The sequence below is a fragment of the Burkholderia seminalis DSM 23518 genome (assembly GCF_902832885.1).
GTDB classification, from domain to species: domain Bacteria; phylum Pseudomonadota; class Gammaproteobacteria; order Burkholderiales; family Burkholderiaceae; genus Burkholderia; species Burkholderia seminalis.
The window spans coordinates 1-457,076 of record NZ_CADFDK010000001.1 but is presented as its reverse complement, the minus strand read 5'-3'; the positions used below and the strand labels follow the sequence as shown (position 1 = coordinate 457,076).

Here is a 457,076-nt window from a genome sequence, read left to right as displayed (position 1 = left end):
GGCCTGCAGCAGGTGGTCGGCCATGAACGACGCCGCGTAATACGGGTTGACGGCCGCGATGATGCCCGGCACGCGCACGATGTGGTACACGCCGAGCGCCGCGATCACGACGAACCACAGCACCATGATCGGGCCGAACAGCTTGCCGACCAGTGCGGTGCCGTGACGCTGGATCCAGAACAGCGCGATCAGGATCACGATCGTGATCGGCAACACGAGGTGGGACAGGTGCGGCGTCGCGATTTCGAGACCTTCGACCGCCGACATCACCGAGATCGCCGGCGTGATCACCGCGTCGCCGTAGAACATGCACGCGCCGAAGATCCCGAGCGCCATCAGCGCGCCCGCGACGCGGGTCTTCGAGTCGAGCGGCCGCAGCGACAGCGCCATCAGCGCCAGCACGCCGCCTTCGCCGTTGTTGTCGGCCCGCATCACGAACAGCAGGTACTTGACGCCGACCACCAGGATGATTGCCCAGAACAGCAGCGAGATCACGCCGAGAATCGATCCTTCGGTGAGCGGAATGCCGTGTGCGGGGCTGAACGCCTCCTTCAGCGAATACAGCGGGCTGGTGCCGATGTCGCCGAACACGACGCCGATGGCTGCTATCGCTAGCGCCCGCATCGAGTGTTGTTGCGTCGAATGCGGCGCGTGTGCGGCGTCGGTCGCGTGGATCGTGTCGTTCATATGAAGCGTAATAATCGGGTCCGGGTCGGACAAAACGAGCGCTATTCTACTCGCGCCCCCGTGAAACGCCGCCCTGCTCTGTTGCCTTGGAACCACGTGATCCACGCTGCGCATGCAATCCGGCGCGAGCTGTGGCAGGGCTGCCATCATAGCCGGGGCAGCGCCGTCTGCCTACTATCGGATTCGTGAAACGCACCGCCCGACGCCCCCGCCGCGCAATGAAAAACGGCGCCGCAAGCGGCGCCGTACCAGGCTTTCCTTCGATCGGCCAGGCGCTTACGCGCCCGAACCGTCGCGCTGCGCGCGACCGCGCTTGATCCACGCCTCGAGGTTGTGCGGACGCACCGTGTCCCACTCCTCGAACGGCTGATGAATCCACGGATTCGTCGGCAGAAACTGCGTGTGATAGTCGGGCTTGACCTTCGAGCAACCCTTGTACCAGAGGACGGCCGAGCGGACGGCCGTCACGGACGGGTAACGCTCCTTCAGGTGCTCCTGCACGCGCGCGAGCGTGACGCCCGAATCGACGAGATCGTCGACCAGCAGCACGTTGCCCGCGAGGTTGCCGCGCGTCATCGTGATGTACTGCGCGATGTCGAGCTCACCCTGCTCGGTGCCGGCCGCTTCGCGGTACGAACTCGTCGCGAGGATCGCGAGCGGCACGTCGTAGATGCGCGACAGCTGGTCGCCGACGCGCAGGCCGCCGCGCGCGAGGCACAGGATCTGGTCGAACTTCCAGCCCGACGCGTGCACCTGGAGCGCGAGCAACTCGATCAGACGGTGATACTCGTCCCAGCCTACCCACAGGTTCTTGTCGTCGTTGCGCGGATCGGTCATCAAGTCTGCCGCCGTCATCGTGATTTGCTGCGTCATCTTGGAATTACACCTTGAACGGATGGCGGAGCAGGATCGTTTCGTCGCGGTCCGGGCCCGTCGACACCATGTCGACCGGCACGCCGGCCACGTCCTGGACACGGGACAGGTATGCCTGCGCGTTCACCGGCAGCGCATCCCACGTCTTGATGCCGACCGTGCTTTCCTTCCAGCCGGGGAACGTTTCGTATACGGGTTCGCAACGCGCCACGTCGGCGGCGCCGCGCGGCAGGATGTCCACGTCCTTGCCGTCGATCTTGTAGCCGACGCACAGCTTGACTTCGTCGAGGCCGTCGAGCACGTCGAGCTTCGTCATGCACAGGCCCGACACGCCGTTGATCTGGATCGAGCGGCGCAGCGCGGCTGCGTCGAGCCAGCCCGTGCGGCGCGGACGGCCGGTGACCGATCCGAATTCCTTGCCGACGTTCGCGAGCGTGACGCCGACCTGGTCCTGGCGCTGCGGATTGTCCGCATCGTACAGTTCGCTCGGGAACGGGCCCGAACCGACGCGCGTGCAATAGGCCTTCGTGATGCCGAGGATGTAGTTGAGCTTCTGCGGACCGACGCCCGCGCCGGCCGACGCCGCACCCGCGACGCAGTTGCTCGACGTGACGAACGGATAGGTGCCGTGGTCGATGTCGAGCAGCGTGCCCTGCGCGCCTTCGAACAGCAGGTTCTGGCCCGCGTTGTTCGCGTCGTACAGGCGGCGCGACACGTCGGCCACCATCGGCTTCAGGCGGTCGGCATAGCCGAGCATCGTGTCGAGCGTGGCCTGGAAATCGACGGCCGCGCCGCCCAGGTACTGGGTCAGCACGAAATTGTGGAAATCGAGGTTTTCGCGCAGGCGGTCGGCGAAGGTCTTCGCGTCGAACAGGTCCTGCACGCGCAGCGCGCGACGGCCGACCTTGTCTTCGTACGCCGGGCCGATGCCGCGGCCGGTCGTGCCGATCTTGCCCGCGCCCTTGCGCGCTTCGCGCGCCTGGTCGATCGCGATGTGGTACGGCAGGATCAGCGTCGTGGCTTCGGAGATGAACAGACGGTCGCGCACGTTCACGCCGGCTTCTTCGAGCTCGCCGATTTCCTTGAACAGTGCTTCGGGGGACAGGACGACGCCGTTGCCGATGTAGCAGGCGACGCCTTCACGCATGATGCCCGACGGAATGAGGCGCAAGATCGTTTTCTTGCCGCCGATGATGAGGGTGTGGCCGGCGTTGTGACCGCCCTGGAAACGCACGACGCCCTGAGCGTGGTCCGTCAGCCAGTCGACGATCTTGCCCTTGCCTTCATCACCCCATTGCGTTCCCACGACGACGACATTGCGCCCGGGAGTCACGTTCACTGCGCTGGCAGACATGTTGATTCGTTAGCTGGTTAAAAACGTATTCTACCTATGTTCGCGGGCGATTCCGAATTTTTCCGTTTCGCTTCAACGATATGCACGTCGAAGCACGGCCCGCGAACGCCTGTTTATCGGGGTTCGACCACCCATGCGCCGTCACGCTCGACGAGCGAACGATCGCATGCGAATTCGTCGAGCACGTGGTCGTGGCCGGGGAGTGCCTGGATCACGACCTCGCCCGCATCGCGCAGCGCGGCGACGGCCGCGCCCAGTGCGTCGTCCTGCGCCCACGGCGCGAGAATCGCGGTGCCGCGCGCCTCGACCGGCGAGATCCGCGCGAGCTCGCGCAGGTCGAGCGAGAAGCCCGTTGCCGGGCGCGCACGGCCGTACGCCTGGCCGACGTGGTCGTACCGGCCGCCGCGCGCGATCGCGTTCGGCACGCCGTCGATGTACGCGCTGAACATCGCGCCGCTGTGGTACGCATAACCGCGCAGGTCGGCGAGGTCGATCGCCACTTCCGCGCCCTTCGCCTGCGACGCGAGCTGTGCCAGATCGTCGAGCGCCCGCGTGATTTCCGGCAGCACCGGCAAGCGTGTGCGCGCCTCGGCGAGCACGCCCGCATCGCCGTAAAGGCTCGGCAGCGCGCGCAGCGCGGCGCGCGTATCGGCGCCGAGATCGTCGGTGAGTTCGTTCAGGAGCGGCACGTCCTTGCCCGACAGCGCGTCGTACAGCGACTCGCCGCGCTCGGCGGCCTGCGCGTCGCGCGCCAGCAGCGCCGCGAGCACGCCCGCATGGCCGAGGTCGAGACGGATGCGCGACAGGCCCGCGAGATGCAGCGCGTCGAGCATCAGCTGCTGGATCTCGAGGTCGGCTTCCAGCCCGGCATGCCCGTAGATTTCGGCACCGATCTGGATCTGCTCGCGCGTCGCGTGCAGGCCGCGCGGGCGCGTATGCATCACGTGGCCGGCGTAGCACAGGCGCGTCACGCCCTGGCGGTTCAACAGGTGCGCGTCGATCCGCGCGACCTGCGGCGTGATGTCGGCGCGCAGGCCGAGCGTGCGGCCCGACAGCTGGTCGACCAGCTTGAAGGTGCGCAGGCGCAGGTCGCTGCCGCCGCTCGTCAGCAGCGACTCGAGATACTCGAGCAACGGCGGCATCACCATTTCGTAGCCGTACGAACGGAAGCGGTCGAGCAGCCTGCGGCGCAGCTCCTCGATCTTGCGCGCTTCCGACGGCAGTACGTCGGCGATATTCTCGGGAAGTAACCAGGTCGACATCGGTACGGTCCTACGACGGGAAACGGCGCGCGCCACGCGCGCCGCGAGTTGAATCGGAACTTCGGAATCGGGCGGGACGGACGGCGGATGCGCCGTCCGGATCACGTGGCGAGCAGCAGCAGCACGAGCCCGAGCGCCATCACGATCAGGCCGCCGATCCGGATATGATGCGGCGGCCGCTCAGCTATTCTACGAAACGTGTCGCGCCAGGCGACGGGAAACACGAAGGGGAACGCCCCCTCGATGATCAGCATCAGCGCTACTGCGAGCAACAACGAGCCAGCCAGGTCCATGCGAGCGACGGCGCCGCTCGACGCGGCGCCTCAAAGTCAATGTTTGCGGGGAGCAGGCGCCGCCGGTGCGGCGCCGCCCGTCGGGCTGCGCATGAAGCGGAAGAACTCGCTGTCGGGATCGACGACGATGATGTCGTTGCGCTTGAACGTATTCCGGTAGGCCTGCAGGCTCGCGTAGAACTGATAGAACTGCGGATCGCGGCCGAACGCATCGGCGGCAATCGTCGCGGCCTTCGCGTCGCCCTCGCCCTTGATCGTCTGCGCGGACTTGTATGCGTTCGCGAGCACGGCCTGCTGCTCACGTTCGGCATCGGCCTTGATCCGCTCGACGTCGGCCGCGCCTTCCGCACGCACCTGCGCCGCCTGATCGCGCAGCGTGCCGATCATCCGTTGATAAACGGCATCCGTCTGTGCAGCCGGCAGGTCGACGCGCGTCAGCTGGACGTCGACGACGTCGACGCCGAAGCCCGACGCCTTCGCCTTGACCGCATCGCGGGCCGCATCGGCGATCGCGCGCTGGCCGCCGAGGGCGTCGTCGAGCGCGCGCTGGCCGAACGCGTCGCCGAGCGCACCCTTCAGCGCGCCGGCCAGGCGGTCGGCAGCCGCGGCCGGATCGCCGCCGGTCGCCGTGAAATACTTCAGCGGATCGCTGATCCGGTACTTCACCGCATACGCGACGAGCAGGTCGTGCTTGTCCTGGGTGGCGAGCTGCAGCGGATCGGACGACTCGAGCGATTGCAGGCGCGTGTCGATCAGCGTGGCCGTCTGCAACGGCGGCGGCAGCTTGAAGTGGAGGCCCGGGCCCGCGAGTTCGGGCTGCGCGCCGTCACGACCCGACAGCACGGCCGCATGACGCGGATCGACGGTCAGGACCGTCGAGGACGCCGCGAAGGCAACGATCACGATCGCGACGACGAGCGCAATGATTCGGTTCATGTTCTGCGCTCCCCGTTACTTCGTATCGTCTTCGCGCGACCGGCTGCGAAACACTTCGCGCGATCGCAGCACGTCGACGCCCGACGCCGCGGCCGCCGGTGCGGCGCTCGCGGGTACGGCGGCGGCGGCCGGCGCAACGGCTGCCGGTGCCGACGCCGCATCGGGCGCGGATGCGCCGGTCGACGCCGCGGCGTTCTGCCGCCCCTGCTCGACGAGCTTGTCGAGCGGCAGGTAGACGACGCTGTTGCCGCCCTTGTTGCCGACGAACACCTTCGTCGCGTTCGAATAGATTTCCTGCATCGTCTCGAGGTACATCCGCTCGCGGATCACCGCGGGCGCCTTCGAGTACTGCGCGTAGACCTGCTTGAAGCGGTCGGCATCGCCCTCGGCTTGCGTGACCACGCGATCGGCATACGCCTTCGCTTCGTCGACGAGCTTCGCGGCGTCGCCCTGCGCCTTCGGCAGCAGGTCGCTTGCATACGCCTGCGCGGCGCGCTTCGCGGCCTCGCGCTCGTCGCGTGCCTTCGCGACTTCGGCGTAGGCGGCCTGCGTCTGCTCGGGCGCCGCGACGCTCTGCATCGTGACGGCCGTCACCTCGAGCCCCGACTGGTAGCGGTCGAGATCGCGCTGGATCGCGGTGGACAGTTGCTCGCGCAGCGCGTCGCGGTCCTGGTTCAGCATGTCGGCCGCGCTGCGCGTGCCGACGATCGCGCGCACCGCGGCCTGCGCGGCCTGCGAGACGCTGCGCTCGGGGTCGACGCTGCGGAACAGGTAATCGGTGGCGGAACGGATCCGGTACTGAACGATGAAACGCACGTCGACGATGTCGGCATCGCGCGTCAGCATCGCCGCTTCCTTCACGTTCGCCAGACGCACGACGTTGTTGCGGCCGATCTCGATCGAGCGGACCTGCGACGTATCGACGATCTCGTGGGACGCGAACGGATACGGCGGGCGCCAGTGCACGCCCTGGCCGACCGTGCCCGACAGCTTGCCGAGCTGCAGCACGACGCCCGTCTGGCCGTCCTGCACGACGAACAGCCCGCTGCCCGCGTAAACCGCGACCAGCACGCCGATCACGATGCCGACGCCGACTCGCGCGGCCCGGCCGTTGTCGGGACGCAGGCCGTTGCCGCCCTTGCCGCCGAACAGGCCGCTCAGGCGCCGGTTGAAGTTGCGCCACATCTCGTCGAGATCGGGCGGACCATCGCCGTCGCCGCCTTGCGGACGCTTCGATTCATTCGAACGCGGACGGGATCCGTCCTTGCCATTGCCTTCGCCGCGTCCCCAGCGGGGATCGTTGATCGACAGCAAGGCACGCATCCGCCGCCAGGTAATCCGCTCGTTGTATTCGTTCACCAGAGTTTGTTCACCAGATAAGACGCCGGCGAACCGGCCGAGGCCGGTTAGCGCCCGTGTTCGGAAATCGTGTGGTCTTCGTGTGGTTCAGCGGGTGCGCCGTCGAGCGCGCCGCTGGGTAACGTCGCGCTGGAAAGGTGTTCCGCGGAGGCGATTTCGGCGATGGCGGCACGCAACGTATCAAGACCCTGACCGGTGCGCGCGCTCAAAAAGACGCGCGAAATATTACCATATTCGTCCCGCTCGACCGCGTCGCCGCGGGCCGCCAGCTCAGGCACCGCGTCGATCTTGTTGAACACCAGCACCTGCCGGATCGTGTCCGCGCCAATCTCGTGCAGCACGCCGTTGACCTGCTCGATCTGTTCGAGCCTGACCGCGCTCGATGCATCGACCACGTGCAGCAGCAGATCCGCGTGGATCGTTTCCTCGAGGGTCGCGCGGAATGCCGCGACGAGCTGGTGAGGCAGCTCGCGGATGAACCCGACCGTATCGGACACGACGATCTGGCCGACCTCGTCGCCGAGGTACACCCGCCGCGACGTCGTGTCGAGCGTGGCGAACAGCTGGTCGGCCGCGTACGCCTGCGCTTTCGTCAGCGCATTGAACAGCGTCGACTTGCCCGCGTTCGTATAGCCGACGAGCGATACCGACATCGTGCCGCTGCGCGCGCGCTGCCGACGCTGAGTGCTGTGCTGACGGCGCAGCCGGTCGAGCCGCGACTTCAGCATCTTGATGCGCTCGCCGATCAGCCGGCGGTCGGTTTCGAGCTGCGTTTCGCCGGGGCCGCGCAGGCCGATACCGCCCTTCTGGCGTTCAAGGTGGGTCCACGCGCGAATGAGCCGCGTCGACAGGTATTGAAGCTGCGCGAGTTCGACCTGCAGCTTGCCTTCATGGCTGCGGGCACGCTGCGCGAAGATGTCGAGGATGAGGCTGGTGCGGTCGACCACACGTCTGTTAAGTGCCTGCTCCAGATTGCGTTGCTGGGCCGGCGCCAGGGCGTGATTGAAGATGACGATTTCGACGTTGTGCGCGTCGCAGGCAAGCCGCAGTTCTTCGGCTTTGCCGCTGCCGATGAACATCTTGGCATCGGGACTGGAGCGACGACCCGTGAGGGTGACGGCGGGACGGGCCCCCGCGCTGGAGGCGAGAAGACTGAGTTCTTCGAGACTGGCTTCGAAATCGGTCTTGCCGAAATCGATGCCGACGAGCGCTGCGTTGATCAAATTATCGGGTGTCAAGATAAGGCGGCTGGCATCGGTCGCTCGCGGCGACCGGATGCCGGCCGCTGCGATAGGTTAGGACGAGGCTTCCGCGTCCGGGTGGAAATTCACCGGGCGCGCCGGCACGACCGTCGAGATGGCGTGCTTGTAGACCATCTGGGTCACCGTATTACGGAGCAACACGACGTACTGGTCGAACGATTCAATGTTCCCTTGCAGCTTGATGCCGTTGACGAGGTAAATCGAAACGGGAACGTGCTCTTTGCGCAGTGCGTTCAAAAACGGGTCTTGTAACAATTGCCCTTTGTTGCTCATGGCGTACTCCATCTTTTTTTGCAGGTTGATCTGGATTGGCGGGAAAGAAAAAGAGATCCGGCGCCAATCGCTACACTATAGCTGATTTTGCCTGCCCCGCCCGCCGCGCAGGCCTTACGGCCTACCCTTGCGGGACGCATGACAGGCGTGCGTCAGCCCTTGTCCGCGTACGGGTTGTTCGACGAACGGAACTCTATGCGCAATGGAGTCCCGGTCAGCGAGAAAGTTTCGCGGAACCGGTTTTCGAGGTAGCGCTTGTAGGTTTCCGTGACCGCGTCGAGCGCGTTGCCGTGGATGACGATCAGCGGCGGATTCTGGCCGCCCTGGTGCGCGTAGCGCAGCTTCGGACGCACCGGGCCGCGACGGCGCGGCTGCTGGAATTCGACGGCCTCGATCAGCGCGCGCGTGAGCTTCGGCGTCGGCAGCTTCGCCATCGCCGCCGCGTACGCGTCGTCGACCGAGCGCATCAGCGCGCCGATGCCCGTCTTCTTCGCGGCCGAAATGAAGTGCGATTTCGCGAAATCGAGGAATTTCAGCTTGCGGGTCAAATCCGCTTTCGCGCGGTCGCGCGCGTGCTCGTCGAGGCCGTCCCACTTGTTGACGCCGATCACGAGCGCACGGCCCTGCTCGACGACGAAGCCGGCGATGTGCGCGTCCTGGTCGGAAATGTCCTGCTGCGCATCCAGCAGAAGAATGACGACGTTCGCGTCGGAGATCGACTGCAGCGTCTTCACGACCGAGAACTTCTCGATCGCCTCGAACACCTTGCCGCGGCGGCGCAGGCCGGCCGTGTCGATCAGCGTGTATTTCTTGCCGTTGCGCTCGAAGTCGACGTAGATCGAATCGCGCGTCGTGCCCGGCATGTCGAACGCGATCACACGATCCTCGCCGATCAGCGCGTTCACGAGCGTCGACTTGCCGACGTTCGGACGGCCGACGATCGCGATCTTGATGCCGCGCGACGGGTCGTTCTCGTCCTCTTCCTCCGGACGGTCGGCGTAAGCCACCGCCAGCGCCTCGTTGATCATGTCGGTCACACCGTCGCCGTGCGCGGCCGAGATCGCGCGCGGGTCGCCGAGCCCGAGCTCGTAGAAGTCGGCCGCGACCGCCGTGTACCGCATTCCCTCGGCCTTGTTGACGACGAGGAAGATCGGCCGGCCGGTCTTGCGCAGGTAGTCGGCGATCGACTTGTCCTGCGGCGCCAGCCCGTTGCGGCCGTCGACGATGAACACGACGATGTCGGCTTCCTCGACGGCCTGCCGCGTCTGGCGCGCCATCTCGTGCAGGATGCCGTCCTTCGCGACGGGTTCGAAGCCGCCCGTATCGACGACCAGGTACGGCCGTTCGCCGACGCGCCCTTCGCCGTAATGGCGATCGCGCGTCAGGCCAGGCAGGTCGGCGACCAGCGCATCGCGCGAGCGCGTGAGCCGGTTGAACAGCGTGGATTTCCCCACATTGGGGCGCCCAACGAGGGCAATGACCGGTTTCATCTGTGTTTTCTACGGTGATGCGCAGCAGCGGGAGGCCCGCTGCTGCGGGCGGCTGCGCTGAATGAAAATATCACGAATTCGCGCCGCGCCGGATGCGCGCGCCGGGCGCGCGTTGCGCGCCGTCGTCTTTCGTCTCGAACTGCCTTTCAAATACCGAGCGGCCGGGAGCACCGGCCGCCTTCATGCTGCACGGCCGGGGCGCGCGGGACAAGCCCGCCGCGCCGCGGCCACACGTGTTTCCTGCTTATCAGCGCGGACGGAATCCGTACAGGCCGCCGTCCTTCGTCTGCACGACGAGCGTATTGCCCGCGAGGACCGGCGCCGCCGTAATCGCGCTGCCGTCGGTCTTCATCCGCGCGATGAAGCTGCCGTCTTCGCGCGACAGGAAGTGCACGAAGCCCTTGTAGTCGCCCATCACGACCGCGTGCCCGAGCAGGTACGGCACGCCGACGTCACGGCTCTTCAGCTTGTCGTTGCGCCACAGCTGGTTGCCGGACGCCGCGTCGTACGCCGTCACGACCGACCAGTCGTCGCCGCCGGCGACCACCGAATCGTCCTGCGCCAGACCGCTGCGGCTCGAGAACGGCTTTTCCCACAGCGGGCGGCCCGAGTTCGCGTCGAAGCAGCCGAGCTGCCCCTGGAACGTCACCGCGCAGGCTTCCGCGCCGACGAGCGTCGGCGGGCCGCTGACGTCGTTGATGCGCTCGACCTCGGTCACGCCCTTCGGGAACGACACCGGGGTCTGCCAGAACGGCTCGCCCGTCTGCAGGTTGATCGCGACGAGACCGCCGCCCGGGAAGCCCGCCAGCACCGCCGCGTCGCCCGCGAACGTCATGCCGGCCGACACGCGCAGGTTCAGCGGCACCGCGCGGTTGCGGTAGTTCCACTTCTGCTCGCCCGTCTGCGCGTTGAACGCGATCACCTGGCCGTCGATCGTGCGGACGATCACGAGGCCGTTGCCGACGAGCGGCGGCGAGAAGATCTCGCCCTGCACGCTGGTCTTCCACAGTTGCTTGCCGTCCGGACCCAGCACGAACACGCCGCCCTTCAGCGCGCCGACCGCGGTCAGGTTGCCGTCGCTGCCGACCCCGGCCGACAGGTCCGAGCCGACCTTCGCGCGCCAGACGGTCTGGCCCGTCTTCGCATCGATCTTCTCGACCGAACCGTTTTCGCCCGCCGCATAAACGGCGTCGCCCACGGCCACCGGCGAGAACAGGTAGCGCCCGCCCTTGCCGACGCTTGCCTTCCAGACCTGTTGCACGTCCATGACGGGCTTGAACTCGGTCAGCGGCGTCGGCACGCGGCGCGCGTCCTTCGACGACGAGCAGGCCGCCAATGCGAGGACAGCCGCCGCGCAGGCGACGGGCACAGCGTAACGTTTCAGCAAATTCATCGGTTAGCGAAGCAGAAGTTAAGAGGTTGAGGGGACCGCGATTCAGCCGCCGAGCGCGTCCAGCTTGAACTGCACGAGCTGGCGCGCAGACTGGTCGTCCTTCGACAGGCCGTCGAGCGCGAGCTTGTAAGCGGCGCGCGCATCGTCGGTCTTGCCTTGCGCGGCCAGCAGATCGCCGCGGCGATCGGCCACGAGGCCCTTGAACGCTTCGACCGGCGTGCCCGACAGCAGCGTGAGGCCCGCGTCGTACGCCTTTTCGTCGAGCAGCAGCGACGCGAGGCGCAGCTTCGCGATCTGCTTGTACTCGTCGTCCTTGGCGTGATCGACCGCCCATTGCAGCTGCGCCTTCGCGCCCGCCGCGTCGCCGGCCGCATACAGCGTCTTCGCGGCCGTGAGCGCCGTCATCTGTGCATACGGCGTGCTGCCGAACTTGTCTTCCATGTCGGCGGCCGCGCGGGCCATCGTCGCCTTGTCGTTCGCGGCGGCGGCCTTCTGGACCTGCTCGTACAGCCCGGACGCCTCGGCAGCCTGACGGCGCTGCCAGTAGTTCCAGCCGTTGAAACCGGCCGCGACGACGAGCGCCGCGAGCACGATCCACGTGGTGAGGTTGCCCCAGCGGGCCCACCACGCCTTGAGACTTTCAATCGATTCTTGTTCGTCGTGATAACTCATCGGCGAGCGATTCCTTCCTGTTCAGGCCTTTCTTGTCGAGCGAACGCCAGCGCGATCAGTCGTCGCCGTCTTCGGCGGATGCAACCATCGCATTGATTAGGAATTCGGTCAAGCTTTCGACCGGTACGGTCTGCTGAACGTTCTTTTCCCCGTCCGCGCCCGCACCGCGCAGCGCTTTCACGCCCACCGTGCCGTTCGCGACTTCTTCTTCGCCGAAGATCACCGCGAACGCGGCGCCGCTCGCGTCGGCCCGCTTCATCTGCGACTTGAAGCTTGCCGTCGCGCCGTCGGCGCTGCAGTGGAAGATCACGTCGAGGCCCGTATCGCGCAGGCGCTCGGCCGCGATGAACGCCTGTTCGCGCGCGGTCTCGCCCTGGTGCACGACGTACACGTCGACGCCTTCCTGCTCGGGCGCGAGATCCTCTTCCTTCAGCAGCTCGAGAATCCGCTCGATGCCCATCGCCCAGCCGCACGCGGCGGTCGGCTTGCCGCCGAGCTGCTCGATCAGCGGATCGTAGCGGCCGCCGGCCGCGACCGTGCCCTGCGCGCCGAGCTTGTCGGTCACCCACTCGAACACGGTCAGGTTGTAGTAATCGAGGCCGCGCACGAGACGCGGGTTGATCTTGAACGGAATGTTGTTCGCGAGCAGCAGGCGCTGCAGCCCTTCGAAGTGCGCGCGCGATGCCTCGCCAAGGAAGTCGATCAGCTTCGGCGCGTTCTGCGCGATCTCCTGCAGCGCGGGATTCTTCGTGTCGAGCACGCGCAGCGGGTTCGTATACAGACGGCGCTTCGCGTCCTCGTCGAGCACGTCGGCGAACCGTTCGAGGTACTTGATCAGTTCGACGCGGTGCGCGGCGCGCTCTTCGGCCAGGCCGAGCGAGTTGATCTCGAGCTTGATGCCGGTCAGGCCGAGGTCGTCCCACAGGCGCTGGCACATCATGATGATCTCGGCATCCGCATCGGGACCCGCGAAGCCGAGCGCCTCGACGCCGACCTGATGGAACTGGCGGTAGCGGCCGCGCTGCGGACGCTCGTGACGGAACATCGGGCCGATGTACCACAGGCGCTTCGGGCCGTCGTACAGCATGTTGTGCTCGATCGACGCGCGCACGACGGCCGCGGTGTTTTCCGGGCGCAGCGTCAGGTTCTCGCCGTTCAGCGCGTCGGTGAAGCTGTACATCTCCTTCTCGACGATGTCGGTGACTTCGCCGATGCCGCGCGTGAAGAGCTGCGTGTGTTCGACGATCGGCGTGCGGATGTTCTGGTAGCCGTATGCGCGCAGCAGCGATTTCACGGTTGCTTCGAAGAACTCCCACAGGCCGGCATCCTGCGGAAGGATGTCGTTCATGCCCTTGACGCCGGTGAGCTTCTCGATCTTGCGTTTCTGTTCAGTCATCGTTCGTGTGTGTGGACGAATTAGTTCAGGGCCTCGGTGCGGCCGTAATTGCGTGCGACGTAGTCGCTGACGATCTGCTGGAATTCCTCGGCGATCCGCTCGCCGCGCAGCGTCTTGACCTTCTCGCCGTCGATGAAGACGGGCGCGGCCGGGTTCTCGCCCGAACCCGGCAGGCTGATGCCAATGTTCGCGTGCTTCGATTCGCCCGGACCGTTGACGATGCAGCCCATCACCGCGACGTTCATCTTCTCGACGCCCGGATACGCCTTGCGCCAGACCGGCATCTGCTCGCGCAGGTAGGTCTGGATCTGCATCGCGAGTTCCTGGAACAGCGTGCTCGTCGTGCGGCCGCAGCCCGGACACGCGATCACCATCGGCGCGAACGAGCGCAGACCCATCGTCTGCAGGATTTCCTGGCCGACGATCACTTCACCCGTGCGCGACGCGCCCGGCTCCGGCGTCAGCGAGATGCGGATCGTGTCGCCGATCCCTTCCTGGAGCAGCACGCCGAGCGCGGCCGTCGACGCGACGATGCCCTTCGAGCCCATGCCGGCCTCGGTCAGCCCGAGGTGCAGCGCAAAGCCGCAGCGGCGGCCGAGCTCGCGGTACACGGCGATCAGGTCCTGCACGCCGCTTACCTTGCACGACAGCACGATGCGGTCGCGGCCGAGGCCGAGTTCGACCGCCCGTTCGGCCGAGCCGATCGCCGACTGGATCAGTGCCTCGTACATCACGCTCTGCGCGTCCCACGGCTGCGAACGCGCGCCGTTCTCGTCCATCATGCGCGCGAGCAGATCCTGGTCGAGGCTGCCCCAGTTCACGCCGATCCGCACCGGCTTGTCGTACTTGGCCGCGGCCTCGATCATCTGTGCGAACTGCGTATCGCGCTTCGCACCCTGGCCGACGTTGCCGGGGTTGATCCGGTACTTCGACAGCGCCTCCGCGCAGCCCGGGTAGTCGCGCAGCAGCAGGTGGCCGTTGTAGTGGAAATCGCCGACGAGCGGCACGGTCACGCCCATCCGGTCGAGCTGCTCGCGGATCGCCGGCACGGCGGCCGCGGCCTCGGGCGTGTTGACCGTGATGCGCACCAGTTCGGAGCCCGCGTTCGCGAGTTCCTTGATCTGGATCGCCGTGCCGATCGCGTCGGCCGTGTCGGTATTCGTCATCGACTGCACGCGCACCGGCGCGTCGCCGCCGATCGTCACGAGCTGCCCGCCCCAGCGGACATCCACCGCATGCGATACGCGGCGCGGCTGATGCCCGCCGAACACCGGCTCGGTTGAACAAATCTGACTGCTGCGTGGGGATTGAGCTTCGGATTGCATCGATAGATCCATTTACGCGGAATGCGCCGCGACACGGCGCATGAATTGAAAAAGCGCCGTGCCCTCACGGCCTGCCGAGATCGACGACAGGCCTTCGCCACGGCGCTTGACGTCAGGGCAACGTGAACCGTGCCACATTACCCCGCGCTGCCGAATATTTTGCCGGATCGACAGGTTTTCCGTCGAACGCGACTGCGTCGAGGCCCGCCTTGTTGCCGATCGTGACCTTGAACGGCCCGTCGCCGGCGACCTGCTTCGTCTCGCCGGCCCGCACCAGCGCCGAGAACAGCTCCTTGCCGTTCTTGTCGCGCACGCTGAACCAGCAATCCTGCTTGACCTTCAGTTCGATCACCGACTGGCCTGCCGCGACCGCGACGCTCGCCGGCTGGACCGGCACGGCGGCGCTCGCCGCCGCCGCGACCACGACCGGCTGCGATGCCGCGGCCGTCGCCACGGGCGCCGGGACAGCGGATGCCACTGCCTGCGCCGGCGCCGCGGATGCCGCCGCCGGGGCCGGAACGTCGTTGGCGGAGACGGTCGACGCGCCGCTCGCGGCCGCCTCTTCGGCAGCCGCCGGCGACGCAGCCGAGGCGCTCGCCGCCGACGCATGCTCCGCGTCATTGCCCTTCAGGCGCGCGAGCAGGCCCGACGAATCGCCGCCAGTGTGCCACATCAGTACGGCGACCACCGCGACGACGACGATCGCCGTTCCCCACAGCCACGGATGATGACGCGACGATCCGCCCAGCGGAATCGACACGCGGCCGCGCGGCAGATCCGTCCCCGACGACGCGGGCATCGACAGGTCGACTTCCGGCACCCCGCGCTCACGGCGCAACGCCTGCGCGAACGGCTCCGGATCGACGCCGAGCATCTTCGCGTAGCTGCGCACGACACCGAGCGCGAACGTCACACCGGGCAGATGGCTGATGTCGCCGGCCTCGAGCGCCCGGAGCTTCTGCGGTGCGACCTTGAGTCGCGCCGATACGTCGTCGACCGACCAGCCCTTCGTCTCCCGAAGCTGCGCCAGCCGGCTGCCGACCGCCGCCAGCGATTCCAGTCCCGCCGGTGCCGGTTTCGCGGCATTCGTCTCTGCGCCGTTAGTCGGCTGCGGCTCACTCATCCTTGTCCTCGCGTCGATTCTTCTTCACTGGCGGGCGCCGCCGGCCCTGCCGGCCGACACCCGCAACTGTCCATACCATGCGCGGCGCCGAGGCGCCGCGACCGATCGCTATTCGCGTGTTGCACCGCCAAAGGGTTCGGGCGTCCCCGGCCAGGTGCCCCCGTCAAACTGCCCGAACTTCGATGATTTTTCCTGCTGCACCCGTTCGCTCCGCCAGGCGCGTGCGGTCCTTCACCGCGCCGGCCAGCTGGCCGCACGCGGCATCGATGTCGTCGCCGCGCGTCTTGCGCACGGTCGTGATGACACCCGCGTCGATGAGGACCTGCGCGAAGCGCTTGATCTGCTCCGGCTTCGAGCGGATGAGGCCCGATTCCGGAAACGGATTGAACGGGATCAGATTGAACTTGCACGGCACGTCGCGCGTGACGGCCAGCAGTTCGCGCGCATGCGCTTCGGTGTCGTTGACGCCGTCCAGCATGCAGTATTCGAATGTAATGAAGTCACGCGGCGCGACTTTCAGATAGCGCTGGCATGCAGCCATCAGCTCGCGAAGCGGATACTTCTTGTTGAGCGGCACCAGCTCGTCGCGCAGCGCATCGTTCGGCGCGTGCAGCGAAACGGCCAGCGCGACCGGCAACTCGGCGCCGAGGCGATCCATCATCGGCACCACGCCGGACGTGGACAGCGTCACGCGGCGGCGCGACAGGCCGTACGCGTTGTCGTCGAGCATCAGCCGCATCGCGGGCACGACCGCGCTGTAATTCAGGAGCGGCTCGCCCATGCCCATCATCACCACGTTGGTGACGACCCGTTCGGCCTTGCCGTTCGGGCCAGGCGCGCGGCCCAGCGACGCTCGCAATGCAAATTCGGCCATGCGGAGCTGGCCGATGATTTCGGCTGTCGACAGGTTGCGGGAAAAGCCCTGCTTGCCCGTCGAACAGAAGCGGCAGTTGACCGCGCATCCGGCCTGCGACGACACGCACAGCGTGCCGCGCGTCTCTTCCGGGATGAACACGGTTTCGACCGCATTGCCGTTTCCGACGTCGATCAGCCACTTGCGCGTGCCGTCGGTGGAAACGTGATCGCTGGCGATCTCGGGCATCACGATCGACGCGCGGCCCTTGAGCTTTTCTCTCAGGGACTTCGCGAGATCGGTCATGCCGTCGAAATCGCCGGCGTTGTACTGGTGGATCCAGCGCTGCAACTGCTTGGCGCGGAACGGCTTCTCGCCCAGGCTGCCGCAGTACGCGACAAGACCCTCGGCATCGAAGTCGAGAAGATTGACGGAAGTTTCGCTCGTCATGATGTGCCGCCTTGCCGCGTACGCTGAATCCTGCCTACTTGCTGTCAGCCAGGGCTTAACGCGAGTAAACGTTCATTTCCGGGAAGAAGAACGCGATTTCGACCGCTGCCGTTTCCGCAGCGTCCGAGCCGTGAACGGCGTTCGCGTCGATGCTGTCGGCGAAATCGGCGCGGATCGTGCCCTTTTCCGCCTTCTTCGGATCCGTCGCGCCCATCAGGTCGCGGTTCTTCAGGATCGCGCCTTCGCCTTCCAGAACCTGGATCATCACCGGGCCCGAGATCATGAAATCGACGAGGTCCTTGAAGAACGGACGCGCCGCGTGAACCGCGTAGAACTTCTCTGCGTCAGCACGCGACAGGTGTGCCATGCGCGATGCGACGATCTTCAGGCCGGCGCCTTCGAAACGGCTGTAGATCTGGCCGATCACGTTCTTTGCCACCGCATCCGGCTTGATGATCGACAGGGTGCGCTCGATTGCCATAAAAACTCCAAAAAATTAAGAAGTTACAGGTTCAAATGAATCCGCTATTGTAGCACGATCCCGTGTATCATTGCGATTGAACCCTTACACACGTGAAAGGTTCCGAATCCATATGTTTTCTGCCGCACGGCCATTGAAACCTCCCGGCACGGAACGTATCTTAGCCATAGCTGCTCCGGTTTGCTGCGCCGCACACCGCGTGCGCCGAACCGGCCCCGGACGCTCACGCGTTCAATGTTAGGAGAAACCATGAACGACTATCCGTACAATTTCGGCCGCGGCGGTTCCGTCAGCACCGCCGAGGTGCGCAACCGCGTGCTGCGGAACACGTACTGGCTGCTCGCGCTGTCGATGGTGCCGACCGTGCTGGGCGCCTGGGTCGGCGTCGCGACGGGCTTCTCGCTGTTCGCCGCCACGAGCCCGATGATGAGCCTGCTCGCGTTCTTCGCGATCGCGTTCGGCTTCATGTTCGCGATCGAGCGGACGAAAAACAGCGCGGCCGGCGTGTTCGTGCTGCTCGGCTTCACGTTCTTCATGGGCCTGATGCTGTCGCGGCTGCTGAGCTTCATCCTCGGCTTCTCGAACGGCCCGTCGCTGATCATGCTCGCGTTCGGCGGCACCGGCATCATCTTCGCCGCGATGGCGACGATCGCCACCGTCAGCAAGCGCGATTTCTCGGGCCTCGGCAAGTGGCTGTTCATGGGCGTGATCGTGATCCTGCTCGCGTCGGTCGCGAACATCTTCCTGCAACTGCCGGCGCTGATGCTCACCGTGTCGGTGCTCGCGATCGCGATCTTCTCCGCATACATGCTGTTCGACGTCCAGCGCGTCGTGAACGGCGGCGAGACGAACTACATCTCGGCCACGCTCGCGATCTACCTCGACCTGTACAACGTGTTCACGAACCTGCTCGCCCTGCTCGGCATCTTCGGCGGCAACCGCAACTGACGTTCGCGGGGCCCCATGAAAAAACCGGCCTTCGGGCCGGTTTTTTTACGTCCGCCGCCCGGCTCAGTCGCGCTCGAACAGCGCGATCGATTCGACGTGCGACGTATTCGGGAACATGTTGACGACACCGGCGCCCTTCAGCCGGTAACCGGCCTCGTGCACCAGCAGGCCCGCGTCGCGTGCAAGCGTCGACGGGTTGCACGACACGTAGACGATGCGCTTCGGCAGCGGGCCTGCGCCGCTCTGCGCGATCTCGGCCAGCGCCTTCGACACCGCGAGCGCGCCTTCGCGCGGCGGGTCGATCAGGAACTTGTCGAAGGCGCCAAGCGCGCGGAGGTCGTCGCCCGTCACCTCGAACAGGTTCCGGCACGCGAACGTCGTGTGGCCGTCGACACCGTTTTCGCGTGCATTCGCGAGCGCGCGCGTCGTCAGCGTGTCGCTGCCCTCGATGCCCATCACTTCGCGCGACAGCCGCGCGAGCGGCAGCGTGAAGTTGCCGATGCCGCAGAACAGGTCGAGCACGCGGTCGTCGCGCGACGGCGCCAGCAGGCGCAGCGCACGCCCCACCAGCACACGGTTGATCTGATGATTGACCTGCGTGAAGTCGGTCGGCTTGAACGGCATGCGGATGCCGAACTCCGGCAGCGTGTAGTCGAGCGGCACGTCGAGCGGATAGAACGGCGTCACCGTGTCCGGGCCCTTCGGCTGCAGCCAGAACTGCACCTTGTGCTCGTCCGCGAACGCGCGCAGCAGCGCTTCATCGTCCGCATTGATCGGCTCCAGCACGCGCAGCACGAGCGCCGTGACTTGCGAACCGACCGCCAGCTCGATCTGCGGCATCCGATCGCGGATCGACAGCCCCTCGACGAGCCGGCGCAGCGGCACCAGCATCGCCGACACGTGCGGCGGCAGCACTTCGCAGCTCGTCATGTCGGCAACGTAGCTGCTCTTCTTCTCGTGGAACCCGACCAGCACGCCGCCCTTCTTCGCCACGTTGCGCACGGTCAGCCGCGCACGGTAGCGATAGCCCCACGACGGGCCGTGGATCGGCGCGAACATCGTTTCCGCGCGCAGCTTCGCCAGGTGCCACAGGTTGTCCTCGAGCACGCGCTGCTTGACCGCCACCTGCGCACGCATGTCGAGATGCTGCATCGAGCAGCCGCCGCAGGTACCGAAGAACTTGCATTTCGGCTGCGTGCGCATCACGCTCGGGCGCAGAATATCGACAACAGTCGCCTGCTCGTAGCTCGGCTTGCGGCGGTAGCTCGAATAGGTCACGCGTTCGCCCGGCAACGCGCCCTCGACGAAGATGACCTTGCCCGGCTCGCCGTCCTCGGTGATCGTGCGGCCGACACCGCGCGCTTCCATGTCGAGCGATTCGATCTCGAGAACCGGGGCGGGCCCGGGCGCGACGGGCGCATTTTTCGATTTGCGCGCAGAAGTGGGGACGGCTTCGGACACCAGCTTTTCCTGACAAACGTTGAAGAAGGCGAGATTGTAGACGACGAAGGCCCGTACCGCCCGCTTTGGATGGCGCGACCGTCGATACTCGATCAGGGACGGCCCTGCATGGCGCCGAAACTCGCGCAGCCGGCTGACAGCCCACGGCCCACGGGCGCGCAAGACACTGGAACGCGCGAGGGCGCGGCCCTGACGCCCGACGCCCAACCGGCAGGAGATTCGACCATGCGACTGATCGACTGGAACATCCAATGGGGTCGGGATGCGGACGGCGTCGTCGACCTTTCCCGCACCGTCTCGACGATCCGGCGGCTCGGCGATTTCGACGTGCTGTGCCTGCAGGAGGTCACGCGCGGCTTCGGCGCACTGCCCGGGCAGCCGGGCCCCGACCAGTTCGCCGAACTCGCGGCGCGGCTGCCCGGCTACACGATCATCGAAGCGATCGGCGCCGATCTGCCGACAATCGAACCGGGCGCATCGCGCCGCCAGTTCGGCAATGTGATCGCGACGCGGCTGCCGGTCGGGCGCGTGCTGCGCCAGTGGCTGCCGTGGCCGGCCGACGCCGGCGCGCCGTCGATGCCGCGCGTCGCGCTCGACGTCGAACTGCAGGCGCCCTTCGGCGCGCTGCGCGTGGTGACGACCCATCTGGAATATTATTCGGCGCGCCAGCGGCTCGCACAGGTCGATGCGCTGCGCGGCCGGCATCGCGAGGCCTGCGCGCACGCGAAACACCCGGCGCCGGCCGAGACTGCCGAGGGACCGTTCAGCGCGACCGGCCAGCCGTGCGATGCGATCGTCTGCGGCGACTTCAACAGCGCATTCGACAGCGACGCGTACCGGCGCTTGCTGGCCCCGATCGCGGACGCGCCGCGCTTCGTCGACGCTTGGGTCGCGCGACACCCGGGCCGCGCGCCGCCACCGACGGCCGGCGTCCACGATACGGCGCAATGGCCGGAAGGGCCGCTCGCGTGCGACTTCGTATTCGTGACCGAGACGCTGCTGCCGCGCGTCGTGTATTGCGAGATCGAAGGCGACGTGCGCGCGTCCGACCATCAGCCCGTGCTGCTCGAGCTGGCCTGACCGCGCCGATTGCGGCGCCGGCCGCCCCCGCTACGCGTCGAAGCCGGCCAGGTACTCGACCCAGTGCGGCGCCGGCTCGAGCGCGAGCGCATTCTTCACGATCAGGATCTCGTCCGCATACTCGCTCGGTGTCAGGCCGCCGCGCATCAACTGGAACCGGCAGTACAGCAGATAGGTGTTGACGACGTCGGTTTCGCAATAGTTGCGGATTTCGTCGATCCGGCCATCGCGGAACGCCGGCCACACCTGGCTGCCGTCCATCCCGAGCTTGCCCGGAAAGCCGCACAGCTTCGCCAGCGCGTCGAGCGGCGCGTTCGCGCGCGCCTGATACATCGCGAGCACGTCCATCAGGTCGGTATGCCGCGTGTGATAGCGCGAGATGTAGTTGTTCCACTTGAATTCGCGGTCGTCCTCGCCGAGATCCCAGTAGCGGGTCGCGGGGATACCGTGCACGAGCGCGCGATAATGGAGCACCGGCAGGTCGAAGCCACCGCCGTTCCACGACACGAGCTGCGGCGTGTATTTCTCGATCACGCGGTAGAACGACTGGATCAGCGTCGCTTCGTTGTCCTGCGGCGTGCCGAGCGAGCGCACGCGAAAACCGTTGTTGTCGCGGAACACGCACGAGATCGCGGCGATCCGCTGCAGGTGATGCGGCAGGAAATCGCTGCCGGTCTTCTCGCGGCGCGCGGCGAATGCATGTTCGGCCACCGCGGCATCGTCGAGCGTTGCAGGGAGGTCTTCCAGACGGCGAATGCCGTCGACATCGGGAATCGTCTCGATGTCAAAAACAAGAATCGGAGTCATCGGTTACAGAACGGCGTCCTTGCGCACGCCGTTGGAGGCAAAGAACCGCTTGAGGCGCACCAGCGCTTCCTGCTGGATCTGCCGCACGCGCTCGCGCGTCAGCCCCATCTCGTCGGCGAGCTCCTCGAGCGTCGCCGGTTCGATGTGGTTCAGGCCGAAGCGGCGTTCGATCACGTGCCGATGCTTGTCCGACAGACGCGACAGCCATGCGCGCGTCAGCGTCTCGAGCTCGCGGTGCTGCACCTCGGCATCGGGCGACTGGCTCTGGTCGTCGGGCAACAGGTCGAGCAGGCTGCTCGCGGGATCGAGGTCGAGCGGCGCGTCGAGCGACGCCGTATGCTCGTTGAGCGCGAGGATGTCGGTGACTTCCTCGGCGGTCTTGCCGGTGAGATAGGCGATGTCGTCGATGCTGGCTTCGCGGCGCTCGGCCGCCTCGCCCGTCGACATCGAATTCTTTTCGAGGTGGCGCTTCGCGCGCAGCACCTGGTTCAGCTCGCGGATCACGTGCACGGGCAGGCGCACCGTGCGGGCCTGGTTCATGATCGCCCGTTCGATGCTCTGCCGGATCCACCACGTCGCATAGGTCGAGAAACGGAACCCGCGCGTCGGGTCGAACTTCTCGATCGCGTGCATGAGGCCGAGGTTGCCTTCCTCGATCAGGTCGAGCAGCGGGACGCCGCGGTTCAGATACCCCTTCGCGATACTGACGACGAGACGCAGGTTGCGCTCGATCATCACCTGCCGCGCCTCGAATTCGCCGGCCTTCGCCAGGCGGGAATAGCGCTGCTCTTCCTCGACGGTCAGCAGCGGCTTCACGCTGATTCGGTTCAGGTAATGCTGGATCGTGTCGGCCGTGAGCTCGGCCTGCAGCAGCGTGCGGAAATCGTCGACATCGGGCGATGCTTCCGGGCGGCCTTCGCGCTCGTCGTCGCCGCCGTCCACCTCGGCGTCGCGTGCCTCGATATCGCGCTCGTTGTCCGCGATATCGTCCTCGTCGTCCGTCGAAGCACCAGCTCGCCCCACCGATGCTTGCGTGGCACGACTGATCTTCTCAGATTCGGCTTGCGGCTCGTGGCGCTTCGATTTCGGCATGGTCGTCTCGGTTATTGAGGCGGCAAATACTTCAGCGGATCGACAGGCTTACCCTGCCGGCGAACCTCGAAATGCAGCATCACGCGGTCGGCGTCGCTGTTACCCATCTCGGCGATCTTCTGCCCCTTCGTTACCGCGTCCCCCTCTTTTACCATCAAAGCGCGATTGTGTGCATACGCCGTGAGGTAAGTTGCATCGTGTTTGATGATAATGAGGTTGCCGTAACCACGCAGGCCATTGCCGGAGTAAACGACGCGGCCGTCCGCTGCCGCCTTCACGGCCTCGCCGGCGGACCCGCCGATATTGACACCCTTGTTCTTCGCGTCGTCGAACCCGTTCAGCACGGGGCCGCGCGCGGGCCACGCGAACGTCACGGGGCCGCTCGGGGCCGCCGCCGTATCGCTGGATCCGGTCGCCGCGGCCGGCGGCGTCGCGAGCGTGGACGACGTGCCGGCGGCCGGCGTGGCCGGACCGCTGCTCAGCGGCGCGGTCGCCACGGCCGCACCCGCGATCGGCGCGGTGGCCGGTGCGCCCGCAACGGCGGCACCGCCCGGCGGCGCCACGCGCAGCAACTGGTCGACTTCGATCTGGTTCGGGTTCGCCAGGTTGTTCCACGACGCGATGTCGCGATAGTTCTGCCCGTTCTCGAGCGCAATCCGGTACAGCGTGTCGCCCGGTTTCACGCGGTAGAAGCCCGGCGGCGGCGGGCCGAGCGGCACCGCGGGCTGCGCGGCGCCGGTCGTGCCGAGCGAGCCGGAGCGATCGACGACAGGCGCGTTGTCGAGCCGCGTCGCACAGGCGGCCAGTAGCGTGGAGAGCGCAGCCACACAGATCGCGCGCTGGGCGAGCGTGAGCGGTTCCCTGGATCGGTTGTTTTGCATCGCGCGCAACATACTCATCGGTTTCAAATCACTCCGGATTTTAAAGGGACAAAGAAAACGCGATCAAGCCGGGACTCTCGCCATTGCGCGTGCGCGACGCGCTCGACGAGCGTGAGCACCTGGTGCTGCCCGCTCTGCGCGCCGACCGGCGCGACGAGCCGCCCGCCGATCGCGAGCTGCTCGAGCAGCGCCTGCGGCACGTCGAGCCCCGCCGCCGCGATCACGATCGCGTCGAACGGGGCCGCGGACGGCAGGCCGACACGCCCGTCGCCGTAGTGCAGACGGATGTTCGGCACGCGCAGCGGCCGCAGGTTCAGCTTGGCGCGCTCGTAGAGCGGCTTGATGCGTTCAATCGAATACACGTCGCGTGCCACGTGGCTCAGCACGGCGGCCTGATAGCCGCATCCCGTGCCGATCTCGAGGACGCGCTCGAGTGTGCGGCCGGCCATCGCGAGCTCGATCATGCGCGCGACGACCGACGGCTTGGAAATGGTTTGCTGGTGGCCGATCGGCAACGCCGAATCCTCGTAGGCCTGCGTCGCGAGCCCCGGATCCACGAACATGTGGCGCGGCACCGCGGCCATCGCGTCCAGCACGCGCGCGTCGGTCACACCGTTCGCGCGCAGTCGTTCGACCATCCGCTCGCGCACCCGTTCCGACGTGAGCGCGAACGCGCCGGCCGGCGCGACGCTCGGCGCAGCCGGTTTCGGCATCGCGGGCTTCGGCGCGGTCGGCTTCGGCGCGGTCGCGGGCTTCGCGGCGACGGGACCGGGCAACGCCGACCGCCCGGCAGCGGGCTTTACCGCAACCGGTTTCAGCACGGCAGCGGGCTTGTCGGCCGCCTTCGACACCGCGCCCGCCGCATGGCGTTCACCGGTCCGACCTTCCGATTTGCGTGGCGCTCGCTTGAGATCTTCGAGCGCGAGCGGAAACCGCTTCGCGCGCTCGCCGCTCATGAAGCCCGCCCTCCGGCGCGCGCCCATTCGCGCGTCGCGGGCAGCATCTGCGTATGCGTGAGGTCGAGCTGCAGCGGCGTGATCGACACGAAACCGTTTGCGACGGCGTAGAAATCGGTGCCGTCGCTCGCGTCCAGCGCCGCGCCCGCCGCGCCGATCCAGTAGACCGGCTCGCCGCGCGGGTCGGTCTGGCGAATCACCGGCTGCGACGGATGACGCTTGCCCAGGCGCGTGACCTGCCAGCCCTTCAGCGCGTCGTACGGCAGATTCGGAATATTGACGTTCAGCAGCGGGTTGCCCGGCAGCGGATGCGCGAGGTAGTGCTCGACGATTTCCGCGGCGACGCGCGCGGCGTCCGCCAGATGGGCCCAGCCCTTGTCGGCCAGCGAGAAGGCGATGGCCGGCACGCCGAACATGATGCCTTCGGTGGCGGCCGCAACTGTCCCTGAATAGAGCGTGTCTTCGCCCATGTTCTGGCCGTTGTTGATTCCGGAAACGACGAGATCCGGCCTCGCGCCGGCCATCCCCGTCAACGCGACGTGCACCGAATCGGTCGGCGTGCCGTTCACGTAGAAGAAACCCGTACCCGCCGCACGCTGCACCGACAGCGGCCGCGACAACGTGAGGGAATTCGACGCGCCGCTGCAGTTCTGCTCGGGCGCGATCACCGTGAGCTCGCCCAGCGGCTGCAGCGCTTCGCTGAGCGCGGCGAGACCGGGGGCAAGATAGCCGTCGTCGTTGCTGAGTAGGATTCGCATCCGGCGATTGTAACCGAGGAAAGATGGCGCGAGAGCGACAGTCCGGCGAGCGCGGACGGACGGGGCACGCATGCGCGCACGGTGCGCCGCCGCATTGCGCGGCGGCCTTCCGCATGCCCGGGAAAACGCGTGGCTGCCCCGGGTTTTCCTTCTCGAAAGCCGTCCCGTCGCGGATCTGGCGCGACGCGACAGGTCCGCGGGCGCTTCCCCTAGATCGCGCCCGCTTCGCGCAGCGCGGCGATCGCCTGCGCGTCGTAGCCGAGGCCGCGCAGCACCTCGTCCGTATGCTCGCCGAGTTCCGGCCCGAGCCAGCGCGTTTCACCCGGCGTATCCGACAGCTTCGGCGTGATGTTCGGCAGCGGAATGTCGGTACCGTCGGCCAGCTTGAAACGCTGGATCATCTGCCGCGCGACGAACTGCGGATCGGTGAACATGTCGGCGGCGCTGTAGATGCGCCCGGCCGGCACGTCGGCCGCGTTGAGCACGACGAGCGCCTCGTCGATCGTGCGCGGCGCGAGCCACGCGGCGATCGCGTCGTCGATCTCCTGCGTACGCGGCACGCGCCCGTCGTTTTGCGCAAGCGCGGGATCGTCGGCGAGGTCGTCGCGTTCGATGGCCTTCATCAGCCGCTTGAAGATCGGGTCGCTGTTGCCGCCGATCACGATGCTGCCGTCGCGGCACGCATAGGTATTCGACGGCACGATGCCCGGCAGCGACGCGCCGGTGCGCTCGCGCACCATCCCGTACACGCCGTATTCGGGCACCACGCTTTCCATCATGTTGAAGACGGCCTCGTACAGTGCAACGTCGACCACCTGCCCCGCGCCGCCGTTGACCTTGCGGTGATGGAGCGCCATCAGCGCGCCGATCACGCCGTGCAGCGCGGCGATCGAATCGCCGATCGAGATGCCGATGCGCGGCGGCGGCAGATCGGGATAACCGGTGATGTGACGCAGCCCGCCCATCGATTCGGCGATCGCGCCGAAGCCGGGCCGGTCGCGGTACGGGCCCGTCTGACCGTAGCCGGACAGGCGCACCATCACGAGGCCCGGGTTGTCGGCCGACAGCACGTCGTAGCCGAGCCCGAGCTTCTCGAGCAGGCCCGGACGGAAGTTTTCGATCACGATGTCGGCCTCGCTCGCGAGCTGACGCGCGATCGCCTTGCCGGCGTCGGCTTTCAGGTTGAGCGTGACCGATTTCTTGTTGCGCGCCTGGACGGACCACCACAGCGACGTGCCGCCCTGCTCCGGGTGGAGCTTGCGCCACTTGCGCAGCGGGTCGCCGCCGTTCGGATCCTCGATCTTGATCACTTCCGCGCCGAATTCGGCGAACAGCCGCGATGCGAACGGCCCCGCGATCAGCGTTCCGAATTCGAGCACTTTAACGCCCGCGAGCGGGCCCTGGGTGGTGCTCATGTGTCTCCCTGGCATGAGGAACGGCGCCGCCTGCCGGCGGCGCCCGGCTTACATCGTGCGGCGATCGAGCATCGCGCGGGCGATGGTGCCCGCGTCGACGTATTCGAGCTCGCCGCCGACCGGCACGCCTCGCGCGAGACGCGTGACCGCGAGGCCGCGCGCCTTCAGCGTCTGGCCGAGGTAATGGGCGGTGGCTTCGCCCTCGTTCGTGAAGTTGGTCGCGAGGACGACCTCCTTGACGACACCGTCGGACGCGCGCCGCACGAGGCGGTCGAAATGGATTTCCTTCGGGCCGATCCCGTCGAGCGGGCTCAGTCGCCCCATCAACACGAAATACAGCCCGCGGTACGTCATCGTCTGCTCGAGCATGATTTGATCGGCAGGCGTCTCGACGACGCACAGCAGCGTCGGATCACGCTCCTCGTCGCTGCAGACCTCGCAGATCTGCGCTTCGGTGAACGTGTTGCACTTCTCGCAGTGCTGCAGGTGCTCGGTCGCGAACAGCAGCGACCGGCCGAGCCGCTCCGCGCCCTCGCGGTCGTGCTGCATCAGGTGGACCGCCATGCGCTGCGCGGATTTCGGCCCGACGCCGGGCAGCACACGCAACGCTTCGACGAGAGCGGACAGGGCGGACGGCTGTTTCATACGGCGGCAAACGGTGGCACGGACGCCGCGCTCAGAACGGCAGCTTGAAGCCCGGGGGCAGCGGCAGGCCCGACGTCATGCCGCTCATCTTTTCCTGCGACGTCGCTTCGGCCTTGCGCACCGCGTCGTTGAACGCCGCGGCGACGAGATCCTCGAGCATGTCCTTGTCGTCCGCGAGCAGGCTCGGGTCGATCGCGACGCGACGCACTTCGTTGCGGCACGTCATCGTCACCTTGACGAGGCCGGCGCCCGACTGCCCTTCGACTTCGATCAGCGCAAGCTGCTCCTGCATCTTCTTCATGTTTTCCTGCATTTGCTGCGCTTGCTTCATCAGTCCGGCGAGGTTGCCTTTCAACATGGGAATACTCCTTCTTGATCGTGTGAAAACCGGCACGCGGCGCGTGCCGGCCAATGTGTGCGGGGCGTGATTGTGCCTGTCGCGGGGCGGTCAGTTCAATGCAGCGTCGGCGGCACGCCGTCCGGCGCCGAATCGGCGAGCGGACGGATCGAGCCGTCGACGATGCGCGCACCGAAGTCGCGCACGAGCTGCTGGACGAACGGATCGCCGTGAATCTCCTGCTCGGCCTCGCGCTGGCGTGCCGCGCGCGCGGCCGCGTCGAGCGCCGCCGCGGTGCGCCGCGCGGGCCCGACCTCGACGGCTACCTCGACCGGCTTGCCGAGCGCATCGGCCAGCGCCGCCTTCAGCTTCGCCACCTGCGCGGCGTCCGCGTACTGCGGCACCGGCACCGAAAGTTTCAGGGTGGTCGCATCGACGGCCGTCAGTTCGCTGTTGAACGCGAGCTGGTACGCGACGCCCTTCAGCGGCAGGCGCGCGGCCAGCGCCGGCCATTCGCCGTCGAAACCGACCGGATCCAGCGCGATCGCGGGCGGCAACGGGCGCGTGTCGACCGGCGCGGACGGACGCGCTTCCGCCGGCTTCGGCATCACGCGCACATCGTCGGGGCCGCTGTCGAACACCGGCACGAAGCCGTCGTCAGGGCCACCGAACATCTCGTCGGCGCTGAGCGGCACGTAGTCGTCGGGCGGGATGTCCTCCCACGGCGGCGACGTCGGGCGCGCATCGGCAGCCTGCGGCGCACGGGCGGCAGCACGCGGCGTCGGCACCTGCACGGCGGGACGCGGCGCGGCCGGCTTTTCGACGACCGGCTGGGCGGCCGGCTTCGGCGCGGCGCCCGCACGCCCGCGATCGGACGACACGCGCATTCCTGCATTGCGCAGCACGTCGAGCGCGGCGGCGGCTCCGCCTGCGCGCGCGGCCGGACGGGCAGCCGGTTCCGGCGACGCAGCGCGCGGTGCCGGCGCGGCCGGTGCGGCCGGCTCCTCGATTCGCGATGCAACCGCGGCGACGCCGGCCGCGGGCGGCTCGGGTTCGTTGCGGGCGGGTGGCGGCACGTCGCTGGCCGGCGCCGCTTGCTGCGCGGCATCCGTTCCAGCCGGCTGCGTTTCGACGACAGGTGCGTCGACCGGCGCAGGCGCCTGCGCCTGAACGGCAACCGGCTTCGCCGCCGGCGGGCTGGCTTCTTCGCCGGATCGAGCCGGCGCCGGACGCGCGGCGGGGACGATCGGCGCAGCCGCCGCAGCCGGCGGACGCGCCGCCTCGGCGGGCGCAGCCGACACCGGCTTCGCCGCAGCGGCCGATGCCGCGGCAGCGCGCGGAGCCGGCACGGCACGCGGCACGGACGGCTGGCCGCCCGGCGCACCGCCGGCGGCAACAGCCGGCTCGAACGCGAGCATCCGCAGCAGCGTCATCGTGAAACCGGCATATTCGTCCGGCGCGAGACCGAGCTCCGCGCGACCGACCGTCGCGATCTGATAGAACAACTGAACCTGCTCGGGGCTCAACGCCTCCGCGAAGCGGCGCAGGTCGGCCGCTTCCGGCCATTCGTCGAGTACCGATCCCGGCGCGAACTGCGCCCACGCGATCCGGTGCAGCAGGCTCGCGAGATCCTGCAGCGCGGTCGAGAACGACAGGCTGCGCAGCGACATTTCGTCGGCGATCGTCAGGATTTCGGGGCCGCTGCCGGCCGCGAGCGCGTCGAGCAGGCGCACCATGTAAGTCTGGTCGAGCGCGCCGAGCATGCCCGACACGGCCGACTCGGTCACTTCGTTCGCCGAATAGGCGATCGCCTGGTCGGTGAGCGACAGCGCATCGCGCATGCTGCCCTGCGCCGCACGCGCGAGCAGGCGCAGCGCCTGCGGCTCGAACGTGATGCGCTCTTCGCCGAGGATCCGCTCGAGATGCGACACGATGTGCCCGGCCGGCATCTGCTTGAGGTTGAACTGCAGGCAGCGCGACAGCACGGTGACGGGAATCTTCTGCGGATCGGTCGTCGCCAGGATGAACTTGACGTGCGGCGGCGGCTCTTCGAGCGTCTTCAGCATCGCGTTGAACGCGTGGTTCGTCAGCATGTGCACTTCGTCGATCATGTAGACCTTGAAGCGCGCATCGACGGGCGCGTACACCGCGCGCTCGAGCAGCGCGGCCATCTCGTCGACGCCGCGGTTGCTCGCGGCATCCATTTCGACGTAGTCGACGAAACGGCCCTCGTCGATCTCGCGACAGGCGCGGCACACGCCGCAGGGCTGCGACGTGACGCCGGTTTCACAGTTGAGCGCCTTGGCGAAGATCCGCGACAGCGTCGTCTTGCCGACACCGCGGGTTCCGGTAAACAGATAGGCGTGATGGAGACGCCCGCCGTCGAGCGCGTGCGTGAGCGCCCTGACGACGTGCTCCTGGCCGACGAGCGAAGCGAAATCCTTCGGACGCCACTTGCGTGCGAGAACTTGATAGGTCATCGGGAAATTGTATCAGTAACGCTGCGTCGCGCCGACACGCGAAACGGTGCGGAGAACGGGCAAGGTACGGGTCGAACGGAGTGTGACGCGGAAATAAAAAACGCCCGGCGAACGGGGCGAGAAGGAAGGTGACGAGCCCAACCCTCGGCACTGGCGGAAAACGATTGTGGCTGCTTCGTTCCCGACCTGACCAGGTTCACCGCCCCACCATGCGAGGAGGCCCGTCACGCCATATTCTATCACCGCTCCCGGACAAATGCGACCGTTTGTTCGCCTCAATGCAAATATCGCCGGGCAAACCGGCGCGCCATCCGTTCGCACGACGCACATGCGCACCCGCCCCTTGTAATCCGCCGGCCAGCCTCCACCTGCGTCGCACAACGGTCGAACGCCGCGTCGTACCCCTACTCGCGTAGCGGCTACTATCGCCGCCCGCAGCAGATAGCAATTTAGGCTAATATGACGCCCGAACGACCCGCGAGCCGCGGCATGCAGCGCCCACGCCTCTCCTTTCCGGGGAGCGGAGTGACCTGCCGCAGCGGCCGGCAGCCTACGGCGGCCGGTACGCCGCAACGCGCAAGCAGGCAGTCCCCGAACCGTAAGAGGTATTGACCCAATGAGCGAACAGATCAAACACATCAGCGACGCATCGTTCGAACAGGACGTCGTCAAGTCCGACAAGCCCGTGCTCGTCGATTTCTGGGCCGAATGGTGCGGCCCGTGCAAGATGATCGCCCCGATCCTCGACGAAGTCGCGAAGGACTACGGCGACAAGCTGCAGATCGCGAAAATCAACGTCGACGACAACCAGGCGACGCCCGCGAAGTTCGGCGTGCGCGGCATCCCGACGCTGATCCTGTTCAAGAACGGCGCGGCCGCCGCGCAGAAGGTCGGCGCGCTGTCGAAGTCGCAGCTCACCGCATTCCTGGACAGCCACCTGTAATACGGGCAGGCTCACGGACGTGTTGTCAGCCGGCAACACGTCCGTCGCCAAGCCGCCGATCGCTCGCTCAAGCGCGAATCGGCCTATGCTAGAATTAAAAAACGTCGACAAGACGCATTTAAGTCTCTGAGCGCTTCCGCTCGCCCTCCTCCCTTATTTCTTTCGTCGCTTCTCCTCCCTGGCGGGTTCTCCGTATGCATTTATCCGAGCTCAAGTCTCTGCACGTCTCCGAACTGATCGAAATGGCCAATGGCCTGGAGATCGAAAACGCGAACCGCCTGCGCAAGCAGGAGTTGATGTTTGCCATTCTTAAAAAGCGCGCCAAGACGGGAGAGACGATCTTCGGCGACGGTACGCTCGAAGTGCTGCCGGACGGCTTCGGTTTCCTGCGCTCGCCGGAAATGTCGTATCTCGCCAGCACCGACGACATCTACATCAGCCCGTCGCAGATCCGCCGCTTCAACCTGCACACCGGCGACACCATCGAAGGTGAAGTCCGCACGCCGAAGGACGGCGAGCGCTACTTCGCGCTGGTGAAGGTCGACAAAGTCAACGGGCAGCCGCCCGAGGCCTCGAAACACAAGATCATGTTCGAGAACCTCACGCCGCTGCACCCGAACAAGCCGCTGTCGCTCGAGCGCGAAATGCGCGGCGAAGAAAACGTCACGGGCCGCATCATCGACATGATCGCGCCGATCGGCAAGGGCCAGCGCGGCCTGCTCGTCGCGTCGCCGAAGTCGGGCAAGACCGTGATGCTCCAGCACATCGCGCACGCGATCAAGCAGAACCACCCGGACGTGATCCTGTTCGTGCTGCTGATCGACGAACGCCCTGAAGAAGTGACCGAAATGCAGCGCTCGGTCGCCGGCGAGGTGATTGCCTCGACGTTCGACGAACCGGCCACGCGCCACGTCCAGGTCGCCGAAATGGTGATCGAGAAGGCCAAGCGCCTCGTCGAAATGAAGCACGACGTCGTGATCCTGCTCGACTCGATCACGCGTCTCGCCCGCGCGTACAACACCGTGATCCCGGCGTCGGGCAAGGTGCTGACGGGCGGTGTCGACGCGAACGCACTGCAGCGTCCGAAGCGCTTCTTCGGCGCGGCGCGCAACATCGAGGAAGGCGGTTCGCTGACGATCATCGGCACCGCGCTGATCGAAACCGGCAGCCGCATGGACGACGTGATCTACGAAGAGTTCAAGGGCACCGGCAACATGGAAGTGCACCTCGAGCGGCGTCTCGCGGAAAAGCGCGTCTACCCGTCGATCAACCTGAACAAGTCGGGCACGCGTCGCGAAGAAATGCTGATCAAGCCCGAGATCCTTCAAAAGATCTGGGTGCTGCGCAAGTTCATCCACGACATGGACGAAGTCGAGGCGATGGAATTCCTGCTCGACAAGATCCGCCAGACGAAGAGCAACTCCGAGTTCTTCGACCTGATGCGTCGCGGCGGCTGATCGCCCTCGCCTCGCAAAACGGCCGCCCGCGCATCCAGCCCGGCGGCCGTTTTTTCGCCTCAACCTGAACGTGAACGTACAGGTTGATCTATAATCGCGTCATCGCCCCGCCCCTGCGACGCCCGATGCCGAACGACACCTCCCCCGCACTGCTGACCGTGAGCGACGCCGCTTCGCGGCTCGGCGTCACGCCGCGCACGCTGAAATATTACGAAGAGCGCGGGCTCGTCACGCCGTCGCGCAGCGAAGGCCGCTACCGCCTCTACGACGAAGCCGATCTCGAGCGCTTCGCGCGCATCCTGCGGCTGCGCGCGCTCGGCTTCTCGCTGCACGGCATCACCGAAATGCTGAAGCGCCCGCTGGAAGAAACGGGGGACGGCCGGCGCCGCTATTCGGACGCGTCGCTGCGCGACATCCGCACGGGCCTCGCCGAACAGATCGACACGCTCGACCGGCGGATCGCGGCCGTCCAGCGCGAACTGAAGGAAGCCGTCGCACTGCGCAAGGAACTGCAGCACGACATCGACTACGTCGAACGGCGCCTCGCCGGCGAAAACCCCGACGCACTCATCGCGCAGCGGCGGGCCGAAGCCGGCACGCGACGCCCCCGCAAGGATCGCGAATGAACGCGGTGCCCGGCCGAGCGCCGCTGTGGAGCCGCGCCAACCTGCGCACGGACCTGTTTCCGTGGGCGCTCGCGCTCGTCACCGGCATCGACTATTTCGACAACGCGGTCTTCTCGTTCTTCGCGAGCTACATCGCGGGCGGCATCAACGCATCGCCCGACGAACTCGTCTGGTCGTCGAGCGCGTACGCGGTCACGGCCGTGCTCGGCATCCTGCAGCAGCAATGGTGGGTCGACCGGCTCGGCCATCGCCGCTACGTCGCCGGCTGCATGCTGATGTTCTCGTGCGGCGCGATCGCGTCGGCGCTCGCCGACACATCGCTGCAACTCGCGTTCGCGCGCGGTTTCCAGGGGTATTTCATCGGCCCGATGATGGGCGCCTGCCGGATCCTGATCCAGATCAGCTTCAAGCCGCAGGAACGGCCGCCCGCGACGCGGGCGTTCCTGATCATGATCCTGCTCGGCAGCGCGCTCGCGCCGATCGTCGGCGGACTGCTCGTCGCGCATTCGACCTGGCGTGCACTGTTCGCGTGCACGGCACCGGCCGGCATCGCCTTCGCGATCCTCGCGCTGCTCACGCTGCCCGACTCGGGCCGCACGCCCGACGACGAACGCGGCTCGGGACACTTCTGGCCGTACGTCGTATTCGCGCTCGCGCAGGGCGCGCTGCAGATCGTGCTGCAGCAGGTGCACTACCAGCTCTACAGCGGTTCACCGATGCTGATCCTGCTGACGATCGCGGGAGTCGGCGCGCTCGCGTGGTTCGCGTATCACCAGTGGAACCACCCGACGCCGCTCGTGCGGCTGCATGCGTTTCGCGAGCGGACCTTCCAGGTCGGGCTGCTGCTCTACATGTTCTATTACTACGAGACGACGGGGTTCAGTTACCTGACGTCGCGCTTTCTCGAAGGCGGGCTCGGCTATCCGGTCGAGAACGCCGGCCGCCTGGTGGGCACGATGTCGCTGATTTCGGCCACCGCGCTGTTCGCGTACCTGCGCTACGCGAAACTCGTCGCGCACAAGAAGTGGTTCGTCGTGCCGGGGTTCGCGATCGCCGTCGCGGCCGCGCTATGGATGACGCGCATGACGCCGCAGGTCGGCGAGGCCGCGCTGATCGTCCCGCTGCTGCTGCGCGGGCTGCTGCTGCTCTTCATCGTGCTGCCGGTCGCGAACCTGACGTTCCGGATCTTCGCGATCGACGAATACACGCACGGCTACCGGCTGAAGAACATCGTGCGGCAACTGACGATCTCGTTCGCGACGTCGTCGGTGATCATCGTCGAGCAGCACCGCGTCGCCGTGCACCAGACGCGGCTCGTCGAGCGTGCGAACGTGTTCGACCCGCTGTTCCAGCAGACCGCCGACGCGCTGACGCACAGCTACGCCGCGGCCGGCCACGCGCTGAACGAGGCGCACGCCCTCGCGATCGCGTCGATCGCGCGAATGGTCGCGCAACAGGCATCGTTCCTCGCATCGCTCGACGGGTTTTACTTCCTGGCGGGCGTCGCGCTGGTCGGCGGCCTCTTCGCGGCATGGCAAAAAGAGATCGATTGAGTTAAAAGACAGGCTTTGGATTATCGTCAGCCGTCTCCATGCTTTCAAAACTGACCCGCTGGTTCGACGACCGCCGCCGCGACCGCGCGCTGCGCAGCCACCCGATTTCCGACACGCTGTGGCGGGACACCGTCGAGCGCCTGCCGTTCCTCGCGGCGCTGGCGCCCGACGCGCTCGGCCGGCTGCGCGAGCTGACGAGCCTGTTCATCGCGAAGAAATCGTTCTCGACCGCGCACGGGCTGGCGCTGACCGACGAGATGATCGTCGCGATCGCCGCGCAGGCCTGCCTGCCCGTGCTGAATCTCGACCTGTCGCTGTACGACGGCTGGGTCGGCGTCGTCGTGTATCCGGGCGAATTCGTGATCCGCAAGACCGTGCAGGACGAGGACGGCGTCGTCCACGAGGTCGAGCAGGACGCGAGCGGCGAGGCCTGGGAAGGCGGGCCGGTGATCCTGTCGTGGGAAGACGCGCAGATGACGGACGGCCGGGACGCGTACAACGTCGTGATCCACGAATTCGCGCACAAGATCGACATGGTCAACGGCGCGGCCGACGGTTATCCGCCCCTATTTCGCCGCTGGCACGCGCCGCACCTCGACGCGCAGGCCTGGGCCGACGTGTTCGAACACGCGTACGACCAGTTCTGCGCACGCGTCGACGCGGTGCCGGACCGTGCATGGGCGCGCTTCGAGCGGGACTCGCTGATCGATCCGTATGCGGCCGACCACCCGTCGGAGTTCTTCGCGGTGTGCAGCGAGGCGCTGTTCGTGCGGCCGAAAGCGTTCGAGTCCGAATTTCCGGAGCTGTACAGGCTGCTCGCGCGTTACTACCGGCAGGATCCGGCCGGCACCGGCGCACTCGACGCACCGTGAAAATTATTCGTCAACCATCTGATTTTCTGGCATAATCGCCGTTTTTCGACCTTAGGCAAGTGGCTCGCGCCGGGCTTGACGTCAACCGAATCGCGCCAGTTTGGGCGGCAAGGCACGGCAAGCGGCGGGTTGGCTACCGCTCTCACCAAGGAAAATCATGAAACCTGGCATTCACCCGGACTACCGCGAAGTCGTCTTCCAAGACATGTCGAACGGCTTCAAGTTCATCACGCGCTCGACGATCCAGACGCGTGAAACCATCGACCACGAAGGCAAGACCTACCCGCTCGCCAAGATCGAAGTGTCGTCGGAATCGCACTCGTTCTACACGGGTCAGCAAAAGATCATGGACACGGCAGGCCGTGTCGAGAAGTTCAAGAACAAGTTCGGCGCACGCGCCAGCGGCAAGATCGCGAAGTAAGCTTCGCATCGGCATCGCACAAAAGGGCAGCCCAGGCTGCCCTTTTTCGTCTCTGCTCGCCCGGAAGCGTCCGGGCATCGACCTGACGCGGCGCGGCCGGCGCGTCTACAATGCCGGATGCTCGAAACCGGCTCGCCTGCGCGCAACCGCGCCAGGCGCCCGCCCATAACAAAACGCTCATCTGCATGAAGCCTGTCGTCCGTCTCACCGCCTCCGCCACGCGCGCGCTCCCGCGCTGGCTGCTGCTCACGCTCTGCCTCGTCTACGCGGCGTTCGGCCTGTTCGGCCGCGACCCGTGGAAAAACGAGGACGCGGCGGGCTTCGGCGTGATGTGGACGATGGCCAAGGGCAGCTGGCACGACTGGCTGCTGCCGAACCTGGTCGGCAAGTTCATCACGACCGACGGACCGCTCGGCTACTGGCTCGGCGCGCTGTCGATCCGCGGCCTCGGCCCGTGGGTCGATGCCAGCAACGCGTCGCGCGTCGACACCGGCGTGCTGTTCTGCGTCGCGTGCGCCTTCGTCTGGTACGCGGCCTACCTGCTCGGCCGGCGCGCCGAGGTGCAGCCGTTCAAATACGCATTCGGCGGCGAACCCGAGCCGCGCGACTACGGCCGCACGCTCGCCGACGGCGCGCTGCTGGTGCTCGTCGCGTGCTTCGGCCTCGCGGAACGCGGCCATGAAACGACGCCGCAGCTCGCGCAGTTCGCGTGGATCGCGATGCTCGTGTACGGAATCGTGCGCGGCATCGACAAGCCGCTGCAGGGCGCGCTGTGGTGGGGCGTCGCGATCGGCCTCGTCGCGCTGTCGGGCAACCCCGTGCTGGTCGCCGCGATGCTCGCCGGCACGGCCGCGCTGTGGCTCGTCACGCCCGAGATGCGCAACCTGCGCCTGCTGCTGGTCGGCGTGCCGCTCGCGGCCGCGATCTTCGCGCTGTGGCCGCTCGCCGCCTTCGTCGCGGCGCCCGACGACGCCGCCTGGTTCTTCAACCAGTGGATCCACGGCAGCCTGATGCGCTTCTCGGGGCCGCCGACCGCCGTGCTCGGCTATGCGGCGAAGAACCTGCCGCTGTTCACGTGGCCGGCGTGGCCGCTCGCGATCTGGGCCTGGTGGAGCTGGGCCGGCATGCGCCGCCGCGCGCACATCGCGATTCCGCTGTCGGTTGCCGTGCCGCTCGTCGCGCTCGTGATCCTGCAGAGCCAGCAGTCGAACCGCATGTACATGCTGCTGCTGCCGCCGCTCGCGGTGCTCGCGACGTTCGCGCTGCCGACCCTCAAGCGCGGCGCGATCAATGCGATCGACTGGTTCGCGGTGCTGAGCTTCACGATCCTCGGCACCTTCGTATGGCTCGTATGGCTCGCCTCGCTCACGGGCTTCCCGCATCCGCTCGCACGCAACCTCGCGCGGCTCGTGCCCGGCTACGAACCGCATTTCAAGATCCTGTCGTTCATCTGCGCGGTGATCGTCACGGTGTGCTGGTGCTTCCTCGCGCGCTGGCGCATCTCGCGACAGCCGAAGGTGCTGTGGCGCAGCGTCGTGCTGTCGGGCGCCGGCACCACGCTGATGTGGGTGCTGCTGATGACGCTGTGGCTGCCGATCGTCAACTACGGCCGGACCTATCGCGATGTCGCGCAACAGATCGCCGTGCACCTGCCGTCCGACTACGAGTGCATCTCGCCCGTGCGGCTCGGCGATGCGCAGATCGCGACCTTCGCGTATTTCGGCAACATGCACTTCGACTTCTCCGGCGACTGCGACGTGATCCTGCGCCAGGATCGTTCGGACTTCGGCGAGCCGAGCGCGATGTCGCAGTATGTGTGGCGCCTCGTGTGGGAAGGCCGCCGCGTCGCCGACCGCGATGAGCGCTTCCGCCTGTACGAGCGCATCGAGCGGCCGAAGACGCCCGTCAAGCGGCGTCCGCCGCGCCGCCAGGCGGCCGATTGACGATGTTCGGCGACATCCGCCGGATCGTCGGTCTCGCGTGGCCGGTACTCGTCGGCCAGCTCGCGATCATCGCGTTCGGCGTGATCGACACCGCGATGGTCGGCCGCTATTCGGCCGTCGATCTCGCCGCGCTCGGGCTCGGGTCGTCGATCTACGTGTCGATCTATATCGGCCTGACGGGCATCCTGTCCGCGCTGCAGCCGATCACCGGGCAGCTGTACGGCGCGCGGCGCTATGCCGAAATCGGCGAGGAAGTACGCCAGGCGCTGTGGCTCGCGCTGCTGCTCGCGATTCCCGGCTTCCTGCTGCTGCATTTTCCCGAGCCGCTGCTGCGCATCGCGCATGCGCCTGCCGCGCTGCACGAGCGCACCGTCGACTACCTGCGCATCCTGTCGTACGGGCTGCCCGCCAGCCTCGTCTTTCGCATCTACAACGCGCTGACCAACGCGGCCGGCAAGCCGCGGCTCGCGATGATCCTGCAGATCGGCGCGCTGCTGCTCAAGTTTCCGCTCAACGTGTGGTTCATCTTCGGCGGGTTCGGCGTGCCGGCCCTGGGCGGCCCGGGCTGCGGGCTCGCCAGCACGCTGATCAACTGGGCGCTCGCGCTGATCGGCTACACGCTGCTCGCGAAGCTCGACGTGTTCGCGCCGCTCGCGATCTTCTCGCGCTTCTGCTGGCCCGTCTGGGCACGCCAGAAGGCCATCCTCAAGCTCGGCGTGCCGATGGGCCTGTCGTACCTGATCGAGGTCACGTCGTACACCTGCATGGCGCTGTTCATCGCGCAGTTCGGCACGACGACGCTCGCCGGCCACCAGATCGCCGGCAACATCGGCGCGGTGCTGTACATGACGCCGCTGTCGATCGGCGTGGCGGCGTCGACGCTGGTCGCGCGCGCGCTCGGCGCCGGGCGCCCGGAAGAAGCGCGGCTGCTCGGCCGGCACAGCGTGATGTTCGCGTGCGGCGTGGCGGCCGCCTACGGCGTGCTCGTGTTCACGCTGCGCCCGCTGATCATCGGCGGCTATACGCCGAACCCGGCCGTCGCCGCGGCCGCGATGCCGCTCGTCGCGATCGTCGCGTGCTACCACTGCTTCGATGCGCTGCAGGTCACGTCGGCGTTCGTGCTGCGCGCGTACAAGGTCGCCGTCGTGCCGACCGTGATCTATGCGGTCGCGCTGTGGGGCATCGGCCTGAGCGGCGGCTACGTGCTCGGCTTCGACGTCGGCGGCATCGCTCCCGCATGGCTGACAGGCGCGCGCGGCTTCTGGTTCGCGAACACCGTCAGCCTGATGCTCGCGGGCGCCGGGCTCGTGCTGTACCTGCGCCGCGTGAGTCGTGCGCACGCCTCCGCCGCCACCGCCGCCTGACGCACGGCCCGCTACGCGTCCTCCAGCACGTCGGCCGCGTGATACGACGACCGCACGAGCGGGCCGGCGACGACTTCCCTGAAACCGAGTGCGAGCGCCTCGCCGCGCCACGCGGCGAACGCCTCCGGGCTCACGTAACGCCGCACCGGCAGATGGTGCGCCGACGGCGCGAGATACTGGCCGAGCGTCAGCACGTCGACGTCATGCGCGCGCAGGTCGCGCAGCGTGTCGCGCACTTCGTCGTCACGCTCGCCGAGCCCGAGCATCAATCCCGACTTCGTCACCAGCCCCGGCCGCGCGCGCTTGGCCTGCAAGAGCAGGTCGAGCGAACCGCGATAGTCGGCGCCCGGCCGCGCCGCGCGATAGTGCGACGGCACCGTCTCGACGTTGTGGTTGAACACGTCCGGCCAGGCCGTCGACAGCGCATCGAGCGCACGCGCCACGCGGCCGCGGAAGTCCGGCGTCAATACCTCGACACCGATGCCGGGCACGCTCGCGCGCACCGCCGCGATGCACGCGGCGAAATGCGCGGCGCCGCCGTCGCGCAGGTCGTCGCGATCGACCGACGTGATCACGACGTAGCGCAGCCCGAGCGCGGCGGCCGCGGCGGCCAGCCGTGCCGGCTCGTCGGGATCGAGCGGCTCGGGACGGCCGTGCGCGACATCGCAGAACGGGCAGCGCCGCGTGCACAGGCCGCCCATGATCATGAAGGTCGCGGTGCGCTGCGCGAAGCATTCACCGATGTTCGGACACATCGCCTCCTCGCAGACGGAATGCAGCCGATGCTCGCGCAGCACGGCGGCCATGTCGGCCACCGCCGCGCTCATCATCGGCCGCGCGCGCAGCCACGACGGCTTCGGCAGCGCCGCGCCGGCCGCGAGCTCGACGCGCACCGGAATGCGCGCGAGCTTGTCGCGGCTGCGCGCGCCCGGCTGGCCGAGCGCCGTGAGGCTGGAGCGTTCGGGCGCGGCAGCCATCGTCACGCTCCGAGAAACGCGACGATCAGGCGGTTCACGTCGGCGGCCGCCTCCATCTGCACCATGTGCCCGCTGCCGGCGATCACCTCGGCACGCACGCCGTCAGGCAGGCCCCGCGCATGCTGGGCGGGAATCACCTGGTCGCGCTCGCCCCAGATCACGAGCGTGCGCGGCGCAAGCGTCGCGAGCCGGTCGCGGAACACGCGCCGCTGGGCGGCGCCGTCGAACACGGCGTTCGCGATCTTCTCCAGTGCGGCCTGCACGCCTTCGAGCCGCTTGTACTTGACGAGATCCTCGACGAGCTGCCGCGTCACCAGCGCGTGGTCGGCGAACAGCGCGCCGAGGTGCGGCTTCAGCGTGTTGCGGCTGTTGCCGGCGACGAAGCCGTCGATGTAGGCACGGTTGATGTCGGTGCCGAGCCCCGCGCTCGCGATCAGCGTCAGCGACGCGACCCGTTGCGGCGCGCGCTCGGCCGCCGCCATCGCGACCGCGCCGCCCATCGAATGGCCGATCAGGTGCGCGTGCTCGATGTGCTGCGCATCGAGCAGCGCGAGCACCGCATCGGCGAGTTCGTCGAGGCTGCCCGTATCGAGCGCCTTGCCCGACTCGCCGTGACCGGGCAGGTCGAGCGCCCACACCGGCCGGTGCACGGCGAGTTCCGCGTGATTGAACAGCCAGTTGTTCAGGTCGCCGCCGAAGCCATGGATCAGCACGGCAGGCGTGCCTGCCCCGTCGCCGAGCTTCAGGAAGCGCACCGTGCGGCCGCCGATCTGCGCCTTCTCGGGCTGCGGGCCGGCAGCCTCGTCGGTGGCGGCGCTCGGTACGAAATCGCGCTGGAAGTCGGCGATCGCCGCATCGATGTCGGCATCGCTCGCCTCGGCGGCCGCGACGACGCCGAGCAGCGCGCCGACCGGCAGCGTCTCGCCTTCCTGCGCGACCTGCCGGCGCAGCGTGCCGTCGAACGCGCACTCGACGCCCGACGAGATCTTGTCGGTCTCGACGTCGAGCAGCTCATCGCCCTTCGTCACGCGTTCGCCGATCGCCTTCAGCCAGCCGTTGACCTGCCCCTGCTCCATCGACAGCCCCCACTTGGGCATCGTGATCATGTGAATCGACATCGTGTCAGCTCCTCGTCTTCAGGACCGCCTGCCCAATCGCATCGGCGGACGGGATGTACAGGTCTTCCAGCACGCTCGCGAACGGCGCCGGCGTATGCGGCGCGGTGACGAGCCCGATCGGCGCCTTCAGCGAATGGAACGCGCGCTGCGCGACGAGCGCGGCGATGTCGGTCGCGATCGAGCAGCGCGGATTCGCTTCGTCGACGACCACCACGCGCCCCGTGCGTTCGGCGCTTTCGAGAATCGTCTCCTCGTCGAGCGGCGACGTCGTGCGCAGGTCGATCACGTCGCACTGGATGCCGTCCTTCGCGAGCTTCGCGGCCGCGTCCATCGCGAGATGCACCATCCGGCCATACGTGACGATCGTCACGTCGTCACCGTCGCGAACCACGTTCGCCTCGCCGAACGGAATCGCATAGGACTCCTCCGGCACGTCGCCTTCGCGCGTATAGAGCAGCTTGTGTTCGAGGAAGATCACGGGATCGTTGTCGCGGATCGCCTGGATCAGCAGCCCCTTGGCGTCGTACGGCGTCGACGGGCACACGACCTTCAGCCCGGGAATGTGCGTGAACAGCGACGTCAGCATCTGCGAGTGCTGGGCGGCCGCGCGCAACCCGGCGCCGTACATCGCGCGAATCACGACCGGCGTCACGGCCTTGCCGCCGAACATGTAGCGGAATTTCGCGGCCTGGTTGAAGATCTGGTCGAAGCACACGCCCATGAAATCGATGAACATCAGTTCCGCGACGGGCCGCATCCCGCATGCGGCCGCGCCGACCGCCGCGCCGATGTAGCCGCCCTCCGACAGCGGCGTATCGAGCACGCGGCCCGGAAACTTGTGGAACAGCCCTTTCGTCACGCCGAGGACGCCGCCCCATGCGTCGTCCTCGCCCGGCGCGCCCGCGCCGCCCGCGTTGTCCTCGCCCATCACGATCACGCTGTCGTCGCGCGCCATTTCCTGCGCGAGCGCTTCGTTGATCGCCTGCGAATAAGTAATCTTCCTTGCCATGTCTGTCTCCTGGAATGTTCGGTTTGCCGTGCCGGCCGCGATGTCAGGCCGCGCTCACAGATACGACACGTAGACGTCGGCCAGCAGGTCGGCGGCATCCGGCACCGGCGCGGCCTTCGCCTGCGCGACCGCGTCGTCGATCAGCGCCTTGACCTGCGCGTCGACCGCGCGCAGGTCGGCCGTCGTCAGCGCTTCGGCACGCACGACACGCGTCTCGAAATGCTTCAGGCAGTCCTTCTCGTCGCGCAGCTTCTGTACCTCGCCCGGCGCGCGGTAGGTTTGCGCATCGCCTTCGAAATGGCCGAAATAGCGCGTGAACTTCACCTCGACCAGCGTCGGGCCGCCGCCGTTGCGCGCGCGCTCGACGGCTTCGCCGAGCGCTTCGTGCACCGCGAAGAAGTCGAAGCCGTCGACGATCACGCCCGGCATCCCGAACCCGTTCGCGCGGTCGGCGATGTTGTCGGTCGCGACCGACCAGCTCGACGACGTCGCTTCCGCGTAGCCGTTGTTTTCGGCGACGAAGATCGCGGGCAGGCGCCACACCGACGCCAGGTTCATCGATTCGAAGATCACGCCCTGGTTCGACGCGCCGTCGCCGAAGAAGCACACGCCGACACCGCCCGTCTTCTTGTGCTTCGCCGCGAGCGCCGCGCCGCACACGAGCGGGCCGCCCGCGCCGACGATCCCGTTCGCGCCGAGCATCCCCATCGACAGGTCGGCGATGTGCATCGAGCCGCCCTTGCCGTGGCAGACGCCCGTCTTCTTGCCGTAGATCTCGGCCATCATCCCGTGCACGTCGACGCCCTTCGCGATGCAATGGCCGTGACCGCGGTGCGTGGTGGCAACGTAGTCGGCGAGGCCGAGATGCAGCATCGTGCCGACCGCGGACGCCTCCTCGCCCGCGTACAGGTGAACGAAGCCGGGAATCTCGCCGGTCGCGAATTCGACGTGCAGGCGCTCCTCGAATTCGCGGATCGTGCGCATCAGCCGGTAGGCGTCCAGCAGCGTGTCCCTGCTGAGCTGGGTCGAAGCGGTCATGTGTGTCTCCTGGTAGGTTTGACTGCGAATGCCGCCGCGTCCGTGCCGCGGCGGCGGATTGCACGGCCGGCGGCCGTCAATGGAACGTGAAACCGCCGTCGACGTTCACGGCCTGGCCCGTCACGTTGTCCATCGTCGCGAAGAACAGCGCGAGCCGGCCCATGTCCTCCGGCGTCTGCGCGCGGCCCTGCGGGATCAGCGTCAACTGGTGCCGCTGCCACGATTGCTCGACCGTTTCGCCGTCGGTCTTCCATGCGTCGGACAACCGGTCCCACATGTCGGTCCGGACGATGCCGGGGCAGATCGCGTTGACGGTCACGCCGTCGCGCGCGAGTTCCTTCGCGAGCGCGTTGGTGAAGCCGACGACCGCGAATTTCGATGCGCTGTAGTGCGCGAGATTCGGAAAACCCTCCTTGCCCGCGATCGACGCGACGTTGATGATCCGGCCGCGACCCTGTGCCTTCAGGTGCGCGAGCGCCGCGCGGCAACCGAGGAACGTGCCCTTCGCGTTCACGTCCATCACGACATCCCAGTCGCGCTCGGTCAGTTCGGCGACCGGATGAATGCTGATCACGCCCGCGCAGTTCACGAGGATGTCGAGCCCGCCGAGTTCGGCGAGCGCGTGCGCGACCATCGCGTCGACCTGCGCGGCCTGCGTGACGTCGACCTTCGCGACCGCCGCCCGGCGGCCAAGCGCACGCACCTCGCGCGCGGTGGCGTCGAGCGCGTCGTCGAGCAGGTCGGCCAGCAGGATGTCGGCGCCCGCGCCGGCAAGCGTCAGCGCGATGCCGCGGCCGATGCCGCGCGCGCCGCCAGTGACGATGGCGACCTGTCCTTCGAGAACGGTTGTCATGACGATGTCTCCTTGAAAATCGTGCTGGATGGCGAAGCGTCCTGCATCAAACCGGATGCTCAGTCGCGCCACGCGCCGGCGCTGCGCAGCAATTGCCGCGACGACGCGTAGCGCAGCGTGCGGCCGACGTCGACCGTCAGCGGTCCGCGCCAGTCGAGCGAGATTTCGTAGCGCTCGCCGCGCGCGACCTCGATCTCGCGCTCGCCGTCGAACGCGAGCGTGCCGCGTTCGAACGGAATCACCTGCCACGTGTCCGGCTCGAGCCGCTCGCAACTGCGCATCACGACGCGATCGACGCGCCCCGGCGCGATCGGCGCGACGAGCGGCGTGCCGGCTGCCTTGCCGGCTTCCGCGAAGCGCATCGAAAGCCCGTGCGGCGCGCTGCGTTCGAGCGGCGCCCACGCGCCGCCGAGCGCGGACAGCCCGATGCCGTCCGGTTCCGCGAAGGTCAGGTAGAGCGCGTCGAGGTCGTCGGACCCGGAGATCGCACGTGCGCCGATGAAGCGCTGCCGCGCGGCGCACACGTCGACGAGCGCGATCTCCTCGCGCCCCGGCTGCGCGCCCGCCGCACAGCGCACGACGAGCCGCTTGTTGCGCACGAACGCGACCTCGGCGGGCACGGCGCCGGTCGCGGCGAGCCCTGCCGCGACGCCGGCGACGGTCGCCTCGCGATGTTCGGGAAACGCATTGTTGGTGCCGGTGGACAGCGCGACGAGCGGCGTCGCGCCGCAATGCGCGGCCACCGCGCGATGGGTACCGTCGCCGCCGAGCACGACGATCAGCGCGACTTCCATCCGGTGCAGGTACGCGGCGCCGGCCTGCGTGTCGGCGACGGTATCGGTGATCGGCAGGTCGACGAACTCGACCTCGGGCCAGCGTTCGTGCGGCGCGACCGCGCGATGCGTGTCGATCGCGCGCAGTAGCAGCGTCGCGATGCCCGTGCGGTCGCGCAGCGTCAGCACACGCTCGACGCCCATCGCACCGAGGCCGGCCAGCAGGCGCACGATCATGTTCGCCTTCTCGGCCGTCGGAAACACGGATGCATGCGTCGTGAGGCGGCGGATGTCGCGCCCCGATGCGGGGTTCGCGATCACGCCGACGGTAACGGGCGTCGTCACGGGTTCGTCTCCATCCAGTGGACCGGCCATGCCGGCCCGGTCTGTGTCGTCCGCTGCCATCGACGGGCGGCGGATCGTCGTCGCCGACGCGACCGCATCGGCTTGCCCGTGATCTCTGCAAGCGGCGTGCCATCGTCGCTGCGACGACCGCGGAACCCGCGTGCACACTGGCGCGACAGGCAGGCACGCGTTCGCGCTTCGTGACCGTGACGACACGGCACCTGGCGAATCCGCCCGTGCGTCTCACGCAGCCGATGCGACGAAACGATCGCCCCGGCCTCTGCGCTTGCGCGCCGCCCTGCCCGCAAACCCCGCACGCGCGCGGCTCGACGCGTGCGTCGGCCAGCCGGACGGCCACCGTGCGCCGCGCATGCGGATGTCTCACGCGCGCGAGACACGGCGAGCGACCGGTGAGACGAACGTCTCACGCCGGCCGCGTGCTGCGATGCAATGTGATCCGCCGAACCGGATGTGCTACAAGAACATCGCATTCCCCGCCGTACGGAACCGGAGCCGACCATGCCCTACGCCGTTCCCCAGGCCCAGCACGCCGACCGCGTGCTCGGCGCGCTCGCCGGACGCCTGCCCGCGCCGGCCGACTCCGCGCGCCTCGTGTCGTCGTGGCAACGGTCGCTGGAGCGCTACCGTCTCGACCCCGCTTCGTCGATCGGCCCGCGTGTGCTGACCGCGGCCGAGCTGCGCGAAGTGCGCGACAAGGAAGAGGCGTTCCTGCGCGCGTCGGGCCAATGCCTGACGCGGCTGCACGACATGATCCGCGTCGCCGACTACTGCGTGATGCTGACCGACGCGCACGGCGTGACGATCGACTACCGGATCGACCGCGAGCGCCGCAACGACTTCCGCCATGCGGGGCTGCACATCGGCTCGTGCTGGTCGGAAAGCGAGGAAGGCACCTGCGGCGTCGCGAGCGTGCTGACCGATCTCGCGCCGATCACCGTGCACAAGACCGATCACTTTCGCGCGGCGTTCACGACGCTCACCTGCAGCGCCGCGCCGATCTTCTCGCCGGGCGGCGAACTGATCGGCGTGCTCGACGCGTCGGCCGTGCATTCGCCCGACGGCCGCGACAGCCAGCGCCTCGTCTACCAGCTCGTGCGGCAAAGCGCGGCGCTGATCGAGGACGGCTACTTCGTGCACAGCACCGCGCAGCACTGGATCCTGTTCGGGCATCCGAACCGTCACTACGTCGAGGCGCAACCGGAATGGATGATCGCATTCGACGAATGCGGCAACATCGTCGCCGCGAACCGGCAGGCACGCGACACGCTGCCGGCGCTGCGCGAGCCGCGCCACATCGACGAGATCTTCGATGCGACCGAGATGCCGCTGCGCGATGTCGCGCGGCTCGATACGATCGTCGCGCTGCGGCTGCGCGCCACCGGCGCACCGCTCTATGCGCGGTTGCGGGCGCCGCTACGACGCGCGGGCCGCGAGCCCGGCACCGTATCGCGCCGCGCGGGCACCGCGCCGCGCAACGTCGGCGCGCTGACGCCGTTCCTGCACAGCAGCGATGCGCATATCGCGCAACAGGCCGAACTCGCGCTGCGGGTCGCGAGCAAACGGCTGCCGATTCTCGTGCTCGGCGAAACCGGTGCGGGCAAGGAGGTGTTCGCCCGCGCGATCCACGACGCCGGCGCACGGCGCGCGCGGCCGTTCGTCGCCGTCAACTGCGGCGCGCTGCCCGATGCGCTGATCGAGAGCGAACTGTTCGGTTATGCGGCCGGTGCGTTCACCGGCGCACGCAAGCACGGCGCGCGCGGCAAGATCGCGCTCGCCGACGGCGGCACGCTGTTTCTCGATGAAATCGGCGACATGCCGCTCGCGCTGCAGACGCGCCTGCTGCGCGTCCTCGCCGACGGCGAGGTCGTGCCGCTCGGCAGCGATACGCCCGTGCGCGTCGATCTCGACGTGATCTGCGCGACGCACCGCGATCTCGCGCGGATGGTGGCCGACGGGACCTTCCGCGAAGACCTGTACTACCGCCTGAGCGGCGCGACGTTCGAACTGCCGCCGCTGCGCGCACGCACGGACGTGCGCGACGTGATTGCCGCCGTATTCGCCGAGGAAGCGCAGGCGACCGGCCACGTGCTCACGCTCGATCCGACGCTCGCCGAACACCTCGCCGCGTACGCGTGGCCCGGCAACGTGCGGCAACTGCGCAACGTCCTGCGCTACGCGTGCGCGGTGTGCGACGCCGCGCGCGTGACGCGACGCGACCTGCCGGCCGAGCTCGCCGCTCAACTCGGCGGTGCTCCGCCGGGCGCGCTGCCCGACGACGAACGCGGCCGCATCGTCGCCGCGCTCACCGCGCATCGCTGGCGGCCCGACGCGGCCGCGCAGGCGCTCGGCATGTCGCGCGCGACGCTGTACCGGCGCATCGCGAAGTACCGGATCGTCGCACCGCACCGCGCGTGACGCGCGGGCGCACGCTCCGTCATGCGGGCTGCCCGGCCGCTTCGTTCGCATCGTCCGTCACGCCGGCCGTTTCGTCGCGCCGCTTGAACACCTCGTGCGCGGCAAACAACGCGTTCAGCGCGGCCGGCATCCCCGCATACACGGCCATCTGCATGAACACCTCGACGATCTCGTCGCGCGTGCAGCCGACGTTCAGCGCGGCCTCGATATGCACCTTCAACTGCGGCTGCGCGTTGCCGAGCGCGGCCAGCGCCGCGATCGTCGCGATTTCGCGCGCTTTCAGGTCGAGCTGCGGCCGGCTGTAGATGTCGCCGAAGCTGAATTCGACCAGGAGCCGCGCGAAGTCCGGCGCGATCGGCGCCAGCGCCGCGATCACGCGTTCGCCCGCTTCGCCGTCGATTTCCTTCAGTTTGTTCCAGCCGCGCGTGTAGCGATCCTCAACGAGTCGTTCCATCGTGTCCGTCCTGTTCCGATAAAGAGAGAGAAGGTTTCGCCCGTCGTTCCGTTTCCCGTTCCTGCGCCTCGTAGTACGCGATCTTGTCGCCGATCGCATCGAGGTTCGCCTGCAGCTCCGCGATATGCGCGCGCACCGCGTCGCGATGCGCGACCAGCAAGTCGCGCCGCGCGCCGAACGTCGACTCGCCCTGCTCGCGCAGCACCGCGAACGCCTGGATCTGCGCGATCGGCATGCCGGTCGCCTTCAGGCGCATCACGAAGGCCAGCCCGGCAAGGTCGGCCGGCGCATAGAGCCGGTGCCCGGCCGCCGTGCGCGAAATCGCGCGCAGCAGCCCGGCCTGCTCGTAGTACCGCAACGTGTGCGTCGACACGCCCGTCAGTTCGGCGACTTGCCCGATCGTCAGCGGACCGGCGGAGGAGGATGGGGATACGGTTTTCGACATGGCAGGAACAAGGTTAGGAGTTAGAGTTCACTCTAAGTCAAGCGTGATCGCACGGCCAGCGCGACGACGATCCGCTCGCCCCCGGCGACACCGTAAACAATGGTCAAAAGCGGCGCCCGGCGCGGGTTTCGGCCTTTACAGCACCGCAAGCCTTCAGCAAGATTCAGTCAGCCTGTCTTAAAAAGGGCACGCATTTGTCCTATGCTTAACGGCGACGCCCGGCCACCTCGCGCCCCGCCGTCCGTTGCAACAGCCATTCATCCGTCAGAACCAGGGAGCCTTTGCCATGCTGAAAAAGCTGCTGATGCTGTTCGTCGCGCTGTCGCTGTCGCTTGCCGCCGGCCTTGCCGCGGCCGTCGAAGTCAACACGGCCGACCAGGCCGCGCTCGAATCCGTGAAGGGTCTCGGGCCCGTGAAGTCGAAGGCGATCATCGACGAACGCACCAAGAACGGCCCGTTCAAGGACGCCGACGATCTCGCGAACCGCGTGAAGGGTCTCGGCACGAAGTCGGTCGGGCATCTGGAGGAAAACGGCCTGACGATCGGCGGCTCGTCGACGCCGCCGAAGGGCGTCAAGCTGTCGAAGCCGGCCGCAACGGCACCGGCCACCACGCCGGCCACGACCTCGGCGGGCACCGCGTCGACGTCCACGACCGCGACGGCCGGCACGACGGCTGCGACGCCGGCCCCGGCGGCCAGCGCACCGGATGCGGCGGCGAAGCCGGCCAAGGCGAAGCGCGCATCGAAGAAGGAAAAGGCAGCGGCAGCGGCGGCGGCATCCGCCGACGCGGGTGCGAGCGCCCCGGCCGCCGCGTCGTCCACGAAGGCGACGAAGGGTTCGAAGAAGAAGAGCAAGAAGGACAAGGCAGCCTCCGCCGCCGCGGCGTCGGGCGCCTGATGTGCGCCGCGCGCGCGACGGCGTGCGCGCGGCATTCGTTCAACGGGCGCCGTCGTCACGGCGCCCTTTTCAGTGAAGGTGAAGAACCATGGGTCTCCTCGACATCGTTGGCGGTCTGATCGGCGGCCAGGCCGGCGGCAACTCGCAAAGCGCGCTGATCACCACCGCGCTCGAATTCATCAACAACCAGCCGGGCGGCCTGAACGGCCTGATCGAGAAATTCAAGGCCGGTGGCGCCGGCGACATCATCGGTTCGTGGGTCGGCAACGGCGAAAACCAGCCGATCTCGGCCGACACGCTGCAGAACGTGCTGGGCTCCGACGTCGTCGGCTCGCTCGCGAGCAAGGTCGGCATCGACCCGTCGCAGGCCTCGTCGATCCTCGCGCAGGTGCTGCCGCACGTGGTCAACGGCGCGACGCCGAACGGCGAAGTGCCGGCCGGCGGCCAGGTCGACACGTCGAACGTGCTCGGCGCGCTCACGCAGCTCGCCGGCATGTTCGGCGGCAACAAGCAGGGCTGAGCGTCCCGGCCCGCGCGGCGGCCCGTTCGGCCGCCCCATAAGCAAACACCCCGCCGAGGCGGGGTGTTTGTTTTTGCGCGCCCGGCGCGAACCGGGCGGGCAACCGATGGCAGGCGATCAGTGAACGACGCGGTCGAACACGAACTTGCCGTCGTTGACGTCGACCGGAATCACGTCCTTCGGACCGAAACGGCCCGCGAGGATCAGCTTCGCGACCGGGTTCTCGATCTCCTGCTGGATCGCGCGCTTCAGCGGCCGCGCGCCGAACAGCGGATCGTAGCCGACCTTGCCGATCTGTTCGAGCGCCGCCGGCGACACGTCGAGCGCCATGTCGAGCTTCGCGAGCCGGTCGTGCAGGCGGGCGAGCTGGATCTTCGCGATCGACTCGATGTTGCTGCGGTCGAGCGCATGGAACACGACGACGTCGTCGATCCGGTTCAGGAACTCGGGGCGGAAATGCTGCTTCACCTCGAGCCACACCGCGTCCTTGATCTCTTCCTGCGGTGCGCCCGTCATCGCCTGGATCACCTGCGAGCCGAGGTTCGACGTCATCACGATCACCGTGTTCTTGAAGTCGACCGTCCGCCCCTGCCCGTCCGTCATGCGGCCGTCGTCGAGCACCTGCAGCAGCACGTTGAACACGTCCGGGTGCGCCTTCTCGATCTCGTCGAGCAGGATCACGCTGTACGGCTTGCGACGCACGGCTTCCGTCAGGTAACCGCCTTCCTCGTAGCCGACATAACCCGGCGGCGCGCCGATCAGCCGCGCGACGCTGTGCTTCTCCATGAACTCGCTCATGTCGATGCGGATCAGGTGCTCTTCCGAATCGAACAGGAACGACGCCAGCGCCTTGCACAGCTCGGTCTTGCCGACGCCCGTCGGGCCGAGGAACAGGAACGAGCCGTACGGACGGTTCGGATCGGCGAGACCCGCGCGCGAACGACGGATCGCATCGGCCACCGCACTGATCGCCTCGTCCTGCCCGACCACGCGCTCGTGCAGCTTTTCCTCGATGTGCAGCAGCTTCTCGCGTTCGCCCTGCATCATCCGCGACACGGGGATCCCGGTCGAGCGCGACACGACTTCCGCGATTTCCTCGGCGCCGACCTGCGTGCGCAACAGGCGCGGACGCGTCGGGTTGTGCTGCTCCTGCTCTTCGGCCTGCGTGACCTGCTTCAGTTGCGCCTCGAGCTGCGGCAGCTTGCCGTACTGCAACTCGGCGACCTTCTCCAGCTTGCCGTCACGCTGCAGCCTCGCGATGTCCGCGCGCACCTTCTCGATCTCTTCCTTGAGCTGTGCGCTGCCCTGCACCGCGGCCTTCTCGGCGGTCCAGATCTCTTCCAGGTCCGCGTACTCGCGGCCGAGGCGCTCGATCTCTTCCTCGATCAGCTGCAGGCGCTTCTGCGACGCTTCGTCCTGCTCCTTCTTCACGGCCTCGCGCTCGATCTTCAGCTGGATCAGCCGGCGGTCGAGCTTGTCCATCTCTTCGGGCTTCGAATCGATTTCCATCTTGATCTTCGAAGCGGCTTCGTCGATCAGGTCGATCGCCTTGTCGGGCAGGAAGCGGTCGGTGATGTAGCGGTGCGACAGCTCGGCCGCGGCGACGATCGCCGGGTCGGTGATGTCGACGCCGTGGTGCAGTTCGTACTTCTCCTGCAGCCCGCGCAGGATCGCGATCGTCGCCTCGACGCTCGGCTCGTCGACGAGCACCTTCTGGAAGCGGCGTTCGAGCGCGGCATCCTTCTCGATGTACTTGCGGTATTCGTCGAGCGTGGTCGCGCCGATGCAGTGCAGCTCGCCGCGCGACAGCGCCGGCTTCAGCATGTTGCCCGCATCCATCGCGCCTTCGGCCTTGCCCGCACCGACCATCGTGTGGATTTCGTCGATGAAGACGATCGTCCGGCCTTCGTCCTTCGCGATGTCGTTGAGCACGGCCTTCAGGCGCTCCTCGAATTCACCGCGATACTTCGCGCCGGCGAGCAGCGCCGCCATGTCGAGCGACAGCACGCGCTTGCCCTTCAGCGTCTCCGGCACTTCGCCGTTGACGATCCGTTGCGCGAGCCCTTCGACGATCGCGGTCTTGCCGACGCCCGGCTCGCCGATCAGCACCGGGTTGTTCTTGGTGCGGCGCTGCAGGATCTGGATCGAGCGGCGGATTTCGTCGTCGCGGCCGATCACCGGATCGAGCTTGCCCGCACGGGCCCGCTCGGTCAGGTCGACCGTATACTTCTTCAGCGCCTCGCGCTGGCTTTCCGCATCCTGGCTATGCACCTGCGAGCCGCCGCGCACCGCGGCGATCGCGGCTTCGAGCGCCTTGCGCGTGAGGCCGTGCTGGCGCGCGAGCTTGCCGGCTTCGCCCTTGTCGTCGGACGCGGCGAGCAGGAACATTTCACTCGCGATGAACGTGTCGTTGAGCTTCTGCGCTTCCTTGTCGGCCTGGTTCAGCAGCCCGGCCAGTTCACGGCCGATCTGGATGTCGCCGCCCGTGCCCGTCACTTGCGGCAGGCGCGAAATGGCTTCGTTCAGCGCGCCTTGCAGCGCCTGCACGTGAACACCCGCGCGCGACATCAGCGAGCGGGCGGACCCGTCCTGCTGCGCGACCAGCGCCGCGAGGACGTGAACGGGTTCGATGTATTGATTGTCGCGGCCTGCCGCGAGGCTTTGCGCGTCCGCGAGTGCTTCCTGGAACTTGGTGGTGAGCTTGTCGATTCTCATTTAGTCGAGACCTCCAATTTTCGATTAACACCAAGATAAGGATGGTTATGCGGCTTTCAAGCCAAATTCGGGTTGATTCAGCGCAAAAATTGCTCGATAGGCCGGAAGCGGCCCCGGGACGGGCCGCGTTCGGATCGCGGGACGCGGCGCGCGTGCGTCAGCCGGCCGCCGATGGGTCGTCCGGCGACGATTCGGCACGCACGGGCACGACCGGACGGATGCCGAGCAGCGCCGCGAGCGGCGACGCGGGCTCGGCCAGCTCGCCGAGCCGGTGACGGTCGAGCTCGGCGAAGAACGCATCGCGCGCGGCCGCCAGCACGCCTTTCAGGCGGCACCGCGGCTCGATCACGCAGCCGCGCGATTCGCCGCCGTCGGTCGCGAAACAGCCGACCAGCGCGAAGTCGCTCTCGGTCGCGCGCACGACCTGGCCGACCGTCAACTCGAGCGATGCCGGGAAGAGCCGCAGCCCGCCGTTGCGGCCGCGAACCGTGTCGACCCATCCCAGCTCGCCGAGCTGCTGCACGACTTTCATCAGATGGTTCTTCGAGATGCCGTAGGCATCCGAGATCTCCTGGATCGTCGCGAGCCCCTCGCCGCGCACGGCAAGGTACAGCATCACGCGCAGCGAATAGTCGGTGTAGTCAGTGAGTCTCATGGACGGATACGGAAATGATCGATCGTGCCCCGATGACGCGGGCCGGGCCGATCGCGGGGCGTGCGGGGGCCGGCTGACGGTCCCGTTCCGCGACCCCGGGTTGCCGGGATCGCGTGCGCGCAATAAGATGCATGAAACTTGCGCGTTTTTCAGCGGGTATTGGACGCTATTTTGCGACAAAATCCGACCGGCGTCCTGCCTGCCCTCCCGCCACTGCCCGTCAGCACTCCGATCTACCGGCCCCTTTTTGCCATGAATGCCCTGCCCGCCTCGCCCGAAACCGCACCGGCCCGCCCTCGCGACACCGAGCCGACCGAAGACAACATCCGCGCGCTCGTCTACGCGTTCTACGACCGCGTGCGCGCCGACCCGCTGCTCGGGCCCGTGTTCGACGCGAAGCTGGCCGGCCGCTGGGACGACCACCTGCCGAAGATGGTCACGTTCTGGTCGAGCCTCGTACTCGGCACCAAAGGCTATCGCGGCAACGTGCAGCAGGCGCACCAGCCGCTCGACGGGATCGAGCCGGCCCATTTCAGCCGCTGGCTGGCGCTGTTCCTGAGGACCGTCGAGGCGCGCTACGCGCCGCCCGCGGCGATCCGCTTCATGGCGCCCGCGCTGCGGATCGCCCAGAGCCTGCAGTTGAGCCGGTTCGGCTGGGATTATCGGATTCCGCCCGAGCAGCAGGCGCTGCTCGATGCGATCGCGCCGCGCCGCCGCGACGCGGGCGACGATCCGCACGCGCTGCCGTCGCGTGCCCGCGGCGAACCGTTTCCGACGAAGATCGTCGGACGCAGCGCCGACCCGGACGCGTGACGCGCGGCCCGTGACGCCGGGCGCACCACCCGCGGCAGATCGACGCACTGCCTAGCGCGGCGTATTGCCCGACTCGACGCCCCAGCGCGCGAGCGCGGCATCGTCGGTGCTGCGCGCATCGACCCAGCGCTCGCCGTCCGGCGTCGTTTCCTTCTTCCAGAACGGCGCCTCGGTCTTCAGATAGTCCATCACGAATTCGCACGACGCGAATGCATCGCCGCGGTGCGGCGCGACCGTCGCGACCATCACGATCTGGTCGAGCGGCAGCAGCCTGCCGACGCGATGCACGATCGCGACGTCGATGCCCGGCCAGCGCCGGCCGGCCTCGGCGGCAATCTTCTCGAGCGCCTTCTCGGTCATCCCCGGATAGTGCTCGAGCTCCATCGCGGCAACCGAATCGCCTTCGTTCAGGTCGCGCACCGTGCCGACGAAACACGCGACGGCGCCGATCTTCGGGTTGCGCGCGCGCAATGCCGCGACTTCGGCATTCAGATCGAAATCGTCGGCCTGGACTCGTACCGTTGCCATCGCGCGCCCCTCAGCCGCCCGTCACCGGCGGAAAGAACGCGACCTCGCAGCCTTCGGTGAGCCGCGTGTCGGGATCGGTCATCTCGTGGTTGCAGGCCATGCGCAGCGCGCGCCCCTCGGCGAGCGTCTCGGCCCATACGCCGCCGCGCACGCGCAACCAGGCGCGCACGTCGCCGACGGTCGTCACGCTGTCCGGCACGGTTGCCGCTTCGTCGGCGACACCCAGTGCCTCGCGCACGCTTGCAAAAAATTTCAGCTGAATCTTCATGGTTCGGGAAGCCGTCGCGTTACGACAGCAGTTCGGAAAACGGAATGAAACGGACGGTCTCGCCGGCGCTGATCACGTGCTGCGGCGGGTTGTCGATCAGGCCGTCGCCCCAGACCGTCGACGTCAGCACCGCCGAGCTCTGGTTCGGAAACAGGTCGAGCCCGCCGGCCGCGTTGACGCGCGCACGCAGGAATTCGTTGCGCCGGTCGCCCTTGCCTTGCGAAAAGTCCGCACGTAGCGACAGTGCGCGCGGCGCGACGTCACGCACGCCGGACAGGCGCAGCAGGAACGGCCGCACGAACAGCAGGAACGTGACGAAGCTCGACACGGGGTTGCCGGGCAAGCCGATGAAGTGCGCGTCCGCACGCTCGTCGCCGCGGCGCACCGCGCCGTACGCGAGCGGCTTGCCGGGCTTCATCGCGATCTGCCACAGCGCGAGCCGCCCTTCGGCCTCGACGGCGGGCTTCACGTGATCCTCGTCGCCGACCGATACGCCGCCGCTCGTCAGGATCACGTCGTGATCGCGCGCGGCCTCGCGCAGCGTGTCGCGCGTCGCGGCGAGCGAATCGGGCACGATCCCGTAGTCGGTCACGTGGCAGCCGAGCCGCTCCAGCAACCCGCGCAGCGTGAAGCGGTTCGAGTTGTAGATCGCGCCGGGCTTCAGCGGCTCGCCCGGCATCGTCAGTTCGTCGCCGGTGAAAAACACGGCGACGCGAATCCGCCGTGCGACCGACAGCTGCGCGCAGCCGACCGATGCGGCCAGACCGAGCGCCTGCGGCGTGAGCCGCGTGCCGGCCGGCAGGATCACCGAACCCTGGCGGATGTCCGCGCCCTGCGCGGTGATCCATTCACCGGCCTTCGGCGTGTGCAGGATCTCGACCGCGTCGCCGTCGGCCGATGCCTGCTCCTGCATCACAACCGCGTCGGCGCCGGGCGGCACCGTTGCGCCGGTGAAGATCCGCGCGGCCGTGCCGGCCGCGAGCGGCCCAGCCGGATGGCCGGCCGGAATGCGCTGCGACACCGGCAACCGCCGATCGCCGTGCAGCAGGTCGGCGACGCGCACCGCATAGCCGTCCATCGCGCTCGTATGCATCGGCGGCACGTCGAGCGGCGAGCTCACGTCGGCGGCCAGCACGCGGCCGAGCGCATCGAGCGTGGCGACGGTCTCCGCGCCGGGCAGCGGCTTCGCGGCATCGAGCAGCGCGGCGAGCGCCTCGGCGGTCGACAGCATCGGCGCGCGGGGCGCCGCGGGATTCGGGTTCGACATCGATGGAATCGGGGATCGTTGGAGTCAATACGTCATTGTAGCGACGCCGTCGCACCGGCGCGCGATATGGCGGACATGCGAAAACTGTGATCGGCGCGAACGCGCGGGTCTGGCACTTGTTTCGCGCGACAGGCCATGCCCAGGCGCCAAACGAAACGGCCGGAACCCCGATCCGTTCGACGAATCGGCGTTCCGGCCGTCCCGCGCAGCCGGGCCCCCGGGCCCGGCCGTGCGTCATGCACCCGTATGGGCGACGATGAAGTCCTTCACCTGCCGGGCATCGGCCTTCACGACCTCGAAGCGCTGCGGCAGCGCCTCGAGCCCGTCGAACGCGGCCGGCCGCTCGGCTTCGCGATCGAGCGCCTCGCGGATCGTCTCGCCGAACTTGATCGGCTGCGCCGTCTCGAGCACGACCATCGGCACGCCGGCATCCAGGTGCTCGCGTGCGACCTTCACGCCATCGGCCGTGTGCGTGTCGATCATCGTGTCGTAACGCGAGAACACGTCGCGAATCGTCGCGATCCGGTCGGCGTGGCTGCTGCGGCCCGACACGAAGCCGAACTCGGCGACGCGCGCGAAATCGCCGCTCGCCGCGAGATCGAAACCGCCCTTCTCCTCGACGTCGCGGAACAGCTGCATCACGCGCGCCGGATCGCGGCCGAGCAGGTCGAACACGAAACGCTCGAAATTCGACGCCTTCGAGATGTCCATGCTCGGGCTGCTCGTGTGATACGTATTCTCGGCGCTGCGCACGCGATACGCGCCCGTGCGGAAGAACTCGTCGAGCACGTCGTTCTCGTTGGTCGCGACCACGAGCTTCGCGATCGGCAGCCCCATCATCCGCGCGATGTGGCCCGCGCAGACGTTGCCGAAGTTGCCCGACGGCACCGTGAACGACACGCGCTCGTCGTTGGACTGCGTCGCCGCGAAGTAGCCCTTGAAGTAGTACACGACCTGCGCGACGACGCGCGCCCAGTTGATCGAGTTGACCGTGCCGATCTTCTGCTCCGCCTTGAACGTGTGATCGTTCGACACGGCCTTCACGATGTCCTGGCAGTCGTCGAACACGCCTTCCACCGCGAGATTGAAGATGTTCGGGTCCTGCAGGCTGAACATCTGGGCCGTCTGGAACGCGCTCATCTTCTTGTGCGGCGACAGCATGAACACGCGCACGCCGGCCTTGCCGCGCATCGCGTATTCGGCCGCGCTGCCCGTGTCGCCCGACGTCGCGCCGAGGATGTTCAGCGCTTCGCCGTGCTTCGCGAGCGTGTACTCGAACAGGTTGCCGAGCAACTGCATCGCCATGTCCTTGAACGCCAGCGTCGGGCCGTTCGACAGCTCGAGCAGCGACAGCGCCGCGCCATGCTCGGTGCCGAGCGTCTTCAGCGGCGTGATGTCGGACGCGTTCTCGCCGTGGCGCGTGTTGCGGTACACGTCGGCCGTGTACGTGCGGCGCGTGATCGCGCGCAGGTCGTCGGCCGGCACGTCGTCGCAGAACTTCGACAGGATCTCGAACGCGAGATCCGCGTACGACAGCGTGCGCCAGCGCGCGAGCTCGTCGGCGGACACCCGCGGATACTCGGCCGGCAGGTAGAGCCCGCCGTCCTTCGCGAGACCGCCGAGCAGGATGTCGGAGAACGTATGGCGCTCGCCGATGCCGGCGCCGCGCGTGGAGATGTAGTTCATGTCGCTTTCCGTCCTCAGTTCAGCGCTTCCATGCGCAGCTTCGTCACCTTCGACACGACCGTCGCGAGGCGCTCGATCTGCGCGATCGCCGCATTGACGTTCTTCTCGACCGTTTCGTGCGTGATCAGGATGATGTCGGTTTCGCCCTTCGCGTCGTCGACCTGCTCCGACTCCTTCTGCAGCAGCGCGTCGATCGAGATGCCCGACGCGGCGAGGATGCGCGTGATGTCGGCCAGCACGCCGGTTTGATCGGCGACGCGCAGGCGCAGGTAGTAGCCGCTCGTCACTTCCTCGATCGGCAGGATCGGCGTGTTCGACAGGCTGTCCGGCTGGAACGCGAGATGCGGCACGCGATGCTCGGGGTCGGCCGTATGCAGGCGCGTGACGTCGACGAGATCCGCGACCACCGCCGACGCGGTCGGCTCCGCGCCCGCGCCCTTGCCGTAGTACAGCGTCGTGCCCACCGCATCGCCGTGCACGACGACCGCGTTCATCGCGCCCTCGACGTTCGCGAGCAGGCGCTTCTCCGGGATCAGCGTCGGGTGCACGCGCAGCTCGATGCCGTTCTCGGCGCGACGCGTGATGCCGAGCAGCTTGATCCGGTAGCCGAGCTCTTCCGCGTAGCGGATGTCGGTCGCGTCGAGCTTGCTGATGCCCTCGACGTAAGCGCGGTCGAACTGCACCGGCACGCCGAACGCGATCGCGCTCATGATCGTCGCCTTGTGCGCGGCGTCGACGCCTTCGATGTCGAAGGTCGGGTCGGCTTCCGCGTAGCCGAGTTCCTGCGCGGCCTTCAGCGCGGTCGCGAAATCGAGCCCGCGGTCGCGCATTTCCGACAGGATGTAGTTGGTCGTGCCGTTGATGATGCCCGCGATGTACTGGATGCGGTTCGCGGTCAGGCCCTCGCGCAGCGCCTTGATGATCGGGATGCCACCGGCGACGGCCGCCTCGAACGCCACCATCACGCCCTTTTCGCGCGCGGCCTCGAAGATCTCGGTGCCGTGCACCGCGAGCAGCGCCTTGTTCGCCGTCACGACGTGCTTGCCGTTCGCGATCGCGCGCAGCACGAGCTCGCGCGCGATGCCCGTGCCGCCGATCATCTCGGCGATGATCGCGATCGACGGATCGTCGACGACCGAATTGAAATCGTCGGTGATCTGCGCGGCGGCGGCATCACCGCCGAGCACGGCCTGCGCCTTGGCCGGATTACGCACGGCAATGCGCGCGACCTCGATGCCGCGCCCCGCGCGTCGCTTGATTTCTTCCTGGTTGCGGCGCAGCACCGTGAAGGTGCCGCTGCCCACCGTGCCGAAGCCCAACAGGCCAACTTTGATCGGTTCCATGCTGCGTGTGATCGATGAGTAAGAAGTAGTGAATTCCGCGTGCCCCTGGCCGCTCAGGCCGAGTGGCGCTTGCGGTAGCCGTCGAGGAAGCGTGCGATCCGGTTGATCGAATCGGTCAGGTCGTCGAGGTTCGGCAGGAAGACCACGCGGAAGTGGTCCGGCGTCGCCCAGTTGAAACCCGTGCCCTGCACCAGCAGCACACGCTCCTCGAGCAACAGGTCGAGAATGAACTGCTGGTCGTTCTGGATCGGGTAGAGCTTCGGGTCGAGGCGCGGGAACATGTACAGCGCGGCCTGCGGCTTCACGCAGGTCACGCCCGGGATCGACGTCAGCATGTCGTACGCGAGCTCGCGCTGCTTGTACAGGCGCCCGCTCGGCACGATGAGTTCGTTGATGCTCTGGTAGCCGCCGAGCGCCGTCTGGATCGCGAACTGCCCGGGCACGTTCGCGCACAGGCGCATCGACGACAGGATACCCAGCCCCTCGAGGTAATCCTTCGCGCGCCGGCGGTTGTCGCCGCCGAGGCCCGACACGGCCATCCAGCCCGCGCGGTAGCCGCACGAGCGATAGCTCTTCGACAGGCTGTTGAACGTGACGGTGATCACGTCCTCCGACAGCGAACCCATCGCGGTGTGCTCGAGGCCGTCGTAGACGATCTTGTCGTAGACCTCGTCGGCGAACACGATCAGCCCGTGCTGGCGCGCGATCTCGAGCAGCTCGAGCAGCAATTCGTCGGAGTAAAGCGCGCCCGTCGGGTTGTTCGGGTTGATCACGACGATCGCCTTCGTGTTCGGCGTGATCTTGCTGCGGATGTCGTCGAGATCGGGCATCCACGCGTTCTGCTCGTCGCACACGTAGTGCACCGGCGTGCCGCCCGACAGGCTCACCGCGGCCGTCCACAGCGGGTAGTCGGGTGCGGGCAGCAGCACTTCGTCGCCGTCGTTCAGCAGCGCCTGGGTCGCCATCACGATCAGCTCGGACGCGCCGTTGCCGATGTAGATGTCGTCGAGGCCGACGCCCACGACGCCCTTTTCCTGCGTGTAGTGCATCACGGCCTTGCGCGCCGAGAACACGCCCTTCGAATCGGAATAACCCGACGACGACGGCAGGTTGCGGATCATGTCCTGGATGATCTCGTCCGGCGCGTCGAAACCGAACGGCGCGAGGTTGCCGATGTTCAGCTTGATGATGCGGTGGCCTTCTTCCTCGAGGCGCTTCGCGTGCTCGAGCACCGGGCCACGGATGTCGTAGCAGACGTTGAGCAGCTTGTTCGACTTCTGAATCGGTTTCACGACGACACGGTTCCTGGGTTGGCCTTGCGGCCGGGGGGACGGGATCAAAACTGGAAAGCGGCCGGTCTGTGCGCGCTGTCTAGACTGGGAAAAAGCGGGCGGTCGGACGCGGCTTGTGGCGACGCACGACGCAAGTGGCGCCCGGGGGCGGCCAAAAAGTTATAATTTAGCGGATTTTGGCCGACTTTCGCAATGCACCATAGCCGCGCCGGGCCCGCGCCGTCAGGCGTCCCCATGTGGCCAGGCGCGCGAAACCGGCCATCCGGGCCCCTGCGGCCCTTGCGATACATGCCCTTACGGAACCGCGGAATACCGATTTGAAACTGCACCAGGACACGAGCGGCGCGCTCAATACCGTCACCGGCTACGGCCCCGATTACGTCGACGTCAATCTCGAACGCCATGAAACGAGCGTCATCGTGCTGCCCGGCGCGCCGGTCCAGGCATGGCCGGTGTCGTCGTTCGACGCGCTCGCGCCCGAGCATTTCGCGATGCTGCTCGACCCGACGCCCGAGCTCGTGATCTTCGGCAGCGGCGCGCGGCTGCGCTTCCCGCACCCGCGGCTCGTCGCGGCGCTCACGGCGAAGCGGATCGGCGTCGAGACGATGGATTTCCAGGCGGCCTGCCGCACCTACAACATCCTGATGGCCGAGGGCCGCAAAGTCGCCGCCGCGCTCTTAATTGAACGTTAATCCCCGATGCGGTAAAACTCGGGCCGGCGCAACGGGTCGATCCCCCGATCGGTCCGGCCAGGCCGCCCGCCGCCGGCACAACCCGCCGGCGGCCCGTCACCCCAACCAACAGGCTGAAAATCCATGAACGATACGCCCTCGAGGCTACCGCTCAACCGCATCACGCTCGTCCTCCTGATCGTCGCGCTCGCGATCGTCTGGTTCGCGCCGCTCGGGCTGCGCCACCTGATCCCGAGCGACGAAGGCCGCTACGCGGAAATGGCGCGCGAGATGTTCGTCACCGGCGACTGGATCACGCCGCGCTACAACGGCTACAAGTACTTCGAGAAGCCGCCGCTGCAGACCTGGCTGAATGCGCTGACCTTCGCGTGGTTCGGCATCGGCGAATGGCAGGCGCGCCTCTACACGGCCGTCGCGAGCTTCGCCGGCGTGCTGCTCGTCGGCTATACCGGCGCGCGCCTGTTCAACCCGCTGTCGGGCTTCCTCGCGGCCGTCGTGCTCGCGAGCTCGCCGTACTGGAACCTGATGGGCCACTTCAACGCGCTCGACATGGGGCTCGCGTTCTGGATGGCGCTGTCGCTCTGCTCGCTGCTGCTCGCGCAGCGGCCCGGGCTGCGCCCGGCCGCGGTGCGCGGCTGGATGTGGGCATGCTGGGCCGCGATGGCGCTCGCGGTGCTGTCCAAGGGCCTCGTCGGCCTAATCCTGCCCGGCGCCGTGCTCGTGCTCTATACGCTGATCGCGCGCGACTGGGCGCTGTGGAAGCGCCTGTACCTGGTCAGCGGCCTCGTGATCTTCTTCGCGATCGTCACGCCGTGGTTCGTGCTGGTGCAGCAGCGCAACCCCGAGTTCTTCAACTTCTTCTTCATCGTCCAGCAGTTCCGCCGGTACCTGACCCCGGAACAGAACCGCCCGGGCCCGCTGTACTACTTCGTGCCGGTGCTGCTGGTCGGCTTCCTGCCGTGGCTGTCGGTCGCGTGGCAGAGCATCCGCCATGCGCTGCGGATGCCGCGCCAGCCGAACGGCTTCTCGCCGATGCTGGTGCTGCTGATCTGGAGCGCCTTCATCTTCCTGTTCTTCAGCACGTCGCATTCGAAGCTGATCTCGTACGTGCTGCCGGTCGCGCCGGCGCTCGCGCTGATCATCGGCGCGTACCTGCCGCTGATGACGGCCGACCGGTTCCGCCGCCACCTGCTCGGCTACCTCGTGTTCTTCGTCGCCGCGGCGTTCGGGATCATCTTCCTCGCGTACCAGGGCGATGCCCGCACGCCGAACGCACTGTACCGCGCGTTCCAGATGTGGCTGTACGCGGGCCTCGCGGTCTCGGCCGCGCTGACGCTCGCGGCCGCGTGGCTGAACCGCCGGACGGGCGCGGCCGCCGCGCTCGCCGCGTTCGGCGCCGCATGGCTCGCGTTCGGCACGATCGGCGGCACCGGGCACGACGAGTTCGGCCGCTACAGCTCGGGCGCGCTGCTCGCGCCGGCCGTGCGCGCCGAACTGGCGAAGCTGCCGCCCGACACGCCGTTCTACTCGATCGAGATGCTCGACCATACGTTCCCGTTCTACATGGGCCACACGACGATCATGGTCCAGCGCCAGGACGAGCTCGCGTTCGGGATCTCGATGGAGCCGAACAAGTGGATTCCGACGGTCGACGAATGGATCGCGCGCTGGAAGCAGGAAACCCATGCGCTCGCGATCATGCCGCCCGGCCAGTACGACGCGCTGGTCAGCCAAGGCGTGCCGATGCGCGTGATCGCGCGCGACAACCGCCGCGTGATCGTCGAGAAACCGCAATCGTAAGGACGCCCCTCGCATGAATCCCGTTTCGTTCGTCTGCATCATCACCGGCGTGATGCTCAACGCCTGTGCGCAACTGCTGCTGAAAGCCGGCGTCAACGCCGTCGGGCACTTCGAATTCAGCCGTGCGAACATCCTCCCGGTCGGCCTGAAGATCGCGACCCAGCTGCCGATCATCGGCGGCCTCGGCTGCTACGTGCTGAGCGTCGTGGTCTGGATTCTCGGGCTGTCGCGGGTCGACGTGTCGATCGCGTACCCGATGCTGTCGCTCGGCTACGTGGTCAACGCGTTCGCGGCGTGGTACCTGTTCGGCGAGGTGCTGTCGGTCCAGCGGCTCGTCGGGATCGGCATCATCCTGATCGGCGTGCTCGTGCTCGCGCGCAGTTGAGCATGCCCCGCGGCGTTAAGTGTCCGCCTACAAAAAATCACGGTGCGAATCCGCCAACCGGTGTTTAATGCCGGTTTCGGGCGGATCGCCCGACCCTTTTATTACACGCCATTACAGGCCAACGCGTTCATGAGCCAGACTACCGCTCCGTTTCTGCCGTTCACCCGACCGGAAATCGACGAGGAAACCATCCAGGGCGTCGTCGACGTGCTGCGCTCGGGCTGGATCACCACCGGCCCGCAATGCCAGAAATTCGAGGCCGCGCTGTCCGACTACTGCGGCGGGCGGCCGGTCCGCGCGTTCAATTCGGGCACCTGCACGCTCGAGATCGGCCTGCGCATCGCGGGCGTCGGTGCCGGCGACGAGGTGATCACGACGCCGGCGTCGTGGGTCTCGACCAGCAACGTGATCATCGAAACGGGCGCGACGCCCGTGTTCGCCGACATCGATCCCGTCACGCGCAACATCGACCTCGACAAGCTCGAGCAGGCGATCACGCCGCGCACGAAGGCGATCATCCCCGTGTTCCTGTCCGGCCTGCCGGTCGACATGGACCGCCTGTACGCGATCGCGCGCGCGCACAAGCTGCGCGTGATCGAGGACGCCGCGCAGGCGTTCGGCTCGACGTGGAACGGCAAGCGCATCGGCGCGATCGGCGACATCGTGTCGTTCAGCTTCCACGCGAACAAGAACCTGACGACGATCGAAGGCGGCGCGCTGGTGCTGAACAACGAGGACGAAGCGACACTCGCGCAGAAGTACCGGCTGCAGGGCATCACGCGCACCGGCTTCGACGGGATGGACTGCGACGTGCTCGGCGGCAAGTACAACCTGACCGACGTCGCCGCCCGCGTCGGCCTCGGCCAGCTGCCGCACATCGAACGCTTCACCGCGCAGCGCCGCGCGCTCGCCCGCGCGTATTTCGCCGCGTTCGACGGCGGCGCGGCCGTGAAGCTCGGCGTCGGCCTGCCGGTTGCCGACTTCGCGAACAGCAACTGGCACATGTTCCTGATCACGCTGCCGCTCGAGCGGCTGACGATCACGCGCGCCGAATTCATGGCGCAGCTGAAGGAACGCGGCATCGGCACGGGCATCCACTACCCGGCGATCCATCTTTTCACGCTGTACCGTGCGCGCGGCTTCAAGGAGGGCATGTTCCCCCACGCCGAACGGTACGGCGCGTCGACCGTCACGCTGCCGCTGTTCACGCAGATGACGGAAGGCGACGTGCGTCGCGTGGTCGACGCCATCAACCAGATTTGTGAACAATACGGAAAATAAGCGTACATGAGTCACCTTGAAGCACGCGCCGGGCATCCGGGGGCCGGCCATCCGGTCGCCGGGCACCTGGACGCCGGTCGGCCCGAAGTCTCGGTCATCATCCCCGTATACAACGAGGAAGACGGCCTCGCCGCGCTGTTCGCGCGGCTGTATCCGGCGCTCGACGCACTCGACACGTCGTATGAAGTGATCCTGATCAACGACGGCAGCCGCGACCGCTCGGCCGCGATGCTCGCCGATCAGTTCCACGTACGGCCCGACACGACGCGCGTCGTGCTGCTCAACGGCAACTACGGTCAGCACATGGCCATCCTCGCGGGCTTCGCGCAGTCGCGCGGCGAGATCGTCATCACGCTCGACGCCGACCTGCAGAACCCGCCCGAGGAAATCGGCAAGCTGATCGCGAAGATGCGCGAGGGCTACGACTACGTCGGCTCGATCCGCAAGCAGCGCCAGGACAGCCTGTGGCGGCGCAAGGCGTCGCAGATGATGAACCGGCTGCGGGAGCGCATCACGCGCATCAAGATGACCGACCAGGGCTGCATGCTGCGCGCGTACAGCCGCCGCATCATCGACACGATCAACGTGTGCGGCGAAGTCAACACGTTCATCCCCGCGCTCGCGTACACGTTCGCGCAAAAGCCGACCGAAATCGAGGTCGCGCACGAGGAACGCTTCGCAGGCGAATCGAAGTATTCGCTGTACAGCCTGATCCGGCTGAACTTCGACCTCGTGACCGGCTTCTCGGTCGTGCCGCTGCAGTGGCTGTCGTTCATCGGCGTGATCCTGTCGCTCGGCTCCGCCGCGCTGTTCGTGCTGCTGCTCGTGCGCCGCTTCATCGTCGGCGCGGAAGTGCAAGGCGTGTTCACGCTGTTCGCCATTACGTTCTTCCTGCTCGGCGTGATCATCTTCGCGCTCGGCCTGCTCGGCGAGTACGTCGGCCGCATCTACCAGCAGGTGCGCGCACGGCCGCGCTACCTGATCCAGGCCGTGCTCGAGCAGCACGACGGCGTGCCGCCGGTGCCGGCCGACGCGAACCGCACGGGAGCCGGGCAATGAAGCCGCGCGCGGTCGTCTTCGCGTATCACAACGTCGGCGTGCGCTGCCTGCAGGTGCTGCTCGCGCGCGGCGTCGACGTCGCGCTCGTCGTCACGCACGAGGACAACCCGAACGAGAACATCTGGTTCGGCAGTGTCGCGTCCGTCGCGGCCGAGCACGGCATCCCGGTCGTCACCCCGGCCGATCCCGCCGATCCGGCGCTGCGCCGCGCGGTATCCGACGCGCGGCCCGACTTCATCTTCTCGTTCTACTACCGGCACATGCTGCCGGTGGACCTGCTCGCGATCGCGCCGCGCGGCGCGTACAACATGCACGGTTCGCTGCTGCCGAAATACCGGGGTCGGGTACCGACCAACTGGGCCGTGCTGAACGGCGAGACCGAAACCGGCGCGACGCTGCACGAGATGGCCGCGAAGCCCGACGCGGGCGCGATCATCGGCCAGACCGCGGTGCCGATCCTGCCGGACGACACGGCCGCGCAGGTGTTCGACAAGGTCACGGTGGCCGCCGAACAGACGCTCTGGCGCGTGCTGCCCGCGCTGCTCGCCGGCGAGGCGGCGCACCTGCCGAACGACCTGTCGAGCGGCAGCTACTACGGCGGGCGCAAGCCCGAGGACGGCCGCGTCGACTGGACGAAACCGGCCGCGCAGGTCTACAACCTGGTGCGCGCGGTCGCGCCCCCGTATCCGGGCGCGTTCACGGACGTCGACGGCACGCGTTTCGTGATCGCGCGCGCGCGCCTCGCGGCGCCCGGCAGCGCGGCAGCGGCCGCCGCGGCGGATTTGCCGCCCGGCCTGCACGTAAGCGATAATGCGCTATTCGGCGTCTGCGGCGACAGCCGCGCCTTGTCCATTCTCGAGCTGTGGCAGCAGCGCGACGGCAGCGAAACCGTCGTGACGCCCGCGGAATTCGCGCAGTTCATTCATTCTTCCCGTCATTCATGAAAGCAAAAAAAGTCCTGATCCTGGGTGTGAACGGCTTCATCGGCCATCACCTGTCGAAGCGCATTCTTGAAACCACCGATTGGGAAGTGTTCGGCATGGACATGCAGACCGATCGGCTGGGCGACCTCGTCAACCACGAGCGGATGCATTTCTTCGAAGGCGACATCACGATCAACAAGGAGTGGGTCGAGTATCACGTGAAGAAGTGCGACGTGATCCTGCCGCTCGTCGCGATCGCGACGCCGGCCACCTACGTCCAGCAGCCGCTGCGCGTGTTCGAACTCGACTTCGAGGCGAACCTGCCGATCGTGCGTTCGGCCGTCAAGTACGGCAAGCACCTCGTGTTCCCGTCGACCTCCGAGGTCTACGGCATGTGCTCGGACGAGCAGTTCGATCCGGACGCGTCGGCACTCACCTACGGCCCGATCAACAAGCCGCGCTGGATCTACGCATGCTCGAAGCAGCTGATGGACCGCGTGATCTGGGGTTACGGGATGGAAGGCCTGAACTTCACGCTGTTCCGCCCGTTCAACTGGATCGGCCCGGGCCTCGACTCGATCTACACGCCGAAGGAAGGCAGCTCGCGCGTGGTCACGCAGTTCCTCGGCCACATCGTGCGCGGCGAGAACATCAGCCTCGTCGACGGCGGCTCGCAGAAGCGCGCGTTCACCGACATCGGCGACGGCATCAGCGCGCTGATGAAGATCATCGAGAACAAGGACGGCGTCGCGTCGGGCAAGATCTACAACATCGGGAATCCGAAGAACAACTTCTCGGTTCGCGAACTCGCGCACAAGATGCTCGAACTGGCCGCGGAATTCCCCGAGTACGCCGACTCGGCCAAGCAGGTGAAGCTCGTCGAAACGACGTCCGGCGCCTACTACGGCAACGGCTACCAGGACGTGCAGAACCGCGTGCCGAAGATCGACAACACGATGCAGGAGCTCGGCTGGGCGCCGCAGGCGACGTTCGACGACGCGCTGCGCAACATCTTCGAGGCGTATCGCGGCCACGTCGCCGACGCGCGCGCGCTCGTCGAACAGCAAGGCTGACCGGGACGTTCGCTTGGCTCGTATCGTCCTCAAGATCGACGTCGACACGCTGCGCGGCACACGCGAAGGCGTGCCGAACCTCGCGCGCATCTTCGATCGCTTCAGCGCGCGCGCGACCTTCCTCTTCAGCCTCGGGCCCGATCACACGGGCTGGGCGCTGCGGCGGGTGTTCCGCCCGGGTTTCCTGAAGAAGGTGTCGCGCACGTCGGTGGTCGAACACTACGGCGTGAAGCAGCTGATGTACGGCGTGCTGCTGCCGGGCCCCGACATCGGCCGCCGCGCGATCGCCGACATGCGCGCGATCCACGAGGCCGGCTTCGAATGCGGGATCCACACGTGGGATCACGTGTACTGGCAGGACAACGTCCGTGCGCGCGATCGCGACTGGACCGCGCGTGAAATGCAGAAGAGTCACGCGCGCTTCATCGAAATCTTCGGCGCGCCGCCCGTCACGCACGGCGCGGCCGGCTGGCAGATGAACGATGCCGCGTTCGAGCAGATCGACGCGTGGGGCATGCGCTACGCCTCCGACGGGCGCGGCCACTCGCCGTACCTGCCGGTCGTCGGCGGCCGCACGCTGTCGCACGTGCAGATGCCGACCACGCTGCCGACGCTCGACGAAGTGCTCGGCATCGACGGCGTCGACACGCACAACGTCGCCGCGCACCTCCTCAAGTTCACCGAAACCAATCCGCACGACCAGGTGTTCACGCTGCATGCGGAACTGGAAGGCCAGAAGCTCGCGCCCGTGTTCGAGCAGCTGCTCGCCGGCTGGCGCGCGCAAGGCCACACGTTTGCGACGATGGGCGACTACCACGCGACGCTGGACCGCGACACGCTGCCATCGTACCCTGTCACGTGGGGCGAAATCCCCGGCCGCTCCGGCGAACTGATCGTCCAGCCCGACTGAGTCCGCGCGCGAGCCGGCGGCGCCCGCAGCGCCCTGCCGCGCGTTGCCGGGACGCCGCACCGCGCCGCCGCAGCGGCGCCTTTCCATAACAACAGGAGAAACACGTGTCTGTCGAAGTTGACCGTCAAGTTCCCGATTTCACCGCACCGGCCACGGGCGGCGACATTTCGCTGTCCGACCTGAAAGGCAAGAAGCTCGTGCTGTACTTCTATCCGAAGGACAACACGCCGGGCTGCACGACCGAAGGGCTGCAGTTCCGCGATCTCTATCCGAAGTTCAAGAAAGCCGGTGCGGAAGTCATCGGCGTGTCGCGCGACAGCCTGCGCTCGCATGACAACTTCAAGGCAAAGCTAGAACTGCCGTTCCCGCTGATCTCCGATGCCGACGAAGCGCTGTGCGCGCTGTTCGATGTCATCAAGATGAAGAAGATGTATGGCAAGGAAGTGCGCGGAATCGAGCGCTCGACGTTCCTGATCGACGCCGACGGCGTGCTCCGTCAGGCATGGCGCGGCATCAAGGTGCCGGGTCACGTGGACGACGTGCTAAGTGCTGTACAAGCGCTTTGAGGCGCGTTATATTGGGCCGCAATGAATGCCCGTTCGACCCATATTTCTCGTAGCTGCGCCGGTGCTCGATGCGATGCTTCCCGGCACCTGACGCGCATCACGACATCAGCCGAGCCGCATGTCCCTGTCGACGGGGCAGCGGCTTTTTTTATGGATTGCGCGCCGGCCCTCCCGGTCCGGCCCTAACCGCATCAAGGAGCTGATCGACACTTAGGCGAACCGGCTAGACGAATTTCCTGTGCGCCACCGCGCGCAAACTGCGTCTACGTCACGCAGGATGCGATCAGCGGCGCACGCCATGCGACACGATTCCTCCCGAGGGACACCATGCCTTTGCCTACCCCCCCCAGCAAGCTCGGCAGCCTGCTGCCGCCCGACGAATACAAGGCGAAAGCGCGGCCCGCGAAAGCCGCGAAGAAATCCGCCGAAGGGGACGCATCCACAGCCGGTGACTATGGTCCGGCCAGCGTGGCCCAACCGATGATCGAAGCCGCGAACACGGCCGCGCCGCTGCGTGCCGTCGCGTCTTCGGCGCCTGATGCCGCACCCGCCCGCGGCCGCAAGACCAAGCAGACGGCCGCGCTGCTGCAGCCGATGCCGGCCCCCGCCGCACCCGCGGCGCCGGTCGTCGCGCGCAACGACAAGCCGGCCGCCGGCAAACCCGCCGCCGGGCCCGCGCGCGACGCCGGCGCCGCCACCAAGTCGCGCAGCCGCAAGCCCGCCGAGGCCGAACTGCAGAAACTGTTCGTGCTCGACACCAACGTGCTGATGCACGACCCGAGCAGCCTCTTCCGCTTCGAGGAACACGACGTCTATCTGCCGATGATGACGCTCGAGGAACTCGACAACCACAAGAAGGGGATGTCGGAAGTCGCGCGCAACGCACGCCAGGTCAGCCGCACGCTCGACGCGCTGGTCGCCGACGGCGGCCCGATCTCGGACGGCATCCCGCTGTCGCGCCTCGGCAGCCGCGAGGCGCTCGGCCGCCTGTACTTCCAGACGAAGCTCGCCGACATCGCGCCGGTCGAAGGCTTGCCCGTGGGCAAGGCCGACAACCAGATCCTCGGTGTCGTGCGCGCGCTGCAGCGCGACCGGCCCGACCGCCAGGTCGTGCTGGTGTCGAAAGACATCAACATGCGGATCAAGGCGCATGCGCTCGGGCTGCCCGCGGAAGACTACTTCAACGACCAGGTGCTCGAGGACTCCGATCTCCTGTACAACGGCGTGCGCGAGCTGCCGCAGGATTTCTGGACCAAGCATGCGAAGGGCATGGAGAGCTGGCAGGACACGAAGACGGGCACCACGTACTACCGCGTGACGGGCCCGCTCGTCGCGTCGATGCTCGTCAACGAGTTCGTCTATCTCGAACCGCAGAACGGCGAGCCGACGTTCCATGCGATCGTCCGCGAACTGAACGGCAAGACGGCGCTGCTGCAGACGCTGCGCGACTACAGCCACCACAAGAACAACGTGCGGGGCATCACCGCGCGCAACCGCGAGCAGAACTTCGCGCTGAACCTGCTGATGAACCCCGAGATCGACTTCGTCACGCTGCTCGGCCAGGCCGGCACCGGCAAGACGCTCGTCGCGCTCGCGGCCGGCCTCGCGCAGGTGCTCGACGACAAGCGCTACAACGAGATCATCGTGACGCGCGCCACCGTGCCCGTCGGCGAGGACATCGGTTTCCTGCCCGGTACCGAGGAAGAGAAGATGCAGCCGTGGATGGGCGCATTCGACGACAACCTCGAGGTGCTGCAGAAGACCGACGACGCGGCCGGCGAATGGGGCCGCGCCGCAACGCAGGAACTGATCCGTTCGCGCCTGAAGGTGAAGAGCATGAACTTCATGCGCGGCCGTACGTTCGTCGACAAGTACCTGATCATCGACGAAGCGCAGAACCTGACGCCGAAGCAGATGAAGACGCTCGTCACGCGCGCGGGCCCCGGCACGAAGATCGTGTGCCTCGGCAACATCGCGCAGATCGACACGCCTTACCTGACCGAAGGCAGCTCGGGCCTGACCTACGTCGTCGACCGCTTCAAGGGCTGGGGCCACAGCGGCCACGTGACGCTCGCTCGCGGCGAACGTTCGCGGCTGGCCGACTACGCGTCGGACATCCTGTAACGCGGCCTGCCGGCCGATCGGCCAGCTGTCGACGCCACACGGCGCTCCGTTTCCGGAGCGCCGTTTTTATTTGGGGTCGAAGACAAAAGTAACGCTTCGTCACGCAAAAGCGCAGTTTACGCGCGAAACTTCAAGTAAATTCTCAAGAATGGTTGCTTAAGCCCCGTCCGAGCGTCTACCATCGGGTCTGTCTGTTGTCATACGATTCGCGAGCGCGCCGCGCTCGCCCGCCTTGCCATGCTTCGAATCTGGGTTCCCGTCGCCGTCGTTTCCCTGCTTGCGGCCTGCTCCAGCGTGCCGCCGCAGTCGGCATCGCGTTCCGCGTCGGGCATGAAGATCACGACGCCGCGCCCGTTCCCCGCTCCGGCCAACTTCCCGAAATTCGTCGATCACAGCGTCGGCCAGGAAGAAATCTCGATCCAGGCGATGAGCCTCGTCGGCATCCCGTATCGCTGGGGCGGCAACACGCCGACGAGCGGCTTCGACTGCAGCGGGCTCGTGCGCTACGTGATCGGCCGCGCGGCCGACGTGAACCTGCCGCGCACGACCGCCGACATGAGCGGCCGCGGCGTGTCGATCGAACCCGACGAGATCGCGCCGGGCGACCTGATTTTCTTCAATACGACCGGGCGGCCGCATTCGCACGTCGGCATCTATGTCGGCAAGCTGCGCTTCGTCAACGCACCGTCGACGGGCGGCACCGTCCGGCTCGACTACCTGACGAACCCGTACTGGGCCAAACGTTTCGACGGCATTCGCCGCGTCGCGCCGCCGCGCACGGCGCCGACGCCGTTCGATGCGCCGACCTACGAGGCGAAGCGCGACGAGCCGCGCACGCCGCCGGCGGTCGCAGCCCCGCCGGTGGTCGTGACGACCGCGGCGGCGCGGCAGCCTGCCTATGCGCCGCAGCAAGCACGCGTGACGCAGGCACCCGCGCCGGTCGTCACGGCCGCCGCCGCACCGGCGGCCCCCGCCGCCGATCCGTACGAACCGCCTCCGCCGCGCATGCAGGCCGCCCGGCAGCAGGCAACGTCGATGAACGACGGCATGACTGCGATGACGGCCAATGCAGCGCCCGCCGTCCAGGCGGAGTCCGGCACGCAGATTCCGACGACGGCGCTGACCGCCGCCCAGGCTGCCGCGTTCGACGACGAACCGCCTCCCGCGGCCGCATCGGCATCGCCACGCAGCATCGAGCCCGCACCCGTGCAGGTCTGGCGCGCGTCGACGCAATCCGCGCCCGTCAGCCCGCGTACCGGCACCGCGGACGATCCGATCGCGCGGTTCGCGAACGGCAGTTACTGACCGGTTGCCCGGCCGTCGACGGCAAGTCCCGTCGGCGACCTCTGTCGGCGCCCCGCCCGTTCCGTCGCCCACTCGCCGCTCCAAAAGAAAATGCGCCGCAGCCTTTCGGCTTGCGGCGCATCGGATGTCGATCCGGCAGTGTCGGCGATCAGAAAATCTGGTGGCCGAGCCACCATCCGCCGGCCGCGAACAGCGCGGCGGCGGGCAGCGTCAGCACCCACGCCCACACGATGTTGCCGGCGACGCCCCAGCGCACGGCCGACAGCTTCTGGGTCGCGCCGACGCCGACGATCGCGCCGGTGATGGTGTGCGTGGTCGACACCGGAATGCCGAGGAACGACGCGAGGAACAGCGTCATCGCGCCACCGGTTTCCGCGCAGAAACCGCCGACCGGCTTGAGCTTCGTGATCTTCTGGCCCATCGTGCGCACGATGCGCCAGCCGCCGAACAGCGTGCCGAGGCCCATCGACAGGTAACACGCGCCGATCACCCACGCAGGCGGCGCATCGGCGCCGGCCGACGCGTAGCCGCTTGCGATCAGCAGCATCCAGATGATGCCGATCGTCTTCTGCGCGTCGTTGCCGCCGTGGCCGAGGCTGTACAGGCCGGCCGACAGCAGCTGCAGACGGCGGAAACGCCGGTCGACCTTGCTTGGCGCGGTACGGAAATACAGCCACGACACGCCGAGCATGAACAGCGAACCGAGGATGAAGCCGAGCAGCGGCGAAATGAAGATGAACGCAACCGTCTTCAGCAGCCCGTCGATGTTCAACGAGCTCCAGCCCGACTTCGCGAGCGCCGCGCCGACGAGGCCGCCGATCAGCGCGTGCGACGAGCTCGACGGAATCCCGTAATACCACGTGATCACGTTCCAGCCGATCGCACCGACCAGCGCGCCGAAGATGACGTAGTGGTCGACGATTTCGGGATCGATCGTGCCTTTACCGACGGTCTGCGCGACTTTCAGGTGGAAGATGAAGTACGCGATGACGTTGAACGCCGCCGCGAACACGACGGCCTGCTGGGGCTTCAGCACCCCGGTCGACACGACGGTGGCGATCGAGTTCGCCGCGTCGTGAAAGCCGTTCATGAAGTCGAATACGAGCGCGACGAGCACGAGCGCCGCGACCATCCATAGGGCGAGTTGTATCGAATGCATCGTGGTCCGCTCAGGCGTTTTCCAGCACGATGCCTTCGATGATGTTCGCGACGTCCTCGCACTTGTCGGTGATCTCTTCGAGCAGCTCGTAGATCGCCTTCAGCTTGATGAGCGTCTTCACGTCGTCTTCCTCGCGGAACAGCTTCGACATCGCCGCGCGCAGCACGCGATCGGCCTCCGACTCCCAGCGGTCGATCTCCTCGCATTGCTTGAGGATCTGTGCCGACTGCTTCATGTCGGACAGCAGCCCGACCGCCTGTTGCACGTGCTGGGCCGACTGCGTGACGATGTGCGCGAGCTGGCTCGCCTCCGACGTGACCGAACGCACGTCGTACAGCGACACGGCCGTCGCGACGTCTTCCATCAGGTCGAGGATGTCGTCCATCGTCGTGATCAGCTTGTGGATCTCGTCGCGATCGAGCGGCGTGATGAAGGTCTTGTGCAGCAGATCGATCGCCTCGTGCGTGAGCTTGTCGGCGGCCTTCTCGGCGGTCTGCACGTTTTGCTTGTGAATCTCGGCGTCGGCGAGATTGTCGATCAGCAGTTCGAGCTCGCGGCCACCGGAAACGATGTGCTTCGCGTGCGCGTTGAAGAGTTCAAAGAACTTGCCCTCGGTGGGCATGAATCGACCGAACATGGGATTCCTGAGAGATTGTCAAACTACTGTCACGAAAACGGGCGACATTGTACCGTTTTCGGTTGCGACGCGACGCGCGCATATGCGCGCGCCGGGATTGGATACAACGTTTGGCGATTTAGGCCTTTACAAGCGGCGTCACTCGCCGTAGAAGGTCTGCGCCCCTGCAAAGTTATCGAACTTCGTATATTGACCCAGGAACGTGAGCCGAACGGGGCCGATCGGACCGTTACGCTGCTTGCCGATGATGATCTCGGCCGTTCCTTTGTCCGGGCTGTCCGGATTGTAGACTTCATCGCGGTAAATGAACAGGATCACGTCCGCATCCTGTTCGATTGCGCCTGATTCGCGCAGATCGGACATCACTGGACGCTTGTTCGGGCGCTGTTCGAGGCCGCGGTTCAGCTGCGACAGCGCGATCACCGGCACGTCGAGCTCCTTCGCGAGGCTCTTCAGCGATCGCGAGATTTCCGAGATTTCGGTCGCGCGGTTCTCGCCCTGCGACGAACCCGACATCAGCTGCAGGTAGTCGACGATGATCAGGCCGAGCTTGCCGCATTGCCGCGCAAGACGCCGCGCGCGCGAGCGCAATTCCATCGGGTTCAGGCCGCCCGTCTCGTCGATGAAGAGCTGCGCCTCGCTCATCTTCTGCACCGCATGCGTCAGCTTCGGCCAGTCCTCGTCCGTCAGCCGGCCCGTCCGCATCCGGTGCTGGTCGAGCCGGCCGATCGAGCCGAGCATACGCATCACGAGCTGGGTGCCCGGCATTTCCATCGAGAACACCGCGACCGGCAGCCCGTACTCGACCGCGACATATTCGCCGATGTTCATCGAAAACGCGGTCTTGCCCATCGACGGCCGTCCCGCCACGATGATCAGCTCGCCGCCGTGCATCCCGGACGTCATCCGGTCGAGGTCGACGAAGCCCGTCGGCGTGCCCGTGACGTCGCTCGGATTCGCGGTGTGGTACAGCGTGTCGATCCGCTCGACGACCTGCGTGAGCAGCGGGCCGATCTCGAGGAAGCCCTGGTTGCCGCGCGCGCCCTCTTCCGCGATCGAGAACACCTTCGATTCGGCTTCGTCGAGCAGCTGACGGACTTCCTTGCCTTGCGGATTGAACGCGTCGGCCGAGATTTCGTCGGCAACCGACACGAGCCGGCGCAACACCGCGCGATCGCGCACGATTTCCGCATAACGACGGATGTTCGCGGCGCTCGGCGTGTTCTGCGCGAGGGCGTTCAGGTACGCGAGGCCGCCCACGTCGTCGGCCTTGCCGGACGTGGTCAGCGCTTCGTACACGGTCACGACGTCGGCCGGCCGCGTCGACGCGATCAGGCGGCCGATGTGCTCGTAGATGATCCGGTGGTCGTAGCGATAGAAATCGCCCTGCGACAGGAAGTCGGCAATCCGGTCCCATGCCGCGTTGTCGAGCAACAGGCCGCCGAGCACCGACTGCTCGGCTTCGACCGAATGCGGCGGGACTTTCAGCGATTCGATTTGAGGATCTTGCGGCGCGTTCATGGGTTGGGATTATCGCGAATAGATCGCTGCAGCGCTACCGCTCAGGCGATCGGGCAATAAAAAAGGCAGGCCCCGGTTGCCCGGGCGCCTGCCCTTGTCCGGACGACGGAAGCCGCCCGGAAAGCCTGCGTACGCTTACGCGTGGTCGCCGATCACGTTGATCGTGACGTCGACGACGACGTCCGTGTGCAGCGCGACCTGCACGTTGTGCTCGCCGATCATCTTCAGCGGGCCTTCCGGCATGCGAACTTGCAGCTTCTCGACTTCGAAACCTGCCTTCTTCAGCAGTTCCGCGACGTCGCCGTTCGTGACCGAGCCGAACAGACGGCCGTCAACGCCCGACTTCTGCGTGATTTCGAACGACTGGCCGTTCAGCTTCTCGCCGACTGCCTGCGATGCCGCCAGCTTTTCAGCGGCGATCTTTTCGAGTTCAGCGCGGCGCACTTCGAATTCGGCGATCGCTTCCTTCGTTGCACGGCGAGCCTTGCGGTTCGGGATCAGGAAGTTGCGAGCGTAACCGTCCTTGACCTTGACGATGTCGCCGAGGTTACCCAGATTGGCGACTTTTTCCAACAGAATGATTTGCATTCGAATTCTCCTTATTGCGTCGCCTGATTACGCCTTGTGCTGATCGGTGTACGGCAGCAGCGCGAGGAAACGCGCACGCTTGATGGCCGTATCCAGCTGACGCTGATAGTGCGCCTTCGTACCCGTCAGACGAGCCGGCGTGATCTTGCCGTTTTCGCCGATGAAGTCCTTCAGCGTTTCCGTGTCCTTGTAGTCGATCTGGTCGACGCCTGCAGCCGTGAAACGGCAGAACTTCTTGCGCTTGAAGAGCGGGTTTTGTTGCTGACGACGCTTGTCGAATTTCTTACCAGTCGGGCGGGGCATGATTTCAGTCCTTTCCAATGTCCTGCAATGCTGTGATGTGAAACACCAAGGTTCTCGCGTTGCGGCTTTTCTTGGCCAGGAAGCCCGTGAACAGCGTTTCGACGCCCATTTCACGACTCTCCAGCCTGCCGCTCGCCTCACCGGCCGCCACCGCCTCGATCGTCATTTCGACCTGACGGGGGATGCCTGCCTCGACGACTTCCGTGCGGTGCTGCAATGTGGCGCTAGCGATCGGAACACCTGCCGGCGTATATCGCACCGGTGCGCGTTCGACGACGCTCGCCGTCAATTGCAACCTGTTCACGAGAGTGGCGCGCTCCTTGATGGCTTAATGAATGACGAACTTAAGCCTGCGCTTCGGTCGGCTGAGCTGCAGCCGCCTTCTTGGCTTCTTCGCGCTGAACTTCCTTCATCATCGGCGACGGGCCGGTTTCGGCCTTCTTCATCTTGACGATGAGGTGACGCAGCACGGCGTCGTTGAACTTGAACGCGTGTTCGAGTTCGTCGAGCGTCGTCTGGTCGCACTCGATGTTCATGCAGACGTAGTGAGCCTTCGCGAGTTTCTCGATCATGTAGGCCAGTTGGCGACGGCCCCAGTCTTCGACACGGTGGATCTGGCCACCGTGCGACGTGATCGTGGACTTGTAGCGCTCGATCATCGCGGGCACTTGCTCGCTTTGATCCGGGTGCACGATGAAGACGATTTCGTAATGACGCATTACACACTCCTTGTGGATTAAAGCCACCCGGGCGTCTGAACCGGTGTGGCAAGTGAGAAGCCGAAGATTCTAACCCGATTACGGGGCGCATGCAAGGCCAATCAACGATCGGCGCGCGGATTCGGCCATGTTTTCAAAGACTTGAACGGACGGGCCGGCGCACGTGCTCGCCTGTCGGCTCTTTTTATCGGGGCCCGAACGCCGGCCGCGCGCGCGGCGGGGCGCGGCCGGCGTCGCGCCATCACTCGCCGCGCGTGCCCGACAGCCGCGCGTCGAGCGCCGTCCGGAACGCCGTGAGCGCCGACGGCTCGGCGTCGGTCACGGCCCACCACGTCATCCCGGCCGCGTCCCAGCGGTCGAGCGCATAGCCCTGCGACACGGTCGTGTACGGGGCCGCCGGCCCTTCGCCGGCCGGCCGCACGTAGACGTCGATCACGTGCTGCCGGTAGCGGTACACGAGCACCGCGACGCGACGCCGCCCGACGTAGTCGAGCCGCCCGCCGACCAGCGCGAAGCCGTCCGCCGCGAGATCCTCGACCGGCGGCGCATAGTCGAGCCGGCCGTTGAACCATGGCTTGACCGTGTGGCGGTCGGTCGAGATCACGTCGATGTCGCGCGCCGACAGGCCGGCCCGCACGTGGCTCGAGACGAGTTCGTCGACGGTGCGGTCGGTGTCGGCATGGCGCGCGGACAGCGTCATCCCGCCCGCCGCCGCGAGGGCCACCAGCAGCGCGACGCCCCAGCCGAGCCCCGGCCATGCGGCGACGCGCGGCCCGGCGCCGGCCGCGGCAGGCCGTGTCGGCCCGCCCCGCCCCGCCAGCCAGGGAAACCAGCCGCGACCGCGCGGACGCGGCTGCGATCGAGGCTCGGGCCGAAACCCCGCGCCCGCCGGCTCGCGAACGGGCGCGTCGGCCGCGGCCGGCAGACCGGCCAGGATGCCCGCCCGCAGCGCATCCGGCGCACGGTGGTAATCGGCCTGCCGCACGGCCTGCACCAGCGTGACGATCCGCGCGCGTTCGCGGCGGCACGCATCGCACCCTTCGACATGCTGCTGGACCCGCAACGCATCGGGCGCCGACAGCTCGCGGTCGACGTCCGCGTCCAGCAACGCGCGCGCTTCGTTACAGTCCATCGATAGCCTCCGATGCGGTTCCGCCGGCCGGCGTACGGGCCGGCCTGCCTTCGGGCGCCGGTGCCGGCACGCCGCCCAGCAGCGCGGCCAGCTTGCGCCGGCCGCGCGCGAGCCGCGACATCACCGTGCCGACCGGCACGTCCGCGATCGCCGCGATCTCGCGGTAACTCAGGTCCTCCATCTCGCGCAGCACGAGCACCTCGCGGTACTCGGGCGGCAGCTTCGCGAGCGCCGCATTCACGAGCCGCACGTTCTCGCCGCGCAGCAGCTGCGCGAGCGGATCCTCCGCCGCCGGCTGCCAGTCGTCGGGCACGTCGGTGTCGTCCAGCGTATCGGGCAGCGCGACCTCGTGCGCATGCGTGCGGCGCCGCCACTCGGTGTACCAGGTGTGGCGCACGATCGTCAGCAGCCATGGCCGCGCGTTGTCGCCGCGACACGAATCGACGAAGCGCAGCGCGCGCATGCACGCGTCCTGCACGACGTCGTCCGCGTCGCCGGCATTGCCGCTCAGCCAGCGCGCAAGGTTGTACGCGGCGTCGAGATGCGGCAGCACGAGCGTGCGAAACCGCTCGCCGCGCGCGACCGCGTCGTCCGCCGCCCGTTCATCGACCGCCTGTCCGGCTTGCCCCACATGGCCTCCCTGGTCCCGGCGGCCGATGCCGCGCCCGTTCCGCGCACGGCGCCCGGACAGACCGGCAGCGTGCGCGCTCGATGACCATACCGTTGCTGCGTCGAGTTTATTCCCGCGCCGGGGGCACGAAGCGAAAAAAAGCGCCGGGAGGCCCGCCGCTCGTTACGGCGTGGTGCTCCAGTAGCCGGGGCGCGCATACGCGGCCCTCAGGTAGTCGATGAAATAGCGCACGCGCGCCGGCACGTAGCGCTGCTGCGGGTAGACCGCGAGGATGTCGTAGTCGGGCAGCGCGTATTCGTCGAGCACGGTCTCCAGCTCGCCCGTCTCCAGCTGCGCGGCGATTTCCCAGGTCGAGCGCCAGCCGAGCCCGAGCCCCTCGGCCACCCAGCGGTGCAGCAGCTCGCCGTCGTTGCAGTCGAGGTTGCCGGTCACGCGCATCGTCGCGATCTTGCCGTGGCGCTGGAAATACCAGCCGCGGTTCTGTCCGCCCTGCAGGTTGAAAGCCAGGCAGTTGTGCTTCAGCAGGTCGTCGAGCGATTTCGGCCGGCCGTGTCGGCGGAAATACCCGGGCGTGCCGCAGACGACGCGCCGGTTCGACGCGAGCTTCACCGCGACGAAGTTCGGATCGACGGCGCCGCCGATCCGGATCGACAGGTCGTAGCCTTCGCGCACGAGATCGACGACGCGGTCGGTCAGGTTGAACGACAGCTGCATCTCGGGCTTGTCGGCCAGAAAGCCGGGCGCATGCGGCGCGACGTGCTTGCGCCCGAATGCGGCCGGCGCCGAGACGATCAGGTGCCCGCTGACCGCGCGCCGCCCGGCGGCCAGCTCGTTCTCGGCCTGGTCCCATTCGGACAGCAGCCCGCGGCAGCGCTCGAGGAACGCGGCGCCCTCCTCGCTGACCACCAGCCGCCGCGTCGAGCGGTACATCAGCTTCACGCCGAGGCGTTTCTCCAGCGCGTCGATGCGCCGCCCGAGCACCACCGGCGACACCCCCTCCTCGAGCGCCGCCGCCGCGAGGCTGCCGGCATCGGCAACCCGCACGAACGTCTCGATCTGCTTGAAGCGATCCATCTCCTGTCTCCGTCTCCGTTCCGGCCCCGCGAGAAGCCCCGTCAGGCCGTCATCCCATACTTTTAGTTTCGAAATAAACGACTTGGGCGGATCTTATCAAACCTTTCCTGCATCCCTAAAGTGTCCCCAACAGACCCATTCGCAAGATCCGCCACATATCAAGGAGACATTCATGGCCAAGATGAGAGCCGTCGACGCGGCAGTGCTCGTGCTCGAGAAGGAAGGCATCCAGACCGCGTTCGGCGTGCCGGGCGCGGCGATCAACCCGTTCTACTCCGCGATGCGCAAGTCCGGCGGCATCAGTCACGTGCTGGCGCGCCACGTCGAAGGCGCATCGCACATGGCCGAAGGCTTCACGCGTGCGGCGCCCGGCAACATCGGCGTGTGCATCGGCACGTCGGGCCCCGCCGGCACCGACATGATCACCGGCCTCTACTCCGCGTCCGCCGACTCGATTCCGATCCTCGCGATCACCGGCCAGGCGCCGCGTGCCCGCCTGTACAAGGAAGACTTCCAGGCCGTCGACATCGAGTCGATCGCGAAGCCCGTCACGAAGTGGGCCGTCACCGTGCGCGAACCGGCGCTCGTGCCGCGTGCGTTCCAGCAAGCCTTCCACCTGATGCGCTCGGGCCGTCCGGGCCCGGTGCTGGTCGACCTGCCGATCGACGTGCAGCTCGCCGAAATCGAATTCGACATCGACACGTACGAACCGCTGCCGGTCTACAAGCCCGCGGCCACCCGCGCGCAGATCGAGAAGGCGCTCGCGATGCTCAACGACGCGGACAAGCCGCTGATCGTGTCGGGCGGCGGCGTGCTCAACGCGGCGGCCGAAGACCTGCTCGTCCAGTTCGCCGAAACGATCGGCGTGCCGGTGATCCCGACGCTGATGTCGTGGGGCGCGATTCCGGACGACCACCCGCTGATGGCCGGCATGGTCGGCCTGCAGACGTCGCACCGCTACGGCAACGCCACGCTGCTCGCGTCCGACTTCGTGCTCGGCATCGGCAACCGCTGGGCGAACCGCCACACGGGCAGCGTCGAGGTCTACACGAAGGGCCGCAAGTTCGTGCACGTCGACATCGAGCCGACGCAGATCGGCCGCGTGTTCGGCCCGGATCTCGGCATCGTGTCCGACGCGAAGGCCGCGCTCGAGCTGTTCGTCGCCGTCGCACGGGAATGGCAGGCCGCCGGCAAGCTGAAGGACCGCGGCGCATGGGTCGCGGAATGCCAGGCACGCAAGCGCACGCTGCAGCGCAAGACGCACTTCGACAACGTGCCGGTCAAGCCGCAGCGCGTGTACGAAGAGATGAACAAGGTGTTCGGCCGCGATACCTGCTACGTCAGCACGATCGGCCTGTCGCAGATCGCCGCCGCGCAGTTCCTGCACGTGTTCAAGGCGCGCAACTGGATCAACTGCGGCCAGGCCGGCCCGCTCGGCTGGACGATCCCCGCCGCGCTCGGCGTGCGTGCCGCCGACCCGAGCCGCCCGATCGTCGCGCTGTCCGGCGACTACGACTTCCAGTTCATGATCGAGGAGCTGGCGGCCGGCGCGCAATTCAAGCTGCCGTACGTGCACGTGGTCGTGAACAACTCGTACCTCGGGCTGATCCGCCAGGCCCAGCGCGCGTTCGACATGGACTACTGCGTGCAGCTCGCGTTCGACAACGTGAACGCGCCGGAACTGAACGGCTACGGCGTCGACCACGTGGCCGTCGCGGAAGGCCTCGGCTGCAAGGCGCTGCGCGTGTTCAAGCCGGAAGAGATCGAGCCGGCGCTGCGCCAGGCGCAAACGCTCGCGGAACAGTTCAGCGTGCCGGTGGTCGTCGAAGTGATCCTCGAGCGCGTGACGAACATCTCGATGGGCACCGAAATCGACGCGATCAACGAATTCGAGGATCTCGCCGAGAAGGCCGAGCACGCGCCGACCGCGATCTCAATGCTCGACTGAACCGCCAGACCATTTGACTGACCGACCGAAGAGGCTTAGCTCATGCCGAAGTTTGCTGCAAACCTGACCATGCTGTTCAACGAAGTGCCGTTCCTCGACCGCTTCAAGGCGGCCGCCGACGCGGGCTTCGACGCCGTCGAATTCCTGTTCCCGTACCCGTACGCGAAAGAGGAACTCGCCGAGCGGCTCGAGACGCACCGCCTGCGCCTCGTGCTGCACAACCTGCCCGCCGGCAACTGGGACCAGGGCGAGCGCGGCATCGCCTGCCTGCCCGATCGCGTCGGCGAATTCCAGGAGGGTGTCGGCCGTGCGATCGAGTACGCGAAGGCGCTGAAGGTGCCGCAGCTGAACTGCCTCGTCGGCATTCCGTCGGCAAGCACCGCGCGCGACAAGACGTTCGTCACGATCGTCGACAACCTGCGCTTCGCGGCCGACGCGCTGAAGCGCGCAGGCATTCGCCTGCTCGTCGAGCCGTGCAACAGCTTCGACATTCCGGGCTTCGCGCTGAACCGTTCGTCGGAAGGCCTCGACGTGATTCGCGCGGTCGGCTCGGACAACCTGTTCCTGCAGTACGACATCTATCACATGCAGCGCATGGAAGGCGAACTGGCCGCGACGATCGAACGCAACCTCGCGTCGATCGGCCACGTCCAGCTCGCGGACAACCCGGGCCGCAACGAGCCGGGCACGGGCGAGATCAACTACGCGTTCCTGTTCGCGCTGCTCGACCGGCTCGGTTATGCCGGCTACGTCGGCTGCGAATACAAGCCCCGCACCACCACGACGGAAGGCCTCGGCTGGCTGCAAAGCGTCGCCGGCTGCGCACCGGGCTCGGCGCGTCGCGCCGCCTGAGTCGTCCCCTTCCCGTCATCCGCCCAATAGGAGACTTTCACATGGCAACCATCGGTTTCATCGGCCTCGGCATCATGGGCGCGCACATGGCGCGCAACCTGCTCAAGGGCGACCACCAGCTCGTCGTGAACGGCGCGTTCCCGATCCCGGACGATCTGCGCGCGAGCGCGAAGGTCGTCGCGAACTCGACCGAAGTCGCGCAGCACGCCGACATCATCATCTCGATGGTGCCGGATACGCCGGACGTGCGTAACGTGCTGTTCGCCGACGACGGCGTCGCGAAGGGTCTGACGGCCGGCAAGCTCGTGATCGACATGAGCTCGATTTCGCCGCTCGACACGCAGGCTTTCGCGAAGCAGATCAACGCGCTCGGTTGCGACTACCTCGACGCACCGGTGTCCGGCGGCGAGGTCGGCGCCCGCGAAGCGACGCTGACGATCATGGTCGGCGGCCCGGAGAAGGCGTTCGAGCGCGCGAAGCCGCTGTTCGAGAAGATGGGCAAGAACATCACGCTCGTCGGCGACAACGGCGCCGGCCAGACCTGCAAGGTCGCGAACCAGATCATCGTCGCGCTGAACATCGAGGCCGTCGGCGAAGCGCTCCTGTTCGCCGCGCGCTCGGGCGCCGATCCGGAGCGCGTTCGCCAGGCGCTGATGGGCGGCTTCGCCGCGTCGCGCATCCTCGAAGTGCACGGCGCGCGGATGACGAAGCGCACGTTCGATCCGGGCTTCCGCATCGAGCTGCATCAGAAGGACCTGAACCTCGCGCTCGACGGCGCACGCAAGCTCGGCCTCGCGCTGCCGCATACGGCCAGCGCGCAGCAGCTGTTCAGCGTGTGCGCATCGCACGGCGGCAAGGCATGGGATCACTCGGCACTCGTACGCGCGCTCGAGATCATGTCGAACTTCGAGATCGGCCAGACGCCGGCCGCGTAACGCGACTGCCGCACCGCGCGTTTCCGCTGCAATGGCGGAGGCGCGCGACAGACATGCGCGAACCGGCCGCGGCCGGTCGCATCGATGCGCGGACACGCGCGCATCACGGTGGGGCGCCCCGCCCTGCATCGCCAACGGCGTGCGGGACGGGGCGAAAAACGCCGCTCTGGGCTGAGAGCGGCGTGGTGGGGTCCGCAGCGGCACCCGGCGGCGCCGGGGAAGCCTTGGTCGGTCAGACGTCGTCGTCGGGTGTCCGCCTGTCGGATTTCGCGTATTACATTTCTTTACGTTCGAGCGCGCGATTTTTCATGCAATCGTCGCGCTGAACGCCTACACTTTCGCCACGCCTTTCGAGAAAACCGCCGCGCTTGCGTTCACGTTCGTGAATGCGCCCAGCGCGGTGTTTTTTCGCCACTTCATGGCGCGTTTTCTGTTCAACCACCTAAGGAGTGCAGCGATGGGTCTTCTTTCGTTTATCAAAGAGGCGGGTGAAAAACTGCTGGGTCATGCCGATGCGCAAGCAGCGGAAGATCCGAATGCCGCAAACCAGACCGCGGCCGATGCGATCAAGAATTACATCAACTCGCAAGGGCTCGACACGTCGAACCTGACCGTCGCGTTCGACGGCGCATCGCGCACCGTCACGCTGTCGGGCAGCGTCGCCGACCTCGACACGAAGGCGAAGGTCAAGGTCGCGGCCGGCAACGTGCAAGGCGTCGCGGGCGTCAACGACGACGATCTGCAGCCGGACGATCCCGAAGTGCAGTATCACGACGTGAAGCCGGGCGACACGCTGTCGGCGATCGCCAAGGAAGTGTATGGCGACGCGAACAAGTATCCGGCGATCTTCGAAGCGAACAAGCCGATGCTGTCGAGCCCGGACCGGATCTACCCGGGCCAGAAGCTCGTGATTCCGCCGCAGTCCTGAGCAAACTTGCCGGACTGATGCAAAAAAGGCAGGCCGATGGCCTGCCTTTTTCATGGGCGCCGCGCGCCGCCCGACCGGCCTGTCGCCGTTACAGCGTGTCGAATGCGCGCTGCAGCGCGTCGCGACCGACAATGCCGTTCGCGAGTGCGAGCATCAGCAGCACGCGTGCCTTGAACGGATTCAGCGAGCCCGCGCTGACGAAACCGAGCGCATCGTCGCTCGCGGCGCCGTTGCGCATCACATGCCCCGACCCGACGCGCGACGCACGGACCACCGCCACGCCGGCCTTCACCGCATCGGCGAGCGCCGCCTGCAGCGTCGCATGGATCGACCCGTTGCCGGTGCCCGCGACGACGAAGCCGCGCACGCCGGCAGCCACGAGCGCGTCGACGGCCGTGCGCGTGACGCCCGCATAGCTCGCGACGACTTCGACGGGCGGCCACGCCGCGGCGATCGCCAGCTGCGAGTCGCGCGAACGCGTGACACGGCGCGCGAATTCGACGCGGCCGTCCTGCACCCAGCCGAGTGCGCCCAGTTCCGGCGACTGGAAGGCGTCGACCGCATAGGTGCTCGTCTTCACGACGTCGCGCGCGGCGTGGATCCGGTTGTTGAACGCGACCAGCACGCCTTGCCCGCGCGCGGCCGGATGGCCGGCCACCGTCACCGCGTTCAGCAGGTTGAGCGGGCCGTCGGACGACAGCGCGGTCGCCGGCCGCATCGCGGCCGTCAGCACGACCGGCTTCTCGCCCGTCACGACCAGATGCAGCGCGTACGCGGTTTCCTCGAGCGTATCGGTGCCGTGCGTGATCACGATGCCGTCGATCGCCGGATCGGCCATCAGCGCGTCGATCCGCGCGGCAAGCGTGTTCCACAGCGGCAGCGCGAGATCCTTGCTGTCGATGCTGGCGATCTGCTCGGCGTCGATACGCGCGACCGACGCGAGCGCCGGTACCGCGTCGACCAGGAAATTGACACCGAGCGCGCCGGCCTGGTAGCCGGCCGTGCTGGCCGCGTCGGGCGCGGCGCCGGCGATCGTGCCGCCGGTAGCGAGCATGGCGATGCGCGGCAGCGCCGCCGCGGACGAAGGGGATGCGGGATTCGGAGTATTCATGGCCGCGATTGTAATGGCTCGCGGCCGGGATCCGGCAGGTTCCGGCGCGGCGGCCGATGCCGGCGGCCACGCGTCATGGTTTGTCCCGATCGCCCGGTCGCATGCGCGGTCAACGGCCGTGGCGTCCGCAACGTTATAGAAAGTGCCGTTGTGGTGTTTTCACATGGATTTGCCATAATCGGAGCGCACGGCGCGATGCGGCCCTATCCGCAACGCGGCGTGCTTCGTGACGGCGTCGATAACACGCAATTCACCCCATGGGAGTGTCGAAATGAAAATCCAATCGCTCGTAGCCGCAGTGCTGCTCGGCGGCATGCTGGCTTCCCCCGCATTCGCGGCGAACAGCCAGCAGGACAAGATGAAGGCCTGCAACACCCAGGCAGCCGGCAAGACGGGCGACGAACGCAAGGCGTTCATGAAGGACTGCCTGTCGGCGAAGCCCGCGAAGGCGATGACGCAGCAGGAAAAGATGAAGGCGTGCAACACGCAGGCCACCGGCAAGAAGGGCGACGATCGCAAGGCGTTCATGAAGAGCTGCCTGAGCAATCAGCCGGCCGCCTGAGTTCCGGCGCTCCCGTATCGAATGCCGCGCACCGCTCCGGCGGGCGCGGCATTTTTCGTTTTCGTTGCACGCGCATCGACACGCGCGTTTCCCCTCCGTCCTCCCCCTTCCCGCCCCGCTTTTCCGGCCCGCCGGCCCGGCACCGCCACATGGTGCGGCAATTCGCCGCGTTTTCTTCTATGATGGCTGCAACGCGGCCCACCCAAGTACAAGAAGCGCCATCGGGCCGCCCTCGAGACGGACGCGCACGCGCGTCAAACGGAGGCTTGGATGGCATGGAGACAACACCGCTGGTTCCGCCGCTGGCTGATCGTGATCGTGTTCTGGGCCGTGCCCGTCGCGATCGTCGCCGTGCGCGAGATCCGCGAGGAAATGGCCTACAACAAGGCGGACCTGCAGCTCGCGCTGACCACCTGGCAGCTCACTGAAGCCCAGCAAGCCGCCGGTGCCGCCGCGAAGTGCCACGGGGATCCTGACGAGGCGCGCGCGGCCGGCTGCCCGGCCGACGTGCTGGCCGCCAACGCGCCGCGCCAGCAGGCGGCCCGCGACGAATACGTGGTGCGCCGCAATACGCTCGCCGGCTACCTGTGGCATGCGTTCGTCGGCTACTGGGTCGTCCCGGCCGCGTTCCTGTTCGCATGCGGGGTCGTGATCGCGCTGATCCGCCGCGCGCTGCGCCGCCCGCCGATCAAGCCGCCCGTCCCGCCCGTCACGCATTGATGTGCGGCGCAAACGCCGCCCTCCCGTCGATCGATCGACCGCCGCCGTGCACCGAATCCACCCGGCGCGCAGGCGCCGGTCCGTCCGTTGGCGCGCCGCGACACCCCCGCGCGATTTGACGCTTTTTCACGTGCCGACGAAAAGAGGCTGTAATCCGCTGTGTTATAACTGCCGACGTGATCCGCTCCATGAGCGAGACTCACTCCGAACATCATCCGATGGAGAAGAACGATGCAAAAACGGAATCTTGTGCTGAAAGCCGCCGCTGCGCTCATCGTCGGTAGCCTCGCGCTCACCGGTTGCACCACCACCCCGGACAAGCCGGACAACGCCGCCACCAACGCGTCGAAGCGCCAGTCGATCGACGCGAGCGTCGACGCCACGCTGTCGCGCATGTACTCGACGGTCAAGGGTTCCCGCGAACTCGTCGCGAAATCGCGCGGCGTGCTGGTCTTCCCCGACGTGATCCAGGCCGGCTTCATCGTCGGCGGCCAGTCGGGCAACGGCGCGCTGCGCGTCGGCGGCAGCACGGTCGGCTACTACAACACGTCGTCGCTGTCCGTCGGCCTGCAGGCCGGTGCGCAGTCGAAGGCGATCGTGTTCCTGTTCATGACGCAGGAAGCGCTCGACGAATTCCGCGGCTCGGACGGCTGGGCAGCCGGCGCCGGCGCTTCGGTCGCACTCGTGAAGATGGGCGCGAACGGCGCCGTCGACACGACCACGGCCACCGCGCCGGTCCAGGTCGTCGTGCTGACGAACGCGGGCCTGATGGGCGACGTGTCGATCAACGGCACGAAGGTCACGAAGCTCAAGATCTGACGCTGACGCACCGCCCGCGCGCGCCGCGCGCGGGCCATGCGCAAACGGCGATGTCCTTGCGGACATCGCCGTTTTTTCATCCGTCCGCGTGCCGCGTCGGCACGTTCAGGTCGTCGAGTCGATCACCTTGAAGCGCGAGCGTTTCTGCGCGCGGATCACCGACTGGTAGACGTCGACGTACTGCTGCGCCATCCGGCGCGACGTGAAGCGCTCCTCGAAGCGCTGCCGCACGCGCGCACGCGGCAGCAGGTGCAGCCGGTTCACGGCGGCCACCGCGCTGATTTCATCCTCGACGATGAACCCCGACACGCCCTCGTCCACCACCTCGGGCACCGCGCCGCGATTGAACGCGACCACCGGCGTGCCGCACGACATCGCCTCGATCATCACGAGGCCGAACGGCTCCGGCCAGTCGATCGGAAACAGCAGCGCATGCGCGCCCGACAGGAACTCGGCCTTCTGGTGATCGGCGATCTCGCCGATGTATTCGACGTGCGGCAGCGCGAACAGCGGCTTGATCTCGCGCTCGAAGTACTCCTGGTCGGCCGCGTCGATCTTCGCGGCGATCCGGATCGGCAGCCCGCACTGGCGCGCGATGCGGATCGCGGTATCGACGCGCTTTTCCGGCGAGATGCGGCCGAGGAACGCGAGATAGCGCGGCTCGACCGGTTGTGGCATGTACAGCGTGTCGGGCAGCCCGTGATAGACGGTCGTCAGCCATTTCGCCTGCGGCAGCGGCTGGCGCTGCGAGTTCGAAATCGAGATCACCGGCGCCGTGTTGAACGTGTCGAACACCGGCTGCTGCTCGGGCAGGTCGAGCCGGCCGTGCAGCGTCGTCACGTACGGCGTTTCCTGCCGGTTGAAGACCGAGAACGAGTAGTAGTCCATGTGGAAATGGAGCACGTCGAAATCCTTCGCGCGGCGCGCGACCGTCTCCATCAGCAGCATGTGCGGGGCGACGCGGTCGCGGATCGACGAATCGAGCCGCAGCGCGCGCGGCCACACGGGCTCGAGCCGTGCCCGCGTCGTCGAGTCGCCGCTCGCGAACAGCGTCACGTCGTGGCCAAGCTCGACGAGCGCCTCGGTGATGTAGGACACGACGCGCTCGGTGCCGCCGTACAGCTTCGGCGGCACGGATTCGGTCAGCGGGGCGATCTGCGCAATTCTCATGGTCCACGTCTCCTGTGTCCTTCCCTGGCGGCCCGGCCGGCGGGCGATCGCGCATTGCGCGCGCCCGACCCTTGCAGTGCTGGCCGGCAAGGCGCCAGCCGCCTATCCCGACATTATTCGCGATCCCGCTGCCGGGAGCCGCCCGTCTTGCATTTTATGGGCGTTGTTACAGACAGGATACATTCCGTTCGCGGGGCAGCCGCCTCCACCGCGCACGGCCGAATCGATCCGGCCCCGTCAACGCGACGGCCACTTCCAGGCCGGCAGGTCGCGTGTGTCGGCATCGACGAGCGCGGTCGCGCCGAGCTGCTTGTCGAGCACCAGCGATTCGCAGCCGGCCTCGCGCTCGAGCGTCGCGATCAGCCGCGCCGCGTGCGACACGACGAGCACCTGCGAGCGCCGCGCGGCCTGCGCGATCAGGCGGCCAAGCGCGGGCAGCAGATCGGGATGCAGGCTCGTCTCCGGTTCGTTCAGCACCATCAGCGCCGGCGGGCGCGGCGTCAGCAGCGCGGCCGCGAGCAGCAAGTAGCGCAGCGTGCCGTCGGACAGCTCGGCCGCCGCCAGCGGCCGCAGCAGCCCCGGCTGGCGCATCAGCACGTCGAACCGGCCGCGGCCGCCCGGATTGTCGATCTCGACCGACGCACCGGGAAACGCGTCGTCGATCGCCGCGTCGAGCGCGGCCGCGTCGCCGATTTCGCGGATCGTCTGCAGCGCGGCGGCGAGATCGGCGCCATCGTCCGCGAGCACCGGCGTGTGGGTGCCGATGTGCGACTGGCGCGCCGGCGCCTGCGCATCGGTCCGGAAATGGTCGTAGAAGCGCCACGAACGGATCCGCTCGCGTACCGCGATCATCTCGGGCGCGCCGGTCGGATCGGCGAATTCGGTCATCATGCTGTCGAAGCTCGCGACCGGCTGCGGAATCGTCCACCAGTCGCCCGACGCGGTGCGCGCGCGGATCTGCGCGCCCTGCCGATCGACCAGCAGCGTCGACGGACGCGGCAGCGCGCCGCCCCAGATGCATTCGCGCTTGACCACCGGATCGAGCGCGAACTGCGAATGGCTCGCGACCGGCAGGCCGAGATCGATCGAATAACCGAAGTCGGCGCACGCGAAGCCGAGCTTCAGGCTCACGGGCCCCTTGCGCACCGTGCCCGTCACCGGCGCATCGCCGTCCAGCATCGCGCGCGAGAAGCGCTCGGGGCCGGCCCACAGCGTCGACGGCAACCCGCCCTCGCGGGCGAGCGACGGGATCACGCGGCCCTGCGCGGTGTCGGCGAGCAGCCGCAGCGCGCGGTACACGCTCGACTTGCCGCTGCCGTTCGGCCCCGTCACGACGTTGAGCGCCGCGAGCGGCACGATCAGTTCGCGCAGCGAGCGGTAATTGGCGATGGCAAGCGTCTTCAGTGCGGTCATGGGAAGAGGGGAATCCTCCGTGGCGGACAGGCGCCGGGCCGCGCTCAGCGGCCGTCGACGGCCTGCGGATCGGCCGCGGTATTGGCCGCCGTGCTGGCGGCAGGCTGCCGCGCGTGCGGCCGTTCGGGATTCGGCGCGTCCGGCGCGGATTCGTGCGGATACAGCTCCATCCGGCTGCGCGGCAGGCATTGCGGGTAGCGGTCCTGCAGGTATGCGATCAACCCTTCGCGCACGCGGCAGCGCAGATCCCAGCACGACGACGCATCGGCCGCGCTGACGAGCGCGCGCAACTGCATCGTGCGCTCGGTCGCGTCGGTGACCTGCAGCACCTGCACGCGGCCGTCCCACTCGGGCGCCGCATGGACGAGCCGCGCGAGTTCCTCGCGCAGCGGCGCGAGCGGTGTCCGGTAGTCGACCGACAGGTAGACCGTGCCGATGATTTCCGAACTGCTGCGCGTCCAGTTCGTGAACGGGTTCTCGATGATCCATTGCAGCGGCACGACGAGGCGCCGCTGATCCCACAGCCGCACCGACACGAACGAGCCGGTGATTTCCTCGATGCGCCCCCACTCGCCCTGGATCACGACCACGTCGTCGAGCCGGATCGGCTGCGTGAGCGCGATCTGCAGCCCGGCGATCAGGTTGCCGAGCACCGGCCGCGCGGCGATACCGGCGACCAGCCCCGCGACGCCGGCCGACGCCAGCAGGCTCGCGCCCACCTGACGCACGTTCGGGAACGTCATCAGCGCGGCGCCGGTGCCGATGATCACGATCAGCACCATCACGGTCCGCACGAGCACCTTGGCCTGCGTATGGATGCGCCGCGCCTGCAGGTTGTCGGCCGTATCGATCGGATGGGCCTGGATGATCGCGTCGCCGACGCCGGCCGCGAGCCGCACCAGCAGCCACGTGAGCGACACGATCGAGCCGACCGCGGCCGCGGTGCGCATGCCGCGCACGAACGACATGCCGTCGTCCGCCTGGACCCACACGAACTCGAGCGCCAGCAGCGCGAGCACGACGAGCGACGGCTTGTCGATGTAGCGTAGGATCGCGCTCATCAGCGGATACGGCTGCGCGACGCGCTTGACGATGCGTGCGCCGAGGCGGTGCACGACCGCGACGACCAGCATGACGATGACCGACACGGCCAGCGTGCCGAGCCACGCATGCAGCGGCGCATCGGCGATGCGCTGCAGTTCCTCGATTGAAATCATCGGCGCCCTTGGGTGATGAGGCGTGCAGCCTCGTCCTGGGATGCGTCGGCGACGTCCGGACCGCGCATGGGCCAGGACACGGCGTCAGGTCAGTTGCCGCTCCTGCACGGAAACGCCTTGCCGAGACCGAGCGACACGGCGGTGCTCGCGTTGTAGTCGGCCAGCTTCGGATTTTCCGCGATGTACTTGCGCACCGCGTCGGTCATCTGCTGCGCCCGGATGTCGGGCGGCAGGCAGAAATACTGGCCGACGCGCGGCCCCGTGGTGCCGCCGATCGCGTCGATCGTGTTGTAGACGCCGTCGGCGGCGCCTTCGATATAGGCCGCGCACGACGCCCGCGACTTCACGTCCGTCTTCGCGCACAGCCGGTCGAGATCCGCGCCCGTGAAAGCCGCCGCCGACAACGGCACGGCAAACGCCGCGGCACAAAACATTGCGCGCAACATGGTGTTCCTTATATCAATGCGGCCCGAGGCCGCCTGCTGCCTTGGCCGGCGCGGCGCCGGGCACCCTGCTCCGGCCGGAATCCGGCCGGCCGGGCGCACCGTCCCGCACCGAAAACCGTCATTTTGCACTCTTTTGCGCATCTGCCGGCGTCGCCGCACCAATGCGCGTCGTCCGCTTGCTCAGGATCTCGATCGCGTCCGGCGCGTTGTAGTGCTTCGCGAACTCGAGCGCGGTGATGCCGAGCTGGTTCTTGACCTGCGGATCGGCGCCCTGGTCGAGCAGCAGCGTGACCGTCGACGCATGGTTGCCGCGCGCGGCCATCATCAGCGGGGTCGTGCCGTTCGGTGACGCCGTGTCGATGTAGGCATCGTGGTCGAGCAGCAGCTTCACGACCGCGTCCTGGCCGTTGGTCGCCGCGTAGTGCAGCGGCGCCCAGCCCTTCTTGCTGACTTCCGCGCCCTTGTCGATCAGCAGCTTCGCGAGGCCCAGGTCGCCGTTCAGCGACGCGAGCATCAGCGCGTTCTCGCCGGCCTTGTCTTCCTTCTCGAGGTCGACGTTCGGCGTCGTCGCGATCGCGGCCGCGACCTTGTCCGACTTCTCGCGCGCGGCGATCACCAGGATCGGATCGCCGTTCGGCGCGAGCGTGTTCGGGTCGAGCTTGCCGCTCTTGAGCTGCTTGCCGATGTCGGCGATGTCGTCGAACTTGACGGCCTTGACGATCGCGTCGAGCGACTCGGCATGCGCGCCGGCGGCGGCGAACAGGCCGCTCGCGACCAGCGCGGCGGCAACGAGGGCGCGTTTGGGCAGATGATTGGTCGGCTTCGTCATTGTTGTGGGCTCCTTCCCTGGGTTGTGTCGGCTGCGCGCACGTCGTTAGCGGGCGATCTTGAACAGCCGGAAAAAGTTCTGCGTCGTCGCATCGGCGAGCGCCTCGACGGCCATCCCGCGTTCGGATGCGATAAAGCGTCCGACATGGCTGACGTACGCAGGTTCATTCGGCTTGCCGCGATACGGCACCGGCGCGAGGTACGGCGAGTCGGTCTCGATCAGCAGCCGGTCGAGCGGCACGCGCCGCGCGACGTCCTGCACATCGGTCGCGTTCTTGAACGTGACGATGCCCGACAACGAGATATGGAAGTTCTGCGCGAGCGCCTGCTCGGCGACGGACCACGGCTCGGTGAAGCAGTGCATCACGCCGCCGGGCACGTCGGCCCGCTCCTCGGCCATGATCCGCAGCGTGTCTTCCGACGACGCGCGCGTATGGATGATCAGCGGCTTCATCGTCGCGGTCGCCGCGCGGATGTGCGTGCGAAAGCGTTCGCGCTGCCATTCCATGTCGGCGATCGAGCGGCCTTCGAGGCGGTAGTAGTCGAGGCCCGTTTCGCCGATCGCGACGACCTTCGGGTGCGCGGCCAGCTCGACGAGCTCCGCGAGCGTCGGCTCGCGCGCGTCCTCGTGATCGGGATGCACGCCGACCGACGCGTAGACGTTGTCGTGCGCGTCGGCGATCGCAAGCACGTCGGGCAGCGTCTCGAAATCGACGGACACGCACAGCGCGTGCGTGACGTCATGCTCGCGCATGTTCTCGAGAACGGCCGGCAGGCGGTCGGCCAGGCCCTTGAAATTGATGTGGCAGTGAGAGTCGACGAACATCGTGTTTCCTGAATACGTAAGACGCGCGCTCACGCGCTCGCCGGCATGCGGCGACGGGCCGCGTCGCCGAGTGGTCCGTTCGATCCGTTCACCATTTCGCAACCCACGGGAAGCAATACCGGATCACGCGAACATTTCCCGATATCCGAGAAACAATTCCTCGAATACGAGCCGTGCATTGAGCGGATGGTTCTCGACCGTCCGCTGCCGCGTCACGGCTTTCATGAAACGCGCGAACGCGTTCGCGTCGACCGCCTCCGCGCAACGCGCGAGCGCCGCCGCGTGCATCGGGAAGTAGCGCGGCGCGCCCGCCATCCGCTGCGCGAGCAGATCGTACAACCAACGCTGCAGCCAGCCGAGCACCAGCGGCACCGGCAGCTTCTGCAGCGTCTCGCCGCACGCGAACGGATCGCATCCGGCCCCGGCCGCGAGCTGCCCGAGCGTGTAGTCGCGCAGCGGGCGGTTCTCGTCGCTCGCGAGCGCCAGCGCGGCGAGCGGCGCGCCGCCAGCTTCCGCGAGCAGCGCGCGGGCGTGGTCGACGCCCTGCGCCGCAAGCCATGTCTCGGCCGCGTCGGGCGCCGGCACCGTCATCGGCCACTGCCGGCAGCGGCTGATGATGGTCGGCAGCAGGCGGTCGATGCGTGCCGACACGAGCAGGAACACGACGCCGGACGGCGGCTCCTCCAGCGTCTTCAGCAGCGCGTTCGACGCGGCGACGTTGAGCGCCTCGGCCGGATACAGCACGACGACGCGCGCGCCGCCGCGGTGCGAGCCGACCCCGCAGAAGTCCAGCAGCGCGCGCACCTGCTCGATCTTGATTTCCTTGCTCGGCGCGCGCGTCTTCTTGCCGCCTTCGTCCGCGTCAGCCGGCTTCGCGTCGTCCGCGGCGCCCGGCGCTTCGCCCGCCAGCGCCTCGGGCAGCACGATCCGGTAGTCCGGATGGTTGCCCTGCGAGAACCACGTGCAGGCCGCGCAGGTGCCGCACGGCTCGCCGTTCGGCTGCGGCGATTCGCACAGGAAGCCCTGCGCGAGATGCTGCGCGAACTGCAGCTTGCCGATCCCGGCCTGGCCGTGCAGCAGCAGCGCATGCGGCCATTGCGCGCGCAGTTGCTGCAGGCGGTTCCAGTCGTCGGTCTGCCACGGATAGATCATGTGGTGCGTTCCTTGCGGGTTACAGCGCGGCGAGCACGCGTTCGAGCTGCTGGCGGATCTCGGGAATCGACTGCGTCGCGTCGACGATCGCGAAACGGTGCGGCGCCTCTTCCGCGCGCCGCAGATATTCGCCGCGCGTACGCGAAAAGAACGCGTCCGATTCGCTTTCGAACTTGTCGGGCATGCGCGCGGCGCCACGGCGCTCGCTCGCGACGTGCGGCGCGACGTCGAACAGCACCGTGAGGTCGGGCTGGAAACCGCCCTGCACCCAGCGCTCGAGCGTTTCGAGCTTGTCGCGCGGCAGCCCGCGGCCGCCGCCCTGGTACGCGAACGTCGCGTCGGTGAAACGGTCGGACACGACCCAGTCGCCGCGCGCGAGCGCCGGCTCGATCACGAGCGCGAGATGCTCGCGGCGCGCGGCGAACATCAGCAGCGCTTCCGTCTCGAGGTCCATCGGCTGGTTCAGCAGGATCTCGCGCAGTTTCTCGCCGAGCTGCGTGCCGCCCGGCTCGCGGGTGACGACGACCTGCCGGCCGGCCGCGGCCAGCTTGCCCTGGAGCCGTTCGCAGAACCATTGCAGGTGGGTGGTCTTCCCCGCCCCGTCGATGCCTTCGAACGTGATGAATTTACCGCTCGCCATTATTGACCTCGTATGTACTTGTCCACGGCCTTGTTGTGATCGCCCAGCGTGTCCGAGAACACGCTCGTGCCGTCGCCCTTCGCGACGAAATAGAGCGCGCTCGTCGGTGCCGGATTGATCGCCGCCTGCAGCGCGGCGACACCCGGCAACGCGATCGGCGTCGGCGGCAGGCCGCGTCGCGTGTAGGTATTGTAAGGAGTGTCGGCCTGCAGGTCGCGCTTGCGCAGGCGGCCGTCGTACGCGTCGCCGAGCCCGTAGATCACCGACGGATCGGTCTGCAGCGGCATGCCGATGCGCAGCCGGTTCGCGAACACGGCCGCGACGAACGCGCGGTCGGCCGCGTGGCCCGTTTCCTTCTCGACGATCGATGCGATCGTCAGCGCTTCGTAAGGCGACTTGTACGGCAGCCCCGGCACGCGGGCGGCCCACGCCTCGTCGAGACGCGTCTGCATCAGGTGATACGCGCGCCGGTAGATGTTCAGGTCGCTCGTGCCCTTGTCGAACAGGTAGGTATCGGGGAAGAACAGCCCCTCGCCGCTGCCGCGCTGCACGGCGCTGTCCGATGCGCCGATCGCACGCAGCAGCTCGGCGTCGCTCATGCCGGCCGTCGAGTGCGACAGGTCGGGGTTCGCATCGAGTTCCGCGCGCATCCGCTTGAAGGTCCAGCCTTCGATGACCGTCGCGACGTACTCGTTCACGTCGCCGCGCGCAATCTTCTGCAGCACCTCGTAAGGCGTGATGCCGGTCTTGAATTCGTAGTTGCCGGACTTGAGCCGGCTCGACAGCCCGAGCACGCGCGTCATCGCGACGAACCCGAACGGTTCGACCGGCACGCCGCCGCGCTTGAGCTGCAGCGCGACGCTCTTCACGGTGCTGCGCGGCTTGATCGTGACGTCGAGCGATGCCGAGCCCAGCAGCAGCGGCCGGGTCGCCCAGTAATACCCGCCGCCCGCGCCGGCAGCGGCCACAACGACGGCCAGCGCCACGATCGTCGCGGCGCATTTCTTCAGTAGGGACATGGAAACGTGACTCAGGTAAGACCCATATAATACTTGCTCGCCTTCGTCAAAGTCAGGGTTGACTGTTCCCTCATTCCATGAGCACACCGTTCGCTTCACCGGCTGCCCAGGCCGCATCTGCCTCGCTCCCCGTTTTTCCCCGCCCGTCCGCCGCCGATTTCGAAGCGCCGGGCGCCTGCATGCCGCTGCCGCAGTTCGGCGTGATCGACGTGGCCGGCGACGACGCCGCGACGTTCCTGCACAGCCAGCTGACCAACGACATCGAGCACCTCGATGCCGCGAGCGCGCGGCTGTCCGGCTATTGCTCGCCGAAGGGGCGCCTGCTGGGGTCGTTCCTCGCCTGGCGCGCCGGCCACGACGTGCGCCTGCTCGTGTCGAAGGATGTGCAGCCGGCCGTGCAGAAGCGGCTGTCGATGTTCGTGCTGCGCGCGAAGGCGAAGCTCACCGATGCAAGCGACACGCTCGCGGTGGCCGGCTTCACGGGCGACGTGCGCGACGCGCTGTCGGGCATCTTCGACGCGCTGCCGGACGGCGTGCACGTGAAGGTCGACGGCCCGGCCGGCGCGCTGATCCGCGTGCCCGACGCGGCCGGCCGCAAGCGCTATCTGTGGATCGGCCCGCGCGCCGAGGTCGACGCGCGCCTCGCGGCGCTCGCCGGCACGCTGCCGGTCGTGTCGCCGGCCGTGTGGGACTGGCTCGACATTCGCGCGGGCGAGCCGCGCATCACGCAGCCGGCCGTCGAACAGTTCGTGCCGCAGATGGTCAACTTCGACGTGATCGGTGCCGTTAACTTCAGGAAAGGGTGCTACCCGGGCCAGGAAGTCGTCGCGCGCAGCCAGTACCGCGGCACGATCAAGCGCCGCACCGCGCTCGCTCACGTCGCCGGCGACATCGATACCGTGCATGCCGGCGTCGAGCTGTTCCACAGCGACGATCCCGGCCAGCCGTGCGGGATGATCGTCAACGCGGCGGCCGCGCCCGCCGGCGGCGTCGACGCGCTCGTCGAGATCAAGCTCGCCGCGCTCGACAACGGCACGGTGCACGTCGGTTCGGCCGACGGCCCGGCGCTCGCGTTCGACGCGCTGCCGTACGCATGGCCGACGGAAGCGTGACGCACTGACAACCCATTCGGGCGCCGGCTCGCGAGTCGCAGCCGGCGCCCGATGTTTCCTGCGAGAGATTCGCCCGATGTGTCTGATTGCCTTCGACTGGCAGCCTGATGCCGCCGCCGGTCCCGTCTTTACCCTCGCCGCCAACCGCGACGAGTTCTTTCGCCGGACCAGCGCGCCGCTCTCGTGGTGGGAAGATGTGCCGGGCGTCCTTGCCGGCCGCGATCTCGAAGCGGGCGGCACGTGGCTCGGCGTCTCGCGCGACGGCCGGTTCGCCGCGCTGACGAACTACCGCGCGCCGTTCGACATCCGCGCGGGCGCACCGACCCGCGGCAAGCTCGTGTCCGATTTCCTCGGCGGCCCGCCCGTCGCGCCGCTCGAGTATCTCGGGCAGCTTGCCGAGCATGCGGCCGTCTACAACGGCTTCAACCTGCTCGTCGGCCACTGGCGGCGGCGCGAACTCGCGTGGTTCTGCAACCGTGCGCCCGAAGGCGAAAGCCGGGTCGCCGCGCCGGTCGCTGTCACGCCCGGCGTGCATGCGCTGTCGAATGCGCGGCTCGATACGCCCTGGCCGAAAGTCGTGCGCAAGCGCGCGGAACTCGGCACGCTGCTCACCGACGATCCGACCCCGCCGCTCGACGAGCTGATCGCGCTGATGCGCGATCCGCACGTCGCGGACGACGACGCGCTGCCGCACACCGGCATCCCGATCGAGCGCGAGCGTGCGCTGTCGGCCGCATTCATCGAGACGCCCGAATACGGCACGCGCGGCACGACCGCGCTGCGCGTCACGATGAAGGAAGGCGTGCGGCTGACGGTGGAGATCAAGGAGCGCTGCGACGACGACGGTTCGCACCGTACCGTGCGGCCGGGTTCGTTCGAGCGCGCGTTGACGTTCGACATCGACGTGGCGTCGGCACGGCCGCGCTGAACGCGCGCCTTTCGCGCTACGGCGCGCGCGTCATCTCGACGTGCGGCACGCCGGCTTCGACGAACGGTTCGCCGACCGCCGCGAAGCCGTGCCGCACATAGAACGCCACCGCCGAATCCTGCGCATACAGCCGCACGGCGGCTTCGCCGCGCCGCCGCGCGGCCTCCAGCAGCGCGTTCAGCACGGCCGACCCGACGCCCTGCCCGCGCGCGTCGGCCAGCACCGCAACGCGGCCGATCGTACCCGACGGCAACAACCGTCCCGTCGCGACCGCACGGCGCGTGCCGGTTACCGCGTCGATCCGGTACGCGACCGCATGCAGCGACAGCGGATCGTCGTCGTCGAGTTCCCATTCCGGCGGAATCTGCTGCTCGCGCACGAACACCGCGTCTCGAATCCGCGCGGCGTCGCCGCCCAATACCGCCCAGTCGCCCGTTTCCACCACGCCGTCCGTCATCGCAGCCTCCCTGCGACGCGCGCCTTCGGGCGCCCGCCGTCAAATGTCGTCGAATGCGGCCTTCAGCGCCGCGACCGCATCGCCATGCGCGGCCCGCACCTCGGGCACGTAACCGCCCATCTTGAAGAATTCGTGAATCATCCCCGGATAGCAGACCAGCGTGACCGCATTGCCGGCCGCGCGCAGCTTGTCCGCGTACGCGGCCCCCTCGTCGCTCAGCGGATCGTATTCGGCCGTCGCGATCCACGCCGGCGCGACGCCCGCGAACGACGGCGCGCCGCGCGTGCCGTCGAGCGGCGCGAAGCGCCAGTCGTCGCGATCCGCCGGATCACGCACGTATTGCGTGAAGAACCACTGGATCGTGTCCTGCGTCAGCAGGTAGCCGTTCGCGAGCCGCGCGTGCGATGCGGTGTCCTGGTAACCCGTCACGCCCGGATAGATCAGCATCTGCAGTGCCAGGCGGATGCCCGCATCGCGCGCGAGCACCGCGCAGACGGTGGCAAGCGTACCGCCCGCGCTGTCGCCGCCGACCGCCAGCCGTGCGGCGTCGATGCCGAACGTGGCGGCTTCGCGATGGAGCCACCGCAACGCGTCGTCGGCGTCGTTCACCGCGGTCGGAAACCGGTGTTCGGGCGCGAGCCGGTAATCGACCGACAGCACCGCGCACTGCGCATCGCGCGCGAACATCCGGCACAACGCATCGTGCGTGTCGACGCTGCCGACCGTGAAGCCGCCGCCGTGGTAGTAGACGAGCGCGGGCAACGGCTCCGCGAGGCTCGGCGCGACCGGCAGGTACAGCCGCGCACCGATCGTGCGGCCGTCGCGCGTCGGCACGACGCACGCCTCCACCGCATGCATCGGCGCCGGCGCGACATCGAGGATCGGCGCGCTCTTCTCGTACGCGGCGCGCGCCTGCTGCGGCGTCTGGTGGTGATAGGACGGGCGTTTCGCGCGCTCGATCATGTCGAGCACCTGGGCGATCTTCGGATTCAGCGGCATCGGGGAAAACAGCGCCTGCGCGGCGCCGTGAACGGACAAGCGTGCATGATGCCACGCCCGAATCAGGCAGGCGTGACGCGCGATGTGCCGGCTTTCCGTGCCGCCAAACGCAACGGCCCTGCCTCAACCAGCAGACCGGGCCGTGCGCCGGGTGCCTACGCGTCGCTCGGGCCGGGCTGGGCGTCCGGCGCGGTGCGCGAACGCTGCCGCTTGATGTCGCGACCGACCGCGAGCCGCCGCATGTACTTGAACGTGCCGAGCGCCTTCGCGACGAAATTGCCGTCGCTGTCGCGCACTTCGCCTTCGCAGTAGGCCATCGTCGTCGAGCGGTGCATCACACGCCCATAGGCGCGCAACTCGCCGCGCCCCGGCTGCATGAAGTTCACCTTCATCTCGACCGTGACGACGCCGACGCCGTCGTCGGTCAGGCTGCGCGCCGCCATCGCGAGCGCGATGTCGGAAAGCGTCATCGTCACGCCGCCGTGCGCGATGCTCCACGTGTTCATGTGCCGCTCCTCGAGCGGCAGCACGATCTCGCTCGCCCCATCCTTCGCGGACACGAGCTGCACGCCGAGCAGGTCGACGAACGGGCTTTCGATCGACGGGCCGTCCGTCGGGGTTGCCGCGTCGCTCATCGTGCGCTGTCGACGATGTAGTCGACGCACTCGCGCGATTCGGCGACCGCGACGACGAATTTCTTCACTTCCTGGTGGACCGGGTGCACCTGGTACGCGTCGAGCGCGGCCTTGTCCGCGAAATCGGATACGAGCACGATGTCCGCGGTCGCGTCGAGGCCCGGCGTCGCCACGCCGACGTCGATCTGCAAGGTGCCTGGTACGAGGTCGCGGCAGCCTTCGAGCTTTTCCTTCAGCTTCAGCGCGTTCTGTGCGCGCGTCGCGCCTTCGGCCGATTCCTTCAACTTCCACATGACGATATGTCTGATCACTTCGGTTGCTCCAGTTTCTGTTGGTTCGGCACTTTGCCATAACCCTTTGCCAGTCGGGCGCTTCACGCCCTTCCGTCGTTCGCTTGCGTGCGCCGGAAATCGTGCCCGGCCGAGAAAAAAAGGGGTATTACTTCAACCCTCTCGGGACGATACCCCTTTTCCACCGTTTCGCTTACTGAGGCTGGTCCAATTTCCGTCTCGGTCTTGAAGGGAAAATTCCGGCTCTTCGGGGTGGGCCGAATCGGCCCGGTCGGTACGCTAGCGAGCGAATTCCATCGATGTCGTCCGCTGTAGCGCGGCGCGAGGGCGCGCCTCGTTATGGTACCCGCACCAAACTTCGATTTGGCGTCTGGCGTTCTTCTGCGACAAGAACCCATTTGCCGGCCGGGGCTTGCCGGGGCGCGAGCAGTCAATCTCCACACCGTTCTCGTCCGCCCGTTTGTCGAGCGCCTTCGAATGAATTCACTGCCATCATCAATCTCGATATAGCCGGGAATCTCAGAACAACGCGCCCCCACGAAACCCACTCCGCATCACTGCCGCTCGACACGAGCTCCGGGACGCTCGTTTCGCGCACCTCTCGGCAGATGTACCGAGAAAACTGTTTCCGTCGAATCGGACCGCGCCTCGATACGACCCTGATGTGCCTTGGCGATCTCGCTGGCGATGTACAAGCCCAACCCCAATCCGACATCGTCATCGACGTTTTCCGATCGGTCGGATCCACGCTGAAGCGGATCGAAGATCCGGTCGAGCGTGAGCCGATCGATAACGGGCCCCTTATTCCCGACCTCGATATGCGCCTCTGCGTCGTCCGACGTCGCCGTCACCCGCACGGGTGTATCGGGCGCTCCATACTTGACTGCGTTGCTCACCAGATTGCTCAGGAGCTGCTCGAGCCGCTGATCATCCCAGTCACCCCGCAGGTCGCCGTTCACCTCGAGATTGATCTCGCGATTCGGATGAGCCGTCTGCAATTCGTCGACCACATTGCCGAGCACTTGCACGAGATCGGCATCGCGGCGCACGACGTTGATACCGAGCCCGAGTTGCGTCCGGTTGAAATCGCAAAGATCGTCAAGGAGAGCGTGCATGCGCCCGCCGCTGCGAATCAGCCGGGCCGCGGCCTCCGATATGTCTTCTCCGGCATTGAGCGCGGCCAAATAGGACGCTGTTATCTGAATGGTCTGCAGCGGCGTGCGCATATCGTGACCCAGCATCCCGAGCAACAAGTTGCGGGCCAGCTCCACCTGCTCGGTAAAAAAAGCAACGGATTCCGCGAGCGCCTGATCGATCGCCTCATTGAAGCGAATCATGTCGTCCACATGAGGTGCGTCCGGCTGGCATGCGTCGATCCACAAGCGCAGCACACTGGCACGCAGCGCCCGATACTCGGCCGTCAATTGATTGATGTTGAAGCCTCGACGCGCGCGCAGGACGGCATGCGTCTGCGCGGCCGTTTTCTCCGCGTTCACCGGTTCGGGCGCTCGTCCAAGCGATTTTTCATGTTGCTCCGCCGTCGTTTGCGGCGTATCGATGTCCTCGGCCACCGCCTGCAGGATCTGACGCGCGTGATCGCGTAGCCCATGCGCGTCCATGCTCCGCGCAGCCGGCAGCAGCGTGGCGGCAAATGCCTCCCACTCCACCAGGATCGGCTCCATGTTCTGAACGATGAAATCAGCTAGACGCATGTCGCCTCTCACAATGGAATAAACGGTGGATGGCTTCCGACGCTCCGCGACGATATCACGTGAATATGGGCAATCGAAGGTGCCGCGTCGCGGACGGGCAGCGCGCGGCCGTCGCAACCGCGAAAAAACGCGTACCGAATCGGCGGTCGTCCGTTCCGGCGACGATACCTGCTCTTTTACCGCATCGAACACCGACGGCGCCGGCCGCATGAACGGCGACGGGCGCTCAGCCTGCCAACCTGACGGACCCGGCGGCCTGAACACGCGAACTGCGGTTTCCCGGCATGAACGAGAATTGCACGGCTTCGCGCGCCGCTCCGACCACGGTCGGCTTGAACGAGACGATTCCCTTGCTTTCCGGCGTCAATCGCCGGTATGAAACGCCATTGCCGATCGTTTCGCCATCGGATATCCGGACCGCGTTATCCAAATCCATTCAATCGCATATTTTACCGACCCAACGCGTAATAATTTCAGTCGGCTTTTCAATTCAGAATTACAAAATCACAAAACATTATTGACTTCGGCTTTCCAGGAAATCTAGAATCCCTACGACGGCTTACGTTTCGATTTCTTCTGCCGCACGCAATTCGCCACGCACCCGTGCGAAGGCCTGCCGCATTGCTTTCCCTTGCTGCATCAAGGCCGCACCCTCTGCTGCCGCGGTTTTCTGCTTTTACCAATCGCTCGCTTATTTACCGCCTATTTCTCTTTTTCAAAACGACGCCACACCCCGATCAATTCCAGTCATTCACCAGAAAAGAATGACCGCGACACGAGACCAAACGGACCCAAGATCCGTTGATTCGCACATCCAGATAAAAAATCGCCATTCATCAGGAGGGACATCAACATGCATCGCCTTGCGAAGTCGCTGTGTCTCGGGCTCGTCTGCGCCGGCCTGCTCGCGGCCTGCAACGACGACGACGTTCAGTCGAACACCCCGCCGTCGAACCACGCCGCGCTGTCGTTCCGCATGGACACCGGCGGCCAGATCAACGCGTTCTACCGGCAGGACAAGGTTGCCGCGCACCTGCTGGTGCGTTCGTCGACGAAGCCGCGCCTGCTGGTGGTCTTCCCCGCCGGCAACAGCGGTACGGGGCTGTGGTTCGACGACACCGCGCAACCGGTGAACTGGAGCCTCGACACGCCGCCGTCCGCGCTGTCGGCACCCGACGCGCACGGCCGCCCGCTGTACGGCATCGGCGCCGACGTGTCGGTCGACACCGGCACGCTGACGATCCGCCAGGGCGTGCTCAGCAACGTGCGCTTCCTGCGCGACTTCAACGGCGGCGCGACGATTCCGCAGCAGATCCTCACCGCGCCGACGGTCCAGGGCGGCACCGCGCAATGGCAACGCGACCGGATCGACGGCGCGCCCGGCTATGCGTTGCGCATCACGCTGCGCGACGGCGGCAGCATCGCGCCGGCAGCGGGCGGCAAGCTCGTGCTGAACGCGCCGGCCGGCTCGCACACGCTGAAATTGCACATCGATGCGCTGTCGGGCGAGACGCCGCTTTCGCCGATCACGCGCGCCGACCTGTTCGCCCCGTCCGTGAACCCCGACCCGGTGAGCCAGAACGTGCTCGAATTCCTGAGCTTCAACGACAAGCTGCTGGCCGGCTCGTGGCAGTACGACACGTACTTCGGCCGCGATACGCTGATCTCGGTCCGCATGCTGATGCCCGTGCTCGCGCCCGCGGCGATCGAGGCCGGCCTGTCGTCGGTGCTGAGCCGCCTGTCGGCCGACGGCAAGGTCGCGCACGAGGAAGGCATCGGCGAATTCGCGCTGGTCGACAACCAGAAGAACGGCAAGCCGAACGATCCGACGCCGACCTACGACTACAAGATGATCGACAGCGACTACCTGCTCGCGCCGATCGCGGCCGCGTGGCTGATCGACGATACGCGCGGCCAGGCGCGTGCGGCGGCGTATCTCGCACAGCGCGGCAGCGACGGGCAGACCAACGGCAGCCGCCTGGTCGTCAACCTGCTGCACGTCGCGACGACCGCGCAGGCGTTCGCGCAACAGCCGTCGGTCGCGAACCTGATTCACCTGCGGCCCGGCGAGATCGTCGGCAACTGGCGCGACAGTACCGACGGGCTCGGCGGCGGCGTCTACCCATATGACGTGAACGCGGTGCTCGTGCCGGCCGCGCTGCGCGCGGCGAACGCATTCCTCGCGCGCGGCCTGCTCGATCCGTATCTCGATGCCGGCCAGCGCGCGACGCTCGCCAACACCGCCAACGAGGCGACCACGTGGGAGACGCAGGCGCCGCCGCTGTTCCAGGTCAGCGTGCCGGCCGCGCAGGCGGCCACCGACGTGTCGGCCTATGCGCCGTCCGCCGGCGTGCCGGCCGGGGCCGCGCCCAGCGCGCCGCTCGCGTTCTACGCGCTGTCGCTCGATCAGCAAGGCAACCCGATTCCGGTGATGAACTCCGACGGCGGCTTCGCGCTGCTGTTCGGCTCGCCGCCGGACGACCAGCTCCAGCGGATCGTCAGCGACGTCACGCGGCCGTTCCCGACGGGGCTCGTGACCGATGCCGGGATGCTGATCGCGAACCCGGCGTATGCGAGCCAGGCACTGTGGCCGAAATTCACGAGCTCCGCGTATCACGGCACGGTGATCTGGTCGTGGCAGCAGGCGATGTGGGTCGCCGGGCTCGATCGTCAGCTCGCGCGCCAGGATCTGTCGGGCGCGACCCGCGCGCTGCTCACGCAGGCACGGCAGACGATCTGGCAGGTGATCTCGAACGGACGCGACATGCGGACGTCCGAGATGTGGACGTGGTCCTACGTAAACGGCACGTACCAGACCGATGCGTTCGGCACGCGCAGCGCGGATGCGACCGAGGCCAACGCGGCCCAGCTGTGGAGTACGACGTATCTCGCGATCCGCGATCCGCAGCAGCGCGCGGGCAAGTACTGGTGGCAGGCATCGCAGCGGATGCAGGACACGCAGCCGAAACAGGCGACGGCGCTGGCGTCACGCTAGCGCCGCGCGGGCCGACCGGCATGCAAAAGCCCCGGGGCGTCGCCGCCTCCGGGGCTTCGATCGACGATGCATCACCGCGACACGACGCGATTCCGCCCTTCCCGCTTCGCCTGATACAGCCGCTCGTCGACCACCCTCAGCAACGCATCGACCGTACTCCCGTCGACGCCATATTGCGCGACGCCGACGCTGACCGTCACCTGCACGCGCTTGAAGTCCAGCCCGAACGGCGAACTCGCGATCGACGAACGCACGCGCTCGGCCGTCATCCGCGCGCCTTCGAGCGGCATGTCCGGCAGCAGCGCCATGAACTCCTCGCCACCGACGCGCGCAAGCCCGCCCGCCGGCCGGATCGCCTCGAGGCACTGGCGCACGACGCCGCGCAGCACTTCGTCGCCGATCTGGTGCCCGTAGGCATCGTTGATGTTCTTGAAATTGTCGAGATCGAGCGCGAGCAGGCAGAACGGCGTGCCGTCGCGTTCCGCCCGCACCATCTCGCGCTCGACCTGCGCGATGAACTGCCGGCGGTTCGACGCGCCCGTCATCGGATCGGTCGCGGCCATGTACTCGAGCTTCTGGTTCGTGCGCCGCAGCTCCTGCAGCGCGCTCTCGGTACGCGCCATCGATTCCGACAGCCGGCTCATCAGGTCTTCCTGGCTGTAGATCGCCGAGAACGAGCGTGTCGTCTGCAACGCCTGCACGACGCCGTAGCTGAGCAGGAAGAAGCCGCCCGCGAAAATCGCGTGCGCCAGCCACCACATGTGATTCCACGGCTTGCCGAGAATGAATGCGAGCGAAGACAGCGCGAAGGCCATGATCGACACGCCGTAGATCACCATCAGCGGCGAGCGGATCCGCCGCGCGAGCAGCACGCAGACGTTCAGCAGCGAGAACACGAGCGCGCCGCCCTCCATCGACAGGCGCGTACCGAGCGCGCCGGCGATCGGCGAATACGCAAGGTAGGCAACGACGACGTCGACGATCACGAAGAACACGATCCACGGCAGCCACGTTCGCGCGCTCATGCGCCTCTCGATCCGGTCGGGCGGACGCGAATACGACAGCAGGCCCGTCAGCAGCAGGATCGACATCACGAGCCGCGACGCGGGCCCGTACAGCAGGAACAGCCAGATATTGTGGTGCGCCATCCCGGTGAACGCACCGTGCAGCGCATAGATCATCGCGAAGCCGAGAAAGCCGAGCGTCAGCCAGCGCAGCAGCGGCTCGCCGGACGACCGGTAGCACACCCACGTCACATAAGTGACGAACGCGCCCTCGAGGGTAGCGGCCGCAATCGCGATTTCATGGAATGCGTGGTTCTCGAACCCGACGTGCGGGTCGCTGAAGAACCACAGGTAGGCGATCAGATACGCAGGCAGCAACGCGAATCCGACCAGCAGGCATTTCGCGTAAAGCCTCGCGGCCGCGCTGACGACGCGCGGCGGTTCCCCGGCTGCATAGGTCGTACTCATTCGGTCCCCGGTCGGTCTGCTGCGTTGGTTCGAACCTTCGCGGCACGGATCGCGCCATGCGCGATCCTGCCCATCGTGCCGAAAGGCAAATGTCAGAGCAAGTATAGGTGGGGCAATTCGTTTGACAAGTCAGGGGAAACGGCATTGCCGGGCGCACGCCTTTTGCTTCCCGATTGTTTCGAATCGCGGCGCTGCCGCACCGATTGATGTCGCGGCCGCGGGCGTCGCCGAAGCGAAACCGCGGCCGCGACCGGCCAAAGATCAGAGGATTTCGAACAGACCGGCCGCGCCCTGCCCGCCGCCGATGCACATCGTGACGACCACGTACTTCACGCCGCGCCGCTTGCCTTCGATCAGCGCGTGGCCGGTCAGGCGAGCGCCCGACACGCCGTACGGATGGCCGACCGCGATCGCGCCGCCGTTCACGTTCAGGCGATCCTCAGGAATCCCGAGCGTGTCGCGGCAGTACAGCACCTGTACCGCGAATGCTTCGTTCAACTCCCACAGGCCGATGTCGTCGACCTTCAATCCGGCCTGCTTCAGCAGCTTCGGCACCGCGAACACGGGGCCGATGCCCATCTCGTCCGGCTCGCAGCCGGCCACCGCGAAGCCGCGGAACACGCCCAGCGGCTGCAGCCCTTCGCGCTGCGCGGCATCGGCGCTCATCACGACACACGCCGACGCGCCGTCCGAGAACTGGCTCGCGTTGCCGGCGGTGATCACGCCGCCCGGCACGGCCGAGCGGATCTTCGACACGCCTTCGAGCGTCGTGTCGGGGCGAATGCCTTCGTCGGCCGATACCGTCACTTCCTTCGTGAACAGGCGGCCCGTCGCCTTGTCGGCGATGCCCGCGAGCACCGTGATCGGCACGATCTCGTCGCGGAACCGCCCGGCTTCCTGCGCGGCCGCGGCGCGCAGTTGCGACTGCACGCCGTACTCGTCCTGCCGCTCCTTCGAGATGCCGTAGCGCTTCGCGACGTTCTCGGCCGTCTGCAGCATGTTCCAGTAAATTTCCGGCTTGTGCTGGACGAGCCAGCCTTCCTGGATCATGTGCCGGTTCATCTCGTTCTGCACGCACGAGATCGATTCGACGCCGCCGGCGACATAGATCTCGCCTTCGCCCGCGATGATCCGCTGCGCGGCCAGCGCGATGGTCTGCAGCCCCGACGAGCAGAATCGGTTCACCGTCATCCCCGGCACGGTCACGGGCAAACCCGCGCGCAGTGCGATCTGGCGCGCGATGTTCGCGCCGGTCGCGCCTTCGGGGTTCGCGCAGCCCATGATCACGTCCTCGACGCGAGCGGGGTCGAGCTTCGCGCGTTCGAGCGCGGCGGCGACCACGTGGCCGCCGAGCGTCGCGCCGTGCGTCATGTTGAATGCGCCACGCCAGGATTTCGCCAGCGGCGTGCGTGCGGTCGATACGATTACGGCTTCGGTCATGCGAGTCTCCTTCGGTGCTGCCCTGAATCGGATGGGAAATGCGCTACGCCGCCGGGCGCGCGCCCGCGGACGTCACATGCGCGACGCCCGCTGCCTGCATCTGCTGCCATGCGTGCGCGAGCGACCCGTTCAGGTCGATCGCACGGCACGCATCGTTGATCACCGCGGCGTCGAACCCGGCCGCGCGCGCATCGAGCGCCGACCACGCGACGCAATAGTCGGTCGCGAGCCCGCAGCACCACACGCGCTTCGCGCCGAGTTCGCGCAAGTAGCCCGCAAGTCCCGTGCGCGTCGTGCGGTCGGCTTCGACGAACGCGGAATAGCTGTCGACCTGCGCGTCGCCGCCCTTGCGGATCACGAGCCGCGCGTGCGGGATGTCGAGGTCGCGATGCAGCGCCGCACCGTCGGTGTCCTGCACGCAATGCACGGGCCACAGCACCTGCTCGCCGTACGGCAGCGCGAGCGTGGAAAACGGCTCGCGGCCCGGATGGTTCGCCGCGAACGACACGTGCTCGCGCGGGTGCCAGTCCTGCGTCAGCACGACCTGGTCGAAGCGCTGCGCGAGCGCGTTGATCACCGGCACGACCGCATCGCCGTCCGGCACCGCGAGCGCGCCGCCCGGCATGAAGTCGTATTGCACGTCGATCACGAGCAGGACGTCGTCGGTGCGTTTCATTGCGTGTCTCCAGACAGGATCGGCCGCGCCGCCATGCGGCGGCGTCAGCCGTTGAACCCGCGGCCGGCCTTCGCCAGTTCCGCGATCGACGGCGCGAGCCGCCATGCGTCGCCGTTCGGTGCCGCCGCATAGCGGCGAATCGCGCGCTCGACGTTGTAGAGGCCGACCGTGTCCGCATACAGCATCGGGCCGCCGCGCCACAGCGGGAAGCCATAGCCGGTCAGGTAGACCATGTCGATGTCGGATGCCTTCGACGCGATCTTCTCCTCGAGGATCTTCGCGCCTTCGTTGACGAGCGCGAACACCAGCCGCTCGACGATCTCGTCGTCGCCGATCTTGCGCCGCTCGACGCCGCGCTCCTTCGAATACGCGACGACCATCTCGTCGACGAGCGACGACGGCTTCGCCTTGCGATCGCCCGGCACGTAGTCGTACCAGCCGCCGCCCGTCTTCTGGCCGAAGCGGCCCTGTTCGCACAGGCGGTCGGCGATCTTCGAGTACTGCAGGTCGGGTTGCTCGACGTAGCGGCGCTTGCGAATCGCCCAGCCGATGTCGTTGCCGGCGAGGTCGCTCATCCGGAACGGCCCCATCGCGAATCCGAACTTCTCGATCGCGCGGTCGACCTGCGCGGGCAGCGCGCCTTCCTCGAGCATGAACAGCGCCTGGCGGATGTACTGCTCGATCATCCGGTTGCCGATGAAGCCGTCGCACACGCCCGACACGACCGCCGTCTTGCGGATCTTCTTCGCGACGGCCATCACGGTCGCGAGCACGTCCTTCGCGGTCTGCGCGCCGCGCACGACCTCGAGCAGCTTCATCACGTTCGCCGGGCTGAAGAAGTGCATGCCGACCACGTCCTGCGGACGCTTGGTGAACGCCGCGATCTTGTCGACGTCGAGCGTCGACGTGTTCGACGCGAGGATCGCGCCCGGCTTCGCGACTTCGTCGAGCTTCCTGAACACCTGCTCCTTCACGCCGAGCTCCTCGAACACGGCCTCGACGATCAGGTCGGCGTCCTTCAGGTCGTCGTAAGAGAGCGTCGGCGCGATCAGCGCCATGCGCGCGTCGAGCTTCTCCTGCGTGAGCTTGCCCTTCTTCACCTGCGCGTCGTAGTTCTTGCGGATCGTCGCGATGCCGCGCTCGAGCGCTTCCTGCTTCGTCTCGAGCAGCGTGACGGGCAGGCCCGCGTTAACGAAGTTCATCGCGATCCCGCCGCCCATCGTGCCCGCGCCGATCACGCCGACGCGACGGATCTCGCGCAGCGGCGTGTCGGACGGCACGTCGGGAATCTTGCTCGCCGCACGCTCGCCGAAGAACGCATGGCGCAACGCGCGGCTTTCCGGCGTCATCATCAGCGCGACGAAACCCTCGCGCTCGGCGATGCTGCCCTGGTCGAAGCCGTTCAGCACGCCCGCCTCGATCGCATCGATGCACTTGTGCGGCGCGGGGAAATTCGGCGCGGCGGCCTGCGCGGAATTGCGCGCGAACTGAATGAAGCCCGCGGCGTTGTCGTGGACGATCTTGCGATCGCGCACCCGCGGGTGCGGCCCTTGCCGCGCGCCGGCCTTGCGCGCGAACGCGACGGCCGCCTCCAGCAGGTCGCCGTCGGCCATCTCGTCGAACAGCCCGCTGTTCGCCAGTTGCTCCGACGGCACCGGTGCGCCCGACACGATCATGTTCAGCGCGGTCTCGAGCCCGACCGCGCGCGGCAGGCGCTGCGTGCCGCCCGCGCCCGGCAGCAGGCCGAGCTTCACTTCGGGCAGCGCGACCTGCGCGCCGGGCGCCGCGACGCGGTAGTGCGCGCCGAGCGCGAGTTCGAGGCCGCCGCCCATCACGACGCTGTGCAGCGCCGCGACGACGGGCTTCGCGCTCGCTTCCACCGCGCGGATCACGGTGTGCAGCGTCGGCTCCTGCAGCGCCTTCGGCGTATTGAATTCGGTGATGTCGGCGCCGCCCGAGAACGCGCGGCCCGCGCCGGTCAGCACGATGGCCGTGACCGACGGATCCTGCGCGGCGCGATCGAGCGCGTCCATGACGCCCTGACGGGTCGACAGGCCGAGCCCGTTGACCGGCGGATTGTTGAGCGTGATGACGGCCACGCCGTCGCGAGTCGAGTAATCCACTGCCATCTGCCTGCCTCCATGCATCGCGCGCCGGGTTGGCTGCGCTTCATTGTGCGCGGTCGAACAGCCGCATGTCCGGATGAACTGAGGCAGCATACAACGAAAAAGCACGGTCGTTCAATTTGAATTTTGTTGCCGATCCGGGGACGGATCGGGCGACCGGTTCGCGGGCCGTCGCCGGCCCGGGCGCGATGCTTACGGCTCGCCCACCGCCGTCGGCAACACGTAGTCGCGGAACGTCTCGCGCAGCTTCAGCTTCTGCAGCTTGCCAGTCGCGGTGTGCGGCAGCGATTCGACGAACACGACGTCGTCGGGGATCCACCATTTCGCGACCTTGCCTTCGTAGAACGCGAGCAGCGTGTCGCGGCTCAGGTTCGCGCCTTCGCGCGGCACCACGACGAGCAGCGGGCGCTCGGTCCATTTCGGGTGCGCGCATGCGATGCACGCGGCTTCGGCCACGCCCGGGTGGGCGACCGCGACGTTCTCGATGTCGATCGAGCTGATCCATTCGCCGCCCGACTTGATCACGTCCTTGCTGCGGTCGGTGATCTGCAGGAAGCCGTCGGGATCGATCGTCGCGACGTCGCCGGTCGGGAACCAGCCGTCCGACAACGGCGAGTCGTCGCCGCGAAAGTAGTGATCGATCACCCACGGCCCGCGCACCTGCAATTCGCCGAACGCGACGCCGTCCCACGGCAGCTCGTGGCCGTCCTCGCCGACAATGCGCATGTCGACGCCGCAGATCACGCGGCCCTGCTTTTCGAGCAGCCGGCGCTGCGCGTCGAGCGGCCGCTGCGACTGCGCCCAGTTGAGCTTCGCGAGCGTGCCGAGCGGCGACAGCTCGGTCATTCCCCATGCATGGATCACGCGCACGCCGTATTCGTCCTCGAACGTGCGCAGCATCGCGGGCGGGCACGCGGAGCCGCCGATCACCGTGCGGTTCAGCGTCGAGAAGCGTACGCCGGCTTCGCGCATGTAGTTGAGCAGCCCGAGCCACACGGTCGGCACGCCCGCGGAAAACGTCACGCGCTCGGCCTCCATCAGCGCGTACAGCGACTTGCCGTCGAGATCCTTGCCGGGCAGCACGAGCTTGCCGCCGGTCAGCGGCACCGCGTACGGCAGCCCCCACGCGTTGACGTGGAACATCGGCACGACGGGCAGCACGGCGTCCATCGCGGACAGATTCATCGCGTCGGGCAGCGCGGCGCCGTATGCGTGCAGCACCGTCGAGCGGTGCGAATACAGCACGCCCTTCGGGTTGCCGGTCGTGCCAGACGTATAGCAGAGCCCCGACGCCTGCTGCTCGTCGAGGCGCGGCCAGTCGTAGCGGCCGTCTTCGGCGTCGACGAGCGTTTCGTAGCAGAGGTACGGCGTCGCGCCCGTCGGCAGGTGCGCGGCATCGGTCATCGCGACCCAGCCCTTCACGTGCGGACACTGCGGCGCGATGGCGTCGACGAGCGGCGCGAAATTGATGTCGAAGAAGACGTAGCGGTCTTCAGCGTGATTGACGATGTACGCGATCTGCTCGGGAAACAGGCGCGGGTTGATCGTGTGACAGACGGCGCCCATCCCGCCGATCCCGTAGTACGCCTCCAGATGCCGGTAGCCGTTCCACGCCAGCGTGCCGACGCGGTCGCCGGCGTCGACGCCGAGCCGCGCAAGCGCCTGCGCCAGTTGCTTCGCGCGGCGCTCGCAATCGCGGTACGTATAGCGATGCAGGTCGCCTTCCACGCGCTTCGACACGATCTCCGTGTCGCCGGCGTGCCGCGCGGCATGCGAAATCAGCGAGGACACCAGCAGCGGCACGTCCATCATCTGGCCCAGCAACGGCTTACCCATCGTCTTGTTCTCCGTGAGGATGCGAATCGGTGACCAGCCCCTGCAACGCGCCCGTCAGCGGCCCCGGACGGGCGTGGCGCACGGTGCGCGCGCCGCCATGCGGGCGGCGCGGCGCCGCCTTACAATATCGGCTTACCCAGAGGCGCTCAACATGTCGTTTTCCCGAAGCGCAGCCGATGCGGCTGACACTCTCCCCGACCTCGCCGCCACGCTCGGCGCGCCCGCCGCCGGCGCGTTCGTCACGCTCGGCGACGCGTTTCATACGCGGCTGCCGGCCGCGCCGCTCGCCGCGCCGTACGTCGTCGGCTTTTCCAGCGAAGTCGCGCAGTTGCTCGACCTGCCGCCGTCGCTCGCCGCGCAGCCCGGCTTCGCCGAGCTGTTCGCCGGCAATCCGACGCGCGACTGGCCCGCGCACGCGATGCCGTACGCGTCGGTGTATTCCGGCCACCAGTTCGGCGTGTGGGCCGGCCAGCTCGGCGACGGCCGCGCGCTGACGATCGGCGAACGCACCGGCACCGACGGTCGCCGCTACGAGCTGCAGCTGAAAGGCAGCGGCCGCACGCCGTACTCGCGGATGGGCGACGGCCGCGCGGTGCTGCGCTCGTCGATCCGCGAATTCCTGTGCTCGGAAGCGATGCATCACCTCGGCATCCCGACCACGCGCGCGCTGACGGTGATCGGTTCCGACCAGCCGGTGGTGCGCGAGGAAATCGAGACGTCGGCCGTCGTCACGCGCGTGTCGGAGAGCTTCGTGCGCTTCGGCCACTTCGAGCACTTCTTCTCGAACGATCGCCCCGACCTGCTGCGCCAGCTCGCCGATCACGTGATCGACCGCTTCTATCCGGCCTGCCGCGACGCGGACGATCCGTACCTCGCGCTGCTCGAGGCCGTGACGCTGCGCACGGCCGAGCTCGTCGCGCGATGGCAGGCCGTCGGCTTCTGCCACGGCGTGATGAACACCGACAACATGTCGATCCTCGGCGTGACGATCGACTACGGCCCGTTCGGCTTCGTCGACGCGTTCGATGCGAATCACATCTGCAACCACTCGGACAACGGCGGCCGCTACGCGTACCGGATGCAGCCGCGCATCGCGCACTGGAACTGCTACTGCCTCGCGCAGGCACTGCTGCCGCTGATCGGGCTGCAGCACGACATCGCCGACGACGATGCGCGCGCCGAGCGCGCGGTGGACGATGCGCAGGCCGTGCTCGCGACCTTCCCCGAGCGTTTCGGCCCCGCGCTCGAACGCGCGATGCGCGCGAAGCTCGGCCTCGAACTCGAACGCGAGCACGACGCCGACCTCGCCAACAAGCTGCTCGAGACGATGCACGCGAGCCACGCGGATTTCACGCTGACGTTCCGCCGCCTCGCGCAGATCTCGAAGCACGACGCGAGCCGCGACGCACCGGTGCGCGACCTGTTCATCGACCGCGAAGCGTTCGATGCGTGGGCGAACCTCTACCGCGCGCGGCTGTCCGAGGAAACGCGCGACGACGCGGCGCGCGCGGTCGCGATGAACCGCGCGAACCCGAAATACGTGCTTCGCAACCATCTGGCCGAAGTCGCGATCCGGCGCGCAAAGGAAAAGGATTTTTCGGAAGTCGAGCGGCTCGCGCAGATCCTGCGCCGCCCGTTCGACGAACAACCGGAGCATGAAGCGTACGCGGCGTTGCCGCCCGACTGGGCCGGGTCGCTCGAAGTGAGCTGCTCGTCCTGAGCCCGCAACCCGCGCGTATCGACCGACCGATCAGGAGAACCCCACATGTCCCACGATTCCGACGACAAGACCTTCCCGTACCAGAAGGACGACGCCGAGCTGCGCCGCCGCCTCACGCCGATGCAGTACGAGGTCACGCAGCACGCGGCGACCGAGCGCGCCTTCACCGGCGAATACACCGACACCGAGGATGCCGGCATCTACAAATGCATCGTCTGCAGCACACCGCTGTTCGAGTCGGGCTCCAAGTTCCATTCCGGCTGCGGCTGGCCCAGCTACTTCAAGCCGCTCAACGGCGAGGTGATCGACGAGAAGGTCGACTACTCGCACGGGATGGTGCGCGTCGAGGTGCGCTGCAACCACTGCGGCGCGCATCTGGGCCACGTCTTCGAGGACGGCCCGCGCGACAAGACCGGTTTGCGGTACTGCATCAATTCGGCTGCGTTAAACTTCGAGTCCCGACCCGAAAACGACTGAGCGGCGCCGGGCGGATCGGCGGGGTCGACTCTCGCCGGCCGGCCAGCCCCGGGCTGGCCGCCTCGATCCGCGACGGTGGTGCCTGGCGGGTCCCTACAACGGTGAAAGGCCGCGCGAGCGGCCTTTCACGCAGCTGCGAGCGCCATGAAATTCCTGTTCGATCTGTTTCCGATCATCCTGTTTTTTGTCGCCTTCAAGGTCTGGGGCATCTTTACCGCCACCGCCGTCGCGATCATCGCGACACTGGCCCAGGTCGCATGGGTCGCCTTCCGGCACCGGAAGGTCGACACGATGCTGTGGGTCAGCCTCGGCGTGATCGTCGTCTTCGGCGGCGCCACCCTCGTCCTGCATGACGAGAAATTCATTCAATGGAAACCGACTGTGCTGTACTGGTTGTTTGCGATCGGGTTGCTCGCCGCACGTTATGCGTTCAGCAAGAACCTGATCGAGAAGATGATGGGCAAGCAGCTCACGCTGCCGACGCCCGTGTGGGACAAGCTGAACGTCGCATGGGCGCTGTTCTTCGCGGTGCTCGGCGTCGCGAACCTGTATGTGGTGCACAACTTCACCGAATCCCAATGGGTGAACTTCAAGCTGTTCGGTACGACGGGCGCGATGGTCGTGTTCATCATCCTGCAGAGCCTGTGGCTCACGAAATACCTGAAGGACGAGTGACATGACGGACGCCTTTCTCCACGCCTCGCCCGACGAGCGCATCGCGCTGATCGAAGCGCGCCTCACCGCGTCGCTGGCGCCGCTGGCGCTCACCGTGCGCGACGACAGCGCGCAGCACGCGGGCCACGCCGGCGCGGCCGCCGGCGGTCATTTCACGGTCACGATCGTCTCGGTCGCCTTCACGGGCAAGCCGCGCGTCGCGCGGCACCGGCTGGTGTATGATGCGCTCGCTGATGCGATGCAGCGCGGCATTCACGCGCTCGCGATCGTGGCTTATACGCCCGAAGAATTCAACGAATCTTCAATCTAGTCTCATTAGGAATTCCCGATGATCCTGAAATCCCCCCGCCTGTGGGTCGCGGCGGCTGCTTTCGCAGCGGCACCGGCATTCGCCCAGAACATCGCCGTCGTCAACGGCACGCCGATTCCGAAGTCGCGCGCCGACGCGATGGTCGCGCAGCTCGTCCAGCAAGGGCAGACCGACGGCCCGCAACTGCAGCAGGCCGTGCGCCAGGAACTCGTGAACCGCGAAATCCTGATGCAGGAAGCAATCCGCGAAGGCATCCCGAATCGTCCGGACGTGAAGGCGCAGGTCGCCGTCGCGCAGCAGACCGTCGTGCTGCGTTCGATGATCGAGAGCTTCCTGAAGAAGAACCAGCCGACCGACGCCGAAGTGAAGGCGCGCTACGACGACCTCGTCAAGGGCGCGGGCGGCAACCGCGAATACCACCTGCACCACATCCTCGTCAGCGACGAGCAGCAGGCGAAGGACCTGATCGCGAAGATCAAGGCCGGCGCGAAGTTCGAGGATCTCGCGAAGCAATACTCGAAGGATCCGGGTTCGGGCAAGAACGGCGGCGATCTCGACTGGTCCGATCCGAAGGCGTACGTGCCGGAATTCGCGGCAGCGGCGCAGAAGCTGCAGAAAGGCCAGATGACCGACACGCCGGTGAAGACGCAGTTCGGCTGGCATATCATCCGCGTCGACGACATCCGCGACATCGCACCGCCGCCGCTCGAGCAGGTCAAGGCGCAGATCGCGCAGCAGCTCGTGCAGCAGAAGCTGCAGGCGTTCGAGGAAGGCCTGCGCCAGCAGGCGAAGATCCAGTAACGCCGGCGCGCGTCGCCCGCGCAACGAAAGAAAGCCGCTCTCCGGAGCGGCTTTTTCTTTTGATGCGCCGGACCATGCCATGCAAAAGGCTGCTCCTCAGAGCGGCCTTTTCCGTACCGGACGCGACCCGCGCTACGCGGGATAAAACACGTCGTGATAGCGCACGTCGCCCGATGGCGGCGGTGCCGATTCGTCGAACGACAATGCGAGGAAATACTCGGGCGGCACGCCCGGAAACACGATGCCGTCACGCGGTTCGAACCCGAAACGCGCATAGTACGCCGGCTCCCCGAGCACGACGCAGCCGCGCGCGCCGAGCCGGCGCAGCGCGTCGAGCCCCGTGCGCACGAGCCCCGCGCCGATGCTCTGCCGCTGGCAGTCGGGCAGCACCGCGAGCGGCGCGAGCCCATACCATTGCTGGCTGCCGGACGGCGCGCCGCCGATCGCCACCGGCGAGAACGCGACGTGGCCGATGACGCGCCCGTCGCGCTCCGCGACGAGCGACACGCTCAACGCGCCGTCCGCGCGCAGCGCATCGACGATACGCTGCTCGAACTGCCCGCCCTGCGGCTCGCCCGCGAACGCCGCGCGGATCACGCGGCCGATCGCGTCGGCCTCGCTCGCGCGTGCGTCGCGCAGCGTGACGACCTCGACCGGCGCGTGCGAATCGAACATCACCGGGATCAGCCGATCCAGCGGCGTGCGTTGCGGAACACGCGCATCCACGGGCTCGCTTCACCCCAGCCTTCCGGATGCCAGCTCATCGTCACCGTACGGTGCACGCGCTCCATGTGCGGCATCAGCACCGAGAAGCGGCCGTCGGCCGTCGTGACCGATGTGATGCCGGCCGGCGAGCCGTTCGGGTTGAACGGATAACGCTCGGTCGCCTCGCCGCGGTGGTCGACGTATCGCATCGCAACCGCGACGCGATCGATGTCGCCCTGCTGCGAGAAATCCGCATAACCTTCGCCATGCGCGACCGCGACCGGGATCCGCGAGCCTTCCATCCCCGCGAAGAAGATCGACGGCGACTTCTCCACTTCGACGAACGAGAAGCGCGCCTCGAACTGCTCGGACTTGTTGCGCGTGAACTTCGGCCACGCTTCCGCGCCCGGGATCATCGACGCGATGCTCGACAGCATCTGGCAGCCGTTGCAGATGCCGAGGGCGAACGTGTCGGGGCGCGCGAAGAACGCCGAGAACATGTCGGCGAGGTTCGCGTTGAAACGAATCGTCTTCGCCCAGCCTTCGCCCGCGCCCAGCACGTCGCCGTACGAGAAGCCGCCGCACGCGACCGCACCCGCGAAATCGGCGAGCGTCGCGCGACCGGCGAGCAGGTCGCTCATGTGCACGTCGTGCGCGTCGAAGCCCGCACGGTCGAACGCGTAGGCCGTTTCCAGGTGCGAATTCACGCCCTGCTCGCGCAGGATCGCGACGCGCGGCCGCGCGCCCGTCGCGATGAACGGCGCGGCGATGTCGTCGGCCGGATCGAAGCTCAGCACCGGCGAGATGCCCGGATCGGCCGCATCGAGCAGCGCGTCGTATTCGGCGTCCGCGCAGGCGGGGTTGTCGCGCAGGCGCGCGATGCGCCAGCTCACTTCGCTCCACGCGCGATGGAGTTCGGCGCGCGGCGCGTCGAAGATCTTCTTCGCGTCGCGGTACACCTCGATCACGTCGCGGTCGTTGACCGAGCCGATCACGTGCGAGCACGCCGACAGGCCGAACTCGCGCAGCGCGCCGAGCACCGCGTCGCGGTCGGCCGCCCGCACCTGCACGACGGCGCCGAGTTCTTCCGAGAACAGCGCGCGCAGCGTGCGGTCGTCACGACGGCCGCTCGTCTGCTTCGCCCAGTCCTTCGCGTCGCCGTAGTCGGATTCGTGGTTCGGGTCGAGCGTCAGCATGTCGACGTTCAGCGACACGCCGGCGTGGCCCGCGAACGCCATTTCGCACACCGTCGCCCACAGGCCGCCGTCCGAGCGGTCGTGGTACGCGAGCAGCTTGTCTTGCGCATTGAGCGACTGGATCGCGGTGAAGAAGCGCTTCAGGTCTTCGGCGTCGTCGACGTCCGGCGTCGTGTCGCCGACCTGCTGCGTGACCTGCGCGAAGATGCTGCCGCCCATCCGGTTCTTGCCGCGGCCGAGATCGATCGCGATCAGCACGCTGTCGCCCGCATCGGCGATGCGGCGCAGTTGCGGCGTCAGGTGACGGCGCACGTCCTCGACCGGCGCGAACGCGGAGATGATCAGCGACACCGGCGACACCACTTCCTTCGCGACGCCCTGCTCGTCCCACTTCGTCTTCATCGACAGCGAGTCCTTGCCGACCGGGATGCCGATCCCGAGTGCCGGGCACAGCTCCATGCCGATCGCCTTGACCGTGTCGAACAGCGCGGCGTCCTCGCCGGCCGTGCCGCACGCGGCCATCCAGTTCGCCGACAGCTTCAGCTTGTCGAGCGACGCGATCGGCGCGCTCGCGATGTTCGTGATCGCCTCGCCGACGGCCATGCGGCCCGATGCGGGCGCGTCGATCACCGCGAGCGGCGTGCGCTCGGCCATCGTCATCGCCTCGCCCTTGAAGCCCGCGTAGTCGAGCGCGGTCACCGCGCAGTCGGCCACCGGCACCTGCCACGGGCCGACCATCTGGTCGCGCACCGACGTGCCGCCGACCGAACGGTCGCCGATCGTGATCAGGAACGACTTGCTGCCGACCGTCGGGTGCTTCAGCACGTCGATCGCGACTTCCGACAGCGCGATGCCCGTCACGTCGACCGGCGCGCGCTCGGTCGTCACGCGCGTGACGTCGCGATGCATGCGCGGCGGCTTGCCGAGCAGCACTTCCATCGGCATGTCGACCGGGTATTCGTCGGCGCCCGTCGCTTCGTCGTCGACCAGCTTCAGCTGGCGCTCGTCGGTCGCGACGCCGACCACCGCGAACGGGCAGCGCTCACGCGCGCAGATCGCCTCGAAGCGCGGCAGGTCGGCCGGCGCGATCGCCAGCACGTAGCGCTCCTGCGCTTCGTTCGACCAGATTTCGCGCGGCGACAGGCCCGATTCCTCGAGCGCGACCTTGCGCAGTTCGAAGCGCGCGCCCTTGCCCGCGCCGTCGACGATTTCCGGGAACGCGTTGGACAGGCCGCCCGCGCCGACGTCGTGGATGCTCAGGATCGGGTTTTCCGCGCCGAGCTGCCAGCAGCCGTTGATCACTTCCTGCGCGCGCCGCTCGATTTCCGGGTTGCCGCGCTGCACCGAGTCGAAGTCGAGCTCGGCCGTGTTCGCGCCGGTCGCCATCGAGCTCGCCGCGCCGCCGCCCATCCCGATCCGCATGCCGGGGCCGCCGATCTGGATCAGCAGCGAGCCGGCCGGCACGTCGTGCTTGTGCGTATGCTGATCCGCGATGTTGCCGAGGCCGCCCGCGATCATGATCGGCTTGTGATAACCATGCACCTTCCCGCCGACGTTCTGCTCGTACACGCGGAAATAGCCGCCGAGGTTCGGGCGGCCGAATTCGTTGTTGAACGCGGCGCCGCCGAGCGGGCCGTCGATCATGATCTGCAGCGGCGACGCGATGCGGTCCGGACGGCCGTACGGGCCGTGCGCGTCGTTCGGGTTGCGCTCGCCGACCGGCTGCGCCGCGTCACGTGCGTTTTCCCACGGCTGGCGGGCGTCCGGCAGGTCGAGGTTGGACACGGTGAAGCCCGTCAGGCCGGCCTTCGGACGCGCGCCGCGGCCCGTCGCGCCTTCGTCGCGGATCTCGCCGCCGGCGCCGGTCGCCGCGCCCGGGAACGGCGAGATCGCCGTCGGGTGGTTGTGCGTCTCGACCTTCATCAGCGTGTGCGTGAGCTCGGTATGGCGGCCGTAGCGCTCGCCCGGCTCGCCGGCCGCGCCCGCGTTGCGCGGGAACCAGCGCTCGGCTTCGGCGCCGACCATGATCGACGAGTTGTCCGAATACGCGACGATCGTGCCCTGCGGGCTCAGTTTTTCGGTGTTGCGGATCATCGCGAACAGCGACATGTCCTGCGCTTCGCCGTCGATCGTCCACTGCGCGTTGAAGATCTTGTGGCGGCAGTGTTCGCTGTTCGCCTGCGCGAACATCATCAGCTCGACGTCGGTCGGGTTGCGTTCGAGCTTGCGGAACGCGTCGACCAGGTAGTCGATCTCGTCGTCGGCGAGCGCGAGGCCCAGCTCGACGTTCGCGCGCTCGAGCGCGCCGCGGCCGATACCCAGCACGTCGACGGTCGACAGCGGCTTGGCCGGCAGTTCGTCGAACAGGTGCTTCGCGTCGTCGCGCGCCGCGACCACGCTTTCGGTCATCCGGTCATGCAGCGCGGCCGCGACGGCCGCGCGCGCGTCGTCCGACAGCGCCTTCTTGCCGCCGAGCAGGCCCGACTTCAGCGTGACCGTGAATTCGACGCCGCGCTCGATGCGGCGCACGTGCGTGAGGCCGCAGTGCTGCGCGATGTCGGTCGCCTTGCTCGCCCACGGCGAGACGGTGCCGAAGCGCGGCAGCACGACGAAGGTCTCGGTGGCGCCCTTCTCGCTCGCCGGCTGGAACGGCGCGCCGTAGTGCATCAGCGCGTCGATGCGTGCGCTGTCGTCGGCCGACAGCGGCTCTGCCGCATTGACGAAGTGCAGGAACTGGCCGCGCACCGCGACGATGTTGGCGTCGATTTGCCTGAGCGTGTCGAGCAGACGGGTTTGACGGAAATCGGAGAGGGCCGAAGCGCCGGGAAAACACGAGAAGTGAGCCATGGGCTGGACTGACGTCGATGAGTCGCGCGAGGTGGCGACGTGGGGCGAAAGGAAGGCCGTAATTATACCCGGAAGTCGGGCGCCCAAGACCGGCGATCGGTCGTCCGCATGCACCGCGACGGTGCCCCGGGTGCGTGCCGCGCGCGGCCGCCCGCCAGGCCGGCCCGCGCGGGTGCGCTCGCCGGCCGCCGTGGTGCGACCGCACGGCGCATGTTCGCCCGCCGCCGGTTCCGGCGCTTTTGGCGCTATCATTCCGGGTTCACCGGGCCGGGGGCCTCAGCGAATTTTCACCGGGCAGCGTGCGCGCCACCCGTCATCGAAGCAATCTCCATGGATGTCATCGTCATCGGCGGCGGAATCAGCGGCGTCGCCACCGCCTACCAGCTGCGCGCGGCCGGCCATCGCGTCTGCGTGGTCGAACGCCACGCGACCGTCGCGCAGGGGGCGACCTACGGCGACGGCGGCGCGCTGCTGCCGAGCCCGCTCGACGTCTGGTTCGGCCCGACCTTCATGCGCCAGCGCCAGCCGCGCGACAGCGGCATCGTCTACAAGCCGGGCCTCAACGGCGGCGTCCGCCGCTTCGTCAAGCAGCTCGGCACGCTGCGCGAGCCCGACGCGTTCGCCGCGCAGTACGCCCGGCTGCGCCCGCTGATCGACGCATCGCGCGACACGCTCGCCGACATCGAGGCGCGCCTCGAACTCGAATTCGAGCAGAAGCCCGGCATCCTGCACGTGGTGCGCGACCCGCGCGACTGGGATGCGCTGCAGCCCGCGCTCGACCTGCTGCGCACGCTCGACCAGCCGTACCGCACGCTCACCGCCGCCGAATGCGCGGCGCTCGAACCGTCGGTGCCGGCCGAGCCCGGCTTCGCCGGCGGCGTGCTGCTCGAAACCGAGCGCACCGGCAACTGCCCGCTGTTCGCGAAACTGGTCAAGCAGACGCTCGACGAGCACGGCGTGCAGTTCCGCTTCGGCGCGGACGTCGCCGCGATCCGCGTCGATAGCGGCCGCGCCGCGGTCGAGCTCGCGCCGTCCGGCAACCGGACCGCGGCCCGGGCGCGCGAGGTCGACGTGATTTCCGCCGACGCGATCGTGGTCGCCGCCGGCGCCGGCAGCGTACCGTTGCTCGAACGGCTCGGCTGGCGCCTGCCGCTGCACCCGGTGCGCGTCCACACGCTCACCGCGCCGGTCGCGTACGAGGAACACGCGCCGCACCTGAGCGTCGTCGATTCGATCAAGCGGATCTCGATCACGCGCACCCACCAGCGGCTGCGCGTCGGCGGCGGCGCCGTGCTGCAAAGCCTCGCCGACACCGCGAAGCCGCTCGCCGAGCCGCTGTCCGAGGCCGCGCTCGCGCTGCTCGGCCAGGCCGTTCACGACTGGGTGCCGGGCGCCGCGAGGATTTCGGCCGCGCTGTCGTGGCAAGGCATGCAGCTGCTGTCGCCGGACGGCCTGCCCGTCGTGGGTCCGACCCCGCATCCGCGCGTGTTCGTCAACTTCGGCCATGGCCCGACCGGCTGGGGCCTCGCGTGCGGGTCTGCTAAAGTGGTGACCGACTACCTGGGCGGCGACGCCCGGCAGTGGCCCGCCGACACGCTCGCCGCGCTCGGCGTCGGCCGCTTCACCCCCTGACCGCCACGCGGGCTCGTCCCGTGGCGGCATCCTTGCCAGCCGCCACGATCCCGCGATGACCGTTACCCGCCCGCTTCCCGATTCCGACCCGATCGCGCTGCTGCGCGTCGCCGACCTGCGCGCGGCCGAAGCCGACGCCGCCGCGGCGCTGCCGCCGCACACGCTGATGGGCCGCGCGGGCGCCGCCGCCGCGCACTGGCTGTCCGAGCGCGTCGCCGGCGACGACCGCCCCGTCTGGTTCGCGGTCGGCCCCGGCAACAACGGCGGCGACGCGCTGGTGGCCGCCGCGCACCTCCAGCAGCTCGGTGTCGCGACGCAGGCGTGGATGCCGGTACCGGTCAAGCCGGACGACGCGCAATGGGCGCTCGGCCTCGCCCGCACGGCCGGCGTGCCGCTGTCGGCCACACCGCCCGCCTCGCTGGACGAATACGCGTGGGTCGTCGACGGGCTGTTCGGCATCGGTCTCGGCCGCGCGCTCGACGGCGCATTCGCCGAGCAGGCCGCGCGGATCGCCGCGCATGCGCGCAACGGCGGCCGGGTGCTCGCCCTCGACGTGCCGAGCGGGCTCGACAGCGATACCGGCCGGATCGTCGGCGCGGGTGTCGCCGTCGCGGCCACCCACACGCTCACCTTCATCGGCGCGAAACCGGGCCTCTACACGGGCGACGGCCGCGACCTCGCCGGCGCGATCGACATCGCATCGCTCGACGTCGCGCCGCCCGCCGCGCCGGCCATCGTGCTGAATGCGCCCGCGCGGTTCGTGGCGGCGCTGCCCGCGCGCGCGTATTCGTCCCACAAGGGTACGTACGGCAGCCTGGCGGTGCTCGGCGGCGATACCGGCATGTGCGGCGCGCCGATCCTGGCCGCGCGCGCCGCGCTGTTCGCCGGCGCCGGCAAGGTGCACGTCGGCTTCCTTGGCGCCGGCGCGCCGCCGTACGACCCGCCGTTCCCCGAACTGATGCTGCACCCGGCCGACGGCCTCGATCTCGATGCGATGACCGCGCTCGCCGCCGGCTGCGGGCTCGGTATGCGCGAGGCCGCGGCGACCCTCGTGCGCGATGTGCTCGCGCACGCCGCCGCGACGCTGCTCGATGCCGACGCGCTGAACCTCGTCGCGACGCACGCGGATCTCGCGGCCGCCGTCGCCGCACGCGGCGCGCACGGCCATCCGTGCGTGCTGACGCCGCATCCGCTCGAAGCCGCGCGGCTGCTCGGCGGCGACACGGCCGCCGTGCAGCGGGACCGCGTCGCGGCCGCGCAGGCGCTTGCCACGCGTTATGCGGCGATCGTCGTGCTGAAAGGCTCGGGCACGGTGATTGCGGCACCCGACGGCCGCGTGACGATCAACCCGACCGGCAACGCGGCGCTCGCCACGGGCGGCACCGGCGACGTGCTCGGCGGCCTGATCGGCGCGCTGCTCGCGCAGCGCGTCGCGCCGTACGAAGCGGCGCTCGCGGGCGTCTACCTGCACGGGCTCGCCGCCGACACGCTGACCGCGAACGGCATCGGCCCGGCCGGGCTCGCCGCAGGCGAACTCGCGCCGATGGTCCGCACGCTGATCAATCGCCTTTTTTATCCGTCGCCGCGCGCCGACACGTAACGCCGCTATACTGACTGCCCCGCCGCACGGCGGGCCCTCTCGTCCGCCGGCCTTCCGATCCCGATGAGCCGGCGCGGCATTCCTCCCGATTCACGCTTCACTCGAACCGCCATGACGCTGAATTCGCTCCCCGCCTGGACTGCCCTTCAATCCCACTTCGAACAGATCCGTCACGCCCGGTTGCGCGACTGGTTCGCGCCGGAAAACGACCGTGCGCCGACCCGCGCCGAACGCTTCACGATTCCGGGCGGCGGTCTCGCGGCCGATTTCTCGAAGAACCGCATCGACGACGAAACCCTGCGCCTGCTCGTGCAGCTCGCACGCGACGCAGGTGTCGAAGCGCGCCGCGACGCGATGTTCGCGGGCGAGATCGTCAACCCGACCGAAGGCCGCGCCGCGCTGCATACCGCGCTGCGCGCGACCGACCCGCAAGCGCCGTTCCACGCGCAGGTGAGCGCCGAGCGCGCGAAGATGGCAACCTTTGCGCGTGCCGTGCGCAGCGGCACCTGGACGGGCTACACGGGCAAGCGCATCCGTCACGTGATCAACATCGGCATCGGCGGTTCCGATCTCGGCCCGAAGATGGTCGTGCATGCGCTGCACCACGTCGCGACGCCGGAAATCTCGACCCACTTCGTGTCGAACGTCGACGGCGCCGATCTCGCGCGCGTGCTCGAACAGGTCGATCCCGAGGAAACGCTCGCGATCATCGTGTCGAAGACCTTCACGACGCTCGAGACGATGACGAACGCCCGCTCGCTGCGCGACTGGTTCGTCGCGCGCGGCTGCCCCGAGGACGCGCTGTCGAAGCACTTCGTCGGCGTGTCGGCGAACCCGGCCGAAGTCGTGAAGTTCGGCATCGCCGCGGACAACGTGTTCGAAATGTGGGACTGGGTCGGCGGCCGCTATTCGCTGTGGTCGGCGGTCGGCCTGTCGATCATGATCGCGATCGGCCCCGAGCAGTTCGACGAACTGCTGGCCGGCGCGAACGACATGGACCGCCATTTCCGCGAAGCGCCGCTGGAACGCAACCTGCCGGTGCTGCTCGGCCTGATCGGCATCTGGTACCGGAATTTCTTCGGTTCGCAGAGTTATCTCGTCGCGCCGTACTCGGAAGCGCTGCACTACCTGCCGTCGTACCTGCAGCAGCTCGAAATGGAAAGCAACGGCAAATCCGCGCGCCTGGACGGCACCTTCGTCGATTACCCGACGTCGGCCGTCACGTGGGGCGAGCCGGGCACCAACGGCCAGCACGCGTTCTTCCAGATGCTGCACCAGGGGCCGACGATCGTGCCGATCGACTTCATCGCGGTGCTGACGCCCGAGCATCCGCTCGCGAGCCATCATCCGAAGCTGCTCGCGAACTGCTTCGCGCAGAGCGAGGCACTGATGCTCGGCCGCACGCTCGACGAAGCGCGCAAGATCGCCGGGCCCGGCAAGGAGGCGCTCGCGCCGCACCTGACGTTCCCCGGCAACCGCCCGACCACGACGCTGCTCGTCGATGCGCTGACGCCGCGCACGCTCGGCGCGCTGATCGCGCTTTACGAACACAAGGTGCTCGTGCAGGCAACGGTGTGGGACATCAATCCGTTCGACCAGTGGGGCGTCGAGCTCGGCAAGATTCTCGGCAAGGTGGTCGAGGCCGACCTGTCGGCCGAGTCGGTCGATCCGGCGAAGCACGACTCGTCGACCACGGCGCTGATCGAGCGCGCCCGCGCGGCGCTGAAGCGCTGACGCGACGGCATCATGCCCGTGGCGGCCGCGCGGCCCACCCTGCGCGGCCGGCAGAACGATTCACGCGTGGCGCTATGCCGTATGCGGTGTGACGATGCGGCCGGTGTCGAGCGTCACGGTCGTCTCGCAGCGGCGCGCGAGTTCGGCATCGTGCGTGACGAGCACGAGCGTGGCGCCGTGCGTGCGGTTCAGTTCGAACATCAGGTCGATGACCGCATGGCCCGTCGCCGCGTCGAGACTGCCGGTCGGCTCGTCGGCGAACAGGACCGCCGGGCGCGTGACGAACGCGCGCGCGAGTGCGACGCGTTGCTGCTCGCCGCCCGACAACAGCTTCGGGTAATGCGCGGTGCGTTCGCCGAGCCCGACCTGCACGAGCAGCGCGCGGGCCCGGTCGGCTGCCTCGCGCGCGCTGATGCCGCCCCGCAGCTCGAGCGGCAGCATCACGTTCTCGAGCGCCGTCAGGTGCGGCATCAGCTGGAACGACTGGAACACGAACCCGACCGCGCCGTTGCGCAGCGCGGCGCGCTCGTCCTCGTCGAGCTGGTCGAGCACGCGGCCGAGCAGGCGAACCGTGCCGCTCGTCGCGCTGTCCAATCCCGCAAGCAGGCCGAGCAGCGTCGATTTGCCCGACCCGGACGCGCCGACGATCGCGAGGCTGCTGCCCGGCTGCACCGCAAGCGTGATGCCGTCGAGGATCGTCAGCTCGCCCGTCGCATCGGCGACCCGCTTGCATACGTCATGGACTTCGATGATCGGATCGGTAATCTTGAACATGAACACGACATTTCGCTGGAAAAGACGCACGGCGCTCACCGCGCTGCTGGGCACCCTGTTTGCCACCACGCTACCGGCACACGCCGCGACGACGCCGACATCGGGCCAGCCCGTGATCGCCGTGCTCGGCGACAGCCTGTCGGCCGAATACGGGCTGCCGCGCGACACCGGCTGGGTGGCCTTGCTGCGGCAGCGGCTCACGACCGAGCGAATCGATTATAGCGTCGCGAACGCCAGCGTCAGCGGCGACACCACGAGCGGCGGCCGTGCGCGGCTGCCCGCGGTGCTGCAGCGGCTCAAGCCGTCGATCGTCGTGGTCGAACTCGGTTCGAACGATGCGCTGCGCGGCGTGCCGCTCGCGACGACCGAGCAGAACCTGCGCGACATCATCGCCGACGCGCGACGCGCACAGGCCCGCGTCGTCCTGGTCGGCATGTACGTGCCACCCAACTACGGCCCCGACTACACGCAGAAGTTCCACGCCGTCTATACGCGACTGTCGAAGGATCTCGGCGTGCCGCTCGTGCCGTTCCTGCTGGCCGGTATCGAGAACAAGCCCGAGATGTTCCAGGCCGATCAGATGCATCCGTCGCAGCAGGCCCAGGGCGTGCTGCTCGACAACGTGTGGCCGGCGCTGAAGCCGCTGCTAGGCAAGCCGCGCGGCTGACGCCGCCGCCCGGCCGGAAAACGAAAAGCCCCGCTCGAAGCGGGGCTTTTTGTTGCGTGCGAAACGATGCTCAGTCGTCGCCGTCCTGCTTCTGGCTGGACGGCGAACCGTACAGCTTGACCTTCGAGCGATCGCGCAGCGCGCTCAGATAGGCCTCGCCTTCGCTCTGTGCATCGACTTGCGCCATCTGCTGCTGCGCGGCCGCCAGTTGCTGAGGATCGACCGCCGAACCGGGGATCACCGCGTTCACGCGGTAGATCGCATAGCCATCCGCGCCGAGATCGACCCCGACGTAGGCCGGCAGCGTCTTCGCATCGACCTTGTAGACGGCGCTCAGCGCAGCCGGCGTCAGGCCTTGCGACTGCGTGCGCGACACCTTCTGCGCAGCCGAGAACCCGTCGGCCGATTTCGACTTCTGCAGTTCGGCGAGCTTCGCCGCGCCATCCTTCTTCGCGAGTTCCGCAGCCTGCTCGGCGACGACCTTCTGACGCACGACGTCCTTGATCGCGTCGAGCGCGGGCACGGCCGCCGGCTTGTAGTCGGTCACGCGCGCCGAGATCAGCGTGTTGTTGCCGACGTCGATCGCCTGCGTGTTGTTCCGGTTCTTCACCGAGTCGTTCGCGAACACGGCAGCCAGGAACTTCGGATTGTTCAGCGGGCTCGTCGGCGGCAGCTGCGGATTCGGCGTCGGCGTGACGGTGGCCGTCTGGATCGTCAGCTTGTACTTGTCCGCGGCCGGCTGCAAAGTTTTCGCCTTTTCGTAGACGGTCGACGTGAAGCCTTCCGCGTTGTCCGTGAACGCCTTCGACGCGTACTGCTGCTTCAGGTCGGCCGCGATCTGGTCCTTCACGTCCGCGAACGGCTTCACGGCCGCCGGCTTCACTTCGGTCGCCTTCAGGATGTGGAAGCCGAGATCCGACTGCACGACACCGCTCACGTCACCCTGCTTGAGCGCGAACGCGGCATCGTCGAACGCCTTGCCGCCGGCCGTCGAGCCGCGCGTGATGAAGCCGAGGTCGCCGCCCTTCGCCGCCGACGGCGCGTCCTGCGAGTTCTTCTGCGCGATCTGCGCGAACTGGTCCGGATGTGCCTTCACGTCGGCGAGCAGTTGCTCGGCCTTCGCCTTGGCCGCTGCCTTGTCGGCCGCGCTCGCGCTGCCCGGTGCGGCGATGAAGATGTGGCTCACGCGCACCTGCGCTTCGGTGCGGAAATGCGTCGGGTTGTCGTCGTAGAACTTCTTGATGTCCGCGTCGGTCGGCTGCGCGCTCGCGGCGGCCGCGGCCGGCGAATAGACGAGGTACTGGATCGTCGCGGTCTCCGGCGTCGCGAAGCTCTGCTTGTGCGCGTCATAGTACGCGGTGAGCTGCGCGTCGGTCGGCTGGACCTTCGCGGCGAAGTCGCTCGTCTTCAGCACGAGCGCCTGCACTTCGCGCTGCTGCGCGGCGAGTTCGGACAGGCGTTGCGCGAGGCTCTTCGGCGTGAACGCGCTCGACACGATGCTGGCCGGAATCTGCTGCAGCGCGAGGCTGTAGCGCACGCGCTCCTGATACTGCTCGGGCGTCATCCCCTGGAACGACAGCAGCTGCGCATAGCGCTCGACGTCGATCGAGCCGTCGGGCTTCTTCAGCGACGCGATCATCGGGTCGCTCATCAGTGCGTCGCGCACGGCATTGTCCGATGCGGTCAGGTGCAGACGTTGCGTCTCGTCGGCCAGCACGCGTTGCTGGATCAGGCCGTCGAGCACCTGCTTGCGATGCTCGGGCGTATCGAACATCTTGATGTCGAACTGCCCGCCGAGTGCCTGGCGCGCCTGGTCGATCTGCTGGCGGAACGCGCCGTCGAATTCGACCCGCGTGATCTTGTGCCCGTTGACTGCCGCGACGTTCGCACTATCGTCGAAGAAGCCGCGGAAGCCTTGGATCCCGACGAAACCCAGCCCCGGCAACACGATCAGGAGCAGGAGCGCCATCATCAGGCGCTGGTGATTACGGAAGAAATCGAGCATGCGTGACGGGAAAATTGGACAAAACGCCCGATATTACAACATACGGGGTGGGACGGGAGAAAAGCGGCGACGCCCGCGGCAGGCACCATCGGAAGTACGAGCAAAAATACCCGCCTTTCGGCACGGGGCGCACGCCATCACCGGCCCCCTCCTCGCGAAGCTCCGACAGCCACTCGCCCAATTGTCGCCCTCCCATCGCGGCGGCCCGGGCTCGCGGCACACGATCATTCGTTCGCCGAGCGGGCTTGCCTGATGCGGCGCAGCCGCCATCGGCACCGACGACCGCAAGGCAGGGCCGGGGCCGCGAATCGAGCCAGTCAATGGAAGACGCCGGACACCGGGGCACACGACACAAGCCTGGCATGCGCGTCCGGGTCTTTGGCCGCGAGCAATGCGACGGCCGGAAAAACGACAAGGATCGACCGCACGACGCCGATCGGCCGATACCGCCCTAACGAGTCGTCGGACTTTGCATATCGAAAATAGATCGTTCGTGCCGCATCGCAAGCCGGATACGCTTTCCGCGCCGTGCAGCCCGTGCCACGCTCATCGACGGAACGATGAAAGGGTGCGGCCCATTCGACCATTCGACCATACCGCACCATTCGATGAGTTTTCTTCACCACGCGCGCCTCGTCGCATTCGCTGCCTCCGTCGGCCTGCTGGCCGGCTGCAACGGGGACAGCGTCGACAGCTCGGGCGCTTCGCCCGCCGCGACGGAAAATGCCGCGAACAGCGCCACGCTGTTCACGCTCCCGCTGTACCAGTTCTACGCAACGCGACAGAGCTACATCGCTCAGGGCCTCGCGCCGAATACGTTTCTGCACAATCGCCAGCTGTCCGATGCTTCGTCCACCTCGGTGACGAAGCCCAATCACGACACGCTGTATTCCATCGCCATGCTTCAACTGGACGCGGGCCCTGTTCAGATCGACACGCCCGCCAGCGGCACCCGCTACTTCTCGCTCGCGCTGATGGACGCCTATACGAACAACTTCGCGATTCGCGGCACGAGCGCCGACAACGGCGTCGCGAAAGTCTTTTGGGTCGTGGGGCCGAACTGGCAGGGAACCGCCCCGGCAGGCATCACCGTGCTCCGCTCGTCGACCAACGCGGTGTGGGCATTGGCGCGGACTTACGTGAGCGATGCGAACGATTATCCCGCGGCGTGGGCCGTCCAGAATCAACTGGTCGTGTCGCGACCCGCCGGAACCGGTGTCGCGGCGTGGGACAGCGTGGACACGCAAAAGCCGCCCGGTTATGCCAACTGGCCATCGTATTTTCAGTACGTGAACCGGCTCTTGAAAAAGAGTCCGCCGACGCCGCAGGATACGGCCGTGCTGACGAACGCGCTCGACGTGATAGGCATAGGCCCGACGCAGACCTTCAACCCGTCGTCTGCCGACGCGGCATCGATCGACGCAGGCGCGGCACAGGCGCTGGCGAGTCTGACGGGCGGCGGGACGCAGCAAGCCGCCGCCCAGACGAGTACCGACGCGAATGGCTGGACAGGCGGTCCGGCCGATGTCGGCAACTATGGAACCCAATACACGCTACGGGCGCGCGTTGCGCTGAACGGCCTCGGTGCGCTGCCCGGCAGCGAAGCGATTTACTACACGAGTACGGGAGCGGCGAACGCGTCGGGGGCGAATTACGACGGCAACGGCGTCTATCAGATGACCTTCCCGGCGGGACAGCTTCCTCCGGCGCGCGCCTTCTGGTCATTGACGCTGTACGGCGGCACGAACCAGGCGCAAGCATTCTTTTATCCGAATCCCGATCGAATCTATGCGCTGTCCTATCCGGCGTCGAACTTTCAGTTCGCGAGCGACGGCTCGCTCGTGCTCACCATCAGCCATGTGCGACCCGCGGGCGTACCCGCCAGCAACTGGCTGCCGGCTCCCGCTGGCGCGTTCAATCTGACGCTGCGCACCTACCTGCCGGACACCCCGCTCCTGAACGGAACCTACAAGCTGCCGCCGGTGATACGCGTTCAGTAAGGCCTCCCCGCGCGAGCCGGAAAACCGGCACCTCTGCGCCGAGAACCATGAAAAACCCGCGATCGCGTTCGAGCCGTCGCGGGTTTTTCGTTCCGGCGGCCGCGTGCCGGCGTTTCCTGTCGTATTGTTTGCTGCCACTCCGCTCGCCGGGCATCGCAAGGCCGAGCCTCGCCGGCGATCATCCCCGCAGTCATGCACGCACACGAATCGAACGCACAAACAACAATGCCCGCACGAGGCGGGCATTGTTGTTTGTTTGGCGGAGCGGACGGGACTCGAACCCGCGACCCCCGGCGTGACAGGCCGGTATTCTAACCGACTGAACTACCGCTCCTTGGTCTGGCTGAATCGGGAAACTGGTGGGTGCTGAGGGGTTCGAACCCCCGACCTACGCCTTGTAAGGGCGCCGCTCTACCAGCTGAGCTAAGCACCCGTTTCCGATTCGTTCTGACTGCGATCTGCGTTTCCGCATCAACAATCAGCGAGCCCGCAAGTTTAATTCATCCCCGATCATTTTGCCAAGCCCGAACGCTAATTTTTTTAAGCGCCGACGCATGCGTTTTCGATGCGCATAAAAAAAACCCGCGGACACGCCGCGGGTTTCGTGAGCCACCGTCAGCAACGACGGCGCTCAGGGTCTCAGTGCTTGACGACTTCCGTCGAGCCGGCATCCTTCGCCGCCTCGCCGACCGGTGCTGCCGCCTTCGCTTCTTCTTCCGGCGGCAGCGGCGTCGGCGAACGCTCGAGCGCGAGTTCCAGCACCTTGTCGATCCAGCGGACCGGCACGATCTCGATCGCGTTCTTCACGTTGTCCGGAATGTCCGCGAGATCCTTCACGTTCTCTTCCGGAATCAGCACGAGCTTGATGCCGCCGCGATGCGCGGCCAGCAGCTTTTCCTTCAGCCCGCCGATCGGCAGCACTTCGCCACGCAACGTGATTTCGCCCGTCATCGCGACATCGGCACGCACGGGGATACCCGTCAGCACCGACACCAGCGCGGTCGTCATCGCACCGCCTGCGGACGGACCGTCCTTCGGCGTCGCGCCTTCCGGCACGTGAATGTGAATGTCCTGCTTCTCGAACGCTTCGTCCTTGATGCCCAGACGCCGCGAACGCGAGCGCACGACCGAACGCGCAGCCTCGACCGACTCCTTCATCACGTCGCCGAGCGAACCCGTGCGGATCACGTTGCCCTTGCCCGGCATCACCGCGGCTTCGATCGTCAGCAGATCGCCGCCGACTTCCGTCCACGCGAGGCCGGTAACCTGGCCGACCTGGTTTTCCTTCGCCGCGAGGCCGAAGTCGTACTTGCGCACGCCGAGGAACGTGTCGAGGTTCTCGCCGTCGACCTTGATCGCGCCCGATGCCTTCTTCAGCAACAGCATCTTCACGACCTTGCGGCAGATCTTCGACACTTCCCGCTCGAGCGAACGCACACCGGCTTCACGCGTGTAGTAGCGGATGATGTCGCGGATCGCCTGCTCGGTGACCTCGATCTCGCCGTCCTTCAGCCCGTTGTTCTTCTTCTGCTTCGGCAGCAGGTAACGCTGGGCGATGCTGACCTTCTCGTCTTCCGTGTAGCCCGACAGACGAATCACTTCCATCCGGTCGAGCAGCGGCGGCGGGATGTTCAGCGAGTTCGACGTCGCGACGAACATCACGTCCGACAGGTCGAAGTCGACTTCGATGTAGTGGTCGGCGAACGTGTGGTTCTGTTCGGGATCGAGCACTTCGAGCAGCGCCGACGACGGATCGCCGCGGAAATCCATGCCCATCTTGTCGACTTCGTCGAGCAGGAAGAGCGGATTGCGCACGCCGACCTTCGCGAGGCTTTGCAGGATCTTGCCCGGCATCGAACCGATGTACGTCCGGCGGTGACCGCGGATCTCGGCCTCGTCACGCACGCCGCCGAGCGCCATCCGGACGAACTTGCGGTTCGTCGCACGGGCGATCGACTGGCCGAGCGAGGTCTTGCCGACACCCGGAGGCCCGACGAGGCACAGGATCGGCGCCTTGACCTTGTCGACGCGCTGTTGCACCGCGAGGTACTCGAGGATCCGTTCCTTCACCTTCTCGAGGCCGAAGTGATCCTCGTCGAGCACCTGCTCGGCGTTCGACAGGTCGTTGTTGACCTTGCTCTTCTTGCGCCACGGCAAGCCGATCAGCGTGTCGATGTAGTTGCGCACGACGGTCGCTTCCGCCGACATCGGCGACATCAGCTTCAGCTTCTTCAGCTCGGCATCGGCCTTTTTCTTCGCTTCCTTCGGCATGCGCGCGGCGTTGATGCGCTTCTCGAGTTCCTCGAGATCCGCCCCTTCCTCGCCTTCGCCGAGTTCCTTCTGGATCGCCTTGACCTGCTCGTTCAGGTAGTACTCGCGCTGGCTCTTTTCCATCTGGCGCTTCACGCGCCCGCGGATGCGCTTTTCGACCTGCAGGATGTCGATCTCGGCTTCGAGTTGCGCGAGCAGGTGCTCGAGGCGCTCGATGACCGGGAACATCTCGAGGATGTGCTGCTTCTGGTCGAGCTTCAGCGGCAGGCGCTCGGCGATCATGTCCGCGAGGCGGCCTGCTTCGTCGATACCCGACAGCGACGTGAGGATCTCCGGCGGGATCTTCTTGTTCAGCTTCACGTACTGGTCGAACTGCGACACGATCGCGCGACGCAGCGCTTCCGTTTCAGCGCTGTCCGCGTGATCGGGCTCGAGCGGCATCACGTCGCAGGAGAACTGCGTCTCCTGTTCTTCGATCGACAACGCCTTCGCGCGCTGCAGGCCCTCGACGAGCACCTTCACGGTGCCGTCCGGCAGCTTCAGCATCTGCAGGATGTTGGCGATACAACCGACCTCGTACATGTCCTTTTCGGTCGGTTCGTCCTTGGCCGCGGTTTTCTGGGCGACGAGCATGATGTGCTTGCCGCCTTCCATCGCTGCTTCGAGGGCCTTGATCGATTTCGGCCGGCCCACGAAGAGCGGAATCACCATGTGCGGGAAAACGACGACATCCCGCAGCGGCAGCAGCGGGAGCGTGATGCGTTCCGGCGGAAGAAGTTGGGTGCCTGACATTTCATTTCCCCATGAGTGGAATCAATTGTTCGGTAATTGAGGCCGCCACAACGAATTGCAAGCCTTCAAGTGCGGGAAATATTCGGTAAGAAAGTAACCACCGCGTGTCGAGTCAGAGTTACCCACAAGATAAACGAAAAAAAGCCGCCCACGGTCTCATGAACGGCCTTTTTCGCTGAACATCGTCGGCAAGCCGGTCAGTTCGAACCCGCCACCTTCGGCGTGTCCTCGTAGATCAGCAAGGGCTTGCCGTCGCCATCGATGACGTTCTCGTCGATGATGACCTTGCTGACCCCTTTCATCGTCGGCAGCTCGTACATCACGTCGAGCAACGCCTGTTCGATGATCGAACGCAAACCGCGCGCGCCGGTCTTGCGGCGGATCGCCTTGCGGGCGACTGCCTGCAGCGCGCCCGGCCGGATTTCCAGCTCGACGCGCTCCATCGCGAACAGCTTGTGATACTGCTTGACGAGCGCATTCTTCGGCTCGACCAGGATCTTCATCAGCGCGGCTTCATCGAGCTTGCCGAGCGTCGCGACCACCGGCAGGCGGCCGATCAATTCGGGGATCAGACCGAATTTGATCAGGTCTTCCGGTTCCGTTTCGCGCAGCACCTCGCCCGCGTCGCGTTCCTGCTTGCTCTTGACCGTCGCGCCGAAGCCGATGCCGGTTTTCTCGGTGCGATCGGTGATCACCTTTTCGAGACCGTCGAACGCGCCGCCGCAGATGAACAGGATGTTGGTCGTGTCGACCTGGATGAAATCCTGGTTCGGGTGCTTGCGGCCGCCCTGCGGCGGCACCGACGCCATCGTGCCCTCGACGAGCTTCAGCAGCGCCTGCTGGACGCCCTCGCCCGACACGTCGCGCGTGATCGACGGGTTGTCCGACTTGCGGCTGATCTTGTCGATTTCGTCGATGTAGACGATCCCGCGCTGGGCCTTGTCGACCTCGTAGTTGCAGTTCTGCAACAGCTTCTGGATGATGTTCTCGACGTCCTCGCCGACGTAGCCGGCTTCGGTGAGCGTCGTCGCGTCGGCAATCACGAACGGCACGTTCAGCAACCGCGCGAGCGTCTGCGCGAGCAGTGTCTTGCCGGAGCCCGTCGGGCCGATCAGCAGGATGTTGCTCTTCGACAGCTCGACGTCGTCCTTCTTGTCGAGGTGCTTCAGGCGCTTGTAGTGGTTGTACACGGCCACGGCGAGGATCTTCTTCGCGCGCTCCTGGCCGATCACGTACTGATCGAGGATGTCGCGAATTTCCTGCGGGCTCGGCAGATCCGACCGCGACAGGCTGGCCTCGACGCCGGCGGCAGCCGCCTCGTCGCGAATGATCTCGTTGCAGAGGTCGATACATTCATCGCAGATGAACACCGACGGGCCCGCGATGAGTTTTTTCACCTCATGCTGGCTCTTCCCGCAAAACGAGCAATACAACAGCTTCTCGCTGTTCGAACCTTTTTTGTCCGCCATGAATGTAGAGCCTCCGGACAGGTAAATGACATGATACGCCGAATGCTCCGGACGCCGCGCCTAGGGCGCGACCGGAGCCGGCCGGATGCGCTTGCCGCAGATGCTCGGCGCGTGCGGAACATCGCCGGGGCGCCGCGCGAATCGGGGCGGCACCCCACTTAAGGTCACGGGCGCTTCAGCAGCACCTGATCGATCAGCCCGTACGCCTTCGCGTCTTCGCTCGACATGAAGTTATCACGGTCGGTGTCGCGCGCGAGGCGCTCGACGTCCTGACCCGTGTGTTGCGCGAGCAGCTGGTTCAGCCGCTCCTTCAGGTAGAGGATTTCGCGGGCCTGGATCTCGATGTCGGACGCCTGGCCGCGCGCGCCGCCGAGCGGCTGGTGAATCATCACGCGCGAGTTCGGCAGCGCGAAGCGCTTGCCCTTCGCGCCCGACGCGAGCAGGAACGCGCCCATGCTGGCCGCGAGCCCCATGCACAGCGTCGACACGTCCGGCTTGATGAACTGCATCGTGTCGTAGATCGCCATGCCGGCCGACACCGACCCGCCCGGGCTGTTGATGTAGAGGCTGATGTCCTTGTCGGGGTTCTCGCTCTCGAGGAACAGCAATTGCGCGACCACGAGATTGGCGGTCTGGTCGTTCACTTCGCCGACCATGAACACCAGGCGCTCCTTCAGGAGACGCGAGTAGATATCGTACGAACGCTCGCCGCGGCCGCTCGTTTCGACGACGATCGGCACCAGCCCCAGCGCTTGCGCCTCGAAACCCTGCGGCGCGTTCGAAGCAAGCATGTCCAGCAATTCAGCGCGAGTGATCATTCAATGAACCTTGTTCGAATGGAAAATTGAACGGAAGGAAGCCGCCCGCTCAATCGCCATATTAATGGCAACCGTGCGCTTGACGTAAAAACGGCGTGCGGGCCGTCGCTCCGACAGCCGGCACGCCGCTAGAGCAGCACTTACGCTTGCGCCGATGCGCTCGCGAGTGCCTCGAAGCTCACTTCCTTGTCCGTCACCTTCGCCTTGCCCAGCACGAAATCGACGACGTTGCTTTCAACGACGAACGCTTCCATCTCGGCGAGGCGCTGCTGGTTGGAATAATACCAGCGGACCACTTCCTTCGGGTCTTCGTAGCTCTTCGCGAACTCGTCGACTTCCGCGCGGATCTGTTCCGGCTTCGCTTCCAGGCCGTTTGCCTTCACGAGTTCGGCCAGCACGAGGCCCAGCTTCACGCGACGCTCGGCCTGCTCGGCGAACATTTCCGCCGGGATCGGCGCGTCCTTCGCGTTCGGCACGCCGCGCTGCGCCAGATCCTGGCGAGCCATTTCGACGAGGCGTTGCTGGTCCTGCTCGATCAGCGCCTTCGGCACCTCGAGTTCGGAGATCTTCAGCAGCGCGTCCATCACCTGGTTCTTGACGATCGACTGCGTGCGGCGCTTCGCTTCGCGCTCGAGGTTTTCCTTGATCTCGGCGCGCATCTTCGTGAGGTCGCCGTCTTCGATGCCGAGCGACTTCGCGAATTCGGCGTCGATTTCCGGCAGGTGCGGCCACTCGATCTTCTTCATCGTGACCGTGAACTGTGCCGTTTTGCCGGCGACGTCCTTGCCGTGGTAATCCTCAGGGAACTTCAGGTCGAACGTGCGTTGTTCGCCGACCTTCAGGCCCAGCGCCGCCGTTTCGAATTCCGGCAGCATCCGGCCTTCGCCGAGCACGAACGGGAAATCTTCGGCCGTGCCGCCCTGGAACGCGACGTCGTCGATCTTGCCGACGAAGTCGACCGTCACGCGGTCGCCGTTCTTCGCTGCGGTGTCCGCGCCGCCGTCGCCGTGCTCGCCGGCTTCGCCGCGGGCGTGGAAGTGCACGCGCTGCTTGCGCAGGATGTCCAGCGTGCGGTCGATTTCGGCGTCGCCGATCGACGTCGTCGAGCGCTCGACTTCAGCCGTCGCCAGATCGCCGATCTTCACTTCCGGGTAGACCTCGAACGTCGCGTCGAACGCGTATGCGTCCTCGGCCTGTTCCTGCTTCGGCTCGAAGCTCGGCTGGCCGGCGACGCGCAGGTTTTCCGCGCGGCTGATCGTGAAGAATTCCTGGCCGATCTTGTCGCTCAGCACTTCCGCCTCGACCTGACCCGCGTACTGTTGCGCGACCATCTTCAGCGGCACCTTGCCCGGGCGGAAACCCGGCATGCGCACGTTCTTCGCGAGTTTCTGGATACGGGCGTCGATTTCCTTCTGCACCGTGTCTTTCGGCAGGGAAATCGTCACGCGGCGTTCAAGCTTGCCGAGGTTCTCAACAACGTTAGCCATGGCTTCAATCGTCCTAAAATTATTCGAGCGAATCGGGTTTTCCTTGCCGTGCCTGCCTGCGGCCGCGGTGCGTCGCACGCGCTCGCCGCGCCGGAGCGCCACGCCATCCCTGCACGCGCCGGATGGCTAGCGCAAGCGGCTCGGAGCACGGCTTTGGCCGGAAGAATCGACTATTCTAGCAAACAATTTTCCTCGTACCGCCAGATCAGCACGTCGCACCTGCATCCCCGCCGGGCAGACAGCCCCTCGCACCGCAATGCGAGCGGATCGCGGCTATGCCGAACGCCGTATCCTCCCCAGCCCCGCCATCCTGTAAGCTCCGATGGAGCGTGACCCGCCATGACGGTCCCGCCATTCTTCACACCAATCACGCCTTCCGGAGACACCATGCCGCAACACCCGTCCGCGCCTGTCGTCGTCATCGCGCCCGATTCGTTCAAAGGTTCGCTTTCCGCCGAACAGGTCGCGGACGCGATCGCCACCGGCATCCGCCGCGCGCGGCCCGACGCGGTCGTGCGCTGCTGCCCGATGGCCGACGGCGGCGAAGGCACGCTCGACGCGATGCTGGCGGGCGGCGGCACGCGGCGCACGCTGCGGGTGGCCGGCGCGTCGCTCGCGGCACGCGACGCGGCGGTCGGCGTGATCGACGCGCGCACGGCGATCGTCGAGACGGCCGAGATCGTCGGCATTACCGACGCGGTCGGCATGAGCGTGCCGGTCGACGCGCGCAGCACGCGCGGAATGGGCGAGGCGATCCGCGCGCTGCTCGACGACGGCGTGCGCCGCTTCTTCGTCGCGCTCGGCGGCAGCAGCACCAACGACGCGGGCGCCGGCCTGCTCGCCGGCCTCGGCCTGCAGTGCTTCGACGCCGGCGGCCAGCCGGTCGAGCCCGTGCCGTCGCGGCTCGCGGATATCGCGCGCATCGACGCGTCGGCACTCGACCCGCGCCTGAAGGACACGGAATTCGTCGGCATGTCCGACGTCGACAACCCGCTGACGGGCGCGCACGGCGCGACCGCCGTGTTCGGCCCGCAAAAGGGCGTGACGCCCGAGCAGGTTGCGACCCTCGACGCCGCGCTCGCCCGCTTCGCCGACCTGCTCGAAACCGCGCTCGACCGCCGCGGCCGCGACCTGCCGGGCGCGGGCGCCGCGGGCGGCCTCGGTTTCGCGCTGCACATGCTCGGCGCGCGGTTCGAAGCGGGCGCCGAAGTCGTCGCGCGCCAGGTCGGACTCGACGCCGCGCTCGCCGGCGCCGACTGGCTGATCACCGGCGAAGGCCGCTCCGACGTGCAGACGCTGCACGGCAAGGCGCCGTTCATCGCGTGTCGTCACGCGCGGGCCGCCGGCGTGCCCGCGTCGCTGCTGTCGGGCGCGGTCGATCCGGCCGCGCTGCCGCGCCTGTCCGAGCATTTTTCCGGCTGCTTCTCGCCGGCTCCCGGGCCGATCACGCTCGACGTCGCGATCCGCGACGCGGCCAATCTGCTCGCGAACGAAGCGGAACAATTGACGCGCCTGAAATACGGTGCACACTGACCGTTGACCCGAGCGTGCGATACAGGAACAATCGGGCCCGCCCTTTTTCTTCAGGATTCGACATGAAAGGCCGTCAAGCCGGGCTCGATCAGTTTCTGACCTATCGCCTCCATGCGCTCACGAAGCGCTCCGACCGCGGGATCGGCGAGGTGTACCGGCACAAGCTCGACATCTCGCTGCCCGAGGCGCGCGTGATCGCCGCCGTCGGTGCGTTCGGTCCGTTCTCGATCATGGATCTCGCGCGTCACACCAATCTCGACAAGAGCCAGGCAAGCCGCGCAGCCGAGGCGCTGTTGCGCCAGGGCCTGCTCGAGCGCAGCGCGAGCGAGGAGGATGGCCGGATCGTGCTGATCGCGCTGACCGCCGACGGCCGCGCGCTGCACCGCAAGATCATGCCGATCGTGCGCAAGTGGAACGACGGCCTGCTGGCCTGCCTGTCCGACGGCGAACGCCAGACGTTCGAACGGCTGCTCGACAAGGTCGTCGCGCACGCCACCGAGCGGGACGACTGAGCCGAATCAGGAGCGCCGCGCCAGCCCTATTGATCCGACGAATTCGACGGGCCGCCCACGTTGCTTGACCGGCAACGCGGGTGGCCCGCTTTGCGTCATGCGGCGGGCGCGGCGAACGTCCCGCGCTTCGCCGCTGCCGTGCGGCGGCGCCTGGCGGCGCCCGGCACGCGCTAGAGCCCGCTGTTCGCCGCGCGCTGGCGCAACAGTCCGAGCACCGCGTCGCAGTACGGGGTCGGCACGCCAAGCTTGCGGCCGAGCTCCGGGAATACGCCGAGGATCGGCCCGATCTCGAGCGACCGTCCTGCCTCGACATCCTGCAGCATCGACGTCTTGAACGCGCCGAGCTTGCGCGTGACCGCGATCCGATCGGGCCCGCTCATCCCCGTGGACAGGCCGAGCTTCGCGCCGATCGCGGCCGCCTCCTCCATCATCCGCAGCGCGAGTGCCTGCGTGAACGGATCGTCGAGCAACTGCTCGGCCGTCGACCCGGTCAGCGCACTCAGCGGATTCATGTTCATGTTGCCCCACAGCTTCGTCCAGATCTCGGCCCGGATCGCGGGCGTCGACTCGACGTCGAAACCGCCCGCCGCAAGCGCCGCGGCAAACCGCGCCGTGGCCGCGGCGAGCCGCTGATCCGGCGCGCCGACGATCAGCCGGTTGCCGCGCCCGCGGCGCACGACGCCCGGCGCGTCGGTACTCGACGACAGATGCACGACGCAGCCGATCGCCTGCGCGGGCGGCAACGCGGCGGACACCGCGCCGGCCGGGTCGACCGCATCGAGCGGCACGCCGTCGAGCGAGCCCGCGAGCCCGTGCGTGAACCACCACGGCAACCCGTTCATCGCCGCGACGATCACGGTGTCGGGCCCGACCAGCGGCGCAATGCGCGCAGCCAGCGCCGGCAGCGCCTGCGCCTTCAGCGCGATCACCACGTAGTCCTGCACGCCGAGCGCATGCGCATCGTCGCTCGCCCGCACCGGCACCGACGCGGTATCGCCGCCTTCGTCGATCACGCGCACGCCGTGCGTGTTCAGCGCATCGAGCGTCGCGCCGCGCGCGTATGCGCTCACGGTCATGCCGGCCCGCGACAGCGCGGCCGCGAGCAATCCGCCGATCGCACCGACACCGACCACCGCCGCGCGCACCGACCCTGAATTCGTGTCGTTCATGATGGAATTCCGTCTCCTGGGAGCTGACGAGCATAACGCTCAATAGTTGTGGGCACAACCATTTACACGGGAATGGGCCACGCCCCCGCTCGCGCTCGTTCGCGTCAGCGCGGCACGCCGCCGGCATCGAGGGGCGCGTCGTCGGCCACGCCGCCCGTGGCGCCCAGCACGCCCGCGATCTGGCTCTTGTCGTGCATGCCGAGCTTGCGGTACGCGCAGCGCAGGTAGTGGCGCACGGTGGTCGGCGAAATGGCCATCTGTTGCGCGACCTCCTTGTGCGACCGCCCGGCGCCGTAATAGCGGATCGCCGCGAGCTCGCGCGGGCTCAGCCGGTCGAGCAGCGAGCGCGGCCGCGCTTCGATCTGGAACAGCCCCGCGACGGGCACGCACTGGATGCGCAGCGCGTCGCCGACGAAAGGCTGGCCCGACTGGCGCCGCAGGTGCGCGACGAGCGGCTCCGGCACGCGCGCGCCGGCCCAGGCCGGCCACTCGGTGCGCAGTACGTCGTCGAAACCGTGATCGGCATGGTGGAGCACCCCGAAGCTGTCGCACAGCGCGCGCGCCGCCGGCGCCGCCGTCTCGGCGCGCTCGCGCGTGAGCTGCGCGGCGCGATTGATCGTCAGCGCGGCCGCGAGATGCGGAATCACCTCCTCGAAGCGACGCGCATCGTCGTCGCCGAACGGACGATTGAGCCCCTGCCGGTAAATCGACATGAACGTCGTCAGGCCGAAACGGCGATCGAGCGTGGATACGCACATCAGCTGCGCGAGCCCGTACTTCACGCACCAGTCGCGAAACCGTGCATCGAGCCCGGGCTCGACGACCGTGAGCCGCACCGCGCGACCAGGCGCGCCGTGCAGCGTGCGGTGCGCGAGCGGATCGCAATCGCGCACGCGCTTCCAGTCGATGAAGAACGCGTGCGGCAAACGGTACAGGAAGCTGTTGTGCATCACGGGGCCGGTCGGCGCGTGGGTCGCGACGCCGGTCCACGCGGCGTCGAACGGAATGAGCGCCTGCAGCAGCGAAAAAAACCGACATTCGAATTCGCCGATGCCGGATTGCGCGGCCACGGCGTACAGGTCGAGCAGCATGAGGCCGAGTTCGCGCTGTGCCGCGTCGCCGCGCGTGACGCCGTCGAAATCGGCGCGCCGGGACGGCAACGGCGGCCACGCGAATTCGTCGAGCACGATGGCGGCCGGTACGTCGCGCAGCGCGTCGAGATCCTGCCCGATATCCGTCGTGATCCTCACCTTCCGCTCCCCTGCCCGATCGGGCTGCTGATGTGCGCAACGGCACCGGCCGATTATAGCCAGCGGCTTTTTTGGCGGGCCACGGCGCCGGAACGGGCGCCAGCCCCATCCATTTGAACGGTGCACGGCACGTTGCTGCTCCGCAGCACGCCGCTGCGCGGCTTCGCTCCGCGCCGACGCCGTGCACCGCGGGTTTTCCGCACCGTTCATCTGGACGACTGTTCGACGGTTTTCCCGCTGCGGACACTGCGTCGCGACCACACCAACGACACACCGATGCAGCACGGCATGGAGAACCCCACGTGACGAAATCCCGCTTCATCCGCACGGCCGCGGCCACCGCGACGCTTGCCGCGTGCAGTGCCGCCGCGCAGGCGCAGTCGGCCCTCACCCTGTACGGCGCGCTCGACGCCGGCGTGCAATACCTGACGCATGCCGACGGACGCCACTCGGCCGTGCAGTTGCAGAACTACGGCATCCTGCCTTCGCAGGTCGGGATCAAGGGCCACGAGGATCTCGGCGGCGGCTGGCGCGCGCTGTTCAAGCTCGAACAGGGCCTCAACGTCAACGACGGCACCGCGACCGCACCGGGCTACGCGTTCTTCCGCGGCGCGTACGTCGGCATCGCGGGGCCCGTCGGCACCGTCACGCTCGGCCGGCAGTTCAGCGTGCTGTTCGACAAGACGCTGTTCTACGACCCGCTCTGGTACGCGTCTTACAGCGGCCAGGGCGTGCTCGTGCCGATGCAGGCGAACTTCATCGACCATTCGGTGAAGTACCAGTCGCCGACGTTCGCGGGTGTCGACGTCGAGGCGCTCGCCGCGACGTCCGGCGTCGCCGGCAATACCCGCGCCGGACGCGTGCTCGAACTCGGCGGCCAGTACACGAGCAACGGGCTGTCGGTCAGCGCGGTGCTGCATCAGGCGCACGGCGACGTGTCGGCGGCCGACGACGCGTCCGCGCGGCGCCGCGAACTCGGTACGCTCGCCGCGCGTTATGCGTTCGCCACGCTGCCGCTCACCGTCTATGCGGGCGTCGAACGCCTGACCGGCGACCTCGACGCGGCGCGCACGATCGTCTGGGGCGGTGCGCGCTACCAGACGTCGAGCGGGATCGGCCTGAACGCGGGCGTCTACCACACCGATTCGCACACGCCCGCCATCGGCCACCCGACGCTGTTCATCGCGAGCACCACGTACGCGCTGTCGAAACGCACGGTCGCGTACGTGAACCTCGGCTACGCGCGCAACAGCGGCCAGAGCTCGCAAGCCGTCTACGAGTACGACCCGACGCCGCTCGCCGGCGCGTCGCAGTTCGGCGCGATGGTCGGCATGTACCACCTGTTCTGACTTCCCCCAACGAGATCCCGCCATGAAAACCCTGTCCCCGGATGCCGCATGCTCGCCCGACGGCCGTGCGCCGGCCTTCGCCCGCTCGACGCTCGCCGCGCTCGTCGTGTTCGCGGCCATCACGCCGCTCCTGCTGCTCGTTGCACCGGCCGTGGCCGGTCAGCTCGCGACGCAACTCGGCTTGTCGGCGTCGCAGATCGGCACCTACTTCTTCGTCGAACTCGGTGCGTTCAGCCTCGCGACCGTGCCGTCGTACCTGTGGCTCGGCCGGGTCGACGCGCGCCGCGTCGCCGCCTTCGCGATCGCGCTGTTCGGCGCGGGCAACCTGCTGACCGCACTGTGGATGCCCGGCTTCGCCGCGCTGCTCGCGCTGCGGGCCGTCACCGCGCTCGGCGGCGGTTCGCTGATGGTGCTCTGCATGACGAGCGCGGCGACGAGCGAGAACAGCGACCGTGTGTACGGCCTGTGGGTCGTCGGCCAGCTGATCGCGGGGGCGATCGGCCTGTTCGTGCTGCCGCACGTGTTCGCCGCGTTCGGGCTGCGCGCGCTGTACGTGGCGCTCGCCGGGCTCGCCCTGCTCGCGGCGCCGTTGTCGCGCGGCTTTCCGTCGTCGCTCGGTACGCGGACGGCAGCCGCGCGCACCGCACGCGGCGATGCGATGCAGACGCCGCGAAGCTGCGTCGTGCTCGCCATCGGCGCGGTGCTGACGTTCTATCTCGCGATCGGCAGCGTGTGGACGTTCGCGAGCCGCGCGGCGGCCGACGCCGGGCTCGATCCGCAGTCGACCGGCAACGTGCTCGCGATCGCGAGCGTGATGGGGATCGCCGGCGCGGCGCTCGCGTCGTGCGCGGGCGGCCGGCTCGCGCGACACACGATGCTCGCGGCCGGTTACGCGCTGCTCGCGGCGTCGCTCGTCGCGCTCGCCGCGATGCATGACACCGGCGGCTACAGCGCGGCGATCTTCGCGTTCAAGTTCGCGTGGACGTTCGTGCTGCCGTTCATCCTCGCGACGGTCGCGCAGATCGACACGTCGGGCCGGCTCGTCGCCACGCTCAATTTCGTGATCGGCGCCGGCCTTGCCGCCGGCCCGCTGCTTGCCGGGCTGATGCTCGACGCCGGCAGCACGATGCGCACGTTGTTCATCGCCGCGACGGCCGTCGCGATCGTGTCGTTCGCCGCGCTGCGCCATATCGATCGCCGCGCGCGCGCCTCCGCTTCCCCCCAACCGTGACAGGTCACGCATCCATGAATCGCACTGCCTTCTTCACCGACGAACGCACCTTCTGGCATACCGGCGGCACGCACGCGCTGTTCTTCCCGGTCGGCGGCTGGGTCCAGCCGCCGTCGAGCGCGGGCTACGCGGAATCGCCCGACTCGAAGCGCCGCTTCCTGTCGCTCGTCCAGGCATCGGGCCTGGCCGCGCAACTCGACCTGCGCGGCGCCGAGCCGGCGACGAGCACCGACCTGCTGCGCATTCATCCGGCGCACTATCTCGACGCGTTCCGCGCACTCAGCGACGCGAATGGCGGCGACCTCGGCGATCTCGCGCCGTTCGGCAAGGGCAGCTACGAGATCGCCGCGCTGTCCGCCGGCCTCGCGATCGCGGCCGTCGATGCGGTCGTCGGCGAGCGCGCGGCCAACGCGTTCTCGCTGTCGCGGCCGCCCGGCCACCACTGCCTGCGCGACCGTCCGATGGGCTTCTGCATGCTGGCGAACATTCCGATCGCCATCGAGGCCGCTCGCGCGAAACACGGCATCGAGCGCGTCGCGGTGATCGACTGGGACGTGCATCACGGCAACGGCACGCAGTCGATCTACTACGATGACCCGGACACGCTGACGATCTCGCTGCACCAGGACCGCTGCTTTCCGCCCGGCTACAGCGGCGCGGACGATCGCGGCGAAGGCGCGGGTATCGACGCAAACCTGAACGTGCCGCTGCTCGCCGGCAGCGGCGACGACGCGTATCGCTACGCGTTCGAGCGAATCGTGCTGCCTGCGCTGGAGCGCTTCCGGCCCGAGCTGATCGTCATCGCAAGCGGCCTCGACGCGAGCGCCGTCGATCCGCTCGCGCGCATGCAACTGCATACCGACAGCTACCGGTTCACGACGCGCGCGGTGAAGGAGGCCGCGCAACGCCATTGCGGCGGGCGGCTCGTGATCGTCCACGAAGGCGGCTATTCGGAGGCATACGTGCCATTCTGCGGACTCGCGATCGTCGAGGAACTGGCCGGCATTCGCACCGACGTCGCCGATCCGATGCTCGATCTCGCGATCGCCCAGCAGCCGGGTGAACGGTTCGTCGCGTTCCAGCGCGCGCTGCTGGACGAACTGGCTGCGTCGTTCGGGTTGTAACGCGCGGGAACGGACGTGACGGGGCCGGCCCGCGCCGGCCCTTGCGCGATCCGTGCGGATGGGGTTTCCTGTGCCTTTACCCCTGTTCCGGCTCGAGGCCGCACTCTTCCGATGAAATCGTCCCCGCGCGATGACAACGACAACACCAGAACGCGCCGCCAGCCGTCGAAGCTGGTCCTGAACATCGCCGCCGTCACGGTCGGCCTCATCACGTTCGCGATCGGCGCGGCGTGGGTGATCTACAGTTGGGTCGTCGATCGCGAAGCGCAGTATTTCGCCATTCCGCTGGTGTTCTCGGTGCCGGTGATCGTGGCGGTCGCGATCCGGAGTTTCTGGGAGTAGGCGCGCCTGGTACCGGGCTTGTTGCAGATGAAGCGGCGAACCCCGCGATTCGCTCGCACGCCGGTCACAGGCCGGGACGCGGGCACGGATTGGGCGCCGCGCCCTGATATCCGCCGACGACGGCACCCAGTGCGGCGCCAGCGAACGACGTGCCGAGCACTTTCAGCACACCCTCGGTCGACAACGGCTCGCCGTTCAACGTCATCCGCCCGGAATACGCGGAGCATGCCGACGGCGATGCAACCGTCTGCACGGGCCTCGCGCTCCATGCGACGTTGTCGGCCGGCGTATTGGCCATGGCCGGCGCGGACAGCATCAGCGCCAGAACGGAAATCGGGATGGGTAGGGTGTTCTTCATCGGCGGCCCCTCGGTGTATTTGCGCTTCTTGTATTCGATCGCGATATGACACATTACACGCGACCGAATTTCCGTGTGCGTCCATATGGACCTGCGTCCCGGCAAGAAAAACGGCCATCAAACGAAAAAAGCGCTGCGGTCAGTCGACCGGCAGCGCTTTTTTGGGGAACCGCCCCTTGACGGGTGCGTATCCGACTTCTGGTGCGTGAGGCCGGACTCGAACCGGCACACCCTTGCGGGCGTCAGGACCTAAACCTGGTGCGTCTACCAATTTCGCCACTCACGCGCATTTCCGTCGCCTGACCGCGCGGCACGCAAGATGCGTGCGCCACGCGCCCGGGACTTTCATGCCGGCCCGAAAACCGGCACGCCCGATCAGGCGAGCGCGAGATTCTACCCGATCCGTGCGGCCTTGTCTCGCCCCGCCGGCACCCATCGTGCAGCGATGCTAGAATGCCGCGCTCGACGTTTCGGCACCGCGCCGCCGCGCGTCCCCCGAACCCGCCCCCACCGATTCCGCCCGTGAACTTCGACGACTACTGTCAGCAAAAGGCCGCCCCCGCGGGCTCCAGCGTCTACTACGCGCTGCGTCAGGCGCCGCTCGCCACGCAGCCGCGCCTGACGGCGCTGTTCGCGCTGCGCCGCGAACTCGAGGAAACCGTCAAGGAAACCAGCGACCCGACCGTCGGACACACGAAGCTCGCGTGGTGGCACAAGGAACTCGCGGCGCTGGCCGACGGGCAGCCGTCGCACCCCGTCACGAAGGCACTCGCGCAGCATCACCCGGCGATCGCGGCCGAGGCCGATGCGTTGCGCACGCTCGTCAACGGCTACGGGATGGATCTCGAACAGGCGCGCTACCTCGATTTCGCGAACCTGCAGCGCTACATCGCTCAGGCGGGCGGCACGTTCGCGTCACTGGTTGCGCGCGCAAGTGCCGCGAACCCGGCCGACCCGCAGCCGTGGGCCGCGGAGGCCGGCCGCGCGCTGATGCTCGCGCAGTTCGTGCAGGAACTCGGCAACGACGCGCGCCACGGCCGCATCTACCTGCCGATCGACGAACTGCAGCGCTACAACGTGACCGCGGCCGATCTGCTGAATCGCCGCTACAGCCCGGCCTTCACCGAATTGCTGCAATTCCAGACGGCCCGCGCGCGCGAAGCGCTCGCCGCCGCCGACGCGGCGATCCCCGCGTCCGAACGCCGCGCGCAGCGCACGCTGCGCGCGCAGATCGCGCTGGCCGGCGCGCTGCTCGACGAAATCGAGCGCGACGGCTACCAGGTGCTGCACCAGCGCATCGCGCTCACGCCGATCCGCAAACTGTGGATCGCGTGGCGCGCGTCGCGGCGCCGCTGACCCTTACGCGTCACGCCTTCAACAGCGGCAGCGTGTCGAAGCGCTGCTGCAGCACGCGCGTCGCGTCGAGCCCCCACCACGGCCCGAGCACGGTGGCATAAAGCTGGCGGAAATCGACCGCGACCGGCAGGTTGCCGTTGCCGTCGAGCCGGCCGAGCGCGGGCGGCGCGCCGTACAGCCCGCCGGCCACGCGGCCGCCCATCACGAAATGCGGCGCGGCCGTACCGTGATCGGTGCCGTTGCTCTGGTTCTCGCGCACCCGCCGCCCGAATTCCGCATACGTCATCACGAGCGTCTGGTTCCAGCGCCCGAGTTCGATCAGCGCGCCACGCATCGCGCTCATCCCTTCCGCGAACTGCTTGAGCAACGCAGCCTGCTGCCCCGGCTGGTTCTGGTGCGTATCGAAACCGTTGAGCGTCAGACGCAGCACCGCGACGCCATCCTGCGCGCCGGGCCCGGACGCCTCGCACGCGGCCAGCACCTGCATCGCGGTCTTCACCGACGTGCCGAACGCGCCGGCCGGGAAGGCCGTCCTGAACTCGCGCATGCCGCCGCGCGGCCGCAGCCGGTCGGCCGCCTTCACGATGTCGTTCTCGACGTCGATGATGTGCGCGAGCGCCGGGTTCTGCTCGCGCAGCGACGACGGCTCGGCGAGCCGCGCCGCCCGGATGAACTGCGCGGGGTTGACGAGCGCGATCGCACGCGCGCCGTTCGACAGCGGCCCCATCTCCGCGCTGCCGAGGACGACGCCATCCGCCGCGAAACCGGGCGGCACGGGCGCCTGCGCGAACGTGCGCGTCAGCCACCCTTCATGCAGATACTGGTCGGAGCGCGATGCGGTGTCCCAGATCTCGATCGAACGGAAATGCGACAGGTTCGGCTGCGGATAACCGACGCCTTGCACGACCGCGACCTGCCCGTCACGCCACAGCGGCATCAACGCCGCGAGCGACGGGTGCAGCCCCGTGTGCGCGTCGAGCTGCAGCACCTGCTCGCGCTTGATGCCGATGCTGCGCCGGAACTGGTAATACAGCGGGTCCGCGTACGGCACCACCGTATTGAGGCCGTCGTTGCCGCCCTTCAGCTCGACGAGAATCAGCACGTTCGCGTACCCGGCCGCCGGTTGCCGCCCCGCCTGCGCCGCGGAAGCGGCGATCGCGGGCGCTTGCCACATCGACACGCCGGCCGCGGCCGCGGCGCCGGTCAGCGTCAGAAAATCACGTCGGTTCATCGCGCATCCTTTGGTTCGCCGTCCGGCACGTTTGCCGCGGCGGCGCCCCGCTTCGTCGTTGTTTGCATCATTTCAGCTGATAGGCCGGATCCATCAGCAGCGCCTCGAGATACGCGCTGCCGGTCGAATCCGTGTCGATCGCCGCGACCGGCGACAGTTGCAGCACCGCGTGCTGCAACTGAAGCTCGGTCGACAATCCGGCGATTGCCTGCGGCCGCGCGCGATATTGCGCGAGCCAGCGTTCGAGGTCGAACCGCAGCCCGCCGCGCGCGGGCCTGGCCGGCGTGCCGCGCATGCCGGCCGCGGACGCCATGTCGGCCACCGGCATCGCATGCGTCCACGCATTCGGCGGCGGCGCCATCGGATGCGCGGGCACGCGCATGCCGGCCGTCTCCGTCGCGCGGAACAACTGCTCGACGAACTGCTTGCGCGACAGCAGCGTGGTGCTGTTGATCCACAGCGCACCGCCCGGCCAGCCTTTGACGTTCGGCGGATAGAACAGGTTCTGCCCGAGCGTGCGCACGGTGTTCGCGAGCATCTGCGGATCGCCGTACGCCACGTCGAACAGCCGCACCGACCCGACGACGAACTCGGCCGGCGACTTGACGAGCACGCCGCGGTTGCGCGGATCCCAGAACGCGTCGGTCGACCACAGCGCGGCGAGCGCCGCGCGAATGTCGTAACCGCTCGCGCGGAACCGGTCGGCGACCGTATCGAGCGCCCCCGGATCGGGCGTGTCGGACACGAACTCGCGCCACAACTTGGCGGCGATGAAACGCGCGGTGCCCGGCCGCTTCAGCAGGATGTCGAGAAAGCCGTCGCCGTCGAACGGCCCCGTTTCGCCGAGAATCGTCTTCTCGCCGGCGTCGTGGGTGTCGGGCCGCACCTCGAAGCGCAGCGTATCGGGATCGATCGTCCAGCCCGTCATCGCGCGCGCGGCCTCGGTCACGTCGACCTGCGTGTAATGCCCTTCGCCGAGCGTGAACAGCTCCATCACCTCGCGCGCGAAATTCTCGTTCGGACGCCCCTTGCGATTGCTCGCGCCGTCGAGATACTGCAGCATCGCCGGATCCTTCGCGACCGCATGCAGCAGCGTGCCGAAGTTGCCGAGCGCCTCGCGGCGAAACAGCGCGTTCTGCGCGGCCATCGTCTGCGGGTAAGGCACCTTGTCCTGGCCCGACGTGAAGTGCCCGTGCCAGAACAGCGTCATGCGCTCGGTCAGCGGCGACGGCGTGACGACCATCTCGTTGACCCAGGCGGCACGCAATTCATCGTAGCGGCGGTTGCGCTCGCGCTGCTCGTCGCGCCGCATGTCGGGCGTCAGCGCCTGGCGCTGCGCGCGCGTCGGCGGCGGCTCGGCGATCCAGTCGGGCCATGTCGTCACCGGTTCGCGGCGCACGCTGCCGAGCGTGTCGGCCACGATCTGCGCGCGCGTCATGCCGACGACACGCGCGACGTCGGCGGGCGCGGGAGAGAAACCGGTGCGACTGAGGAAAAACAGCGCGTCGTCGGCATCGAGCGGCGACTGCATGGCAGGCGACGACGCCGGTATGGCAGCGTTCGCTTTCATCGTCATGGACTCTCCCGGAACGCACCGGCGGTGCGGATGCCGGTACAACGGCATTCGGCACGCGAAAGTTGACCGAAAAAGTGCTACGAATTCTTTCTGCGCGGGGCGGGCCGCGCAGGGCAAGGACGGCACGTGTCAGCGCTTGTACAACTCGCGAACGGCGTCTTCGATGTGCTGGCGCAACAGGTGCCGCTCTTCGGGCGTCATGTGCCCGTCGCGGCGGCGCTGTTCGAGATCGGGGGGCACGGCGGAACGAACCGCCGCCTCGGCGGCACGGTCGGGCTGCGGCGCTTTGCCGCGCGGCAGCTTGCGCGACGGTGCGCCCTGCTCGGGGCGCTGCGCATACGCGAAGTTCGACGCATACGGACCGGCGAGCGCGATCGTCAGCGTCAGTGCAATCCGGAAAGATCGCATGACCGTCCTCGCTTCTTTGGTCGATTTGTTCCCTTCGTCACGCGGCAACCGGCTACCTCTGGTACTTGAAAAACCCTGCGGAAATCGGGTGTACAAAGATGAAAGATGGAGTGCAGGGAGTATCTACCGAATTTCGGCTTCGAGTAAAGGAATCTATATAGCCTGCCTTTACTCGGCGCGACACTACGGGTAAATTTTGTAACCGACTGTAACGCACGAAAATACGTGGCCGTGCGTCAATTCCCATTCGCGATAAGATGCCGATCATGGAAACGAAAAACCCCTCCAAGATTCTCGTCGTTGACGACGACCCTCGCCTGCGCGATCTGCTGCGCCGCTATCTCGGCGAACAGGGTTTCAACGTATACGTCGCCGAAAACGCGACCGCGATGAACAAGCTCTGGGTACGCGAGCGTTTCGACCTGCTCGTGCTCGACCTGATGCTGCCGGGCGAGGACGGCCTGTCGATCTGCCGCCGCCTGCGCGGCAGCAACGACCGCACGCCGATCATCATGCTCACCGCGAAGGGCGAGGACGTCGACCGCATCGTCGGCCTCGAGATGGGCGCCGACGACTACCTGCCGAAGCCGTTCAATCCGCGCGAACTCGTCGCGCGCATTCATGCGGTGCTGCGCCGCCAGGCGCCGGCCGAACTGCCGGGCGCACCGTCGGAAACCACCGAGGTGTTCGAGTTCGGCGAATTCTCGCTGAATCTCGCCACGCGCACGCTGACGAAGTCCGGCCAGGAAATCCCGCTGACGACCGGCGAATTCTCGGTGCTGAAAGTGTTCGCGCGTCATCCGCGCCAGCCGCTGTCGCGCGAAAAGCTGATGGAGCTCGCGCGCGGCCGCGAATACGAAGTGTTCGACCGCAGCCTCGACGTGCAGATCTCGCGCCTGCGCAAGCTGATCGAACCGGATCCGGGCAGCCCGCGCTTCATCCAGACCGTCTGGGGCCTCGGCTACGTGTTCATCCCGGACGGCGCCGCCTGACCTTTCTCCCTCCCGGTTTCGCCCGTCCACGGCCCGTCCCATGCGTATCGACCGGCGCCTCCTGCAGCTCGCGTTCGGCGGGCTGTTCTGGCGCACCTTCCTGCTGATCGCGCTGCTGATCTCGGTCAGTCTCGCCGCGTGGTTCCAGAGCTTTCGCGTGATCGAGCGCGAGCCGCGCGCGCAGCGCGTCGCGCTGCAGCTCGTCGCGGTCGTCAAGCTCACGCGCACCGCCCTGCTCTATTCCGATCCCGATCTGCGGCGCGCGCTGCTGCAGGATCTCGAGAGCAACGAGGGCGTGCGCGTCTACCCGCGCGAAAAGACCGACAAGTTCAAGCTGCAGCCCGACGAATCGCTGAACCGCCTGATCGAACACGACATCCGCAGCCGCCTCGGCGACGATACCGTGATCGCGCAGTCGGTCAACGACATTCCCGGCGTGTGGATCAGCTTCAAGATCGACGACGACGATTACTGGGTCGCGCTCGACCGCGACCAGCTCGACAACGTCACGGGCCTGCAATGGGCGGGCTGGGGGCTGTTCGCGCTCGCGCTGTCGCTGTTCGGCTCCGCGTTCATCACCAGCCTCGTGAACCGGCCGTTCTCGCGGCTCGCGCTCGCCGCGCGCCAGGTCGGTTCGGGCCAGGCGCCCGAACCGCTGCCCGAGCGCGGGATGGGCGTCGCGGCCGACACCAACCGCAGCTTCAACCAGATGGTGCGCGACCTCGAACAGCTCGAGGCCGACCGTGCGCTGATGCTCGCGGGTATCTCGCACGACCTGCGCACGCCGCTCGCGCGGCTGCGGCTCGAAACCGAGATGAGCCCGTCCGACCAGGCGACCAAGGACGCGATGGTCGACGACATCGAGCAGATGGACCGCATCATCGCGGCCTTCATCGACTACGCGCGCCCGTCGCAGCGCAAGCCCGAGCCGGTCGACCTGTCGTCGATCGCGCAGGAAGTCGCCGCGCGCGTCTCGGGCGAGGACGGCGTCGAGATCCGCACGCGGCTCGCGCCGAGCGCGATCATCGAAGCGGACGAGACCGACATGCGCCGCGTGATCGGCAACCTCGTCGAGAATGCGCGCAAGTATGGCCAGAGCAAGCAGGACGGCGTCTCGCGCATCACGGTCGAGACCCGCGTGTCGCATGCGCGCGTCGAGCTGTCGGTGAGCGACGAAGGCCCCGGCATCCCCGAGGATCAGCTGCCGCTCGTGATGCGCCCGTTCTACCGCGTCGACACCGCACGCACCAAGGCGGACGGCACGGGCCTCGGGATGGCGATCGTGCTGCGGCTCGTCGGCCGCTATCGCGGCGCGCTGCGCCTGCGCAACCGGAACCCCGACGCGGGCCTCGAAGTCACGCTCGAATTCCCCGGCGCCGGCAAGGCGCGTGCGACCGCGTGACACGCTCGCGCCTGCCTCCCGCGCGTCACACTATCGATCCGGTTGAAAAAAGCTATGAGGATCGTTAGTTAAAATCTATTGAAGTGTTTTACTAATAGTGTTATAGTTTGCCTCATGCTGTCACATCATCGTTGCAGCACCGAGGTAGCTTGACTCAGTCTTCTTCCCCATTCACACAGGAGTATCCGCATGAAAACCGTGGGCGATAAACTCGAAGCTTTCACCGTCGTAGCCGCGAAGCCGGGCTTCAACAATCACGAGGAAAACGGCCAGTCGGCGTTCGAGACCGTCACCGAAGCGTCGTTCCCGGGCAAGTGGAAGATCATCTACTTCTATCCGAAGGATTTCACGTTCGTGTGCCCGACGGAAATCGTCGAGTTCGCGAAGCTGACGAAGCAGTTCGAAGAGCGCGATGCCGTCCTGCTCGGCGGCAGCTCGGACAACGAATTCGTCAAGCTCGCATGGCGCCGTGAGCACAAGGACCTCGACAAGCTGAACCACTACTCGTTCGGCGACGTCAAGGGCGAGCTGATCGACCAGCTCGGCGTGCGCGACAAGGAAGCCGGCGTGGCCCTGCGTGCAACGTTCATCGTCGATCCGGACAACACGATCCAGCACGTTTCGGTGAACAACCTGAACGTCGGCCGCAGCCCGGAAGAAGTCCTGCGCATTCTGGACGGCCTGCAGACGGACGAACTGTGCCCGTGCAACCGTGCAGTCGGCGGCGCAACGCTGTAAGCGCATCGATGCACGAAGCCCGCGGCGCACGTCCTGCCTGCGGGCTTTTTTAACGGCCAACCCATAGGAGATATCAATGGAATTCATCGACTCGATTAAGGCACGAATCCCCGATTACGCGAAGGACATTCGCCTGAACCTCGACGGCACGATCTCGCGCTCGTCGCTCGAAGGCACCGACGCGGTGGGCGTCGCGCTGGCGGCGGCCATCGCGGCGAAGAGCACCGTGCTCATCAAGACGATCCGCGAAGCCGGCGTCCTGTCGCCCGAAGAGACGAACGCCGTGCTGACGGCGGCCGCGCTGATGGGGATGAACAACACCTGGTATCCGTATGTCGAGATGGCCGACGACGCCGACCTGAAGACGCAGCGCGCCGAGCTGCGGATGGGCGCGTATGCGACGCACGGCGGTGTCGACAAGCGCAAGTTCGAGATGTACGCGCTCGCCGCGTCGATCGTCGGCAAGTGCCACTTCTGCGTGAAGTCGCACTATGCGCTGCTGAAGAACGAGCAAGGCATGACCGTCACGCAGCTGCGCGACGTCGGCCGCATCGCGTCGGTGATCAACGCCGCCGCGCAGGTGATCGCCGCCGAAGGCGAATAAGCGGTCGCGTGCCGTGCGGCAGCCATGCCGCGCGGCGCCCGCTTCAAACGACAATGCCACGCCGACGCGTGGCATTTTTCATTGCAGCGGCATCGCGCGGGGCGAACCGCGCGATGCCGCCGGCAGCCGTCAGCCGCCCTGCTTCACCAGCAGCGCGGCGGCCTGCGCCTCGATGCCTTCGCCGCGGCCGAGATAACCGAGCTTCTCGTTGGTCTTCGCCTTCACGTTCACGCGATCGAGCGGCAGCCCGAGATCGGCCGCGATGTTCGCGCGCATCCCGTCGATATGCGGCGCAAGCTTCGGCGCCTGCGCGATCACGGTGCTGTCGACGTTCTGGATCGTGAAACCCGCCGCCTTCACGCGCTCGGCGCACGCACGCAGCAGCACGCGGCTGTCCGCGCCCTTGAACGCCGCGTCCGTGTCGGAGAAATGACGGCCGATGTCGCCGAGCGCCGCCGCGCCGAACAGCGCGTCGGTGATCGCGTGCAGCAGCACGTCCGCGTCCGAGTGGCCGAGCAGGCCGCGCTCGTACGGAATCGTCACGCCGCCGATGATGAGGGGGCGTCCTTCGACGAGCTGGTGCACGTCGTAGCCTTGTCCGATTCTGAAATCCATGCGTGTTCCGATTGAGAGGGGGTGAATGTCAGGAAGCGTTCGCGGCACGCGCGAGGATCGCTTCCGCGAGCGCGAAATCTTCCGGGTACGTGACCTTGAAATTGCGCAGGCTGCCCTGGACGACGCGCGGCGTGTGGCCCGCCCATTCGATCGCGCTGGCCTCGTCGGTCAGGTCGTGCCCTTCGCGCTGCGCGCGCAGGATCGCCTCGCGCAGCATGCCGATGCGGAACATCTGCGGCGTCTGCGCCTGCCACAGCGCGTCGCGCGATTCCGTGCGCGCGATCGCGTCGCCGCCGGCCGGCACGCGCTTGAGCGTATCGGCCACCGGCAGCGCGACGATGCCGCCGACGGGGTCGTCCTTCAGCGTCGCGACGAGCGTGCGGATCAGCGCCGGCGTGATGCCCGGGCGCGCCGCGTCGTGCACGAGCACCCAGTCCTGGTCGGTCGCGCCGAATTCGGCCAGTTCGAGCAGCCCGTTCAGCACCGACGCCTGCCGCGAGCCGCCGCCGCAGCGGCGCACCGCGAAACGCAGGCCCGCGAAGCGGCGCGCGTCGAAATGGGAATCGTCGGGCGCGAGCACGACGAGCGTCTGCGCGAACTCGCTGCACGCGTCGAACGCGGCGAGCGTGTAGTGCAGCAGCGCGCGGCCGGCCAGCGTGCGGTATTGCTTCGGCACGGCCGAGCCGGAACGGCTGCCCGTGCCGGCACAGGGAATCAGGGCGAAAAGTCGGGGAGTCACGAAGGGAAACGCCGGAAAGATGAAATCGAGAAGCGGATTTTATAATAGGTCTTTCGTCTCGACCGGCGCACCGCGATGCGCCCGTGCACGCCACCCCTGTCGTCCCTATGCCAGATAACGCTTCCAACCCGTCAGCCTCCCCCGTTGCCCGCGTCAAGCCCGGCCAGCGCTTCGCCTTCGACGGCGCGCACGGCTCCGCCGACGCGCTCGCCATCGCCCGTTATCTCGCCGACAACCGTCAGGACGTGCCGCTCCTCGCGGTGATCTGCGCGAATGCGGTCGACGCGCAGCGGCTGTCGCAGGAAATCCGCTATTTCTCGCCCGACGCGCGCGTGCGCCTGCTCCCGGACTGGGAAACGCTGCCGTACGACACCTTTTCGCCGCACCAGGACCTCGTGTCCGAGCGGCTCGCGACGCTGCACGACCTCGGCGAGGGCCGCTGCGACATCCTGCTCGTGCCCGCGACCACCGCGCTGTACCGGATGCCGCCCGCGTCGTTCATGGCCGCGTACACGTTCGCGTTCGCGCAGGGCGAGCGGCTCGACGAGGCGAAGCTGAAGGCACAGTTGACGCTGGCCGGCTACGAGCACGTGAGCCAGGTCGTGCGGCCCGGCGAATACTGCGTGCGCGGCTCGCTGATCGACCTGTACCCGATGGGCTCGCCGCTGCCGTACCGGATCGACCTGTTCGACGACCAGGTCGACTCGATCCGCGCGTTCGACCCCGACACGCAGCGCAGCCTCTACCCGGTGCGCGACGTGCGCCTGCTGCCCGGCCGCGAGTTTCCGTTCGACGAAGCCGCGCGCACGGCCTTCCGCAGCCGCTGGCGCGAAACCTTCGAAGGCGACCCGAGCCGCGCGCCGATCTACAAGGACATCGGCAACGGCGTGCCGTCGGCCGGCATCGAGTACTACCTGCCGCTGTTCTTCGACGAAACCGCCACGCTGTTCCACTACCTGCCGCAGGACGCGCACCTCGTGTTCACCGGCGATCTCGAGGCGTCGATCCGCCGCTTCACCGCCGACACGAAGCAGCGCCATGCGTTCCTCTCGCACGATCGCGAGCGGCCGATCCTCGAGCCGCAGCGGCTGTTCCTGTCCGACGAGGATTTCTTCGCGTTCGCGAAGCCGTTCGCGCGCGTCGTGCTGCCCGCGCAGCCGGCCGGCGGCTGGGCAACCGCGCTGCCCGAGCTGACCGTCGACCGCCATGCGGACGACCCGCTCGCGTCGCTGCGCACCTTCGTCGAAACGTCCGGCAAGCGCGTGCTGCTGACCGTCGAATCGGCCGGCCGCCGCGAGACGATCCTGCAACTGCTCGCCGAGCATCACCTGCGCCCCGCGTCGAACGACCACTTCGCGGGCTGGCTCGCGAGCGACGAACGTTTCGCGCTCGGCGTCGCGCCGCTCGCGAACGGCTTCGCGGTGCCGGGCGAAGGCTACGCGGTCGTCACCGAAACCGAGCTGTACGGCGCGCTCGGCCGCCGAGCGGGCCGCCGCCGGCAGGAACAGGCGAGCAACGTCGACGCGATGGTGCGCGACCTGTCGGAGCTGAAGGTGGGCGATCCGGTCGTGCACTCGCAGCACGGCATCGGCCGCTACCTGGGCCTCGTCTCGATGGATCTCGGCGAAGGCGAGACCGAATTCCTGCATCTCGAATACTCGGGCGAAAGCAAGCTCTACGTGCCCGTCGCGCAATTGCACGTGATCTCGCGCTACAGCGGCGCCGACCCCGACAGCGCGCCGTTGCACGCGCTCGGCTCCGGCCAGTGGGAACGCGCGAAGCGCAAGGCCGCGCAGCAGATCCGCGATACGGCCGCCGAGCTGCTGAACCTGTACGCGCGTCGCGCGGCCCGCGAAGGCCACGCGTTCACGCTCGACCCGCGCGACTACGTGAAATTCGCGGAAAGCTTCGGCTTCGAGGAAACGCCCGACCAGGCCGCGGCGATCGCGGCCGTGATCGGCGACATGACGAGCGGCAAGCCGATGGACCGCCTCGTGTGCGGCGACGTCGGCTTCGGCAAGACCGAGGTCGCGCTGCGCGCCGCGTTCATCGCGGTGCTGGGCGGCAAGCAGGTCGCGCTGCTGTCGCCGACCACGCTGCTCGCCGAGCAGCACACGCAGACCTTCGCCGACCGCTTCGCGGACTGGCCGGTGCGGATCGTCGAGCTGTCGCGCTTCAAGACCACGAAGGAAGTGAACGCGGCGATCGCGCAGATCAACGAAGGCAGCGTCGACATCGTGATCGGCACGCACAAGCTGCTGTCGTCGGACGTGCAGTTCAAACGCCTCGGCCTCGTGATCATCGACGAGGAACACCGCTTCGGCGTGCGCCAGAAGGAAGCGCTGAAGGCGCTGCGCGCGGAAGTCGACGTGCTGACGCTCACCGCGACGCCGATCCCGCGCACGCTCGGGATGGCGCTCGAAGGGCTGCGCGATTTCTCGGTCATCGCGACCGCGCCGCAGAAGCGGCTTGCGATCAAGACCTTCGTGCGCCGCGAGGAGGAAAGCGTGATCCGCGAGGCAATGCTGCGCGAGCTGAAGCGCGGCGGCCAGGTGTACTTCCTGCACAACGAAGTCGAGACGATCGAGAACCGCAAGGCGATGCTCGAGGCGCTCGTGCCCGAGGCGCGGATCGTGATCGCGCACGGCCAGATGCACGAGCGCGAGCTCGAACGCGTGATGCGCGATTTCGTCGCGCAGCGCGCGAACGTGCTGCTGTGCACGACCATCATCGAGACCGGCATCGACGTGCCGAGCGCGAACACGATCATCATGCACCGCGCGGACAAGTTCGGCCTCGCGCAACTGCACCAGCTGCGCGGCCGCGTCGGCCGCTCGCATCACCAGGCCTATGCGTACCTGCTGGTCCACGATCCGCAGTCGCTGACCAAGCAGGCGCAGCGCCGGCTCGAGGCGATCCAGCAGATGGAGGAACTCGGCTCGGGTTTCTATCTCGCGATGCACGACCTCGAGATCCGCGGCACCGGCGAGGTGCTCGGCGACAAGCAGTCGGGCGAGATCCACGAGATCGGCTTCCAGCTCTACACGGACATGCTGAACGACGCGGTGAAGGCGTTGAAGAACGGCAAGGAGCCCGACCTCACCGCCCCGCTCGCCGCGACGACGGAAATCAACCTGCATGCGCCCGCGATCCTGCCGGCCGACTACTGCGCGGACGTGCAGGAGCGGCTGTCGCTGTACAAGCGGCTCGCGAACTGCGAGCACGGCGACGCGATCGACGGCATCCAGGAGGAGTTGATCGACCGCTTCGGCAAGCTGCCGCCGCAGGCGCACGCGCTCGTCGAGACGCATCGGCTGCGGATCGCCGCGAAGCCGCTCGGCATCGTGAAGATCGACGCGAGCGAGGCCGCGATCGGGCTGCAGTTCGAGCCGAATCCGCCGATCGATCCGATGCGGATCATCGAGATGGTGCAGAAGCACCGGCACATCAAGCTCGCGGGCCAGGACAAGCTGCGCATCGAGACGCGCTCGCCCGATCTCGCGATCCGCGTGTCGACGATCAAGGAAACGCTGCGCGCGCTCGGCCCGAAACAGGGCGCGGCCGCCGCGGCGCGCTGACGCGATACCGGCGGGCGCGACGTTGCTGCACCGCATCGCGCCCGACGAAGGCGGGCCGGCGCGTTTTTGAGTATGATTTTCCCATTCATCAGACGGAGTTTTGCCATGTCCACTCTCGACGCGACGGCGCCTTCCGCCGCAACCCGGGGCGACGAATCGCTCGTCAGCCTGCCCTGGGTCAAGCAACTGGTGTCGATGGACACGACGAGCCGCGTGCCGAACCTCGGCCTGATCGAGACGGTACGCGACGCACTCGCCGCGAAGGGCATCGCTTCGACGATCACGCACGATCCGCGCGAAGGCTGGGCGAACCTGTTTGCCACCGTGCCCGCGCACGACGGCACAACGAACGGCGGCATCGTGCTGTCGGGGCATACCGACGTCGTGCCGGTCGACGGCCAGCAATGGGACAGCAACCCGTTCGCGCCGGAGATCCGCGACGGCCGCCTGTACGGCCGCGGTACCTGCGACATGAAGGGCTTCATCGGCGCGGCGCTCGCGCTGCTGCCCGAGATGCAGGCGACGAAGCTCGCGAAGCCGATCCATTTCGCGCTGTCCTACGATGAGGAAATCGGCTGCGCGGGCGCGCCGCTGATGATCGCCGACCTCGTGAAGCGCGGTGTGCAGCCGTCGGGCTGCATCGTCGGCGAGCCGACCAGCATGCGGCCGATCATCGCGCACAAGGGCATCAACGCGTACCGCTGCTGCGTGCGCGGCCACGCGGCCCATTCGTCGCTGACGCCGAAGGGGCTCAACGCGATCGAATATGCGGCACGCCTGATCTGCCATATCCGCGACATCGCCGACCGCTTCCGTGCCGAAGGCCCGTTCGACGAACTGTACGACGTGCCGTTCACGACCGCGCAGACGAGCACGATCCAGGGCGGCAACGCGATCAACACGGTGCCGGCCGAGTGCCGCTTCGATTTCGAATTCCGCAACCTGCCCACGCTCGACCCCGAGCAGATCTTCACGCGCATCGAGGCGTATGCGCAGGAAACGCTGCTGCCGCAGATGCTGCGCGAGCATCCGAACGCCGCGATCGAGTTCTCGAAGATCGCCGCGGCGCCCGGCCTCGATGCAACCGAACAGGCCGCGATCACGCAGCTCGTGCGCGCGCTGACGGCCGACCAGGACAAGCGCAAGGTCGCGTACGGCACCGAGGCCGGCCTGTTCGAGCGCGCGGGCATCCCGAGCGTCGTGTGCGGGCCCGGCAACATCGAGCAGGCGCACAAGCCGAACGAGTATGTCGAGCTCGCGCAGCTCGCCGGCTGCGAGCAGTTCCTGCGCAAGTTCATCCGCAGCATGTCGGTCGACGCGCACTGACTGCCTCCCGCCACGCCGGCCCGCGTGTGCGGGCCGGCCCACTCCGCCACCGCCACGTCATGCCGACCGAACAACAGGGCACCGCCCATACGACGATCGACGGCGAGCCGATTCCGACGCTCGACGAAATCGCCGCGCAGCATTTCGCTCTGTCGCCGTGGGTCGCGCGCACGCCCGTGTTCGAGCGCGCCGACCTGCCGTCCCTCGAGGGCACGCACGTCAACTTCAAGTTCGAGCTGCTGCAGGCGAGCGGCAGCTTCAAGGCGCGCGGCGCGTTCACGCACCTGCTCTCGCTGGACGAGGCGCGCAAGAACGCGGGCGTCACCTGCGTGTCGGCCGGCAATCACGCGGCGGCCGTCGCGTATGCGGCCATGCGGCTCGGCAGCAGCGCGAAGGTCGTGATGTTCCACACCGCGAGCCCGTCGCGCATCGCGCAATGCAAGCAGTACCGCGCGGAAGTCGTGCTCGCGGGCAGCGCGTCGCAGGCCTTCGATCTCGTGCGCCGCATCGAGGCCGAGGAAGGCCGCTTCTTCATTCATCCGTTCAACGGCTATCACACGATCCTCGGCACCGCGACGCTCGGCTACGAATGGGCGACGCAGACGCCCGACCTCGACGCGGTGATCGTGCCGATCGGCGGCGGCGGGCTCGCGGCCGGCATGGCGACCGCGCTGCGGCTCGCGAACCCGCGCGTGCACGTGTACGGCGTCGAGCCGGAAGGCGCCGACGCGATGAGCCGCAGTTTCGCGGCGAATCACACGATCAAGATGAGCGCGATGCAGACCATCGCCGATTCGCTGATGGCGCCGCACACCGAGGAATACAGCTACCAGCTGTGCCGGCGCCACGTCGACCGCATCGTCACCGTGTCCGACGACGCGCTGCGCGCCGCGATGCTGTTCCTGTTCTCGCACCTGAAGCTGTCGGTCGAACCGGCCTGCGCGGCCGCGCTCGCCGCGCTGCTCGGCCCGCTGCGCGAAACGCTGCAGGGCAAGCGCGTCGGCGTGCTGCTGTCGGGCACGAATACCGATCCCGCCACGCTCGGCATGCACCTCGCGCACGCGAAACTGCAGCACTGACCCCACATCGGGCACCGACGAACCACCCCAGGGTTATCCCCAGATTATGTTGACAGCCCTGTTGATAACCCGCCGGACACGCACGCAAGTGGTTGAGCGCGCAGCATTTTGCGCGCGCGAAGGTCGATCGTCACGAAATGGGCAGACACGGACGCTGGTCGCATGCGCGGCGGCGCTCACGCTGCTCGCCGGTTGCGCGACGGCGCCGTCGCCCGTCGCGCAACCGGTGTCCTGCACGCAACCGGGCGAAAGCCGGATGCTGCAGGCCGACCTGCTGTTCGGGCGCGACGTCACGGGGCGCGGTCCCGTCACCGATGCGGAACGCGCGACGTTTCTCGCCGACACGGTCACGCCGCGCTTCCCCGACGGCCTCACCTACTGGGACACGCACGGACAGTGGCGCGACCGCGCGACCGGCGGCGTCACGCGTGAAGACAGCTTCGTGATCCGTATCATCGCCGACGATACACCCGACACGCGCACACGGCTCGCCGCGATCCGGCTGGCGTACATGAAGCGATTTCACCAGCAATCGGTCGGCGTGACGATCGCGCCGGCCTGCGTATCGTTCTGATTCACCTTCTCCTGCTGCTCGCGACTCGCACAAGAAAAACGGGCGCCCGAAGGCGCCCGTCGCATGTCCGAAGCAACGCGTATCGCTTACTTGTTCTCGAACATGTCCATGATCTGCTGCTTCTCCTGCGGCGTGACGGGCGGCGGTGCCAGACCGGCCGCGCCGGCCGAACCCAGCGCGTCGTTCGCGCTGATCGCGTTCTCGGCCGGGTTGATGTCGACGTTCGCGACGAAGCCGTTGCCCGGCGTGCGATCGGCGTAGTACAGCTCGCCGTCGATCGTGGTCAGGCCGTCCGGCATCGGCATCTGCTGCTCGGGCACGCCGTTCAGCGCGGTGCGCATGTAGTTCACCCAGATCGGCAACGCGAGCTGCGCGCCGAATTCGCGGCTGCCGAGGCTCTTCGGCTGGTCGAAACCCATCCATGCGACCGCGACGAGCGACTGCTGGTAGCCGGCGAACCAGCCGTCCTTCGCGTCGTTCGTCGTACCCGTCTTGCCCTGCAGGTCGCTGCGGCCCAGCACGTTGGTGCCTGCCCCCGTGCCGGCCGTCGCGACCGAGTGCAGCAGGCTGTTCATCACGTATGCGTTGCGGCCTTCGATCGTACGCGGCGCCGTGCCGCCCGCGATCACCGGCTGCGACTTCTGCAGCGGCTGGCCGCGCGCGTCGTCGACTTCGGCGATCAGGTACGGATCGACCTTGTAGCCGCCGTTCGCAAATACCGCGTAGCCGGTCGCGAGCTGCAGCGGCGTGACGAGGCCCGCGCCGAGCGCCATCGGCAGGTAAGGCGGCGTCTTCGCCGGATCGAAGCCGAAGCGCTGCGTCACGTACTGCTGCGCATACTGCGTGCCGATCGACGCGAGGATCCGGATCGACACGAGGTTCTTCGAACGCTGCAGGCCGGTGCGCATCGTCATCGGGCCGTCCGGCTGGTCGTCGTCCTTCGGCTCCCACGCGGTGCCGCCCGGCACGCTCGGCGGGAAGTACAGCGGCGCGTCGTTGATCATCGTCGCCGGCCCGAGCCCCTTGTCGAGCGACGCCGAGTAGATGAACGGCTTGAACGACGAGCCCGGCTGCCGCCATGCCTGCGTCACGTGGTTGAACTTGCTCTTGTTGAAGTCGAAGCCGCCCACGAGCGAGCGGATCGCGCCGTCCTGCGGCGCAATCGCGACGAGCGCGCCTTCGACCTGCGGCAGCTGCACGACCTGCCAGCCCGTCTTGCCGTCCTTCAGCACGCGCACGACCGAGCCCGGCTTGATGCGCAGCGCGTTGTTCGCGCGCGGGCCGAGCGCGGCCGACACGAAGCGCAGCCCGGCCGGGCCGATCGTGGTGGTCGCGCCGCCGACGAACTGCACCTCGACCGCGTTCGGCGACGCCGACAGCACGACCGCCGATTGCAGGTCGCCGTTGTCCGGATGATCGGCGAGCGCGTCGTCGATCGCCTCGTCGCGCTCGTCGCCGGCCGCAGGCAGGTTGATCGACGCCTCCGGCCCACGGTAGCCGTGGCGGCGCTCGTAGTCGAGAATGCCGCGGCGCACGGCCTGGTACGCGGCTTCCTGGTCGGCCGAGTTGATCGTCGTCGTGACGGTCAGCCCGCGCGTATAGGTTTCGTCCTTGTACTGCTGGTACATCATCTGCCGCACCATCTCGGCGACGTATTCGCCGTGCACCGCATACTGGTTGCCCGGCGTGCGCACGTGGATCTCTTCCTTGATCGCTTCGTCGTACTGCGGCTGCGTGATGTAGCCGACCTCGAGCATGCGCTTCAGGATGTACTCCTGGCGCACCTTCGCGCGCTTCGGATTGACGACCGGGTTGTACGCGGACGGCGCCTTCGGCAGCCCCGCGAGCATCGCCGCCTCGGCAAGGGTGATGTCCTTCAGGTCCTTGCCGAAGTACACGCGCGCGGCGGCCGCGAAGCCGTATGCGCGCTGGCCGAGATAGATCTGGTTCATGTACAGCTCGAGGATCTGGTCCTTCGTCAGGGCCTTCTCGATCTTGTACGCGAGCAGCATTTCGTAGATCTTGCGCGTATAGGTCTTCTCGCTCGACAGGAAGAAGTTGCGCGCGACCTGCATCGTGATCGTGCTCGCCCCCTGCCGCGCGCCGCCGTGCATCAGGTCGGCCACGCCCGCCCGCAGGATGCCGACGAAGTCGACGCCGCCGTGTTCGTAGAAGCGGTAGTCCTCGATCGCGAGCACGGCCTTCTTCATCACGTCGGGAATGTCCTGGAAGCGCACGAGGCTGCGGCGCTCCTCGCCGAACTCGCCGATCAGCACGTGATCGGCCGTGAACACGCGCAGCGGCACCTTCGGCTGGTAGTTGGTCAGCGCGTCGAGCGACGGCAGCTGCGGCGCCATCACGACCAGCGCATAGCCGACGATCAGCGCGCCGACGATCGCCAGCGTCGCGAACAGGCCGGCGAACCACAGCGCGACGCGCGAGCCGAACGTGCGGCGCCGCCCGCCGCCGCCGCTGCGCTGCTGCGCGCGGCGGTCGTCACGATCGTCGTCATCGGGGTAATAGGCCCCGGACGGCGAACGGCGCAGCGTGTAGTGGGGTTCGTTCCTGTCGGAAGAAGAAGGCGGTCGTTTGATAATTGGCATGTCGGAATGGCGGGCGGTCGTGGCGCCCTCGAACGCATGCGGAAATGCAAGCGGATGAATCAGAGTGGGTGCATCGAGATGCGGCTGTCACGTCGACAGACCCCGCCGCGCGGCGATCCGTTCCCGCGACGTGACAGCGCATTTTAATGAAATCGACCGGGCGCCTTCGCGATTTTTTGTAAAAATTCCCGCAATGCCGTGATTTGCGGAACGTATTGTCGGCCTCCTCGGCCTATGATGGACACGCAATGGGCCGTGTCGCCGGCTTTTTCTTTCAACCGCGAAAGGTTTGGCATCCTGATGCGCACGCCGCTTGAACTCACGCGTTTAAGCCGTATTTAAGTGAACCGGTGGTGTAATATCCGCCGGCTCACGCGGGTCGGAACCGGCCCGCGGCGGGCACGGCCGCGAATGCGCGGCGCCTTTAACCACGGAGGATTTCATGTCGCTTTTCGACTCTATTTCGCGCACGATCAAAGGCCTGCTGAACGATGCGGCCGATTCGGTACAGGATCCGTCGCGCGACGCACGGCAGATCGTGCGGGAGCTCGACGACAGCATCGGCCGCGCCGAGAACTCGCTGATCGAGATCGAGGCACAGGTCGCGACCCAGCGCAGCAAGCGCGATGCGGCCGACGACAAGGTGAAGAAGTACGAGGACGGCGCGAAACGTGCGCTGCAGTCCGGCGACGAAGCGCTCGCCCGCGAGGCCCTCGCCGCGCAGTCGAACGCGGAAGCCGAGCGCGATGCGCTCGCGGCCGAGCTGACGACGCTCGAGCCGTCGGTCGACAAGCTGAAGGGGCAGATCGCCGACATGCGTCAGCGCCGCAACGACCTGAATGCGCGCTCGAACATCCTGCAGGCCAAGCAGGAAATCGCACAGGCGAAGGACGTCGCGGCCAGCGCGCTGGGCGGCATCGGCGGCAAGAACCTGTCCGAGGATTTCCAGAAGCTCGAGGACAAGGTCGCGCTGCAGAACGCGCGTTCGGACGCACGCCTGAATTCGGCCGACACGTCGAGCGGCAAGGCGCTCGACGACAAGCTCGCCGCGCTGAACAAGGGCCCGTCGGTCGAGGATCGCCTCGCCGCGCTGAAGAAGCAGCTCGACACGCCCGCGCAGTAACGGCAAACGTGCCGCGCCCCGGCCCGGGTGCGCGGCGCGAACCGATCGTCAGGAGACGGGCGCCTGCGCCCGGTTCGACCATGAAGAAATCTCTCGCCGCACTCGGCCTCTCGCTGATGTTGCTGTCGTCCGCCGCGTTCGCGGTCCCGTCGCTGCAGCAGGTCGAGCAATCGATCGCGCAGCGCAACTGGCAACAAGCCGACGCGCAGCTGTCGCAAGTCATCGACGCCCATCCGAACAACGCGCACGCGCGCTACCTGTATGCGCAGGTGCTGGACCGCGAGGGCCGCGCGTCCGACGCGCTCGCGCAGCTGCAGCGCGCGAAATCGCTCGATCCGCAACTGCGCTTCACCGACGCGTCGCGGTTCGCACAGACGGAGTCGCGCATTCGCGCCGACGCCGCGCGCGTGAGCGGCAACGTGCCGTCGGCCACGCAGGCCGGCACGCTGCAGCCGGGGCTCGCCCCGGCCGTCGCGCCGGCCGAAAAACACGGTCCGTCGACCGGCATGTGGATCGGCCTCGGGCTGATCGTCGCCGTGATCGCGCTGGTGCTGCGCTGGACGCTGCGGCGCGCACGCACCGCCGACAACGGCCGCGCCGACGACGAACGCCGCGCGCAGCTCAAGCGCGCGACCGACGTGCTGAACGACATCCGTCCGCTGAAACTCGACGCGAAGCTGTCGACGGCGCCCGGCGCCGCGGCGCTCACGGGCGAACTCGAAACGATCGAGGCCGACGCGCGCACGCTCGTCGAGACGCTGTCGAACGGCAAGAATCCGGTGCCGCCGTATCGCGTCGATGAACTCGAGCAACGCCATGCGAGCGTGAAGGCCCGCGTCGAAGGCCGGCCCGACCCGGCCGCGCAACCCGCGGCACCGGCGAACGGCAGCGGCTCCGTGTACGCGCAGGAAGCCGATCGCATGACGGGCGCGCAGGGCCAGCCGTATCAGCAGCCCTACCCGCCGCAACAGCCGTATCCGCAACAGCAGCCGCCCGTCGTGATCCAGCAAGGCGGCGGTGGTTTCGGCGGCGGGATGGGCGGGCTGCTGACCGGCGTGCTGCTCGGCGAGGCGATGTCGGGCGGCCGCGAGCGCGTGGTCGAACGCGACGTGATCGTCGACGGCGAGCGCCGCCGGCAGGAAGCCGACCCGGGCTTCGACCTCGGCCGCGGCGACGATTCGAACTGGAGCGACGGCAGCGGTAGCGGCGGCGGCATGGACCTCGGCAGCAACGACGACGGCTGGACCGACGACAACACCTGAGCACCCATGCACCGGGCGCCGGCGCGCATGCCGGCGCTCCGTCACGCACGCCACGCTTCGCTGCACGGCCGGCCGCGCCCACGCGCGGATTTGTCAATCATTTCAAGATGGACTACCGGCAATGGGGAGCGTTCGTTATCATGCGGCCATCGGCGTGCCACCGACCCTCATTCGACGCAAAGCAATCCTGCGCGTCGCGGCACGCCTCCCCTCGCCCCAACCAGGAGAAAGCCGCTCATGAGCATCATCAAGGAATTCAAGGAGTTCGCCGTCAAGGGCAACGTGATGGATCTCGCCGTCGGCGTGATCATCGGCGGCGCATTCTCGAAGATCGTCGACTCGGTCGTGAAAGACCTCATCATGCCGGTCATCGGCGTGCTGACCGGCGGTCTGGATTTCTCGAACAAGTTCGTTCTGCTCGGCACCATCCCCCCGACGTTCAAGGGTAATCCCGATTCGTTCAAGGACCTGCAGGCCGCCGGTGTCGCCGCATTCGGTTACGGCTCGTTCATCACCGTGGCGATCAATTTCGTCATCCTCGCGTTCATCATTTTCCTGATGGTGAAATTCATCAACAAGCTGCGCAAGCCGGAAGAAGCCGCGCCGGCCGCGACGCCGGAAGACACCGTGCTGCTGCGCGAGATCCGCGATTCGCTCAAGCAGCGCTGAGCGCCAAGCGCTCCGCCCGCCAGGCCCGCCGCGTGCGGGCCTTTTTATTGCGCGCGGCGCACCGCCACAAGCGGCCTATCTCACTTTTTTGTGACGGGCGAATGCACGCGCGGGAAAAGCAGGTCTATGATGGAGACTAAACGACAGTACGGGCGCCAAGACGCTGGCTGTGTCGATCATGGCGAGCAGGTCGACGGGAGACATTGATCGTCGTACTGCACGAATGCAGCATTTTCGTGTGCTATAAAGGATCGACATGCGGCGTACATAGCCGGGAGTGGGTCGCATGAAAGTGCCGCATTTCTTGCAATTGTTTTTGAGGCGAGTGTTTATGTCCTTCCCGAAAAAACGTCGGCGTGCGCAACAGGATGGCCAGGAGTCGTTCCTCGCGGTCTTGCGCCACTCGAAACCGTTTGCGCAACTCGACACCAAGATTGCCCGCGCCCGTGCGCAGGACGAACCCGTCCTCTATGCGCACGTGCTGCCCGGTCTCGACGTGCTCCTGTGCAGCGTACGCGGCGCCCAGCCGCCCTATCCGGCGATCGCGGAGCTGCGCAAGCGCTGCATCGAATCGATCGCCAACGCGCTCGAGCAGCCGCTCGACGGCCTCGAAAACGGCGGCTACTGGTACGAGGCGAACGGCTTCGGCTTCCTCGTATTCGCGAGCCGTGCGCGAGCGCGCATCCTGCCCGAGTTTGGTGCAGGCACGAAAGCGAGCCTGCGCGGCGGGCTCGGCCGCCAGAACGCCGGCGACACGACACCCCGCTCGCTCGGCTGATTCGCCAGCCATTCGATGGGCCGCCTCCGGGCGGCCCATCTGTCATTCACGCGCTCCGCTTGCCCGTCACGATGCCTGCCCGCGGCCGTTGCCCGGCCGCACGATGTCGATGAACGCGGCGAAATCCGCGCCCGCGAGCCCCTGCGCGGCACCGAGCCGCAGCACCTGCTGGACGGTGGCCGACACGGGCATCACCGCGCCCGTGTCGCGCGCGGCATCGGCAATCGCATCGACATCCTTCTGGAACGTGCCGAGCGCGCCGATCGGCGGATGACCGCCCGACGTCATGCGCGGCACGAACGTCTGCAGCAGCACCGAGTCGGCCCAGCCGCCGGACAGCGCCTCGGCCAGGCGCGCGGCGTCGATGCCGCTCGCCTGTGCGAGACCGACGGCCTCGGCGATCGCCGTGACCGTCGCGGTGACGATCGCCTGGTTGCACAGCTTCGCCGTCTGGCCCGCGCCCGCGTCGCCCATGTGCGTGACACGCGACGCGTACGAGTCGATCAGCGGCCGCACCGCGTCGAGATCGGCCGCGCGGCCGCCCGCCATCACCGCGAGCGTGCCGGCCTGCGCGCCCGGCACGCCGCCGGACACCGGCGCATCGACCCAGCCGACCCCGAGCGCGGCCGCGCGCGCCGCGTAGTCGCGCGTCGCCGCGGGCGGAATGCTCGAATGATCGACGATGCGCAGCAGGCGGCGCGCCGCCGCGTCACCGGAGAGCAGCCCGTGCTCGCCGAACACGACGTCGCCGACCGCACGGCCGTCGAGCACGCACACGAATACCGTCTCGACACGTTCGGCCAGTTCGCGCGGCGTGCCGGCCACCTGCGCACCGTCCCCGACCAGCGCTTCGGCCTTGTCGCGCGAGCGGTTCCACACGCTGACGCGGTGCCCCGCCGCCAGCAAATGCCGAATCATCGGCGCGCCCATCAATCCCGGTCCGCAAAATCCGACTTCCACGATGCTCCTCGTCTCCAATACGGGTTGCACTTGCCGCCCATCATACCTATCACTCAAGAAGCCGGGCACGCGCGGCACCGCTTCGGGACCGCGGCTTGCACCGGCAATACGGACCGATATCCCAGGGAGCGCATCATGAGCGACCACGTGTACAAGATGATCGAGCTGACCGGTTCGTCGCGGCAATCGAGCGACGACGCGATCCGCAACGCGATCTCGAAAGCCGGCAAGACGCTGCACAACCTGCACTGGTTCCAGGTGACCGAAACGCGCGGCCACATCGAAGGCGACCAGGTCGTGCACTGGCAGGTCACGCTGAAGGTCGGCATGCGCATCGACGACTGACGCATCCGTCGCCTCACCCGCCGCGTCGCGATCCGGATCCGCGCAATACAGACCCGCGCGGCGCCGCGCGTCCCGCATTTCACCTCGTTCGGGCCCCTTGTCGCGGCCCGACCGGCGGGTAGCCGCGGGTATCCATCTCTTGACGCTGCTTTTCGTTCATATTAAAAACAATATACCCACCCCATCCCTCGATCAGCCCAGCCATATAAACCGGAGATAACATGAGTCAGCAACGCGAGGCGATCGACACGTACCTCTTGCGCGTCTTGCACACCTTGTTGATGGAGCGCAGCGTCACGCGCGCGGCCGTCAAACTGAACCAGTCGCAACCGGCGATCAGCGCCGCGCTGCGACGCCTGCGCGACATCACCGGCGATCCGCTGCTGGTGCGCGGCAAATCCGGCATGGTGCCGACCGAATACGGGCTGCGCCTGCTCGAGCCCGTGCAGAACGCGTTGCGTGAAATCGAGCGCATCAAGTTCCAGCAGCACAACTTCGACCCGGCCACGTCGATCCGCTGCTACCGGATCGGCTGCCCCGACTACCTGAACGTGCTGTTCGTGCCGACCGTCGTCGAGCGTTTCCGCCTGGCCGCGCCGAACGCGACGCTCGAGTTCCATTCGCTCGGCCCGGCGTTCGACTACGAGCTCGCGCTGGAAGACGGCAAGCTCGACATCGTCGTCGGCAACTGGCCCGAGCCGCCCGAGCAGCTGCACCTGTCGAACCTGTTCGTCGACGAAATCGTCTGCCTGATGAGCAACACGCACCCGTTCGCGAAGCGCGGCGGGCTCACGCTCGACCAGTACCTGAACGCGCCGCATCTGGCGCCGACGCCGTACTCGGTCGGCCAGCGCGGCGCGATCGACGTGCATCTCGCGCGCGAGCGGCTCAAGCGCCACGTGGTCGTCACGCTGCCGTACTTCAACCTCGCGCCGTACGTGCTCGTGAAGTCGGACCTGATCTTCACGACCACGCGCCTGTTCGCCGATCACTATGCGAAGTTCCTGCCGCTGTCGGTCGTGCCGGCGCCGCTCGACTTCCCGCCGATGCAGTACTACCAGCTGTGGCACGAACGCTGCCATTACTCCGACGAAGTGCGCTGGCTGCGCGGCCTCGTCGCCGAAGCCACCCGCACGCTGATCGAGCCGTAACGGCACGCACGGCCCGCGCGGCACGCGCCGCCGTCGCGCGCCGCGGCCGCTCAGGGCGCGACGACGGCCGGCGGCACGCCCCGTCAGGCGGCGGCCGCCCGACGTCGGTCCCGCGTCAGCGCGAGGCCTCGACGAGCGCGTGCGCCAGCGCGTTGTGGCGCTCGATGACGGGCGGCAGATCGAGCGTCGCCAACCGCCCTTCCCGCACCACCACCTTCCCGTTCACCACCGTGTAGGCCGTCTGCGACGGCGCGCAGAACACGAGCGCCGCGACCGGATCGTGCAGCGCGCCCGCGAACAGCGGCTGGCGCAGGTCGAACGCGGCAAAGTCCGCGGCCATGCCGGGCTTCAGCGCGCCGATGTCGTCGCGGTTCAGCACCTTCGCCCCGCCGAGCGTCGCGATCTCGAGCGCTTCGCGCGCGGTCATCGCGTCGGGCCCGAACCCGACCCGCTGCAGCAGCAGCGCCTGCCGCACTTCCGCGACCATCTGCGCGCCGTCGTTCGACGCGGAGCCGTCGACGCCGAGGCCGACCGGCACGCCCGCGAGACGCATCTTCTTCACCGGCGCGATGCCCGACGCGAGCCGCATGTTCGAGCACGGACAGTGCGCGACGCCCGTGCCGGTGCGCGCGAACAGGCCGATGCCCGCATCGTCGAGCTGCACGCAGTGCGCATGCCACACATCGTGGCCGACCCAGCCCAGATCCTCCGCATATTCGGCCGGCGTCATCCCGAACTTCTCGCGGCTGTAAGCAATGTCGTTGACGTTCTCCGCGAGGTGCGTGTGCAGCGACACACCGTATTCGCGCGCGAGCACGGCCGCATCGCGCATCAGGTCGCGGCTCACGGAGAACGGCGAGCACGGCGCGACCACCACGCGCAGCATCGCGTAGCGGCCTTCGTCGTGATAGGTTTCGATCAGGCGCTGCGTGTCGCGAAGGATGTCGGGCTCGCGCTCGACGACCGAATCGGGCGGCAGCCCGCCGTCGCGCTGCCCGACGCTCATCGCGCCGCGGCTCGCGTGAAAACGCATGCCGATCCGCCGCGCGGCGCCGATGCTGTCGTCGAGCCGGCTGCCGTTCGGGTAGATGTACAGGTGATCGCTCGACGTCGTGCAGCCCGACTGCAGCAGCTCGGCCATCGCGGTCAGCGTCGACACCTCGATCATCTCGGGCGTCAGGTGCGCCCAGATCCGGTACAGGTTCGTGAGCCAGCCGAACAGTTCGGCGTTCTGCGCCGCGGGCACCGCGCGCGTGAGGCTCTGGTACATGTGGTGATGCGTGTTCACGAGCCCCGGGATCACGAGGTGGCCGCGCAGGTCGAGCACTTCGTCGGCCGTGTCGGGCAGCTCGGCGGTCGGACCGACCGCGACGATCCGGTTGTCTTCGATGTAGAGCCCGGCATCGCGCAGTTCGCGGCGCGTGTCGTCCATGGTCACGAGCACGTCGGCGTGCTTGACCAGCAGGGTGGTCGGGCGGGATGAGGTGGGGTTCGGCGCGCGTGCGCCAGCGTGCTGCTCGAGGTTCATGCGTTCTCCGCGTCGGTCTGCCTCCAGGCGTTGCCTGGCGGCGGTCACACAGCCGTTCGAACGCTGAATCGCGGCACGCCCCGGTGCCTGCGTCCGTTCGAACGCCCTGGCCCGGTTACCCGGCGTGCTCGCCGTCTTCGGGGTACGCGCGGGCCACGGGCCGACGCGCACGGCGGGAGGATCGCCCACGCGCGCGCCGCGCACAATGCGCGAACCGGAATACCGTACCTCAGGGTTTCGATATGGTACGCCGCCCGCGGCGCCGCCCGGCGCCCGAAACCGGGCCGGCAGCCTTGCCCGGCGGGCCGTCGACAGCCGCTCATGCTCGGCGCATTATCTTCGATATCGCGCACGTATTTGCACGGGGAACCTTTTTACAATGCCTGCACGGCGCTCGCTTCAATCTCGCCGACGGGTATGTAGCCACGTGTGACGTGGAGCCTCGATCCGCCGCATAGTCAATGGATCGGGTCGCCGCCGAACCTCGCATTCACACAAGGACACAACGAATGGGAAAGCTCACTACCCACGTACTCGATACGGCGCACGGCCGTCCCGGCGCGGCCATCAAGGTGGACCTCTACGCGCTCGACGGCGAATCGCGCCGCGCGATCAAGACCGTGCTGACCAATAGCGACGGCCGCTGCGACGAACCCCTGCTCGAAGGCGCCGCGCTCGCCACCGGCGAATACGAACTCGTGTTCCATGCCGGCGACTACTTCGCGGCGCTCGGCGTGAAGGTGCCCGAACCCCGCTTCGTCGACCGCGTCGTGCTCCGCTTCGGCATCGCCGACGCCGGCTCGCACTACCACGTGCCGCTGCTCGTGTCGCCGTGGTCGTACAGCACCTATCGCGGCAGCTGACAGACGAATCAGCGCCCGCATCGAACAAACGAATTGAGTCTGGAGGAGTTTCATGGAAGGCTTCATCACCGACTGGCTGAACCTCGCGCTGCGATGGCTGCACGTCATCGTCGCCATTGCGTGGATCGGCGAGTCCTTCTATTTCGTCGCGCTCGACAACAGCCTGAAACCGCCGACCGACGCGAACCAGCGCAAGCGCGGCGTGTTCGGCGAGCTGTGGCACGTGCACGGCGGCGGGTTCTACAACATGCAGAAGTACACGGTGGCCCCGCCGGAAATGCCCGATGACCTGCACTGGTCGAAGTGGCCGTCGTACACCACATGGCTGTCGGGCTTCTCGCTGTTCTTCGTGCTGTACCTGCTCGCGCCGAACACGTACCTGATCGACAAGAGCGTGCTCGACATGGGCCCGGTGGTCGCCGTCGCCTCCGCGCTCGGCTTCCTCGCGGCCGGCTGGATCGTCTACGACTCGCTGTGCCGCATCCTCGGCACCAACGACCGCGTGCTCGGCATCTGCGTCGGCCTCTACGTCGTCGTCGCCGCGTACCTCGCGTGCCACATCTTCTCGGGCCGTGCCGCCTACCTGATCGTCGGCGCGATGCTCGCGACGATCATGTCGGCGAACGTGTTCTTCGTGATCATCCCCGGCCAGCGCAAGATGGTCGACAAGATGCTCAAGGGCGAGGAACCGAACCCGATCTACGGCAAGCGCGGCAAGCAGCGTTCGGTGCACAACACGTACTTCACGCTGCCGGTCGTGTTCGCGATGCTGTCGAACCACTATGCGATGACGTACACGAACAAGTTCAACTGGGTCGTGCTCGTGCTGATCATGCTGGCCGGCGCGCTGATCCGCCAGTTCTTCGTGATGCGCCACCGCGGCAAGCAGTTGTGGTACCTGCCGATCGGCGGCGTCGCGCTGCTGTCGGGCGCGCTGGTGTGGACGATGCCGAAGCCGGTCGCACCGGAAGCGCAGGCCGCGAACGCGCCGAAGATCGCGATCAACGACATCATGCCGATCCTGCAGCAGCGCTGCGTCGAGTGCCACTCGTCGAAGCCGACGCTGATGGGCAGCGCTCCCGCAGGCGTGATGTTCGACACGCCGGACGAAGTGTCGAAGAACGCGCAGCGTATCTACGAACAGGCCGTGCGCCTGAAGGCGATGCCGATCGGCAACGTCACGCACATGACCGACGACGAGCGGACCAAGCTCGCCGCCTGGTTCGAGGGTGGCGCGGTCAAGTAAGCCGCCGTGCGCCGGTCGCCGGCGCGATCCTCTCCGTTCGCGGGCCCGGTGACGGGCCCGTTTTTTTTCATGCGCCGCGTGCGCCGCATGCACTTCGGGCACTAGCCGCGCATCGCGTCGCGCTGCAGGGCAACGAGCGCATCGCGCGCGCGCGGGCCGTCGTCGACCGGTACGAAGATGTGATCGTGGCATGCGGCGGCCATCACGTTGCAGCTGATGCCGGCCGCGCCGAGCGCCCGCGCGAAGGCGGCCGTGAGACCGACGGCCGCGAGATCGGAATCGACGGTGAGCGTGATCCATGCGGCGCGGAACAGCACGGGCCAGCCGCGACGTGCTGCCGTTGCCTCTTCGACCACGACCGTCAGCCCTTCCGCTTCGCGGAACGTCGCGATGACTTCGGATAACGATACGTCCGCACCGGTCGGCAGCGACACGAAGGCGAACGCGCCCGGATGCAGTTCGGGTTGCATCGTCCGTAGCAGGACCCTGAGGTCGTTTTCAGGTTGGCTCATCGAAGGGGCACGTCCGGCGCCGGACGTCGTGCGGTGGTAATGCGGGCACGATAGCACGCACGACGACGCGCTACGCGTGCGCCATCGCCGCTTCGTCCGCGAGCCAGTCGCGCAACGCGACGATGCGCGGATCGTCCTGCGTGTGCGCCGGATACACGACGTGATACGCGAGCCCCGGCGCCACCTCGACGCTCACGTCGAACAGCCGGACGAGGCGCCCGTCCGCGAGATCGCGCGCAATCATGTGCGGCTCCGCCAGGCCGATCGTCGTACCGTCGATCACGGCCTGCACGACGTGGCTCGAATCCGGAAACGCAACGCACCGGCTGTCGTCGAAACCGTCGACGCCGGCGGCGGCCATCCACGCCGACCAGCGCGGCCAGGTCACGCCGTCGACTTCGCAGTCGGCGTGGCAAAGCGTGTGGCGCAGCAGGTCGCGCGGCTTGCGCAACGCGGGGCCGGCCGACACCAGCGCGGGGCTGCAGATCGCGACGACCGATGTGCCGAACAGGCGCTGCACGCACGCGTCGCGATAACGCCCGGTGCCGAAGCGGATCGCGACATCCACGTCGTCGCCGTCGAAATCGCGCAGCCGGTCGGTGATGTCGAACGTCAGTTCGAGCGCCGGATGCGCGGCCTTGAAGCGCGGCAGGCGCGGCAGCAGCCAGTGCGTCGCGAAGCGCGCGCCGACCGACACGCGCAGTTCCGTCCGCTCGCGCGCGATGCGCCGTGCCCGTGCGGTCGCGTGCCGCAGGCCCGCCAGCGCATCGGCGGCGGCCGCAGTCAGCACCGCGCCGGCCGGCGTCAGCCGGATGCTGCGGCTCGTCCGGACGAACAGTTCGATGCCGAGCTGCGCCTCGATTTCCTTGATCTGGTGACTAACGGCTGCCGGCGTCAGCCCGACCTCGTCGGCCGCCCGCGAAAAATTCAGGTGCCGCGCCGCCGCCTCGAACGTCCTCAGCGCGCGCGTGCCAGGCCACATGCGTTCCATCGATCTTCAAACAGAATTTGACGACCGTTCCAAAACTACTCGTTTTTCACGACACCATCAATCGGCAAACAATAGGTTTTCTTGAAGATGCCGCGCCGCCCCGCGCCCGCGGCCAACCTGGAGATTCGCCGATGACCGCTGCACCGTTCCCGTCCGTCGCCCACATCAACGGCGTGGCCGCCACACCCGATGCGCTTGCCGCGCTGGCTTTCGCGGGCCACGCGCATTTCACCGCGATGCAGGTTCGCGACGGCCGCGTACGCGGCCTCGACCTGCACCTTGCACGGCTGCGCGATGCATCGAACGCGCTGTTCGGGCATGCGCTGCCCGATGCACGGATTCGCGCGTTCCTGCGCGCCGCGCTCGATCGTGCGCCGTCGGCGCTGTCGCTGAGCGCGACCGTCCATGCGACGACCGGCGAATTCGCCGCGCCGCGCGACGACGAAGCGCTCGACGTGCTGATCCGCACCGCCGCGCCGTCGTCGGGGCCGGCCGGCCCGCTCGATCTCGCGCTGTTCGAACACGAGCGCGTGCTGCCGGCCATCAAGCACGTCGGCGAAGTCGCGAAAACGCACTTCCTGCGCCGTGCGGCGGCGCAAGGGTTCGACGACGCGGCCTTCATCGATCGTCGTGGACGCATCAGCGAAGGCTCGATCTGGAACATCGCGTTCTGGACCGGCGACGCGCTCGTGTGGCCAGTGGCCGGCATGCTCGGCGGTGTCACGATGGGCATCCTGCGGCGGCAGCTGGCACGTCTGGGCATCGCGCAGCACGACCGTGAAGTGACGCCGGCCGACCTGCCGTCGATGGCCGGCGCCGTCGTGATGAATTCGTGGACGCCGGGCATCGCCGTGCGCCGGTTCGGCACGGCGACGCTGCCCGATTCGCTGTCGCTGACCGCGCGACTGCATCGCGCGTATGAACAGGAGCCGCCCGTCGCGCCGTGATACGCACGCGCCCCGCTCACGCATCGGCCGACTCCGGCAGCCGTGCGATCGCCTTGATCTCGAACTGGAAACCGTACAGCCAGGTCACGCCGACGGCGGTCAGCGCCGGATGCGGCGCATCGCCCCAGTATTCGGGGACGATCGCCCAGATCCGTTCGAACGTCTCCTCGGGATCGACAAGGAACACCGTCACGTCGACGACGTCGTCGAACGTGCAGCCGGCCGCGCGCAGCACCGCATTCAGGTTGTCGAACGCGCGGCGGACCTGCGCGCCCAGCTCCGGCTCGGGCGAACCGTCGTCGCGGCTGCCGACCTGCCCGGACACGAACAGGAAGCCGTTCGCGCGCACCGCCGGCGAATAGCGGTTGCGGTCATACAGCGCCCGGCGACCGGGCGGAAAAACTACGCTACGCTTTGCCATTCAACCCCTCCATCGGTCGGTGGGGCGTCGCCGCCCCGGTCTCAACGATGAAGGCACTTTAAGGACCGTTGCACGGCGGATAAACCGGCAACCTTGTCCAACACTGTTTGCGCGCGCCAAACAATGTCCGGGCGCCGCGGAGCCCTGACCCGATGGATCGATTCGACGCAATGCAGGCGTTCGCCCGCGTGGTGGAGGCCGGCAGCTTCACGAAGGCGGCCGACACGCTGCACATGAGCCGCACCACCGTCACGCAACTGGTGCAGCAACTCGAGGCGCGGCTGCGCGTGAAGCTGTTCCACCGCACGACCCGCAAGGTCGTCGTCACGGCCGACGGTGCCGCGTACTACGAGCGCGTCGTGCGGCTGCTGGCCGACATGAACGATGCCGAAACGAGCCTGTCCGCCGCGTCGGCGTCGCCGACGGGGCGGCTGCGCGTGGACGTGCCGACCCCGCTCGCGCGCCTGATCCTGATCCCCGCGCTGCCCGCGTTCCACGCGCGCTATCCGGACATCCAGATCGACATGGGCGTGAGCGACCGCGTGGTCGACGTGATCGGCGAGAACGTCGACTGCGTCGTGCGCGGCGGCGAGCCGGCCGACCGCTCGCTGATCGCGCGCCGCATCGGCGACCTGCGGCTCGGCGTATACGCATCGCCCGCTTACCTCGCGCGCGCCGGCACACCGACGCACCCGGGCGAACTCGAAGGCACGCATCACCGCATCGTCGGCTTTCTGTGGGCGCGCACCGGCAAGGCACTGCCGTTTGCGATGGCGCGCGACGGCGAGCAGATCACCGTACGCGGCCGCTACGTGCTCGCCGTCGACGACGGCAATGCGTACCTCGAAGCCGGCCTCGCCGGGCTCGGCATCCTGTGGCTGCCCGACTACATGGCCGCCGCGTATCGCACGCGGGGCGAACTCGTACCGCTGTTCGAGCCATGGCAACTCGAACCGATGCCGATGTACGTCGCATTCCCGCCGAACCGCCACGTCAGCGCAAAGCTGCGCGTGTTCGTCGACTGGGTCGCCGATCTGATGGCCGAGCATGCGCCAGTCGCGAACCGTCGTCGCGGCGGCGGTTCGCGCGACGCGCGCAAGGCCGTGTTGACCTGAGTCGCGACAAAGCGAGCGCACATAAAAAAACCCGCGCATCTTGCGCGGGTTTCGGCGGGCAGGCAACGGAAGCGTCGACGACTCAGGCGGTCAGCGCATGCAGCGCCTCGTCGGTGAGCCAAAGCGATTCCTGCAGATCCTGCTCGTTCAGGTTCAGGCCGTCACCGCCGCGATCGACGACGATGAAATCGCTGACGCCGCCGAGCGCGATCAGCGGATGATGCCACACGCCCTTCGCGTAGTTGACGCCCTGCCAGCCGCTCGTCACGAACGCACGGATCTTCGCCGGATCGAGATCGCCCGCGGGCGCGACGACGACGAGATACGGCTGGTCGTTCAGCGGCACGAACGCCTGGCTGCCGAGCGGGTGCCGCTCCAGCATCTTCACTTCGAACGGCAGCGTGCGCGGCTGGCCGCGGAACAGGTTGACGAGCGTGCGGCCGCCCTCGTCCGTCACGTCGACTTTCGCGAGATCGTGAAAGCGGATCGTCGTGCCGAGGTTGATCGGGATCTGCTTCGCCCCGTCCGTTTCGATCACGTCGCCGAACGGCGCGAAGGCTTCCCTGGTCAGCGGTTCGATAACGAGCGTCTTCATTTGTCGAGCGTTCCCCACAGGCGCAGGCGCGACACGCCGCCGTCCGGAATGATGTTCAGTCGCACGTGCGTGACGGGGCCAAGCGACGCGATGTCCTGTTCGAAATAGTGCTGCTTGTCCATCTGCAGTTTCTGTTCGCCGAGCAGCACCGGCCAGAACATCGACTGCGTGATCAGCGAGCTGTCCGTGCCGCCCGACACGTACGCGGCCTGGATCGAGCAGCGGTCCGGGAAGTTGCCCTTGAAGAACGCGGTATCGACTTCGATCTTGCGGATCACGCCCGGCTGCGCGAGCGCGATGATCGCCCAGTCGTTGCCCGGCTCGCGGCGGCGGCGGGTTTCCCAGCCATCGCCCATGTTCACGCCGCGGCCCGGCAGCAGCAGGTTCGACGCGACGCCGAAATGCTGGTTGTTCGCGGCCACGACGTAACCGCCGTTTTCCATCGCCGCGAGGTCGAACTGCTCGGTCGCGCTCGCGCCGGCCCAGTCGAGCTGCGGCTGGCCGTACACGCGCAGGCGCGCGATGCCGCCGTCCGGGTAGATGTTCACGCGCAGGTGCGTGAACGCGCGTGCGTCGCTCGCTTCGACGTAGTGATGGCTGTTGCCCTGCAGCGTCGTCGACGGCACGATCTCGACCCACTCGGTCGCATGCGTCGGCGCGCCGTCGGCCACGAACGCGGCCTCGATCGACGCGGCCGGCGGGAAGTTGCCGGTGAAGTGGCTCGTGTCGATGTCGAAGCCCTTGATCACGCCCGGGCGCGCGAGCTTGACGATGCACCAGTCGTACCCCGTCGTGCGCTTGCGGCGCGTTTCCCAACCGTCCATCCACTTGCCGTGGTCGTCGTACTTGCCGGGGATGAAGACGGCCGGCTCGGGGTTCAGCATCCGGTCCTTCGGCGCGAAGAAATCGTCGCTGGCCTCGAGCGCCTGCGCACCGAGACGCGGGTCGGCAAGATTCACGTAGCGCCGCGTGAATTCGGGTGCGTTGGGATCGAGAAGCGGAACAGCCATGATGTTTCCTTGTTTCAGTGATTGCGATCCGGCCGCCGCGACACAGCGGGCCGTGCGCGGTGTCAGGCGTCGATCAGGTCGTCGAGGCGAAAGCGCGCGATCCGGTAGATCTGGTCGAGGCTCGCACGCAGTTCCTCGGTGCGCGAATGATTCACGCGCGACTCGAAGTTCGCGATGATGCCGTGGCGGTCATAACCGCGCACCGCGAGGATGAACGGGAAGCCGAACTTCTCGCGATACGTGCGGTTCAGCGTCAGCAGCTTGTCGAATTCGTCCTGCGTGCACTGGTCGAGGCCCGCACCGCTCTGCTCGCGCGTCGACTCGGCCGTCAGCTCGCCGCGCACGGCGGCCTTGCCGGCCAATTCCGGGTGAGCGTTGATCAGCGCGAGCTGGCGCGCTTCGCCGCCCGTTTCCACCGCGTCCGCCATCGTCTTGTGCAGCGCGTCGATGCTCGCGAACGGCCGCTCGCCCGCGGCGACCTCGGCCACCCACGGCGAATGTTCGAAGATCCCCGACAGCGCCGCGACAAATGCGCTCGGCGCCATCGTGTTCAGTTGTTCCAACGTGTAGCGCATCGCCTTCATGCTTTCCCTTCGTCTTGATGATTGGGCTGATACGGATGATGTTCACGCCAGTGACGCGCGATATCGACACGGCGCGTCACCCAAACGCGATCGTGCTTCTCGAGGTGATCGAGAAAACGCTGCAGCCCGCGGAACCGGCCCGGCCGGCCGAGCAGCCGGCAATGCATGCCGATCGACAGCATCTTCGGCGCCTCGTCGCCCTCCGCGTACAGCACGTCGAATGCGTCGCGCAGGTAGTCGAAGAAGTGATCGCCGGTGTTGAAACCCTGCGGCGTCGCGAAGCGCATGTCGTTCGTGTCGAGCGTGTACGGCACGATCAGTTGCGGCGACGTGCCGCCGCCCGACACCTTGACGTCCATCCAGAACGGCAAGTCGTCGCCGTAGTTGTCGGAGTCGTACAGGAAGCCGCCGTATTCCGCGACCAGGCGGTGCGTATTGGGGCTGTCGCGGCCGGTATACCAGCCGAGCGGACGCTCGCCCGTCACGCGCTCGATCGCTTCCATCCCGAGGCGCATGTGCTCCGCTTCGAGTTCCGGCGTCATGCTCTGGTAGTGGATCCAGCGCCAGCCGTGGCACGCGATTTCATGGCCGAGCTCGACGAAGGCGCGCGCGAGCTCCGGATGACGCTCGATCGCCATGCCGACGCCGAAGACCGTCAGCGGCATCCCGCGCTTCTCGAATTCGCGCAGGATGCGCCACACGCCGGCCCGCGAACCGTATTCGTAGATCGACTCCATGCTCATGTGGCGGTCCGGATACGCGGCCGCGCCGACGATTTCGGACAGGAACTGCTCGGAGCCCGGATCGCCGTGCAGCACGCAGTTCTCGCCGCCCTCCTCGTAGTTCAGCACGAATTGCACGGCGACGCGGGCGCGCCCCGGCCAGTTCGCCTGAACGGGATGGCGGCCGTAGCCGATCAGGTCGCGAGGATAGTTGGGATCGAGTGACATGGGTTCGAAGTACGGCGAAAGCGGGCTGAAATAATGGGTTCGCATCGACCGCGCGGCGCCGGAAGCCGGCCGCACGAGCCGATGCGATGACGGCCCAGTGTAGCGAAAACGTTCATACGCGCCCATACAGCGACGCAGATAGTGCGTGTCAGACGGTGTGTATGTGCGGTTGCGGCAAATTCGGGACCGGCTCCGCCGCCTCCCCGTCCGGCGGGCTGAAGCGGGCGAATGCGCCGTCGTAGCGTTTCGCCAGCGGCCGCGCGTAATCGCCGCGTTTCGCGGTCGCGAGGCGCAGCGCGACGAGCGCCTCGGCCCACTTGACGGCCGCCGTGACGCCTTCGACCACCGGCGCGCCGATCTGCTGCTCGATCTCGTGCGCGAACTCGGCCATCCCCGCGCAGCCGAGCACGATCGCGTCGGCGCCGTCCTCGTCGAGCGCGCGCCGGCATTCGTCGACGATGATCCGGCGCGCGGCCGAGCCCGGCCGGTCGAGTTCGAGCACCGCGACGTCGGTCGCGCGCACGTTGCGGCAGAAGCGCTTCATCCCGTAGCGCTCCGCGAGGTGCCACGCCATCCCGCAGGTGCGCGCGAGCGTCGTGACGACCGAGAAGCCCGGCGCGAGCACGCTCGCCGCATGCATCGCGGCCTCGGCGATGCCGATCACCGGCCCGCGCGCGAGTTCGCGCGCCGCGTACAGGCCGGGGTCGCCGAAGCACGCGATCACATAGGCGTCGCAGCCGTCGCGCTCGCCCTGCGCGATCTCGGCGAGCAGCCCCGGCGTCGCGAGCGCCTCGTCGTAATAACCTTCGATCGACGGCGGCCCCATCGGCGGGCTCACCGCGACGATCTCCGTGCCCGCGGCCGCGACCTCGCGGGCGCAGCGCCCCATCGCGTCGGTCATCCGCTGCGTCGTATTCGGATTGATCAGTCGGATCTTCATCGCACGCTCCTCACGCCTTCGTGCTCACGAGCAGCCGGTAGAACACGAAGCCGAGCCCCGCGCCGATGAACCAGGAAAAATTCGCGGCGGCCTGCCAGCCCGGCACCATCACGCAGACGACCGCGATCACGGCCGCCGGCAGCAGCGCGGCGAGCGCGCGGCGGTTCACGCCGCCCGTATACCAGTAGCTGCCGCTCTCCGACATCGTGTACAGGTCGTCGCGCACGAGCCGGCCGCGCTTGACGAGATAGAAGTCGGCGATCAGCACGCCGTACAGCGGGCCGATGAACGCGCCGAGCACGTCGAGCGTGTAGTGGATCACGGCCGGGTTGTTGAACAGGTTCCACGGCGTGATGAAGATCGACGCGACGGCCGCGAGCATCCCGCCCGCACGCCAGCTGATCAGCCGCGGCGCGACGTTCGAGAAGTCGAACGCGGGCGACACGAAGTTCGCGACGATGTTGATGCCGATCGTCGCGATCGTGAACGTCAGCGCGCCGAGGATCACCGCGGTCGGATGGTCGATGCGGCCGACCGTCTCGACCGGGTCGGTGATCAGTTCGCCGAACACCGGCAAGGTTGCCGCCGTCGTGATCACCGTGACGAGCGAGAACGCGAGGAAGTTGACGGGCAGCCCCCAGAAATTGCCGCGCTTCACGTCGCCGAACGAGCGGCAGTAGCGCGAGAAGTCGCCGAAGTTCAGCATCGGCCCGGAGAAGTACGACACGACCAGCGACACCGCCGTGATCATCACCGGGATCACTTCCGCGCCGTGATACTTGACGCCGCCGAGGTTGATGCCGATGTTGCGCCAGCCCGCGCGCCACACCATGTAGCCGGCGAGGATGAACATCACGACGTAGACCGCCGGGCCGGCGAAGTCGATGAACTTCTTGATCGTCTCCATCCCGTTCCAGAACACGAACGCCTGAAGCACCCACAGCAGCATGAAGCCGGCCCAGCCGACCGCCGACAGCCCGAGGAAGCCGTAGCGATGGACGTCCGCGTACGGCAGCCATTGCGGGAAGAACTTCAGCACGACGATCACGAGCGCGCTCGACGCGAGATAGGTCTGGATGCCGTACCACGCGATCGCGATCAGCCCGCGGATCACCGCCGGCACGTTCGCGCCGAGCACGCCGAAGGTCGCGCGGCACGCGACCGGATACGGCACGCCGATCTGCTGGCTCGGTCGCGCGATCAGGTTGCACAGCGCGTTCACGAGGCCGATGCCGACGATCAGCGCGATCAGCACCTGCCAGCTCGTCAGCCCGAGCGCGAACAGGCTGCCCGCGAACACGTAGCCGCCGACGCTGTGCACGTCCGACATCCAGAACGCGAAGATGTTGTACGCGCCCCACGTCTGATTCTTCAGGGGTGCCAAATCTTCGTTGTACAGACGTTCGCTGTAACCATCCGGCAGCGTCGGATCGCCGCCCTCGCCGCCTTCTTTCGCCGGAAAGGCGCTCTCGTGCGCCACACTGAACTGAGCCATGACTTCTCCTTGACGCGGCCGGGCGGCCGCTCCACCGTCATCGATATCGCTCCGGATCGTCGCCCGGAGTCGGACCAGCGGCCCGCGGCAAATACCGCGGGCCTGCATTTCGCTCGTTCTGTGGCGCGCGGCCGGGTTCGCGTCGCCGCTCAGGCGCCGCCGAACACTTCGCGCAAATCGACCTGCCCTTGCGCGGGCCGGTCCAGCATCTTCAGTTCGACATGCTGCAGGTGGCGCGCCATCAGCGTCACCGCCTGCTTCGGGTCTCCCGCCTCCAGCGCGGCGAGGATCTCGTCGTGGTCGTCGCACGAGCACGGGCTGCGCCCGTGCGATTCGTACAGCGCCGACATCAGCGTCGAGCGTGCGACGAGCCCTTCGAGGCACGCGCTGAGCGTCGCATTGCCCATCAGCGTGGCGAGCGCCGTGTGGAATTCGCCCGACAGCCGGATCCACGCCGCGAAGTCGTGCCGCTCGAACGCCTTGCGTTCCTTGTCGATCAGCGCGGCGACGCCCTTGAGCCGCTTCGCGCCGGGCCCGGTTGCCAGCCGCTCGACCACCGCCAGCTCGATGATCCGGCGCATCTCGAACACCTCGTGCACGTCCTGCAGCGTCGGGCTCGCGACGAACGCGCCGCGGTTCGGCTCGAGATCGACCAGCTTGTCGGTCGCGAGCTGCGCGAGCGCCTGGCGGATCGTCCCGCGCTTCACGCCGAACACGTCGCAGAGCTGCGCCTCCGTCAGCTTCGCGCCGGGCGCGAGCCGGTGCTCGAGGATCGCGGTGCGGATCCGCTCGGCGATCGCTTCGGGACCGGCTGCGCCGGACGGCTGGGAATCGGGCTCGTTCATGATCTGCATCGTGTGATGGTCCTCATCCTAGGGCGGACATAAAGATTGTCAACAATTCTTTTCCGGGATTTCGCACAATCGGCGTGCATCGACGCGACCCGGTTCGGTGCAGGATGCGCTTATTCCATGCAAGACAAGCCTCACATGCCTGTCGGAGGCCTTTCCTGTCGTATACCCGACCGGCCATTTTGTTGACAAAACTGGTGCATACCCGGGCAACAATCGGTCGTGCGTCGACGAAAATTTTCGACCGTTAGTTGCGCATTTACATAAAGAAAAAGGCGGGAAACCCGCCTTTCGATCGATCGCGCCTGCATCAGCCGAGATGCGGGTAGTCCGACAAGGTCAGCCGGAAGCCGTGCGCATTCGCGACCAGTTGCGCCTGCGCGCCGAACGGCAGCGTCAGCAGGTCGGGCACATGGCCGAACTGGAGCCCCGTGACGACCGGGATCCCGATCACCGCTCGGACCTGGTCGATCATGGCCTGCATGTCGTAGCCGTTGTCGTACTCGAACGGCCGCGCGCCGGTGAACTGGCCGAGCACGAGCGCCTGCTGGCGCGCGAGCAGCCCCGACAGGTGCAACTGGTAGATCATCCGCTCGATCCGGAACGGCTGCTCGTTGACGTCCTCGATGAACAGGATGCCGCCTTCGATGTCGGGCATGTACGGCGTGCCGATCAGCGACGTCAGGATCGCGAGGTTGCCGCCCCACAGCGTGCCCGTCACGTTCGCCGCCTGCACCTGCGGCGCCTCGGTGACGATCGTCGTGCCCGGCTGCGTCAGCGTCTGCCAGAAGTGCTGCATCGTGAAGTCGCTCGGCGTTTCCGCGCCGAAGTCGGCGGACAGCATCGGGCCGCCGAACGTCTTGATGCGCGCCTTCGCATACAGCGCGAGCTGGATCGCGGTGAAGTCGCTGTGGCCGACGAGCGCGACCGGCTGGTCGCGCAGCCGGCGCTCGAGCCCGCGGTAGTCGAGCCCGTGCAGGATCCGCGCGGCGCCGTAGCCGCCGCGCACCGCGAGCGCGATGTCCGGCAGCGGCCGCTCGGGATCGGCGAGGCGGTTCAGGTCGCCTGCCCGCTCCCCGTCGGTACCGCCGAACCGCTGGTAGCGCCGCTGCGTCGCCTCGATGTTCTCGATGCGATGCTGCGCGGTGCTGAGGCGTTCGAGCGCGCGATTGATCGCGTCCGGGTCGTGCGGATAACCGGACGGCGCCAGCAGGCGGATGGTATAGGACGCGGCGGGCTGGAAGGACATGGGGGAAAGGTGTCGGGTCGTCAAACCTGCTTAGAGGGTCCGAACCGTCTCCGGTTCACGGCGCCGTGCCTGACGGGTGGGCTTATGACGCGCCGGGTGCGGCATCGCGGGCGAGCCGCGCCTCGCGCAGCGCGCGGCGGCGCTCGGCGAAGAACGACTTCAGCGCGGCGCCGCACTCGTCGGCGAGCACGCCGCCCGTCACTTCGGTATGGTGGTTGAGCTGCGGATTCGCGAACGCGTCGATCACGCTGCCGCACGCGCCCGTCTTCGGATCGGCGGCGCCGTAGACGACCCGCGCGATGCGCGCATGCATGATCGCGCCCGCGCACATCAGGCACGGCTCCAGCGTCACGTACAACTCGCAGCCGGGCATCCGGTAATTCCGCAGATGCTGCGCGGCCATCCGCAGCGCGGCCATTTCCGCATGCGCGGACGGGTCGTGCCCGCCGATCGGATGGTTGAAGCCGCGCGCGATCACTTCGTCGCCGCGCACGAGCACCGCGCCGACCGGCACCTCGCCGGCCGCGCGCGCCTCTTCGGCGGCGGCCTGCGCGAGCCGCATGAAATGCAGGTCGCGCGCCGACACGGGCGTGGCTTCGGGAACAGGTGTATCGGTGGCCGGTTCGGCCGCCGGAGCGGTTGCCGACCGGGCTGCGTCGTGCAGCGCGTCGGACGTCACATCGGCCCCGTGTCGGCGGGCGCTTCGTCGAGCCCGCGCTCGCACAGGCGCTCCGCGATGCGCCGGCAGTAGTCGCGCGGCATCACCATCGGGCCGCCGCGCAGCGATTCGAGCGCCATGTCGAGCGCGAGGATCTTCGCCTGCAGCCGGCAGCGCGCGGCACGGTCGCTGACCGCCTGCACTTCGTCATGCAGGTTGCGCAGCGCGCGCAATTGTTCGACGGCCGGCGGCACGAAGCCCGCGTTCTTCAGGATACGGTTGGCCACCCGCACCTCCTCGGGCACGAGCAGGTCGTCATCCAGCGCCTGCGGCGCGCCGGTACCCGGCAAATCGTCGAACTCGCCCCGCGCGGCGGCGGCGGCGATACGTTGTTCGACCAGGGCGTCAAGCAATCTCATCAGTCAATCGGAACAATGCGGCAGGCCGAATTCTAGCAGGGTGACGCGGCTATGACAGGCCCTTCGAATATATGCTCGATATTGTGCTTTTTAGGGGCCGAATCGCCACGCATGCACGCCGATCACCGTCAAATGCCGCTCTGCTGCGCCGCAGCGGGCCGAGCGCCGTGCGGGCCGCTCCAGACGCAAACGGCGTCGGGCCCTGTTTTCTATTCGTGACGAGGCGCGCCGGACCGCGCCGGTCCGACGAAACGGCAGCCGTTCCGTTTCCGCCGCCGCATCAAGCGGCCGCCGTTTCCGGCCGCGTTTTCGCGAACGGGCGAAACATCATCGCGATCAGGAACGCGCCGAGGCCGATCGCGAACGAACCGAGGTACAGCCAGCCGTAACTGCCGAACGTATCGACGATCAGGCCGCCGGCGACCGGGCCCGCGGCCATCCCGAGGCTGCCGGCCATCGCGCAACCGCCGATCACGGTGCCCATCATCCGCAGCGGGAAGTTCTCGCGCGCGAGCACCGCATACAACGGCATCACGCCCGCATAGATGAAGCCGAACAGCGTCGCGACCGCGTAGAACCCGTCGAGCGAGCGCACGAAGTAATAGCCGAGCGCGCCGAGCGCCTGCGCGAGCAGCCCCGCCACCAGCATGCGCTTCGCGCCGAGGCGGTCGCCGAGCATGCCGAACGCGATCCGGCCGCCCATCCCGGCGAGCCCCTCGACGCTGTAGATCGACACCGCGACGATCAGCGGGATGCCGCACGTGACCGCGTAGCTGACCGTGTGGAAGATCGGGCCCGAGTGCGTCGCGCAGCAGAAGAAGTTGGTCAGCAGCAGGATCATGAACTGCGGCGAGCGCAGCGCATCCGCGACCGACATCGCCGCCGGTGCGCCGGCAGCCGAAGGCGCGGCGTGCGCGGAGGCAGGGTCGAGCGCGGGCGGCCGCCGTACCAGGAGCGACACCGGAATCATCACGACGGCCGCCAGCCCGGCGATCAGCAGCATCGACGTGCGCCAGTCGCGCACCGACACGAGCCACGCGGCGAGCGGCGCCATCGTCATCGGCGCCATTCCCATGCCGGCCGACACGAGCGACACCGCGAGGCTGCGGTGCGTGTCGAACCAGCCCGTCACGCACGCCATCATCGGCGCGAATATCGCGGCCGTCGCGCCGCCGACGGCCAGGCCGAAGGCCAGCTGGAACGCGAACAGCGACGGCGCGCGGCTCGCCAGCGCGAGGCTCGCCGACAGCAGCACCGCGCCCGCGAGGACGACCGGCCGCGTGCCGATCCGGTCCGACAGGCTGCCCCACGCCATGCTCGCGAAGGCCATCGCGATGAAGCCGAGCGTCATCGCCGTGGAAATGCCGGTCATCGACCAGCCCGTGTCGCGCGCAATCGCGCGCAGGAACACCGGCAGGGAAAACATCGCGCCGATCGCGACGCAGCCCATCAGGCCGCCCGCGGCGACGATCACCCAGCGGTAACGGGAATCCGTCATTTGGCGCCTCCTTGTCCGTTTCGGCCATCCTCGGAAACCGGGTACAGGCCGCATGTGCGGCGCCATACCCGGTCGACATGGATACGACGGGCGAATCATCGGGAAATCGACATCCGCGGGTCACGAGCCGGCGATTTTTCATTGTCGGCCAATCCGCGCGGCCGGCAACGAACCGGTCACGCGTTCGCCCCGCTTTGCCGGAATCGGAAATTCGTTATCGGAAATGGTTGGTTTGGCCGCGCGGCCACGCTGACTACACTCGGTCCATCTTGTCATAACAAGTTGATCGATGACCGCATCCAACGTCGTGCCGCTGTCGGCGGCCCCGCTCTACGTACAGATCAAGGACATGCTGCGCGCGCGCATTCTCGACGGCACCTATGCGCCGCACAGCCGGATGCCGTCCGAGCACGAGCTGTGCGCGATGTTCGACGTCAGCCGCATCACGGTGCGCCAGGCGCTCGGCGACCTGCAGAAGGAAGGACTGCTGTTCAAGCTGCACGGCAAGGGCACGTTCGTGTCGAAGCCGAAGGCGTTCCAGAACGTGACGTCGCTGCAGGGCTTCGCCGAGGCGATGTCGTCGATGGGTTACGAGATCGTCAACCAGTTGCGCAGCTTGCGCACCGTGAAAGCCGACCGCCATCTCGCGACCAAGCTGAACGTGCCGGAAGGCGCGCCGCTCGTCGAGATCCACCGCGTGCGGCTGCTGAACCGCGAACCGGTGTCGCTCGAACAGACCTGGGTGCCGGAAGCGCTCGGCAAGCGCCTCGCGGGCGCCGATCTCGCGACCCGCGACATCTTCCTCGTGCTGGAAAACGACTGCGGCATCCCGCTCGGCCATGCCGACGTGTCGATCGACGCGATCCTCGCCGACGACGAGATCGTCGATGCGCTGCACGTCGAGGACGGCAGCCCCGTGCTGCGCATCGAGCGCCTCACGCACGACGCGTCGGGCGCCCCGATCGACTACGAATACCTCTACTTCCGTGGCGACGCATTCCAGTACCGGCTGCGCATCGACCGGCAAAAACCACGCAAATCTGCAAGGAAACAGCGATGACAACCCAGGTTCACGAATACGACGTCGTCGTGGTCGGCGGCGGCACGGCCGGGCCGATGGCGGCGATCAAGGCGAAGGAGCGCGACCCGTCCCTGCGTGTGCTGCTGCTCGAGAAGGCCCACGTGAAGCGCAGCGGCGCGATCTCGATGGGCATGGACGGCCTGAACAACGCGGTGATCCCCGGTCATGCGACGCCCGAACAGTACACGCGCGAAATCACGATCGCCAACGACGGCATCGTCGACCAGGAAGCCGTGTACGCGTACGCGGCGCACAGCTTCACGACGATCGAGCAGCTCGACCGCTGGGGCGTGAAGTTCGAGAAGGACGGCACCGGCGACTACGCGGTGAAGAAGGTCCATCACATGGGCTCGTACGTGCTGCCGATGCCGGAGGGGCACGACATCAAGAAGGTGCTGTACCGGCAACTGAAGCGCGCGCGCATCGCGATCACGAACCGGATCGTCGCGACGCGCGTGCTGACCGATACGCAGGGCCGCGCAAGCGGCGTGCTCGGTTTCGACTGCCGCACCGCCGAGTTTCACGTGATCCGCGCGAAGGCCGTGATCCTCTGCTGCGGCGCGGCCGGCCGCCTCGGCTTGCCGGCATCGGGTTACCTGATGGGCACCTACGAGAACCCGACCAACGCGGGCGACGGTTACGCAATGGCCTATCACGCGGGCGCCGCGCTCGCGAATCTCGAATGCTTCCAGATCAATCCGCTGATCAAGGACTACAACGGCCCGGCGTGCGCGTACGTGACGGGCCCGCTCGGCGGCTTCACCGCGAACGGCAAGGGCGAGCGCTTCATCGAATGCGACTACTGGAGCGGCCAGATGATGTGGGAGTTCTACCAGGAACTGCAGAGCGGCAACGGCCCGGTGTTCCTGAAGCTCGACCATCTCGCGGAAGAAACGATCCAGACCATCGAGCAGATCCTGCATACGAACGAACGGCCGAGCCGCGGCCGCTTCCACGCGGGGCGCGGCACCGACTACCGCAGCCAGATGGTCGAGATGCACATCTCCGAGATCGGCTTCTGCAGCGGTCACAGCGCATCGGGCGTGTACGTGAACGCACGCGCGGAGACGACCGTGCCGGGGCTCTACGCGGCCGGCGACATGGCGGCCGTCCCGCACAACTACATGCTCGGCGCGTTCACGTACGGCTGGTTCGCCGGGCAGAACGCGGCCGACGACGTGGCCGGACGCGACCTTGCGCCGGTGGACGACGAACAGGTCGAGGCCGAACGCGCCCGCGTGATCGCCCCGCTTCTGCGCGAACACGGCCTCGCGCCGGCGCAGGTCGAATACAAGCTGCGCCGCATGGTGAACGATTACCTGCAACCGCCGAAGGTGACGCGCAAGATGGAAATCGGGCTGCAACGCCTTGACGATATTACTGAGGATATCGAACAGATCAAGGCCGGTCATCCGCACGAACTGATGCGGGCGGCCGAAGTGCGCGCGATCCGCGACTGCGCGGAAATGGCCGCGCGCGCGTCGCTGTTCCGCACCGAGAGCCGCTGGGGGCTGTACCACCATCGTGTCGACTTCCCGCATCGCGATGACGCCGAATGGTTCTGCCACACGTGGCTGCGCAAGGATGCCGATGGTGCGATGCGCAGCGAGAAGCGGCCGGTCGAACCGTACGTCGTGCCGCTGGCCGACGACGATCGCGGTGCCTACACGAATCTGCGCATCCGCGAACCGGCCGCGCTCGCGACTGCCCTCTAAGGAACCCTACCGTGCCCCATACCCCGCACGACATCTTCCTGCGCAGCAGCGCACCCGTGACGATCGACGAGGAACGCTGCATCGCCGACAAGGGGTGCACCGTCTGCGTCGACGTGTGCCCGCTCGACCTGCTCGCGATCGACGTGACCAAGGGCAAGGCCTACATGCAGTTCGACGAATGCTGGTACTGCATGCCGTGCGAGCGCGATTGCCCGACCGGCGCAGTCAAGGTCGAGATCCCTTACCTGCTGCGCTGACCGCGTACGTCAACGCCCTTTTTCTTCGCTCATGACCGACTCTCCTTTCGCCGCACCGCTACCCGGCGCACACGAGCGCGACCCGGCCGCGCTCGTCGCCCGCCTCGCCGCGTCCGACGCATCCGTGCGCCGCGTCGCGCTGTTCGAACTCGCGGATCTCGAGGATCCCGAACGCGTGCCGGCGTTCGTCGCCGCGCTGCGCACCGACCCGTCGGCCGACGTGCGCGGCGAAGCCGCCCGCGTACTCGGTGCGTGGGAACAGCCCGACGTCGTCGAGGCGCTGTGCGGCGCGCTGCTCGATCCGGACGACGACGTGCGCGCCGCCGCCGCCCAGAGCCTGTCCGAACTGAAGGATCCGGCGTCGGGTCCCGTACTGTGCCGCTGGGCCGACCGGCCCGAGCCGTTCGTGCGCCGTGCCGTGCTGCGCGGATTGCGCGAGTTGCGCGACCCCGGTGCGTTCGCACCCGCGCTGCATGCGCTCGAGGCCGAGCCCCCCGCCGTGCGCGCCGAAGCCGTCACGGTGCTCGGCTGGCTCAAGGATCCGCGCGCGCTTTCGCCGCTCGCGCGCATCGCGACGGCCGATACCGATGCGGACGTGCGACGTGCCGCGGTCGGCTCGATCGGCTTCGCGGCAGCCGGCGATGCGGCCGTCATCGATGCGCTGTTCGCCGCGCTGCGCGATCGCGCATGGCAAGTACGCGAGGAAGCAGCCACCACGCTCGGCAAGCTGCGCGTGACGCTGGCACGCGAGCCGCTCGTCGCCGCGCTCGACGACGACTACTGGCAGGTGCGTCTGCGCGCAGCACGCGCACTCGGGCAGTTGCGCGACGCGGCTGCGGCGCCGGCCGTCGTCGCGCTGCTCTCGCATGCGATCAGCAATCTGCGCAAGGAAGCCGCGCTCGCGCTCGGCGAATTGGGCGACCCTGCGACGCTGCCCGCCCTGAACGATGTGCTCGAGGATCGCGACCCGGAAGTCCGCAAGGCCGTACGGATCGCGATCCGGCAAATCGGCGACGCGCCCCGATGATCGCGCCGACCGAAATCGCGCTCGACCATCCGGCAGGCGCGCTCATGCTGCGCTGGCCCGACGGCGCAACGCAGCGCATCGGCTATGCGCGATTGCGCTCCGAATGCCCGTGCGCGGCATGCCGACGCATCCGGCGTGACGGCGGTCGCGTCGATGCCCGGCCCGACCTGACGCTCGAAGGCGTGGAGCCGGCCGGCTACGGCGTGCGCTTCATGTTCGGCGACGGCCACGCGCGCGGCATCTATCCGTGGCCCTATCTGGCGGACATCGACTAGCAGCCGCCGCGCGGGTTCGCGGGCGCGATGGCACGCGTGTGGAAACGCTGCGATACTGACGCCCACGAACGTCTCCACCCACCGTGGGAGCAAGGACATGCAAACCGCAGTCGGATTCATCGGCCTCGGCGTGATGGGCACGCCGATGGCGCTCAATCTCGCGCGTGCCGGCACGCCGCTCGTCGCGTGGAGCCGGTCGCGCGGCAACGACGATGCGCTGCGCGCCGCCGGCGCGCGCATCGCCGAGCACGTCGACGACGTGTTCGCGGCGTGCCGCACCGTGATCCTGATGCTCGCGAACGACGCGGCGATCGACGCCGTCCTCGCGCGCGGCACACCCGGTTTTGCCGCGCGCGTCGGCGGCCACACGATCGTGAACATGGGCACCAACGCACCCGGGTATTCGCGTGCGCTCGCCGATGAAATCGCCGCCGCGTCGGGCCGCTACGTCGAGGCGCCCGTATCGGGGTCGCGCAAGCCGGCCGAAGCGGGCCAGCTCGTCGTGATGCTGGCCGGTGCGCCGGACGACGTCGACGCCGTGCGCGCGCTCGTGAAGCCGCTGTGCCGCGACAGCTTCGTGTGCGGCGACGTGCCGTCGGCGCTGACGATGAAGCTGGCCGTCAACCTGTTCCTGATCACGATGGTCACCGGCCTGACCGAAGCCACGCATTTCGCACAACGTCACGGTATCGATCTCGCACGTTTCGCCGACGTGCTGAACGCCGGCCCGATGGCAAGCGACGTATCGCGCGTGAAACTCGGCAAGCTCGTCGCGGAAGATTTCTCCGTGCAGGCCGCGATCACCGACGTGCTGAAGAACGCGCGCCTCGTCGCCGAATCCGCGCGCGGCACCGGCATCGCGTCGCCGCTGCTCGACGTCTGTCACGCGCTTTACGGCGAGACCGAAAAAGCCGGACATGGATCGGACGACATGGTCGCGGTGATTCGCGCGATCGAACGACGCACCGACGCATAGGCGCGCCCATGTCCGGATCGGCACACTCCGCAATCGGCGCCGCCGCAACCGTGCGCCCCATTCCCGCCGTGATCGGCATCGTGCTGCGCGAACGCGACGTTTTGCTCGTGCGCCGCGCGAATCCGCCCGACGCGGGCTGCTGGGGGTTCCCCGGCGGCAAGATCGAACCGGGCGAACCGATCGCGGACGCGGTCGTTCGCGAGATCGCCGAAGAGACGACCGTCGCGGTCGATGCACTCGACGCCTTTACCGCGCTCGATGCGTTCGATTACGATGCGGGCGGCGCCGTGCGCCAGCATTTCATCATGGTCGCGGTGCTGTGCCGATGGCTGCGCGGCACGCCCGCCGCCGGCGACGATGCGCTCGATGCGCGCTGGTTCGCCCTCGACGAGCTCGATCGTGATGACGTGCCGATGAGCGCGGGCGTGCGCGACGTCGCGCGACGGGCGATCGAACGGTCGGCATCCCTGGGCGACGCGCGGAGCTCGCCCGTTTGACGCTTCGCCGTCGTTTCCGCGCTACCGCGCGGACGATGCGCCCGATCCATCGCGGTGCGGGCTACCCGCCGGGCACCGGATCACAACCTATCCAATCATGATCAGAATTCGCCAATCCACCGAGGCCGACGGCACAAGCGTGCTGGATATCTGGCGCCGTGCCGTCGACGCAACCCACCCCTTCCTGAGCGACGACGACCGCCGCGCCATCGAAGCCGAAGTCGTCACGTTCCTGCCGGCCGCGCCGCTCGACCTCGCTGTCGACGCGCACGATCGACCGATCGGCTTCATGCTGCTCGACGGCAGTCACATGGAAGCGCTGTTCGTCGATCCCGCCCATCATGGGACGGGCGTCGGTCGGCGGCTTGTCGAAGCTGCGCTCGGGCGCCACCCCGATTTGACGACCGACGTCAACGAGCAGAACGAAGCGGCGACGGCATTCTACGAGCGGCTCGGGTTCGAGCGCTGCGGACGATCGGCCTGCGACGGACAAGGGCGGCCGTATCCGCTGATTCACCTTCGTTATCGCGGTAGCGAACGATCCTGAGCAGGATCGGGAACCGGTGCGACATCCATTCGCACGTTATCCGAGCGATGACATCTCGATTCCCGTTCGCGGCCCGCTGTCGGACGCCAATCGCGCCGATGCCATGTCGTTCTCGAGCGCAGGTAACGGATAGCCGCCGCGCTGGCAAGCCCGGATTTCCTGCCGTCATCCGATCTTGATCCGGATGGCCGAAGGTCCGGGTGAGCTAGCCGCGCGACGATCACGCGTGGAACAACGTCAGTCGGATCACGCCCCTGCATCGCAGCCAGTCACAAACGGTGCAATAGCGAGAACGCGCGTTTCTCGGGCCAAACGAGCCTATCTCCGCCCCGATGATGCTACTCTCTCGGCCAACCCAAACGTCACCCCATGAAGCAGCAGGATTCAACCATGCAGACCGTCGCGGTACTGGACTTCGAAACCACCGGACTGTCGCCGAACATGGGCGACCGCGCGACCGAAATCGCCGTCATCCTTCTGCGTGACGGGCAGATCGTCGACCGCTTCCAGAGCCTGATGAATGCGGGCCGGCGCATCCCGTCCGATGTCGTCGCGCTCACCGGCATCACGAACGACATGATCGCGTCGGCACCGCCGGCGTCCGAAGTCATGAAGGAAGCCGCGGCGTTCGTCGGCAAGCATGCGGTCGTCGCCCACAACGCCGGTTTCGACAAACGCTTCTGGCAATCGGAGCTCGGGCAGCTCGGCATGCCGGCCGAGCATGCGTTCGCCTGCACGATGCTGGTGGCGAGACGGATCTACCCGGACGCTCGAAGTCATCGCCTGTCGAGCCTGGTCGAGATGCTGCGGTTGCCGAAATCGGGCCGCGCGCACCGGGCGATGGTCGATGCCGAAATGGCCGGCCATCTGTGGTGCCGGTTGCAGCACGACATCGCCCGGACGTACGGGCTGGATCGCATCGATCACGCGCTGATGTCGCGGGTCCAGGCAACGAGCAAGGCGAAGGTGCCGACGTATCTGCGTTCGCTCGGGTGCGCGCACGCGTAGGCATCCGGTCGCGCCCGGTGACACGACGCGTCCCGTTCCACGCGATGCGTGAATGCAAAAACGGCTTGGCAAGCGCCAAGCCGTTTTTTTTTGCCCGGACGTGAACCCGACCCGGAAGCTTACGCAGGCTGCTTGGGCGGCTGGACGGCGCCGATCTGGATGAAGACCTCGAGGGTGTTGAGTTCGTCCCAGTGTTCGACGAAGCGGCCGTGTTCCACCCGCCAGATGTCGATCGAGCGCATGACGAAGGGCCTGCCGGTCGCGGGGTAGCCGAGAAGGTTGCCGGTGTGGGTGCCCTCGTAGCGATAGCGACCGACCACGCGGGAGCCGTCGGCCGACACGAAAACGTCCTCCGCGGTGACCTTCAGGTCGGGAACGCCCGCGATGATGGCCCCAAGCACCTTCCTGGAACCTTCCCGTCCGGGCTCAGCGAATGCGTTGTGGTTCACGTAGTTCGGCGCCTTGATCTCGTCGAGGCGCGACACATCGTGGCTGGACATGATCTCGGCAAAGAGGTAGCCGAGCCTGGCCAGATCAGGGGAAGGAGCGCTGTTCATGGATGAAGTCCTTTTGCGGTTAGGGGGTCGCATCACTGCCTGCTTCGGAGCTCTATCCGAGCAAAAATATCTAGCAACGCTAAGATCATAGTCTAGCAACGCTATTTCTTCAAGCGTCGGTATAATTACGGATCAAAGAGGCTTTTGGGGAATCAGTGATGGGGGTCGCCGAGCGCAAGAACAGGGACCGGGACGCACGCGAGCAGCGCATCACCGCAGCGGCCCGACAAATTGCGGAGGCAGAGGGCTGGAGCGCCGTTACGGTTCGCCGCCTGGCTGACGAGATCGAGTACAGCCAGCCCGTCCTCTATTCGCACTTCAGGAACCGGGACGCGATCGTCGGCGCCGTTGCGCTCGAAGGCTTTCGGGAAATCAAGGCGGCGCTTCATCAAGCGGCGCAGCGATCAACCGATCCCCGCCAGGCGTGCGAAAGCGTTGCGATCGCCTATCTCGACTTCGCTCGCGACAATCCCGCGCTCTACGAGGCGATGTTCACGATGCCGACCGACTTGCTTTTCGCAGAGGCCGACACCAGGCCTGAACTGAGAGAAGCCTTCGAGGTGCTTGCCGCTGTCGTGCCGTCGAGTCTGAATGTCGACGTGGCGACGGAGACGTTTTGGGCAACCCTTCATGGGCTGGTTCAGCTCGAAAGCTCAGGCCGGATCAAGCACAGCACGCGGCTGGCGCGGGTAGCATTGGTTATCCGCGGCCTGTTCGGATGAGCGATCCTCCTGCTATTTCAGGCCGGTCCGATCAAGCCGTTCACGCCGCTCGGTTTGGACGGCGTGACAGTCCGCCAAAGGTGGCGGATGAAATTCGTGCGGCGCACCCCCTACGTTGATTGACGCACGATTGCGGCATCGGCCGGCCAGGAACCCACTGCTTCGTCTGCGTCCGCCGCAATCGTGTTCGCCGTTCAGCCTTTTGCGGCCGAGCTAAATCCCTTCCGAACAACGTTCGGAAGCAGATGGGCCATTGGCTCATCTTTAACGGATGCTCGCAAATGTCGCGCGAATATCGCTTACCAGCGCATTCGGATTTTCCAACGCGGCGAAATGGCCGCCCTGCTCGTGCTCGCCGAAGTGCCGCACATCGCGGTAGCGTCGTTCGATCCACCGCCGCGATTTTCGTACGTGTTCGCCAGCAAGCATGGTGAATCCAGACGGCACGGCAATGGGACGATCGATACGAGCCGCGGAGGACCAGCTGGATCGCTTCAGTTCCCAATACAGCCGTGCTGACGAAGCCGACGTATTGGGTATCCAGTACAACATGATGTCGTCGAGCATGTCGTCGAGCGTGAAGGAAGCTTCCGCGTTGCCCGCGGTGCCGCACGTGTCCTGGAACATCGCATAAATCCACGCTGCCTGCGCAACCGGAGAATCCGCGAGCGCGTAGCCTATCGTCTGCGGTCGCGTCTGCTGCTGTTGAGCGTATCCGGATAGCGTGCTCCAGAAATACCGGGCACTGTCGAGCATGCCTTGCTCATCCGGCGTCGCGTCGCGCATTTCGTCCGGCGTGGGCATGAACATCGCGAAGTTCAGATGGATACCCATAAGCTCGGGGAGCGCCAGTGACGCGACTTCGTCCGTCACGCCTGCGCCAAGATCACCACCTTGCATGACCCAACGGTCATAGCCCAGTCGGTGCATCAGTTGAACGTAAGCGCGCCCAATGCGCGACATGTCCCATCCGGGTTCATCAGGTTTGTCGGAAAAACCAAATCCCGGCATCGACGGAATGACGAGGTGAAACGCCTGCCTCGGATCGCCGCCATGTGCGGCGGGATTGCCGAGCGGCCCTATCACCTTGCGGAACTCAAGCACGGAACCGGGCCAACCATGCGCCATCAGCAATGGAACGGCATCGGGTTCAGGTGACCGAATGTGGAGGAAGTGGATGTCAAGGCCGTCAATGGTCGTCTTGAACTGCCCGAAGTCATTCAACATCGACTCGCAGCGACGCCAGTCGTAACCCTCTATCCAATGCGCGACCAGTGCCTGCAGCTTTGAAAGCCGCGGACCCTGACTCGTGTCATTGACGGTCTCAGGGTCGGGCCAGCGCACCCGCCGCAGTCGCTCGCGCAAATCGGACAATTCGTGCTCGGGCACATCGAGATGAAACGGCTTGATCAGATCACTCATGACTTGCTGCCTTTAGTTGCGTAGCGACGTTTCATGAAGTCGACGAGCGATGTCGGCCGCACCGCCGGATATCGGTCATTCGCGATGTCGCGCAAAGTCCCTTCGCCCGACATCATCGGTAGCAGATACTGGAGCGACAGCATCGCCGTCGGATGAGCACCGGCCTTCGCCATTCGCCGTAGTTCGGCGTATCCGTCCGCGATCGAGCCTCGACGAATCCGATGAAGCGCCCTGCCCGTCGCTGCCGCATAGTCACCTGCGATCTGGGCAATGGTGCGGCAGTCACCTGCCACGGACACCACCCGGTTGGCCGATGCCGGATCCTCGACGACCGCCACCGTCCAGGCCGCGACGTCGCTCATGGAAGTGAAATCGAGCGGCACCTCGTCGTCACCCCAGTAAGTGATCGTGCCCGCGTTGGCATCGATCAGGCCGGGATGGGAGAACACGGCCTCCATGAATCCACCGTTCAGGATGTGGGTATAGCCGATGCCACTCGGGGCGACCTTGCGATCGAAGGTCCGCCGCATGTCGAGGTAAGGGTTAATGCCTCCAGGAATCGAGAACAGGTTCTCCGAGAAGTCCGACGGGACGAATCGCCCGACGTTCGCCGCGAGCGCTGCATCGAGCAAACGGGACTGGCCGTCAATGATGGTGTCAGGTCCGCCCTGAACTGCCGAAATGACGGTACCGACGCCGGCACAGGCGTGCCTGAGGCTGAGCGGGTCGTCCAGATCCATATTGACGACGGTCACGCCGTTCGCTGCCCACCCCTTTGCACGATGGGCATGTTTGCCTGCTGAACCGCCGCGAACACCCGCACGGATCTCACTGGCGGGCCGCGTGCGAAGCAACGCATCAATGACCCTGCGCCCAAGATTGCCGGCGGCGCCGGCGACCAGATAGCTCGTTTGCGTGTTCTCCATGACTTCCTCGGTTCGTCATGACGCGCGGTGTACGTCGTTGAGAAGAAGTCTAGGTTGTTCCGGGTTTGAATATAAGATGGCTGAATCGCGACTCGCTGTTCCGGAAAACGATACGAAATGGATCAGGCCGACCTCATCATCTTTCTTCGATTAGCCGATAGCGGCAGCCTTTCCGGCACCGCACGGGCGCTGAAGACGCCCAAATCGTCCGTCAGCCGGGCGCTCGTCCGATTGGAGACGGAGATTGGATCGGCGCTCTTCGACCGGTCCACACGACATTTCCGGCTGACTGACGCGGGACAACTGCTGCTGCCCTACGCGTCGCGGGCAGTTCAGGACCTACAGGAAGCGCAGGCGATCATCGATGGCTACGCGGGGAAACCGCGCGGGCTTCTACGGATCAACACGACGCAATCGTTCGCGCAGGGACTCGTGGCGCCCATGCTGCCTGAATTTCTCGACCGCTATCCGGAACTCGCCGTGGAGCTGACCACGGACTCGAACTACGTCGACATTGCGCGCGACGGTATCGACGTAGCGGTGCGCGTCGGCACACTGCCTGACTCGTCGCTCATCGCTCGCAGGCTGCCACCCGTTGAATTGTGGTTATGCGCAAGTCCGTCCTACCTGGCGCGAGCGGGCGTTCCGATGGAGGCAGCTGAACTTCACGGACATGCGCTCGTCGTTCGGGAGGCGCCCACGAACTGGATTTTTCAGGATGGCAAAGCGGAATTGACCATACAGCCGCGTGGCAGGGCAATCATCCCGGACGCGGCTGCGCAGAAGATCGTTCTTGAAGGCGGCGGCGGGATTGGTTTTCTTCCAAGCTACCTCGCGGCTCCCGCCTTGACGGCGGGCACCCTGGTGCGGGTCCTTCCGTCATTGCGACGGGAACCCATCGAGCTTCACGCGTTGTATCCGACGCACCGCAGCATGTCGGCAAAGGTCCGGGCTTTCATCGATGCCCTTATTGGTCACCTTGATACGGTCAGGCTAACGTCCTCGCGCGACTAGCCAGCCGTCTCATGCGGTACCGTCATTCGTACCGCCCGAATGACCGGGATTGAGTGAAACAGGATGCGCGCTGAATCACTCAATCCCTTGACACAAAAGGCTCACGGTCGATTTTTGATACTGCTCGAGACGACGTGAGCCGATTGTGAATCACTCCCACTCGATCGTCGCCGGCGGCTTGCCCGAAATGTCGTACACGACCCGATTGATCCCGCGCACTTCGTTGATGATCCGGTTCGACGCACGGCCGAGCAGCGCGTACGGCAGGTGCGCCCAGTGCGCGGTCATGAAGTCGGTCGTCTGCACCGCGCGCAGCGACGTCACATAGTCGTACGTGCGGCCATCGCCCATCACGCCGACCGACTTGACCGGCAGGAACACCGCGAACGCCTGGCTCGTCAGGTCGTACCAGCTCTTGCCGACATCGGCTTCGCCGCACAGGCCGGCCGCCGCGTCCTGCGCGGTCGCGGTCGTGTTGCGCAGTTCCTCGATGAAGATCGCGTCCGCGCGGCGCAGCAGGTCCGCATACTCGCGCTTCACTTCGCCGAGAATCCGCACGCCAAGGCCCGGGCCCGGGAACGGATGGCGGTACACCATCTCCGGCGGCAGGCCGAGCGCGACGCCCAGCTCGCGCACTTCGTCCTTGAACAGGTCGCGCAGCGGCTCGAGCAGCTTCAGGCCGAGCGTTTCCGGCAGGCCGCCGACGTTGTGGTGGCTCTTGATCGTCGTTGCCTTCTTCGTCTTCGTGCCGCCCGATTCGACCACGTCCGGGTAGATCGTGCCCTGCGCGAGCCACTTCGCCTTCGACAGCTTCTTCGCCTCGGCCTGGAACACCTCGACGAACTCACGGCCGATGATCTTGCGCTTCGCTTCCGGATCGGACACGCCGGCCAGGTGGCCGAGGAACTGGTCGGACGCATCGACGTGCACGACCTTCGCATGCAGGCGGCCCTCGAACATGTCGAGCACCATCTTGCCTTCGTTCAGGCGCAGCAGGCCGTGGTCGACGAACACGCAGGTGAGCTGGTCGCCGATCGCGCGGTGGATCAGCGCGGCCGCGACGCTCGAATCGACGCCGCCCGACAGGCCGAGAATCACTTCCTCGTCACCGACCTGCTCGCGGATCTTCGCGACGGCTTCCTCGATGTGGTTCTTCATGATCCAGTCGGGCTTCGCGCCGGCGATCTGCAGCACAAAGCGTTCGATGATCTGGCGGCCCTTCACCGTGTGCGTGACTTCCGGGTGGAACTGCACCGCGTAGTAGCCGCGCGCCTCGTCGGCCATGCCGGCGATCGGGCAGCTCGGCGTCGACGCCATCAGCGCGAAGCCCGGCGGCAGCTCGGCAACCTTGTCGCCGTGGCTCATCCAGACCTTCAGCATCCCGTGGCCTTCGGCCGTCGTGAAATCCTCGATGCCGTCGAGCAGGCGCGTATGGCCGTGCGCACGCATTTCCGCGTAGCCGAATTCGCGATGGTCGCTCCACTCGACCTTGCCGCCGAGCTGCACGGCCATCGTCTGCATGCCGTAGCAGATGCCCAGCACCGGCACGCCGAGATCCCACACGGCCTGCGGCGCGCGCAGCTGATGGTCTTCGTACGTGCTCGCGTGGCTGCCCGACAGGATCACCGCCTTCGGCGCGAACTCGCGGACGAAGTCGTCGGACACATCGTTCGGGTGGATTTCGCAGTAGACGTGCGCTTCACGCACGCGCCGCGCAATCAGTTGGGTGACTTGCGAACCGAAGTCGAGAATCAGGATTTTGTCGTGCATGGCTGCGGACGGGATGAAGAGAATAAGAAAAGCAGCGCATCGAGCGCTGCGTCAAAAGCATGGACAGCGGCGTCGGGCGGCAGGCGGCTCGCGCGACGCATCGCCGGTCAATCCTGCATCGGCGGGCGTTCGTCGAGTGCGACGCCGCCGGACGATCGACTGGAACCGGATGACGCCGGCGACGATGCTTCGGGTGCCGCGGGACGGCCGACGACGGGCTCCACGCGCTGCGGTGCGGGCGACGCCGCCGGCGCCATCGCCGGCTCGGCCGGACGCTGGGCCGGTGCGCGTGCCTCGAGCGCCTGCGCCTTCTCCCGCCGGCGCACGGCCGCTGCGATCCGCACGCCGCCGAGGCCGAGCACGATCAGCGCGACGCCGGCCACGACCGACAGCACCCTGCCGGCGGCCGCCAGCGCGGGACCGCTGCCGGCGCCGAGCGACCAGACGATCGTCAGCACGCCGGTCAGCCAGTACACGTGGCCGACCGACCGCGCCACCGGCGCCGTGAGGTCACCGTTGAACGCCGCATGAAACGCGAGCCACGCGAGCCCGAGCAACGCGATGCCGAACGCCTGGCCGAGCATGACCGGCTGGATGTTCTGCAACTGCAGCGCGTTGAACAGCGACTGCCAGGGCGTCAGCACGAACAGCACGCCGAACGCCAGCAGCAGCACGGCATCGAGGATCAGCACGGCTCGCAGCAGCGGTTTCATCGGCGATCAGTCCACGTGGTAGTTCGGCGCTTCCTTCGTGATCTGCACGTCGTGCACGTGCGACTCGCGCATGCCCGCCGCGGTGATCTGGACGAATTCGGCCTTGTCGTGCAGCTCGTCGATCGTGCGGCAGCCGCAGTAGCCCATGCTGGCGCGCACGCCGCCGACCAGCTGGAACAGGATCGCGTTGACCGAACCCTTGTACGCGACGCGGCCTTCGATGCCTTCCGGCACGAGCTTGTCGATGTTCGCCGAGTTGTCCTGGAAGTAGCGGTCCGCCGCGCCGTCCTTCATCGCGCCGACCGAACCCATGCCGCGGTACGACTTGTACTGGCGGCCCTGGTACAGGAACACGTCGCCCGGCGCCTCTTCGGTGCCCGCGAACATGCTGCCCATCATCACCGCGTTCGCGCCGGCCGCGAGAGCCTTCGACACGTCGCCCGAGAAACGCACGCCGCCGTCGGCGATGCACGGCACGCCGGTACCCTTCAGCGCATCCGCGACGTTCGCGATCGCGCTGATCTGCGGCACGCCGACCCCCGCGACGATCCGCGTCGTGCAGATCGAGCCCGGGCCGATACCGACCTTGACCGCGTCCGCGCCGTATTCGACCAGCGCCTTCGCGGCGGCGGCCGTCGCGATGTTGCCGCCGATCACCTCGACGTGCGGGAAGTTCTGCTTGACCCAGCGCACGCGCTCGAGCACGCCCTTGCTGTGACCGTGCGCGGTATCGACGACGATCACGTCGACGCCGGCCTGCACCAGCAGTTCGACACGCTCTTCATTGTCCGGGCCGACACCGACCGCCGCGCCAGCGCGCAGCTTGCCGTGTTCGTCCTTGCACGCGTCCGGGTGCTCAGTCTGCTTCGTGATGTCCTTGACGGTCATCAGGCCGCGCAGTTCGAACGCGTCGTTGACGACCAGCACGCGCTCGAGGCGGTGGCTGTGCATCAGCGCCTTCGCTTCGGCGAGCGGCGTGCCTTCCTTGACCGTGACGAGGCGCTCGCGCGGCGTCATGATCGACTTGACCGGTTCGTCGAGGCGCGTTTCGAAGCGCAGGTCGCGGTTCGTGACGATCCCGACGAGCTGCGGGCCTTCAACGACCGGGAAACCCGAGATGCCATGCTGGCGCGACAGCGCGATCACGTCGCGCACCTTCATTTGCGGCGGCACGGTGATCGGGTCGCGGACGACGCCCGACTCGAAACGCTTGACCTTCGCGACTTCGCGGGCCTGTTCGGCCGGCGTGAGGTTCTTGTGGACGATACCGACGCCACCCTGCTGTGCCATCGCGATCGCGAGGCGACCTTCGGTGACCGTGTCCATCGCGGCGGACACGAGCGGCATGTTCAGGGAGATGTTGCGGGTCAGCTTGGTCTTGAGGCTGGTGTCGCGCGGGAGAACGTCGGAGAAGGCGGGAACGAGGAGCACGTCATCGAAAGTGAGTGCTTTTTGGATCAGACGCATGGCAAATCCTATGGGCGCAAAAGCGAATTATACGCGAAGCGCCGTGAATTTTCACAACACGAACAACGGCTTAGCCGGTTTCGGCCGTTCGGGGGCCGAATCGTTCGGATCGCCGTTCGGTTCGTTTTCGATCGCCTTTCGTTTCACCGCCGCATCGAACGATTCGCGCAACAGCCGGCAAAACGGCCGTCCCGCCTGTTGTGAGCAGGCCACGCGGCGGTCGCCGCCGCGCTGAAGCGAGGCCGGCGACGTGTCGAGGCGACCTGTCTGCCATGTGTTACAGCAGCCCTGCCGCGCGCGCGATCATCGCGATGCCGCCGCCGACCGCCGCGCAGCCGGCGATCCGCGCCACGCGCCAAGTGGCCGGCGCAAGGCGCTCGGCGGCGATGGCGACCGTCACGGCGGCCATGACGCGCAAGTCCATCATGCCGGCCGCCAGCGCGACCACCATCAGGTTCCCGCAACAGGCGCTGCAGTGCGTGGCGGCGCGCACGCCAAACCGCCAGGCTGCGCCGGCAACAACCGGCGACCGGTGCGTGTCGCCTGCCACGTGCCGGCAGCACGCCAGCCGCCGCGCCTTCCACGCGGTGAATTGCAGCATGCCCGCGGCCAATACGACCGCACCGGCCGCGAACGGCAGCGCACGCGCCAGCATCGGCAGCCGCGCGGCGGCGGCCGTCAGCGCGGCGCCAGCCGGAAACACGAGCGCCCCGAGCGCCATCCACACCGAGAAATACCCGACGCCCGCGACGACGACGAGCCAGGCCGAACGCGCCGTGGCCAGCGGGCCGACGCGCCGTGCATATCGCCTGAGCGTCGGCGCCAGCACCGGCAGCATCATCGCCACCGTCATCGCTCCCCACATTCCGGCGAACGCCGCGAACGCTTGCCCGGCGCCCCGCCCGCACGGCCGCAGCCATGCGGCCGAAGCCATCCAGCCGCCGGCCATCGGTTCGCTGCCCATCGCGGCCATCGACGCGTGCTGCGCGAGGGTCGCCATGACCGCGACGACGAACACGACGGCGACCACCCCACCGAATGCCCGCGGATCGGGGCCGGTGTCGCCGGTCGGCGGTCGGCGGTCGCATCGTCGCACGCCCCGTCCGTCGCCGGCCCGCTCAGCCGCGCGCGTACTCGTCGTGGCGGCGCCACCACGGGCCGGCCTCGTTGCGTCCGCGCGGCGCGCGATCGAGCCACTGGTACATTCCCCACAGCCCGTCGAGCCCGCGCGCATAGGTCGAATACGTGTGATAGACGGCGCCGTCCTCGCGCACGAACGCGCTCATCCCCGGCCGGTCGAGCGAATAGGTGCGCGCGTCGGTGCCGCACGTCGCCGCGAACTGCACGACGGGCGCCGGCGGCGGATCCATGTCCATCGCGTGGCCGGCCCGCGCGTAGTTGTATTCGACGTCGCCCGCGCGCTGCTGCGTTTCGGTGAACGACACGTTGAAATCGAAGTTGAAATCGCTGCCGACCGACGACGCCCACGGGAAGGCCCACCCCATCCGCTCGCGGTAGGCGAGCAGCTTCGCGAGCGGGGCGCGCGACACGGCCGCAAGCGTCACGTCGTGGTGCGCGAGATGCACGGCAAAACCGTCGAAGCCGTCGGCAAGCGCCGAGCACGACGGACAGCCGGCCTTGTAGTCGGGGCCGAACATGAAGTGATAGACGAGCAGTTGCGAGCGGCCGCGAAACAGGTCGTCGAGCGTCGCCTGCCCGTCTTCGGTGTCGAACCGGTAGGTCTTGTCGACACGCACCCACGGCAACGCCTGGCGCCGCCGCGCGAGTTCGTCGCTTTGCCGCGTCAGCGCCTTTTCGGCATCGAGCAAGGCGCGGCGCTCGGCCAGCCATTCGTCGCGTGTTCCGGTGAGATGGGTCGTCATTGCGGGGTCCTCCTTCGGTGGGTATCCGGGCACGGCGGACGGCGCCGTGTGCGTGGTGCTAGATTAGTGGCGGGCATCGGACCGGAGGGAGTGACAAGTGTGTCGGGATTCGGATGGATTCGCTGATCACCGCGGCCGCGCGCGCGCTCGCGGCCGGTGACGCACTCGGCGCGCTGAACCGCGTCGCGCTGCGCGACGATGCGCCGGCGCTCGCGCTGCGCGGCATCGCGATGGCGCAGCTCGGCGATTTCGAGCGCGCGCGCACCCTCGTGCGCAGCGCCGCCCGCGCATTCGGCACGAAGGAAGCCGTCGCACGCGCGCGCTGCGTCGTCGCGGAAGCGGAGATCGCCCTCGCGTCGCGCGACTTGCGCTGGCCGACGCGCGCACTCGATGCGGCCTGTGCGACGCTCGACGCGCACGGCGACCGCGCGAATGCCGCGCATGCACGCTATCTCGGCGTACGCCGACTGCTGCTGATCGGCCATGTCGACGACGCCGAGCGGCTGCTCGCGCATCTCGATCCCGCACCGCTGCCGTCCGCGTCGCGCGCCGCCCATGAACTGATCGCGGCCGGCATCGCGATGCGCCGCCTCCGCACGCACGCGGCCCGCGCCGCGCTCGCCCGGGCACGCGCGGCCGCCCGCGACGCCGGTATCGCCGCGCTGATGGCCGAGGTCGACACCGCCGCCCGCGTGCTCGACGCACCGGCCGCGCGACTCATCGCACGCGGCACGTCGCGGCTCGTGCCGCTCGACGAAGTCGAGACGCTGTTCGCGTCGAACTCGCTCGTCGTCGACGCGTGCCGCCACACCGTGCGCGATGCGCGCACGACCGTGTCGCTCGCGCGCCGCCCCGTGCTGTTCGTGCTCGCCCGCGCGCTCGGCGAAGCCTGGCCGGCCGACGTGTCGCGCAATGCGCTCGTGGCCGCCGCGTTCCGCGCCAAACAGGCGGACGAATCGCATCGCGCGCGGCTGCGCGTCGAGATCGGCCGGCTGCGCGCGGTGCTGCGCCCGCTCGCGAACGTCGTCGCGACACCGCGCGGCTTTGCGCTCGAACCGCTCGGCGTACGCGAGACCGTCGTCCTCGCACGCCCGGTCGACGATCGCCACGCGGCCGTCCTCGCGCTGCTCGCCGACGGCGAAGCGTGGTCGAGTTCCGCGCTGGCGCTCGCGCTCGGCGCGAGCCAGCGCACCGTGCAACGCGCGCTCGACACGCTCGCGGAGGCCGGCAAGGTGCAGGCGCTCGGCCGCGGCCGCGCGCGCCGCTGGATGACGCCACCGCTGCCCGGATTCGCGACGACCTTGTTACTCCCGGCGCCGCTGCCGGGCGATTAGGATGGCCGCATCGAACGACGAGGGGACGAACATGAAACGCTCCACGGCAGAGATCATTCGCGAATACGGCCCGTTTCCGGGCGTCGACGGCGTGCACGGTGTCACGTTCGACGGACGGCACGTGTGGTACGCGTCCGGCGACAAGCTGAATGCGCTCGATCCCGAGCGCGGCACGACCGTGCGCTCGCTCGACGTTGCCGCGCATGCAGGCACGGCGTTCGACGGCCGCCACCTGTTCCAGATCGTCGAGGACCGCATCGAGAAGCTCGATCCCGAATCGGGTCGCGTGCTCGCGACGATCCCGGCCCCCGGCGGCGGCGCCGACTCGGGGCTCGCGTGGGCCGAAGGCACGCTGTGGGTCGGCCAGTACCGCGAACGCAAGATTCATCAGATCGATCCGGAATCGGGCGCCGTGCTGCGCACGATCGAATCGAACCGCTTCGTCACCGGCGTGACGTGGGTCGACGGCGAGCTGTGGCACGGCACGTGGGAAGCCGACCAGAGCGACCTGCGGCACGTCGACCCGCACACGGGCCAGGTCCTCGAACAGGTCGACATGCCGGCTGGCGTCGGCGTATCGGGGCTCGAATCCGACGGCCGCGACCGCTTCTACTGCGGCGGCGGCAACAGCGGCACGCTGCGCGCCGTGCGGCGCCCGGCACGCGCGCGTGCAGCGGGCGACGGCGCGCCCGCCTCGCCCGATCCGGCCGAGGGCTGATTCGCCGCCGCCGGCCGACGCGCCGCGCCCCATGCCGAGTGCAGGAATGAACAAGACACCGCCGCGACGGCGTCGCTAAGATGCGCGCACATCAGTCATTCGTTCGGAGCGGTCGATGCAGCGCGGCGTGGTTTATGGTGTCCTGGCAGGCGCCCTGTGGGGCATGGTGTTTCTCGTTCCGCGGCTGCTGACCGACTTCTCGCCGCTGCTGCTGAGCGCCGGCCGCTACGCGATGTACGGCATCGTGTCGCTCGCGGCCGCCCTGCCCGCCGCCCGCTCGCTGCTCGCGCGGCTGACCCGCGAAGACCTCGTCGCGCTGGTGAGGCTCGCCGTCATCGGCAACGTCGCGTATTACATGCTGCTGTCCGGCGCCGTGCATCTGATCGGCATCGCGCCCAGCTCGCTGATCGTCGGCGTGCTGCCCGTGACCGTCACGCTCGCGGGCCTCGGCGACCACGGCGCCGTGCCGCTGCGGCGGCTCGCCGCCCCGCTCGCACTGGTGATCGCGGGCATCGCCTGCATCAACGTCGACCTGTTCACGTCCGAAGCCGCGCATGCGACCACCCTCGGCCAGAAACTCGCCGGCATCGCCTGCGCGGCCGGCGCGCTCGCCAGCTGGACCTGGTACGCGGTCGCGAACGCACGCTACCTGCAGCGCCATCATCATTTCGACGGCAACGAATGGTCGGTGCTATGGGGTGTCGTGACGGGCCTGATCGGCGCGCTCTGCTGGATCGCGATCCTCGCGCTGCCCGCCGGCACGGTGCAGGCGGCCGTCCCGGCGTCGCGCTGGCAGCTGTTCTGGCTGCTGAATCTCGGGCTCGCGATCGGCGCGTCGTGGCTCGGCAACGGCCTGTGGAATGCGGCGTCGAAGCGCTTGCCGCTCACGCTGTCGGGACAGCTGATCGTGTTCGAAACCGTGTTCGCGATGCTGTACGCGTTCGTGTACGACCAGCGGATGCCGCACGCGCTCGAAATCACCGCGCTCGTGCTGCTGCTCGCCGGCGTGTACGGCGCGGTGCGGCAGCACGGCGACACGCCGGGCAGCGCGCCGACAAACGCAAACGCCGCGGCCCACTGAGCGCGTCGCGGCGTGCGATCAGGCCAATCGGAACGAAAAACGCGTCAGCGCGCGTCCTTGTGCATCCACTTGCGGCCCTCGATCGAGCCGTCGCGGCGGGACTTGTCGACGCGCCGCTGGCGCGCCAGCTTCGGGTCGACGATCAGCGGGCGGTAGATCTCGACGCGATCGTGATCGGCGAGCGGCGCGTCGAGCGGCGCGAACTTGCCGTACACGCCGGTCTTCGCGTGCGCGAGATCGATCTCCGGATGCAGCACGAGCACGCCGCTCGCGTCGATCGCCGAGCGTACGGTCGCGCCTTCGGGCAGCGACAGCGGAATCAGCGTCTGGCGGTCCGGCAGCGCATAGCAGACTTCGATCGACAGCATCGCGTCACCCCTTCCCGTAGCGCTGGTCCGCGCGCTTCACGAACGAATCGACGAACGTGTTCGCGATGTGGCTGAACACGGGCCCGATGATCTTTTCGAGCAGGATGCTCGAAAACTCGTAATGCAGCGCGAATTCGATCTTGCACGCATCGGCGCGCAGCGCGGTGAAGCGCCAGGAGCCCGTGAACTTCTTGAACGGGCCGTCCGTGAACTCCATGTCGATCCGCGTCGGGCGCTGCTGCGTGTTGCGCGTCGCGAAATGCTGCTTGATGCCCTTGAAGTTGATGTCGATGCGCGCTTCCATCCCGCTCTCGTCCTGACGGCGAATCTCGACACCGCCGCACCAGGGCAGGAAATTGGGGTAGTCGGCCACGTCGGTGACGAGGTCGAACATCTGTTCCGCCGAATGGCGGATCAATACGGTTTTCTGGACATCTGCCATAAATCGCGCGGCATCGCTTGAGGTGGGAACGCAAGCCGGGCGATTCCCGCCCCGCTTTGCTAAAATCGTGATTTTAAACGAGTTGGGCCGATCCTTTCATGAGCATCATCGACAACAGGAAAGCGCACTTCGATTATCACATCGAGGAACGCTACGAGGCGGGGCTCGTGCTGGAGGGCTGGGAAGTCAAGGCGCTGCGCGCCGGGCGCGGCCAGATCAAGGAAGGCTACGTCGTGGTGAAGAACGCCGAGATCTTCCTGATCGGTACCCATATCAGCCCGCTGCCCGAAGCCTCGACGCACATCAAGCCCGACCCGGTTCGCACGCGCAAGCTGCTGCTGCACCGCGAGGAAATCAAGAAACTGATCGGCAAGGTCGAGCAGCGCGGCTACACGCTCGTGCCGCTGAACTTCCACTACAAGGGTGGTCGCGTGAAGTGCGACATCGCGCTCGCGAAGGGCAAGAAGCTGCACGACAAGCGCGAAACCGAGAAAAAGCGCGACTGGGAACGCGAAAAGGCACGCATCATGCGCGCCGGCACCTGACGCACGCGACCTGCCACGCAGACGACACGGCCCGCTCGAAGCGGGCCGTGTTGCTTTGGGCGATCTGATTCCTGCCTGCCGGTCGCCCGGCTGCGCGACGATTCGCCGCACGCCGATCGCACGCGGCGGCCGCCTGGGCCGCGGTTGCGCGCGGTTCAGCCCTTCGCGGGCGTCGATGCGTTCTTGACGATCGTCAGCGCCGACGAGATCGCCGTACCGAGGTCCGACAGGTTCGACGGCACGATCAGCGTGTTGCCCTGCTTCGCGAGATTCGAGAACGCGTTCACATACTGCTCGGCGACCTTCAGGTTCACCGCATCCATCCCGCCTTGCGACTGGATCGCATTCGCGATCTTCTGGATCGCCTGCGCGTTCGCATCGGCCACCGCCAGGATCGCGGCGGCCTCGCCCTGCGCCTGGTTGATCGCGGCCTGCCGCTCGCCTTCGGACTTCTGGATGGCCGCTTCACGCGCGCCCGACGCGAGGTTGATCTGCTCCTGCTTGCGGCCTTCCGAAGCGGCGATCAGCGCGCGCTTCTCGCGCTCCGCGGTGATCTGCGCCTGCATCGCGTGCAGGATTTCCTTCGGCGGCGTCAGGTCCTTGATCTCGTAGCGCAGCACCTTCACGCCCCAGTTCGCCGCGGCCTGGTCGAGCGCCGACACGATGTTGTGGTTGATGAAGTCGCGCTCCTCGAACGTCTTGTCGAGTTCGAGCTTGCCGACCACCGAGCGCAGCGTGGTTTGCGCGAGCTGCGTGATCGCGAGCACGAAGTTGCTCGACCCGTACGACGCCTTCATCGGATCGGTCACCTGGAAGTACAGCACGCCGTCGACCTGCAGCTGCGTGTTGTCGCGCGTGATGCAGACCTGACTCGGCACGTCGAGCGGAATTTCCTTCAGCACGTGCCGGTACGCGATGCGATCGACGAATGGCAGCACGATGTTCAGGCCGGGCGACAGCGTCGCGTGATAGCGCCCGAAGCGCTCCAGCACCCATGCATGCTGCTGCGGCACGATCTTCACCGTCTTCGACACGATCACGATCGCGATGACGAGCAGGACAACCCAGATGATCAGCGAATCCATGAAATATTCCCTCCTTGTTGTATCAGCGGACGATCAGCCCGCGGGTTTCGCCACGACCACGAGACAATTGCCGCGCACGGCGCTCACCTGATAGACGTGCGCATCGTCGCGCTCGCCGTGCGCGAGCTCGACATCCCAGTCGGCGCCGCGATACTGCACGCGCGCGCGGCCGTCGTGCCACGCGTCGACCGTGACGGTCGAGCCGATATCGAGATTGACGTCGGGATTCGTCGACGTGTCGCGCTTCTGCTTGCGGCCGAGCCCCGAACGGCGCAGCGCGATCATCGCGACGATCGCGACCGCGGCCGCCGCGCCGAACTGCACGTGCGGCGCGAAACCGGCCAGTTGCAGCAACCCGCCCGCGAGAAAGCCGAGCGCGATCATCAGCAGATAAAACGTACCGGTCAGCAACTCGGCGACGACCAGCACGCCCACCGCGACCCACCAGAACAGATGCCCCGACATGATTGTGGTCTCCTCGAAAACGCCCCCGCGCTTGCTCTCGCTCGCTACTCCCCGCGGGGGCGGCCCGGCGTGTACCTGTACCGACAAACAAAAACACCCCGGTGCTTACCGGGGTGTTTATAGCATGAACCTTGCATTTTGCCTTCATCGAAGGAGCGACGTTGCCGCTCCTTCGCCGAAGATGCATTACCGGGCGTTACTTCCGGTTCGCGGCGAGCGCTTGCCACGTGTCGATGATCGTGTCCGGGTTCAGCGAGATCGACACGATGCCTTCGTCGGTCAGCCACTGTGCGAAGTCCGGGTGATCGGACGGGCCCTGGCCGCAGATACCGACGTACTTGCCCATCTTGCGGCAGGTATCGATCGCACGCTTGAGCAGGAACTTGACGGCCGGGTCGCGTTCGTCGAAGTCGACGGCCAGCAGTTCCATGCCCGAGTCGCGGTCGAGGCCGAGCGTGAGCTGCGTGAGGTCGTTCGAGCCGATCGAGAAACCGTCGAAGTGCTCCAGGAACTCTTCGGCGAGGATCGCGTTGGTCGGAACTTCGCACATCATCACGAGGCGCAGGCCGTTTTCGCCGCGCTTCAGGCCGAACTTCTCGAGCAGGCCGACGACACGCTCCGCCTGCTTCACGGTCCGCACGAACGGCACCATGATCTCGACGTTGGTCAGGCCCATCTCGTCGCGCACGCGCTTCAGTGCACGGCACTCCATCTCGAACGCCTGCGCGAAGTCCTCGGCGATGTAACGCGACGCACCGCGGAAGCCCAGCATCGGGTTTTCCTCGTCCGGCTCGTAACGCGAACCGCCGATCAGCTTCTTGTACTCGTTCGACTTGAAGTCGGACAGGCGCACGATCACGGGCTTCGGATAGAACGCCGCCGCGATCGTCGCGACGCCTTCGGTCAGCTTGTCGACGTAGAACTGACGCGGCGATGCGTGACCGCGCGCGACGCTCTCGACCGCCTTCTTCAGGTCCTGGTCGATGTTCGGGTACTCGAGAATCGCCTTCGGGTGAACGCCGATGTTGTTGTTGATGATGAACTCGAGACGCGCGAGACCCACGCCGCCGTTCGGCAGTTGCGAGAAGTCGAACGCGAGCTGCGGGTTGCCGACGTTCATCATGATCTTGACCGGGATTTCCGGCAGTTCGCCGCGCTGCACTTCCGTGACTTCCGTCTCGAGCAGGCCGTCGTAGATCTTGCCTTCGTCGCCTTCCGCGCACGATACCGTGACGAGCGCGCCGTCCTTCAGCACGTCGGTCGCGTCGCCGCAGCCGACGACTGCCGGCACGCCGAGCTCACGCGCGATGATCGCCGCGTGGCAGGTACGGCCGCCGCGGTTCGTGACGATCGCGGCCGCACGCTTCATCACCGGCTCCCAGTTCGGGTCGGTCATGTCGGCCACCAGCACGTCGCCCGGCTGCACGCGTTCCATTTCCGACGGATCCTGGATCACGCGCACGGGGCCCGCGCCGATCTTCTGACCGATCGCACGGCCCGTCGCCAGCACCTGCGACTGGCCCTTCAGCTTGAAGCGCTGCTCGGCCTTGCCGGTTGCCTGGCTCTTCACCGTTTCCGGACGTGCCTGCAGGATGAAGATCTTGCCGTCGCGGCCGTCCTTGCCCCACTCGATGTCCATCGGACGCTGGTAGTGCTTCTCGATGATGACCGCGTACTTCGCCAGCTCGATCACGTCCTCGTCGGTGATCGAGTAGCGGTTGCGCTGTTCGTGCGGCACGTCGACCGTCTTCACGCGGCCCGGCTCGCCCGGCTGCGTGAATTCCATCTTGATCAGCTTCGAGCCGATCGAGCGGCGGATGATCGGGTATTTGTCCTGGGCGAGCGTCGTCTTGAACACGTAGAACTCGTCCGGGTTCACCGCGCCCTGCACGACGGTTTCGCCCAGGCCGTAGCTCGACGTGATGAACACGGCGTCCTTGAAGCCCGATTCGGTGTCGATCGTGAACATCACGCCGGCGGCGCCGACGTCCGAGCGGACCATGCGCTGCACGCCGGCCGACAGCGCGACTTCCGCGTGCGTAAAGCCCTTGTGCACGCGGTACGAGATCGCGCGGTCGTTGTACAGCGACGCGAACACGTGCTTCATGCGGTCGAGCACGTCCTCGATGCCGACGACGTTCAGGTAGGACTCCTGCTGGCCGGCGAACGATGCGTCGGGCAGGTCTTCCGCGGTCGCGGACGAACGCACGGCGAACGACAGTTCGCTCGGCGAGCCGTTCTTGAGGATGTCGAACTGCGCGCGGATTTCTTCCTCGAGGCGCGCCTGCAGCGGTGCGTCGACGATCCACTTGCGGATCTCGGCACCGGCTTCGGCGAGCGCCTTCACGTCGTCGATGTCGAGCGACTCGAGACGCTTGGCGATACGATCGGTGAGGTCGTTGTGCTTGAGGAAATCGCGGAACGCGAGCGCGGTCGTGGCGAAACCGGTGGGTACGCGAACGCCTGCTTCGGAAAGCTGGCTGATCATCTCGCCGAGCGACGCATTCTTGCCGCCCACGATCTCCACATCGGTCATCCGCAACTGCTCGAACGGAATTACATACGCCTGGTCCTTTGCGACGTTTGCTGCGTTAGTCATACAAGCCCCTAAGTGTGAAAAAAATGCTCGATCGCGCAAGTGGGCTCGAACGCGGGCGCTTGCAAAAAGGCGCGGCGCGTCTTGCGCAACCTGTTAGATAAACACTCGCAGCGGCGGAAAATATTCCGACCCGATTTGCAAAAATCCCGGCAGAAGGGCGATATATGCAGACAAATCGCCAGACTTGCCGGGAATTCTGGAATCCAGCGGTCAAGCCGCGGGCGCCGTTCGCGCCCTGCCCCCGCAATTGCTTATCCAACAGGTTGCCGCTATTCTACCGTGCCGGCTGCCGGATGTGGCGCGACCTTGTCACTGGGTCTGGAGGCGCACCTCCAGCCGCCCGCGCAACCGCCCTTCACGCTCGACGTCCAGATTCATGCTGCCTACCGTATTCATCGTCTCCGACGGCACCGGGATCACTGCCGAAACCTTCGCGCACTCGATCCTCTCCCAGTTCGACCAGAAATTCCGTCTCGTGCGCGTGCCGTTCGTCGACTCGCCCGACAAGGCCTATGCGACCGTCGAGAAGATCAACGAGGCCGCCGTGCACGATGGCCGCCGCGCGATCGTGTTCACGACGCTCGTCGACAGCGAATCGAACGACATCGTCAAGCGCTCAAACGCGCTCGTGCTCGACATGTTCCAGCGCTTCGTCGAACCGCTCGAGCAGGAACTGGAGCTCAAGTCGAGCCACGCGATGGGCCGCGGCCACCAGAATGCGGACACCGAGGAGTACAAGACGCGGATCGAGGCGATCAACTTCTCGCTCGCGCACGACGACGGCCAGTCGAACCGCAACCTGTCGGAAGCCGACGTGATCCTCGTCGGCGTGTCGCGCAGCGGCAAGACGCCGACGAGCCTGTACCTTGCGATGCAGTACGGCGTGAAGGCGGCAAACTATCCGCTGATTCCGGAGGATTTCGAGCGCGGCAAGCTGCCGTCGGCACTCTCCCCGCACCGCGAAAAGCTGTTCGGACTGTCGATCGACCCGCAGCGCCTGTCGGAGATCCGCAACGAGCGCCGTCCCGGCAGCAAGTACGCGGCCCCCGAGAATTGCCGCTACGAGATCAACGAGGCCGAGGCGATGATGCGTCGCGAGGGGATCAAGTGGCTGTCGTCGACGCACAAGTCGATCGAGGAAATCGCGACGACGATCCTGCAGGAAATCCGTCTCGACCGGCAGTCGTACTGAGCACCGGCGCACGGGCGGCCGCATGGCCGCCGCCGGAAACGGCAAGGCCGCGTCGAACGCGGCCTTTTTTCGTCGTGCGGCGCTTGGCGCGCGCCGTGCGTCAGGCAGGCCGCTGCTGGCGCAGCTGCTCGAACAGGCACACCGCGGCCGCCGCTGCGACGTTCAGCGACTCCATTCCGCCCGGCTGCGGAATCGTCACGCGATGCGTGGCCGCATCGCGCCAGAACGCCGACACGCCGGCGCCCTCGTTGCCGAACACCCAGGCGACCGGCCCCGACAGGTCGCAGTCGTAGACCGCCTGCGCGCCGTGCGAATCGGTCAGCGCGACCGGCACGTCGAGCCGTTCGGCGAGCGCGGCAGCGTCGACATCCTCGTGGATCGACAGCAGGAAATGAGCGCCCATGCCCGAGCGCAGCACCTTCGACGACCACGCGTACGCCGTTCCCGGCGCACAGAAGACGTGGCGCACGCCGGCCGCCGCCGCGCTGCGCAGGATCGAGCCGACGTTGCCGGCATCCTGCACGCCGTCGAGCACGATCGACGTATGCACGACGCGCGCGGGCAGCGGATGTTCGGGCCGGTCGACGAGCAGCAGGAAGCCGACGCCGTTGACGACGTTCGACAACTGGCCGAACAGTGCGTCGGGCAGCGTGACGACCCGCTGCGCGTCGATACGCGCGACGATCGTCTGCGCTTCCGCGTGGCCGAGCGCGCCCTCGGTCGTCACGCACAGCTCGGGCGTCGCGCCCGTATCGAGGTACGCGCTCGCGAGATGGAAGCCTTCGAGCAGCGCCTGGCCGCTGCGGCGCTGATGGGGCGTCGAACCCGCCAGCGCCTTCAGGCGCTTGTACAACGGGTTGTCGCGGGAAGTGATGCTTTTCATCGAATCAGGTCGAGTGCCGCACGCACCGGTGCGAAAGTGCGTCGATGCGCTTCGCACGGGCCGTGCTCGCGCAGTGCGGCAAGGTGTTTCGCGGTGCCGTAGCCCGCATGCACGTTGAAACCGTACACCGGGAAGCGCTCGTGCAGGTCGACGAGCATGCGGTCGCGCGTGACCTTCGCGAGGATCGACGCGGCCGAGATGCTCGGCACGAGCGCATCGCCGCTGACGATCGCCTCGGCCCGCACGGTCAGCGTCGGGCAGCGGTTGCCGTCGATCTGCGCGAGCGTCGGCAGGACCGACAGGCCCTCGACGGCCCGCTTCATCGCGAGCATCGTCGCGTGCAGGATGTTCAGCGTGTCGATCTCGTCGACGCTCGCCGACGCCACGCAATACGCGCGCGAACGCGTGACGATCAGCTCGTACAGCGCATCGCGCTTCTTCGCGGACAGCGCCTTCGAATCGTCGAGCCCGTCGATCGGCCGCGCCGGATCGAGAATCACCGCGGCGGCCACCACCGGCCCGGCGAGCGGGCCGCGGCCGGCTTCGTCGACGCCGCAGACGATCTCGTCGGGGCGGCTGAAGTCGAAACCGCCCTGCACGTCGATCGACGCGCGCCGGCGTGGGACGCGTACTGCGGTCATGCGCGCCCCTTGCGATGTTCAAGCACGCGCACGACGGCTTCGGCCGCCTTCACGGCCGTATTCTGCCGCAGCGAAAGATGCATTTCGGTAAACACTTCGGTCAGCGTGCGGCGGTTCGCGTCGTCGCGCAACTGCGTGAGCGTCGCATCGGCGAGCGCCTCGGGCGTCGCGAAATGCTGCAGCAGCTCGGGCACGACGAACCGCCCCGCCAGGATGTTCGGCAAGCCGACGTACGGCAGGTAGCCCTGCCGGCGCATGATCTGCCCGGTCAGCCAGGGCACCTTGTACGAGATCACCATCGGCTTCTTCAGCAGCGCGGCTTCCAGCGTGACGGTGCCGCTCTTCACGAGGATCGCGTCGGCGGCCGTCATCGCGACCTGCGAGCGGCCGTCGGTGATCGTCAGCGCGAGTTGCGGATGCGCATCGACGAGCGGCTGCAGCAGTTCGCGCAGGGCGGGCGTCGCCGCCGGCATCACGAACCGCACGCCGGGCTCGCGCTGCTGCATCAGCGCCATCGCCGCGAAGAAGGTCGGGCCGATCAGCGCGATCTCGGAGCGCCGGCTGCCCGGCAGCACCGCGATCACGGGGCCGTCCGCGGGCAGCCCCAGTGCGATGCGCGCGCCGTGCGTGTCGGGTTCGAGCGGAATCTCGTCGGCCAGCGGATGGCCGACATAGGTCGATGCGACGCCGGCCTTGTCGAGGATCGCCGGCTCGAACGGGAACAGGCACAGCATGTGATCGACGGACTTGGCGATCTTCTTGATCCGGCCGCCGCGCCATGCCCAGATCGACGGGCACACGAAGTGGATCGACGGAATGCCCGCGTCGCGCGCGGCCTGTTCGACGTTGAAGTTGAAGTCGGGCGCGTCGACGCCGATGAACGCGTCAGGCCGCTCGGCGAGCAGCTGGCGCTTCAGTTCGCCGCGAATCCGCAGGATCTCGGGAATCTGGCCGAGCGCCTCGACATAACCGCGCACGGTCAGCTTGTCCATCTGCCAGTGCGAATCGAAGCCGTGCGCGATCATCCGCTGCCCGCCGATCCCGTAATACTGGGCCGATTCGGGCAGCCGCTCGCGCAGCCCGCCGAGCAGCGACGCCCCGAGCAGGTCGCCCGACGGCTCGCCGGCCACCATCGCGAGCCGGAGCTGATTGGTCGGAAGCGGCATCGCTTAGCGGATGATGCCGCGTTGCGACGCGTCGATGAAATCGACGAACGCCTTCACCGGCACGTCGCCGTCGCCGCCCGCCTCCGCCAGCTCGCGCAACTGCACCTTTGCTTCCTCGAACGACAGGCCACTCTTGTAGAGCACGCGGTACGCGCTGCGCAGCGCCGAGATCGCATCGGGCGAGAAACCGCGCCGGCGCAGCCCCTCGACGTTGATCCCGTGCGGTTCGGCCTTGTTGCCGGCCGCGATCACGAACGGCGGGATGTCCTGCACGAGCGCCGATGCGCCGCCCAGCATCGAGTGCGCGCCGATGCGCACGAACTGGTGGACGCCCGACATGCCGCCGACGATCGCCCAGTCGCCGATCTCGACGTGGCCGGCCATCTGCGCGTTGCTCGACAGGATCACGTGGTTGCCGACGCGGCAGTCATGGCCGATGTGCACGTAGGCCATGATCCAGTTGTCGTCGCCGAGCGTCGTCACGCCGAGGTCCTGCACGGTACCCGTGTGGATCGTCGTGAACTCGCGGATCGTGTTGCGGTTGCCGATCACGAGCTTCGTGGGCTCGTCCTTGTACTTCATGTCCTGCGGACGGCCGCCGACCGACGCGTAATGGCCGATGCGGTTGTCTTCGCCGAGCGTCGTATGGCCTTCGATCACGCTGTGCGAGCCGATCGTCGTGCGCGCGCCGATCGTGACGTGCGGACCGACGATCGCGTACGGGCCGATCTCGACCGATTCGTCGATCTGCGCGCCCGGCTCGACGATCGCGGTGGGATGAATCCTGGTCATGCGCCGTTGCCTCTCGATGTGATGTGTCGCGTTGCGTTGCCCATGCGTGCCGCGTCGCTCAGGGCGCCGCGTCGGCCGTCTTGACCGTGCACATCAGTTCGGCTTCCGCCGCCACCTTGCCGTCCACTTCCGCCACCGCCTTGAACTTCCAGATGCCGCGGATGTAGCGTTCGAACGTCACGTTCAGAATCAGTTGATCGCCCGGCTCGACCACGCGCTTGAACCGCGCGCCGTCGATGCCGACGAAGTAGTACAGCGTGTTCTCCGGATCCTTCGGCTGCTCTTCCGCGAAGGTCAGCAACGCAGCCGCCTGCGCGAGCGCCTCGAGGATCAGCACGCCCGGCATCACCGGCCGCTTCGGGAAATGCCCCTGGAAAAACGGCTCGTTGATCGACACGTTCTTCAGCGCTTTGATCCCTTTGTGCGGTTCGAGTTCGAGCACGCGGTCGACGAGCAGAATCGGGTAGCGATGCGGCAGCAGCGTGAGGATCTTGTGGATGTCGAGATTGATTTTTTCAGTGCTCATGATGGTTCGTCTCACGCAGAGGCTGCGCGGTGGTGATGCAAAGGCTGAAGCGGGCCGCCGCGCGGCCCAGTCTGGCAAACCGGGCCGGTTGCGCTGGCCGTGCCCGGTTGGTGGTCTCGCATGATGCGCTCAGGCGCCCGTGCCGCCCTGGGCGGCGAGCGCGGCTTCGAGCGCCTTGATGCGCTCGCGCAGCTTGTCGAGGTTGCGCACGAGTGCGGCGCTCTTGTTCCATTCGCCGTGATCGACGGCCGGGAACGCGCTGGTATAGATGCCGGCCTTCGGCAGCGACTTCGATACGCCCGAGTTCGCGGTGATGATGACATAGTCGCCGAGCGTCACGTGGCCGGCGATCCCGGCCGCGCCGCCGATCATGCAGTGGCGGCCGATCGTCGTGCTGCCCGCGATGCCCGCCTTGCCGGCGATCACCGTGTACGCGCCGATCCGGCAGTTGTGGGCGATCTGCACCTGGTTGTCGATCTTCACGCATTCGTCGATGACGGTATCCGCCATCGCACCGCGGTCGATCGTCGTGTTCGCGCCGATTTCGACGTCCGGGCCGATCGTCACGCCGCCGACTTGCGGGATCTTGACCCAGCTGCCGGTGCGCGCATCGCCGTCGCCGACGAAATCCGGCGCGAAGCCGAAACCGTCGGAGCCGATCACGGCGCCCGCATGGACGATCGCGCGCGGGCCGATCTTGCAGCCGTGGTACACCGATGCGTTCGGATAGAAGTGCGAGCCGGCGCCGATCGTCGTGCCGCGGCCGACGAAGACGTTCGCGTCGAGTTGCACGCCGTCCTCGATCACCGCGCCGGCCTCGACCGTCACGTGCGGGCCGATCACCGCGCTCGCGGCGACCTTCGCGGCCGGATCGATCGTCGCGCTCGGATGCACGCCGGCGGCGCGCTGCGGCGTGGCCAGGTCGATGAACATCTGCGCGACGCGCGCGAAGTACGCGTACGGATTGGGCGTCACGATGAAGTTGCGGCCGCCGGCCGCCGCGCCCAGCTTTTCGAGATCCTTCGGTGCGATCAGCACCGCGCCCGCGCGGGTCGACTCGACCTGCGACAGGTACTTCGGGTTCGCGAGGAACGCGAGCTGCTGCGGGCCGGCCTGGTCGAGCGGCGCGAGCCCACCCACCTTGCACTGTGCGTCGCCGGCGATCTCGCCGCCGAACCGCTTTACGAGTTCCTCAAGCGTCAATGCCATTCGTCGTCTGCTCCGTTCAGTTCGCCGAGCCGGACGCGAGCGCCTTGAGCACCTTGTCGGTGATGTCGATGCGCGGGCTGACGTACACGGCTTCCTGCACGATCAGGTCGTAATTCTGCTGCTCGGCGATCTGCTTGATGACCTTGTTCGCCCGCTCCAGCACGGCCGCCAGCTCCTCGTTGCGACGCTGGTTCAGGTCCTCGCGGAACTCGCGCTGCTTGCGCTGGAAGTCGGTATCGAGCTGGGCGAGGTCGCGCTGCTTCTGCGCGCGGTCGGCCGCCGACAGCGACGTGCCGTTCTTGTCCAGCGAGTCGGACATCGACTTCAGGCGCGCGGCCAGGTCCTGCAGATCCTTGTCGCGCTTCGCGAACTCGGCTTCGAGCTTCGTCTGCGCCGCCTTCGCGGGCGCCGACTCGCGCAGGATCCGATCCGAATTGACCGCCGCGATGCGGGCGACGTCCTGTGCGTGCACCGTTGCCGCGCCCAGGGCCAGCGCAACGGTCAGCGCGCACATCACTCGTTTCGAAAACTTACCGGTTAGCAAAATTACCCTCTCGTTGCTGTTGTCATGCGTTCGGTCAGAACGCCGTCCCGATCTGGAACTGGAATTTCTGGTACTGGTCGCCTTCGTGCTTCTGCAGCGGGAAGCCGAGGCTCAGCTTCAGCGGGCCGATCGGCGAGATCCACGCGAGACCCACACCGTAGCCGTAGCGCAGGCCGTTCGCGCCCGTACTCGTGCCGCCCGGCGCGTTGCCCCACACGTTACCGCCGTCGAGGAACGTGAACACGCGCAGCGTGCGGTCGTAGCCCGTGCCCGGCAGCGGGAACGTCAGTTCGATGTTGCCGACGACCATCTTCGAACCGCCGATCGGGTCGTTCGTCTTCGTGTCGCGCGGGCCCAGCGAGCTCGGCTCGTAGCCACGCACGGAGCCGATACCGCCCGCGTAGTAGTTCTTGAAGATCGGGTACGGGTTGCCGATACCGTTACCGTAGCCGCCTTGCAGGTTCAGGCCCAGGATGAAGCCGCGCGAGAACGAATAGTAGTACTGCGCCTGCAGGTCGGCCTTGTAGTACTGGATCTTGCCGACCGGCACGCCGTACTCCATGTTCGCCTGCGTGAAGTAGCCGCGGCTCGGAATCAGCGCGCTGTCGCGCGCGTCGCGCGACCATGCCACCGTCAGCGGCACCGTGTTCGACACGCGGCCGAACTGGTTCACGTAATCCTGGTAGCTCTGCGGCGTGTTCGAATCGACGTCGAGGCGGTTCTGCTCGAAGCCCGCGCCGAAGTAGACGGTGTCGACTTCCGAGAACGGGATGCCGAACTTCAGGTTGCCGCCCGCGCTGATGATCCGGAAGCTCGAGCTGGTCGAATAGTAGAGCGGCTGGTACGTGCGGTAGTAGACGTCCGTGATCCGCTTGATGCCGTCGACCGTGAAGTACGGGTCGACCTGCGTGACGGTCAGCGTCCGGTAGCTCTTCGCGGTGTTGACGTTCACCGACAGGCTGGTACCCGAACCGAACACGTTGTCCTGCGACACGCCGGCCGACAGCACGACCTTGTCCGTCGACGAGAAGCCGGCGCCCAGCGTGATCGCGCCGGTCGGCTTTTCGTCGACCTTCACGTTCACGTCGACCTGGTCGTTCGTGCCTTCGACCGGCACCGTCGTCACGTCGACGTTGGTGAAGTAGCCGAGACGGTTCACGCGGTCCTTCGACAGCGCGAGGCGGTTCGAATCGAACCACGAGCTTTCGAGCTGGCGCATTTCGCGACGCACCACTTCGTCGCGCGTGCGCGTGTTGCCGACCACGTTGATGCGGCGCACGTACACGCGGCGGCTCGGATCGACGACGAGGTTCAGGTTCACCTTGTGGTTCGCCTGGTCGATGTCCGGCTGCGCGTTGACGGTCGCGAATGCGTAACCGTATTCACCGAGCTTGTCGACGATCGACTTGGTGGTCTGCTGCAGCTTTTCGGCCGAGAAGCGGTCGCCCGGCTTGATCTTGATCAGCTTGTTGAGTTCGGCTTCGCGATCGAGCAGGTTGCCCGACAGCTTGATGCCCGACACCGTGTACGGCTCGCCTTCGTGCAGCGTGACCGTCAGGTACATGTCCTTCTTGTCGGGCGAGATCGACACCTGGGTCGACTCGATGTTGAACTCGAGGTAGCCGCGGTTCAGGTAGTACGAGCGTACGGCCTCGAGGTCGCCCGTGAGCTTTTCCTTCGAGTACAGGTCGTTCTTCGTGTACCAGGAGAACCAGTTCGGCGTCGACAGCTGCATCTCGTCGCGCAGCGTGCTGGTGCTGAACGCCTTGTTGCCGATGAAGTTGATCTGGCGGATCTTCGCGCTCGGGCCTTCGGCCACCGCGAACAGGATCGACACGCGGTTCGCGTCGACCGGCGTGATCGTCGTCTTGACTTCGGCCGCATAGAAGCCGCGCGTCAGGTACTGGCGCTTGAGCTCCTGCTCCGCCTTGTCGACGAGCGCCTTGTCGTAGTAGCGGCCGTCGGCGAGACCGACCGCGCGCAGCGCCTTCGTCAGGTTGTCCTTGTCGAATTCCTTCGTGCCGGTGAAGTCGATCGACGCGATGGCCGGACGCTCCTGCACCTGCACGATGACGACGTTGCCTTGCGTGGCGATGCGCACGTCGTTGAAAAAGCCCGTCGCGTACAACGCGCGGATTGCTTCGGATGCCTTGTCGTCCGTGAAGGTATCGCCCTGCTTGATCGGCAGATAGGCGAACACCGAACCCGCTTCGACGCGCTGCAGCCCCTCGATCTTGATGTCTTGCACCACGAACGGTGCCGCTGCATGCGCCGCGAGGCCGTGAGCGGCGAGCGCGGCCGCTGCAACTGTCTTAGGTACAAAGCGATGAGGTTTGAACAACATGCATCCCCAATATTTAGCTGCATCAAATCGGGCGACTGCCGAGCGGCGGCCGCCTGACGCTTCAGAAATGGATTAACCGAGCCAGATCGTTGAACAGCGCGATCGCCGACAATGCGACGATGCAGATCAACCCGGCTCTTTGCAGAATCAGCTGCCAGCGCTCCGAGACGGCTTTCCCGGTCGCGGCTTCAACCGCATAATATAACAGATGCCCCCCGTCCAAAACGGGAATCGGCAACAAGTTCAGGACGCCAAGGCTAATGCTGACAAGGGCGAGGAACGACAGGAACGCCGACGGTCCGAGCCGCGCGCTCTTGCCCGCGTAGTCGGCGATCGTCACCGGGCCGGACAGGTTCTTCAGCGACGCGTTGCCCGTGATCATGCGCCCGAACATCTTCAGCGAATACACGGAGATGTCCCACGTGCGGTGCGCGCCGAGCCGCAGGCTCTCGATCGGCCCGTAGCGCACGTCGACGGACGGCGCGTGCATCGACAGCGCCGCGCCGATCCGGCCGACCTGCTGCCCCGATTCGTCGTCGCGCTGCATCTGCGGCACGATCGACACCGTCTGCGCGGCGCCGTTGCGCTCGATCCGCAGGTCGAGCGCCTGCCCCGCATGGTGCTTCACCGAATCGATGAAACGCGTCGCGCCGCCGATCGGCTTGCCGTCGAGCGCCACCAGCTTGTCGCCGGCCTTCAGGCCCGCCTGCTCCGCCGCGCTGCCCGGCTGCACGGACGCGACCGACAGCGTGCCGCCGCCGGTCTCGAAGCCCAGATGGGCCATGAAATCGTCGTCGAGCTGACTGTCGGGAACCTGGCGGAGGTCGACGCGGAAATCGAACGTCGTGTTGCCGTCGCGTGCGCCGAGCACGATCTCGCGGTGATCGAACGCGGCCGACAGCAGCTTCCAGCGCAGGTCCGACCACGACCGCACCGGCTCGGACTCGCTGCCCTGCGCGTCGCCGGTGCGCGCGTCGCGGATCGACACGACCGTCTCGCCGCCGTCGAAGCCCGCACGGGCCGCCACCGTTCCGGCGGCCGGCGGCGCGACGACCGCGGCCGGCTCGGTCACGCCGGTGGCAAACACGATCGAGAACAGCGCGATTGCCAACAGGAAGTTCGCAATCGGGCCGGCCGCGACGATCGCGATCCGCTTGTAGACGGACTGCCGGTTGAACGCCTGCCCGAGTTCGTCGGGCCGGATGCCGGGGCCCGGATCGCGCTCGTCGAGCATCTTCACGTAGCCGCCAAGCGGCAGCGCGGACAGCGTCCACTCGGTGCCCGTGCGGCGGCTGACCCAGCGTGCGACGGGCTGGCCGAAGCCGATGGAGAATCGCAGGACCTTCACGCCGCACCAGCGCGCGACACGATAGTGCCCGTACTCATGCACGACGACCAGTACCCCGATCGCCACCGCAAACGCGACCAGTTCGACCAGCACGTTCATGAGCACTCCATTCAGACGGTACGCTCCACGCGTGGCGCAGGCGCTTTTGCAATGATTTCGGCGGCGAGGCGGCGTGCCTCGGCGTCCGCCGCCAGGACGTCGTCGAGCCCGTCGGGCGCACGGTTCGGCAGCGCGTTGAGCACCGCGTCGACCGTCGCCGCGATCGCCATGAAGCCGATCCGGTGCTCGAGAAATGCTTCGACCGCAACCTCGTTCGCCGCGTTCAATGCGGCGCTCGCGATGCCGCCTTCCTCGAGCGCCTTCAGCGCGAGCGCGAGGCACGGGAAGCGCGCGTAATCGGGCTTCTCGAACGACAGCTGCGCGATCTGCGCGAGGTCGAGCGGGCCGACGCCCGCGTCGACGCGCTCGGGGAACGCGAGCGCGTGCGCGATCGGCGTGCGCATGTCGGGGTTGCCGAGCTGCGCGAGCACCGAACCGTCACGGTACGACACGAGCGAATGGATCACGCTCTGCGGATGGATCAGCACGTCGATGCGATCGCCCGGCAACCCGAAGATCCAGTGCGCCTCGATCACCTCGAGGCCCTTGTTCATCATCGTCGCCGAATCGACCGAGATCTTGCGGCCCATCACCCAGTTCGGATGCTTGCACGCCTCGTCCGGCGTCACGTCGGCGAGCGTGGCCGGTTCGCGCGTGCGGAACGGGCCGCCCGACGCGGTCAGGATGATCTTCGAGATCCCGCCGTGCTCGGCCGCGTCGCGCGGCATGCACTGGAAGATCGCGTTGTGTTCGCTGTCGACCGGCAGCAGGATCGCGCCATGATCGCGCACGGCGTCCATGAAGATCGCGCCCGACATCACGAGCGATTCCTTGTTCGCGAGCAGGATCCGCTTGCCGGCGCGCGCGGCCGCGAGGCTCGGCGCGAGGCCGGCCGCGCCGACGATCGCCGCGACCACCGTATCGCAGCCGTCGCTCTTCGACACGTCGACGAGCGCCTGCGGGCCGTACAGCACGGTCGTCTTGCTGCCCGCCGCGCGCAGCTTCGCCTCGACGTGCGCGGCCGTCGCGGCATCGCCGACCACCGCCACTTCGGGCGCGAAGCGCAGACACTGCTCGACGAGCTTGTCGCCGTTGCGGTGCGCGGTCAGCGCGTAGACCGAGAAGCGTTCGGGATGGCGCGCGACCACGTCGAGCGTGCTGTCTCCGATCGAGCCCGTGGAACCGAGCAATGTCAGACGTTTTTGCATAAAAGAATGAATGGTTTAACCAAGCAGCAGCATCGCGAGCGGCAGCACCGGCAGCAGCGCGTCGACCCGGTCGAGCACGCCGCCATGGCCCGGCAGCAGTCCGCTCGAATCCTTCACGCCCGCCTGCCGCTTCAACAGTGACTCGAACAGGTCGCCGATCACGCTGTACACGACCAGCAGCGTCAGCGCGGCCCACGCGCCGGGCATCCCGTAGCGGGCGGCAAATGCGGAAAACAGGGTCGGCTCGAACGCATGCGCGGCCATCGCGACACCGGCGACGATCATCACGGCCAGCCAGCCGCCGATCGCGCCTTCCCAGCTCTTGCCGGGGCTGATCGTCACGGCCAGTTTACGCTTTCCGAAGGCCTTGCCCGCGAAGTATGCGCCGATATCGGCCAGCCAGACGACCAGCAGCAGCGACAGCACGAACGGCACGCCTTGCGCGCGTGCCGCGACAAGCGCATGCCAGCAGGCCGCGAACACGATCAGGCCGGCGGCGAGCAGGAACGGCCGCCAGACGCCGCCCGCGAGTTCGGGCTTGCGCCGCAGCGCGAACGGGCCGACCAGCAGCCAGAACACGCCGGCTGCCATGAAAAGGGGACGGGATCCGGCCGCGTCGACGCCGAGCGGCGTGGTGGCCGCCAGCGCAAGCGCCGCGACGACCGCATAGACGACGGGGCCGGCGCCGCCGAGTTTCAGCAGGCGCGCCCACTCCCACGCGGCGAACACGAGCACGGCGCCGATCAGCGCGCCGAACGCCGTGAGCGGCGCGAACAGCGTCACCGGCAGCAGCACTGCCAGCATCACGATCGCCGTGATCACACGGGTTTTCAGCATGAAAGGGAGTCGGCGTTCTGCGATTGCGGTTCGAGCTGCGCACTCGTGCGCCCGAAACGGCGCTCGCGCTCGGTATACGACGCCAACGCGTCGGCCAGGGCCGCGCCGTCGAAATCCGGCCAGTATTTGTCGGTGAAATAGAACTCGGCGTACGCGAGCTGCCACAGCAGGAAGTTGCTGACGCGCTGCTCGCCGCCCGTACGGATGAAGAGGTCGGGCTCCGGCGCATAGGCCATCGCCAGGTGCGGCGCGAATGCGTCCTCGGTCACCTCGGCCTCGCGCCCCTCGCGCACGGCCTGCTCGACGAGCTTCTTCGTCGCCTGCAGGATGTCCCACCGGCCGCCGTAGTTGGCCGCGATGGTGAGCGTCAGGCGCGTATTGCGCGCCGTCTTGGTTTCGGCGCGGCGGATCAGCTCGCGGATGCGCGGCTCGAAACGGTCGAGATCGCCGACGACACGCAGGCGGATCCCGTTTGCATGCAGCTTGCCGACCTCGCGCTCGAGCGCGGTGATGAACAGCCGCATCAGGAACGACACTTCGTCGTTCGGCCGGCGCCAGTTTTCGGAACTGAACGCGAACAGCGTCAGGTATTCGACACCGGCGCGCGCGCAACCTTCGACCACTGCCCGTACGGCATCGACGCCGCGGGTGTGCCCCGCGACGCGCGGCAAGCGGCGTTCGGTCGCCCAACGGCCATTGCCGTCCATGATGATCGCGATGTGACGCGGCACGACGCCGACGTCAGGCACGCGAACGGTAGAGCTGGTATAGGTCATGGCCGTTGAGACAGTAATGCGGGAGGAAGGCGGCGCGCGAGGACGGTCGTCAGACCGTCATGATCTCGGCTTCCTTGGTCTGCACGAGCTTGTCGATTTCGGCGACGTGCTTGTCGGTCAGCTTCTGCACGTCGTCGCTCGCACGGCGCTCGTCGTCTTCCGAGATTTCCTTGTCCTTCACGAGCTTCTTGAGCGCTTCGTTCGCGTCGCGGCGCAGGTTGCGGATCGCGACCTTGGCCGTCTCGCCTTCGCCCTTCACGACCTTGGTCAGCTCGCGGCGGCGCTCTTCCGTCAGCGCGGGCATCGGCACGCGGATCAGGTCGCCGGCCGTCGCCGGGTTCAAGCCCAGGTCGGCTTCGCGGATGGCCTTCTCGACCTTCGCGACCATGTTCTTTTCCCACGGCTGCACGCCGATCGTGCGCGCGTCGACGAGCGTCAGGTTCGCGACCTGCGAGATCGGCACCATCGAGCCGTAGTAGTCGACCTGCACGTGATCGAGCAGACCGGTGTGTGCACGGCCCGTACGGATCTTGGCCAGATCGTTCTTGAACGCTTCGATCGAGCGCTGCATCTTTTGCTCGACGCCCTTCTTGACATCAGCGACACTCATTTCAACCTCCGAACCTTCAAACCTTCAAAGAACGCGGGCCCCGCCCGGCGCAGGAGATACGCCGCGGCCGATGACCCGCATCCGCGGGAGTTTACACGTGGACGAGCGTACCTTCGTCCTCGCCCAGCACGATGCGCTTGAGCGCGCCCGGCTTGTTGATCGAAAACACGCGAATCGGCAGCTTCTGGTCGCGGCACAGCGCAAAGGCCGTCGCGTCCATCACCTGCAGGTTGCGGCTGATCGCCTCGTCGAAAGTGATCGTCGTGTAGCGCGTAGCCGACGGATCCTTCTTCGGATCGGCAGAATATACGCCATCGACCTTGGTTGCCTTCAGCACGACCTCGGCACCCACTTCCGACCCGCGCAGCGCGGCGGCGGTATCCGTCGTGAAGAACGGGTTGCCGGTACCGGCCGCGAAGATCACGACGCGGCCTTCCTCGAGCTGGCGGATCGCGCGGGGCCGGATGTACGGCTCGACGACCTGGTCCATGCGCAGCGCGGACTGCACGCGCGCCTCGATGCCGGCGTGGCGCATCGCGTCCTGCAGCGCCAGCGCGTTCATCATCGTCGCGAGCATCCCCATGTAGTCGGCCGTCGCGCGGTCCATGCCGGCCGCGCCGCCCGCGACACCGCGGAAAATATTACCGCCACCGATCACGACCGCGAGCTGCGTACCGAGACGCACGACTTCGGCGATATCGGCCACCATCCGTTCGATCGTCGCGCGATTGATGCCGAAGGCATCGTCGCCCATCAGCGCTTCGCCGGAGAGTTTGAGGAGGACGCGTTTATAGGCATTGGACATAGGGGCTTCCGAGCGACGAGAGGATGACAACCACGAACTGTAGGGGCGAAATACTGATTCGGGCAAGCGCCGCCGACCGGACCGGGGTTCCCGGCCGGCCGGCGGCGGCGCCGGCCGCGGCGGAGCGGACGCCCGCCGCGGATACTGCCTGACTGCTTACTGCTGTTTTGCTGCTGCGACTTGCGCGGCCACTTCGGCGGCGAAGTCGTCCTGGCGCTTCTCGATGCCCTCGCCGACGACGAACAGCGCGAACTTCTGCACGGCGGCATTGGCTGCCTTCAGCATCTGCTCGATCGTCTGCTTGTCGTTCTTCACGAACGTCTGGTTCAGCAGCGACACTTCCTTCAGGTACTTCTGGACGCTACCGTCGACCATCTTCGCGACGATTTCGGCCGGCTTGCCCGATTCGGCAGCCTTCTGCTCGGCCACGCGGCGTTCCGTTTCGATCAGTTCCGCCGGCACGTCGGCCGACGACAGCGCGACCGGCTTCATGGCCGCGATGTGCATTGCGACGTCCTTGCCGACCTGCTCTTCCGCGCCCGTGTACTCGACGATCACGCCGATCCGCGCGCCGTGCAGGTAGGTGGCGATCTTGTTCGCGGTTTCGAAACGGACGAAACGGCGGATCGACACGTTCTCGCCGATCTTGCCGATCAGTGCCAGACGCACCGCGTCGACCGTCGAACCGTCGAGCGGCAGCGCCGACAGCGCAGCCACGTCGGCCGGGTTTTGCGTCGCGACGAGCTCCGCCACCGTCTTCGAGAATGCGAGGAAGTCGTCGTTCTTCGCGACGAAGTCGGTTTCGCAGTTCAGTTCGACCAGCGCGCCTGCGTTGCCGCCGACGAACGATGCGACGACGCCTTCGGCCGTCACGCGCGATGCCGCCTTGCTCGCCTTGTTGCCGAGCTTGACGCGCAGCAGCTCTTCAGCCTTGGCCAGGTCGCCGTCGGCTTCCGTCAGCGCCTTCTTGCACTCCATCATCGGTGCGTCGGTCTTCGCGCGCAGTTCTGCCACCATGCTTGCGGTAATTGCCGCCATCATTCGCTCCTTGAGTCTGTATTCACAACGCCGCCCGCTTGGACGCGAACGGCCGAGATTCGTTTCCGGACCCGCGCCGATTCGGCGCGATCAGGTCCGGCGCACAAGCTTAAAAAAAGGGGGCCTGTTGAGAGCCCCCTTTTTGCGCCGGCTCGGGGCCAGTTACGCGTTTTCCTCGACGTACTCGTCGTCGCCGCGTGCGGCCTGGACCACTTCGTTGACCGCGTTCGCACGGCCTTCGAGGATCGCGTCGGCCACGCCTTCGGCGTACAGCGCGACTGCCTTGCTCGAGTCGTCGTTACCCGGGATCACGTAGTCCACACCTTCCGGCGAGTGGTTCGTATCGACCACGGCGATGACCGGCACGCCCAGCTTGTTCGCTTCCGTGACGGCAATCTTGTGGTAGCCGACGTCGACGACGAAGATGGCGTCCGGAATGCCGCCCATGTCCTTCACGCCGCCGATCGACTTCTGCAGCTTGGCGATTTCGCGTTCGAACAGCAGCGCTTCCTTCTTGCTCATCTTCTCGAGCTCGCCCGCCTCGACTGCCGCTTCCATGTCCTTCAGGCGCTTGATCGATACCTTCAGCGTCTTGAAGTTGGTCATCATGCCGCCGAGCCAGCGTGCGTTGACGTACGGCATGCCTGCGCGCTGCGCTTCCTGGGCGATCGTGTCACGCGATTGACGCTTCGTGCCGACGAACAGGATCGTGCCGCGGTTCGCTGCCAGCTGGCGCACGTACTTCTGTGCGTCCGTGAACATCGGCAGCGTCTTTTCGAGGTTGATGATGTGAATCTTGTTGCGGTGACCGAAAATGAACGGAGCCATCTTCGGGTTCCAGAAGCGCGTCTGGTGACCGAAGTGGACACCCGCTTCCAGCATTTGGCGCATCGTAACTGCCATGTAAATTCTCCACGAGGGTTGGGTCTTAAGCCGGCCGCCGTACCGCCGCGCGAACCCGCCCCGAAGGGCGCGAATTCCGCGCGGCCGGCACCCTGGTTGCGCCGGCTTGCGATTCGGCACGTGCAAAACGCCCGTGCCGCAAGCCTTTCGTCGCCATGCCGCCCCAAAATGAGGCAAGTTCGGCATTTGGACATCGACTTAGCCAAAGAGTATAGCACGCCGAGTTGTCCGCCCTCAAGTCGCCCGACACTTTCGCTGCCGCGCGCCAGCCGGCCGGACAATCCGCGAAAACCCGCATCCGCGCGGCCGGCAGGGGCTGCGAGGGCAGCCATAAGGTGCGATAATCCGTCAATTCACCGCATTCCAGGCATACCTCGATGGCTATTACGCTCAAAAACGAACACGATATCGCGGAGATGCGCGTCGCCTGCCGTCTCGCGAGCGAAGTGCTCGATTTCATCACGCCGCACGTCGTCGCGGGCATCACGACCGCCGAACTCGACCGTCTCTGCCACGAGTTCATGCTCAACGAACAGGGCACGATCCCCGCGCCGCTGAACTACCAGCCGCCCGGCTATCCGCCGTACCCGAAGGCCACCTGCATTTCGGTCAACGACGTGATCTGTCACGGCATTCCCGGCGAGAAGGTGATCAAGAACGGCGATGCGCTGAACATCGACATCACCGTGATCAAGAACGGCTACTTCGGCGACACCAGCCGGATGTTCATCGTCGGCGAAGGCTCGATCCTCGCGAAGCGCCTCGTGCAGACCACCTACGAGTGCATGTGGCTCGGCATCGACCAGGTCAAGCCCGGCGCGCACCTCGGCGACATCGGCTACGCGATCCAGAAGCACGCGGAAGCGCAGGGCTACAGCGTCGTGCGCGAATACTGCGGCCACGGCATCGGCACGGTGTTCCACGAGGATCCGCAGGTCGTCCATTACGGCCGTCCGGGCACCGGCATCGAGCTGAAGGCCGGGATGATCTTCACGATCGAGCCGATGATCAACGCCGGCAAGCGCGACATCCGCACGATGCCCGACCAGTGGACGGTCAAGACGCGCGACCGCAGCCTGTCGGCGCAGTGGGAGCACACGGTGCTCGTCACCGAAACCGGCTACGAGGTGCTGACCGTGTCGGCCGGCACGCCGGCGCGCCCCGTGTTCGCGCAACCGGCTGCCGCGGTCTGAGCGCCGTCGCGCCCGCCCGCCCCGCCCGCACCTGAACGGCTGCCCATGAGCGCTCACGCCGCCCCCTCGCCCGACGCGCTGTCGCGGCGCGCCGAATTCAAGGCCGCCAAGACGGAGCTGCTCGAGCGTTTTCGCCACGCAACGACCGTGGCATCGCTGATGCACGCGCTGTCGAAACTCACCGACGATGCGCTCAAGCGCGTGTGGGACGACTGCGGGCTGCCCGCGACGCTCGCGCTCGTCGCCGTCGGCGGCTACGGGCGCGGCGAGCTCGCGCCCTATTCCGACGTCGACATCCTCGTGCTGCTGCCCGATGCGCACGACCCGGCGCTCGACGCGCGCATCGAGCGCTTCATCGGGATGGCGTGGGATCTCGGCCTCGAGATCGGCAGCAGCGTGCGCACGGTCGCGCAGTGCATCGAGGAGGCGTCGCAGGACGTCACGGTGCAGACCTCGCTGCTGGAGGCGCGCCGCATCGTCGGCAGCACCGCGCTGTTCGAGCGCTTCACGGTGCGCTACCACGAGGCGCTCGACGCCCGCGCGTTCTTCACCGCGAAGGTGCTCGAGATGCGCCAGCGCCACGCGAAGTTCCAGGACACGCCGTACAGTCTCGAGCCGAACGTGAAGGAAAGCCCCGGCGGGCTGCGCGACCTGCAGACGATCCTGTGGATCGCGCGCGCGGCGGGCTTCGGCAGCAGTTGGCGCGAACTCGACACGCGCGGCCTCATCACCGATCGCGAAGCACGCGAGCTGCGCCGCAACGAGGGCTTCCTGAAGACGCTGCGCGCGCGGCTGCACGTGATCGCCGGCCGCCGCCAGGACATGCTCGTGTTCGACCTGCAGACGCAGGCCGCCGAGAGCTTCGGCTACCAGCCGACGCAGACCAAGCGCGCGAGCGAGCAGCTGATGCGCCGCTACTACTGGGCCGCGAAGGCCGTCACGCAGCTCGCGACGATCCTGATCCAGAACATCGAGGCGCAGCTCTTCCCCGCGACGAGCGGCATCACGCGCGTGCTGTCGCCCGATCGCTTCGTCGAGAAGCAGGGGATGCTCGAGATCGTCGACGACGGCGTGTTCGAGCGTCATCCCGACGCGATCCTCGAAGCGTTCCTGCTGTACGAGACGACCCGCGGCGTGAAGGGCTTCTCCGCCCGCACGCTGCGCGCGCTGTACAACTCGCGCGAAATCATGAACAACGCGTGGCGCCGCGATCCGCAGAACCGCGACACGTTCATGCGGATCCTGCAGCAGCCCGAGGGCATCACGCACGCGTTCCGGCTGATGAACCAGACGAGCGTGCTCGGCCGCTATCTGCTGAACTTCCGCCGCATCGTCGGCCAGATGCAGCACGACCTGTACCACGTGTACACGGTCGACCAGCACATCCTGATGGTGTTGCGCAATATCCGCCGCTTCGCGGTGGCCGAGCATGCGCACGAATATCCGTTCTGCAGCCAGCTGATCGGCAACTTCGAGCGCCCGTGGGTGCTGTATGTCGCGGCGCTGTTCCACGACATCGCGAAGGGCCGCGGCGGCGACCATTCGACGCTCGGGATGGTCGATGCGCGGCGCTTCTGCCGCGAGCACGGCATCGCCGGCGACGACGCGTCGCTGATCGTGTGGCTCGTCCAGCATCACCTGACGATGAGCCAGGTCGCGCAGAAACAGGACACGAGCGACCCCGAGGTCATAAAGCGCTTTGCCGAAGTCGTCGGCAACGAACGCTACCTCACCGCGCTGTACCTGCTGACCGTCGCCGATATCCGCGGCACGAGCCCGAAGGTGTGGAACACGTGGAAGGGCAAGCTGCTCGAGGACCTGTACCGCATCACGCTCGCGGTGCTCGGCGGCGCGAACCCCGACGCGCACTCGGAGCTGAAGTCGCGGCAGGAACAGGCGCTCGCGCTGCTGCGCCTCGAGACCGTGCCCGACGACGCGCATCGCGCGCTGTGGGATCAGCTCGACGTCGGCTTCTTCCTGCGTCACGATGCGGCCGACATCGCGTGGCAGACGCGCGTGCTGTACCGGCACGTGAACGCCGAAACCGCGATCGTCCGCGCGCGGCCGTCGCCGATCGGCGACGCGCTGCAGGTGCTCGTGTACGTGAAGGATCGCCCCGACCTGTTCGCGGGCATCTGCGCGTATTTCGACCGCAACGGGCTGTCGGTGCTCGATGCACGCGTCAGCACGACGCGGCACGGTTATGCGCTCGACAACTTCATCGTCACGCAGACCGAACGCGACGTGCGTTACCGCGACATCGCGAATCTCGTCGAGCAGCAGCTCGCGACGCGGCTTGCCGAAACCGCCCCGCTGCCGGAGCCGTCCAAGGGCCGCCTGTCGAGGCTGTCGCGGACGTTTCCGATCACGCCGCGCGTCGACCTGCGGGCCGACGAGCGCGGCCAGTACTACATCCTGTCCGTGTCGGCCAACGACCGGCCGGGCCTTCTCTATTCGATCGCGCGCGTACTCGCCGAGCATCGGGTCGGCGTCCATGCGGCGCGGATCAATACGCTCGGCGAGCGCGTCGAAGACATCTTCCTGCTCGCGGGCGCCGGCCTGTCCGACAACCGCCTGCAGATCCAGCTCGAAACCGAATTGCTGCGTGCGATCGCAGTCTGAATGAATTCCAGCGTTTATGCGCACCAAACTAACCGTCAAGAATCCGAAGCCGGCGTCGCCGACCCGCGCCCCTGTCCGCTCCGGCAGCCTCGTCGCCCGCAAGGCGGTGCGTCCCGCCGCGCCACCCGCGGGGGACAAGCCGGCCCGTCCGAAGAAGGCCGCCCCGGCCGCCGCTGGCGAACGCTCGTTCAAGCCGCGCGGTGCCGCCGGCGCCGAGCGCCCGGGCACGGATCGCGCACCGGCCAAGCGTGCGCCGCGTGACGGCGGTGCCGAACGCGGCACCCGCGCGCCTTATCGCGACAACGCCGCCGGCGAAGGTGCAAAACGCAGCTTTGGCGACCGCCGCCCGTCGTCCGATCGTCCGCCGCGTCGTGACGACGATGCCCGCCCGCGCCGCGCGGGTGGCGACGACGACAAACGCCCGTCCTATCGCGACAAGGCTGTCGGCGAAGGTGCAAAGCGCAGCTTCGGCGACCGCCGCCCGTCGTCCGACCGTCCGCCGCGTCGTGACGACGATGCGCGCCCGCGCCGCGCAGGCGACGACGACGGCAAGCGCCCGTCCTATCGCGACAAGGCTGCCGGCGAAGGCGCAAAGCGCAGCTTCGGCGACCGCCGCCCGTCGTCCGATCGTCCGCCGCGTCGTGACGACGATGCCCGCCCGCGCCGCGCGGGTGGCGACGACGACAAACGCCCGTCCTATCGCGACAAGGCTGTCGGCGAAGGTGCAAAGCGCAGCTTCGGCGACCGCCGCCCGTCGTCCGACCGTCCGCCGCGTCGTGACGACGATGCGCGCCCGCGCCGCGCAGGCGACGACGACGGCAAGCGCCCGTCCTATCGCGACAAGGCTGCCGGCGAAGGCGCAAAGCGCAGCTTCGGCGACCGCCGCCCGTCGTCCGACCGTCCGCCGCGTCGTGACGACGATGCCCGCCCGCGCCGCGCAGGCGACGACGACGGCAAGCGTCCGTCCTATCGCGACAAGGCATCCGGCGAAGGCGCAAAACGCAGCTTCGGCGACCGCCGCCCGTCGTCCGACCGTCCGCCGCGTCGTGACGACGATGCCCGCCCGCGCCGCGCAGGCGACGACGACGGCAAGCGTCCGTCCTATCGCGACAAGGCATCCGGCGAAGGCGCAAAGCGCAGCTTCGGCGACCGTCCGGCCCGTCCCGCACGCGATGGCGAGCGCCGCTCGTTCGGCGCGGTCAAGACCGCGCAACCGGTCAAGCGTGCGTCGGCCGACGTCGACTACGGCGACGAAACGGGCCTGATGCGCCTGTCGAAGCGGATGTCCGAGCTCGGCATGTGCTCGCGCCGCGAAGCCGACGAATGGATCGAAAAAGGCTGGGTGCTCGTCGACGGCGAACGCATCGACACGCTCGGCACCAAGGTCCGCGCGGACCAGAAGATCGAGATCGACGAGCGCGCGAGCGCCGCGCAGGCCGCGCAGGTGACGATCCTGCTGCACAAGCCGGTCGGCTACGTCTCGGGTCAGGCCGAAGACGGCTACGAGCCGGCGGCCGTGCTGATCACGCGCGCGAACCGCTGGAGCGGCGACCATTCGCCGGTGCGCTTCTCGCCGCAACACCTGCACGCGCTCGCGCCGGCCGGCCGGCTCGACATCGACTCGACCGGCCTGCTCGTGCTGACGCAGAACGGCGTGATCGCGAAGCAGCTGATCGGCGAGCAGTCGGACATCGACAAGGAGTACCTGGTGCGCGTGCGCTTCGGCGAGCGGCTCATCGACATCGACCAGCACTTCCCGGCGGAATCGCTCGCGAAGCTGCGCCACGGCCTCGAACTCGACGGCGTCGCGCTGAAGCCCGCGATGGTCAGTTGGCAGAACGGCGAGCAACTGCGCTTCGTGCTGCGCGAAGGCAAGAAGCGCCAGATCCGCCGCATGTGCGAACTGGTCGGCCTCGACGTGATCGGCCTGAAGCGCGTGCGCATGGGCCGCGTGATGCTCGGCGCGCTGCCGCAAGGCCAATGGCGCTACCTGTCGGCCGACGAGACGTTCTGAGCGCGGGCACACCCGGTGCGCCATGCAATGAAAAAGCCCGCGCAAGCGGGCTTTTTTCTTGTCCGCCGGACGCGGACGATCAGTCGTCGTCGGTCGGGTCGAGCCCCGGGAACAGCACCTCGGTGAAGCCGAAGCGCGTGAAGTCGGTGATCCGCATCGGATACAGCTTGCCGATCAGGTGATCGTATTCATGCTGGACCACGCGCGCGTGGAACCCGTCGGCGACGCGGTCGATCTTCGCGCCGAACTGGTCGAAGCCGCTGTAGCGCACCTTCGCGTAGCGGCTGACGACGCCGCGCATGCCCGGCACCGACAGGCAGCCTTCCCAGCCCTCTTCCATGTCCGGCGGCATGTACTCGACCTTCGGGTTGATCAGCACGGTCTCCGGCACCGGCGGCGCGTCCGGGTAGCGGTTGTTGTTGCCGAAGCCGAAGATGATGATCTGCAGGCCGATGCCGATCTGCGGCGCGGCCAGCCCGGCGCCGTTCGCGTGATGCATCGTCTCGAACATGTCCGCGACGATTTCGTGCAGTTCGGGGGTATCGAACTGCTCGACCGGCTTGGCGATGTCGAGCAGGAGCGGATCGCCCATCTTCAGGATCTCGCGAATCATGGCGTATTGCCCTCCAGGAGTTGGTGCAGACCGTCTTCGTCCAGCACGGGGATGCCGAGTTCCTCGGCCTTCGCGAGCTTGCTGCCGGCTTCGGCGCCCGCGACCACGTAATCCGTCTTCTTCGATACCGAGCCCGCGACCTTCGCGCCCGCCGCCTCGAGCATCTCCTTCGCGGCATCGCGCGTGAGGTTCGGCAGCGTGCCCGTCAGCACGACCGTCTTGCCGGCCAGCACGCCCTGCGGCGCCTTCGGCGCGGGCGGCCCTTCCGGCCACGTGACCTTGCCCGGCGCGCGCAGCTGCTCGATCACCGTCCGGTTGTGCGCTTCCGCGAAGAACTGGTGGATCGACTCGGCGACGATCGGGCCGACGTCGTTGACTTCGAGCAGTTCCTCGATCGACGCGTCCATGATCGGCGTCAGCGAGCCGAAATGCTTCGCGAGATCCTTCGCGGTCGATTCGCCGACGTGGCGGATGCCGAGGCCGTAGATGAAGCGCGCCAGCGTCGTGTGCTTCGCCTTTTCGAGCGAGTCGAGCAGATTCTGCGCGGACTTCTCCGCGAAGCGGTCGAGCTCGGCCAGCGTCGCGAAACCGAGATTGAACAGGTCGGCCGGCGTGCGCACGAGATTCAGCTCGACGAGCTGGTCGATGATCTTCTCGCCGAGCCCGTCGATGTCGAGCGCGCGGCGCTGCGCGAAGTGCCACAGCGCCTGCTTGCGTTGCGCCGGGCAGAACAGGCCGCCCGTGCAGCGGGCGATCGCCTCGTCCGGCAGGCGCTCGATCTTCGAGCCGCACACCGGGCATTCGGTCGGCATCACGAATTCGGCCGCGTCGGCCGGACGCCGGTCGAGCAGCGCGCCGACCACCTCGGGAATCACGTCGCCCGCGCGGCGCACGATCACGGTGTCGCCGATCCGGATGTCCTTGCGGCGCACTTCGTCCTCGTTGTGCAGCGTCGCATTGGTCACGGTCGCGCCGCCGACGAACACGGGCTCGAGGCGCGCGACCGGCGTGATCGCGCCGGTGCGGCCGACCTGCACGTCGATCGCGACGAGCTTCGTCAGCGCTTCCTGTGCGGGAAACTTGTGCGCGAGCGCGAAGCGCGGCGCACGCGACACGAAGCCCAGGCGCTCCTGCTCGTCGCGCCGGTTGACCTTGTAGACGACGCCGTCGATGTCGTACGGCAGCGACTCGCGCTTCTCGCCGACCTTGCGGAAGAAATCGAGCAAGCCCTCAGCGCCGTGCACGACCGCGCGCTCGCGGTTCACGGGCAGGCCGAGCGACTCGTACCAGTCGAGCAGCGCGCTGTGCGTGTCGGGCATCGGCATCCCGTCGAGCACGCCGATCCCGTACGCGAAGAACGACAGCGGACGCTGCGCGGTGATCTTCGAATCGAGCTGGCGCAGGCTGCCGGCCGCCGCGTTGCGCGGGTTCGCGAATTCGCGCTGCTCGGCCGCGCGCTGGCGTTCGTTCAGGCGTGCGAAATCGCGCTTGAACATCAGCACCTCGCCGCGCACGTCGAGCACGGCCGGTACGTGCTTGCCCTTCAGTTTCAGCGGAATCGAGCGGATCGTGCGCACGTTCTCGGTCACGTCCTCGCCCGTCGTCCCGTCGCCGCGCGTCGAAGCCTGCACGAACACGCCCTGCTCGTAGCGCAGCGAGATCGCGAGACCGTCGAATTTCAGTTCGCACGCGTATTCGACGGGTTCCGTCACCGAGCCGGCGAGATCGGTCGGCTTGTCGAGCGCATCGGCGACACGCTTGTCGAATGCGACGATGTCCTCGTCGGCGAAGCCGTTGTTCAGCGACAGCATCGGCGCGTCGTGGACGACCGGCGTGAAGCCGCCGGCCGCCTCGCCGCCCACGCGCTGCGTCGGCGAATCGGGCGTCACGAGTTCGGGATGGTCGGTTTCGAGCTGCTGCAGTTCGAGGAACAGCCGGTCGTATTCGGCGTCGGGCAGATCCGGCTGGTCGAGCACGTAATAGGCGTGGTTCGCCCGCTCGAGTTGGTCGCGCAGCCACGCGGCACGCGCGTCGGGCTGGCTGGCTGGCGGTTCGGCTTGGGTTCGGGCCATGCTGGCGGCAGATTCGTTCTGAAAAATCGGATGCCCGATTATCTCAGTTTGACGCCGCGACGGGGCGTGCAATGCAAGCCCGACGAGCGTGTTGCGGCGCACACGGAAGGGTGCGCGCCGCAGCGGCGAACGGTGGCGCGCACGCCCGCCGTCCGCGCCGTTGTGTTACTGGCTGAAGAGGCGGCGCGTGACGGCCGAACCGGCCGGGATGCCGGCTTCCTCGAGCTTCGCGTACAACTTCATCAGCTGCTGCTCGATCGCGAGCAGCGTCGATTCCGGCAGCGGCCGGCGCGAATCGTCGACGACGCGCGCGCCGATCCGTTCGGACAGCGATTTCGCGTAGTCGCACATCAACCGGAACGGCAGGATGTCCTCTTCGGCAACCGGCACGTCGAGCACCAGCGTGATCATGTTGCCGCCCTTGTAGGTCAGGTCGTCGCGCAGGAAGTTCGTGTCACCGAACTGCAGCATGAACACCGGGTTCTGCTTCGCGTCGAGCTTCACGAACCGCGTGCCGTCACGCGACAGCAGCAGCCCGTCCTGCGACGCGACCGCCTGCACGTAGTTCGCCGACCACGGCGCGCCGTCCGACATCACGTTGATCGACAGCTGCGCGTCGCACTGCGCGGCGAACGCGTCGAGCTCGCGCGCCATCGCGACCGTTTCCATCATGTCCGGGAATTCCGGTGCGCCGTCGATCGTGTCGGCGAACTGCTGGACGCCCGTCACGAATTCCGAGAATTCGAGTTCGTTCAGCGCGCCGCTGCGGTTCGCGAGCTGCGCGGCCGCGCGCAGTTCCTCGTAGCGCACGCCGTTCTGCAGCAGCTCCCACTGGCCGCCTTCCGGCTTGCCTTCGATGTGCACGGGCTTGCTGCCCGCGCGGCGCAGCCGCTGCGCGGCCGGCAGGATCTTGTCGCCCGGCAGCGGCCCGGCGAGGCGGATCGGCACGATGCAATCGATCCGGCGATCGACGATCGCGGGCGGCGCCGACGAAATCGTCGTCGCGGCCGGGATCACGGGTTCGGTCGGCTCGGCCGGTTCGGCCGCCTCGCCGGTTGCCGCGTGCTCGGCGGCGTGTGCGGCCGCTTCACCGGCGGCCGGTTCGATCGCCTCGGACGGCGTATCGCCGCCGGTCGCCTCGGCCTGCAGATCGGCCGGCGTGTCGGCCGGTGCGACCCCGCCGAACGTCGGTTCGACGCGCGCGACATCCGCCGACGCAGCGGCGGCGGCCGCGACCGGGGCCGCGGGCTCGCGGCGCACCGGCTGACGCACCGGCTCGATGAACGGCAACTCTTCGTCGCGCTCGGGGCGGTTCATCGCCTCGGCCGCTTCCTCCGGCATCGGGCGCGGCATCCTGCGCCGTACTTTCGCGCCCTGCCACGCGTTGTAGACCACGACGCCGCCCACCACGACAGCACCCGCGCCGATCAAACCGAGTGTCAACTCGTCCATGCACGCTCCATCAGCAATTCTTTTTGTCGGGACCGCGAACGGGCGCGTCATGCGCCGCGCGAACGCGATCCGGTTTCGTCAAACGTCAATTCTGGGCAAAACCCGCGGCCGTTTCCATGTCCACCGCGACGATCCGCGACACGCCCTGCTCCTGCATCGTCACGCCGATCAGTTGCTGCGCCATTTCCATCGCGATCTTGTTGTGCGAGATGAACAGGAACTGCGTCTTGTCGGACATCGCGCGCACGAGATTCGCGAAACGCTCGGTGTTCGCGTCGTCGAGCGGCGCGTCGACCTCGTCGAGCAGACAGAACGGCGCCGGGTTCAGCTGGAACATCGCGAACACCAGCGCGGTCGCGGTCAGCGCCTTCTCGCCGCCCGACAGCAGGTGAATCGTCGCGTTCTTCTTGCCCGGCGGCTGCGCCATCACCTGCACGCCGGCATCGAGAATCTCGTCGCCGGTCATGATCAGCTTCGCCTGGCCGCCGCCGAACAGACGCGGGAACAGGTCGCTGAAATGGCGGTTGACCTCGTCGAAGGTGCCCTGCAGCAGCGTGCGGGTTTCCTGGTCGATCTTGTGGATCGCATCCTCGAGCGTCGTGATCGCGTCGATCAGGTCGGCCGACTGCGCGTCGAGGAACACCTTGCGCTCGCTCGCGGCCTTCAGCTCGTCGAGCGCGGCCATGTTCACCGGGCCGAGCGCGTTGATCGCGTTGTTCAGGCGCGTGACTTCGCCCTGCAGGTACGACGGCTTCAGGTCCGGCGTCAGCTTCGCGGACAGCGCGGCCTCGTCGACCTCGGCCGTCGCGAGCTGCTCGGCGAACTGCTCGACGGACAGGCGCGCGGCCTGCTCCTTCAGCTGCAACTCGGTGATGCGGTCGCGCAGCGGCTGCAGCGAGCGCTCGGCCACGAGGCGTTGCTCGTCCGACGCGCGCAGCTTCGCGGTCAGGTCGTCGAGCTCGATCCGTGCGGCCTGCAGCGCCTCTTCCTTCACCGCGCGAATCTCGAGCGCGTCCTGCAGACCCGTGTGCGCGGTCTGCTCGTTGATCGTCTCGAGTTCGGCGCGCGCGTCTTCGAGCGACCCGGCGACGCGCTCGCTCTGCTCGTGCGCGACCTGGATGCTGCGCTTGAGCTCGTCGATCCGCGTCACCGCGTTGCGCGCGGCGAAGCGCGCGTCGTTCGCGCCGCGCTCGAGGTCGCGCGCTTCCTGGCGCGCCTGCGTCAGCGATTCGTCGAGCGATTCGAATGCGAGCTGGTTGTCTTCGAAGCGCGCCTGCAACTCCGCGAGCTCGCCGTCGAAGCGCTCGAAATTCGCTTCCGATTCCGCGCGCAGCGCGCGCTGCTCCTCGATCTGCGCGCCGATTTCCTCGAGTTCCTCGCGGATCTGCGTGCTGCGCTGCGTGTAACGTTCGTGCGCCTGCGCCAGCTTCAGCACATCCATCTGCAGCGCGTGCACGCGCTGGGTCGCACGTTCGGCCTGCGCGCGCACGTCGCCGAGCGCCTGCGTGGCCTGCGTGTGCGCGGCTTCCGCACGCACAGCGGCCGTGCGCGCCTCGTCGGCGAGCAATGCCTGCGCGCGCACCTGGCGCGTCAGATTTTCGATTTCCTGCTGGCGGGCCAGCATCCCGGCCTGCTCCGAATCGGCGGCGTACAGCTGCACGCCGACGCGCGTGACGATATGGCCGGCCTTCACGACGAACGCGCCGCCTGCCGGCAGCTGCGCACGCGCGGCAAGCGCCTGCGCGACGTCGTCGGCAACGTACACGCTGCCGAGCCAGTCGTTGAGCACCGCGCGGATGCCCGCGTCGTCGATGCGCACGAGCGACAGCACCGGACGCAGCCCGGCCACCGCGGCGGGCGGCTCACCGGCCGCGGGCGGCGCGTAGAACGCGAGCTTCGCCGGCGGCGCATCGGTCGCGAACGCCTTCACCCAGTCGAGATTCGACACTTCGAGCGCCGCGAGGCGCTCGCGCAGCACGGCCTCGAGCGCCGCTTCCCAGCCGGCCTCGACGTGCAGCTTCTTCCACAGACGCGGCAACGCGCCCAGCTCGTGCTTGTCGAGCCACGGCTGCACCTTGCCTTCGGTCTGCACGTTTTCCTGCAGCTGCTTCAGCGCGGCGAGGCGCGCCTCGAGCTGGTGGATCTGCGCGGCTTCGGCCTGCACGCGCTCCTGCGCGGCGCGGCGCTCGCCGTCGAGGCGCGGCACGGTTTCCTGCGCGTCGGCCAGGCGCGCCTGCGCTTCGGCAAGGATCTCTTCCTGCTCGGCCAGCTGCATGCGCAGCTCCTCGAGCTGCGCCTCGTCCGGCGCGTCGAGCCCGCCCGCTTCGCTCTTCAGGCGCTCGTGGCGCTGCTGAAGCTGCTGCAGCTGCTGGTCGGCGTTGCGCTGGTGCGCGGCCTCGAGCTTCAGCGACTGCTCGGTCTGCGCGATCCGCGCGCGCTCGTCGTTGAGCTGCGCCTGCGCGTCGCGCCACTTCGCTTCGAGCGCCGGCAGCGCATCGTGCTTCGCGGCCGCGTTGTCTTCGGCGAGCGCGGCCTTTTCGTCGGCCATCGCGCGGGCCTCCTCGGCCTCCTCCAGCTCGTCCTGCGACTTCTCGGCCTGCGCGCGCCATTGCTCGCGCTGCGCGTTCAGCGCGGCGATCTGCGCCTGCACGCGATTGCGCGATTCGACGATGAACTTGATCTCGGCTTCGAGGCGGCTGACCTCGGCGTTGGCCTCGTAGAGCGCGCCCTGCGCGCCCTGCATCGCGTCGCTTGCCGAGTAGTGCGCGACGCGCAGCGTCTCGAGCTGCGCCTCGACTTCGCGCAGCTTCGCCGTCTGCGCCTCGAGGTCGATCTGCGCCTGCTCGATCGCGCGCTGCTGCTTCTGCTGCTCGCCGGCGGCCTCGTTCTTGCGCAGCAGCCACAGCAGGCGCTGCTTCTCCTCGCCGTCGGCGACGAGTTCCTTGTACCGGGTCGCGACGACGGCCTGCGCCTCGAGCTTCTCGAGGTTCGCGCCGAGCTCGCGGACGATGTCCTCGACGCGCGTCAGGTTCTCGCGCGTGTCGTGCAGGCGGTTCTCGGTTTCGCGGCGGCGCTCCTTGTACTTCGACACGCCGGCGGCTTCCTCGAGGAACACGCGCAGCTCTTCCGGCTTCGCCTCGATGATCCGCGCGATCATGCCCTGCCCGATGATCGCGTAGGCGCGCGGCCCGAGGCCCGTGCCGAGGAAGATGTCCTGGATGTCGCGGCGGCGCGCCGGCAGGTTGTTGATGTAGTAGCTCGACGTGCCGTCGCGCGTGAGCACGCGCTTCACGGCGATCTCGCCGTACTGGCCCCACTGCCCGGCCGCGCGGCCGTCGGAGTTGTCGAAGATCAGCTCGACGCTGGCCCGGCTGCCGGGCTTGCGTGCGGTCGAGCCGTTGAAGATCACGTCCTGCATCGACTCGCCGCGCAGCTCGGAGGCGCGCGACTCGCCGAGCACCCAGCGCACGGCATCGATGATGTTGGACTTGCCGCACCCGTTCGGGCCCACCACGCCGACAAGCTGGCCCGGAACCTGGAAATGCGTGGGATCGACGAAGGATTTGAAGCCAGCGAGTTTGATCGAGCTCAGACGCACGGCGGTATCGGATGTGAAGAAGGTGTGAAACGGACGAGGCCGCACTGCGCGGGGCCGGAGGGCCCCTGCGCGCGACGCGCCCCGGAATTCAAAAACGGGGCCGCGCGCATCCAGCGTTGGGCCCCGCAAACGGCTTCCATCATACCATCGCGCGTGCGCCGTCCCGACCGTCGCCGGGTTTGCCCGATGCGGGCGCGGCACGATGGACCCGGCTCGACAGCAGCGTGGCCAGCACGATGCACGCGCCGCCCGCCCATTCGCGCGCGGTCGGCAGCTCGCTGGCGAACACCCACGCCGACAGCGCGGTGATCACGATCTCGAACAGCATGATGATCGACGCGCGGTTCGCCGGCACGCGGGCGAGGCCGTATTGCACGAGCAGGTTGTTCGACGCCATCGTCACGCCGATCGCGGCGATGATCAGCGCGGCCACGCCGAGCTGGCCGCCTGCCGGCGCGGCCGGCAGCCCTTCGAACAGCGACGCGATCGCGCCGAACACGGCCGCGCCGCCGAACAGCGTCGCGGTGCGCATTTCCGCGCGCATCTCCGGCAGTTCGCGGCTTGCCTTGATCACGAGCACGTTGCTCATCGCAAAGCTCAGCCCGGCCGCGAGGCCGGCCCATTCGGCCGGGTTGGCCGGCAGCGGCAGGCCGAGCTTCGGCGACCACAGCATCAGCATCGCCCCGCCGATCGACAGCGCCGCGAGCCCCGCGCCGGCCCAGGTCAGCCGCTCGCGCAACAGGAAGTGCGCGTAGACCGCGGTCCAGGCCGGGGTCAGGTAGAACAGCAGCATCACGCGCAGCACCTCGCCGTGGATCGTGCCCCACACGAAGCCGAGGTTCGTCACGCCGGCCGTCAACGCAATGCCCGGCAGCACCCAGTGCCAGCGCAGCGTCGCGATCGTGCGGCGCCGCGCGACGACCACGAACAGGAAGGCGACGAGGCTCGTCAGCGCGCTGGCCAGCGTACCCGTCACGCCGAGCGACGCGAGGATCCGCAACGGATACCAGATCAGGCCCCATACCGATGCGCCGATCAGGATGGCCAGCGTCGGCAGGCTGCCGCGTACCGCGTTATTCATTTGGTTCAATACCCTTCATTCCCTTTATTCGGCGGGCCTGGCCGCCGTTCCGGCCGGCCGTGACCGCATTCCGTCACGCTATAATCGTCCGTTGCGACCCGCGCCGTCGGCGCCCGTTCGCAGCCGTGCGGCACGCCCGCCGCTTCTTTCGCTCCAACCGGCCGCGATGGCCGCTTCGCCCGTGAACCCTCGACTCGACTCGCTCCAGCCCTATCCCTTCGAAAAGCTGCGCGCCCTGTTCAAGGACGTGACGCCTTCCGGCGACCTCAAACCGATCAGCTTCGGCATCGGCGAGCCCAAGCACGCGACGCCGGCGTTGATCCGCGACGCCGTGGTGGCCGCCCTCGACGGCCTCGCGTCGTACCCGGCCACGGCCGGCTCGGACGCGCTGCGCACGTCGATCGCGCACTGGCTCGAGCGCCGCTACGGGCTGCCGGCGATCGATCCGGCCACGCAGGTGCTGCCCGTGTCGGGGTCGCGCGAGGCGCTGTTCTCGCTCGCGCAGACGGTGATCGACACCCGCCCGACCGCGCACGGCGAGAAGGCGATCGTACTCTGTCCGAATCCGTTCTATCAAATTTACGAAGGCGCGGCGCTGCTGGCCGGTGCCGAACCCTATTTCGCGAACAGCGACCCGGCCCGCAACTTCGCGTGCGACTACGCGGCCGTGCCGGATGACGTCTGGGCGCGCACGCAGCTGCTGTACGTGTGCTCGCCGGGCAACCCGACGGGCGCCGTGCTGACGCTCGACGACTGGCGCGAACTGTTCGCGCTGTCCGACCGCCACGGTTTCGTGATCGCCTCCGACGAGTGCTACTCGGAAATCTATTTCGACGAAGCCGCACCGCCGCTCGGCGGCCTCGAGGCCGCGCACCGCCTCGGCCGCGGCTTCGAGCGGCTCGTGATGCTGTCGAGCCTGTCGAAGCGCTCGAACGTGCCGGGCATGCGCTCGGGCTTCGTCGCCGGCGACGCGGCGCTGCTGAAGCAATTCCTGCTGTACCGCACGTACCACGGCGCGGCGCTGTCGCCGGTCTGGCAGCACGCGAGCATCGCCGCGTGGAACGACGAGGCGCACGTGCGCGAGAACCGCGCGCTGTACCTGCAGAAGTTCAATACGGTCACCCCGATGCTCGCCGACGTGATCGACGTGAAACTGCCCGACGCCGCGTTCTACCTGTGGGCCAACGTGTCGCGCACCGGCCTGTCGGACACCGAGTTCGCCCGCCGCCTGTACGCCGACTATAATGTGACGGTTCTGCCCGGCTCGTACCTGGCGCGCGATGCGCACGGCACGAATCCGGGCCGCGATTTCATCCGGATCGCGCTCGTCGCGGGCACCCCCGAATGCGTCGAGGGCGCGCAACGCATCGTCGATTTCTGCCGGGCTCTCGCGCGGTAATCGTCCATCCCGATCAATTCCATCCATCTCCTGCGAAAACGAACATGTCGCAACAACTTCAGCAAATCATCGATACCGCCTGGGAAAACCGCGCCGAGCTGTCGCCCAAGGCCGCGCCCGCCGACGTCCGCGAAGCCGTCGCTCACGCGATCGAGCAACTCGACCGCGGCGCCCTGCGCGTCGCCGAGAAGATCGACGGCAACTGGACCGTGCACCAGTGGCTGAAGAAGGCCGTGCTGCTGTCGTTCCGCCTGGAAGACAACGCGCCGATGCCGGCCGGCGGCTACTCGCAGTTCTACGACAAGGTGCCGTCGAAGTTCGCGAACTACACGGCCGAAGATTTCGCCGCGGGCGGCTTCCGCGTCGTGCCGCCGGCGATCGCACGCCGCGGCTCGTTCATCGCGAAGAACGTCGTGCTGATGCCGTCGTACACCAACATCGGCGCGTACGTCGACGAAGGCACGATGGTCGATACGTGGGCAACGGTCGGTTCGTGCGCGCAGATCGGCAAGAACGTGCACCTGTCGGGCGGCGTCGGCATCGGCGGCGTGCTCGAGCCGCTGCAGGCGAACCCGGTCATCATCGAAGACAACTGCTTCATCGGCGCACGCTCGGAAGTCGTCGAAGGCGTGATCGTCGAGGAAAACTCGGTGATCTCGATGGGCGTGTACCTCGGCCAGAGCACGAAGATCTACGATCGCGAGACGGGCGAGGTCAGCTACGGCCGCATCCCGGCCGGCTCGGTCGTCGTCGCCGGCAACCTGCCGTCGAAGGACGGTTCGCACAGCCTGTACTGCGCGGTGATCGTCAAGAAGGTCGACGCGAAGACGCGCGCGAAGGTCGGCCTGAACGAGCTGCTGCGAGGCGACTGATGGCCAAGCCGCACACCGTGGTCGTCTACGGCATTCCGAACTGCGACACCGTGAAGAAGGCCCGCGTGTGGCTCGACGATCACGGCGTCGAGTTCGAGTTTCACGACTTCAAGAAGCTCGGCGTCAGCGCGCCGCTGATCGAGGACTGGCTGAAGGACGTGTCGCTCGACGCGCTCGTGAACAAGCGCGGCACCACGTGGCGCGGCCTGGACGACGCCATGAAGGCGGCCGCCGAAACGAAGACCGGCGCGGTCGCGCTGATGATCCACAAGCCATCGGTGATCAAGCGCCCCGTGCTCGTCGTCAACGGCCGCGTGAAGTCGCTCGGCTTCGTGGCCGATCAATACGCGGCGCTGTTCGCCGCCTAGGGCGGCCCGCGCTGCGCCCGTCGGCGCAGCCCGACGTCCCGTCGCTGCCGGCCACCGCGCCGGCATTTTTTATCGAAAGTGGTCCGAACCATGTCCGCCACCCTAGCCCTTACCGAACAGCTGATCGCCCGCGCGTCCGTGACGCCCGACGACCAGCACTGCCAGCAGATCATGACCGAGCGCCTCGCCGCGCTCGGCTTCGAATGCGAGACCATCGCGTCGCACGGCGTGACCAACCTGTGGGCCGTCAAGCGCGGCGCCGACGGCCGCGCCGGCAAGCTGCTCGCGTTCGCGGGCCACACCGACGTCGTGCCGACCGGCCCGCTCGAGCAATGGACCTCGCCGCCGTTCATTCCCGCCCATCGCGACGGCAAGCTGTACGGCCGCGGCGCGGCCGACATGAAGACGTCGCTCGCGGCGTTCGTCGTCGCGTCCGAGGAATTCGTCGCGGCCCACCCCGGCCACCGCGGCGCGATCGCGTTCCTGATCACGAGCGACGAGGAAGGCCCGGCCACCGACGGCACCGTGAAGGTCGTCGAATTGCTGCAGGAGCGCGGCGAACGCCTCGACTACTGCATCGTCGGCGAGCCGACGTCGACGACCGAGCTCGGCGATGTCGTCAAGAACGGCCGCCGCGGGTCGATGTCGGGCGAACTGGTCGTCAAGGGCGTGCAGGGCCACATCGCGTACCCGCATCTCGCGAAGAACCCGATCCACCTGCTCGCGCCGGCGCTCGCCGAGCTCGCCACCGAGCAGTGGGACAAAGGCAACGAATATTTCCCGCCGACCACCTGGCAGGTGTCGAACCTGCACGCCGGCACCGGCGCGACCAACGTGATCCCCGGCCACGCCGACCTGATGTTCAACTTCCGCTTCTCGACCGCCAGCACGGTCGAGGGCCTGCAGGCACGCGTGCACGCGATTCTCGACAAGCACGGCCTCGAATACACGCTGAAGTGGTCGGTCAGCGGCCTGCCGTTCCTCACGCCGCGCGGCGAACTGTCGGGCGCGCTGGAGAACGCGATCCGCACCGAGACCGGCATCACGACCGAGCTGTCGACGACGGGCGGCACGTCGGACGGCCGCTTCATCGCACGCATCTGCCCGCAAGTGATCGAATTCGGCCCGCCGAACGGCAGCATCCACAAGATCGACGAGCACATCGAGGTGCGCTTCGTCGATCCGCTGAAGAACGTGTACCGCCGCGTGCTCGAACAACTGATCGCCTGATGGAGCCTCGCATGACGACACCTTTTGCCACCGTTCGCGACCTGCTGCGCTACGCGGTCACGCGTTTCTCGAAGGCGAAGCTCGCGTTCGGCCACGGCTCGGACAATGCGTACGACGAAGCGGCCTACCTCGTGCTGCGCACGCTCGACCTGCCGCTCGACACACTCGAACCGTTCCTCGACGCGCGCCTGCTGCCCGACGAGATCGCGGCCGTGCTCGCGGTGATCGAGCGGCGCGCGGCCGACCGCGTGCCGGCCGCGTACCTCACGCATGAAGCGTGGATGCACGGCCACCGCTTCTACGTCGACGAACGCGTGATCGTGCCGCGCTCGTTCATCGGCGAGCTGCTCGACGACGGCCTGCAGCCGTATGTCGCCGACCCCGAGCAGGTCGGCGCGGTGCTCGAACTGTGCACGGGCTCGGGCTGCCTCGCGATCCTCGCCGCGAGCGCGTTCCCGAATGCCGAGATCGACGCGGTCGACCTGTCGGACAAGGCGCTCGAAGTCGCCGAGATCAACGTGCGCGACTACGGCCTCGAGGACCGCATCGGGTTGTACCGCGGCGACCTCTACGCACCGCTGCCCGCCTTCCGCACCGACCCGGGCTCGCGCTACGACGTGATCCTGACGAACCCGCCGTACGTGAATGCGGCGTCGATGGCCGCGCTGCCGCCCGAATACCGGCACGAACCGGAGATGGCGCTCGCGGGCGGCGACGACGGCATGGACATCGTGCGGCGCATCGTCGCCGAAGCGCACCGCTGGCTGCACGACGACGGCGTGCTCGTCGTCGAGATCGGCAACGAGCGCGAGCACGTCGAAGCCGCGTTCGGCGGCCTCGAACTCACGTGGCTGCCCACCAGCGCGGGCGACGACGCCGTCTTCCTGATCCAGGCGTCGGACCTGCCGCGCAAGGCCTGAGCCTTTCCGGCCCGCCCGCCGTGCGGCGCACCATTGCGCCGCACGGTTGGGTAAGATGCGCGTAGGCGGCCGCCCGGCCGCCCGACTTCAGGAGTCCGTCACGCGCCCATGACCCTCGACTGGCTACATCTCGGCACCCTGATCCTGACCGTCCATGTGCTCGGGATCGTCGCGGCGTGCCACGCGATCATGAACACGCGCACATCGCAAGGCGCGATCGCGTGGGCCGTCTCGCTTGCGGCCATGCCGTACCTGACGCTCGTTCCGTACCTGTTCCTCGGCCGCAGCAAGTTCTCCGGCTACGTCGACGCGCGACGCCACGAGCTGGAAATGTTGCGCATGCACACACCGCGCTCGCCGTGGCTCAGCACCGACGCGACCGACGGTCCGGCCGCCGACGCGCTCGGCCAGTCCGCCGTGCTCGCGCTGACGCGGCTCGGCGGCATGCCGTTCCTCGGCGGCAACTCGGTGCGCACGCTCGTGAACGGCGACGCGACGTTCTCGGCAATCCTGTCGGCGATCGACGCCGCGCGCGACTACGTGGTCGTCCAGTTCTTCATCGTGCGCGACGATGCGCTCGGCCAGACGCTGCGCGACTCGCTGCTCGCGCGCGCGGCCGCCGGCGTGCGCTGCTGCCTGCTGTACGACAGCATCGGCAGCTTCGACCTGCCGCACAGCTACGTCGACACCTTGCGCCGCGGCGGTGTCGAGGTCCATCCGTTCGCGACCAACCGGAAGTTCGTCAACCGCTTCCAGCTGAACTTCCGCAACCATCGCAAGATCGTCGTGGTCGACGGCAATCGCGCGTTCGTCGGCGGCCACAACGTCGGCGTCGAGTATCTCGGCGCGAAACCGCGCCTGTCGCCGTGGCGCGACACGCACATCGAGATCCGCGGCCCGGTGGTCGCGAGCATCCAGTACGTGTTCGCCGAAGACTGGCACTGGGCGACGCAGAAGCTGCCGCCGATCGCGCTGCCGCCGCCGGCCGAGCCCGGCGACGGCATGCATTGCCTCGCGGTGCCGATGGGGCCGGCCGACAAGCAGGAAACCGGCTCGCTGTTCTTCGTCGAGGCGATCAATGCCGCACGCGAGCGGGTCTGGATCACCACACCGTATCTCGTCCCCGACGAGGCGGTGATCTCCGCGCTGAAGCTCGCGGTGATGCGCGGCGTCGACGTGCGCATCCTGATCCCGAGCCGGCGCGATCACTACGTGGTGTTCGAGGCGTCGAAGCTGTACGCGCGCGACCTCGTCGATGCGGGCGTGAAGGTATTCCGCTACCGGCCCGGCTTCCTGCACCAGAAGGTCGTGCTGATCGACCGCATCGCCGCGGCGATCGGCAGCGCCAATCTCGACAACCGCTCGTTCCGGCTCAATTTCGAGATCATGGTGCTGACCGTCGACCGCGCGTTCGCCGGCGAGGTCGAGACGATGCTCGAGGCCGACTTCGCGCAGGCGTACGAGGTCGACGCCAACGAATACCGCCAGTCGCCCGCGTGGCGGCGCATCGCGATGCACGTCGCGCGGCTGTTCGCGCCGATCCTGTAGCGGCCCGGACAACATCGGAGCCGCCCGGCCGCCGCCCTCACAGCAGCTTGTCGATGTCGGCGGCGATTTCCTCGGGCTTCGTCGACGGCGCGTAGCGCTTGACGATGCGCCCGTCGCGATCGACCAGGAACTTCGTGAAATTCCACTTGATCGCCTTGAGGCCGAGAATGCCCGGCGCCTCGTCGGTCAGGTAGCGGTACAGCGGATGCGCGTGATCGCCCTTCACGTCGATCTTCGCGAACATCGGGAACGTGACGCCGTAGTTGCGCTCGCAGAACGCGCCGATCTGCGCGGCGTCGCCCGGCTCCTGCTTGCCGAACTGGTTGCACGGGAAACCGAGCACGAAAAAGCCGCGCGCCGCGTACTGGTCGTACAGCTTCTGCAGGCCCGCGTACTGCGGCGTGAAACCGCACTCGCTCGCGGTGTTGACGATCAGCAGCACCTTGCCGCGATACGCGTCGAGCGGGGCCGGCGCGCCGGCGAGCGTCTCTGCGCTGAACGAATACAGGGTGGACATCGGGCACTCCTTTTACGAAACCGGATCGACGTGGAGTCTAGGCGAAATTGCGCGGTTGCGGCATTCGCCGAGCGGCCGATGCCCGGCGAGCGCGGCGCGCAGTCTAGAATAGCGGTTTTGGCCAGTCATTTCCGCCGTGATCCGTTTCAATCAGTTCAGTCTTGCGCGCGGCACCAAGCCGCTGTTCGAGTCGACCTCGTTCGTGCTCAATCCCGGCGAGAAAGCCGGCCTGATCGGCGCGAACGGCGCCGGCAAGTCGACGCTGTTCGCGGTCCTGCGCGGCGAGCTGCACTCGGACGGCGGCGATTTCTCGATGCCGCCGTCGTGGCGAATCGCCCATGTGTCGCAGGAAACGCCCGCCGTCGACCGCTCGGCGCTCGACTACACGCTCGACGGCGACGCCGCATTGCGCGAGATCGAAGCGCGCATCGCCGCTGCCTCCGCCGCGCATGACGGGGCGGCGGAAGCCGACGCGCACGCGGCGTTCGCCGACGCCGACGGCTACACCGCGCCGGCCCGCGCCGAAGCGCTGCTGCTCGGCCTCGGCTTCACGCTCGCGCAGACGCGCGAATCCGTCGCGAGCTTCTCCGGCGGCTGGCGCATGCGCCTGAACCTCGCGCAGGCGCTGATGTGCCGTTCCGATCTCCTGCTGCTCGACGAACCGACGAACCACCTCGACCTCGACGCGATCGTCTGGCTCGAAGACTGGCTGCACCGCTACCCCGGCACGCTCGTCGTGATTTCGCACGACCGCGAGTTCCTCGATTCGATCTGCAACGTCACGCTGCATCTGGAAAACCGCCAGGTGAAGCGCTACGGCGGCAACTACTCGCAGTTCGAAGTGCTGCGCGCGCAACAACTGGCGCTGCAGCAAAGCGCATACGAAAAGCAGCAGAAGACGATCGAACACCTGCAGAGCTTCGTCGACCGCTTCAAGGCCAAGGCGACCAAGGCCAAGCAGGCGCAGAGCCGGATGAAGGCGCTCGAGAAGATGGAGCTGATCGCGCCCGCGCACATCGCGTCGCCGTTCACGTTCGAATTCCGCACGCCCGACGCCGCGCCGAACCCGATGATGGTGATGGAAGACGTCCGCTGCGGCTACCATGCCGACGACGGCGCGGACATCCCGATCGTCGAGCGCGTCGCGCTGTCGATCCAGAACGGGCAGCGCATCGGCCTGCTCGGCGCGAACGGCCAGGGCAAGTCGACGCTGATCAAGACGCTGGCCGGCACGCTCGCGCCGCTGTCGGGGCACGTCCGCGACGGCAAGGGCCTGACGATCGGCTATTTCGCGCAGCACCAGCTCGAAACGCTGCGCGAGGACGATTCGCCGCTCGCCCATCTGGCGCGGCTCGCGCCCGACACGCGCGAGCAGGAACTGCGGGACTTCCTCGGCGGCTTCAATTTCTCGGGCGACATGGCGACGAGCCCGGTCGGCCCGTTCTCCGGCGGCGAAAAGGCGCGCCTCGCGCTGGCGCTGATCATCTGGCAGAAGCCGAACCTGTTGCTGCTCGACGAACCGACGAACCACCTCGACCTCGAAACGCGCCACGCGCTGACGATGGCGCTCGCGCAGTTCGAAGGCACGCTGATCCTCGTGTCGCACGACCGCCACCTGCTGCGCGCGACGACCGACCAGTTCATGCTGGTCGCGAAGCACCGGCTGCAACCGTTCGACGGCGACCTCGACGACTACCGCGACTGGCTGCTGCAGCACGCGGCCGAGCAACGCGCGGCCGCGAAGGCCGATAGCGCGGCTTCGCCGGGCGCCGGTGCCGCGGCCACCCGCAAGGACCAGAAGCGGCAGGCCGCCGAGGAACGGCAACGCCTGTCGGTGCTGAAAAAGCCGCTGCAGACGCGCATCACGAAGCTCGAAAAGGAAATGGAGACGCTGCACGCGGAGAAGGCGCGGCTCGACGCGTTCGTCGCCGATCCGGCCAGCTACGAGGCCGAGCGCAAGACGGCGCTGACCGACGCGATCCGCAAGCTCGGCGACGTCAACACGCGTCTCGAAACGGTCGAGGCCGACTGGCTCGCCGCACAGGAAGAACTCGAGCAGATCGGCTGATACACGCGCGCGGTGCGCCGGCTGCCCCGGGGGCGATTCGACACGTCGCCGGGCACGCTCCGACCCCGGATACGACAAGGCCGGACGCACCGGCCCGGCCTTGCAGACTGGATTGCCGCAGCCCGGCGGTTCGCCGCGCCGCCGGCTCAGCGCCGCGGCAACGTATCGCGCGGCATCTGCTCGTCGTCACTCATCAGGTATCGGCGCCCTTCGGTCGGCCGCCGGATCGCGGCAGCGACTTCCGCTTCCGTCACGTCCTCGGACACGACCTTGCGCGCGAGGCGCCCTTCGTCGTCGATCCATTCGACGATCCGGCATCCGCCGCCCCACGGCTGGCGAATCGGCTCCGACACGCGGCAGCCGCGCAGGTTGTAAAGGCGTCCGCCCGGCGCTTCACCATACGATTTCAACATAGGTTCCCTTCGCATTGCGCGGTTCGACAACCCGGCAAAGGATAGGGAAAAGCGATGTCCGGCGGGTTACAGGAGCCTACATATTCTTTACAACGAATTACGCGCCAGATCGCCGGGCATGCCAGGCCCGCATGCCTGCCCGGCCGGTCACTCGAGATCGCGCACGCGGTCGATCGCCTGCTCGAGGCGATCGACGGCCATCACGTTCAGCCCGTCGATCGGCTGCTTCGGCGCATTCGCCTTCGGGATCAGCGCGGACGTGAAACCGAGCTTCGCGGCCTCGCGCAGCCGCTCCTGCCCGCGCGGCGACGGACGGATCTCGCCCGCCAGCCCCACTTCGCCGAACACGATCAGCCCCTTCGGCAGCGCCTTGTTGCGCATCGACGAATGGATCGCGAGCAGCACCGCGAGGTCGGCCGCCGGCTCGGTGATCTTCACGCCGCCCACCGCATTGAGGAACACGTCCTGGTCGAAGCACGCGATGCCCGCATGCCGGTGCAGCACCGCGAGCAGCATCGCGAGCCGGTTCTGCTCGAGGCCGACCGCGAGCCGTCGCGGGTTCGGCACGTGCGCGGTATCGACGAGCGCCTGGACTTCGACGAGCAGCGGCCGCGTGCCTTCCTGCGTGACGAGCACGCACGAGCCGGGCACGACCTGCTCGTGCTGCGACAGGAACAGCGCGGACGGATTCGCGACGCCGCGCAGCCCGCGCTCGGTCATCGCGAACACGCCGAGTTCGTTGACCGCGCCGAAGCGGTTCTTGAACGCGCGCACGAGCCGGAACGACGAGTGCGTGTCGCCTTCGAAGTACAGCACGGTGTCGACGATGTGTTCGAGCACGCGCGGGCCGGCCAGGTTGCCTTCCTTCGTCACGTGACCGACCATGATGATCGCGGTGCCCGACTGTTTCGCGATGCGCGTGAGCTGCGCCGCGCACTCGCGCACCTGCGCGACCGAGCCCGGCGCCGACGTGAGCGCTTCCGAATAGACGGTCTGGATCGAGTCGATCACGGCCACGTCCGGCCGTTCCGTATCGATCGCGGCCTGGATCTTCTCGAGCTGGATCTCGGCGAGCAGCTTCAGCTCGTCGGCCGGCGCGCCGCCGTCGAGCAGCGCAAGCCGTTGCGCGCGCAGCGCGATTTGCGCGGCCGACTCCTCGCCGCTGATATAAAGCGCGCGCCGCTCGCTCGCGATATCCGCGAGCGACTGCAGCAGCAGCGTCGACTTGCCGATGCCGGGATCGCCGCCGATCAGGACGACACCGCCCGGGACCAGCCCGCCGCCAAGTACACGGTCGAATTCGCCGATGCCGGTCGAGAAGCGCGGCACGTCGGCCGCTTCGATATCGACGAGACGCTGCACGGGCGCCCGCTTCGCGAGCGACTGGAAACGATGGGCAGCCGGCGATTCGGCGACCGATTCGACGAGCGTGTTCCAGGCCTGGCACGACGGGCACTGGCCCTGCCACTTCGGGGTCTGTCCGCCGCACTCGCTGCAGACATAAACGGTTTTCTGTTTGGCCACGCGCGACGCCCTTATTCCGCTCGCACGGGCACGCGGCCGGCGACCGCGCACATCAGCTCGTAACCGATCGTCCCGCAATGGCGCGCGACGTCGTCGATCGGCAGCGCGTTGCCCCACAGCTCGACACGCGCGCCGACGCCGGCCTGCGGGCACGGGGTCAGGTCGACCGTAATCATGTCCATCGACACGCGGCCGACGATCCGCGTGCGGATGCCGTCGACGATCACCGGCGTGCCTTCGGGCGCGACGCGCGGATAGCCGTCCGCGTAACCGCACGCGACGACGCCGATCCGCATCTGCGCCTGCGCGGAGAAGGTCGAGCCATAACCGATCGCCTGGCCCTTCGCGATCGTCTGCACGGCGATCAGCTCGGACGCGAGCGTCATCGCGGGCTTCAGCCCGGTGTCGGCGATATCGGACGACAGCCCGGACGGCGACGCGCCGTACAACACGATCCCCGGCCGCACCCAGTCGAAGTGCGTATCCGGATGCCACAGCACGGCCGCCGAATTCGCGAGGCTGCGCGCGCCGGCGATGCTCTCCGCGCCGCGCTCGAAGGTCGCGAGCTGCTCGGCGACGCCGCGCTCGTTGTCCGCATCCGAAAAATGGGTCATCAACGTGATCTGGCCGATGCCGGGACACGCCCGGGCACGCTCCCACGCCGCACGATATTTTTCCGGCACGTAGCCGAGCCGGTTCATCCCGCTGTTCATCTTGAGCTGCACGTTGACGGGCTTCGACAGCCGCGCCGTTTCCAGCATCCGCATCTGCTCGTCGTTGTGGACGGTCGTGGTCAGGCTGTAGCGGTCGATCACGTCGATGTCGGTCGACCGGAAGAAGCCTTCGAGCAGCAGGATCGGGCCGGCCCAGCCGAGCTCGCGCAGCTTCACGGCTTCGTCGAGGTCGAGCAGCCCGAAGCCGTCGGTGCCGCGCAGGCCCGGAAACACGCGGGCCAGACCGTGCCCGTACGCGTTGGCCTTGACGACCGCCCAGACCTTGGACGGGCCGGCAAATCGACGGACGACGGAGAGATTGTTCGCGAGAGCGGCGGTGTGGATGGTGGCGGAGATCGGGCGCGGCATGGGAAATTTACGTAAAGACGCTTGCGAATCATCAGCTTACCGCGCCTTTTGAGCACCGAAGCCGACAATTTGCGGAACGATCGGGGAATCTTGCTAGTCCGAATTGGCGTATTTTCATGTTATAAAGCCGTGCGCACAACCCATTTCGAACGGAATAAGCCGATCGCATACCAGGCGGCCTACGCGGCCCTGCCGCAGCGACGAAAGCATCGCATCAGATGAAAAAAGGTTTTTACACCATCATGGCCGCGCAGTTTTTCTCGTCGCTGGCCGACAATGCGCTCCTCATCGCCGCCATCGCCCTGCTGAAAGACCTCCACGCCCCCAACTGGATGACACCGCTGCTGAAGCTGTTCTTCGTGTTGTCGTACGTGGTGCTGGCGGCGTATGTCGGTGCGTTCGCGGATTCGCGCCCGAAGGGCCGCGTGATGTTCATCACGAATTCGATCAAGGTGATCGGCTGCCTGATCATGCTGCTCGGCGCCCATCCGCTGATCGCGTACGGGATCGTCGGCTTCGGCGCGGCCGCCTACTCGCCCGCCAAATACGGGATTCTCACCGAGCTGCTGCCGGCCGACCGGCTGGTCGCCGCGAACGGCTGGATCGAAGGCACGACCGTCAGCTCGATCATCCTCGGCACCGTGCTCGGCGGCGCGCTGATCAGCCCGCACATCGCCTCGCACGTGATCGCGCACACGCCCGCCTGGATCGGCACGCCCGCCGAAGCGGCGATGGCGATCATCATGGCGACCTACGTGGTCGCCGCGCTGTTCAACCTGCGCATTCCCGACACGGGCGCCCGCTACCCGAAGCAGGAACGCGGCCCGGTCAAGCTCCTCACGGATTTCGCCGACTGCTTCATGGTGCTGTGGCGCGACAAGCTCGGGCAGATCTCGCTGGCCGTCACGACGCTGTTCTGGGGCGCGGGCGCGACGCTGCAGTTCATCGTGCTGAAGTGGGCCGAGGTATCGCTCGGCATGTCGCTGTCGGAAGGCGCGATCCTGCAGGCCGTGGTCGCGGTCGGCGTCGCGGCCGGCGCGATCGCCGCCGCCGCCCGGATCCCGCTGAAGAAGTCGCTGACCGTGCTGCCCGTCGGCATCATCATGGGCATCGCGGTGATGCTGATGGCGTTCTACACGCGCGACCTGTTCCCGGCGCACTGGGCCGTGCACGTCGGCCACCTGCGCATGCCCGTCTACCTGATCATCGCGTATCTCTTCCTGATCGGCGTCGGCGCGCTGTCGGGCTACTTCGTCGTGCCGATGAACGCGCTGCTGCAGCATCGCGGCCACGTGCTGCTGTCGGCCGGCCACTCGATCGCGGTGCAGAACTTCAACGAGAACCTGTCGGTGCTCGTGATGCTGTGCCTGTACGCGGTACTCGTGTGGCTCGACGTGCCGGTCGGCGTCGTGATCGTGCTGTTCGGCACGTTCGTCTGCCTGACGATGTGGCTCGTGATGCGCCGCCACCAGGCGAACCAGCGTCAGTTCGACTCGGTCGCGCTGATCGGCGAATCGCGGCACTGACGCTACACTTCCCGTTTCCGTCCGCCGGCGCCGGTCTTCGAACCGGCGCGCTGCCCTCATGACGCAACCGATACCCAACCTCCTGACGATCGCCGGCTCCGATTCGGGCGGCGGCGCAGGCATCCAGGCCGACCTGAAGACCTTTTCCGCGCTCGGCGCGTACGGCGCGAGCGTGATCACCGCGCTGACCGCGCAGAACACGCGCGGCGTGACGGGGGTACACGCGCCGGACGCCGCATTCGTCACCGCGCAGCTCGACGCGGTGTTCGACGACATCCGCATCGATGCGGTCAAGATCGGCATGCTCGCGAACGCGGCGATCGTCCACGCGGTCGCCGACGCGCTGCGGCGTTACGCGCCGCGCTTCGTCGTGCTCGACACGGTGATGATCTCGAAGAGTTCGCACGCGCTGCTCGCGCCCGATGCAGTCGATGCGCTGCGCGACGCGCTGCTGCCGCTCGCGACGGTCGTCACGCCGAACCTGCCCGAAGCGGCCGCGCTGCTGGGCGATGCGCCCGCCACCACCGAGGACGACATGGTCCGGCAAGGCCACGCGTTGCTGCAAACGGGCGCGCGCGCGGTGCTGATGAAAGGCGGTCACCTGCCCGACGCGTCCGCGAGCCCCGACTGGCTCGTCGAGGCGGCGCGCGCCGTGCGGCTCGACGGCGCGCGCGTGCCGGTCAGCAACACGCACGGCACCGGCTGCACGCTGTCGTCGGCGATCGCCGCACTGCTGCCGCAGCAGCCCGACCTCGAAAGCGCGGTGCGTGAAGCCAAGGCCTACCTGACCGGCGCGATCGCCGCGAGCGGGCACCTCGACGTCGGCCGCGGCGTCGGCCCCGTCCATCACTTTCATCGCTGGTGGTAAGCGCCCGCTGACGCGGCGTCAGTGATCCTGCGCGGCGAACGCCCGCGCACGCGCCGGCCAGTCGTCGGGCACGACGAAGCCGCGCGCCGTTTCGCGCCACGTGCCGTCGCTGCCCTTTTCATGGATGCCGATCAATGAGGGCGCCTCGCGCGTCAGCACGGGCGGCAGTTCCAGGGCCGCCGCCAGCGGTTCGGGTTCGAAGCCGGCATCGGCGGCAACCCGCCGCGGCGCGAGCCACGCCAGCCGCGGCAATACACTCCACGCGAGACCGGCACGCTGCGCGGCCGCCCACGCCCGCCACTGCGCGTGCGTCAGCCAGAATCCACGCGGATGATCCGGCGCGATTTCCGCTGAAACCGGCGGCAACGGCGCGCCGTGCGGATAGAACAGCCAGCCCTTGATGAACATCTGGGCGTCGGACGGCGCGCCATAGCCGAGCCACGCGAACCCGTCGTGTTCGCCGAGCCGCAACTGGTGATCGAGCAACCGGCCGCGCTTGCGGTCGAACCGGTCGACGAGATTGGGGCCGACGAAATCGGCGAGCGTCGCGCCATCGTGCACCGGTGCGCACAGATAGCACTTCACCGCGAGTTCCCAATGCAGGCGCTGCCCGTCCGGCGCGTCGACGAGGAAATCGACTTCGCCGAGCGTCCTGCCGTTGCTGCGCAGCGGGAGATTGGCCGCGACCAGCCGCAGCGACGGGCCGTGCGTGAGGAAGTATTCGAGCAGACATTCCGCGTAACGGCCGAGCCGGGTCGGCCGGAACCCATCGAGCGCGCGATGCAGCGGCTCGGGCTGCGCATCGAGCGCGGCGAGCCACGCTTCGACGGCCGCTCGCCCGGCAGCATCCGGCCACGGCCGCGCAAGCGGCGCGCCCGGCACCGCGGTCAGCAGGCTCGGGCTGGCCAGCAGCCAGCCGAGATCGCGAACCGCGGTATCGCGCAGCGTATCGACGAATGCGTACGCCGCGCCGGTCGTCATTGCCCGGCCGGCCCGCTCGCGTCGGCGCCTTCCGTACGCTGGAACGTGTCGCGCGCAAGGCACAGGTCGGCCCACGCCTTCGACTTGTCCTGCAGGCTGCGCAACAGGTACGCCGGGTGATAGGTGACGATCACCGGCACGCCTTCGTAGGCATGCACGCGGCCGCGCAGCGACGCGATGCTCGCGTCCGTCTTCAGCAGCGTCTGCGCGGCGAAACGGCCGAGCGCGACGATCAGCTTCGGCTTCACGAGCGCGACCTGGCGCTGCAGATAAGGCTCGCAGCTGGCGACCTCGTCCGGCTCCGGGTTGCGGTTGCCGGGCGGGCGGCACTTGATCACGTTCGCGATGTACACGTTGTCGCCACGCTTGAGGGACAGCGACTGCAGCATGTTGTCGAGCAGCTTGCCGGCCTGGCCCACGAACGGCTCGCCCTGCTTGTCCTCGTTTTCGCCCGGCGCTTCACCGATCAGCATCCAGTCGGCTTCGCGGTCGCCGACGCCGAACACCGTGTTGGTCCGCTTCTCGCACAGCCGGCACAGCGTGCAGTCGGCCACGCGCGCGGCCAGCGCCTCCCAGTCGAGCGCGGCGACCGGCGGGCCGGCGGGGGGCGCTTCGGCCACCGGCGCGGGATTGCCCGGCGGCGCCGCGTCGAACCACGCGAAATCGTCGGCGCCGGCGGGCGGCACGTCGTCCATCGGCGGGATCGTGTCGGCCGAGGCAACCGGCGCGGGCGCGCGATCGCCCGCGGCAACACGGCGCGCCGGTGCAGCATCGTCTGCGCTTACCGCTGCAGGCGACGCATCGTCTTGTACCGGCGGGCGCGCCGTGCGTCCCGGCCGCTCGGCCGCGGCGGCGGACACCCCGTCGTCCGCCCCGGCTTGCGCAAGAACGGGCGCTTCGGCCGCCGCACCGTTATCCGCGCGCTGCCCGCGTCGCACCCAGATCTGCGCGAGGCCCAGTTCCTCGAGCGCCGCTTCAGCCCATGCCATGCGCGTTCCCCTCGTCCTTGTTCAGCGTCAGACGCATCACGATCGCGTCCTCCCGGCTGCGATGCTTCGCCGGATAGTAGTTCTTGCGGCGGCCGATCGTCACGAAGCCGAACCGTTCATACAGATGAATCGCACGCGGATTGGACGGCCGCACCTCGAGCAGCACCCCGTCGAGCCGCTCCGCGCGCGCAATGCGCACGGCCTCGCGCAGCAGCGCAAGGCCCGCGCCCGCGTGCTGCGCGGCCGGCGCGACGCACAGGTTCAGCAGGTGCATCTCGTCGATCACGGGCATCAGCACGCAATAGCCGACGAGCGTCCCCGTCACGTGCCGCAGGCACACGCCCAGGTAGCCGTTGCGCAACGAATCCTCGAAGTTGCCGCGGCTCCACGGGAATTCGTACGCGACGTGCTCGATCGCGACGACCTCGTCGAGATCGGCGTCCGTCATCGGCGTGAGATAGCGGTCGCTCAGCAAAACCCCTGTCATCCCTTCGCTCCGCCCGTCTGCGCGGCCCGTGCCGCGACGCGCTCGGCGGTCGTCTGCGCGACCTTGTCACGTACGTATTCCGGCGCGGCCTGATCGGCCGGCACCACCCGCCCGGCGCGGAAGGCGCGCAGCGCGGCATGCGCGACGGCCAGCGCATGCGGCATCGCGTCGCCGTCGATCACGGCCGCACGCGCCGCGGCCGGCAACTGCGCGCCGAACGCGGCGGCCGCGTTGCCCGCGAGCGTGAACGGCGCGTCGGGCACACCGACGGCACCCGGCGCATCGAGCGAAGCCGGATGCAGCGTGCGCCAGTCGCCGGCGGCGGCGTCCCATTCGAAATCGGCCCAGTAGGCCTCATCCATCCGCGCATCCAGCGCGGCCAGCACGCGGGTCGTGCCGGGTGCGCGCAGCCGCGCGTGCTCGGCGCACGCGAGCAGCGTGCCGATCGGCACGACCGGCAGCCCGCCGCCGAACGCGAGGCCTTGCGTGATGCCGGTCGCGGTGCGCAGGCCCGTGAACGAGCCGGGGCCCGCGCCGAACGCGATCGCGTCGCAATCGGCGAGCGTCAGCCCCGATTCGGCGAAGAGTTCCTGGATCGCCGGCAGCACGCGCGTGCTCGACACGGCGCCCGTCGGTTCGTGGCGGACCCAGGTTTGCGGGGAGGAAACGGCGTCATCGGCATGGGCCGAGCGCAGCAGCGCGACCGAGCAGTATTCGGTCGACGTATCGATGGCGAGGAGCACTGTTTGCGTCATGGCCGACATTGTAATGCGGCGCCCCGCTCCCACGGGCGATCGGGACCGATCCGTGCGCATACGCGGCAGCGGCGGCGGTTTGGAAGGATCGCTCGACCCCGCGCGGCGGTCCGCTTGTTAAGATCGCCCGATCTGAAACCCTTACGGAGACACCCGATGAGCGAACTCGCCGCCCAATTCGACCAGGCCCAGATCGACGTCAAGCAACTGACCGAACGCCCGGGCAGCCTGACCCTGCTGCGCCTCTACGCGCTGTTCAAGCAGGCCACCGACGGCGATGCGCATGGCGACAAGCCGGGCTTCACCGACATCGTCGGCAAATACAAGTACGACGCGTGGGACGCGCTGAAGGGCACGTCGCCGGATGCGGCAAAGCAGCAGTACGTCGAACTCGTCGAATCGCTGAAAAACGGCACGGCTTCCTGAGCGGATCGCCCGCCGCCGCAATAGGCAATCAAATCAGTGGCGCAGCGCAGCAAATATCTTTATAATGCTGGCTGCGTCACCTCCCGCGCTCGGCTCGCAAGCCGTTCCGGCCAGACGCCTCGTAGCGTTAAGCTCCAATCCGGTTTAGAACCTGTCCCCTCCTGCTTCGACCTTCGCGGTCGTCACTTATCAGGCTGGCGGCCCCGCTCCTGAAGCGCGCCGCACCCAAAACAGCTTCTAATGCCTCATCCGCCGACGGTTCGGCGGATTGCACCCGTTTCCCGATTTGCTCGCTGAATCCGACGACTTGGGTATGCGCGATTGGCGCCGACGTTTCACCCACTGTGTTTCAAGGATTGTTATGACTTCGAGCATCAACTCCAGCCCGCTCAACGCGATCGCCGACCAGGCGCTCGGTCTCGACGACGCCGCCGCACCGGCCGCGGTCGAACCGGCGTCGGACGAGCCGAGCTTCGCGTCGCTCGGGTTGTCGCCGGAGATCGTCTCCGCGCTGCAGGCCGCCGGCTACGTGAAGCCGACGCCGGTCCAGCAGCGCGCGATTCCGGCCGGCATCGCCGGCCGCGACCTGCTGGTGTCGAGCCCGACCGGTTCGGGCAAGACCGCCGCATTCATGCTGCCCGCGATCGAACGTTTCGCGCAGCTCCAGAAGACGTTGGCGCAGCAACCGCGCGCGCCGCGTGAACCGAACCAGGGCGACCGCCGTGCGCGCCGCCCGCAACCCGTCGCGCGCCCGGGCCTGCTCGTGCTGACGCCGACCCGGGAACTCGCGATGCAGGTCACCACGGCCGCATCGACGTACGGCAAGCACCTGAAGCGCCTGCGCACGGTCAGCATCCTCGGCGGCGTCGCCTACGGCCAGCAGCTGATGCTGCTCGCGAAGAACCCGGAAATCCTGGTCGCCACGCCGGGCCGTCTGCTCGATCACCTCGAGCGCGGCCGTATCGACCTGTCCGAACTGAAGATGCTCGTGCTCGACGAAGCCGACCGCATGCTCGACATGGGCTTCATCGAAGACATCGAAACGATCGTCGACGCCACGCCCGCGTCGCGCCAGACGATGCTGTTCTCGGCCACGCTCGACGGCAAGATCGGTTCGCTGACGAGTCGCCTGCTGAAGGATCCGGAACGCATCGAGATCCAGCAGCGCCTCGAGTCGCGCGCCAACATCGCGCAGACCGTGCACTACGTCGACGACCGCGATCACAAGGATCGCCTGCTCGATCACCTGCTGCGCGACGACGCACTCGACCAGGCCATCATCTTCACGGCAACCAAGATCGACGCCGACCAGCTCGCCGGCCGTCTTGCCGATGCAGGCTTCGAATCGGCCGCGCTGCACGGCGACCTGCCGCAGGGCGCGCGCAACCGCACGATCCGTGCGCTGCGCGAGCGCCGCGTGCGCGTGCTGGTGGCCACCGACGTCGCGGCACGCGGCATCGACATCCCGGGCATCACGCACGTGTTCAACTACGACCTGCCGAAGTTCGCGGAAGATTACGTTCACCGTATCGGCCGTACCGGCCGCGCAGGCCGTTCGGGCACGGCAGTGAGCCTCGTGCACCACGCCGAGCAAGGCGCGCTCAAGCGCATCGAGCGCTTCGTGCGCTCGCCGCTGCCGGTCAACGTGATCGAAGGGTTCGAGCCGCGCAAGGCGCCCCCGCGCAACGGCGGCACCGGCGGCCGCGGCCGTCCGGGCGGCGGTAACGGCGGCGGTCGTCGCTTCGGCGGCAAGCCGGGCGGCGGTTACGCCGGCAACGGCAGCGGCGGCCGCAGCTACGGCGGCGGCAATGGCGGCGGCTGGAGCGGCAAGCCGGGTGGCAGCCGTGACGGCGGCCCGCGTCGCGACGGCCAGCGCAGCGGCGGCCCGCGCCGCAGCAACTCCGCGTCGTAAGCACGCACGGGCGGCGCCTCGCCGCCGCCCCACGGATGGGCCCCACCCGTCCAGCCGACCGGCGCACCTGCGCCGGTTTTTTTTCGCCTCGCTCGACATTTCACGATGCGAAAAATTTTTTTGCGTCGTAAAAAATCATGTTGCACGGCACAACCGGTGCGATTGCGGGATGGGAAAAAGCATTTCTTATCTCGAAATGATAAATATAAATCTTTGATTTAAAACGGTTAAAAATTTACCCGATCCCGTGCAAAGCCCCCTGTTTCGCGCCTGCCGATTTGCCTAGACTCTTATACAAGACTTCACGAAACGGAATGGCACGCGCCCCGCTTCGCGAACCGCATCACGACCGTCAGATTCGGCGCATTCGGCAATACACCGCATCAAGGAGCTCATCATGTCGCGTCAGCAACAGGCACTGGAACTGCAGAAGCAATGGGAAACCGATCCGCGCTGGAAGGGCATCAAGCGCGGCTACTCGGCGGAAGACGTCGTCCGCCTGCGCGGCTCGGTCCCGATCGAGCACACGCTGGCCAAGCGCGGCGCGGAAAAGCTGTGGAGCCTCATCAACAACGAACCGTTCGTCAACGCGCTCGGCGCGCTGACCGGCAACCAGGCGATGCAGCAGGTGAAGGCCGGCCTGAAGGCCATCTACCTGTCCGGCTGGCAAGTGGCCGGCGATGCGAACGTCGCGGGAGAAATGTACCCGGACCAGTCGCTGTACCCGGCGAACTCGGTGCCGCTCGTCGTGAAGCGCATCAACAACACGCTGACGCGCGCCGACCAGATCCAGTGGTCGGAAGGCAAGAACCCGGGCGACGAAGGTTATGTCGACTTCTTCGCACCGATCGTCGCCGACGCGGAAGCCGGTTTCGGCGGCGTGCTGAACGCGTTCGAGCTGATGAAGGCGATGATCGAGGCCGGCGCATCGGGCGTCCACTTCGAGGACCAGCTCGCGTCGGTGAAGAAGTGCGGCCACATGGGCGGCAAGGTGCTGGTGCCGACGCGCGAAGCCGTCGCGAAGCTGTCGGCCGCGCGTCTCGCGGCCGACGTGACGGGCACGCCGACCGTGCTGGTCGCGCGTACCGACGCGGAAGCGGCCGACCTGATCACGTCCGACGTCGACGACAACGACAAGCCGTTCCTGACCGGCGAGCGCACGGTGGAGGGCTTCTTCCGCACCAAGCCGGGCCTCGGGCAGGCGATCTCGCGCGGCCTCGCGTACGCGCCGTACGCCGACCTGATCTGGTGCGAAACCGGCAAGCCGGATCTCGAGTACGCGAAGAAGTTCGCGGAAGCGATCCACAAGCAGTTCCCGGGCAAGCTGCTGTCGTACAACTGCTCGCCGTCGTTCAACTGGAAGAAGAACCTCGACGACGCGACGATCGCGAAGTTCCAGAAGGAACTCGGTGCGATGGGCTACAAGTTCCAGTTCATCACGCTGGCCGGCTTCCACGCGCTGAACTACTCGATGTTCAACCTCGCGCACGGCTATGCCCGCACGCAGATGAGCGCGTTCGTCGAATTGCAGCAGGCCGAGTTCGCGGCCGCCGACAAGGGCTTCACGGCCATCAAGCATCAACGCGAAGTCGGCACCGGCTACTTCGACGCGGTGACGCAGACGGTCGAGCGCGAAGCGTCGACGACCGCGCTGCACGGCTCGACCGAGGACGAACAGTTCTTCGACGGCAAGAAGGTCGCGTAACACGCGCAAGCGCCGCACCGGGGCGCGCCTCGTCACGGCGCGGCGCCGGCCACCAGACAACAATCAGGGAGGAGACGGCAGGCGCGCGATGCGAATCGCGCGACCGGCCGCGCGGCCTGCGGGCCGCCTGCAACGATGCGCGCCGGCTTCGTCCGGCGCGCCCTTTTTTGCGACGCTGCCCGCCCGGCCGAGGGCGGCACCGCCCTACCGATAAACGATCACCGGAATTTTCGTATGGGTCAGCACGCGCTGCGTCTCGCTGCCGATCAGCAGGCTGCCGAGCCCGCGGCGTCCGTGGGACGCCATGAAGATCACGTCGCAACCGCCGCGTTCGGCCGCCTCGATGATGCCGAGATACGGCGACGGATGCACGCTCGTCCACGTGTCGCAGACGACACCGGCCGCCCGCGCGGCCGCTTCGACCTCGCCGAGATGCGCGCGTGCCTCGCGCTCGCTGCGCGCGCGGAAATCGGCGGGCGGTTCGATGATCACTTCGGAAAACGGCGAGTACGGGTACTGCGGCAGGCACGCGTAGGCCGTCACGCGCGCGCCGACCGCGCGCGCCAGGTCGATCGCGCCGTCGATCGCCTTCTGCGACAGTTCGGAACCGTCGGTTGGAACGAGGATGTGCCGGAACATCGCGCCCTCCTTCGTCAATCGCACGCCGCGCGCCGCGAGCCCAGCGGGACCGGCCGCGACGCATCGGAGATGCCTCCTACGATTGTAGTGCGCGAAATCGCTCGACCGGCACCGGCAGCGGGTTCGCCCTCATATCGGAAACGCGCGGGCGCGCGCCGCCTGCTCGCCCCAATAACCGGGCTGCTCGTAGGTGTGCTTCAGGTAATCGAGAAACAGGCGCACGCGCAGCGGCAGATGACGGCGCTGCGGAAACACCGCGTGGATGCCGATCGGCGGCGCGGCAAACGCGTCGAGCACGCTGACGAGCCGGCCGGCCGCGATGTCGTCGCCGACCTCCCACCACGAACGCCATGCCAGGCCGTAACCTTCGAGGCACCACTCGTGCAGCACCGCGCCGTCCGAGCATTCCATCGTGCCGTTCACGCGGATCGACACGACCTTGTTGCCCTCCTGGAACGTCCAGCCGCGCTGCTGGTTCGCGTTCGCCGCGAGCGCGAGGCAGTTGTGCCGTGCCAGCTCCGCGAGCGTGACCGGCGTGCCGCGCCGCGCCAGATAGGCGGGAGACGCGACGCAGACGCGGCGGTTCTCGCCGAGCTTCAGCGACACGAGCGACGAATCGGGCAGCTCGCCGAGCCGCACCGCGCAATCGAACCCCTCGTTGACGAGGTCGACCATCCGGTCGGACAGGTCGAGCGTGACCGATACGTCCGGATGCCCGACGCTGAATTCGGGCACGAGCGGCGCGACGTGCCGCCGGCCGAAGCCGGCCGGCGCGGAAATCCGCAGGTGGCCGCTCGCCTTGACGCCGCCGGCCGACACGCTCGCCTCCGCGTTCTGCATGTCGTTGATGATCCGCTGGCAATCCTCGAGGAACGCCGAGCCCTCAAACGTCAGCGTGAGCTTGCGCGTGGTGCGCACCAGCAGCTTCACGCCGAGCCGTTCCTCGAGCGCGTCGAGGCGGCGGCCGATGATCGCCGGCGCGACCCCTTCCGCGTGCGCGGCCGCCGACAGGCTGCCCTTCGCCGCGACCGCGGCGAACGTTTCGATCTGCTTGAACCGGTCCATGAGTCGCAAGGACGGCACCGCCGTCCGTCAAATAGCTTGAGCCGCTCAAGATTAGGTATATGAAAGTAAAAGATCAAGTGATGAATAGCGTCTTTTTTAGACCATACGATCACGAATAGAATCGATCCGACCTCTGAAACTGGAGCGCAAGGCTATGTCGGCCACAACGACACTCTCCTCTCCCGACGCCATCCTCTTCGACGCATTCGGCACGTTGTTCGACGTGCGCGCGGTCCTGGCCGCGGCGGAGCAGATGTTTCCCGGACACGGGGAACGGTTGTCGCAGCTGTGGCGACGCAAGCAAATCGAATACTCGCAACTGCGCACGCTCGCCGATCCGGGCGGTGCGCGCTATCGCCCGTTCCGGGACATCACGCTCGACGCGCTGCGCTTCGCCGCGCGCCGGCTCGGCCTGGCGCTGAACAGCGCGGCCGAGAAGCGGCTGATGGACGAATACGCGTGCCTGTCCACCTATCCCGACACCGTGCCCGCGCTGCGCAAGCTGCGCGCGCTCGAACCGCGCCCGCCGCTCGGGATCCTGTCGAACGGCACCCCGCAGATGCTCGACATCGCGATCAAGAGCGCCGGCATGTCCGGACTGTTCGATCGCGTGCTGTCGGCCGACACCGCGCGTGCGTACAAGCCGAGTCCGGCCGCCTACGCGCTCGGCACCGCCGCGTTCGGGTCGAACCCGCGCGGCATCGTGTTCGTGTCGTCGAACGCGTGGGACGTCGCCGGTGCCGTCTGGTTCGGCTACACGACGTTCTGGCTCAACCGTACGGGCGCGCCCGCCGAGGAACTCGGCGCGCCGCCCGACGGCACGGGCACCGGCATGGCCGATCTGCTCGCCTTCCTCGCCGCCCCGGCTCCGTCCGGCAGGCCCGCAAACCGCACGCGCCCCGGCCCGGGCGCATGACGTTCGCGGCGCTGCCGCCTTCCCCCTTCACCGAAACCGCAACTGACCGACCAAGGAGATGAGACTCATGAGCACCCCGATCACGCTGCCGCAAGGCATGACGATCACCGGCGAAATCAAGCCGGGTTACGAAGCGATCCTGACGCCCGCGGCACTGGAACTCGTCGCCGCGCTGCACCGTGCGTTCGAACCGCGTCGCCAGACGCTGCTGCAGGCGCGCGTCGAGCGCACCAAACGCCTCGACGCGGGCGAGCGCCCCGACTTCCTGGCCGAAACGAAGTCGATCCGCGAAGGCGACTGGAAGGTCGCGCCGCTGCCGGCCGACCTGCAATGCCGCCGTGTCGAGATCACGGGGCCCGTCGAGCGCAAGATGATCATCAACGCGCCGAACTCGGGCGCCGATTCGTACATGACGGACTTCGAGGACTCGAATGCGCCGAGCTGGACCAACCAGATCGACGGCCAGATCAACCTGAAGGACGCGGTGCGCCGCACGATCTCGCTCGAGCAGAACGGCAAGTCGTACCGGCTGAACGACAAGGTCGCGACGCTGATCGTGCGTCCGCGCGGCTGGCACCTCGACGAGAAGCACGTGACGGTCGACGGCCAGCGCGTGTCCGGCGGCATCTTCGATTTCGCGCTGTTCCTGTTCCACAACGCGAAGGAACTGATCGCGCGCGGCTCGGGCCCGTACTTCTACCTGCCGAAGATGGAAAGCCATCTCGAGGCGCGCCTGTGGAACGACATCTTCGTCGCCGCGCAGGAAGCGGTCGGCGTGCCGCGCGGCACGATCCGCGCGACGGTGCTGATCGAGACGATCCTTGCCGCGTTCGAGATGGACGAGATCCTGTATGAACTGCGCGAACACAGCTCGGGGCTGAACGCCGGCCGCTGGGACTACATCTTCTCGGCGATCAAGAAATTCAAGAACGACCGTGACTTCTGCCTCGCGGACCGTTCGAAGATCACGATGACGGTGCCGTTCATGCGCGCGTACGCGCTGCTGCTGCTGAAGACCTGCCACAAGCGCAACGCGCCGGCGATCGGCGGGATGAGCGCGCTGATCCCGATCAAGAACGATCCGGAAGCGAACGACAAGGCGATGGGCGGCGTGCGCTCGGACAAGCAGCGCGACGCGACCGACGGCTACGACGGCGGCTGGGTGGCGCATCCCGGCCTCGTGCCGATCGCGATGGAAGAGTTCGTCAAGGTGCTCGGCGACCGGCCGAACCAGATCGCGAAGCAGCGCGACGACGTGCAGGTCGAAGGCAGCAACCTGCTCGACTTCCAGCCGGAAGCGCCGATCACCGAGGCCGGCTTGCGCAACAACATCAACGTCGGCATCCACTACCTCGGTGCATGGCTCGACGGCAACGGCTGCGTGCCGATCCACAACCTGATGGAAGACGCGGCCACGGCCGAGATCTCCCGCTCGCAGGTGTGGCAGTGGATCCGCTCGCCGAAGGGCGTGCTCGACGACGGCCGCAAGGTCACGGCCGAGCTCGTGCGCGCATTCGCGAAGATCGAGCTCGACAACGTCAAGCGCTCGGTCGGCAGCAACACGCAGCCGTACGAGCGCGCCGCGGCCATCTTCGAACAGATGTCGACGTCGGAAGGCTTCACCGAATTCCTGACGCTGCCGCTGTACGAGGAAATCTGACGTCGCGACACGCAGCGACCGGCGGCCGGCCACGCGTCGCCGCCCGTCCCATGCGATGACCGCAAAAAAGCGCCCCGCGGGGCGCTTTTTCATTTGACGCGAATCCGGCTGCCGCCGGAACGCTCACGCGGTTTCCTGCTCGCGTCGGTGCTGGACCCAGTCACCCGATTCGATACGCGGACGCCCGGCGACCGCATGCGCGGCGATCGGATAATACAGGCATGCATACTGCCGGCCGCCCAGCGCGACGGTCACTTCTTCCGGCTTGAACAGCGAGTCGACGCCCGGATAGACGCGCTCGATCTCGTCGAGCACGGGGACGAGTCGCTCGTCGACCTCGTAGACATCGCCCCAGACCAGCGACTTGCCGGACACCGGCCCGGCGATCATTCCCGGATACGTGCCGAAATCGTACAGCTCGCCCGGCAGCGCGGCCGCGCCCAGCAGCGTCGGCGCCGCGATTCCGTGCCGTGCGGCCGCATGGCCGATGTCGTTGGCTTGTCCGGCACGCAAGGTGCCGTAGACGAATACGTAACGCATCGTGGTTCTCCTCTTCGATTCGTGATTGCCGTGTTCGCGCGCTTCACATGAAAATGCGCCTGCCACGATAGACCGCGATACCGGCCGGATGGTTCGAAGCCGCCGGCGCTCGCAGCGGCGGCCCGCTGCCCGGGAAGCGCCGGCGCCCACACAACGTTCATTTGAACACGGCATGATCTCCCGGGAAACCGCCGCATGCGCACGCGCTGCGCCTTCTAAAATAACGGCATCGCCGCCGCGCTGCCCGAACCGCCCATGAATCCGCCCGTCCAAGCCGACGCATCGAACCCGTACGACGTCATCGACATTCCGCCCGAATTCGCGCCGACCGCCGTCCATCCGATGCGCGTGCGCGCGCGGCAGGTCGACGCCGGCCGCCGCATCCCGCTGCATACGCACGCGTGGGCGCAGCTCGCGTATGCGTCGCGCGGCGTGCTGCGCGTCGCGACGACCGGCACGACGTGGATGGTGCCGCCGTCCCGCGCGATCTGGGTGCCGCCGCACGTGACGCACGAGGTCGTGATCGTCGAGGAGGCCTATCTGCGGACGCTGTATATCGACGAGTCGATCGTGCCGGACGGGCTCGACGCGTGCCGCGTCGTCGAGGTGACGGGGCTGCTGCGCGAGCTGATCGTCGCGCTCGACGCACGCGACCTGAGCGCCGCGCGCGAGCGGCTGCTGTGCGGCCTCGTGCTCGACGAGCTGAGCCACGCCGAACCGCTGCCGCTCGCGGTGCCGATGCCCGACGAGAAGCGTCTGCGCATGCTGTGCGAATCGGTGCTCGCGCACCCGGCGCATGCGGAGTCGCTCGAACACTGGGCGAGCGAGGTCGGCGCGAGCACACGCACGATTTCGCGGCTCTTCAAGCAGGAGCTGGGCGTGAGCTTTTCGCAGTGGCGCCAGCAGGCGCTGCTGGCGCGGGCGATCCCGCTGCTGAACCAGGGGCGCCCGCTGTCGCATATCGCGCGCGAACTCGGCTACCAGAGCCAGAGCGCGTTCTCGGCGATGTTCCGCCGTGCCTTCGGTCAAAGCCCGCGCGCGTTCATGCTGCGCGGCTACGAGCATCGCGGCGCGGAAGGCAGCCTCGCGGAAGACGAAACACCCGACGACAACGCGATCGACGCGGCTCGCTGACCGCGCGCCGCATCGCCGGACCTTCAGACCGGCCGCACCATGTGGCGGATCGAGCCCAGCTGCGAGAGCCGCGGCCCGGCGACCCGGTAGCCCATGCGCAGGTAAAGGCGCGCGGCGGGATTGTCGACGAACACGCGCAGCTGCAGTTCGTGCAGCCCGCGCGCACGCGCCCAGCGATGCGACATGTCGAGCATGTAGGTGCCGGCCCCCTGCCCGCGATGGCCGGCCGCGATCTGCACGTCGCGGATGTGCAGCGAATCGCCTTCCTCGGTCACGCGCAGCACGCCGATGCGCTCGCCGTCGGCCTCGAGGATGAAGTTCTCGGATTCACGCCAGCTCGCGTAGAACAGGTCGCTGCGCCACACGAGTCCATGGCGCTTGTAATAGCCGCCCATGTTGCCGTGCGTCAGCGCTTCGGCGAACGGGAAATCGCCGGGTTCCGCGGGCCGGAGCTGATACAGGAGTCGCAGGTCGGTCGGGTCGAGCATCACGCAGGGGTCAAGAACGCATCCCGCCACGATAGCGCAGTCGCGCGCGGATGCAATCGCGAATTTCTCGTAGCGGTGGGCGGGTGCGCGACCGGCGATATGCGCGACGACGATGCAAATGAAAAAGCCCGCACGAGGCGGGCTTCTTCATTTTTTGGCGGAGCGGACGGGACTCGCCTACATCCTGCAGGCCGCGGATGCGCGTGCACGCGCATCCCTTCGAGTCCCGCCGGAAGCCGCGCAGGCGGCTTCCTCCGCTCCGCAGTCACGCGCCCGCCAGCGGGCGCGACGACGATGCAAATGAAAAAGCCCGCACGAGGCGGGCTTCTTCATTTTTTGGCGGAGCGGACGGGACTCGAACCCGCGACCCCCGGCGTGACAGGCCGGTATTCTAACCGACTGAACTACCGCTCCAGTCTTGCTGCTTGCCTGGCAGGCGTCGGTTACTTCCTGCCGGCGCATCGTTTGTTCGAACGACGCCGAAATCTGGCGTCCCCTAGGGGATTCGAACCCCTGTACTCACCGTGAAAGGGTGATGTCCTAGGCCTCTAGACGAAGGGGACAACGTACTGCTTACATCCTTAACGAGAAAGCCCGTTCAAAAACGTTCTTTGAACGGGCTTCGTTCTGGCGGAGCGGACGGGGCTCGAACCCGCGACCCCCGGCGTGACAGGCCGGTATTCTAACCAACTGAACTACCGCTCCAGCTTTCTGCACCACCGCCTGCAGGATCTCGTCACGTTCCTGCACGCGTTGCGACACTTCGATGAAACGCCGCTGAATCTGGCGTCCCCTAGGGGATTCGAACCCCTGTACTCACCGTGAAAGGGTGATGTCCTAGGCCTCTAGACGAAGGGGACAACGTACTGCTTACATCCTTAATACAAAAGCCCGCTCAAAAACGTCTTGAACGGGCTTCGTTCTGGCGGAGCGGACGGGACTCGAACCCGCGACCCCCGGCGTGACAGGCCGGTATTCTAACCGACTGAACTACCGCTCCAGCTTTCTTACCCAACCCGCAGGACGTCGGTTACGTTCCTGCAAGCCTCGCGACACTTCTACGACGAAACGCCGCTGAATCTGGCGTCCCCTAGGGGATTCGAACCCCTGTACTCACCGTGAAAGGGTGATGTCCTAGGCCTCTAGACGAAGGGGACATGATCTTTTCAGATCCGTCTGACTTTCGCTATTCACTTCTGGTCAACAGCGAAGGCCGAAATTCTAACTGCTTTGAATCATTTTGTGAAGCATTTATTACCACCACTGCTTCGCAAATCAACTCAGCTTGTTCTGTTGGTGGAGGTAAGCGGGATCGAACCGCTGACCTCTTGCATGCCATGCAAGCGCTCTCCCAGCTGAGCTATACCCCCTTGCAGAACAGAAATGAGATTATATGGACCTACTTTGAACTTGTAAATACCCTTTTTGCGATTCGCGCGAAATATTTTGCGAAGCTGCCGCGCACCCGCACGCGGACAGCTTCGTCGACGCACGACCTCAGGCGAGCGCGGCCTCGATGCGCGACACCACGACGTCGCGACCGAACAGCACGAGTACCGCATCGATCGACGGCGTATGCGTCGTGCCCGCCACCAGCAGACGCACCGGCATCGCGAGCTGCGGCATCTTCAGCTTGTGCGTGGCAAGCGTCGCCTTCAGCGCGGCCGACACCGCTTCCTTCGTCCAGTCGGCCGCCTTCAGCGCGGCGGCGAGATCGGCCAGCGCCGGGCGCACCGCATCGGTCACGTGCTGAGCAAGTGCGTCGGCTTCCGGTGCCGGCACCCGGTAGAACATCGTCGCGCCTTCGGCGATCTCCTTGACCGTCGTCGCGCGATCCTTCATCAGGCCGACCACCGCGTCGAGCGCCGGACCCGTCGCGATCGCCGCGTCGTCGATGCCGAGCGCGTCGAGGAACGGCTTCGCGAGTTCGGCAAGGCGCGCGTTGTCGGCTTCCTTGATGTAATGCGCGTTCAGCCAGCTCAGCTTGCTGTGGTCGTACTGCGCGGGCGACTTGCCGAGATGCTCGAGATCGAACCATTCGACGAACTGCTCGCGCGAGAAGATCTCGGCGTCGCCGTGCGACCAGCCGAGGCGTGCGAGATAGTTGACGACCGCCTCCGGCAGGAAGCCCGCGTCGCGGTACGCCATCACGCTCATCGCGCCGTGCCGCTTGCTCATCTTCTCGCCCTGCTCGTTCAGCACGGTCGGCAGGTGCGCGTAGACGGGCGGCTCGCCGCCGAGCGCATTCAGGATGTTGATCTGGCGCGGCGTGTTGTTCACGTGGTCGTCGCCACGGATCACGTGCGTGATGCCCATGTCCATGTCGTCCACCACCACGCAGAAGTTGTAGATCGGCGTGCCGTCCGGGCGCGCGATCACGAGGTCGTCGAGTTCCTCGTTCGAGATCTCGACACGCCCCTTCACCGCGTCGTCCCACACGACCGTGCCCGTCAGCGGATTGCGGAAGCGCAGCACGGGCTTCACGCCGGCCGGCGGCTCCGGCAGCACCTTGCCGGGCTCCGGACGCCACGTGCCGTCATAACGCGGCTTCAGGCCGGCTTCGCGCTGGCGTTCGCGCAGCGCGTCGAGTTCCTCGGCCGACATGTAGCACGGGTAGGCGAGGCCCTTCTCGAGCATCTGCGCGAGCACTTCGCGATAGCGGTCCATCCGCTGCATCTGGTAGATCGGGCCTTCGTCGAAATCCAGGCCGAGCCATTGCATCCCCTCGAGGATCGCATCGACCGCTTCCTGCGACGAACGCTCGACGTCGGTATCCTCGATGCGCAGCACGAACGTGCCCTTCATCTTGCGGGCGAATGCCCACGGATACAGTGCGGAGCGGATGTTGCCGAGGTGAATGAAGCCGGTGGGACTCGGCGCGAAGCGGGTACGGACAGGACGGGTCATAAACGGTAACTCGAACGCCTGGGGCGCATGAATGATTCGACGCGGGACGGCGGCGGCAGCCCGGACAGCAACGGAGCCGGCGACGCCCGGAACGGGAAAGAAGCCGGAATTATACTCGCGCCGGACATCGCGCCAAGCGCGCCGCTTGCTTTATGATGTGCGCGCCGCGGCCGCCAGCCGGCGCGGCGCCGGCCGCCCGGAACCTGCCGCGCGGCCGCTCGGAACCTATCGCCGCCGCGGGCCGTGTAACCCGCCGCCAAGCCGCCGGAGAACCATTCGATGTCGTCCCCTCGCCTGTCGCGCCGCCACTTCACGATCGCCTGCGCGTCCGCCAGCCTCGCCGCCTGCACGTCATTCGGCGACAAGTCCCGCCCCAACCCGGCCCAGTCGCAGGAGAAGCCCGTGAAGATCGGCATCGCGCTCGGCGGCGGTGCCGCGCGCGGCTTCTCGCACATCGGTGTGCTGAAGGCGCTCGAGGCGCGCGGCATCCCGGTCGAGATCGTCGCCGGCACGAGCGCGGGATCGGTGGTTGGCGCGCTGTATGCGTCCGGCATGAGCGCGCTGCAGATCAACAAGATCGCGCTCGACATGGACCAGGCGGCCATCAGCGACTGGGCGCTGCCGTTCCGCTCGCGCGGCCTGCTGCAAGGCGTCGCGCTGCAGAACTTCCTGAACAAGACGCTCAACAACCGGCCGATCGAGAAGATGGCGAAGCCGCTCGGCGTCGTCGCGACGGATCTGCAGAGCGGCCAGCCGATCCTGTTTCAGCAGGGCAACACGGGCCTCGCGGTGCGCGCGTCGTGCAGCGTGCCGTCGGTGTTCGAACCGGTGAAGATCGGCAATCGCGAATATGTCGACGGCGGCCTCGTGAGCCCGGTGCCCGCGTCGTACGCGCGCAAGATGGGCGCGAGCTTCGTGATCGCGGTCGACATCTCGGCGCGGCCGGACGGCGCGGCAACCAACAACCCGATCGAGATGCTGCTGCAGACCTTCACGATCATGGGCCAGACGATCAAGACCTACGAGCTCGACAAGTACGCGGACGTCGTGATCCGCCCGAACCTCGCGGCGATGGGCGGCAGCGACTTCAACCAGCGCAACGCGGCGATCCTCGCGGGCGAGGAAGCGGTCGCGCGGATCATGCCGGAACTGCAACGCAAGCTCGCGGCCGCGCGCGGCGTGGCTGCCGCGTAAGCCCGGCTGTCGCCGCAACGGGCGGCCCGGGCCGCCGCCCCGCGACCCGCCTCGCCACCAACGCCGGCCCCAAAAACAAAAAACCCTGCCGCCTTTCGGTGACAGGGTTTTTCCGGTCCGACCGACCGGCGAACGTCAGTTGTTGCCGTTCGCCGAATCGTCGCCGATCGTCGCGCGCACGCGCCGCAGGTCTTCCGGCTTCATCGCCGGGAATTCCGATTCGATGCGGCGCGCGCCGGTGAACCGCTTTTCCCAGTAGCCGCTGTCGAGATCGTCGACGCGAACGGTGCTGCCCGTCGACGGCGAGTGCACGAACTTGTTGTCGCCGATGTAGATGCCGACGTGCGAGAACGTACGGCGCATCGTGTTGAAGAACACCAGATCGCCCGGCTTCAGGTTGCTCATGCTCACCTTCTCGCCGACGCGGCTCATCTCTTCCGCGCGACGCGGCAGCGACATGCCGAGCGTGTCCTGGAACACGTAGCGGACGAAGCCGCTGCAGTCGAGGCCCGAATCCGGCGAGTTGCCGCCCCAGCGATAACGCACGCCGATCATGTTCAGCGCGCCGACGACCACGTCGCCCGCCTTGCCGGCCATGCCGGCGAGGAACGACTTCGCGCCGCCGCTCGACGGCTGCGCGCTGGCCTGCTGGAGGGAGGAACCCGACCCGATCTGAGTCGAATTGGTGACATTCTGGTTAAAACTGCTGACTTCGTCGGCGAACGCGCCGGGAGCTGCTGCGAACAGGGCGCCGATGAATAGCCCGGCGATGGTGCGCGCGCATGCCTGGGTCAGGGATCGATGCTGCATTGGTCGATGGAATGTGCTTAAAAATCAGCTGATTGGCGGAAAATTTCGGTCGATACTAGCCAGCGCGTAATCGTTTGTCAAAACAAATTAATAAATACAATCGAGATGATCAGACCATTGGACGCCTATCACGCTTTCCAGACCGCTTTCAACAGCTTTTGTGTGTAAGGATGTGACGGTCTCTCGAAGATGTCGGACACGTCCCCCGACTCGACGACGGCGCCGCCCTGCATCACCGCGACGCGGTGCGCCATCGCGCCGATCACTTCCAGGTCGTGGCTGATGAACACATAGCCGAGGTTGTATTTCTGTTGCAAATTCGCGAGCAGCTTCAGCACCTGCCGCTGGATCGACACGTCGAGCGCCGACGTCGGCTCGTCGAGGATCAGGATCCGCGGCTCCAGCACCAGCGCCCGCGCGATCGCGATCCGCTGGCGCTGGCCGCCCGAGAATTCGTGCGGATAACGCTGCAGCACCGTGCGGTCGAGGCCCACCTCGCGCAGCACCGCGAGCGACTTCGCGCGGCGCGCGTCGGGCGTCATGTCCGGGCGATGCAGTTCGAGCCCCTCGCCGACGATCCGCTCGATCGTGTGACGCGGCGAAAGCGAACTGAACGGATCCTGAAAGACCACCTGCATGTTCGAGCGCAGCGCGGTCTGCTCGCGGCCGCGATAGCTCGACAGCGCGCGCCCCTGGAATTCGATCTCGCCGCCGGCCGTCTTCTGCAGCCCGAGCAGCGCCATCGCGAGCGTCGACTTCCCCGACCCGGATTCCCCGACGATGCCGAGCGTCTCGCCCTGCCGCACCGACACCGACACGTCGGCGACGGCCGTCACCGGCACCGTGCCGAACCAGCCCGCGAAGCCCGGCCGCTTGCGCGCGAACTGCACGCTCACGTGCCGCGCGTCGAGCACGACGGGCGCGATCGGCATCACCGGCATGACCGTGCGCTGCGGCCGGCTGTTCAGCAGCCGCTGCGTATACGGATGCTCGGGTTGCGCGAAGATCCGCTCGACCGGCCCGCTCTCGACGAGCCGGCCATGCTCCATCACCGCGACGCGCTCGGCGAAATGCCGCACCAGATTCAGGTCGTGCGTGATCAGCAGGATCGCCATCCCGCGCTTTTCCGCTTCCTCGCGCTGCAGCTCCAGCAACAGGTCGACGATCTGCGCGCGGATCGTCACGTCGAGCGCGGTGGTCGGCTCGTCGGCGAGCAGCAGCCGCGGCCGGCACGCGAGCGCCATCGCGATCATCGCGCGCTGCCGCTGGCCGCCCGACAACTGGTGCGGATAGCTGTCGACGCGCCGGTCCGGCTCCGCGATGCCCGTGCGCGCGAGCAGCGCGATCGCGCGCTTGCGCGCCTCGACGGCCGAGACGCCGTCGTGCAGCACGATCGTCTCGCCGATCTGCACGCCGATCGTATACAGCGGGTTGAGCGCCGTCATCGGCTCCTGGAAGATCATCGCGATGTCCGAGCCGCGCAGCCCGCGCATCTCGCGCTCGCTCCTGGTCGAAAGGTCCTGCCCCGCGAAGCGGATCGCGCCGCTGACCTCCGCGTCGCGCAGCAACCGCAGGATCGACAGCGCGGTCACGCTCTTGCCGGAACCCGACTCGCCGACGAGCGCGACGCGCTCGCCGCGGCCGATCGCCAGCGTCACGTCGTCCACCGCGACCGTGTCGCCGAAGCGCACGCGCAGATGCTCGAGCGACAGCAGCGGCTCGTGCTGCGTCGATACGGTCGGCTCGCTCATCGCTGCCCTCCCGCCGCGCGCACCGAATCGGCGATCCGCGTGTCGAGCGCATTGCGCAGCGCATCGCCCATGAAGGTCAGCAGCAGCAGCGTCGCGACCAGCACGCCGAACGTCGACAGCGAGATCCACCACGCGTCGAGGTTGCCCTTGCCCTGCGCGAGCAATTCGCCGAGGCTCGGCGTCGGCGGCGGCACGCCCAGCCCGAGGAAATCGAGGCTCGTGAGCGCGAGGATCGAGCCGCTCATCCGGAACGGCAGGAACGTGATCACCGGCGTGAGGCTGTTCGGCAGCACGTGGCGCCAGATGATCTGCCAGTTCGTGAGCCCCATCGCGCGGGCCGCGCGCACGTAGTCCTGCGTGCGGTTGCGCAGGAACTCCGCGCGCACGTAGTCGGCGAGCCCGATCCAGCCGAACAGCGACAGCAGCACGATCAGCAGCAGGAAGCTCGGCTCGAAGATCGACGCGAAGATGATCAGCAGGTACAGCTCGGGCAGCGAGCTCCAGATCTCGATCAGCCGCTGCCCGACGATGTCGATGCGCCCGCCGAAGAAGCCCTGCACGGCGCCCGCGGCGATCCCGAGCAGCGTGCCGATCACGGTCAGGATCAGCCCGAACTCGACCGAGATGCGAAACCCGTAGACGAGCCGCGCGAGCAGGTCGCGCCCCTGCGCGTCGGTGCCGAGCCAGTTCTCGCGCGACGGCGGCGCCGGGTTCGGCACGTTCGAGAAGTAGTTCAGCGTGTCGTAGTAATAGCGATTCGGCGGATAGACGACGAAGTTGCCGGGCGCCTCGAGCCGCTTGCGCACGTACGGATCGAGGTAGTCGGCCGGCGTCGGGAAATCGCCGCCGAAGGTCGTTTCCGGATACGCATGGAACATCGGGAAATAGGTCTGGCCGTCGTAGCGCACGACGAGCGGCTTGTCGTTCGACCACAGAGGCGCCGCGAGGCTCGCGGCGAACGCGACGACGAAGATCACGAAGCTCCAGTAGCCGAGACGCTGCTGCCTGAAGCGCTGCCACACGCGGCGCGCGGGCGACGGCGACACGCGCGCGCGCGCGGCGTCGATGCGGGATGACGCGACGGCCCGGTTCATCGCGCCCCTCGCCCGATCACGCCGGGCATGCGAATGGATCGTTTCATGTCAGCGTTCCAGGTTGTCGAATTGAATGCGCGGATCGACCCACACATAGCAGAGATCGGAGAGCAGCTTGGTCGCGAGCCCGATCAGCGTGAACAGGTACAGCGTGCCGAGCACGACCGGATAGTCGCGCCGCACGACCGACTCGTACGACAGCAGCCCGAGGCCGTCGAGCGAGAACAGCGTCTCGATCAGCAGGCTGCCGGTGAAGAACGCGCCGATGAACGCAGCCGGGAAGCCGACGATCAGCGGCAGCATCGCGTTGCGGAACACGTGCTTCCACAGCACGCTGCGCTCGGAGAGCCCCTTCGCGCGCGCGGTCAGCACGTATTGCCGGCGGATCTGGTCGAGGAACGCGTTCTTCGTGAGCATCGTGACGACCGCGAAGCTGCCGACGACCGACGCCGTGATCGGCAGCGCGATGTGCCACAGGTAGTCGAGCACCTTGCCGACGAGCGACAGCTGCGCGAAATTGTCCGACGTGAGGCCGCGCAGCGGAAAGAGCTGCCAGAACGAGCCGCCGCCGAACAGCACGAGCAGCAGCACGCCGAGCACGAAACCCGGGATCGCATAACCGACGAGCACGACGAGGCTGGTCGCGACGTCGAACGGCGAACCGTTGCGCACGGCCTTCGCGATGCCGAGCGGCACCGAGATCAGGTACGTGAGGAAGAAGGTCCACAGCCCGATGCTGATCGACACGGGCAGCTTCTGCACGACCAGCGACCACACGCTCTGGTGGCGAAAGTAACTGTCGCCGAGATCGAAGCGCGCGAAGCGCTTGAGCATCAGCCAGTAGCGTTCGAGCGGCGGCTTGTCGAACCCGTACAGCGCCTTGAGCTGCGCGAGCTGCTGCGCGTCGACGCCGGTGTGCGCGCGCATGCCGAACGGCACCGCGCCCTGCTCCGTCGCGCCCTTGCGCAATTCCTGCACGGCCTGCTCGACGGGGCCGCCCGGCACGAACTGGATCACCGCGAACGTCAGCGTCAGCACGCCGACGAGCGTCGGGATCATCAGCAGCAGGCGTTTGAGGATGTAGCTCCACATAGGGCGTCGACTCGTGATCGGTTGGGCGATTGGACGAAAGGCGGGTGCGGGTCAGTGATCGGGCTTCGCCCACCATGTCGACACGACCCAGCCTTCGGCCGAATAGTACAGCGGCAGCGTCTGCGGATAGGCGAGCGAGCGCTTGTAGGCGATCCGGTGCGTCGTGCTGTACCACTGCGGTACCGCGTAGTAGCCGTGCATCAGCACGCGGTCGAGCGCGTGCGTCGCGTCGAGCAGATCCTCGCGCGTCTGCGCGGTACCGAGCGCGTGCAGCAATGCGTCGACGGCCGGCGACTTCAGCCCGATGAGGTTGTCGGAGCCCGGCTCGTCGGCGAACTTGCTCGCGTAACGCGAATATTGCTCGGCGCCCGGCACCTGCACGCCCGGCAGGCGGATCGTCGTCATGTCGTAGTCGAACGCGTCGAGACGCTTCTGCAGCAGCGCGAAATCGGCCGTGCGAAAACGTACGGCGATGCCGAGCTTCGCGAGGTTGCGCTGGTACGCGGTCACGACGCCTTCCATCGCGCCCCCCGCATCGTCGAGGATCTCGAACGCGAACGGCTCGCCCTTCGCGTTGCGCAGCGCGCCGTCGCGATAGGTCCAGCCGGCCTGCGCGAGCAATGCGCGCGCCTTCAGCAGGTTCGCGCGCAGCGAACCCGGCGGATTCGTGTCCGGCTGCGTGACCATCGGGCCGAACACGGCCGGATCGAGCTGCGCGCGCAGCGGCTCGAGCAGCTTCAGCTCGCCCTCGCCCGGCATGCCGGTCGCCTGCAGGTCGGTGTCGGCGAAATAGCTGTCGAGGCGCGTGTACGCGCTGTAGAACAGCTGGCGGTTCAGCCATTCGAAGTCGAACGCGAGGTCGAGCGCCTGGCGCACGCGCGCGTCGCGAAACAGCGGACGGCGCAGGTTCATGAAGAAACCCTGCATGCCGGCGCCGTTGTGCTGGCGGAATTCGCGCTTGACGAGCTCGCCGCTGTCGAAACGCTTGCCGACGTCGCGCCGCGTCCAGTTGCGCGCGATGTACTCGACGAGCACGTCGTATTCGCCGGCCTTGAACGCCTCGAGCCGCGCGACGCCGTCGCCGTACAGCTTGTAGACGATCCGCTCGAAGTTGTTGGTGCCGATCCGCACCGGCAGGTCGGCGCCCCAGTACGCGGGGTTGCGCCGATAGGTGATCGTGCGGCCGTTGTCGTAGCGCTCGATCAGATACGGGCCGCTGCCGATCGGCTGCTCGAACGCGAGCTGGTCGAACGGGATGCGCGAGCCGTCCGCGCGCACGCCCCACTTGCGCGAGAACACCGGCACGCCGCCGGCGATCAGCGGCAGCTCGCGGTTCGCGCTGCGGAACTCGAAGCGCACGGTGGCCGGATCGACCACCACGGCCTTCGCGATTTCCGCGAAATACGCGCCGAACTGCGGCGCGGCCTGCTTGCTCTTCAGCGTATCGAACGAAAACTTGACGTCGTCGGCCGTGACGCGATCGCCGTTCGAGAAACGCGCGCGCGGATTCAGGTGGAACGTGACCGAACGACGATCGGGCGCGACGTCGATGTCGTCGGCCAGCAGCCCGTAGGCGGATGCCGGTTCGTCCGAGCTGCCGGTCGCAAGGCTCTCGAACAGCATGTCGATGCCCGGCGCCGGATTGCCGCGCATCGTGAACGGATTGAACTTGTCGAACGACGTCAGCCGGTTCGGGTTCGCGAGCACGAGCGTGCCGCCCTTCGGCGCATCGGGGTTGACGTAGTCGAAATGCTTGAAACCCGGCGGATACTTCGGCTCGCCGTACTGCGCGATCGCATAGGCCGCGTGCGCGGCCGGCGTGGCCAGCGCGGCGCATAGCGCAAACGCCGCGGCCGCGCGGCCGGCAGCCCGTACGGCACGCAGCGCGCCGAAACCGGCCCGCACGGCGGCGGCCCGGGGCGAACCCTTCGTCATAGAGGCCCTGTCGGTCGAATGAGGGTAGTAACGTGGGACGATTCTACCCATTCAATCGGCCGGGCCAAAAGAAAACCGCCACGCGGGCGGTTTCCGGTCTTGTTGACGGGCAGACGGCGCGCACGCGTCACGCGCGCGCACCGCGCCATATCAGCGCCAGCCGTTGTGGCGACCGTTGTCCCAGTGACCGTGACCGCGGTCCCAGCCGGGACGCCCGCCATGGTGGCGATACCAGTCGTCGCGGCCCCAGTAGCGGCGGCCGTCCCAGTAGCGGTCGCCGTGCCAGCCGATCACGATCGCCGGTCCCGGCGCGTACACGGGCGCCGGCGCATACACCGGCGCAGGCTGGTAGACGACCGGCGGCGGGGGCGGCGGCGCATACACGGGCGCGGGCGCGACGTAGACCGGCGCCGGCACGCCGACGTTGATCCCGACATTGACTCCCGCCATTGCTGCGCCCGACACGAGCAAGGCCGTCATACCGGTCAAGAGCGAGGCAACACGCAAGGTCTTCATGGATTCCTCTTCTGGTTGTGTCATGTGTGACTGGACTATAACGGCAAGCCCCGCCTCCGCATATTTCAAGTTTGTAAGAACTGATGCGTCACATCGCAACGGAAAGCCCGCGCTAACGTCTTGTAACAATCGGCGCCCGCCCGCCCCCGCCGTGCCCTTTCCTAAAACATCTTTCATCCTGCCTCGCGCCCGGCGTTAAGCGCCGCCTCGCACACTGCGCGAGCCGGATCGGGCGCCCGCCACGCTTCGGCACTTTGCTGACAGGCCGGCGCCCCGCGCCGGCGGAGACCTCGCCGATGCTGAAACTCGTCCGACTCGCGCTCGCGCGCCCCTACACGTTCATCGTCCTCGCGCTGCTGATCCTGATCGCGGGGCCGCTCGCCGCGCTGCGCACGCCGACCGACATATTTCCCGACATCCGGATCCCGGTCATCAGCGTCGTATGGAACTACGCGGGCCTGCAGCCGGCCGACATGTCCGGGCGCATCGTCACGTATTACGAGCGCACGCTCGGCACGACGGTCAACGACGTCGCGCACATCGAGTCGCAATCGTTCCGCAGCTTCGGGATCGTCAAGATCTTCTTCCAGCCGAGCGTCGACATCCGCACCGCGACCGCGCAGGTCACGTCGATCTCGCAAACCGTGCTCAAGCAGATGCCGCCCGGCACCACGCCGCCGCAGATCCTCAACTACAACGCGTCGACGGTACCGGTGCTGCAGCTCGCGCTGACGAGCGACACGCTGAACGAACAGCAGCTCGGCGACTACGCGACCAACGTGATCCGGCCGCAGTTGCTGTCCGTCGCGGGTGTCGCGATTCCGTCGCCGTACGGCGGCAAGGTGCGCCAGGTGCAGATCGACCTCGACCCGCAGGCGCTGCAGGCCAAGGGGCTGTCCGCGCAGGATGTCGCGACCGCGCTCGCGCAGCAGAACCAGATCATCCCGGCCGGCACGCAGAAGATCGGCGGCTTCGAATACAACATCCGCCTCAACGACAGTCCGCTGACCATCGACCAGCTCAACGCGCTGCCGATCCGGACGGTTAACGGCGCGGTGATCTTCATGCGCGACGTCGCGCATGTCCGCGACGGCTTTCCGCCGCAGGGCAACATCGTGCGCGTCGACGGCCGCCGCGCGGTGCTGATGAGCGTGCTGAAAAGCGGCTCGGCGTCGACGCTCGACATCATCGCGGGCGTCAAGGCGCAGTTGCCGCGCATCGAGGCGACGCTGCCGCCGTCGCTGCGGCTCGTCGTGATGGGCGACCAGTCGGTGTTCGTCAAGGGCGCCGTGAGCGGCGTCGCGCGCGAAGGCCTGATCGCCGCGGCGCTCACTTCCGCGATGATCCTGCTGTTTCTCGGCAGCTGGCGCTCGACGCTGATCATCGCCGCATCCATCCCGCTCGCGGTGCTGGCGGCGATCGCCGCGCTGGCGGCCGCGGGCGAGACGCTCAACGTGATGACGCTCGGCGGGCTCGCGCTCGCCGTCGGTATTCTGGTCGACGACGCGACCGTCACGATCGAGAACGTCAACTGGCACCTGGAACAGGGCAAGGACGTGCGCAGCGCGATCCTCGACGGCGCGTCGCAGATCGTCGCGCCGGCCTTCGTGTCGCTGCTGTGCATCTGCATCGTGTTCGTGCCGATGCTGCTGCTCGACGGCGTCGCGCGCTTCCTGTTCGTGCCGATGGCCGAGGCCGTGATCTTCGCGATGATCGCGTCGTTCGTGCTGTCCCGCACGTTCGTGCCGATGATGGCCCGTTACCTGCTGAAGCCGCATGCCGCCCATCCGGCCGCCGTGCTCGCGCCGCACGGCGCGCCGTTCGCGCCGCCGCGCGCACGCAATCCGCTCGTCGCGTTCCAGCAGGGCTTCGAACGCCGCTTCGCCGCGCTGCGCGCCGGCTACCGCGTCGTGCTCGGGCTGGCCCTCGCCCACCGCGGCCGCTTCGTCGCACTGTTCCTCGCCGCGGTCGCCGTGTCGTTCGTGCTGGTGCCGGGGCTCGGCCGCAATTTCTTCCCGTCGGTCGACTCGGGCGAGATCGCGATCCACGTGCGCGCACCGATCGGCACGCGCATCGAGGAAACCGCCGCGCTGTTCGACCGCGTCGAACGCACGGTGCGCGGCGTCGTGCCGCCGCGCGCGCTCGCGAGCATCGTCGACAACATGGGCCTGCCGAACAGCGGGATCAACCTCACGTACAGCAACAGCGGCACGATCGGCCCGCAGGACGGCGACATCCTCGTGTCGCTCACCGGCGACCACGCGCCGACGGCCGGCTACGTGAAGCAACTGCGCACCGCGCTGCCGCGCGCGTTTCCGGGCGTGACGTTCTCGTTCCTGCCCGCCGACATCGTGAGCCAGATCCTCAACTTCGGCGCCCCCGCGCCGATCGACGTGCAGGTGACCGGCCCCGACCGGGCAGCCAACCGCGCGTACGCGACCGAGCTGCTGCGCCGCATCCGCACGGTGCCGGGCGTCGCCGATGCGCGCGTGCAGCAGGCGTCGACCTATCCGCAGTTCACGGTGTCGGTCGACCGCGCGCGCGCCGCGCAGCTCGGCGTCACCGAGCAGGACGTCACCAATGCGGTGGTCGCCAGCCTGTCCGGCACGAGCCAGGTGTCGCCGACCTACTGGCTCGATCCGCACAACGGCGTGTCCTATCCGATCGTCGCGCAGACGCCGCAGTACCGGATGACGTCGCTGTCGGACCTGCGCGCGTTGCCCGTCACGGGCCGCACGGGCGCCCCGCAACTGCTCGGCGGCCTCGCGACGATCGTGCGCGGTCAGACCGACGCGGTCGTCTCGCACTACGACATCGCGCCGCTGTACGACATCTTCGCGACGACGCAGGATCGCGATCTCGGCGCGGTCAGCGCCGACATCGAACGCGTGCTGCGCGCGAATGCCGCCGGCCTGCCGAAGGGCTCGCGCGTGACCGTGCGCGGCCAGGTGCAGACGATGAACGGCGCATTCGGCGGACTGCTCGCCGGCCTCGCCGGCGCGGTGCTGCTGATCTACCTGCTGATCGTCGTGAACTTCCATTCGTGGCGCGACGCGTTCGTGATCGTGAGCGGGCTGCCCGCGGCGCTCGCCGGCATCGTCTGGATGCTGTTCGTCACGCGCACGCCGCTGTCGGTGCCGGCGCTGACGGGCGCGATCCTGTGCATGGGGGTCGCGACCGCGAACAGCATCCTCGTCGTCACCTTCGCGCGCGAACGGCTCGCGCACACCGCCGACGCGGCCGTCGCCGCGCTCGAGGCCGGCTTCACGCGCTTTCGGCCCGTGATGATGACCGCGCTCGCGATGATCATCGGCATGGCGCCGATGGCGCTCGGTCTCGGCGACGGCGGCGAACAGAACGCCCCGCTCGGCCGCGCGGTCATCGGCGGCCTGCTGTGCGCGACCGTCGCGACGCTGGTGTTCGTGCCGGTCGTGTTCAGCCTCGTCCACCGGCGCGATCGCGCGCCGCGCCCCGAATCCCTTTCCGTCACTCCGGGAGAACAGCATGTCCACTGAATTCGAAGTCCGTCCCCCCGGCACGCCGCGCTACCTGAAGCCGCTCGCGATCGCAGGCGCCGTCGCCGCGCTCGCGGTCGCGGCCGCCGGCGTCCTCGCCCGCGTGCACGATGCCCATGCGGTCGCCGCGTGGACCGCGCAGCAAGCGATCCCGACCGTCGCCACGGTCGCGCCGCAGCCGGCCGCGGCCGACGCACTCGTGCTGCCGGGCCGGCTCGACGCCTATGTCGACGCCCCGATCTACGCACGCGTGCCGGGCTACCTGCATGCGTGGTACGCGGACATCGGCGCGCACGTGAAGGCGGGCCAGCTGCTTGCGTCGATCGACACGCCCGATCTCGACCAGCAGTTGCAGCAGGCCCGCGCGGACCTGCAAAGCGCGAGCGCGAACGAGCGGCTCGCCGCGATCACGGCCGCCCGCTGGGCCGAGATGCTTGCGCAGGATTCGGTGTCGCAGCAGGAGGCCGACGAGAAACGCAGCGACCTCGATGCGAAACGCGCGGCCGTCGCCGCGCGCACCGCCGACGTACGGCGGCTCGAAGCGCTCGAATCGTTCAAGCGGCTCACCGCGCCGTTCGACGGCGTCGTGACGGCCCGCAAGACCGACGTCGGCGCGCTGATCGACGCGGGCAGCGGCAACGGCGCCGAGCTCTTCACCGTGTCGGATGCGCGGCGACTGCGGCTGTACGTCCACGTGCCGCAGGACGACGCGGCCGCGATCCGCGCGGGCATGCAGGCCGTGCTGACCGTACCCGAGCGCCCGGGCCAGACGTTCGACGCCACGCTCGCGGATTCCGCGCAGTCGATCGACCCGGCGTCCGGCACGCTGCTCGCGCAGTTTTCGATCGCCAATCCGGCGGGCACGCTCTTTCCCGGCGAATACGCGCAGGTGCGGCTTGCGATGCCCGGCGCCGCGCATGCGCTGACGATTCCGGCCAGTACGCTGATCTTCCGCCACGACGGGTTGCAGATCGCGGTGCTCGACGCGAACGGGCATGCGAGGTTGCGCAACGTGTCGATCGCGACCGATCTCGGCACGCGCGTCGAGATCGCCTCGGGACTCGCGGCCGGCGATCGCGTGATCGACAATCCGCCCGATTCGCTCGCGGACGGCGACCCCGTACGCATCGCCGGCACCGCGACGACGGAGCACGCACATGGCTGACCGACTGCTTGCCGCATGGCTGGGCAGCATCGCGCTGCTCGCCGGCTGTTCGCTCGCACCGGCCTACCGCGTGCCGGCCGTTCCGGTGCCGGCCGCGTTTCGCGAAACGGGCCCGTGGGTCGATGCCGCGCCGGCCGACCGCCTGCCGCGCGACGGCTGGTGGCGCGTGTACGGCGACGCGACGCTCGACCGGCTCGAACCGCTCGTCGCACGCGCGAATCCCGACCTCGCGGCCGCCGTCGCGCGGCACGACGAGGCGACCGCGCTGTTCGACGAAGCGCATGCGGCGTTGCTGCCGAGCGTGGGTATCGAAGCCGAACCCGACCGCGACCGGCAGTCGGCGCGCCGGCCGCTGCGCGGCAGCGGCCAGCCCGACGTCTACGAGTCGAACACGCTCGAAGCCGGCATCGGCTACGACGTCGATCTGTGGGGCAAGGTCCGCAACACGGTCGCGGCCGGCCGCGACGACGCGCAGGCGGCCGACGACGATCTCGCGTCGGTCCGGCTCAGCCTGCAGGCCAGCGTGGCCGCCACCTACTTCGACCTCGCGGGCCTCGACCGCGAAGCGGCCACGCTCACGCAAACGATCGACACGTATCGCCGCGCGTGGCAACTCACGGTCAGCCGTCATCGCGGCGGCCTCGCGTCGGGGCTCGACGTGTCGCGCGCACGGACACAACTCGCGCTCGCCCGGGCACGCGCCTCCGACATCGCCGCCCGCCGCGCACTCGACGAACACGCGATCGCCGCGCTCGTCGGCACATCCGCGTCGACGTTCACGCTGCCGCCCGTCGCGGCGCTGCCCGGCGTGCCGGCGATTCCGACCGGCCTCGCGTCGACGCTGCTCGAACGCCGGCCGGACATCGCCGCCGCCGAACGTCGCGTCGCGGCGGCGAACGCGCGGATCGGCGTCGCCCGCGCCGCCTATTTCCCCGACCTGTCGCTCGGCCTCGCTGCCGGCTTCCAGAGCGATACGTTTTCGCCGTGGCTCGCCGCGCCGAACGAGATCTGGTCGATCGGGCCGCGTCTCGCGGCGACGCTGTTCGACGGCGGCCTGCGCGCCGCGGGCGTACGCAAGTCACGTGCGCAATTCGCCGAGCAGGGCGCGCGCTATCGCGCCGTCGTGCTGCAGGCATTCCGGGAAGTCGAGGACGATCTCGCGCTGCTGCACCGCCTCGGCGACGAATCCGACCAGGACGACGCGGCGCTCGTCGCGGCGCGGCAGTCGCTCGCACTCGCGATGTCGCGCTATCGCGACGGCGCGGTCAGCTATCTCGACGTGGTCACGGCGCAGACGACCGAACTCGATACGCAGATCGCGTCGCTCGATGCCGACGCGCGACGCCTGCAGGCATCCGTCGGGCTCGTGCGCGCGCTCGGCGGCGGCTGGCACGGCACGCATTCATGAACGTTTCTTCATCGGCCCGCCCGGCGCCCGCACGGGCGCGCCCGATAACGTGGTGCCTGCCGGCATCGCCATCACGTCACCGGCTACTTCACTTGAAAAGGACCACGCCATGAAGACCCTGATGTTCACCTCCCTCCTCTGCACCCTCTGCGTCACGTTGCCCGGCCGGGCCAGCGCGATGCCGCCCGCCGCGGCGACCGCACCGCACACGTTCGCGTCGGCCGCACCCGCACCGCTGCCGTCGCGACCGGCATGGGCGGCCTCGCCAGCCGCGCCGCTCACGCGCGCGCAGGTCTATCGCGAACTCGTCCACGCCGAACGCGACGGGCAGCTCGCGCAACTCAACCGCGAACTGTATTCGCACTGACTGCACGCACACGGACGTGTCGCGCGACGCGCGGCACGCCTGCGCTCGTCGCACGCAACGCGCTACCGCGCCGTCATCCGCCCGCGTCGAACCTGAACCCGAATCGCGCGACGGTCTCGATTCGCGCGGAGAATGCGTGGGCGGCCAGCTTGCGCCGTAACCGCACGACCAGCGCATTGACCGTTTCGGGTTCGATATCGGCGTCGCCCCATGCGTAACGCAGCACGGCGTCGCGCCCGACCGGCCGGCCCGATTCGCGCAGCAGGCATTCGACGAGACGGAATTCCCGCGCACTGAGCGCGAGCCGCCTGCCGTGCTCCTCGAGCGCTCGCGTCGCCGCGTCGAGCCGGACCGGCTCGCGCGTCCCGATCGCGCCGGTCCGGCGCCACAGCGCGCGCAACCGTTCGTGCAGCTCGACGAACGAACACGGATGGGCAAGACACACGTCGCACCCGGCCTGCAGCATCCGCGCGCGCTGCACGGGCGTGGCGCCGGTGACGATCGCGGCGATCGTCGCGCCGCCGGCCGACACGGCAAGGTGCGGCAATCCCGTGAGGATCGCCGGATCGGCCGCCGCATCGGGTGCAACGATCACGATGGCGTCGAAGCGGTCCTGCGTCGCCGCGAAGCAGCCGTCGCGCCATCCGTCGACCCGCTCGACGCCGTGCATGCTCTCGCGAAACGCCTTGTCGAGCCGCGCGGCCTCCGGCGTCGACGGAGCAATCAGCAGGATGCGCATCGATCGCTCCCCGGCGCCGTCACGCGAGCGAGCGCGGCCAGCATTCGACCGTGATCGCCGTGCCGGCCGGCTGCGCATCGCCGATCCGCAGTGCGAAATCGTGCACGCGCATCACGGCCGACACCACGCTCAAGCCGAGCCCCGACCCGTTCACGTGGCGCGTGCGCTCGCCGCGATAGAAGCGTTCGAGCACCGCGTCGCGCTCGCCTGGCGGGATGCCCGGACCGGTGTCCTCGAACCGGACGAGCGGGCCGTTCGGCGTCGTGTGGAGCACGACGTGCACGCGCCCGCCCGGCGGCGTGAACTTGATGGCATTGTCCGCGAGATTGCTGAACGCCTCGAACAGCAATGCGCGGTCGCCGTGAATGCCGTCGACGCGTGCGGCATCGAGTTCGAACGACACGTCGACGGCTTCGGCCAGCGGCTCGTAGAGGTCGCACACGTCGCGCAGCAACGCCGCGACGTCGACCGCGGCAAAGCCGCCGCGCCGGCTCAGCGTGCCGATCTCCGAGATGCGCAGCATCGCGCGAAAGCGTTCGAGCAGCCGGTCGGTTTCGTCGCGCGCGGACGCCAGCAGTGCCGCCGACGCAGGATCGTCCGCGCAGAACGGCTGGTCGGCCAGCCGCGCCAGCATCGTATGCACGCGTGCGAGCGGCGTGCGCAGGTCGTGCGCGATGCCGTCGCAGGTATGGCGCACCTCGCCCATCAGCCGCTCGACTTCGTCGAGCATGTGGTTCACGAGATGCGCGAGCAGGTCGAGTTCGTCGTAGCGGCCGACCGGCAGCCGCTTGCCGAGATCGCCTTCGGCGATCTGCCGCGTGACGCGCCGGATCGCGGCGACGCGGCGCATCTGCCGCATGCCGAGCATGCTGCCGCCCGCGATGCCCGCGATCAGGATCATCACGCCGCCGATCACGAGCCCGCGGATCGCGACATCGCGAATCTGGATGAAATGCGACAGGTCGCGCGCGACGACCAGTGTCATCCCGTTGTCGCGGCGCACGGCCATCGCGCGCGTGATCGGCGCGGGCTGGCCGTCGAGCGGCGCGAGCGTGCGGTTCAGCGTGCGGCCGTCGCGATCCGCGCGCAGCGCGGGCAGCGTCGCGATGTCGCCAGCCACGCGATGCCCGGCCGCGTCGAACAGCCCGTAGAAACTCGTATGCATGCGCTCGTGCTCGAGCCGCCGGTGGATCGCGAGCGGCAGCGCCGCATCGGGGATCGAATCGAAATAGATCAGCTGCCACGCGAGCACCTCGTCGGTGTCGTGCGTCATCGTGTGTGTCGCCGCCGCGTTGATGACGCCCGCGAGCAGCAGCAGCGACACCGAGAAGATCGCCGCATACGCGCACAGCCAGCGAAACGTCGTCGTATGCCAGCGGCGCGTGAAATTCGCCGCGCGAGCCGTGTCCATCGCCGCCTCCGTCACGCGAGCATGTAGCCCGAGCCGCGCACCGTCTGGATCATCGGTTCCGCGCCCGGCGGATCGATCTTCTTGCGCAGCCGGCCCATGTGGACGTCGATCAGATTGGTGCCGGGATCGAAGTGATAACCCCACACGGTCTCGAACAGCATCGTGCGCGTGATCGTCTGGCCCGCGTTGCGCATCATGAACTCGAGCACGCGAAATTCGGTCGGCAGCAGCGGAATCTCGTCGCCGCCGCGCCGTGCGCAGCGCGAAATGAGGTCGAGCTCGAGTGCGCCGACCTTCAGCAGCGTCTGCTGCGGCACGCCCGATGCCTGCCGACGGCGCAGCAGCACCTCGATGCGCGCGCTCAGCTCGCCGGAATCGAACGGCTTCGTCAGGTAATCGTCGCCGCCCGCGCGCAGACCGCGGATGCGCTCGTCGACATCGCCGAGCGCACTCAGCATCAGCACCGGCGTATCGATGCCGACCGTGCGCATCGCGGTCAGGATCGCGAGGCCGTCCGCGCCCGGCAGCATCCGGTCGAGCGTGATCGCGTCGTACGATGCGCTCATCGCGCGCATCATCCCTTCGCGGCCGTTGTCGATCCAGTCGACCTCGAACCCGCGCGCGGTCAGCTCGCCGACGATCTCGTTCGCGGTCACCGCATCGTCCTCGACCGTCAGTACTCGCATGATTGTCCTCTCAATGAACGTCGCGACGGGCGCACACGACGCGCCCGCGACTATCGTAGGCGACGCGCGCGCCGTCCGGCGTTACATGAAAAATGCTTCATCCCGCGCCGCGACCAGCACGCGTGAAACATGTTTCATCCGTGCGTCGCCCGCCTCGTCGTGCGGGCCGCCTACGCTGACGTCATGCGGCATCGAGCCGCGCAACCAGGAGCCACCGGATGAAACTGTCGACCACCGTCGCCTGCATGCTGCTCGCATGCGCCAGCACCGCCGCGTTCGCGGGCCCCCGCCTCACCCCGCAGGAATGTCGTGCGTACCCGTTCGTTCACACGGGCCACGACGTCACGCATGCGGACCTCGTGCGCGAACTGACCGAGCTCGAACAGGTCGGCTACAACCCGGCTCACGCGAGCCCCTACTACCCCGACGATCTCGACGATGCGAAGCAGCGCCTCGCCGCCGAATACCGCGCGGACTGCACCCATGCGCTGACGGCCGACGCCGGCGTGCGGCACTGACCGCGCACGGCCCGGCGCAACGCGGCCGGGGGAGAAATGAAAAAGGCGGCACGCGAGTGCCGCCTTTTCGTCATGAGCGCGCATGGATATCGACCGCCGCGCCGCGACGCCGCTCAACGCGACATCATGTTCATGCTGACGTTGTGCATCACCCACAACGTGCCGACGATCAGGATCGCCGCGGTCAGCACCGTGTAGCTGAACGCCATCACGTTCCAGCGCTGGCCCGACGAGCCGTTCATGTGCAGGAAGTACACGAGGTGCACGACGATCTGCACGAAGGCGAGCACGGCCAGCGCGATCAGCGACGCATGCGGCGACAGCACGCCGCCCATCACGAGGCCGAACGACGCGGCCGTGAGCAGCACCGACAGAATGAAGCCGGCGACGTAGCCGCCGACGCTGCCGTGCCCTTCTTCGAGTTGAGACGAATGCGAATGGGCCATTTAGATCACGCTCGCGAGATAGACAAAGGAAAACACGCAGATCCACACGATGTCGAGGAAGTGCCAGAACAGGCTCAGGCACGTGAGGCGCCGCAGGTCGCGATCGGTCAGGTCGCCGCCGCGGAACACGATCTGCCCGGCGAGCACGATCATCCACAGCAGGCCGGCCGTCACATGCAGCCCGTGCGTGCCGACCAGCGTGAAGAACGCCGACAGGAACGCGCTGCGCTGCGGGCCCGCGCCTTCCGCGATCAGGTGCGAGAACTCGCGCAGTTCCATCGCGAGAAACGCCGCGCCGAGCACGAACGTCACCGCGAGCCATGCGAGCAGCGCGCCGCGCCGCTGCTTGTACGCCGCGAGCATCGCGAAACCGTACGTGATGCTCGACAGCAGCAGCGCGGCGGTTTCCACCGCGACGCCCGGAATGTCGAACAGCTCCTTCGCGGTCTGGCCGCCCGCGTACTGGTGGCCCAGCACCGCGAACGTCGCGAACAGCGCCGCGAAGATCACGCAGTCGGTCATCAGGTACAGCCAGAAACCGAACACCGAATGCGACGGCGGATGGTCGTCGTGCTCGAGCAGGGTCGCGCTCAAGGTTTTCTGCAACATCAGTTGGCCTCCAGTTCCACGTCGTCGACGCGCGCGGCCGTGCGCGTCGTCGGCTGCTTGTCCTCGATCTTCCGCACCGTCGACGCGGGGATGTAATAACCGTCGTTATCGCGCGAGCTGTAGATCACGAGCGTCGCGATGATCCCGACGAGCCCGCCGATCGCCATCCACCAGATGTGCCACACCAGCGCGAAGCCGAGCACCAGGCTGAAGATCGCGATCACGAGACCCGCGCAGGTATTCGACGGCATGTGGATGTCGCGGAACGTCGCCGGGTTCGGCCGCCCTTCGCCGCGTGCCTTCATGTCCGCGTACGCGTCGAGCGTGCGCACCTGCGGGATCACCGCGAAGTTGTAGTCGGCCGGCGGCGACGACGTCGCCCACTCCAGCGTGCGGCCGCCCCACGGATCGCCCGTCGTGTCGCGATACTCGGGCAGGTGGCGATTGCGGATGCTGACCACCAGTTGCAGCAGCTGGCACGCGATGCCGATCGCGATCAGCACGGCGCCGAACGCGGCGACCAGCAGCCACGGATGCCAGGCCGGGTTGTCGTAGTGGTTCAGGCGGCGCGTCATGCCCATGAAGCCGAGCACGTAGAGCGGCACGAACGCGACGTAGAAGCCGATCTGCCAGAACCAGAACGCGGCCTTGCCGAGCTTCTCGTTCAGCTTGAAGCCGAACGCCTTCGGGAACCAGTAGTTGAAGCCCGCGAGATAGCCGAACAGCACGCCGCCGATGATCACGTTGTGAAAGTGCGCAATCAGGAACAGGCTGTTGTGCAGCACGAAGTCCGCGCCGGGAATCGCCATCATCACGCCGGTCATGCCGCCGAGCGTGAACGTGACCATGAAGCCGATCGTCCACAGCACGGGCGTCGTGAATTCGATCCGGCCGCGATACATCGTGAACAGCCAGTTGAACACCTTCACGCCGGTCGGGATCGCGATGATCATCGTCATGATCCCGAAGAACGCGTTCACGTTCGCCCCGGAGCCCATCGTGAAGAAGTGATGCAGCCACACGAGGAACGACAGCACCATGATCGCGCAGGTCGCGTACACCATCGTCTTGTAGCCGAACAGCGGCTTCTTCGCGAACGTCGCGATCACTTCCGAGAAGATCCCGAACGCCGGCAGGATCAGGATGTACACCTCCGGATGGCCCCACGCCCAGATCAGGTTCAGGTACAGCATCGCGTTGCCGCCGGCGTCGTTCGTGAAGAAGTGCATGCCGAGGTAACGGTCGAGGCCGAGCAGCGCGAGCGTCGCGGTCAGGATCGGGAACGACGCCATGATCAGCACGTTCGTGCAGAGCGCGGTCCACGTGAACACCGGCATCTTCATCAGCGTCATGCCGGGCGCGCGCATCTTGATGATCGTCACGAAGAAGTTCACGCCGGTCAGCAGCGTGCCGACGCCCGAGATCTGCAGCGCCCACAGGTAGTAGTCGACCCCTACCCCCGGACTGAACTGCAGCTCCGACAGCGGCGGGTACGCGAGCCAGCCCGTCTGCGCGAATTCGCCGATCACGAGCGACACGTTGATCAGGATCGCGCTGACGGCCGTCATCCAGAACGAGAGCGAGTTGATGAACGGGAACGCGACGTCGCGCGCGCCGATCTGCAGCGGCACGATCAGGTTCATCAGGCCGACCATGAACACCATCGCCATGAAGAAGATCATGATCACGCCGTGCGCCGTGAAGACCTGGTCATAGTGGTGCGGCGGCAGGTAGCCGGGCCCGTTGTACGCGAGCGCGAGCTGCATGCGCATCATGATCGCGTCGGCGAAGCCGCGCAGCAGCATGATCAGCGCGACGATGATGTACATCACGCCGAGTCTCTTGTGGTCGACCGTGGTCAGCCATTCCGTCCACAGCCATTTCCACCGGCCGGTGATCGTCAGCGCGGCGAGAATGCCCAGCACGACCAGCCCCATGAAGGCGCCTGCCCCCATGATGATGGGCTGATCGAACGGGATCGCCGAAAGTGTGAGTTTGCCGAACATGCGTTACCCCTTCGTGCCGCAGGCGGCGTCCTTCAGGTCGAGGACGTGGCCATCGTTGTATTTCGCGATGATGTTGTGGAAGAGCCGCGGATCGACCGACGAGAAGTAGCGCACCGGCGCCTTCTCGCTCGGCTGCGCGACGGTGCCGTACACGGTCGCGTCGAGCCGGTCCGGCGACGCCTTGACCTTCTGCACCCAGGCATCGAACTGTTCGCGCGGCTCCGCGAGCGTGCGGAACTTCATGTCGGAGAAACCGCGGCCGCTGAAGTTGGCGGACGTGCCCGCGTAGTTGCCGGGTTCGTCGGCGATCAGGTGCAGGCGCGTCTGCATCCCGGCCATCGCGTAGACCTGGCCGCCGAGCTGCGGAATGAAGAACGAGTTCATCACCGAATCCGACGTGATGCGGAAATTCACCGGCGTGCCCACCGGAATCGCGAGCTGGTTCACCGACGCGATGCCGAGCTCCGGATAGATGAACAGCCACTTCCAGTCGAGCGCGACGACCTCGACGTCGATCGGCTTCACCGACGACTCGAGCGGCTTGTACGGGTCGAGCTCGTGCGTGGTCTTCCACGTGAGCACCCCAAGGAACAGGATGATCAGCGTCGGCACCGTCCAGATCACGACCTCGATCGCGGTCGAATGCGACCAGTTCGGCGCATAGGTCGCGTTCCGGTTCGATGCGCGATATCGCCACGCGAACCACAGCGTGAGCAGGATCACCGGCACGACGACGACCAGCATCGCCCAGGTGGACGTCGCGATCAGTGCCTTTTCGGCGGCGCCCACGCTACCTTTCGGATTTAGTACATCTAAATTACAGCCTGACAGGCTCAACGCCGCGCCGATCGACATCAGCGCCGCCCAGCCTCTTGAAGCTTTTCTTTTCATCACACAGCCCGAGGGTCATTGAATCCGTTTGCGTATGCCCGATGCGCATTCGATCCACGAAAGTGGCCGAATCATACGTCGCGCGGGTGTGACGAAAAACCGGTGGATGCGGCAAATCATCATTGCAAAATCTGCCGTGAGTCACATTGTCGCGGGGCAATCTCACGCAGCCGGAAGCCGGCCCGGCGCCCCTGCGCCGGACCTCGATCGATGTGCGCGCAACGACCGCGTCGCCAAGCGATGCGGCCTGCGTGGGGCGCGCGCCGCGCTCAGTCGTGCGTCGACGCCATGTACGACGGCAGCGCCGGCACGGGGCCGTCCCCTGCCGGCACCTTCGAGTGGCTCGCTTCCTGGATCAGCTTGCCGACGGTCGGATCGATCGCGTCGGTGAACGGCTTCGGATCGATGCCGATCGCCAGCACGATCAGCGCGAGCGACGCGAACATCACGATCTCGCGACGGTTCAGGTCGGCGAGCTTCGCGATCCGCTGGCTCGCGACCTTGCCGAACACCACGCGCTTGAGCATCCACAGCGTGTACGACGCGCTGAGGATCAGCGTGAGCGCCGCGATCGCGCCGATCCAGAAGTTGAAGCGGATCGCCCCCATGATGACCATGAACTCGCCGACGAAACCCGACGTGCCCGGCAGGCCGACGTTGGCCATCGCGAACAGCAGCGTGAAGGTCGCGAAACGCGGCATCACGCCCGCCACGCCGCCGTACGCGGCGATCTCGCGCTGCTTCGTGCGGTCGACGAGCACGTTCACGCACAGCAGCATCGCGCCGGCGACGAAGCCGTACGACACGAGCTGCACGATCGCGCCTTCGACGCCGATCCGGTTGAACAGGAACAGCCCGAGCGTGACGATGCCCATGTGTGCAACGGTCGAATACGCGAGCAGCTTGCCGAGATCGGTCTGCGCGAGCGCGATCAGGCTCGCATAGACGATCGCGAACAGCGATAGCGCGATCACGGCCGGTGCGAAGAAGTGGCTCGCATCGGGCGTGACCGGCAGCGCGAAGCGCAGGAACCCGTAGCCGCCGAGCTTGAGCATCGCGAGCATCAGCGCGGCACCGGTCGGGCCGTCGGTATAGACGTCGCTCAGCCACGTATGGACCGGCCACATCGGCACCTTCACCGCGAACGCCGCGAAGAAGCCGAGGAATACCAGCAACTGCGGCGCGAAGCCGAGTTGCAGCGTGCGCCACGTCGCCATGTCGAACGTATGCGACTGCGCATACAGGTACAGCATCGCCATCAGCAGCAGCAGCGAGCCGGCGAACGAGATGAAGAAGAACTTCACGGCCGCATAGACGCGTCGCTCGCGCCCCCACGTGCCGATCAGCAGGTACAGCGGGATCAGCGTCGCCTCGAAGAAGATGAAGAACAGCAGCCCGTCCTGCGCGACGAACACGCCGACCATCAGCCCCGACAGGATCAGGAACGACGCGTAGTACTGCGCGACGCGCACCGTGACCGACTCCCACGACGCGATCACCACCACGAGCGTCGTGAAGGCGGTCAGCACGACGAGCCACAGCGACGCGCCGTCGATGCCGACACGCCATCCGGAATTGAACGCCGCCAGCCAGTCGCGGCTTTCGACAAACTGCATCGCCGCCGAATGTGCGTCGAAGCCGGCAACCAGCGGGACGACGGCCGCCAGCCCCACGATCGCGCCCGCGAGCGCGATCAGCCGCGTCCGGCGCGGGTGATGGTCGGAACCGACGCGCAGCAGGCACGCGCCTAACAGGATCGGAGCCCAGATGGCCAGGCTCAGGAAGGGGAAATCATGCATGTCAACAAAGCCTTGAGGAGGTCGCGCACTGTATCGGGGACAGGCGAGACGAAAGGTACGAAATCAAATCGACAGGTAGATTTCGTGAATCGCCAGCGTTGGCAAAATGTAAAGCGGCATCACGGAAAAACTTGATGCCGCTCAAACGCGATCGGGTTAACGAGCATAAGGCGATTGATTATTTTCTGCAGCGCAGCAGAGCCTCAATTTTCCACGCCGACGCATGACGCTGATTTGATTGAGTAATTTTTTGTATTACGCGCCGGGGCTCATCATGAAAAACGACGCAATGCCGCATTTTTGAAATCGTCGGTTCATTTCGTGGGGCCGGAATGGAATTATCGAGGCCGGGCAGGACGATGGTCCGGCGCACCTCTTTTTCTTACATCGATACTTACATTTGTATTTCGATCGGCCGAGCGAATGGCCACCCTGCCCGCCCACCGTCACGGCAGCCCGCGCATGCTTCATGCTCCCGGCCGTCAGCGCCGATGGCTTTGCCGGTCCCACACGCGCATCGTCACCGCTCGATAGTGGTCGTGTTGCGCGGGGAAATGAACGAAGCGGCTGTCGCGCGTCGCGTAGACCGGCGACGCCGCAAGCGTCGTCGCGTCGACGATATGACGCGCATCGATCATGCCGGACTCCAGCAGTTCCACATAGATCGCCTGCTGGTCGCCGCCGCTCGCGTAGACCGACGACCGATCGTCGAAGCGCTCGATGCGCGCGCAGATGCGCTCGACGAGTGCGCGCATCGGCGCCACGTTGCGCACGCCGATCATGCATGAATTGATCGCCCAGGCCGTGTGATCGGTACCGATCAGGAAGTCGCGGCCCTCGATCACGCCGTCGATGGACCGACTCTGGTCGATTGCCAGGATGTCCGCATCGACCCAGAACACGAATTCGTGGCGCGGCAGATGTTCGCGAATCAGATGCAGCTTCGCCCAGTTCGCATCGATGCCGCCCGGCAGAAACGCGGGCGCCTCGCGATACGTGTGGTACGCATAACCGTGCCGCGTGCAGTAGCGGACGAAGTTTTCCTCGTGCAGATCGCCATAGCCCGCGATATGCGGCGTATGCAGGCTCACGAACGCAACACGCGCGTGCGGATTCACGTGCCGCTCCGCTTCGCGCGTTCGCTGCTGCGCGGCGCGCCAGTCGTCCAGCGCGCGCGGGGAATCGCCGCGCTGGTACCGCTCGGCATCGTCGACGAGCGCGACCACGTAGCGAAAGTCGTAGTCGGCCGCCGGCGCCCAGCCACCGTCCACGTCCTGCCACTCGGGCGCGTGGTGCGCGACCAGCGGCCGCGCGCCGGCGATCGAATCGATCGCGATGCCCTCGCTCCAGACCGTCTGCACCGACGCGAAATGCCCGTTCGCGAGCGGTACATCGAACGGCAGCGGCGCAAAGTGCTCCGCGAGCAGCGTCGCCTCGCACGCGTGACGCCGTTCCGGAAGGCGCATCGCCCACTTGCCCAGTTCGAGCGCGAGCTCGCGCAATCGCTCCCGCACGCCGGGCACGTTGCGGAAAATCATGCCGCTCGCGGCAGGCAGCGGCGACTTCGACGTCTGGGTGGTGACGATTGCGTCGTAACCGTGCGCGACGTCCGGCAGCGCGTGCGGATCGAACACGACGGAGAACGGATCGAGCACGAGCAGCAACGCGCCCGGCTCCATCGCGACGAGCTGCGCGATGAGCGCGTGGTACTTGTGCAGGATCTGCTGGCGCTCGCCGTACACGTGCGTGCCGTCGACGATCGCATGCCGGTAGCCGTGCAACTGCGCGTAACGCGCGTGATTGTCGACGAGTCCGTCGACAGGCCGATGAGAGCGGAACGTCAGAACTGCATGCGGGCTTGCCACGAGCATCACCTTGAATTGCGCCGGTCGATACGCGTATGTTGCGCATGACAGGGGCTCAAGTCGAGCATTCATTGCCCGAGGGGCCGCGACGAGGTTCGCGTGAGGACGCGATCCGGCAGCATCGGACCTGTCGCGCGCGACACGGCACGACGGGCCGGAAAAAGAAAAAGCCCCGCAAGTCCGAGAACTTGCGGGGCTTTGTCACCGCTTTTGGCGGAGACGGAGGGATTCGAACCCTCGATCCAGGTTTTGGCCCAGATGCTCCCTTAGCAGGGGAGTGCCTTCGACCTCTCGGCCACGTCTCCCAAACTTTCGCTCGCACCAGGGAGGCAGTGCGACGAGAACGAGATATTATAGGGTTTCGAACCGTGCGTCAATTTCGGTGATGCATTTTCTTCAATGCATCACGAAAAATTCACGACGCCTGGTCGAGTTCGAATGCCTTGTGCAGCGCGCGGACGGCCAGCTCCATGTATTTCTCGTCGATCAGCACCGAAATCTTGATTTCGGACGTCGAGATCATCTGGATGTTGATGCCCTCTTCCGACAGCGTGCGGAACATCTTGCTCGCGACGCCCACGTGCGAACGCATGCCGACGCCGACGACCGACACCTTCGACACCTTCGGGTCGCCCTGCACGCGCTCGGCGCTGACATGGCCCTGCACCTGGTTGGTGAGGATGTCCATCGCCTTCTGGTAGTCGCCGCGGCCGACCGTGAACGTGAAGTCGGTTTTGCCTTCGACGCTCTGGTTCTGGATGATCATGTCGACGTCGACGTTCGCGTCGGCGACCGGGCCGAGGATCTGATATGCGATGCCCGGCTTGTCGGGCACGCCCATCACAGCAATGCGTGCTTCGTCGCGCTGGAACGCGATGCCGGAAATGACTGCCTTTTCCATGGTCTCGTCTTCTTCAAAAGTAATCAGGGTGCCCGAGCGCATTTCTTCGTCGAGCGCAATCAGCGGATCGGTCAGGCTCGACAGCACACGCGTCTTCACCTGGTATTTGCCGGCGAATTCGACCGAGCGGATCTGCAGGACCTTCGAGCCGAGGCTGGCCATTTCCAGCATCTCTTCGAACGTCACGCGATCGAGGCGGCGCGCCTCTTCAACGACGCGCGGGTCGGTCGTGTAGACGCCGTCGACGTCCGTGTAGATCAGGCACTCTTCGGCATCCAGCGCGGCCGCGACCGCCACCGCCGACGTATCGGAGCCGCCCCGGCCCAGCGTCGTGATGTGGCCGTCCGGATCGACGCCCTGGAAGCCCGTGATGATCACGACCTTGCCGGCGTTCAGATCGGCCTTCACGCGCTCGTCGTCGATCGAGTGGATGCGCGCTTTCGTGAACGCGCTGTCGGTCTTGATCGGTACTTGCCAGCCGGCGTAGCTCACGGCCTCGACGCCGATTTCCTGCAGCGCGATCGACAGCAGGCCGACGCTGACCTGCTCGCCGGTCGACGCGATCATGTCGAGCTCACGCGGGCTCGGCTGGCTCGAAATCTCTTTCGCAAGACCGAGCAGACGGTTGGTTTCGCCGGACATCGCCGAAGGCACGACCACCATCTGGTGCCCGGCCTGATGCCATTTTGCGACGCGTTTCGCGACGTTCTTGATGCGCTCGACCGAGCCCATCGAAGTGCCGCCGTATTTGTGTACGATGAGTGCCATTGTCGTTCTGAACTGGAGGAGAAACCGCACGGGCGCGCTGGGCAGGCCGCGTAGCCGTTCGGTCACGCGGCTTGTGGCTGTGGACGGACGACAAGGGGGACGGCTGGGACGCAACACGCAAGCGTGACGGATTTTGCCCGGAAGGCCGATCAGGCCGCGCAAACCGGGTACGTCACGCGGAAAACCTGCACAAAACGCTCAAAAATCGAGCCGAGCAAACGACCGAGCGTACCCGATAGAAGCCCGCTTGACAAGCCGCCCGCCGTGCTGGGAGCCGTTCAGGCGCTGTTTACCAAATGGTGAAAATGGGCGCGCCATCGCGCCGCCGGACGCGTGCCGGACGCTACGCGATCAGCAGGTCGGGGCGCCATTCGATCCGGCGCCAGTCGCCGTTGCCGGCCGCCTCGCTCCCGGACAGGCCGATATCGCGATCGAGGCCAAGCCGCGGCACGTAGAGCAGCCGGTCGCCCGCGAACAGAAGCGGCACGTCGCGCTGCCAGGCCGGCACGCCGCGCTCCTGGAACAGGTTCTTCAGCGTGCGGCCCGGGCCGCCCGGCGACATGCGCATCCGCTCGCCGCCCGCGCGGGCGCGTACCGTGAGCCTGGCGCCGCGCAGCAGCGCCTCCGGCACCGCGCCGGCGCTCGCCGCGTCGGCCGGCGCGAACACGAACGTGCCGCGCCAGCCCGGCACGTGCCAGACCTCCTGCCCATCCCACGCGAGCGCTGCTTCCGGGTGCGGCGTGCCCGTGCCGTCATCGGCCGGTTCGCTGCTGTCGCCCGCTTCCCAGTAAACGGTATCGCGATAGAGCCGCAGGCACTGCCCTGCGTGATCGACACGCAGCGCGTGCGCGTCATGCGCGGCGCGCAGCTGCCGCATCATGTTGGCGAGCCGCGCGGCCGACGCGCCCGGCAAGCCGAGCCGGCGCATCCAGAAGCGCAGCAGGTTCGCGCCGCGCGTGTCGTCGAACGCGACCAGCGCGTCGCGCGACAGCGCATGCCCGTCGTCGCGCGCAACGGCGGCGAAATCCAGTTCGGCCAGATCGTCGAGCAGCTTCTGCGCGGCGGCCGCATGCTGCGCCGCGCGGCCGAGCGCATCGCGAAAGCCCGGGAAATGCACGGCCAGCGCCGGCAGCACGTCGATGCGCAGCGCATTGCGCGCATAACGCGTGTCGCCGTTCGATTCGTCGTCGATCCATGCGAGCGCATGCTGCTCCGCGTAGCGCTCAAGTTGCGCGCGCAACAATCGCAGCAACGGGCGCACCCGTTCGACGCTCACGCCGTCGGGGCGATAGCGCGGCGCCATCGCGGCGAGCCCGGCGATGCCCGCGCCGCGCAACAGCTGCAGCAGCACGGTCTCCGCCTGATCGTCCGCATGTTGCGCGAGCCACAGCGTGGCCGCGCCATGGCGCTCGCACATCGCGTCGAGCGCCGCGTAACGACGCTCGCGTGCCGTGGCCTCGATACCGAGGCCGCTGTCGCGCGGCACGTCGACGCGCATCGATTCGAACGCGACGCCGAGCCGCGCGGCTTCCGCTTCGGCATGTGCAACCCATGCATCGGCGTTCGCGCTCAGGCCGTGATGCACATGCAGCGCGACGCAACGCGACGCGCCCGCGACGCGCACGGCCGCATCGAGCAGCACCGTCGAGTCGAGGCCGCCGCTGAAGGCGATCGCGATGCGCGCATCGGCCGGCATGCCGGAAAGCGCAACGCCGACCGCGTCGAGGACGGCGCGGTCGGCGGAGAATTCGGTCGGTGGGATCACGAGAGGAACGCGCGCGCAGCGGCGCGCGAATCGAATACGCAGCCGGTCATGCGCCCGGCGTGGTTTCCTTGAACTTGCCGTAGGCCATCAGGCGCTCGAAACGGCGCTCGCGCAGCGCATCGATGCTCATGCCCTGGAACTGGCGCAGCGAATCGGCGAGCGCGCGGCGCAGCAGTGCGGCCATGCCCTTCGGGTCGCGATGCGCGCCGCCGAGCGGCTCGTTGATGATCTTGTCGATCAGGCCGAGCGCCTTCAGGCGGTGCGCGGTCAGGCCCAGCGCTTCCGCGGCTTCCGGCGCCTTCGCGGCGCTCTTCCACAGGATCGACGCGCAACCTTCCGGCGAGATCACCGAATAGGTCGAGAACTGCAGCATCATCACGGTATCGGCCACGGCGATCGCGAGCGCGCCGCCCGAACCGCCCTCGCCGATCACGGTCGTGATGATCGGCGTCTTCAGCTCGGCCATCACGTACAGGTTGCGGCCGATCGCCTCCGACTGGCCACGCTCTTCCGCGCCGATGCCCGGGTACGCGCCCGGCGTGTCGACGAACGTGAAGATCGGCAGCCCGAACTTCTCGGCGAGACGCATCAGGCGTTCGGCCTTGCGATAGCCTTCCGGACGCGGCATCCCGAAATTGCGCGCGGCGCGCTCCTTCGTGTCGCGGCCTTTCTGGTGACCGATCACCATGCACGGATGACCGCCGAAGCGCGCGAGACCGCCGACGATCGACAGGTCGTCCGCGAATGCGCGGTCGCCATGCAGCTCGTGAAAATCGGTAAACAGTTCCGCAACGTAATCGAGCGTGTACGGACGCTGCGGATGCCGCGCGATCTGCGACACCTGCCACGGCGACAGGTTCGCGTAGAGGTCTTTCGTCAGTTGCTGGCTTTTCTTCGACAGCCGCTCGATTTCTTCCGAAATATCGACAGCCGAGTCGTCCTGCACGAATCGCAGCTCTTCGATCTTGGCCTCGAGTTCGGCGATCGGCTGTTCGAAATCCAGAAACGTGGTCTTCATGTGTTCGAATCCTTGGGTCTTGCGGCAGCGCGTATTCTACCCGCGCGGGCGACGCTCAAAACCGGCTCTCAACTATTGACATTCAAAACCCGATAGTCGACGCTCAGGCGTCGGCGTCGGGCGCATCGAGGCTGCGCCACATGTACCAGGTCGCGACGGTGCGCCACGGCTCCCAGTTGGCGGCGACTTCACGCGCCTCGCTGCGTGTGACGGGTTCCCCGCTGAAGTAATTGACGCTGATCGCGCGGATCAGGCCCGGGTCGTCGAGCGGCAGCACGTCCGGCCGCGACAGGTTGAAGATCAGGAACATCTCGGCCGTCCAGCGGCTGATACCGCGGATCTGCGTGAGTTCCGCGATCACGTCCTCGTCGTCCATCGACGTCCATTTGTCGACGTGCAGCGCCCCCGAGACGAAATGCTGCGCCAGATCCAGGATGTATTCCGTCTTGCGTTTCGACAGCCCGCATGCGATCAGCTTGTCCGCACCGAGCCGTATCACCGGCTGCGGCGCGAGCTTCGGACACGCGTCCTCGATGCGCGCCCACAGCGACTGCGCGGACGGCACCGAAATCTGCTGACCGACGACCGAGCGTGCGAGCGTGACGAACGGGTCGCCGCGCTTCACGAGATGCGCGGGACCGAACTTCGGAATCAGTTTCTTCAGGATGCGGTCGCGCTTGACGAGATCGGCGCACGCCTTGTCCCAGTAGGCAGGACGCACGACGACCTCCTCGCCGCCCGCTTCGGGCGCACGCGTCTTGCGGGCCGCGTCGGCGGCCGGCTGCGCAGCCGCCGGCTGCGCGTGACCGTTCAGCGCACCGTTCGGCACGGCGCGCGTCGCGTCCGCCTTCGCCGCCGGCACGCGCCTGGCTGCCGGACGTGCGGCGACCGCGGTCGCGCGCCTGACCGGCGCTTTTCTAGCCGTTGCCATCTTGCCTCCTACCTGACGGATCGGTCAGTGGAACGCGCCGCGCTCATACGCGACGCCATTCGGTCGATCCGCCCGGTTTGTCTTCAAGTGCGATGCCGGCTTCGAGCAGCTGCGCCCGGATCCGGTCCGCTTCGGCATAGTCCTTCGCTTGCTTCGCCGCGACACGCGCGGCGATCTTCGCTTCGATCTCGTCGGCTGCGAGCGCGCCCGCCTGCGCGGCGCCGGACGCCTGCTGCAGGAATGCGCGCGGTTCGCGGCCCAGCAGGCCGAGCAGGCCCGCCAGCTGTTTCAGCTGCCGCGCGAGCGACGCGTCGCGCGTGCGATTCACTTCGCCGGCGAGCTCGAACAGCGTCGCCACCGCGACCGGCGTGTTGAAGTCGTCGTTCATCGCGGCCGCGAAACGCTGCGCATGCGGCTCGTTCCAGTCGAGCGCGAGCGTGTCGGCCTCGACGTCCTTCAACGCCGTATACAGGCGCGTGAGCGATGCGCGCGCGTCGTCGAGATGCACGTCGCTGTAATTGAGCGGCGACCGGTAGTGCGTGCGCACGATGAAGAAGCGCATGACTTCCGCGTCGTAGCGCTCGAGCACCTCGCGGATCGTGAAGAAGTTGCCGAGCGATTTCGACATCTTCTCGTTGTCGACCTGCACGAAGCCGTTGTGCATCCAGTAGTTGACGAACGTCTCGCCGGTCGCGCCTTCGCTCTGCGCGATCTCGTTCTCGTGGTGCGGGAATTGCAGATCCTGCCCGCCGCCGTGGATGTCGAAGTGATTGCCGAGCAGCGAGCAGCCCATCGCCGAGCACTCGATGTGCCAGCCCGGGCGGCCCATCCCGTACTTCGACGCCCACGACGCGCCTTCCGGCTCGTCCTCCTTCGCGCGTTTCCACAGCACGAAGTCGAGCGGATCCTGCTTCGCGTCGTTCGCCGCGACGCGCTCGCCCGCGCGGAGGTCGTCGAGCGACTTGCCCGACAGCTTCCCGTAGTTCGCGAACTTGCGCACCGAGTAATTGACGTCGCCGTCGGTCGCCTGGTAAGCGTAGCCGTTCGCCTCGAGCGTCTCGATCATGCCGAGCATCTGCGGGATGAACTGCGTCGCGCGCGGCTCGAGGTCGGGCCGCTGGATACCGAGCGCGGCTTCGTCCTCGTGCATCGCGTTGATGAACCGGTCGGTCAGCGACTTGATCGTCTCGCCGTTCTCGACCGCGCGGCGGATGATCTTGTCCTCGATGTCGGTGATGTTGCGCACGTACGTGACCCGATAGCCGATCGCACGCAGCCAGCGCTGGACGAGGTCGAACACGACCAGCATGCGCGCGTGGCCCACGTGACAATAGTCGTAGACGGTGATCCCGCATACGTACATCCGCACTTCGCCGGACTGGCGCGGCACGAAGACTTGCTTGTCACGCGCGAGCGTGTTGTAGATGCGCAGTGATTCCATAGAGATGAACCGTGAGCCGAAGGAAACCGCCCTGGCGAAGCTCGCCCAGCATGCGACACGGACGGACCATCTGCTGCGGCACCGGGCCGAGCGTCCTCGTATCACATGGGGCGGTCAGGCTGCAAGCACAGCGGTGACGGCCACGAGAGGCTAAGAAAGACTGTCTGCGGCTCGCCGGAACGCGCAGACGTTTTGTTAGAATGGCTCGGAGTATAACATTCCGATTTACGCCTATGAAACCTCATCGCGGCCGCGCGCCGAGCGCTGCGACCCTCGTTGCGACCACCGTCATGGGCGTCGTGCTGACGCTTTTCGCGGCCCCCGCGGCGCATGCGCAGAAAGCCCCGGCCGTCGCCGACGGCACCCCCGAAATCGACTCGTCCATCGCCGGCAAGCAGTGGAAGCAGGCGCTCGCGCAACTCGACGCGCGCATCGCGTCGAACCCGCACGACGTGCAGGCGCAGTTCAAGCGCGGCACCGTGCTGGCCCGCCTGAACCGCGACGACGACGCGATCCAGCAGTTCGTCGCGATCACGCAGGCGTACCCGGAACTGCCCGAGCCGTACAACAATCTCGCGGCGCTTTACGCGAAGCATGGCCGCTACGACGAAGCGCGCACCGCGCTCGTCACCGCGACGCAATCGAACCCGAGCTATTCGCTCGCATACGAGAACCTCGGCGATCTCTACCTGCGCCTCGCGGCCGAGTCGTACAAGCGCGCGCAGTCGCTCGGCCGCACGAGCGGCGCGACCGCGCAGCGCCTCGCCGATCTCCAGAAGATCGTGTCGCCGCCGAAAGCCGCGCCGAATGCGCGCGCGGTGACGCCGGCCACGCGCGACTACACCGACCGCGCCGCCGCGAACGTGAGCACCACCACGCTGCCGATGTCGCCGACGTTCCAGTTCAACGGTCCGTCGGGCGCGCTGGCGGCGCCGTACGTCGCGCCGTCGCAATAAGCGGCGCGGCCTTCTTTCCCCTCCCAACCTGAGGATCGCAATGAAACGTCTGTTGCTGGCGCTTGGCGGCGCCGCCCTTCTCGCGACCGCACCCGCGTTCGCGCAATCGGCCACCGCGCACCCCGTCGTGCAGCTGAAGACCTCGCAAGGCGACATCCGTGTCGAGCTCTACCCGGAGAAGGCGCCGAAGTCGGTCGCCAACTTCCTCGATTACGTGAAGGCCGGCCAGTACAACGGCACGATCTTCCATCGCGTGATCAAGGGCTTCATGATCCAGGGCGGCGGCTACAAGACCAACTTCGAGGAGAAGCCGACCCGCGCGCCGATCCCGCTGGAGAGCCGCAATGGTCTGAAGAACCTGACGGGCACGATCGCGATGGCCCGCACGAGCGATCCGAATTCGGCCACCGCGCAGTTCTTCATCAACACGGTCGACAACAGCGGCCTCGACTACCCGAACCCGGACGGCAACGGCTATGCGGTGTTCGGCAAGGTCGTGTCGGGTCTCGACGTCGTGAAGAAGATCGAAGGCGTGGCGACGACCTCGCGCGGCCCGATGCAGGACGTGCCGGCGCAACCGGTCGTGATCGAATCGGCCAGCATCGTCTCGAAGTAAGAACCTGCCGGCACGTCCGGCGACTCACGCGGCCGCGTCGCACGACCGGCCGCGTGCCATTTAAACCGCCTCACCGAAGGAATTCATCATGGTTGAACTGCATACGAACCACGGCGTGATCAAGCTCGAACTCGACGCCGCGAAGGCACCGAAGACGGTCGAGAACTTCCTGAACTACGTGAAGAAGGGTCACTACGACGGCACCGTGTTCCATCGCGTGATCAACGGCTTCATGATCCAGGGCGGCGGCTTCGAGCCGGGCCTGAAGCAGAAGCCGACCGACGCGCCGATCGACAACGAGGCGAACAACGGCCTGAAGAACGACAACTACACGGTCGCGATGGCGCGCACGAACGATCCGCACTCGGCGACCGCCCAGTTCTTCATCAACGTGAACGACAACGACTTCCTGAACCACTCGTCGCCGACGCCGCAAGGCTGGGGCTACGCGGTGTTCGGCAAGGTCGTCGAAGGCCAGGACGTGGTCGACAAGATCAAGGGCGTCAAGACGGGCAACGCTGGTTTCCACCAGGACGTGCCGACCGACGACGTCGTGATCGAAAAGGCCGTCGTGGTCTGACGCACGGTTACGGAGACACTTCGATGTTGCAGGAGAGTCCGCCGCGAAGCGTCTCCGCGGGCGTGCCTGGCGAACGCCAGTACGCGCAAGCCGCACGCCCGTTCCTGTTTCTGTCCGATCTGCATCTGAGCGAAGCGATTCCGAAGACGGTCGCCGCGTTCGAGCATTTCGTGAAGTACACCGCCGACAGCGCCGACTCGGTGTTCATCCTCGGCGATCTATTCGAATACTGGATCGGCGACGACCTCCTCGACGACGACCCGTTCGCGGCCCGCATGGCCGCGCTGATGCACACGTTCTCCGAGCGCGGGATCGCGCTCTACGTGATGCACGGCAATCGCGATTTCCTGCTCGGCCGGCGCTTCATGAAGGCAGCCGGCGCGATGCTGCTGCCCGACCCGTCGCTGATCATGGCGTTCGGCCAGCGTATCGTGCTCGCGCACGGCGACGCGCAATGCACGGCCGACCGCGGCTACCAGGTGTTCCGCCGCTTCGCGCGCAACCGCGTCGCGCAATGGCTGTTTCTCGCGTGGCCGTTCCGCTGGCGCCGCGCGCTCGCGCAACGCATGCGCTCGAACAGCGAAGCGGGCCGGATGCGCCCTGCCTCGGCCATCTACGACGTCACGCGCGAAGGCGTGGCCGCCCTGTTCCGCAAGAGCCGCGCGAGCGTGATCATTCACGGCCACACGCACCGCCCCGCGCGCCATCTGGAACCCGGCGGCATCCGCTGGGTGCTGCCCGACTGGGATCTCGATCACGGCACGCCGCGTGGCGGCTACCTGCGCGTCGATGCGGAAGGCATCCACGCCATGCCGCTCGAGTGACGCCGCCGCTGCCGTTGCATTGACCGGCCGCCGTCGGCGCCCGCCGCGTGGATTACATCTCGCGTTCGACCGACTTGCCTTCCAGCACCGCCGACAGCCGGCGCAGATCGAGGCGCGCCGCATCGGCGCCCTGCAGCGTTTCCAGATGCGTGCCGAGCTGCTCGAGCGCCGCGACGATCTCGTCGACACGACGGCTTTCCTTCGCCGCGTGATCGATCAGGCCGTGGATCGCGAGCGACATCGGATCGTCGGCGTTCGGCGTGATCCCGTAGGCGCAGAATGCCGCACGCTCGGGCTGCGGTTTCGGCTGCGCCGGCATCACGATGCGCGCCGGATTGCCGACCGCCGTGCCGCCTGCCGGCACCGGCTTCACGACGACCGCGTTCGAGCCGATCTTCGCCCCCGCCCCGACCGTGAAACCGCCGAGCACCTTCGCGCCCGCGCCGACGATCACGCCGGCTTCGAGTGTGGGGTGGCGCTTCGCGCCGCGCGTGAGCGACGTGCCGCCCAGCGTCACGCCCTGATAGATCGTGCAGTCGTCGCCGATGATCGCCGTCTCGCCGATCACCACGCCCATGCCGTGGTCGATGAACACCCGCCGGCCGATCGTCGCGCCGGGGTGGATCTCGATCCCGGTCAGGAACCGCCCGGCCTGCGACGCGAAACGCGCGAGCCAGTAGCGCTTCGCGCGCCAGCAGGCGTGCGCGAAACGATGCAGCACGAGCGCATGCAGCCCCGGGTAACAGGTCAGCACTTCCCATGCACTGCGAGCGGCGGGATCCCGCTCGCGAATCGTGGCAACGTCTTCGCGCAGTCTCGTGAACATGATGTGGTCTGGGAAAAGGCCGGCGGGCATCGCCGGCAATGCCCGGCCGTTATCGCACCGGGTAATTTGCTTATGACGTCCGGCGATTGTAGGGCCAGTCGCGCATGGCCGCACGGTCGCGCGTTCACCCCGCCGCCGGCGCGGGTATTCGAACGACAGGCTTGCTGCAACAGGCTCGCGGGGAGGATCGGCCGGATGGAATGGACCGGACCCGGCGCCGCCGGTCGACCGACGCACGGCCCGACGCGATACCCGGGCGGCGACCGAACGACCGGCAACCGGTGCGCCGGCCGCTTACGCGTCGCCGTCGGGCTTGCCCGACTTCAGCAGGATGTGCTTCGCGACGCCGCGCAGGATGTTGACCTCCTCGCGCTCGAGGCCCGTGCGCGCGAACAGGCGCCGCAACCGCGGCATCAGCTTCTTCGGATTGCGCGGATCGAGGAAATCGAGCGCGATCAGCGCGTGCTCGAGGTGGACGTACATCCGCTCGATCTCGTCGCTCTGCGCGAGCGTGCCGGCTTCGGCCGACGGTTGCGCCGACGGCTCGCTCGCCTGTTCGAGAAACGCGACGCGCAGCTCGTACGCGAGCACCTGCACGGCCTGCGCGAGGTTCAGCGAGCTGTAGGCCGGGTTCGCCGGAATATGCGCGAGCGCGCTGCACTGCTCGACATGCTCATTGGCCAGGCCCGTGCGCTCGTTGCCGAACACGAGCGCGATGTCGCCCGTGCCGACCTGCGCACACGCCTGCGTGGCGGCCGCGCGCGGCGCAAGGCGCGGCGGCCCGTATTCGCGCGTGCGCGCGGTCAGCGCGATCGACCAGTGGACGCCCGACAGCGCGTCGCCGAGCGTCGGCACGACATGCGCGGACGCGAGGACGTCGTCCGCGCCGCTGGCCATCGCGATCGCCTCGGGGTCGCTCTGCACGTGCGGCACGCGCGGCGCGACCAGCACGAGACGCGAGAAGCCCATCGTCTTCAGCGCACGGGCGGCCGCCCCGACATTGCCGGGATGGCTCGGCTCGACGAGCACGAAGCGGGTGGACGTGAAGCCGCCGGACGGCGGCGGAGACGAGGCCGCGCCCGGCTCGGCCGGCGCGGCGGTGTTCTGCGGGGTTTCCACTACGATACGACTCGGTTCATCAGAATGGCAGTATGGTATCGCCATCGCCGCGGCAAACCCACTCGTCCGGACGGACAGTGGGGGTTTCCCCGTATCCCGGTCGCCTGAAACCGTCAAAAATCGGGTAAAATCATGCCTTTACGCGTCGCACACCGTGCGGCGCGGGTCGTACCCCGCTCTTTGTCAATTCGCGTCTCACCTCGCCCGGCATGCTTGCGCCGTTCCGGGCGGTTGTTCCACTTCGTGGCGGCCCGTGCCGCCGGCTACAGGATCCAGGCCCATGCATCCCATGCTCAACATCGCTGTCAAGGCTGCGCGCCGCGCCGGACAGATCATCAACCGCGCGTCCCTCGATCTCGACCTGATCGAGATCCGCAAGAAGCAGCAGAACGACTTCGTCACCGAAGTGGACAAGGCCGCCGAAGAGGCGATCATCGAGACGCTGAAGACCGCCTACCCCGATCACGCGATCCTCGCGGAAGAATCGGGCGAATCCGACAACGAATCCGAATTCAAGTGGATCATCGATCCGCTCGACGGCACGACCAATTTCATCCACGGCTTTCCGTACTACTGCGTGTCGATCGCGCTCGAGCACAAGGGCGTCGTCACGCAGGCCGTCGTCTACGATCCGAACAAGAACGACCTGTTCACGGCCACGCGCGGCCGCGGCGCGTACCTGAACGATCGCCGCATCCGCGTCGGCCGCCGCGACCGCCTGGCGGACGCCCTGGTCGGCACCGGCTTCCCGTTCCGCGAGAAGGACGGCCTCGACGCATACGCACGCCTCTTCACCGAAATGACGCAGGCCTGCACGGGCCTGCGCCGCCCGGGCGCGGCGGCACTCGATCTCGCGAACGTCGCGGCCGGCCGCCTCGACGCGTTCTTCGAGCAGGGCATCAACGTGTGGGACATGGCGGCGGGCAGCCTGCTGATCACCGAGGCCGGCGGCCTCGTCGGCAACTACACGGGCGACGCCGATTTCCTGCATCGTCATGAGATCGTCGCGGCGAACCCGAAGATCTACGCGCAGATGATCCCGATCCTCAACCGCTACAGCCGCTTGCATCCGGCAGCGGAGTAAACGCCCGGGCCGCGCCCGCATGGCGCGGCTTTCGCGCAAACGCTCGCGGGCATCGCCAGGATCGCGTGCCGTCCGCCTCCCGGTCACCCGGGAGGCGCGGTAATCTTCCGTGCGCAAGGCGCGCTTCGTGCGCCTATCCTGAAGTTGCCCGAGTTGTCCGGACGGGCCGGCGCGCTGCCGCTCGCACCGCTTGCCCGTAACGACAACGAATGGTTTGCGCCCGGCAGGCGCGCGCGGCGAACAACGCCGTCATCGGCATGCCGGCCCCCCCTGTATCAACATCGCCACGGCGCCGTGGCAATCGCATCCGAGTCCCCATGTTACGGCTAAGCGAAATCAAACTCCCCCTCGACCACCCCGAAAGCGCGCTCGAGGCCGCGATTCGCGCGCGCCTCGCCGAGCTCGGCGTGGCGGCGGACGCGCTCCTCCGTTACACCGTGTTCCGTCGCGCGCACGATGCGCGCAAGCGTTCGGACATCAAGCTCACGTATATCGTCGATCTCGAGGTCAAGGACGAAGCGGCCGCGCTCGAGCGCATCGCCGGCAAGCCGCATTGCGGCGTGACGCCCGACATGGCCTACCACTTCGTCGCGAAGGCGCCCGAGCGCGCCGATTTCCTGCGCCCGGTCGTCATCGGCATGGGGCCGTGCGGCCTGTTCGCAGGCCTGATCCTCGCGCAGATGGGCTTCCGCCCCATCATCCTCGAACGCGGCAAGGCCGTGCGCGAGCGCACCAAGGACACCTTCGGCCTGTGGCGCAAGAGCGTGCTCAACCCCGAATCCAACGTGCAGTTCGGCGAAGGCGGCGCCGGGACCTTTTCCGACGGCAAGCTGTACAGCCAGATCAAGGATCCCCACAACTATGGCCGCAAGGTGCTCGACGAGTTCGTCAAGGCCGGCGCGCCGGAAGACATCCTGTACCTGAGCCGGCCGCACATCGGCACGTTCCGCCTCGTCAGCATGGTGGAAAAGATGCGCGCGTCCATCCACGAACTCGGTGGCGAAGTGCGTTTCGAAACGCGGGTCGACGACATCGAGATCGACCAGGGCAAGGTGCGCTCGCTCAAGCTGTCGAACGGCGAAACGCTCCGGTGCGACCATGTCGTGCTGGCCGTCGGCCACAGCGCGCGCGACACGTTCCAGATGCTGCACGATCGCGGCGTCCATATCGAGGCGAAGCCGTTCTCGCTGGGTTTCCGGATCGAACATCCGCAGGGGCTGATCGACCGCAGCCGCTTCGGCAAGTTTGCGGGCCACAAGCAGCTCGGCGCGGCCGACTACAAGGTGGTCCATCACTGCAGTAACGGCCGGGCCGTCTACAGCTTCTGCATGTGCCCGGGCGGCACGGTGGTCGCGGCGACCTCCGAGCCGGGCCGTGTCGTCACCAACGGGATGAGCCAGTATTCGCGCGCCGAGCGCAATGCGAACGCCGGCATCGTCGTCGGCATCACGCCGGACGACTATCCCGGCGGCCCGCTGGCGGGCATCGCGTTCCAGCGCAAATGGGAGGAACGCGCGTTCGAACTCGGCGGCGGCGACTACCGCGCGCCGGGCCAGCTGGTCGGCGATTTCATCGCGGGCCGGCCGTCGACCTCGCTGGGTTCCGTGGAGCCGTCGTACAAGCCCGGCGTGAATCCGACCGACCTCAGCACCGCGCTGCCGGACTACGTGATCGAAGCCATCCGTGAAGCCCTGCCCGAGATCGACAAGAAGATCGCCGGCTTCGCGATGCACGACGCCGTGCTGACCGGCGTGGAGACACGCACGTCTTCACCGATCCGGATTCGACGCAAGGACGACTACCAGAGCATGAACGTCGAAGGCCTGTATCCGGCCGGCGAAGGCGCCGGATATGCGGGCGGCATCTATTCGGCCGCCATCGACGGCATCGAAGTCGCGCAGGCGGTCGCACTCAGCATGACGTCGGGGCACACGTCCTGACAGGCCGGAAGGGGTCGGCGCGCGAAGGTCCGTGACCTGAGCGCGCCGACTTTTTTCATGTCTGCCGCACGGGTGCGCTTCGTCGACGCTCGGCCATTGCGCGCTTTCCGCATTCCCGTCAAAACACGCCCGGAATCAGCCGGTACCGGACTGTCGCCTTGTACGCGCGATAATCGGCGTCTTCCGACAGCACCCGTTCTTCCATGCTGATTCGGCCGATCTGCAACAGCATCCAGACGCCGATCGTGACCAGGTTTCGGGTGCTGAAGTTAGCCAGCAGGAAGCCGATTTCGGACAACAGATAACCGGTGTAGATCGGGTGCCGCATGAACCGGTACGCGCCGGTCGAGACGACCCCTCGATTCGCCGGCAGCAAGCCGAACGAGCGCCCGAGCGACAGTTTGGCGAACAGCTGCCACGCGATCCCGATAATTTGCCAGGTGCCCCCCCGCCCACTCCGGAATCAGTTGGGTACTGGCGGTCAGCTGATAGGTCAGGCAGTAGAACGAGCCGCCCAGAGAAAAGCACACCGCGACGGGATGCCAGTCGCGCTGTTTCGGCAGTTTCGCAAAAGCCGACATGCCGACGGTCAGTACCGCGGAAACCAGCAGCAGGATCAGCGTGATCCGGCTCGGGTCCGATCGCCACGGTATATAGATCAGATAGGCAAATACGCCCAGCACGGTGACCGACGCCACGCGAGCGCAAAGCTCGATCCAGTTGATCCGCTCCGACTCATCCGCGACCGCCGTAACGTGCGGCACCAGGGTATTCTGCGCGCACGCGCCCCCCGCGTCCTGTATGGCCTGCTTCATGGTTGTGCCCCGTAACTCATTGCGTTTTTATATATTGCCGTTTCAGACTAGCACGCTCCCCTCCTTGAAACTTGTCTAAGTTTCAGTTTAGAGAGGTTGATTGGTGTAAGTCCCGAGAGAACAGGCGATTAAAACGGCCGAGTCACTGGAGCAGGTGGCGTGCCAAACGTTTCACAGTTTGCGGCACTCTTCGGCGGACGAAATCGCCTGCAGTCTCCGGTAACGGGCGGCTGGTGTCTTCGATGAAATGGGGGCCTGATTATCCGCACTGTTAAGGCTCTGATCGGAAGGTTACGCTGCAAGCTACGCCACCGCATTCCTACCGTATTGCCGCAATGCGGCGGCCGCCAAAAGAGGATCGCAGTATGGTCACGACAGCGTTTGTCGTCGAAGTTTCCGCAGCCGAACCTGCAGTCGCCGACCTGCGGCGGCGCTTCGATGCTTCTGCAAGCCTGGGCGTCCCGCCACATATCACGCTTCTGTTCCCTTTCATGTCACCCGACGAAATTACGTCGACCGTAATACGACAATCCGAAAGCGCGTTGAGCTTTGTGCCATCGTTCGATTTTTCGTTGACGCAGATTGGTCGGTTTCCGACCACCACCTATCTCACCCCCGACCCTGCCGAGCCGTTCGTCGCACTGACAACTGCCTTAGTCGAACGCTTTCCCGGATATCGTCCGTACGGCGGCGTACACGATGGCACGATTCCGCATCTGACTGTCGCGCACGGTGACGCCGCAACCGCAAATTCCGCAGCCATCGCGCTGGAAGAACGTCTGCGCATGCTTGCGCCGATTCGAACGCGGTGTAGTTCCGTGTCTTTGCTTGAAAACACCTCAGGGCGCTGGAAACAGATGCATGTATTCGAACTTCCCGCAATCAACGTGCGGAGCCGATAGGCCCAGCCCCACCACGCCCGCAACACCTATTGAATGCGCCAGTGACACCGGTACGCCTCGGATAATCAGCAAGGTACGATGACAACTCGAGGCCAGCGCTTTCGGTATTGCTTTTCCGCTACACGCTTTCGATATGTCTCGACACTCACTCGCCGTGGGTTGCGCCGAATGACCATTGAAAAAAGATCGTCCAGCCCATGAGGCGCAATAACGTCGACCGAGTCGTCATCACGAAGCACGACCCCGACCGAGGTCGCAAATTCGGGCCACGACGCGACTGACTCCTCCAGCGAACCCAGTGGTGAAACTGGATGGCCAAAGGTTCGCTCGAACCAGAGGTGAACGGCGGCCTGATTGGTTACCTCCCAGCGCACACCGGGAAGCATGTCGGTCAAACGAAGCTTGAAGCGCGCGTCCCGTGCGGCGGAGAAATCGGTCGAGTCAAAGTAAGCAACATCGATGTCCGATAGCGCAGACGGCGTCCGAAACGCGTGCAGTTCATCCCACACCAGGTTGCGTACCGCTCCTGCCCCAATACACCATGAGGTGAGCTTCAGGCTACGCGTGGCGACGAGTGCCGCCCAGAACCATTCCGATTGGCGCACGATACTCGTGAGACGTGCTTCCAAGTCGACTGCTGACATGGGCGCTTTTTCTCCATTGACGACGCGTTGACTGCCGGCCAAACAGCGCAAGATCCAATAGCGGAAATCGGCAATCAACTTGCCCACCCTTCCGGACGATTGTCGTCCCATCCGAGCGTCATCGTCCAACTATTCGGACACGTGATCTGCCACGCTCCCTCGCCCGCACCTGGCCAAACGGCGAACTTCGCGCGTGCACGTGGACGCGACTGGTAAACTCGTGCAACCCAAGCAACAACTTCCCGCCTGACCTATGACCACGCTGTCGCCCGAAGCCTTCGCCGGCCATACTCCAATGATGCAGCAGTACCTGCGCATCAAGGCCGATCATCCCGACACACTCGTCTTCTACCGGATGGGCGACTTCTACGAGCTGTTCTTCGAGGACGCGGAAAAGGCCGCACGCCTGCTCGACCTGACCCTCACGCAGCGCGGCGCGTCGGCCGGCACGCCGATCAAGATGGCCGGCGTGCCGCATCACGCAGTCGAACAGTATCTGGCGAAGCTCGTGAAGATGGGCGAATCGGTCGCGATCTGCGAGCAGATCGGCGACCCTGCCACATCGAAGGGGCCGGTCGAGCGCAAGGTCGTGCGTGTCGTCACGCCCGGCACGCTGACCGATGCCGCGCTGCTGTCCGACAAGAACGACGTGTACCTGCTCGCGATGTGCACGGGCCACAACAAGCGCGGCGTCACGGTCAATGTCGGCCTCGCCTGGCTGAACCTCGCCAGCGGCGCGCTGCGGCTCGCCGAAATCGAACCCGATCAGCTCGCAGCCGCGCTCGAGCGCATCCGGCCGGCCGAAATCCTGACGCCGGACGGTGCGACCGACGCCGTGCCCGCAAGTGCCGGCGCGAGCAAGCGCGTGCCGGCCTGGCACTTCGACATCGCATCGGGCACGCAGCGCCTGTGCGACCAGCTCGACGTCGCGAGCCTCGACGGATTCGGCGCGCATTCGCTGACGAGCGCGTGCGGCGCAGCCGGCGCGCTGCTGCTCTATGCGGCAGCCACGCAAGGCCAGCAGTTGCGGCACGTGCGCAGCCTGAAGGTCGAGAACGAAACCGAATACATCGGACTCGATCCGGCCACGCGCCGCAACCTCGAACTAACCGAGACGCTGCGCGGCACCGAATCGCCGACGCTGTATTCGCTGCTCGACACCTGCTGCACGACGATGGGCAGCCGCCTGCTGCGTCACTGGCTGCATCACCCGCCCCGCGCGTCGGTCGCCGCGCAATCGCGCCAGCAGGCAATCGGCGCGCTGCTCGATGCGCCGGCGAACGCGAGCCTCGACGCGCTGCGCGGCGCGCTGCGCCAGATCGCCGACGTCGAACGGATCACCGGGCGGCTCGCGCTGCTGTCCGCGCGCCCGCGCGACCTGTCGAGCCTGCGCGATACGTTCGCCGCGCTGCCGGCACTGCGCGAGCGCATCAGCGCGATCGTCGCGAATGCCGATGCGCTCACGCGCGTCGACGCGGCGCTCGCACCGCCCGCGGAATGCCTCGACCTGCTCACCAGCGCGATTGCGCCCGAGCCTGCCGCGATGGTGCGCGACGGCGGCGTGATCGCGCGCGGCTACGACGCGGAACTCGACGAACTGCGCGACATCTCGGAGAACTGCGGGCAGTTCCTGATCGACCTCGAAGCGCGCGAACGCGCGCGCACCGGCATCGCGAACCTGCGCGTCGAATACAACAAGGTGCACGGCTTCTACATCGAGGTCACGCGCGGCCAGACGGACAAGGTGCCCGACGATTACCGCCGCCGCCAGACGCTGAAGAACGCCGAGCGCTACATCACGCCCGAACTGAAAACCTTCGAGGACAAGGCGTTGTCCGCGCAGGAACGCGCGCTCGCGCGCGAGCGCGCGCTGTACGACTCGGTGCTGCAGGCACTGCTGCCGTTCATCCCCGAATGCCAGCGCGTCGCGTCGGCACTCGCCGAGCTCGACCTGCTCGCCGCCTTCGCCGAACGTGCACGCGCACTCGACTGGGTCGCGCCCACCTTCACCGACGAGATCGGCATCGACATCGAACAGGGGCGCCACCCGGTCGTCGAAGCGCAGGTCGAGCAGTTCATCGCGAACGACTGCCGGTTCGGGCCCGAGCGCAAGCTGCTGCTGATCACCGGCCCGAACATGGGCGGTAAATCGACGTTCATGCGGCAGACCGCGCTGATCGCGCTGATGGCTTACGTCGGCAGCTACGTGCCGGCGAAGTCGGCGTGCTTCGGCCCGATCGACCGGATCTTCACGCGCATCGGCGCAGCCGACGATCTCGCGGGCGGCCGTTCGACGTTCATGGTCGAGATGACCGAAGCCGCGGCCATCCTCAACGATGCGACACCGCAAAGCCTCGTGCTGATGGACGAGATCGGGCGCGGCACGTCGACGTTCGACGGCCTCGCACTCGCGTGGGCGATCGCCCGCCATCTGCTCGCGCACAACGCGTGCTACACGCTGTTCGCGACACACTACTTCGAGCTGACCCAGTTGCCGGCCGAATTCCCGCAAGCGGCCAACGTCCACCTGTCGGCCGTCGAACACGGCCACGGCATCGTGTTCCTGCACGCGGTCAACGAAGGCCCGGCGAACCAGAGCTACGGCCTGCAGGTCGCGCAGCTCGCCGGCGTCCCGGCCCCGGTGATCCGCGCCGCACGCAAGCACCTCGCGTATCTCGAACAGCAGTCGGCATCGCAGCACACGCCGCAACTCGACCTGTTCAGCGCGCCGCAGGCGGTCGTCGACGATCTCGAATGCGCGGATGCGCCGGCGTTGCCGGACACGACGCATCCGGCGCTCGACAAGCTGCGCGACATCGATCCCGACGATCTCAAGCCGCGCGAGGCGCTCGACCTGCTGTACGAACTGCGCACGCTGGTCCGGTCGCACGATGCCGACGGCCACGCTTGAACGCGTCTCGCCGGGCCTGCCGGCTCGCGCGGCCGCCGCGCTCGTCGCGGCGGTACTCGTGCTCGCGCAGGCCGGCGCGCAGGCTGCACCGCCGAAGCGCACCGCCGCGCCCTACTCGTTCGCGGTCGTGTCGGGCGTCATCAACGGCCCGACGGACGAACCGTCCGCCCAGCGGCTGCTCGATGCGATCGCGCGCGAGCGTAACCTCGCTTTCGTCGTCTATGCGGGCGATCTCAAGGGTTCGAAGGAAGCGTGCCGCGACGCGCTGTATTCGCAGCGCGGCGCGATCCTGGATTCGGCACGCGTGCCGCTCGTGTTCATTCCCGGCCACGACGACTGGTTGACGTGCAATACGGCAGCCGGCGGCGGTTACGATCCGGTCGAGCGGCTCGACTTCCTGCGGCAGACGCTGCTCGCCGATGCGGCATTGCCCGACCCCGGCGCGCTGCAGATCACGCGGGAGAGCGAAGTCGCACGGTTCCGGCCATATCGCGAGAATGCCCGCTGGATGCGCGACGACATCGTCTACGTCGCGCTCAACGCACCGGCACCGAACAACCATTACCTGACGGCCGGCGGCCGCAACGGCGAATTCGAGGATCGCATCATCGCGAACGGTTTCTGGATCGACCACGCGGCCGAATACGCGAAGCGGCGCGAAGCGCGCGCGATGGTGGTGATTTTTGAAGGCGATCCGCAGTTCGAACGCTACGAACGCGCGGAACGCTTTGCGTGGCTGCGTTTCAACCGGCCGCGCGTACGCGACGGCTTCCGTGAACTGAAACGTACGCTGGTGAAGGCGGCGGCGACGTTCCGCGGCCCGATACTGGTGATGCACGCGAGCGGCGAACCGCTGGCGAACGGTTTCCTGATCGACCGGCCGCTGCGTGCCGACGACGGTGCGCTGATAGGAAACGTGACGCGCGTCGCGATCGGCCCGCGCCATCCGGCGAATCAGTGGGTCAAGGTAAGCGTGTCGCCATCGCGGCAGACGATCTTCAACGTCAGCCTGCAGGAGGTGCCGAAGAACCTGCCGGTGCCGCCCACGCTGCCGCTCGTGCCGCATGACGACGTGCCGCTGCCGCAGATGCCGGAAATCCCCGCGCTGCCGGCACTGCCCGACTCGTCGTCGGTCGCGCCGCCGCTGCAGGGTGACGGCGCCGCTCCGGGCGGCGCGTCGTGGCCGGCGCCCCCCCCCCTGCATCGGGGCCGGCGCCCGGCCTGCCTGCAAGCTCAGTGCAGGGTACGCCCTGACGACGGCGCTTCGCCGTCTTCGTCTTCGTCCTCGTCGACGATCTCGAGCCCTTCGGCGCCATGCGCGTGCTCATGCTCGATTTCATCTTCGGTGGCTTCGCGAACGTCCTTCACGGTCAGCGCGAAACGCAGCGCCATGCCGGCCAGCGGGTGATTGCCGTCGAGCACGACCTTGTCTTCGGCGATGTCGGTGACCGTATAGATCAGCGAGTCGACTTCCTCGTCACCGTCTTCCGGCGTGCCTTCGAACTGCATGCCCACTTCGAGCGGCTCGGGAAAACGATCGCGCGGCTCGACCTTCACGAGTTCCGGATCGTAGTCGCCGAACGCGTCCTGCGGCTCGAGCTGCACCTGCGCCTCGTAGCCCGGCTCGTGGCCGTCGAGCTGTTCCTCGATCTTGGGGAACGTGCCATCATAGCCGCCGTGCAGATAGACCATCGGCTCGTCGCTTTCCTCGATCAGATTGCCCTGTGCATCCGACAGCTTGTAAGTGACCGACACGACGGTGTTTTTTGCGATTTTCATCCAATTCTCCCAAATACAACTGTCATTATACGATGCGCAACCGGTCTCAAGCCGAACCGCGGGATGCCGCTGCCGCCCCGCTCGGCGCACCGCCTTCCGATCTTCCCACACCGCTGCTCGGCGGTCTTACGCCGGCGCAATTCATGCGCGGCTACTGGCAGAAGAAGCCGCTGCTGATCCGCCAGGCGATCCCCGGCGTCGCTTCACCGGTCTCGCGCGACGCGCTGTTCGAGCTCGCAGCCGACTATGACGCGGAATCGCGACTCATCACCCATTTTCGTAACAAGTGGCAACTGTCGCACGGCCCGTTCGAACCGGGCTCGCTGCCGGCCGTCACGCGCAAGGCATGGACCTTGCTCGTGCAGGGGCTCGACCTGCACGTCGACGCGGCGCGCGCGCTGCTCGACCGCTTCCGCTTCATCCCCGACGCGCGGCTGGACGACCTGATGATCTCGTATGCGACGGACGGCGGCGGCGTCGGCCCGCATTTCGATTCATACGACGTCTTCCTGCTGCAGGTCGAAGGCCGGCGCCGCTGGCGCGTCGGCGCGCAGAAGGATCTGTCGCTGCAACCGGACGTGCCGCTGAAGATCCTCGAAAACTTCGAGCCGAGCGACGAATGGGTGCTGGAGCCCGGCGACATGCTCTACCTGCCGCCGCACATCGCGCACGACGGCGTCGCCGAAGGCGAGTGCATGACCTGCTCGATCGGCTTCCGGGCCCCGTCCGCCGGCGAACTGGGCGCCCAGTTCCTGTACTATCTCGCGGAGCGCGGCGGCCTGCGCGACGGGGGCGGCGACGACCTCTACCGCGACCCGAAGCAACCGGCCGTCGACACGCCCGCGCAATTGCCTCCGGCGATGGTCGAGCGTGTCGCCGAGATCGTCGACGCGATCCGCTGGCGCAAGCGCGACGTCGCCGAATTCCTCGGTTGCTACCTGAGCGAGCCCAAGCCGAACGTCGTCTTCGACCCGCCGGCGCGCCCGTTGTCCGAGTCCGCGTTCGTCACGCAAGCGTCACGGCGTGGCGTGTGTCTCGACAGAAGGGCCGCATTGATGTATAACGCGCGCTCGTACTTCATTAATGGCGAGGAAGGACCGCTCGAGCAGGCCGATGAATGGCTGCCCGAACTGGCCAATCAACGCCAGATGGAGGCGAAACGGTTTGTAACACTATCCCGGGTTCCCTCGATGACAGCCTTGTTGCACGAGTGGTATTGTGCGGGCTGGATACGGGTCGGAAGCCGGAATTAGTGTGAGTCGCCCCGTATGCCCGTACAGATCAAATTCTGTATGGGAAAGACAACGTATTGACCCCGCATTTGTCGACGGTCGATAGGAAAGTGCATATAATTTCCGCCCAAGCCGTAGGGAAGATTCACGCTCTAAGAAGTGCATCTCCACCAGCGGCCCAGGTCGGTGTTGGAGCACATTACCGGTATTGTTTCGCGCTGTTGCTTACCTTTAACCATAAAAGGACGTGATCATGAAGAAATCCCTCCTCGTAGCTTCCCTGTTGGCTGCTGTTGCACTGGCTGCTTGCAACAAGAGCGCTGATCAAGCTGCTTCGTCGGCTGCAAGCGACGCGGCTGCTGCTGCTTCGTCGGCTGCTTCGGCAGTTGCTGGTGCTGCGAGCGACGCTTCGGCTGCTGCTTCGTCGGCAACGGCTGCTGCGAGCGACGCTGCTGCTGCAGTGGCGTCGGCTGCTTCGGCAGCGACGGCTGCTCCGGCTTCGGGCGCAAGCCAGTAAGCCTTCAGCATCAGCTGAAAAAAAACCGGCCCGAGGGCCGGTTTTTTTACGTCTGCCGTTTCCGAACACCGCGCCCGGCAGCCGCACCGGGCCGCAGCAGCGGCCCTGCCCTGCTCATCCGAGCATCAGCCAGTCGAAGCCCGCGTCCTGCGAGGCCACGATCACGTCCTCTCCGTCCGTCCCCAGCACGCCGCCAAACGCCCGGCGGGCCAGTTCCGGCAGGTTGTTCTGCTGGCTCAGGTGAGCCGCGACCAGGTGCTGGAGGCGGCTGCGCTCGAGCGACGCGAGAATGTCGGCCGCCGCGTCGTTGCTCAGGTGGCCATGGTTGCCGCCGATCCGCGCCTTCAGCGATTGCGGATAGCGGCTCGCGGCCAGCATCGCGGTATCGTGGTTGGATTCGAGCACCAGCGCGTCACAGCCGCTCAGGACGGCCGTAATGTGCGGCGTGGCCATCCCGACGTCCGTCAGCACGCCGAGCCGGCTGCAGCCGTCCATGAAGACGAACTGGAGCGGCTCCCGCGCATCGTGGGGGACCGTATAGGGCATCACGGCCAGATCGCGGATCGGGGCCGTCTCGTCGCCCCACAGCACGTGGAGATCGACATCGGCCTCGTCCGCGCCCACCGCGCGCGCGGTGCCCCAGCTCATGTAGAGCGGCAGCGACGCACGGCGGGCGAGCGTCAGCGCGCTGCCGACGTGGTCGCTATGTTCGTGGGTGATGAGAATCGCATCGAGATCGTCGATGGCGAGATTCAGTCGGCCGAGCCGGCGCTCGACCTCCTTGGCGGAAAAGCCGCAGTCGAGCAGCACGCGGGTGGTCGTCGTGCCGCTCGAGGCCTCGACGACCAGCGCATTGCCTTCGCTGCCGCTTCCGAGGCTGGCGAATCGCACGCGCTCAGTTCAGCTGAGCGTGCAGCAGCGAGATGATCCGCTGCGCGTCCGACGAGTTGTCGATCTGGCCGTTCGCACCGACCACCGCGACCTGCGTGCCGCCGGCGCCCTGCGCGCGCACGTTGACGAGATATTCCTTGCCCGGCTTCGCCGCCGACGGGCCACCGTAGAACAGCTTGCCGAACAGGCCGTCACGCTTGAGCTCTTCCATCGAATTCGCATAGCGCACGGTGTACACGCCCTTCTCGCGGTCGCGATTGTCGACCGTGAAGTTGGTGCGGTCGAGCGCCAGGCCCACGCGCAGCCACGCGCGATCGAACGACTCGGCCAGTTGCAGCGTCGCCGCGCCGCTGCTCGTGTCGCTGACCTGCGCCGGCGCCGTCGCGGGGCGCGCATCGGTCAGCAGCTGCTTCGCCTGGGCGTCGGTCAGGCCGAACTTCTGCATCAGCTTCGACAGGAACACGGCTTCGAGCACCGGGTTGCGCGGACGCTCTTCCCAGCGCGACGACGTGCCGCCCTGCGGGCCGACCATCATTTCCTCCATCGCGCTGTGCGTGATCGAGATGTCGGTGTTGCCGTCCGACGTACGGTTCACGAGCGTGCGGAAACGGTCGCGCGTGCCCGACGAATACGCGAAATCGATGACCTTGCCGATCGTGCGGCGGAACCAGTCGTCCGGAATGTTCGCGCGGTTTTCGGCCCAGTCGGTGGCCATGATGCCGGTCGACGGCGCGTCGGTCTTCAGCGAGAAGCCGTTCTCCTGCCAGAACTCCTTCAGGATCGGCCACAGCTGCTCCGGCGTGCGGCCATCGACGACGAGCCAGCGGCGATCGCCGTCGCGCTCGATGTGCATGCCGAGCGGATCCTGCGCGCTCGGCATGCCGTCGGTCGCGTTGCCGGCCTGCGTCGTGACCCGCGGCGGCAGCGTGCCGAGCCCGGCGTTGCTCGGCGGCGCAACGAACTGCTGCGTCGTCGGCACCGGCTTCAGGTCGCTCGGCACGGCCAGCGGCGGCGCCGACCCGGTGTTCTTGTAGTTGACCCGGTCGGGGGCCAGGTAATCGTTCAGCGTATCGCAGCCAGCGAGCGCGCCCAGCGCCAGCGCCACCACCGACAGCTGGATGGCGCGAGAGGAAATGGCGAAACGTTTCATGAAATCCTTCGTCTTGCTAGAACGCTCGTCAGGAGCGGCGCCGGACGGAGCCGGCCGGTGCGGGTTGATCAGGGGTCGAGCCGGCGGCCGCAGGACGCGGCCGCCTCGGCATCAGAGGACGCCGGCCTCGACGAGGGCCGAACGCACGGCATCGTGGCAGCGCTCGTCGAGCGCCGTGAGCGGCAGCCGGATGCCGCCCTGCATCTTGCCCATCGCCTGCAGCGCCCACTTCACGGGGATCGGGTTCGCCTCGATGAACAGGTTCTTGTGCAGCGACAGCAGCTTCATGTGCAGCGCGCGGGCCGTCTGGACGTCGCCGGCCAGCGCCGCGCGGCACAGATCGCTCATCGCACGCGGTGCGACGTTCGCCGTCACCGAGATATTGCCGTGGCCGCCGAGCAGCATCAGCGCGATCGCGGTCGGATCGTCGCCGCTGTAGATCGCGAAATGCTTCGGCGCGGCCTTGATCAGGTGCGCGGCGCGATCGATGTTGCCGGTCGCTTCCTTCACGCCGATGATGCCCGGCACTTGCGCGAGGCGCAGCGTCGTCTCGTTCGCCATGTCGGCGACCGTGCGGCCCGGCACGTTGTACAGGATCACCGGCAGGTCGACCGCTTCGGCGATCGTCCGGAAATGGCGGTACATGCCTTCCTGCGTCGGCTTGTTGTAGTACGGCACGACCTGCAGCGTCGCGTCCGCGCCGACGGCCTTCGCGTGCTTCGTCAGCTCGATCGCCTCGGCGGTCGAGTTGCCGCCCGCGCCCGCGATGATCGGGATGCGCTTCGCCGCGTGCTCGACCGCCGTGCGGATCATCAGGATGTGCTCTTCGACGTTGAGCGTTGCCGACTCGCCGCTCGTCCCGACCACGACGAGCGCATCGGTGCCTTCCGCGATGTGCCAGTCGATCAGTTTGCGAAACGCCGGCAGGTCGAGACTGCCGTCTTCGAGCATCGGGGTGACGATCGCGGGGATGCTGCCGCGGATTTGAATGCCGTCTTGGGTGCCGTTAGCCATGAAACGCGATTGAATGTGTACCGGTAAACGTTGAGATTGTAGCGGATTAGCCGGGCAGTTCGTAACGTGGAATTCCCGCCCCCGCCTTCGGGGTCGCGCCCTCGCGCACCGCGCTGAGACGCTGGACGAACGCCTCGCGCGGCGCGGCGACGAAACCGTCCTCGTACGCAACCACCCGCAGGTGGCCGTGCACGGCGTCCAGCAACTCGCCCGGGGCGAGCAGGAACGCGGGGTTGGACGGTTTGCCGACCGTTTCGTTTCCTTGCGCGAAGGTTTCGTAGATCAGCACGCCGCCCGGCGCCACCGCATCGAGCAGATGGGGCCAGAGCGGACGATGCAGGTAGTTAGTGACGAGCACGGCCGAAAACCGCTCGCCGGCCGGCAGCGGCCACGGCGCGCCTTCGAGATCGGCCGCACGGGCATCGACGCCGGGAATCGCCCGCAACGCGGCCAGCGCGGCCGGATCGCGGTCGAGCGCGACGACCGGATGCCCGCGCGACGCGAACCAGCGCGCATGGCGCCCGCCGCCCGCGGCGACGTCGAGCACCGCGCCGCCGGCCGGCACGAGCCGCGACCATTGCGCGACCCAGCGCGACGGCTCGGCCTGGGCGACGTGGCCGCCTGCGGCGGCGATGACGGATTCGCTCATGCGCCGGATCAGTTGTACGACAGGCCCATCGCGTCGCGCACGTCGCGCATCGTTTCCGTCGCGTACTTGCGTGCCTTGTCGCAACCGTCCGCGACGATCGCGCGCAGCAGCGACGGATCGTCCATGTACTTCTGCGCGCGCTCGAGCATCGGCTGCTGTTCGCGCAGGATGCCCTCGACGACCGGCTGCTTGCAGTCGAGGCAACCGATGCCCGCCGAGCGGCAGCCCTTCTGCACCCACTCGTGCGTCGCTTCGTCCGTATAGACCTGGTGCAGTTGCCACACCGGGCACTTGTCGGGATCGCCCGGATCGGTGCGGCGCACGCGCGCGGGGTCGGTCGGCATCGTGCGGACCTTCTTCGTGATCGTCTCGGCGTCTTCGCGCAGGCCGATCGTGTTGCCGTACGACTTCGACATCTTCTGCCCGTCGAGGCCCGGCATCCGCGATGCCTCGGTCAGCAGCGCCTGCGGCTCGACCAGGATGATCTTGCGCGCACCCTCGAGATAGCCGAACAGACGCTCGCGGTCGCTCATCGACAGGCTCTGCGATTCCTGCAGCATCGCGCGCGCCTGTTCGAGCGCCTCGTCGTCGCCCTCCTGCTGATACGCGTTGCGCAGTTCGTGATAGAGCTTCGCGCGCTTGCCGCCGAGCTTCTTCGCGGCTTCGAGCGCCTTCTCCTCGAAGCCCGGCTCGCGGCCGTACAGGTAGTTGAAGCGGCGCGCGATCTCGCGCGTCATCTCGACGTGCGGCACCTGATCCTCGCCGACCGGCACGAGCGAGCCGCGATACAGCAGGATGTCGGCCGCCATCAGCACCGGGTAGCCGAGGAAGCCGTAGGTGGACAGGTCCTTGTCCTTCAGCTTCTCCATCTGCTCCTTGTAGGTCGGCACGCGTTCGAGCCAGCCGAGCGGCGTGCTCATGCCGAGCAGCAGCGCGAGTTCCGCGTGCTCGGGCACCTTGCTCTGGATGAACAGCGTCGCCTGCGCCGGATCGATGCCGGATGCGAGCCAGTCGATCAGCACGTCCCACACGTTCTTCTCGATGACCTCGGGCGTCTCGTAGTGCGTCGTCAGCGCATGCCAGTCGACGACGCAGAAGAAACACGGGTACTCGGACTGCAGCTTCACCCAGTTTTTCAGCACGCCGTGGTAATGACCGAGGTGCAGCGACCCGGTAGGTCGCATGCCGGAGAAAATACGTTCTGGGAACATGATTGTCGTTAGAAAAGCGAGGCGAATGGGGACAGGATGGCGCTCAGGACGGCATAACCGACGTTGACGAGCGGGCGCAGCCAGAAGTTCGTCAGCACGCCCGTCGCGACCAGCGCGAGGACGATGATGAAACCGTACGGCTCGATGCGCGACAGCGCGATCGATTGCTTCGGCGGCAGCAGCGCCGCCAGGATACGGCCGCCGTCGAGCGGCGGCAGCGGAAACAGGTTCAGCACGCCGAGCACGAGGTTCGCGCTGACGCCGGCGAACGCCATCCGCGTGAAGAACGGCTCGTCGATGCCGACGGCGGGCAGCACGAGGGTCAGCAGGCCCCAGACCAGCGCCTGCACGAAGTTGCAGGCCGGACCCGCGAGCGATACCCACAGGCTGCCCCAGCGCGGATTGCGCAGATTGCCGAACGAAACCGGCACCGGCTTCGCATAGCCGAACAGGAACGCGCCGCCCGTCACGAAGTACATCACGAGCGGGATCGCGATCGTGCCGAGCGGATCGATGTGGCGCATCGGGTTGAACGACACGCGCCCCATCACGTAGGCGGTGTTGTCGCCGAGCAGGCGGGCGGCGTAGCCGTGCGCGGCCTCGTGCAGCGTGATCGCGAAGATCACGGGCAGCGCGTAGACGGCGATGGTCTGTATCAGGGAAGCATCCATATCGCGTTATTGTAACAAGCGCGTTCGCGCAAAATTGAACGACCCGCTCAGGCGGCCGAGAGGCCGAACGGTTCCAGCGCGCCGCGCCCCGCACGCACGAGCTCCGGCGCGTCGCCGGTCAGGTCGATCACCGTCGACGGTTCGCGCGGGCAGGCGCCGCCGTCGATCACGAGGTCGACCTGTTTCTCGAGCCGCGTGCGGATTTCCTCGGGATCGTTGAGCGGCTCGTCGTCCGGCGGCAGGATCAGCGTCGTGCCGAGCAGCGGCTGGCCGAGCGACTCCAGCAGCGCGAGCGTGATCGCGTGGTCGGGCACGCGCAGCCCGATCGTCTTGCGCGACGGATGCGACAGCCGGCGCGGCACTTCCTTGGTCGCCTGCAGGATGAACACGTACGGGCCCGGCGTCACCGACTTGATCTGCCGGTACTGGCGGTTGTCGACCATCGCGAAGTTGGCCAGCTCCGACAGGTCGCGCACGAGCAGCGACAGGTGCTGCTTCTCGTCGAGGCCGCGAATCCGGCGCACGCGCTCGACCGCATCCTTGTCGTCGAGATGGCACGCGAGCGCATAGCTCGAATCGGTCGGCATCGCGATCACGCCGCCCTTGCTGATGATCTCCACGGCCTGCTTGATCAGGCGCGGCTGCGGATTATCCGGATGAATCCTGAAGAACTGGGACATGGGGGTACGTAAAGGGGGATGAATCGGCAACGCACGGCGGCGGCACGGGCGGCGCTCGGCCGCCCGGCGTCAGAGCCAGCGCTCCCAGACCGGCGTGAGGTCGGACGGCAACGGCGGCAGGCTGCCGAGCTCGACGCGGCCCTCGCCCGGCGCATGGAAATCGGAGCCGCGCGACACTTCGAAGCCGAAGCGACGCGCGACGTCCGCGTATTCGCGGTACTGGTCGGGCGTATGGCTGCCCGTGATGACTTCGATCGCGCGGCCGCCCAGATCGATGAACTCGCCGAAGAAGGCGTCGAATTCGACGGGCGTGTACCGGTAGCGGCCCGGATGCGCGACCACGGCTTCGCCGCCCGCCGTACGGATCCAGCCGACCGCGTCGGACAGCGATGCCCAGCGATGCGGGACGAAGCCGGGCTTGCCGTCGCCGAGCAGGCGGTCGAACACGTCGGACGTCGATTCGGCGTGGCCGTTCTCGACGAGAAAGCGCGCGAAATGCGTACGCGAGATCAGGTCGGGATTCGACACGTACTTCAGCGCGCCGTCGTATGCACCGGGAATGCCGAGCGTCGCAAGCTGCTCGCCGATCGCCACCGCGCGGGCCGCACGACCGTGGCGCGTACGGTACAGGCCGTCGACCAGCGCCGGGTTCGCGGGATCGATGTTCAGGCCGACGATGTGCACGGTGCGCGACGCCCACGTGACCGAAATCTCGACACCGCTCAGGTAGCGCATGCCGAGCGCTTCCGCCTCGCTGCGTGCCGCTGCCTGGCCGCCGATTTCATCGTGGTCGGTCAGCGCCCACAGGGTCACGCCGCCCGCATGTGCGCGGCGCGCGACGTCGGCAGGCGACAGCAACCCGTCGGAAACATTGGAATGGCAGTGGAGATCGGCGTTCATTGTCGGTATGGCAGGTAAGGCTTCATTCTACTGCAACGCGGCAATTGCGCCGCCCGCCTGCCCTGCCGCCGGCGTCGCGCGCCTACGCGCAGAACGCCTCGATCAGCGCCGCGACCTGCTCGGGCTGGTCGTGATGCACCATGTGACCGGCGTCCTCGACGAGCTTTTCGCGCCAGTCGGGGAACGCGGCGAAGCGCGCCTTGAACTCGGGCAGCGGGATGTCGCCGGCGATGTGCGCGAGCGTCGGCGAGTTGACGGCTTCGACGTGCAGCACCTTCGCGCGCACCTGCTTCCACGTGGCCATCACCTCGTCGAGCCGGTACAGCAGCGGGCCCGGCATCTTGTGCGCCGGGTCGGCCAACAGGTGGTAGAGACCGTCGTCGCCGCGCGTCGACCAATGCTCGGCGAGGAATGCGGCCCGGCGCGGGGCGAGCCGCGGATTGGTCTTGATCAGGCGCGCCGCCACGTCGTCGAGGGACGCGTAGGGCCGCAACGCGGGCGGCTCGCGCAGCTCGTCCAGCCAGCCGCGCAACCGGCGCGGCGCCTGTTCGGCACGCGCGGGCGCGAGCCCGAAGCCTTCGAGGTCGACCACGCACCGCACGCGTTCCGGCCGAGCGCCGGCGTACAGGCACACGACGTTCGCACCCATGCTGTGGCCGACCAGGTTGACTTCGCCGCCCGGCGCATAGTGGTCGACGAGCGCATCGAGATCGCCCAGGTATTCGTGGAACCAGTAGTGGCCGCCGCCCTGCCGGGCGACCGGCCAGTCGGACAGCCCGAAGCCGCGCGCATCGGGCGCGATCACCTGCCAGTCGCCCGCGAGCGCATCGACGACGAACTGGAACGACGCCGCGACGTCCATCCAGCCGTGCAGCATGAACAGCGTCGGCGCATCGGGCCGGCCCCAGCGCCGCACATGCAGCCGGACGCCGCGCACCGTGACGAAATCGGAAACAGAACTCGAGGCACTCATGGTAGCCGTCAAAAAAGAATGGTCGTTCGATTATAGCGGCGGCGCTTCCGTTCCGGCGGCCCGCAATCGAGGCCGCGCTCTAGCGGCGGCGGCATTCGAGCGGCCGCCGGCTCGCACCGCCGGCCGGGCGCGCGGGTCGGCTAACGTGCCGCGTGTGCGTCCGCGGCGTCCTGCGCGGTCAGTTCGTCGAGTTCGGCCTGCTCGAAGCCGGCATCGCGCCGCGCGTCGACATTGAACGGGCCGCGCAGCCGCGGCGCATGGTATTGCCCGGCAAGCTGCCGGTAGGTCGGCACCGGATCGCGGCCGGCTGCATCGCACAGATGCCGGAACCAGCGGTTGCCGATCGCGACATGGCCGATCTCGTCGCGCAGGATCACGTCGAGGATCGCGGCCGACGCGTCGTCGCCCGCCTGCACGAGCCGCGCCCGGATCGGCGGCGAGGCATCGAGCCCGCGCGCCTCGAGCGTGCGCGGCACGAGCGCCATGCGCGCCAGCACGTCGCCCTTGGTCCGCTCGCACATCTCCCACAGTCCGTTGTGCGCCGGAAAATCGCCGTACGCATGCCCGAATGCCGCCAGCCGGTCGGACAGCAGCGTGAAGTGATAGGCCTCCTCGGCCGCCACCTTCAGCCAGTCCGCGTAGAACGCATCCGGCTGGCCCGCGAAGCGCCAGACCGCGTCGAGCGCCAGGTTGATCGCGTTGAATTCGATATGGGCGAGCGCGTGCAGCAGCACCGCGCGCCCTTCGGGCGAACGCGTGCTGCGTCGTTGGAGCTGGCGCGGCTCGACGAGCGGCGGGCGGGCCGGACGTCCAGGCAGATCGTCGGGTTCAGGCAACGCGAGCGACGGTGCGATCGTGGCCTGCCCCGCCCGCAGCGCATCGTGCAGCGCGCGGACCCGGGCTGCCTTCGCCGCCGGTTCGGACAGGCACAGCGCATCGAGCGCCACGCGGCGCACGCAGGCCGGCGCGATGCCGGAAGAAGAAGACTCCATGCTCATAAACGGGGACACCTTGCGTACGCGTCGCGGGAGCACCTGCACGCGACGGTTTACAATATGCGTTTGTTCCGCGGCGCCACGCGCCGGGCAAACCGGACGCGCCATTTTACCGGCGCCCCTCATCGAAGAGACAAGGAGACTCCGTGACGATCTACAAGCTGGGCGAGACGGCCCCGACGATCCACGAAAGCGTGTTCGTCGCCGATACGGCGGCCATCATCGGCAAGGTCGTGCTCGAGGAGAATTCGAGCGTGTGGTTCGGCGCGACGATTCGCGGCGACAACGAGACCATCGCCGTCGGTGCGGGCAGCAACGTCCAGGAAGGGGCGGTCCTGCATACGGACCCGGGCTTTCCGCTGACGATTGCCGAAAACGTGACGATCGGGCACCAGGCGATGCTGCACGGCTGCACGATCGGCGAAGGTTCGCTGATCGGGATCCAGGCGGTGGTCTTGAATGGAGCGGTCATCGGCCGCAACTGTCTGGTGGGTGCCGGCGCGGTCGTGACGGAAGGCAAGACGTTCCCGGACAACTCGCTGATTCTCGGCGCGCCGGCGAAAGTCGTGCGCGAGCTGTCGGCGGAAGACATCGCGCGGCTGCGCGCGAACGCGAAGACGTATGTCGAGCGGCGCGCGCATTTCAAGGAGCAACTCGTGCGGATCGGGTGATTCGCGCGGATTTCAAGGAAGAAGAGTGAGCGACCAGTTACAGAAATTCATGTTCAATGCGGCGCCCGTGCGCGGCGAGATCGTTTCGCTGCGCAATACGTGGCAGGAAGTGCTCGCCCGCCGCGACTACCCCGCCCCGGTGCGCACGGTGCTCGGCGAGATGATGGCCGCGTGCGCGCTGCTGTCCGCGAACCTGAAATTTCACGGCACCCTGATCATGCAGATCTTCGGCGACGGGCCGGTCCAGATGCTGGTCGTCCAGTGCGGCTCGGATCTGTCGATGCGGGCTACCGCGAAATTCGCCGGCGACGCGGCGCAGACGATCGGCGACGACACGAGCTTCGCGTCGCTCGTCAACGCGAGCGGCCACGGCCGTTGCGTGATCACGCTCGATCCGGCCGACAAGCTGCCGGGCCAGCAGCCGTACCAGGGCATCGTGCCGCTGAACGGCGTCGACGGCCCGCTCGAATCGGTGTCGCAGGTACTCGAGCACTACATGCATCACTCGGAGCAGCTCGACACGCGGCTGTGGCTCGCGGCCGATCGCGACCGCGCGGTCGGCATGCTGCTGCAGAAGCTGCCGGGCGACGGCGGCATCGTGCCGCGCAACGCCGAAACCGATATCGACACGTGGGAGCGCGTCTGTACGCTCGGCGGTACGCTGTCCGCGAAGGAGCTGCTCGAGGTCGAACCGGAAGTCGTGTTCCGCCGGCTGTTCTGGCAGGAAAACGTGCAGCACTTCGAGCCGGCCGGCACGCGCTTCCAGTGCTCGTGCTCGCGCGAGAAGGTCGGCGCGATGCTGCGCATGCTCGGCCGCGAGGAAGTCGACAGCGTGATCGTCGAGCGCGGCCACGTCGAGATCCACTGCGAGTTCTGCAACCAGCGCTACGAATTCGATCCCGTCGACGTCGCGCAGCTGTTCGCGGCGCCCGGCGTCGAGACCGGCATCGCGCCGGCAACCGACCAGCGTCACTGAGCGGCGCGCCCGTGCCCGCCACCCGGGCACGGGCGCATAATGACGCACGAGCGCCGCACGCACGGTTCTGGCGCCGGAGGCCCGGCCTTCGGCGCACACCGCTTCCCGCCGTCGGCGCGCTGCAGGAGAAACACATGAATCGCCTCCGCCCGTTTCGCCCCCTCATCCTGACGAGCGTCGCCGCCGGCACGCTCGCGCTCGCCGGCTGCGCGATGCCGCCGCCAACTTCCACGATCCTGAGCCGCCTGCCCGAGCCGGGCGCGTCGAACGGCCGCCCGCCCGCGCTGTCGAGCGCCGAACGCAAGCGCTACGACGAAATCGACCAGCAGGTCCTGCGCGAACAGAACAGCGCGATCGCAGCCGAGGCCGCCGCGCGCGCATGGGCGTACTACTCGCCGCCCCCCGTGACGGTCTACGGCGGGTATTACGGCGGATGGGGAAATCGCTGGGGAACGGGTATCGGCTACGGCTACCCGGGCTGGTGGTGGTAAGCCGTCAATCGATCGATTGATGCCTGGCAGGAAATAAAAAAGCGCGGTATTTCCCGCGCTTTTTCAATGGATTCGACCGTATCGCGATCAGTGATGCGCTGACTTGCCCTTGTCGCCGCCATGGTGCCGCGACGGCTTCGCGATCGACTGCGGATTCGGCACGACACGCACCGGCGCCGCGGAGACGGTACCGCGCGTCGACGTGTTCGACGGCGTGTTGTTCAGCGGCCCCGCAGGCGCATTGGGCGACACGAACTGCACGAATACCTCGCCGTCCTTCACCATGCCCATCTCGTAGCGCGCACGCTCCTCGATGGCCGCGGTGCCGCTCTGCAGATCCTGCACTTCGCCGGCCGTGCGCTCGTTGCGCAGCTTCTCGTCCGCATTCTTCTGGAGCTGGTCGTCGAGCTGCTGACGCAATTCATGCACCCGCAGCCAGCCGCCGTGTCCCCACCATAGGGGGTACTGAATGAGCGCCAGCAAGGCAATCAGGACGACAGTGACAAGCCGCATGTAAGAGACGCAGATATAAGAAGCGCCGCTCCGCGCACGAGCACAGAGCGGCGTCGATATGACGAACCCGATAGTAGCGCGTTAGCGCAGGTTATAGAAAGCCGATTTACCCGGGTAGCTCGCGATGTCGCCGAGATCTTCCTCGATGCGCAGCAGCTGGTTGTACTTCGAGATGCGGTCGCTGCGCGACAGCGAACCCGTCTTGATCTGACCGGCGTTCAGGCCGACCGCGATGTCCGCGATCGTCGAATCTTCCGTTTCGCCCGAGCGGTGCGAGATCACGGCCGTGTAGCCCGCGCGCTTCGCCATTTCGATCGCCGCGAACGTTTCGGTCAGCGTACCAATCTGGTTGATCTTGATGAGGATCGAGTTCGCGATGCCCTTCTCGATGCCTTCCTTGAGGATGCGCGTGTTGGTGACGAACAGGTCGTCGCCGACCAGCTGCACCTTCTTGCCGAGGCGGTCGGTCAGCAGCTTCCAGCCGTCCCAGTCGCTTTCGTGCATGCCGTCCTCGATCGACACGATCGGGAACTTGTCGGCGAGCGTCGCGAGGTAGTCGGTGAATTCGGCCGACGACAGTTGCAGGCCTTCGCCCGCGAGCTGGTACTTGCCGTCGTGGTAGAACTCGGATGCCGCGCAGTCGAGCGCGAGCAGCACGTCTTCGCCCGCACGGTAGCCGGCCTTCTCGATCGCCTGCAGGATCGTCGACAGGCACTCGTCGTTGCTGCCGAAGTTCGGCGCGAAGCCGCCTTCGTCGCCGACTGCCGTGCTCATGCCGCGGTCGCTCAGGATCTTCTTCAGCGCGTGGAACACTTCCGCGCCGCAACGCAGGGCTTCACGGAACGTCGGCTGGCTGACCGGGACGATCATGAATTCCTGGATGTCGAGGCTGTTGTTCGCGTGCGCGCCGCCGTTGACGATGTTCATCATCGGCACCGGCAACTGCATGGCGCCCGAACCGCCGAAGTAGCGGTACAGCGGCAGGCCGGCCTCTTCGGCGGCCGCCTTCGCGACGGCCATCGACACGGCCAGCATCGCGTTCGCGCCGAGGCGCGACTTGTTGTCGGTGCCGTCCAGCTCGAGCAGCGTCTTGTCGAGGAACGCCTGTTCCGACGCGTCGAGGCCCATGATGGCTTCGGAGATTTCGGTGTTGATGTGCTCGACGGCCTTCAGCACGCCCTTGCCGTTGTAGCGGCCGGCTTCGCCGTCGCGCAGTTCGATCGCTTCACGCGAGCCGGTGGACGCGCCCGACGGCACCGCCGCGCGGCCCATCGTGCCCGATTCGAGCAGCACGTCGCATTCGACGGTGGGGTTGCCGCGCGAATCCAGAATCTCGCGGCCGATGATATCTACGATGGCACTCATGGGTTTCCTCTGAGAATGACGATGGATTCTTCAAACTGCGACGGCGCGCGCGCCGAAACCGCTTTCGCTACAGACGCGCGAAGCCGTCGCAAGGTTCATTCGATCTTTAATTGAAATCGTTTTCCAGGAACGGATTGCGCTTCACCGCCTGGTCGAGCGTAACGAGCGTCTCCAGCAACGCGCCCATCCGGTTCAGCGGCACCGCGTTCGGGCCGTCCGACTTCGCTTCCGCCGGATTCGGGTGCGTTTCCATGAAGAGGCCGGCGACACCCGTCGCGACCGCCGCACGCGCGAGCACCGGCACGAATTCGCGCTGGCCGCCCGAGCTCGTACCCTGCCCGCCCGGCAACTGCACCGAGTGGGTCGCATCGAACACGACCGGCGCGTGCGTCTCGCGCATGATCGCGAGCGAGCGCATGTCCGACACGAGATTGTTGTAGCCGAACGAGACGCCGCGCTCGCACGCCATGAAGCGGTCTTCCGACAGCCCCGCTTCGCGTGCCGCGTCGCGCGCCTTGTCGATCACGTTCTTCATGTCATGCGGCGCGAGGAACTGGCCCTTCTTGATGTTCACGGGCTTGCCCGAGCGCGCGCATGCGTGGATGAAGTCGGTCTGGCGGCACAGGAACGCCGGCGTCTGCAGCACGTCGACGACCGACGCGACCTGCTCGATCTCGTCGATCGCGTGCACGTCGGTCAGCACCGGCAGGCCGAGCTGGCGCTTCACCTCGGCGAGGATCCGCAGGCCTTCGTCCATTCCGAGGCCGCGGAACGACTTGCCCGAGCTGCGGTTCGCCTTGTCGTAGGACGACTTGTAGATGAACGGAACGTTCAGCTTCTCGCAGATCTCCTTCAGGCGGCCCGCCGTGTCGATCGTCATTTGCTCCGATTCGACGACGCAGGTACCCGCGATCAGGAAGAAAGGCTTGTCGAGACCGACCTCGAAATCGCACAGCTTCATGCTTTACACTCCGCGCGCTTGCTTGTTGGCGAGCGCGGCTTCGACGAACGACTTGAAGAGGGGATGGCCGTCACGCGGCGTGGACGTGAATTCCGGGTGGAACTGGACGCCGACGAACCACGGGTGCATCGAGCGCGGCAGCTCCATCATTTCCGGCAGATCCTCGCTCGGGGTACGGGCGCTGATGATAAGGCCGCCGGCTTCGAGCTGGGGCACGAAGCGGTTATTCACTTCATAACGATGGCGATGGCGTTCGTTCACGTCCTTGCCATAGATTTCTTCCGCCATCGTGCCCGGCTTGATCGGGCAACGCTGCGAACCCAGGCGCATCGTGCCGCCGAGGTCGGATTCCTCGGTGCGCGTCTCGACCTTGCCTTCGCGGTCGTACCATTCGGTGATCAGCGCGACCACGCGCTCCGGCGTGTCCGGATCGAATTCCGTGCTGTTCGCCTGCTTCAGGCCGACGACGTCGCGCGCGAATTCGATCACCGCGAGCTGCATGCCGAGGCAGATGCCGAGGTACGGCACCTTCGACTCGCGCGCGTAGCGGATCGCCGCGATCTTGCCTTCCGTGCCGCGACGGCCGAAACCGCCCGGCACCAGCACGGCGTCGAGATGCTTCAGGCTGTCGACACCGTTCGTCTCGATCTCTTCCGAGTCGATGTACTCGATGTTGACCTTGGTCGACGTATGCAGCGATGCGTGGCGCAGCGCCTCGATCAGCGACTTGTACGACTCGGTCAGGTCGACGTACTTGCCGACCATGCCGATCGTCACTTCGTGCTTCGGGTTCTCGAGCTTCTCGACGAGCGCCGACCACATGCTCAGGTCGGCGTCCTTCGGCGACAGCTTCAGCTCGTCGCAGATGATGCGGTCGAGGCCCTGGTCGTGCAGCATCTGCGGAATCTTGTAGATGCTGTCGGCGTCCCACACCGAGATCACGGCGTCTTCCGGCACGTTCGAGAACATCGAGATCTTCTTCGATTCGTCGTCGGGGATGCGGCGATCCGCACGGCACAGCAGCACGTGCGGCAGGATGCCGATCTCGCGCAGCTTCTGCACGCTGTGCTGGGTCGGCTTCGTCTTCAGCTCGCCCGCCGTCGCGACGTACGGCACCAGCGTCAGGTGCACGAAGCACGCGCTGTTGCGGCCGAGGCGCAGGCTCATCTGGCGCGCAGCCTCGAGGAACGGCAGCGACTCGATGTCGCCGACCGTGCCGCCGATCTCGACGATCGCGACATCCGGCTCGCCGCAGGTGGCCGACGCGGCTCCGCGCTCGATGAACGCCTGGATTTCGTTCGTGATGTGCGGAATGACCTGCACGGTCTTGCCGAGATAGTCGCCGCGGCGTTCCTTGCGGATCACCGATTCGTAGATCTGGCCGGTCGTGAAGTTGTTGGCCTTGCGCATCTTCGTGCTGATGAAGCGCTCATAGTGGCCGAGGTCGAGGTCGGTCTCCGCCCCGTCTTCCGTCACGAACACTTCCCCGTGCTGGAACGGGCTCATCGTGCCGGGGTCGACGTTGATGTACGGATCGAGTTTGAGGAGGGTGACTTTCAGACCGCGCGATTCAAGGATCGCGGCGAGGGAAGCGGCGGCAATACCCTTGCCAAGGGAAGAAACTACGCCGCCGGTGACGAAAACATATTTGGTCATCGCTGGATGCTCGCGGGAAAAACGGATTATACCGTAAAGCCCGCCCTTTTCTCAGCAATTGCCGTGGTGATCGCGCCCTTTCGCGCCGGCCCGCGCCAGCGGTACACGCCGCGGAAAACCGGCCGGCCGGGCAACGCGGCCGGCTCGCCGCAGCCCATGACGGGCCTCGCCGGACGACGCGTCAGGCGCGCCTCGCGAGCGGTGCGCCGCCGTGCGCCGCCCCGGCCTCTTCCGCCCGCAGCGAATTCAGCATCCGCTGCAATGCGCGGGCGGTCTCGAGCGGCCGCTCCATCGGGAACAGGTGGCTGCCTTCCAGCCACTCGACGCGGCCGCGCGCCGCCCGCCGCGTCGCATCGAGCCCGACCTGCCGCACCTCGCGCGAACGCGTGCCGGCGAGGAAACCGAGCGGCACCGGCGCGCCGTGCGCGAGCCGCGGGCCGAGCGTGTGCGGCAACGTCCGGTAGATCAGGTATTCGACCTGCCGGTCGAACGCGAGCGCCCGCTCGCCGTCGGCGCCAGCCTGCGGAATCCCGTAATCGATGTAGTCGGCCAGCATCCGTTCGTCCCAGCGCGCGAACGCCGGCTTCTCGCGGAAGTGCCGCCAGACTTCGTCGCGGCTCACCCAGCGCGTGCGCCGGTTGCGCGTCGCGGCGGCCGGCGACAACCGCTCGTCGAGCCCCGCCCACTGGCTCGCCCGCAACGCGCCGGCACGCCATCCGGCGATGATCGGCGAGTCGATCATCACGACGCCGCGCACCCATTGCGGCTTCTTCAGCGCGGCCATCAGCGACAGGTAGCCGCCGAGCGAATGGCCGACGAGCCATACCGGGCGCTCGTAGCGGCTGCCGATGTCGTCGAGCAGCTGCTCGACGAGATGCGGCCAGTCGCGCGTCACCGGATAGCGGCGGTCATGGCCGATCCGCTCGATGTAGCGCAGCTCGTAGTCGTCGGCCAGTTCGGCGAAGATCGTCCGGTACGTGGACGCCGGGAAGCCGTTCGCATGCGAGAAGTGGAGGATGTCCTTCAAACGCCGATGTCTCCTGTGTCGACCGGAGTGAGTGCTTCGGCACGTGCTCCGGCTCCATGCTTTGCGTTCTGTCGGGCCCGCGCGCCGGCACGATGCGCGCAGCCGCGCTTTCCGTCCCGCCCGCCGTCACCGCTCCATCCAGTACCGGCGCCGCTCGTCGCGATAACGCGCAAATGCGAACCCGCCGCCGGCCGGCGCGACGTCGAACCGCACGGCACCGTCGCGATCGGTGCGCGGCAGCGGTATCCCGCGCGCCTCGTAGCGCGCGAGGACGGTCCGGTGCGGATGCCCGAAACGATTGCGATAGCCTACAGGAAATACCGCGACGCGCGGCCCGACCGAATCGAGGAAAGGCTCGACCGACGACGTGCGGCTGCCGTGATGCGGCACGACCAGGATCTGCGCGGCCAGCGCGTCCGGCGTCGCGTTCACGAGCTCGCGTTCGCCGCGGGCGTCGATGTCGCCCGTCAACAGCGCGGACGTGCCGCCCGCGTCGACGCGCAGCACGCACGACTGCCCGTTCGACGAGCCCGCGCCCGGGCCGCCGCGCGGCCACAGGATCGTGAAGACGACGCCGTCCCAGGTCCAGCGCTGCCCGGCCGCGCACGGCAGCCGGTCGGCGACGCCGGCGGCCTCGGCGTCGCGCCACAGCCGGTTCGTCGGCGGAATGCCGGCCAGCAACTGGCGCACGTCGGCCGCCGCATAGACGGCCGGCGCACCGCCCGCATGGTCGTCATCCGCATGACTGAGCACGAGCGAATCGATTGCCGCGATGCTGCGCGCCCGCAACGCCGGCGCGACGATCCGCGTGCCGGCGTGCGTCGACTCAGGCCCCGGGCCGGCATCGAACAGCAAGGTCCGCCGCGCGGTTTCGACCAGCACCGACGCCCCCTGCCCGACATCGAGCACGGTCATCCGGAAACCGCCAGGCGGCGGCGCATCGGGCGCCGGCGCAACGAGCGGCAGCCACGTGAGCGGCGCCGCCCAGCGCAACGGCCAGCCGCGCGGCATCAGCGCCCAGGCGACGCCCACGCAGGCGAGCGCCAGCACCGGCCAGTCGGGCATGCGCAGCCAGAGCACGCCGGCCGGCCAGTCGGCGAGGCGCCCGAGCAGCGTCATCATCGGTTCGAGCGCCGCATGCGCGAGCCGGAACGCGTAAGCATCGAACGGCGCGGGCAACGCGATGCCGGCCAGCACGACCGGCGTCACGACCGAGCTGACCCACGGAATCGCGAATGCATTGCCGAGCGGCCCCGACAGCGAAACCTGCGCGAACCACGCGGCGGTGAGCGGCGCGAGACCGATCGTCACCGCGTATTGCACGCGCGCGGCCTCGGCGACGCGGCGGCCGGCGCGCCGGCCCCAGGCAAGCAACCGGCTCGACGGACTCGCGCCGCCGCTGCCCTCGTCGCCCTCCGCGTCGGCCACGCGCACGGCGCGCCAGCCGGCGACGGCCAGCAGGATCACGGCGACCGCGCCGAACGACAGCCAGAACCCGGCCGACAGCACGGCCCACGGATCGGCGAGCAGCACGCCGCCGAGTGCCGCGCCCAGCACCGCGGATGTCGGCACGCTGCGTCCGGCCAGATACGCGACGCCTCCGCCCGCGATCATCCACCACGCACGCTGCGCCGGCACGTTGAAGCCGGCCAGCGCCGCATAGCCGGCCGCGGCCACCAGCGCGGCGAGCGCGGCCGCGTACGGCGCCGGCAATACGAGCGTCGCGGCCCGCGCGCGCCAGCGCACGCGGCGCCAGACCATCGACACGAGCCCACCCGCGATCGCGCCGACCAGCCCGACATGCAATCCGGAAATCGCGACCAGGTGGCTCGTGCCCGTGTTGCGCAGGACACGCCAGTCGTCGTCGCCGATGGCCGACTGGTCGCCGATCGCCAGTGCGGCAACGATGCCGCGATGCGCCGCATCGACACCAAGCGTCTCCCCGATGCGTGTCCGCAGCCAGTCGCGTACCCGGTCGATCGACGCGCGCCATCCCGTTGCGCGCGCATCGAGCAATGCCGCCCGGTGCGGCGCGCTGACATAGCCGATCGCGCGAATCCCCGCGGCGAGCCACGCCGCCTCGCTGTCGCGCACGCCGGGATTGGCCTCGGCATGCGGACGCTTCAGGCGCACGACGAAACGCCAGCGCTGGGCGGCCCGCAGGTCGGGCAGCGCGTCACGTGCCGCGGGCGCGCCATACGCGCGCCACGACAGCCGGATCAGCGGCGGGAAACGGGCCAGCCCGGCATCGTTCGACTCGACCGCGAACAGCAGCCGCGCACCGCTCTCGTCGACGACGGGCAGCCCCCTGATCACGCCGGTGACGACGATGTCGCGCCCTTCCCATTCCGCCGGCAAGCTGTCGCTCAACCGCCATTCGGCGCGCACGGCCGCGTAGCCGAATCCCGCGACGCAGGCCGCGAGCGTGCACAGCATCCATCCGAGCGCGGCCGTCGCGCGCGTGCGCCGGCGACGCATGCACCACGCACCCAGCGCCGCGCATCCGGCGAGCACGGCCGCACCGGCCATCCATGCGATCGCACCCGGCAACGCCGCCTGCCGCTGCAGCACGACGACGCCGAGCGCGAACGCGATCCACCCCACGCGCATCGCGCCTCCTCGTCGACCTGGCGCCGCGCTGACGAATGCGGCGCCTTCCGGCAACGATTATGCGGACGAAAGCGCGAGTCGCGGCAGCGCGGCGAGCGCGTTGGCCGTTGTGGATAGACCGAGTGAACGGGTATCGATCCCGCGCAGTTCGGCGAGCACGTCACCGATGCGCGGCACCTGGTCGGGCGTATTGCGGGATTTGTACGCCCATTCGGGCGCGATGTCGGGCGCGTCGGTCTCGACGACGAGCGCGTCGAGCGGCAGTTCCGTGGCGAGCCGGCGGATCTGCAGCGCGCGCGAGAACGTCACGTTGCCGCCGAAGCCGAGATGCAGCCCTTGCGCGAGATACGCGTCGGCCTGCTGGAAACTGCCGTTGAACGCATGCGCGATGCCGCGCCGCACGCCGAAACGGCGCAGCCCCGCGAGCACGCGATCCTGCGACTTGCGCACGTGGCACAGCACGGGCAGGTCGAATTCGCGTGCCAGCTTGAGCTGCCCCTGATAGAAGAACTGCTGCCGGTCTTCGTCGAGCCCCGGCACGAAGTAGTCGAGGCCGATCTCGCCGATCGCGACGAAGCGCGGATCGTCGAGACTCGCTTCGATCTCCATGCGCAGGCGGTCGAGATCCTCGTCGCGCGCCTGCGGCGTATACATCGGATGGATGCCGAGCGCATAGACGGCGCCCGGCGTGCGTTGCGCGAGTTCGCGTACCGTCGTGAAGTTGTCGCGCCCGATGCTCGGGATCACGATGCGCGACACGCCGGCCGCGCGCGCCGCATGCGCGACCGCGTCGCGGTCGGCGTCGAACTCGGCGGCGTCGAGATGGCAGTGCGTGTCGATCCACATGGCGGCAGTCCTGCGCCCTTGCGCCGCGCCGGGACCCACCCGGCATCGGCTCAAGGACGATCGCGTATCACACCGGCAGCGCCGGCTCCTCGTGCAGCACGCCGTCGCGCAGCCGCATGATGCGGTCGCAGCGTGCGGCGAGATCGGGATCGTGCGTGACGATCACGAAGCTCGTTTCGAGCGTCTCGGACAGTTCGAGCATCAGGTTGAACACCGTGTCGGCCGTCGTGCCGTCGAGGTTGCCGGTCGGCTCGTCGGCGAGCACGCATGCCGGCTTCGTGACCAGCGCGCGCGCGATCGCGACGCGCTGGCGCTCGCCGCCCGACAGCTCGCCCGGCCGGTGCTTCGCGCGCGGGCCGAGACCGACGCGCTCGAGCATCGCCTGGGCCTGCTCGCGCGCATCCTCGGTCGTCATCCGGCGGATGCGCAGCGGCATCGCGACGTTGTCGAGCGCGGTGAATTCGGGCAACAGGTGATGGAACTGGTAGACGAAACCGAGCGCGCGGTTGCGCAATTCGTTGCGCTCGCGCTCGGCGAGTTGCGTAAACGGCTTGCCGAGCAGCGAAACCTCGCCCGCGCTCGGCTCGTCGAGCCCGCCGAGCACATGCAGCAGCGTGCTCTTGCCGGAGCCCGATGCGCCGACGACCGCGAGTTTCTCGCCGCGCCGCACCGTCAGCTCGGTGTTGCTGAGCACCTGCACGTTGAAGCCGCCCTGCACGAACGCCTTCGTGATCCCGCGCGCCTGAAGCACGTATTCCTGCATACCAGCCGAATCCTGTCTGTTGTGTTGTCGTGAATCCGCGAATGCGGTCGCGCGGTCATTCATAGCGGAGCGCCTCCGCCGGCTTCACCTTCGCGCCGCGCCAGCTCGGATACAGCGTCGCGACGGCCGACAGCGCGAACGCGATCAGCCCGATCCGGATCACGTCGCTCGCGACGAGTTCGGACGGCAGCTCGCTGATGAAGTACACCGACGGCGGCAGGAACTGCACGCCGAACAGGTGCTCGATCATCGGGATCAGCCACGGGATGCTCCACGCGATCAGGCAGCCGAGCGCGACGCCGGATGCGGTGCCGACGAAGCCGATCGTCACGCCCTGCACGACGAAGATCTTCATGATCGACCCCGGCTGCGCGCCGAGCGTGCGCAGGATCGCGATGTCCGCCTGCTTGTTGGTCACCGTCATCACGAGCGACGACACGAGGTTGAACGCGGCCACCGCGATGATCAGCGTGAGGATGATGAACATCATCCGCTTCTCGATCTGCACGGCCGAGAACCAGGTCTTGTTCTGCTGCGTCCAGTCGCGGATGTACAGGCTGCCCGACAGCGTGTGCGACAGCTCGACCGCGACCTGCGGCGCCTTCTGCATGTCCGTCAGCCGCAGCCGCACGCCGGTCGGCGCGGTCATCCGGAACAGCGCCTCGGCGTCGCGGATGTTGATCATCGCGAGCGTGCTGTCGTATTCGTAGTGGCCCGATTCGAACACGCCGACGACCGTGAACTGCTTCAGCCGCGGCATCATGCCGGCCGGCGTGATCGAGCCTTCGGGCGCGACCAGCGTGACCTTGTCGCCGACCGTCACGCCGAGGTTGCCGGCGAGCGCATCGCCGAGCACGATCCCGAACTGCCCCGGCACGAGCGCGGCGAGCTGCCCGGCCTTCATGTCCTTGCCGATGTCGGACACCTGCGGCTCGAGCGTCGGCTCGACGCCGCGCAGCATCACGCCGCTCACCGCGTCCTGGCGCGTGAGCAGCGCCTGCGCGTCGACGTACGGCGCCGCGCCGATCACCGACGGATTGCGGCGCGCTTCCTGCGCGGTCAGTTGCCAGTCGGGCATCGAGCCCGTCGGCGAGAACACCTCGACGTGCGCGAGCACCGACAGCATGCGGTCGCGCACTTCCTTCTGGAAGCCGTTCATCACCGACAGCACGACGATCAGCGCCGCGACGCCGAGCGCGATCCCGAGCATCGACACGAGCGCGATGAAGGAAATGAAGCCGTTGCCGGTCGTGCGTTTGCCGGCGCGCGTGTAGCGCCAGCCGATCTGCCATTCATACGGAAGTTTCAAGCGAATCCTTTCTGCTGGTTACGGCGGGGAGGCGCCCCGCGGCCGGACCGCCGCCCGGTGGCGGCCATCGGTCCGGGCACGGTCGAAAAACGGCCGCCGGACGCAAACGGGCCGTCGGCCGGCCCGATCACGCGCGCAGTTTGCCATACAATGCGCACCATCATGCACGACCGACGCCTCCATTTTCTCGTTCCGTTCGCACTGCCGTCGGCAGCCGATGCGGCCTCGTCCCTGCACACGCTGGACAGCCCCGCGCTCGAAAAGTTGCTCGCCCGCGCCAGCCTCGTCGAGCGCGTGGCCGGCGAGGACTTCCAGCGCACGCTGCCGCACGAGCGCTGGCTGGCCCGCCGGTTCGGCGCGACCCAGGGCAACGCCGCGGACGAGGCGCCGCTCGCGCCCTACATGCTGCTGGCCGACGGCGGCGACCCCGGCGCGCACGCGTGGGCGTGCGTCGAGCCCGTTCACGTCGAAATCGCGCACGATCACCTGGTGCTCGTCGATCCGGCCGCCCTCGCGCTCGACGAAGGCGACGCGGCCGCGCTGCTCGCGGTCGCGCGGCCGCTGATCGAGGAGCTCGGCGTGCGGCTCGACGCGCCGAACCCGGCGCGCTGGTACCTGTCGAGCGACCAGCTCGCCCGGCTGGCCGGCGCCGCGCCGCTGCGCGCGAGCGGCCGCAACATCGAGATCTGGCTGCCGCACGAGGCCCACACCGGCGAACGCTCGCGGATGTGGATGAAGCTGCAGAACGAAGTGCAGATGGCGTGGTTCCAGCACCCGGTCAACGAAGCCCGTGAGGCGCGCGGGCTGCCGGCCGTCAATTCGATCTGGTTCCATGCGCAGGGCACGCTGAAACCGGTCGGCAAGCCGTTCGCGCGCGTGCTGTCGGCGTCGCCCGCCGCGCTCGGCCTCGCGCGCGCCGCGCAAATCGAAGGCGGCAGCGCCCCCGCGACGTTCGGCGCGCTGCCCGCCGCCGACGGCGCGACGCTCGTCGAGCTGCCGGCGCTGACCACCCCGTTCATCGAACAGGACTGGGCGCGCTGGCACGACGGGCTCGCCGCGCTCGAGCGCGACTGGTTCGCGCCGGCCCTCGCCGCGCTGCAGACCGGCGCCTTGTCGAGCGTCGATGTCACGTTGTGCGGCGACACGAGTTCCGTGACGCTGCATGCGACGCGCGGCGACCTGCGCAAGTTCTGGCGCCGCCGCGCCCTCGCCTCCCTGTTCGAATAACCCACCCACCGCGTATGACCCGGATCGTTACCCGCCCCGTCGCGCCCGCCGACGCAGAAGTGCTCGCGCGCCACGGCCTGCACCCCGTGCTCGCGCGCCTGTATGCGTCGCGCGGCGTGCAGTCGCCCGCCGACATCGAGACCGCGCTGGCGCGCCTCGTCCCGCCCACCGAACTGAAGGGCTGCGCCGATGCGGCGTCGCTGCTCGCCGACGCGATCGCCGACAAGCGGCGCCTGCTCGTCGTCGCCGACTACGACTGCGACGGCGCGACCGCCTGCGCGGTCGCGGTGCGCGGCCTGCGGATGTTCGGCGCGCAGATCGACTACCTGGTGCCGAACCGCTTCGAATACGGCTACGGCCTCACGCCCGAGATCGTCGAACTCGCGGCCGCGCGCAAGCCCGACCTGCTGATCACCGTCGACAACGGGATCGCGAGCGTCGCGGGCGTCGAAGCCGCGGCCGCGCGCGGCATCGACGTGCTCGTGACCGACCACCACCTGCCCGGCGACGCGTTGCCCGCCGCCCGCGCGATCGTCAACCCGAACCAGCCCGGCTGCGCGTTCCCGAGCAAGCACCTCGCCGGCGTCGGCGTGATGTTCTACGTGCTGCTCGCGCTGCGCGCCGAGCTGCGCCGCCGCGGCGCGTTCGCGAGCAAGGAAGCCGAACCGCGCCTCGACGGGCTGCTCGACCTCGTCGCGCTCGGCACCGTCGCCGACGTCGTGCGGCTCGACGGCAACAACCGCGTGCTCGTCGCGCAGGGGCTGCAACGCATCCGCAACGGCCGCATGCAGCCGGGCGTCGCCGCGCTGTTCCGCGCCGCCGCGCGCGAAGCGCGCACCGCATCGGGCTTCGACCTCGGCTTCGGCCTCGGCCCGCGCCTGAACGCCGCCGGGCGGCTGTCCGACATGTCGCTCGGCATCGAGTGCCTGATCACCGACGACATCGGCCGCGCCTGGGATCTCGCGCAGCAGCTCGACGTGATGAACCGCGAGCGCCGCGAGATCGAGGCCGGCATGCAGCAGCAGGCGCTCGCCGATCTCGCCGACGTCGACCCGGCCGACGCGTGCACGATCACGCTGTTCAACCCCGAGTGGCACCAGGGCGTGATCGGCATCGTCGCCGGCCGGCTCAAGGAAAAATTCCACCGGCCGTCGTTCACGTTCGCGCACGCCGACGAAGAAGGCAAGCGGGTCAAGGGTTCGGGCCGGTCGATCGCCGGCTTCCACCTGCGCGACGCGCTCGACCTCGTGTCGAAGCGCGAGCCCGACCTGATCGTCGCATTCGGCGGCCACGCGATGGCGGCCGGCCTCACGCTCGACACCGAGAACGTGCCGCGCTTCGCGGCCGCGTTCGAGGCCGTCGCGCGCGAATGGCTGTCCGACGACGCGCTCGCCCGCGTGATCGAGACCGACGGCGAGCTCGAGGACGCCTACTTCACGCCGCAGTTCGTCGGCCTGCTCGACGAGGCCGTGTGGGGGCAAGGCTTTCCGGCCCCGCTTTTCTCGGGTGAATTCGACGTCGTATCGCAGTCGCTCGTGAAGGAAAAGCACCTGAAGCTGCAGCTCGCGCGCGGCCGCCAGCGCTTCAACGCGATCTGGTTCAACCACACCGAGCCGCTGCCCGCGAGCGCGCTGGTCGCGTACCGGCTCGTTGCCGACACGTGGAACGGCGTCACGCGCGTCCAGCTGATCGTCGAGCACGCGGCCGGCTGAGCGGCGGGCCACTGGGCCCGCCCCGAGTGCGCCCCCGAGTACGCCCCCGCACGCGCACCGCGCCGGACGGGGCCGCGGCACGCATGCGCCCACCGTTTGCGTCACCGGGCAACCCGGCCGATCGGCTATAATTCCGCTTTTTTACGAAGCAAGAACAGCGAACGATCATGGAAGCGGAACGACTCAACGCGATCGAAAGCTCCCTGCTCGACCTGCGCAACCGCGCGGGCGAGCTCCGGGGGTATCTTTGACTACGACGCCAAGGCTGCGCGTCTGACCGAAGTCAACAAGGAACTCGAAGACCCGAACGTCTGGAACGATTCGAAGAACGCGCAGGCGCTCGGTCGCGAGAAAAAGCTGCTCGAAGGCGTCGTCACGACGCTCACCGCGCTCGATAGCGACCTGCGCGACGCGCTCGACCTGTTCGAGCTGGCGCGCGAGGAAGGCGACGAAGACACGCTCGTCGCGTCGGAAGAAGACGCCGCGAAGCTCGAAGCGCGCGTCGGCGACATCGAATTCCGCCGGATGTTCTCGAACCCGGCCGACCCGAACAACTGCTTCATCGACATCCAGGCAGGCGCCGGCGGCACCGAGGCGTGCGACTGGGCGTCGATGCTGCTGCGCCAGTACCTGCGCTACTGCGAACGCAAGGGCTTCAAGGCCGAAGTGCTCGAAGAGTCCGACGGCGACGTCGCCGGCATCAAGAACGCGACGGTCAAGGTCACGGGCGAATACGCGTACGGCTTCCTGCGCACCGAGACGGGCATCCACCGCCTCGTGCGCAAGTCGCCGTTCGACTCGTCGGGCGGCCGCCACACGTCGTTCTCGTCGGTGTTCGTCTATCCGGAAATCGACGACTCGATCGAGGTCGAGATCAACCCGGCCGACCTGCGCATCGACACGTACCGCGCATCGGGCGCGGGCGGCCAGCACATCAACAAGACCGACTCCGCGGTGCGGATCACGCACATGCCGACCGGTATCGTCGTGCAGTGCCAGAACGACCGCTCGCAGCACCGCAACCGTGCCGAAGCGATGGCGATGCTGAAGTCGCGCCTGTACGAAGTCGAGATGCGCAAGCGCCAGGCCGAACAGGACAAGCTCGAATCGAGCAAGACCGATGTGGGCTGGGGCCACCAGATCCGCTCGTACGTGCTCGACCAGAGCCGCGTGAAGGACCTGCGTACGAACGTCGAAATGAGCAACACGCGTGCGGTGCTCGACGGCGATCTCGACGACTTCATCAGCGCGAGCCTCAAACAGGGCGTGTAAGCGCCGCGGCGCGGCCTGGCCCGCGCCGCCCTTCCCGTTTGCGTTGCCGCACCCATTCCGAATTCCGACCATCATGACCGAACCGACCCAAACGCAGCCCGCCGTCACGGCGGACGAAAACCAGATCATCGCCGAGCGCCGCGAGAAGCTGCGCGCCCTGCGCGAGCAAGGCGTCGCCTATCCGAACGACTTCCGGCCCGAGCACCACGCAGCCGACCTGCAGGCGAAATTCGCCGACTCGGACAAGGCCGCGCTCGAAGCGAACCCGGTCGAGGTGTCGGTGGCCGGCCGCATGATGCTCAAGCGCGTGATGGGCAAGGCGAGCTTCGCGACGGTGCAGGACGGTTCGGGCCAGATCCAGTTCTTCGTGACGCCGAACGACGTCGGCGCCGACACCTACGACGCGTTCAAGAAGTGGGACCTCGGCGACATCGTCGCCGCGCGCGGCGTGCTGTTCCGCACCAACAAGGGCGAGCTGTCGGTCCAGTGCAAGGAGCTGCGCCTGCTGTCGAAGGCGCTGCGTCCGCTGCCGGACAAGTTCCACGGCCTGTCCGACCAGGAAATGCGCTACCGCCAGCGCTACGTCGACCTGATCGTCACGCCGGAAACGCGCGATACGTTCCGCGCCCGCACGAAGACGATCGCGTCGATCCGCAAGTTCATGGACAACGCCGCGTTCATGGAAGTCGAAACGCCGATGCTGCACCCGATCCCGGGCGGCGCCGCGGCGAAGCCGTTCGTCACGCATCACAATGCGCTCGACATGCAGATGTTCCTGCGCATCGCGCCGGAGCTGTACCTGAAGCGCCTGATCGTCGGCGGCTTCGAACGCGTGTTCGAAATCAACCGCAACTTCCGGAATGAGGGCGTGTCGCCGCGCCACAACCCGGAATTCACGATGATGGAGTTCTACGCCGCGTACACCGACTACCGCTGGCTGATGGACTTCACCGAGCAACTGATCCGCCAGGCGGCGATCGATGCGCTCGGCACCGCGACGATCCAGTATCAAGGCCGCGAGCTCGACCTCGCGAAGCCGTTCCATCGCCTGACGATCACGCAGGCGATCCAGAAGTACGCACCGGACTATACCGACGGCCAGCTGTCGGACGACGCGTTCCTGCGCACCGAGCTGAAGCGCTTCGGCGTCGACGTATCGCAGCCGGCGTTCCTGAACGCAGGCATCGGCGCGCTGCAGCTCGCGCTGTTCGAGGAAACGGCCGAAGCGCAGCTGTGGGAACCGACGTTCATCATCGACTACCCGGTCGAGGTGTCGCCGCTCGCACGCGCATCGGATACCGTGCCGGGCATCACCGAGCGTTTCGAGCTGTTCATGACCGGCCGCGAGATCGCGAACGGCTTCTCCGAGCTGAACGATCCGGAAGACCAGGCCGCGCGCTTCAAGAAGCAGGTCGAACAGAAGGATGCGGGCGACGAGGAAGCGATGTTCTTCGACGCCGACTACATCCGCGCGCTCGAATACGGGATGCCTCCGACGGGCGGCTGCGGGATCGGCATCGACCGTCTCGTGATGCTGCTGACCGACAGCCCGACGATCCGCGACGTGTTGCTGTTCCCGCATCTGCGCCGCGAAGACTGACGGCCGCGACCGCGTGTGCGCCGCGCCCCTGCGGCGCGCACGCGTCAGCTTTGTAACGACGCGTAAATCCCGCCAGCCGGCGTTCGCCGGCGTTCGATCTCTCCCCGTTTTATTCCCTCGTCGCGACGGCCTTCTGCGGGTTTTCCCTGCCATGACCGCCGCTGCCCTGCTGCAATTCGTTACACCTTGATACGGCGCGCCGCTTGCCGGTGGACGACACTCCTCTTGCGTCACCACGCATGACCACGGGACCAGAACTGGGCGCAGGAACGCCGAGTCTGCTCGCTCCCGAGCGTGGGATCCGGCCCGGCGCCGCGCCGATCCGGATCGACATCGGAGAAAAAAATGGACAACCAGAATCAGACCACGCCGCAAAAGCAACGCCTCCATCCGCTCATCGCCACCGCCGCCGGCGCCGTCATCGTCGCCAGCCTCGCGGCGACGGCAGCGATCACGGGGCTCATCCCGAAGGCCAGCAGCAACAACGCGCAAAGCGGCCAGACCCAGGCCGCGCTGATCGCGTCGCAGCCGGCCGTCGACACGGCCGCAGCCGCCAGCGCGGCGCTCGCCGCGCAAGCGCAGCAGCAGGCCGCGGAACAGGCCGCGCAGCAAAAGCTGGCCGCCGAGAAAGCGGCGGCCGCGCAAGCCGAGCCGAAGCCCGCGCCGCGTCCGGCCGCGCCGCATCGCCGTCATACGACGGCACCGCAGCAGCCGCAGTACGCGCAGCAGCCGTCCGCGCCCGCGCAGACTTACTGCCAGAGCTGCGGCACGATCGTCGCGATCACGCAGACGCGCACGCCGGGCCAGAGCTCGGGGATCGGCGCCGTGGGCGGCGCCGCCGCCGGCGGCCTGCTCGGCAACCAGTTCGGCCACGGTAACGGCCGCACCGCGATGACGATCATCGGCGCGCTGGGCGGCGGTCTCGCCGGTAACCAGGTCGAGAAGCAGGTGCGCGCGGAAACCGACTATCAGGTGCAAGTGCAGATGGAAAGCGGCGCGACGCGCACGTTCACGTACCACAACCCGCCGCCGTTCGGCCAGGGCCAGCGCGTGCGGATCGAGAACGGCACGCTGGTCGGCGCGTAATCGCCCGATCGCTGCGCCCGCTGCCCGCCTGTCGTGCGGGGGCATGGCCGGCCGGAAAACGAAAACGGCTCGCGAGCAATTGCCCGCGAGCCGTTTTTTCATTGGTCCCACGCGCGCCCACGCGACGCACGCCGTGCCCGATCGGTCAGTCCTCGTCGTCGAAATCCGATTCGTCGATCCAGTGTGCCTGGATCGCTTCGAGGATCTTCTCGCCGGAGTGCTTCGGATCGTCGTCGAAGCCGTCGAGTTCGAGCACCCACTGGCGCAGGTCGACGAAATTGATCCGCTGCGGGTCGATGTCGGGGTGCTTGTCCGCCAGCGCAATGGCTATTTCACGCGAATCGGTCCATTTCATCGCCTGCCTCCGGGTTAGGTCAGTGGTTTTCCTTCGCGTGGTTGATCGAGTACTTCGGAATCTCGACCACCAGGTCCGAATCTTCCGTCACGATCGCCTGGCACGACAGCCGCGACGTCGGCTCGAGGCCCCACGCCTTGTCCAGCAGATCGTCCTCGTCCTCCTCGGACGGCGCCAGATCGTTGAAGCCCTCGCGGATCACCACGTGGCACGTCGTGCATGCGCACGACTTCTCGCATGCGTGCTCGATCTCGATCCCGTGATCGAGCAGGTTGTCGCAGATACTCTTGCCGGGCGTCGCGTCGATCACTGCGCCATCCGGGCACAGTTCGACGTGAGGCAGCACCACCAGTTGAGGCATGTCCGTTCCGTCAGTCAGGGTACGGCGCCACGCGCCGCACGGTTCATTACATGATCGCGCGCGGGCCGTCGCCGGCCGACGCGCGGTTCGCAAGTTCAGATCTCGTCGAGCCGACGGCCCGACAGCGCGCGCTTGATGCTCTTGTCCATCCGGCGCGCCGCGAATTCGTCGGTGCCGTCGGCCAGCGCCTTGGTCGCCGCTTCGATCGCGTTCGTATCGTCGCCCTGCGCGACCGCGCGCAGCGCGGCGGCCAGCGCATCGACCTGCGTGCGCTCGTCGGCGTCGAGCAGTTCGCCGTCGGCCGCCAGCGCGGCCTGCGTCGCCTCGAGCATCCGCTCGGCCTCGACCTGCGCTTCGCGCAGCGCGCGGGCGCGCATGTCGATTTCGGCGGTCTTGAAGCTGTCCTCGAGCATCTTCGCGATGTCGTCGTCGGCGAGGCCGTACGACGGCTTCACGACGACCGACGCCTCGACGCCCGACAGTTGCTCGCGTGCGAACACCGACAGCAGGCCGTCCGCGTCGACCTGGTAGGTCACGCGAATGCGCGCGGCGCCGGCCGTCATCGGCGGAATGCCGCGCAGCTCGAAGCGCGCGAGCGACCGGCAGTCGGCGACGAGCTCGCGCTCGCCCTGCACGACGTGGATCGCCATCGCGGTCTGGCCGTCCTTGAAGGTCGTGAATTCCTGCGCACGCGCGATCGGAATCGTCGAGTTGCGCGGGATGATCTTCTCGACGAGACCGCCCATCGTCTCGACACCGAGCGACAGCGGAATCACGTCGAGCAGCAGCCAGTCGTCGCCGGTGCCGCGATTGCCCGCGAGCAGGTCGGCCTGGATCGCCGCGCCGAGCGCGACGACCTGGTCCGGATCGAGGTTCACGAGCGGCGGCTGACCGAAATATTTCGCGACCGCGTCGCGGATCACCGGCATGCGCGTCGCGCCGCCGACCAGCACGACACCCTTGATGTCGGCCGGCGTGACCTGCGCGTCGCGCAGCGCCTTGCGGGTCGGCGTGAGCGTACGCTGCACGAGCGGCTCGACGAGCGACGCGAACGTATCGTGCGAAATCGTCTGAACGAGGTGCGCACCGCCCGACAGCGTCACGTCGAGCGCGGCCTCCGGTGCCGACGACAGCGCTTCCTTCAGCACGCGCACGCGGTCGAGCAGCAGGCGCACGTCCTCGGGCGCCAGCGTCTTCGCGTCGATGCCGGCCTGCGCGAGCACGTGGCCGAACAGCGCATGGTCGAAATCGTCGCCGCCGAGCGCCGAATCGCCACCCGCGGCCAGCACCTCGAATACGCCCTTCGTCAGTTTCAGGATCGACAGGTCGAACGTGCCGCCGCCGAGGTCGTACACCGCGTAGAGGCCTTCGGACCCGTTGTCGAGCCCGTAGGCGATCGCGGCGGCGGTCGGTTCGTTCAGCAGGCGCAGCACGTTGAGGCCCGCGAGACGCGCCGCGTCCTTGGTCGCCTGGCGCTGCGCGTCGTCGAAGTACGCGGGCACCGTGATCACCGCGCCGACCAGATCGTCGCCGAGCGAATCCTCGGCGCGATAGCGCAGCGTCGCGAGGATCTCGGCCGACACTTCGACCGGGCTCTTCACGCCGTCGACGGTGCGGATCTGCACCATGCCCGGCGCATCGACGAATTCATACGGCGCGTTCGCCGCGCCTTCGACTTCGGCCTTGCCGCGGCCCATGAAGCGCTTGACCGAGACGATCGTGTTGCGCGGATCGGTCGCGGCCTGCTCCTTCGCTTCGTGGCCGATGCGGCGGCCGCCCTTTTCGAGGTAGCGGACCACCGACGGCAGCAGCACACGGCCCGCTTCGTCCGGCAGCACCTCCGGCACGCTGTTGCGCACGGCCGCGACGAGCGAGTTCGTCGTGCCGAGATCGATCCCGACGGCGAGTCGCCGCTGGTGCGGCGCCGGCGCCATGCCCGGTTCGGAAATTTGCAGTAAAGCCATCTTGGTTCGTTCGGGCGCTCGGCCCGTTTGCTGCGCGTGCCGCGAGGCACGCGGTTAAGTTTCGAGGCGCTCGATCTGCGCGCCCACTTCCGACGCGACGCGTTCGATGAACATCAACTGGCGCACGGCTTCCGCGGCGGCCTGGTCGGCGCCGCTGTCGAGCAGCGTACCGAGGCGCTCGACGCGCACGCGCTTCTCGTCGCGCAACTCGGCGAGCAATGCGTCGAGCGCGTCGACGTTGCGGGCGGCCGCGGCATCCTCGATGCCCTCGCGCCACTCCATCTGCTGCATCAGGAATGCAGGCTCCATCGCCGTGTTGTTTTCCGCGCCGATGTCCACACCGCGCAGCGACAGCAGATAGGACGCGCGCTTCAGCGGATCGCGCAGCGTGCGGTACGCCTCGTTCGCACGGGTTGCCCATTGCATCGCGATGCGCTTCTGCGCATCGCCGGCCGCCGCGAAGCGGTCCGGATGCACCTGCGTCTGCACCGTTCGATAGGCGGCGTCGAGCGCCGTTTCGTCGAGCGCGAACTGCGCCGGCAGGTGAAACAGGTCGAAGTGGCTGTCTTTCAGCGAGACCATCGTCGCGTTCAATTCCGGTTCGTCGCGCGGCAAACGCCGCACATTAAAAAGGCGGCCCGTGCCGCCTCTTGCCCGCATCGCGCGGAGACCCGCGTCACACGCGGAACGATTCGCCGCAACCGCACTCGTCCTTCACGTTCGGGTTGTTGAACTTGAACCCTTCGTTCAGGCCTTCGCGGGCGAAGTCGAGCTCGGTGCCGTCGATGTACGCGAGGCTCTTCGGATCGACGACGACCTTCACGCCATGGCTCTCGAACACCTGATCCTCGGGAGCCAGCTCGTCGACATACTCGAGCTTGTACGCGAGCCCCGAGCACCCGGTCGTGCGAACGCCAAGCCGCAGGCCCACCCCCTTGCCGCGACGGACGAGGTATTTCTGAACGTGCTGTGCTGCTTTTTCGGTCAGTGTAATTGCCATGATGTCCTTGCCGCGGCGCGCCACCGGGGCCCGCCGCGTTCCCTTCTCTAACCCGCTCGATGCCGCTCAGGCTGCTGCCTGATCGCCTTCCTTGGTGTCGTGGCGCTTCTTGTAGTCGGCCACGGCTGCCTTGATCGCGTCTTCCGCGAGGATCGAGCAGTGAATCTTCACCGGCGGCAGCGCGAGTTCCTCGGCGATCTGCGTGTTCTTGATCGACAGTGCCTCGTCGAGCGTCTTGCCCTTCACCCACTCGGTGACGAGCGAGCTCGACGCGATCGCCGAACCGCAACCGTAGGTCTTGAACTTCGCGTCTTCGATCACGCCGTCCGCGCCGACGCGGATCTGCAGCTTCATCACGTCGCCGCACGCCGGCGCGCCGACCATGCCCGTGCCGACCGTGTCGTCGTCCTTCGCGAACGAACCGACGTTGCGCGGGTTTTCGTAGTGATCCAGAACCTTGTTGCTGTAAGACATGACTCAGACTCCTTGACTCGTTACGTCTGCGTGCGTCAATCCGCCCGCGGGTGCATTCAATGCGGTATTAGTGAGCGGCCCATTCGATCGTCGACAGATCGATGCCTTCCTGGTGCATTTCCCAGAGCGGCGACAGTTCGCGCAGCTTCGCGATCTTGCTGTTCAGCAGGTTGATCACGAAGTCGACTTCCTGCTCCGTCGTGAAGCGGCCGACCGTGAAGCGGATCGAGCTGTGCGCGAGTTCGTCGTTGCGGCCGAGCGCACGCAGCACGTACGACGGCTCGAGCGACGCCGACGTGCACGCGGAGCCCGACGACACCGCGACGTCCTTGATCGCCATGATCAGCGACTCGCCTTCGACGAAGTTGAAGCTGATGTTCAGGTTGTGCGGGACACGGCGTTCCATGTCGCCGTTCACGTAGGTTTCCTCGATCTGCGACAGGCCGCGCAGCAGCTTGTCGCGCAGCATGCGCACGCGCTCGTTCTCGGTCGCCATTTCCTCGCGGGCGATGCGGAACGCTTCGCCCATGCCGACGATCTGGTGCGTCGGCAGCGTGCCCGAACGCATGCCGCGCTCGTGACCGCCGCCGTGCATCTGCGCTTCGATGCGCACGCGCGGCTTGCGGCGCACGTACAGCGCGCCGATGCCCTTCGGGCCGTAGGTCTTGTGCGCCGAGAACGACATCAGGTCGACCTTCAGCTTCGCGAGGTCGATGCCGACCTTGCCGGTCGACTGCGCGGCGTCGACGTGGAACACGATGCCCTTCTCGCGGCAGATCTCGCCGATCGTCTCGATGTCCTGGATCACGCCGATCTCGTTGTTCACGTGCATCACCGACACGAGGATCGTGTCCGGGCGCAGCGCGGCCTTGAACACGTCGAGGTCGATCAGGCCGTCATCCTTCACGTCGAGGTAGGTGACGTCGAAACCGTCGCGCTCAAGCTCGCGGCAGGTATCGAGCACGGCCTTGTGCTCGGTCTTCACCGTGACGATGTGCTTGCCCTTGCCCTTGTAGAAGTTCGCGGCACCCTTGATCGCGAGGTTGTCCGATTCGGTTGCGCCGGACGTCCAGATGATCTCGCGCGGATCGGCGTTCACGAGTGCGGCCACCTGTTCGCGCGCTTCCTCGACCGCACGCTCCGCGTCCCAGCCGTAAGCGTGGCTGCGCGACGCCGGGTTGCCGAACTGCTCGCGCAGGTACGGCACCATCTTGTCGACCACGCGCGGGTCGACGGGCGTCGTCGCGCTGTAATCCATGTAGATGGGCAGGTGGAGAGTCTCTTGGGTCATCTGTCGCTCCGGGTATTCTGTGCAGGGACTATGTGCGTTATGGGGTATGGCGGGCGCCTTCGCGCTCACGAACTCGCGATGTTGAACACCGAATTGGGGCCCAGCGGCATCGTGCGCACGGGCTCGGCCGGTGCGGCGACGGGCTCCGGCGCGCGGCGGTCGCGCAGCACCGCGGGCGCGCCCTCGCGTGCGCGCTGCTGATCGACGAGATCCTGCAGCGACACGGAGTCGAGGTATTCGACCATCTTCTGGTTCAAGGTCGACCACAGCTCGTGCGTCATGCAATGGCCGTCGGGCTGCTTCGAGCCGTCGCACGTGCCTTTGCCGCCGCACTGCGTGGCGTCGAGCGGTTCATCGACCGCGATGATGATGTCGGCAACGGTGACATCCTGCGCGCGGCGCGCGAGGTTGTAGCCGCCGCCCGGGCCGCGCACGGATTCGACGATTTCATGCCTGCGCAGCTTGCCGAACAGCTGTTCGAGATACGAGAGCGAAATCCGCTGGCGCTGGCTGATGCCTGCAAGCGTCACCGGGCCCTGCTCCTGGCGCAGTGCCAAGTCAATCATCGCCGTGACGGCGAAACGGCCTTTGGTGGTGAGTCTCATGGTGTCTAGGGGACTGCAATCTTGACGATTTTGGTCAAGTATAAATATTTGACGTTTTTAGTCAAGTATCCATGTCTTTGAAAGGGTATTCGCAGACCGCTGAATACCACCGGGCGATCAGCGCGCCGTACGGGCCCGGAGTGTCTCCAGCAGGCCCGCGCACGCGCGTTCGACCTGATCGAGCACCTGTTCGAAGCCCTGCGCGCCGCCGAAATACGGGTCGGCCACTTCGGTTTCGGTCGAATCCGGCGCGAATTCCATCAGCAGGCGCACCTTGTCGCGATACTGCGGCGGGCAGCGGCGCTGCAATTCCGCGAGATTCGCCTCATCCATCGCAAGCAGCAGGTCGAAGCGCTCGAAATCCGCCGCACTCACCTGCCGCGCGCGCAGCGCCGACAAATCGTAGCCGCGACCGCGTGCCGCCGCCTGCGCCCGTGTATCGGGCGGCTCGCCCACGTGCCAGTCGCCGGTGCCGGCCGAATCGATCGCGATCCGGTCGGCCAGCGCGGCCGCGTCGACCTGGTGGCGCATCACGCCTTCCGCGGTGGGCGAACGGCAGATGTTGCCGAGACAGACGAAACAGATCGCAACGCGGGTCATCGCACTATCGAAAAGTTGCGGCGGACCGCGTGGAAGAACAACACGCCATTATACAAAGGCGGCCGAAATCGCGCCGTCGCCCGACGCGACGGCGCCATGCCTCACAGCGCCTTCGGCGCGGCGAGCACGATGTCGCCGGATGCCGCCGGCAGCGGCTGCGCCGCGTCGCCGACCAGCCCGAACGACACCGCGCGCGCCAGCTCGGCGGACGCCTGGTGAACCGCGAGCGGACCGCGCGACGGCGCATCGGCCATCGTGTGCAGATAGGCTGCCGCTGCCAGCGGGACGACGATTGCCAGCGGCCAGTACATCGATATTGTCTTTCTCATGATGCGGACCTCCTTGACCCGGTACCCCGAAACCCAATTCCGGGGACTACAGACCAGATTCTATAGACCGCATCTATCGAGATAAATATGCAAATAGCGAACGCACTGTTGCCGCCCGCTGAACAGTCGTCAGCCGAGGTGGCTCTGGGACGCCGCGTACAGCTCCCGGAACGTGCGCCCGGTCGGCGTCGGCATGTCGCGCGTGTCCATCCAGCCGCCCATCATCGGCAGGCGCCGCAGTGTGCCGCCGTTGCCCAGCCGCTCGAGGACGCGCACCGCGAGCTTGGTCGTCAGCGCGTACAGCATCGGCCGCCGCGCGAAGAAGCCCCATGCGGCGAGCGCCGCCCGCTCGCGCCACGGCCGCAGGTGCCGCTCGACCTGCTTCTCGCGCAGCGTGCGCAGCAGGTGCGACAACGGAATCCCGGCCGGGCACACGCTGTCGCATTCGCCGCATAGCGTCGCGGCCTGCGGCAGGTCGAGCGTACGGTCGAGCCCGACGTAGCTCGGCGTCAGCACCGACCCCATCGGCCCCGGATAGACCCAGCCGTACGCATGGCCGCCGACCTTCTGATATACCGGGCAATGGTTCATGCACGCGCCGCAACGGATGCAGCGCAGCATCTCCTGGAATTCGCCGCCGATCAGGCCCGTGCGGCCGCCGTCGACCAGTACCACGTAGTTGTGCTCGGGGCCATCCTCGTCGCCCGGCCCGCGCGGCCCGGTCAGCAGCGAGAAATAGTTCGACGTCTTCTGCCCGGTCGCCGAACGCGGCAGCAGGCGCATCGCGGTCGCGAGATCCTCGAGGGTCGGCAGCACCTTCTCGATGCCCGTCACCGCGACGTGCACGCGCGGCATCACCGTGCACATGCCTTCGTTCCCTTCGTTCGTCACGATTGCGACCGAGCCCGTCTCGGCGATCACGAAGTTGCCGCCCGTCACGCCCATGTCGGCCGACATGAAATGCGGGCGCAGCACCTCGCGCGCCTCGCGCGTCATGTCCGGAATCTCGGTGAGCCGCTCGCGGTGGTGCGTGCGCGCGAACAGGTCGGCGATCTCGTCCTTGTCCTTGTGCACGACGGGCGCGATGATGTGGCTCGGCGGCTCGTTGTCGTTGATCTGCAGGATGTATTCGCCGAGGTCCGTCTCGATCGACTGCACGCCCATCTCCGCGAGCACCGCGTTCAGGCGCATTTCCTCGGACACCATCGACTTGGTCTTGATGACCTTCTTCACGTCGTGCCGGCGTGCGATGTCGGCCACCAGCCGCGCGGCATCCGCGGTCGTTTCGGCGAACAACACCGTCGTGCCGCGCCGCGTCGCCTCCTGCTCGAAAGCCTCGAGCCACACGTCGAGGTTCTCCAGCGCGCGGTTGCGGCGCGCCTTGAGCGCGGCGCGCGTGGCCGGGAAGTCGATCGCGGTCATCGCGTCGGCGCGCGCGGACACGAACTTCGTCGACAGCTTCTTCAGGTTCTGCTGCAGGCGCTGGTCGGCCAGCTTCTGGCCGGCGCGCGCCTTGAAATGCATCGATTGGACTTGCATCGCGGTATCGGGAAAAGTGAGCGGAACCGGGCGTCAGACGTCGCCCGCCAGCACCTGCGCGACGTGCAGCACGCGCGTGTCGCGGTCGCCGGTGCGGCGCAACCGCCCTTCGATGTTCAGCATGCAGCCGAGATCGCCGAGCACGACGGCGCCCGCGCCCGACGCACGCACGTTCGCGCATTTCTCGTCCGCGATGGCCGCCGAGATGTCGCCGTACTTGATCGCGAACGTGCCGCCGAAGCCGCAGCAGTGCTCGCAGTCCTTCATCTCGGTGACCGCAACGCCGCGCTGCGCGAGCAGCGCGCGCGGCTGCGCCTTCACGCCGAGTTCGCGCAGGCCCGAACACGAGTCGTGATAGGTGACGGGGCCGGTGAACTCGCCCGGCGCGAGCGACACCTTCGCGACGTTCACGAGGAAATCGGTCAGTTCGTAGACCTTCTGCTGGAACCGCGTGTAGCGCCCCATCAGTTCGGGGTCGTCGCGAAACAGGTCGCCGTAGTGCGCGCGGATCATCCCGCCGCACGAGCCCGACGGCGCGACGACGTAATCGAACTGCTCGAACTCGCGCAGCGTCTTTTCGGCGAGGTCGCGCGCGAGCGCGCGGTCGCCCGAGTTGTAGGCCGGTTGCCCGCAGCAGGTCTGCGCGGGCGGCACGATCACTTCGTAGCCGGCGTCGCGAATCAGCTTGAGCGCCGAGAAACCGATTTCGGGGCGCATCAGATCGACCAGGCAGGTCACGAACAAACCGACTCGCATACGTGCTCCTTCGAGAAAACGACTCTCATTATCCGCCGTTTGGCCAGCAAGACCAACGCCGGCTCGCATGCAAGCCCGTCGTGCACGAAACGAGGACTTCCTCGAACGGCGTTCGCTTTTTTCACAATACGAGATACAATCGTTGCAACACCGCTTGACGCGTCAACCGATTTCTCCCCCCCGACATGAGCCAACCCACCCCGGATTCAAAAACGTCGATCCAGGTGATCGAACGCATGATGCGGCTGCTGGACGCGCTCGCCGCGCACAGTGATCCTGTCAGCCTGAAGGAACTGGCGCAGCGCACGGAGCTGCACCCGTCGACCGCGCACCGCATCCTCAACGACATGGTGACCTGTCGCCTCGTCGACCGCTCCGATCCCGGCACCTACCGCCTCGGCATGCGGCTGCTGGAGCTCGGCAACCTCGTGAAGGCGCGCCTGTCGGTACGCGACGCGGCGCTGATGCCGATGCGCGAGCTGCACCGCCTCACGGGGCAGACCGTGAACCTGTCGGTGCGCCAGGGCGACGAGATCGTCTACATCGAGCGTGCGTATTCCGAGCGCTCGGGGATGCAGGTCGTCCGCGCGATCGGCGGCCGCGCGCCGCTGCACCTGACGTCGGTCGGCAAGCTGTTCCTCGCGGCCGACGAAACGTCGCGCGTGCGCGCCTATGCGACGCGCACGGGGCTGTCCGGCCATACGCAGAACAGCATCACCGACATCGCGAAGCTCGAGCGCGAGTTGACGATCGTCCGCCAGCAATCGTGCGCGCGCGACAACGAGGAACTGGAGCTCGGCGTGCGCTGTATCGCGGCCGGCATCTACGACGATTCGGGCAAGCTCGTCGCGGGCCTGTCGCTGTCGGCACCGGCCGACCGCCTGCAGGACGCATGGCTCGGCCAGTTGAGCCGCACGGCACTCACCATCTCGGAATCGCTCGGCTACCGGCCGACGCCCGCGAAGGACGTGGACGGGCTGCAGCGGCAGGCGTAAGCCTGCTCGCCGGCCTCGATGCCGGTTCCGCCGGACGTAAAAAAGCCCCGCGATTGCGGGGCTTTCTTGTTGCAGCCTGCGGCGCGATCAGGTTCCGCCGTTCGGCGTGTTGGCCGCCGTCAGGCGTTCGCCGCCGCCGGCGTCGAGCCAGTTGCGCAGGCGCGATGCGTCGGCGAAGCGCGAGTACTTGCCGAACGAGTCGAGCAGCACCATCACCATCGGCCGGCCATGGATCGTCGCCTGCATCACGAGGCATTCACCCGCTTCGTTGATGAAGCCCGTCTTCTGCAGGCCGATGTCCCACGAGCCGTTGCCGCGGATCAGCGCGTTCGTGCTGTTGTACGCGAGATTGCGCTTGCCCGTGAACACCTCGTAGCTGCGATCGGTCGAGAACTGGCGGATCATCGGATATTGATACGCAGCATTGACCATCTTCACGAGATCACGCGCACTCGACACGTTCGAGCTGGACAGGCCGGTCGAATTCTCGAAATGCGTATCGGCCATGCCGAGCGCCTTCGCCTTCGCGTTCATCGCGGCGATGAACGCCGGACGGCCGCCCGGGTAATAACGCGACAGCGCCGCGGCCGCGCGGTTTTCCGACGCCATCAGCGCGATGTGCAGCATGTCCTCGCGCGACAGCACCGAGCCGACCGACAGGCGCGAGCCCGTGCCCTTCTCGTAGTCGCGGTCTTCGTCGGTGACTTCGATCTGATCGGTCATCGGCGCCTTCGAGTCGAGCACGACCATCGCCGTCATCAGCTTCGAGATCGACGCGATCGGCACGACGGCGTGCGAATTCTTGTCGAACAGCGGCTCGCCGGAATTCTGGTCGACGACGTACGCGACGCTCGAACGCAGCGCGAGCGCGTCGGGCGTATCGTGCAGGCCGAACGCCTGACCGACCGTCGGCCGGCGCGGCTGGAACGCGACCTTGCGGACCGCGCCGCGATGGCCGCCATGCAGGTTGTTCGCCGCGAGCGTCACGCGCTTTCGCGACGCCTTCGCGCGCGGCGCATCGGCCGCGGCGACCTTGGCGGATTTGTCGGACGTCGCCTTCGCCGACTTCTTCTTCGCTGACGAAGCAGGAGCGACGGCCTTTTTCTTGGCGGCTTGTTGGGTCTTCGCAGTGGCGGCAAAGGCGTCAGCAGGCGCGACGGACGCGGTGGTCGCCAGCAAGGCGACTGCGACCGACACAGCCGTGCCGAGCGTCATGCTCTGCAACAATCTGCGCGGTGAAAACGATTCGGCTTTCATTGGGGTCTGGACAAAGCGGCGGGAGGTTTCCGCAAGTGTAGTTAAAGCTGAAAAAAAGAGCAATATTAGGCACTTACCGATCGTCGTTAAACCGGAATGTAAGGGTCGGCCAACCTCAGACCAATCGACCCTCCCGCCCCCATCGAAAAAACTCATGGGTGCACTGCCCGACAGCGCCCGTCTCCCGATTACCACTCGGTTAATTGAGATAACGTCACTTCGGAGGCGATTTAAAGCGGGGAAACTACGTATCCGGTGCTCGGCGTGCCAGGGGCGCCGGTCTCGACCGTGGCGGCGGCACGTCGCCACGGCACGCGCATCGAAACGGCGCGTTTTTCGACAGGAACAGAAGGATAACGTTCCATGGGCCTGTCAGGTTTACCTGTGCATGATCATGGTGCGCCGCGCTTTCCCCGCCGTCGTGCGCACCATCTGGGAACGCGCCTGAAACCGATTCCGGACGACCGCGATAACCCGTTGTTTTATCGATAATTTGTCGCGATTGTGCAACGCACAAAAAACACTTGACATCCGTTTTCTCTGCCCTAAAATAAGCCTCATTGCTGCGTTGCACAAAGCACGCGCATCCGAGATTCCCCGTCGTAGTGCCCTTTACCCTGCGATCGACGCGATCGCTTTTCAGGAGCTGGACATGTCCTTGCTGACCCCCGAGCAAATCGCCGCTGCACAGAAAGCCAACCTCGAGAGCCTGTTCGGTCTGACGACCAAGGCGTTCGAAGGCGTCGAAAAGCTGATCGAACTGAACCTGCAGGTCGTGAAGTCGACGCTGGCCGAAGGCCAGGAAAACGCACAACGCCTGCTGTCGGTGAAGGACGCGCAGGAACTGATCGCGCTGCAAGCCAGCCTGTCGCAGCCGGTCGCTGAAAAGGTGCTGTCGTACGGCCGTCACCTGTACGAAATCGCATCGTCGACGCAAGCCGAGTTCGCGAAGGTTGCCGAAGCGCAATTCGACGAGCAGAACAAGAAGGTCCAGGCACTCGTCGACAACGTCGCGAAGAACGCCCCGGCCGGTTCAGAAACGGCTGTCGCCGCGCTGAAGTCGGCACTGAACGCCGCGAACACCACGTACGAAACGGTTCAGAAGGCCACGAAGCAAGCCGTCGAAATCGCTGAAACGAACTTCAACGCTGCTGCTGCCGTCGCGACGAAGGCTGCTACCGCCGCCGCTGCACGCCGTTCGAGCAAGCCGGCCGCGTAAGCGCCCCCTGCTCCTGAAAGAGCCGCGCCCAGCGCGGCTTTTTCGTTTCTGGCGCCGGAACACGTGCGAACCGACAAACGCCGGCCGGCTTCAAGCCGTCGTCCGGCCGCCGCGCCGGCTGCGCACAAAAGAAAACGCCGCCGCCCGAATCGTCCGGGCGGCGGCGTTTTTCGTGGCCGGCGCATGGCCGGCCGTGCCGGTCGCGTTACTTCTTGCGTTGCGGCGGCAGGTCCGTACAGACGCCTTCGTACAGTTCGGCGGCCATGCCGACCGACTCGCCGAGCGTCGGGTGCGGATGGATCGTCTTGCCGATGTCTTCCGCGTCCGCGCCCATCTCGACGGCGAGGCACACTTCGCTGATCAGGTCGCCTGCGTTCAGGCCGACGATGCCGCCGCCGATCACGCGATGGGTTTCCTCGTCGAAGATCAGCTTCGTGAAGCCTTCGTCGCGGCCGTTCGCGATCGCGCGGCCCGAAGCGGCCCACGGGAACACGGCCTTGCCGTACTTGATGCCTTCGGCCTTGCACTGGTCTTCCGTCTTGCCGGCCCACGCCACTTCCGGATCGGTGTAGGCCACCGACGGGATCTGCAGCGCGTCGAAATACGCCTTCTCGCCGTGCGCGGCTTCCGCTGCGACGTGGCCTTCATGCACGGCCTTGTGCGCGAGCATCGGCTGGCCGACGATATCGCCGATCGCGAAGATGTGCGGGACGTTCGTGCGCATCTGCTTGTCGACGTCGATGAAGCCGCGATCCGTGACCGCGACGCCGGCCTTGTCGGCACCGATCTTCTTGCCGTTCGGGCTGCGGCCCACCGCGACGAGCACGAGGTCGTAGCGCTGCGCTTCCGCCGGCGCCTTCTCGCCCTCGAACTTCACGTAGATGCCGTCTTCCTTCGCTTCCGCGCCGACCGTCTTGGTCTTCAGCATCACGTTGCCGAAGCGCTTCGCGTTGTACTTTTCCCAGACCTTCACGAGATCGCGGTCCGCGCCCATCATCAGGCCGTCCATCATTTCGACGACGTCGATCTCGGCGCCGAGCGTCGAGTACACCGTGGCCATTTCGAGGCCGATGATGCCGCCGCCGATCACGAGCATGCGCTTGGGCAGCTGGCGCAGTTCGAGTGCGCCGGTCGAGTCGACGACACGCGGGTCTTCCGGCATGAACGGCAGCTTCACGGCTTGCGAGCCCGCGGCGATGATCGCCTGCTTGAACTTCACGACCTTCTTGCCGTTTTCGCCCTGCACTTCCATGTGGAACGGATCGACGAACGCACCGACGCCGGTGACCACTTCGACCTTGCGTGCCTTGGCCATGCCGGCGAGGCCCGTCGTCAGCTTCTTGACGACGCCGCCCTTGAAGTCGCGCAGCTTGTCGAGATCGACCTGCGGCTTGCCGAACGTGATGCCGTGCGACGCGAGCGCCGCGGCTTCCTCGACGACGAGCGACGTATGCAGCAGCGCTTTCGACGGGATGCAGCCCACGTTCAGGCACACGCCGCCGAGCGTCGAGTAGCGTTCGACGAGCACGGTCTTCATGCCGAGGTCGGCCGCGCGGAACGCGGCCGAGTAGCCGCCGGGGCCGGCGCCGAGCACGAGCATGTCGCACTCGATGTCGGCGGCGCCGGCATAGCTGCCGGCTTGCGGCGCGGGCGCCGGAGCGGCGGCAGCCGGTGCCGGCGCGGCTGCGGGCTTCGGCGCTTCAGGCGCTTTCGCGGGGGCGGCGGCACCGGCCGACGCTTCGACGATGGCGATGACGGTGCCTTGCGAGACTTTCTCGCCGGCCTTGACCTTGACTTCCTTGACGGTGCCGGCGACGTCGCTGGGCACTTCCATGGAGGCCTTGTCGGATTCGAGCGTGATGAGCGTTTGCTCTTTTTCGATCACGTCGCCGGGCTTCACGTTGACTTCGATGACATCGACGCCGCTGAAATCGCCGATATCCGGAACCTTGACTTCGATGAGACTCATGACTGTCCCCTTCTTGATTGGCTGCAGAGAGAGAGGGAGGGACTGGCGGAAAGACGGAACCTGACGACAGGCGGCCTGACAAGAGCACGCGACGTTGGGCAGGACCACCTTTGCCGTCCGCCCAAGGACGCGCCTTTCTTTTGGTCACTTTTCTTTGGAAGACAAAGAAAAGTGACCGCCGCCCCGCGCAGGGGCGACGCCGGCAGACCGTTGGCAAAACAGGTTCAACGACAAGCGCGTGGCGAACCGACAAGAACCACGCCCCCGCGAGCCCCTCATCTCATCAAAGAATGATGCGGCGGAAATCGGCCAGCAACGCACCGAGATACGCGTTGAACCGTGCGGCCTCCGCACCGTCGATGACACGGTGGTCATACGACAGCGACAGCGGCAGCATGAGACGCGGCACGAACTGCTTGCCATCCCACACCGGCTTCATCTGCCCACGCGACAACCCGAGGATCGCCACTTCCGGCGCGTTGATGATCGGCGTGAAGTTCGTGCCGCCGATCCCGCCGAGCGACGAGATCGAGAAGCAGCCGCCCTGCATCTGGTCCGGCTTCAGCTTGCCTTCGCGCGCGGCCTTCGACAGGTCGCTCATTTCCTTCGCGATGTCGACGAGGCCCTTCTTGTCCGCATCGCGGATCACCGGCACGACGAGGCCGTTCGGCGTATCGGCCGCGAAACCGACGTGGAAGTACTGCTTGAACACGAGGTTGTCGCCGTCGAGGCTCGCGTTGAAGGTCGGGAATTTCTTCAGTGCGGCGACGACTGCCTTGATCACGAACGCGAGCATCGTGAACTTCACGCCCGCCTTTTCGTGTTCCTTGTTCAGCTGGACACGCAGCGCTTCGAGCTCGGTGATGTCCGCTTCGTCGTTGTTCGTGACGTGCGGGATCATCACCCAGTTGCGATGCAGGTTCGCGCCGGAAATCTTCTTGATGCGCGACAGCGGCTTCGCCTCGAACGGGCCGAACTTCGAGAAGTCGACCTTCGGCCACGGCAGCAGGTTCAGCTCACCGCCGCCTGCCGGCGCAGCCGCTGCTGCACCCGGTGCCGCGCGCTGGCCCGTCATCACGCCCTTCACGAAACCGGTGACGTCGTCCTTCGTGATGCGGCCCTTCAGGCCCGAACCCTGCACGCGTGCGACGTCGACGCCGAGTTCGCGCGCGAACTTGCGCACCGACGGCGATGCATGGCTCGCGCGGTACTCGCCCGACGGCGCGGCGGCCGGTGCGGCGGCAGCCGGTGCCGGCGCTGCCTTCGCGGGTGCCGGTGCGGCGGCGGGTGCCGGAGCCGGCGCGGCCGCAGCCGGCTCCGGTGCGCTCGCCTGCGCAGCGGCAGAGGACGCGCCTGCGGCTTCGAGCAGCACGATCAGCGTGCCTTCCGATACCGAATCACCCACCTTGACCTTGATGTCCTTCACGACGCCGGCGGCCGGGCTCGGCACGTCCATCGTCGCCTTGTCGGACTCGAGCGTGACGAGCGACTGTTCCTTCTCGACCGTGTCGCCGATCTTCACGCCGATCTCGATCACCGGCACGTCCTTGTAATCGCCGATGTCGGGCACCTTCACTTCGAGCGTGCCGCCGGCTGCTGCCGGTGCGGCCGCCGGTGCAGCCGCGGCCGGGGCCGGCGCTGCCACCGGAGCGGGCGCTGCGGCCGGTGCAGTCGCGCCGTTGGCCTGCGCCGCGCCGGCGCCTTCGAGCAGGATGATCAGCGAGCCTTCCGACACGGAATCGCCCACCTTGACCTTGATTTCCTTCACGACGCCGCCCACCGGGCTCGGCACGTCCATCGTCGCCTTGTCGGACTCGAGCGTGACGAGCGACTGCTCGGGCTCGACCGTATCGCCGACCTTCACGCCGATCTCGATCACCGGCACGTCCTTGTAATCGCCGATATCCGGCACCTTCACTTCGATCGCTTGACTCATCTGTTTCTGTCTCCATGGCCGCGCGCGCTCCTCGCGGGAGCGACGCGGGCATTACACGGCGTGTGCGTTAAACGGTCATCGGGTTGGGCTTGGACGGATCGAGGTTGTACTTGGCAATCGCGTCCGCGACCACCTTGCGCTCGATCGTGCCTTCGTCGGCCAGCGCGTTGAGCGCGGCGACGGTGACCCAGTGACGGTCGACTTCGAAGAAGTGACGCAGCTTCTCGCGGGTATCCGAGCGGCCGAAGCCGTCCGTGCCCAGCACGACGAAGCGGCGATCGATCTGGCCGCGGATCTGGTCGACCAGCGCACGGACGTAGTCGGTCGATGCGATGACCGGGCCCTGCGTGTCCTTCAGGCACTTCTGCACGTGCGACAGGCGACGCTCTTCGGTCGGATGGAGCAGGTTCCAGCGTTCGACCTGATGGCCTTCGCGCGCGAGCTCGGTGAAGCTCGGCACGCTCCACAGGTCGGCGGCGACGCCCCAGTCGTTCTTCAGCAGGTCGGCGGCGGCGATCACTTCGTTGAAGATCGTGCCCGCGCCGAGCAGCTGGACGCGCGGCGCCTTCTTGTCGGCGTCGGCCTTCCTGAACGCGTACATGCCCTTGATGATGTCGGCCGCCACGTGGTCGCCCTGCGGAATCGCCGGGTGCTCGTAGTTCTCGTTCATCACCGTGATGTAGTAGTACACGTCTTCCTGGTCCTGCACCATGCGGCGCAGGCCGTCCTGAACGATCACGGCGAGTTCATAGCCGAACGTCGGGTCGTAGCTCACGCAGTTCGGCACCGATGCCGCCCACAGGAGCGAGTGGCCGTCTTCGTGCTGCAGGCCTTCGCCGTTCAGCGTCGTGCGGCCCGCCGTGCCGCCGAGCAGGAAGCCGCGCGAACGCATGTCGCCCGCGGCCCATGCGAGGTCGCCGATCCGCTGGAAGCCGAACATCGAATAGAAGATGTAGAACGGCACCATGATCTCGCCGTGCGTCGAGTACGACGTCGCCGCCGCGATCCAGTCGCACATGCCGCCCGCTTCGTTGATGCCTTCCTGCAGGATCTGGCCGGTTTCCGATTCCTTGTAGAACATCAGCTGGTCGGAATCTTCCGGCACGTACTTCTGGCCTTCCTGGTTCCAGATGCCGATCTGGCGGAACAGGCCTTCCATGCCGAACGTACGCGATTCGTCCGGGACGATCGGCACCACGCGCTTGCCCAGCGCCTTGTCCTTCAGCAGGATGTTCAGGATCCGCACGAACGCCATCGTCGTCGAGATCTCGCGGCCTTCGCCCGTGCCCTTCAGCAGCGGCTCGAACGCGTCGAGCGCCGGCACCGGCAGCGACGTCGCCTTCTCGCGGCGATGCGGCAGGTAGCCGCCGAGGTCCATGCGCTTCTGGCGCATGTATTCGAGTTCCTTCGAACCTTCCTCGAACTTGAGGTACGGCACGTCGGCGATCTGCTCGTCGGTGATCGGCAGACGGAACTGGTCACGGAACTTCTTCAGTTGCTCGACCGGCAGCTTCTTCTGCTGGTGCGTGATGTTCATCGCCTGGCCCGACTCGCCCATCCCGTAGCCCTTGATGGTCTTCGCGAGGATGACGGTCGGCGCGCCCTTCGTGTTCGACGCTTCGTGGAACGCCGCGTAGATCTTGTGCGGATCGTGGCCGCCGCGGTTCAGCGCCCAGATGTCGTCGTCCGACCAGTCGGCGACGAGCGCCTTCAGTTCAGGCGTGTTGAAGAAGTGCTCGCGAACGAACGCGCCCGACTCCGACTTGTACGTCTGGTATTCGCCGTCGACGACTTCCATCATGCGGCGCATCAACGCGCCCGACTTGTCGCGCGCGAACAGCGCATCCCAGCGGCTGCCCCAGATGACCTTGATCACGTTCCAGCCGGCGCCGCGGAATTCCGATTCGAGTTCCTGGATGATCTTGCCGTTGCCGCGCACCGGGCCGTCGAGACGCTGCAGGTTGCAGTTGATCACGAACACGAGGTTGTCGAGCTTCTCGCGGCTCGCCATCCCGATCGCGCCGAGCGATTCCGGTTCGTCCGTCTCGCCGTCGCCGAGGAACGCCCACACCTTGCGGCCTTCCGTCTTCGCGATGCCGCGCGCCTGCAGGTACTTCATGAAGCGCGCCTGGTAGATCGCCATGATCGGGCCGAGACCCATCGACACGGTCGGGAATTGCCAGAAGTCCGGCATCAGCCACGGGTGCGGGTACGACGAGATGCCCTGGCCGTCGACTTCCTGGCGGAAGTTGTCGAGCTGCTCTTCCTTCAGGCGGCCGAGCAGGAACGCGCGCGAGTACACGCCCGGCGACGAGTGACCCTGCACGAACACGAGATCGCCGCCGTGCTGGTCGGACGCCGCGTGCCAGAAGTGGTTGTAGCCGACGTCGTAGAGCGTCGCGGCCGATGCGAACGAGGCGATGTGGCCGCCGACGTTCGTGTCCTTGCCGGCACGCAGCACCATCGCCAGCGCGTTCCAGCGCGTGTACGAACGGATGCGGTGCTCGATGTCCTGGTCGCCCGGGATCTTCGCCTGGGCTTCGACCGGGATCGTGTTGATGTACGGGGTGTTGGCGGAGAACGGCAGGTGCTCGCCGTGCATGCGGGCGAACTCGATCTGTTTTTCGATCAGGTAATGCGCGCGGCCGGTGCCCACGGAGGAGATCACGCCATCGAGCGACTCCAGCCACTCGATGGTTTCTTGCGGGTCGTCGTCACGATCGGCGGCGACATATTTCATCACTTCGTTCGGTACAGCGGACATTCTCGTCTCCTGGGTCCTGGAATGTGAGGATCGCTCTCATGCAGACGACGCGACGCGGCCGGCTGCGGGCAAGCTCCAGCGGATTGTAATGAGCGTGCGCGGGCCTGCGCAACAAAATTTTCGAATTGTGAGATCTTTTCTCGCAATGCGAAATATTGCTGCGCCGCACCCATGCTTCGGGGCGCGGCGGCACGCCACGGCGGAACAAATCCGTTTCCGTTCAACATATCCGGTACCGGTTTTCCATGTATTGCGCTGCGCTACAATCCTGCCATGTTGACCGATCGGCTTTTCGCACGCTCGGCGCGACCGTCGGGCCCGCCGGCGGAGTCGCAGCCGTCCCGTTGGCACCACGGACCGTGGTGGTCCAATTCCTATTTGCTGACGCCGCTACTGTCGATCCTGGTATTTCTCGTGGTGATGAGCCTCATCCTGTGGAGCCTCAATCGCCGCGAACAGCAGCAGCAGGAAGACACCCTGTTCCGTAACGTCGCCTGGGCGCAGCAACAGATCCGCCTGTCGATGACGGGCGCGCAAGAACAGCTGCAGGCGCTGTCGCGCGATCTCGCGTCGGGCCGCCTCGACCAGAACGCATTCCAGATGGCCGTCGCGGACGTGATGCAGACGCATCCGGAAATCCTCTACCTGAACTGGTACACCGCGCCCGGCGTGCAGCGCTGGCCGACCGTGCATCCGCCGCTGCTCGGCCAGCGGCTCGCGAAGCCGGGCGACGCGCAGATGCAGGACGCCGTGCGCGGCGCGTACGACGAAGCGCGCAGCACGCGCCGCCAGGCCTATTCTCCGCTGATCTACGACGACTTCGGCAACGGCTTCATCACGCTGCAGACGCCCGTGATGCGCGGCGACCGCGAATATCTCGGCTCGATCGCCGCGGTGTTCTCGGTCGAGGGCATCCTGAAGCACGACATCCCGCAGGAACTGTCGTCGAAGTACAAGATCTCGATCACCGACGCGAACAACCGCGAGCTGTCGTCCACGTCGACGCGCCCGCGCCTGCCGCGCGACTCGCACTACGACCTGCCGCTCGATCCGCCCGGCCAGGGGCTGACGGTGCGCGTGTACGCATTCCCGCAGCTCACGAACCTGACCAACAACACGCTCGTGTGGCTCGTCGCCGGCCTGTCGTGCTTCGTGCTGTGGAGCCTCTGGAGCCTGTGGAAGCACACGCGCCAGCGCTTCGAGGCGCAGCAGGCGCTGTACGCGGAAGCGTTCTTCCGCCGCGCGATGGAAAACTCGGTGCTGATCGGCATGCGCGTGCTCGACATGCACGGCCGCATCACGCACGTGAACCCCGCGTTCTGCCGGATGACGGGCTGGGACGAAACCGACCTCGTCGGCAAGGTCGCGCCGTTCCCGTACTGGCCACGCGACGCCTACCCGGAAATGCAGCGCCAGCTCGACATGACGCTGCGCGGCAAGGCGCCGAGCTCGGGCTTCGAGCTGCGCGTACGGCGCAAGAACGGCACGCTGTTCCATGCGCGCCTGTACGTGTCGCCGCTGATCGACAGTTCGGGCCGCCAGACCGGCTGGATGTCGTCGATGACCGACATCACCGAACCGAAGCGCGCGCGCGAGGAGCTCGCGGCCGCGCACGAACGCTTCACGACGGTGCTCGAAAGCCTCGACGCCGCGGTGTCGGTGCTCGCCGCCGACGAAGCCGAGCTGCTGTTCGCGAACCGCTACTACCGCCACCTGTTCGGCATCCGCCCGGACGGCCATCTGGAACTGTCGGGCGGCGGCTTCGACCGCGCGCAGGCATCGTCCGACTCGATCGACATGGTCGACGCGTTCGCGGGCCTGCCGGCCGCCGCGCTGACGAGCAGCACCGCCGATGCGCAGGAGGTGTACGTCGAAAGCATCCAGAAATGGTTCGAGGTGCGCCGCCAGTACATCCAGTGGGTCGACGGCCACCTCGCGCAGATGCAGATCGCGACCGACATCACGACCCGCAAGAAGGCGCAGGAACTCGCGCACCAGCAGGAAGAAAAGCTGCAGTTCACGAGCCGATTGATGACGATGGGTGAAATGGCGTCGTCGATTGCTCACGAATTGAACCAGCCGCTCGCCGCGATCAACAACTACTGCTCGGGCACGCTCGCGCTCGTCAAGAGCGGCCGCGGCACGCCCGAGACGCTGCAACCCGCGCTGGAAAAGACCGCGCAGCAGGCGCTGCGCGCCGGGATGATCGTCAAGCGGATCCGCGAATTCGTGAAGCGCAGCGAGCCGAAACGCCAGCCGGCCCGGGTCGCGGACATCGTCGCCGACGCGGTCGGGCTCGCCGAAATCGAGGCCAGGAAGCGCAGGATCCGGATCGTCACGGAAATCCTCGCAAGAATGCCTATTATTTATGTCGACCCCGTGCTGATCGAGCAGGTGTTGATGAACCTGATGAAGAACGCGGCCGAGGCGATGGCCGACGTGAAGCCGGCCTCGGCGGACGGCGTGATCCGCGTCGTCGCCGACATCGACGCGGGTTTCGTCGACATCCGCGTGATCGACCAGGGTCCGGGCGTCGACGAAGCGACCGCCGAGCGCCTGTTCGAACCGTTTTACAGCACCAAGTCCGATGGCATGGGCATGGGGCTGAACATCTGCCGTTCGATCATCGAATCGCATCGGGGGCGTCTGTGGGTGGTCAACAACGTCGAGCCGGATGGCCGCATTTCCGGCGCGACGTTCCACTGCAGCCTGCCCATTGGGGAACCCGCTGATCTCGGCCAAGGGGGGGCGCGAGGCATCGGCATCACATACCGTTACGGGAGAACTATGAATAGCCCTGTCACCACCACTCAGGAAACCGTCTTTGTCGTCGACGACGACGAGGCCGTACGGGACTCGCTGCGCTGGCTGCTGGAGGCGAACGGCTATCGCGTGCAATGCTTCTCGAGCGCCGAGCAGTTCCTCGATGCCTACCAGCCGGCGCAGCAGGCCGGCCAGATCGCGTGCCTGATCCTCGACGTGCGGATGTCGGGCATGAGCGGCCTCGAGCTGCAGGAGCGCCTGATCGCCGACAACGCCGCGCTGCCGATCATCTTCGTCACGGGTCACGGCGACGTGCCGATGGCCGTGTCGACGATGAAAAAGGGTGCGATGGACTTTATCGAGAAACCGTTCGACGAAGCCGAGCTGCGCAAGCTCGTCGAGCGGATGCTCGACAAGGCCCGAAGCGAAAGCAAGAGCGTCCAGGAACAGCGTGCCGCGAGCGAGCGCCTGTCGAAGCTGACCGCGCGCGAGCAGCAGGTGCTCGAACGCATCATCGCGGGCCGCCTGAACAAGCAGATCGCCGACGATCTCGGCATCAGCATCAAGACGGTCGAAGCGCACCGCGCGAACATCATGGAAAAGCTCAACGTCAACACGGTGGCCGACCTGCTGCGCCTCGCGCTGTCGAAGAAGCAGGCCTGAGCGTCCTCAGCGGCCGCGGCGGCGCTGCCCGCCCGGCCCGCCACCGGCGCTTGCCGCCCCGCGCGATGCGGCCCACTCGCGCGGCGGCGGCCTTTCCTCCCGGCGCACGCGCGCCGCGACCATGACGCTTCCCGTTGATTCGCTGTCGGACGGCAGCAAGCGAACGGTATAATTGCGTGCTTTGCTGCGGCGCTTCCGGCGCCGTACGCCCGCATTCCAACTTCCCGGCAGGACCCACCACCATGACAGCCCTCCTCATCGACGGCAACGCCCTTTCGAAGACCTTGCGCGCCCAGGCCGCCGAACGCGCCGCCGCCCTGACCGCTCGCGGCCACCAGCCTGGTCTCGCGGTGATCCTCGTCGGCGAAAACCCGGCGAGCGAAGTCTACGTGCGCAACAAGATCAAGGCGTGCGAGGACAATGGTTTCTTCTCGCTGAAGGATGCCTACCCGGCCACGCTGTCGGAAGCCGACCTGCTCGCGCGCATCGACGAGCTGAACCGCGACCCGAAGATCCACGGCATCCTCGTGCAGCTGCCGCTGCCCGCGCATATCGACAGCCACAAGGTGATCGAGGCGATCGCGCCGGAGAAGGATGTCGACGGCTTTCACGTCGCGAACGCCGGCGCGCTGATGACCGGCAAGCCGCTGTTCCGCCCGTGCACGCCGTACGGCGTGATGAAGATGTTCGAGGCGCACGGCATCGCGCTGCAGGGCGCGAATGCGGTCGTGATCGGCCGTTCGAACATCGTCGGCAAGCCGATGGCGATGATGCTGCTCGACGCCGGCGCGACCGTGACGATCTGCCACAGCAAGACGCGCGACCTCGCCGCGCACACGCGGCAAGCCGACATCGTGGTCGCCGCGGTCGGCAAGCGCAACATCCTGACCGCCGACATGGTGAAGCCGGGCGCGACGGTGATCGACGTCGGCATGAACCGCGACGATGCGGGCAAGCTGTGCGGCGACGTCGATTTCGCGGGCGTGAAGGAAGTGGCCGGCTACATCACGCCGGTGCCGGGCGGCGTTGGCCCGATGACCATCACGATGCTGCTGGTCAACACGATCGAATCCGCCGAACGCGCCGCTGCCGCCGCGGCCTGACGCATCCCCGTTCAGCCGGCGCGCCTGCGTGCGCCGGCGTCTCGCCGGCCGCGTCGATGCGGCCGCGCCGCGTCCGGCCGCAAGCCGCCGGACGCCCGTCCCCGGATGCCCGCCGTCGGATGCGCGCGGCCACGCATCCGACCCTGCGTCAATCGCGCCATTAGAAACTAACGATTGGAAAGCGCACGATGCGCCCCAATAATGTCGGTATCGGGCGCCGTCGCGCCCAGCCGCCGTTACCCTTTTCATCCCGGTTCATCCGGCAACAGACAGGGAGTCTTATGTCCGCCAGCGCCAACACCAATCCGCTCCTCGACTTCTCCGGCCTGCCCCGTTTCGGCGAAATCCGCCCGGAACACGTGACGCCCGCACTCGATACGCTGCTCGACGCCGCCAGCCGCGCGGTCGAAACCGCGAGCGCGCAGGAGACGCCGTCGACCTGGGCCGCCGTCGTCGAGACGGTCGAGCAGGCCACGGAGCCGCTCGGCCGCGCATGGGGCATCGTCGGCCATCTGAACGCGGTCGCCGACACGCCGGAGCTGCGCGCCGCCTACGGCGAAAACCTGCCGCGCGTGACCGAGTTCTGGTCGAGCGTCGGCCAGAATCTCGCGCTGTACGAAAAGTACAAGGCAATTGCCGCGAGCGCCGAATACGCGACGCTGTCCGCCGAACGCAAGAAGATCCTCGATAACGCGCTGCGCGATTTCCGCCTGTCGGGCGCCGAGCTGCCGGAGGATCAGAAGCCGCGCTTCGCGGAACTGCAGGAGCAGCAGGCCGCGCTGTCGAAGGCCTTCTCCGACCACGTGCTCGACGCGACCAACGCGTACGCGTATGTCGTCGAGGACGAAGCCGAACTGGCCGGCCTGCCCGGCGATGCGATCGAGGCCGCCCGCGAAGCCGCGCAGAAGGACGGCAAGGCAGGCTGGAAATTCACGCTGCACTTCCCGTCGTACTTCCCGGTGCTGCAGTACGCCGAGAACCGCGCGCTGCGCGAGACGCTCTACCGCGCCTATGCGACGCGCGCGTCGGAACTCGGGCCGCAGTACGGCGGTGGCAAGGCCGAATGGGACAACACGGCGATCGTCGCCGACGAGCTGAAGCTGCGCCGCGAAGAGGCGCAGATGCTCGGCTACCGCAATTTCGCCGAAGTGTCGCTCGCGCCGAAGATGGCCGAATCGCCGCAACAGGTCATCGCCTTCCTCGAGGATCTCGCGACGCGCGCGCGTCCGCACGCGGACAAGGACTGGGACGAGCTGCGCACGTTCGCCGCGAAGGAACTCGGCCTCGCCGAACTCGCACCGTGGGACGTCGCGTACGCGGCCGAGAAGCTGCGCCAGCAGCGCTACGCGTTCTCGGAAAACGAGGTCAAGCAGTACTTCCCGGAACCGGCCGCGCTCAAGGGCCTGTTCACCGTCACCGAAACGCTGTTCGGCGTGCGGATCAAGCCGGATGAAGCGCCGGTGTGGCACAAGGACGTGCGCTTCTTCCGCGTCGAGAACCGCGACGGCTCGCTCGTCGCGCAGTTCTATCTCGACCTGTACGCGCGCGAAGGCAAGCGCGGCGGCGCATGGATGGACGACGCGCGTTCGCGTGCGAAGCGCGGCAGCGACGTGCAGACGCCGGTCGCGTATCTCACCTGCAACTTCTCGGCGCCGATCGGCGGCAAGCCCGCGTGCTTCACGCACGACGAAGTCATCACGCTGTTCCACGAGTTCGGCCACGGGCTGCACCACATGCTCACGCGCGTCGACGAACTCGGCGTGTCGGGCATCAACGGCGTCGAATGGGATGCGGTCGAGCTGCCGTCGCAGTTCATGGAAAACTTCTGCTGGGAATGGGACGTGCTGTCGTCGATGTCGTCGCACGTCGATACGGGCGCCTCGCTGCCGCGCGAGCTGTTCGACAAGATGATCGCCGCGAAGAATTTCCAGAGCGGGCTCGGCACGCTGCGCCAGATCGTGTTCTCGATGTTCGACATGCTGCTGCACGTCGACTTCGACCCGGCCGGCGCCACCGGCGTGACCGCGTTCGCGCGCGAGATCAACGAGCGCTACCACGTGATCCCGCAGGCGGCCTTCTCGCGCTGGCCGAACACGTTCAGCCACATCTTCGCGGGCGGCTACGCGGCCGGCTATTACAGCTACAAGTGGGCCGAGGTGCTGTCGGCCGACGCGTACGCGGCGTTCGAGGAAGCGGCCGCCCAGAGCGGCAGCGTGCTCGACGCGGCCACCGGCACGCGCTATCGCCGCGAGATCCTCGAGGTCGGCGGCAGCCGCCCGGCGATGGATTCGTTCAAGGCGTTCCGCGGCCGCGAGCCGGAAATCGATGCGCTGCTGCGCCACAACGGGATGGCCGCGCCCGCGCACTGAGCGCGCCGCCCGACCCTTCCGGCTGCATCGACAGGCACCGCCACGGCGGTGCCTTTTTTCATGGCGCGGGCGCTTCGTCGTCGAACAGCGAGAACTGCCCGTGACGCTCGGCCGTGTCCTCGTCGATGCGCACGCCGACGCCGAGCAGCCGTACGGCCTGCGCGCGCCGCTGCAGCCCCTTCGCGAGCAGCGTGACGGCCGTCTCCGCATGCGTCGCGTCGGCCACGCATTCGACCGTCGTGCGCTGGAAATCGGCGAAGCGGATCTTCACGTACAGCTTGCGGATCGACCGCGCGGCGCCAGCGCGCGCGATCCGCGCGTCGAGCTGCACGACGAGGCGGCGAATCTCGTCCGCGCATTGCTCGAGCGTCGTCAGGTCGGTCACGTAGGTCGTCTCGACGCTGACCGACTTGCGCTCCTGGTCGGCCTGCACGGGCCGCTCGTCGATGCCGCGCGACAGTTCGTACAGCCGCCGCCCGAATGCGCCGAACTCGCGATGCAGGTCGATCAGCGGCCAGTCGCGCAACTGCGCGCAGGTCTGGATGCCGAGCCGGTCGAGCCGCGTGGCCGTCACCTTGCCGACGCCGTGCAGCTTGCGCACCGGCAGCGCCGCGACGAACGCGTCGATCTCGTGCGGCCGCACGACGAACAGGCCGTCCGGCTTGTTCCAGTCCGACGCGATCTTCGCGATGAACTTGTTCGGCGCGACGCCGGCCGACACGGTCACGCCGACCGTGTCGAACACGCGCTGGCGGATCTCGCGCGCGATCAGCGTCGCACTGCCCTGGCACCGCTCGGACCCGCTGACGTCGAGGTACGCCTCGTCGAGCGACAGCGGCTCGACGTCGGGCGTGTAGTCGCGATAGATCGCCATGATCTGCCGCGACGCCGCGCGGTATTTATCCATCGCGGACGGCAGGATCAGCAGGTCCGGGCACTTGCGCATCGCGAGCGCCGACGACATCGCCGAATGTACGCCATAGCGCCGCGCCTCGTAGTTGCAGGTCGCGATCACGCCGCGCTGGTCGGGCCGGCCGCCGACCGCGAGCGGCCGGTTGCGCAGCGACGGATCGTCGCGCATCTCGACCGACGCGTAGAAACAGTCGCAGTCGCAGTGAATGATCTTGCGCATGCGCGGCAGCGCGTCGCCCGGTGGCGGCACGTGCGGATCGGCAGGCGGGATAGTGGTCGGGTTCACGGTGCCGATACTGTACAAAAACACAGTGCCGGTTTCAACTGTCGCGTGCGGCCGCGCCCGGCTGCGCCGTACCGGCCCGCTTTGCGCGGATCGTACCGGCCGCGCGCCGGCAGCGACGCCTATACTCGTCTGCCGCGACACACCAAACGAGAAGGTGACGGATGAAGACGATCGGATTGATCGGCGGCATGAGCTGGGAATCGTCGGCCGAGTACTACCGGATGATCAACCGCCATTCGAAGGCGCTGCATGGCGGCCACCACAACGCGAAGAGCGTGCTGGTCACGGTCGACTTCGCGGAAATCGAAGCGCTGCAGCGCACGCACGACTGGGCGGCGCTCGGCGAACGGATGGCCGACGCGGCGCGCCAGCTCGAAGCGGCCGGCGCCGATCTCGTCGTGCTGACGACCAATACGATGCATCGCGTGCACGACGCAATCGAAGCCGCGGTGAAGCTGCCGTTCCTGCACATTGCCGATCCGACCGGCAGCGCGCTGCGCGACGCGGGCGTCGAGCGCGTCGCGCTGCTCGGCACGCGCTACACGATGGAGTTGCCGTTCTATGCGGAGCGGCTGCGCGACAAATTCGGGATGGACGTGCTCGTGCCGGACGAACGCGGGCGCGACGACGTGCACCGGATCATCTACGACGAGCTGTGCCACGGCATCGTCGCGGCGGAATCGCGCGCGACCTACGTGTCGATCATCGAGGCACTGGCGCGGCGCGGCGCGCAGGCCGTGATTCTCGGCTGCACGGAAATCACGCTGCTGATCGGCGCGGACGATTCGCCGCTGCCGGTGTTCGACACGACCGCGCTGCATGCGAAGGCGGCCGTGGAGTGGGCGGCGCGGTAACCACGACAATCGCGCCGGCGATATCGCGCGCGGAAAACAAAAAACCCGGCACGGGGCCGGGTTCCTGTCGACGAAGCGCGCATCGGTCATTTGCGCTGCACATCGTCTGGTGTGCTTGGTTGCGGGGGTAGGATTTGAACCTACGACCTTCGGGTTATGAGCCCGACGAGCTGCCAGACTGCTCCACCCCGCGTCAGAGAAATAAATTATAGGGTGATGAAGTACTCACGTCAACACTTTTGTCACAAATTCTTCTCTCGTCTTCCAGACGGCGTGGCCCGCGCCCTGCTCCGCGTCGCGTTTCGCGCGCGTTCGCCCCGCATGCTCGCGGTAAGATGGCGGCCTTCGCATTCACGCCGCACACATACTCCCGTTCATGAAAATCGCCACCTGGAACGTCAACTCGCTCAACGTCCGCAAGCAGCATGTGCTCGACTGGCTCGTGCAAAGCGGCACCGACGTACTGTGCCTGCAGGAACTGAAGCTGCCTGACGAGAAATTCCCGCGCGCCGATCTCGAGGCGATCGGCTATCGCAGCTGGTTCACGGGCCAGAAGACCTACAACGGCGTCGCGATCCTCGCGCGCGCGTCGCTCGCCGTCGACGAATCGGACATCGTGCGCAACATCCCCGGCTTCGATGATCCGCAGCAGCGCGTGGTCGCCGCGACGGTCGACGGCGTGCGCATCGTCTCCGCCTACTTCCCGAACGGCCAGGCGCCCGACTCCGACAAGTTCGTCTACAAGATGCAATGGCTCGACGCGCTGCAGGCGTGGCTGCGCACCGAGCTGCAGCGCTACCCGAAGCTCGCGCTGCTCGGCGACTACAACATCGCGCCGGAAGACCGCGACGTGCACGATCCCGCGAAATGGGAAGGCCAGAACCTCGTGTCGCCGCAGGAGCGCGCGCACTTCGCGCAACTGATCGAGCTCGGCTTCGTCGATGCGTTCCGCCGCTTCGAGCAGCCCGAGAAAACCTTCACGTGGTGGGACTACCGGATGATGGCGTTCCGCCGCAACGCCGGGCTGCGCATCGACCACATCCTGCTGTCGCCGGCGCTCGCGGAAACCTGCACGTCGTGCGAGGTCGATCGTACGCCGCGCACGTGGGAACAACCGTCCGACCACACGCCCGTCGTCGCGGTCGTCGGCTGATCGTCCCATCCGCCCGCGCGCTCAGTGCCGCGCGGGCGCCGGCCCGAGATGGGCCCACAGGAAGCCGAACTCGGCCGCATCGGCCTCCGCACGCTCCAGATCGTCGGCGCTGCCGTGGCCGCCGTCGGTGTTCTCCCAATACCACACCCGTTCGTGACCGAGCGCCTGCATGCGCGCGGCCATCTTGCGCGCATGCGCGGGATGCACGCGGTCGTCGCGCGTCGACGTCGTCAGCAGCAGCGGCGGATACGTGACGCCTTCGCGCACGCGGTGATACGGCGAATACGCGGCCAGCGCCGCGCCCGCGCGCGGATCGTCGGGGTCGCCGTATTCGTCGAGCCATGCGGCGCCCGCGTGCAGCTTCGGATAGCGCTGCATGTCGAGCAGCGGCACGCGGCACAGCACCGCGCCGAACAGCTCCGGCCGCTGCATCATGCACGCGGCGACCAGCAATCCGCCGTTGCTGCCGCCCTCGATCCCGAGCTGCGCGGCCGTCGTCACGCCGGTCGCGGCCAGATCCTCGGCCACCGCGATGAAATCGTCGAATGAACGCTGCCGATGTTCGCGCTGCGCGTCGACGTGCCAGCGCGGCCCGAACTCGCCGCCGCCGCGGATATGCGCGAACGCCATCACGCCGCCGCGTTCGAGCCACCCGATGCCGAACGCGTCGCTGTAGCCCGGCAGGTTCGGGATCGCAAAGCCGCCGTAGCCCGACAGCAAACACGGCCGCGCGACGCGCGCGGCACCGTCGGCCGGATCGAGCGCATCGCGCGGCCCGATCAGCGTGTACGGCACCATCGTGCCGTCCCGCGAGCGCGCGCTCGCGCGGCGCACGACGAGCCCGGCCGCCTCGAACTGCACCGGCGGCCGGTCGAGCAGCACACGGCGCGACGGCGCATCGTCCGCCCGATCGGCAAGATCGGCCAGCCAGCATTCGGGCGGATCGAGATAGGTGTCGACGTCGACGTACACCTCGTCGTTCAGCGTCGCCTCGACGGGTTCGACGTCGATCTGCGCATCGCCCGTCCACTCGAACGGCCGCGCGTCCCATGTCCACGTGCCGTCGTCGGCCTGTCGAGGCTGCCACAGCATCGTCCGGTTGTGCACGTCGTCGAGCCAGCTCGCGATCAGCATCGTGCGCGTGTGCGTCCACGTGCACGCGGATGTGGTCGGCCGCGGCGCGAACAGCGTCGTGAATGCGCGCGACCCGGCCAGGAACGCCTGCTCGCGGATCGCGAGCAGCGAGCCGCCCGCATGGCGCACGCCGTCGCAATCCCAGTCGAGGCGCGGCTCCAGCACGAGCCAGCCTTCCCAGAACCCGACCTCGACGTGCGTCGGCACGTCGTAGCGCGCCCACTCGCCGGCGTCGGTCAGCCAGTAGGCATGCGCGTCGAAGAAGTCGACGCTGCGCCACGCGACGTGACGCCGATCGATCGGATCGAACCACGCCCCGGCGCTGATGTCGTCGGGTTCGCCGCTGAACACGACGGGCGCATCGGCGAGCGCCGTGCCGCGCACCCAGCGCCGCGCTTCGTACGGATAGCCGGCCGCGGTCGCATGCGCTTCGCCGCGATCCCAGCTCACGTAGACGGTGTCGCGGTCGATCCAGCCGACCGTGTGATGGCCCGGCTCGTCGATCGTGAAGCCGCCGTCGACGAAACGGCGTTCGACGAGATCGAATTCGCGCACGACGACCGCGTCGGCACCGCCCGGCGACAGCGACAGCAGCGCGCGATCGCCGTCCGGATACAGGATCGCATCCTGCTCGAACACCCACGACTCGCCCTCTTCGGCACCGAGCGCATCGACGTCGAGCAGCGTTTCCCACGCGGGCCGACCGGCACGCCAGTCGTCCCAGCGCGCGCGGCGCCACAGCCCCTTCGGATGGAGATCGTCCTGCCACAGGTCGTACGCCCAGTCGCGCCAGCGGGTCGGAATCACCGGGCGCTCACGCGGCAGATAGGCCTTGGCGAGACGCGCGGCCAGCGCGCGATACGCATCGTCGTCGCGCAGCGCGGCGCGCGTGCGCGCATTCTGCTCGTCGACCCACGTGCGGGCGCGCTTGCTGTCGAGCGCTTCGAGAAAACGGAACGGGTCGGCCCCGGCGGGCCAGCGGAAGGAATCGGACATTGAGGATCGGCGGAATGGCAAACGGCGTGCAAACCGCGATTATGTCCGATCGCGGCATGCGCGACGCGCGCGCATGCCGCGATTCGTGCTCAGGGCTCCAGGTGGAGTTCCTGGATCTTGCGCGTGATCGTGTTGCGGCCGATACCGAGGCGCTCCGCGGCCTCGACCTTGCGGCCCCGCGTGAAGTCGAGCGCCTCGCGGATCACGGCCGCCTCGAAACGGCGTGCGAGCTCGTCCATCACGTCGGCCGAATTCTCGCGCAACAGCCGCGCGACTTCGGTGCGCAGGCCATGCTCCCACAGCGGATAGCCGTTCGGCACGCTGCCGTTCGGCGCGGCCGCGACGGGCGCGCTCGCCGCCGGCACCGCACCGAGCGCGGGCGGCACGGCCGGCGCGCTGCCGGGCGCATCCGCGCCGTCGCCCGTCGCGACGACCGGCGCGCCGGCCGGCACGAGATCGGGCGGCAGGTCCTTGATCTCGACCGTCTGCGCGGGCGCCATCACGGTCAGCCAGTTCGCGAGGTTCTCGAGCTGCCGGACATTGCCGGGAAACGGCAGCGACGTCAGGTACGCGAGCGCGTCGTCAGACACGCGCTTCGGCTCGACGCCGAGATCGCGTGCGCTCTTCTGCAGGAAGTGGCGCGTGAGCAGCGCGATGTCCTCGCTGCGTTCGCGCAGCGGCGGCAGGCGCAGCCGGATCACGTTGAGCCGGTGGTAAAGGTCCTCGCGGAACAACCCCTGCCGCACGCGCGATTCGAGATTCTGGTGGGTCGCGGCGATCACGCGCACGTTCGCGCGCAGCGGGTTGTGCCCGCCGACGCGGTAGAACTGCCCGTCCGACAGCACGCGCAGCAGGCGCGTCTGCAGGTCGAACGGCATGTCGCCGATTTCGTCGAGGAACAGCGTGCCGTTCTCGGCCTGCTCGAAACGGCCCTGCCGTGTCGTCTGCGCGCCGGTGAACGCGCCGCGCTCGTGGCCGAACAGCTCGGATTCGAGCAGGTCCTTCGGAATCGCCGCGGTGTTCAGCGCGATGAACGGGCCGTTCGCGCGCGGGCTGTGGCGATGCAGCGCCCGGGCGACGAGCTCCTTGCCGGTGCCCGATTCGCCGGTGATCAGCACGGTCGCGGCCGAATGCGACAGGCGGCCGATCGCGCGGAACATGTCCTGCATCGCGGGCGCCTGGCCGAGCATCTCGGGCGCCTCGGCGACGCGCTCGTCCTGCGGCGCGCCGCCGCGCAGGCTTTCCTCCACCGCGCGGCGGATCAGCTCGACGGCCTTGTCGACGTCGAACGGTTTCGCGAGATATTCGAACGCGCCGCCCTGGAACGCCGCGACGGCGCTGTCGAGGTCGGAGAACGCCGTCATGATGATGACGGGCAAGCCCGGCAGCCGCTCGTGCATCGCCTGCAGCAGCTCGAGGCCCGAGCCGCCCGGCATCCGGATGTCGGACACGAGCACCTGCGGCGTCTCGTGGTCGAGCGCGGCCAGCGCATCGCGCACGTTCGCGAAGCTCTTCGTCGCGAAGCTGTCCCGGGCGAGTGCCTTTTCAAGCACCCAGCGGATCGATTGGTCGTCGTCTACTATCCAGATCGGCTTCATAGGTCGGTCAGGTATGGGTGAATCCGGTGAATCGCAATGTCGCCGCTCAATGGTCGAGCGGCAGCAGAATCTGAAATTCGGTACGTCCGGGCCGGCTTTCGACCTCGATCATCCCGTCGTGCTGCTGCACGAAAGTCTGCGCGAGCGTCAGGCCGAGACCACTGCCGTCTTCTCGCCCGGACACGAGCGGATAGAAAATGCGGTCGCGGATCTCGTCCGGAATGCCGGGCCCGTTGTCGATCACGTGCAAGTCCAGTGCCAGCCGGTACAGGCGCTTCGCGATCGTGATCTTGCGCGCGATGCGCGTGCGCAGCTCGATCTTCGCGTCGCCCTGCGCGATCCGCTCGCGCAGCGCCTGCGCCGCGTTGCGCACGATGTTGAGCAGCGCCTGGATCAGTTGCTCCTTGTCGCCGCGCAGGTCCGGCACGCTCACGTCGTAGTCGCGCTCGATCGTGAGCCCGCGCGGAAACTCCGCGAGCATCACCGCGCGCACGCGTTCGCACACTTCGTGGATGTTCACGTCGCCGACGATGTGCGGATGCCGATGCGGCTCCAGCAACCGGTCGACGAGCGTCTGCAGGCGATCGGACTCCTTGATGATCACCTGCGTGTATTCGCGCAACTCGCCGCGCTCGCGCTCGCCCAGTTCGAATTCGAGCAGCTGGGCTGCGCCGCGAATGCCGCCGAGCGGGTTCTTGATCTCGTGCGCGAGGTTGCGGATCAGCTGCTTGTTGACCGCGGTCAGGTCGTGGATGCGCTCTTCCCGGTCGGTACGCGACTGCCGTTCGTTCTCGAACAGCTCGACGAGCACGAAATCGGGCGCCGACTCGAGGAAGCCGACGATCGCATGCACATGCAGCGGTTCGCGGCCGGGCCGGTCGAGCACGGTATCGAGGTGCGTCGCGTGAAAGCGTTCCTCGCCGATCGCGGTGATCGTCGATGCCAGCTCGTTCGCGTTCGGAAAAATCTCGCCCCACGGCCGCTGCGCGAGCTGCCGGCGCGAGATGTCGAGCATCGCCTCCGCCGACGGGTTCGCGAACGCGATCCGCAGCGTCTTGCGGTCGAGCACGATCACGACCGTCGGCAGCGCTTCCAGCCCCGCCAGCAGGCCCGAACGCGCGAGCCGCTCGTCGTCCGTCAGTCGCTCGGGCTGCCCCGTTTTCGCCTTGATCAGATTCTTCAGAACCATCTGCGTGCTTGTCGCGCCTCACCGGGCCAGAAAATGAAAATCACCGGAACAAAAAAGGGACGGCTGGACGCCGTCCCCTTTCAGACTCCGCCGTTCCCGCCGCAGGCCGCGCGACGGGAACGAACCGGCAAAATGGCGCTGAATCGTCGCGCCATCGCCGATTAGAGCGAGTAGTACATCTCGAACTCGATCGGGTGCGTCGTCATGCGGAACTTCGCCAGCTCCTGCTCCTTCAGCGCGAGGTACGCGTCGATCATGCCGTCCGTGAACACGCCGCCGCGCGTCAGGAACTCGCGATCCTTGTCGAGCGCTTCGAGTGCCTGGTCGAGGCCCGCGCAGACGGTCGGGATCTTTGCATCCTCTTCCGGCGGCAGGTCGTACAGGTTCTTGTCCGCGGCTTCGCCCGGATGGATCTTGTTCTGGATCCCGTCGAGCCCGGCCATCATCAGCGCCGTGAAGCACAGGTACGGGTTCGCCATCGGATCCGGGAAGCGCGTTTCGATGCGGCGGCCCTTCGGGTTCGACACGTGCGGAATGCGGATCGATGCCGAACGGTTGCGTGCCGAGTAAGCGAGCTTGACCGGTGCTTCGAAGTGCGGGACCAGACGCTTGTACGAGTTCGTCGTCGGGTTCGTGATCGCGTTCAGTGCACGGGCGTGCTTGATGATGCCGCCGATGTAGAACAGCGCCAGTTCCGACAGGCCGGCGTAGCCGTTGCCCGCGAACAGGTTCTGGCCGTCCTTCCAGATCGACTGGTGAACGTGCATGCCCGAACCGTTGTCGCCGACGACCGGCTTCGGCATGAACGTCGCCGTCTTGCCGTACGAGTGCGCGACGTTGTGGATGATGTACTTCGACCATTGCGTCCAGTCGGCGCGCTGCACCAGCGTCGAGAACTTCGTGCCGATTTCGTTCTGGCCCTGGCCCGCCACTTCGTGGTGGTGCACTTCGACCGGGATGCCGAGCTGTTCGAGCAGCAGGCACATTTCCGAACGCATGTCCTGGAACGTGTCGACCGGCGCGACCGGGAAGTAACCGCCCTTCGTTCCCGGACGGTGGCCCGTGTTGCCGCCTTCGAATTCCTTGCCGGCCGACCACGGTGCTTCTTCCGAGTTGATCTTCACGAAGCAGCCCGACATGTCCGTGTTCCACTGGACCGAGTCGAAAATGAAGAATTCCGGTTCCGGACCGAAGTAGGCCGTGTCGCCGATGCCCGTGCTCTTCAGGTACGCTTCGCCGCGCTTCGCGAGCGAACGCGGATCGCGCTCGTAGCCCTTGCCGTCTGCCGGCTCGACCACGTCGCAGGTCAGCACGAGGGTCGACTCTTCGTAGAACGGGTCGACGAAGGCCGCGCTCGGGTCCGGCATGAGCAGCATGTCCGACGCCTCGATGCCCTTCCAGCCCGCGATCGACGAACCGTCGAATGCATGGCCGCTTTCGAACTTGTCTTCGTCAAACGCCGAAACCGGCACCGACACGTGCTGTTCCTTGCCGCGCGTATCCGTGAAGCGGAAATCGACAAACTTGACGTCCTCGTCCTTCACGAGCTGCATGACGTCGGCGACGGTTTTACTCATAACCTCTTCTCCTGATTGAACAATTCCGGCGGACTGGGAACCGCCTCGTTTATCGAGCTGACCGGGGTCTTGCTTTAGCGCAGCGCGCCCCGATTCGACCGAATTCTATATAGCAGCATCCGTGCCAGCCATCGCAAAACCGACGTAAATCGCGCCGGAGCGCGTCGCGGCGGGACCCGGCTGCGCAATTCCGGGGCCGGCCACCGCACCGGCGGCCGCGCGAACGCACCGAAACGGTGCAATCACGCCAGCGCGCCGTCTCAGCGGAATCATTCTGGTGCATGCACGCCATTCTGCACCCTTTTGGTGAGTGCGTGGCGGTGCATGTGCCTGTCGGTAGACGGGCGTCCGTACCGCGACGCCGCGCTAGAATGTTCGTTTGACCGATACGGAGACTCCCTGCCATGAGTACGCTCGACCAGCTTTACGCGAAGGCCGACGAACGCCGCGCACAAGGCGCGCTCAACTACGCCGGCGCGCTGCTGCCGGTCGAGGCATTCGAACTGCTGCAGCTCGACCCGTCCGCGCGCCTCGTCGACGTGCGCACGCGCGCCGAACTCGACTGGATCGGCCGCCCGCTCGTCGGTGACGGCCAGTACCTGCACCTCGAATGGACGCGCTACCCGGGCGGCGTGCCGAACGCCGAATTCGTCAACGAACTGAAGGCGGCCCTCCCGGCCGATACGCCGATCCTGTTCCTGTGCCGCAGCGCCGCGCGCTCGAAGCTCGCCGCGGTCGCGTCCGCGCAGGCCGGCTTCACGAAGGCGTTCGACCTGCTCGAAGGCTTCGAGGGCGCCAAGGACGCCGAAGGCCACCGCAAGACGGTCGACGGCTGGTGCTTCCGCAAACTGCCGTGGATCGGCGCCTGACGAAGCACGACGCTCGGCGGCGACAGCCTCATCGTCGAGCCGGGCGATGACATGCCGATGACGGGCCGCGTTGCGCGGCCCGTGCTTTTTTTGCGGCCGCGTGGCGGGCCGCTCAGGCGCGCGGCGTATCGGGCTCGACGACGTCGCCGCCGAGCAGGTGCACGCCTTCGCGCAGCTTCACGAACGCGGCCGCGACGGCTTCCGGCTCGCCCTTCACGCCGAGGTCGATGTGACGGCGCGCATAGATGCCGCCGCGCTCCGCATCGCCGACGCTCGGCAGGCTGAACACGCGCACGCCCGGGAAATCGCGCTCGATGCGCTCCATCAGCGGCGTGAGCGTCGATTCCGGCAGCTCGAACACGTACAGCGAGCGCTCCGCGTGCGGCGTCGCGTGATGCAGGTGCGCGTACTTCGTGTCGAGCACCCATTCGATCATCGGCCAGGCCATCACCGGGAAACCCGGCACGAAGTGCAGGTCGCCGGCCGAAAAACCGGGAATGCGGTTATAGCCGTTCGGGATGATGGTCGCGCCCGCCGGAAACACGCCCATGTTGAAGCGGTGCTGGTTCTCCGGCGAATCGAAGTCGACCGGCGTGGCCGGATCGGTATGCGTTTCGCGGATCCGCTCCGAAATCAGCACCTTCGCTTCCGGATGCAGTTCGAGCGGCACGCCGAGCGCGGCGGCCGCGCACTGGCGCGTGTGGTCGTCCGGCGTCGCGCCGATTCCGCCCGTCGAGAACACGATGTCGCCCGACGCGATCGCACGCGCGAGCGTCGCCGTGATGCGCGCCGGATCGTCGCCGACGTATTCGGCCCAGTCGAGCGCGAGGCCGCGCGCGCCGAGCAGTTCGATGACCTTCGCCAGATGCTTGTCCTGCCGCCGGCCCGAAAGGATTTCGTCGCCGATGATGATGATGCCGATGCTCATGCCTGCCCCATGTCGATTGCGGTGGCGCGCGCACTCGCGCGCAGGTCCTCCAGCGCGCGCAGGCAGTAGTGCCCGAACCACAGCGCCGAGAAGACGAGGATGAAAGCGTAAACCCAGATCATGGCCGCCGCGACGAATGGAAACAGCACCATCATCCAGACCGACGACACCCATACGAAGGTCGGTACGGTGCCGAGCAGCCCGGTCGCGACGCCGATGCCGATCAGCGGCCAGCGGTGGCGGCGCACGAGCGCGCGGCGCTCGTCGCGGCTCGCGTGCAGCGCGAGCGCGTCGTAGGTCATCACGCGGTACGTGAGCCAGCCCCAGATCACCGGCGGCAGCAGCGCGAAGAACGGCGGGATCAGCCACAGCGGGATCGTGACGACGAGCAGCACGACGCCGACCAGCGCCGCGCCGAGCGAATTGAACACGCTGCCGAAGAAGGTACCGCCCCGCTTCGGCTCGAGCGCCGCGAACTGCCGGTTCGACAGGTGCTTGATCACGACCGGCATCGAGATCGTCGCGATCAGCAGCAGCACGGTCAGCACGATCAGCGGAATCGCGAGCGACACGACCACGAACGGCGCGACGACCGCTTGCAGCTGCGACATGCCGATCGCGTCGAACGCGCGATACAGCGCGGCCGTCAGCACGAAGCCGTCGAGCGCGCCGCGCGCGAGATCCAGCAGCGTCTGCCACGAAAACCACAGCACGGCGCCCCACAGCAGCGCCGAGACGACGAACGGCATCAGGGTGAGCCACAGCATGCGCGGGTGCAGCGCGCTGGCGATCGCCCGGACGAAGGAGCGCAGCAAGTCGTTCATGCGAACCTGTATCGACGGAGAAAAACGGGGAAAGGATAAACCACACGGCCCGCATGCGCCGAAGCGCATGCGGGCCGTGTAGGAATGCCGTTCAACGGGAGCGGGATCGCGTCAGGCCGACGCCGCGCCGCGCTTCGCGGGGAACAGACGCCGGAAGATCCGCATGAACGCGAGGCCGTGCTGCGACCAGAAGCCGTCGCCGTAGGACACGCCCTCGACCTGCTCGCGGATGCCGGTCGGCTCGACCGTGCGACTCCACGACGCGGTACCGAACATCATGTCCCACCACGGGAACAGCACGCCGAAGTTGCAGCCGTACTTGGTGCCTTCGTGACCGTAGCCGACCGCATGGTGGCGCCGATGGAAGATCGGGCTGACGAGCAGGCGCTCGCCGAGCCAGCCGAACGACAGGCGCGCATTCGTATGCTGGATGCTCTGCATGAAGTTCGTGAACGCGGTCAGCACGACGAACTGCGACGGCGTCACGCCGATCACGAGCGCGATCGCCGCGAAAAAGCACGACTGGATCACGTCGTCGAGCAGGTGGTTGCGGTCGTCGCACCACAGCGACATCTGCCGCTGGCTGTGATGGACCGCGTGCAGCTCCCACCAGATGCCGAACTTGTGCTGCCAGCGGTGATACCAGTAGCCGGCGAAGTCGAGCACGACGAGGTAGATCGCGAACGCGACGATCGGCTGCGAGGTCACGCCCGGCCACAGGTAGTCGAGATTGACGTTCGCGACGCCGTGCAGGCGCAGCCAGGACTGGAAGCTGTCGAACACCGGCTGCAGCGCGAAGAAGAAGAACAGCGTGTAGATGCCGAGCTTCGAGATCGCCGTGTAGATCACGTCGACCCGCACCGCGCGGCGGTTTTTCCAGCGTTCGACCGGCAGCAGCGCCTCGAGCGGGCGCAGCAGCGCGAACATCAGCACCATCTGCAACGCGCCGATGATCACCCAGTACAGCGCGTCGTAGGTGTCCTCGTCATAGTCCATCAGGTTGAACTTGAAGAGGAGCGGCTGCACGACGTCGACGTACAGCCAGGTCTGGATGTCCGACACGAACGCATCGATCAGGTGCAGCATCGCTCGCCTCCGCCCGTCACGCGCCGTTCGCCGCCTTCCACGGCGCGCGGTCGTAGAAGTAGATGCCGTGCGGCGAGCGGCCGACGGCGATCGTCTGCACCAGCTTGCGCGACGCCAGGTCGATGATCCCGACCTTCTTCGCGAAGCGGAACGTCACCCACAGCGTCTTCTTGTCGGCGGACAGTTCCATGTCGTCGGGGCCCGGCAGCAGGCCGGTGATGTCGCCGACGTTGGTGAGCGTGTTCTCGTCGATGATGCTGATCGTGTTCGCGACGCGGTTCGTCACCGCGACGTGCGTGCCGTCGGCGAGCGAGCGGAAGTTGTGCGCGCCCTTGCCGGTGTAGATCTGCTTGACGACCTTCTGGTTGCGCCAGTCGACGACCGCGACGTAATCCGCGCCCGTCATCCCGACCAGCAGGAATTTGTCGTCCGGCGTGAGCCACAGGCCGGCCGGCACCTTGCCGACCTTCATCTTCCACTTGACCGTCTGCGTCGGCAGGTCGATCGCCGCGATCTCGCCGGACACCTGCAGCGACACGAGCAGCGTCTTGCTGTCCTTCGTGAATGCGAGGTGGCTGGGCATCACCGCGAGCGGCACGCGCTTCACGAGGTGCAGGTCGCGGCCGTCGTAACCGTAGATGTCGACGCGGTCGAGCCGCAGGCCGGCCGCCGCGAACCATTTGCGGTCCGGCGAGAAGCCGAGCTGGTAAGGATCGTCGATCCCTTCGACGGTGCGCTGCAGCTTGCCCGTCTTCGGATCGAGGAACATCAGGCTGTTCGAGACCGAATTGGCGACGATCAGCGACGCATTGTCGGGCGTCGCCATCAGGTGATGCGGCTCCTTGCCGGTCGGCATCGTGCTGACGACCTCGCGGGTCTGCTGGTCGATCAGGGAAAGCGTCGCTTCGGCCGAGTTGAGGACGATCACGTTATTCGCGTGTGCGGCGGGCGCCAGTACGGCGGCGGCCAGCGCGAGCGTGCGGCCGAGGGAAAGGAAAGTGCGCATGAAGACTCACGTCGAGGAACAACCGTCATTGTAAAACGTTCAACCGGCCGCGCCGGTTGACGGCGGTCGGTATTGCGCCACTTCGACGCACGCCGCGGCGGCCGGACGAGCCGCCGCGGCAGGCACCGTACGGCCGGCCGGGGCCGTCCGCCGCGGCGGGCCCGGGACGCCGATGTTGCGCTAGCGCTGCATCGACTCCCAGACCTTGTGCAGACGCTTGACAGAGACAGGCATCGGCGTGCGCAGTTCCTGCGCGAACAGCGAAATCCGCAGTTCTTCGAGCAGCCAGCGGAATTCCGCGAGCCGCGCATCGGCGACGCCGCCGCGCTGCGACACCGCGCGCTGGTACTGCTGGACAAGCGGCAGCAGGTCGGCCGACTGCTTCGCGTCGCGCGCCGGATCGGCCTTCAGCTTGTCGACGCGCAGCGCGATGCCCTTCAGGTAGCGCGGGAAATGCGCAAGCTGCGCGTAAGGCGTGTCGATCACGAAGCGCTTGCCGACCAGCGCGGCGAGCTGCTGCTGCAGGTCCGCATGGGCCTGCGCGAACGGCTTCGCCTGCGCGAGCTTCTTCACGAGCCCCGCGTATTCGGCGAGGATCTGGCCGACCAGCCGCGCGATTTCCTGCGCGAGCAGGTTCAGGCGACTCCGGCCCTCGTCGCGGCGCGCATGGAAGCTTGCGTCGTCGTCGGGCAGCGGGTCCTGCAGGCACGCGCGGTCGAGCGCCGTATCGATCAGCTGGTCGCGCAACTCGTCCTGCGTGCCGAGCGACATGTACTGCATCGCCATCTCGCGCAGGCCCGGCAGGTTCTTCTCGAGGAACTTGATCGGCTCCTTCAGCTGCAGCGCGAACAGCCGCCGCAAGCCGGCCCGGTGGATGCGTGCGGCCTCCTCCGGCGAATCGAACACCTCGACGTCGCAATGCGTGCCGCGGTCGACGAGCGCCGGGTAGCCGTACAGCGTCTGGCCGCGCCGGCGGATTTCCAGCAGCTCGGGCAGCTTGCCGAAATTCCACGTCGTCAGGTTCTCGTACAGCGCCGTCGCGCCGGCTTCCGCCGGCGCGGCCGTCTGCGGCGCCGCGCCCTTGCCTGCCTTCGCGTTACGGCCGGCGGCACCGGCCGTGGCCGCCGCCGGCGCCTGGCCGACCGGCTGGCCCGCATCGGCATCGCCGCCCGTCGCGATCGTCGACGCCGCCGCGATCTTCTGGAACTGCTGCTGCGCCTGCGCGCCGAGCTCCTGGCGAAGCTGCGCGAGATTGCGCCCCATCGCCAGCTGGCGGCCGTGCTCGTCGATCACCTTGAAATTCATGAACAGGTGCGCGGGCAGCGTCTCGAGCTTGAAGTCGGCCGTCTTCATCGCGACCTGCGTCTCGCCGCGCACGTCGGCGATCAGCGCCTCGACGAGCCCGCCCGCACCGAAGCGCTCGCGCCCCATCCGCTCGACGAAGCCGGCCGCGTATTCGGGCAGCGGCACGCAGTGCCGGCGCAGCTTCTGCGGCAGCGACTTCAGCAGCAGCTGCACCTTTTCCTTCAGCATCCCCGGCACGAGCCACTCGCAGCGGCGCGCATCGACCTGGTTCAGCGCGTACAGCGGCACCGCGAGCGTCACGCCGTCGCGCGGCGTGCCGGGCTCGAAGTGGTACGTGAGGGCCATCTCGACGCCGGCCATCGTCGCGCGCTTCGGGAACAGCTCGGTCGTCACGCCGGCCGCCTCGTGGCGCATCAGGTCGTCGCGCGACAGGTACAGCAGCCGCAGCTTGTCCTCGGGCTGGCCGCCCTTCTTCACTTCGTCGCGATACCAGCGCTCGAACGCCGCGCCCGTGTAGATCCCCTCGGGAATCGCCTGGTCGTAGAACGCGTAGATCAGCTCGTCGTCGACCAGCACGTCCTGACGGCGCGACTTGTGCTCGAGCTGCTCGATGTCGGCGAGCAGCTTGCGGTTGTGCGCGAAGAACGCGAGCTTCGTGTCGAACTCGCCTTCGACCAGCGCACCACGGATGAACAGCTCGCGGGCACGCGCCGGATCCTGCTTGCCGAACGCGACGCGCCGGCGGTGGTAGATCGGCAGCCCGTACAGCGTCGCGCGCTCGTACGCGCTGACCTGCGCCGGGCGCTTTTCCCAGTGCGGCTCCGACAGCGATTTCTTCAGCAGGTGCGCGCCGATCTTCTCGACCCATTCGGGCTCGATCTTCGCGAGGCAGCGCGCGTACAGCCGGCTCGTCTCGACGAGCTCGGCCGCCATCACCCAGCGGCCGGCCTTCTTCGCGAGCGCGGAGCCCGGCCACAGGTAGAACTTGATGCCGCGCGCGCCGAGATAGTGCGGATCGTCGTCGGCCTTCAGGCCGAGGTTGCCGAGCAGCCCCGTCAACAGGGCCAGATGGACCTGTTCGTAGGTCGCCTCGACTTCGTTCAGGCGCCAGCCGTGCTCGCGCACGACGGTCAGCAACTGCGAATGGACGTCGCGCCATTCGCGCAGCCGCAGGTGCGACAGGAAATTCTGGCGGCACGCGTCGACGAGCTGGCGGTTCGACTTCTTGTGCGCGACGGCCTCTTCGAACCATGCCCAGATCTTCAGCCACTGCAGGAATTCGGAACGCTCGTCGGCAAACCGGCGGTGCGCCTGGTCGGCCTGCTCCTGCGCGTCGATCGGCCGGTCGCGCGGGTCCTGCACGGACAGCGCGCTCGCGATGATCAGCACCTCGCGCAGCGACTGCTGGTCGCGCGCGGCGAGAATCATCCGGCCGACGCGCGGATCGAGCGGCAGCCGCGCGAGTTCGCGGCCGAGCGGCGTCAGCGCGTTGTCGTCGTCGACCGCGCCGAGCTCGTTGAGCAACTGGTAGCCGTCCGCGATCGCGCGGCCGGGCGGCGGTTCGAGGAACGGGAACGATTCGATCGCCGTCAGGTGCAGCGACTTCATCCGCAGGATCACCGACGCGAGCGACGAGCGCAGGATTTCCGGATCGGTGAAGCGCGCGCGCGCCTGGTAGTCGCTTTCCTCGTACAAGCGGATGCAGACGCCGTCGGCCACGCGGCCGCAGCGGCCCGCGCGCTGGTTCGCGGCCGCCTGCGAGATCGACTCGACCTGCAGCTGCTCGACCTTGTTCCGGTACGAATAGCGCTTCACGCGCGCAAGGCCGGTGTCGACCACGTAGCGGATGCCCGGCACTGTCAGCGAGGTTTCGGCGACGTTGGTCGCGAGCACGATCCTGCGCGCGTTCGACGCCTTGAACACCTTGTCCTGGTCGGCCGCCGACAGCCGCGCGAACAGCGGCAGGATCTCGGTGTGCGGCGGATGGTGCTTGCGCAGCGCCTCGGCCGCCTCGCGGATCTCGCGCTCGCCGGGCAGGAACACCAGCACGTCGCCGGGGCCCTCGCGGCACAGCTCGTCGACCGCGTCGACGATCGCGTCCATCAGGTCGCGCTCGGCTTCGCGCGCGGTCTTCACCCGGTCGCGGCCGCCCGTGCCTTCGGCATGCTTCACGGCCGGGCGATCCTCGGCCACCGGGCGGTAACGCATCTCGACCGGATACAGCCGCCCGCTCACCTCGATCACGGGCGCCGGGCGCTCGTCGGTGCCGAAATGGCGCGCGAAGCGATCGGCGTCGATCGTCGCGGACGTGACGATCAGCTTCAGGTCCGGCCGCCTCGGCAGGATTTCCTTCAGGTAGCCGAGCAGGAAATCGATATTCAGGCTGCGCTCGTGCGCCTCGTCGATGATCAGCGTGTCGTACGCCTTCAGCAGCGGGTCGGTCTGCGTCTCGGCGAGCAGGATGCCGTCCGTCATCAGCTTCACGGACGCGCCCGGCGCGAGATTGTCGGTAAAGCGCACCTTGTAGCCGACCACCTCGCCGAACGGCGTGCCGAGTTCCTCGGCGATCCGGCGACCGGTCGACGACGCGGCGAGCCGGCGCGGCTGGGTATGGCCGATCAGGCCCGTGCCGCCGGCGCCGAGGCCGCGGCCGAGATCGAGACAGATCTTCGGCAACTGCGTGGTCTTGCCCGAACCCGTTTCGCCGCAGACGATGACGACCTGATGACCGGCGATCGCGCGCGCGATTTCGTCGCGCTTGCCCGACACGGGCAGGCTTTCGGGGTACGTGATCGGCGGGACGGGATTCGGCGCGACGACCGCTCGCGGCGGACGCTCGCGGCGCGGGGCGCGCTCGCCCGATGCCTGCGGTACGCCCTTCGCGGCCGGCTGGCGCGCGTCGCCGCGCCGTTCGTCGCCGCGCGGCCCGCGCGGTGCGTGTGCCGGCGGGGCCGCCGGCTGGCCCTGCTGCTGGCGCGGCGGCTGGCCCTGCTGCCCGCGTGCGTCGGCCGCACCATCCGGGTGCCTGGCCGACGGCGTATTGGCCCGCGTCGGCGCGGGACTTTTAGAAACATTCGACATGGGGGCGCATTATAATCCCGCCCATGAATTCCCAAACCGACCTCCCCCCCGCCCAGACCAGCGCCGCGACGCCGCCGGCCGCCGACGATTCGGCCGCCAGCCACGCGCAATTCGTCGACTGGATGCGCTCCGTCGCGCCCTATATCCACAAGTTCCGCAACAGCACGTTCGTCGTGGGGTTCGGCGGCGAGGTGGTGCAGCAGGGGCTGCTGAACGCGCTCGTGTCCGACATCGCGCTGCTGCAGGCGATGGGCATCCAGATCGTGCTCGTGCACGGCTCGCGCCCGCAGGTCGAGGAGCAGTTGAGCCTGCACGGTGTCGAATCCGAGTTTTCGCACGGCCTGCGCATCACCGATGCGCGCGCGCTCGAATCCGCGAAGGAAGCGGCCGGCGAAGTGCGTCTCGACATCGAGGCCGCGATCAGCCAGGGTCTGCCGAACTCGCCGATGGCGCACGCGCACATCAGCGTCGTGTCGGGCAACTTCGTCACGGCACGGCCGGTGGGGATTCTCGACGGGGTCGATTTCGCGCATACGGGCATCGTGCGCAAGATCGACGCCGAATCGATCCGTCATTCGCTCGCGAGCCGCAAGCTCGTGCTGCTGTCGCCGCTCGGTTTCTCGCCGACCGGCGAGGCGTTCAACCTGTCGATGGAAGACGTCGCGTCGGCGGCCGCGATCGCGCTGCGCGCCGACAAGATCATCTTCCTGACCGAAGCGCCGGGCATCGTCGACGACGAAGGCGGGCTGATCCGCGAAATGTCGCTCGACGCGGCGGCCGAGTTGCTCGATTCCGGCAACATCCAGGGCGACGACGCGTTCTTCCTGAAGCACTCGATCCGCGCGTGCCGCGGCGGCGTGACGCGGGCGCACCTGATTCCGCAATCGCTCGACGGCAGCATGCTGCTCGAACTGTTCCTGCACGACGGCGTCGGCACGATGATCTCGTACGAGAACCTCGAAAGCCTGCGCGAGGCGACGCCGGACGACGTCGGCGGCATCCTGTCGCTGATCGAGCCGCTCGAGACCGACGGCACGCTGGTGCGACGCGGCCGCCACCAGATCGAACGCGACATCGACCACTTCTCGGTGATCGAGCACGATGGCGTGCTGTTCGGCTGCGCGGCGCTGTACCCGTACCAGCAGGAGAAGATCGGCGAGATGGCGTGCCTGACGGTCGCGCCGGAAGCGCAGGGCTCGGGCGACGGCGAACGCCTGCTCAAGCGCATCGAGCAGCGCGCCCGCGCGCGCGGCCTCACGCACATCTTCGTGCTCACGACGCGCACCGAGCACTGGTTCCTCAAGCGCAGCTTCGTCAAGGTCAGTGTCGACGACCTGCCGGAAGACCGTCGCAAACTCTATAACTGGCAGCGCAAGTCGCTCGTGCTGATGAAGCAGCTCTGAGCGCAGGCACGACTGCCCTCCCCCCAGTTCGATTACAGGAGAAGTACACGATGGCTCGAATGATCCAATGCGCGAAGCTCGGCAAGGAAGCCGAAGGCCTCGATTTCCCGCCGCTGCCGGGCGAACTCGGCAAGCGCATTTACGAGAGCGTCTCGAAGGAAGCATGGCAGGGCTGGCTCAAGCAGCAGACGATGCTGATCAACGAAAACCGCCTGAACATGGCCGACCCGCGTGCGCGCCAGTACCTGATGAAGCAGACCGAAAAATACTTCTTCGGCGACGGCGCGGACCAGGCGTCCGGCTACGTGCCGCCGACGGAAGGCTGATGACGTGACGCGCGGCGCCGGCAGCGCGGCCGCATGATCCGACGAACAACGGCACCGTGTCCCGCACGGTGCCGTTTTTCTTTCGGGCGCATGCGCCCGGCGTGCGTCAACCCGCCGGTTTCAGCGTGCCGCCGTCGCCCGGCTGTTGCGCGCCGCCGCTCGCGCTGTCGGCGCTGCCGCCTTCGGTGCCCCATTCCGCCGCATCGCTGCGTTCGGCCGTCGACAGTTCGTCGGCGCGATAGCCGGTGCGGTTCAGCAACGCCAGCATGCAGACGAGCGACACGAGCGCGTAGAGCCCCGATGCGACCGCGACGCCGACGATGCTGCCCGTCGCGTTGAGGATCGCCTGCGCGAGCACCGGCGTGCCGCCGCCGACGACCAGCGCGCTCAACTGGTACGCGAGCGACAGGCCCGTATAGCGGATGTTCGCCGGAAACACGCGCGCGAGCACGCCGCCGACCGCGCCGTAGAACATCGCCGACGGAATCGTCGAGATGCACATGCCCGCGACGGCGACCCCGTACGAACGCGTCGCGAGCGCATGGAACATCACCGGCATCAGCACGATTTCCGGAATCAGGATCCAGCACATCGCGCGCCGCATGTCGACCTTCGACACGAACCATGCGCCGACCGGCTGCATCAGGAACTGCACGACGAGCGAGATCGACAGGATGCCGAGGAACGTGCCCTGCGCGTAGCCGAGCTCCTTCGTCGCCCACGACAGCGCGAACGTGCTGCGGAAATACGTGACGTTGATCACGGGCAAGGTGCCGGCCGCGAGCAGCACGACCACCCAGTGATCGCGCAAGACGTCGCGCAGCGGCAGCTTCACCGTGCGCTTGCGCGCGAGCACGCGCTGCATGTCGGCCGATTCCTCGAGCTTCAGCCGGATCACCATGCCGATGATCACGAGCACGGCCGACAGCAGGAACGGAATGCGCCAGCCCCACGTCAGGAACGACGGCGTCGGCAGCGCGCTCAGCGCGAAGAACGCGGCGGTGGCGAGCAGGTTGCCGGTGGGCGAGCCCTGCTGCGCGAACGCCGCATACAGGATGCTGCGGTGCTTCGGCGCGTTTTCGCTCGCGATCAGCACCGCGCCGCCCCACTCGCCGCCGACCGCGATGCCCTGCAGCACGCGCAGCACGACGAGGCCGGCCGGCGCCCAGACGCCGATCTGCGCATAGCCGGGCAGCAGGCCGATGCCGGTCGTCGCCAGGCCCATCATCACCAGCGTGATCACGAGTGCGGTCTTGCGGCCGACGCGATCGCCGAGATGCCCGAACACGATGCCGCCGAGCGGCCGCGCGGCGAAACCGGCCCAGAACGTGACGAACGCGAGCAGCGTCGCGACGCCCGGGTCCATCGTGCTCGCGAAGAACACCTTGCCGAACACGAGCGCCGCGGCCGTGCCGTAGATGTAGAAGTCGTACCACTCGATCGTGGTGCCGACGAACGCCGCGAAGGCGGCGCGGCCAGGCCGCGGCAGCGCGGCGCTCGGGGATTGCGGACGGCTCATCGATGTCTCCTGTTGGGTGATCGGGGGCGCGACTCGCGCGCGCCTTTCCCGGCTGGCCGGCATCGCGCCGCCGGCCGGCGGCGTGATGTCAGCCGGGCGCCGGGTCCGGCGCCGTTTTCAGCACGCCGGCGTCGAGCAGTTGCTGCTGAAGCGCACGATCGACGCCGAGCCGGTCAAGCACGGCGCGCGTGTCGCGGCCAAGCGCGGGCGGTGCCGACCGATAGGTGGCCGGCGTGCGCGACAGCTTCACCGGCGACGCCGTGCCGCGATACGCGCCGATCTCGACGAACAGGTTACGGTGCAGCGCATGCGGATCGTGCGCGACCTCGGCCACCGTCCGCACCGGCCCGCACGGCACGCCGGCCGCCATCAGATCGCGCGCGAGCGGCTCGCACGCGTGCGCGGCGAGCCGCGCTTCCAGTTCGGCCTTCAGCGCGGGCCGGTGCGCGCAGCGGCTGCGGTTATCGACGAAGCGCGCGTCGCCCGCGAGCGCCGGCGCACCGAGATGCGCGACGAGCCGCGCGAACTGCCGGTCGTTGCCGACCGCGAGGAAGATCGGCACGGTCGCCGTGCGGTAGCTGTCGTAGGGCGCGATGTTCGGATGCGCGTTGCCGCTGCGCTCCGGCACGCGCCCGGAGCCGAAGAAGTTCGGCAGGTGCGGATGCAGCAGCGATACACCGCAGTCGTACAGCGCGATGTCGATCGACTGCCCCTGCCCGCTTTTCTCGCGCTCCGCGAGTGCGAGCAGGATGCCGGCGAGCGCGTTGAGCCCCGTGACCATGTCGACGATCGGCAGGCCGATGCGCGTCGCGTCGCCGTCGCGCTCGCCGTTGACGCTCATCAACCCGGCCATCGCCTGGATCACCGCGTCGTAGCCGGGCAGCCCGCCGAGCGGGCCGTCGTCGCCGAAGCCCGTCACCGCGCAATGGATCAGGCGCGGAAAGCGCGGCTGCAGGTCGCGCGCATAGTCCATCCCCCAGCGCGCGAGCGTGCCGGGCTTGAAGTTCTCGACCAGCACGTCGGCCTCTTCCAGCAGGCGCCACAGGATCGCGCGCCCTTCGTCGCGCGACAGGTCGAGCGCCAGCCCTTCCTTGTTGCGGTTGACGCCCATGAAGTACCAGGCCGTGTCGCCGAGGAACGGCGGCCCCCAGCCGCGTGTTTCGTCGCCGGCGGGCGGCTCGATCTTGACCACCGTCGCACCGTGGTCGGCGAGCCCCTGCGTGCAGTACGGGCCGCCGAGCACACGACTCAGGTCGACGACTTTCAGGCCGTCCAGCGCACCGCGTGACGCGCGCGTTACGTTCGTTACGTTCGTTGCGCTCATCGTTCGACCTCCGGCAGCAGGTCGAGCGCCGTGTCGAGCGCGACCGGCGTGCCGCGCAGCAACGCATCGAACGCGGCCGACTCGTCGTCGCGCAACGCCGGCGCGAGCGGATCGACCGGCAGCAGCTTGTGGCGCACGAGCAGGTGCGCGAGCGCGAGACGCCGGAAATCCGGCGCGAGCCGCACGCCCTCGCAGGCCATCACCACGGCCGCGCTCGCGTAGTACAGCGCGGACGCGGCCTGCCGCACGTGCGCGTCGTCGCCGTCCGCCGCGACTCGCGCCAGTGCATCGCATGCGCGCGCGAGGATGCGCCGCAGCGCCGCGCGGCTCGCGTCGGGCAGCGGTGCCGCGCCGAGCCGGTCGCCGAGGAACGCGCGCAGCGCATCGAGTGCGTGCTCGCGCTGCGCGGCCCGCGCAACGTCCAGCGCGACGATGTTGCTCGTGCCTTCCCAGATCGAGCCGAGATGCGCATCGCGCACGAGCCGTGCATCGCTCCATTCCTCGATGTAGCCGGTGCCGCCGCGCACTTCCATCGCATCGCCCGTCACGCGGCGCGCATCGCGGCACGCGCGGAACTTGATCAGCGGCGTCAGGATCCGCACGCAGCGCGCGGCCTGCTCGTCACCGGCGTCGGCCTGCGGCAGCAGCAACGCGATCTGCATGAACATCGCGCGGGCAGCCTCGGCCGGCAGCAGCATTTTCATCAGCTGGCGCTGCATCAGCGGCATCTCGATCAGCTTGCGGCCGAACGCCTCGCGATGCGCGGCGACGTGCAGCGCCTCGTTCAGCGCGCGCCGCATCAGCCCCGCCGCGCGCACGCCGTTCGACAGCCGCGACATGTTGATCATGTCGGCCATCTGGTGAAAGCCGCGGCCGATCTCGCCGATCAGCCAGGCCTGCGCACCGTCGAGCACGATCTCGCCGCTCGCCATCGAACGGCTGCCGAGCTTGTCCTTCAGGCGCACGATCCGGTAGCGGTTGCGCGTGCCGTCGGGCAGCGTCTTCGGCAGCAGGAACAGCGCGAGGCCCTTGATGCCGTCCGGCGCGCCGTCGGGCCGCGCGAGCACCATCGCGAGGTCGGCATCCGCGTTCGAGCAGAACCACTTGTCGCCGGTCAGGCGCCAGACGGTCCCGCCGTGCGCGTCCGTCTCGCGCGCGGCGCGCGTCGCGATCCGCGCGACGTCGGAGCCGGCCGCCTGCTCGGTCATGAACATCGCCCCCTGGTACAGCGTGTCGAAGTCGCGCGACGCGAGCATCGGCAGATAACGCGCGACGAGCGCCGGATCGCCGAAGCGGCGCAGCGTGCGCGTCAGCGAGTCGGTCATGCTGACCGGGCAGCACAGCCCGAACTCCGCCTGCACGAACAGGAACGTCAGCGCGTACTTGACGAGCGGCGGCACGGATTGCGCCCCGTGGCTCATCGACGCGAGCCCGAGCTCCGCATACGCAACGCGTTCGAGCGCGACATACGCGGGATCCTTGTCGATCCGCTGCACGGCCTCGCCGCGCCGGTTGCGATGCTCGAGCACGGGCGGATGCTTGTCCGCGCGCGATGCCCATTCGTCGAGTTCGCCGGACACGCGTGCCCCGAGCGCGCGCAGTTGCGGCTCGAGTTCGGCATAGTGCGCATCGCCGAGGTGCAGCTTCAGCAACGCGCCGAGGTCGGTGTCGGCGGTGAAGAAATTGATGCCCCGGCTGTCGGGGATGTTGGATGTGCCGGGGTCCGGCGCGCCAGCGGTGTCGTTCATGCGAGTTGTCTCCTGAGTTGCCTGCGCGTTGATCCGGCCGGGCGCCGCCGCCCGCTGCCGGCTCCGCGCGAAACCTTCCGCAGAGCGTAGGCGCGCGATCGATAAGCGTCCAATATAGGATTCATCCGGTACGATAGATGTCGCTTATCGATGGCGACGCTAGGAGGAGACACCGTGGAACTGAGGCAATTGCGCTATTTCGTGGCGGTCGCGGAGGAGCTGCATTTCGGGCGCGCGGCGAAGCGCCTGTTCATCTCGCAGCCGGCGCTGAGTTTCGACATCCGCAAGTTCGAGGACACGCTCGGCGTGCAGCTCTTCTCGCGCACCAACAAGACCGTCGCGCTGACCAACGCGGGCGAGGTGCTGCTCGGCGAGGCACGCCGGCTGCTGCTGCAGGCGGCCGAGGCCGAGCGCCTGACGGTGCGCTCCGCGTCGGGCCTCGCGGGCCGGCTGCGGATCGGCTTCGTCCATTCGATGCTGTATCGCGGGCTGCCCGACGCGGTACGGCGCTTCGAAACCGACTACCCGGGCGTCGAGGTCGTGCTGAGCGAGATGAACACGCATGCGCAGGTACAGGCGATCCAGCGTGGCCAGATCGATCTCGGCTATGCGCACTGGGGCCACTTCCCGCCCGAAGTCGAATCGGTGCCCGTCTATGCGGAGCCATTCGTGTGCTGCCTGCCGGCCGCGCATCCGCTCACGCGGCGCAGACAAGTCGCGCTCGCCGCGCTTGCGACGGAACCGTTCATCCTGTTTCCGCGCGAAGCGGCGCCGCACTATCACGACCTGATCATCGCGCAGTGCGTGAACGCGGGATTCAGTCCGTTGATCCGCCACGAAGCGCGGCTGTGGCAGACGATCCTGTCGATGATCGAGTTCGGGATGGGGGTCGCGCTGGTGCCGCGCGTGCTGCAGCAGGCGAAGAGCGACCGGCTCGCGTTCCGGCCGCTGAAGGATGCGTCGCTCGAATCGCGCACGCTTGCGCTCAAGCGCAGCGGCACCGCCGAGCCGGTCGCGCTACGCTTCGCCGACTACGTGCGCGCATCGATCGACGGGCTGCCCGCGCTCGCGGGCTGAACGGGCGGTCGGCGGCGGGTGCCGGCGGACATTCGAAAAAATTTGCAGAAAGGGCTTTACAGACCCTCAAAGCCCTGACATAATTTCAGCTTCTTTGGGCGGTTAGCTCAGCGGTAGAGCACTGCCTTCACACGGCAGGGGTCACTGGTTCGATCCCAGTACCGCCCACCAAAGAATTCAAGGCCCTGCGTCTCACGACGCAGGGCCTTTTCGTTTTGCCGCGCCGGATTCACGACGCAGCCGTTGTCACCTCCTCCACGTATCCGCGGCCTCGATCAACACGCCCCTGCGTGCGCGCGCGCGGATTTTCACCTGCGGAAAATCAATGTCCTCGCGGTCAACGCGCTGGAGTTCCGTGCGCTTTTCCAACAATATCGCCGCATTGCCAATCGGAATCCCGCGCAGGAACGCTGTCTCTCAAACTTTTATGGCCATCGATGCGCGTCAATTTGCCAAGCATCGATTGCTTGTATCGGCTGATGCAAATCAGGGAAATGCGCGATCAACGGCAAAATCGTTCATTTCTTCGCGGATCAACGTCCGCTGGTACCACACCGTCTTCCGACCCGGCGGACGAACAAAGATCAGACATTTCATTCAGGTCATTAGCAAGCTTTCAACACGAAAGAAAGAAAATTGCCAGTGTAATTTTTGGTAATTATTCTGTAACATTTGTAGAAATCCGGATGCATAGAATCCTTACACCAAATAACAACCAGCCGAATCGGCATCGCATTTAGGCACGAAATCTTGACTTGCGATGGTCAGAGCTGGTGATAGAGATTGACACCCATGGCACAAGAGAAGAACGACTACACCCTGTGGCTTACCGGTCTGAGCGGCGCCGGCAAGTCAACCCTCTCGCGCGAGATCGCCAGGCAGTTGCGCGCGCGCGATATTCCGACATGCATACTCGACGGCGACGAATTGCGGGCGGGCGTGTCTCCCGATCTCGGTTTCTCGCGGGAAGATCGTACCGAGAACTGCCGTCGCACCGCCGAAATGGCGAAATTGCTCAATGCGCAGGGTTTTACCGTCATCGTCGCGCTGATCTCGCCTTATGAAGCCGACCGGCAACGGGCACGACATATCGTGGGCGCAGATCGGTTCGTCGAGGTTTATCTGAAAACCGATATTGCAACCTGTTCCGCACGCGATCCGAAGCAGCTTTACGCAAAAGCGTTCACCGGCCAGACGACGCAATTCACCGGCATCTCGGATCCCTACGAAGTTCCGGCCGCGCCCGATGTCGTCGTCGAAACCGGAGCGATGGATATCGCGTCTTCGGTTGCGCACATCATGGCCTTCGAGCGGCAGCGGTTCACGCACGTTTGATACCGCGCGGTTTTATTCCCCTTCAGGCAACGCGCGGTTCACGTTGCACCGACTGGACCGGCCGTCATGGCCGGTCCGGCGCAGGAAACACCACACGGCGGAGTCGCCGTCACCGCCAAACCGGTCCGGTCCACCGGCATTCACCGAATGTCCGCCGGTAAAGCCGCAACGCGCTGCGACATGATCGAGTCGCGGCCACGCGAGCACGGCCGAATCGTTGCACGACTTACCCCACCCGCTCCGCCGTCGCATCGAACGCATGCTTCGCCTTGTCGACGATCTCGTCGACTTCCGCCTCGCGAATCACGAGCGGCGGCGACAGCAGCATCCGGTCGCCGGTCGCGCGCATGATCAGGTGGCCGTTGAAGCAGAAGTCGCGGCAGATCGTGCCGATATCGACGTCCGCACCGAACCGCTCGCGCCGGCCGCGATCGCGCGCAAGCTGAACGCCTGCGACGAGCCCCGCGCCCGCGATCTCCCCGACGATCGGATGGTCACCCAGCGCATCGCGCAGCCGACGCTGGAAATACGGCCCGATATCGGTCTTCACGCGCTCGACGATGCCTTCGTCGCGCAGCAGCTTCAGGTTCGCGACCGCGACGGCCGCCGCCACCGGATGGCCCGAGTACGTGAGGCCGTGATTGAATTCGCCGTTGTCGATGATCGGTCGCGCCACGCGCTCGTGAATGCCGACCGCCCCCATCGGCACATAACCCGACGTGAGGCCCTTGGCCATCGTGATCAGGTCCGGCTCGAAGCCGAAGTGCTGATGCGCGAACCATTCGCCGGTGCGCCCGAAGCCGCCGATCACCTCGTCGGCGACGAGCAGGATGTCGTACTTGCGACAGATCCGCTGGATTTCCGGCCAGTACGTCGACGGCGGGAAGATCACGCCGCCCGCGCCCTGGAACGGCTCGCCGATGAACGCGGCAACGTTCTCCGCGCCGAGTTCGAGGATCTTCGCCTCGAGCTGCTGCGCGCGCGCGAGGCCGAACGCTTCCGGCGTCTCGCCCGGCTGCGCTTCACCGAAGAAATACGGCTGGTCGATATGCACGATGTGCTCGACCTTCGACGGCATCTGCTCGTGCATGTAGCCCATCCCGCCGAGCGTGCCGCCCGCGATGGTCGAGCCGTGGTAGCCGTTCTTGCGCGAGATCACGAACTTCTTCTGCGGCTTGCCCTGCACGCGCCAGTACTGGTGCACGAGGCGCAGCACGGTGTCGTTGCCTTCCGAGCCGCTGTTGCAGTAGAAGAAGTGGTTGAAGCCGGCCGGCGTCACTTCCGCGAGCAGCGCGGACAGCTCGATCACCGGCGGGTGCGTGGTCTTGAAGAAGGTGTTGTAGAACGGCAGTTCCTGCAGCTGGCGATACGCGGCGTCGGCGAGTTCCTTGCGGCCGTAGCCGACGTTCACGCACCACAGGCCGGCCATCCCGTCGATCACCTTGTTGCCGTCCGAATCCCACAGGTAGACGCCGTCGGCCTTCACGATCACGCGGCTGCCGGCGCGGTTCAGTGCACCCATGTCCGAGAACGGGTGGATGTGGTGCGCGGCGTCGAGCGCGCGGTATTCGGCGGTCGAGTGCGGCGAGCGGGCTTCGTGTCGATCGGTCATGTTTCCTCCATGAAACGGCGCCGCACGTTCAGACGTGCAGCAGCAGATGCCTGCGTTCCCACGAGCTGATCACGCGGAAGAACGCTTCGTATTCGGTTTCCTTCAGCGCCAGATAGGCCTTCACGAACTTGTCGCCGAGAATGCCGGCGAGCGGCTCGCACGCGGCCATCAGCGAGATGCCCTCTTCCAGATTGCGCGGCAGCTGGTAAGGCAGGTCGTAACCGTCTGAGGCAATCGGCTCGGTCGGCGCGAGCTGCTGCGTCATGCCGAGATAGCCGGCCGCGAGCGTCGCGGCGAACGCGAGGTACGGGTTGCAGTCGACGCCCGGAATGCGGTTCTCGATGCGGCGCGCGACGGGGCTCGACTGCGGGATGCGAAAGCCGACCGTCCGGTTGTCGTAGCCCCACTGCACGTTGATCGGCGCGGCCATGAAGCGCGACAGCCGGCGGTACGAGTTGATGTACGGCGCGAAGATCGGCATCAGCGCCGGCGTGTATTTCTGCAGCCCCGCGAGATAGCTGCGGAACAGCGGCGACACGGAACCGTCCTCGTCGGCGAACAGGTTGCGCCCGGTGCGCATGTCCGCCAGGCTCTGGTGAATGTGCATCGCGGATCCCGGTTCGCCTTCCATCGGCTTGGCCATGAAGGTCGCGTACATGTTGTGGCGCAGCGCGGCCTCGCGCACCGTGCGCTTGAACAGGAATACCTGGTCGGCCAGCGGCAGCGCATCGCCGTGCACGAAGTTGATCTCCATCTGCGCGGCGCCGACTTCGTGGATCAGCGTCTCGATATCGAGGCCCTGCATTTCGCAGTACTCGTAGATGTCCTCGAACAGCGGATCGAATTCGTTGACGGCCTCGATCGAATACGACTGGCGGCCGGTTTCCGCGCGTCCCGTGCGGCCGATCGGCGGGCGCAGCGGCAGGTCGGGATCGGCATTCATGTCGACGAGATAGAACTCGAGTTCCGGCGCGACGACGGGCTTCCAGCCTTTCGCCTCGTACAGGTCGAGCACGCGGCGCAGCACGTAGCGCGGCGAGATCTCGACCGGCGAACCGTCGAAATGCACGCAGTCGTGAATCACCTGCGCGGTCGGATCGACGGCCCACGGAATCAGGCAGATCGTCGACGGATCGGGCACGCACACCATGTCGGGATCGGTCACGCCGGTCAGCGTGCCGTCCTCCGGATAATCGCCGGTCACGGTCTGCACCATCACGGCCTGCGGCAGGCGCATCGATTCGCCTGATTCGAACTTGTTGCGCGGAATGATCTTGCCGCGCGCGATGCCGGCCATGTCGGGGATGATCGCCTCGACCTCGGTGATGCGGTGCTGCCGCAGGAATTCGCTCAGTTCGGGTTGCATGATCGGCCTCGTTCAGTCGACGTCGGATGCGCTCGGCGGCGCGATCGCGCCGCCGGCAGCATGAATGCGGCGCGTCATGCGCGCGCGGCACGCCGCGCCGAATGCCGCGAAGATGTCGCGCGACAGCGGCTGTTCCGCGTAGCGCCATTCGGGATGCCACTGCACGCCGAGCGCGAACGCGCGCGCGCCGCGCACGCTGACGGCCTCGACGAGCCCGTCGGGCGCGCTCGCTTCGACGACGAGCCCCGCGCCAAGCCGGGCGATGCCCTGGTCGTGCAGCGAATTGACGGTCGCCTCGTGCACGCCGCGCGCGACCCGCTGCAGCAGGCCGCCCGGCGCGAGTTGCACGACGTGCGCGGGACCATACTGCCGCTCGAGCGGATCGGCCGCCCGTTCGCGATGATCGTCGAAGCCGTTCGTCGCGTGCAGCCGCTGATGCAGCGTGCCGCCGTACGCGACGTTCAGCTCCTGCATGCCGCGGCAGATCGCGAGCACGGGTACGCCCGCCTCGATCGCCGCGCGGATCAGCGGCAACGCGGTCGCATCGCGCGCGGCATCGTGCAATGTGTCGGGCGCGCTCGCGGCGCCGCCGTAATGATGCGGCTCGACGTTCGAATAGCTGCCCGTAAACAGCAGCCCGTCGACCGCCGCGATGATCGCGTCGGGCGGCTGGCGCGCGCCGAGCGCGGGCAGCACCAACGCCAGCGCGCCGGCGCCGTCGACGAGCGCGGCGAGGTACTTCTCGCCGGCCGTGTGATTCGGATGCGCACCGCGCAGGATGCGGTCGGCGGTGACGGCTACGATCGGGCGCGCACGCATGAGCGTCTCTCCCTCTCCGGTAATCGCGCGCCGCATGCGTGCGCACGGGACGACGAAGGCCGGCGGCTGCGCCGCACGCGCGTGCCGTCGCGCAGCGCGAGCGCATGCGCGATCCGGCCGCGCGAACGATGCGGCAAGCCGCGGTGCGGCCCGCAACGGAAGCGGAACAAGACGCTAGGGCAACAACGATGCGCTGCCGTCGCACTGCACCGCGCTGAACACCTGCGCGGTCACGAGGTTGAAGCGGCGCGGGCCGCGATGGGAAATGGCGAAGAAACGAGGTTCGCGTAAAGGGGCGGCACGCGTGCCGCATTCAGCATGCCGGTTCGGCCCGGCCTGAGGCGGCGCGCCCGCCGACGGACTTCGCGTCCGGCGTATCGAAGGGCTGGCGGCTTTCACGATCGTACTCGACTGACTGAAGGAGGCAGGACACGCGTCGCGATCAAGCGCATGCGGCAAAGCCGCGCGGCGACACGTCGGCAAGGTGTCTCGCAGCGCATTCCGGCGCGGTACGGCCATCGTCGATGCCCTCGCCGCCGGTGCGCGCGTGACGACTTCCTGACATTCAGCTTATATCACCTAAAAATTGCGTCAAATTTTCAGGCGCCGACGACGACATCGATCAGATGAAAAAACGGCATCGATCCCCGCGATCGATGCCGTGTTGTGCATTGCGTCGGCGCGCCTGCTGCATGCCGGCGGGCCGCGACGCCCTGCTCCGCCGCGCTGCCGCATGCGAGCGGCCCGCGCTCAGCGATGCGCGAGCGCGGTTTCGACGAGCGTCTGCAACAGCGGCGCAATCCGCGCGGCGCGCGCTTCGTCGTACGCGTACGGACGCGTCTCTTCCATGTAGGTGATCTGCGACAGCTCGAGCTGCACGGCTTCGACACCGGTGTCGGGCACGCCGTAGTGACGGGTAATGTAACCGCCCTTGAAGCGGCCGTTCGCGACGGCCGTATAACCGCCGTGTGCGAGCACGCACGCGGCCAGCGCCTCCGCGAGACCGGGCCTGGCGCTCGCGCCGCTCGACGTGCCGAAATTGAAGTCCGGCAGGCGGCCGTCGAAGAAGCGCGGCACATGCGAGCGGATCGAATGCGCTTCCCATACGAGCACGCGGCCGTGCTCGCGCTTCAGGCGTGCAATCTCGCGCTGCAGCGCGTCGTGATACGGCAGCCAGTAGCGGTCGCGGCGACGCATGATCTCGTCGTTGCCGGGCAGCGCATTCGCCGGATAGAGCGGCGCCTTGTCGAACGTATCGACCGGCACGAGCCCCGTCGTGTCCTGCCCCGGGTACAGGTTCTCGTTGTCGGGCGGACGGTTCAGGTCGACGACGTAACGCGCGTGCGACGGCACCAGGATCGATGCGCCGAGATCGGTCGCGAAGCCGTACAGCCGCTCGAGATGCCAGTCGCAATCGTCGACGAAGCGCGCGTCGGGCGTCATCGTCGCCGCGATGTCCTCGGGGATGTGCGTGCCTGCGTGCGGAATCGAGATCAGCAGCGGCAGCGTGCCCTGCTTCAGCGTGAATACAGCCGGTTGTTCAGTCATGTCGCCTCACCGTAAGAGTCGGCCGGCGCACGCACGCGCGCCGGTTGCCGCGTGTCAGCGCAGCAGTTGCGCCAGCGCGGCGCGGTAGTCCGCGTATGCAGCGTCTTCGTCGCGATGGCGGCGGCCGCTCACGACGCGTTCGCCACCCGTGTAGACGTCGAGCACGGGCGTCTCGCCGTGTTCGGCGAACACGATGCCCGACAGCCACGACGGGCTGCCATGTTCGGCGATCGCCGGATGATCGGGATCGAGCACCAGCCAGTCGGCGCGGCAGCCTTCGCGCAGCGCGCCGACACGCCGCCCGCTCGCCTGTGCGCCGCCCGCGAGCGATGCGTCGAACAGGCGATCGGCAACGTGTGCCTGCGACTCGCTCGCCAGCACGTTGCGCGCGCGGTGCACGAGCCGCTGCCCGTATTCGAGCAGGCGCAGCTCCGAGCGCCAATCGACCGAGGCGTGGCTGTCCGAGCCGACGCCGATCACGCCGTCCTGCGCGAGATAGTCGACGGCCGGGAACACGCCGTCGCCCAGGTTCGCTTCGGTCGTCAGGCACAGGCCGGCGACCGCGCGACGCTTCGCGAGCGCGGCCGTCTCGGTCGCATCGACGTGCGTGGCATGCACGAGGCACCAGCGCGCATCGACGTCGAAGCGATCGAGCAGCCATTGGACGGGACGCGCGCCGTACGCGCGCACGCAGTCGTCGACCTCGGCCGTCTGTTCGGCGATATGGATGTGAACGGGCGCGTCGCCGGGCAGCCCGTCGATCAGCGTGCGCAGCCCGTTCTCCGACACCGCGCGCAGCGAGTGCGGCGCGACGCCGTAGCGCAGGCCGCCGTGCTCGGGCGCCGCGCGACGCATCGCGTCGAGCAGTTCGAGCAGCCCGTCGGGCGTGTTGATGAAGCGGCGCTGGTCGTCGCGCGGCGGCTTGTTGCCGAAGCCGGCGAATTGGTACGACACGGGCAGCATCGTGATACCGATGCCGGCGGCGCGTGCGGCATCGACGACGCGCGTGCCGAGCTCCGCGAGCTGCGGATAGCGCGAGCCGTCCTGTGCGTGATGCACGTAGTGGAATTCGCACACCGACGTGTAACCGCACTTGAGCATCTCGACGTACAGCCAGCGTGCGATCGCCGCGAGCGCGTCGGGCGTGATCTTCAGCGCGAAGCGGTACATCAGGTCGCGCCAGCTCCAGAAGCTGTCGGCGGGATTCGCGCGGTATTCGGTGAGCCCCGCCATCGCGCGCTGGAATGCGTGCGAATGCAGGTTCGGCATGCCGGGCAGCACCGGGCCGGCCGCACGCTCGACGTCTGCCGGCGCATCGGTATCGGGCGTCACGCCGGTCAGCGTGCCGGCCGCGTCCCAGCGCAGCAGCACGTTGCGGCGCCAGCCGTCGGGCAGGTAGGCGTGGTCCGCGAACAACATGGTGTCGGTCATTCTGATTCCTTGTCGAGCGGCCGGGTCGAGCGCGGTCGCACCCGGCCCGGCTCCCTGCAAAAACTATCCGTTCATCCGGCGAAACACGGTCGTGCCGCCGCGCACGACCTGCTCGCACAGCGGCCGGCCGATCCAGTACGCGAGCTCCGACAGCGAACCGACCGACCACGCGGCGAAGTCGGCCTGGCGGCCGACCTCGAGCGCGCCGTGGCGATCCGCGCGGCCAAGCGCCGCGGCTGCATGGCGCGTGACGCCCTGCAGCACTTCCGGCACCGTCATGCGGAACAGCGTGCAGCCCATGTTCAGCGTCAGCAGCAGCGATTCGAGCGGCGACGTGCCGGGGTTGTGATCGGTCGCGAGCGCGATCGGCACGCCGTGCTTGCGCAGCAGCTCGATCGGCGGCAGTTGCGTTTCTCGGATGAAGTAGTACGCGCCGGGCAGCAGCACGGCAACCGTGCCGGCCGCCTTCATCGCCTCGATGCCGGCTTCGTCGAGAAACTCGAGGTGGTCGGCGGACAACGCGCGATAGCGCGCGGCGAGCGCCGTGCCGCCGGCGTTCGACAGTTGCTCCGCATGCAGCTTCACGGGCAGGCCGCGGCGCGTCGCGGCCTCGAACACGCGCTCGGTCTGCGCGAGCGAGAAGCCGATGCGTTCGCAGAACACGTCGACCGCGTCGACGAGACCCTCGTCGGCGAGCGCCGGCAGCATGCGGTCGCACACTTCGTCGATGTACGCGTCCGCCCGGCCCGCGTATTCGGGCGGCAGCGCATGCGCGCCGAGGAAGGTCGTGTAGACCGTGACCGGAAAGCGCTCGCCGAGCTGGCGCGCGACGCGCAGCATCTTGCGCTCGCTCGCGAGGTCGAGCCCGTAGCCCGACTTGATCTCGATCGCTGTCACGCCTTCGGCGAGCAGCGGCTGCAGGCGCGCGGCGGCCTGCACGAACAGCGTCGTTTCGTCGGCCGCGCGCGTCGCGCGCACCGTCGACACGATCCCGCCGCCCTGCCGCGCGATTTCCTCGTAGCTGACGCCCGCGAGGCGCTGCGCGAATTCGTCCGCACGCGTGCCGCCGTACACGAGGTGCGTATGGCAATCGACGAGGCCCGGCGTCACCCACGCGCCGTGCAGGTCTTCGCGCGGCCAGTGCGCGTAACCGTGCGGCAGCGCGGACCACGCGCCGAGCCACACGATCGTGCCGGTTTCGTCGACCGCGATCGCCGCGTCGTCGATCGTTTCGTCGGGATGGCCGTGCGGACACAGCCTCAGGTGATGCCAGACAGTCGGTTTCATTCGTTCAGTCTCGTTCGCCGACGGCGAGCGAAACGGCGAGCAACGCACCGCCCCCGCTCACGACGACGTCAAACGCACGCCGCGGCCCGTCGAGCCGCAGCGTGTCCATTTCTTCCAGTGCGTGGCGCGTGCCGTCGATTGAGACACCGACGGCGCCGGTCGCGCAGAACAGCAGCACGGTATCGGCCGGCGCGACATGGTGCGCGCCCGCGCGCCACACGTCGAGCGTGCCGCGCGCGGCCGAGCGGCGCGTCATCAGGTTGAAGTCGCGCGTCGCGCCGTCGTGCAGCGTCGCGTCGATCGCCGCTTCCCCTGCGAAATCCGCACGGGCCAGCGGCACGTCGAGCACATGGTGCGCACCGCCCGCTTCGGCGAGCGTCATGCCCGCGCCGGACAGCAGCACGAGCGTGCGGTCGATCCCGTCGAAACGCGAGAATGGGCCGGCCGTGCCGACGTCCGCGACGCTCACGCGCCACGCGAACGCGTCGAGCGCGGCGCCGGGCGGGAACGCGCCGATCTCGCGCGTCACGCCGCCGCCGTTCTTCCACGGCGACGCGACGAGATCCGCCGCGCGGATCAGCGTCGCGTTCACCGGCGCCTGGTCGAGCGCCGTCATGCTCAGCGGCCGAGCATCGGCAGCTTCAGGCCGGCTTCGCGAGCCGTCTGCTGCGCGAGTTCGTAGCCGGCATCCGCATGGCGCATCACGCCCGTCGCCGGGTCGTTCAGCAGCACGCGACCGAGACGCTCGTGCGCTTCAGCCGTGCCGTCGGCGACGATCACGACGCCCGAGTGCTGCGAGAAGCCCATGCCGACGCCCCCGCCATGATGCAGCGACACCCACGATGCGCCGCCTGCCGTGTTCAGCAGTGCGTTCAGCAGCGGCCAGTCGCTGACCGCGTCCGACCCGTCCTTCATCGATTCCGTCTCGCGGTTCGGGCTGGCGACCGAGCCGGTGTCGAGGTGGTCGCGGCCGATCACGATCGGGGCCTTCAGTTCGCCGTTCTTGACCATCTCGTTGAATGCCTGGCCGAGACGATAGCGATCCTTCACGCCCACCCAGCAGATCCGTGCCGGCAGGCCCTGGAACGCGATGCGCTCGCGCGCCATGTCGAGCCAGTTGTGCAGGTGTGGATCGTCGGGGATCAGCTCCTTCACCTTCTGGTCGGTCTTGTAGATGTCTTCCGGATCGCCCGACAGCGCGACCCAGCGGAACGGGCCCTTGCCTTCGCAGAACAGCGGACGGATGTACGCCGGCACGAAGCCCGGGAAGTCGAACGCGTTCTCGACGCCCATTTCCAGCGCCATCTGGCGGATGTTGTTGCCGTAGTCGAGCGTCGCCGCGCCGCGTTCCTGCAGCGCCAGCATCGCGCGCACCTGGACGGCCATCGACTGCTTCGCGACCTTCACGATGCTCTGCGGATCGACCTTCTGCGCTTCGCGCCATTGCGCGACGGTCCAGCCTTGCGGCAGGTAGCCGTTGATCGGATCGTGCGCGCTCGTCTGGTCGGTCACGCAGTCCGGCGTGATGCCGCGCGTGACGAGTTCCGCGAACACGTCGGCGGCGTTGCCGAGCAGGCCGACCGACACGGGCTTGCCCGTGCGCTTCGCTTCCTCGATCATGCCGAGCGCTTCGTCGAGCGTCGTTGCCTTCTTGTCGACGTAGCGCGTCTTCAGGCGGAAGTCGATGCGCGTCTCGTCGCATTCGACCGCGATCATCGAGAAGCCGGCCATCGTCGCGGCCAGCGGCTGCGCGCCGCCCATGCCGCCGAGGCCGCCCGTCAGGATCCAGCGGCCCGACGGATCGCCGTTGAAGTGCTGGTTCGCGACCGAGAAGAACGTTTCATACGTGCCCTGAACGATGCCCTGGCTGCCGATGTAGATCCAGCTGCCGGCCGTCATCTGGCCATACATCATCAGGCCCTTGCGGTCGAGCTCGTGGAAGTGATCCCAGTTCGCCCAGTGCGGCACGAGGTTCGAGTTCGCGAGCAGCACGCGCGGCGCATCCTTGTGCGTGCGGAACACGCCGACCGGCTTGCCCGACTGGATCAGCAGCGTTTCGTTTTCCTCGAGATCCTTCAGCGACGCGAGGATCTGGTCGTAGCATTCCCAGTTGCGCGCCGCGCGGCCGATGCCGCCGTACACGACGAGCGCATGCGGATGCTCGGCGACTTCCGGGTCCAGGTTGTTCTGGATCATCCGGTAGGCCGCCTCGGCCAGCCAGGTCTTGCAGGTCTTCTCGCTGCCGCGCGGCGCGCGGATCGTGCGCGTCGGATCGAGACGGGGATCGATGTGTTTCGGATGGTTCATGACGACTGCTCCCGAGGGAAAATGACTATCAAATAGGAATCAGAAATGCCCGGTGAAGCGGTAACGGCTGCCGGGATGCCACAGATTCGCCACCGAGGCGACGACGCCCTGCGACCAGGTGCGCCGATGTAAAACCAGACACGGTTCGACGTTGTCCATCCGCAGCTGCTCGCGCCGCTCCGGCGCCGGGGCCGCCGCTTCGATCCGGTACTCGACGCGCTGCAGCGGGGCCGCGCGCATCAGGTACAGGTTCGGCGTCGTGTTCGTGAAATCCTGCTCGGCGTAATCCGGCGCGACCGCCGGATTCACCCACCGTTCTTCGAGCTGCACGGGCTCGTCGTTCTCGAAGTGCAGCACCTGCGAATGAAACAGCTTCGTGCGCACGGCCACCTGCATCTCGTCGGCGAGCGCGTCGTCCGCGCGGACCGTGTCGAGGCCGAGCACGCTCGCCCGATACGCATGCCCGCGCGCGCCGACCTCCTCCGAGATGCTGCGGATCGCCACCAGCGTCGACTCGTACTTCGGCCGCGCGACGTAGGTGCCCGCGCCCTTCATGCGCGTGAGCACCTGCTCGGCCGTCAGCTCGCGCAGCGCGCGGTTGACGGTCATGCGCGCCACCTTGAATTCGCGCGCCAGCTCGTTCTCGGACGGCACCTGGTCGCCCTCCTCCCACTCGCCGGCGTGGATGCGGGCCAGGATGAAATCCTTGATCTCCTGGTAGACCGGCGCGCTCATCGGCTTACTGTTCCGATGCGAACGAGAACGGTGCGACCTTCGCGAACGCGCGCTCGCCGACGAGCTTCGCGACCGCCGCGATGTCCGGTGCGAAGTAGTGGTCGAGTTCGTAATGCGCGACCTTGCCGCGGATCGTCTCCATCACCGGCGCCAGCTTCGGGCTCGTGTGGTACGGCGCGCGCAGGTCGACGCCCTGGGCCGCGGCCAGCAGTTCGATCGCGAGGATGTGCTTCGTGTTGTCCGCGATGTCGGCGAGCTTGCGCGCGGCGAACGTCGCCATCGACACGTGGTCTTCCTGGTTCGCGGAAGTCGGCAGCGAGTCGACCGACGCCGGGTGGGCGAGCGTCTTGTTTTCCGATGCGAGTGCGGCCGCCGTCACGTGCGCGATCATGAAGCCCGAGTTCACGCCGCCGTCCCTCACGAGGAACGGGGGCAGGCCCGACAGCGTCGCGTCGATCAGCAGCGCGATGCGGCGTTCGGCCAGCGCGCCGATTTCCGATGCGGCCAGCGCGAGGTTGTCGGCCGCGAACGCGACCGGCTCGGCGTGGAAGTTGCCGCCCGACAGCACTTCGCCGGTGTCAGGGAAGATCAGCGGGTTGTCCGACACGGCGTTCGCTTCGACCAGCAGCACGTCGGCCGCATGGCGCATCTGGTCCAGACACGCGCCCATCACCTGCGGCTGGCAGCGCAGGCTGTACGGATCCTGCACCTTGTCGCAGTCGCGGTGCGACTGGTTGATCGGCGAGCCTTCGAGCAGCTCGCGATACGACGCCGCCGCGTCGATCTGGCCCTGGTGGCCGCGCAGTTCATGGATGCGGGCGTCGAACGGTTTCACCGAACCGGCTGCCGCGTCGACCGACAACGCGCCGGCGACGAGCGCCGTGCGGTACAGGTCTTCGATCGCGAACATGTTGTCGAGCGCCAGCGCGGTCGATGCCTGCGTGCCGTTCAGCAGCGCGAGGCCTTCCTTCGCCTGCAGCGTCAGCGGCGCGAGGCCCGCGACGCGCAGCCCGTCGAGCGCGCTCGCACGCTCGCCGCGGATGAACACTTCACCGACGCCGAGCAGCACCGCCGACATGTGCGCGAGCGGCGCGAGGTCGCCCGATGCGCCGACCGAGCCCTTCACCGGGATCAGCGGCAGCACGTCGGCGTTGAACAGCGTGATCAGCGCGTCCATCACTTCGCGGCGGATGCCCGAGTGGCCGCGGCCGAGGCTCGACAGCTTCAGCGCCATCAGGAGGCGCACCGACGAACGGGCCATCGGCTCGCCGACACCGACCGCATGCGACAGCACCAGGTTCTTCTGCAGCAACTCGAGCTGGTCGTGCGGGATGTGCGTGCTGGCCAGGCGGCCGAAACCCGTGTTGATGCCGTAGGCCGGCTCGCCCTTCGCGGCGATGTCGGCGACGGCCTTCGCGCCGGCGTCGATCTTCGCGAAGCTGGCCGGGTCGAGCGCGAGCTGCACGGATTCGCGCGCGATCTGGCGCAGTTGCGGGAGGGTCAGATGGCCGGGGGTCAACGTAATCATGTGAGCAATCCTGTCTAGACAAGTTCGGAATGGATTGAAGTGTAGCCACGACAACTTGTCTAGACAACCCGTTTTTCATCGATTTCGACTCGGGAGTTTCCCTGATGTCCGGCGCGGCCCGCCGGACCGGCCGGCGGAATCCGGTTATTAACATATGTTGCAATTATTTTGTTTTTGGCAACATACGAATCACCATTCGCCACGGAGACCCGCCATGCCCTTCCCGTCACGATTCGCCGCCCGGTTCGGCCGCCCGCTGCTCACCGCGGCGTGCCTGCTGGCATGCGGCGCCGCGCTCGCCGCGGAACCGCTGTCCGGCACGCTCGAGAAAATCCGGCGGAACAACCTGATCTCGATCGGCCATCGCGAGACGTCGGTGCCGTTCTCCTACGTCGATACGGGCGGCAAGGTGATCGGCTTCTCGCAGGACCTGTGCGACCGCGTGATCGCGGCCGTGAAGGCGCGCACCGGCAAGCCCGACCTGCAGGTGCGCTTCATCCCCGTCACGTCGCAGAACCGCATTCCGCTCGTGCAGAACGGCACCGTCGACCTCGAATGCGGCGTGACGACCAACCTCGCCGCGCGCCATGCGCAGGTCGCGTTCTCGACCACCTTCTTCGTCGCGACGACGCGGCTGCTCACGCGCACGACGTCGGGCATCCGCGACTTCCCCGACCTCGCCGGCAAGACGGTCGTGACGAACCAGGGCACGACGTCCGAACGCCTGCTGCGCAAGATGAACGAGGACAAGAAGATGAACATGCAGATCATCAGCGCGAAGGACTACGGCGAGGGACGCCTCACGCTCGAATCGGGCCGCGCGGCCGCGTACATGATGGACGACGTGCTGCTCGCGGGCGTGCGCCAGCTCGCCGCGAAGCCGGCCGACTGGCAGATCGTCGGCACGCCGCAGTCGTCGGAAGCCTACGGGTTCATGCTGCGCAAGGACGATCCGCAGTTCAAGGCGCTCGTCGACGGCGTGCTCGCGCAGCTGATGAAAAGCGGCGAGATCAACGCGCCGTACGACAAATGGTTCATGAAGCCGGTGCCGCCGAAGGGGCTGTCGTTCGACTTCCCGATGAGCGACGTGATCAAGGCGCGCTATGCGGCGCCCAACGATGCGCCGCTCGAATGAGCACCGGGCGCCAACGCCCGCTTACACGCGCGTCCACGCGACGCACGCCGCATAGCCGGGCGCCGCGTCGAGCCACGCCGCGTCGAACGCCGCGACGCCGGCCGCAGGCGCGGCCGGCTCGACGATCGTCGTCGCGGGCGTCGCCGCGTCGCGCGGCGGCACCACCGCGAACGAGCGCAGCCCGCCGACGATGCCCGTGCCGAGCGCCTTCAGCAGCGCTTCCTTCGCGGACCACACGCGCATGAATTCGCTCGCGCGCACCGCGGGCGGCATGCGGTCGAGATGCGCGACCTCGGCGGGTGCGCAGACTTCACGCGTCAGCGCGCGCCAGTCGGCGACGCGGTCACAGCCCTCGATATCGACGCCGACGCGGCCCGCGGGCGCCCATGCGATCAACGCGTGATCGCCTGCGTGCGACACGTTGAAGTCGAGCGACGCGCGATGCGCGCGATCCAGCGACGGCCGCCCCGATGCATCGACGACGATCGAGACCGCATGCGGCGCGACCTCGAGCGCCGCGCCGAGCACGTCGCGCAACGCGGCGCGCGTCGCGGCGCTGCGCACCGCATCCTCGTGGCGCATGTAGCGCGCGGCGCGCGCCCGCTCGGCGTCGCCGAGTGCCGCATACGCGGGCGACGACAGCGGCACGCGCCAGTCGAAATCGATACGCGCGACCCGCACGCCGGCACGGGATGCGGCATCCGGCAGGTCGAGCGCGTGCACGCGCCACGCGCGGGGCGTGTCGAGCGGGGAAGCGGATTCGGACGGAGTGGACATCGGCACGCGCAGCCTGTGCTGTGAATGGAAACGTCCGATGTTAATCGATCGCGCCGGCCGGCAACCGGCGCGGCAGGACCGGGAAGCGGATCGCGACGGGGCGATGCGCGGCGGGCGCCACGTCAACCGTTCGCGGCCACACCCGGCACGCCGCCGGCCGCTATCGGCCCGCGCGACGCCGGGTGAAGCGCATGCACGGCGCCCGGCGCATCGGCCGGCAGCACGCCGTGTTGCAGCCAGTACAGCGCGACGGGCCACAGCGAGTCGGTGAAGCGGCTGTGGAAAAACGCGAAATGACCGATCGCGTCGACGCCGATGTCGGCCGGCGCGATCCTCAGATGCGTGACGTTGCTGCCCGTGTAGTAGCCGACCAGCCGCTCGATCGCCTCGACCGTGCCGAACGCGTCGTCGTCGATGCCGATCGCGAGCATCGGCGCCGACAGCCCCGCGAAGCGCGCGGGCACCGCGGCGCGGCCGACGGTCCCGGTATCGAGCACGCCGCCGATGTAGCCATCCTCGAAACGCGGCTGCGCGCGCGCCCACGACAGCGCGACCCCGCGCGGCGTGTCCTCCATCCAGCCGAGCCGCTTCGCGGGCACATAGCCGAACACGGCCGCGAGCGCGGGCATCGCGACATGCCACTTCCACCACATGCGGCGCCGCTCGGCCGGCAGGTAGTCGCGCCAGTACGCATACTGCGCACCGACGGTCACCGCATGCCGCACGTGTACGTTCGATGCCGCGAGCCCGAGCAGGCAGCCGCCGATGCTGTGCGCGACGACATCGAGCGGCTGGCCGGGAAACGCGTCGCGCGCATACTGCAGCGCGGCTTCGCAATCGAGCCGCCCCCAGTCGAGCCAGGTCGCGTGCAGCTTCGCGAGCTGCGCGGGGCGTGAAGCGCCGATCCCGCGATAGTCGTAGACGAGCACGTCGCGCCCCTGCGCGAACAGCCAGGCCGCGAAACGGAAGTAGTAGTCGCAGCGTACCGACGTCGCGCAATTGACGACCGTGACGGGCCGCACGGCGCCGCCGCCGCGATGGCGCCACACATGGCCACGCAATTCGTAACCGTCGGCCGCGCGCAGCGTCACGGGCTCCGGCGGCCATGCGCCCGCCGCGCGACTGCGCTGCGCCGCCCCGCTTCCTTCGTTCGAAATCGTCATCCTGTCTCCTGTCGGCCCAAGTTAGCGCTTTAGCGCTTACTTGGGCCCCATGCTCTGCGGTCGGCGCCAAGTTGGCGCTTTAGCGCTGACTCGAACCCCATGCTCTGCGGTCGGCGCCAAGTTGGCGCTTTAGCGCTGACTCGAACCCCATGCCTCGCGGTCGGCCCGAGTCAGCGCTTCAGCGCCTACCCATCCCCCTGCCTCGCGGCCGCCCCGCGCCCCTCGTCAAGCCTCCATTGAACTTGACGCGTGGCGCGTTCTCAACCAATCTTGCTGCTCCGTTCGCATGAGTCACGCGCATGTCAACGCCGCTCGTCCGTCTTCCGTCGCTCGATCTCGTCCGCGGTTTCGTCGCGGTCGGCCGCCGCATGAGCATCACGCTCGCCGCGCAGGACCTGTGCGTCACGCAGTCGGCGGTCAGCCGCCAGATCCATGCGCTCGAGGCGCATCTCGGCGTCGCGTTGCTGCAGCGCGGCTACCGGAAGATCGCGTTCACGCCGGAAGGCGAGCGACTGTTCCGCGTCGCGGATGCGGCGCTGCACGGCCTGCAGGACACCGTCGCGTCGCTCGCCGCCGCGCGCGAACGCCAGCCCGTCACGATCACCGCCAGCATCGGCGTCACCGCGCTGTGGCTGTTGCCGCGGCTCGGGCGGCTGCAGGCGCGCCTGCCCGCGGTCGACCTGCGCGTCGCCGCGAACGACAAGGTACTCGATTTGCGCACCGAAGGCATCGACCTCGGCATCCGCTATTGTTCGCGCGACCGCGCGCCGGCCGGCGCGCTGCGCCTGTTCGACGAGATCGTCGTCCCGGTCGCGCATCCCGCGCTCGCCGCGCGGCCGGTCACGCGCGCGGCCGCGATCGCCGACCACGTGCTGCTCGAATTCGACGGACCGCCGCAACCGCAGCTGCAGTGGCACGCGCACCTGCATGCGGCCGGGCTGGGCGACGCGCGCCCGAAAGGCGTGCTGCGCTTCAACCAGTACGACCAGGTGATCCAGGCCGCGATCGCGGGCCAGGGCGTCGCGCTCGGCCGGCTCGCGCTCGTCGCGCCGATGCTCGCGGACGGGCGGCTCGCGGTGCTCGGCCCGCACACGCAGGCGCTGACGGATACGTACGGCTACTGGCTGTTCCAGCACGATCCGGCCCCGCGCCGCGAAGTCGTCGAGGTGCGCGACTGGATGCTCGCCGAGGCCGCCGAATGCGATGCGGCGATGCGCGCGTACGACACGACGTCACCGGCGTAAGCCGCCGCCCGCGACTGCAGGCAGCGCCGCCGCACCCTCGCATTCCCGATGCGCATGCCAACCTGACCGAATGATCGCTTGAGCGATCGCGGGCCCGATCGTCTAATCGGATCGAGCGCGGCCGTTTCGACCGCGCACCTTCATCCGGAGACACGCATGACCCCGATCGAGCAGGAAGTCCGACGCCGCTGGCTGCCCGTGCTCGCCGGCGGCCTGATCATGGGCGCCGCGCTCGGCATCCGCCACGTGCAAGGCCTGTTCCTCGCGCCCGTCTCGCTCGACCACGGCTGGTCGCGCGAAGCGTTCGGCCTCGCGCTGGCGCTGCAGAACCTGGTCTGGGGCGTCGCGCAGCCGTTCACGGGAATGATCGCCGACCGCTTCGGCTCGGTGCGCGTGATCGTCGCCGGCATGCTCCTGTACGCGGCCGGGCTCGTCACGATGGCGCATGCGGCCACGACCGGCCTGTTTACGGTCGGCGCCGGGCTCGTGATCGGCATCGCGCTGTCGGGCTCGGCCTTCGCGTCGATCTACGGTGCGCTGAGCCGCCTGTTTCCGCCCGAGCGGCGCGGCTGGGCGCTCGGTGTCGCGGGCGCGATCGGCGGGCTCGGCCAGTTCTGCATGGTGCCCGTCGCGCAGGCGCTGATCGGCGGCATCGGCTGGCGGCACGCGTTCATCGCGCTGGCGCTCGTCGCGGCGCTGCTCGCGCCGCTCGCCGTGCTGCTGCGCGACCGCCCCGTGCAGACGGCCGATGCCGCCGCCGGCCCCGGCCAGTCGATCGGCGAGGCCGTGCGCGAGGCATTCGCGCATCGCGGCTTCTGGCTGCTGAACGCGGGGTTCTTCGCGTGCGGTTTCCAGCTCGCGTTCATCGCGACGCACCTGCCCGCGTACCTGCTCGACCACGGGCTGCCCGCGCGCCATGCAAGCGTCGCGCTTGCGCTGATCGCACTGACCAACGTGGCGGGCACCTACGCGTGCGGCCATCTCGGCGGGCTGCTGCGGCGCAAATACGTGCTGTCGGTGCTGTACCTCGTGCGCGCGCTCGCGATGGCGGTGTTCGTCGCCGCGCCGCTGTCGCCCGCGAGCGTCTACGTCTTCGCGGCGGTGATGGGGTTCACGTGGCTCGGCACGGTGCCGCTGACGAACGGCGTGATCTCTCAGGTGTTCGGTGTGCGCTACATCGCGACGCTGTTCGGCTTCGTGTTCTTCGGGCACCAGCTCGGCAGCTTCTTCGGCGTCTGGCTCGGGGCCGTCGTATACGACGCGACGCACTCGTACATGCCGCTGTGGATCGGCTCGATCGCGCTCGGCGTGCTCGCGGCGCTGCCGCACCTGCCGATCAACGACGCGCGCGTCGCGCGGCCCGCGTCGGGCAACGCGGCATGGGCCTGATCCGTGCGGCGCTGGCCGCCGGCACGCTCGCGTTCGTCACGTGGTGCGGCGCGGCCTACTTCGGTCCGGACGTCGCGTATGCGCTGCTCGAACACGTCGCGTTCTGCAACTGACGTGTCAAACCGCGCCGCGCGAACGCGCGGTCAACGCCGCTTCGGCAATGCGGCCAGCGCATCGAGCGCACGGGCGCGTGCGGCCGCATGCTCGACGAGCGGTTCCGGATAGTCGACGCCGAGCCGCACGCCGGCCGCCTCGCGCTCCAGCGGCGACGCTTCCCACGGCGCATGGATCGACGCGTTGTCGAGACCCGCGAGTTCGGGCACCCAGCGCCGCACGTAGGCGCCGTCCGGATCGAACTTCTGCCCCTGCGCGACCGGATTGAAGATGCGGAAATACGGTGCGGCATCGGCGCCGCAGCCGGCCACCCACTGCCAGCTCGCCGCGTTGTTCGCCGGGTCCGCGTCGACCAGCGTGTCCCAGAACCACGCTTCGCCCGCGCGCCAGTCGAGCAGCAGATGCTTGATCAGGAACGAGGCGACGACCATCCGCACACGGTTGTGCATCCAGCCGGTCGCCCACAGTTCGCGCAGGCCCGCATCGACGAGCGGATAACCGGTCAGCCCGCGCTGCCACGCGTGCAGCGCGGCGGGATCGTCGCGCCACGGCATCGCATCGAACTGCGCGCGGAAGTTGTCGGTCGCGAGCGCCGGGAAGTGATACAGCAGCGTGTAGCTGAATTCGCGCCAGCCGAGTTCGCTCAGGAATTTATCGGCGTCCGCGGCATAGGCCGCGCCGCCGGCATGCGCGGCGCCCTGCACCGCATGCCATACCTGTCGCGGCGACACGTTGCCGAAGCGCAGGAACGGCGACAGCCGGCTCGTCGCGGGGCGATCGGGACGGTCGCGCGCGTCCGCGTAGCCGGCGAGCGAGGTCGTCACGAATGCGTCGAGCCGCGCGTGCGCGCCGGCCTCGTCGGGTGCCGGCCATGCATCGCGCAAGCCGCCGGCCCAGTCCGGCGCATCCGGCAGCAGCGCGAGCGCGTCGAGCGACAGCGCGCGGTCGCGCACGGCTTCGGGCCATGGATGAAACGCGATCCGCCCGGGCTCCGGCAGCGGCGCGACGACCGTGCGATCGCGGCGCGCCGCCCGCCAGTACGCCGTGAACACCTGGTACGGGCCGCCGCTGCCCGTCAGCACCTCCCACGGCTCGTTCAGCAGGCTGCCGTTGCTGCTCTCGACCGTGACGCCGCGCGCCTTGAGCGACGTCTTCAGCGCCGCGTCGGCGTCGCGCTGCGGCTGCGCATAACGACGGTTCCAGTACACGGCTGCCGCGCCCGTATCGTGCACGACACGTTCGATCTCGCGCGGCGCGTCGCCGCGCAGCAGCAGCAGGCGTCCGCCATGACGCGCGAGCGCGGCATCGAGCCCGGCGAGCGACCCGTGCAGCCACCAGCGTGCCGCGCCGCCGAGCGGACGCCCGGCGCCAGCGCCGGTGTCGTCGACGAACACGCACACGAGCGGCCGGCCCGACTCGACCGCGCGCGTCAGCGCGGGCTGGTCGGTCACGCGCAGATCGTCGCGGAACCAGACGATCGCGGGAGCAACGGAGGACTGGGCGGGCACGGGCACCTCGATGACGAAAGCGGAAGGAGGTGCGTATTGTCGCGGCTGTGCCGCGCGGTGTCGACGCTCGCCGCCGATGGCGGTCGCTGCCAGCGCAACGCGTTGCCCGGTGAAACGCGTTGCTCCATTCCGACGATGCTTCGCCGCGCACACCGGCCCACGCTCGATGTCGGGTACGCCGCGCTGGGCGGCTCTGCCTGCAAACAGGGTTTCGATCAGTGCGCAAGCGACGGAAAGCGGCGCGCCGAAGCGCGGCATGCCGCGCGCCGCGTGACCGGGAGCGGCCGGCTGCTGCGTCAATCGAGCCGGAACGCGGCCTCGAAACGCTCGGCGAACGCATCGAACTCCGCTTCCGGCAGATGGTTGATGCCGCCCGCGCGCTTGCGCCCGCCACCGGTCGCGAAACCGCGACAGAACTCGTCGGCGCCGAGCGGCCGGCCGTCGGGCACGCGCACGCTGACGACCAGCCCGCCGTCCGCACGCGGCGACAGCACCGCGAGCGCCGCATGCGGCGCCTTGCGCATCCGTTCGTTCGCAAGCATCCCCGTCGCGCGCCGCGCCCACGGGTGGTCCGGCATCCGGACCAGCGTCGCGCCCGGCACCTCGCGCAATGGCGCGAGCGCGCAGGCACGCGCCATGTCGTCGCGGTAGCCGTCGCGTAACGCGGCGAACACGTCGGTCCCGCGCACGAAATCGAGCGGCTCGGCGCAGGGCAACATCACATCGGCGAGCACCGCCGGATCGAAGTGCAGATCGCCGACGCACTCGCCGTACGCGTTGTAGTTCAGGTAGAGGCCGAGTTCGGCGAGCGTGCCGCGCTCGGCCTCGCCGATCCCGTGCTCGCGTGCGAGCGCGTCGCCGAGCGCCGGCAGTTCGTCGCCGAATGCCGCGACGATCGCCCAGCGCACGTGCCGGCCGCCGAGATGGCGGTTCACGATCACACTCGTGCAGACGTCGGCCGCCGTGTCGATATGCGCGTCGAAACGCGGATCGTCGGGCAGTTCGCCCGCGAAGTGATGGTCGAAATAGCGGATCGTCGCGCCGCCGCGCAGCAGCCGCGCGCAGGCGTCGCGGTTCTGGTCGTGCGACACGTCGAGCACGGTGACGATGTCGCTCGCGCGTGCGTCGATCCGCTCGAGCAGCCTGATGTCGCGCTTCACGCCGGTCACGAGCGTGCCGCGCACGCGCTCCGCGAGCCGCAGCTGCTGCAGCGCGCACAGGCCGTCCGCGTCGCCGTTGAACGCGAAAAAATGCCGCGCGTGTGGGTTGTCCTGCATGATCCGTTGCTCCATCGTCAAGGCATGAAATCGCCGCCGTCCGCGTCGAGCGTCGCGCCCGTCACCGCGTTCGCTTGGTCGGACGCGAGAAACAGCGCCGCGCGCGCAATCGTCGTCGGTCGGCAGCTTCGCGAGCGCAATATTAGACGCGATCGGCGCGAGGATCTGCTCTTCCGTCATCCCGCCGCCTGCCGGAAACTCCTCGGGGGCGGCACGCCCCACCTCCAGCCCATGTGGATGCTGTTCGCGCGGATGCCGCGCACGCCGACCTCGCGCGTCAGGTAGGGCCGGCGTCTCCACCAATGTCATACGTCATCAGACATTAAGTACCGTCACGCCAATCTCGTGAGATTCCCCAATATTTGAACTAATTCCGGGTAAACCCGCGACGTCTTCGGTCACGCTCCGGCGTACCATGTCATACGACGACATACTACATAGACCGCCAACCAGACGCGTACGCGGGTCGCCGCCCCGTCCGCAGCCGTCCGACCGGAGACACCGTTGAACCCGCCCTCGCCCGCCCTGCCTGGCCGCGACCCGCTCGCGTCCGCCGTCTCGAAAGTGAAGTGGCACGTGCTGCCGCTCGTGCTGATCATGTTCATCGCGAACTACATCGACCGCGTGAACGTCGGCTTCGTCGATCGCCACCTCGAAGCGTCGATCGGCATCGGCGCGGCCGCGTACGGGCTCGGCGCCGGGCTGTTCTTCGTCGGCTATGCGCTGTTCGAGGTGCCGTCGAACCTGCTGATGCAGCGCTACGGCGCACGCGTGTGGCTCGCGCGGATCATGGCGACGTGGGGCATCGTCGCGGCCGCGATGGCGTTCGTGTGGAACGACACGTCGTTCTATACGCTGCGCTTCCTGCTCGGCGCGGCCGAGGCCGGCTTCTTCCCCGGCGTCGTGCTGTACCTGTCGCAATGGCTGCCGCCGCAGGAGCGCGGCAAGGCGATGGCGATCTTCCTCGGCGGCTCCGCGTTCGCGTCGGTGCTCTCGGGGCCCGTGACCGGCGCGCTGCTGTCGATCCGCGGCTTCGGCCTCGAAGGCTGGCAATGGATGTTCCTGATCGAAGGGCTGTTCTCGGTCGCACTGTGCGGCGCGAGCTGGCTGCTGCTGAAATCGCATATCCGCGATGCAACGTGGCTCACCGCCGAAGAGCGCACGGCGCTCCAGAACGCGCTCGACGAGGAACGGGCGACGCGCGACGTCCGTTCGAACGTGCCGGTGCGCGCGACCGCACTGTTGCGCGACCCGCAGATCGTGCTGTTCTGCTTCCTGTACTTCTCGATCCAGCTGACGATCTACGCGGCCACGTTCTGGCTGCCGACGATCATCCGCAAGATGGGCGGCCTCACCGATTTCCAGGTCGGCCTGTACAACACGATTCCGTGGATGATCGCGATCGGCGCGATGTACGGCTTCGCGGTGCTGTCGTCGAAGTGGAAGCATCCGCAGCGCTGGCTCGCCAGTGCGCTCGTGCTCGCCGCGTGCGGGCTGTTCGCGTCGACGTCGCACGACCCGGTGTGGTCGTTCGCGTCGATCTGCTTCGCCGCGCTCGGCTTCAAGGCCGCGGCGTCGCTGTTCTGGCCGATCCCGCAGGGATACCTCGACACGCGCGTGGCCGCGGCCGTGATCGCGCTGATCAACTCGGTCGGCAACCTCGGCGGCTTCGTCGCGCCGACGGCGTTCGGCTATCTGAAGCAACATACGGGTTCGATCACGGGCGGCCTGTATGCGCTCGCGATCGCTTCGCTCGTCGCCGCGTTCGCCGCGCTGTTCGCACGCACCCAGCGGCGCAGCGATCCGCCGCGCGGCCTGCCGGCCGACGAATCCTTCACGAACGCCTCGATGCTCCGCCATGCCGAACACTGACCGCCTGACTGTCGTCGTCTCGAATGCCGCCGACGGCGACCTCGCCACGTTCTCCCTCGCCGGCGACGGCACGCTCGCACCGCTCGCGCGCTACCCGGCCGCCGACGTCGCGATGCCGATCGCCGTACAGGCCGACCGCGCACGGCTCTACGTCGCGACGCGCGGCGAACAACCGACGATCGTCGCGTTCCGCATCGCCGCCACGGGCGCGCTTGCGCGCATCGGCACGACGGCGATCGACGCGAGCCACGCGTACCTGTCGCTCGACCGCAGCGGCCGCTGGCTGCTCGGCGCGTCGTACGGCGGGAATTCGCTGAGCCTCTACGACGCCGCCCGCGTGCGCGACGGCGACGGCACGCCGCTGCAGGTCGCGCCCGGCATCGCGAACGCGCACTCGGTGATCGTGTCGCCGGACAACCGTTTCGCGTACGTCGGCTCGCTCGGCTCGGACCGCGTGTTCGCCTTCGCGCTCGTCGAGGATGCGGCCGGCCTGCGCGCGGTCGAACACGGCGACACGCGCGTGCCGGCCGGTTTCGGCCCGCGTCACCTGCGGTTCGCGGATGACGGCCGCACGCTCGTCGTCGTCAGCGAATTCCAGGCCACGCTCGCGTCCTTCGCGCGCGACCCCGACACCGGCAGGCTCGGCGACGCACACGTGAGCGCACGCCATCCGGCCGTCGCCGGACTCGCGCCCGGCCATGCGCGCCCGCCCGCGCCCGCCGAGCCGTCCGTGTGGGCCGCCGACCTGCACCTGACGCCCGACGAACGTTTCGCGTACGTCAGCGAACGCACGTCGAGCCGCCTGCTCTGCTATCGCCGCAACGAGGACGGGTCGTTCGAACCCGCGCACGCGACGGCGACCGAGACGCAGCCGCGCGGCTTCGCGATCGATCCGTCGGGACGCTGGCTCGTCGCCTGCGGCGAACAGTCGGAACACGTGGCCGTGTATGCGATCGCGCCGGACGACGGCGCGCTGACGCTGCACACGCGCGTGCCGGGCGGACGCGGCGCGAACTGGATCGCGCTCGTCTGAAGCCGCGGCACGTGCCGGCGTTCAGCGCCGCTCGCTCGGCGCGACGCCGGTCCAGCGCTTGAACGCGCGCGTGAAATTGGCGCGGTCCGTATAACCGACGCGCGCCGCGATCTCGTCGACCGGCAGCCGCGTGCCTTCGAGCAGCCGCAGCGCGTCGCGCAGCCGGATCTCGTCGAGCAGCGCCGAATAGGTCGCACCGTATTCGGCGAGCTTGCGCTTGAGCGTGCGCGCCGACACATGGAGTTCGCGCGCGACGTCGTCGACCGACGGATAACCGTCGTCGCCGCAGATCAGCAGGTTGCGCACGCGCTCGACGATGCTCTCCGCGTAACCGAGCCGCGCGAGTTCGGCCTCGCACTGCTGGACGATCATCTGCGCGGTCTGCGCGTTCGCGGTGCCGATCGGCTCGTCGAGCAGCGCGGCGTCGCAACGGATACGGTTCGCGCTCGCGTCGAAATGGCAGCGCGGCAGCCGTGCGCGATAACGCTCGAACCACGGCGGCTCGGGCCATTCGAAATGGAGTTCGGCACGCGACTGCAGCGTGCGGCCCGGCGTCGGATACAGCAGCGAATTGAACAGGATCGCCGTTTCGACCAGGAAGTTCTCGACCGCGAACTGGCGCAGCCGGCCGAGCGGAAACGCTTCGAGCACGTCGATGTCGACGATCCCGTCGAGCTGCGCGAGCCGCACCGAGAAAAACGGCACGCGCGTCGGCAGGTAGCGGATGCCGAGCGCGATCGCCTCGCCGAGCGTCGCGCAGCTCATCAGCCCGAAGCCGATCAGCCCCGCTTTCGTCAGGCTGCTGCGCAGGCCGATCTCGATCGCGATCGACGGGTCGTCGGTCGCATCGAGCAGGTTGAACACGATCGCCGCCTGCTGCAGCGGCGTGATGCGCGCATCGGGCTGCGCGAGCCGCTCGCGCTCGACGCCCGAGCCGGCGAGGATGCGGCCGCCGTCGATGCCGCGCTCCTCGGCCAGCATCAGCATGAACAGCGCATACGCGGACGACACCGTCGCCTTGTTCAGCTGGCGCGCGGCATCCGGGACGGACGGGACCATGCGGCGGACTCCGGAGCGGTTTCGGCGGATTGTAGCGTCGCTGGCCCGCAATGACACCGCGGCGGCACTCTAGCCCGGTCGCCAAGGTGGCCCGAAATGACACCGTCATTGGCACCGGCGGCCCTCGCGTGCGCTCCGGCGCGCGCCTATGCTTGTCACATCGGCATTGCGCCCCACTCTTTCCGCACGGATTCCGGTCGATGAGCCAACCCGCACGAACCGTCTTTCGCCACGATGCAGACAAGGTCGCGTACGTCCGCCGCGAGGTCAACGCCGCGAGCGACGCGATCCGCGCGCGCTTTCCGCTGCTCGACAACCAGAACCTCGTCGGCGCGTCCGTGATGGTCGTGTCGGTGAGCGCGATGCTCGCGATCGCGTGGCTGTATGCGCGCGGCGCGATCGCCTGGTACGTCGCGCTGCCGCTTGCCGCATTCGTCACGTCGCTGATCCACGAGCTCGAGCACGACCTGATCCACCTGATGTACTTCAAGAAGACGCCGTGGGCCTATCACCTGATGATGGCGCTGTGCTGGCTTACGCGGCCCGGCACGATCAACCCGTGGACGCGGCGGCGCATGCACCTGCATCACCACAAGGTGTCGGGCGGCGAATCGGATCTCGAGGAATTCGGCATCACGAACGGCGAACGCTGGGGCGTGAAGCGTCTGCTGATGATCGCCGACGGCATGCTCGCCGTCGTGCTGCGGCCGGCCGCGATGCGCCGCAAGGTGAAGCAGTATGTGGCCGCACAGCCGGTGCAGGATCCGTCGGAACGGTTGCAGCTGCGCGTCGAGCAGGTGTCGTCGTACATGCCGGTCGGTCACGTGTACTACCTGCTGTGGCACGCGTTCATCGTCTATCACGTCGGCCTGTTCGCGCTGCACGCGTTCGGCTATACGGCAACGGTACCGGCCGCCGTCGAGCGCGTGATGAATGTCGTCGATTTCCTCGCGGTGGTGTGGCTCGGACCGAACTTCCTGCGCAGCTTCTGCATCAACTTCGTCAGCTCGAACATGCACTACTTCGGCGACATCGATTCGCGCAACGTGATCCAGCAGACGCAGGTGCTGAATCCGTGGTGGATGCTGCCGTTCCAGCTGTTTTGCTTCAATTTCGGCAGCACGCACGCGATCCATCACTTCGTGGTGCGCGATCCGTTCTACATCCGGCAACTGACCGCGCGCACCGCGCATGCGGCGCTGCGCGAAGTCGGCGTGCGCTTCAACGACGTCGGTACGTTCGCGCGTGCGAATCGCTGGGGCGCCTATCGTCCGTCGCGCGGCACGCGTCAGGCGCCGGCAGACGCATAACGCCGCCGGCGCGCGCCCTCAATCGCCGATCGGCGGCATCGGCCCCTGCCCGCGGATCCACGACCAGTTCGCGAGTTCGGCCATTTCCTTGTCGCCGCGGCTGTCGCCATACGCGAACAGCTGCTTCGGCGGCCGGTTGCCCCACCACCCGCGCAGCCGCACGACCTTCTGCGGCCCCCAGCAGTTCTCGCCGTCGAGCCGCCCGGCGAACGTGCCGTGCTCGAACGCGAGCCGCGTCGCGAGCACCGCATCGAAGCCGGCCGTCCTCGCCCACTTCTCCAGATACAGCGATGGCGACGCGCTGACCAGCACGACTTCGTGTCCGCGCGCCCGATGCTCACGAATGCGCTCGAGCATTTCCGCGCGCACGAGGCCCGGCAGATAGGTATCGACGAACGTGCGCGCCTGCGCATCGAGCACGCCCTCGCCGATCGGCCCGAATGCGAACGACGCGAACTTCGCCTTTGCGTCGCCGCGCGACAGCAGCCCGGCCTTCATCGCGACGATCCACGGCAGCGCGCGCAGCCCGGCCCATGCGAAGCGCGGCGTGCCGACCGCGTAGCGGACGAAATGACGAAAGCTGTCGGTAGTCGTGATGGTGCCGTCGAAATCGAATGCGGCGACGATGCGGTCAGTCATGGAGAGTCGGCGGGAAAGCGATCGAATGCCCGGGAAGATAGCAGACTCGCGCCGCCGTGCGCGAAACCGCGAGACGCAGCACGACCCCGGCAGCGGCCGCATGCGCCGCAACGCACATGGCCACACGGCGCCGTTTGCTCAGCGCTGCGGCCGCGCGGCAAGCGCCGCCGGCAGCACGACGTTCATCAGGTGATCGGCGCGCGACAGCAGATCGGTCACACGCTCGTCGAGTCCGCGCAGTTGCGCCGGCTGCATCCGGATCTGCTGGACCGCCTGCCCGACGATGTTGCGGCGGTCGAACAGCGTGCGCTCGACGCCCGCATCGTCGGGCGCGCGCACGACGTCCGACACCGCGCTCAGCGCCGCGAGCACGACGACGAGGTTTTCCTCCGCCTGACGGACCTGCGCGGCGAGCGCCTCGGTGCGGCGCGGGAAGAAGCCGAGCGACTGCTTGAGCGCGCCGATCGCCGCCCGGTAATCGACATGCCCCGATGCCGCGCCGAACCAGCGCTCGAACACGCCGGCCTTGCGCGTTGCCTGCGCGAGCATCCCGGCCATCATGTCGGCCGCGCCGAGTTCGTTGAATTCGCGCGTCGCCGCCGCGACGGCTTCGACGAGATTGCCGGCCGTCTCCAGCGCGCCGTCGCCGATCGTCGCGACCGTCGCGAGCTTCAGCGGCACCAGTTGCCGGATGTGCCGCTCGATGCGCGGCGCGTAGTCGGGATAGAGATTCGGGAAGCTGGCCTGCGCGGCGCGGAAGCACGCGTCGAGCTGCGGGTGGTTCGCTTCGCCGAACAGCGCGCGGCCGACCGCATCGGCGGGCGGCACGCACGTGCCTTTGTCGGCCGCGGCTGCCGGCCCGAAGTCAAGCGCCTGCGGCGCGGGCCGCTCGAGCACGCGCGCGGCCCGCGCACCGGGCGGCGCGTCGAACGCAAGACGCCCGGGCGTGCGCTCGGGCGTCGTATCGAACTCGAGCCGCTTCGGCTCGTCGGACGGATTCGTCATCGCTGCTTCCTGCCCGGCGCCGCGGTGTTCCGCACGCCGGGCTGCCGCCAGTCAGACCGCGCCACCGTACGCGCGGACGAAATCGCCGAGGCCGCGGTTGTAGCCGGCGCCGACGGCCTTGAACATGAAGTGGCCGTCGCGGCGATAGAAGCTGCCGACCTGCACCGACGTCTCCATCGAGAAGTCTTCCTCGAGCGCATACTTCGCGATCACCGCACCCGTCACCTCGTCGGCGATCTGGATGTAGCTGTTGTGCACCTGCCCGAAATTCTGGCGGCGCGCTTCGGCCTGGTCGATCGTCACGACCACCGAGATTTCCTCGACGTCGGCCGCGAGCTTCGTCATGTCGATGAAGATCACCTCGTCGTCGCCGTCGCCGCTGCCCGTGCGGTTGTCGCCGCTATGCACGACGCCCAGACACGTCGACGCGGGCATCCCGCGTTTCGGAAAATCGTCGCCCGGCTGGATGAAGGTTTCCTTGCGCTCCATCGTGCGCACTTCGCTGTTGTAAAACACGAAGTGCCGATCCGAGATCAGCTTCGGATTGCTCTGCGCGTCGTACTTGCACAGGAACACCGACACGTCGAGATCGAAATCCGTGCCCGTGTCCGTCGCGTTCGCGTCCCAACCGAGACCGATGCGGAATTTCTGCGTGCCGGGCGCTTCCTTCGACAGGTTGACGCGACCGCCTTTCGACAAATTGATCATCTGAACCTCTTCTGCTGGAACCGCCGTTGCGCCGGCGGCGATGTCGGGCCGCATGGTGCGGCCCTTCGTTGATGGTGTTCGTGTCGCGCGTGACGCGCGCTTATTTGCCCGCCACCGCGGTGCGGCCTTCCCTGCGCTGCACGACGATCGACGACCACACGGCGGCGGCGATCGTCGCTGCACCGATCAGGCCGGTGACGACCTCGGGCACCTCGAGCTTCACGCCGAGGAACATGATCGCGGCGAGCGCACCGATCGCCCAGAACGCGCCGTGTTCGAGATAGCGGTACTGCGCGAGCGTGCCCTTCTTCAGCAGCACCAGCGTCATCTCCCGGATGTAGGCTGCACCGACACCCAGGCCGAGCGCGATCAGGAAGATGTTGTTCGACAGCGCGAACGCGCCGATCACGCCGTCGAAGCTGAACGACGAATCGAGCACTTCCAGGTACATGAAGCCCGCGACGCCTTCGCGTACCACGCGCGTGCCCGTATCCTCGCCGCCGATCAGGTCGCCGATGCCGTGCGCGATCACGAAGCTGATCACGCCCAGCGCGCCCGCGAGCAGGAAGCTGACCTGCTCGGCCGCCGGCACGTAGAACGACGCGACGATCACGATCGCGAGCGTCAGCGCCACTTCCAGCGCGGTGATGCGGCCGAGATGGCGCATCGGGCCTTCGAGGAAGCCGATCCAGTGCTCGTCCTTCTCGGTGTCGAGCATGAACTTGAAGAACACCATCAGCAGGAACGCGCCGCCGAATGCCGACACCTGGTGATGCGCGGAGGTCAGGATCGCCGCGTACTGCTCGGGCGACTCGATCGCGAGCGTCAGCGCATCCCACATCCCGATGTGGCCGATCACCGCGACGATCAGCAGCGGGAACACGAGCCGCATGCCGAACACCGCGACCGGCAGGCCGAACACCATGAAGCGGTTGCGCCACTTCTCCGACCAGTTCTTGAGCACCGATGCGTTGACGACCGCGTTGTCGAGCGACAGCGATATTTCGAGCACGCACAGGACCGCGACGATCAGCATGTCCTTCACGCCGCCGAGGAAGTAGGCCGCGATCAGCGCGAGCGCCGTGAGCGACAACGGGATCTTGAAGTCTTTCAACATGATGGGGTAATCGAGTTCTGAAAAAATGGGCAGGCGGGCCGCGCTTACTTCGCGCGCACCCAGTCGCAGAATTCCTGCGTGATCAGCTGTTCGTAGATCTGTTCGTCGCTGAGGTCGAGCGATTCGAGATGCAGGAAGCCGACGTTCGGCATTTCGTTCGCGACTTCCGCGAGGAAGTCGAATTCGTGCGGATCGCCGACGCCGACGAGCGACCAGTACAGCGGGAAGTGCTGCGACTCGGCCAGCAGCTGGCGCACGCGCTTGCGGTCGTTCTTCGGGTTCTGGCCGTCGGTGACGAACAGCACCCACGCGGGCAGATGGCCGTTCGCCGGGGCGGAGGCGGCCGGCGCGGACGTCTCGTCGGCACTGCCGAACAGCCGGCTCAGGAAGCCGCGCCTTGCTTCGCGCTTCGGCTCCGGCGCACGGAAGAAGAAATCGACGATGTCGTTCATGACCGGCGCGTACTGCGTGCCGCCCCACTTCTCGATCCGCGCGTCGAGCACGTGATCGGAGATGTAAGAACCGTAGTTCTCCGGCGTGGCGGTCGGCAGGCGGTCGTAGCCTTCGGTGAAGGTCCACGTGTCGACTTCGCCGTTGTCGTCGAACTTCAGTGCGATGCCGAGGATCCGGTCGTGCGTCTCCTGGATCACGCCCGACTGGTACAGCGGCTTCGCGGAGCCCGAGATGTCGAGCGCGGCGCCGACGCGCACGACGGGCGGCTTCAGGATCTGGCGTTTTTCGAGGACGATCGCGACCTTCGCCGCGCGCTTCTCAAGCGTAATCATGCGGTGTTCTCTCAGTTCTCTTAGTTGTGCTTCGGAGCGAATCGGGTGATCAGGTCCTGTTCGAGCTGACGCAGGCGCGGCGCGTCCTGTTCGCGCTGGCGCTTGCCGTCGGCAATGATCTGCGTGATGTCGTCGAACGCGCCGAACAGCTGCTGCTGCGCGTATTCGAACGTGTCGGTCGAGATCACCGGACGCTGGCCGAGCTTCGCGACTTCCTGCGCGTTCTGGCGGTTCAGGTCGGCCTGCGCGCGGATCGCCTCGTCGGCCGCGTCGTACGTCGCGTTCGCGAGCGCCGCCGCGCGCTTCGTGCCGAGCTGCTCGAGGTAGAGCGCGAACGCGTTGGTCCACGCGGGGATCAGCACGGTCTTGATCGTCATGAACTTCGACGTCAGCGTGCGTTTCTGGTCCTGCTCCATCCGGATCTGCGGCGCGAGCTGCTTCGACATCAGCATCGCGCGGTCGAGGTCGTCGAGCTTGCTTTCGAGTGCATCGACCTTGCGCTTCACGTCGAGCAGGCGTTGCGCGGCGAACGCATCGTCCGCCGGCTGCTGGCCGGCCGCGAGATGCGCGCGCAGCGTCGCGAGCGCCGTTTCGCCGTGCGCCTTCGACTGCGCGAGTTCCTGGTGCAGCGCGTAGTTGTCGTTGTACATCCGCTCGAGCTCGTCGATGCCGGCCTTCTGCCGCTGCGCATGGTTTTCGAGCTCGACGACGAGCGTGTCCATCCGCTTGCTCACCGACTCGTATTGCGACAGCAGCTTTTCCTTCGTCGAGCGGAACAGCCGCGTCACCTGCGTGAGCAGCCCGCCCTTGTCGGCGCCGCGCGGGTCGAGCCCTTTCGCGGTCACGATCAGTTCGTTGAGTTTGTCGCCGAACCGGTCGGCATCCGATGCGCGGACGCTCGCCAGAATCTGCTGGGAAAAGGCGGCGATCCGCGTACCCTGCGTCGCGCCGAGCTGGTCGATCTCGTCGACGGTGATCAGGCGGGCGTGCTCCGCCCGGCGGGCGGCCGGTATGGCTGCGGCTGGCACGGCGGCAGGTGACGAAGACGGAGTGGAAGGACGATCGCTGACCGCATCGGATGGGTTGTCGTCGAATAGCGGCTTCATGTGGCTACCACGTTTCCTTTTCTGCTTTTTGCTGCGTGTTGTCGTGCGCGCAACGTGCACGTGCGCGGTTGCCGTCGTGCTCTCTCACGGGCGGCAGACGGACAATAAATGGCGACAGTGCGGCGCGCCAAGAGACGAAATCCTTTCAATCACAATACATTTTGTAATGTACGTGATGGAATTCCCGATGACGTTTCTGGTGAAGTGAAGACAGATGCCTTGATGGGACGGCAGCCGGGATTTCTCTAGATGCGCAGATAACCAGAAATATGGAAAGTATTTTGAAAGAATTGCGCACCACCATTCCGCTGATTGTTACAGAATGCTTTACATCATCGCGATCGCTGCCGGGACTCATCAATCGGTGTACCGGACGATATGGCGACATGCGGCCGTACTGTGGCGGTCGTCCTGCGTCGGCCTTACCCCGAAAAGCCTTGCGACGCCGGACGCGCATCATGGCGACGCCCCCACCAAGGCAAATACGCGTTGTTTCCGCCGCGCGCGCGGAACCAGTCCTTGTCCGCGTCGATCGGCGTAAGTTTTGAAGGCGCCACAACGACCACTGCCGTCGGGTGCTCGGCATCCAGACGGCACGATGCGTACATCGCCCCCACCGTACGCCGCGCCCGCACCCTCATCGGATCCTTCGACACGAGCGTGAACGTGACGGCTTCCTCGAACGGGCAGTCGTAGTCGGTGACGAGCAGATACGCGGCCGGCGTCTCGAACTGGCGCAGCAGCACGTAGCCGGAAACGGCGAGCGCGGAACGCACGCCATCGACGAGCACGTGCGTGCGCGACGGCCATGTCTCGCACGGCCCGTCGTGCGTGTCGAGCGCAAAGCGATCGACCGGCTGCATCTTCGCCTCAGTGCGCAGCCTTCCGATACAACGCGACATACCCGGCGAGCATCAACAGCAGCGATCCGCTGACGCGGTTCAGCCACTTCTCCCCGGCCGCTTTCCACACGCGGACCGAATGCACGCCGAGCAGCGCGTAGCCAGTCATCCCGATCGCGTCGATCGCGACGATCGTCGCCGCGAGGATCGCGTACTGCGGCGCGATCGCGTGCGACCGGTCGACGAATTGCGGCAGCAGCGCGGACATGAACAGGTAGTACTTCGGGTTGCTCATCGCGACGAAAAAGCTCTTCAGGAACGCGGTCCGGCGATCGGGCGTCGCGGGTACGTCGGCCTGCTCGGCCGCGGAGCCGCCGCTCGACATCAGCATCCGGATGCCGACATACGCAAGCCACGCCGCGCCGAGCAGCTTCAGCGTCACGAACGCCGTTTCCGACGCGTCGAGCAGCACGCCGAGTCCGAGCCCGACCAGCGCGACCAGCACGACGTCGGCCGTGACGGCGCCGAGCATGCCGACCATCGCGTGACGCAACCCGTACCGCGAGCCATTGCTCATCGCGAGCAACACGGTCGGGCCGGGTGTCGCGACACCGACGGACAGGATCAGGGCAAATGCGAGCAAGGCGGAGAGCGACATGGCGTGGCGTTCCTTCTGAAGAGCGCGATGCGAACGGATAGCGTCGTCGTTCATCGGCGACGCGGTCGGAAAGCGGCGCGCGCGATTTGTTGTGACGAATGCGGCCCTCAATGATCGCATGCTCGTCGCGCGCCCCGCTCGGCGGCTGTGCTCCGTCGATCCTGCCCGGCAACCGGCCGTCATCCCGAATAGTGAGCCGATTCTTCTGTAAACGACAATCATTCTCGTTTACGTTAGACTCCGCCGCTCGATAAAAACACGTCCGCGACAGTACGGACGCGTCACGCCGCCCGGATTCCGATTTTTCCGCCCTGGGATGGATCACCGACCACACCCGATTTGCGTCCCATGTCGACACTTTCGTTACCCGTCCGGCGTCTCACGCCGATTGCCTTCGGCATTGCGCTCGCCTGTACCCTTCCTGCCGCCGCGCGGGCCCAGCACGCCGCTGCCGCCGCCAACGCGGCGTCCGACGCAACCGTGCTGCCGTCGATCAACGTGACCGGCGCCGCCGAACCGCTGCCCGGCGACCTCGCGCCGACCTACGCGGGCGGCCAGGTCGCGCGCGGCGCGGATTTCGGCGTGCTGGGCCGGCAAAAGGCCAGCGACGTGCCATTCAGCATGACCACCTACACGTCGAAACTGATCGAGGATCAGCAGGCGCGCACGCTCGCCGACGTGCTCGACAACGATCCGGCCGTGCGCAGCGCATCCGGCTACGGCAACTTCTCGCAGGTGTTCGTCATCCGCGGCTTCGAGCTCGCCGGGGACGACGTATCGCTGAACGGCCTGTACGGCGTCACGCCGCGACAACTCGTCGAAACCGAAGCGGTCGAACGCGTCGACGTGTTCAAGGGGGCGAATGCGTTCCTGAACGGTGCGTCGCCGAACGGCTCGGCGATCGGCGGCGGCGTGAACCTGCAGTTGAAGCGTGCGGACGACAAGCCGCTCACACGCGTCACCGTCGACGGCGCGACGTCCGGTGCGCTCGGCACGCACGTGGACATCGGTCGCCGTTTCGGCAGCGAAGGCCAGCTGGGCGTGCGCGTGAACCAGTCGATCAGCGGCGGCGACACGGCGGTCGACGGCGAACGCCACCGCAGCAGCGTGACGGCCGTATCGCTCGACTGGCGCGGCGACAAGCTGCGCCTGTACGGCGACTTCCTGTATCAACGCGAGCGGATCGACAACGGCCGCCCCGTCGTGCTGATCAGCGGCAACCAGTTGCCGGCCGTGCCGGCCGCAACGCACAACTATGCGCAGCCGTGGAGTTTCAGCGAGCTCGAGGACACGGTCGGGATCGTGCGCGCCGAGTACGATTTCCTGCCCGCGTGGACGGCCTACGTATCGGCCGGCGCGCGCCATACGAACGAGCACGGCGACTACTACACGCCCACCTACTCGTCGTCCGGCACGACCGGCTCGCGCCTGAGCGTGCCGCACAAGGAAGATGCGCAATCGGCCGAGGCCGGCGTGCGCGGCCGCTTCACGACCGGCCCCGTGTCGCACTTCGTGACGGCCGGCGCGTCGTTCATCCGCATCGACAGCCAGTCCGCGTACGCGATGTCGAATGCGTTCCCGACGACGCTCTACGATCCGGCGCCGGTCGCGTTCCCGGCGACGGCCTACACGGGCGGCGACATGAGCGATCCGGGGACGGTGACGAAGACCTGGCTGCGCAGCTTGGCGGTGTCCGATACGCTCGGCTTCCTCGACGACCGCGTGCTGTTCACGATCGGTGCGCGCCGCCAGTCGATCTCGGTGGACAATTTCGACTACACGGGCGCGGTGTCGTCGACGTACAGCGACGCGATCACGACGCCCGTGTTCGGCCTCGTCGTCAAGCCGTGGCAAAACGTATCGATCTTCGCGAACCGCAGCGAAGCGCTCGCGCAAGGCGAAATCGCGCCGAACACTGCCCGCAACGCAGGCCAGGCACTGTCGCCGTTCCGCTCGAAGCAATACGAAGCCGGCGTCCGCTACGACACCGACAAGTACGGCGCGTCGCTTGCGCTGTTCCAGATCGAGAAGCCGATGGCGTACACCGATCCGGCATCGAACCTGTTCGGCGCCGACGGCACGCAGCGGCACCGCGGCATCGAGACGGCCGTGTACGGCGAACCGTGGAAAGGCGTGCGGCTGATCGCGGGCGCGACGTACCTCAATGCGACGCTGCGGAACACGGCGGGCGGCACGAATGACGGTCACCGGCCGATCGGCGTGCCGTCGTTCCTGTTCAACGCAGGCGCCGAATACGACGTGCCGATGCTGAGCGGGCTCACGCTGACCGCCCGCTGGATCCACACGGGACCGCAGTACCTGGACGTCGCGAACACGATGTCGATCCAGGCGTGGGACCGCTTCGATCTCGGCGCACGCTACGCGACGGAGGTGTTCGGCAAGAAGACGACGTTCCGTGCGACCGTGCGCAACGTCGCGAACAAGTCGTACTGGTCGTCGACGATCGGCGGGTATCTGACGCAGGGCGATCCGCGGTCGGTGTGGCTGTCGATGACGACGGATTTCTGACGGGCGCCGAAGGGAGTGGCGGGCTGCCGCCAGAGTTTGCTATACTCTCGGTCTTCCGGAGAGATGGATGAGTGGTTTAAGTCGCACGCCTGGAAAGCGTGTATAGGTTAATCGCCTATCGGGGGTTCGAATCCCCCTCTCTCCGCCAGAACCCTAGCAAAGACGGGCCTCTCGGCCCGTTTTTCGTTTCTATCCACACCGGTATCTACACGGCATCAAGTGGGGTGAAACTTGCCGGCAAATCAGCGTAAGCCATGTTGCCGGCGAACAACACGGGGTGTTCGTCCAACGACTAGCGCGGACCACGGTTCTATTGCCGTAGAAGTTGCTGGGCCTGCATTTCGGTCAAATCATTGCGCAGGCGCTGTAGCTGCTGCTCCCGAACGAAATCGTCAGCCTCGCGGTTCAGGCGCTCGGTGTCGCGCTCGCTCTTTGCCCTTTCTTCCTGCATTTCACGCTGCATGTTCTCGTTGAATTGTCTACCCGAGTCAAACAGGCGCTGATCCTCTTGCCCAACGTAGTACGCCGTGTCCGGATCGATGCCTTGGGCGTGCGCCGAGACGCAAGGTGCCAGTAGCGCAGCCGCTATGACAAGGATCGCTGTCTTCATGAACCCTCATTCCCGGGGCGATACGCTGTCGACGAACAACATACTGGATGGCGTGGACGGCAAGCTGCAATCAATCAGTGCCCGTCCCGGCGGCGGCTCCGGCTCCCGCGCTCCAATCATCGACCTGTTTAAGAATGTCGTTCAAGGCAAACAGCGGGCATACCTTGTCAGGTCCGAGTTCTGGGACGGTAAAGAAATGACCGTCGGCAGTGACCCAAAAACCGAGACCATCGCAGGCGTCACACACCCTCTTGCACGACCGCAACGTATGCAGCTCATGGTAGACATCCTCGTTCGAGACGAGCCGGTTCGGGTTCATGCCGCGATGCGATGAATCGCGAACTTGTCCACAGGCTTATCGCTGCTTACGCCAGCCTCGAGAACAGGGGCGACGCGAACGTTGACCCCCTCTGAGAAGAGGACCAGCTTGGTGATCGCTTGCACGAGCCGCTGCGAGAGTTGGTCGTTCGTCTCCGCGCATACAAACAGCCCTTGCAATTGCTGACTCTTCGCGAAATACATGCCGCTCTGCCAGCTTATTGTCACGGTCACGAATGACGTTTCATCGTGCTCCATGGAAGCCTCCAATCCGAGTGAATGAAGTTGCAGGCTGCGCTGTCGTCTGCACAGGTATCAAAAACAGCCGAGACATGACGTCCGTTGTCATTATTTACGACAGGAATCGTCTTTCCCTTGAGGCAAGTCAAGATAGCGCCGCCAAAGAATTCGAGCAAATTCCGGGCCTCACGAGGAAAATCAACCCTCCGAAGCCTCTCAGCCGCCGCGATGATCTTGCAAATTCGCCACAACGAGGCAGAAACGTTACTTTTTTGTAACGTCGATCGTTGCGTGCATCGGTCTGTAGTCAATCCAGCAGCGGGTCATGCTTTCCGGCTTGCAGCGGATGGTACTCATACTCCATCCGCCGGCGTGGTTGTTGTGACGCCCGTACGTCCATGCACCTGAACTGCGAGTCTTCGCTACCCTGCCGGCATCCGCAGGATTGGCAATGCACTGCGGGGCCCTGCCCGGGCACCCCCGAGAGCCAGAGGTGGCCGAGGTGGTCAGCAGTTGTCACCACACCACCTCCAGGGGATCGTAGTCGGAAGTCATCGACGGCCCACGCAAGTCTCCGGGCACTCCGCCAGAATGGCGCGACGATGCCACGGGGAAAGCAAAGGTCAGCGCGAGCGCATCGGCTCGGTCAGGGCTCGCCAGCCCGCGCTTCTTCATTTCCTCCTTCGGCTCCAGTGCGATCGCATCCTGCCCGCCACGTGTCACGTACGCATAGCGCCGGCTCGTGAGCTGGGCATGCAGCGCAGGATCGTCAGGGATGGCTCCAGTTTTCAGCCACTCCTTCATGGACCCCCACATCTCCGCCACCTTGTTCGCGTACTTCACCGCCTCGACGCCAGGCATCGGTGAGCGGTCAGCCTTCGCGCCGAACTGGATGTCGTGCACGTCGAACCGAAGCTGGCGCATGCGATCGATCACACCACCGCCCACACCGCCGCCATCGACGAACACCGCATCCGCACGTGTCTCGTTGCGCCGCTCGATCACCCGCGCGGCGAGCTGCATCGTGTCGAGGTTGCGGAACAATCCCCAATCCAGCGTGCGGGCGTCTCGACCCTTGCGCGGGCAGATGATCTGCTCGTCGTCACCGAAGCGCGCGACGTCCACACCCAGCACGAGCGGATCGGTGATGATGCTGGACGCCTCGCGCTTGGCTGCAGCCTCGACCAGCGACATCGGAATGAACGAAAGCGGCGAGCTCGGCGGGAACTTGCCGAACACGTTCGCCATCACCCATGGATTGTCGCGTCCGTACGAGTCGATCTGACCTTGCGCCCATGCCTTGCTGATCCGCGGCGAGCGCTTCGGATCGTCAGGATCGCCAGTGACGTTGATGACCGTCCACTTGTGACGGTCCTTGTTGCACGCCCGCCAGAGCGGACCTTCGCACTGCGTCGGATTGCCAGCCTGCACGATGCGGCATTCGATACCAGACGACAGCGCAGCTTCGGCCGCCACCATCACGGCGTCAGGCATACCCCCGGTTTCATCGAGGACGAAGAGAATATAGTCTGCGTGCAAGCCAGCCAGCGCGTCGGCCTGTGTCTCAGGCGCAGCGCTCCTGCTCCACGTGCGCGCCGAAGCCCACCAGGTCTCTGGGTGGTCCCTGGCGATGACGCGCGTCTTCTGCCATTCGAACGCCGCCGTCAGGAACGCGCTTTTCTGCTGCCACTTGGAAAGCTCCGTCCACAAGCCATCCGCTAGGTTGTCGCCCGAAATGGATGTGGCCGCGATCTTCGGATGCGGCCGGGTCGCGAGGAAGTGCCACATGAGCACCGCGAGCGTGCCAGTTTTACCCGGGCCTTTACAGGCACACATCGCGATCTGTTGGTCGCCGCGGTCCCACGCCGCAAAAACTTCTTCCTGCCATGCGTCGGGAACGAACTTGAAGTTGTTCCATGCGAACTTCCCGACGCTCTTGTGCCAGTCGGCGAATGTCTGAGAGAGGCTGTTCATGAGATCAGAAGTTGACGTTATTTGCAACTGACTTATTAGAGCCAGTTCCACCATCACTAACTCCGCCAGTGACATTGCTTGGAGCGCGGTTGCCCGTCACAACATACTTATCACTTGCGCCTGTGGCAATTAGTATCCCATAGCCTTGGTTATTGGATGCCCCCAGCGCAGCATCATATCCACACAATCCTGAGACGTTGTTTGTGATTTGGAAATTTGTAACGCCAGCCTGCACAACAATGCCATGATAAGTACCGGAACTTGAGCCGCTGTTATTGCACACTTGATTTGAGTCGAGGATTATGTTATTACCCGCCTCGAGATAAATTCCGTGCTGTTGATTTGCCCGAATAATACTGTTCTGGATAGTGATGCCATTCAGGTATCGAGCATTAGCAGAATTAAAAAGCATTCCGGCTGAACCGTGGGAAGCTGCAGCCCAGCATTTATTGCAAACAATTGAAGCTAACGCCTGAGCACCATTGTTTTGAAAGACCCATCCGTTACCTGTAGACGAATCGGAAAGCACGGTATCGAAGAAGACGAACACAACTTCTCCGCCAGATACGGGGATTAGCTGAATTCCGTCACCGGTGCTGAGGATGGTGTCAACATTGCTTAGGTATGCGCCAGAAACGTTTGCAAACACAAAACCATTTGCATAGTTTGTGACAGTTCCTGAATCGATATAAACTTCCTGAAGTAGACCATTCGTGGTGCCGACAATAACGCCGACACCATGCCCATTCTGAAGGTAAAAATCAGAAAGCTTGTTGATTACCATGTTGCCGTTAGAGTCAAAGGCAACCCCATTCCAGCCTCCATTAACCCCAATATCCGATATGTCAACAAGATTTCCTACGGAATAAATTTCGCTTCCATTAGTCTTGGTGACTGACGGGTTGAAGGATAGTCGAGATATATAGATACTGGATACAGGGGATGCAATTGATCCGATTGCAATCGTATTGTTTGTGGTAGACGCACTGGCGATAACAGTGCTTTGCCTATCTTCACCGACGAAATGTATGTTATTGCAAGTGATATTAATGGAAGAATTAACTTTATAAGTCCCGTGAGGAAAATAAATTACCCCACCGCCAGCGCTGCATGCTGCTGCCTCAGCTGCTTGGATTGCCGAAGTATCATCTACCGAACCGCCACCGGTCGCGCCGAAGTCCTTGACGCTGATCGTCTCTTGGAACTTCGACTGATACGTGCGATTGACCGCTCCAGTGCCACCTTGGTTGTAAAGGAGGCTCGGATTTGCAGTCGAGGCGGAGAGAGTCGTGAACGCACCCGAAGAATTGCAGGTAAAGCCTGTCGCGCTGGTCCACTGGAGAGCAGTCGCGCAGCTCGGCATCGGGAATGCGGTCGGGCTGGCGCTCGATCCCGTTGCATTTGCCAACACCGTATTGGCTGCTTGCGCCCCGAGCGACGCGGCGCTGATGTTCCCCCAACCGGGGGCCGAGGACGCGCCGGACGAGATGATCACCTGCCCGTTCGATGAGCCGGCCGGGTTGAGCAGCGACACGGGGCTGAAGGTCGTGCCGAAAGCAATGCTCGAAACGAGCGCGAGGGACGCGCCGAGAAGCTTCAATGATTTTCCGATATTCATGGTCAAGTAGTCATTTCAGTTCTCCTAGCCGATTGGTTTCCGGGTTTAGGCCGTGTAGGGGTGTATGCCGTTACGCGCGGAAGGATGGGTTAATAGGGTTACTGCAACTCTTCAGGCTCAAGAGCCGTGGGCGGGCGCGGTGCCCCACCCATCATCGCAAAGACGATAGCCTCGAGTGTGAGCTCGGGCTTATCTTTCGTAATGCCTGCCGCCTTGCCACGTGCAATCTCTGCCGCTACGGCTGCCGGAATATTGCCTTTCTTCTCTGCAGCGTCACGCAACTCGGCCAGCTTTTCCAGATGAGACTCCAAAGTAAATTGGGCCTTCTCGATCGCGGGCCGGCGCAACTCCTGCAAGCGTGCTTCGACACGTGGATTTCTCAAGACAATCAGCGCCTTGCTGTTGACGGTTGCGGGCTTCATCTGCTCGGCGTCATACGAGCGTCGGTAGGCCTCGCTAGCATTCCCGGTCTCGAGGTACGCGTAACAAAACGCTTCCTGCTTCTGGGTCAGCGGCTTCTCATCCATGGCCGCGGTCCTTGCGACGTTGGACTACACGGTGCAGGAGCTTGATCATGTCAGGATCATTTCCGAGACCCGTCTCAGCACCTAGCCAACTACGGATCCCTGAATAATGATTCTCGGCCGTCTTCACCAGTGCCTTGACCTCGGCGAGATTTGTGTCGGTCCGGTCGCCCCACGCGTCTTCCATCGCCTTGCGCGCTTCTTCGGAAGTGAATGGCACCCGGCCGCTCTTCATCGAGCGTTTATAGAGGGCAGCCACCGCGCGTGCTTGTGTCACGCCAAGCCCCAGTGCGAGCATGGCCTTCTTGCCCTGCTCGAGTTCGTGGGGCCGCTCGAACGTGTAGCCACCGGCGAAGTTGAACGCGTTTGCGTAGTCGGCAATCGACGCAGCGGCCGGCTCGTTCCAGAAAACTTCTTCGAGTTCGGGGGGCGCCTTGTCGTACGCCGTATAGGCACCCTTGCCCATCTGGCTGGCAAGTTGCGGCGAAATGCCGACGGTTGCGGGCTCGATCTTCTTGCCCGTGGGCTGCGCGCCGACGGTCGGATACATGGCCTCGGCGATCGTCGGGCGGTTCTCGGGTGTAGTCATAATTCTGTTCCTCGTGGGTTAATTGCTGACCGTGAAGCCGGGCGCATAGCCCGACTGATAGGCGCCGTTCACAACGTGGTCTTCGCGGCCGAGCACCAGCGTCGAGGTCACCGCGCCCGCGCTGAACACACCAATGCCGACCGTATAGAGCAGACGCAGGTAACGAGGGAACGCGACACCAGCAGGCGGACGCGGCAGGTCAAGGTCAAAGGGGCGCGCGCCAGCGATGAGCGCTGCCGCAGGAACAGCAGCCGACGATGCGTAAGTGGTCCACGTGCTGTTGTCGGTTGAACCCTGGAAGCTCGCCTGCAGCGTTGCGTTGGTGCTCACGAACGCGGTCGTGACTAGGCACATGAGCTTCGGAACGGAGTACCTGCCGCCATCAACACCGAGATCGCGGAAGCCCGAAAGGTCAATGACGTTGGTCGAGAGGGTCGTGCTCGTGATGGCAGCGCCCGTGTCGAAGATAAGGCTTGCATCGAGGATCATGGTCATTCCTCTTCACTAGGGGGATTGGTGTTAGGGTAGATGCCCTCGGGGACGAGTTCATGGCCAGGCGCGGGCGCCGCAGGTGGTATCCGGAATTTCGTGTGTGAGGCGGGTTAAAACTCAGATTCCGATGTTGAATCGCTCCGGGTAAAGCAGCGCAAACTGCGTCATCGCGCTCTTCCAATCGTGCCGGGAGCCGGTCCACTTGGCAACGACGTTGCGCAGCGCCAGCCAGATCAGCTTGAGCGCGGCCTCGTCCGACGGGAAGTGGCCGCGCGCCTTGATGATCTTCCGAAGCTGCATGTGCAGCGACTCAATGGCGTTCGTGGTGTAAATGATCTTCCGGATGTCCGGCGCAAACACGTAGAACGGAATCACTTGCTCCCAGGCTCGCCGCCAGAATGCGGCGATCGGTGGGTATTTCGCGCCCCACGCGCCGGCGTCGAACGCGTCCAGCGCCACGGCAGCCGCCTCGGCCGTTGGTGCCCGATAGACCTCTTTGAGCGCTGCCGCGACCGCCTTCCGGTCTTTCCAGCTCGCAAAGTCCAGCGAGTTGCGGATCAGATGCACGATGCAGGTCTGGACCGTCGTTTCCGGGAACACGGTGTTGATCGCTTCCGGGAAGCCCTTCAGGCCGTCGACCACGGCAATCAGGATGTCCTGCACGCCGCGCAGCTTCAGGTCGTTCACCACCCGCAGCCAGAACTTGGCGCCCTCGGTCTGCTCGATCCAGAGGCCCAGCACGTCACGCGTGCCGTCGCGGCGCACGCCCAGCGCCAGGTAGATCGCCTTGTTGCGCACCACGCCTTCGTCGCGGATCTTGACGCGCAAGGCGTCGAAGAACACGACCGGGTACATCGGCTCGAGCGGTCGCTGTTGCCACTCGCGCACTTCGTCGATCACCGCGTCAGTGACGGTACTGATGAAGTCCGGCGACACCTCGATGCCGTACATCTCCAGCAGGAAGCCCTGAATCTCCCGCACGCTCATGCCGCGTGCGTACATCGCGATGATCTTGTCGTCGAAGCCGGTAAAGCGTCGTTCGCCCTTGGCAATTAGCACCGGATCGAACGTCCCTTCGCGGTCGCGCGGAATCTCGACGTCGAGCAGATCGTCGTCGGTCGCGATGCGCTTGCGGCTGGTGCCGTTGCGATGGTTCGTGCCGCCCGCCGGCTTGGCTTCGCCCTTCTCGTAGCCGAGGTGGTGGGTCAGTTCGCCGCCCAGGGCGCGCTCGAAGATCGCCTTCTTGAGCGCCGCGAGTTGCTCGTTGATCGTGGCCCGGTCCAGCGTTCCGGGTACCAGTTGCTTGATGAGTTCCGGGTCCAGGTTCAAGCCCTTGCCCGGTTCTACTGTCGCTTCTTCCTTACGTTTGCGTGGCATAACGTGGCTCCTTGGCCGTCAGTTTATGCCTCGCACACAAAAGTTCGGATAGGCTC

409 protein-coding genes, 14 tRNA genes, 1 other RNA gene and 7 pseudogenes (1 of these 431 running past the window's edge) are annotated in these 457,076 nt (G+C 67.3%); 154 read left to right on the top strand and 277 right to left on the bottom strand.

Annotation, left to right across the window (positions count from 1 at the left end; all coding sequences use genetic code 11):
• The 17 genes from HWX00_RS02135 to ndk form a co-directional block, all read right to left on the bottom strand.
• Window positions 1-687, bottom strand: the 5' end (the start) of a protein-coding gene (locus HWX00_RS02135) for a potassium transporter Kup (protein ID WP_049036608.1). 1,230 nt of this gene lie to the left of the window's left edge; 687 of the gene's 1,917 nt are visible here — the first part of the coding sequence; its start codon is at window positions 685-687; its stop codon lies off the left edge, out of view.
• A gap of 276 nt (window positions 688-963) precedes the next feature.
• The gene (locus HWX00_RS02130; protein WP_006485899.1) at window positions 964-1,560 is read right to left on the bottom strand and encodes a phosphoribosyltransferase; all 597 of its coding nucleotides are present in this window, start codon (window positions 1,558-1,560) and stop codon (window positions 964-966) included.
• 7 nt (window positions 1,561-1,567) lie between these two features.
• On the bottom strand, window positions 1,568-2,914 hold the full coding sequence (locus HWX00_RS02125; protein WP_034188630.1) for an adenylosuccinate synthase: 1,347 nt from the start codon (window positions 2,912-2,914) through the stop codon (window positions 1,568-1,570).
• Between the two features lie 113 nt (window positions 2,915-3,027).
• Window positions 3,028-4,176 (bottom strand): ATP phosphoribosyltransferase regulatory subunit, encoded by a 1,149-nt coding sequence (locus HWX00_RS02120; protein WP_034188631.1) that lies wholly within the window; start codon window positions 4,174-4,176, stop codon window positions 3,028-3,030.
• Window positions 4,177-4,277: 101 nt separating this feature from the next.
• Window positions 4,278-4,469: a DUF2065 domain-containing protein gene (locus HWX00_RS02115; protein WP_009687995.1), complete on the bottom strand. Its 192-nt coding sequence runs from the start codon at window positions 4,467-4,469 to the stop codon at window positions 4,278-4,280.
• Window positions 4,470-4,505: 36 nt separating this feature from the next.
• Window positions 4,506-5,405, bottom strand: a complete 900-nt coding sequence (gene hflC / locus HWX00_RS02110) for a protease modulator HflC (protein ID WP_049034102.1) — start codon at window positions 5,403-5,405, stop codon at window positions 4,506-4,508.
• A 15-nt stretch (window positions 5,406-5,420) separates the two neighbouring features.
• On the bottom strand, window positions 5,421-6,764 hold the full coding sequence (gene hflK / locus HWX00_RS02105; RefSeq protein ID WP_175029011.1) for an FtsH protease activity modulator HflK: 1,344 nt from the start codon (window positions 6,762-6,764) through the stop codon (window positions 5,421-5,423).
• A gap of 47 nt (window positions 6,765-6,811) precedes the next feature.
• Window positions 6,812-7,987 carry a GTPase HflX gene (gene hflX / locus HWX00_RS02100; RefSeq protein ID WP_175029016.1) on the bottom strand — a complete coding sequence of 392 codons (1,176 nt, stop codon included), beginning with the start codon at window positions 7,985-7,987 and terminating at the stop codon, window positions 6,812-6,814.
• A 72-nt stretch (window positions 7,988-8,059) separates the two neighbouring features.
• Entirely contained in the window at window positions 8,060-8,299 is a 240-nt protein-coding gene (hfq, locus tag HWX00_RS02095; protein WP_006399927.1) for an RNA chaperone Hfq, read from the bottom strand.
• Window positions 8,300-8,451: 152 nt separating this feature from the next.
• Entirely contained in the window at window positions 8,452-9,789 is a 1,338-nt protein-coding gene (der, locus tag HWX00_RS02090) for a ribosome biogenesis GTPase Der (protein WP_049029189.1), read from the bottom strand.
• Window positions 9,790-10,036: 247 nt separating this feature from the next.
• The gene (bamB, locus tag HWX00_RS02085; RefSeq protein WP_034188636.1) at window positions 10,037-11,182 is read right to left on the bottom strand and encodes an outer membrane protein assembly factor BamB; all 1,146 of its coding nucleotides are present in this window, start codon (window positions 11,180-11,182) and stop codon (window positions 10,037-10,039) included.
• 42 nt (window positions 11,183-11,224) lie between these two features.
• Window positions 11,225-11,854, bottom strand: a complete 630-nt coding sequence (locus HWX00_RS02080) for a tetratricopeptide repeat protein (protein WP_049028713.1) — start codon at window positions 11,852-11,854, stop codon at window positions 11,225-11,227.
• Between the two features lie 55 nt (window positions 11,855-11,909).
• Entirely contained in the window at window positions 11,910-13,250 is a 1,341-nt protein-coding gene (gene hisS / locus HWX00_RS02075) for a histidine--tRNA ligase (protein WP_034188638.1), read from the bottom strand.
• Between the two features lie 20 nt (window positions 13,251-13,270).
• Entirely contained in the window at window positions 13,271-14,575 is a 1,305-nt protein-coding gene (ispG, locus tag HWX00_RS02070; protein ID WP_034188974.1) for a flavodoxin-dependent (E)-4-hydroxy-3-methylbut-2-enyl-diphosphate synthase, read from the bottom strand.
• A 112-nt stretch (window positions 14,576-14,687) separates the two neighbouring features.
• Window positions 14,688-15,698 (bottom strand): helix-turn-helix domain-containing protein, encoded by a 1,011-nt coding sequence (locus tag HWX00_RS02065; RefSeq protein ID WP_124669684.1) that lies wholly within the window; start codon window positions 15,696-15,698, stop codon window positions 14,688-14,690.
• A gap of 163 nt (window positions 15,699-15,861) precedes the next feature.
• Window positions 15,862-17,001 (bottom strand): dual-specificity RNA methyltransferase RlmN, encoded by a 1,140-nt coding sequence (gene rlmN / locus HWX00_RS02060; protein WP_175029012.1) that lies wholly within the window; start codon window positions 16,999-17,001, stop codon window positions 15,862-15,864.
• 55 nt (window positions 17,002-17,056) lie between these two features.
• Window positions 17,057-17,482, bottom strand: coding sequence for a nucleoside-diphosphate kinase (gene ndk, locus HWX00_RS02055; protein ID WP_006478674.1), 426 nt, complete (start codon window positions 17,480-17,482; stop codon window positions 17,057-17,059).
• 249 nt (window positions 17,483-17,731) lie between these two features.
• Between ndk and HWX00_RS02050 the strand changes: the two genes are divergently transcribed.
• Window positions 17,732-18,430 (top strand): Bax inhibitor-1/YccA family protein, encoded by a 699-nt coding sequence (locus tag HWX00_RS02050; RefSeq protein ID WP_006761414.1) that lies wholly within the window; start codon window positions 17,732-17,734, stop codon window positions 18,428-18,430.
• Between the two features lie 63 nt (window positions 18,431-18,493).
• Here the strand turns inward: HWX00_RS02050 and rlmD are convergent, their stop codons facing one another.
• Window positions 18,494-19,798 carry a 23S rRNA (uracil(1939)-C(5))-methyltransferase RlmD gene (gene rlmD / locus HWX00_RS02045; protein WP_233622711.1) on the bottom strand — a complete coding sequence of 435 codons (1,305 nt, stop codon included), beginning with the start codon at window positions 19,796-19,798 and terminating at the stop codon, window positions 18,494-18,496.
• Between the two features lie 318 nt (window positions 19,799-20,116).
• Here rlmD and HWX00_RS02040 point away from each other — a divergent pair, with 318 nt between their 5' ends.
• Window positions 20,117-20,971 (top strand): endonuclease/exonuclease/phosphatase family protein, encoded by an 855-nt coding sequence (locus HWX00_RS02040; RefSeq protein WP_175029013.1) that lies wholly within the window; start codon window positions 20,117-20,119, stop codon window positions 20,969-20,971.
• A gap of 30 nt (window positions 20,972-21,001) precedes the next feature.
• On the opposite strand, the gene HWX00_RS02035 is transcribed toward HWX00_RS02040, so the two are convergent.
• The 10 genes from HWX00_RS02035 to ffs form a co-directional block, all read right to left on the bottom strand.
• Window positions 21,002-21,778, bottom strand: a complete 777-nt coding sequence (locus HWX00_RS02035; RefSeq protein WP_034188642.1) for a 3'-5' exonuclease — start codon at window positions 21,776-21,778, stop codon at window positions 21,002-21,004.
• A gap of 3 nt (window positions 21,779-21,781) precedes the next feature.
• Window positions 21,782-22,870 (bottom strand): RNA polymerase sigma factor RpoS, encoded by a 1,089-nt coding sequence (rpoS, locus tag HWX00_RS02030; protein ID WP_034188643.1) that lies wholly within the window; start codon window positions 22,868-22,870, stop codon window positions 21,782-21,784.
• 11 nt (window positions 22,871-22,881) lie between these two features.
• Complete coding sequence (locus HWX00_RS02025; RefSeq protein ID WP_049028267.1) at window positions 22,882-23,769, bottom strand: peptidoglycan DD-metalloendopeptidase family protein; 888 nt, start codon at window positions 23,767-23,769, stop codon at window positions 22,882-22,884.
• Between the two features lie 5 nt (window positions 23,770-23,774).
• Window positions 23,775-24,707 carry a protein-L-isoaspartate(D-aspartate) O-methyltransferase gene (locus tag HWX00_RS02020; protein ID WP_034188975.1) on the bottom strand — a complete coding sequence of 311 codons (933 nt, stop codon included), beginning with the start codon at window positions 24,705-24,707 and terminating at the stop codon, window positions 23,775-23,777.
• The gene (gene surE / locus HWX00_RS02015) at window positions 24,704-25,465 is read right to left on the bottom strand and encodes a 5'/3'-nucleotidase SurE (protein ID WP_175029385.1); all 762 of its coding nucleotides are present in this window, start codon (window positions 25,463-25,465) and stop codon (window positions 24,704-24,706) included. The genes HWX00_RS02020 and surE overlap by 4 nt, the downstream gene beginning before the upstream one ends.
• A gap of 209 nt (window positions 25,466-25,674) precedes the next feature.
• The gene (locus tag HWX00_RS02010; RefSeq protein ID WP_034188646.1) at window positions 25,675-26,880 is read right to left on the bottom strand and encodes a CaiB/BaiF CoA transferase family protein; all 1,206 of its coding nucleotides are present in this window, start codon (window positions 26,878-26,880) and stop codon (window positions 25,675-25,677) included.
• 48 nt (window positions 26,881-26,928) lie between these two features.
• Window positions 26,929-27,525, bottom strand: a complete 597-nt coding sequence (recR, locus tag HWX00_RS02005) for a recombination mediator RecR (protein ID WP_006478665.1) — start codon at window positions 27,523-27,525, stop codon at window positions 26,929-26,931.
• Window positions 27,526-27,556: 31 nt separating this feature from the next.
• Window positions 27,557-27,883, bottom strand: coding sequence for a YbaB/EbfC family nucleoid-associated protein (locus HWX00_RS02000; RefSeq protein ID WP_014896896.1), 327 nt, complete (start codon window positions 27,881-27,883; stop codon window positions 27,557-27,559).
• Window positions 27,884-27,978: 95 nt separating this feature from the next.
• Window positions 27,979-30,342, bottom strand: a complete 2,364-nt coding sequence (locus tag HWX00_RS01995) for a DNA polymerase III subunit gamma/tau (protein ID WP_175868085.1) — start codon at window positions 30,340-30,342, stop codon at window positions 27,979-27,981.
• A gap of 127 nt (window positions 30,343-30,469) precedes the next feature.
• Window positions 30,470-30,568, bottom strand: an RNA gene (gene ffs / locus HWX00_RS01990) — signal recognition particle sRNA small type.
• A 390-nt stretch (window positions 30,569-30,958) separates the two neighbouring features.
• Here ffs and trxA point away from each other — a divergent pair.
• From trxA to HWX00_RS01950, 8 genes are all read left to right on the top strand, one after another.
• Window positions 30,959-31,285 (top strand): thioredoxin TrxA, encoded by a 327-nt coding sequence (gene trxA / locus HWX00_RS01985; protein ID WP_006402348.1) that lies wholly within the window; start codon window positions 30,959-30,961, stop codon window positions 31,283-31,285.
• Between the two features lie 194 nt (window positions 31,286-31,479).
• Window positions 31,480-32,742 (top strand): transcription termination factor Rho, encoded by a 1,263-nt coding sequence (gene rho, locus HWX00_RS01980; protein ID WP_006478662.1) that lies wholly within the window; start codon window positions 31,480-31,482, stop codon window positions 32,740-32,742.
• Window positions 32,743-32,867: 125 nt separating this feature from the next.
• The gene (locus tag HWX00_RS01975) at window positions 32,868-33,368 is read left to right on the top strand and encodes a MerR family transcriptional regulator (protein ID WP_034188648.1); all 501 of its coding nucleotides are present in this window, start codon (window positions 32,868-32,870) and stop codon (window positions 33,366-33,368) included.
• Window positions 33,365-34,921 carry an MFS transporter gene (locus tag HWX00_RS01970; protein ID WP_175028814.1) on the top strand — a complete coding sequence of 519 codons (1,557 nt, stop codon included), beginning with the start codon at window positions 33,365-33,367 and terminating at the stop codon, window positions 34,919-34,921. Before HWX00_RS01975 ends, HWX00_RS01970 begins: the two co-directional genes overlap by 4 nt.
• A gap of 38 nt (window positions 34,922-34,959) precedes the next feature.
• Window positions 34,960-35,793, top strand: coding sequence for a M90 family metallopeptidase (locus HWX00_RS01965; RefSeq protein WP_175028813.1), 834 nt, complete (start codon window positions 34,960-34,962; stop codon window positions 35,791-35,793).
• Between the two features lie 157 nt (window positions 35,794-35,950).
• A complete protein-coding gene (locus tag HWX00_RS01960) occupies window positions 35,951-36,214 on the top strand; it encodes a type B 50S ribosomal protein L31 (RefSeq protein ID WP_034188651.1) in 264 nt (87 codons plus the stop codon).
• 110 nt (window positions 36,215-36,324) lie between these two features.
• On the top strand, window positions 36,325-38,157 hold the full coding sequence (locus HWX00_RS01955) for an ArnT family glycosyltransferase (RefSeq protein WP_175028812.1): 1,833 nt from the start codon (window positions 36,325-36,327) through the stop codon (window positions 38,155-38,157).
• A gap of 2 nt (window positions 38,158-38,159) precedes the next feature.
• Complete coding sequence (locus tag HWX00_RS01950; protein WP_034188653.1) at window positions 38,160-39,521, top strand: MATE family efflux transporter; 1,362 nt, start codon at window positions 38,160-38,162, stop codon at window positions 39,519-39,521.
• A gap of 11 nt (window positions 39,522-39,532) precedes the next feature.
• Here the strand turns inward: HWX00_RS01950 and lipA are convergent, their stop codons facing one another.
• The 6 genes from lipA to HWX00_RS01920 all read right to left on the bottom strand — a co-directional run bounded on the left by lipA (window position 39,533) and on the right by HWX00_RS01920 (window position 45,634).
• Window positions 39,533-40,498, bottom strand: coding sequence for a lipoyl synthase (lipA, locus tag HWX00_RS01945; protein ID WP_175028811.1), 966 nt, complete (start codon window positions 40,496-40,498; stop codon window positions 39,533-39,535).
• A gap of 2 nt (window positions 40,499-40,500) precedes the next feature.
• Window positions 40,501-41,616 carry an acetoin dehydrogenase dihydrolipoyllysine-residue acetyltransferase subunit gene (locus HWX00_RS01940; protein ID WP_175028810.1) on the bottom strand — a complete coding sequence of 372 codons (1,116 nt, stop codon included), beginning with the start codon at window positions 41,614-41,616 and terminating at the stop codon, window positions 40,501-40,503.
• Between the two features lie 4 nt (window positions 41,617-41,620).
• Window positions 41,621-42,625 carry an alpha-ketoacid dehydrogenase subunit beta gene (locus HWX00_RS01935; RefSeq protein WP_175028809.1) on the bottom strand — a complete coding sequence of 335 codons (1,005 nt, stop codon included), beginning with the start codon at window positions 42,623-42,625 and terminating at the stop codon, window positions 41,621-41,623.
• Window positions 42,626-42,679: 54 nt separating this feature from the next.
• Entirely contained in the window at window positions 42,680-43,663 is a 984-nt protein-coding gene (locus HWX00_RS01930; RefSeq protein WP_175028808.1) for a thiamine pyrophosphate-dependent dehydrogenase E1 component subunit alpha, read from the bottom strand.
• A gap of 76 nt (window positions 43,664-43,739) precedes the next feature.
• The gene (locus tag HWX00_RS01925; protein ID WP_175028807.1) at window positions 43,740-44,516 is read right to left on the bottom strand and encodes an SDR family NAD(P)-dependent oxidoreductase; all 777 of its coding nucleotides are present in this window, start codon (window positions 44,514-44,516) and stop codon (window positions 43,740-43,742) included.
• Window positions 44,517-44,575: 59 nt separating this feature from the next.
• Window positions 44,576-45,634 (bottom strand): ATP-NAD kinase family protein, encoded by a 1,059-nt coding sequence (locus HWX00_RS01920; protein ID WP_175028806.1) that lies wholly within the window; start codon window positions 45,632-45,634, stop codon window positions 44,576-44,578.
• 519 nt (window positions 45,635-46,153) lie between these two features.
• Between HWX00_RS01920 and HWX00_RS01915 the strand changes: the two genes are divergently transcribed.
• Complete coding sequence (locus HWX00_RS01915; protein WP_175028805.1) at window positions 46,154-48,070, top strand: sigma-54-dependent Fis family transcriptional regulator; 1,917 nt, start codon at window positions 46,154-46,156, stop codon at window positions 48,068-48,070.
• A 19-nt stretch (window positions 48,071-48,089) separates the two neighbouring features.
• On the opposite strand, the gene HWX00_RS01910 is transcribed toward HWX00_RS01915, so the two are convergent.
• On the bottom strand, window positions 48,090-48,524 hold the full coding sequence (locus HWX00_RS01910) for a carboxymuconolactone decarboxylase family protein (protein WP_034188661.1): 435 nt from the start codon (window positions 48,522-48,524) through the stop codon (window positions 48,090-48,092).
• Window positions 48,508-48,969 carry a MerR family transcriptional regulator gene (locus HWX00_RS01905; protein ID WP_034188662.1) on the bottom strand — a complete coding sequence of 154 codons (462 nt, stop codon included), beginning with the start codon at window positions 48,967-48,969 and terminating at the stop codon, window positions 48,508-48,510. Before HWX00_RS01905 ends, HWX00_RS01910 begins: the two co-directional genes overlap by 17 nt.
• A 286-nt stretch (window positions 48,970-49,255) precedes the next feature.
• Between HWX00_RS01905 and HWX00_RS01900 the strand changes: the two genes are divergently transcribed.
• Window positions 49,256-49,867: a ComEA family DNA-binding protein gene (locus HWX00_RS01900; protein WP_034188663.1), complete on the top strand. Its 612-nt coding sequence runs from the start codon at window positions 49,256-49,258 to the stop codon at window positions 49,865-49,867.
• A gap of 88 nt (window positions 49,868-49,955) precedes the next feature.
• Window positions 49,956-50,387: a YidB family protein gene (locus HWX00_RS01895; protein WP_175028804.1), complete on the top strand. Its 432-nt coding sequence runs from the start codon at window positions 49,956-49,958 to the stop codon at window positions 50,385-50,387.
• Window positions 50,388-50,504: 117 nt separating this feature from the next.
• Here HWX00_RS01895 and clpB read toward each other — a convergent pair whose 3' ends face one another.
• Entirely contained in the window at window positions 50,505-53,102 is a 2,598-nt protein-coding gene (gene clpB / locus HWX00_RS01890; protein WP_034188665.1) for an ATP-dependent chaperone ClpB, read from the bottom strand.
• 157 nt (window positions 53,103-53,259) lie between these two features.
• Window positions 53,260-53,757, bottom strand: coding sequence for an Rrf2 family transcriptional regulator (locus tag HWX00_RS01885; protein ID WP_175028803.1), 498 nt, complete (start codon window positions 53,755-53,757; stop codon window positions 53,260-53,262).
• 252 nt (window positions 53,758-54,009) lie between these two features.
• On the opposite strand from HWX00_RS01885, the gene HWX00_RS01880 reads away from it, so the two are divergent.
• A complete protein-coding gene (locus tag HWX00_RS01880) occupies window positions 54,010-54,570 on the top strand; it encodes a group III truncated hemoglobin (protein ID WP_034188667.1) in 561 nt (186 codons plus the stop codon).
• Between the two features lie 51 nt (window positions 54,571-54,621).
• On the opposite strand, the gene HWX00_RS01875 is transcribed toward HWX00_RS01880, so the two are convergent.
• From HWX00_RS01875 to HWX00_RS01850, 6 genes are all read right to left on the bottom strand, one after another.
• On the bottom strand, window positions 54,622-55,098 hold the full coding sequence (locus tag HWX00_RS01875; protein ID WP_175028802.1) for a molybdenum cofactor biosynthesis protein MoaE: 477 nt from the start codon (window positions 55,096-55,098) through the stop codon (window positions 54,622-54,624).
• A 10-nt stretch (window positions 55,099-55,108) separates the two neighbouring features.
• A complete protein-coding gene (moaD, locus tag HWX00_RS01870; RefSeq protein WP_034188669.1) occupies window positions 55,109-55,366 on the bottom strand; it encodes a molybdopterin converting factor subunit 1 in 258 nt (85 codons plus the stop codon).
• Between the two features lie 19 nt (window positions 55,367-55,385).
• Window positions 55,386-56,633 carry a molybdopterin molybdotransferase MoeA gene (locus tag HWX00_RS01865; RefSeq protein ID WP_034188670.1) on the bottom strand — a complete coding sequence of 416 codons (1,248 nt, stop codon included), beginning with the start codon at window positions 56,631-56,633 and terminating at the stop codon, window positions 55,386-55,388.
• Window positions 56,634-56,867: 234 nt separating this feature from the next.
• Window positions 56,868-58,319, bottom strand: a complete 1,452-nt coding sequence (gene thrC, locus HWX00_RS01860) for a threonine synthase (RefSeq protein WP_175028801.1) — start codon at window positions 58,317-58,319, stop codon at window positions 56,868-56,870.
• Window positions 58,320-58,333: 14 nt separating this feature from the next.
• A complete protein-coding gene (locus HWX00_RS01855; RefSeq protein ID WP_049032681.1) occupies window positions 58,334-59,662 on the bottom strand; it encodes a homoserine dehydrogenase in 1,329 nt (442 codons plus the stop codon).
• 53 nt (window positions 59,663-59,715) lie between these two features.
• Entirely contained in the window at window positions 59,716-60,954 is a 1,239-nt protein-coding gene (locus HWX00_RS01850) for a pyridoxal phosphate-dependent aminotransferase (protein ID WP_034188673.1), read from the bottom strand.
• A 317-nt stretch (window positions 60,955-61,271) separates the two neighbouring features.
• Here HWX00_RS01850 and HWX00_RS01845 point away from each other — a divergent pair, with 317 nt between their 5' ends.
• From HWX00_RS01845 to HWX00_RS01805, 9 genes are all read left to right on the top strand, one after another.
• Window positions 61,272-61,646: an Mth938-like domain-containing protein gene (locus HWX00_RS01845; protein ID WP_012328660.1), complete on the top strand. Its 375-nt coding sequence runs from the start codon at window positions 61,272-61,274 to the stop codon at window positions 61,644-61,646.
• 123 nt (window positions 61,647-61,769) lie between these two features.
• Window positions 61,770-63,446 (top strand): glycosyltransferase family 39 protein, encoded by a 1,677-nt coding sequence (locus tag HWX00_RS01840; RefSeq protein ID WP_059561650.1) that lies wholly within the window; start codon window positions 61,770-61,772, stop codon window positions 63,444-63,446.
• A gap of 13 nt (window positions 63,447-63,459) precedes the next feature.
• Window positions 63,460-63,831, top strand: a complete 372-nt coding sequence (locus HWX00_RS01835) for an SMR family transporter (RefSeq protein WP_034188675.1) — start codon at window positions 63,460-63,462, stop codon at window positions 63,829-63,831.
• A gap of 129 nt (window positions 63,832-63,960) precedes the next feature.
• Window positions 63,961-65,112 carry a DegT/DnrJ/EryC1/StrS family aminotransferase gene (locus tag HWX00_RS01830; RefSeq protein ID WP_034188676.1) on the top strand — a complete coding sequence of 384 codons (1,152 nt, stop codon included), beginning with the start codon at window positions 63,961-63,963 and terminating at the stop codon, window positions 65,110-65,112.
• Between the two features lie 6 nt (window positions 65,113-65,118).
• Window positions 65,119-66,171, top strand: coding sequence for a glycosyltransferase (locus HWX00_RS01825; RefSeq protein ID WP_049032769.1), 1,053 nt, complete (start codon window positions 65,119-65,121; stop codon window positions 66,169-66,171).
• Window positions 66,168-67,115 (top strand): formyltransferase, encoded by a 948-nt coding sequence (locus HWX00_RS01820; protein WP_175028800.1) that lies wholly within the window; start codon window positions 66,168-66,170, stop codon window positions 67,113-67,115. The genes HWX00_RS01825 and HWX00_RS01820 overlap by 4 nt, the downstream gene beginning before the upstream one ends.
• The gene (locus HWX00_RS01815; protein WP_006482864.1) at window positions 67,112-68,167 is read left to right on the top strand and encodes a bifunctional UDP-4-keto-pentose/UDP-xylose synthase; all 1,056 of its coding nucleotides are present in this window, start codon (window positions 67,112-67,114) and stop codon (window positions 68,165-68,167) included. Before HWX00_RS01820 ends, HWX00_RS01815 begins: the two co-directional genes overlap by 4 nt.
• Before the next feature lie 13 nt (window positions 68,168-68,180).
• Window positions 68,181-69,077, top strand: coding sequence for a polysaccharide deacetylase family protein (locus tag HWX00_RS01810; RefSeq protein ID WP_034188679.1), 897 nt, complete (start codon window positions 68,181-68,183; stop codon window positions 69,075-69,077).
• A gap of 104 nt (window positions 69,078-69,181) precedes the next feature.
• Window positions 69,182-69,643, top strand: a complete 462-nt coding sequence (locus tag HWX00_RS01805) for a peroxiredoxin (RefSeq protein WP_006756046.1) — start codon at window positions 69,182-69,184, stop codon at window positions 69,641-69,643.
• 191 nt (window positions 69,644-69,834) lie between these two features.
• Here HWX00_RS01805 and HWX00_RS37250 read toward each other — a convergent pair.
• Window positions 69,835-70,075: pseudogene (locus HWX00_RS37250) on the bottom strand (hypothetical protein); the annotation flags it as partial.
• Here HWX00_RS37250 and HWX00_RS01800 point away from each other — a divergent pair.
• Both HWX00_RS01800 and HWX00_RS01795 read left to right on the top strand, forming a co-directional pair.
• Window positions 69,971-71,767 carry a PhoH family protein gene (locus HWX00_RS01800; protein WP_175028799.1) on the top strand — a complete coding sequence of 599 codons (1,797 nt, stop codon included), beginning with the start codon at window positions 69,971-69,973 and terminating at the stop codon, window positions 71,765-71,767. The pseudogene HWX00_RS37250 and the gene HWX00_RS01800 sit on opposite strands and share 105 nt — an antisense overlap.
• A 237-nt stretch (window positions 71,768-72,004) precedes the next feature.
• Window positions 72,005-73,072, top strand: coding sequence for a C40 family peptidase (locus HWX00_RS01795; protein ID WP_175028798.1), 1,068 nt, complete (start codon window positions 72,005-72,007; stop codon window positions 73,070-73,072).
• Between the two features lie 148 nt (window positions 73,073-73,220).
• Here the strand turns inward: HWX00_RS01795 and HWX00_RS01790 are convergent, their stop codons facing one another.
• The 10 genes from HWX00_RS01790 to HWX00_RS01745 form a co-directional block, all read right to left on the bottom strand.
• Complete coding sequence (locus HWX00_RS01790; protein WP_034188682.1) at window positions 73,221-74,231, bottom strand: inorganic phosphate transporter; 1,011 nt, start codon at window positions 74,229-74,231, stop codon at window positions 73,221-73,223.
• Between the two features lie 10 nt (window positions 74,232-74,241).
• Window positions 74,242-74,868: a DUF47 domain-containing protein gene (locus HWX00_RS01785; RefSeq protein ID WP_034188683.1), complete on the bottom strand. Its 627-nt coding sequence runs from the start codon at window positions 74,866-74,868 to the stop codon at window positions 74,242-74,244.
• 138 nt (window positions 74,869-75,006) lie between these two features.
• Window positions 75,007-76,389, bottom strand: coding sequence for a replicative DNA helicase (locus tag HWX00_RS01780; protein WP_006486249.1), 1,383 nt, complete (start codon window positions 76,387-76,389; stop codon window positions 75,007-75,009).
• A 135-nt stretch (window positions 76,390-76,524) separates the two neighbouring features.
• Window positions 76,525-76,977 carry a 50S ribosomal protein L9 gene (rplI, locus tag HWX00_RS01775; RefSeq protein WP_021156519.1) on the bottom strand — a complete coding sequence of 151 codons (453 nt, stop codon included), beginning with the start codon at window positions 76,975-76,977 and terminating at the stop codon, window positions 76,525-76,527.
• 27 nt (window positions 76,978-77,004) lie between these two features.
• Window positions 77,005-77,280 (bottom strand): 30S ribosomal protein S18, encoded by a 276-nt coding sequence (gene rpsR, locus HWX00_RS01770; protein ID WP_011657068.1) that lies wholly within the window; start codon window positions 77,278-77,280, stop codon window positions 77,005-77,007.
• Window positions 77,281-77,284: 4 nt separating this feature from the next.
• The gene (gene priB / locus HWX00_RS01765; protein ID WP_034188684.1) at window positions 77,285-77,584 is read right to left on the bottom strand and encodes a primosomal replication protein N; all 300 of its coding nucleotides are present in this window, start codon (window positions 77,582-77,584) and stop codon (window positions 77,285-77,287) included.
• A gap of 40 nt (window positions 77,585-77,624) precedes the next feature.
• On the bottom strand, window positions 77,625-77,999 hold the full coding sequence (rpsF, locus tag HWX00_RS01760) for a 30S ribosomal protein S6 (protein ID WP_004193673.1): 375 nt from the start codon (window positions 77,997-77,999) through the stop codon (window positions 77,625-77,627).
• Between the two features lie 241 nt (window positions 78,000-78,240).
• Entirely contained in the window at window positions 78,241-79,131 is an 891-nt protein-coding gene (locus tag HWX00_RS01755) for an anti-sigma factor family protein (RefSeq protein ID WP_034188685.1), read from the bottom strand.
• Window positions 79,121-79,762, bottom strand: coding sequence for an RNA polymerase sigma factor (locus HWX00_RS01750; RefSeq protein ID WP_034188686.1), 642 nt, complete (start codon window positions 79,760-79,762; stop codon window positions 79,121-79,123). Before HWX00_RS01750 ends, HWX00_RS01755 begins: the two co-directional genes overlap by 11 nt.
• Window positions 79,763-79,924: 162 nt before the next feature.
• A complete protein-coding gene (locus HWX00_RS01745; protein ID WP_031399242.1) occupies window positions 79,925-80,836 on the bottom strand; it encodes a LysR family transcriptional regulator in 912 nt (303 codons plus the stop codon).
• A 172-nt stretch (window positions 80,837-81,008) separates the two neighbouring features.
• On the opposite strand from HWX00_RS01745, the gene gcl reads away from it, so the two are divergent.
• The 3 genes from gcl to HWX00_RS01730 are packed head-to-tail and all read left to right on the top strand — an operon-like array spanning window position 81,009 to window position 84,571.
• Window positions 81,009-82,784, top strand: coding sequence for a glyoxylate carboligase (gene gcl, locus HWX00_RS01740; protein ID WP_175027207.1), 1,776 nt, complete (start codon window positions 81,009-81,011; stop codon window positions 82,782-82,784).
• A gap of 42 nt (window positions 82,785-82,826) precedes the next feature.
• Window positions 82,827-83,636 carry a hydroxypyruvate isomerase gene (gene hyi / locus HWX00_RS01735; protein ID WP_034188688.1) on the top strand — a complete coding sequence of 270 codons (810 nt, stop codon included), beginning with the start codon at window positions 82,827-82,829 and terminating at the stop codon, window positions 83,634-83,636.
• A 41-nt stretch (window positions 83,637-83,677) separates the two neighbouring features.
• On the top strand, window positions 83,678-84,571 hold the full coding sequence (locus tag HWX00_RS01730) for a 2-hydroxy-3-oxopropionate reductase (RefSeq protein WP_034188689.1): 894 nt from the start codon (window positions 83,678-83,680) through the stop codon (window positions 84,569-84,571).
• Window positions 84,572-84,845: 274 nt separating this feature from the next.
• On the opposite strand, the gene HWX00_RS01725 is transcribed toward HWX00_RS01730, so the two are convergent.
• Window positions 84,846-85,013 carry a hypothetical protein gene (locus tag HWX00_RS01725; RefSeq protein WP_175027206.1) on the bottom strand — a complete coding sequence of 56 codons (168 nt, stop codon included), beginning with the start codon at window positions 85,011-85,013 and terminating at the stop codon, window positions 84,846-84,848.
• Window positions 85,014-85,028: 15 nt separating this feature from the next.
• On the opposite strand from HWX00_RS01725, the gene lysM reads away from it, so the two are divergent.
• The gene (gene lysM, locus HWX00_RS01720; RefSeq protein WP_034188690.1) at window positions 85,029-85,499 is read left to right on the top strand and encodes a peptidoglycan-binding protein LysM; all 471 of its coding nucleotides are present in this window, start codon (window positions 85,029-85,031) and stop codon (window positions 85,497-85,499) included.
• An 88-nt stretch (window positions 85,500-85,587) separates the two neighbouring features.
• Here the strand turns inward: lysM and HWX00_RS01715 are convergent, their stop codons facing one another.
• Window positions 85,588-86,610: an asparaginase gene (locus HWX00_RS01715; protein ID WP_175027205.1), complete on the bottom strand. Its 1,023-nt coding sequence runs from the start codon at window positions 86,608-86,610 to the stop codon at window positions 85,588-85,590.
• A 271-nt stretch (window positions 86,611-86,881) separates the two neighbouring features.
• Between HWX00_RS01715 and HWX00_RS01710 the strand changes: the two genes are divergently transcribed.
• From HWX00_RS01710 to HWX00_RS01700, 3 genes are all read left to right on the top strand, one after another.
• Complete coding sequence (locus HWX00_RS01710) at window positions 86,882-87,172, top strand: PsiF family protein (RefSeq protein ID WP_011549641.1); 291 nt, start codon at window positions 86,882-86,884, stop codon at window positions 87,170-87,172.
• A gap of 270 nt (window positions 87,173-87,442) precedes the next feature.
• Window positions 87,443-87,892 carry a membrane protein gene (locus HWX00_RS01705; protein ID WP_034188692.1) on the top strand — a complete coding sequence of 150 codons (450 nt, stop codon included), beginning with the start codon at window positions 87,443-87,445 and terminating at the stop codon, window positions 87,890-87,892.
• Between the two features lie 231 nt (window positions 87,893-88,123).
• Window positions 88,124-88,711 carry a BPSL1445 family SYLF domain-containing lipoprotein gene (locus HWX00_RS01700; protein WP_034188693.1) on the top strand — a complete coding sequence of 196 codons (588 nt, stop codon included), beginning with the start codon at window positions 88,124-88,126 and terminating at the stop codon, window positions 88,709-88,711.
• 105 nt (window positions 88,712-88,816) lie between these two features.
• On the opposite strand, the gene HWX00_RS01695 is transcribed toward HWX00_RS01700, so the two are convergent.
• The 9 genes from HWX00_RS01695 to mltG all read right to left on the bottom strand — a co-directional run bounded on the left by HWX00_RS01695 (window position 88,817) and on the right by mltG (window position 97,422).
• The gene (locus HWX00_RS01695) at window positions 88,817-89,881 is read right to left on the bottom strand and encodes a glycosyltransferase family 4 protein (protein WP_034188694.1); all 1,065 of its coding nucleotides are present in this window, start codon (window positions 89,879-89,881) and stop codon (window positions 88,817-88,819) included.
• Window positions 89,882-90,118: 237 nt separating this feature from the next.
• Window positions 90,119-91,294, bottom strand: a complete 1,176-nt coding sequence (locus HWX00_RS01690; RefSeq protein WP_069245645.1) for an AAA family ATPase — start codon at window positions 91,292-91,294, stop codon at window positions 90,119-90,121.
• Between the two features lie 44 nt (window positions 91,295-91,338).
• A complete protein-coding gene (locus tag HWX00_RS01685) occupies window positions 91,339-92,511 on the bottom strand; it encodes a mechanosensitive ion channel family protein (RefSeq protein WP_069245646.1) in 1,173 nt (390 codons plus the stop codon).
• Between the two features lie 89 nt (window positions 92,512-92,600).
• Window positions 92,601-92,957, bottom strand: coding sequence for a Rap1a/Tai family immunity protein (locus HWX00_RS01680; RefSeq protein WP_006485939.1), 357 nt, complete (start codon window positions 92,955-92,957; stop codon window positions 92,601-92,603).
• A 118-nt stretch (window positions 92,958-93,075) separates the two neighbouring features.
• Entirely contained in the window at window positions 93,076-93,786 is a 711-nt protein-coding gene (locus HWX00_RS01675; protein ID WP_034188697.1) for an ankyrin repeat domain-containing protein, read from the bottom strand.
• 45 nt (window positions 93,787-93,831) lie between these two features.
• The gene (locus HWX00_RS01670; RefSeq protein ID WP_034188698.1) at window positions 93,832-94,611 is read right to left on the bottom strand and encodes a TatD family hydrolase; all 780 of its coding nucleotides are present in this window, start codon (window positions 94,609-94,611) and stop codon (window positions 93,832-93,834) included.
• A 123-nt stretch (window positions 94,612-94,734) separates the two neighbouring features.
• A complete protein-coding gene (locus tag HWX00_RS01665; protein ID WP_175027204.1) occupies window positions 94,735-95,763 on the bottom strand; it encodes a DNA polymerase III subunit delta' in 1,029 nt (342 codons plus the stop codon).
• Between the two features lie 19 nt (window positions 95,764-95,782).
• Window positions 95,783-96,403: a dTMP kinase gene (gene tmk, locus HWX00_RS01660; protein ID WP_034188700.1), complete on the bottom strand. Its 621-nt coding sequence runs from the start codon at window positions 96,401-96,403 to the stop codon at window positions 95,783-95,785.
• The gene (gene mltG, locus HWX00_RS01655) at window positions 96,403-97,422 is read right to left on the bottom strand and encodes an endolytic transglycosylase MltG (RefSeq protein ID WP_034188701.1); all 1,020 of its coding nucleotides are present in this window, start codon (window positions 97,420-97,422) and stop codon (window positions 96,403-96,405) included. The genes tmk and mltG overlap by 1 nt, the downstream gene beginning before the upstream one ends.
• A gap of 77 nt (window positions 97,423-97,499) precedes the next feature.
• Here mltG and ygfZ point away from each other — a divergent pair, with 77 nt between their 5' ends.
• Both ygfZ and HWX00_RS01645 read left to right on the top strand, forming a co-directional pair.
• On the top strand, window positions 97,500-98,534 hold the full coding sequence (ygfZ, locus tag HWX00_RS01650) for a CAF17-like 4Fe-4S cluster assembly/insertion protein YgfZ (RefSeq protein WP_069706473.1): 1,035 nt from the start codon (window positions 97,500-97,502) through the stop codon (window positions 98,532-98,534).
• A 76-nt stretch (window positions 98,535-98,610) separates the two neighbouring features.
• Window positions 98,611-99,462, top strand: a complete 852-nt coding sequence (locus HWX00_RS01645) for an NRDE family protein (RefSeq protein ID WP_175027203.1) — start codon at window positions 98,611-98,613, stop codon at window positions 99,460-99,462.
• Window positions 99,463-99,478: 16 nt separating this feature from the next.
• Here the strand turns inward: HWX00_RS01645 and HWX00_RS01640 are convergent, their stop codons facing one another.
• The 7 genes and pseudogenes from HWX00_RS01640 to HWX00_RS01615 all read right to left on the bottom strand — a co-directional run bounded on the left by HWX00_RS01640 (window position 99,479) and on the right by HWX00_RS01615 (window position 103,991).
• Window positions 99,479-99,919 carry a GNAT family N-acetyltransferase gene (locus HWX00_RS01640; RefSeq protein ID WP_049034503.1) on the bottom strand — a complete coding sequence of 147 codons (441 nt, stop codon included), beginning with the start codon at window positions 99,917-99,919 and terminating at the stop codon, window positions 99,479-99,481.
• Window positions 99,920-99,958: 39 nt separating this feature from the next.
• The gene (locus tag HWX00_RS01635; protein WP_049034504.1) at window positions 99,959-100,918 is read right to left on the bottom strand and encodes an alpha/beta hydrolase; all 960 of its coding nucleotides are present in this window, start codon (window positions 100,916-100,918) and stop codon (window positions 99,959-99,961) included.
• Between the two features lie 155 nt (window positions 100,919-101,073).
• Window positions 101,074-101,553, bottom strand: coding sequence for a PaaI family thioesterase (locus tag HWX00_RS01630; protein ID WP_034188705.1), 480 nt, complete (start codon window positions 101,551-101,553; stop codon window positions 101,074-101,076).
• Window positions 101,550-101,864 carry a Dabb family protein gene (locus HWX00_RS01625; RefSeq protein ID WP_027787175.1) on the bottom strand — a complete coding sequence of 105 codons (315 nt, stop codon included), beginning with the start codon at window positions 101,862-101,864 and terminating at the stop codon, window positions 101,550-101,552. The genes HWX00_RS01630 and HWX00_RS01625 overlap by 4 nt, the downstream gene beginning before the upstream one ends.
• A gap of 258 nt (window positions 101,865-102,122) precedes the next feature.
• Window positions 102,123-102,361, bottom strand: a pseudogene (locus HWX00_RS36670) (IS3 family transposase); the annotation flags it as partial.
• Window positions 102,362-102,397: 36 nt separating this feature from the next.
• Window positions 102,398-103,555, bottom strand: coding sequence for a sensor histidine kinase (locus tag HWX00_RS01620; RefSeq protein WP_124669698.1), 1,158 nt, complete (start codon window positions 103,553-103,555; stop codon window positions 102,398-102,400).
• 226 nt (window positions 103,556-103,781) lie between these two features.
• Window positions 103,782-103,991, bottom strand: a complete 210-nt coding sequence (locus HWX00_RS01615) for a hypothetical protein (protein ID WP_124669699.1) — start codon at window positions 103,989-103,991, stop codon at window positions 103,782-103,784.
• Window positions 103,992-104,408: 417 nt separating this feature from the next.
• Here HWX00_RS01615 and HWX00_RS01610 point away from each other — a divergent pair, with 417 nt between their 5' ends.
• Window positions 104,409-106,550 carry a glucosidase family protein gene (locus tag HWX00_RS01610; protein ID WP_175027202.1) on the top strand — a complete coding sequence of 714 codons (2,142 nt, stop codon included), beginning with the start codon at window positions 104,409-104,411 and terminating at the stop codon, window positions 106,548-106,550.
• A gap of 71 nt (window positions 106,551-106,621) precedes the next feature.
• Here the strand turns inward: HWX00_RS01610 and HWX00_RS01605 are convergent, their stop codons facing one another.
• The 5 genes from HWX00_RS01605 to HWX00_RS01585 form a co-directional block, all read right to left on the bottom strand.
• On the bottom strand, window positions 106,622-108,022 hold the full coding sequence (locus HWX00_RS01605; RefSeq protein ID WP_034188751.1) for a GGDEF domain-containing protein: 1,401 nt from the start codon (window positions 108,020-108,022) through the stop codon (window positions 106,622-106,624).
• Between the two features lie 261 nt (window positions 108,023-108,283).
• Window positions 108,284-109,462 carry an acetyl-CoA C-acyltransferase gene (locus HWX00_RS01600; protein ID WP_034188752.1) on the bottom strand — a complete coding sequence of 393 codons (1,179 nt, stop codon included), beginning with the start codon at window positions 109,460-109,462 and terminating at the stop codon, window positions 108,284-108,286.
• Between the two features lie 43 nt (window positions 109,463-109,505).
• Window positions 109,506-110,138, bottom strand: a complete 633-nt coding sequence (pncA, locus tag HWX00_RS01595; protein WP_034188753.1) for a bifunctional nicotinamidase/pyrazinamidase — start codon at window positions 110,136-110,138, stop codon at window positions 109,506-109,508.
• Between the two features lie 44 nt (window positions 110,139-110,182).
• Complete coding sequence (locus HWX00_RS01590) at window positions 110,183-112,267, bottom strand: 3-hydroxyacyl-CoA dehydrogenase NAD-binding domain-containing protein (protein WP_175027201.1); 2,085 nt, start codon at window positions 112,265-112,267, stop codon at window positions 110,183-110,185.
• 189 nt (window positions 112,268-112,456) lie between these two features.
• The gene (locus HWX00_RS01585) at window positions 112,457-114,100 is read right to left on the bottom strand and encodes a 3-(methylthio)propionyl-CoA ligase (RefSeq protein WP_175027200.1); all 1,644 of its coding nucleotides are present in this window, start codon (window positions 114,098-114,100) and stop codon (window positions 112,457-112,459) included.
• A 151-nt stretch (window positions 114,101-114,251) separates the two neighbouring features.
• Between HWX00_RS01585 and HWX00_RS01580 the strand changes: the two genes are divergently transcribed.
• From HWX00_RS01580 to HWX00_RS01560, 5 genes are all read left to right on the top strand, one after another.
• Window positions 114,252-115,820 (top strand): protein adenylyltransferase SelO, encoded by a 1,569-nt coding sequence (locus tag HWX00_RS01580; protein WP_175027199.1) that lies wholly within the window; start codon window positions 114,252-114,254, stop codon window positions 115,818-115,820.
• Window positions 115,821-115,865: 45 nt separating this feature from the next.
• Window positions 115,866-116,297 carry a peptide-methionine (R)-S-oxide reductase MsrB gene (gene msrB, locus HWX00_RS01575; RefSeq protein ID WP_034188757.1) on the top strand — a complete coding sequence of 144 codons (432 nt, stop codon included), beginning with the start codon at window positions 115,866-115,868 and terminating at the stop codon, window positions 116,295-116,297.
• A gap of 144 nt (window positions 116,298-116,441) precedes the next feature.
• The gene (locus tag HWX00_RS01570; RefSeq protein WP_034188758.1) at window positions 116,442-116,972 is read left to right on the top strand and encodes a septation protein A; all 531 of its coding nucleotides are present in this window, start codon (window positions 116,442-116,444) and stop codon (window positions 116,970-116,972) included.
• 1 nt (window position 116,973) lies between these two features.
• On the top strand, window positions 116,974-117,282 hold the full coding sequence (locus HWX00_RS01565; protein ID WP_175027198.1) for a BolA family protein: 309 nt from the start codon (window positions 116,974-116,976) through the stop codon (window positions 117,280-117,282).
• Between the two features lie 18 nt (window positions 117,283-117,300).
• Window positions 117,301-118,083, top strand: a complete 783-nt coding sequence (locus tag HWX00_RS01560; protein ID WP_034188760.1) for a peptidylprolyl isomerase — start codon at window positions 117,301-117,303, stop codon at window positions 118,081-118,083.
• A 132-nt stretch (window positions 118,084-118,215) separates the two neighbouring features.
• On the opposite strand, the gene HWX00_RS01555 is transcribed toward HWX00_RS01560, so the two are convergent.
• Complete coding sequence (locus tag HWX00_RS01555; RefSeq protein WP_175027211.1) at window positions 118,216-118,758, bottom strand: GNAT family N-acetyltransferase; 543 nt, start codon at window positions 118,756-118,758, stop codon at window positions 118,216-118,218.
• An 8-nt stretch (window positions 118,759-118,766) separates the two neighbouring features.
• Window positions 118,767-122,831: a phosphoribosylformylglycinamidine synthase gene (gene purL / locus HWX00_RS01550; RefSeq protein ID WP_124608912.1), complete on the bottom strand. Its 4,065-nt coding sequence runs from the start codon at window positions 122,829-122,831 to the stop codon at window positions 118,767-118,769.
• Between the two features lie 330 nt (window positions 122,832-123,161).
• Between purL and HWX00_RS01545 the strand changes: the two genes are divergently transcribed.
• The 3 genes from HWX00_RS01545 (at window position 123,162) to pgi (ending at window position 127,797) form a co-directional block, all read left to right on the top strand.
• Window positions 123,162-124,463: an FAD-dependent oxidoreductase gene (locus HWX00_RS01545; RefSeq protein WP_175027197.1), complete on the top strand. Its 1,302-nt coding sequence runs from the start codon at window positions 123,162-123,164 to the stop codon at window positions 124,461-124,463.
• 55 nt (window positions 124,464-124,518) lie between these two features.
• On the top strand, window positions 124,519-126,063 hold the full coding sequence (locus tag HWX00_RS01540; protein ID WP_175027196.1) for an NAD(P)H-hydrate dehydratase: 1,545 nt from the start codon (window positions 124,519-124,521) through the stop codon (window positions 126,061-126,063).
• Between the two features lie 111 nt (window positions 126,064-126,174).
• On the top strand, window positions 126,175-127,797 hold the full coding sequence (gene pgi, locus HWX00_RS01535) for a glucose-6-phosphate isomerase (RefSeq protein ID WP_059561747.1): 1,623 nt from the start codon (window positions 126,175-126,177) through the stop codon (window positions 127,795-127,797).
• 72 nt (window positions 127,798-127,869) lie between these two features.
• On the opposite strand, the gene HWX00_RS01530 is transcribed toward pgi, so the two are convergent.
• Window positions 127,870-128,571 carry an ABC transporter ATP-binding protein gene (locus HWX00_RS01530; protein ID WP_034188765.1) on the bottom strand — a complete coding sequence of 234 codons (702 nt, stop codon included), beginning with the start codon at window positions 128,569-128,571 and terminating at the stop codon, window positions 127,870-127,872.
• Here HWX00_RS01530 and HWX00_RS01525 point away from each other — a divergent pair.
• Window positions 128,570-129,238: an arylesterase gene (locus tag HWX00_RS01525; RefSeq protein ID WP_034188766.1), complete on the top strand. Its 669-nt coding sequence runs from the start codon at window positions 128,570-128,572 to the stop codon at window positions 129,236-129,238. The genes HWX00_RS01530 and HWX00_RS01525 overlap by 2 nt on opposite strands.
• Window positions 129,239-129,308: 70 nt before the next feature.
• Here the strand turns inward: HWX00_RS01525 and HWX00_RS01520 are convergent, their stop codons facing one another.
• Entirely contained in the window at window positions 129,309-131,243 is a 1,935-nt protein-coding gene (locus tag HWX00_RS01520; protein WP_034188767.1) for a SurA N-terminal domain-containing protein, read from the bottom strand.
• Window positions 131,244-131,560: 317 nt separating this feature from the next.
• Window positions 131,561-131,869, bottom strand: a complete 309-nt coding sequence (locus HWX00_RS01515) for a hypothetical protein (RefSeq protein WP_175027195.1) — start codon at window positions 131,867-131,869, stop codon at window positions 131,561-131,563.
• On the opposite strand from HWX00_RS01515, the gene HWX00_RS01510 reads away from it, so the two are divergent.
• Window positions 131,852-133,243: a DUF1254 domain-containing protein gene (locus HWX00_RS01510; protein WP_175027194.1), complete on the top strand. Its 1,392-nt coding sequence runs from the start codon at window positions 131,852-131,854 to the stop codon at window positions 133,241-133,243. The two genes, HWX00_RS01515 and HWX00_RS01510, sit on opposite strands and share 18 nt — an antisense overlap.
• Window positions 133,244-133,500: 257 nt before the next feature.
• Here the strand turns inward: HWX00_RS01510 and HWX00_RS01505 are convergent.
• The 6 genes from HWX00_RS01505 to tig form a co-directional block, all read right to left on the bottom strand.
• A tRNA-Asp gene (locus HWX00_RS01505) sits at window positions 133,501-133,577 on the bottom strand.
• Between the two features lie 23 nt (window positions 133,578-133,600).
• Window positions 133,601-133,676, bottom strand: a tRNA-Val gene (locus tag HWX00_RS01500).
• A 206-nt stretch (window positions 133,677-133,882) separates the two neighbouring features.
• Window positions 133,883-136,306, bottom strand: coding sequence for an endopeptidase La (lon, locus tag HWX00_RS01495; protein ID WP_012328699.1), 2,424 nt, complete (start codon window positions 136,304-136,306; stop codon window positions 133,883-133,885).
• A gap of 197 nt (window positions 136,307-136,503) precedes the next feature.
• Entirely contained in the window at window positions 136,504-137,775 is a 1,272-nt protein-coding gene (gene clpX / locus HWX00_RS01490; RefSeq protein WP_006489345.1) for an ATP-dependent Clp protease ATP-binding subunit ClpX, read from the bottom strand.
• A 164-nt stretch (window positions 137,776-137,939) separates the two neighbouring features.
• Window positions 137,940-138,593 (bottom strand): ATP-dependent Clp endopeptidase proteolytic subunit ClpP, encoded by a 654-nt coding sequence (clpP, locus tag HWX00_RS01485; RefSeq protein ID WP_175027193.1) that lies wholly within the window; start codon window positions 138,591-138,593, stop codon window positions 137,940-137,942.
• A gap of 140 nt (window positions 138,594-138,733) precedes the next feature.
• The gene (gene tig / locus HWX00_RS01480) at window positions 138,734-140,080 is read right to left on the bottom strand and encodes a trigger factor (protein ID WP_034188768.1); all 1,347 of its coding nucleotides are present in this window, start codon (window positions 140,078-140,080) and stop codon (window positions 138,734-138,736) included.
• Window positions 140,081-140,467: 387 nt separating this feature from the next.
• On the opposite strand from tig, the gene HWX00_RS01475 reads away from it, so the two are divergent.
• Both HWX00_RS01475 and HWX00_RS01470 read left to right on the top strand, forming a co-directional pair.
• Window positions 140,468-141,613 carry a glycerate kinase gene (locus HWX00_RS01475; RefSeq protein WP_059561752.1) on the top strand — a complete coding sequence of 382 codons (1,146 nt, stop codon included), beginning with the start codon at window positions 140,468-140,470 and terminating at the stop codon, window positions 141,611-141,613.
• Window positions 141,614-141,675: 62 nt separating this feature from the next.
• Complete coding sequence (locus HWX00_RS01470; RefSeq protein WP_034188770.1) at window positions 141,676-142,125, top strand: MarR family winged helix-turn-helix transcriptional regulator; 450 nt, start codon at window positions 141,676-141,678, stop codon at window positions 142,123-142,125.
• A 170-nt stretch (window positions 142,126-142,295) separates the two neighbouring features.
• On the opposite strand, the gene HWX00_RS01465 is transcribed toward HWX00_RS01470, so the two are convergent.
• On the bottom strand, window positions 142,296-143,294 hold the full coding sequence (locus tag HWX00_RS01465) for a 2-dehydropantoate 2-reductase (protein ID WP_175027192.1): 999 nt from the start codon (window positions 143,292-143,294) through the stop codon (window positions 142,296-142,298).
• A 104-nt stretch (window positions 143,295-143,398) separates the two neighbouring features.
• Window positions 143,399-144,544 (bottom strand): helix-turn-helix transcriptional regulator, encoded by a 1,146-nt coding sequence (locus HWX00_RS01460; RefSeq protein WP_049029568.1) that lies wholly within the window; start codon window positions 144,542-144,544, stop codon window positions 143,399-143,401.
• A 302-nt stretch (window positions 144,545-144,846) separates the two neighbouring features.
• On the opposite strand from HWX00_RS01460, the gene HWX00_RS01455 reads away from it, so the two are divergent.
• The 4 genes from HWX00_RS01455 to HWX00_RS01440 all read left to right on the top strand — a co-directional run bounded on the left by HWX00_RS01455 (window position 144,847) and on the right by HWX00_RS01440 (window position 148,590).
• Complete coding sequence (locus tag HWX00_RS01455; protein WP_175027191.1) at window positions 144,847-145,893, top strand: porin; 1,047 nt, start codon at window positions 144,847-144,849, stop codon at window positions 145,891-145,893.
• A gap of 22 nt (window positions 145,894-145,915) precedes the next feature.
• Window positions 145,916-147,124, top strand: a complete 1,209-nt coding sequence (locus HWX00_RS01450; protein WP_059561761.1) for an MFS transporter — start codon at window positions 145,916-145,918, stop codon at window positions 147,122-147,124.
• Window positions 147,125-147,138: 14 nt separating this feature from the next.
• On the top strand, window positions 147,139-148,248 hold the full coding sequence (locus HWX00_RS01445) for a class II histone deacetylase (protein ID WP_175027190.1): 1,110 nt from the start codon (window positions 147,139-147,141) through the stop codon (window positions 148,246-148,248).
• A gap of 111 nt (window positions 148,249-148,359) precedes the next feature.
• Window positions 148,360-148,590 (top strand): hypothetical protein, encoded by a 231-nt coding sequence (locus HWX00_RS01440; protein ID WP_034188777.1) that lies wholly within the window; start codon window positions 148,360-148,362, stop codon window positions 148,588-148,590.
• A 64-nt stretch (window positions 148,591-148,654) separates the two neighbouring features.
• Here HWX00_RS01440 and HWX00_RS01435 read toward each other — a convergent pair whose 3' ends face one another.
• Window positions 148,655-148,948: a hypothetical protein gene (locus HWX00_RS01435; RefSeq protein ID WP_175027189.1), complete on the bottom strand. Its 294-nt coding sequence runs from the start codon at window positions 148,946-148,948 to the stop codon at window positions 148,655-148,657.
• A 199-nt stretch (window positions 148,949-149,147) separates the two neighbouring features.
• Window positions 149,148-149,234, bottom strand: a tRNA-Leu gene (locus tag HWX00_RS01430).
• A gap of 236 nt (window positions 149,235-149,470) precedes the next feature.
• On the opposite strand from HWX00_RS01430, the gene hpnD reads away from it, so the two are divergent.
• The gene (hpnD, locus tag HWX00_RS01425; RefSeq protein ID WP_034188778.1) at window positions 149,471-150,304 is read left to right on the top strand and encodes a presqualene diphosphate synthase HpnD; all 834 of its coding nucleotides are present in this window, start codon (window positions 149,471-149,473) and stop codon (window positions 150,302-150,304) included.
• Window positions 150,305-150,314: 10 nt separating this feature from the next.
• On the opposite strand, the gene HWX00_RS01420 is transcribed toward hpnD, so the two are convergent.
• The 3 genes from HWX00_RS01420 to HWX00_RS01410 all read right to left on the bottom strand — a co-directional run bounded on the left by HWX00_RS01420 (window position 150,315) and on the right by HWX00_RS01410 (window position 153,519).
• Window positions 150,315-151,535: a DUF1501 domain-containing protein gene (locus HWX00_RS01420; RefSeq protein ID WP_175027188.1), complete on the bottom strand. Its 1,221-nt coding sequence runs from the start codon at window positions 151,533-151,535 to the stop codon at window positions 150,315-150,317.
• Window positions 151,536-151,602: 67 nt separating this feature from the next.
• Complete coding sequence (locus tag HWX00_RS01415; RefSeq protein WP_175027210.1) at window positions 151,603-153,105, bottom strand: DUF1800 domain-containing protein; 1,503 nt, start codon at window positions 153,103-153,105, stop codon at window positions 151,603-151,605.
• Between the two features lie 135 nt (window positions 153,106-153,240).
• Window positions 153,241-153,519, bottom strand: coding sequence for a hypothetical protein (locus HWX00_RS01410; RefSeq protein ID WP_069706296.1), 279 nt, complete (start codon window positions 153,517-153,519; stop codon window positions 153,241-153,243).
• Window positions 153,520-153,776: 257 nt separating this feature from the next.
• Between HWX00_RS01410 and ompR the strand changes: the two genes are divergently transcribed.
• The 4 genes from ompR to HWX00_RS01390 all read left to right on the top strand — a co-directional run bounded on the left by ompR (window position 153,777) and on the right by HWX00_RS01390 (window position 157,255).
• Complete coding sequence (gene ompR, locus HWX00_RS01405) at window positions 153,777-154,511, top strand: osmolarity response regulator transcription factor OmpR (RefSeq protein WP_006478565.1); 735 nt, start codon at window positions 153,777-153,779, stop codon at window positions 154,509-154,511.
• A gap of 40 nt (window positions 154,512-154,551) precedes the next feature.
• Window positions 154,552-155,913 (top strand): ATP-binding protein, encoded by a 1,362-nt coding sequence (locus HWX00_RS01400; protein ID WP_034188781.1) that lies wholly within the window; start codon window positions 154,552-154,554, stop codon window positions 155,911-155,913.
• A gap of 189 nt (window positions 155,914-156,102) precedes the next feature.
• Complete coding sequence (locus tag HWX00_RS01395; protein WP_006478563.1) at window positions 156,103-156,651, top strand: peroxiredoxin; 549 nt, start codon at window positions 156,103-156,105, stop codon at window positions 156,649-156,651.
• 76 nt (window positions 156,652-156,727) lie between these two features.
• Window positions 156,728-157,255: a carboxymuconolactone decarboxylase family protein gene (locus tag HWX00_RS01390; protein ID WP_011352388.1), complete on the top strand. Its 528-nt coding sequence runs from the start codon at window positions 156,728-156,730 to the stop codon at window positions 157,253-157,255.
• Between the two features lie 129 nt (window positions 157,256-157,384).
• On the opposite strand, the gene ispF is transcribed toward HWX00_RS01390, so the two are convergent.
• On the bottom strand, window positions 157,385-157,870 hold the full coding sequence (ispF, locus tag HWX00_RS01385) for a 2-C-methyl-D-erythritol 2,4-cyclodiphosphate synthase (RefSeq protein WP_034188783.1): 486 nt from the start codon (window positions 157,868-157,870) through the stop codon (window positions 157,385-157,387).
• Between the two features lie 28 nt (window positions 157,871-157,898).
• Complete coding sequence (gene ispD, locus HWX00_RS01380; protein WP_059561773.1) at window positions 157,899-158,609, bottom strand: 2-C-methyl-D-erythritol 4-phosphate cytidylyltransferase; 711 nt, start codon at window positions 158,607-158,609, stop codon at window positions 157,899-157,901.
• A gap of 107 nt (window positions 158,610-158,716) precedes the next feature.
• On the opposite strand from ispD, the gene mfd reads away from it, so the two are divergent.
• From mfd to HWX00_RS01360, 4 genes are all read left to right on the top strand, one after another.
• A complete protein-coding gene (mfd, locus tag HWX00_RS01375; RefSeq protein ID WP_034188785.1) occupies window positions 158,717-162,187 on the top strand; it encodes a transcription-repair coupling factor in 3,471 nt (1,156 codons plus the stop codon).
• Window positions 162,188-162,292: 105 nt separating this feature from the next.
• Window positions 162,293-163,513, top strand: a complete 1,221-nt coding sequence (gene argE / locus HWX00_RS01370) for an acetylornithine deacetylase (RefSeq protein ID WP_175027187.1) — start codon at window positions 162,293-162,295, stop codon at window positions 163,511-163,513.
• Window positions 163,514-163,572: 59 nt separating this feature from the next.
• The gene (locus HWX00_RS01365; RefSeq protein WP_034188787.1) at window positions 163,573-164,592 is read left to right on the top strand and encodes a threonine/serine dehydratase family protein; all 1,020 of its coding nucleotides are present in this window, start codon (window positions 163,573-163,575) and stop codon (window positions 164,590-164,592) included.
• 46 nt (window positions 164,593-164,638) lie between these two features.
• Window positions 164,639-165,166, top strand: a complete 528-nt coding sequence (locus tag HWX00_RS01360) for a DUF3574 domain-containing protein (protein ID WP_175027186.1) — start codon at window positions 164,639-164,641, stop codon at window positions 165,164-165,166.
• 86 nt (window positions 165,167-165,252) lie between these two features.
• Here the strand turns inward: HWX00_RS01360 and HWX00_RS01355 are convergent, their stop codons facing one another.
• Entirely contained in the window at window positions 165,253-167,769 is a 2,517-nt protein-coding gene (locus HWX00_RS01355) for a penicillin-binding protein 1A (RefSeq protein WP_059561779.1), read from the bottom strand.
• 442 nt (window positions 167,770-168,211) lie between these two features.
• On the opposite strand from HWX00_RS01355, the gene HWX00_RS01350 reads away from it, so the two are divergent.
• From HWX00_RS01350 to HWX00_RS01335, 4 genes are all read left to right on the top strand, one after another.
• Window positions 168,212-168,892 carry a PspA/IM30 family protein gene (locus HWX00_RS01350; RefSeq protein WP_034188789.1) on the top strand — a complete coding sequence of 227 codons (681 nt, stop codon included), beginning with the start codon at window positions 168,212-168,214 and terminating at the stop codon, window positions 168,890-168,892.
• 80 nt (window positions 168,893-168,972) lie between these two features.
• Complete coding sequence (locus tag HWX00_RS01345; protein ID WP_175027185.1) at window positions 168,973-170,154, top strand: tetratricopeptide repeat protein; 1,182 nt, start codon at window positions 168,973-168,975, stop codon at window positions 170,152-170,154.
• 237 nt (window positions 170,155-170,391) lie between these two features.
• Window positions 170,392-170,823 carry a large conductance mechanosensitive channel protein MscL gene (gene mscL / locus HWX00_RS01340; protein ID WP_006487991.1) on the top strand — a complete coding sequence of 144 codons (432 nt, stop codon included), beginning with the start codon at window positions 170,392-170,394 and terminating at the stop codon, window positions 170,821-170,823.
• Between the two features lie 331 nt (window positions 170,824-171,154).
• The gene (locus HWX00_RS01335) at window positions 171,155-171,601 is read left to right on the top strand and encodes a hypothetical protein (RefSeq protein ID WP_027784713.1); all 447 of its coding nucleotides are present in this window, start codon (window positions 171,155-171,157) and stop codon (window positions 171,599-171,601) included.
• 66 nt (window positions 171,602-171,667) lie between these two features.
• Here HWX00_RS01335 and HWX00_RS01330 read toward each other — a convergent pair whose 3' ends face one another.
• Window positions 171,668-172,561 (bottom strand): NAD(P)-dependent oxidoreductase, encoded by an 894-nt coding sequence (locus tag HWX00_RS01330; RefSeq protein ID WP_069706300.1) that lies wholly within the window; start codon window positions 172,559-172,561, stop codon window positions 171,668-171,670.
• Window positions 172,562-172,696: 135 nt separating this feature from the next.
• On the opposite strand from HWX00_RS01330, the gene HWX00_RS01325 reads away from it, so the two are divergent.
• Entirely contained in the window at window positions 172,697-172,906 is a 210-nt protein-coding gene (locus HWX00_RS01325; RefSeq protein ID WP_006493215.1) for a dodecin, read from the top strand.
• A gap of 221 nt (window positions 172,907-173,127) precedes the next feature.
• On the top strand, window positions 173,128-174,057 hold the full coding sequence (locus HWX00_RS01320) for a LysR substrate-binding domain-containing protein (protein WP_034188792.1): 930 nt from the start codon (window positions 173,128-173,130) through the stop codon (window positions 174,055-174,057).
• Window positions 174,058-174,172: 115 nt separating this feature from the next.
• On the opposite strand, the gene HWX00_RS01315 is transcribed toward HWX00_RS01320, so the two are convergent.
• Window positions 174,173-175,585 carry an 8-oxoguanine deaminase gene (locus tag HWX00_RS01315; RefSeq protein ID WP_049030961.1) on the bottom strand — a complete coding sequence of 471 codons (1,413 nt, stop codon included), beginning with the start codon at window positions 175,583-175,585 and terminating at the stop codon, window positions 174,173-174,175.
• 509 nt (window positions 175,586-176,094) lie between these two features.
• Between HWX00_RS01315 and uraH the strand changes: the two genes are divergently transcribed.
• A complete protein-coding gene (uraH, locus tag HWX00_RS01310) occupies window positions 176,095-176,448 on the top strand; it encodes a hydroxyisourate hydrolase (protein ID WP_034188794.1) in 354 nt (117 codons plus the stop codon).
• A gap of 52 nt (window positions 176,449-176,500) precedes the next feature.
• Window positions 176,501-177,694: a urate hydroxylase PuuD gene (locus tag HWX00_RS01305; protein WP_034188795.1), complete on the top strand. Its 1,194-nt coding sequence runs from the start codon at window positions 176,501-176,503 to the stop codon at window positions 177,692-177,694.
• 101 nt (window positions 177,695-177,795) lie between these two features.
• On the opposite strand, the gene HWX00_RS01300 is transcribed toward HWX00_RS01305, so the two are convergent.
• Both HWX00_RS01300 and HWX00_RS01295 read right to left on the bottom strand, forming a co-directional pair.
• A complete protein-coding gene (locus HWX00_RS01300) occupies window positions 177,796-178,206 on the bottom strand; it encodes an ACT domain-containing protein (protein WP_175027184.1) in 411 nt (136 codons plus the stop codon).
• Window positions 178,207-178,276: 70 nt separating this feature from the next.
• On the bottom strand, window positions 178,277-179,197 hold the full coding sequence (locus tag HWX00_RS01295) for a LysR substrate-binding domain-containing protein (protein ID WP_175027183.1): 921 nt from the start codon (window positions 179,195-179,197) through the stop codon (window positions 178,277-178,279).
• A gap of 131 nt (window positions 179,198-179,328) precedes the next feature.
• Here HWX00_RS01295 and HWX00_RS01290 point away from each other — a divergent pair, with 131 nt between their 5' ends.
• Complete coding sequence (locus HWX00_RS01290) at window positions 179,329-180,144, top strand: aminotransferase class IV family protein (protein WP_175027182.1); 816 nt, start codon at window positions 179,329-179,331, stop codon at window positions 180,142-180,144.
• A 16-nt stretch (window positions 180,145-180,160) separates the two neighbouring features.
• On the opposite strand, the gene HWX00_RS01285 is transcribed toward HWX00_RS01290, so the two are convergent.
• On the bottom strand, window positions 180,161-180,565 hold the full coding sequence (locus tag HWX00_RS01285; protein WP_034188799.1) for a RidA family protein: 405 nt from the start codon (window positions 180,563-180,565) through the stop codon (window positions 180,161-180,163).
• A 152-nt stretch (window positions 180,566-180,717) separates the two neighbouring features.
• Here HWX00_RS01285 and HWX00_RS01280 point away from each other — a divergent pair, with 152 nt between their 5' ends.
• Window positions 180,718-181,680 (top strand): LysR family transcriptional regulator, encoded by a 963-nt coding sequence (locus tag HWX00_RS01280; RefSeq protein WP_175027181.1) that lies wholly within the window; start codon window positions 180,718-180,720, stop codon window positions 181,678-181,680.
• Window positions 181,681-181,762: 82 nt separating this feature from the next.
• On the opposite strand, the gene HWX00_RS01275 is transcribed toward HWX00_RS01280, so the two are convergent.
• From HWX00_RS01275 to HWX00_RS01225, 11 genes are all read right to left on the bottom strand, one after another.
• Entirely contained in the window at window positions 181,763-182,275 is a 513-nt protein-coding gene (locus HWX00_RS01275) for an ureidoglycolate lyase (protein WP_034188801.1), read from the bottom strand.
• On the bottom strand, window positions 182,272-183,285 hold the full coding sequence (alc, locus tag HWX00_RS01270; RefSeq protein WP_059561796.1) for an allantoicase: 1,014 nt from the start codon (window positions 183,283-183,285) through the stop codon (window positions 182,272-182,274). Before alc ends, HWX00_RS01275 begins: the two co-directional genes overlap by 4 nt.
• A 62-nt stretch (window positions 183,286-183,347) precedes the next feature.
• Window positions 183,348-183,869, bottom strand: a complete 522-nt coding sequence (gene uraD / locus HWX00_RS01265; RefSeq protein ID WP_175027180.1) for a 2-oxo-4-hydroxy-4-carboxy-5-ureidoimidazoline decarboxylase — start codon at window positions 183,867-183,869, stop codon at window positions 183,348-183,350.
• A complete protein-coding gene (puuE, locus tag HWX00_RS01260) occupies window positions 183,866-184,819 on the bottom strand; it encodes an allantoinase PuuE (RefSeq protein WP_034188804.1) in 954 nt (317 codons plus the stop codon). The genes uraD and puuE overlap by 4 nt, the downstream gene beginning before the upstream one ends.
• Window positions 184,820-184,967: 148 nt before the next feature.
• On the bottom strand, window positions 184,968-185,759 hold the full coding sequence (locus HWX00_RS01255) for an aspartate/glutamate racemase family protein (protein ID WP_034188805.1): 792 nt from the start codon (window positions 185,757-185,759) through the stop codon (window positions 184,968-184,970).
• A 10-nt stretch (window positions 185,760-185,769) separates the two neighbouring features.
• Complete coding sequence (locus HWX00_RS01250) at window positions 185,770-187,254, bottom strand: NCS1 family nucleobase:cation symporter-1 (protein WP_069706305.1); 1,485 nt, start codon at window positions 187,252-187,254, stop codon at window positions 185,770-185,772.
• A gap of 149 nt (window positions 187,255-187,403) precedes the next feature.
• Window positions 187,404-188,108 carry a GntR family transcriptional regulator gene (locus tag HWX00_RS01245; RefSeq protein ID WP_034188807.1) on the bottom strand — a complete coding sequence of 235 codons (705 nt, stop codon included), beginning with the start codon at window positions 188,106-188,108 and terminating at the stop codon, window positions 187,404-187,406.
• Window positions 188,109-188,415: 307 nt separating this feature from the next.
• Complete coding sequence (gene ldcA, locus HWX00_RS01240) at window positions 188,416-189,354, bottom strand: muramoyltetrapeptide carboxypeptidase (RefSeq protein WP_034188808.1); 939 nt, start codon at window positions 189,352-189,354, stop codon at window positions 188,416-188,418.
• Between the two features lie 82 nt (window positions 189,355-189,436).
• Window positions 189,437-190,033, bottom strand: coding sequence for a tRNA adenosine(34) deaminase TadA (gene tadA / locus HWX00_RS01235; RefSeq protein ID WP_049034427.1), 597 nt, complete (start codon window positions 190,031-190,033; stop codon window positions 189,437-189,439).
• Window positions 190,030-190,431, bottom strand: coding sequence for a DnaJ family domain-containing protein (locus HWX00_RS01230; protein ID WP_034188809.1), 402 nt, complete (start codon window positions 190,429-190,431; stop codon window positions 190,030-190,032). The genes tadA and HWX00_RS01230 overlap by 4 nt, the downstream gene beginning before the upstream one ends.
• A gap of 280 nt (window positions 190,432-190,711) precedes the next feature.
• Window positions 190,712-191,929, bottom strand: coding sequence for an MFS transporter (locus HWX00_RS01225; RefSeq protein ID WP_175027179.1), 1,218 nt, complete (start codon window positions 191,927-191,929; stop codon window positions 190,712-190,714).
• 289 nt (window positions 191,930-192,218) lie between these two features.
• Here HWX00_RS01225 and HWX00_RS01220 point away from each other — a divergent pair, with 289 nt between their 5' ends.
• From HWX00_RS01220 to HWX00_RS01180, 9 genes are all read left to right on the top strand, one after another.
• Window positions 192,219-192,989 carry a GntR family transcriptional regulator gene (locus tag HWX00_RS01220; RefSeq protein ID WP_034188811.1) on the top strand — a complete coding sequence of 257 codons (771 nt, stop codon included), beginning with the start codon at window positions 192,219-192,221 and terminating at the stop codon, window positions 192,987-192,989.
• Window positions 192,986-194,725, top strand: a complete 1,740-nt coding sequence (locus HWX00_RS01215; RefSeq protein WP_175027178.1) for a fumarate reductase/succinate dehydrogenase flavoprotein subunit — start codon at window positions 192,986-192,988, stop codon at window positions 194,723-194,725. The genes HWX00_RS01220 and HWX00_RS01215 overlap by 4 nt, the downstream gene beginning before the upstream one ends.
• An 11-nt stretch (window positions 194,726-194,736) precedes the next feature.
• A complete protein-coding gene (locus tag HWX00_RS01210) occupies window positions 194,737-194,982 on the top strand; it encodes a 4Fe-4S dicluster domain-containing protein (protein WP_034188813.1) in 246 nt (81 codons plus the stop codon).
• Between the two features lie 31 nt (window positions 194,983-195,013).
• On the top strand, window positions 195,014-196,009 hold the full coding sequence (locus tag HWX00_RS01205; protein ID WP_175027177.1) for a HEAT repeat domain-containing protein: 996 nt from the start codon (window positions 195,014-195,016) through the stop codon (window positions 196,007-196,009).
• Window positions 196,006-196,284, top strand: coding sequence for a gamma-butyrobetaine hydroxylase-like domain-containing protein (locus HWX00_RS01200; RefSeq protein ID WP_069706312.1), 279 nt, complete (start codon window positions 196,006-196,008; stop codon window positions 196,282-196,284). Before HWX00_RS01205 ends, HWX00_RS01200 begins: the two co-directional genes overlap by 4 nt.
• A gap of 97 nt (window positions 196,285-196,381) precedes the next feature.
• The gene (locus tag HWX00_RS01195) at window positions 196,382-197,260 is read left to right on the top strand and encodes an NAD(P)-dependent oxidoreductase (protein WP_034188816.1); all 879 of its coding nucleotides are present in this window, start codon (window positions 196,382-196,384) and stop codon (window positions 197,258-197,260) included.
• Between the two features lie 8 nt (window positions 197,261-197,268).
• Window positions 197,269-197,757, top strand: a complete 489-nt coding sequence (locus HWX00_RS01190) for an NUDIX hydrolase (RefSeq protein WP_175027176.1) — start codon at window positions 197,269-197,271, stop codon at window positions 197,755-197,757.
• A 97-nt stretch (window positions 197,758-197,854) separates the two neighbouring features.
• On the top strand, window positions 197,855-198,304 hold the full coding sequence (locus HWX00_RS01185; RefSeq protein ID WP_175027175.1) for an acetyltransferase: 450 nt from the start codon (window positions 197,855-197,857) through the stop codon (window positions 198,302-198,304).
• Between the two features lie 390 nt (window positions 198,305-198,694).
• Window positions 198,695-199,312: a 3'-5' exonuclease gene (locus HWX00_RS01180; RefSeq protein ID WP_049032646.1), complete on the top strand. Its 618-nt coding sequence runs from the start codon at window positions 198,695-198,697 to the stop codon at window positions 199,310-199,312.
• 119 nt (window positions 199,313-199,431) lie between these two features.
• On the opposite strand, the gene HWX00_RS01175 is transcribed toward HWX00_RS01180, so the two are convergent.
• Entirely contained in the window at window positions 199,432-199,869 is a 438-nt protein-coding gene (locus HWX00_RS01175) for an ester cyclase (protein ID WP_175027174.1), read from the bottom strand.
• 158 nt (window positions 199,870-200,027) lie between these two features.
• On the opposite strand from HWX00_RS01175, the gene HWX00_RS01170 reads away from it, so the two are divergent.
• Window positions 200,028-200,591 (top strand): TetR/AcrR family transcriptional regulator, encoded by a 564-nt coding sequence (locus tag HWX00_RS01170; RefSeq protein ID WP_175027173.1) that lies wholly within the window; start codon window positions 200,028-200,030, stop codon window positions 200,589-200,591.
• A 264-nt stretch (window positions 200,592-200,855) separates the two neighbouring features.
• Here HWX00_RS01170 and HWX00_RS01165 read toward each other — a convergent pair whose 3' ends face one another.
• Together HWX00_RS01165 and HWX00_RS01160 are read right to left on the bottom strand one after the other, a co-directional pair.
• Window positions 200,856-202,013, bottom strand: a complete 1,158-nt coding sequence (locus HWX00_RS01165; protein WP_124608939.1) for an epoxide hydrolase family protein — start codon at window positions 202,011-202,013, stop codon at window positions 200,856-200,858.
• Window positions 202,010-202,939: an NmrA family NAD(P)-binding protein gene (locus HWX00_RS01160; protein WP_175027172.1), complete on the bottom strand. Its 930-nt coding sequence runs from the start codon at window positions 202,937-202,939 to the stop codon at window positions 202,010-202,012. Before HWX00_RS01160 ends, HWX00_RS01165 begins: the two co-directional genes overlap by 4 nt.
• 117 nt (window positions 202,940-203,056) lie before the next feature.
• Here HWX00_RS01160 and HWX00_RS01155 point away from each other — a divergent pair, with 117 nt between their 5' ends.
• The gene (locus tag HWX00_RS01155) at window positions 203,057-203,953 is read left to right on the top strand and encodes a LysR family transcriptional regulator (protein ID WP_175027171.1); all 897 of its coding nucleotides are present in this window, start codon (window positions 203,057-203,059) and stop codon (window positions 203,951-203,953) included.
• A gap of 150 nt (window positions 203,954-204,103) precedes the next feature.
• On the opposite strand, the gene guaA is transcribed toward HWX00_RS01155, so the two are convergent.
• From guaA to guaB, 3 genes are all read right to left on the bottom strand, one after another.
• Window positions 204,104-205,723 carry a glutamine-hydrolyzing GMP synthase gene (gene guaA, locus HWX00_RS01150; RefSeq protein WP_175027170.1) on the bottom strand — a complete coding sequence of 540 codons (1,620 nt, stop codon included), beginning with the start codon at window positions 205,721-205,723 and terminating at the stop codon, window positions 204,104-204,106.
• 107 nt (window positions 205,724-205,830) lie between these two features.
• Window positions 205,831-206,436: a hypothetical protein gene (locus HWX00_RS01145; protein WP_034188824.1), complete on the bottom strand. Its 606-nt coding sequence runs from the start codon at window positions 206,434-206,436 to the stop codon at window positions 205,831-205,833.
• Window positions 206,437-206,442: 6 nt separating this feature from the next.
• Window positions 206,443-207,903, bottom strand: a complete 1,461-nt coding sequence (guaB, locus tag HWX00_RS01140) for an IMP dehydrogenase (protein ID WP_034188825.1) — start codon at window positions 207,901-207,903, stop codon at window positions 206,443-206,445.
• Window positions 207,904-207,913: 10 nt separating this feature from the next.
• On the opposite strand from guaB, the gene HWX00_RS01135 reads away from it, so the two are divergent.
• On the top strand, window positions 207,914-208,138 hold the full coding sequence (locus HWX00_RS01135; protein WP_049029869.1) for a hypothetical protein: 225 nt from the start codon (window positions 207,914-207,916) through the stop codon (window positions 208,136-208,138).
• A 42-nt stretch (window positions 208,139-208,180) separates the two neighbouring features.
• Here the strand turns inward: HWX00_RS01135 and HWX00_RS01130 are convergent, their stop codons facing one another.
• Window positions 208,181-208,903: a DUF2182 domain-containing protein gene (locus HWX00_RS01130; protein WP_175027209.1), complete on the bottom strand. Its 723-nt coding sequence runs from the start codon at window positions 208,901-208,903 to the stop codon at window positions 208,181-208,183.
• A gap of 118 nt (window positions 208,904-209,021) precedes the next feature.
• Window positions 209,022-209,786 (bottom strand): DUF899 domain-containing protein, encoded by a 765-nt coding sequence (locus HWX00_RS01125; protein ID WP_049034476.1) that lies wholly within the window; start codon window positions 209,784-209,786, stop codon window positions 209,022-209,024.
• A 113-nt stretch (window positions 209,787-209,899) separates the two neighbouring features.
• Here HWX00_RS01125 and HWX00_RS01120 point away from each other — a divergent pair, with 113 nt between their 5' ends.
• The 3 genes from HWX00_RS01120 (at window position 209,900) to HWX00_RS01110 (ending at window position 212,919) form a co-directional block, all read left to right on the top strand.
• The gene (locus tag HWX00_RS01120; RefSeq protein ID WP_175027169.1) at window positions 209,900-211,120 is read left to right on the top strand and encodes a helix-turn-helix domain-containing protein; all 1,221 of its coding nucleotides are present in this window, start codon (window positions 209,900-209,902) and stop codon (window positions 211,118-211,120) included.
• A 31-nt stretch (window positions 211,121-211,151) separates the two neighbouring features.
• The gene (locus tag HWX00_RS01115; protein WP_049030793.1) at window positions 211,152-211,838 is read left to right on the top strand and encodes a Vgb family protein; all 687 of its coding nucleotides are present in this window, start codon (window positions 211,152-211,154) and stop codon (window positions 211,836-211,838) included.
• 115 nt (window positions 211,839-211,953) lie between these two features.
• Window positions 211,954-212,919 (top strand): DMT family transporter, encoded by a 966-nt coding sequence (locus HWX00_RS01110; protein WP_175027168.1) that lies wholly within the window; start codon window positions 211,954-211,956, stop codon window positions 212,917-212,919.
• 44 nt (window positions 212,920-212,963) lie between these two features.
• On the opposite strand, the gene HWX00_RS01105 is transcribed toward HWX00_RS01110, so the two are convergent.
• Window positions 212,964-213,287, bottom strand: a complete 324-nt coding sequence (locus HWX00_RS01105; protein WP_175027167.1) for an RnfH family protein — start codon at window positions 213,285-213,287, stop codon at window positions 212,964-212,966.
• A gap of 4 nt (window positions 213,288-213,291) precedes the next feature.
• Window positions 213,292-213,729: a type II toxin-antitoxin system RatA family toxin gene (locus HWX00_RS01100; protein WP_034188832.1), complete on the bottom strand. Its 438-nt coding sequence runs from the start codon at window positions 213,727-213,729 to the stop codon at window positions 213,292-213,294.
• A 98-nt stretch (window positions 213,730-213,827) separates the two neighbouring features.
• Here HWX00_RS01100 and smpB point away from each other — a divergent pair, with 98 nt between their 5' ends.
• On the top strand, window positions 213,828-214,274 hold the full coding sequence (gene smpB / locus HWX00_RS01095) for an SsrA-binding protein SmpB (protein ID WP_006478511.1): 447 nt from the start codon (window positions 213,828-213,830) through the stop codon (window positions 214,272-214,274).
• Between the two features lie 155 nt (window positions 214,275-214,429).
• Here smpB and HWX00_RS01090 read toward each other — a convergent pair whose 3' ends face one another.
• The 3 genes from HWX00_RS01090 to ppsA form a co-directional block, all read right to left on the bottom strand.
• Window positions 214,430-215,359: an SPFH domain-containing protein gene (locus tag HWX00_RS01090; RefSeq protein ID WP_175027166.1), complete on the bottom strand. Its 930-nt coding sequence runs from the start codon at window positions 215,357-215,359 to the stop codon at window positions 214,430-214,432.
• Window positions 215,360-215,392: 33 nt separating this feature from the next.
• Window positions 215,393-215,827, bottom strand: a complete 435-nt coding sequence (locus HWX00_RS01085) for an NfeD family protein (RefSeq protein ID WP_034188834.1) — start codon at window positions 215,825-215,827, stop codon at window positions 215,393-215,395.
• A gap of 193 nt (window positions 215,828-216,020) precedes the next feature.
• Complete coding sequence (gene ppsA / locus HWX00_RS01080; RefSeq protein ID WP_059561843.1) at window positions 216,021-218,423, bottom strand: phosphoenolpyruvate synthase; 2,403 nt, start codon at window positions 218,421-218,423, stop codon at window positions 216,021-216,023.
• 376 nt (window positions 218,424-218,799) lie between these two features.
• Here ppsA and ppsR point away from each other — a divergent pair, with 376 nt between their 5' ends.
• Window positions 218,800-219,615, top strand: coding sequence for a posphoenolpyruvate synthetase regulatory kinase/phosphorylase PpsR (gene ppsR / locus HWX00_RS01075; protein ID WP_034188836.1), 816 nt, complete (start codon window positions 218,800-218,802; stop codon window positions 219,613-219,615).
• Window positions 219,616-219,715: 100 nt separating this feature from the next.
• On the opposite strand, the gene HWX00_RS01070 is transcribed toward ppsR, so the two are convergent.
• The 16 genes from HWX00_RS01070 to rpsB form a co-directional block, all read right to left on the bottom strand.
• Window positions 219,716-220,498 carry a TrmH family RNA methyltransferase gene (locus tag HWX00_RS01070; RefSeq protein WP_175027165.1) on the bottom strand — a complete coding sequence of 261 codons (783 nt, stop codon included), beginning with the start codon at window positions 220,496-220,498 and terminating at the stop codon, window positions 219,716-219,718.
• Window positions 220,495-221,139 carry a ribonuclease HII gene (gene rnhB / locus HWX00_RS01065; RefSeq protein WP_034188838.1) on the bottom strand — a complete coding sequence of 215 codons (645 nt, stop codon included), beginning with the start codon at window positions 221,137-221,139 and terminating at the stop codon, window positions 220,495-220,497. Before rnhB ends, HWX00_RS01070 begins: the two co-directional genes overlap by 4 nt.
• A complete protein-coding gene (gene lpxB, locus HWX00_RS01060) occupies window positions 221,136-222,305 on the bottom strand; it encodes a lipid-A-disaccharide synthase (RefSeq protein ID WP_034188839.1) in 1,170 nt (389 codons plus the stop codon). Before lpxB ends, rnhB begins: the two co-directional genes overlap by 4 nt.
• 3 nt (window positions 222,306-222,308) lie before the next feature.
• The gene (lpxA, locus tag HWX00_RS01055; RefSeq protein ID WP_034188840.1) at window positions 222,309-223,097 is read right to left on the bottom strand and encodes an acyl-ACP--UDP-N-acetylglucosamine O-acyltransferase; all 789 of its coding nucleotides are present in this window, start codon (window positions 223,095-223,097) and stop codon (window positions 222,309-222,311) included.
• 58 nt (window positions 223,098-223,155) lie between these two features.
• Entirely contained in the window at window positions 223,156-223,623 is a 468-nt protein-coding gene (fabZ, locus tag HWX00_RS01050; RefSeq protein ID WP_006495559.1) for a 3-hydroxyacyl-ACP dehydratase FabZ, read from the bottom strand.
• Window positions 223,624-223,752: 129 nt separating this feature from the next.
• The gene (gene lpxD / locus HWX00_RS01045; protein ID WP_034188841.1) at window positions 223,753-224,832 is read right to left on the bottom strand and encodes a UDP-3-O-(3-hydroxymyristoyl)glucosamine N-acyltransferase; all 1,080 of its coding nucleotides are present in this window, start codon (window positions 224,830-224,832) and stop codon (window positions 223,753-223,755) included.
• Window positions 224,833-224,848: 16 nt separating this feature from the next.
• Entirely contained in the window at window positions 224,849-225,346 is a 498-nt protein-coding gene (locus HWX00_RS01040) for an OmpH/Skp family outer membrane protein (protein ID WP_034188842.1), read from the bottom strand.
• 64 nt (window positions 225,347-225,410) lie between these two features.
• On the bottom strand, window positions 225,411-227,720 hold the full coding sequence (bamA, locus tag HWX00_RS01035; RefSeq protein WP_034188843.1) for an outer membrane protein assembly factor BamA: 2,310 nt from the start codon (window positions 227,718-227,720) through the stop codon (window positions 225,411-225,413).
• 61 nt (window positions 227,721-227,781) lie between these two features.
• Complete coding sequence (gene rseP, locus HWX00_RS01030; RefSeq protein WP_124669732.1) at window positions 227,782-229,167, bottom strand: RIP metalloprotease RseP; 1,386 nt, start codon at window positions 229,165-229,167, stop codon at window positions 227,782-227,784.
• Between the two features lie 11 nt (window positions 229,168-229,178).
• Complete coding sequence (locus HWX00_RS01025) at window positions 229,179-230,375, bottom strand: 1-deoxy-D-xylulose-5-phosphate reductoisomerase (protein WP_034188845.1); 1,197 nt, start codon at window positions 230,373-230,375, stop codon at window positions 229,179-229,181.
• Between the two features lie 15 nt (window positions 230,376-230,390).
• The gene (locus tag HWX00_RS01020) at window positions 230,391-231,212 is read right to left on the bottom strand and encodes a phosphatidate cytidylyltransferase (RefSeq protein ID WP_034188846.1); all 822 of its coding nucleotides are present in this window, start codon (window positions 231,210-231,212) and stop codon (window positions 230,391-230,393) included.
• A complete protein-coding gene (gene uppS, locus HWX00_RS01015; RefSeq protein ID WP_175027164.1) occupies window positions 231,206-231,988 on the bottom strand; it encodes a polyprenyl diphosphate synthase in 783 nt (260 codons plus the stop codon). Before uppS ends, HWX00_RS01020 begins: the two co-directional genes overlap by 7 nt.
• A 49-nt stretch (window positions 231,989-232,037) precedes the next feature.
• Window positions 232,038-232,598: a ribosome recycling factor gene (gene frr / locus HWX00_RS01010; protein ID WP_175027163.1), complete on the bottom strand. Its 561-nt coding sequence runs from the start codon at window positions 232,596-232,598 to the stop codon at window positions 232,038-232,040.
• Window positions 232,599-232,689: 91 nt separating this feature from the next.
• The gene (gene pyrH / locus HWX00_RS01005; protein WP_011352459.1) at window positions 232,690-233,403 is read right to left on the bottom strand and encodes a UMP kinase; all 714 of its coding nucleotides are present in this window, start codon (window positions 233,401-233,403) and stop codon (window positions 232,690-232,692) included.
• A gap of 156 nt (window positions 233,404-233,559) precedes the next feature.
• Window positions 233,560-234,441: a translation elongation factor Ts gene (gene tsf / locus HWX00_RS01000; protein ID WP_034188848.1), complete on the bottom strand. Its 882-nt coding sequence runs from the start codon at window positions 234,439-234,441 to the stop codon at window positions 233,560-233,562.
• A gap of 162 nt (window positions 234,442-234,603) precedes the next feature.
• On the bottom strand, window positions 234,604-235,344 hold the full coding sequence (rpsB, locus tag HWX00_RS00995; RefSeq protein WP_006483818.1) for a 30S ribosomal protein S2: 741 nt from the start codon (window positions 235,342-235,344) through the stop codon (window positions 234,604-234,606).
• Between the two features lie 377 nt (window positions 235,345-235,721).
• Here rpsB and map point away from each other — a divergent pair, with 377 nt between their 5' ends.
• From map to HWX00_RS00980, 3 genes are read left to right on the top strand one after another with little or no spacing between them, the layout of a single operon-like run.
• A complete protein-coding gene (gene map, locus HWX00_RS00990; protein ID WP_021159103.1) occupies window positions 235,722-236,537 on the top strand; it encodes a type I methionyl aminopeptidase in 816 nt (271 codons plus the stop codon).
• A 45-nt stretch (window positions 236,538-236,582) separates the two neighbouring features.
• On the top strand, window positions 236,583-239,159 hold the full coding sequence (locus HWX00_RS00985; RefSeq protein ID WP_175027162.1) for a [protein-PII] uridylyltransferase: 2,577 nt from the start codon (window positions 236,583-236,585) through the stop codon (window positions 239,157-239,159).
• 16 nt (window positions 239,160-239,175) lie between these two features.
• Window positions 239,176-241,173 (top strand): pseudouridine synthase, encoded by a 1,998-nt coding sequence (locus tag HWX00_RS00980; protein WP_175868084.1) that lies wholly within the window; start codon window positions 239,176-239,178, stop codon window positions 241,171-241,173.
• Between the two features lie 79 nt (window positions 241,174-241,252).
• On the opposite strand, the gene def is transcribed toward HWX00_RS00980, so the two are convergent.
• The 5 genes from def to HWX00_RS00955 form a co-directional block, all read right to left on the bottom strand.
• A complete protein-coding gene (def, locus tag HWX00_RS00975; RefSeq protein WP_175027160.1) occupies window positions 241,253-241,786 on the bottom strand; it encodes a peptide deformylase in 534 nt (177 codons plus the stop codon).
• Window positions 241,783-243,858: an NAD-dependent DNA ligase LigA gene (ligA, locus tag HWX00_RS00970; RefSeq protein WP_034188852.1), complete on the bottom strand. Its 2,076-nt coding sequence runs from the start codon at window positions 243,856-243,858 to the stop codon at window positions 241,783-241,785. The genes def and ligA overlap by 4 nt, the downstream gene beginning before the upstream one ends.
• 165 nt (window positions 243,859-244,023) lie before the next feature.
• On the bottom strand, window positions 244,024-245,310 hold the full coding sequence (locus tag HWX00_RS00965) for a cell division protein ZipA C-terminal FtsZ-binding domain-containing protein (RefSeq protein WP_034188853.1): 1,287 nt from the start codon (window positions 245,308-245,310) through the stop codon (window positions 244,024-244,026).
• A gap of 85 nt (window positions 245,311-245,395) precedes the next feature.
• Window positions 245,396-248,908 (bottom strand): chromosome segregation protein SMC, encoded by a 3,513-nt coding sequence (gene smc / locus HWX00_RS00960; protein WP_034188854.1) that lies wholly within the window; start codon window positions 248,906-248,908, stop codon window positions 245,396-245,398.
• Between the two features lie 139 nt (window positions 248,909-249,047).
• Window positions 249,048-249,989: a DMT family transporter gene (locus tag HWX00_RS00955; protein ID WP_034188855.1), complete on the bottom strand. Its 942-nt coding sequence runs from the start codon at window positions 249,987-249,989 to the stop codon at window positions 249,048-249,050.
• A gap of 166 nt (window positions 249,990-250,155) precedes the next feature.
• Between HWX00_RS00955 and dapC the strand changes: the two genes are divergently transcribed.
• From dapC to cls, 6 genes are all read left to right on the top strand, one after another.
• Window positions 250,156-251,388 carry a succinyldiaminopimelate transaminase gene (dapC, locus tag HWX00_RS00950; RefSeq protein ID WP_175027159.1) on the top strand — a complete coding sequence of 411 codons (1,233 nt, stop codon included), beginning with the start codon at window positions 250,156-250,158 and terminating at the stop codon, window positions 251,386-251,388.
• A 44-nt stretch (window positions 251,389-251,432) separates the two neighbouring features.
• Window positions 251,433-252,260 (top strand): 2,3,4,5-tetrahydropyridine-2,6-dicarboxylate N-succinyltransferase, encoded by an 828-nt coding sequence (gene dapD / locus HWX00_RS00945; RefSeq protein WP_006759623.1) that lies wholly within the window; start codon window positions 251,433-251,435, stop codon window positions 252,258-252,260.
• A complete protein-coding gene (locus HWX00_RS00940; protein WP_006478478.1) occupies window positions 252,260-252,628 on the top strand; it encodes an ArsC family reductase in 369 nt (122 codons plus the stop codon). The genes dapD and HWX00_RS00940 overlap by 1 nt, the downstream gene beginning before the upstream one ends.
• Window positions 252,629-252,718: 90 nt before the next feature.
• Window positions 252,719-253,858: a succinyl-diaminopimelate desuccinylase gene (gene dapE / locus HWX00_RS00935; RefSeq protein ID WP_175027158.1), complete on the top strand. Its 1,140-nt coding sequence runs from the start codon at window positions 252,719-252,721 to the stop codon at window positions 253,856-253,858.
• A gap of 11 nt (window positions 253,859-253,869) precedes the next feature.
• On the top strand, window positions 253,870-254,778 hold the full coding sequence (gene prmB, locus HWX00_RS00930) for a 50S ribosomal protein L3 N(5)-glutamine methyltransferase (RefSeq protein WP_034188858.1): 909 nt from the start codon (window positions 253,870-253,872) through the stop codon (window positions 254,776-254,778).
• A gap of 108 nt (window positions 254,779-254,886) precedes the next feature.
• On the top strand, window positions 254,887-256,326 hold the full coding sequence (cls, locus tag HWX00_RS00925) for a cardiolipin synthase (RefSeq protein ID WP_034188859.1): 1,440 nt from the start codon (window positions 254,887-254,889) through the stop codon (window positions 256,324-256,326).
• A gap of 37 nt (window positions 256,327-256,363) precedes the next feature.
• On the opposite strand, the gene HWX00_RS00920 is transcribed toward cls, so the two are convergent.
• Window positions 256,364-256,843 (bottom strand): glutathione peroxidase, encoded by a 480-nt coding sequence (locus HWX00_RS00920; protein WP_034188860.1) that lies wholly within the window; start codon window positions 256,841-256,843, stop codon window positions 256,364-256,366.
• A 136-nt stretch (window positions 256,844-256,979) separates the two neighbouring features.
• Here HWX00_RS00920 and HWX00_RS00915 point away from each other — a divergent pair, with 136 nt between their 5' ends.
• Entirely contained in the window at window positions 256,980-258,911 is a 1,932-nt protein-coding gene (locus tag HWX00_RS00915; RefSeq protein ID WP_034188861.1) for an ATP-binding cassette domain-containing protein, read from the top strand.
• A 146-nt stretch (window positions 258,912-259,057) separates the two neighbouring features.
• On the opposite strand, the gene HWX00_RS00910 is transcribed toward HWX00_RS00915, so the two are convergent.
• The 3 genes from HWX00_RS00910 to alr all read right to left on the bottom strand — a co-directional run bounded on the left by HWX00_RS00910 (window position 259,058) and on the right by alr (window position 261,930).
• Window positions 259,058-259,324: a DUF2866 domain-containing protein gene (locus HWX00_RS00910; RefSeq protein WP_034188862.1), complete on the bottom strand. Its 267-nt coding sequence runs from the start codon at window positions 259,322-259,324 to the stop codon at window positions 259,058-259,060.
• A 147-nt stretch (window positions 259,325-259,471) separates the two neighbouring features.
• Complete coding sequence (gene radA, locus HWX00_RS00905) at window positions 259,472-260,848, bottom strand: DNA repair protein RadA (RefSeq protein WP_049028281.1); 1,377 nt, start codon at window positions 260,846-260,848, stop codon at window positions 259,472-259,474.
• 11 nt (window positions 260,849-260,859) lie between these two features.
• Window positions 260,860-261,930 (bottom strand): alanine racemase, encoded by a 1,071-nt coding sequence (gene alr / locus HWX00_RS00900; RefSeq protein WP_034188864.1) that lies wholly within the window; start codon window positions 261,928-261,930, stop codon window positions 260,860-260,862.
• A gap of 218 nt (window positions 261,931-262,148) precedes the next feature.
• On the opposite strand from alr, the gene lplT reads away from it, so the two are divergent.
• Together lplT and thiD are read left to right on the top strand one after the other, a co-directional pair.
• On the top strand, window positions 262,149-263,456 hold the full coding sequence (lplT, locus tag HWX00_RS00895; protein WP_175027157.1) for a lysophospholipid transporter LplT: 1,308 nt from the start codon (window positions 262,149-262,151) through the stop codon (window positions 263,454-263,456).
• Between the two features lie 58 nt (window positions 263,457-263,514).
• Window positions 263,515-264,324, top strand: a complete 810-nt coding sequence (gene thiD / locus HWX00_RS00890) for a bifunctional hydroxymethylpyrimidine kinase/phosphomethylpyrimidine kinase (protein ID WP_175027156.1) — start codon at window positions 263,515-263,517, stop codon at window positions 264,322-264,324.
• Between the two features lie 18 nt (window positions 264,325-264,342).
• Here thiD and HWX00_RS00885 read toward each other — a convergent pair whose 3' ends face one another.
• The 4 genes from HWX00_RS00885 to tsaB are packed head-to-tail and all read right to left on the bottom strand — an operon-like array spanning window position 264,343 to window position 267,545.
• Window positions 264,343-265,305, bottom strand: a complete 963-nt coding sequence (locus HWX00_RS00885) for a DUF1853 family protein (RefSeq protein WP_175027155.1) — start codon at window positions 265,303-265,305, stop codon at window positions 264,343-264,345.
• Window positions 265,302-266,294 (bottom strand): uracil-DNA glycosylase, encoded by a 993-nt coding sequence (locus HWX00_RS00880; RefSeq protein WP_175868083.1) that lies wholly within the window; start codon window positions 266,292-266,294, stop codon window positions 265,302-265,304. The genes HWX00_RS00885 and HWX00_RS00880 overlap by 4 nt, the downstream gene beginning before the upstream one ends.
• On the bottom strand, window positions 266,281-266,781 hold the full coding sequence (rimI, locus tag HWX00_RS00875) for a ribosomal protein S18-alanine N-acetyltransferase (RefSeq protein ID WP_034188869.1): 501 nt from the start codon (window positions 266,779-266,781) through the stop codon (window positions 266,281-266,283). The genes HWX00_RS00880 and rimI overlap by 14 nt, the downstream gene beginning before the upstream one ends.
• Window positions 266,778-267,545 carry a tRNA (adenosine(37)-N6)-threonylcarbamoyltransferase complex dimerization subunit type 1 TsaB gene (gene tsaB / locus HWX00_RS00870; protein ID WP_124669743.1) on the bottom strand — a complete coding sequence of 256 codons (768 nt, stop codon included), beginning with the start codon at window positions 267,543-267,545 and terminating at the stop codon, window positions 266,778-266,780. The genes rimI and tsaB overlap by 4 nt, the downstream gene beginning before the upstream one ends.
• Before the next feature lie 147 nt (window positions 267,546-267,692).
• On the opposite strand from tsaB, the gene HWX00_RS00865 reads away from it, so the two are divergent.
• The 3 genes from HWX00_RS00865 to aceA all read left to right on the top strand — a co-directional run bounded on the left by HWX00_RS00865 (window position 267,693) and on the right by aceA (window position 271,579).
• Window positions 267,693-267,962 carry an acyl-CoA-binding protein gene (locus tag HWX00_RS00865; RefSeq protein WP_175029321.1) on the top strand — a complete coding sequence of 90 codons (270 nt, stop codon included), beginning with the start codon at window positions 267,693-267,695 and terminating at the stop codon, window positions 267,960-267,962.
• A gap of 361 nt (window positions 267,963-268,323) precedes the next feature.
• Window positions 268,324-269,874, top strand: a complete 1,551-nt coding sequence (locus HWX00_RS00860; RefSeq protein WP_034188872.1) for a DEAD/DEAH box helicase — start codon at window positions 268,324-268,326, stop codon at window positions 269,872-269,874.
• Between the two features lie 397 nt (window positions 269,875-270,271).
• Window positions 270,272-271,579 (top strand): isocitrate lyase, encoded by a 1,308-nt coding sequence (gene aceA, locus HWX00_RS00855; protein WP_175029320.1) that lies wholly within the window; start codon window positions 270,272-270,274, stop codon window positions 271,577-271,579.
• 204 nt (window positions 271,580-271,783) lie between these two features.
• On the opposite strand, the gene HWX00_RS00850 is transcribed toward aceA, so the two are convergent.
• On the bottom strand, window positions 271,784-272,218 hold the full coding sequence (locus tag HWX00_RS00850; protein ID WP_034188874.1) for a universal stress protein: 435 nt from the start codon (window positions 272,216-272,218) through the stop codon (window positions 271,784-271,786).
• A gap of 129 nt (window positions 272,219-272,347) precedes the next feature.
• On the bottom strand, window positions 272,348-273,283 hold the full coding sequence (locus HWX00_RS00845; protein WP_034188875.1) for a LysR family transcriptional regulator: 936 nt from the start codon (window positions 273,281-273,283) through the stop codon (window positions 272,348-272,350).
• A 154-nt stretch (window positions 273,284-273,437) separates the two neighbouring features.
• Here HWX00_RS00845 and HWX00_RS00840 point away from each other — a divergent pair, with 154 nt between their 5' ends.
• Together HWX00_RS00840 and aceB are read left to right on the top strand one after the other, a co-directional pair.
• Window positions 273,438-274,199 (top strand): haloacid dehalogenase type II, encoded by a 762-nt coding sequence (locus tag HWX00_RS00840; RefSeq protein ID WP_034188876.1) that lies wholly within the window; start codon window positions 273,438-273,440, stop codon window positions 274,197-274,199.
• Between the two features lie 67 nt (window positions 274,200-274,266).
• Window positions 274,267-275,859, top strand: coding sequence for a malate synthase A (gene aceB / locus HWX00_RS00835; RefSeq protein WP_175029319.1), 1,593 nt, complete (start codon window positions 274,267-274,269; stop codon window positions 275,857-275,859).
• A 123-nt stretch (window positions 275,860-275,982) separates the two neighbouring features.
• On the opposite strand, the gene HWX00_RS00830 is transcribed toward aceB, so the two are convergent.
• On the bottom strand, window positions 275,983-276,399 hold the full coding sequence (locus HWX00_RS00830; protein WP_124610102.1) for a gamma-glutamylcyclotransferase family protein: 417 nt from the start codon (window positions 276,397-276,399) through the stop codon (window positions 275,983-275,985).
• A gap of 255 nt (window positions 276,400-276,654) precedes the next feature.
• Here HWX00_RS00830 and HWX00_RS00825 point away from each other — a divergent pair, with 255 nt between their 5' ends.
• Entirely contained in the window at window positions 276,655-277,533 is an 879-nt protein-coding gene (locus tag HWX00_RS00825) for an AraC family transcriptional regulator (RefSeq protein WP_034188878.1), read from the top strand.
• Between the two features lie 23 nt (window positions 277,534-277,556).
• Here the strand turns inward: HWX00_RS00825 and HWX00_RS00820 are convergent, their stop codons facing one another.
• The 9 genes from HWX00_RS00820 to gltX all read right to left on the bottom strand — a co-directional run bounded on the left by HWX00_RS00820 (window position 277,557) and on the right by gltX (window position 280,928).
• Entirely contained in the window at window positions 277,557-278,021 is a 465-nt protein-coding gene (locus tag HWX00_RS00820; protein WP_034188879.1) for a GNAT family N-acetyltransferase, read from the bottom strand.
• A gap of 337 nt (window positions 278,022-278,358) precedes the next feature.
• Window positions 278,359-278,435, bottom strand: a tRNA-Asp gene (locus HWX00_RS00815).
• A 73-nt stretch (window positions 278,436-278,508) separates the two neighbouring features.
• Window positions 278,509-278,584, bottom strand: a tRNA-Glu gene (locus HWX00_RS00810).
• 65 nt (window positions 278,585-278,649) lie between these two features.
• Window positions 278,650-278,726 (bottom strand) — tRNA-Asp (locus HWX00_RS00805).
• A gap of 79 nt (window positions 278,727-278,805) precedes the next feature.
• Window positions 278,806-278,881 (bottom strand) — tRNA-Glu (locus HWX00_RS00800).
• A 63-nt stretch (window positions 278,882-278,944) separates the two neighbouring features.
• A tRNA-Asp gene (locus tag HWX00_RS00795) sits at window positions 278,945-279,021 on the bottom strand.
• A gap of 81 nt (window positions 279,022-279,102) precedes the next feature.
• A tRNA-Glu gene (locus HWX00_RS00790) sits at window positions 279,103-279,178 on the bottom strand.
• Between the two features lie 137 nt (window positions 279,179-279,315).
• Window positions 279,316-279,391: transfer RNA gene (locus HWX00_RS00785), tRNA-Ala, on the bottom strand.
• Window positions 279,392-279,518: 127 nt separating this feature from the next.
• Window positions 279,519-280,928 carry a glutamate--tRNA ligase gene (gene gltX, locus HWX00_RS00780; RefSeq protein ID WP_034188880.1) on the bottom strand — a complete coding sequence of 470 codons (1,410 nt, stop codon included), beginning with the start codon at window positions 280,926-280,928 and terminating at the stop codon, window positions 279,519-279,521.
• A 279-nt stretch (window positions 280,929-281,207) separates the two neighbouring features.
• Here gltX and HWX00_RS00775 point away from each other — a divergent pair, with 279 nt between their 5' ends.
• Window positions 281,208-282,122 carry a patatin-like phospholipase family protein gene (locus HWX00_RS00775; RefSeq protein WP_034188881.1) on the top strand — a complete coding sequence of 305 codons (915 nt, stop codon included), beginning with the start codon at window positions 281,208-281,210 and terminating at the stop codon, window positions 282,120-282,122.
• A 135-nt stretch (window positions 282,123-282,257) separates the two neighbouring features.
• Here HWX00_RS00775 and HWX00_RS00770 read toward each other — a convergent pair whose 3' ends face one another.
• The 6 genes from HWX00_RS00770 to HWX00_RS00745 all read right to left on the bottom strand — a co-directional run bounded on the left by HWX00_RS00770 (window position 282,258) and on the right by HWX00_RS00745 (window position 289,320).
• Window positions 282,258-282,932: a C40 family peptidase gene (locus HWX00_RS00770; protein ID WP_175027440.1), complete on the bottom strand. Its 675-nt coding sequence runs from the start codon at window positions 282,930-282,932 to the stop codon at window positions 282,258-282,260.
• A 128-nt stretch (window positions 282,933-283,060) separates the two neighbouring features.
• On the bottom strand, window positions 283,061-284,683 hold the full coding sequence (locus HWX00_RS00765) for an ABC transporter ATP-binding protein (RefSeq protein WP_175027439.1): 1,623 nt from the start codon (window positions 284,681-284,683) through the stop codon (window positions 283,061-283,063).
• Entirely contained in the window at window positions 284,680-285,777 is a 1,098-nt protein-coding gene (locus HWX00_RS00760; RefSeq protein WP_034188884.1) for an ABC transporter permease, read from the bottom strand. The genes HWX00_RS00765 and HWX00_RS00760 overlap by 4 nt, the downstream gene beginning before the upstream one ends.
• Before the next feature lie 48 nt (window positions 285,778-285,825).
• Window positions 285,826-286,869 carry a microcin C ABC transporter permease YejB gene (locus tag HWX00_RS00755; protein ID WP_034188885.1) on the bottom strand — a complete coding sequence of 348 codons (1,044 nt, stop codon included), beginning with the start codon at window positions 286,867-286,869 and terminating at the stop codon, window positions 285,826-285,828.
• A 51-nt stretch (window positions 286,870-286,920) separates the two neighbouring features.
• On the bottom strand, window positions 286,921-288,804 hold the full coding sequence (locus tag HWX00_RS00750) for an extracellular solute-binding protein (protein WP_059561965.1): 1,884 nt from the start codon (window positions 288,802-288,804) through the stop codon (window positions 286,921-286,923).
• A 150-nt stretch (window positions 288,805-288,954) separates the two neighbouring features.
• Window positions 288,955-289,320, bottom strand: a complete 366-nt coding sequence (locus HWX00_RS00745; protein ID WP_034188887.1) for a hypothetical protein — start codon at window positions 289,318-289,320, stop codon at window positions 288,955-288,957.
• Window positions 289,321-289,616: 296 nt separating this feature from the next.
• Between HWX00_RS00745 and HWX00_RS00740 the strand changes: the two genes are divergently transcribed.
• The 4 genes from HWX00_RS00740 to HWX00_RS00725 all read left to right on the top strand — a co-directional run bounded on the left by HWX00_RS00740 (window position 289,617) and on the right by HWX00_RS00725 (window position 295,775).
• Entirely contained in the window at window positions 289,617-292,835 is a 3,219-nt protein-coding gene (locus HWX00_RS00740; protein WP_034188990.1) for an efflux RND transporter permease subunit, read from the top strand.
• Window positions 292,825-294,000 (top strand): efflux RND transporter periplasmic adaptor subunit, encoded by a 1,176-nt coding sequence (locus HWX00_RS00735; protein ID WP_069245668.1) that lies wholly within the window; start codon window positions 292,825-292,827, stop codon window positions 293,998-294,000. Before HWX00_RS00740 ends, HWX00_RS00735 begins: the two co-directional genes overlap by 11 nt.
• On the top strand, window positions 293,993-295,408 hold the full coding sequence (locus HWX00_RS00730; protein WP_175027438.1) for an efflux transporter outer membrane subunit: 1,416 nt from the start codon (window positions 293,993-293,995) through the stop codon (window positions 295,406-295,408). Before HWX00_RS00735 ends, HWX00_RS00730 begins: the two co-directional genes overlap by 8 nt.
• A gap of 109 nt (window positions 295,409-295,517) precedes the next feature.
• On the top strand, window positions 295,518-295,775 hold the full coding sequence (locus HWX00_RS00725) for a DUF4148 domain-containing protein (protein ID WP_175027437.1): 258 nt from the start codon (window positions 295,518-295,520) through the stop codon (window positions 295,773-295,775).
• A 73-nt stretch (window positions 295,776-295,848) separates the two neighbouring features.
• Here HWX00_RS00725 and HWX00_RS00720 read toward each other — a convergent pair whose 3' ends face one another.
• Genes HWX00_RS00720 through HWX00_RS00710 form a run of 3 tightly spaced genes read right to left on the bottom strand, consistent with a single transcriptional unit; the run spans window position 295,849 to window position 298,611 of the window.
• A complete protein-coding gene (locus HWX00_RS00720) occupies window positions 295,849-296,514 on the bottom strand; it encodes a response regulator transcription factor (protein ID WP_049033683.1) in 666 nt (221 codons plus the stop codon).
• A gap of 19 nt (window positions 296,515-296,533) precedes the next feature.
• Window positions 296,534-297,925: a sensor histidine kinase gene (locus tag HWX00_RS00715; RefSeq protein WP_175027436.1), complete on the bottom strand. Its 1,392-nt coding sequence runs from the start codon at window positions 297,923-297,925 to the stop codon at window positions 296,534-296,536.
• An 11-nt stretch (window positions 297,926-297,936) separates the two neighbouring features.
• Window positions 297,937-298,611, bottom strand: coding sequence for a response regulator transcription factor (locus tag HWX00_RS00710; RefSeq protein ID WP_034188892.1), 675 nt, complete (start codon window positions 298,609-298,611; stop codon window positions 297,937-297,939).
• 218 nt (window positions 298,612-298,829) lie between these two features.
• Here HWX00_RS00710 and HWX00_RS00705 point away from each other — a divergent pair, with 218 nt between their 5' ends.
• Window positions 298,830-299,129, top strand: coding sequence for a DUF4148 domain-containing protein (locus tag HWX00_RS00705; protein WP_034188893.1), 300 nt, complete (start codon window positions 298,830-298,832; stop codon window positions 299,127-299,129).
• 113 nt (window positions 299,130-299,242) lie between these two features.
• On the opposite strand, the gene cyoD is transcribed toward HWX00_RS00705, so the two are convergent.
• From cyoD to cysS, 12 genes are all read right to left on the bottom strand, one after another.
• Entirely contained in the window at window positions 299,243-299,575 is a 333-nt protein-coding gene (gene cyoD / locus HWX00_RS00700; protein WP_011352504.1) for a cytochrome o ubiquinol oxidase subunit IV, read from the bottom strand.
• A complete protein-coding gene (gene cyoC, locus HWX00_RS00695; protein ID WP_034188894.1) occupies window positions 299,576-300,184 on the bottom strand; it encodes a cytochrome o ubiquinol oxidase subunit III in 609 nt (202 codons plus the stop codon).
• The gene (gene cyoB, locus HWX00_RS00690) at window positions 300,184-302,190 is read right to left on the bottom strand and encodes a cytochrome o ubiquinol oxidase subunit I (RefSeq protein WP_034188895.1); all 2,007 of its coding nucleotides are present in this window, start codon (window positions 302,188-302,190) and stop codon (window positions 300,184-300,186) included. The genes cyoC and cyoB overlap by 1 nt, the downstream gene beginning before the upstream one ends.
• Window positions 302,191-302,193: 3 nt before the next feature.
• The gene (cyoA, locus tag HWX00_RS00685; RefSeq protein WP_034188896.1) at window positions 302,194-303,081 is read right to left on the bottom strand and encodes a ubiquinol oxidase subunit II; all 888 of its coding nucleotides are present in this window, start codon (window positions 303,079-303,081) and stop codon (window positions 302,194-302,196) included.
• 269 nt (window positions 303,082-303,350) lie between these two features.
• On the bottom strand, window positions 303,351-304,880 hold the full coding sequence (locus HWX00_RS00680) for a complex I subunit 4 family protein (RefSeq protein ID WP_175027435.1): 1,530 nt from the start codon (window positions 304,878-304,880) through the stop codon (window positions 303,351-303,353).
• A 482-nt stretch (window positions 304,881-305,362) separates the two neighbouring features.
• Entirely contained in the window at window positions 305,363-306,751 is a 1,389-nt protein-coding gene (locus tag HWX00_RS00675; RefSeq protein ID WP_175027442.1) for a glycosyltransferase family protein, read from the bottom strand.
• Window positions 306,752-306,956: 205 nt separating this feature from the next.
• Window positions 306,957-307,050, bottom strand: a tRNA-Ser gene (locus HWX00_RS00670).
• A gap of 110 nt (window positions 307,051-307,160) precedes the next feature.
• The gene (locus tag HWX00_RS00665; RefSeq protein ID WP_034188899.1) at window positions 307,161-308,414 is read right to left on the bottom strand and encodes an aspartate kinase; all 1,254 of its coding nucleotides are present in this window, start codon (window positions 308,412-308,414) and stop codon (window positions 307,161-307,163) included.
• A 343-nt stretch (window positions 308,415-308,757) separates the two neighbouring features.
• Window positions 308,758-310,179, bottom strand: a complete 1,422-nt coding sequence (gene tilS, locus HWX00_RS00660) for a tRNA lysidine(34) synthetase TilS (protein ID WP_124670788.1) — start codon at window positions 310,177-310,179, stop codon at window positions 308,758-308,760.
• A 46-nt stretch (window positions 310,180-310,225) separates the two neighbouring features.
• Complete coding sequence (locus tag HWX00_RS00655; RefSeq protein WP_006478433.1) at window positions 310,226-311,197, bottom strand: acetyl-CoA carboxylase carboxyltransferase subunit alpha; 972 nt, start codon at window positions 311,195-311,197, stop codon at window positions 310,226-310,228.
• Between the two features lie 103 nt (window positions 311,198-311,300).
• Window positions 311,301-312,128: a DNA-3-methyladenine glycosylase family protein gene (locus HWX00_RS00650; protein ID WP_034188901.1), complete on the bottom strand. Its 828-nt coding sequence runs from the start codon at window positions 312,126-312,128 to the stop codon at window positions 311,301-311,303.
• Window positions 312,129-312,171: 43 nt separating this feature from the next.
• Entirely contained in the window at window positions 312,172-313,569 is a 1,398-nt protein-coding gene (gene cysS / locus HWX00_RS00645) for a cysteine--tRNA ligase (protein WP_034188902.1), read from the bottom strand.
• A 233-nt stretch (window positions 313,570-313,802) separates the two neighbouring features.
• Between cysS and HWX00_RS00640 the strand changes: the two genes are divergently transcribed.
• From HWX00_RS00640 to HWX00_RS00625, 4 genes are all read left to right on the top strand, one after another.
• Window positions 313,803-314,525, top strand: coding sequence for a tetratricopeptide repeat protein (locus tag HWX00_RS00640; protein WP_034188903.1), 723 nt, complete (start codon window positions 313,803-313,805; stop codon window positions 314,523-314,525).
• 40 nt (window positions 314,526-314,565) lie between these two features.
• Window positions 314,566-315,141 (top strand): peptidylprolyl isomerase, encoded by a 576-nt coding sequence (locus HWX00_RS00635; RefSeq protein WP_034188904.1) that lies wholly within the window; start codon window positions 314,566-314,568, stop codon window positions 315,139-315,141.
• 88 nt (window positions 315,142-315,229) lie between these two features.
• Window positions 315,230-315,721, top strand: a complete 492-nt coding sequence (locus HWX00_RS00630; protein ID WP_006478428.1) for a peptidylprolyl isomerase — start codon at window positions 315,230-315,232, stop codon at window positions 315,719-315,721.
• A 23-nt stretch (window positions 315,722-315,744) separates the two neighbouring features.
• Complete coding sequence (locus HWX00_RS00625) at window positions 315,745-316,545, top strand: UDP-2,3-diacylglucosamine diphosphatase (RefSeq protein WP_034188905.1); 801 nt, start codon at window positions 315,745-315,747, stop codon at window positions 316,543-316,545.
• Between the two features lie 52 nt (window positions 316,546-316,597).
• Here the strand turns inward: HWX00_RS00625 and cysE are convergent, their stop codons facing one another.
• Complete coding sequence (gene cysE, locus HWX00_RS00620; RefSeq protein WP_175027434.1) at window positions 316,598-317,401, bottom strand: serine O-acetyltransferase; 804 nt, start codon at window positions 317,399-317,401, stop codon at window positions 316,598-316,600.
• 264 nt (window positions 317,402-317,665) lie between these two features.
• The gene (locus HWX00_RS00615) at window positions 317,666-318,490 is read right to left on the bottom strand and encodes an RNA methyltransferase (RefSeq protein ID WP_034188907.1); all 825 of its coding nucleotides are present in this window, start codon (window positions 318,488-318,490) and stop codon (window positions 317,666-317,668) included.
• 280 nt (window positions 318,491-318,770) lie between these two features.
• Between HWX00_RS00615 and HWX00_RS00610 the strand changes: the two genes are divergently transcribed.
• Both HWX00_RS00610 and HWX00_RS00605 read left to right on the top strand, forming a co-directional pair.
• Entirely contained in the window at window positions 318,771-319,574 is an 804-nt protein-coding gene (locus tag HWX00_RS00610; protein WP_034188908.1) for an inositol monophosphatase family protein, read from the top strand.
• A gap of 317 nt (window positions 319,575-319,891) precedes the next feature.
• Window positions 319,892-321,514: an NAD(P)/FAD-dependent oxidoreductase gene (locus tag HWX00_RS00605; protein ID WP_175027433.1), complete on the top strand. Its 1,623-nt coding sequence runs from the start codon at window positions 319,892-319,894 to the stop codon at window positions 321,512-321,514.
• 118 nt (window positions 321,515-321,632) lie between these two features.
• On the opposite strand, the pseudogene HWX00_RS00600 reads toward HWX00_RS00605, so the two are convergent.
• Window positions 321,633-322,329 (bottom strand): annotated as a pseudogene (locus HWX00_RS00600) (methyltransferase family protein).
• Window positions 322,330-322,694: 365 nt separating this feature from the next.
• Between HWX00_RS00600 and HWX00_RS00595 the strand changes: the two are divergent.
• On the top strand, window positions 322,695-323,231 hold the full coding sequence (locus HWX00_RS00595) for a 2'-5' RNA ligase family protein (RefSeq protein WP_082744779.1): 537 nt from the start codon (window positions 322,695-322,697) through the stop codon (window positions 323,229-323,231).
• Window positions 323,232-323,296: 65 nt separating this feature from the next.
• On the opposite strand, the gene HWX00_RS00590 is transcribed toward HWX00_RS00595, so the two are convergent.
• Window positions 323,297-323,962, bottom strand: a complete 666-nt coding sequence (locus HWX00_RS00590; protein WP_319001520.1) for a nucleotidyltransferase family protein — start codon at window positions 323,960-323,962, stop codon at window positions 323,297-323,299.
• A 166-nt stretch (window positions 323,963-324,128) separates the two neighbouring features.
• Between HWX00_RS00590 and mutS the strand changes: the two genes are divergently transcribed.
• Together mutS and HWX00_RS00580 are read left to right on the top strand one after the other, a co-directional pair.
• On the top strand, window positions 324,129-326,786 hold the full coding sequence (mutS, locus tag HWX00_RS00585) for a DNA mismatch repair protein MutS (RefSeq protein WP_175027432.1): 2,658 nt from the start codon (window positions 324,129-324,131) through the stop codon (window positions 326,784-326,786).
• Window positions 326,767-328,040: pseudogene (locus tag HWX00_RS00580) on the top strand (hypothetical protein). Before mutS ends, HWX00_RS00580 begins: the two are co-directional and overlap by 20 nt.
• Here HWX00_RS00580 and HWX00_RS00575 read toward each other — a convergent pair.
• Window positions 328,020-328,565, bottom strand: a complete 546-nt coding sequence (locus HWX00_RS00575) for an FKBP-type peptidyl-prolyl cis-trans isomerase (RefSeq protein ID WP_034188913.1) — start codon at window positions 328,563-328,565, stop codon at window positions 328,020-328,022. The pseudogene HWX00_RS00580 and the gene HWX00_RS00575 overlap by 21 nt on opposite strands.
• A gap of 32 nt (window positions 328,566-328,597) precedes the next feature.
• Here HWX00_RS00575 and HWX00_RS00570 point away from each other — a divergent pair, with 32 nt between their 5' ends.
• Together HWX00_RS00570 and HWX00_RS37245 are read left to right on the top strand one after the other, a co-directional pair.
• Window positions 328,598-329,818 carry a cupin domain-containing protein gene (locus tag HWX00_RS00570; protein ID WP_124609699.1) on the top strand — a complete coding sequence of 407 codons (1,221 nt, stop codon included), beginning with the start codon at window positions 328,598-328,600 and terminating at the stop codon, window positions 329,816-329,818.
• Window positions 329,819-329,874: 56 nt separating this feature from the next.
• A pseudogene (locus HWX00_RS37245) lies at window positions 329,875-330,121 on the top strand (hypothetical protein).
• Here HWX00_RS37245 and HWX00_RS00565 read toward each other — a convergent pair.
• From HWX00_RS00565 to HWX00_RS00515, 11 genes are all read right to left on the bottom strand, one after another.
• Window positions 330,122-330,325 carry a hypothetical protein gene (locus HWX00_RS00565; protein WP_006487056.1) on the bottom strand — a complete coding sequence of 68 codons (204 nt, stop codon included), beginning with the start codon at window positions 330,323-330,325 and terminating at the stop codon, window positions 330,122-330,124. It abuts the pseudogene before it with no gap.
• Between the two features lie 103 nt (window positions 330,326-330,428).
• Complete coding sequence (locus tag HWX00_RS00560) at window positions 330,429-331,205, bottom strand: MBL fold metallo-hydrolase (RefSeq protein WP_034188915.1); 777 nt, start codon at window positions 331,203-331,205, stop codon at window positions 330,429-330,431.
• 4 nt (window positions 331,206-331,209) lie between these two features.
• On the bottom strand, window positions 331,210-332,355 hold the full coding sequence (gene bamC / locus HWX00_RS00555) for an outer membrane protein assembly factor BamC (RefSeq protein WP_175027431.1): 1,146 nt from the start codon (window positions 332,353-332,355) through the stop codon (window positions 331,210-331,212).
• Between the two features lie 111 nt (window positions 332,356-332,466).
• On the bottom strand, window positions 332,467-333,369 hold the full coding sequence (gene dapA, locus HWX00_RS00550; protein ID WP_034188917.1) for a 4-hydroxy-tetrahydrodipicolinate synthase: 903 nt from the start codon (window positions 333,367-333,369) through the stop codon (window positions 332,467-332,469).
• Window positions 333,370-333,415: 46 nt separating this feature from the next.
• On the bottom strand, window positions 333,416-334,018 hold the full coding sequence (locus HWX00_RS00545) for a class I SAM-dependent methyltransferase (RefSeq protein WP_175027430.1): 603 nt from the start codon (window positions 334,016-334,018) through the stop codon (window positions 333,416-333,418).
• 8 nt (window positions 334,019-334,026) lie between these two features.
• The gene (locus tag HWX00_RS00540) at window positions 334,027-335,229 is read right to left on the bottom strand and encodes a tryptophan--tRNA ligase (RefSeq protein ID WP_006487046.1); all 1,203 of its coding nucleotides are present in this window, start codon (window positions 335,227-335,229) and stop codon (window positions 334,027-334,029) included.
• 8 nt (window positions 335,230-335,237) lie between these two features.
• A complete protein-coding gene (locus tag HWX00_RS00535; protein ID WP_034188919.1) occupies window positions 335,238-335,900 on the bottom strand; it encodes a site-2 protease family protein in 663 nt (220 codons plus the stop codon).
• A gap of 47 nt (window positions 335,901-335,947) precedes the next feature.
• The gene (locus HWX00_RS00530) at window positions 335,948-336,580 is read right to left on the bottom strand and encodes an L-threonylcarbamoyladenylate synthase (protein ID WP_034188920.1); all 633 of its coding nucleotides are present in this window, start codon (window positions 336,578-336,580) and stop codon (window positions 335,948-335,950) included.
• A gap of 69 nt (window positions 336,581-336,649) precedes the next feature.
• Window positions 336,650-337,480: a 3',5'-nucleoside bisphosphate phosphatase gene (locus tag HWX00_RS00525; protein WP_034188921.1), complete on the bottom strand. Its 831-nt coding sequence runs from the start codon at window positions 337,478-337,480 to the stop codon at window positions 336,650-336,652.
• Between the two features lie 82 nt (window positions 337,481-337,562).
• Window positions 337,563-338,453 (bottom strand): alpha/beta fold hydrolase, encoded by an 891-nt coding sequence (locus tag HWX00_RS00520; RefSeq protein WP_175027429.1) that lies wholly within the window; start codon window positions 338,451-338,453, stop codon window positions 337,563-337,565.
• A 140-nt stretch (window positions 338,454-338,593) separates the two neighbouring features.
• Window positions 338,594-339,451, bottom strand: coding sequence for a ferritin-like domain-containing protein (locus tag HWX00_RS00515; RefSeq protein ID WP_175027428.1), 858 nt, complete (start codon window positions 339,449-339,451; stop codon window positions 338,594-338,596).
• Between the two features lie 143 nt (window positions 339,452-339,594).
• On the opposite strand from HWX00_RS00515, the gene HWX00_RS00510 reads away from it, so the two are divergent.
• The 3 genes from HWX00_RS00510 (at window position 339,595) to HWX00_RS00500 (ending at window position 341,586) form a co-directional block, all read left to right on the top strand.
• A complete protein-coding gene (locus HWX00_RS00510; RefSeq protein ID WP_034188924.1) occupies window positions 339,595-340,119 on the top strand; it encodes a gamma carbonic anhydrase family protein in 525 nt (174 codons plus the stop codon).
• A 25-nt stretch (window positions 340,120-340,144) separates the two neighbouring features.
• Entirely contained in the window at window positions 340,145-341,095 is a 951-nt protein-coding gene (gene hslO, locus HWX00_RS00505) for an Hsp33 family molecular chaperone HslO (RefSeq protein WP_034188925.1), read from the top strand.
• A 134-nt stretch (window positions 341,096-341,229) separates the two neighbouring features.
• Window positions 341,230-341,586 carry a hypothetical protein gene (locus HWX00_RS00500; protein WP_049034861.1) on the top strand — a complete coding sequence of 119 codons (357 nt, stop codon included), beginning with the start codon at window positions 341,230-341,232 and terminating at the stop codon, window positions 341,584-341,586.
• An 87-nt stretch (window positions 341,587-341,673) separates the two neighbouring features.
• Here the strand turns inward: HWX00_RS00500 and ftsB are convergent, their stop codons facing one another.
• The 9 genes from ftsB to HWX00_RS00455 all read right to left on the bottom strand — a co-directional run bounded on the left by ftsB (window position 341,674) and on the right by HWX00_RS00455 (window position 352,636).
• Entirely contained in the window at window positions 341,674-342,099 is a 426-nt protein-coding gene (gene ftsB, locus HWX00_RS00495; RefSeq protein ID WP_034188927.1) for a cell division protein FtsB, read from the bottom strand.
• Between the two features lie 81 nt (window positions 342,100-342,180).
• The gene (eno, locus tag HWX00_RS00490) at window positions 342,181-343,464 is read right to left on the bottom strand and encodes a phosphopyruvate hydratase (RefSeq protein ID WP_006478406.1); all 1,284 of its coding nucleotides are present in this window, start codon (window positions 343,462-343,464) and stop codon (window positions 342,181-342,183) included.
• A gap of 106 nt (window positions 343,465-343,570) precedes the next feature.
• Window positions 343,571-344,425: a 3-deoxy-8-phosphooctulonate synthase gene (gene kdsA, locus HWX00_RS00485; protein WP_034188928.1), complete on the bottom strand. Its 855-nt coding sequence runs from the start codon at window positions 344,423-344,425 to the stop codon at window positions 343,571-343,573.
• Window positions 344,426-344,428: 3 nt separating this feature from the next.
• Window positions 344,429-346,081: a CTP synthase gene (locus tag HWX00_RS00480; RefSeq protein WP_034188929.1), complete on the bottom strand. Its 1,653-nt coding sequence runs from the start codon at window positions 346,079-346,081 to the stop codon at window positions 344,429-344,431.
• Between the two features lie 181 nt (window positions 346,082-346,262).
• Window positions 346,263-347,108: an alpha/beta fold hydrolase gene (locus HWX00_RS00475; protein ID WP_034188930.1), complete on the bottom strand. Its 846-nt coding sequence runs from the start codon at window positions 347,106-347,108 to the stop codon at window positions 346,263-346,265.
• Window positions 347,109-347,234: 126 nt separating this feature from the next.
• Window positions 347,235-349,718 (bottom strand): DNA internalization-related competence protein ComEC/Rec2, encoded by a 2,484-nt coding sequence (locus HWX00_RS00470; protein WP_175027427.1) that lies wholly within the window; start codon window positions 349,716-349,718, stop codon window positions 347,235-347,237.
• A gap of 57 nt (window positions 349,719-349,775) precedes the next feature.
• Window positions 349,776-350,564: a TatD family hydrolase gene (locus HWX00_RS00465; RefSeq protein WP_034188932.1), complete on the bottom strand. Its 789-nt coding sequence runs from the start codon at window positions 350,562-350,564 to the stop codon at window positions 349,776-349,778.
• 67 nt (window positions 350,565-350,631) lie between these two features.
• Window positions 350,632-351,390: a lipoprotein-releasing ABC transporter ATP-binding protein LolD gene (lolD, locus tag HWX00_RS00460; RefSeq protein ID WP_080287859.1), complete on the bottom strand. Its 759-nt coding sequence runs from the start codon at window positions 351,388-351,390 to the stop codon at window positions 350,632-350,634.
• Window positions 351,383-352,636 (bottom strand): lipoprotein-releasing ABC transporter permease subunit, encoded by a 1,254-nt coding sequence (locus HWX00_RS00455; RefSeq protein ID WP_034188934.1) that lies wholly within the window; start codon window positions 352,634-352,636, stop codon window positions 351,383-351,385. The genes lolD and HWX00_RS00455 overlap by 8 nt, the downstream gene beginning before the upstream one ends.
• Window positions 352,637-352,798: 162 nt before the next feature.
• Here HWX00_RS00455 and HWX00_RS00450 point away from each other — a divergent pair, with 162 nt between their 5' ends.
• The 5 genes from HWX00_RS00450 (at window position 352,799) to HWX00_RS00430 (ending at window position 359,533) form a co-directional block, all read left to right on the top strand.
• Window positions 352,799-353,863 (top strand): regulator, encoded by a 1,065-nt coding sequence (locus HWX00_RS00450; RefSeq protein WP_124609693.1) that lies wholly within the window; start codon window positions 352,799-352,801, stop codon window positions 353,861-353,863.
• A gap of 14 nt (window positions 353,864-353,877) precedes the next feature.
• Window positions 353,878-355,575 (top strand): single-stranded-DNA-specific exonuclease RecJ, encoded by a 1,698-nt coding sequence (gene recJ, locus HWX00_RS00445; RefSeq protein ID WP_034188936.1) that lies wholly within the window; start codon window positions 353,878-353,880, stop codon window positions 355,573-355,575.
• A gap of 167 nt (window positions 355,576-355,742) precedes the next feature.
• A protein-coding gene (gene prfB / locus HWX00_RS00440; protein WP_124609692.1) for a peptide chain release factor 2 occupies window positions 355,743-356,847 on the top strand; the annotation gives its coding sequence in 2 pieces (ribosomal slippage) (window positions 355,743-355,823 and window positions 355,825-356,847; 1,104 coding nt in all).
• A gap of 73 nt (window positions 356,848-356,920) precedes the next feature.
• Window positions 356,921-358,447, top strand: a complete 1,527-nt coding sequence (lysS, locus tag HWX00_RS00435; RefSeq protein WP_034188937.1) for a lysine--tRNA ligase — start codon at window positions 356,921-356,923, stop codon at window positions 358,445-358,447.
• Window positions 358,448-358,792: 345 nt separating this feature from the next.
• Entirely contained in the window at window positions 358,793-359,533 is a 741-nt protein-coding gene (locus tag HWX00_RS00430; protein WP_175027426.1) for a glycine zipper 2TM domain-containing protein, read from the top strand.
• Between the two features lie 145 nt (window positions 359,534-359,678).
• Here the strand turns inward: HWX00_RS00430 and iscX are convergent, their stop codons facing one another.
• From iscX to HWX00_RS00370, 12 genes are all read right to left on the bottom strand, one after another.
• Window positions 359,679-359,888, bottom strand: coding sequence for a Fe-S cluster assembly protein IscX (gene iscX, locus HWX00_RS00425; protein WP_021157676.1), 210 nt, complete (start codon window positions 359,886-359,888; stop codon window positions 359,679-359,681).
• A gap of 19 nt (window positions 359,889-359,907) precedes the next feature.
• The gene (gene fdx, locus HWX00_RS00420) at window positions 359,908-360,249 is read right to left on the bottom strand and encodes an ISC system 2Fe-2S type ferredoxin (RefSeq protein WP_034188939.1); all 342 of its coding nucleotides are present in this window, start codon (window positions 360,247-360,249) and stop codon (window positions 359,908-359,910) included.
• Window positions 360,250-360,344: 95 nt separating this feature from the next.
• Window positions 360,345-362,213 (bottom strand): Fe-S protein assembly chaperone HscA, encoded by a 1,869-nt coding sequence (gene hscA, locus HWX00_RS00415; RefSeq protein ID WP_034188940.1) that lies wholly within the window; start codon window positions 362,211-362,213, stop codon window positions 360,345-360,347.
• A 54-nt stretch (window positions 362,214-362,267) separates the two neighbouring features.
• The gene (hscB, locus tag HWX00_RS00410; protein ID WP_006491598.1) at window positions 362,268-362,795 is read right to left on the bottom strand and encodes a Fe-S protein assembly co-chaperone HscB; all 528 of its coding nucleotides are present in this window, start codon (window positions 362,793-362,795) and stop codon (window positions 362,268-362,270) included.
• Between the two features lie 94 nt (window positions 362,796-362,889).
• A complete protein-coding gene (gene iscA / locus HWX00_RS00405; RefSeq protein WP_011885413.1) occupies window positions 362,890-363,213 on the bottom strand; it encodes an iron-sulfur cluster assembly protein IscA in 324 nt (107 codons plus the stop codon).
• A 66-nt stretch (window positions 363,214-363,279) separates the two neighbouring features.
• The gene (gene iscU / locus HWX00_RS00400) at window positions 363,280-363,687 is read right to left on the bottom strand and encodes a Fe-S cluster assembly scaffold IscU (protein ID WP_006481982.1); all 408 of its coding nucleotides are present in this window, start codon (window positions 363,685-363,687) and stop codon (window positions 363,280-363,282) included.
• Window positions 363,688-363,754: 67 nt separating this feature from the next.
• Complete coding sequence (locus HWX00_RS00395; protein ID WP_034188941.1) at window positions 363,755-364,978, bottom strand: IscS subfamily cysteine desulfurase; 1,224 nt, start codon at window positions 364,976-364,978, stop codon at window positions 363,755-363,757.
• A gap of 65 nt (window positions 364,979-365,043) precedes the next feature.
• Window positions 365,044-365,583 carry a Fe-S cluster assembly transcriptional regulator IscR gene (gene iscR / locus HWX00_RS00390; protein WP_006401955.1) on the bottom strand — a complete coding sequence of 180 codons (540 nt, stop codon included), beginning with the start codon at window positions 365,581-365,583 and terminating at the stop codon, window positions 365,044-365,046.
• Window positions 365,584-365,700: 117 nt separating this feature from the next.
• Window positions 365,701-366,183 carry a low molecular weight protein-tyrosine-phosphatase gene (locus HWX00_RS00385; protein WP_034188942.1) on the bottom strand — a complete coding sequence of 161 codons (483 nt, stop codon included), beginning with the start codon at window positions 366,181-366,183 and terminating at the stop codon, window positions 365,701-365,703.
• 101 nt (window positions 366,184-366,284) lie between these two features.
• A complete protein-coding gene (locus HWX00_RS00380; protein WP_034188943.1) occupies window positions 366,285-366,512 on the bottom strand; it encodes a hypothetical protein in 228 nt (75 codons plus the stop codon).
• A 129-nt stretch (window positions 366,513-366,641) separates the two neighbouring features.
• The gene (locus HWX00_RS00375) at window positions 366,642-368,051 is read right to left on the bottom strand and encodes a lactate utilization protein B (protein WP_034188944.1); all 1,410 of its coding nucleotides are present in this window, start codon (window positions 368,049-368,051) and stop codon (window positions 366,642-366,644) included.
• A gap of 33 nt (window positions 368,052-368,084) precedes the next feature.
• On the bottom strand, window positions 368,085-368,807 hold the full coding sequence (locus tag HWX00_RS00370; RefSeq protein WP_175027425.1) for a (Fe-S)-binding protein: 723 nt from the start codon (window positions 368,805-368,807) through the stop codon (window positions 368,085-368,087).
• Window positions 368,808-368,992: 185 nt separating this feature from the next.
• Here HWX00_RS00370 and HWX00_RS00365 point away from each other — a divergent pair, with 185 nt between their 5' ends.
• Entirely contained in the window at window positions 368,993-369,802 is an 810-nt protein-coding gene (locus tag HWX00_RS00365; protein ID WP_034188946.1) for an IclR family transcriptional regulator, read from the top strand.
• Window positions 369,803-369,889: 87 nt separating this feature from the next.
• Here HWX00_RS00365 and pbpG read toward each other — a convergent pair whose 3' ends face one another.
• Window positions 369,890-371,059: a D-alanyl-D-alanine endopeptidase gene (gene pbpG, locus HWX00_RS00360; RefSeq protein WP_034188947.1), complete on the bottom strand. Its 1,170-nt coding sequence runs from the start codon at window positions 371,057-371,059 to the stop codon at window positions 369,890-369,892.
• Between the two features lie 652 nt (window positions 371,060-371,711).
• Here pbpG and HWX00_RS00355 point away from each other — a divergent pair.
• Window positions 371,712-372,278 carry a phasin family protein gene (locus HWX00_RS00355; RefSeq protein ID WP_034188948.1) on the top strand — a complete coding sequence of 189 codons (567 nt, stop codon included), beginning with the start codon at window positions 371,712-371,714 and terminating at the stop codon, window positions 372,276-372,278.
• A 205-nt stretch (window positions 372,279-372,483) separates the two neighbouring features.
• Here the strand turns inward: HWX00_RS00355 and lpdA are convergent, their stop codons facing one another.
• The 3 genes from lpdA to aceE form a co-directional block, all read right to left on the bottom strand.
• Window positions 372,484-374,247: a dihydrolipoyl dehydrogenase gene (lpdA, locus tag HWX00_RS00350; protein ID WP_034188949.1), complete on the bottom strand. Its 1,764-nt coding sequence runs from the start codon at window positions 374,245-374,247 to the stop codon at window positions 372,484-372,486.
• Between the two features lie 283 nt (window positions 374,248-374,530).
• On the bottom strand, window positions 374,531-376,183 hold the full coding sequence (gene aceF, locus HWX00_RS00345; protein ID WP_175868082.1) for a dihydrolipoyllysine-residue acetyltransferase: 1,653 nt from the start codon (window positions 376,181-376,183) through the stop codon (window positions 374,531-374,533).
• 67 nt (window positions 376,184-376,250) lie between these two features.
• Complete coding sequence (gene aceE / locus HWX00_RS00340) at window positions 376,251-378,947, bottom strand: pyruvate dehydrogenase (acetyl-transferring), homodimeric type (RefSeq protein ID WP_034188951.1); 2,697 nt, start codon at window positions 378,945-378,947, stop codon at window positions 376,251-376,253.
• A gap of 273 nt (window positions 378,948-379,220) precedes the next feature.
• On the opposite strand from aceE, the pseudogene fixL reads away from it, so the two are divergent.
• The 4 genes and pseudogenes from fixL to HWX00_RS00320 all read left to right on the top strand — a co-directional run bounded on the left by fixL (window position 379,221) and on the right by HWX00_RS00320 (window position 385,845).
• A pseudogene (fixL, locus tag HWX00_RS00335) lies at window positions 379,221-381,738 on the top strand (oxygen sensor histidine kinase FixL).
• A complete protein-coding gene (gene fixJ, locus HWX00_RS00330; protein ID WP_006493245.1) occupies window positions 381,735-382,373 on the top strand; it encodes an oxygen response regulator transcription factor FixJ in 639 nt (212 codons plus the stop codon). Before fixL ends, fixJ begins: the two are co-directional and overlap by 4 nt.
• Before the next feature lie 242 nt (window positions 382,374-382,615).
• Window positions 382,616-383,476: a bifunctional methylenetetrahydrofolate dehydrogenase/methenyltetrahydrofolate cyclohydrolase FolD gene (folD, locus tag HWX00_RS00325; RefSeq protein WP_034188953.1), complete on the top strand. Its 861-nt coding sequence runs from the start codon at window positions 382,616-382,618 to the stop codon at window positions 383,474-383,476.
• A 281-nt stretch (window positions 383,477-383,757) separates the two neighbouring features.
• Window positions 383,758-385,845, top strand: a complete 2,088-nt coding sequence (locus HWX00_RS00320) for a M3 family metallopeptidase (RefSeq protein ID WP_034188954.1) — start codon at window positions 383,758-383,760, stop codon at window positions 385,843-385,845.
• Window positions 385,846-385,903: 58 nt separating this feature from the next.
• Here the strand turns inward: HWX00_RS00320 and dinB are convergent, their stop codons facing one another.
• Entirely contained in the window at window positions 385,904-387,067 is a 1,164-nt protein-coding gene (gene dinB / locus HWX00_RS00315) for a DNA polymerase IV (RefSeq protein WP_034188955.1), read from the bottom strand.
• Between the two features lie 137 nt (window positions 387,068-387,204).
• Here dinB and HWX00_RS00310 point away from each other — a divergent pair, with 137 nt between their 5' ends.
• Window positions 387,205-387,897 (top strand): aspartate/glutamate racemase family protein, encoded by a 693-nt coding sequence (locus HWX00_RS00310; protein WP_034188956.1) that lies wholly within the window; start codon window positions 387,205-387,207, stop codon window positions 387,895-387,897.
• Window positions 387,898-388,013: 116 nt separating this feature from the next.
• Here the strand turns inward: HWX00_RS00310 and HWX00_RS00305 are convergent.
• Window positions 388,014-388,090 (bottom strand) — tRNA-Met (locus HWX00_RS00305).
• A gap of 183 nt (window positions 388,091-388,273) precedes the next feature.
• On the opposite strand from HWX00_RS00305, the gene xth reads away from it, so the two are divergent.
• On the top strand, window positions 388,274-389,050 hold the full coding sequence (gene xth / locus HWX00_RS00300) for an exodeoxyribonuclease III (protein WP_175027423.1): 777 nt from the start codon (window positions 388,274-388,276) through the stop codon (window positions 389,048-389,050).
• Between the two features lie 21 nt (window positions 389,051-389,071).
• On the opposite strand, the gene HWX00_RS00295 is transcribed toward xth, so the two are convergent.
• From HWX00_RS00295 to glnA, 4 genes are all read right to left on the bottom strand, one after another.
• Window positions 389,072-391,180, bottom strand: coding sequence for a prolyl oligopeptidase family serine peptidase (locus HWX00_RS00295; RefSeq protein ID WP_175027422.1), 2,109 nt, complete (start codon window positions 391,178-391,180; stop codon window positions 389,072-389,074).
• A gap of 89 nt (window positions 391,181-391,269) precedes the next feature.
• A complete protein-coding gene (gene ntrC / locus HWX00_RS00290) occupies window positions 391,270-392,778 on the bottom strand; it encodes a nitrogen regulation protein NR(I) (RefSeq protein ID WP_175027421.1) in 1,509 nt (502 codons plus the stop codon).
• Window positions 392,779-392,824: 46 nt separating this feature from the next.
• Window positions 392,825-393,967 (bottom strand): nitrogen regulation protein NR(II), encoded by a 1,143-nt coding sequence (gene glnL, locus HWX00_RS00285; protein ID WP_034188960.1) that lies wholly within the window; start codon window positions 393,965-393,967, stop codon window positions 392,825-392,827.
• A gap of 161 nt (window positions 393,968-394,128) precedes the next feature.
• Window positions 394,129-395,544, bottom strand: a complete 1,416-nt coding sequence (glnA, locus tag HWX00_RS00280) for a type I glutamate--ammonia ligase (RefSeq protein ID WP_017331833.1) — start codon at window positions 395,542-395,544, stop codon at window positions 394,129-394,131.
• Between the two features lie 404 nt (window positions 395,545-395,948).
• On the opposite strand from glnA, the gene HWX00_RS00275 reads away from it, so the two are divergent.
• Window positions 395,949-396,413, top strand: coding sequence for a rhodanese-like domain-containing protein (locus HWX00_RS00275; protein WP_006478364.1), 465 nt, complete (start codon window positions 395,949-395,951; stop codon window positions 396,411-396,413).
• Window positions 396,414-396,525: 112 nt separating this feature from the next.
• Here the strand turns inward: HWX00_RS00275 and HWX00_RS00270 are convergent, their stop codons facing one another.
• The 5 genes from HWX00_RS00270 to hrpA form a co-directional block, all read right to left on the bottom strand.
• Entirely contained in the window at window positions 396,526-397,341 is an 816-nt protein-coding gene (locus tag HWX00_RS00270; RefSeq protein WP_049034902.1) for a competence/damage-inducible protein A, read from the bottom strand.
• Window positions 397,338-398,165, bottom strand: coding sequence for an EI24 domain-containing protein (locus tag HWX00_RS00265; RefSeq protein ID WP_175027420.1), 828 nt, complete (start codon window positions 398,163-398,165; stop codon window positions 397,338-397,340). Before HWX00_RS00265 ends, HWX00_RS00270 begins: the two co-directional genes overlap by 4 nt.
• 111 nt (window positions 398,166-398,276) lie before the next feature.
• Window positions 398,277-399,251, bottom strand: a complete 975-nt coding sequence (locus HWX00_RS00260) for a sterol desaturase family protein (RefSeq protein WP_175027419.1) — start codon at window positions 399,249-399,251, stop codon at window positions 398,277-398,279.
• Window positions 399,252-399,267: 16 nt separating this feature from the next.
• Window positions 399,268-400,257 (bottom strand): YVTN family beta-propeller repeat protein, encoded by a 990-nt coding sequence (locus tag HWX00_RS00255; RefSeq protein ID WP_034188964.1) that lies wholly within the window; start codon window positions 400,255-400,257, stop codon window positions 399,268-399,270.
• Between the two features lie 180 nt (window positions 400,258-400,437).
• Complete coding sequence (gene hrpA, locus HWX00_RS00250) at window positions 400,438-404,643, bottom strand: ATP-dependent RNA helicase HrpA (RefSeq protein WP_175868081.1); 4,206 nt, start codon at window positions 404,641-404,643, stop codon at window positions 400,438-400,440.
• A 23-nt stretch (window positions 404,644-404,666) separates the two neighbouring features.
• Here hrpA and argA point away from each other — a divergent pair, with 23 nt between their 5' ends.
• The gene (gene argA / locus HWX00_RS00245) at window positions 404,667-406,046 is read left to right on the top strand and encodes an amino-acid N-acetyltransferase (RefSeq protein ID WP_175028708.1); all 1,380 of its coding nucleotides are present in this window, start codon (window positions 404,667-404,669) and stop codon (window positions 406,044-406,046) included.
• A 50-nt stretch (window positions 406,047-406,096) separates the two neighbouring features.
• A complete protein-coding gene (locus tag HWX00_RS00240) occupies window positions 406,097-406,372 on the top strand; it encodes an oxidative damage protection protein (protein WP_006478357.1) in 276 nt (91 codons plus the stop codon).
• A 106-nt stretch (window positions 406,373-406,478) separates the two neighbouring features.
• Here the strand turns inward: HWX00_RS00240 and HWX00_RS00235 are convergent, their stop codons facing one another.
• The 3 genes from HWX00_RS00235 to HWX00_RS00225 all read right to left on the bottom strand — a co-directional run bounded on the left by HWX00_RS00235 (window position 406,479) and on the right by HWX00_RS00225 (window position 410,963).
• Window positions 406,479-407,891, bottom strand: coding sequence for an MFS transporter (locus tag HWX00_RS00235; protein WP_175028707.1), 1,413 nt, complete (start codon window positions 407,889-407,891; stop codon window positions 406,479-406,481).
• An 88-nt stretch (window positions 407,892-407,979) separates the two neighbouring features.
• A complete protein-coding gene (locus tag HWX00_RS00230) occupies window positions 407,980-409,215 on the bottom strand; it encodes a CaiB/BaiF CoA transferase family protein (RefSeq protein ID WP_175028706.1) in 1,236 nt (411 codons plus the stop codon).
• Window positions 409,212-410,963, bottom strand: coding sequence for an acyl-CoA dehydrogenase family protein (locus HWX00_RS00225; protein WP_175028705.1), 1,752 nt, complete (start codon window positions 410,961-410,963; stop codon window positions 409,212-409,214). The genes HWX00_RS00230 and HWX00_RS00225 overlap by 4 nt, the downstream gene beginning before the upstream one ends.
• Window positions 410,964-411,137: 174 nt before the next feature.
• Here HWX00_RS00225 and HWX00_RS00220 point away from each other — a divergent pair, with 174 nt between their 5' ends.
• The 3 genes from HWX00_RS00220 (at window position 411,138) to cysC (ending at window position 413,375) form a co-directional block, all read left to right on the top strand.
• Window positions 411,138-412,040: a LysR family transcriptional regulator gene (locus tag HWX00_RS00220; protein ID WP_069706954.1), complete on the top strand. Its 903-nt coding sequence runs from the start codon at window positions 411,138-411,140 to the stop codon at window positions 412,038-412,040.
• Between the two features lie 96 nt (window positions 412,041-412,136).
• Window positions 412,137-412,211: transfer RNA gene (locus tag HWX00_RS00215), tRNA-Val, on the top strand.
• Window positions 412,212-412,832: 621 nt separating this feature from the next.
• Window positions 412,833-413,375, top strand: coding sequence for an adenylyl-sulfate kinase (cysC, locus tag HWX00_RS00210; RefSeq protein WP_034188971.1), 543 nt, complete (start codon window positions 412,833-412,835; stop codon window positions 413,373-413,375).
• A gap of 226 nt (window positions 413,376-413,601) precedes the next feature.
• Here cysC and HWX00_RS00205 read toward each other — a convergent pair whose 3' ends face one another.
• The 10 genes from HWX00_RS00205 to hutH all read right to left on the bottom strand — a co-directional run bounded on the left by HWX00_RS00205 (window position 413,602) and on the right by hutH (window position 426,008).
• Window positions 413,602-414,987: an aspartate aminotransferase family protein gene (locus HWX00_RS00205; RefSeq protein ID WP_175028704.1), complete on the bottom strand. Its 1,386-nt coding sequence runs from the start codon at window positions 414,985-414,987 to the stop codon at window positions 413,602-413,604.
• Window positions 414,988-415,015: 28 nt separating this feature from the next.
• Window positions 415,016-416,353, bottom strand: coding sequence for a glutamine synthetase family protein (locus HWX00_RS00200; protein ID WP_034190391.1), 1,338 nt, complete (start codon window positions 416,351-416,353; stop codon window positions 415,016-415,018).
• 12 nt (window positions 416,354-416,365) lie between these two features.
• Window positions 416,366-417,172, bottom strand: a complete 807-nt coding sequence (locus HWX00_RS00195; RefSeq protein ID WP_175028703.1) for a gamma-glutamyl-gamma-aminobutyrate hydrolase family protein — start codon at window positions 417,170-417,172, stop codon at window positions 416,366-416,368.
• A 750-nt stretch (window positions 417,173-417,922) separates the two neighbouring features.
• Window positions 417,923-418,720 carry an N-formylglutamate deformylase gene (gene hutG / locus HWX00_RS00190; RefSeq protein WP_049035489.1) on the bottom strand — a complete coding sequence of 266 codons (798 nt, stop codon included), beginning with the start codon at window positions 418,718-418,720 and terminating at the stop codon, window positions 417,923-417,925.
• A gap of 54 nt (window positions 418,721-418,774) precedes the next feature.
• Window positions 418,775-420,151, bottom strand: a complete 1,377-nt coding sequence (locus HWX00_RS00185; RefSeq protein WP_175028702.1) for a formimidoylglutamate deiminase — start codon at window positions 420,149-420,151, stop codon at window positions 418,775-418,777.
• Window positions 420,152-420,214: 63 nt separating this feature from the next.
• A complete protein-coding gene (gene hutI / locus HWX00_RS00180; RefSeq protein ID WP_069245675.1) occupies window positions 420,215-421,438 on the bottom strand; it encodes an imidazolonepropionase in 1,224 nt (407 codons plus the stop codon).
• A 4-nt stretch (window positions 421,439-421,442) separates the two neighbouring features.
• A complete protein-coding gene (locus HWX00_RS00175; protein ID WP_059560180.1) occupies window positions 421,443-422,054 on the bottom strand; it encodes a HutD/Ves family protein in 612 nt (203 codons plus the stop codon).
• Between the two features lie 2 nt (window positions 422,055-422,056).
• On the bottom strand, window positions 422,057-423,745 hold the full coding sequence (hutU, locus tag HWX00_RS00170; protein WP_034190385.1) for a urocanate hydratase: 1,689 nt from the start codon (window positions 423,743-423,745) through the stop codon (window positions 422,057-422,059).
• Window positions 423,746-423,784: 39 nt separating this feature from the next.
• Entirely contained in the window at window positions 423,785-424,480 is a 696-nt protein-coding gene (gene hutC, locus HWX00_RS00165; RefSeq protein ID WP_175028701.1) for a histidine utilization repressor, read from the bottom strand.
• A gap of 4 nt (window positions 424,481-424,484) precedes the next feature.
• Window positions 424,485-426,008 (bottom strand): histidine ammonia-lyase, encoded by a 1,524-nt coding sequence (hutH, locus tag HWX00_RS00160; protein WP_034190383.1) that lies wholly within the window; start codon window positions 426,006-426,008, stop codon window positions 424,485-424,487.
• A gap of 214 nt (window positions 426,009-426,222) precedes the next feature.
• On the opposite strand from hutH, the gene HWX00_RS00155 reads away from it, so the two are divergent.
• A complete protein-coding gene (locus HWX00_RS00155; RefSeq protein ID WP_175028700.1) occupies window positions 426,223-427,143 on the top strand; it encodes a glutamate/aspartate ABC transporter substrate-binding protein in 921 nt (306 codons plus the stop codon).
• 21 nt (window positions 427,144-427,164) lie between these two features.
• Here HWX00_RS00155 and HWX00_RS00150 read toward each other — a convergent pair whose 3' ends face one another.
• Both HWX00_RS00150 and HWX00_RS00145 read right to left on the bottom strand, forming a co-directional pair.
• Window positions 427,165-427,920: a 4'-phosphopantetheinyl transferase family protein gene (locus HWX00_RS00150; protein ID WP_175028699.1), complete on the bottom strand. Its 756-nt coding sequence runs from the start codon at window positions 427,918-427,920 to the stop codon at window positions 427,165-427,167.
• Between the two features lie 122 nt (window positions 427,921-428,042).
• Window positions 428,043-429,083 (bottom strand): alpha/beta hydrolase family protein, encoded by a 1,041-nt coding sequence (locus HWX00_RS00145; RefSeq protein WP_034190380.1) that lies wholly within the window; start codon window positions 429,081-429,083, stop codon window positions 428,043-428,045.
• A 299-nt stretch (window positions 429,084-429,382) separates the two neighbouring features.
• Here HWX00_RS00145 and HWX00_RS00140 point away from each other — a divergent pair, with 299 nt between their 5' ends.
• The 3 genes from HWX00_RS00140 (at window position 429,383) to HWX00_RS37130 (ending at window position 431,829) form a co-directional block, all read left to right on the top strand.
• Window positions 429,383-430,327, top strand: a complete 945-nt coding sequence (locus HWX00_RS00140) for a LysR substrate-binding domain-containing protein (protein WP_059560166.1) — start codon at window positions 429,383-429,385, stop codon at window positions 430,325-430,327.
• Between the two features lie 156 nt (window positions 430,328-430,483).
• Window positions 430,484-431,716, top strand: coding sequence for an MFS transporter (locus tag HWX00_RS00135; RefSeq protein ID WP_175028698.1), 1,233 nt, complete (start codon window positions 430,484-430,486; stop codon window positions 431,714-431,716).
• Window positions 431,707-431,829: a hypothetical protein gene (locus HWX00_RS37130; protein ID WP_034190377.1), complete on the top strand. Its 123-nt coding sequence runs from the start codon at window positions 431,707-431,709 to the stop codon at window positions 431,827-431,829. The genes HWX00_RS00135 and HWX00_RS37130 overlap by 10 nt, the downstream gene beginning before the upstream one ends.
• Before the next feature lie 30 nt (window positions 431,830-431,859).
• Here the strand turns inward: HWX00_RS37130 and HWX00_RS00130 are convergent, their stop codons facing one another.
• The 3 genes from HWX00_RS00130 to HWX00_RS36665 all read right to left on the bottom strand — a co-directional run bounded on the left by HWX00_RS00130 (window position 431,860) and on the right by HWX00_RS36665 (window position 434,755).
• On the bottom strand, window positions 431,860-433,338 hold the full coding sequence (locus HWX00_RS00130; protein ID WP_124610083.1) for a cryptochrome/photolyase family protein: 1,479 nt from the start codon (window positions 433,336-433,338) through the stop codon (window positions 431,860-431,862).
• 296 nt (window positions 433,339-433,634) lie between these two features.
• Window positions 433,635-434,615 (bottom strand): acetyltransferase, encoded by a 981-nt coding sequence (locus HWX00_RS00125; protein WP_175028697.1) that lies wholly within the window; start codon window positions 434,613-434,615, stop codon window positions 433,635-433,637.
• A gap of 17 nt (window positions 434,616-434,632) precedes the next feature.
• Window positions 434,633-434,755: an SDR family oxidoreductase gene (locus tag HWX00_RS36665; RefSeq protein ID WP_226103845.1), complete on the bottom strand. Its 123-nt coding sequence runs from the start codon at window positions 434,753-434,755 to the stop codon at window positions 434,633-434,635.
• A 364-nt stretch (window positions 434,756-435,119) separates the two neighbouring features.
• Here HWX00_RS36665 and HWX00_RS00115 point away from each other — a divergent pair, with 364 nt between their 5' ends.
• Together HWX00_RS00115 and HWX00_RS00110 are read left to right on the top strand one after the other, a co-directional pair.
• A complete protein-coding gene (locus HWX00_RS00115) occupies window positions 435,120-436,487 on the top strand; it encodes an MFS transporter (RefSeq protein ID WP_034190376.1) in 1,368 nt (455 codons plus the stop codon).
• The gene (locus HWX00_RS00110) at window positions 436,474-437,520 is read left to right on the top strand and encodes a lactonase family protein (RefSeq protein WP_049029397.1); all 1,047 of its coding nucleotides are present in this window, start codon (window positions 436,474-436,476) and stop codon (window positions 437,518-437,520) included. The genes HWX00_RS00115 and HWX00_RS00110 overlap by 14 nt, the downstream gene beginning before the upstream one ends.
• A gap of 21 nt (window positions 437,521-437,541) precedes the next feature.
• Here the strand turns inward: HWX00_RS00110 and HWX00_RS00105 are convergent, their stop codons facing one another.
• Window positions 437,542-438,579, bottom strand: a complete 1,038-nt coding sequence (locus HWX00_RS00105) for an AraC family transcriptional regulator (protein WP_034190374.1) — start codon at window positions 438,577-438,579, stop codon at window positions 437,542-437,544.
• 200 nt (window positions 438,580-438,779) lie between these two features.
• Here HWX00_RS00105 and HWX00_RS00100 point away from each other — a divergent pair, with 200 nt between their 5' ends.
• Complete coding sequence (locus HWX00_RS00100) at window positions 438,780-439,889, top strand: fatty acid desaturase (RefSeq protein ID WP_034190373.1); 1,110 nt, start codon at window positions 438,780-438,782, stop codon at window positions 439,887-439,889.
• 18 nt (window positions 439,890-439,907) lie between these two features.
• Here HWX00_RS00100 and HWX00_RS00095 read toward each other — a convergent pair whose 3' ends face one another.
• The 8 genes and pseudogenes from HWX00_RS00095 to HWX00_RS00060 all read right to left on the bottom strand — a co-directional run bounded on the left by HWX00_RS00095 (window position 439,908) and on the right by HWX00_RS00060 (window position 446,749).
• Window positions 439,908-440,528, bottom strand: a complete 621-nt coding sequence (locus HWX00_RS00095; RefSeq protein ID WP_175028696.1) for an HAD family hydrolase — start codon at window positions 440,526-440,528, stop codon at window positions 439,908-439,910.
• A 138-nt stretch (window positions 440,529-440,666) separates the two neighbouring features.
• Window positions 440,667-441,533, bottom strand: a complete 867-nt coding sequence (locus HWX00_RS00090) for a hypothetical protein (protein WP_175028695.1) — start codon at window positions 441,531-441,533, stop codon at window positions 440,667-440,669.
• Between the two features lie 51 nt (window positions 441,534-441,584).
• Window positions 441,585-442,241 (bottom strand): TerD family protein, encoded by a 657-nt coding sequence (locus tag HWX00_RS00085; protein WP_034190370.1) that lies wholly within the window; start codon window positions 442,239-442,241, stop codon window positions 441,585-441,587.
• Window positions 442,242-442,341: 100 nt separating this feature from the next.
• Window positions 442,342-443,358, bottom strand: a complete 1,017-nt coding sequence (locus HWX00_RS00080; protein ID WP_034190369.1) for a DUF475 domain-containing protein — start codon at window positions 443,356-443,358, stop codon at window positions 442,342-442,344.
• Window positions 443,359-443,402: 44 nt separating this feature from the next.
• Entirely contained in the window at window positions 443,403-444,143 is a 741-nt protein-coding gene (locus tag HWX00_RS00075; RefSeq protein WP_175028694.1) for a VWA domain-containing protein, read from the bottom strand.
• 20 nt (window positions 444,144-444,163) lie between these two features.
• Window positions 444,164-445,249, bottom strand: a complete 1,086-nt coding sequence (locus tag HWX00_RS00070; RefSeq protein WP_175028693.1) for a toxic anion resistance protein — start codon at window positions 445,247-445,249, stop codon at window positions 444,164-444,166.
• Window positions 445,250-445,671: 422 nt separating this feature from the next.
• Window positions 445,672-445,836, bottom strand: a pseudogene (locus tag HWX00_RS00065) (virulence factor); the annotation flags it as partial.
• A gap of 283 nt (window positions 445,837-446,119) precedes the next feature.
• Window positions 446,120-446,749, bottom strand: coding sequence for a LysE family translocator (locus tag HWX00_RS00060; RefSeq protein ID WP_175028692.1), 630 nt, complete (start codon window positions 446,747-446,749; stop codon window positions 446,120-446,122).
• Between the two features lie 348 nt (window positions 446,750-447,097).
• Here HWX00_RS00060 and HWX00_RS00055 point away from each other — a divergent pair, with 348 nt between their 5' ends.
• Window positions 447,098-449,278 carry a TonB-dependent receptor gene (locus HWX00_RS00055; RefSeq protein WP_175028691.1) on the top strand — a complete coding sequence of 727 codons (2,181 nt, stop codon included), beginning with the start codon at window positions 447,098-447,100 and terminating at the stop codon, window positions 449,276-449,278.
• A 57-nt stretch (window positions 449,279-449,335) separates the two neighbouring features.
• Window positions 449,336-449,426 (top strand) — tRNA-Ser (locus tag HWX00_RS00050).
• A 162-nt stretch (window positions 449,427-449,588) separates the two neighbouring features.
• Here the strand turns inward: HWX00_RS00050 and HWX00_RS00045 are convergent.
• Window positions 449,589-449,888, bottom strand: a complete 300-nt coding sequence (locus tag HWX00_RS00045; RefSeq protein WP_175028690.1) for a hypothetical protein — start codon at window positions 449,886-449,888, stop codon at window positions 449,589-449,591.
• On the opposite strand from HWX00_RS00045, the gene HWX00_RS00040 reads away from it, so the two are divergent.
• A complete protein-coding gene (locus HWX00_RS00040) occupies window positions 449,887-450,222 on the top strand; it encodes a hypothetical protein (RefSeq protein ID WP_175028689.1) in 336 nt (111 codons plus the stop codon). The genes HWX00_RS00045 and HWX00_RS00040 overlap by 2 nt on opposite strands.
• Here the strand turns inward: HWX00_RS00040 and HWX00_RS00035 are convergent.
• The 7 genes from HWX00_RS00035 to HWX00_RS00005 form a co-directional block, all read right to left on the bottom strand.
• Window positions 450,204-450,464, bottom strand: coding sequence for a hypothetical protein (locus tag HWX00_RS00035; RefSeq protein WP_175028688.1), 261 nt, complete (start codon window positions 450,462-450,464; stop codon window positions 450,204-450,206). The genes HWX00_RS00040 and HWX00_RS00035 overlap by 19 nt on opposite strands.
• Window positions 450,465-450,962: 498 nt before the next feature.
• On the bottom strand, window positions 450,963-452,474 hold the full coding sequence (locus HWX00_RS00030) for a hypothetical protein (RefSeq protein WP_175028687.1): 1,512 nt from the start codon (window positions 452,472-452,474) through the stop codon (window positions 450,963-450,965).
• Complete coding sequence (locus HWX00_RS00025; protein ID WP_226193776.1) at window positions 452,425-454,038, bottom strand: glycosyl hydrolase family 28-related protein; 1,614 nt, start codon at window positions 454,036-454,038, stop codon at window positions 452,425-452,427. The genes HWX00_RS00030 and HWX00_RS00025 overlap by 50 nt, the downstream gene beginning before the upstream one ends.
• A gap of 98 nt (window positions 454,039-454,136) precedes the next feature.
• The gene (locus tag HWX00_RS00020) at window positions 454,137-454,565 is read right to left on the bottom strand and encodes a terminase small subunit (RefSeq protein ID WP_208456731.1); all 429 of its coding nucleotides are present in this window, start codon (window positions 454,563-454,565) and stop codon (window positions 454,137-454,139) included.
• Window positions 454,558-455,151, bottom strand: coding sequence for a hypothetical protein (locus HWX00_RS00015; protein WP_175028685.1), 594 nt, complete (start codon window positions 455,149-455,151; stop codon window positions 454,558-454,560). Before HWX00_RS00015 ends, HWX00_RS00020 begins: the two co-directional genes overlap by 8 nt.
• 18 nt (window positions 455,152-455,169) lie before the next feature.
• Entirely contained in the window at window positions 455,170-455,640 is a 471-nt protein-coding gene (locus HWX00_RS00010; RefSeq protein ID WP_175028684.1) for a Bbp16 family capsid cement protein, read from the bottom strand.
• Window positions 455,641-455,760: 120 nt separating this feature from the next.
• Window positions 455,761-457,020 (bottom strand): IS256 family transposase, encoded by a 1,260-nt coding sequence (locus HWX00_RS00005; RefSeq protein ID WP_175029427.1) that lies wholly within the window; start codon window positions 457,018-457,020, stop codon window positions 455,761-455,763.
• Between the last annotated feature and the right edge of the window lie 56 nt (window positions 457,021-457,076).

Bases quoted from the DNA above. Each gene is read 5' to 3' on its own strand.
- HWX00_RS02120 (WP_034188631.1), bottom strand. From the start codon at position 4,176: ATGTCGACCTGGTTACTTCCCGAGAATATCGCCGACGTACTGCCGTCG.
- HWX00_RS00030 (WP_175028687.1), bottom strand. From the start codon at position 452,474: ATGGTGGAACTGGCTCTAATAAGTCAGTTGCAAATAACGTCAACTTCT.
- HWX00_RS01635 (WP_049034504.1), bottom strand. From the start codon at position 100,918: ATGCCGCTGAATCCGAAGATCGCCCAGGTGCTCGACATGATCGAGCGC.
- HWX00_RS00450 (WP_124609693.1), top strand. From the start codon at position 352,799: ATGCACGACCGACGCCTCCATTTTCTCGTTCCGTTCGCACTGCCGTCG.
- HWX00_RS01185 (WP_175027175.1), top strand. From the start codon at position 197,855: ATGATCAGAATTCGCCAATCCACCGAGGCCGACGGCACAAGCGTGCTG.
- HWX00_RS00380 (WP_034188943.1), bottom strand. From the start codon at position 366,512: ATGAGAAAGACAATATCGATGTACTGGCCGCTGGCAATCGTCGTCCCG.
- rpsR (WP_011657068.1), bottom strand. From the start codon at position 77,280: ATGCCCCGCCCGACTGGTAAGAAATTCGACAAGCGTCGTCAGCAACAA.
- HWX00_RS01245 (WP_034188807.1), bottom strand. From the start codon at position 188,108: ATGCAGATCATGAACGAGCCCGATTCCCAGCCGTCCGGCGCAGCCGGT.
- HWX00_RS00060 (WP_175028692.1), bottom strand. From the start codon at position 446,749: ATGTCGCTCTCCGCCTTGCTCGCATTTGCCCTGATCCTGTCCGTCGGT.
- pncA (WP_034188753.1), bottom strand. From the start codon at position 110,138: ATGAAACGCACCGACGACGTCCTGCTCGTGATCGACGTGCAATACGAC.
- dapE (WP_175027158.1), top strand. From the start codon at position 252,719: ATGTCCGCCACCCTAGCCCTTACCGAACAGCTGATCGCCCGCGCGTCC.
- HWX00_RS02040 (WP_175029013.1), top strand. From the start codon at position 20,117: ATGCGACTGATCGACTGGAACATCCAATGGGGTCGGGATGCGGACGGC.
- cyoC (WP_034188894.1), bottom strand. From the start codon at position 300,184: ATGTTGCAGAAAACCTTGAGCGCGACCCTGCTCGAGCACGACGACCAT.
- HWX00_RS00540 (WP_006487046.1), bottom strand. From the start codon at position 335,229: ATGTTCCCAGAACGTATTTTCTCCGGCATGCGACCTACCGGGTCGCTG.
- HWX00_RS00630 (WP_006478428.1), top strand. From the start codon at position 315,230: ATGGTTGAACTGCATACGAACCACGGCGTGATCAAGCTCGAACTCGAC.
- HWX00_RS00675 (WP_175027442.1), bottom strand. From the start codon at position 306,751: ATGCTCGTGGCAAGCCCGCATGCAGTTCTGACGTTCCGCTCTCATCGG.
- HWX00_RS01565 (WP_175027198.1), top strand. From the start codon at position 116,974: ATGACGGACGCCTTTCTCCACGCCTCGCCCGACGAGCGCATCGCGCTG.
- guaB (WP_034188825.1), bottom strand. From the start codon at position 207,903: ATGCGTCTGATCCAAAAAGCACTCACTTTCGATGACGTGCTCCTCGTT.
- lpxB (WP_034188839.1), bottom strand. From the start codon at position 222,305: ATGCCGCTTCCGACCAATCAGCTCCGGCTCGCGATGGTGGCCGGCGAG.
- ligA (WP_034188852.1), bottom strand. From the start codon at position 243,858: ATGGCCCGAACCCAAGCCGAACCGCCAGCCAGCCAGCCCGACGCGCGT.
- hscB (WP_006491598.1), bottom strand. From the start codon at position 362,795: ATGGTCTCGCTGAAAGACAGCCACTTCGACCTGTTTCACCTGCCGGCG.
- HWX00_RS01115 (WP_049030793.1), top strand. From the start codon at position 211,152: ATGAAACGCTCCACGGCAGAGATCATTCGCGAATACGGCCCGTTTCCG.
- lolD (WP_080287859.1), bottom strand. From the start codon at position 351,390: ATGAATGACCGCGCGACCGCATTCGCGGATTCACGACAACACAACAGA.
- HWX00_RS01070 (WP_175027165.1), bottom strand. From the start codon at position 220,498: ATGAAAAGCATCACTTCCCGCGACAACCCGTTGTACAAGCGCCTGAAG.
- HWX00_RS01450 (WP_059561761.1), top strand. From the start codon at position 145,916: ATGAAAACCCTGTCCCCGGATGCCGCATGCTCGCCCGACGGCCGTGCG.
- hfq (WP_006399927.1), bottom strand. From the start codon at position 8,299: ATGAGCAACAAAGGGCAATTGTTACAAGACCCGTTTTTGAACGCACTG.
- ispF (WP_034188783.1), bottom strand. From the start codon at position 157,870: ATGGATTTCAGAATCGGACAAGGCTACGACGTGCACCAGCTCGTCGAA.
- HWX00_RS00860 (WP_034188872.1), top strand. From the start codon at position 268,324: ATGACTTCGAGCATCAACTCCAGCCCGCTCAACGCGATCGCCGACCAG.
- HWX00_RS00750 (WP_059561965.1), bottom strand. From the start codon at position 288,804: ATGACGAAGGGTTCGCCCCGGGCCGCCGCCGTGCGGGCCGGTTTCGGC.
- surE (WP_175029385.1), bottom strand. From the start codon at position 25,465: ATGCGAATCCTACTCAGCAACGACGACGGCTATCTTGCCCCCGGTCTC.
- HWX00_RS00625 (WP_034188905.1), top strand. From the start codon at position 315,745: ATGTTGCAGGAGAGTCCGCCGCGAAGCGTCTCCGCGGGCGTGCCTGGC.
- HWX00_RS00610 (WP_034188908.1), top strand. From the start codon at position 318,771: ATGCATCCCATGCTCAACATCGCTGTCAAGGCTGCGCGCCGCGCCGGA.
- HWX00_RS00225 (WP_175028705.1), bottom strand. From the start codon at position 410,963: ATGAACGACACCGCTGGCGCGCCGGACCCCGGCACATCCAACATCCCC.
- HWX00_RS01420 (WP_175027188.1), bottom strand. From the start codon at position 151,535: ATGAACCGACGTGATTTTCTGACGCTGACCGGCGCCGCGGCCGCGGCC.
- HWX00_RS01690 (WP_069245645.1), bottom strand. From the start codon at position 91,294: ATGACCGCACTGAAGACGCTTGCCATCGCCAATTACCGCTCGCTGCGC.
- HWX00_RS00655 (WP_006478433.1), bottom strand. From the start codon at position 311,197: ATGAAGACCACGTTTCTGGATTTCGAACAGCCGATCGCCGAACTCGAG.
- HWX00_RS01970 (WP_175028814.1), top strand. From the start codon at position 33,365: ATGAACGCGGTGCCCGGCCGAGCGCCGCTGTGGAGCCGCGCCAACCTG.
- HWX00_RS01225 (WP_175027179.1), bottom strand. From the start codon at position 191,929: ATGACGGATTCCCGTTACCGCTGGGTGATCGTCGCCGCGGGCGGCCTG.
- HWX00_RS01925 (WP_175028807.1), bottom strand. From the start codon at position 44,516: ATGACAACCGTTCTCGAAGGACAGGTCGCCATCGTCACTGGCGGCGCG.
- HWX00_RS00010 (WP_175028684.1), bottom strand. From the start codon at position 455,640: ATGATCCTCGATGCAAGCCTTATCTTCGACACGGGCGCTGCCATCACG.
- HWX00_RS01830 (WP_034188676.1), top strand. From the start codon at position 63,961: ATGAGCCAGACTACCGCTCCGTTTCTGCCGTTCACCCGACCGGAAATC.
- HWX00_RS00680 (WP_175027435.1), bottom strand. From the start codon at position 304,880: ATGCATGATTTCCCCTTCCTGAGCCTGGCCATCTGGGCTCCGATCCTG.
- hscA (WP_034188940.1), bottom strand. From the start codon at position 362,213: ATGGCTTTACTGCAAATTTCCGAACCGGGCATGGCGCCGGCGCCGCAC.
- HWX00_RS00085 (WP_034190370.1), bottom strand. From the start codon at position 442,241: ATGATCAATTTGTCGAAAGGCGGTCGCGTCAACCTGTCGAAGGAAGCG.
- HWX00_RS01585 (WP_175027200.1), bottom strand. From the start codon at position 114,100: ATGGGTAAGCCGTTGCTGGGCCAGATGATGGACGTGCCGCTGCTGGTG.
- HWX00_RS00045 (WP_175028690.1), bottom strand. From the start codon at position 449,888: ATGAAGACAGCGATCCTTGTCATAGCGGCTGCGCTACTGGCACCTTGC.
- guaA (WP_175027170.1), bottom strand. From the start codon at position 205,723: ATGCACGACAAAATCCTGATTCTCGACTTCGGTTCGCAAGTCACCCAA.
- HWX00_RS01900 (WP_034188663.1), top strand. From the start codon at position 49,256: ATGCTGAAAAAGCTGCTGATGCTGTTCGTCGCGCTGTCGCTGTCGCTT.
- HWX00_RS01910 (WP_034188661.1), bottom strand. From the start codon at position 48,524: ATGGAACGACTCGTTGAGGATCGCTACACGCGCGGCTGGAACAAACTG.
- HWX00_RS01415 (WP_175027210.1), bottom strand. From the start codon at position 153,105: ATGAAAGCGAACGCTGCCATACCGGCGTCGTCGCCTGCCATGCAGTCG.
- msrB (WP_034188757.1), top strand. From the start codon at position 115,866: ATGTCCCACGATTCCGACGACAAGACCTTCCCGTACCAGAAGGACGAC.
- ftsB (WP_034188927.1), bottom strand. From the start codon at position 342,099: ATGCGGCTTGTCACTGTCGTCCTGATTGCCTTGCTGGCGCTCATTCAG.
- HWX00_RS01285 (WP_034188799.1), bottom strand. From the start codon at position 180,565: ATGGCAAAGCGTAGCGTAGTTTTTCCGCCCGGTCGCCGGGCGCTGTAT.
- HWX00_RS00770 (WP_175027440.1), bottom strand. From the start codon at position 282,932: ATGCAGCATCGATCCCTGACCCAGGCATGCGCGCGCACCATCGCCGGG.
- tig (WP_034188768.1), bottom strand. From the start codon at position 140,080: ATGGCTAACGTTGTTGAGAACCTCGGCAAGCTTGAACGCCGCGTGACG.
- HWX00_RS01110 (WP_175027168.1), top strand. From the start codon at position 211,954: ATGCAGCGCGGCGTGGTTTATGGTGTCCTGGCAGGCGCCCTGTGGGGC.
- lysM (WP_034188690.1), top strand. From the start codon at position 85,029: ATGGGTCTTCTTTCGTTTATCAAAGAGGCGGGTGAAAAACTGCTGGGT.
- HWX00_RS01940 (WP_175028810.1), bottom strand. From the start codon at position 41,616: ATGTCGATTCACATGATCACGATGCCCAAGTGGGGGCTGTCGATGGAG.
- ldcA (WP_034188808.1), bottom strand. From the start codon at position 189,354: ATGTCCTTCCAGCCCGCCGCGTCCTATACCATCCGCCTGCTGGCGCCG.
- HWX00_RS01840 (WP_059561650.1), top strand. From the start codon at position 61,770: ATGAACGATACGCCCTCGAGGCTACCGCTCAACCGCATCACGCTCGTC.
- HWX00_RS01600 (WP_034188752.1), bottom strand. From the start codon at position 109,462: ATGACCGAAGCCGTAATCGTATCGACCGCACGCACGCCGCTGGCGAAA.
- HWX00_RS00605 (WP_175027433.1), top strand. From the start codon at position 319,892: ATGTTACGGCTAAGCGAAATCAAACTCCCCCTCGACCACCCCGAAAGC.
- dapC (WP_175027159.1), top strand. From the start codon at position 250,156: ATGGCCGCTTCGCCCGTGAACCCTCGACTCGACTCGCTCCAGCCCTAT.
- ppsR (WP_034188836.1), top strand. From the start codon at position 218,800: ATGCTGCCTACCGTATTCATCGTCTCCGACGGCACCGGGATCACTGCC.
- puuE (WP_034188804.1), bottom strand. From the start codon at position 184,819: ATGTCACTCGATCCCAACTATCCTCGCGACCTGATCGGCTACGGCCGC.
- HWX00_RS00500 (WP_049034861.1), top strand. From the start codon at position 341,230: ATGAATCGCCTCCGCCCGTTTCGCCCCCTCATCCTGACGAGCGTCGCC.
- rpoS (WP_034188643.1), bottom strand. From the start codon at position 22,870: ATGCCGAAATCGAAGCGCCACGAGCCGCAAGCCGAATCTGAGAAGATC.
- HWX00_RS00385 (WP_034188942.1), bottom strand. From the start codon at position 366,183: ATGACCCGCGTTGCGATCTGTTTCGTCTGTCTCGGCAACATCTGCCGT.
- HWX00_RS00740 (WP_034188990.1), top strand. From the start codon at position 289,617: ATGCTGAAACTCGTCCGACTCGCGCTCGCGCGCCCCTACACGTTCATC.
- HWX00_RS01395 (WP_006478563.1), top strand. From the start codon at position 156,103: ATGAAAACCGTGGGCGATAAACTCGAAGCTTTCACCGTCGTAGCCGCG.
- uraD (WP_175027180.1), bottom strand. From the start codon at position 183,869: ATGAAGGCGATGCGCTACACGTTGGAACAACTGAACACGATGGCGCCG.
- HWX00_RS00735 (WP_069245668.1), top strand. From the start codon at position 292,825: ATGTCCACTGAATTCGAAGTCCGTCCCCCCGGCACGCCGCGCTACCTG.
- HWX00_RS01630 (WP_034188705.1), bottom strand. From the start codon at position 101,553: ATGAGCGACGCGGCAACCCCGACGGACGGCCCGTCGATCGAAAGCCCG.
- HWX00_RS00395 (WP_034188941.1), bottom strand. From the start codon at position 364,978: ATGACCCAAGAGACTCTCCACCTGCCCATCTACATGGATTACAGCGCG.
- HWX00_RS00535 (WP_034188919.1), bottom strand. From the start codon at position 335,900: ATGGATGCTTCCCTGATACAGACCATCGCCGTCTACGCGCTGCCCGTG.
- HWX00_RS00240 (WP_006478357.1), top strand. From the start codon at position 406,097: ATGGCTCGAATGATCCAATGCGCGAAGCTCGGCAAGGAAGCCGAAGGC.
- HWX00_RS00055 (WP_175028691.1), top strand. From the start codon at position 447,098: ATGTCGACACTTTCGTTACCCGTCCGGCGTCTCACGCCGATTGCCTTC.
- mltG (WP_034188701.1), bottom strand. From the start codon at position 97,422: ATGTCCCTACTGAAGAAATGCGCCGCGACGATCGTGGCGCTGGCCGTC.
- HWX00_RS00760 (WP_034188884.1), bottom strand. From the start codon at position 285,777: ATGAACCGGGCCGTCGCGTCATCCCGCATCGACGCCGCGCGCGCGCGC.
- HWX00_RS00020 (WP_208456731.1), bottom strand. From the start codon at position 454,565: ATGGATGAGAAGCCGCTGACCCAGAAGCAGGAAGCGTTTTGTTACGCG.
- cls (WP_034188859.1), top strand. From the start codon at position 254,887: ATGACCCTCGACTGGCTACATCTCGGCACCCTGATCCTGACCGTCCAT.
- HWX00_RS01610 (WP_175027202.1), top strand. From the start codon at position 104,409: ATGCATCGCCTTGCGAAGTCGCTGTGTCTCGGGCTCGTCTGCGCCGGC.
- HWX00_RS02050 (WP_006761414.1), top strand. From the start codon at position 17,732: ATGAACGACTATCCGTACAATTTCGGCCGCGGCGGTTCCGTCAGCACC.
- fdx (WP_034188939.1), bottom strand. From the start codon at position 360,249: ATGCCTCAACTGGTGGTGCTGCCTCACGTCGAACTGTGCCCGGATGGC.
- HWX00_RS01615 (WP_124669699.1), bottom strand. From the start codon at position 103,991: ATGGATTTGGATAACGCGGTCCGGATATCCGATGGCGAAACGATCGGC.
- HWX00_RS01730 (WP_034188689.1), top strand. From the start codon at position 83,678: ATGGCAACCATCGGTTTCATCGGCCTCGGCATCATGGGCGCGCACATG.
- HWX00_RS01250 (WP_069706305.1), bottom strand. From the start codon at position 187,254: ATGGCTCAGTTCAGTGTGGCGCACGAGAGCGCCTTTCCGGCGAAAGAA.
- HWX00_RS01645 (WP_175027203.1), top strand. From the start codon at position 98,611: ATGTGTCTGATTGCCTTCGACTGGCAGCCTGATGCCGCCGCCGGTCCC.
- hutU (WP_034190385.1), bottom strand. From the start codon at position 423,745: ATGAACCATCCGAAACACATCGATCCCCGTCTCGATCCGACGCGCACG.
- clpP (WP_175027193.1), bottom strand. From the start codon at position 138,593: ATGATCACTCGCGCTGAATTGCTGGACATGCTTGCTTCGAACGCGCCG.
- HWX00_RS01745 (WP_031399242.1), bottom strand. From the start codon at position 80,836: ATGGATCGCTTCAAGCAGATCGAGACGTTCGTGCGGGTTGCCGATGCC.
- HWX00_RS01335 (WP_027784713.1), top strand. From the start codon at position 171,155: ATGTCCTTCCCGAAAAAACGTCGGCGTGCGCAACAGGATGGCCAGGAG.
- bamC (WP_175027431.1), bottom strand. From the start codon at position 332,355: ATGAAACGTTTCGCCATTTCCTCTCGCGCCATCCAGCTGTCGGTGGTG.
- HWX00_RS00015 (WP_175028685.1), bottom strand. From the start codon at position 455,151: ATGACTACACCCGAGAACCGCCCGACGATCGCCGAGGCCATGTATCCG.
- HWX00_RS01560 (WP_034188760.1), top strand. From the start codon at position 117,301: ATGATCCTGAAATCCCCCCGCCTGTGGGTCGCGGCGGCTGCTTTCGCA.
- HWX00_RS01145 (WP_034188824.1), bottom strand. From the start codon at position 206,436: ATGAAACCGCTGCTGCGAGCCGTGCTGATCCTCGATGCCGTGCTGCTG.
- recR (WP_006478665.1), bottom strand. From the start codon at position 27,525: ATGAAACAGCCGTCCGCCCTGTCCGCTCTCGTCGAAGCGTTGCGTGTG.
- uppS (WP_175027164.1), bottom strand. From the start codon at position 231,988: ATGACCTATACCAGCTCTACCGTTCGCGTGCCTGACGTCGGCGTCGTG.
- tsf (WP_034188848.1), bottom strand. From the start codon at position 234,441: ATGGCGGCAATTACCGCAAGCATGGTGGCAGAACTGCGCGCGAAGACC.
- HWX00_RS00135 (WP_175028698.1), top strand. From the start codon at position 430,484: ATGACCCCGATCGAGCAGGAAGTCCGACGCCGCTGGCTGCCCGTGCTC.
- glnL (WP_034188960.1), bottom strand. From the start codon at position 393,967: ATGGTTCTGAAGAATCTGATCAAGGCGAAAACGGGGCAGCCCGAGCGA.
- hutG (WP_049035489.1), bottom strand. From the start codon at position 418,720: ATGACTGAACAACCGGCTGTATTCACGCTGAAGCAGGGCACGCTGCCG.
- HWX00_RS01975 (WP_034188648.1), top strand. From the start codon at position 32,868: ATGCCGAACGACACCTCCCCCGCACTGCTGACCGTGAGCGACGCCGCT.
- kdsA (WP_034188928.1), bottom strand. From the start codon at position 344,425: ATGAAGCTGTGCGATTTCGAGGTCGGTCTCGACAAGCCTTTCTTCCTG.
- HWX00_RS02125 (WP_034188630.1), bottom strand. From the start codon at position 2,914: ATGTCTGCCAGCGCAGTGAACGTGACTCCCGGGCGCAATGTCGTCGTC.
- HWX00_RS00470 (WP_175027427.1), bottom strand. From the start codon at position 349,718: ATGCGCGTGGGGTGGATCGCGTTCGCGCTCGGCGTCGTCGTGCTGCAG.
- rlmD (WP_233622711.1), bottom strand. From the start codon at position 19,798: ATGGAAGCGCGCGGTGTCGGCCGCACGATCACCGAGGACGGCGAGCCG.
- lon (WP_012328699.1), bottom strand. From the start codon at position 136,306: ATGTCAGGCACCCAACTTCTTCCGCCGGAACGCATCACGCTCCCGCTG.
- iscX (WP_021157676.1), bottom strand. From the start codon at position 359,888: ATGAAATGGACCGATTCGCGTGAAATAGCCATTGCGCTGGCGGACAAG.
- gltX (WP_034188880.1), bottom strand. From the start codon at position 280,928: ATGACCCGTCCTGTCCGTACCCGCTTCGCGCCGAGTCCCACCGGCTTC.
- moaD (WP_034188669.1), bottom strand. From the start codon at position 55,366: ATGAAGATTCAGCTGAAATTTTTTGCAAGCGTGCGCGAGGCACTGGGT.
- HWX00_RS00830 (WP_124610102.1), bottom strand. From the start codon at position 276,399: ATGCGTTACGTATTCGTCTACGGCACCTTGCGTGCCGGACAAGCCAAC.
- HWX00_RS01955 (WP_175028812.1), top strand. From the start codon at position 36,325: ATGCCGGATGCTCGAAACCGGCTCGCCTGCGCGCAACCGCGCCAGGCG.
- HWX00_RS01915 (WP_175028805.1), top strand. From the start codon at position 46,154: ATGCCCTACGCCGTTCCCCAGGCCCAGCACGCCGACCGCGTGCTCGGC.
- HWX00_RS01640 (WP_049034503.1), bottom strand. From the start codon at position 99,919: ATGACGGACGGCGTGGTGGAAACGGGCGACTGGGCGGTATTGGGCGGC.
- argE (WP_175027187.1), top strand. From the start codon at position 162,293: ATGTCCACTCTCGACGCGACGGCGCCTTCCGCCGCAACCCGGGGCGAC.
- HWX00_RS00650 (WP_034188901.1), bottom strand. From the start codon at position 312,128: ATGGCAACGGCTAGAAAAGCGCCGGTCAGGCGCGCGACCGCGGTCGCC.
- HWX00_RS00530 (WP_034188920.1), bottom strand. From the start codon at position 336,580: ATGTCCCAGTTCTTCAGGATTCATCCGGATAATCCGCAGCCGCGCCTG.
- HWX00_RS00035 (WP_175028688.1), bottom strand. From the start codon at position 450,464: ATGGAGCACGATGAAACGTCATTCGTGACCGTGACAATAAGCTGGCAG.
- HWX00_RS01965 (WP_175028813.1), top strand. From the start codon at position 34,960: ATGCTTTCAAAACTGACCCGCTGGTTCGACGACCGCCGCCGCGACCGC.
- thrC (WP_175028801.1), bottom strand. From the start codon at position 58,319: ATGAACTACATCTCCACGCGCGGCGCCGGCATCGGCGAGCGCCATACG.
- HWX00_RS01865 (WP_034188670.1), bottom strand. From the start codon at position 56,633: ATGTCGAACCCGAATCCCGCGGCGCCCCGCGCGCCGATGCTGTCGACC.
- HWX00_RS02080 (WP_049028713.1), bottom strand. From the start codon at position 11,854: ATGAGTTATCACGACGAACAAGAATCGATTGAAAGTCTCAAGGCGTGG.
- HWX00_RS01540 (WP_175027196.1), top strand. From the start codon at position 124,519: ATGACCGTTACCCGCCCGCTTCCCGATTCCGACCCGATCGCGCTGCTG.
- HWX00_RS01090 (WP_175027166.1), bottom strand. From the start codon at position 215,359: ATGGATTCGCTGATCATCTGGGTTGTCCTGCTCGTCATCGCGATCGTG.
- mfd (WP_034188785.1), top strand. From the start codon at position 158,717: ATGCCAGATAACGCTTCCAACCCGTCAGCCTCCCCCGTTGCCCGCGTC.
- HWX00_RS01520 (WP_034188767.1), bottom strand. From the start codon at position 131,243: ATGCTCGATTTCTTCCGTAATCACCAGCGCCTGATGATGGCGCTCCTG.
- bamB (WP_034188636.1), bottom strand. From the start codon at position 11,182: ATGAATTTGCTGAAACGTTACGCTGTGCCCGTCGCCTGCGCGGCGGCT.
- HWX00_RS01230 (WP_034188809.1), bottom strand. From the start codon at position 190,431: ATGAGATTGCTTGACGCCCTGGTCGAACAACGTATCGCCGCCGCCGCC.
- HWX00_RS00320 (WP_034188954.1), top strand. From the start codon at position 383,758: ATGTCCGCCAGCGCCAACACCAATCCGCTCCTCGACTTCTCCGGCCTG.
- HWX00_RS00150 (WP_175028699.1), bottom strand. From the start codon at position 427,920: ATGTCCACTCCGTCCGAATCCGCTTCCCCGCTCGACACGCCCCGCGCG.
- HWX00_RS00270 (WP_049034902.1), bottom strand. From the start codon at position 397,341: ATGAGCATCGGCATCATCATCATCGGCGACGAAATCCTTTCGGGCCGG.
- hutC (WP_175028701.1), bottom strand. From the start codon at position 424,480: ATGAGCGCGCCGGTCTACCAGGAGATCAAGGATTTCATCCTGGCCCGC.
- HWX00_RS01345 (WP_175027185.1), top strand. From the start codon at position 168,973: ATGAAGAAATCTCTCGCCGCACTCGGCCTCTCGCTGATGTTGCTGTCG.
- mscL (WP_006487991.1), top strand. From the start codon at position 170,392: ATGAGCATCATCAAGGAATTCAAGGAGTTCGCCGTCAAGGGCAACGTG.
- HWX00_RS00525 (WP_034188921.1), bottom strand. From the start codon at position 337,480: ATGAACGCCGATCTCCACTGCCATTCCAATGTTTCCGACGGGTTGCTG.
- pgi (WP_059561747.1), top strand. From the start codon at position 126,175: ATGACGCTGAATTCGCTCCCCGCCTGGACTGCCCTTCAATCCCACTTC.
- HWX00_RS01705 (WP_034188692.1), top strand. From the start codon at position 87,443: ATGGCATGGAGACAACACCGCTGGTTCCGCCGCTGGCTGATCGTGATC.
- alr (WP_034188864.1), bottom strand. From the start codon at position 261,930: ATGCCGCGCCCGATCTCCGCCACCATCCACACCGCCGCTCTCGCGAAC.
- HWX00_RS01175 (WP_175027174.1), bottom strand. From the start codon at position 199,869: ATGAACAGCGCTCCTTCCCCTGATCTGGCCAGGCTCGGCTACCTCTTT.
- HWX00_RS00295 (WP_175027422.1), bottom strand. From the start codon at position 391,180: ATGTCCGATTCCTTCCGCTGGCCCGCCGGGGCCGACCCGTTCCGTTTT.
- HWX00_RS00310 (WP_034188956.1), top strand. From the start codon at position 387,205: ATGAAGACGATCGGATTGATCGGCGGCATGAGCTGGGAATCGTCGGCC.
- HWX00_RS01995 (WP_175868085.1), bottom strand. From the start codon at position 30,342: ATGACCTATCAAGTTCTCGCACGCAAGTGGCGTCCGAAGGATTTCGCT.
- HWX00_RS00920 (WP_034188860.1), bottom strand. From the start codon at position 256,843: ATGTCCACCCTGTATTCGTTCAGCGCAGAGACGCTCGCCGGCGCGCCG.
- HWX00_RS00845 (WP_034188875.1), bottom strand. From the start codon at position 273,283: ATGGACCGGTTCAAGCAGATCGAAACGTTCGCCGCGGTCGCGGCGAAG.
- HWX00_RS01580 (WP_175027199.1), top strand. From the start codon at position 114,252: ATGTCGTTTTCCCGAAGCGCAGCCGATGCGGCTGACACTCTCCCCGAC.
- rseP (WP_124669732.1), bottom strand. From the start codon at position 229,167: ATGAACGTGCTGGTCGAACTGGTCGCGTTTGCGGTGGCGATCGGGGTA.
- HWX00_RS01390 (WP_011352388.1), top strand. From the start codon at position 156,728: ATGGAATTCATCGACTCGATTAAGGCACGAATCCCCGATTACGCGAAG.
- HWX00_RS01120 (WP_175027169.1), top strand. From the start codon at position 209,900: ATGGATTCGCTGATCACCGCGGCCGCGCGCGCGCTCGCGGCCGGTGAC.
- HWX00_RS01170 (WP_175027173.1), top strand. From the start codon at position 200,028: ATGGGGGTCGCCGAGCGCAAGAACAGGGACCGGGACGCACGCGAGCAG.
- HWX00_RS01360 (WP_175027186.1), top strand. From the start codon at position 164,639: ATGTTGACAGCCCTGTTGATAACCCGCCGGACACGCACGCAAGTGGTT.
- HWX00_RS01025 (WP_034188845.1), bottom strand. From the start codon at position 230,375: ATGCAAAAACGTCTGACATTGCTCGGTTCCACGGGCTCGATCGGAGAC.
- HWX00_RS01795 (WP_175028798.1), top strand. From the start codon at position 72,005: ATGCTTCGAATCTGGGTTCCCGTCGCCGTCGTTTCCCTGCTTGCGGCC.
- recJ (WP_034188936.1), top strand. From the start codon at position 353,878: ATGACCCGGATCGTTACCCGCCCCGTCGCGCCCGCCGACGCAGAAGTG.
- lipA (WP_175028811.1), bottom strand. From the start codon at position 40,498: ATGGCTGCCGCGCCCGAACGCTCCAGCCTCACGGCGCTCGGCCAGCCG.
- HWX00_RS00520 (WP_175027429.1), bottom strand. From the start codon at position 338,453: ATGAGTGCCTCGAGTTCTGTTTCCGATTTCGTCACGGTGCGCGGCGTC.
- HWX00_RS00765 (WP_175027439.1), bottom strand. From the start codon at position 284,683: ATGAGCGAGCCGACCGTATCGACGCAGCACGAGCCGCTGCTGTCGCTC.
- lysS (WP_034188937.1), top strand. From the start codon at position 356,921: ATGACCGAACCGACCCAAACGCAGCCCGCCGTCACGGCGGACGAAAAC.
- HWX00_RS00825 (WP_034188878.1), top strand. From the start codon at position 276,655: ATGAATCCGCCCGTCCAAGCCGACGCATCGAACCCGTACGACGTCATC.
- cyoD (WP_011352504.1), bottom strand. From the start codon at position 299,575: ATGGCCCATTCGCATTCGTCTCAACTCGAAGAAGGGCACGGCAGCGTC.
- HWX00_RS00640 (WP_034188903.1), top strand. From the start codon at position 313,803: ATGAAACCTCATCGCGGCCGCGCGCCGAGCGCTGCGACCCTCGTTGCG.
- rimI (WP_034188869.1), bottom strand. From the start codon at position 266,781: ATGACAGGGGTTTTGCTGAGCGACCGCTATCTCACGCCGATGACGGAC.
- HWX00_RS00140 (WP_059560166.1), top strand. From the start codon at position 429,383: ATGTCAACGCCGCTCGTCCGTCTTCCGTCGCTCGATCTCGTCCGCGGT.
- hisS (WP_034188638.1), bottom strand. From the start codon at position 13,250: ATGACTGAACAGAAACGCAAGATCGAGAAGCTCACCGGCGTCAAGGGC.
- HWX00_RS00820 (WP_034188879.1), bottom strand. From the start codon at position 278,021: ATGCTCGACCCGACCGACCTGCGACTCCTGTATCAGCTCCGGCCCGCG.
- HWX00_RS01305 (WP_034188795.1), top strand. From the start codon at position 176,501: ATGGAAGGCTTCATCACCGACTGGCTGAACCTCGCGCTGCGATGGCTG.
- HWX00_RS00575 (WP_034188913.1), bottom strand. From the start codon at position 328,565: ATGAAAATCGCAAAAAACACCGTCGTGTCGGTCACTTACAAGCTGTCG.
- HWX00_RS00955 (WP_034188855.1), bottom strand. From the start codon at position 249,989: ATGAATAACGCGGTACGCGGCAGCCTGCCGACGCTGGCCATCCTGATC.
- fixJ (WP_006493245.1), top strand. From the start codon at position 381,735: ATGAATAGCCCTGTCACCACCACTCAGGAAACCGTCTTTGTCGTCGAC.
- clpX (WP_006489345.1), bottom strand. From the start codon at position 137,775: ATGGCGGACAAAAAAGGTTCGAACAGCGAGAAGCTGTTGTATTGCTCG.
- lpxA (WP_034188840.1), bottom strand. From the start codon at position 223,097: ATGACCAGGATTCATCCCACCGCGATCGTCGAGCCGGGCGCGCAGATC.
- HWX00_RS02020 (WP_034188975.1), bottom strand. From the start codon at position 24,707: ATGAGCGGCGAGCGCGCGAAGCGGTTTCCGCTCGCGCTCGAAGATCTC.
- HWX00_RS00985 (WP_175027162.1), top strand. From the start codon at position 236,583: ATGAGCGCTCACGCCGCCCCCTCGCCCGACGCGCTGTCGCGGCGCGCC.
- pyrH (WP_011352459.1), bottom strand. From the start codon at position 233,403: ATGTCCAATGCCTATAAACGCGTCCTCCTCAAACTCTCCGGCGAAGCG.
- HWX00_RS01255 (WP_034188805.1), bottom strand. From the start codon at position 185,759: ATGAAGATCCGACTGATCAATCCGAATACGACGCAGCGGATGACCGAC.
- HWX00_RS01895 (WP_175028804.1), top strand. From the start codon at position 49,956: ATGGGTCTCCTCGACATCGTTGGCGGTCTGATCGGCGGCCAGGCCGGC.
- eno (WP_006478406.1), bottom strand. From the start codon at position 343,464: ATGAGTGCCATCGTAGATATCATCGGCCGCGAGATTCTGGATTCGCGC.
- HWX00_RS00375 (WP_034188944.1), bottom strand. From the start codon at position 368,051: ATGCAAGTCCAATCGATGCATTTCAAGGCGCGCGCCGGCCAGAAGCTG.
- HWX00_RS00940 (WP_006478478.1), top strand. From the start codon at position 252,260: ATGGCCAAGCCGCACACCGTGGTCGTCTACGGCATTCCGAACTGCGAC.
- prmB (WP_034188858.1), top strand. From the start codon at position 253,870: ATGACGACACCTTTTGCCACCGTTCGCGACCTGCTGCGCTACGCGGTC.
- HWX00_RS00185 (WP_175028702.1), bottom strand. From the start codon at position 420,151: ATGACCGACACCATGTTGTTCGCGGACCACGCCTACCTGCCCGACGGC.
- rplI (WP_021156519.1), bottom strand. From the start codon at position 76,977: ATGCAAATCATTCTGTTGGAAAAAGTCGCCAATCTGGGTAACCTCGGC.
- ygfZ (WP_069706473.1), top strand. From the start codon at position 97,500: ATGAGCACACCGTTCGCTTCACCGGCTGCCCAGGCCGCATCTGCCTCG.
- hflC (WP_049034102.1), bottom strand. From the start codon at position 5,405: ATGAACCGAATCATTGCGCTCGTCGTCGCGATCGTGATCGTTGCCTTC.
- lpxD (WP_034188841.1), bottom strand. From the start codon at position 224,832: ATGGCATTGACGCTTGAGGAACTCGTAAAGCGGTTCGGCGGCGAGATC.
- HWX00_RS00635 (WP_034188904.1), top strand. From the start codon at position 314,566: ATGAAACGTCTGTTGCTGGCGCTTGGCGGCGCCGCCCTTCTCGCGACC.
- HWX00_RS01125 (WP_049034476.1), bottom strand. From the start codon at position 209,786: ATGACGACCCATCTCACCGGAACACGCGACGAATGGCTGGCCGAGCGC.
- HWX00_RS01180 (WP_049032646.1), top strand. From the start codon at position 198,695: ATGCAGACCGTCGCGGTACTGGACTTCGAAACCACCGGACTGTCGCCG.
- HWX00_RS00465 (WP_034188932.1), bottom strand. From the start codon at position 350,564: ATGTGGATCGACACGCACTGCCATCTCGACGCCGCCGAGTTCGACGCC.
- hutH (WP_034190383.1), bottom strand. From the start codon at position 426,008: ATGATTACGTTGACCCCCGGCCATCTGACCCTCCCGCAACTGCGCCAG.
- HWX00_RS01675 (WP_034188697.1), bottom strand. From the start codon at position 93,786: ATGACGAAGCCGACCAATCATCTGCCCAAACGCGCCCTCGTTGCCGCC.
- folD (WP_034188953.1), top strand. From the start codon at position 382,616: ATGACAGCCCTCCTCATCGACGGCAACGCCCTTTCGAAGACCTTGCGC.
- HWX00_RS00155 (WP_175028700.1), top strand. From the start codon at position 426,223: ATGCCCTTCCCGTCACGATTCGCCGCCCGGTTCGGCCGCCCGCTGCTC.
- HWX00_RS01295 (WP_175027183.1), bottom strand. From the start codon at position 179,197: ATGGAACGCATGTGGCCTGGCACGCGCGCGCTGAGGACGTTCGAGGCG.
- aceF (WP_175868082.1), bottom strand. From the start codon at position 376,183: ATGAGTCAAGCGATCGAAGTGAAGGTGCCGGATATCGGCGATTACAAG.
- HWX00_RS01755 (WP_034188685.1), bottom strand. From the start codon at position 79,131: ATGGACTGTAACGAAGCGCGCGCGTTGCTGGACGCGGACGTCGACCGC.
- mutS (WP_175027432.1), top strand. From the start codon at position 324,129: ATGACCACGCTGTCGCCCGAAGCCTTCGCCGGCCATACTCCAATGATG.
- HWX00_RS01665 (WP_175027204.1), bottom strand. From the start codon at position 95,763: ATGATCTATCCGTGGCAGACCGACGACTGGAACCGCCTGCAGCAACTG.
- HWX00_RS00175 (WP_059560180.1), bottom strand. From the start codon at position 422,054: ATGACGGCGCTCGACCAGGCGCCGGTGAACGCGACGCTGATCCGCGCG.
- HWX00_RS00705 (WP_034188893.1), top strand. From the start codon at position 298,830: ATGAAACTGTCGACCACCGTCGCCTGCATGCTGCTCGCATGCGCCAGC.
- HWX00_RS01290 (WP_175027182.1), top strand. From the start codon at position 179,329: ATGACCGCTGCACCGTTCCCGTCCGTCGCCCACATCAACGGCGTGGCC.
- HWX00_RS00980 (WP_175868084.1), top strand. From the start codon at position 239,176: ATGCGCACCAAACTAACCGTCAAGAATCCGAAGCCGGCGTCGCCGACC.
- HWX00_RS00005 (WP_175029427.1), bottom strand. From the start codon at position 457,020: ATGCCACGCAAACGTAAGGAAGAAGCGACAGTAGAACCGGGCAAGGGC.
- HWX00_RS01135 (WP_049029869.1), top strand. From the start codon at position 207,914: ATGGGCGCAAAAGCGAATTATACGCGAAGCGCCGTGAATTTTCACAAC.
- HWX00_RS00595 (WP_082744779.1), top strand. From the start codon at position 322,695: ATGGTCACGACAGCGTTTGTCGTCGAAGTTTCCGCAGCCGAACCTGCA.
- HWX00_RS00570 (WP_124609699.1), top strand. From the start codon at position 328,598: ATGCGCAACCGGTCTCAAGCCGAACCGCGGGATGCCGCTGCCGCCCCG.
- der (WP_049029189.1), bottom strand. From the start codon at position 9,789: ATGAAACCGGTCATTGCCCTCGTTGGGCGCCCCAATGTGGGGAAATCC.
- HWX00_RS01695 (WP_034188694.1), bottom strand. From the start codon at position 89,881: ATGAGAATTGCGCAGATCGCCCCGCTGACCGAATCCGTGCCGCCGAAG.
- HWX00_RS00145 (WP_034190380.1), bottom strand. From the start codon at position 429,083: ATGACGATTTCGAACGAAGGAAGCGGGGCGGCGCAGCGCAGTCGCGCG.
- alc (WP_059561796.1), bottom strand. From the start codon at position 183,285: ATGGCTGTTCCGCTTCTCGATCCCAACGCACCCGAATTCACGCGGCGC.
- HWX00_RS01670 (WP_034188698.1), bottom strand. From the start codon at position 94,611: ATGTTCGTCGACTCTCACTGCCACATCAATTTCAAGGGCCTGGCCGAC.
- HWX00_RS00230 (WP_175028706.1), bottom strand. From the start codon at position 409,215: ATGAGCGCAACGAACGTAACGAACGTAACGCGCGCGTCACGCGGTGCG.
- HWX00_RS01590 (WP_175027201.1), bottom strand. From the start codon at position 112,267: ATGGCAGTGGATTACTCGACTCGCGACGGCGTGGCCGTCATCACGCTC.
- HWX00_RS01400 (WP_034188781.1), top strand. From the start codon at position 154,552: ATGCGTATCGACCGGCGCCTCCTGCAGCTCGCGTTCGGCGGGCTGTTC.
- HWX00_RS01435 (WP_175027189.1), bottom strand. From the start codon at position 148,948: ATGAAGAACACCCTACCCATCCCGATTTCCGTTCTGGCGCTGATGCTG.
- bamA (WP_034188843.1), bottom strand. From the start codon at position 227,720: ATGTTGTTCAAACCTCATCGCTTTGTACCTAAGACAGTTGCAGCGGCC.
- HWX00_RS01530 (WP_034188765.1), bottom strand. From the start codon at position 128,571: ATGTTCAAGATTACCGATCCGATCATCGAAGTCCATGACGTATGCAAG.
- tmk (WP_034188700.1), bottom strand. From the start codon at position 96,403: ATGGCGAGCGGTAAATTCATCACGTTCGAAGGCATCGACGGGGCGGGG.
- HWX00_RS00075 (WP_175028694.1), bottom strand. From the start codon at position 444,143: ATGATTACGCTTGAGAAGCGCGCGGCGAAGGTCGCGATCGTCCTCGAA.
- HWX00_RS00745 (WP_034188887.1), bottom strand. From the start codon at position 289,320: ATGAAGACCTTGCGTGTTGCCTCGCTCTTGACCGGTATGACGGCCTTG.
- gcl (WP_175027207.1), top strand. From the start codon at position 81,009: ATGGCCAAGATGAGAGCCGTCGACGCGGCAGTGCTCGTGCTCGAGAAG.
- HWX00_RS01155 (WP_175027171.1), top strand. From the start codon at position 203,057: ATGGATCAGGCCGACCTCATCATCTTTCTTCGATTAGCCGATAGCGGC.
- map (WP_021159103.1), top strand. From the start codon at position 235,722: ATGGCTATTACGCTCAAAAACGAACACGATATCGCGGAGATGCGCGTC.
- HWX00_RS01715 (WP_175027205.1), bottom strand. From the start codon at position 86,610: ATGAATACTCCGAATCCCGCATCCCCTTCGTCCGCGGCGGCGCTGCCG.
- cysE (WP_175027434.1), bottom strand. From the start codon at position 317,401: ATGCCCGCCGGCCTTTTCCCAGACCACATCATGTTCACGAGACTGCGC.
- fabZ (WP_006495559.1), bottom strand. From the start codon at position 223,623: ATGAGCACTGAAAAAATCAATCTCGACATCCACAAGATCCTCACGCTG.
- cyoA (WP_034188896.1), bottom strand. From the start codon at position 303,081: ATGAAAAGAAAAGCTTCAAGAGGCTGGGCGGCGCTGATGTCGATCGGC.
- ntrC (WP_175027421.1), bottom strand. From the start codon at position 392,778: ATGAAGCCGATCTGGATAGTAGACGACGACCAATCGATCCGCTGGGTG.
- def (WP_175027160.1), bottom strand. From the start codon at position 241,786: ATGATTCGCGAGATCCTGAAGATGGGCGATCCGCTCCTGCTCGACATC.
- argA (WP_175028708.1), top strand. From the start codon at position 404,667: ATGAATTCCCAAACCGACCTCCCCCCCGCCCAGACCAGCGCCGCGACG.
- HWX00_RS00195 (WP_175028703.1), bottom strand. From the start codon at position 417,172: ATGCGTGCGCGCCCGATCGTAGCCGTCACCGCCGACCGCATCCTGCGC.
- HWX00_RS00105 (WP_034190374.1), bottom strand. From the start codon at position 438,579: ATGGTCCCGTCCGTCCCGGATGCCGCGCGCCAGCTGAACAAGGCGACG.
- HWX00_RS01685 (WP_069245646.1), bottom strand. From the start codon at position 92,511: ATGATTTCAATCGAGGAACTGCAGCGCATCGCCGATGCGCCGCTGCAT.
- HWX00_RS00480 (WP_034188929.1), bottom strand. From the start codon at position 346,081: ATGACCAAATATGTTTTCGTCACCGGCGGCGTAGTTTCTTCCCTTGGC.
- dapA (WP_034188917.1), bottom strand. From the start codon at position 333,369: ATGGCTAACGGCACCCAAGACGGCATTCAAATCCGCGGCAGCATCCCC.
- HWX00_RS00430 (WP_175027426.1), top strand. From the start codon at position 358,793: ATGGACAACCAGAATCAGACCACGCCGCAAAAGCAACGCCTCCATCCG.
- HWX00_RS01100 (WP_034188832.1), bottom strand. From the start codon at position 213,729: ATGGCAGATGTCCAGAAAACCGTATTGATCCGCCATTCGGCGGAACAG.
- HWX00_RS01950 (WP_034188653.1), top strand. From the start codon at position 38,160: ATGTTCGGCGACATCCGCCGGATCGTCGGTCTCGCGTGGCCGGTACTC.
- HWX00_RS02130 (WP_006485899.1), bottom strand. From the start codon at position 1,560: ATGACGCAGCAAATCACGATGACGGCGGCAGACTTGATGACCGATCCG.
- HWX00_RS00100 (WP_034190373.1), top strand. From the start codon at position 438,780: ATGAGCCAACCCGCACGAACCGTCTTTCGCCACGATGCAGACAAGGTC.
- HWX00_RS01470 (WP_034188770.1), top strand. From the start codon at position 141,676: ATGAAAGGCCGTCAAGCCGGGCTCGATCAGTTTCTGACCTATCGCCTC.
- hutI (WP_069245675.1), bottom strand. From the start codon at position 421,438: ATGAAACCGACTGTCTGGCATCACCTGAGGCTGTGTCCGCACGGCCAT.
- HWX00_RS01300 (WP_175027184.1), bottom strand. From the start codon at position 178,206: ATGAGCCAACCTGAAAACGACCTCAGGGTCCTGCTACGGACGATGCAA.
- HWX00_RS00040 (WP_175028689.1), top strand. From the start codon at position 449,887: ATGAACCCTCATTCCCGGGGCGATACGCTGTCGACGAACAACATACTG.
- HWX00_RS00710 (WP_034188892.1), bottom strand. From the start codon at position 298,611: ATGCGAGTACTGACGGTCGAGGACGATGCGGTGACCGCGAACGAGATC.
- HWX00_RS00910 (WP_034188862.1), bottom strand. From the start codon at position 259,324: ATGTTGAAATCGTATGGTGAAGCGCCGGGCGGACGCCTTTACAACCTG.
- HWX00_RS00370 (WP_175027425.1), bottom strand. From the start codon at position 368,807: ATGCGAGTCGGTTTGTTCGTGACCTGCCTGGTCGATCTGATGCGCCCC.
- HWX00_RS00965 (WP_034188853.1), bottom strand. From the start codon at position 245,310: ATGGACGAGTTGACACTCGGTTTGATCGGCGCGGGTGCTGTCGTGGTG.
- HWX00_RS00755 (WP_034188885.1), bottom strand. From the start codon at position 286,869: ATGTGGAGCTACATCCTCAAACGCCTGCTGCTGATGATCCCGACGCTC.
- purL (WP_124608912.1), bottom strand. From the start codon at position 122,831: ATGGCTCACTTCTCGTGTTTTCCCGGCGCTTCGGCCCTCTCCGATTTC.
- HWX00_RS01215 (WP_175027178.1), top strand. From the start codon at position 192,986: ATGACAACCCAGGTTCACGAATACGACGTCGTCGTGGTCGGCGGCGGC.
- HWX00_RS00865 (WP_175029321.1), top strand. From the start codon at position 267,693: ATGAGCGAACTCGCCGCCCAATTCGACCAGGCCCAGATCGACGTCAAG.
- HWX00_RS00235 (WP_175028707.1), bottom strand. From the start codon at position 407,891: ATGAGCCGTCCGCAATCCCCGAGCGCCGCGCTGCCGCGGCCTGGCCGC.
- ispG (WP_034188974.1), bottom strand. From the start codon at position 14,575: ATGCAATCCGAAGCTCAATCCCCACGCAGCAGTCAGATTTGTTCAACC.
- HWX00_RS01835 (WP_034188675.1), top strand. From the start codon at position 63,460: ATGAATCCCGTTTCGTTCGTCTGCATCATCACCGGCGTGATGCTCAAC.
- rho (WP_006478662.1), top strand. From the start codon at position 31,480: ATGCATTTATCCGAGCTCAAGTCTCTGCACGTCTCCGAACTGATCGAA.
- HWX00_RS01205 (WP_175027177.1), top strand. From the start codon at position 195,014: ATGACCGACTCTCCTTTCGCCGCACCGCTACCCGGCGCACACGAGCGC.
- HWX00_RS00850 (WP_034188874.1), bottom strand. From the start codon at position 272,218: ATGTTCCGGCACATCCTCGTTCCAACCGACGGTTCCGAACTGTCGCAG.
- rpsF (WP_004193673.1), bottom strand. From the start codon at position 77,999: ATGCGTCATTACGAAATCGTCTTCATCGTGCACCCGGATCAAAGCGAG.
- HWX00_RS00080 (WP_034190369.1), bottom strand. From the start codon at position 443,358: ATGTTGAAAGACTTCAAGATCCCGTTGTCGCTCACGGCGCTCGCGCTG.
- HWX00_RS00665 (WP_034188899.1), bottom strand. From the start codon at position 308,414: ATGGCACTCATCGTACACAAATACGGCGGCACTTCGATGGGCTCGGTC.
- HWX00_RS01700 (WP_034188693.1), top strand. From the start codon at position 88,124: ATGCAAAAACGGAATCTTGTGCTGAAAGCCGCCGCTGCGCTCATCGTC.
- HWX00_RS01195 (WP_034188816.1), top strand. From the start codon at position 196,382: ATGCAAACCGCAGTCGGATTCATCGGCCTCGGCGTGATGGGCACGCCG.
- HWX00_RS00885 (WP_175027155.1), bottom strand. From the start codon at position 265,305: ATGACGACCGGCGCGGCGTACGCATTCGTCGATACGCTGCGCGATACC.
- HWX00_RS01960 (WP_034188651.1), top strand. From the start codon at position 35,951: ATGAAACCTGGCATTCACCCGGACTACCGCGAAGTCGTCTTCCAAGAC.
- ompR (WP_006478565.1), top strand. From the start codon at position 153,777: ATGCCGATCATGGAAACGAAAAACCCCTCCAAGATTCTCGTCGTTGAC.
- HWX00_RS01855 (WP_049032681.1), bottom strand. From the start codon at position 59,662: ATGGAACCGATCAAAGTTGGCCTGTTGGGCTTCGGCACGGTGGGCAGC.
- HWX00_RS01220 (WP_034188811.1), top strand. From the start codon at position 192,219: ATGACCGCATCCAACGTCGTGCCGCTGTCGGCGGCCCCGCTCTACGTA.
- HWX00_RS00110 (WP_049029397.1), top strand. From the start codon at position 436,474: ATGCCGAACACTGACCGCCTGACTGTCGTCGTCTCGAATGCCGCCGAC.
- tsaB (WP_124669743.1), bottom strand. From the start codon at position 267,545: ATGTCGGCCATGACGCAAACAGTGCTCCTCGCCATCGATACGTCGACC.
- HWX00_RS02115 (WP_009687995.1), bottom strand. From the start codon at position 4,469: ATGGACCTGGCTGGCTCGTTGTTGCTCGCAGTAGCGCTGATGCTGATC.
- HWX00_RS01905 (WP_034188662.1), bottom strand. From the start codon at position 48,969: ATGTCGAAAACCGTATCCCCATCCTCCTCCGCCGGTCCGCTGACGATC.
- HWX00_RS01620 (WP_124669698.1), bottom strand. From the start codon at position 103,555: ATGCGTCTAGCTGATTTCATCGTTCAGAACATGGAGCCGATCCTGGTG.
- HWX00_RS00840 (WP_034188876.1), top strand. From the start codon at position 273,438: ATGTCGGCCACAACGACACTCTCCTCTCCCGACGCCATCCTCTTCGAC.
- HWX00_RS01440 (WP_034188777.1), top strand. From the start codon at position 148,360: ATGAAATCGTCCCCGCGCGATGACAACGACAACACCAGAACGCGCCGC.
- HWX00_RS00125 (WP_175028697.1), bottom strand. From the start codon at position 434,615: ATGCAGGACAACCCACACGCGCGGCATTTTTTCGCGTTCAACGGCGAC.
- cysS (WP_034188902.1), bottom strand. From the start codon at position 313,569: ATGGAATCACTGCGCATCTACAACACGCTCGCGCGTGACAAGCAAGTC.
- HWX00_RS01350 (WP_034188789.1), top strand. From the start codon at position 168,212: ATGTCGCTTTTCGACTCTATTTCGCGCACGATCAAAGGCCTGCTGAAC.
- HWX00_RS00880 (WP_175868083.1), bottom strand. From the start codon at position 266,294: ATGGCATGGGCTGAAGCGGCGCTCGAGGAACTGGGCCTCGCGCAGATC.
- xth (WP_175027423.1), top strand. From the start codon at position 388,274: ATGAAAATCGCCACCTGGAACGTCAACTCGCTCAACGTCCGCAAGCAG.
- HWX00_RS00730 (WP_175027438.1), top strand. From the start codon at position 293,993: ATGGCTGACCGACTGCTTGCCGCATGGCTGGGCAGCATCGCGCTGCTC.
- rpsB (WP_006483818.1), bottom strand. From the start codon at position 235,344: ATGGCAGTTACGATGCGCCAAATGCTGGAAGCGGGTGTCCACTTCGGT.
- HWX00_RS00775 (WP_034188881.1), top strand. From the start codon at position 281,208: ATGTCGTCCCCTCGCCTGTCGCGCCGCCACTTCACGATCGCCTGCGCG.
- smpB (WP_006478511.1), top strand. From the start codon at position 213,828: ATGAGCATCATCGACAACAGGAAAGCGCACTTCGATTATCACATCGAG.
- iscU (WP_006481982.1), bottom strand. From the start codon at position 363,687: ATGTCTTACAGCAACAAGGTTCTGGATCACTACGAAAACCCGCGCAAC.
- HWX00_RS01320 (WP_034188792.1), top strand. From the start codon at position 173,128: ATGAGTCAGCAACGCGAGGCGATCGACACGTACCTCTTGCGCGTCTTG.
- HWX00_RS01130 (WP_175027209.1), bottom strand. From the start codon at position 208,903: ATGGCGACCCTCGCGCAGCACGCGTCGATGGCCGCGATGGGCAGCGAA.
- aceB (WP_175029319.1), top strand. From the start codon at position 274,267: ATGAGCACCCCGATCACGCTGCCGCAAGGCATGACGATCACCGGCGAA.
- HWX00_RS01410 (WP_069706296.1), bottom strand. From the start codon at position 153,519: ATGCGATCTTTCCGGATTGCACTGACGCTGACGATCGCGCTCGCCGGT.
- trxA (WP_006402348.1), top strand. From the start codon at position 30,959: ATGAGCGAACAGATCAAACACATCAGCGACGCATCGTTCGAACAGGAC.
- HWX00_RS01680 (WP_006485939.1), bottom strand. From the start codon at position 92,957: ATGTTGCGCGCAATGTTTTGTGCCGCGGCGTTTGCCGTGCCGTTGTCG.
- HWX00_RS01160 (WP_175027172.1), bottom strand. From the start codon at position 202,939: ATGGAGAACACGCAAACGAGCTATCTGGTCGCCGGCGCCGCCGGCAAT.
- dapD (WP_006759623.1), top strand. From the start codon at position 251,433: ATGTCGCAACAACTTCAGCAAATCATCGATACCGCCTGGGAAAACCGC.
- HWX00_RS01315 (WP_049030961.1), bottom strand. From the start codon at position 175,585: ATGAACCTCGAGCAGCACGCTGGCGCACGCGCGCCGAACCCCACCTCA.
- HWX00_RS00365 (WP_034188946.1), top strand. From the start codon at position 368,993: ATGAGCCAACCCACCCCGGATTCAAAAACGTCGATCCAGGTGATCGAA.
- HWX00_RS01200 (WP_069706312.1), top strand. From the start codon at position 196,006: ATGATCGCGCCGACCGAAATCGCGCTCGACCATCCGGCAGGCGCGCTC.
- HWX00_RS01040 (WP_034188842.1), bottom strand. From the start codon at position 225,346: ATGTGCGCGCTGACCGTTGCGCTGGCCCTGGGCGCGGCAACGGTGCAC.
- HWX00_RS01355 (WP_059561779.1), bottom strand. From the start codon at position 167,769: ATGCCAATTATCAAACGACCGCCTTCTTCTTCCGACAGGAACGAACCC.
- ppsA (WP_059561843.1), bottom strand. From the start codon at position 218,423: ATGACTAACGCAGCAAACGTCGCAAAGGACCAGGCGTATGTAATTCCG.
- HWX00_RS00545 (WP_175027430.1), bottom strand. From the start codon at position 334,018: ATGAGCGAATCCGTCATCGCCGCCGCAGGCGGCCACGTCGCCCAGGCC.
- HWX00_RS00565 (WP_006487056.1), bottom strand. From the start codon at position 330,325: ATGCTGAAGGCTTACTGGCTTGCGCCCGAAGCCGGAGCAGCCGTCGCT.
- HWX00_RS01190 (WP_175027176.1), top strand. From the start codon at position 197,269: ATGTCCGGATCGGCACACTCCGCAATCGGCGCCGCCGCAACCGTGCGC.
- HWX00_RS01475 (WP_059561752.1), top strand. From the start codon at position 140,468: ATGCCGCAACACCCGTCCGCGCCTGTCGTCGTCATCGCGCCCGATTCG.
- HWX00_RS00715 (WP_175027436.1), bottom strand. From the start codon at position 297,925: ATGGACACGGCTCGCGCGGCGAATTTCACGCGCCGCTGGCATACGACG.
- HWX00_RS02035 (WP_034188642.1), bottom strand. From the start codon at position 21,778: ATGACTCCGATTCTTGTTTTTGACATCGAGACGATTCCCGATGTCGAC.
- ndk (WP_006478674.1), bottom strand. From the start codon at position 17,482: ATGGCAATCGAGCGCACCCTGTCGATCATCAAGCCGGATGCGGTGGCA.
- thiD (WP_175027156.1), top strand. From the start codon at position 263,515: ATGACGCAACCGATACCCAACCTCCTGACGATCGCCGGCTCCGATTCG.
- HWX00_RS01815 (WP_006482864.1), top strand. From the start codon at position 67,112: ATGAAAGCAAAAAAAGTCCTGATCCTGGGTGTGAACGGCTTCATCGGC.
- HWX00_RS01525 (WP_034188766.1), top strand. From the start codon at position 128,570: ATGAACACGACATTTCGCTGGAAAAGACGCACGGCGCTCACCGCGCTG.
- HWX00_RS00090 (WP_175028695.1), bottom strand. From the start codon at position 441,533: ATGACGAATCCGTCCGACGAGCCGAAGCGGCTCGAGTTCGATACGACG.
- HWX00_RS01785 (WP_034188683.1), bottom strand. From the start codon at position 74,868: ATGTTCGGTCGATTCATGCCCACCGAGGGCAAGTTCTTTGAACTCTTC.
- HWX00_RS00275 (WP_006478364.1), top strand. From the start codon at position 395,949: ATGAGTACGCTCGACCAGCTTTACGCGAAGGCCGACGAACGCCGCGCA.
- HWX00_RS00200 (WP_034190391.1), bottom strand. From the start codon at position 416,353: ATGCAACCCGAACTGAGCGAATTCCTGCGGCAGCACCGCATCACCGAG.
- HWX00_RS01930 (WP_175028808.1), bottom strand. From the start codon at position 43,663: ATGACCGCTTCGACCCAGCTCAGCAGGGACACGCTGCTGGACGCCTAC.
- HWX00_RS01165 (WP_124608939.1), bottom strand. From the start codon at position 202,013: ATGAGTGATCTGATCAAGCCGTTTCATCTCGATGTGCCCGAGCACGAA.
- clpB (WP_034188665.1), bottom strand. From the start codon at position 53,102: ATGAGAATCGACAAGCTCACCACCAAGTTCCAGGAAGCACTCGCGGAC.
- HWX00_RS01510 (WP_175027194.1), top strand. From the start codon at position 131,852: ATGAGTTTTCTTCACCACGCGCGCCTCGTCGCATTCGCTGCCTCCGTC.
- HWX00_RS00025 (WP_226193776.1), bottom strand. From the start codon at position 454,038: ATGAATATCGGAAAATCATTGAAGCTTCTCGGCGCGTCCCTCGCGCTC.
- HWX00_RS01790 (WP_034188682.1), bottom strand. From the start codon at position 74,231: ATGCATTCGATACAACTCGCCCTATGGATGGTCGCGGCGCTCGTGCTC.
- iscR (WP_006401955.1), bottom strand. From the start codon at position 365,583: ATGAGACTCACCACCAAAGGCCGTTTCGCCGTCACGGCGATGATTGAC.
- aceA (WP_175029320.1), top strand. From the start codon at position 270,272: ATGTCGCGTCAGCAACAGGCACTGGAACTGCAGAAGCAATGGGAAACC.
- frr (WP_175027163.1), bottom strand. From the start codon at position 232,598: ATGAGTGTCGCTGATGTCAAGAAGGGCGTCGAGCAAAAGATGCAGCGC.
- HWX00_RS01020 (WP_034188846.1), bottom strand. From the start codon at position 231,212: ATGCTGAAAACCCGTGTGATCACGGCGATCGTGATGCTGGCAGTGCTG.
- aceE (WP_034188951.1), bottom strand. From the start codon at position 378,947: ATGTCCGCTGTACCGAACGAAGTGATGAAATATGTCGCCGCCGATCGT.
- cyoB (WP_034188895.1), bottom strand. From the start codon at position 302,190: ATGTTCGGCAAACTCACACTTTCGGCGATCCCGTTCGATCAGCCCATC.
- HWX00_RS01885 (WP_175028803.1), bottom strand. From the start codon at position 53,757: ATGAGACTCACTGACTACACCGACTATTCGCTGCGCGTGATGCTGTAC.
- cysC (WP_034188971.1), top strand. From the start codon at position 412,833: ATGGCACAAGAGAAGAACGACTACACCCTGTGGCTTACCGGTCTGAGC.
- HWX00_RS01105 (WP_175027167.1), bottom strand. From the start codon at position 213,287: ATGCTGTCGATCGAAGTCTGCTATGCGCTGCCGGACCGCCAGACGCTG.
- HWX00_RS01820 (WP_175028800.1), top strand. From the start codon at position 66,168: ATGAAGCCGCGCGCGGTCGTCTTCGCGTATCACAACGTCGGCGTGCGC.
- HWX00_RS01280 (WP_175027181.1), top strand. From the start codon at position 180,718: ATGGATCGATTCGACGCAATGCAGGCGTTCGCCCGCGTGGTGGAGGCC.
- HWX00_RS02065 (WP_124669684.1), bottom strand. From the start codon at position 15,698: ATGAGTGAGCCGCAGCCGACTAACGGCGCAGAGACGAATGCCGCGAAA.
- HWX00_RS01275 (WP_034188801.1), bottom strand. From the start codon at position 182,275: ATGAAGACGCTCGTTATCGAACCGCTGACCAGGGAAGCCTTCGCGCCG.
- HWX00_RS00355 (WP_034188948.1), top strand. From the start codon at position 371,712: ATGTCCTTGCTGACCCCCGAGCAAATCGCCGCTGCACAGAAAGCCAAC.
- HWX00_RS01465 (WP_175027192.1), bottom strand. From the start codon at position 143,294: ATGAACGACACGAATTCAGGGTCGGTGCGCGCGGCGGTGGTCGGTGTC.
- HWX00_RS00265 (WP_175027420.1), bottom strand. From the start codon at position 398,165: ATGAACGACTTGCTGCGCTCCTTCGTCCGGGCGATCGCCAGCGCGCTG.
- HWX00_RS02000 (WP_014896896.1), bottom strand. From the start codon at position 27,883: ATGTTGAAAGGCAACCTCGCCGGACTGATGAAGCAAGCGCAGCAAATG.
- uraH (WP_034188794.1), top strand. From the start codon at position 176,095: ATGGGAAAGCTCACTACCCACGTACTCGATACGGCGCACGGCCGTCCC.
- HWX00_RS00260 (WP_175027419.1), bottom strand. From the start codon at position 399,251: ATGCTGCACCTGATCGATGCGTTCGTGTCGGACATCCAGACCTGGCTG.
- rnhB (WP_034188838.1), bottom strand. From the start codon at position 221,139: ATGACCGCAGTACGCGTCCCACGCCGGCGCGCGTCGATCGACGTGCAG.
- hrpA (WP_175868081.1), bottom strand. From the start codon at position 404,643: ATGTCGAATGTTTCTAAAAGTCCCGCGCCGACGCGGGCCAATACGCCG.
- pbpG (WP_034188947.1), bottom strand. From the start codon at position 371,059: ATGAAAGCCGAATCGTTTTCACCGCGCAGATTGTTGCAGAGCATGACG.
- HWX00_RS00515 (WP_175027428.1), bottom strand. From the start codon at position 339,451: ATGAGCATGGAGTCTTCTTCTTCCGGCATCGCGCCGGCCTGCGTGCGC.
- HWX00_RS00725 (WP_175027437.1), top strand. From the start codon at position 295,518: ATGAAGACCCTGATGTTCACCTCCCTCCTCTGCACCCTCTGCGTCACG.
- HWX00_RS37130 (WP_034190377.1), top strand. From the start codon at position 431,707: ATGGGCCTGATCCGTGCGGCGCTGGCCGCCGGCACGCTCGCGTTCGTC.
- iscA (WP_011885413.1), bottom strand. From the start codon at position 363,213: ATGGCAATTACACTGACCGAAAAAGCAGCACAGCACGTTCAGAAATAC.
- HWX00_RS01605 (WP_034188751.1), bottom strand. From the start codon at position 108,022: ATGAGTACGACCTATGCAGCCGGGGAACCGCCGCGCGTCGTCAGCGCG.
- HWX00_RS01825 (WP_049032769.1), top strand. From the start codon at position 65,119: ATGAGTCACCTTGAAGCACGCGCCGGGCATCCGGGGGCCGGCCATCCG.
- rlmN (WP_175029012.1), bottom strand. From the start codon at position 17,001: ATGACGAGCGAAACTTCCGTCAATCTTCTCGACTTCGATGCCGAGGGT.
- HWX00_RS01880 (WP_034188667.1), top strand. From the start codon at position 54,010: ATGAATGCCCTGCCCGCCTCGCCCGAAACCGCACCGGCCCGCCCTCGC.
- lplT (WP_175027157.1), top strand. From the start codon at position 262,149: ATGAAAAAAGGTTTTTACACCATCATGGCCGCGCAGTTTTTCTCGTCG.
- glnA (WP_017331833.1), bottom strand. From the start codon at position 395,544: ATGAGTAAAACCGTCGCCGACGTCATGCAGCTCGTGAAGGACGAGGAC.
- HWX00_RS01545 (WP_175027197.1), top strand. From the start codon at position 123,162: ATGGATGTCATCGTCATCGGCGGCGGAATCAGCGGCGTCGCCACCGCC.
- HWX00_RS01325 (WP_006493215.1), top strand. From the start codon at position 172,697: ATGAGCGACCACGTGTACAAGATGATCGAGCTGACCGGTTCGTCGCGG.
- HWX00_RS00070 (WP_175028693.1), bottom strand. From the start codon at position 445,249: ATGAAGCCGCTATTCGACGACAACCCATCCGATGCGGTCAGCGATCGT.
- HWX00_RS02025 (WP_049028267.1), bottom strand. From the start codon at position 23,769: ATGAGTATGTTGCGCGCGATGCAAAACAACCGATCCAGGGAACCGCTC.
- HWX00_RS01445 (WP_175027190.1), top strand. From the start codon at position 147,139: ATGAATCGCACTGCCTTCTTCACCGACGAACGCACCTTCTGGCATACC.
- HWX00_RS01570 (WP_034188758.1), top strand. From the start codon at position 116,442: ATGAAATTCCTGTTCGATCTGTTTCCGATCATCCTGTTTTTTGTCGCC.
- HWX00_RS01800 (WP_175028799.1), top strand. From the start codon at position 69,971: ATGCCTTTGCCTACCCCCCCCAGCAAGCTCGGCAGCCTGCTGCCGCCC.
- HWX00_RS01710 (WP_011549641.1), top strand. From the start codon at position 86,882: ATGAAAATCCAATCGCTCGTAGCCGCAGTGCTGCTCGGCGGCATGCTG.
- HWX00_RS01555 (WP_175027211.1), bottom strand. From the start codon at position 118,758: ATGTTCGATTCGCACGCGCCGGTCGAGGTCGTCACGCTGCGCGACGCA.
- HWX00_RS02010 (WP_034188646.1), bottom strand. From the start codon at position 26,880: ATGAGCACCACCCAGGGCCCGCTCGCGGGCGTTAAAGTGCTCGAATTC.
- HWX00_RS01780 (WP_006486249.1), bottom strand. From the start codon at position 76,389: ATGAACGCGCCGCAAGATCCTCAAATCGAATCGCTGAAAGTCCCGCCG.
- HWX00_RS01935 (WP_175028809.1), bottom strand. From the start codon at position 42,625: ATGGCAAGGAAGATTACTTATTCGCAGGCGATCAACGAAGCGCTCGCG.
- HWX00_RS00255 (WP_034188964.1), bottom strand. From the start codon at position 400,257: ATGCGCACTTTCCTTTCCCTCGGCCGCACGCTCGCGCTGGCCGCCGCC.
- lpdA (WP_034188949.1), bottom strand. From the start codon at position 374,247: ATGAGTCTCATCGAAGTCAAGGTTCCGGATATCGGCGATTTCAGCGGC.
- HWX00_RS00095 (WP_175028696.1), bottom strand. From the start codon at position 440,528: ATGACTGACCGCATCGTCGCCGCATTCGATTTCGACGGCACCATCACG.
- hyi (WP_034188688.1), top strand. From the start codon at position 82,827: ATGCCGAAGTTTGCTGCAAACCTGACCATGCTGTTCAACGAAGTGCCG.
- HWX00_RS01365 (WP_034188787.1), top strand. From the start codon at position 163,573: ATGCCGACCGAACAACAGGGCACCGCCCATACGACGATCGACGGCGAG.
- HWX00_RS01875 (WP_175028802.1), bottom strand. From the start codon at position 55,098: ATGGCAACGGTACGAGTCCAGGCCGACGATTTCGATCTGAATGCCGAA.
- HWX00_RS00205 (WP_175028704.1), bottom strand. From the start codon at position 414,987: ATGACCGATCGACACGAAGCCCGCTCGCCGCACTCGACCGCCGAATAC.
- HWX00_RS00720 (WP_049033683.1), bottom strand. From the start codon at position 296,514: ATGCGCATCCTGCTGATTGCTCCGTCGACGCCGGAGGCCGCGCGGCTC.